Here is a 344,899-nt window from a genome sequence, read left to right as displayed (position 1 = left end):
CACCAAAGTCACCGGTATTGCCTCTAGACCCGGACTTCGCAGGTCACCCGATCGTAAAGATCAAGCGGTCGTAGCCGATCGCTCGCCGATCGGAACCGTAGCGGCGATAGCTGTCCCGGTCCGGCCCGGTCCGGCCCGGTCCGGCCCGGTCCGGCCCGGTCGAGATCGGACGCTGGGAGGCCGCTGCGGCGAACCTTTTCGGCGACCTGCGAAGTCCGGGTCTAGAAAAGAACTCCTCGACAACCCAACACGATCAGGCAGTTGTGTCCTCGTCGCGGCGGGCGGATGGGAGGAGGAGGTCACGCTCGGGGTGTTTCTCTCCCTTGACGCTGCCTTGAACGCCAAGGTCCACCCGAGCGGCTTCGTGGAATTCGTTGACCTCTCGGAACACGGCCCGACTTCTGGCTCGCCAGTCCTCCAAGGTGCCTGAGACCTTGCCTTCGGCCTGCCAGTCGACCTCTAGGGCCACCACGTTCAGCTGGTGGGCTGCCTCCACGACATCGTCGCCCCCGAGCAGCATGACCCGCTCGAAGGCCCGCCCTCGGAGACGGCCGGCCTCCAGCAGCTCCGCAAGCATCTCGTCCTCGGGCTTCTCGCTCCGGCGGATGCCTTCCTTGTGCTCGTAGAGCTGTACGGCCAGGAATATGCTCGCCCTCACCCTGTCGACATAGCCCCCGTAGGCGTCGATCTTCCTGTCATCCCAGCGTGTCAGCAGTGCGTGCCGGTTTCGGCTCCGCTCCATCGCGTAGGTAGTCAGATGCGTGGTTAACGCGCCTAGCAGGACAGCAGCGATCGTCACGAGTTGCTCGGCGGTCCCCAAGTGATCCCCCAGACACGGCACTCATCAAGATGTCTAGAGGATCTTAGGAGTACGACCTGCGGGAGGTCTCGGGAGGGGGAACATCTTCCTGCGACCTCTGTACCGGCCTCGCCATGTCAGTTATCGACAGGCCGAAAGGACGCTGAAACAGGGGGGAGCGCTCAGCCACGGCCTGTTTGCCCAGCCAGGGTGACTGTCGTGACTCTGTGACAGCTGTGACACCCCCTCTGTTTCAGCCTCTTTGCGACGAGGTGCCATCGAACCTTCACTGAATGTCAGCGAAGCTTGATCACCGGCAGCTCGTGTCACCGAAGTTTGAGCGAGTGCCCCTACCCACGTGAGTACGCGTACTCACGTGCAGGGGGCGGCTTGATCGAAGACTGTGCGCATGAGACGCATCCCTGCTTTGACCAGCACGTTCGTCCGCTCCTCGCGCCGCCCGCGGCTCACCCTCGCGATAACAGCCCTTGCTGTGCTGACACTTGGCGCGTGCGGCACCGAGAAGGCGAACGCTGGCGGAGAGCAAGCCAAGCCCGCAGACGCCGTCGGAGGCCGGCCTGACGCGGCCTTCACGGCGATGCTGGACAAGGTCGCGCAGTCGTGTCCCCCGAGCGCCCCGCCAGAGGCGCCGCCGACCGGTCCGGCGGAGACACTGCCGCCCGGTTCGGTGGAGACACCGCCGAGCGACGCGATCGAGCCCATCGCCCCCACGGCGGGGCCGGAAGTGGAGTTGAACGCTCGCGACTGGTGCGCGAGCGCCCTCCATGAAGAGCGCATCGCCCAGGCGCTCTGGGATCTGGTGGATCCCACCCCCACCAAGGTCAGGACGATCCTGAACGACCTCGGCTATGTCGACGAGCGCATCCACGACCTCAAGCAGTCCGTTGCGACCACGCGGTTCTTCCTCGACCTGCGTGACAAGGGCGGACGGCTCTGCTTGGAGGGCTCGGCGGCCGGCGAGAAGACCGTCGTCGATAAATGCGTAGCCCCCGCGACCGGCCCGTTCACGCCTGAAGAGCGGAAGCAGTGACCACCAGCTTGGCGAAATGCTCTCAGCTCGCTGCGGCGACCCCTGACCGGTCTCAACGAAGTTTGGTCAATCTCATCGAAGTTTGACCTCGGCCGTACGCACGCCTGCCGGAGGCCGCCGCGCCCTCCTCGGGCGGGTCATGCGGGGCGAGGCCAGCTTCCAGGAGATCAAGGACTCCTCCCAGCAGTACGACAACCACTACGTCGACAGCCCCGCCTGGCGCACCGCCCTCGAAACCGTCAAGTGAGGGTCCGCGCTGGTAGCCCGTGGATGTAGCCCCACGGGTGTATGGCCAGGCAACTGGCGTAGGGCCACGGGCCGATGGCAACCCCGATGCCGATCCGTAGCGTTCAAGCATCCGGTCGTGGCGGGTCTGTCGCGACGAGGCATCGGCAGGAAGAAGTCAATGAGACGCGCATTTCTCGTCGGCGCGGCAGTCGCCGTGGCACTGGCCGGCAGCGTCTACGGCGGAACCGCTCATGCGGAATCACCGGCCGCGAAAGCGTCCGTGTCCGCACTCGCGTTGCCCGAGCCCACCGGGAACCATCCGGTCGGGATGACCACCGTGCATCTGGAGGACGAGGGCCGGGCCGATCCGTGGGTGCCAACGGAAGACCGGGAGCTGATGATCTCCATCTGGTACCCGGCCACGAAGCCCTCGGGCACCCCCGCGCCGTACATGACCACCGCGGAGTCCAAGGAGTACGGCGAGTCCACCGGACTGGGCCTGCCGCCGGACCTGTTCACCACCGTCGCGACCCAGGCGACCGTTGACGCCAAGCCGGTGAAGGTACGCAGCGGGCTGCCCCTAGTCGTCTTGTCGCCGGGCTTCGGGATGCCGCGCGCCACCCTGAGCGGGCTCGCCGAGGACCTCGCCAGCCGGGGCTATGTCGTCGCCGGAATCGGGCACAACTACGAGGCCAACGGCATCACTTTCCCCGACGGGCACACGACCCCCTGCGTGGCGTGCGAGAACACGGACTTCCCCAGGGTCGGGGCCGTCCGCGCCCAGGACGTCTCCTTCGTGCTCGACGAGCTCACCCGGAAGTACCCGGCCTGGAAGGGCGGTGCGCTCATCGACAAGGGCCGCATCGCCATGGTCGGACACTCGGCCGGCGGCTTCAGTACGATCCCGGCCATGCTGCGGGACCCGCGCATCAAGGTGGGGGTCAATATGGACGGCAACTTCCGGTTCCCCAACGACGCACCCCTGAACCGGCCGGTCCTGATGCTGGGCAAGCCCAGTCACGTACCCGGCGGCCAAGACCCGACCTGGGACGAGACCTGGAACGAACTCACCGGGTGGAAACGCTGGTTGAGCGTCGACCGCACCGAGCACCTCTCCTTCACCGACCTGGCGCCGCTCGCCAAGCAGCTCGGCAGTCCGCTCCAAGAGCTCGACGGCGACCGCGTCGACATCATCACCCGCGCCTATGTCGCCGCGTTCATCGACACGCACCTGCGCGGTCGGAACGCGCCGTTGCTGGACGGGCCGTCCGCGCAATTCCCGGAAGTACGGTTCCACAAGTCGTAGCCCTCGTCTCGCCGCACAAGGCGTTTGTGCGGCGGGACCGCGCTCGGTCGCGGCTGGCGAGGCGCGAGCCTCTGGCGTCCCTATGGCACCGCCCGATGGCCTGAGAGACCCACCGTCGCCCCAACGGATCCGAGGGGTGGGCTCCAAGGCGTGGGCTTCGCGATTCTTGTGGATGACGACTGCCCGCCTACGGGAACAGCCCCAGAGCGTTGTCGAGTGACCAGGTCTGCCAGCTCATGGCAAACAGTGCCCCGGCCGAGATCAGCGCCATCATCAGGTTCTGGCCCTGCTCTGCCCAGTCGTGGATCATCAGCACGAGATAGATCACGTTGAGCACGAGGCCGCCGACGAGAGCGATCGGCGTCAGCAGGCCGGCGATGAGACCAAGGCCGAGGGCCAGTTCCGCGTAGGCGACGACGTACGCCATCAGCCGGGGGCGGGGCTTCACCAGGTGGTCGAAGCTGCGGCGTACGAAGGGCCAGCGGTGCTTGGCGGCGACCCCTGCCGCCCACGTCACGCCGCCGCCTGCGAACCAGTCCTTCTTGTCCTTGTGGCGCCAGCTCTCCAGCCACCACAGGCCAAGGCCAATCCTCAGGATGGCGAACCACTCGGCTCCGCTGAGCCAGATCGTTTGCACCGGTGCACTCCCCTCGCAAGCCAAGGTGACGATGCGTCAGTTCAGCGGACATCGATCGTTCTCGCAAGGGGGTTGGCGCCGTCTCCTTGCCTGTCGTGTCACTGACCCATACCCTCAATCTGACGGATCGTCAGGAAGTGTAGCCGGGAGAACCGGCAGGCAGTGAAGGGGTGAACGATGTGATCGACAATGAGAGTGGCGCCGGGGAACTGCCCAGGATCATCAGCGTGGACGATCACGTGATCGAGCCCGCGCACCTCTTCGAGACATGGCTTCCGACCAAGTACCGAGACTGGGGGCCCAAGCCCCTCACCGCCGGAATCGGCGACCTGCAGTACATCGGCGGAAAGTACCGATTCACCACCGACCCGAACGGCCAGATCACGGATTGGTGGGAGTACGAGGGGAACCTCTTCCCGTACAAGCGGATCATTGCGGCCGTCGGCTTCTCTCGCGACGAGATGACACTTGACGGCATCACGCGTGAGCAGATGCGGCGTGGCTGCTGGGATCCCAAGGCACGCCTCGCGGACATGGACGTCAACCACGTGGAGGCCTCACTCTGCTTCCCGACGTTTCCACGCTTCTGCGGGCAGACCTTCGCCGAAGCCAAGGACAAGGAAGTGGGCCTTGCCTGCGTACGCGCGTACAACGACTGGATGGTGGAGGAATGGTGTGGTGACAGCGGCGGCCGGCTGATCCCTCTGTGTTTGATCCCGTTGTGGGACATCGATCTTGCGGTTGCCGAGATCAAGCGCAATGCCGCTCGCGGCGTTCGGGCAGTGACCTTCAGCGAGATCCCGACGTACCTGGGACTGCCGTCGATCCACTCCGGCTACTGGGACCCGTTCTTCGCGGCCTGTGAGGAGACGGGGACAGTGGTGAACATGCACATCGGTTCGTCGTCGCAGATGCCGGCTGCATCACCGGACGCACCGCCCGCCGTGCAGGCCGCGCTGTCCTTCAACAACGCCATGGCCTCGATGATGGACTTCCTGTTCTCCGGCGTTCTGGTGAAGTTCCCACGATTGAAGCTGGCGTACAGCGAGGGCCAGATGGGCTGGATCCCTTACGCCCTGGAGCGCGCCGACGACGTGTGGGAGGAGCACCGCGCCTGGGGCGGGGTCAAGGACCTGATTCCGGAGCCTCCCTCGACGTACTACTACCGGCAGATGTTCTGCTGCTTCTTCCGCGACAAGCACGGCGTTGCCTCCATCGAGACCGTGGGAGTCAACAACGCGACTTTCGAGACGGACTACCCGCACGTTGACTCGACATGGCCGCACACGAAGCAGGTAGCTGCCGACCACATGGCAGGCCTCCCTGAGGATGTCGTGTACAAGCTGCTGCGCGGGAACGCCATTCGTATGCTGGAGCTGCCGCTGGACCAAGATCGGACGGTACCCAGCTTCTGAGTCGGACGCCGACCGCGGTGGGGCGCTGAGGGGGCCTGTCCCTCAGCGCTACGGTTCGTGCGGAACCCCGCGGACAGGCGACTGGATGAACAATCCCATTTCAGAGCCCCTGGTCGCCCTGTGCCGCTGGTACGTCCGTCATGTTCCTGGCACGCTCGGCAAGGCTCGCTGGTCGCAATCGTGAGGGGCTCCTGATGCTCAACCCAGCGTGTCGGCGTCGACGGGCGAGAGCACCAAATCCGTTTGCTCCGTGATCGGCCCGCGGATGCGGGCCGGCGCGGCCGGCCGTCGCAGCATCACCGGATAGTCCTCGGGCATATAGGAGTTGACCAGGCGATACGGGCGCAGTCCGTGGTCCAAGAACGGTGCCAGATGGCTGTTGACGGACCCGCCGGAGGCTGCGAGCCGTTCAGGGCTGACCTCGACAACGATCTCGCAGTCCGGGCGCAGATGGCCAAGCATCCGAGCGAGGCTGCCCAGTACAGTGCCCTCGGCTCCTTCCACGTCGATCTTGATGATCCGCGCCCGCTCCAGCTCGGCGGTGGAAACCGCATCGGCCAACGGGAGTCCGGGCACTACCATTTCTGCTTCGTGGCGGTCCGGCTTGAGCATGGTCGTGGCGCCAAGGTTCCCAGAGTGCGGAACGAACAGCGTGATCTCGCCGGGCTCGGCTGTCACCGCTACGCGGACGGGCCGCACGTTCCCGCACTGGTTCAACGCCAGGTTCGCCAGCAGCTCGTCGTGGATCGCCGGCGCTGGCTCGATCGCCACCACGACACCGGCCGGGCCCACGAGCCGGGAAGCGAGAAGCGAGTAGTGGCCCAGGTTGGCGCCCACGTCCAGGAAGCCGTCGCCGGGCTTGAGCCGGGCGGCGATGAACGCCGAGACGCACGGCTCCCAGGAGCCCGACGTATAGAGGGACCTCATGATCAAGTCTTCGGTAGTGCTCACCCGAATCCGCGTCCCGTAGCGCGTGCGCACCACCATTTGGGGGCGAGGGTTCTGCCGCAGGCCGACGTCCAGCCATTCCCGCATCATGAGCCGCTTGAGCCTGACCCCCGGCCCGTAGCGGACATACAAGCGTGCCGCGATCAGCAGAGGTGTCCACGGTGGCGGTACCAAATGCGTCTCGGAGGGCGGCGGGGGCATCACGGCAGGGGGCATGCCAACGACCGTACGAGCCCCGCGCGGCCGCAGCAAGATTCCACATGAGCGGAGCACGTCCTGGCGGCAGGGACACCGAGGCGTGCACGTTGACGCGTTAGTCGTCGTACAGGTCACCGCGAGTAAGAATCTCCGCGTTCGGCAAACCACTCATCCTTGCCTTGAATTGCTCTGAGACAGGTTGCGTTGTCGCAAAAATAATTCTAGCCGGGTTTTTTAGTGGCATACCAACCAGAGTCTCAAATTTCTCTGCGTCGTCGGGATGCAGGGGCTGTGTCTTGCACTCACCGAAGATGATCGCGCCGTCCTGGATGCAAGCTACGTCCATCTCCCTGCTTTTACCCTTCCGAGGAAAGTTGACGAGATCAATCTCAGGGGCGTAGTGGAAGGCTGTCTGTGATTCTGACTTGAGCTTGTACAGCACTTGCGCCGTGAGGTGTGAGTTGTTCCGGTAGAACTGATACACCGTCTCGGCAAGCCTGTAGTACCAGTGCGGCACGAACGGACTCCTCCAGTGCTCTCGCGTGAACTGCTGGCGCAGAGAGCACCGGTTGCACACGAAATCAGTCGCGAGGACATCCATGCCGTACCACGAGACAAGACGACACCTCAGGCATTGAAAGATGTATCCCCGCTGAATAACTTGCTTCCCGACTAGGTCATCTACCAGATCAGCGGCGACTTTCTCATCACCCAAGCTGCCGGTAATGGCATTGAGGTTGAGATAGGCCCTCTGGTCATTGTCCAAGTAGATGATGTTGCCGTCGTCGGCAACTTTCTTCGACATGAACTTATCAAGCACGCTTCGAGTCGCGGGTGCTTTGATGAACCTTCCAGCAGATTCAAGCCCGCCGAACCTTCGCAGCGTATCTACGAAGTAGTTCCCCTTGTCGGAATACTTGACATTGACACCAACACCCTCAAAGTAGGTATCGAAGAGCGTTATTACGCCAGGCATCTCAACCTTGGGGCGAACCAGCACCGCATCGAGCTCACTACTGAAGATCATCGAATTGGGGCACTGGTAGACGATGCCGTCATTGGCTACACGAGATTCGGTGGTTGAGTTATGCAGGCTGACGATCTTTGGGCCAAGCGTCGGGAGGGAGGGTGGTTGGTAGCCCTCGATTCGGAGCGATGTGAGCCAGTAGTGATCTGGCAGCCTGATTTCACTGAAGTTCTTGACCGCGGGTGTGTCGAAGGGACTGACACTACTTCCGTCGACAAAAACCATGCTGCGATGATTGACATAGTTGTTCGTCTCGAAGACACGAAGGATACAAGACGTAGAGACCGCTTCGATTGGAATACAGTCGATGTGTGACGTAACTTCGTCAGTCCCGAAGTATGAGCAGCGCGCTACCTGAGTGCGGTAGGCGACCAACTGACGCTGGTTCAAGCTCATACTGCATAGTTGTACGCGTTTCTCATCGTGACCGTACTCGATAAGCTCATAGAAGAGGTTCACGAGCACTCGGCCGACCTCCGCTTCCTGTGTGAACTTTCTCGGTTCCTCCTCTTGTTCACGACGTGCACGCCGCTCATTCAATGCCTTAGTGCACGCTCGCAACCATGCGAGCGGAAGCCATTTGACGCCCTCATGCATCCGCGAGAGAGAGTAATACAAACAGAAGTCATCTACCGTATCACCGAGAACGACAACGACCGGCTCCTTGTGAGCCATGTGGCGATCTGCTCTGTAATACTGACCAAGGTGCAACATACTCAGGCCGAATGGGGTGTTCGGCAGGAAGCTTCCATCGAGTCGCGGCTCTTCATCGTGATTAACATCCGGTGGCCGTGAACTACCAAGGTGCTTCAGGAGGTCCAGAATTTCGTAGCTATCTGGCAGCGGGCGTGCGATGAACCCAGCATCGGCATAATGATCTTTGCTGGATACTCCCGTCTCAGAATGGATGAGTAGTTGCATGGCCGGATCTTCGATCGGCGGAGGGAGTCTTACGAGACCGATATGCCTCGTGGCAGCAGAGGCGATCTTAGCGATCTTCGTAAACGGGTAGCCGAACCCCGAACTCCTAGTAATGTGTTTGTCAACCGCAGCACTAAAATGAAAGGGGCTCAGCCTGTAGATAAGCTCCTTGCTTAGATCATCGCTTATTGAAAGCATATCCACTCTCGACTGATCGGCGCTTTTAGCGAACCAATCCTCGAAGTCATCGACGGAATTCCCCTTGGCTTCCCATCCGTCTTTGTATCTCTGCTTTGTTGCCTGGTGCTGGCTCGGATCTGCGTACTCAAGGTCACTGAACGTCAAATCGAAGACTGCAAGATGGTCAGGACTGTAGGTCTCAAGCAGCTCCCAAAGTTTGTCACCGATACTCTCGCCGTCAGTAGGTATGATCAGAAAGTAACGGCCTCCCCAAACTTCAGAAGCCTTGGCAATGGCGCCATCTGCGGCAGCCTTCCAGTATTTACTGTTCCTATTGATGAAGATGACACAACGCGGCGGACGCACGGTTGCAGTGATGTTCTGATAGGTCGGGTCTCCGCTCACGTTGCGCGCCTCCTTGAAGCGTTACATTAAGTTCACTTCCCACTCTAGACCCGGACTTCGCAGGTCACCCGATCGTGAAGATCAAGCGGTCGTAGCCGATCGCTCGCCGATCGGAACCGTAGCGGCGATAGCTGTCCCGGTCCGGCCCGGTCGAGATCGGACGCTGGGAGGCCGCTGCGGCGAACCTTTTCGGCGACCTGCGAAGTCCGGGTCTAGACGATTCACTCCTTCCTTGATTCTTCCTCACGTGCGTCCGTCCAATTAGCCGCGCGTGTTGTACCCCCTTACGCCGATCTGGCTGTCCGTCGCGATGAAAACCTCCGTCGCGGCTGATTCCCGGTCGGGCGACGCCGAGACGCTCGCATGATGCGGCCCGGCTCTCATGGAATTGAGGCCGGGCCGCGGGTGAGGGGCCGCCGTGATCACAGGGCGGCGCTTTTTCTAGGACGGGTTGGGCTCCTGGGCGTCAGTGGCGGTGGCTGTGAAGTGCTGGGATGCGGTCATCTCGAACCGGGTGTGACCTGTCAGCCCGGCATGCCTCAGGCACCACAGCGTCGCCTCGTCCGAGTCGTCGCAGTTGACAGCGTGATCCCGGCAGTCTTGGCAGGTGCCGACGAATCGGATGCTCGCGTTCTCGGCTGCGGACAGCGTCCAGCTGACGAACCGGTACCGGGCTTTGACGCTCATCCGAACGCCTCCGCCGGCAGTAGTGGGCCGTCGTCATCGCCGTGGCCGTCGGCCGGCTGGTCGTATTCCGGTTCAGGCAGCCGCTTGCCTCGACTCTCCGCGATACGCAGTACGCCCCTCAGGCTCTCGGTGGCCCGGACGAGGGTGAATCGGAGTTCCTCTACGCCTGTTTGGGATTCTGCAAGTACGGCTTTGGCTTCGCCCAGCACCTCCTCGCCGGTGGCCATCTGTGCCTCTTCAATCTCATCGGCGATCTGAGACATGACTCCGTCGCTCTCCGCGCTCAGAAAACACGGCTTCCCATCGGGGGTGTCCCACGGAAGCCGCCGCAGGCTTGTGCCACCGCACGCCTTGGCGATCGAGGAGACTTCATTGCTCGGGTTCTTGGTCACTGGGCTACCTGCAGCTCGTCGATCGATGCGTACGTGGTGAAGATGGCTTCCGTGCGGTCGCAGGGAAGCGCCAGGAGCGCCGCCTCAACCACACGGCCCGTGACGTCCGTCGTTACACGTTCGATCGCCAGCACAGCGGCCCTGGCGGTGATGCGCAGCGCTTCAGCCTCTTCGGGGGTCGAGGGGCGGGGCGTGACCCGATGGACTGTGGACGCCAACTGGATTCCGGCGGTGGTGAGCCGTTCCCTTATGTCGTCGCCCCATGGCGAGGGGGTAGTCGTGGGCATGCCGGGGCCCGCCACGTCATACGGCACATAGACGCGCGCCAGGCTGTACGGACATTCCTCTTGGTGAGTGAGGTAGATGTGCTCGGTCAGCCATGCGCCGGACGGAACCCGCAGGAGCGCCGAGAGCTCATCCGGAGCCTTCAACTTGCTGCTGCTGACACGGATCTGCAGTGCAGCAGCTGTTGTCCGTGCTTCTGCCGCACGCCGGTCACTGTCATACGTGACCTGCGGGAGAAGCCGACGGACGAAGTTCCCACGGCCGTGCAGCTTTTCAACCAAGCCCTCGCGCTGGAGCACGTCCAGGGCGTTCCGCAGGGTCGGCTTACTGACCTGGTATCGGGAAGCGAGTTCCGGCTCTGAAGGAAGCTGCTCGCCAAGAGCCAACGTGCCCGATGCGATGAGGCTGCGGAGGTCATCTGCGATGCGCTCGTATCGAGTAGCCATGGCTGGGGATCAACGCCTCCTTGCGGTCCGCACGGCGGACAACTGAGTGCTGGAGTGCATGGTCAGGGTTTCTCCTGTGACGAAGTGCAAGCGCTTCGCCCTGCCGGGCAGCTCAGTTAGGTCCACGACTTTGAACGGCTGACCTCCGATGTTGATGACGTCGCCTCGCATGACGGTGACCGAGCTGACCTCGACGACGGCGACCTGTGTTCCCAGGGATGCCATCAGTGGACCTCCCCACCGGCGCGGTTCTGATCCGCAAGCTGATGGCACGAACAACCGCACGTCTCATAGATCACCGGGAGGGCGAGCGGCGGGTCTGCGGGCTCCGTCTCGTCACACTGGCTGTGAGTGCCGATGTGGCAGTGCAGGGAGCGGTAGCTCACGGCCGTGCCGTGGCGCTCCGGCTGCTGCCGGTCGATGGGCATCAGTGAGCCTCCGCCACATAGAAGTACGGGCAGACCAGCAGCGTGCGGCGATGCAGTGCGCGGCGCAGCCTCGCACGCTCGTCGATGGTCAGCACGTCGGGACGGACGATGTCGCTGACGTCTGCACGGATGGGTTCCGCGTGTTTGGGGGAACGCTGGACAGGGAGCGCGAGCTCACCAGAACGCCCTAAGCGCTCGTTGGACCGCCACCTCGTCTGCGGCTGTCGGCGATGGCTCCCCAAGGGGGGATTGAATTGCCGCATAGCCCATTCGGCAGCGCGGCGGATATGGTCGAACACGCTGTTCAGCTCCTTATAGCTGGTGGCCGTGCCCCCGGACGAAGGCGATCGTCGCGGGGGTTCCTTTGCTGAAACCGGCCCATGCCGTGAGGCCGCTCTCGCTGCTGTGCAGGCCGAACCAGTCGGCCGTTTCAAGCAGCTTCAAGAGCTCTCGCCATGAGTTGGCAGAGACCGACTCCGGCACCTCCGTCTCAATGCAGGCGTGATCGGCCTGGTACGTGACGCGCGGGCTGAATCCAGCGGAGGAGAGGTATACGGCGATGACGTCGGCGCGAGCTTCGGGCGAGAGCACAAGGCGTTCCTCCGTCGCCACTGGATCACTGTGAGTGAAGGTGGTTAACTAGATTAGACCTAGTGGACTAGATTTTCCATATGCGTGAGCAGCCGCCTTACCTCCGCGTCGCTGACCTGCTCCGACAGCGCATCGCGAATCAGGAGTGGACGCCGGGAGTCGACCGATTGCCTTCCCGCGCCCAGCTGGCGCAAGAGTGCGGCGTGGGCGAGAACGTCGTTCGGCGCGCGCAGGAGTTGCTGATCTCGCAAGGGGTCCTGGAAGGGCGCACGGGGTCGGGGACCTACGTCGCAGAGCCGCGTGAGCGTCTGCAGATGGTCCGCTCGCAGTACCGCGAACAGAGTGGCGGCTCCCCGTTCCGCGCGGATATGTCTGCCCTCGGGAAGCGAGGGACCTGGGAGAGCCGGACAGACGCCAAGGTTCCCGCTCCTGCGGACATCGCCGCGCGTCTGGGCATCGCCGAGGGGGACCTGTGTGTCCGCACGGCATACGAGTTCCTGGCCGACGGCAAGCCCGCGCAACTGTCGACCAGTTGGGAGCCGTACAGCATCACGGCCGGCACGATTGTGGTGCTGCCGGAGGGCGGTCCTCACGCAGGAAAAGGCGTGGTCGACCGCATGGCCGAGATCGGTATCACGGTGAACCACGCCGTGGAGCAGCTGGAGCCACGGCTGGCCACCACAGAAGAGGCGACCATCCTCGGTGTGCAACGGAGCGCGTTTGTCACGCACATCCGCCGTACGTACTACAGCGAGGATGGCCGCCCGGTCGAGACGGCGGACATTGTCGTGCCCGCCGCCCTCTGCGACATCGTTTACGAAATCCCGATTACTCCGTGACGGGGTAGCGCCAACGGAAGTACGACAGCGCCCGTGCCCTGGCCTCCACAACAGCCATGCGCGCATCGCGCTCGGCAACGTCGGTGTGGGCTTCCTGGCTGGTCGCCTGTCCAGGCCACTTGCGGTAGAGGAGCCCGACCTCACTCGTGAACCAGCCACGGCTGGTGGAATTCAGCGCGAGCAGAAGCCCCGTGTCCTCCGAGGCCGGAAGCGCCATCCACCCGCCGAGGGCCAGGAGCAGGTCACGACGGACGAAGAGCGTCGCCGGGTGGACCTGCGCCCGGAAGTCGTTGGCCTGCCAGTGTTCGAGGACAGCGCCACGCTCGATCGGTCCGTTTTCGGGGTCACCAGGAAAGCCGACGGTGGTGCCGTCGGGCATCAGGTCCAGGACTCGCGACGTCGTCCACCCGATGGTGTGGTCGCGTTCGAGTACAGCCAGATCGCGAGCCAGTGCTCCTGGCGGCAACTGGTCGTCAGCATCCAGAACCTTGACATACTCGCCATCCGCATGCACGAGAGCCATAGTGCGGGCGACGCCGGGACCGCCGGGCCGGCCCTGGCGGAAGGTCACTCGCGGGTCGTCAGGTACGTGGGGAGCAACTGCGTCGCTCTTGCCGTCCTGTTGAATCACCCAGTGCCATTCCCACCCCTCGGGGAGTTCCTGTTCGCAGAGGGACTTGAACGCATCCGCCAGGTACTGCGCGGAAGGTTCGTGCACGGCAGTGATGATGATGATGCGCCGACGCACGGCTCACCACCTTTCCAGAGGAGTGGTGAAGTGCATTTCCGTGCGGTCGCCGGGCAGGGTGACGTCTGAGATCTCCACTACGCGGTCGTCTGTGTCGTACGAGATCTTCCGGAGTAGCAGGACCGCGGTCCCAGGCGGCAACTCCAGCTCCTCCGCCTCTTCCGGTGTTGGTGGACGGGCCGTGACGTGTTCTTCGATGCGGTCCAACTCGATGCCCACGGTAAGGAGCTGGTTCTGGGTGCCCCCAGGCCAGGGCTCCTTGGTCTCGTCCAGGAGGTCGGGATTCTTCGCGGCCAGGTCGCGAATGAGGTACGAGGTCACGAGGTTGAAGGGGGCGCTCTCGACGCGGTAGCGCGTGCGGTACGTGCGCTCGACGAGAGCCGTGCCCGGAGGGACACCGAACGCGTCGGCGACCTCCTTCCCTGCCTTGATCTCGCGGTATGCCGCGTAAAAGACGAGGTCGTCGAGCTCCAGTCCGGTGTCGTGCTCGGTGGCCCCGGTCTTCTGCCGCAGGACCTGAGGCTCGCGGGCGCGCTTCTTCTCCCACTGATGCCGGGTGTTCGTGCGATGCACTGCCGTACGGGAGCGGCGGACGAAGTTGCCGACGCCGTGCTGCTTCTCGATCAGCCCCTCATCGCGCAGGAGGCGAAGCGCGTCGCGGATCGTCGGAACGCTCCGCCCGTACTTCTCCGCGAGCTTCGTTTCCGAGGGCAGGCGGTCTCCACGCTTCAGCTCACCTGCGCGGATGGACTGACGGAGGTCGTCTGCGATCCGCTCGTACGCCACTGCCACTGGTGCTCACCGTTCCCGTCGTCTTACGGGACTCAGCTTACGACTCCTAAAGAGGTCTTGACGAGTGGGGGAGATGCACGCCATAGTGGCAACTCCTAAAGAGGAGTTGAGGAGAAGACCTCTTTAGGAGTTACTTTCGCCTGGGCGGCTCCATCGACTCCCGAGGGGGACCCTGATGCAGCTCGCGATCGGTGATGTGGTTCGTGATCGCAGCGATTTTGCACTTGGCACAGTGGCTGGCATCGCCAGCCAGTCCAGCGGCAACCTTGTCGCGCTCCAGTTGTCCGGAGGTGCGGTTCGCCTCGTAGAGCCCGATGACCTCGACCTGGTGGCGCGGTACGCGAAGCCGACAACGACCGGCCGGAGCGTGATGACGCTGGCCGTCCTCGCCGTGGCCGTGCTGGCGGCCTACGTCGGCTGCCGGTCCGCCCTGAATCTGGGCGCCGACTGGCCGCTGGCGTTTCTGATGGGCCTTGGCTACCACACGGCGGTGATGACCGCTTTCCAGTGGTGGCTGCGCTTGACGGGCCCCCGGCGCTTTCGCGTCTGAGCACTTCATGAGTCGGCGGTGGTGGTCGACGGGTCACGTAAGCCCGCTGCCCCTGGCTCTCCCATCCCATCCAGGACCTAGGAGAGATCCAATGCGTACGTACGTAGGCGATCAAGAGGCCGTGAATGAGGCCGAGTTCAAGGAGCTCGCCAATGGCTCCCAGGGCAACTGGCACGAGGGCTTCCGGGAGTTATTCCTCGGCTTGACCGGCGAGTCCGCCGACGAGCGCGCCGCCCGCAGGGCCGTGGCCCGCGAGGTGTTGGCAGAGCTCCAGGAGCAGAGCGAGACGGACGACATCGCCCGGTTGAACGCGCTCTACGCCGAGCAGCTCAGCAGTGTCGTGCTGATGCGGGCCAAGGCCAGCACGCCGCGGACGCCGTTGGTGAGGGCGGCATGAGCGAGAACACGACAATGGCCGAGCAGGCCGCCGCATTCACGACAGTCGCAGGGCTGGCCAGCCGGTACCCGGAACTCCCCGCTGCGTACATCTGCATCCACAGCTCCTTCGTCTGCCAGCCCGAGGTAAACGTGCAGGCCCAGTCCTTCAGTGACTTGGAGGCATGGCGCGAGGCTCTCGGAGGCGACGTGATGCGCGTTGGCTGCTACCCGCTTGACAGGGGCGCCGCGTTGCAATTCTCGGTGGACCTGGATGGCGTGACCGTCAAGGTGTACGCCGTGGACCGCCTGGTCTCCGAGATTGAGGTTGCGGCATGAGTACGTTGACGGCGTGCGTCGCAGCACCTCCCGCGCTGAGCAGCAGCGAGAAGGCGATGCTGGGCGTCGTCATCCCGGCCGGCGGCGGCGTGGGTGGGCTGGGGCTTGCCTCCTCGTTCGACTCCGTCTCCAAGGCCGCAGGTCGCTGGGGTTTCACAGAGCCGTGGATGCTGCCGGTCGGTATTGATCTCGCCATCCCCGTGTTCACCGCGGCCAACCTCCTTTTGATCCGACTCGGGATGCCGCTGGCGTGGGTCCGATTCGTTCCCTGGGGGCTGACGCTCGTCACCTGCTGGCTCAACGTCGCGGCTGGGACATCGGCATCAGCGAAGATCGCGCACGGTTCAATGCCGCTCCTGTGGGTGGCCTTGGGCGAGATCGCGGCCCACATTTACGCCGTCCGCATCGGCGTGGCCACCGGGGCGCGGATGGAACGCATCCGTCATTCCCGCTGGCTGTTCTCACCGCTTACGACACTGCTGCTCTGGCGCCGCATGGTGCTGTGGGAGATCACTGACTACCGCGAAGCACTGGCGCTGGAGAAGCAGCGGCTGATGGTCCGTGCCGAGCTGCGCGAGGCGTACGGCCGCTCGTGGCGCAGGAGCGCGCCACGTCGTGACTTGGTGCTGCTCAAGCTGGGCGAGCTGGCTCCCGAGGGTGTTCTTCCGCCGTCGGACACGGAGGAACCACCACAGCCGCGCCGCAAGCGCAGGACGGACAAGAGCAACCCCCGCATGACCTGGGACGCGGCGATCGCCAAAGCGCGAGAGGTGACCGCTGACTGGCCCTACGGGGACCTGGACGCCGATCCCATTCGCAGGGCCGTCGGCTGCAGCCAGGAGCGCTCTCGCCAACTGCGAGACGCGCTCAGAGCCGACCGCCGTCGGCAGAACGCGGAAGTGGATCCCGTCGCGGCCACGGCCACGGCCACGGCCTGACGGCACACCCTCCGCAACCACTGTTCCACTCCTGTGAGTTGGGGCCCGGCCGCTGCTTTGGCGGGTAGGGCCGGGCCCCCGCCTCCCGTCATTCCGGAAGGAACTGTCAGTGAAACAAGAGGACTCCAACGATCACGAGAACGAGCTCTTCGAGCGCCTTGAGAAAGAGATGGACGCCGACTCTGGTGGGTCGGTGCTCGACTTCGGCAAAGGTCGGCGGAGCCGCCCTCGCCCGACTGAGTCGGCCGACTCCAGTGCCGCTGAGTCGGGCGACCCGGGCGACGCCCTCATGGTCGACCGCCCCGGCGGACCGTCGGGACCCGGCCTGATGGATCGGGTGCTCGGTTCGAAGCGGCGTCCGGTTATCCCGGCGTGGGCACGGTCGCGTACCGAGTTCAAGGCCGCCGGCAAGGGCGTCGCTGCGTACGCCTGGCACGTTGCCGCGTACCACGCGGTCCGCACTCCCTGGTACGCCCTGCGGCTCACGCTGCAGGTCCCGTGCGGGACCGTGCGGTTCGTCGCGGGCTCGGTGCGCTGGGTGGCGGACTCAGAGGGGGATCCGTTTCGCCGGGCAGCGGCCGACCGCGAGGACATCGGCGACTACCTGAAGCTCTCCCGCCAGCGGGACCGGCGGGTGCGCTGGCGCACGGTGGTGGCTGTCGTTGCCTCGATCTTCGGTATCACGACGGCGCTGGCCATGTACGTTCTCGCCCCGGCATGGCTACAGGTGCTGTCGGGTGCCGCGGCCGCCATGGCGCTGGGCTGGCTGGGGCAACCGGCCGACGATCCAGTTATCCACAGGGCTGTGGAGCTTACGAAGGCAACCAAGCTCACGAGCGACATCGTGCTTCGGGCCCTCGGCTCCCTCGGCATCCCTGCGATCAATCAGGCTCAGTCCAAGGGTGGGGAAGGCTTCGCATTTACTGCCCCCATTACCCGCGATGGCCCCGGCTGGCTGGCCGAGGGCGACCTTCCGTACGGCGTGACGGTGACGGACGTGGTCGACCGTCGGGAAAAGCTGGCCTCGGGTCTCCGCCGACCGTTGGGCACTGTGTGGCCCGAGGCGGTCCCCGACCAGCACACCGGCCGACTCAAGCTCTGGGTCGGGGACCAGGACATGTCCCAGACGAAGCAGCCGGAATGGCCGCTCGTCAAATCTGGGGCGGTCGACCTCTTCAAGCCCATCGCCTGGGGAACCGACCAGCGCGGGCGGTGGGTTGAGGTCACCCTCATGTACATCGCGGGCGTCATCGGTGCCATCCCGAGGATGGGCAAAACTTTCCTCCTGCGGCTCCTGCTTCTCATTGCCGCACTGGATCCCCGAGCTGAGGTGCACAGCTACGACCTGAAGGGAACCGGCGACCTGGACGCCGTCGGCAACGCCATCGGCTACCGGCACCGGGCTGGCGACGACGAGGAGGACTTCCTCTATGCCCTTGCGGCCATGCGTGAGCTGCAAGGCGAGTTGCGCCGTCGTACGAAAGTCATCCGTGATCTGCCCCGGGACATCTGCCCCGAGTCGAAGGTCACGACCGAGCTTGCCTCGAAGCGCTCGCTCGGACTGCATCCGATCGTGGTCGGCGTGGACGAATGCCAGAAGTGGTTCGAACACCCCAAGTACGGCAAGGAGCTTGAGGAGATCTGCACTGATCTCGTCAAGCGTGGTCCGGCCACGGGAATTGTGCTGCTGCTGGCGACTCAGCGGCCGGACGACTCCAGTCTCCCGAAGGGCATCTCCGCGAACGCCTCGGCGCGCTGGTGCCTGAAAGTCATGAGTCACATCGAGAACGACATGGTGCTTGGCACCGGCGCCTACAAGCGCGGCATTCGCGCGACCATGTTCGCGTGGGGCGACAAGGGCATTTGCTACTTCCTCGGTGAAGGAGCCGACGCTCGCATCGTCCGCTCGGTCGAGATCGACGCCGTGGTTGCCGAGCTCATCGCCCAGCGGGCCCGGAAGATGCGCGAGCGCCTCGGCACCCTCGCAGGGCATGCGCTCGGCGAGGAGCCCGCGGCCGACCCGGCTGCCTCGTACGACCTCCTGCGCGATGTCCTCGCGGTCGTTCCGGCCGAGGAGCCGAAGGCGTGGAACGAGGCCATCGTTGCCCGGCTCGCGGAGTTGCGCCCGGATGTGTACGCCGGCTGGGAGCCCGAGCAACTGACCTCCGCTCTCAAGCCGTTCGGGGTCCCGACGATGCAGGTATGGGGCAAGACCGAGGGCGGCAAGGGGGCCAACCGGCGTGGCATCAAGCGCGCCGACGCCCTCAATGCGATCGCGGAGCGTGACGGAAACGCCGACGCCGCATAGCCGTCCAGCGTCGCTGGACCTAGCGGGGACCCCTGCTAGGTCTAGCACCCCCGCTAGCAAGCAAAACCACCTGTGAGCAGGCCGCTAGCCTCTAGCGGCCCTCCCCGCCCACAACCCGATTCCTGTCCTGGGAGGGGCCTCATGACTCTTCTGCTCTCTGCTATGCCGGGCCTGATATTGATCGCTCTCTGCTACGCCGGGCTGTGCGCCGTGAGTCCGTTCGGTAACTGCCGCAAGTGCCGGGGGTTCGGCTTCCGCCTGAAGCAGAGTCGCCGAGGGCGGATCAGCCGCGGTCGTGATTGCCGTCGCTGTCGCGGCTACGGCAAGCGCATCCGTGTTGGACGCCACGTCTTCAATATCGCCTCCCGCCTTCACCGAGAAGGCACCCGCTGACCCTGCCTGAGAAAGGTGCCGTCATGGCCTTCGCGATCTCCTCCATCGTGCTGTTCGGCGTCCTCCTGGCCCTTCTCCTGCGCTTCAAGGCGCTCGGCGTCGGCGCCGCCGTGGTCGCCCTGCTCTTCGGCTTCTACGTCGCCAAGAGCGACGCCGCTCCATTCATCGACCAGATCATGTCCGCCGTCGCGAACACCCTCCGCAAGTTCTGACCCAGCAGAGGAGCCCACATGCCCGCCCCCACTCCCGTTTGGTTCCACAGTTTGACCGAGAGCGTGTACGCCCTCGGCGCTGCGGCTCGCGAGTACCGGATCGCCGACCAAGCGGCACGGATCGCCCGTTGGAACACCGACCCGACTCGCCTACTCCCTGTCGACGGCGTGCTGAGCGCGCCCGGGCCGGACTTCTTCCGCCCCCACGACGACGCGCTGTGGCAGCTCGGAGAGCTGTACAGGGACTTGGAGAGCCGCACCAAGAGGCTGTACGAGAACACCGCCCTGGCCTACGCGCATGGCACGGCCGCGGTATTGGAGTCCGTACTCAAGGGTGAGTGTCCGCGATACGTCGGACTCAGCCATAGCCACGGCCGCTACACAGTGCCCGGAGAGCCACTGCCCGACCTTCGGGAAGCCCTCGGCGAGTGGGCCGGTAGCCAACGGCTCGCCGGCTTGCGAGACGAGGTTCTCAAACGAGAACGCGCCCACGCTGCGGTCAACGGCCTTGACTGGCTTGACGACTTGGTGGGCGATGAGGTTGCCGAGGTTGACAGCTCTCCGCAATTTGCCGCCGGACTGGCGGACAGTGCCTATGCCTACGGCGAGAGCGCCGAAAGCGCCCTGCACTTTCTGCTTCTGGCCACCAGGACCACCCGCACTCCCGAGGAGCATTAGTGACGAATGAAGCGAGCAGCCCCGGAACCGCCCCCAACCTCCCGGATCTCGATCTCGCCTACGCGGGCGCCCCGAGTGTCAGCGAGGAAATCGGCTGGCTTGGCGAGCACGCCTCCGGCCGCCGGTTCGGTCAGGAACAGGACCGGGAGTTCTGGCTCCGCAAGGCCGCAGTCCTGGACCGCATCGCGCTCAAGGAAGCAGCCACCTACGCCCCGGAAGTTGCCGCAGAGGCGATGGAGACCGCCGACCAGGCCGCGCTGCAGCTGATCGAGTACGACGTGGCGCACACGGGCCTCAGCCTCAAGGGGGCGGAGCTGGTCACTGGCTCGGACCACCGCGAGTACGTCCGCCAGGAGTACCGCGCTTGGAGCTGACTCAGCTCTCCTGAACGTACCCGGGGCAGTGGTCGACGGGTCAACGCAGCCCACTGCCCCGGCTCTCCCATCCCATCCAATGAAACAGGAGGTGCTATCAGGATGCACCAAAGCACTCCCTGCCCGCTGCCCCGGGCTGCTCATGAAGCAGCTGAGCGCGGCTGGCACGTCTTTCCCCTGGTCCCCGGCGGCAAGCGCCCGGCCATCCGTTCGTGGGAGCAGCGCGCGACGACCGACGCCGAGCGCATCGCCCGGTGCTGGGCGACCGGAAACTACAACCTCGGCATTGCCGCCGGTCCCTCCGCTCTCGTGGTTGTCGACCTGGACATGCCGAAGCACGCCGAGGACCTCCCGCCCGCCGGGATTCCCTCGGTGGTGACCAACGGCGCAGACATGCTGGCCAAGCTTGCTGAGGGGCACGGCCAGCGGTACCCCGGCGGGACCTATACGGTCCGTACCGCCAGCGGCGGTACTCACCTCTACTTCACTGCCCCCGCAGGCAGGGAGCTGCGTAACACGGCGGGAAATCTCGGCTGGAAGGTCGACACCCGCGCCGTCGGCGGCTGCGTAGCTGGTGCGGGCAGCGTCGTGGACGGCAAGCCGTACGTGGTCGTGCACGACGTGTCCCCGGCTCCGCTGCCGGACTGGCTCGCCACGCTCCTTGCTCCGGCGCCTCTGCCTCCGCAGGTGCCCGTCGCAATGCCGCTGATCGCCACGGACCGGCACAGTGCGTACCTGCGCGCGGCCGTCGCGGGCGAGCTGGAGCGGGTCACCCGTGCTCGTACGGGCAACCGCAATAACGCCCTCTACCAGGCGGCCGTAGCCCTCGGACAGCTCGTCGCCGGCGGCGAGCTGGAGGCGGGCGACGTGGCCGACTGGCTCGCCGCTGCTGCTGTCCAGAACGGCCTCGCCGAGACGGAAGCCCGGCTGACGGTCGCCTCCGGCCAGCGCGCCGGAGCGAAGAAGCCGCGGACCGTTGCACGGAGGGCCGCGTGAACGAGCCCCCGTACAACCCGCCCCATCTGTACTCCGCACACGCTGGCTCGGAGCCACAGCCTCTACAGCCTGCACAGCAGCGCATGCGCACCGCCTGGACCGCTGATGAGCTTATGGCGACCGAGTTCCCGGCGCCCCGTTGGGCCGTGCCCGGCCTTATCTCCGAGGGGGTCAACCTCCTCGCCGGCCCGCCGAAAGTCGGCAAGTCCTGGCTCTCTCTCGGCCTAGCGCTCTCGGTCGCGGCCGGAGGTATGGCCATGGACAGCGTGCCCGTGGAGGGCGGTCCGGTGCTCTACCTCGCACTGGAGGACACTGCCCGTCGGCTGCAGTCGCGCATGGGCAAGATGCTCGGCTCGGATCGGGCGCCCTCGAACCTGACGCTGGCGACCTCCTGCCCCCCGCTTCCGCAGGGCGGGGGCGAGGCCATCTCTCAGTGGGTGGAGCGCAATCCGGACGCACGGATGGTCGTGATCGACGTCTTTGCCAAGATGCGTGGAGTGTCCGCCCCTGGATCCTCCGCGTATGACGCGGACTACGCGGCCGTCGGCCACGCCAAGCGGATCGCGGACCACTACGGCATTGCCGTGGTGCTGGTGCACCACGTCCGCAAGGCCGCATCGGACGACTTCCTTACGGAGGTCTCCGGCACCAACGGCCTCGCCGGAGCAGCAGACGCGACGCTCGTACTCAAGCGCGCCCGCGGCCAGGCCGACGGCGTCCTGCACGTCACCGGCCGCGACGTGGACGAGGCCGAATACGCGCTCCGTTTCTATGCGGAGGCCGGCGCCTGGCAGCTCCTCGAAGGTCCTGCGGCTGACCACACCATCGGCGACACCCGGGCCACGATCCTGCGCTACGTCCGTGCGCATCCCGGGGCCAAGCCGAAGGCGATCGCCGAGGGAACGAACCTGGATCCGACCCTCGTCCGTCAGACCTGCTCGCGCATGGCGAACGATGTCCAGCTCATCAGGAAGGCCGGGGGCTATGTCGTCCCAGGCGAGAACGGGGGACAGGCATGACGAGTCACAGCCGTCACAGTGTCACTGCAGTCACCCTGCCCCACCTCTTCCGACCGTCAGAGATCGCCGAAGCCCTCGGCTGCTCCGAGTGGTGGGTGAAGGAGCAGGCACGGCAGCGGCGCATCCCGTTCACGCGGCCCGGCGGGGCGTACCGCTTCACGTCGGAGCACTTCGCGGAGATCGTCCGCGTCTTCGAGGAGCGCCCCCTCCGGAGCCAGGAGCCCACAGCCGAGGGGCGTTCGCTCCCGCGTTCCCGTCGCACGAAGCAGTCCGTTCCCGTGGCCGCTCGCCTCAGTGCCAAGCGCCCGCGACGAGCCATCCGCGCGGAGCCCGCGCTTGCCGCGTGAATCGCCAGAAGGGAGAAGGACATTGGGATACGGAGAGAAGCGTGCCAACTACTACCGAGGCCGGTACTGGATCGCGCCCGGCGTGCTCCGCACCGTCGTGGACGCCAACGGCGCGACGGTGCGCTTCACCACCAAGCGCGAGGCCGCGAAAGCTGCGAACGACCACGAGGCCAAGGTCAGGGACGGAGCCTGGCGTGACCCGAATGCAGGGAAGGAAACCTTCGGCGAGTACGTGAATCGCTGGTACGAGGCGCAGGACCTCGCCGCTTCCACCATGCAGAACTACAAGCGGCACATCGAAGAGCACCTTCTCCCCGAGTTCGAGGACAAGGCCATCGCCGACATCCAGCCCACGGACATCGGCGCCTGGGAGAAGAAGGAAAGAGCGCTCTACGCGGCGTCCAGCGTGAAGACCTGGCGGGGCACGCTGCATCTCATCCTTGCCGACGCAGTGGACGAAGGGCTCCGGGATTCCAACCCGGCGACCAAGCGCCGAGGCCGAGGCAAGCGCGCCGGACGCTCACGCAACCGCGGTCCCGAGAAGGTGGTGACCGATGCGCTCGGCATGCTGCTCATCGCCGAACGGGCCTCGCTGCTGTCTGGTCGTGACGACGAGTTCGTAGCCGTGATCCTGAAGGGCTACACCGGCATGCGATGGGGCGAAGTCGTCGGCCTGGAGACCGAGTTCGTACGTCCCTCCGAGGTGCGCGTGGAGTGGCAGCTCTACGAACTGGACTCGGGGGAGTTGCACCGCTGCCCGCCCAAGGACGACTCGTATCGCAGCGTCGACACCCCCGACTGGTTGTCCGGACTGATCGCGAGCCACATCGCACGGACCAAGCCGAAGCCCTGCGAGTGCCACGGACTCACCTACGTGTTTCGTGGACTCAAGGAGTCCAATGCCGCGGCCCGTCAGCCGGGGCCGAAGCTCGTCGACGTCGCGCGGCGCGCAGGAGTCTCCACCGGAACAGTGTCGAATGTGCTGAACCGGCCGGACACCGTGCCGGAGTTGACGCGGTTCAAGGTGGAGACCGCCGTCGCTGAACTCGGCTACGTCCGCAGCGGCTCGTCGGGACAGTCCGCGCCGCACTGGCGCCGGACCGGATTCGCGACCTGGCTGTTCCAGCCGGCGGCGACGGGCTGGTACCCGAAGAAGGCTCCGCAGGAGGCACACCCGGTGCCTGTGCTGGCTCATCCGTGGCCGGGGGCGCCCGCACGCGGCCGAAATGCCTCCGGCCGCGCTGAGGCGTGCTGGCTGCCGATCGCGAAGGGCCTCACCCCGCACGGGCTCCGACACTCGCATAAGACGGTCATGGAGGAACTCGGTACCAGACCGAAGCTCATGGACGAGCGCCTCGGTCACGAGGACGGCTCTGTCCAGGCTCGGTACACCCACGTCACGCCAACCATGCGGAGACGCCTCATGGACGGACTAACCGATCAATGGGAGGCAGCGCTGGCCGCACGCGCCGCGTTGTCTCCGTGCTCGCCGATTGCTGCGCTCGATGCCCTGCTCAGAGCTCGTCGGTAGCCTGCTCCCTCAGTCAGAATCCCGGGAGGTTCTGATCGGGTTACCCGAGCAGCGATCAGGCCCGGTTCGCTAACAAGCGGGCCGGGCCTGATCTGCGATATGCATGGCCATCGCCACGAAGCATGGCTCCTGGCGCGCTCCGAGAAGCAGGACACCGCCGCGACGTGGAAGAAGACCTTCGGGCACCATCCGCTGATGGGGTTCGCCGACCACGGCCGCGGCGGGTCCGGTGAACCGGTCGTGGGCCGATCCGGCCTTTTGAGACGTCACATGCTGAGTGTTGCTCATGAGTTATGCCGAAATCGCCGTAGAGCTTGGCCAGGAGTCAGTCTGCGGGCATCCGTGGTATCTGGAGCAAGGATCACAGCCATAGTGCGACGTTACCGGCAAAGACTTGGGCGTGGGGCTCGCTCCATCTTTTGCGCGGGCTGGCAGCTCGACGGAAACTGGCGATAGGGCCACTAGGCGGGAGGTACATCCATGGGCACCAAGGGAAACGGAGACTCTTCGCCCGATCGGGCCGCCCCTCCGGAGAGCGGCCACATGCCTGAAGCAGTGGCTGACAACGGGGAGGGGCCAGTTCCTCAGGCGCAACCCGACCAGGAACAAGAGCTGGAAGACGAGGAACTGGACTCGGACTTCCCGTACAACCTAGCTTCGGAGGATCGGGGGGCCTCAACTACTGACTTCCTCTCCGAAGATGTTTCAGCAATCTACCACCCGCTCATCGACGCAGAGCGATCATACTATCTTCGCGACTTGCAAGCTCGGCACGATCCCGAGGTGCAGAAGCATATCGCGATGCTTAGGTTCGCCATACTGCTCTTGATCACTGTCACGGTGATAGGACTCGGGATCTCTATCACCTTGGCCACGTATCAGCGGTGGATCGCCGCATCTGTAGTTGGTGGCGTCACGATCCTTCTCGCCATCATTCTTGGCTTCGCTGTGATCCACTTTAGGTCGAAGGTAGCCTCAACTCAGGTGCGAAAGCTTGAGGAGCTGACGCAAAAGTTTGAGGAAATCGCGAGAAAAGCGCCAGAAGATGAAACTAGGGGACAGACAGCGGAACAAAAAAGGCGAGCAAAGGATCAGCGTGAATTTTACCAAGGGTTGATCGATACCTATCATGCCATCACGAAGAAGCATGCCGCTCGATCGTTTCGTAGCAGCCAGATGGCCATGGGTATCGGATTCGGCCTATTGGTAACTGGAGCAACGGTCACCGTCTTTCAGCACGACATTACTGCACAGGTGACACTCGGATCCCTTACCGCGCTCGGAAGTGCATTCTCTGCCTATCTGGGCGCCACCTTCATTAGCGCGCACAACGAGGCGTTGGCTCAAATGAATTACTACTTTGGGCAACCGCTGATATCAACTTATTTGCTTGAGGCTGAACGGATGACCGAGACGATTGAGAAGCCGAAAAAGGATGTGGTTATGACCCAGGTTGTGGAAGCAGCGCTTGATGAAGCGGCGATTGCAGGCCAGGTTCTCCAGCCATCCGCGATTAATGGCGGCCTCCGCAGACCCTTGCGGCGCCGCCGAACCCAACAGTCAGTTCAATCCACCGAGCGGGCCGATGAGACTTCATGATTCGCGGCTGTTATTCGAGTCCATGGTTTCCGTTCAATGGCTATGCGGCGCCTTGGGCGCGTATGGCGTCGGCGATGTCGGTGAGATCCCACAGCGCCTCAGGGCGTCCCGCGCGGCCGGTCGGCCGATAAGCGGCAGGCGCGCAAATCGCCGCCAGCCGGGCCCGCGACGCACAAGAAGCCGGGGTGGCTTTCCGGGCGGTGGCCGCCGACTGCGCCTACGGCGACCACGATGCGTTCTGCGGCGAACTGGGCGATACGGGGCTGCCGTTCGGTGATGGCCATCAAACCGCGCCGGGGGACCTGGGCCTACCACGAGCAGGCGCACACGCCAGTCGATGCCGCCCGCGAGGTGATCGGGAATGGCCCGGACAAACCCGGGGACTGGAAGGCGGTCGCCCGCACTGCCGCGACGGGCACCCCGCTTTAGGCGCTTCTTCAGCGCTGCTGCACGCTCACCAAAGGCCAGCACGTCGTGCCACTTGGTCGTCCCGTCCACCGCAGGACATGGAAGCGCCCGACCGCTGGCGACGGGGGATGCACCAGCGATCGGGCTGTGGCCAAGACTAACAAGGCTGCTTGTGCGGCGGGAGCCGATTGCTCAGCTGCAACGACGACCTGTGATCGGGATCATGCAACGCGGTCCGCAAGGGAGATGGAACAGAGAACCAAGGGCACTACAGAGCGGACCGGAGGCACCCCGCCTGACGACCGGAGAACATGCCGTTGGTTGAGCCTAGTGTCTCGTGATCCTGTTTGTATCACTTTGAGTTGTTTGCAACGAGCTTCTTGATGTTGGTCTGGACGAGGCGGACCTTCGCCAGGATCTCTTCGGCGGTTGCGGTCCAAGTGAATGGTTTGGCCTCGGAGTTCCAGGAGTCGATGTAGTTGCGGATCTGTGTGATCAGGACGTTGACGCTGGCGAAGGTTCCGCGGCGGATCGACTGGCGGGTCAGCAGGCCGAACCAGGTCTCGATCTGATTGATCCAGGACGACCCGACGGGGGTGAAATGGAAGTGGACGTGTGGATGGTCGGCCAGCCACGCCTTCACCTCTGGCGTGGTGTGGGTGGAGAGGTTGTCCAGGACGACGTGGATCTCCTTTCCGGCGTGCGGCTTCACTGCCTTCTTCAGGAAGGCCAGGAAGTTCTTGCCGTTCCGGCTCGGCTTGCACTCGCCGATTACTTCGCCGGTGGCGACGTTGAGTGCGGCGAACAGGTTCGTGGTGCCGTGCCGGACGTAGTCGTGGGTGCGTTTCTCGGTGGCCGCGAAGGTGACGGGCAGTACCGGCTGGGTCCGGTCCAGCGCCTGGATCTGCGTCTTTTCGTCGATCGAGAGCACGACCGCGCCGCCCGGCGGGGCGAGGTAGAGGCCGACGACATCGGCGACCTTGTCCGCGAACGCGGGGTCTTTCGAAATCTTGAAGGTGCCGTTGCGGTGCGGCTTGAGATTCTCCTCGCGCCAGATCCGCGCGATGTAGTGCCAGGACACGGTGACGTTCTCGGTCCGCTTCACATACTTCGCCAGCTCGCGCGTCGACCAGTGCGAAAGACCGGTGCAGGCCGGCGGCGTCATACGCGTCAGCGCAATCACCCGCGCCCGAACCCGCGCCGGTACCTGTTCCCGGGCCCCGCCGGGCCGGTCGCCTTCCAGCCCGGCCAGCCCACGCTGGGCATAACGGGCCTTCCAGCGGTCCACGGTCGGCAGCGACACCCCGAGCAACTCGGCAATGTCCTTGCGCCGACGTCCCTCGCCCGACCACAGCACGATCCGGGCCCGCGTGGCTATATCCGCAGGCACCTCACGACTGCTCGCCAACTCCCGCAACTCAGCGGCCTGTTCCACGGAGAGCTCCATGCCAGCAGCAACGAGACACACGCGATCAAGTAACGCCAACAAAATCACGAGACACTAGGCTCCGTTACTGATCGCACGGAGGCGCGTACGAGAGGCGGGGCAGATACTCGTGCCATTTTTCCGGCGTCAGAACGCCCCGAGTGGTCGAGCAAATGCGACGAATGGCCTCGTCGACGTCCAGGTTCCACAGCCGGACGGTATCGGTCCCGCTCGACACTCCGAGCATGTGGCTTTTGGGGCTGAACGACAAGAAATTGCCTGTCTTGGCGTTGGGGCTCATCGATTGACCGATTGGAGCGGCCTTGGAGGGGAGGGTGACGTTCCAGAGTCGGACCGTGTTGTCGTTGCCACCGCTCGCCAGGGTGCTGCCGTCCTGGCTGAACGTCAGCGACACGACCGCTTCGGTGTGGCCGGTGAGGGGAGAGCCCAGCCGGGTTGCCTTGCGGGAGTCGGTGATGTTCCAGAGCCGGACCGTGTTGTCGTCGCTGCCGCTGGCCAATGTCTGGCCGTCCGGACTGTAGGCGAGCGCGTTGATGGGGCCGAGGTGCCCCGTGAGTGGCGCGCCGAGTTGGGCGGCATGACGTGGGCCGGCCACGTTCCACTGCCGGATGGTGTCGTCCGCGCTGCCGCTGGCGAGAGTGCGGCCATCTGGGCTGAAGACGAGGGAGTTGACGTAGCCCTTGTGGCCGGTGAGCGGCGCGCCAAGCGGAAGAACGTGGGACGGGTCGCTGACGTTCCACAACTGTATGGTCCGATCGTCATGGGCGGTTGCCAGCGTGTGCCCGTCTGGGCTGAATGCGAGCGCGCCGGGGCCCGCGAACCGTGTCCGCAGCGCGACGGGCGGCCCGTAGGGGACAGGCCGAGTCGGGTTGGTGACGTTCCACAGCTGCACTGCGCGGCTTCCCGTCAGCACCGCGAGTGTGCGGCCGTCGGGGGAGAACGCCAGCGAACGCACATCACCCTCCCCAGGCATGAACGGTTTGCCCAGCGACACGGGTCGGTCGGGAGTCGCCACGTTCCACAGCCGAACCCTTCCGTCGCGCGCCGCCGTGGCCAGCACCTGCCCATCCGGGCGGAACGCTCCGATTCGGCCGATCATGTCCGACGTCGGTATCGACCACAGACGGACCTTGTTGTCGCCACTCCCGGTGGCGAGGGTTCGGCCATCGGGGCTGAAGCCCAAGGCGTAGATCTCGCCGCTGCTCCCTGCGAGAGGCTCGCCGACCTGCGACGGGTATGCCGGATCACTGACGTTCCACAGGCTCGCCGTGCTGTCGGCGCTGGCGGCGGCGAGCATTGTTCCGTCGGGGCTGAAGGCGACTGACCATACGGGACCGGTGTGGCCGGTGAGCGGCGCGCCGAGCGGTGTCGCGTGACGTGGGTCGGCCACATTCCAGAGCCGGATGGTGTCGTCCGCGCTGCCGCTGGCGAGGGTTTGGCCATCGGGGCTGAAGGCCACGGAGTGCACCGTGCCCGTGTGGCCGGTCAGCTTCGCGTCGATCGGCATCGGATGACGCGGATCGGCCACGTCCCACAGTCTGATCGTGTCATCGTCGCCACCGGCTGCCAGCGTCCGTCCGCCAGGGCTGAACGCCACGGAGCGCACGGCGGCGGTGTGGCCGGTCAACGCACCGAACGCCTTCGGTCGGCGCGGGTCGCTCATGTCCCACAGTCGAACGGTGCGATCTTCGCTGGCGGAGGCCAGAGTGTGTCCGTCCGGGCTGAAGGCGAGCAGGTAGATCGTGCCGCCATGGCGGGTCAAGGGCGCACTGAGCGGGCGCGGGTGGTTGGGATCCTGCATGTTCCACAGCCGGACCCTGCCGTCGTCCGAAGCGCTGGCGAGGGTGCGGCCGTCCGGGCTGAAGACCGCGCTGCTCACCCAACTCGTGTGGCCGGTGAGGGGCTTGCCCAGCTGTTTGGGCCGAGTCGGGTCTGACACGTCCCACAGTCGAACGGTCCGGTCGTAGCTGGCGGTGGCCAGGATCCGCCCGTTCGGACTGAACGAGGTGAGGTACACGGCGCCGGTGTGGCCGAGAAGTGGTGTGGCCAGCGGTGCGTTCACGATCGAGATCAGCCGATTGTTCGCGCCCTCGTCGTTCGGCCGCAAGCGGTGAGCCACCAGGTCGAGTTGAGCGGACAACGACGGGTCCGTGTACTGGACGCGATCGGCTTCGGCGACCACCTGCTCGAACACCGCATCGTTCCGCTGCTGCCACGCGACCACCGCCGAACCGACGGCCAGCATCGCCAGGACGACCAGAGCCGACACCGCACCACGGCTGATCCAGACTGTGCGCTTGCGCAGCCTGACCGAAGCAGCCAGGAATTCCACCGCGATCCGTGTCAGGAAGGTGTCACCGGCGGATTTCGCCCAGTTGTGGGCCTGCTCCAGACGGGAACCCCGGTAGAGCAGTGACGTATCGCGGTTCGACCCTTCCCAGGCCCTGCCGTCCTCTTCCAGCCGCTGGCGCAGCAGGTTGCCGTTCCTGTCCTCGTTGATCCAGTCACGCAGGCGTGGCCAGGCGTGGAGCAGCGCTTCATGGGTGATCTCCACGGTCTCCGCGTCGAGTGTCACCAATCGGGCGCTAACCAGTGCTTCGAGCGATTCCTCCGTCTTGTTGGGGTCCGTTGACTCCTCCGCCAGTTGGCGCCGCGTCCCCCGCCTACGGGTGGCTTGCGTGTCTTCGCCCAGCCGGACCAGCCTGAGGAGGAGCAGTCTCGTGGCCGCGCGTGCTGCCGGGTCGAGGCTGGACCAGGCCCGCTCGGCGGTCGCCGCGACCGCTCCCTGGATTCCGCCCGCCGCGCGGTAGCCGGCCAGCGTCAGCCTTCCCGCCTTTCGGCGCTGCCAGGTGGCGAGCAGGGCGTGGGAGAGGAGCGGCAGACCCCCCGCGTTGTGCGCCCCGCGGGGGCTGTCAGCGCTCAATTCCCGGACGATCAGTTCTGCCAGCCCCGGTTCGAGTTCCAGGCCCACGGCCTTGGCCGGGCCGGTCACCGCTTCGCGCAGCTCCGTGGTGGTCAGCGGCCCGAGCACCATGTGCCGGTGCTGCAGCGCGTCGGCCAGTTCGGGATACCCGAGGCATTGCTCGTAGAAGTCGGCGCGTATGCCGAGGACTACGAGCACGGGGGCTGGGTCACCGGGGCCGGGGGGCGAGCACGCAGCGTGGAGGAGCTGGATGAAAGTGCGCCTGTGCGCCTCGTCGGAGCAGAGGGTGAACGCCTCCTCGAACTGATCCACGATGACGACCTGACGGGCGGCGGAGGATGTCTCGCGTTGTGCCCATGACGTGACGGCCTTCCTCACCACGTGCGCGAATTGCGGAGTACCGGGCTCCTTCGCCGCCGGTTCCTCCGCGGCAGAGACGACGTGCGCGAGCTCAGGGATCCGGCGGGTCAGCTCCGCGAGAGGATCGCCTCCCGGCGCGAGCTGCAGAACCCCCCTTGCCTGGCTGTTCTCGTCCCTCAGTGCGCCGTTCTGCAATGCGGGCACCAAGCCGGCGTTCAGCAGGGAGGATTTTCCCGCACCTGAGGCGCCCACGAGCATGACCAGGCCACCAGTCTTCTCCGCTGCGCGGAGCTGAGCAATGAGGGCATCCGTGCTCCGCTCGCGGCCGAAGAACCACCGGGCGTCTTGCTGACGGTACGAAGCCAGCCCCCGGTATGGGCACACACCGGGGACGGCCGGGGCTTCGACCGCGGGTCGTTCTTCCTCTTCCGCGGATGTCGCGACCCGGTCGCCGACCGGGTCGGCCACCGCGCGCTCCCATAGGCGCTGCCACTTGGCCAGGTCGTACAGGGCCGTGGACACGGGCGCGGGCCGCAAGCGCCGCGCTTCGGGAATCAGGATGTGCAGCACCACTGCGAGGGCGGCGAACTGGGCAGGCACGTTCTTGGCCCGTCGCCAGTCGCTGATCCGTTGAGCGGACACCCGCACGGGCCGCCCTCGTTCGTCGACCCGCTGAAGCCGGACGACCGCCTCGGCCACGCGCTTGAGGGGAGGGTTACCGGCCTCCTTGTACAGCAGCGCGAGACGTTCCGCGAAGGCTGTGCGTGCCCCTGAGTCGGAACTCAAGGTCTCCACCCCTTACTTCCCCCGCACCTGGACATCCGGACCGGAAAACTCACCTTAGATGGCTGACCTGCGGTTAAGTCGTTGGCCCGATGCCGGAGCCTCCTCGGCGTGAGCCACAGCTGGCAGGATCTCGACGCAGTAGCGAATCAACCGGGCGTCGCCCAGATAGGCCACCAGCTCAACGCTCGGAGAGACAACTCATGATGCCGCATCTTCTCGGTCAGCTTCCGTCGGAGTTACGAGACGGTGGCGACGGTCTCGTCGCGTGAGTTTGAGAGATCCCGTGGAGCCAGTCCCATCCGGGCTGCTATCGCGTCGACCACGGGTCCGGCCTTGCCTTGATCCGCGCCGGTACGGCGCGGATCGACGCCGCCCGTATGGTTCGGCACCGGTCCCCACGAGGGGAGGGACCGGTGCCGAACCATACGGCGTGTGGAGGACGCGTAGGTCAGTACGCGGCTGTCCGGCGTGGACAGCGATCGCATGCCGTTCGCGAGCAGCCAGTGGCAGCCGATCACTGCGATGGGCCGCGAATGCTTCGGTCGGCCACAGAGGGCGCCGACATAGACGACGCAGAAGCGGTCGTCCTCTCACGGGAGAGCGGCCTCTTTGGCGTTTGCAGGGGCGTCGAGGTGACCCTGATCGCACCGCCTCCGGTGCTGTCTCACTCCTGCGCCACTCCCCGGGGAGTGAGATTTCCATGATCCACTCCCCACTCACTCCCGAGACGGCCCCGGAGAATGCATCAGGCCCGGTTCCCTAAGAAGGAAACCGGGCCTGACCTGGTGTTTCAGCTGTCGGGGTGGCGGGATTTGAACCCACGACCTCTTCGTCCCGAACGAAGCGCGCTGCCAAGCTGCGCTACACCCCGATTGTCGCGCGCGTTGCGGCGACATCGATTACTTTAGCGGACGCGCGGCCGGAGACGAAATCCGGTTTCTGCGCCCCGCCACCGTACGCCCGGGTCAGGGGCGCTCCGTCAGCGTCAGCAGGGTCGCCTCGGGCGGGCAGGCGAAGCGGACCGGGGTGTAGCGGTTGGTGCCGCAGCCTGCTGAGACGTGGAGGTACGAGCGGTGGCCGCCGGCCTCGTGGGTGGAGAGGCCCTTGACCCGGGCGGTGTCGAGGTCGCAGTTGGTGACGAGCGCCCCGTAGAAGGGGATGCAGAGCTGGCCGCCGTGGGTGTGGCCGCCCAGGATCAGCGGGTAGCCGTCGGCCGTGAAGGCGTCGAGCGAGCGCAGATACGGGGCGTGGACGACGCCGATCGAGATGTCGGCGCCGGCCTCCGGGCCGCCCGCCACCTCGTCGTACCGGTCGCGCTTGATGTGCGGGTCGTCGACGCCGGTGAAGGCGATCTCCATGTCGTCGAGCTTGAGCCGGCCGCGGGCGTTGCTGAGGTTCAGCCAGCCCGCCGAGTCGAAGGCGTCGCGCAGCCGCTCCCAGGGGTTGTGCACGACGCCGACCGCCGGCGCGTTGCCGTTGAGGCCGTGCTTGCCCTGGGCCTTCTCGATGAGGTAGCGGGCGGGGTTGCGCAGCTTCGGCCCGTAGTAGTCGTTGGAGCCGAAGACATAGACGCCGGGAAAGTCCATCAGCGGGCCGAGCGCGTCCAGCACCTCTGGTACGCCCTCCGAGTCGGAGAGGTTGTCGCCCGTATTGACGACGACGTCGGGGCGCAGGCCCGCCAGCGACTGGAGCCACCGCTGCTTCTTGCGCTGCCCGCCGACCATGTGGATGTCGGACACCTGGAGTACGCGCAGGGGCCGCGCCCCCGGGGGCAGCACCGGCACGGTGACTCGCCGGAGCCGGAACGAACGGGCCTCGAAACCGGCGCCGTAGGCGAGGCAGGCCGCGCCAACAGCCGTGATACCTGCGGTGACTTTCAGGGGGAGCCCGTAACGTGCGCGCATAAGTCCATCGTCGCAGACCACCCGTGCGCAGGAAATCGGCGGGCAGTCATGCGGGCTCACCTGCCACACTGAGCCCCATGACCTCGCTCAAGTCCAAGCTCCAGGAAGACCTCACCACCGCCATCAGGGCGCGTGACGAGCTGACCTCGTCCACGCTCCGGCTGACCCTCACCGCGATCACCAAGGAGGAGGTCGGCGGCAAGACGGCGCGCGAGCTCTCCGACGACGAGGTGCAGAAGGTCATCGCCAAGGAGGCGAAGAAGCGCCGCGAGGCGGCCGAGGCCTTCGCCCAGGGCGGCCGGACGGAGTCCGCCGAGCGCGAGAAGGCCGAGGGCGCGATTCTCGATGCGTACCTGCCTCAGCAGCTGAGCGACGACGAGCTGACCGCGATCGTCGGGCAGGCCGTCGAAGAGGCGAAGGCGGCGGGCGCCGAGGGGCCGCGCGCGATGGGTGCGGTCATGAAGATCGTGAACCCGAAGGTCGCCGGCCGCGCCGAGGGCGGCCGGGTGGCAGCCACGGTGAAGAAGCTCCTGGCGGGCTGAGCCCGGCAGCAGCAGTAGGCAGTAGCTGTAGGAGTACGTACGTCGAAGGGGCCCCGGGGCCCCTTCGACGTACGTACTACCGCGTCCTACGGCCAGTTCCCGCCGTTGTCGTTCCCGCCGCGGCCGTGGCCGTTGCCGCCGATCAGGTCCGGCGGGATGGAGATGTCGGGCCAGGGCTTGTCGCCACCGTCGCCGGGCTTGCCGTCGTCGCGGCCGCCGCCGTCGTCGTCATCGCGGTCTTCGTCCTTGTCCTTGTCCTTCTCGGGCTCCGGAATGTTGACCGTGTTGAAGCCGGGCGCGGGCTTGCCGTCCAGCGCGCCGCTCATCGCGTCCTTCCAGATCGGACCGGGGACCTGACCGCCGAACACCTTGTCGTGGTAGACCCCGCCGATGGTGATGTCCACCATGGGGATCTGCTTGGCGCCGGCCGCGCCGACCCAGACCGCGCCGGCCAGGTTCGGTGTGTAGCCGACGAACCAGGCGTTGTGGCGGCTGTCCGTCGTACCCGTCTTACCCGCGTTGTCCCGGCTCGTGAGCCCCGCCTGCTGGCCCGTACCGGAGTCGACCACGCCCTTGAGCAGGGTGTTTATGGTGTCCGCTGTCTCCTCGGACATCGCCCGCGAGCAGGTCGACCGGGGCACCGGCAGGTTCTCGCCCTGCGCGGTCTTCACCGACTCCAGGAAGATCGGCGTGCAGTACGTGCCGCGGTTGGCGAAGGTCGCGTACGCGTTCGCCATGGTCAGCGGCGACATGCCCTCCGTACCCAGCGAGATCGCGGGCACTTCCTTCAGCTTCTCGCCGTTGGCCTGCACCACACCAAGCTTGCCCGCCATCTGCGTCACCGGGCAGATGCCGATCTCGGAGATCATCTGGACGAAGTAGGTGTTGACCGACTTCGCCATGGCCTCCTTCATCCGGTACGGGCCGACCTCGGCCTCGTTCTCGTTCTCGACCTGGTCGCCGCCGGAGTTGACCCAGGGCTTGTCACACGTCTGTACGGGGCTCGGGTACGGCATGTCGTACGGCGCCGGGTAGCTCTTGGTCGCCGGAATGCCGGACTCTATGGCCGCAGCCGCCACGAACGGCTTGAAGGTCGAACCGGTCGGGAAGCCGTAGGCCGAGCCGCCCCTGTTCTTGTCGGCCGAGAAGTTGATCACTGTCTCGTTGGTCCCGAAGCCGTACGGCCTGGACTGGCCCATGCCGAGGACCTTGCCCGTGCCGGGCTCGACCAGCGTGACGGCCGTCGCGATCTTGTCGGACTGGTAGACGTGACCCTTGATCGACGCCTGCACCGACTCCTGCGCCTGCGGGTCGAGCGTCGTACGGATCTTCAGGCCGCCCTGGTTCCAGATCTTGGCCCGGTCCTCCTTCGTCTTCCCGAAGGCCGGGTCGGCGTGGAAGACCTCGCGCACGTAGTCGCAGAAGAAGCCCGCGCCGCTGACCGCCGTGATGCAGCCGTTCTTCGGCTTGCTGACGTTCAGCTTGATCGGGGTGGCCTTCGCCCGGTCGGCGTCGGCCTGCGAGACGTCGCGGACGTCGGCCATGCGCTGGAGCACGGTATTGCGCCGCTTCGTCGCCTCTTCGGCGTCGTTGACGGGGTCGTAGCGGCTCGGCGACTGCACGATGCCGGCCAGCAGCGCGGCCTCCTCCAGCTTGAGGTCCTTGGCGGACTTGCTGAAGTAGCGCTTGGACGCGGACTCGATGCCGTAGGCCTGCTGCCCGAAGAAGGTGATGTTGAGGTAGTTCTCGAGGATCTTCTTCTTGCCCAGCTCCTCCTCGACCTGGATCGCGTACTTGAGTTCGCGCACCTTGCGGCCGAGCGTCTGCTGGGTGGCCTGGGCGACCTTGGTGGGGTCGTCGCCGGCCTCCTCGACGAAGACGTTCTTGACGTACTGCTGCGTGAGGGTCGACGCGCCCTGCGATACGCCGCCCGACTGGGCGTTGCGGTTGACCGCGCGCAGCACGCCCTTGAGGTCGATCGCCCCGTGGTCGTAGAAGCGCGCGTCCTCGATCGCGACGATCGCCTTCTGCATGTACGGGGAGATGTCCTTCAGCTCCACGACGGTGCGGTCACGCGAGTAGACCGTGGCAATGTTGCCGCCCTGCGCGTCCAGGATCGTGGTGCGCTGACTCAGCGGTGGCGTCTTGAGATTGGCGGGGATCTCGTCGAATCCCTCGACCGTTCCCTTGGCCGCGAGACCCAGCGCTCCGGCCGCCGGCAGTGCGATGCCCGCCAGCACGGCCCCGGACAGCGCGGCGACACCGACGAATTTGGCGGCCTGCTGGGTCCCCGTGAGACCCCCGCCCGAGCGCTTCTTTGGCATGAGGGCAGCCTACGTTCTCATTCGCCGGACACACGTATATGCCTTGGCCTAAGCTGCTCTCAACTGTCACAGCAGTGCGGTTTCGCATCAAGCCCCCTGGCACCAAAGGCATCAACTCCGTCAGTCCCGAATCTGGCAGAGCTGTGTCCGGAGCTTGTCCAGAGCTGTGTCCGAATCAGCCTCATGCGTCACGTGTTGACCGTTGCGACTCGGCTGAACTGCCCTGCTTCGCCGGGTTGATCACGTATGCCCTTGCCTCACTCCGTCGGGTGATCTGTCGCTTACGCATAGTCCGTTCGGGCCATTCAAGATTGGGCCCGAAGGGGGTGTTGCGCTGTGCCCACCTTCCGTAACGTCCTCAACTGGTGGCGGTGAATATGCCGCTGCCGCCGTGGGGGAGCCTCGATTCGGGAGAGGACGGCGCCGGCATGGGCTGGGTAACCGACTGGAGTGCGCAGGCAGCCTGCCGCACTACCGATCCGGATGAACTGTTCGTACAAGGTGCAGCGCAGAACAGGGCCAAGGCGGTGTGCACCGGATGTCCGGTGCGGACCGAGTGCCTGGCGGATGCGCTGGACAACCGCGTCGAGTTCGGCGTTTGGGGCGGAATGACGGAACGGGAGCGGCGCGCATTGTTGCGCAGGCGCCCCACCGTCACCTCCTGGCGCCGGCTGCTGGAAACCGCACGTACTGAGTACGAGCGCAGCACGGGCATTCTGCCCGAAGGCGAAGAAGACGAGGCGTACGTCGAGTACGCAGCGGTGGGTTAGACGGACTGGACAGAAGTGCCGAGGGAATCGGCGTGATCGGTGGCGACCAGGTCACCGATGGCCCGGAGCCCCGCGAGGTCGTGCACATCGCCGGGCAGGGCAGCCACTTCGGCCACGGCCACCTCGGGGTGGAGTGCGGTGAAGCGGTCGCGCGTTCGCTGTTCACGCGCGAGCACATGCATGCGTTCGGCATGCAGGCGCAGCAGACCCGCGGTCAACTGCTCGACGGAGTGGCCCTGGTTGTTGTCCGATGTGTCATTGCCCGGGTTGTCATGACCCGCGTTGTCACTGGCCGGGAGGTCATTGTCCGGTGAGGGAGCCGGATCCGGGGTGCCCGGTGCGGCCTCGGCATCGGGAGAGGCGGCCGAGGAGTCACGAACTCCAGCCTTCCCGGCCTCCTGATCCACAATGCGACCCTCGCCAAGATTTTCTGCGGCGGCAAGTGCCCGCTCGGCCGAGAGCTGAGGGGCGCCGCTGCCGTGGACCCTGTTGAGTACGAGCCCGGCCAGCGGCATCTCCTCCGCCGCCAGCCGCTCGACGAAATACGCCGCCTCGCGCAGCGCGTCCCGCTCCGGGGCGGCGACCACCAGGAACGCCGTACCGGGCGCCTGGAGCAGCCGGTACGTCGCGTCCGCGCGGGTGCGGAAGCCGCCGAACATGGTGTCCATGGCGGCCACAAAGGTCTGCACGTCACGCAGCAGCTGACCCCCCATCAGCTTGCTCAGGGTGCCCGTCATCATCGACATGCCGACATTGAGGAACTTCATCCCGGCCCGGCCGCCCACCTTCGCGGGAGCCATCAGCACCCGGATGAACTTGCCGTCCAGGAACGACCCGAGCCGCTTCGGCGCGTCCAGGAAGTCCAGCGCGGAACGGCTCGGCGGGGTGTCCACGATGATCAGGTCCCACTCGTCGCGGGCACGCAACTGGCCCAGCTTCTCCATCGCCATGTACTCCTGCGTGCCCGCGAAACCGGCCGACAGGGACTGGTAGAAGGGGTTCTCCAGGATCGCGCGGGCCCGCTCGCCGTCCGCGTGCGCCTCGACGATCTCGTCGAAGGTCCGCTTCATGTCGAGCATCATCGCGGACAGTTCACCACCGGCCGACTCGTCCACCCCCTTCACCCGGCGAGGCGTGTTGTCGAGCGCGTCGATGCCCATGGACTGGGCGAGCCTGCGCGCCGGGTCGATGGTGAGGACGACGACCTTCCGGCCGCGCTCGGCCGCCCGTACCCCCAGAGCCGCCGCAGTCGTCGTCTTGCCGACGCCGCCCGCGCCGCAGCACACGATGATGCGGGTGGCGGGGTCGTCGAGCAGCGGGTCGACCTCCAGGGCGGGCGACGCGTCCATGGTGCTGATGCCGGTCATGGTGTCCGTCGTGGTCTTCACGGTCACGAAGTCCCCCCAGGGGCGATAAGGCTCCGCAGTTCCTTCGACAGCCGGTAGAGCCCGGCGAGGTCCACGCCGTCGCCGAGCAGCGGGAGTTCGTACCTGGGCAGGTCGAGCCCGGCCAGTACGGCGCGCTGCTCGCGCTCCAGCTCGACGCGCTGCGCGTGCTCCGCGGCCTGTTCCAGCAGCGGGTCGACGAGGCGTTCGGCGAGGCCGCCACGGCGTGCGCCGCCCAGGCCGGCCAGCGACAGCGTCTTGGCGACGGCGCTGCGCTGCTCGCCAGCCGCGGTGCGCAGGGCCTCCTCGTCGAGGAGGTGCGGGCGGACCATGTTCACGATGACGTTGCCGACGGGCAGCTCGGCGGCGTGCAGCTCGGCGATGCCGTCGGCGGTCTCCTGGACCGGCATCTCCTCCAGCAGCGTCACCAGATGCACTGCTGTCTCGGGCGACTTGAGTACGCGCATCACGGCCTGCGCCTGATTGTGTATCGGGCCGAACCTGGCCAGGCCCGCCACCTCGTCGTTCACATTGAGGAAGCGGGTGATGCGGCCGGTGGGCGGCGCGTCCATCACGACGTAGTCGTACGCGTAACGGTTCTTCTTGTCCCGGCGGCGGACCGCTTCGCATGCCTTGCCGGTCAGCAGCACGTCTCGGAGACCGGGCGCGATGGTGGTGGCGAAGTCGATCGCGCCGAGCTTCTTGAGCGCCCGGCCGGCCCCTCCGAGCTTGTAGAACATCTGGAGGTAGTCGAGAAGCGCGCGTTCGGCGTCTATCGCGAGGGCGTACACCTCCCCGCCGCCCGGTGCGACCGCGATCTTTCGCTCTTCGTACGGAAGCGCTTCCGTCTCGAAGAGCTGCGCGATTCCCTGCCTGCCCTCGACCTCGACGAGGAGGGTGCGTTTGCCCTCTGTCGCGAGGGCGAGCGCGAGGGCCGCGGCCACCGTGGTCTTTCCGGTACCGCCCTTGCCGCTGACGACCTGGAGCCTGCTCACGTCTTTGAGCCTAACCAGTCGCTGCGCGGGCTACGCAGGAGGTGTCTGTGGCAGGCACTACAGTCGGCGTATGACCAAGTGGGAATACTCGACCGTGCCCCTTCTCGTGCACGCGACCAAGCAGATTCTGGACACCTGGGGCGAGGACGGCTGGGAGCTCGTCCAGGTCGTGCCCGGGCCGAACAACCCCGAGCAGCTGGTGGCCTACCTGAAGCGGGAGAAGCAGGCATGACCGGTGTTGTCGAGGCGAAGCTCGCAGAGCTCGGCCTGACGCTTCCGGAGGTCGTACCTCCGATCGCCGCATACCAGCCGGCCGTGCAGTCGGGCGTGTACGTCTACACCGCGGGCCAGCTCCCGATGGTCGAGGGCAAGCTTCCGTGCACCGGCAAGGTCGGCGCGGAGGTCACCCCGGAAGAGGCCAAGGACCTGGCGCGTACGTGCGCGCTGAACGCACTGGCAGCCGTCAAGTCCATCACCGGCGACCTGGACCGCATCGCGCGCGTCGTCAAGGTCGTCGGCTTCGTCGCGTCCGCCGCGGACTTCACCGGACAGCCTGCTGTGCTGAACGGCGCGAGCGAGCTGCTCGGCGCGGTGCTCGGCGACAAGGGCGTCCACGCGCGCAGCGCGGTCGGCGTGACTGTGCTGCCGCTCGATGCCCCGGTCGAGGTCGAGATCCAGGTCGAGCTGGTCCAGGACTGACCACTCGAACATCCTGGTGGTTGGTCGTAGCATCCGGCCATGTCCAATGGTCAGTGGTACCCACCCGAATGGCCCGACCGGATTCGCGCCCTGGCGAACGGTGACCTCACGGCCGCGACCCCGAAGCGGGCCGCGACCGTGATGCTGCTGCGGGACGGCGATTCGGGCCCCGCCGTACACATGCTGCGCAGACGCGCCTCCATGGCTTTCGCCGGAGGCGCGTACGCGTACCCGGGCGGCGGCGTGGACCCGCGCGACGACGACCACCAGGTGGGCTGGGCCGGGCCCTCGCTCGATGCCTGGGCGCTGCGTCTGGGCGTGGACCCGGCGTCGGCGCAGGCCATCGTGTGCGCGGCGGTGCGCGAGACGTACGAGGAGGCGGGCGTGCTGCTCGCGGGCCCGACGGCCGACACCGTGGTCAGCGACACCACGGGCGACGACTGGGAGGCGGACCGGCAGGCGCTGGTCGCCAGGGACCTGTCCTTCGCGGACTTCCTCCAGCGGCGGTCACTGGTGCTGCGCTCCGACCTGCTGGGCGCGTGGGCGCGCTGGATCACTCCGGAGTTCGAGCCGAAGCGGTACGACACGTGGTTCTTCGTGGCCGCGCTGCCGGCCGGGCAGCGGACCCGTAACGCTTCCACCGAGGCGGACCGCACCGTGTGGATCAGCCCGGCGGAGGCGGCGGCGGGCTACGACAAGGGCGAGCTGCTGATGATGCCCCCGACGATCGCGACGCTGCGCGCACTCCAGCCGTACGCCACGGCCGCCGACGCCCTCGCGGGGGCGTCGGAGCAGGACATGACGCCCGTACTCGCGCAGGCGCGGCTGGTCGGCGACGAGCTGGTACTGAGCTGGCCGGGCCATGATGAATTCACCAAGCGCGTCGGGACGACGGGAGGCCGTCGGGACGACGGCAGGGGAGGTGCCGAATGACTGACGCAGCCGCACTGCCTGGTCAGCCCCGTGGTGGGGTGCTCTCCGGGCCCGCCACCGACCGGGCGGTCAATGTCCTGGCGCCCAACGCCTCCGCGATGACGCTCGACGGCACCAATACGTGGATCGTCTCCGAGCCGGACTCGGATCTGGCCGTCGTCATCGACCCGGGGCCGCTCGACGACGTACACCTGCGGACCGTGATCGACACCGCGGAGAAGGCGGGCAAGCGGGTCGCGCTGACGCTCCTCACGCACGGGCACCCCGACCACGCGGAGGGCGCGGCGCGCTTCGCCGAGCTGACGCGTACGTCCGTACGGGCCCTGGATCCCGCGCTGCGGCTCGGGGACGAGGGGCTGGCGGCCGGGGACGTGGTCACCACCGGGGGCCTGGAGATGCGCGTCGTGCCCACACCGGGGCACACCGCTGACTCGCTGTGCTTCCATCTGCCCGCCGACCGGGCCGTACTGACGGGGGACACGGTCCTCGGGCGCGGCACGACGGTCGTGGCGCACCCGGACGGGCGGCTCGGGGACTACCTCGACTCGCTGCGGCGGCTGCGCTCGCTGACGGTCGACGACGGGGTGCACACGGTGCTGCCGGGGCACGGGCCCGTACTGGAAGACGCCCAGGGCGTGATCGAGTTCTACCTGGCGCACCGCGCGCACCGGCTCGCGCAGGTGGAGACGGCCGTCGAGAGCGGGTACGTCAGCGCGTCGGCGGTGGTCGCGCACGTCTACGCGGACGTGGACCGGTCGCTGTGGCCGGCGGCGGAGCTCTCGGTGCTTGCGCAGCTGGAGTATCTGCGGGAGCACGGCCTGATCTAGGACGCGCGGGCAGGGCGGACGCGCGGGGGCCTGACCGTACGCCGTATGCACGCGAAAGGGCCGCCCTCCGGTGTTCCAGGGGGCGGCCCTTTCTGCGGTCGTACGGGCGCGTCGCGTACTAGCGCGAGCGCTTCGCGAGGCGCTCCACGTCCAGCAGGATCACCGCGCGCGCCTCCAGGCGCAGCCAGCCGCGGCCCGCGAAGTCCGCGAGGGCCTTGTTGACCGTCTCGCGGGACGCGCCGACCAGCTGGGCCAGCTCTTCCTGCGTCAGGTCGTGCACGACGTGGATGCCCTCCTCCGACTGCACACCGAAGCGGCGCGACAGGTCGAGGAGCGCGCGGGCCACGCGGCCCGGCACGTCGGAGAAGACCAGGTCGGACATCTGGTCGTTGGTCTTGCGCAGCCGGCGGGCGACGGCGCGGAGGAGGGCCGTGGCCACCTCCGGGCGTGCGTTCAGCCAGGGCTGGAGGTCGCCGTGGCCGAGGCCGAGCAGCTTGACCTCGGTCAGGGCCGTTGCGGTGGCCGTACGCGGGCCGGGATCGAAGAGCGACAGCTCACCGATCAGCTCGCCGGGGCCGAGCACGGCCAGCATGTTCTCGCGGCCGTCGGGGGAGGTGCGGTGCAGCTTCACCTTGCCCTCGGTCACCACGTACAGGCGGTCGCCGGGGTCGCCCTCGTGGAAGAGGGCGTCGCCGCGAGCGAGCGTCACCTCACTCATCGAGGCGCGGAGCTCCGCGGCCTGCTCGTCATCGAGCGCCGCGAAGAGCGGGGCGCGCCGCAGAACGTCGTCCACGAGTTCTCTCCTTGTCGACCTGCTCAGGGGGACCGTGGTCACCATGATGCCGGACGGTAAAACAGTGCGATCAATCACAAGTTTGACGTACCGGCGTGCCGGACTGTGCGGCAGGGGGCCGATTGGGTTGGCAATTGGCTGTGACCGGGGCGGATGTCGGTGCCGGGCTTTAGGCTGGCCGGGTGTCCAAAACGCCGGTGAGAGCGCAGGCCAAGGGGGCCGGACAGGTGACTGAAGGCCGCAATTCCGCTGTGGGCGAACAGCCCCCGGCTCAGCCCAAGCATGCCGCAAAAGTGCCCAAATTGCCCAAGGCGGCAAAGAGTCCCGCGTCCGAGTCGCGCCTGGCCATGGTCCGCCGGGCGCGCCGGATCAACCGTGAGCTGGCCGAGGTCTATCCGTACGCCCACCCCGAGCTCGACTTCGAGAACGCGTTCGAGCTGCTGGTCGCCACGGTCCTCTCCGCCCAGACCACCGACCTGCGGGTCAACCAGACGACGCCGGCGCTCTTCGCCAAGTACCCGACGCCCGAGGACATGGCGGCCGCGGACACGGAGGAGCTGGAACAGATCATCCGGCCGACGGGCTTCTTCCGTGCCAAGGCCCGGGCCCTGCTCGGCCTGTCCGCGGCCATCAGGGACAACTTCGGCGGCGAGGTCCCCGGCCGCCTGAAGGACCTGGTCACGCTGCCCGGCGTCGGGCGCAAGACGGCGTTCGTGGTGCTCGGCAACGCGTTCGGAGTGCCGGGCATCACCGTCGACACGCATTTCATGCGGCTCGCCCGGCGCTGGAAGTGGACCGACCAGGACGACCCGGTGAAGATCGAGGCCGAGATCGCCGAGATCTTCCCCAAGAGCGAGTGGACGATGCTCTCGCACCGCGTGATCTTCCACGGCCGCCGCGTCTGCCACTCGCGCAGGCCGGCGTGCGGCGCCTGCCCGATCGCGCATCTGTGCCCCTCGTACGGTGAGGGCGAGACGGATCCCGAGAAGGCCAAGAAGCTCCTCAAGTACGAGATGGGGGGCCAGCCGGGGCAGCGGCTGAAGCCCCCGGCGGCGTATGTGGAAGCGGGAGGGGCTCCCGGGAAGCCGGCGCCGCCCGTGGGCCAGGCCGGGTGACGGCATTACGCGGCCGGATTGCGCGGCCGCGGACGGCATTACGCGGAACCATCCGGCCCGTGACGGGCGTTGTGACGACGGGGGTGCCTATGACACGTGGGAGCGAGACGTACGACGGCAGGACGGCCGAGGCGGCCGGGCTGCCCGAGGTCACCGTGACGAGCCGTGGGCTGCCCGAGTGGCTCGAACCGGTGGAGCGTGTCGCCCGGTCCGTACGCCCCGAGCAGCTCAGCCGCTTCCTGCCGCCCGAAAGCGGTGCGGGGCGCCAGTCGGCCGTACTGATCCTGTTCGGCGAGGGCAGCAGCGGGAACGGTGGCGAGCCGGAGCTGCTGCTCATGGAGCGGGCAGGCAGCCTGCGCTCGCATGCCGGGCAGCTGAGCTTTCCCGGCGGTGCCCTCGATCCCGTCGACGGCGACCCGGAGACGACCGGACCGCTGAGGGCGGCGCTCCGCGAGGCCGAGGAGGAGACCGGACTCGACCCCTCCGGCGTCCAGATCTTCGGCGTGCTGCCGCGTCTCTACATCCCGGTCAGCAGCTTCGTCGTGACGCCCGTCCTCGGCTGGTGGCGTGAGCCGAGCCCGGTCGGCGTGGTCGATACGGCCGAGACGGCCAGCGTTTTCACGGTCCCCGTGGCGCATCTCACGGACCCGGCCAACCGCGTGACGAGCGTGCACCCGCGCGGCCACACCGGACCGGCATTTCTTGTCGAATCCGCCCTGGTCTGGGGTTTCACCGCGGGCGTCATCGACAAGATCCTTCACTTCGCGGGCTGGGAGCGGCCCTGGGACCGCTCCCGTCAGGTCCCGCTCGACTGGCACGCATGACAGGGTGGCTCATGTGAACGTCCTGGACATCGTGTTGCTGGTCGCGGCGGTTTGGTTCGCGATTGTCGGATACCGGCAGGGATTCGTCGTCGGAATCCTGTCGGTGATCGGCTTCCTCGGCGGCGGCCTCGTCGCGGTCTACCTGCTTCCCTTCCTCTGGGACCAGCTGACCGACGGCTCCGAGGTCAGCTCGACAGCCGCCGTCGTAGCGGTCATCGTCGTGATCGTGTGTGCCTCGGTGGGCCAGGCCTTCACCACCCACCTCGGCAACAAGCTCCGCAGACACATCACCTGGTCGCCCGCCCGCGCCCTGGACGCTTCCGGCGGCGCGCTGGTCAACGTCGTGGCGATGCTGCTGGTCGCCTGGCTGATCGGCTCCGCGCTCGCCGGGACCTCCCTGCCCACGCTGGGCAAGGAGGTCCGTAACTCCAAAGTTCTGCTCGGCGTCTCGCGTGTGATGCCCGAGCAGGCGGACACCTGGTTCACGGACTTCAGCTCGGTCCTCGCGCAGAACGGCTTCCCCCAGGTCTTCAGCCCGTTCTCCAACGAGCCGATCACCGAGGTCCGGGCCCCGGACCCGGCACTGGCGGGCAGCCCCGTCGCCGCCCGCGCCAAGAAGTCCATCGTCAAGGTCGTCGGCACGGCCCAGAGCTGCGGCAAGGTCCTCGAAGGCACCGGCTTCGTCTTCGACAACCGCCGCGTCATGACCAACGCCCACGTCGTCGGCGGCGTCGACGAGCCGACCGTCCAGATAGGCGGCGAGGGCAGGCGGTACGACGCCACGGTGGTGCTCTACGACTGGGAGCGCGACATCGCGGTCCTGGACGTACCGAGCCTTCGGGCGCCCGCGCTCCAGTTCACCGACACCGACGCCCGCAGTGGCGACGACGCGATCGTCGCGGGCTTCCCGGAGAACGGCGCGTACGACGTGCGCTCCGCCCGCGTCCGCGGCCGGATCAACGCCAACGGCCCGGACATCTACCACCGGGGCACGGTCCGCCGTGACGTCTACTCGCTCTTCGCCACGGTCCGTCAGGGCAACTCGGGCGGCCCGCTGCTCACCCCCGACGGCAAGGTGTACGGCGTCGTGTTCGCCAAGTCCCTCGACGACCCCGACACCGGTTACGCCCTGACGGCCGACGAGGTCCGCGAGGACATCCGGCTCGGCCGGGCCGCCAACCAGCAGGTCGACAGCCAGGGATGCGCGCTCTGAGAGGCCTTCACACATGCGTCTGACGATCCTGGGCGGCGGCGGCTTCCGCGTCCCTCTCGTGTACGGGGCGCTGCTGCGCGACCGCGCCGAGGGCCGCGTCACCCACGTCACCCTGCACGACTTGGACCCGGCCCGCCTGACGGCCATCGCCCGGGTCCTCGCCGACCAGGCCGACGGCGTTACGGGTGCGCCGGACGTGCCGTCCGCTCCGTCGGTGAGTGTCACCACCGACCTCGACGAAGCACTGCGCGGCGCCGACTTCGTCTTCTCCGCGATCCGGGTGGGCGGCCTGGAGGGGAGGGCGGCCGACGAGCGCATCGCCCTGGCCGAGGGCGTCCTGGGCCAGGAGACCGTCGGCGCGGGTGGCATTGCGTACGGACTGCGTACGGTCCCGGTGGCCGTCGACATCGCGCGTCGCGTGGCCCGGCTCGCCCCCGACGCCTGGGTCATCAACTTCACCAACCCGGCGGGCCTCGTCACGGAGGCGATGTCCCGCCACCTCGGCGAGCGCGTCATCGGCATCTGCGACTCGCCCGTGGGCCTCGGCCGCCGCGTCGCCCGCGTGCTCGGCGCCGACCCCGCGCGGACGCGCCTCGACTACGTGGGCCTGAACCATCTCGGCTGGCTCCGCGGCCTGTACGCCGACAACGCCCCCGACCACGACTTGCTGCCGGCCTTGTTCGCCGACGAGAGGGCCCTGACCTCATTCGAGGAGGGCAAGCTCTTCGGCGCCGACTGGCTGCGCTCGCTGGGCTCCGTGCCCAATGAGTACCTGCACTACTACTACTTCAACCGCGAGGCGGTCACCGCCTACCGCGAGGCGAAGCAGACCCGCGGCGCCTTCCTCCGCGACCAGCAGGCACGCTTCTACGAGGACATGGCGGACCGCACGTCCGGCGCCCTGGCCGCGTGGGACCGTACGCGCGCCGAGCGGGAAGCGACGTACATGGCGGAGAACCGGGAGGCGGCGGGCGCGGGGGAACGCGCCGCCGACGACCTGGAGTCGGGCGGCTACGAGTACGTCGCGCTGGCTCTGATGCGGGCCATCGCGCGCGACGAGAGCGCCACGCTCATCCTCAATGTCCGCAACGGCGCCACACTCTCCGTGCTCGACGAGGCAGCCGTCATCGAAGTCCCGTGCCTGGTCAATGCGACCGGAGCCCGGCCCGTAACCCCCGTTTCACCGCTGACGGGCCATGAGGCGGGCCTGGTGACCGCCGTCAAGGCCGTCGAGCGGTGCGTACTGGAGGCGGGGGAGAGCGGGTCGGAGCGGGCGGCGGTGAAGGCGTTCGCCCTGCATCCGCTCGTCGACTCCGTCCAGGTGGCGCGGCGGCTGCTGGAGGGCTACCGCAGCGCGCATCCGGGACTCGGCTACCTCAGGCGCGACACTTGCGATACTCAGGATATTCGCGACACCTGAGATGCTCGCGACACCCGAGATGCTCGCGACGCTCAGTCGCGAGGATGACGGAGCCGCGCCGAGACCCAGCGGGCCCGGCGGCGGAGAATGCGTGGAATGCCCATCGCCCGGGAAGGCGGGCCGTGGCCCTGATCCTGCGGACCGCCCCCTTCGTGGGTGCTCAGCGCTGTGGCGGAGCGGCGGTTGCGTGCTGCGTCACCGTAGTCGTGCGTCCAGCCCATACCCCGACGTTTGCCCGTGCCCCAAGGTCCGTAATCGCTTCGGGGGCGGCCAATTGGCCTATGCGCCAGGCAATTGGCTGTTCGTAGGACAAGCGTTCAACTTTGCTTACTGGTCGGGCTCAGCGGCCGGTCTCACTGGTCGGTCTCACCGGTCGGGTTCGGGATCCTTCAGCCAGTTCACGAGCTCTGTCGAGAACGCCACCGGATCCTCCTCGTGCGGGAAGTGTCCGAGACCGTCGAACAGCCGCCACCGGTACGGCGCTTCGACGTACTCCCCGGAGCCCGCCGCGCTGCGCGTGCGCATCACTGGGTCCAGCGAGCCGTGCAGATGCAGCGTCGGCACCCGCACGGGACGCTTCATGCGCCGGTTGAACTGGATGCCGTCCGGCCGCGCCATCGACCGCACCATCCACCGGTACGGCTCGATCGAGCAGTGCGCCGTCGACGGGATCGACATCGCCCGCCGGTATACGTCGACGTCCTCGTCCTCCGGCAGCCGCGGCCCCGACCAGTCGCGGATCAGCCGTCCCACCAATGCCGAATCGTCCGCGACGAGCTGACGCTCGGGCAGCCACGGACGCTGGAACCCCCAGACGTACGATCCCGCCCGCGACTGCGAGACGTCGGACAGCATCGCCGAGCGCCAGCGCCGCGGATGCGGCATCGAGGACACCGCGAGCCGCCGCACCAGCTTCGGCCGCATCACGGCCGCGGTCCACGCCAGGTAACCGCCCAGGTCGTGCCCGACGAGCGCAGCGTCCGGCTCCCCGAGCGAGCGCACCACGCCGGTGATGTCCAGCGCGAGGTTCGCCGGGTCGTAACCCCGGGGCGTACGGTCGCTGCCGCCCACGCCCCGCAGATCCATCGCGACAGCCCGGAATCCGGCGTCGGCGAGCGCGGTCAGCTGGTGCCGCCACGTCCACCAGAACTGCGGGAAGCCGTGCAGCAGAAGCACCAGCGGCCCGTCACCGGCTTCCACGATGTGGAAGCGCGCGCCATTGGCCGCGACGTCCCGGTGGGTCCATGGACCATCGGGACGTACGACAGAAGCTGGCGTGCCGGAGCCGTTATCAGGGGCGGTCATGAGGTCGAGCGTGCCACAACCTCGCCCTTGACACCGACCTGGCGGGGGTGCGGCTTGACGCTCTGGAGTACGGCGGCGGTCTGCTTGGCCGAAGAGATGGACTTCTCCGGCGGCTTGACCTTCTTGAACTTCGAGACGGCCAGCAGCGCCAGGAGGCCCGCCAGCAGCAGAAACGCTCCGCCCACGATCAGGAACGACCAGGCGAGCCCGAGCCCCAGGTTGTGGATGCCGTACGCCGCGGCGAAGCTCAGCACCGGCAGGGAGAAGAGCGCGAACACCCCCGCGATCCCAATGGCGGTGCCGCCCATGCCGACGCGCTTGACGTCCTGCCGCAGTTCGGCCTTGGCCAGCGCGATCTCGTCGTGGATCAGGCCGGACATTTCGGCGGTCGCCGATGCGACCAACTGGCCGAGGCTGCGGTCGACATTGTCAGCGGTGCGGACGGGGTCGCTCATCGCTCTCTCCCTCTTCTCGTCTGCATCCACATCCACAACCACATGCAGATGGTGGATCTGATGTCAGATCATGCCGGACTGTCGCTGTTGGTGCGTGATGCACCCGCGAGTTCCGCCAGCCGACGGTGCTCTGCGGCCTTTGCCTCGTGGATCGCGGCCATCCGCAGGTGGTACGCGGGCTCATCCTGCTCGTAGATGTCCGGGATGCCGTCGTTGTCCTCGTCGCGCTCCTCCTCCTCGCAGAGCGCGCGGTACCTGCGTACCCGCAACTTGAGCAGGATCCCGGAAAGTACGGCGGCGATCAGCGACCCGATGAGTACGGACGCCTTGACCTGGTCGGTCAGCCCGGCGTCGCCCGCGAAGGCGAGTTCGCCGATGAGCAGCGAGACGGTGAAGCCGATGCCGGCGAGTGAGGCGACGGCGAATACGTCGGGCCAGGCCAGGTCGTCGTTGAGTTCGGCCTTGGTGAAGCGGGCCGCCAGCCACGTACCGCCGAAGATGCCGACCGCCTTGCCGACCACCAGGCCGAGGACGACGCCGAGGGTCTCCGGCCGGGTGAACACCTCGCCGACCGCCTTGCCGGAGACGCTGACACCGGCGGAGAAGAGTGCGAACAGCGGCACGGCGAGGCCGGCCGAGACGGGACGTACGAGGTGCTCGATGTGCTCGCCGGGGGAGTGAGCCTCGCCGTCGTCCTTGGTGCAGCGCAGCATCAGGCCCATCGCGACACCGGCGATGGTGGCGTGGACGCCGCTGTTGTACATCAGGCCCCAGATCACCAGGGCGAGCGGTACGTAGATGTACCAGCCGCGTACGCGCTTGCGCAGCAGCACCCAGAAGACGGCGAGACCCGCGACGGCGCCGCCGAGCGCGGCGAAGTTGAGGTCGCTGGTGAAGAAGACCGCGATGATCAGGATCGCGAAGAGGTCGTCCACGACGGCCAGGGTGAGGAGGAAGGCGCGCAGCGCGGACGGCAGCGAGGTGCCGATGACCGCGAGGACGGCGAGCGCGAAGGCGATGTCGGTGGCGGTGGGGACGGCCCAGCCGTCCATGGATCCGTCGCCGATGACGTTGACCAGGGCGTACACAAGGGCGGGCGCGGCCATGCCGGACAGTGCGGCTATGACGGGGAGGGCGGCGGCTTTCGGGTCGCGCAGTTCACCGGCGACCAGTTCGCGCTTGAGCTCGATGCCGGCGACGAAGAAGAAGACGGCGAGCAGGCCGTCGGCCGCCCAGTGCTGGACGGAGAGGTCGAGGCCGAGCGATGCGGGGCCGATGTGGAAGCTGCGTATCGACTCGTAGCTGTCGCTGAGCGTGGTGTTTGCCCAGATCAGTGCGGCGATCGCGGCCACGAGGAGGAGCACGCCACCGACGGTCTCGGCGCGCAGTGCGTCCGCGAGGAAGGTGCGCTCGGGGAGCGAGAGGCGTCCGAGGAATTTGCGCTCGTGGGACGGGGTGGGCGTGCGGGTGGACGCGGGCACGGGCGAGGACCTCCGGTCGGGTGGGCAGCATGAAGCACGTTGCCGACCAGACTTCCCGGCGCACCTGTCGAGTTTTGACGCGTTCCTGACGCAACCAACACTCTACCGGGGGTACGCAAGGGCATATCCGGCGATCTTCACCATACGAGGAGGAAGGGCACCCGGCGCGCGGAGCCGGATGCCCTTCCTCTGGTTGTGCTTTGGTTGTGCTTTTTGCCCAGGTCAGTCCTCGCTGCCTGCGCTCGGCAGCTTGGTCTGGATCAGGTCCATCACCGAGGAGTCGGTGAGAGTCGTGACGTCGCCCAGCTGGCGGTTCTCAGCGACGTCGCGCAGCAGCCGCCGCATGATCTTGCCAGAGCGTGTCTTGGGCAGCTCGGCCACCGGGAGGATCCGCTTGGGCTTGGCGATCGGGCCGAGGGTGGTGCCGACGTGGTTGCGGAGCTCGGTGACGAGGCCGTCCGACTCGGCGGCCGTACCGCGCAGGATCACGAAGGCGACGATGGCCTGGCCGGTGGTTTCGTCGGCCGCGCCGACGACGGCCGCCTCGGCGATGGAGGGGTGCGAGACGAGGGCCGACTCGACCTCGGTGGTCGAGATGTTGTGGCCGGACACCAGCATCACGTCATCCACCCGGCCGAGCAGCCAGATGTCGCCGTCCTCGTCCTTCTTGGCGCCGTCGCCCGCGAAGTACTTGCCCTCGAAGCGCGACCAGTACGTGTCGATGAAGCGCTGGTCGTCGCCCCAGATCGTACGGAGCATCGACGGCCACGGCTCGGTGAGGACCAGGTAGCCACCGCCGCCGTTTGGTACCTCGTTCGCCTCGTCGTCGACGACGGTGGCGGAGATGCCGGGCAGGGCGCGCTGGGCCGATCCGGGCTTGGTCTCGGTGACGCCGGGCAGCGGCGAGATCATCATCGCGCCCGTCTCGGTCTGCCACCAGGTGTCCACGATCGGCGTCTTGCCGGCGCCGATGTGTTCGCGGTACCAGATCCACGCCTCGGGGTTGATCGGCTCGCCGACCGATCCGAGGACCCGGAGGCTGGACAGGTCGAACTTGGCGGGGATGTCGTCTCCCCACTTCATGAACGTACGGATCGCGGTCGGCGCGGTGTAGAGGATCGTGACGCCGTACTTCTGGATGATTTCCCAGAAGCGGCCCTGGTGCGGGGTGTCGGGCGTGCCCTCGTACATTACCTGCGTCGCGCCGTTGGCCAGCGGCCCGTACACGATGTACGAATGCCCGGTCACCCAGCCGATGTCGGCCGTGCACCAGAAGACGTCGGTCTCCGGCTTGAGGTCGAAGACGGCGTTGTGGGTGTACGCGGCCTGGGTGAGGTATCCGCCGGAAGTGTGCAGGATGCCCTTCGGCTTACCCGTCGTACCGGACGTGTACAGGATGAAGAGCGGCTGCTCGGCCTCGAAGGCCTCCGGAGTGTGCTCGGCGGACTGGCGGGCGACGATGTCGTGCCACCAGACGTCCCGGCCCTCGGTGAAGGCGGTGTCCTGGCCCGTACGCCGGACCACCAGGACATGCTCGACCTGCGGGCACTTGGCGACGGCCTCGTCGATGGCGGGCTTGAGCGCGGACGGCTTGCCGCGCCGGTAGCCGCCGTCGGAGGTGATGACGAGCTTGGCGTCGGCGTCCTGGATGCGGGAGGCGACGGCGTCGGCCGAGAAGCCGCCGAAGACGACCGAGTGGGCGGCGCCGATGCGGGCACAGGCCAGCATCGCCACGACAGCCTCGGGAATCATCGGCAGATAGACGGCGACCCGGTCGCCCTTCTGCACACCCAGCTCGGTCAGGGCGTTCGCGGCACGCGACACCTCGTCCTTGAGCTCGGTGTAGGTGATCGCGCGGCTGTCGCCCGGCTCGCCCTCGAAGTGGATGGCGACGCGGTCGCCGTTGCCGGCCTCGACGTGGCGGTCCACGCAGTTGTACGCGACGTTGAGCTTGCCGTCGGCGAACCATTTCGCGAACGGCGGGTTCGACCAGTCGAGGGTCTCGGTCGGCTCGGTGGCCCAGGTGAGCCGCCGGGCCTGCTCGGCCCAGAAGCCCAGCCTGTCCGCCTCGGCCTGCTCGTACGCCTCCGCCGTGACATTGGCGTTCGCGGCCAGCTCGGCAGGCGGCGCGAAGCGGCGCTCCTCTTTCAAGAGGTTGGCCAGGCTTTCGTTGCTCACGACATCTCCCTTTCCCAGGGCGTCCGGTGTGTCCCGTGCCTAGCTCATCAGTCCCGTGCCCGGGTGACAAGAGCCTTCCGGGAATTGGTTTAGACCTCTGAGCTGCGGCAGGCCGCATTCGAGAGGCCCGGCAGACCGCATCCGAGAGGGCCATACGGTCTCACGTACGGGGGGCCGGTCCGGTTCAGGCGCGCGAATCTTCGAGTGCTGCGGGGCCGATGCGGTCGAAGACCTCGGCCGTTTCGCCGGTCCGGGAGCCGTCCTCCAGCAGATACGCCTGGGCCTCGCCGACATGGAAGTACATGCCGTGCAGTTCGAGCGTGCCCTCGGCGAGCCGCCGCTGCACCGCGTCGTGCATGCGCAGATGCTCCAACTGCTGGACCACATTGGTGAGGCAGAGCTGCTCGATCGCATCGGCCGGCAGCCGTCCGGAGATCCTGGCCCATGAGTGGTGCCTGCTTTTCATCCGCTTCAGGCTGGGCAGTCCGTGCTGGAGCCAGCGCCGCAGCGGTGTCTGAGCGGCGGCCGGAGAATCGGGCGGCGAATCGAGGGGTGTGTCGAGCGGCGTATTGAGCAGGGCCTGCATCGCGCCGCAGCCGGAGTGGCCGCAGATGGTGATGGTCTCCACCTGGAGCACGTCCACGGCGTATTCGATGGCCGCGCCGACCGAGTCGTCCGAACTCTCCGCTCCGGGCGGCGGAACGAGATTGCCCACGTTCCGTACGGTGAAGAGGTCACCGGGGCCGCTGGACGTGATCATGCTCGTGACGAGCCGGGAGTCGGCGCAGGTGATGAAGAGCTGCGAGGGCCGCTGCCCCTCGCGGGCGAGGCGGGACAGCTCTTCGCGCACCAGCGGCGCCGTATTGCGCTGGAATGCGCTGACCCCACTGGCGAGTTGGCCGCTGCCGGGTCGGCCGCCCGGCGTGACGGGCGGGGTGGCCGTGTGGTCGTCGCAGTGGTGGTTGCGCCAGGGTGTCCAAGGCCGGCAGCAGATGTGGGCGGCCGTGGCGGGTCCTGAGAACTTGCCCGAGCGCCCGGCGACCTCGACCCGGCCGCCGTGCGCGACATGCGAGTCCTGCCAGTCCTGGAGCGCTTCGTACGCCGCGTGGTCCATGAAGGACCCGTCCAATTCGACAACCACGTCTGTGCCTTGAGGGACCTGGTTGAGCGTACGGCTCAGGCGGGGAACGGCCAGAAAGGTCAACTGCCCGCGAACCCGCACATGATGGACACCGTCCGGCGTCGTCTCGGTGGTGATGCGTGTCTTGGCCAGCCGGTGCAGCGCGACCCCGACCGCGACTGCGCCGCCGATCGCCACGCCTTCCAGTACGCCCGCGAGCACGACGGCGGCCAGTGTCACGGCGTACACCAGCATTTCGCGGTGGCGCGTCACGGTCCTGAGGTGGGTGATGCTCACCATCTGGATTCCTACGACCATCACCAGCGCGGCCAGGGCGGCCAGTGGGATCAGGTCGAGGACAGGCACGAGCAGCAGGGCCGCGATCACGATCCACAGGCCGTGCAGCATGGTCGAGTGCCGGCTGACTCCGCCCGCCGCCACATTCGCGGCGCTGCGGACGGCGACTCCCGTGACGGGCAGTCCGCCGAGCGCGCCCGAGACGATGTTGGCCGCGCCCTGCCCGGCCAGCTCCCGGTCGAGGTCCGCACGCGGAATCCTGACCGTCGGACGCTTGCGGGCGGCCACCAGCTTGTCGACGGCGACGGCGGACAGCAGGGACTCGACGCTGCCCACCAGGGTGACGGTGAGCACGGCCGCGAGAATGCCCAGAACCGGACCTTCGGGCAGCTCGGGCAGGGCGTGGCTGCGCCAGGACGGCAGGTCGACGCGCGGCAGGCTCAGCCCGGCGAACGCCGCGACGGCGGTGGCGGCGGCCACCGCGGCGAGAGCGGCCGGGATCTTCCGGACCATCCGGCCCGTACGCCCCGGAACGCGTGGCCAGAGCAGCAGGACGGCGACGGTCAGGGCGCTCACAGAGAGCGCGACGGGGTGCAGGTCGGCCAACTGGGCGGGCAGACCCCGGACGTTGTCGACTGCCGAGCTCTGCGGCGTGCCGCCGAGGACGATGTGCAATTGGGCGAGGGCGATGGTGACGCCGATGCCGGCCAGCATGCCGTGCACGATCGCCGGACTGACGGCGAGCGCGGAGCGGGCCACCCGTACGGCGGACAGGGCCAGTTGGGCGACACCGGCGAGGACGGTGATGGCGCACGTGGTGCGCCAGCCGTAGTGCTGGATCAGCTCGGCAGTGACCACTGTTAGCCCGGCGGCGGGCCCGCTGACCTGCAGCGGAGCACCGCCGAACCGGCCGGCCACGATGCCGCCTACGGCGGCGGCGACGAGGCCGGCCTGGAGTGGTGAGCCGGTGGCGAGGGCGATGCCGAGGGATAGCGGCAACGCGATCAGAAAGACGGAGATCGATGCGGACACATCCGCAGTGGTGGGGCAGGCAGGCATGGTTCCCGTCTCCTCCGGGGCAGCGCGGTCGCGGAACGTGGGACGCGGCCGTGGGTCACGGCGTGCAGCGGCGGGATTTCTCAACTCTCGGTAAATGAATCGTAATGCAGAGTAAAGAGCGAAGGGGTGATTTCCGGCGCATATAGGTCAGTCATTCACCCGATCCGGTGATTAAGCATTTTTACCGGCTTGTCACACAATTCCTTCCGCTCGGGCGTGCGAGGTTGGCCGCGCCGTGTCGGCTTCAGCGCAGGAAACCTGAGGGAAGAGGTGGGCGGATGATGGCCGCCACGAAGAGGATCGCCGTCGGCGTCGCCGCCGTCACCATGGCGGGCGGGCTCGCAGCCTGTTCCGGCCTCGGTGCTGGACTCGGTTCAGGATCCGGTGAATCCGGCGAATCCGGTGAACTCGGTAAGGAGCAAGGCGCCTACGGCGCGAAGAAGGAAGGCCCCGCCGCAGCGCCCAAGAGTGCGGTGCGTCTGATCGGCGACGGCTCCACTGCGTACACCGGAACCCAGCCCCATCAGCTCAAGCCCCAGCGCCTGAAGGCGGGTCAGAGACCGCCGCAGTTCGTGGTCTTCTCCTGGGACGGTGCGGGCGAGGACAGCCAGCGGCTCTTCTCCCATTTCCGCAACGTCGGCAAGAAGTACGACGCGACGATGACGTACTTCCTCAGCGGCGTGTATCTGCTGCCGGAGGACAAGAGGCACCTCTACGAACCGCCACAGCACCCGGCGGGCCGGTCCGACATCGGCTTCAACGACGTCGTGGGAATCAGCGACACCGTGGACCAGCTCCGTGGCGCCTGGCTTGAGGGCAACGAGATCGGCACGCACTTCAACGGCCACTTCTGCGGCAAGAACGGTGGCGTCGGCACCTGGTCCAAGGAGGAGTGGAAGAGCGAGATCGCGCAGGCCAAGGCCTTCGTGAAGCGCTGGAAGACCAACGCGGGCCTGAAGAACACCGAGCCCCTGCCGTTCGACTACGACAAGGAGCTGGTCGGCGCCCGCACCCCTTGCCTGGAAGGGCAGCGGAACATGATCCAGGCCGGAAGGGAGCTGGGTTTCCGCTACGACTCCAGCGGCGTCGGCAAGCAGGTGTGGCCGAAGAAGACCGACGGCCTGTGGGACCTGCCGCTGCAGTTGGTACCGGTGCCGGGACGGGCCCTGGAAACGCTCTCGATGGACTACAACTTCATGGTCAACCAGTCGGGAACGGTCAAGGGTGATCCGTCGCAGCACGCGGTCTGGGGCGACCAGATGCGCGACGGACTGCTCCGGGCGTTCGGCCGTTCGTACAACGGAAACCGCGCCCCGCTGATCATCGGCAACCACTTCGAGTCCTGGAACGGCGGCACGTACATGCGCGCCGTCGAGGAGACGATCAAGACGGTCTGCGTGCAGGAGGAGGTGCACTGCGTCTCCTTCAGGCAGCTCGCCGACTGGCTGGACGCGCAGGACCCGGCGGTGCTGGAGAAGATGCGCACCCTGGATGTCGGCCAGGCACCGAAGGAGGGCTGGGCATCATTCCTGACCGCCCAGCCCAAGGTCGCCTCGCCCATGCCCGCGCCTCCCGCTGCCGCTCCTCCCGCCGCCGCCCCGCCCGGGGCCGGCCCGAACGTCGTCGGCCCGCCTGCGGACGCCCACACACAGCTCACCCCCGGTACGGGAGCGACGCACCCGGTCACGCCGGCTGAGGGGCGCTGACCTCCGCGAATCGCTCACTGAGCACGAAGGCGGGGTCGACCTGCGCAGCCAGGTCGGCGCCCGTCTTCGCGTTTCCCCAGCTCTCCGCGTTCTTCAGGTGGAAGTGCACCATCTGGCGCGTGTAGCGCTCCCAATCGCGGTGCGCGTACGAGTCCTCCGCTGCGTTCTGCAGCGCCTGGAGGGCCAGGCGATTGTCCGCCTCCAGCAGCTCGAAGCGGGACGGGCGGCCCTTCTCCATCGCACGGACCCACTCCGATGCCCCGACGGTGATGAGGAGGTCGTCGCCCACCTCCTCGCGCAGGAAGTCGATGTCGTCCTGACCGTGCACCTTGTTGCCGACGACCTTGAGGGATACGCCGTAGTCCCGGGCGTACTCCTTGTACTGGCGGTAGACGGACACGCCCTTGCGGGTCGGCTCCGCCACCAGGAACGTCATGTCGAAGCGGGTGAACATGCCGGAGGCGAAGGAGTCGGATCCGGCCGTCATGTCCACCACGACGTACTCTTCGGGGCCGTCGACGAGGTGGTTGAGGCACAGCTCGACCGCCCCCACCTTGGAGTGGTAACAGGCGACGCCCAGGTCGGACTCGGTAAAGGGGCCGGTGGCCATCAGCCGGATCCGGCCGTCGTCGAGCTCCACGGTGCGGGCGCACGCGTCGTACACCGGGTTGTCCTCGGTCACGCGCAGAAGGCGCGAACCCTCGCCGGGCGGCGTCGTCTTGATCATCGTCTCGGCGGACGTGATCCGCGGGTTGGTGCCGCGCAGGTAGTTCTTGATCAGGGGAAGGTGCGCGCCCATCGCGGGCAGCTCCGCGGCCTCCGTCTCGTCGAGACCGAGGGCGGCACCCAGGTGCTGGTTGATGTCGGCATCCACGGCTACGACCGGGGCCTCGTTGGCGGTGAGGTGGCGGATGAACAGCGAAGACAGCGTGGTCTTGCCGCTGCCGCCCTTACCCACGAAAGCGATCTTCATGTTCACCAAGGGTAATCGCATGATCGCGAGCCGTGCGCGCAGTGAGTGAAGAAGACCACTCCAAGGTGGGGCGGGTGGTAATGCTGCGTAGGCTCCTTACTTATGAGTACGACACCTGATCCACTCGCGGCGCTGGGCGAACTTCCTGGCGTACCCGAGGCCGTGGACTCCGTACGCAAGGCCGTGGACCGGGTCTACGGACACCGCGTCATGCGGCGTCGCAGCAACGAGATCACCGCAGAGGCGGCGCTGCGCGGGGCGCGCGGCTCGGCGGCGCTCGCGGGCGCGGACTGGGCCCTGGAGGAGGTGCGGCGGCGTACCGACTTCAGCGTTGACGACGAGTCGCGCGTCGTCGGCGCTGCGCTGCGGCTGACCGCGGAGGCCGGCCAGCTGCTTTCCATCTGGCGTCAGTCGCCGCTGCGCGTGCTGGCCAGGCTGCATCTGGTGGCGGCGGGCGGCGCGGGGATTTCGGACGACCTGGTCGGTAGGCCGAGGCTCGCGGGGGAGCCGGTGGACGAGCCGCTCATCGAACTTCCGCTGCCGGGTGCGGACGAAGTGGCGGGCCGGCTCGAAGGGCTCTCTGAGCTGATCATCGCGGGCGGCTCGGCACCGGCGCTGGTGACGGCGGCGGTGGTGCACGGCGAACTGCTCGCACTACGCCCGTTCGGCTCGCACAACGGCCTGGTGGCACGCACCGCGGAGCGGATCGTGCTGATCGGCAGTGGGCTCGACCCGAAGTCCGTGTGTCCGTCGGAGGTGGGACACGGAGAGCTGGGGCGGGCGGCGTATGCCGCTGCGCTGGACGGCTATGCGTCGGGTACGCCGGAGGGTGTGGCGGCGTGGATCGTGCACTGCGGGCGGGCGGCGGAACTGGGCGCCAGGGAATCGACGGCCGTGTGCGAGGCGCTCCAGCGCGGGGCTGCCTGAATTTCCCGCGTACGCCTGTCTGCGTACTCAATGCGCGCTTGTACAAGTGCCCGTACAAAGGGTTGCGGCGGTACCAATGGGTGGTACCGCCGCTGGCACGTCCGCCGGGTTACCAAGCGTCCTCGATTTTTGCCCATCAGGTCGGGAACTTTGCCCGTCACCTGGTGCAGCTGGCCCGTAATCGACGGGTCGACGTCGCGTGGGTGCTCGGCTTTCATGCTCGGTCCGTGGGGCCTTCTTGCGTTAAAAGGTGATCCTCTCGGATGTCCTTGGTCTCGCGGGCCGTGAATCCTTTCTACTCCAGTGGCGGCATAAGTGAAACCCCTGGCGCTGCTTCTTTACTTTTAGATTCAAATGCGGGCAAAAACTCCACGTCGGGGGCGGGGTAGGCGGCCGGGCCTGCGGCTCACGTACCAGACCAGACCCGCGGTGGCGGCGGCCGCGCCCACCGCGGCTGCCGCGACGAGCGCCGGCCGGGGCGGCATGGAGAAGGCGGGCAGCCGCTGCTTGAGGCGGACGGGACGGTTGAAGACGAGAATCGGCCACTCGCGTGCGAGCGCCTCGCGGCGCAGGGCCCGGTCCGGGTTGACCGCGTAGGGATGGCCGACCGACTCGAGCATCGGGATGTCGGTGGCCGAGTCGCTGTACGCGTAACAGCGCGACAGGTCGTAGCCCTCCGACTCGGCGAGTTCCCTGATGGCCTCGGCCTTGGTGGGGCCGTAGGCGTAGTACTCGATCTCGCCCGTGAAGCAGCCGTCGTCGCCGACGACCATCCGGGTTGCGACCACACGGTCGGCGCCGAGGAGCTCCCCGATCGGCTCGACGACCTCGGCTCCGGAGGTGGAGACGATCACGACGTCGCGGCCGGCGGTGTGGTGTTCCTCAATGAGGGAGGCCGCCTCGTCGTAGATGATCGGGTCGATCAGGTCATGCAGCGTCTCGGCGACGATCTCCCGGACCTGCTGGACGTTCCAGCCCTTGCAGAGCGCCGAGAGGTACTCGCGCATCCGCTCCATCTGGTCGTGGTCGGCGCCTCCTGCGAGGAAGACGAACTGGGTGTACGCGGTGCGCAGAACCGCGCCCCGACTGATCAGTCCACCTTGGTAGAAGGACTTGCTGAAGGTCAGCGTGCTCGACTTCGCAATGACGGTCTTGTCGAGGTCGAAGAAGGCGGCTGTTCGCGGCAAGGAGTGGTTTTCCACGAGGCGAGCATATGCGCCCACCATTCGGCGTACGCTGTGGCGCGTGGGTTTGCCTGAGAAGGCTCTCGGGTACACCATGGAAGTCACGGATCGTTCGCGACCGTGCTACCCCGGTCCGACTCCTCCCCCCCCGAGTCGGCCGTGGAGACGACCCCCGCTCTCCCCCCCGGCGGGGGTCGTCGCATGTCCGGACGCGTTTTGATCCTTCGGTTCTGATCATTTCTCCCCTTTGTGGACCTTGTCGCGTCGGCCTTCCACTCATGAGACTCGTCACGCTGTGTAGTTGTTCCGCAGCTCTCCGGAAGTCACTGGTATAGGTGAACGGGATATTCACAAGTGATGAGTTGTCCCCAGTTTTTCAGCAAGATCCACACGATTTTCCTGATCCCCCCACGGTGATTCCGTCCGCGAAGTTCGCGGACAGGAGGAATCGGAGTGAGAGGGGGCGGAGATCGTGGCTGTATCAACTACTTCCGACGGACTGCCGACCGGCGAAGGGCGCCAGGGCGGACCGCTGATCGTCACAGAGGACGTCGACCTGCTCGACGATCTGCTGCGGCTGTGCGCCGCGGCCGGCGCCGAGCCGGAAGTCCACCACGCGGTGCCGGAGCGCAGGGGCAGCTGGGAGGGTGCCCCGCTGATCCTGGTCGGCGACGACGCGGCCGACCGGGTGCGCGGGGCAGTGATCGGGCGCGGGGCCGCCCGCAGGCGCGGAGTGATGCTGGTGGGCAAGGACCAGGACGACCCCGACGTCTGGCGACGAGCGGTCGAGATCGGCGCCGACCATGTGCTGCGGCTGCCCGACGCCGAGTCCTGGCTGGTCGAGCGCATCGCCGACGTGGCGGAGGGCGTGGGGCGGCAGGCGCTGACCGTGGGGGTGCTCGGTGGCCGGGGCGGGGCCGGGGCTTCGACGCTGGCGTGCGCGCTGGCGGTGGGAGCGGCTCGCGCCGGGCAGCGCACGATGCTCATCGACGGTGATCCGCTGGGCGGCGGTCTCGATGTGCTGCTCGGCGGAGAGGCCGTGGAAGGCATGCGGTGGCCGGATTTCGCCGAGTCCAGGGGGCGCGTCGGCAGCGGCGCCCTCGAAGAGTCGCTGCCCGAGCTTCATGCGCTGCGCGTGCTGAGCTGGGACCGCGGTGACCGTGTGGTCATTCCGCCGGAGGCCATGCGGGCGGTGCTGGCCGCCGCCAGGCGGAGCGGCGGGGTGGTGGTCGTGGATCTGCCGCGCCGGGTCGACGAGGCTGTGGCCGAGGCGCTGGCTCAGTTGGATCTCGGGCTTCTCGTGGTGCCCGCGGAGCTGCGGGCCGTCGCAGCCGCGAGCCGGGTGGCGTCGACCGCGGGCATGGTCCTGAAGGACCTGCGGGCGGTGGTGCGCGGGCCGTACGCCGCGGGGCTCGACGAGGAGTCGGTGGCCCGGCTGCTGGGGCTTCCGCTGGCCGGTGAACTGCCGGTGGAGCCAGGACTGCTGGAGGCGCAGGCGGTCGGGACGCCCCCGGGCGGGAGTGCACGCGGGCCGCTGGCCCGGTTCTGCACGGCGTTCTGGGAGCAGGCGCTGGCCGGGGGCGGTGTCTCATGAGCGCGGAGCTTCTCGACGCCGTGCGGCAGCGGCTCGCGGAGAGCGGGGCCGAGCCGACGCCGGCCAGGGTGGCTGCCGCGTTGCGGGCCCAGGGGCGTCTCCTCGGGGACGCGGAAGTGCTGGGTGCGGCCGAGGAGTTGCGCTGCGAGCTGGTGGGGACGGGGGTGCTGGAATCGCTGCTCGCGGATCCTTCGGTGACGGATGTGCTGGTGTCCGCACCCGACCGGGTGTGGGTGGACCGGGGCGGTGGTCTTGAGCTCACCCGGGTTTCCTTCCCGGACGCGGCGGCGGTGCGCAGGCTGGCACAGCGGCTCGCGGCGGTTGCGGGGCGGCGGCTGGACGATGCGAGGCCGTGGGTGGATGCGCGGTTGCCGGACGGGACACGCATGCATGCGGTGCTGCCGCCTGTGGCGGTCGGTTCGACGTGCCTGTCGTTGCGGGTGGTGCGGCCGAAGGCGTTCTCGCTGGAGGAGCTGGTCGCGGCGGGGACGGTGCCGCCCGGCGGCGACCGGGTACTGCGGGCGCTGATCGAAGCCAGGCTCTCGTATCTGATCAGCGGGGGCACGGGCACAGGGAAGACCACGCTGCTTTCGACGCTGCTGGGACTGGTCGGGGAGGGCGAGCGGATCGTACTGGCCGAGGACTCGGCGGAGTTGAAGCCCGACCATCCGCATGTGGTGCGGCTGGAGTCGCGGCCCGCGAACCAGGAGGGTGCGGGTCAGGTCACGCTGCAGGACTTGGTGCGGCAGGCGTTGCGGATGCGGCCCGACCGGCTGGTGGTCGGCGAGGTGCGAGGTGCGGAGGTAGCCGTGCTCCTGGCGGCTCTCAACACCGGGCACGAGGGTGGCTGCGGGACTGTGCATGCCAATGCGGCGGCGGATGTTCCGGCGCGTCTTGAGGCGCTCGGTGCGGCTGCGGGGCTCGACCGGGCGGCACTGCACAGTCAGTTGGCCGCGGCGCTGTCGGTGGTGGTCCATCTCGTACGGACCCGGGGCGGACTGCGGCGGGTCGCGGAGGTCCATGTCCTGGAGCGGGATGCGGCGGGCCTTGTGGTGACGGTGCCGGCGCTCCGGTGGGGTGCGGACGCCTTTTCGTACGAGCGCGGATGGACCCGGCTCCGGGCGTTGATCGGGGGTGCGTTGTGACGGGGGCCGGAGTGGGGCCCGTGTGTGCGGCGGCGGTCTGTGCGGGGGCTGCGGCCTGGCTGATCGGAGGGCGGGACGGGGACCTGCGGCGGGCGCGGCTGATGCTCGCGGGCGGTGCGGTGGACCCGGAGACCTCGCCGGCGCTGTGGGAGCGGCTGTTGCCGACGGTGCGCGGGCGGCTGGGGCGGGAGTGGCTGTGTGTGCCGGTGGCGGTGCTGCTCGCCGTACTGGCGGCGTCGGTGCTGCCGTTGGCCATGGGCGCGGTGGCGGTACCGCTGGTGCGGCGCAGGCTCGAGCGGAACCGGGGCTCCAGGCCGGGCTTCCGCCCCTTCGAAGGCGCCGGTTCGTCCACCAGCCAGTGAAGAAACCGAGCCAGCGCGGGCAGCCCTGGCTTCTTCCAGTCCAAACCGTGCGTCGCGCAGTACGACAAGTACAACGCAACCCGTCCCGCATAGGTCCGTTGCGTGTTGACCGATCGGTCCACCCTCCGCAGCGAAGCCAGGAAGGCGCATGCCTCCATGTGCAACTCATAGGCAGCCGAGATCACCACCCATCGAACCGCTTCCGTCGCGGGGTCCACCGCCCGCTCCGCTGTGTACGGCGGGGCTATTTCTTCATACGTAACAGATGTGTCAGACACCTAGCAGATACCTCTCAGGGACTAAGGGAAAGATGCTCAGCACTCATGTGCCAGAGATCTATACAGGACTAGAGATAACGATCGCGGCGTGTGCCTTCGCGGCGGTTCTCTACAAGGTCATCACGAGCGACATGGTCGCGTCGGCGCTGGAGTCGGTCGTTGGAAAGGCACTCGATGTGCCGTTCTGAGGCCGGTGCGGACAGGGGCTACGTCACGGCGGAGGCGGCAGTTGTGGTGCCGGCACTGGTGCTCTTCACCATGGCGCTGGTCTGGGCACTGCTGGCGACCTCCGCGCAGATCCAGTGCGTGGACGCCGCGCGGGCCGGGGCCAGAGCGGCCGCGCGCCAGGAGCCGGTGGGTGCGTCCGTGGAGGCGGCCGAGCAGGCGGCGCCGCGCGGGGCGCATGTCGTGATCAACAGGGAGGGAGATCTGGTGCGGGTGGCGGTCGAGGCGCCCGCACCCGGGCTCGGCGCGCTGTCGCTGACGCTGCGGGCGGAGGCGGTCGCGCAGGCTGAGGAGACCGTGGGGGCGGCGTCATGAGCGGTGGGTGGAAGACCGGAAGGAAGCCGGGCAGGACGAGAGAGACGGGCGACCGAGGGTCGGCCACTGTGTGGGCGGTCGTGGCCATGGCTGTGCTGGGCGCGGTGTTCGCCGGGCTCCTGGCCATGGGGCAGGCGGTGGTGGCCCGGCACCGGGCAGGCGGCGCCGCGGACCTGGCAGCGCTGGCGGCGGCGGGGCACTGGATGCGGGGAGAGTCCGCGGCCTGCGGCGAGGCGGACGAGGTGGCTGCTGCTCAAGACGTGCGGCTGGTGAGCTGTTCCGTGTACAGGGAGGTGTCGGACGTCACGGCAGAGGCAGGCGTAGGGCCGTACAGCGTGGCGGTGAGGGCGCGCGCGGGCCCCGCCGGACCCGTGGCCGCAGGGCTCACTCCGCAGGTCTCTCAGGGGCCTCAGGGGGCTTCGGGGCTCCCTTGAGGAGTACGGAGAGCACCCGGACGGCGGCTCGCTTGTTCAGGGGGTCGTTGCCGTTGCCGCACTTGGGGGACTGGATGCAGGACGGGCAGCCTGCCTCGCACTCGCAGGAGGAGATGGCTTCACGGGTGGCGGTCAGCCACTCGCGGGCTGTGTGAAACGCCCGCTCCGCGAATCCTGCGCCACCCGGGTGGCCGTCGTACACGAACACCGTGGGCAGCAGGGTGTCCGGGTGCAGCGGGACGGAGACGCCGCCGATGTCCCAGCGGTCGCAGGTGGCGAAGAGCGGCAGCATCCCGATGGAGGCGTGCTCGGCGGCGTGCAGGGCGCCGCCCAGCTGCTCGGGGTCGACGCGGGCGGCGTCGAGCTGGTCCTCGGTGACCGTCCACCACACGGCGCGGGTCCGGAGCGTACGGGGAGGGAGGTCGAGTTTTGTCTCGCCCAGCACTTCGCCAGTGATCAGTTTTCGGCGCAGGAAGGAGACGACCTGGTTGGTGACCTCGACGGAGCCGAAGCAGAGGCGGCCTTCGCCCCACGGGATCTCGGTGTCGGTCTCCAGGACGGAGATGGCGGTGGTGTCCCGGGCGGTGGTCGAGTACGGCGGGTTGGCCTCCTCGACCAGGGCCACAGGGCCGTGGGGGTCCTCGAGGTCCAGGTGCTGCACCAGATAGGTGCGGCCCTGGTGGAGGTGGACGGCGCCGTCGTGGACGGAGGCGTGTGCGGCGGAGGCGTCGACCGTGCCGAGCAGCCGGCCGGTAGCGGCCTCGACGATCTGGACGGGACGGCCGCCCTCGCCCCGGATGTCGGTGAGGTCGGCGGCCCGCTCCCGGCGGGTCCAGTACCAGGACTTGCCCCGGTGGCGGAGCAGGTTGGCGGCCTCTAGCTGCGGCATCAGGTCGGCGGCGGCAGGGCCGAAGAGTTCCATGTCGGCATCGGTGAGCGGAATCTCGGCGGCGGCGGCGCACAGATGGGGGGCGAGGATGTAGGGATTGTCGGGATCGAGGACGGTGGACTCCACCGGCTGCTGGAAGAGCGCCTCGGGGTGGTGGACGAGATACGTGTCCAGGGGGTCGTCGCGGGCGACGAGGACCGCCAGGGCGCCCTCGCCCGACCGGCCCGCCCGCCCCGCCTGCTGCCACAGGGAGGCCCGGGTGCCGGGATATCCGGCGATGACTACGGCGTCCAGGCCCGAGACGTCGATCCCCAGTTCGAGTGCGGTAGTGGCGGCGAGGCCGAGGAGCTCGCCGGAGTGCAGGGCGCGTTCCAGGGCGCGGCGCTCCTCGGGGAGGTAGCCGCCACGGTAGGCCGCGACTCGTTGCGGGAGCGAGCGGTCCACCGCGGCCAGGCGTTCCTGGGCGATGAGGGCGATCAGCTCGGCGCCGCGCCGGGAGCGTACGAAAGCGACCGACCTGACGCCCTGCACGGTGAGGTCGGTGAGGAGGTCGGCGGTTTCGGCCGTGGCCGTACGGCGTACGGGCGCGCCCTTCTCGCCCTGCAGCTCGGTGAGCGGCGGCTCCCAGAGGGCGAAGACCAGCTCGCCGCGAGGGGAGGCGTCGTCGGCCACCTCCCGGACGGGGAGGCCGGTGAGGCGGCCGGCGGCCACGGCGGGTTCCGCCGAGGTCGCGGAGGCGAGGAGGAAGACGGGGTTCGCGCCGTAGCGGGCGCACAGGCGGCGAAGGCGGCGCAGCACTTGGGCGACGTGCGAGCCGAAGACGCCGCGGTAGGTGTGGCACTCGTCGATGACGACGTAGCGCAGGGCGCGCAGGAAGGAGGCCCAGCGGGGGTGGGAGGGGAGTATTCCGCGGTGCAGCATGTCGGGGTTGGTCAGGACGTAGTTGGCGTACTGACGCACCCATTCGCGCTCTTCCACCGGCGTGTCGCCGTCGTAGACCGCGGGCCGGACTGCGTTGCCCAGAGGCCCCGCCAGGGCCTTCACGGAGCGGCGCTGGTCGGCGGCGAGGGCCTTGGTGGGGGCGAGGTAGAGGGCGGTCGTGCCGCGCCCGTTCGGGGCCTCGGAGCCGTCGAGGAGGGCGGTGAGGACGGGGGCCAGATAGGCGAGGGACTTGCCGGACGCCGTGCCGGTGGCGATCACGACGGATTCTCCGTCCAGGGCATGCTCCGCGGCCTGCGCCTGGTGGGTCCAGGGGTGCTCGATCCCGGCGGACTGGATGGCCGCGATCACTTCTGTTCGGATGCGATCGGGCCAGACTGCATGGCGACCGGCACGCGGGGGCAAGTGCTCCGTATGAGTGATGCGCGTAGCCCGGCTCTCCCCCGCGGTGAGCCGGTCGAGGACTGCACCCGGAGAGGGGCGCGCACCAGCGCTCTCCTGAGGTCTACTGGGACGGAGTTTCTTGGCCATCGGCACCGAGTGTGTCACTGGCTTGACGGACAATGGTCGCAAGGCGTCGTGCATGCCTGCTGGTAAGTGATTGAATGCCATCGCGGCTGGCGTTCCGTCCTCTGGCTCCGCCGGGGAGACCTCAGGGGGGCGGCCGCTCGATAGCAAGGTGCTGGAGGATCCGTGGACCTGTCCCTGTCGACTCGCAATGTTTCCGGGCCTGGTGGCGACCGTACGGTCGTCGAGGTCGGTGGCGAGATTGATGTGTATACCGCGCCCAAGCTGCGCGAGCAGTTGGTCGAGTTGGTGAACGACGGCAGCTACCACCTGGTTGTCGACATGGAGGGCGTGGACTTCCTCGACTCCACCGGCCTCGGCGTGCTCGTGGGTGGACTCAAGCGTGTCCGGGCCCATGAGGGCTCGCTGCGTCTGGTCTGCAACCAGGAGCGCATTCTCAAGATCTTCCGGATTACCGGGCTGACCAAGGTGTTCCCCATTCACACCTCGGTCGACGAAGCCGTCGCGGCCACCGACTGACGGCTTCCGGGAGACTGGAAGAAAGATCAGGGGCACCGGGCCATTGGCCCGGGCCTCTGAGAAGCACGCTCGTACGTCCGAGGGGGACGCATGGCCACCGTTGAACTCCGCTTCAGCGCCCAGCCCGAGCACGTCAGGACGGCCCGCCTGGTGGCGGCCGCCGTGGCGCGTCGGGCCGGGGTCGACGAGGCGGTGCTGGACGAAGTCCGACTCGCGGTCGGCGAAGCGTGCTCCCGTGCGGTGGGACTCCACCGCAACCACGGCATATCGGATCCGGTCCGGGTCGTGCTGACCGAGGAAGAGAAGTCGTTCTCCATCGAGGTCGGGGACGGAGTGTCCGGGGCGGACCCCGGGGTTCGCGGTTCCGCGGACTCCGAGGTTCCCGGCGCGGACTCCGACGCCGATGCCGACGGTGAGGACGAGATGGGGCTGGCGGTCATCAGTGGCCTCGTCGACGATGTGGAGGTCATCGCCGGTGAATCCGGCGGTGTCATCCGCATGAGCTGGCCGACGACAGCGGAGACCGAGCTCCCCTGACTCTTCCGTGATCCTTTTTCCGGTCCTTCGGGATCGGATCCCTCCGTGAGGCCCTGCTGAGCAGGGCCTTTCGTATTTCTCTGGATCTTTGCGCTAGATCATTCCGTAATCGTCAATGCGTTTGCCCCATTACCGCTTTTGAGGGGATTGGCGGAACCTGATCATTTGCTGAGTGGCAACCGAAGGCCAATTCCGTTTGTGGCACTCTGTTTTGATCAGGTTCCGCTCCCTACAATCCGTCCACATCTTGAGCTCTGAGCGTCAAGGAGGACGAATGGCGGGGCTTTTCACCTCAGATCGTCTGGACCACCCCTCAACTCTCGCGGCGGAACTCACCGACGGGAACCGGCTCATCGTGATCGCCATCGCCGCAGTGGCACTGGCGGCGCTGGTCGTCGCCCAGCTGCTGGTACGTCAGGTACTGGCGGCCGGCGAAGGCACCGAGAAGATGAAAGAGATCGCTGCGGCGGTGCAGGAAGGCGCAAATGCCTACCTTGCCCGTCAGTTGCGCACGCTCGGCGTTTTTGCCGTCGTGGTGTTCTTCCTGCTCTTGCTGCTGCCGGCGGACAACTGGTCGCAGCGCGCGGGACGTTCGGTGTTTTTCCTGGTGGGCGCGCTTTTCTCGGCGGCGACCGGTTACATCGGCATGCGTCTTGCCGTACGCAGCAATGTGCGCGTGGCAGCCGCCGCGCGTGAAGCGACACCGGCCGAGGGTGAGCCGGAAAAGGATCTTACGACCGTCTCTCATAAAGCGATGAAGATCGCTTTCCGTACGGGTGGCGTGGTCGGCATGTTCACGGTGGGCCTCGGCCTGCTCGGTGCCTCCTGCGTGGTCCTCGTCTACGCGGCCGACGCGCCCAAGGTCCTGGAGGGATTCGGACTCGGCGCAGCGCTCATCGCGATGTTCATGCGAGTCGGCGGCGGCATTTTCACCAAGGCCGCCGACGTCGGAGCCGACCTCGTCGGCAAGGTCGAACAGGGCATCCCCGAGGACGATCCGCGCAATGCGGCGACCATCGCCGACAACGTGGGAGACAACGTCGGCGACTGCGCGGGCATGGCCGCCGACCTGTTCGAGTCGTACGCCGTCACGCTCGTGGCCGCGCTCATCCTCGGCAAGGTCGCGTTCGGGGACGCCGGACTGGCCTTTCCGCTGATCGTCCCGGCGATCGGCGTGGTCACCGCGATGATCGGCATCTTCGCGGTCGCCCCGCGGCGCGCCGACCGCAGCGGAATGACGGCCATCAACCGCGGTTTCTTCATCTCCGCGGCGGTCTCGCTGGTCCTGGTGGCGGTGGCGGTCTTCACCTATCTGCCGTCCTCGTACGCCGACCTGGACGGCGTAACCGACGCCGTCGTCAAGGGGCACGAAGGCGACCCGAGGGTGCTGGCGCTCGTCGCCGTCGCCATCGGCATCGTCCTCGCCGCTCTGATCCAGCAGCTGACCGGATACTTCACCGAGACGACCCGACGCCCCGTCAGGGACATCGGCAAGTCCTCGCTGACCGGACCGGCCACTGTCGTACTCGCCGGTATCGCGATCGGCCTGGAATCCGCCGTCTACACCGCGCTGCTGATCGGCCTCGGCGTGTACGGCGCCTTCCTGCTCGGCGGTACGTCGGTCATGCTCGCCCTCTTCGCGGTCGCCTTGGCCGGCACCGGTCTGCTCACGACCGTCGGCGTCATCGTCGCCATGGACACCTTCGGACCTGTCTCCGACAACGCCCAGGGCATCGCCGAAATGTCCGGCGACGTCGAGGGCGCGGGCGCGCAGGTCCTCACCGACCTGGACGCCGTCGGAAACACCACCAAGGCCATCACCAAGGGCATCGCCATCGCCACCGCGGTCCTCGCGGCGGCGGCGCTCTTCGGCTCGTACAAGGACGCCATCGCGACGGCGCGCGACGAGGTCGGGGCCAAAATCGGCGAGCTGGGCCTGCAGATGGACATCTCGCAGCCCAACAACCTCGTCGGCCTCATGCTGGGCGCCGCGGTCGTCTTCCTCTTCTCGGGGCTTGCGATCAACGCGGTGTCCAGGTCGGCGGGCGCGGTGGTCTTCGAGGTGCGGCGGCAGTTCCGCGAGCACCCCGGGATCATGGACTACACCGAGAAGCCGGAGTACGGCCGCGTGGTGGACATCTGCACCAAGGACGCACTGCGCGAGCTGTCCACACCCGGTCTGCTCGCCGTGCTAACACCGATCGCGGTCGGCTTCTCGCTCGGCGTCGGCGCGCTCGGCTCGTTCCTCGCGGGCGCCATCGGCACCGGCACGCTGATGGCCGTCTTCCTCGCCAACTCCGGGGGCGCGTGGGACAACGCCAAGAAACTCGTCGAGGACGGCCATCACGGCGGCAAGGGCAGCGAGGCCCATGCCGCGACCGTCATCGGCGACACGGTCGGCGACCCGTTCAAGGACACCGCGGGTCCCGCCATCAACCCGCTGCTGAAGGTGATGAACCTGGTGGCGCTGCTCATCGCTCCCGCGGTGGTGCAGTTCAGTTACGGCGCCGACGCCAATGCCGGTGTGCGGGCGGTGGTGGCGACCCTCGCCATCGTCGTCATCGTCGGCGCGGTGTACGTGTCCAAGCGGCGCGGGATCGCCGTGGGTGACGAAGACAACTCCGCGGGCGGATCGGGGCGGGTGCCCAGGCCCGCGGAACCACCGGTGGCGACCAAGATCGTCTCGTAGTACTCGTAACACCTGCTCAGAAGGCGGGCGGGCGGCGCGGCCTGACGCGGCGTCCGCCCGCTGCCCGCTGTTCCGGGGCAGTTTCGTGAGCTGTCTCTCGCTTGGTGCAAATGGCTTCAATACCCCATGGACCGGACGTACGACACGCGGTTGTCGCCCACTTGGCGTGTATGTTCCGGGGCCGAGAGCCTTGGAAGGGACCAATCCGGTGAACAAGAAGTTTGCGGCCGCACTGTCCGGCGGTGCGGTACTGGCAATGGCAATGACTTTGTCCGGTTGTGGCGACGACGAAGACGACAAGGTCGACGACTGGGCGAAGACGGTCTGCGACCAGGTGCAGCCCCAGTTGAAGAAGATTTCCGACGCCAATGCCTCGATCCAGAAGCAGACCGCCGACAACAGCAAGCCCGTCGACGTCCAGAGGACGGACTCCGCGGCCTTCCAGCAGATCTCGGACGCCTACAAGGCGATGGGCAGCGCCGTGGACAAGGCGGGCGCCCCGCCCGTCGAGGGCGGTGAGACGACGCAGAAGGACGCGGTCAAGGAGCTCAACGCCTCCTCTGCGGCGTACGCCGATCTGAGGCGGCAGGTCGACGCCCTCAACACCAAGGACCAGGCGAAGTTCGCGGACGGCCTGAAGGGCATCGCGGACGAGCTGGACAAGATCAGCAAGAGCGGCGACGAGGCGCTCCAGAAGCTCCAGTCCGGCGAGGTCGGCGAGGCGATGGCGAAGCAGCCCGGGTGCCAGAAGCCGTCGCCGGGCGCTTCCAAGACGGAGGCACCCAAGGCGTAACCACGGGGCGTACAGCGCACGTACGGGATGCGTACGGGGCATGTACGGCGTGCGTACGGACCTTCCGCGCGGCTCGGTGTCCCAAAGTGGGGGCCTGAGCCGCGCGGCTTTTGTCAGTGGGAGCGGCGACAATGGCCGGGTGAGTACGACCAGCCTTCCCGCGCCCGAAAGCTCCGCCCGCCTCCGCGACGCGTTCCTCGCCGCCGACTTCACCGCCGACGGGCTGCTCGAGCTGCTCGGCGCGCCCGCGTACGCCGCGCTCGCCCGGAGCGAGACCGTGCCCGCTCTCCGGGCCACGCGCGGCGACAGCCCGCTCGAGACGCTCGTCCGGCTCTTCCTGCTCCAGCAGACCGTGGCGCCCGCCCGCGCCGCGGCCGCACTGCCCCTGGAACAGTGCCTGGCGGACGGCTGGCTGGTGCGTGAGGAGGCGGGCGGCGCCGACGGCGTACGGGCCACCGTGGACGTACGCCCCTACGGCGGGGACGCGGGCCAGGACTGGTTCATCGTCTCGGACCTGGGCCGCGCGGTCGGCGGCGCCGACGGCGCGGGAACCCGCGACGAGGGCGTGGTCCTCGGAGTCGGCGGCGCCTCCACGACGCTCGCCGGAATCACCGTCCGTACGCCCGTCTCCAGCGCCCTCGACCTCGGCACAGGCTCCGGAATCCAGGCACTGCACGCCGCGCAGCACGCCACCCGCGTCACCGCCACCGACCTCAACCCGCGCGCCCTGCACTTCACCCGGCTGACGCTCGGGCTCTCCGGGGCGCCCGAAGCCGAGCTGCATGAGGGCTCGCTCTACGAACCGGTGAGCGACGAGACGTTCGACCTGATCGTGTCCAACCCGCCCTTCGTCATCTCTCCGGGGGCCCGCCTGACGTACCGCGACGGCGGGATGGGCGGGGACGATCTGTGCCGCACGCTCGTTCAAGGAGCGGGGGAGCGGCTGAACGAAGGGGGGTATGCGCAATTCCTCGTCAACTGGCAGCACGTCGAAGGCGAGGAGTGGCAGGAGCGCGTGACCTCCTGGGTGCCGCGCGGGTGTGACGCGTGGATCGTGCAGCGCGAGATACAGGACATCACGCAGTACGCCGAACTGTGGCTGCGCGACAGCGGCGACCACCGCACCGGTCCCGAGGAGTACGCCGCGCTCTACGACGCCTGGCTCGACGAGTTCGAGGCCCGCAAGACGAAGGCCGTCGGCTTCGGCTGGATCACGCTGCGCAAGTCCGGCGCCGACATCCCCTCGATCACCGTCGAGGAGTGGCCGCACCCGGTCGAGCAGCCGCTCGGCCCTGTCGTCCAAGCCCACTTCGAGCGCCAGGACTATCTGCGGACGCACGACGACGCGGCGCTGCTCGCAGGTCGTTTCAAGCTCGCCGACGAGGTCGTGCAGGAGCAGATCGGGCTGCCCGGCGCGGAAGACCCGGAGTACGTCGTGCTGCGCCAGAACCGCGGCATGCGGCGCGCGACGAAGGTCGACACGGTCGGCGCGGGCTTCGCCGGGGTGTCCGACGGATCGCTCAGCGCGGGCCGCATTCTCGACGCCATCGCCCAACTTCTGGGCGAGGACCCGGTGCTGTTGCGCGACCGTACGCCCGAGGCGATCCGGATGCTGGTCGAACAGGGCTTCCTGGAGCCGCTGGGCCAGGACGGGCCGTAGGGAGCGGCGGCTCGATCTATACCACCCACGCGTCGTTCACCTGCAGTTTGTGCCCAGGTCACCGGGCGGTGTTCCCGGGCTGCCAGCCTCACCGTCCGGGGAACCATAGGCGCCGGACGGTGAGGGGTACGGGGATGGAAAGCGGGCCAGCGATCTTCGCGGCGACGGCGTTCACGCTGTTCGGCGCCGGGCTGCTGTGGTGGACGGGGGCACGTGCATTGCACCGGGCGCCCGTCGCGTACGGAGTGAGCCCCGTGATCTCGTTCGCGCTGGCGACTCTGTTCGGCTCGGCCTTCGTCGTTCTCGGGGTGTGGTGTTTCGGCCGGATCTGATCGGAAGAGATCCACACGGGATCCACACGGGTCTCCGAGGGGGGCGCCGCAGAGGTGGTCGGCCGGTCCGGGCGGCAGGAATGCCGGGAGTCGGGTTACCGTTCGAGTGGCCGTTGCGGGCTTTTGCCGTTTGACACGGGGACGGGTTGTACCGTCACACTCCGCAGCGTCACGTAGAGACCACTGAGTGTCGACCGGAGAGAAGAGCCAAGTTGTCCCCGACCAGCGAGACCGCACACGGCGGCCGCCGACTCGTCATCGTCGAGTCGCCTGCCAAGGCGAAGACGATCAAGGGCTACCTGGGCCCTGGTTATGTCGTCGAGGCGAGCGTCGGGCACATCCGCGACCTCCCGAACGGCGCCGCCGAGGTGCCCGACAAGTACACGGGTGAGGTGCGCCGCCTCGGCGTCGACGTAGAGAACGACTTCCAGCCCATCTATGTCGTCAATTCCGACAAGAAGGCGCAGGTCAGGAAGCTCAAGGAGCTCCTCGCGGAGTCCGACGAACTCTTCCTCGCCACCGATGAGGACCGCGAGGGCGAAGCCATCGCGTGGCACCTCCTGGAAGTCCTGAAGCCTAAGGTTCCGGTCCACCGGATGGTCTTCCACGAGATCACCAAGGACGCGATCCGCGAGGCCGTGTCCAATCCGCGCGACCTCAACAAGCCCATGGTCGACGCACAGGAGACGCGCCGCATCCTCGACCGCCTTTACGGCTACGAGGTCTCGCCGGTCCTGTGGAAGAAGGTCATGCCCCGGCTGTCCGCCGGCCGTGTCCAGTCGGTCGCCACACGTCTTGTCGTCGTTCGGGAACGCGAGCGCATCGCCTTTCGTTCTGCTGAGTACTGGGACCTGACCGGGACGTTCTCCACGGGACGCACCGGTGACGCCTCCGACCCGTCCTCTCTGGTCGCCCGCCTGACGACGGTCGACGGCAGGCGCATCGCCCAGGGCCGCGATTTCAACTCCGTGGGGCAACTGAAGAGCGACGTCCTGCACCTCGACGAGGACAACGCGCGGTCGCTGGCCGCCGCCCTCGCCGACTCGCCGTTCGCTGTCCGCTCGGTCGAGTCGAAGCCCTACCGCCGCTCGCCGTACGCCCCGTTCCGTACGACGACGCTGCAGCAGGAGGCCTCGCGCAAGCTGGGCTTCGGTGCCAAGGCGACGATGCAGGTCGCCCAGAAGCTGTACGAGAACGGCTTCATCACCTACATGCGTACGGACTCCACGACGCTCTCCGACACCGCGGTGTCGGCGGCCCGTGCCCAGGTCACGCAGCTGTACGGCGCCGACTACCTGCCGGACAAGCCGCGTACGTACGCCGGAAAGGTCAAGAACGCGCAGGAGGCGCACGAGGCGATTCGCCCGTCGGGTGATCGTTTCCGCACGCCTGCCGAGACCGGCCTCACCGGCGACCAGTTCCGTCTCTACGAGCTGATCTGGAAGCGCACCGTCGCCTCCCAGATGAAGGACGCCGTCGGAAACAGCGTGACGGTGAAGATCGGCGGCCGGGCGAGCGACGGCCGCGACGCCGAGTTCTCCGCCTCCGGCAAGACGATCACCTTCCACGGCTTCATGAAGGCGTACGTCGAAGGCGCCGACGACCCGAACGCAGAGCTCGACGACCGCGAGCGCAGGCTCCCGCAGGTCGCGCAGGGTGACGCGCTCTCCGCCCAGGAGATCTCGGTCGACGGGCACGCGACCAAGCCGCCGGCCCGCTACACCGAGGCCTCGCTGGTCAAGGAGCTCGAAGAGCGCGAGATCGGCCGCCCGTCGACGTACGCCTCGATCATCGGCACGATCCTCGACCGCGGCTATGTCTTCAAGAAGGGCACGGCCCTCGTCCCGTCCTTCCTGTCGTTCGCCGTGGTCAACCTGCTGGAGAAGCACTTCGGCCGGCTCGTCGACTACGACTTCACCGCGAGGATGGAGGACGACCTCGACCGCATCGCGCGGGGCGAGGCGCAGGCCGTGCCGTGGCTGCGGCGCTTCTACTTCGGCGAGGGCGAGGGCGAGGCCGCAGGCGGTGCGGCGGACGCCGGCAACGGCGACGGCGACCACCTCGGCGGCCTCAAGGAGCTCGTCACCGACCTCGGTGCGATCGACGCCCGCGAGATTTCGTCGTTCCCGGTCGGCGAGGGCATCGTGCTGCGTGTCGGCCGGTACGGCCCGTACGTGGAGCGTGGCGAGAAGGACGCGGACGGCCACCAGCGCGCCGATGTGCCCGACGACCTGGCGCCCGACGAGCTGACCGTCGAGTATGCCGAGGAGCTGCTGGCCAAGCCGAGCGGCGACTTCGAGCTGGGCGCGGACCCGGAGACGGGCCGCCAGATCGTGGCGAAGGACGGCAGGTACGGGCCGTACGTCACGGAGATCCTCCCCGAGGGCACCCCGAAGACCGGCAAGAACGCGGTCAAGCCGCGCACCGCCTCGCTCTTCAAGTCGATGTCCCTGGACACGGTGACGCTGGCGGACGCGCTCAAGCTGATGTCGCTGCCGCGCGTGGTCGGCACCGACGCCGAGGGCGTCGAGATCACCGCGCAGAACGGCCGGTATGGCCCGTACCTCAAGAAGGGCACGGACTCGCGCTCCCTGGAGACCGAGGACCAGCTCTTCTCGATCACGCTCGACGAGGCGCTGGCGATCTACGCCCAGCCCAAGCAGCGGGGTCGCGCGGCCGCCAAGCCGCCGCTCAAGGAGCTGGGTACGGACCCGGTGAGCGAGCGTCCCGTCGTCGTGAAGGACGGGCGCTTCGGCCCGTACGTCACGGACGGCGAGACCAACGCGACACTGCGGACCGACGACAGCGTCGAGGACATCACGCCTGAGCGGGGCTACGAGCTCCTCGCCGAGAAGCGGGCCAAGGGCCCGGCGAAGAAGACGGCAAAGAAGGCGGCGAAGAAGGCTCCGGCCAAGAAGACCGCAGCGAAGAAGACGGCCGCCAAGAAGACGACGGCTGCGAAGAAGACCGCGGCGAAGACGACGACGGCGACGGCGGCGAAGAAGACCACCGCCAAGAAGGCTCCGGCGAAGAAGGCGACGGCTGCCTCTGCCTCCAAGGCGGCGTCCTCAGACGACGAGTAGTCGCGTAGAAGCACCGCATTGGGGAAGCCCCTGACGCCGTTACGGCGCCGGGGGCTTTCCCGTACGTGCGCCGGAGCAGACGTATGTTCGGGCGCGGCCTCCGGGGAGTGGCGGGGTCCGGATAGGCTGGGCGGATGACGCGAGCCGAGCAGCCAACGGTCGTGAGCCCCACCTCCGACGCACTAGCCGCAGACTCACGCGAGCGAGCCGTACGGGCCCTGCTGCGCCTTCCTCCGCTCCGGCGGTTGTGGAGCGCACAGCTCGTCGGCAATATCGGCGATGCCCTCGCCCTTCTCGTGCTGCTGTTGCTGTCGCTTCAGGTGGCGATCTCGGAAGGGTCGTTCGGCGGTGGTTATCGCGGTGCGGCCCTCGTGGTCGCCGCCGTGTTCGGGGCTCGGATCCTTGCCACCTTCCTCTTCGGAGCCCTGCTTCTGGGCCCCGTTTCCACGCTGACCGCACCATCCGGGCCGCTCGACCGCCGCTGGACGATGATCGGCGCGGACGGGCTGCGGCTCGCCCTCCTTGTCGTCGCACCGCTGTGGATCGACCTGGCCCCGGACCAGGCGCAGGCGGTTCTCCTGATCACCGTCTTCGTCGCCGGCGTCGCCGAGCGCTTCTGGACGGTCGCCAAGGAGAGCGCCGCACCCGCGCTGCTGCCCGCCCCGCCCCCGGAGGGCGCGACGGTGCGTCCGCTGCCGGACCATCTCGACGCGCTGCGCCGCCTCTCCCTGCGTACGAGCTTCGTCGCGCTGCCGGCGGCTGCTGCCGTGCTGCTGGTGGCCACGCTGGTCGGCAATCTGCTCGGCTCGGGAATCGACTGGTTCTCGCAGCACCAGGCGGCCCTCGGCTCGTATGTCGCCGCAGGCCTCTTCTCCGCGTCCGTATCCACGCTCTTCTTCCTGGAACTGCCCGACGCGCAGACGCCCCGCGCGCGCTCCCCCCTGGAGGGCCTGCGCCGCCCCAAGACCGGCACGGGCGTCGACAAGGGGCGTACGGGCGCGATCCGGCTCCTCGTCGTGGCCTGCGCCGCAGTCGCCGGAGCCATCGCCTCCGCTGCGGCTGTCGCCGTACTGCACGCGAAGGATCTGGGTGGCGGCCCTGCCGCCTTCGCCCTGCTCTTCCTCGCCCTGACGGGCGGCACGGTGATCGGCATCCGCCGCGCCGGGAAGGTGCTGCCGACCCTGTCGCGCCGACGGCTGCTCTCGCTCGCGATCGCCGTCACCGGCGTGGCGCTGCTGGCCATGGGCCTGGTGCCCGACACGGCGACCGTCCTCATGATCACGTTGCTCGCGGGCTTCGCCGCGGGAGTAGCGGCCAATACCGGCCACACACTGCTCGACCAGGAGACCGAGGACTTCCGGCGGGCGCGCACGACCGAGCACCTCCAGGCCGTCGTACGCGTCTACGTGGCCCTCGGCGCGGTCGTGGCCCCACTGCTCGCCGCCGCCATCGGCCCGCACCGCCTGGCCAACGGCAGCTTCGTCTTCGCGCACGGCGGGGCGGCGTTCACGCTGATGCTCGTCGGCGCGCTGCTGCTGCCCGTCGCCGCGCTCGTCCTGGCCAAGGCGGACGACCGGCAGGGCGTATCGCTGCGCCGCGACCTGCGCGAGGCGCTGCGGGGCAGCGACACCGAGCAGGCGACCTCCGCCACCGGTTTCTTCATCGCCATGGAGGGCGGCGACGGCGCCGGCAAGTCGACCCAGGTCGAGGCCATCGCCGAGTGGATCCGTGCCAAGGGCCACGAGGTCGTCGTCACCCGGGAGCCCGGCGCGACGCCCATCGGCAAGCGGCTGCGATCGATCCTGCTGGACGTGTCGAGTGCGGGTCTTTCGAACCGTGCGGAGGCGCTGCTGTACGCCGCCGACCGTGCCGAGCACGTCGATTCCGTCGTACGCCCTGCGCTGGAGCGCGGTGCCATCGTCATCACCGACCGGTACGTCGACTCGTCCGTGGCCTACCAGGGCGCCGGCCGCGACCTGTCGCCGACCGAGATCGCCCGCATCTCGCGCTGGGCGACGGACGGACTCGTACCGCATCTGACCGTGCTGCTCGACGTCTCGCCGGAGACTGCCCGCGAACGCTTCACCGAGGCGCCGGACCGGCTGGAGTCGGAGCCCCCGGAGTTCCACGCGCGGGTCCGCCACGGCTTCCTGACGCTGGCCGCCGCCGATCCGGGGCGCTACCTGGTGGTGGACGCCGGCCAGGACCCGGAATCGGTCACCACGGTCGTACGCCACCGTCTGGACCAGATGCTGCCGCTCTCCGACGCCGAGGTGAAGGCGCAGGAGGACGCGCGGAAGGCCGCCGAGGAAGAGGCGCGTCGGCGCGCGGAGGAGGAAGCCGCGCGCAAGGCGGAGGAAGAGCGGCTGGAGCGCGAGCGGCAGGAACAGCTCGCCAAGCTCCGTGCCGAGGAGGAGGAGCGCAAGCGCCGCGAGATCGAAGAGGCGCGGCAGCGCGAGGCCGAACGGCAGGCGGAGGAGGCCCGGCAGCGCGCCGAGGAGGCGCGCAGGCTCGCGGAGGAGGAGCGGGTACGCCGCGAGGCCGAGGCGAAGGCGCGGGCCGCCGAGCAGGAACGGCTGCGCAAGCAGGCGGAGGAAGAGGCGAGGCTGCGGGCCGAGGCCGAGGAGCGCCGCCGTGAGAAGCAGCGCAAGGCGGAGGAGGCGCTGCTGCGGGCGGAAGAGGCGCGACGGGTGGCGGAGGCGGCGGCTGCGGCTTCTGCGGCCGCGTCTACGGCGTCCGACGCGTCTGGGACGTCTGCGGCGTCTTCGGAGGCGCCGGTTGCTCCGGCCCCGTCCGCTTCGGACAACGAGTTGACGGTGCCGACGCCGGTGGTTCGTCGCGACGACGACGTGACGCAGGCGATGGCGACGCCGCGTATTGATATGCGGAAGCAGGATGTGGCGCCTGAGGCTGGGGCGTCGCCTGCTTTCTCGCCGGCTGACGAGACTGCTGTCCTCCCGCCTGTACGGGACGTGGGTCCCGCCGATGAGACGACCGTCCTCCCGCCCGTACGGGAGGTGCGTCCCGCCGATGAGACGACCGTCCTCCCGCCCGTACGAGAGGCGCGTCCCGCCGACCCGTCGGACCGGGTGCCGCCGGGCTACTTCCGGGACGAGCAGGGCGGGTGGGACGGTGCGGAGGACGGCAACGACCGTACGCGCGAACTGCCCCGGTTCGAGCCGGAAGCGCAGCCTCCGGCCCCGGGTGCCCGTGCGCGGCGCCGGTCGGACTGGGCGGAGGAGACGCCGCTCGACGACTTGCCGTCGCTGGCGGACGAGCTCCTCGGCGGGCGCGAGGCGGACGAGGACGACGGCGGCGGCAGGGGCGGCGGCCGGGGCCGGTAGTCGGGCCGGTGCGGGGTGGGAGAACCAGCTCCGCGCGGCCCGCTGTCAGTGGTGTGTCCCACAATGGGGGACAGCCAGCAATTCGACGCAAACAGCACGGGCAAAGGCGGTAGCACCATGGCCGTATGGGACGACCTGGTCGGGCAGGAGCGCGTGCAGGCGCAGCTCGCTGCTGCCGCTCGTGACGCCGACGCGCTCGTGACCGCCGTTGCCGACCAATCGGGGGCCACCCTCGCCCCCGCCGCGTCGAAGATGACGCACGCCTGGCTCTTCACCGGCCCGCCGGGTTCCGGGCGGTCCACCGCCGCCCGGGCCTTTGCCGCCGCCCTTCAGTGCACCAGCCCGGACCGGGCGCTCGGCGGGGCACCCGGGTGCGGGTTCTGTGACGGGTGTCATACGAGCCTCGTCGGTACGCACGCCGACGTGGAGGTCGTCCGTACCGACGTGCTCTCCATCGGCGTGAAGGAGACCCGCGACCTCGTCAGACGCGCCCAGCTCTCCCCGGCGACCGGGCGCTGGCAGGTCATCGTCCTTGAGGACGCCGACCGTCTCACCGAGGGCGCCGGAAACGTGCTGCTCAAGGCCATCGAGGAGCCCGCGCCCCGCACGGTCTGGCTCCTGTGCGCGCCCTCCCTGGAGGACGTGCTGCCCACTATCCGGTCCCGCTGCCGCCACCTCACGCTCAGCACGCCGTCCGTCGATGCCGTCGCCGACGTCCTGATCCGGCGCGACGGCATCGACCCCGAGGCCGCCACGATCGCCGCCCGCGCCACGCAGGGCCACATCGGGCGTGCGCGCCGACTCGCCACCGACGAGCGCGCCCGGGCCCGTCGTGCAGTCGTCCTGAAGCTTCCGCTCCGGGTCGCCGACATCGGCGGCTGCCTGAAGGCGGCGCAGGAGCTGGTCGACGCGGCAGGCGAGGATGCCAAGCAGGTGGCCGAGGATGTCGACGTCAAGGAGACCGAGGACCTGAAGGCGGCGCTCGGCGCGGCGTCCGGCGGACGGATGCCGCGCGGCACGGCGGGCGCGATGAAGGAGCTGGCCGACCGGCAGAAGCGCCGTTCGACCCGTACGCAGCGGGACAGCCTCGACCTCGCGCTGACCGATCTGACCGGCTTCTACCGCGACGTGCTGGCGCTCCAGCTCGGCTCGCGGGTCGCCCTCGCCAATGAGGACGTACGGGACTCCCTCGATCGCATCGCGCAGGGCTCGACCCCCGAGCGCACTCTGCGCCGCATAGAGGCGATCATCGCGTGCCGCCAGGCGCTGGACCGCAATGTCGCGCCGCTGCTCGCGGTGGAGGCGATGACGGTGGCGCTGCGCGCCGGCTGACCGCGCTGCACTGGTGACCGGGGTTGACCGCGCTGCACTGGTGACGGGGTTGACCGCGCTGAGCTGCTGACCGGCCGGACTGCTGACCGGCTCACTCGTACGAGCAGGTGTACGCACGATCCGTCATCGCCGCACTACGCTCCGAGGATGGACACCAGGCACCTGATCCGGCTCTCCGCCATCGCCCTCGCGACTGCGGGTCTGCTCATCTCCGGTTGTTCGTCGGGGGGTTCGTCGCCCAGTGCCTCGGCACCCGCACCGCCCGAATCGGTCCCGGCCGCCCTCAAGTCGTACTACGAGCAAAAGCTGAACTGGCGTGAGTGCGGCGTCCCCGGTTTCCAGTGCGCCACGGTGAAGGCTCCGCTCGACTACGAGGAGCCGGAGAAGGCCGACATCGAGCTGGCCGTCTCCCGCAAGAAGGCCACCGGCCCCGGCAAGCGCCTCGGCTCCCTCCTGGTGAACCCGGGCGGCCCCGGCGGCTCGGGGATCGGCTACCTCCAGTCGTACGCGGCCATCGGCTACCCCGCGCCGGTCCGCGCCCGGTACGACATGGTGGCCGTCGACCCGCGCGGCGTGGCCCGCAGCGAGCCCGTCGCATGCCTGACGGGCAAGGAGATGGACACGTACACGCAGGTCGACCAGACCCCCGACGACCGGCCCGAGACGGACAAGCTGGTCGCAGCCTTCAAGAGCTTCGTGGCCGGCTGCGAGAAGCGCTCGGCCGAGATCCTGCCGCACGTCTCCACCGTGGAATCGGCGCGCGACATGGATGTCGTGCGCGCCGTACTGGGCGACGAGAAGCTGAGTTACGTCGGCGCCTCGTACGGCACCTTCCTCGGCGCGACGTACGCCGAACTCTTCCCCGGCCGCACCGGCCGTCTCGTACTCGACGGCGCGATGGACCCGGCTCTCCCCGCGCGTGAGATGAACCGCGACCAGACGGCCGGCTTCGAAACCGCCTTCCAGTCCTTCGCCACGGACTGCGTCGAGCGCAAGGACTGCCCGCTGGGCACCGATACGACCGACGAAGCGGGCGAGCGCCTGAAGGTGTTCTTCGACGAACTCGACGCCAAGCCCGTCCCGACCGGCCAGAGCCGCCCCCTCGGCGAATCCCTCGCGGCCACGGGCGTGATTGCCGCGATGTACGACCAGTCGGCCTGGACCGAGCTGCGCGACAGCCTCACCCGTGCCATGGGCGGCGACGGCGCGAGCCTGCTCGCCCTGGCCGACACCTACTACGAGCGCTCCGAAGACGGCTCGTACACGAACCTGATGTCCGCCAACGCCGCCGTGAACTGCCTGGACGTCCCCCCGGCCTTCACCGGCCCCGACGCCGCAAGCGCCGCGGTCCCCTCCTTCGAAGAGGCATCCCCGGTCTTCGGCGAGGGCCTCGCCTGGGCCTCCCTGAACTGCAGCTACTGGCCCACGAAGCCCACCGGCACCCCACACCGCATCGAGGCGAAGGGCGCGGCCCCGATCGTCGTGGTCGGCACCACGCGCGACCCGGCGACCCCGTACAAGTGGGCCCAGTCCCTGGCCGACCAGCTGGCCTCGGGCACGCTCCTGACGTACGACGGCGACGGCCACACGGCGTACGGCCGGGGCAGCGACTGCATCGACACGGCGATCAACAACTACCTGCTGGAGGGCACGGCCCCCGAAGACGGCAAGAAGTGCCCCTGACCTGCGGAAAGGCGGGTAGCGCGGGCATGTTCGGAGCACCCTCGGAAACTGTGTAGACTTGGGCGCGCTGCTGATCGCACCATGGTTCGGCAGCGGCGCCGCCTTAGCTCAGTTGGCCAGAGCAACGCACTCGTAATGCGTAGGTCTCGGGTTCGAATCCCGAAGGCGGCTCGGATTAACCCCAGGACTCACTCGCCGTGACCTGGGGTTTTTTCTTGCCCTTTGCCTTATGTCGCAGTGACGGCCCAGCCCGAGAACCCTCGCTGAGGCCGCCGGTGGCCGACCGGTGGCCAAACGTGCAAGGGGCGTGCAGCGGCGGTGGCCAAGAGCGCCACTGGGTACGTGCAGGCGGCCGCGCGGTCGTTGTTCCATCCCTACAAGTCGTCGCCGAGTAACGGGTGTAACCGTCTCGGGTTGATCTTCAGGCGGATAGATCTTGTCCATGCTCCCTTCGGGGAGGTAGCGGCGGGGGAAGGCGATCCATTCGTCGTGCATCTCGACGAGGACGGCGGTCAGAGGATCCCCCTACCGAGACAGGTGGCAGGAAACGAGCAGAGCCAGGTAGCTTACGGATATCGAAGGAATAGATGCGGAGGGTCACGTGGGTCAGGTGCGCGGCGAGACGCAGGCGCGTATCAAGGACCTGGCTGCCAGCTCAGCGAACTTCGGGTTCTTGGAGCCAATCGAACCGTTGCTTGTCCTGTTCGGGGCCGGGGCCGAGGCAAACCTGTACGCCGACCCTCGTGCAGCCCTCAGCAGGGCCACTCAGTTCGGCGAGGTTCTCGCCACAGAGCTCACACGCCTGGCTGGGGTGAGCCTCCCCGGCGGAGAGCAGGCGGCCCGCCTCCACCTCCTCACTCGAGCTGGTGTGCTCGACCCCCGGATCCGTGGCCTGTTCGAGAACCTGCGACGTCTCGATGGCACATCAGCCACCGAGCACGACGACATCGAGCATGCCGCCTTCCAGGCCGTTCACACATGCTTCCAGCTCGGAGTTTGGTTCTTCCGCGTTCGCACAGGTGACAGGGAACAGATCCCGTTCATCCCTCCGCAGCCGCCGTCCGCCGTCGGGCCGACGGTTCTTGCAGCGGTGGAGCGGTCCCGGCGGGCCCTGGAACAAGCTCGGCTGTCGTTTGCAGATCGTGAGCGAGACCGTGCAGCCGCTGAGGAGACAGCACGTCGGACCGCTGCCATCGAATTGCGGCGGGCGACTGAGATACAGCCGAAGCTGGTCTCGCAGGCCAGCGCGCTCGACGCGGACCTAGAGCTCCTCCAGTCAGGATTTGAGGCGCGGAAGCCGCTTAAGCGAACCACCGCGACGCAGCGCGAAAAACTCGTCTCCCGTGCGCGACTGGCCGCACAAGAGCCGCTGAGCGAGGTCAAGGTCCGCGAGCGGATCGACGAGATGCTCAACGATGCCGGCTGGGTGGTTCAGGACGCCAAGGGACAGCAAGACCTGTTTGCTTCACGAGGTGTTGCGGTCCGGGAGGTCACCACAGCTGCCGGACGTGCTGACTACTTGCTGTACGTCGATCGCAAGCTCGTCGGAGTTGTCGAGGCGAAGCAGGAGGGGGCCGACCTCACAGCCGCTCAGGGGCAGGCTGACCGCTATGCAGAGGGTCTGACCAACACCCAGACCATGCGAGCTTGGCGCACTCCCCTGCCGTACCGCTACGTGAGTGACGGTAACCGGGTTTTGTTTCGCAATACTCAAGACCCCGACTCCCGCACGCGTAGCATCTTTGGCTTCCCGCGGCCAGAAACGGTGGCTCGCTGGATGCGTGAAGCGGAAGCCAATCGGGAAGCCCCCACATATCGTGCGCGCTTGCGATCGGGGCTACCTGCGCTTGACCCTGCTGAAGTGGCATCCGGACGACTGCGCCCCGCGCAGTTTGACGCAGTCAATGGGCTGGAAGCGGCACTGCGCCGAAACAGTCCTCGTTCGCTGATTCAAATGGCCACTGGCGCTGGCAAGACCTACGCCGCCGTCACAGCCTGTTATCGGCTACTCAAATATGCCAAAGCTGAGCGGATCCTTTTCCTCGTCGATCGCAATAACCTGGGAAATCAAGCTCTATCAGAGTTTTCGAACTACACCACCCCAGATGACGGGCGAAAGTTTACCGAGCTGTATAACGTTGACCAGCTTACCGGTACGGGAATGCTCGCGTCGTCAAAGGTCGTCGTGTCAACGATCCAGCGGCTTTCCAGGATTCTGTCCGGACAGGAAAACGTCGACGCACGCGACTATACCGAACCTTCCGCTTTTGAGTCAGAGGAAAAGGGGGAGGATGGAGACCGGCCGATTGGCGTGTCCTACAACCGGCGACTCCCTCCAGAGTCCTTTGACTTGATCATCATCGACGAGTGCCATCGATCAATCTACGGCAAGTGGCGCTCCGTTCTCGAATACTTCGACGCACACCTTCTTGGGCTCACCGCCACTCCCGTCGCGCAGACGTTCGCCTTTTTCGGCGGCGAGGAGGGTCTCGTCAGCGAATACACCTACGAGCAAGCCGTAGCCGACGGAGTTGCCGTCGACTACCTCACCTACCGGATTAGGACAGAGATTGCAGAGCAAGGCTCAGTAATCCCTGTTGATACGTTCGTGCCGATCAAGAATCGACGCACGCGGCGTACGCGCTACGAAGAGCTAGACGACGATTTCACGTATACAGGACAGCAAATCGGATCCAAGGTGATCAGCACGGATCAGCTCCGTGTCGCGCTCTCGGCGTTCCGTGACAACCTATCCGTCATCTTCCCGGACCGAGTGTCCAGGCCTAATAGCAGCCCCATGGTGCCGAAGACCCTCATCTTCGCCAAGGATGACAATCATGCTGACGAAGTCGTGGAAATGACCCGGACTATCTTCGGTAGGGGTGATGACTTCAGCAAGAAGATCACCGGAAAGGCGAAGGCCCCGGACAGGCTTCTGTCGGAATTCAGGAATACACCCGAGCTGCGCATCGCTGTCACCGTCGACATGATCGCGACAGGCACTGACGTCCGAGCTATCGAGTGCGTCTTCTTCTTGCGAGACATCCGGTCCTGGTCCTACTTTGAGCAGATGCGCGGCCGGGGATCGCGCGTAATCGACTCCAATGAACTCCGGGCCGTGACACCGGACGTAGAAGAGAAGACACGTTTCATCGTCGTCGACGCCATCGGAGTCACCGAGTCCCACAAGCGCGAGACTCGATCTATCACCGACGAGCGCGACGTCAAGCGCCTTGCGCTGCGCAAACTCCTGGAGAAAACTGCTGGAGACGGGGTCACGGAGGACGAAGCTGAAGAACTTGCACTTCGACTCACTCGGCTTTCCCGAAAACTGACACAGGACGAGCAGGAAGAAATTGCGCGCCTGGCCGAGGGTAAGAGCCTGGACAGCATCGCCGGCCAGATCATGCGAACTGTCGATGTAGACCGAGTAGTCGCCATGCGAGGTGAAGCTGAAGCCGCGGGTGAGGACCCAGACCATGCCGTGTACTGGGCAGTGCAAGACGCCGTTGCACCACTCGCGTCAAATCGGGAACTGCGATCACTTCTGATCAACATCCGTACCGAACAGCGGATCGTCTACGACGAAGTCAGCCAGGACACTTTGATCTCTGCGGCACATGTGGAGAACGCGCCGGCAGTGGTCAACGACTGGCAGCAGTACATCCGGGATCACCGAGACGAGATCGCGGCACTCCAGATCGCTCTCACAGGGGACACCGGTCGGGACATCACGCCTCGCGAGGCGTACCGGCAGTTGAAGGATCTGGCTTCGCGAATCGCCCGGCCCCCGCACCAGTGGACCATCGCCCGTCTGTGGCGCGCCTACGAGCAACTAGGCAAGGCGACAGCTGCACCTGGGGCGATGCATGGCCCTCCCGACTTGGTCTCGATCATCCGTTACGAACTGGGACTGGATGGGGAGCTCCGCCCATACCGCTCTGTGGTGGAGGATCGGTTCGCGAACTTCATCGCGCGCCAGTCTCAGGCCGGTGTCACGTTCACACCTGATGAGCTGTGGTGGCTGGAGCGCATCGTCGACACGATGGCGGTCAGCGTGCGGTTCGATGCTGAGGATCTCGAGCGAGTACCCTTCACCGAGCGCGGTGGGATTGATGGATTCCTGCGCACCTTCGGTGATGATCGCGCCGTGGACCTTCTTGAACGACTGGATCGGGAACTGACCGCATGACCGATGTCCCGCCGGGATGGGTACTCACCACTCTCGGGGAGGTTGCGCAGCCCAGCTCTGAGCGGCAGGTGCCAGCTGTCGGTGACGAGCGCCCCTATCTGGGCATGGAGGGCGTCCAGTCGGGCACCGGGCGTGTGACGGGCTTGTCGGAGTCCGGCAGCATCACCAGTGCCTCTCCCGTGGTCGGCCCAGGCTATACGCTCTATGGCCGACTCCGGCCGTACCTCAACAAAGTGACCGAGGCCACGTACAGTGGGCTGTGCTCAGGGGAATTCATCACCTTGCCTCCGCAGCCTTGGCTCGCGCCACGGTTTCTGATGTACCGCCTGCTGGCACCGGATTTCGTTAGTTTCGCTATCAGCCTCAATGCCGGAGATCGCCCACGCGTGAAGTGGCAGCAGATCGCGGAGTACCCGATCCTGCTCCCTCCGCTGGACGAGCAGCTGCGAATCGTGAGCACGCTTGAGGAGCATCTTTCACTGCTGGACTCTGGTGCGGAATCAATTCGGAAGAGCCAGCGCATCCTGGAGCGCCTTGAGCGTCTGAACGTGGAACGCGCTCTACGAGATCTGCCTCTCTCCACGTCTATTCCCGACACTGTCGATGTGGCGACGAGTGACGCCCTCTTCTCCGTAGAGTCCGCGCATAAGATCGAGGGATACGAGCTTCCCTCAGGCTGGTCCTTTGCCGCTCTGGATCAGCTCGTAACTGCTGGGCGGAAGCCCGCCTACGGGGTCCTTGTTCCAGGTCCAGACACCGTTGATGGGGTGCCGTTCGTTCGTGTCGGAGATCTTGTAGACGGCCGCGTCAATCACGACGGTTTGAAGCGTATCCAGACGGATGTGGCTCAACGTTACCCGCGCACCACCCTTTCAGGTGGGGAGCTGCTCCTCTCGCTGGTGGGGACAATCGGTCGCGCAGCTCTCGCGACCGAACGCCTCGCGGGAGCCAACGTGGCCAGGGCCATTGGGGTGTTCCCTCTCGATGCAGATCGTGTTGATCCGCGATGGGTGCTGACTGTCCTGCAGAGCGGCACCTTCCGCCAGCACCTCGAGCAAGCTTCTAACGAGGTGGCGCGCAAGACCCTCAATCTCGCCGATGCACGTCGCTGTCCCATCCCGCTTCCTCCGATGCAGAGGCAAGTGGAACTGGTGGAGGAAATCATCCAGTGGCGACAGGACGCACTCCGCCTCAGTGAGGCAGCCAAGACGGCTCAGAAGCGTGCTGATCATCTTCGTCTCGTCGTGCTGTCGGCAGCGTTCAAGGGACAGCTCACCGAGCAGGATCCCAGCGATGCTCCGGCCGAGGAATTGTTGCACCGCGCACGACGCGATCTCGGGACGAAGCGCCCCCGACAGAGGAACCGATCGAGCTTGAGCACGCACTATGCAGTACAGGAGAGTTTGCTGTGACCGCGTCTAAGGCGGCAACGCCTCAATCATCGTCGGCTCCGCTGGTGCCGGCGTCCAGCGACGCCCGGACACTGGTCAACAAGCTGTGGTCGTACTGCAATGTGTTGCGCGACGACGGCGTCTCCGCCCTGGACTATATCGAGCAACTCACTTTCCTCGTGTTCCTGAAAATGGCACACGAACAGATGCACCGGCGAATCATGCCCATTGACATCCTCGGCTTTGATGCTTGGCAGCAACTGCTAGATCTTGAAGGTGTGGAGCTGGAAGTCCGGTACACGGAGATTCTCGCCGAACTAGCAGGACGTCCAGGAGTCCTCGGGCGGATCTTCAAGAAGTCCCAGAACCGGATCCAGGACCCAGCGAAGCTCAAGCGACTCATCCGAGAGCTCATCGGTAAGGAGGTCTGGGCTGGGACCAACACTGACGTCAAGGGCGACGCCTACGAGGAGCTGCTCGCCAAGGGGGCCGAGGACGTCAAGTCAGGAGCGGGCCAGTACTTCACGCCGCGCGCCCTGATCGAAACGATGGTCGACTGCACCCAGCCGGCCATCCATGACACGGTGATGGATCCGGCGTGCGGCACAGGCGGGTTCCTCCTCAAGGCATTTGAGTACATCCAGCACCACCTTCCAGCAGACGCCTCGCAGGAAGAGAAGGACCGCCTCACCTCGGGCGCGATCCTGGGCAATGAGCTCGTTGACGCGACAGCTCGACTTGCTGCAATGAACATGGTGCTACACGGCATCGCACCGTCGAGTGCCAAGACATCACCCATCACGGTGGGCGACGCCCTGGCTGAACCGCCCAAACAGCACGCCTCGCTGGTTCTCGCGAATCCCCCCTTCGGCAAGAAGTCCTCCATCACCATCATCAGCGAAGAAGAGGACGATTTCGAGCGCAAGGAACTTACTTACTCTCGCCGTGACTTCTGGGCAACAACAACAAATAAGCAGCTGAACTTTGTTCAGCACATCTACACCCTGCTCGAAACATACGGCCGAGCAGCGGTTGTCGTCCCGGACAACGTCCTGTTCGAGGGCGGAGTCGGGGAGACCGTTCGTCGGCGCCTGCTGCAGCAATGCGATGTTCATACCCTGCTGCGCCTCCCGACAGGAATCTTCTACGCCGGCGGGGTCAAGGCTAACGTCCTGTTCTTTGAGAAGCCTCCTCCGCGCCAGGACGGAAAGCCCCTCACGAAAACACTCTGGGTGTACGACTTCCGGACCAACCAACGCTTCACCCTTAAGCAGAACCCCCTTCACCGTCACGCTCTGAACGACTTCGTCAAGGCGTACCGGCCTGGCGAGCCGCGAGACCAGCGGAGGGCAACCCCCTCCTTTAAGCCCTACCCGGTTGAAGAACTACTGAGTCGCGACAAGGTCAGCCTCGACCTCGGTGCAGATCTCAAGGACAACAGCCTCGAAGTCACGGATCTGAACGTGGAGCCACATGCTCTCGCTCGCCAGATCGTCGACGAGCTCGAAGCTGCACTCTCTGAGTTCGCTTCGGTGGCCGAGGCACTCCGCCCTAGGGGACCCGTCACAGAACCCGGCGTGAGTAACGAGTGATCCGCTACGCTCCTTGTTCGATCACGTGCTGTGGTGAAGGGGTGACAGGTCGGCGGCCGAGGGGGTTGTGTGGAGCTACTGGAGCTTGACCTGCCGGACTATCGGGGACTCCGCGACTTTGAGCTGAACCTGACCGACGGACTGCATGAGCCCCAGCATCCCGTGACCGTACTCATCGGACGCAACGGCGCGGGTAAGTCCCGAGTCCTCCACTCCCTCGTGGAGATCTTTGGCAATCTCTGGCTCGGCAAGCACACAGACTTCGCCTTCCGCCTCCGCTACGAGCTCCGCGGGAGCGTTGTAACGGTCTCCCAGCCGGCGGGAGGGCGCGCCGCATCCGTGACGGCTTCCGATGGATCTCGTGAGCTTCGGGTTCGCAAGGCCGATTGGCCCCGCTACCTTCCCGACCATCTTTTTGGATACCAGGCGATCTACGCCTCCCGCTGGGACTCAATGTTCCAGCAGCACGTCGCGAGCGATGCTGAGACTCTGCGCGCAGAGGACAACCCGGCGGGGTTTCAGCTGCGTCCGCTCGTCCAGTCGCGTGTCGACCAACTTCCCTTGATCCTCCTGGCCTTGGTGCCTCAGTGGGCGGAGAAGTTCGGGCCCTTTGCCGCAGAGACGGCGGGGGTACAGAGAATCGCCAGTGCGGAACTCGTGATCCAGCGCCCAGGATGGGCGACGCAACGGCACCTGCGAGACAGGCAGTGGCCTCCGTATTGGGGCCTGTCGGGCGCGACGGCTGAGCTCTTTGAGCGCATCGCCTCGATAGGCAGGTTCGGTCCCGTTCCTGATGGAGCCGTCCCTGGACGCTACACAAGCTTCCGGATCTCCATCGCTGGCCAAGATGTCGATGCGTTCTGCAGTCTCTTCGAATCAGACTTGAGCATGTTTGCTGCGCTCGAGCGCCTTCAGTCCCTGGGGATGCTGACTGCGGATGTCCAGCTATCCACCCGGGGCGGGGCCGTCTTGTCCCCTGCCGATCTCAGCGCCGGAGAGCAGCAGCTACTGACAGTGCTTGGGCTTCTCCGGCTGCAGCGCGGGGGTGAGTCTCTGTTCCTTCTCGACGAGCCAGCAGCCCACTTCCATCCCGGCTGGAGTCAGCGTTGGTATGAGTCCGTCCGAGAGATGCTCGATGACGGGCAGCGGTCGCACTTCATCGCCGCCACCCACGACCCCACGCTTGTGGTCAATGTGCCCCGAGAGCAGATCAGGATTGTGCGAAGCGCCTCCGTCGGCCGGACTGCTGCGCACACGCCGGAGACCGATCCACGAGGCCACGGCATCGGCGGCCTGCTGACGAGCGAACTCTATGGACTTGAAACACAGTTGAACCAGCAGACCCAGCAGTTGATCGACAGGCAGTACGAGTTGCTGCCGCTAGCCGAGCAAGACGTGGACGCCCGGGCAGAGTTGGAGCGAATTACATCTGCATTGGAGGGATTTGGTTTCGCCACAGCTCGTCGTGACCACACAGTCGCCCTCTTCCTGGCCGAATTGGCCCGCCGACGTCGCGACCTAATCGAGGTCGCCGGCAGCGATACGCCTCCGGATCCGCACGAAGTTGCTGAGATGGTTCGTCTGCTCTTTAACGAACGCTTCTCACGCGGACTGTGAGGGCGCATGCGACACGTTGACATGAGCTCCTTGGTGGTACCCGCCGCGTGGACTAGAAAGATCGCGGACACAGCCGACTCTGTTCGCAAGGCGGTCTCCTCAGGCAAGAAGCCCAACTTTCCATCTCACTGGACTGACCCACGGCTCAGGCAAGCCCTAGTCGAGCTCATGGGCCCCAAATGTTGGTACTGCGAGACTCCGATCCACGGGAACAACCCTGACGTGGACCACTATCGGCCAAAGTCCGCCATCATTGGTGTCGACGGCCCCGGCTACTGGTGGCTCGCCTACGTTCCGTCGAACTACCGCCTGGCGTGCGGCTTCTGCAACAGCGGCGGTGCGCAGATCAACGGACAGAGTGGTCGGCGTACCAAGAGCAACCACTTCCCCCTGCTGGACGAATCAACTCGGGCCACAGGAGAGCTCTCCGACTACGCCAAGGAGCAGCGAGTCCTCCTTGACCCAGCAGATGGCCGAGATGCGCGCCTGATCGGCTTCGACATGGAGGGCTATGCTCGCCGACGTTCAGGAGTGCCTCGATCCGCGGCTGAAGTTAGCCGGTTTCTGTGCCGTGCGGACGAGACGATACGCATCCTTGATCTGAATCGAGAACTCCTCGTTGAGGACAGGAAAACCACGATGGATAACATCAGCGGCCTCGCTCCTCTCCTTACGATTGCCACAGCTGCGCCAACGGCGCGGGAAATGATCGAACGTAAGATTGGGATCCGATCCGACTGGAGCACCGCGGCATTGGAAGCGCTTCGTATGCACCCTCAAGCCGCGGATGAACTCATACGTCATGTCTCGTACCCGAGCCAGCCAGGGCCAATTGCCCCTGCTCCAGGGCGTGAAGTAGATCTAACCGACCTGGGTTTTCTGATCTCCGCCAGAGTCCTCAAGCCCGGATTCACGCTCACCGCAGAACATGACGGTGACCTCCGCGAGGCTGAGGTCCTCGTTGATGGACGAATCAGCTGTAACGCGCGTGTCTGGTCCACGCCAACGTCGGCCGCTCGTGCAGTCACCGGGCGAGAGGACATCGACGGGTGGACTTTCTGGACGATCAACGTCAACGGCGCCACGACCTCGCTCGCAGAGCTGAGAGATCCGTACCGTGGCCAGCCCCTGCCAGGTGATCACCACCCAGCCCACGGCGCGTAGGTGCCGGGAAGGAACCTCCGGCTCCAGGCCCGCGCTCAGAGCTCCGGTCGACGCTCCAATGCCCTTGAGCTGGCGCGGGGCGACCCAAGCGTGCGCTGAAGCCGATGCTCCGCCGGATCACATACGAACTGTCACATGCCGGAGCCCCGGTTAGATTCCCGTTAACCGGGGCCCCTTCTCGCCTGAGTCAGGCGGAGCGCTCTTCCTTGGCCTCGTCGCTCTTGCGCGGCGGCGTCATCCTGGGCCGGCGGGGCGAGACCATTGGCTCTCCGTCCCTGACGGCCGTCAGGGGCCTCCGGGTGTGCGGCACGAGCTGTACGACCTTCTCGGCGGCGTCACGGGCGAGATCGTCCAGGACCGACTGGTAGATATCCCGGGTGATCCGGGTGTCCGAGTGGCCGAGCGTCTCGGAGACCACCTTGATATCAACCCCGGCAGCGAGCATCAGCGTCGCTGCGACGTGGCGAAGATCGTGGAGCCGGATCGGAGGAAGGCCAGCGGACTCCACCAGACGCTCGAAAAGGTCGCTGACCTTGCCGGGGTGGAGAAGGGAGCCATCCTCCTGGGTGAAGATCCGGCCGGTGTCCTGCCAGCCCTCGCCCCACGCCTCCCGCTCCCGCTGCTGGCGGGCCTTGTGGGCGAGGAGGTCCTGGTTGGTCTCCTCGTCGAGGGCGATCAGACGGATGCCGCTGTCGGTCTTGGGAGCGCCCTCGTGGACCTCCCAGCCGTCCTGGACGAGCTGGGTGGCGATGGCCAGGGAGCGCGCCTTGGCCGAGTGATCTTCCCACCGGATGCCGCAGCCTTCGCCACGTCGAGTACCCCGGAAGGCGATGAGCCGCCAGAGCACGTACAGCCGGTCCTGCTCGACGAAGTCGAGGAACGTAGCGGTCTGCTCGGGGGTCCAGACCATGACCGGCGAAGGCTTCTCGCCGGTCTCCTTCCAGCGCGCGATGCGCTCGTCGCTCCAGATGAGGGCCTTCGGCTTCGTGCCCGGCAGCAGCTCGACGTGCGCGGCCGGATTGAAGGCGGGCATCACCTGCTGGGCGATGGCGACGTTCAGCGCGGCGCGCAGGGTGTCACGGATGTGCGGCTGGGTGTTAAGGCCGGTGATCCGCCGAAAGGGGGGCATCGCGTCGAGCTGGGCCCGCAGCCAATGGCGTCGGGCGCGGTTCTCGGCACCCTTGTTCGGCGTGGCCTTGAGGTCGTCGCGCACCACGCGCCGCTGGGCGTTCTGTTCCTGGATCTCGATGTTGCGCTCGTTGATCGCGTCGAACATCGAATCGATGTGGTGCACGCGGAGCTTGTCGAGGCGCAGGTGGCCGAGATGCGGCTTCAGGTGGACGCGGATGTCGCACTCGTAGCGAGCCGCCCCGCCGCGCCGCAAACGTTTGCGTCCCGCCAGCCAGGTGTCGAGCCACTCCGCCACGGTGACCTTGGAGTTCAGGGACTGCCCTGTCTTGAAACGGCGGCGGGTCTCGTCGTAGTCCGGGACCGGGTCCTTGTCCTTGACGCAGTTCTCCAGGAGGTCGCTGATCTGGGTTTTGCCCCAGGCGTCGTCCTCCTCGGGAATGGCCATGAGGGCACGGACCTTGTCCAGCTCCTCCTGGGCCTTCGTGGAGGTCTCGAAGCCGCCGCGACGGAACCGCCTGCGGCGGCCGTCCTGAGCGGGGTCGAGTTCCTGGGAGGCGGTCCAGGTGCCGTGTCGTCGGGAGGACTTGAGCTTGGGGCAGGAAGTGCCGTACTCCTTCTTGGTCTTCGGGTCGGTGCAGCGGCACCGGCGTATGAGATTGCCGTTCTTCACTCGCTGTCCTCCGAGCGGGTCGGTGTTTCCGGCTGGTCGACGAAGGCCAGCTCGTGGGGCAGGGCCGGAGGTGCCAGGTCGCGGTCACGCATCCGGCCACGGAACGCGCGCAGTTCCTGGCAGTCCTCGTACGCGTGCTCCTCGTAGCCCTCGGCGCGCTGCAGGAGGGTGGCTCTGCGGGTCCGGTCCAGGGTGGTGCTGGCCGCCCGTCGCCTTTCCCTGGCCAGGGCGTAGGAGGACATCGCGCCAGCTACCAGGTTGCCGTGGTGCCGGAAGAGGTCGAGGACGTCCCGGGCGGTGCCTTCGGGGGCGGGCTCGTCCAAGGGAGCCTCGCCGGTGAACCACGCGATGGCGTCCCAGGTGGACACTTCCCGGCCCGGGAGGACCTCGACCGTGGCTGAGGAACCGAGCGGGAAGAGGAGAGTCACTGGCGGGACGCCCAGGACGTCAGCCAGGACGACGAAGTCCGCGACGGTGATGCTCGTCTTGCGCCCGGATTCCAGGTTCTTCATGGAGTGCTCGGTGAACTCTGGCAAGCCGCGGTCGGCGCAGCCCTGGGCGACTTCGGCCATGGTGAGGCTGGCGGCCTTGCGCGAGTCCCGCAAGCGCTGGGCGATCCGACCGGTGAACGCTGTCGGCCATTGATCAGGTGTCATGGCGACACTTTAGGAGCGGAAAAGGCGCTGCCGCAACTGCGTGATACGTCTATGGCGGCACCACGACACCAGAAAGTCCCTAGGAGGGCATCATGACGGCATCTGACTCGTCCCGTGAGGCGCGAGGGCTGACGGGCGACGAGCTGCTTGCCCTCCCCGCCGTGATCGACCTCGACACCTCGAACCGGGCGCTGATGATCGGCCGATCCACCGGCTACGGACTCGCCAAGCAGGGGGAGTACCCGGTCAAGGTTCTGCGGCTCGGAAACGCCTACCGAGTGGTGACGGCCGACCTGCTGAAATTGCTGGGGCTGGCGCGCCATCAGGGTGATGGGGACCAGGCCGATGGCAGAAGCGAGCGCCATAGCCTGGCCGCGTAGAGGTGGCCGTCTATAGGTGCGCACACGACGGGCCCCCGGCACCTGCCGGGGGCCCGTCGCTGTTGAGGCTCACACGGAGAGTCGCAGACCAGTGGGAGGCCTACGCGTCGCTCGTCCGGATCTGCGCCCCGTGCTCGTTGCGCTCGTACGTACGTCGCGTGTTCTTCTCGATCTTCCGGGCGACCTCGGAGTCGAGGTCCACGCCATTCATCTCGGCCAGGGCCGTCAGGTAGAGGAAGACGTCGGCCAGCTCCTCCCCGAGGTCGGGCAGACCCTTGCGCCAGGCGGTGAAGGCTTCGCCGACCTCGGCGGTGAGAAGGCCGAACTCCAAGGCCACGTCCTTGGTGTTGAACCCCTTGAGATTCTTGTTTTCCCAGGCGAGCTTCTGGGCGGATCCGATCTCCAAGACTCCTCCGGCGGCGGTGCAGCAGGTGCTCCCGAAGCCTAGCGGGAGCAGTGTGCTGGCGCGCTGGCTTCGTCAGGCCGTCACCCTGCCGAAGGGAGTTCTAGGGTTGTGGTGTCGAGGGTGAGCACGCGGGTGTAGTCGGCGAGAGTGGAGAAGACCCTCTCGTACCCCGTCACCAGGGCAGAGACCTCCTCCGGACTGACCGCCTCGCCGTCGCGCAAGAGAAGCCGCTGGCGGATGACGGCTGGTGGTGCGGTCAGGTGAACGAGCACGCCGGATCGCTCGATGACGCTCTCGGCTAGGTCGATCGCTTGGCTCCAGTTGATCCGGGAACGGCCCCGGTGCAGGGGGCCGTAGACCAGTTCGCTGATGAAGCACCGGTCGAAGAGGATCCGTCCGGTCCCGGCGAGGATGTTCCTGTAGCGGCTGGCCAGGTCGAGGTGGTCGGGGGTCTTCGGGGAGTGCACCACGACGAAGCCGTGGTCCGTTGATAAGCGTTCGCCGAGCGTGCTCTTGCCGACTCCGTCGCAGCCTTCAAGGACCAGGGTCTGGTACTCGCCGGCGATCTCGTCGAGGTTCATGCGGCCAGCCAGGACAGGACGGCGTCGCCGTTGTCGAGGTGAGCGTGGGCGGCGTACTGGACCATGAGGTTCCGCCAGTTGGGCTCGCGGCCATGGGCGTGGGTGAACGTCGGGCGCGGCTGGAAGGCCGCGATTCGTACGCCGCTGGCCACAGCCGCGCCGATGAGCAGGGCGGTTCCCGGCGGTGTTTCCGGGCCGGAGACGTCGGCCAGCAGCCGGGCAGCCGAGCACACCGCGGTCAGGTCAGCCAGGGCCCCTGCCACTGGGTCCGGCGCCGTGAAGCGCTGGGACACCACCACGGTGTGGCCGGCGTCCACACAGGCTTTGGCCAGGTGATCGCGGCCCCATGCCGTGTACGGCGACGCCTCGACGTAAATGGGTGCACCGATCACCGCAGGCGACCCCACAAGGCGGGGAGCATGATCCGGGAGGTCGAGCAGCGCGTCGACGGTCGCGTCGAGTGCTGTGTTCGTCTGGGCCATATTGCGTGCTTGGAAGCCCGGGAAGCGTGACTGGGCCGGAGTCGACGGCAGAGTCGGTGGTCCGAGCTTGGTGACGCGCACGATGCGCGTGGCCACGGCCTGGAGGAGGGGGTCGGGGAATTCGAGGCGAGGGCCGGCCTCGGTCAGCGAGTAGGTCTGGAAGTCGGTGGTGAGCACGATGACCGGGACGCCAGAAGCAGCGGCGTATCCGATCTCCATGCAGACCCCGTCGTCGAGGCTCGGGCCGTGCAGGATGGCAACCATGGCGTCGAGGCGGCCGAGGCGTTCGCGGTCCAGCTCGAACAGGCGTCGCCCCTTGACCTCGGCGACCAGGTCCTCCTCGTCGGTGTCGCAGAACGGCAGGAAGACGCGATCGGGACCGACCTTCGCGGCGAGTCGATCGGCGAGGTCGGCGGCGAGAGCACGGTCATGCGCGGCAAAGAGCCGGTGGGCTACGTAGACGGACACCGGGAGAGGCCCCCAAGTCGGTAGGTCAGTTGCGTCGGGGCGCGGGGATCGGAAGGGACGGGGCCGCGACGTACCTGGCTGCGGCTGCTGTCGCCTCTGCTAGCGCCTGGGCGGTTGTCGCGCCCTGCGAACGATGGGCCAGAAAGGTCCCGGCCAAGGTGTCTCCAGCGCCGGAGACCTCGCGCGGAGGATGCGGCGGCGGAACGGCGGAGGCGACCTGACGCCCGAAGCGGCGAACCACTACGGCCCGGGGGCCATCGGTGACGACCACCTCCGGGAGCGTGCCGCAGTCGATCACTTGCTCCAGTAGTCGGTACTCGGCAGCGTTGACGAACAGGGTGGTCGCCTTCGGCAGCCAGCAGGCGGCAGCGCGGATCATCGCTTCCGCGCTCGGCAGGAAGAAGTCCACGCTGAAGTCGGTCGCGTTCCCCGCGAGTCGGCCGAGCACTGCCGCCACGTCCAGCGGGCGGCGGCAGCAGACGTGGTAGGTGCCGCGCGGGTGCTGGTCCACATGCCTGAGCGCATGCTCGGTCAGGCCCTCGGCCACGCCGTAGTCCGTGCCTACCACCACCAGCTCGCCTTGCAGGTCGTACTCCAAGTCGAAGGTGGTGGACATGCCGTCGACCTGGATCCGTGCCGACCAGTCGAGCATGTCCAGTCTCGGCGCCTCCGGAAGGTGAGCGAGATCGCTTCCGAGAACGCAGACCGGGGCCGCCCGGCGGCCGGCCTTTGCCGCCGCCAAGGACAGGAGCAGAGCCGCGCCGCCGAGCCGGGATCCACCACGGTGGTCGGGATAGCGGGTCATGTCCCGGCTGATGTTGCCGATCACGTCGAGCCGTTCCACGGTCTCCCCCAGGAGGTCAAGCACGGCGGGTGCGGTGTGCGCAGTCGACGACCTTCGAGCAGACCGGTCGCCGGCGGCAGAGCTGTGGGGCGGGACCGTTGAGGTACAGGCGCTTGAAGTAGATCAGGACGAGGTGCGCCCACCAGGTCGGCTCCACCCCCTCGGGGATGGTGACCTGGTACTCGTTGTCGGTGACCAGCGAGCGGAACTCGGCTGAGCGGGCGTGCACGGCCGCCTCAAGGACGTGCCGCATACGTTCGTGTGCCACGGCCCCCGACGGAAGGGCGAGGCCCAGTGCGGGTGCCAGCTTGGTGACCATGCCGGAATCCACCGGGATGATGCCGCAGTGATACCCGCGGGCGGTGAGCAGTGCGCACTGGGCGACCTTGTAGGACGCACCTCGCACCCGCGCGGCGAAGTCGAGGACCAGGGCATCGCAGTCGGCGGACTCCGCAATCGGGTCGGTCCCCTCCTTCTCCCAGGCAAGGAGAAGCTCGGCGAGGGAGCGCAGATAGTCGATCCGGGTCTGCGGCAGACCGATGGGACGTACCAGCGCAGCCAGTTCGGCGTCAGTGGCCGCAACGAGGCTGTCGAAGCCACGGGCTTCCGCCGATGTGATCACTCGGGCGTATGTCTCCACCATTCGATAGGAGACGCGGGTGGACCAGCCAGCGGCGAGCATCCGTACCCGCGGATCGCTGATCGATGTGGGCCACCACCGGTTCTCGTCGTGATTGGCCTCCACCTCGGCCTGCACGTCCGGCAGGCCAGCGGCGAGGGCGACCAGCCGGTGGACACGCCGGACCTCAAGCGGCTTCGCCTTTACACGTTCGATCGTCATGAACCGACTCCAGCACGGGCTCGGGTGGCCAGAAGTGCCATGGCGAGGTTGGACGAGAGCACCGGCTTCCCGAACCGGTGCTCCAGTTCAGTGATCACCGGCAGGGTGTGCCATCCGGTGCACGACAGGACCACCGCTTCGGCAGACCCGACTGCGTCCTGCGGTAGCTGCCCCACCAGGGCGAGGATCTGATTCGGGGTGACCTCGGGATAGCCGTCGGCCAGGCCCAGGCTCGCCTGAGCCAGGACCTCTATGCCGGCCTCGGCGAGCGCCGCAGCTTCCGCTTCGGTCACCGGGGAGGGGTAGGGCGTGACCAGTACTACTCGCGGCACGGCTGCCTCGGTGAGAGCCTGCCGAAGGGCGTCGAAGGCGGTGAACATGCCGCTCGGCAGCGGCGGACCGTCGGTGAAGCCCGCTGACGTGCACGCCAGCAGCACCGCGTCTAGCGGAATGTGGGACAACGAGTCCAGCGCCTGCGCTGATGCTTCACGCAGTCCGTGCCAGAACGAGGCGTCGATCGCCGTCGTCCTGGACGCGGGGACGAGCCGCGCGTGGTGGAAGACCGTGTGGCGCAGGCCGAGGCGGGTCAATTCGGTCTCCACAGCGACGTTGGCCCAGGGCAGCAGTAGCCCTACACGGACGGTGCGGTCCGCTGCCGCGTCCAGGGCTGCCAGCGTCGCGAGCGTCCCGTCAGGAAGCGGATGCAACACGTTCTCCGTAGATCATGCGCGGTGCATGACCGGTGACCGCCAGGTCGCCGGTAGTGCCGAGCGGCGCCGCCGCGTCACGCTCGACGATCTGGATGGAGTACGAGCCCAGCCGTCGCCACCAGGTGCCGCCCTGGCCGATGAAGTAGGAGTGAAGGCCGGGCACGCGCAGACCGGTCGGGTAGACCCGCTCCTTCATCGGCTGGTCCCAGGTGAAGTCGATGTCCGCCTTCCACGACGGGAAGTGCTCCGCCGAGGGCAGCGGCTCCAGCTCGCCGAGTGCGGCCAGCGGGGTACCGGGGAAAGCCCGCGCCAGGCGCACGTTCGTGCGGTGGCACAGCAGGCCGGCATCGAGAATCTCGGCCAGGCCCCGGAGGTTCGCTACGTGGGTGCCGTGGGTCTCGCCGGGCAGACCGTAGATGAGGTTCAGGCCCGGGAGGAGCTTCGGCAGACCACCAGGACCACGGGCGGCACCGGCCTCGTTCACGTGCTCGACGGCGCGCATCAGGATCTCGGGCTTGCAGGTGAGGGTGTTCCTCTCGATGACTGCCGGGTCGAAGCTCTCGATGCCCATCGGCGCGCAGTTGCCTTCGGTGCAGTAGTCCGCCACCAGCTTCGCGATTCGCAAACCGACGGGCGCGGCCACGGCGAGGGGGTCCGCGTTGTCGATGTGGAGCACCTCCAGCTCGGGGCAGCGCTCTCGGATGCCGCCGAGCAGGGCGCGGATCGCGTCCTCGTCCCGATTGCGGTAGGAGAAGAAGCAGGTCTGCTGGCCGAGTCGGAAGTTCCGGACACCGGCCGCGTAGAGCTGGGCAGCCTCGGCGACGACGTCGTCGACCTCGCGGAAGGCGACGAGGGGCGACTTCGCTGGTTCGTTGCAGAAGCCGCAGAACTTGCGCCGGGTGCAGCCGCGGTACAGCTCCAGCTCGGCGATCGGACGCCAGGGCATCTGCTCGACGAGGCCGCTGAACGAGTCGCGCTCGCGCTGCATCTGCCCGTAGTCGGCCGGGCGATGGCTACCGAGCAGAAGGTCGCCGGATGTCACGGTGTGGGTATGGACGGCGTCGAACAGCCCTGCGTACTCCGCAGGAGCGGCCAGGGCGTAGGTGGACAACGGTCCGAGCAGGTACCGGCGACCTCGCGCGCAGGCGAGCGCGCGAGCGATCTCCTCGAACGACCCGTTCACAGCGTGCAGATGGACGGACGGAACCGCGTCTCCGGCGATGACGACCACGATCTCGGCATCCCGCAGAAGCTGAATGGCGGCGTCCCGGTTGACGGTGGTCGAGTACGTGAACGGATCGCTCTGGGGCGGCTCGACGGTGGGCTTGCCGCCTGCCAGACACCAGCGGACATCGTCGATGGTCACGTACCGAACGTCCGCCTCCGGCCTTGCCCGCCGCAGCGCCGACCAGGCGTTCCGAACGTAGGTCGACAGGTAGGGCGGTACGCCGAGACCGCTCGGCTCGACGGTGAAGCAGTCCAAGATCACTACTGGCTGCATGATGTTCTCCCTCCGGTGCTGAGGGCATCGGCGTTCCAGCGGCGTCCTCGCCGGGAAGGGCCGTGGGCCCGCAGCCCTCTCAGTCTCAGTGCTGGCGGGGCTCTGGAGGAGGGGGCGGCGGGGTTGTTCGGTTGTACGTGGGTTGCACTTTCATGGCTCTGCGTCGAAATGCTGGGACACAGGGTGATCTGCAAGGCATCATCTACGCATGGGCAGTGCAAGGGGGACCGGCGAGGCCAACACCGCGTTCGCGGCTGTGCTCCTGGAGGCCGGTTGCTCGCACGCCGCATTGGCCCGCAAGGTCAACGAACTGGGCGCGCTGCAGGGCGAGGTGTCGCGCTACGACAAGGCGTCGGTGACCCGATGGCTGCAGGGAATGACCCCGCGAGGCCGCGCCCCGGAGTTCATCGCTGCCGCCCTGGCCGGCTTCTTAGGCCGTCCCGCCGCCCCCGTTGACATCGGTTTTGCAGAGCAGCCCCAGAGGCCCGTGGTTGCAAGGGCCTTGACGTACCGTGAAGACGTGGGTGAAACACTGCACACGCTCGCGGAGCTGGGCTCGACCGACATCTCGCGGCGCAGCCTCCTCGGCGCGGTGCCGTACATCGCGACTGCCCTCCTGGACCCGCAACGGCAGTGGCTGTTATGGCTCCTTGAGGACGAACAGGCCCCCCGGCTCGCCGTAGTCGCTGGCAGCGGGCCTGTCGAGCAGGTCCAGGCGATGATCGAGATGTTCGACGAGATGGACAACCGCTTCGGCGGCGGCGGAGTCCGAGCGAGCATCGTGCACTACCTGAGCACCGAACTCACCCCCGTGCTGCAGCAGCGCAACCTGCCCACGCACCAGCGCCGACTTCTCTACACCTCGGCCGCGAAGCTGGCCGCAATGGCTGGCTGGTGCTCGTACGACTCCGCCGACTACGGACTCGCGGAGCGCTACATGATCCAGGCGCTGAGGCTGTGCGCCGAAGGCGGCGACCGCGTACTCGGCGGGCAGATCCTGGCCGGCATGTCCCACCTCGCCACCAGCCTCGGCAACCCCGCCGAAGGGGTCTCGCTGGCGCGGGCGGGAATTGCGACCGCCAAGTCGGCGGGCAGCCTTCTCGGGCTCATGCGCCTGCACGCCATGGCCGCCCGCGGTTACGCCGTCCTCGGTGATTCTCGTCAGGCCACAGCCTCCCTGCTCGCGGCTGGCAAAAGACTGGACGTCAGCCAGGGGCCCGCCGAGGAATCGCCGTGGGTTCGCTTCCTGGACCACCATTATCTGGAGGCTGAAGCCGCCCTGGTCCACCGCGACCTCTGCGAGGCAGCTCAGGCTGAGCGTCTCGCCATGGCGTCCGTCGAGGCGAACAGCGACCGCCGCCGTCGCCAGGCCATCAGCCGCTCGGTGCTCGCGACGGCGTTCCTCCAGCAGAACAGGCTGGACGAGGCAGTCGGCACCGCGAGCAATGCCGTGGACCTGCTCGCTGGAGTTCACAGCGAACGGTCCGTTCAGGCCCTGCGCGACTTCCGCGCACGTCTTGCTCCTCACCGAGGCGAGGCGGTCGTTCGCGACTTCGAACGGAAGGCTCGGCCGATACTCGGTACAGCGGCCTGATCCTCTCGGTCAGTACCCTTCCGGGGTCGGCGCGTTCTGGCCCTTGTCGACGGGGAGGTTGACCCCAGTCACCCCTCGCGATTGGTCCGAGAGCAGGAAGGCGATCACGTCCGCCACCTCCTCCGGCTTCACCAGCTCCCGGCCCGGGAACTCTGCGCGGAACCGGTCGAAGGCCGGCGTGTCCTCCTGGCGCATCCGGTCCCACCGCTTTCCGGGGATGAGCATCGACCCGGGCGAGACCGCGTTCACGCGGATGCCGTCCGTGGCCAGCTCCCTCGCCAGCGACGAAACCATGTGGATCTGGGCCGCCTTTGCCGCGCCGTACTGAGCCTGCGGCGCCGGCTTCCAACCGGAGACCGAGGCCACCACGACGATCGATCCGCCACCGGCCGCCCGCAGGTAGGGGGTGCTCGTCGCGACCAGCCGGGCCACATGGCCGACGTTCATCTCCCACGTCGCCGACCAGTCCTCGGCAGATGCTTCGGTGATTCCCCGACCCCGCGCACCGCCCGCACATGCGACGACACCGTCCAGGCCGTCCAGCGCTGATGCGGCCTCCTCCACGAACCGCTCCAGCAGCTCCGGCACGGAGACGTCCAGAGACTGGGTGAACAGAGCGTCCGGCGAGTCGAGCGAACTGCGAAGCGCCTCCAGCGGCTCAGCCTTCCGGGCACACGTCGCCACGCGCGCTCCTTCCGACAGAAGCAAGCGCACGACGTGCTCGCCCAGCCCTCTGGAGCCGCCCGTCACCACAACGCGGCGGCCTACGAATCGCCCCGTCACCGCTCGCTGTCCGCGGTCCTGCCCTGAGCCCGTCATCCGTACAACCCTTCACCAACCGTGCCAACCCGCGTGGCCGTAGACATCCTCCGTGCACCCTTCTTACCGGGACGCCGGAGCGGTTCTCTTATGGACGTACCCGGTCCGGGGATAACCGTGCAGTCGGCAATCAGCCGGCACCGGCTCTGCGGATCCGGAGACGGCGCGAACCCGGGATGTCCGTCTGCCACTGCTCAACCGCCGAACCCGGGTCAGGCGGTCCCCATCACGAAACGAGCGAGAGCCAGCGAACGCACCCCGCGCTCCTCTCCCAACTCGGGAGGCACACCGTGTCCCAGGCACCACACCCGCGTAACAGACTCACGCTGGCCGACACGCCCAACGCTGTGGGCTTGGCACGGCTGCACACCGCCGACGTCCTCTCCCGCTGGGGCGTGCCCACCGACATCGTCGAGACGGTGCAGCTCCTGGTTTCGGAGCTGGCCACCAACGCCGTGCGGCACCCCAAGGAGGGCGAGGAACAAGCCCCCCTGTTCTCCACGCGGAACACGGTGCAGACCTTCGAGATCTCGCTGGAGATCATCGGTGACGCCGTCAGGGTATCGGTCTGGGACCGCGACACGAGGCCGCCAGTCTTGAAGGAGGTCGGTGTCGAGGCGACGGGTGGCCGGGGCATCTTCATCGTCGCAGTGATGAGCAGGCGCTGGGGCCACTATCCGGTTCGGGGTATGCCCGGCAAGGTGGTGTGGGCCGAGTGCGGTCTCGTCCCCGCGAGCCGAGTTGGTGAGGACGAGAGAGCGGCGCGCTCCCCTGGCCGGCCTCTAACGGCCGGGCCCGGGGTGCCGAGGGCCGCACGAGTGGACCCGAACGTGCTCGGCCGCGTGCTCGTCGGCGTCAGGGGCCTCTGAGCCGTGGATGAGACAGACGAAGTCGGCCCGGTGCCCAGGGGCGCCAGGGATCTGTCCTCCTGGGAGCGCCGTCTGTTCGCTGGGGTGCGCATGGTGAGCGCCGACGAGCAGGCAGAGATAGCCGCGACGTCCCGCCATCGCCCGGAGGGGCCCATCCGAGACCCGTCGCCCGATGAGTCGCACTGGTACGGCCAGCGGCTGAGCGGTACTGCCAGCGCTCAGCGCGACGAGAACTAGTCGTCCGCCGAGACACCACGAACCTTCATCACCCACCAAGAGCGGCGCCCTCGCCGTTGTCACCGGACCTCCCCCCGGGGTCCTGAGCCCGTCTCCGACGGCGAGGGCGCCATGCAGAAGAAGGACTTGACGATGTGCCAGCACAAGCCGGAGTGTCCCGGCGCGCGTTGTCCGGATGGCCAGGCCGCTCGCTCGGTTGCTGGCCACCCGGAACAGGGGTGGTGTGTTAACTGCATCGTCCTCTTCGAGGACACCGGGCAGATCCTGCCGGACGGCCGGATCATCGGGCCGCAGCGTCTCGCCGGCACCGTTTCGGAGGTCGCAAGATGAGCCATTCGCCTGTGCGGCCCACCGTCATCCCGTACATCACGGCGCGAGAAGGAGAGGAAGGGGAACTCGAGTCGAAGTTCGGCGTGCTGCCGAACATGAAGGGCTTGCGCTACCTCGACGAAACGCCGGAAGACCGCGACGAGCGCGGCGTGCTCTGGGCCCGGTGCTCGCAGTCCCTCCTTGACGGCGAGCCGACCGGAAAGCCGCGGTGGAGAGAGGTCCATCCGCTGCGGCAGCGCGAGACGATGTCGCGGCTGCGATGCCAGGTAGGCAGGGGGCCAGCGAGCCGGACGAAGAAGGGCTTCCTGTTTCTGGCCTCGCCGCTGCCGAACGGCAGCTCGGAGCCGTCCTGGCCCGAGGGGCTGCTGACCGTGCAGCCTCCCGTCTGCTTGAAGCACGCCGGGCTGTCGGTCCGTGAGTGCGCCCACCTCGGACGCGCGGGCCATGTCGCAATTCGAGTCCGACAGCCCCGGCTGTACGGGGTGTTCGGCACCTACTACGCCCTGAACCCCGGCAAGGGATTGATCGCGCTCCCTCACGGCGACGAAGGCCGCGCTCTTCGATACGGAGACCCCCTCGCGGGCTGGTACCTCGCGTCGCAGCTCGTCTGCGAACTGAGTGGAGTCTCGATCGTCGACCTGCAGGCGGAACTCGCTGATGCCGACCGGCACGCCGACCGCCTCGGTAGTTGTCCGTAGCCCAGCAGACCGGAAGTGCCGAGCGCGCTGTCGCTGCTGCCCCAGTGTCGCGATGCGATTCGTTCGGCTCGTCGCGCCCAACTCCTTATCGCCCCAACGGCACCGGAAGTGATCGGCCGCTGCTGCTGGGACGCCGCGTGAAGGGAACTCCCATGCAGCAGAAGCCGTCGGATCCAACCTCCCCGGCCGCCCCATCGCTCGCCGTCCCTGGCCTTGGTCGCAGCAGCTGGCTCGTCACGCCCGGGGTGTCCCCCGGCCGGTTCGCAACGGCTGCCGACTCGGGTGCTGATGTCGCCCTGTTGGACCTGGAGGACTCGGTGCCGCGCCCGCTCAAGGATGAGGCCCGTACGAGCGTGCTCCAGTTCCTGCGCCGCGTCGGCGCGGCCGAGGACATGAAGTCGGCCATCGTGGGAGTGCGGGTGAACGCCCCGGACACGATCCACGGGTTGAAGGACCTCACCGCTCTGGCAGAGCACCGCCTGTGGCCAGCCGTGCTGCTGGTTCCGAAGGTCGAGTCCGCCCGCGACGTCGAACTCGTCTCGCGGATCAAGGGCGAATCCACGACGCCGTCCCAGATATGGGCACTGATCGAGTCCCCGCGGGCAATTGAGAACCTGACCGGCATCCTGCGTGCCCCGCAGCTCGCCGGGGTGGTGTTCGGGGCGGCCGACTACGCGGCCGAGGCCGGATGCAAGATCACCAGCAGGGCCATGTGGTACCCACGGGCGATGCTCACCGCTGCGGCAGCCACGGCCGGCCTGCCCGCGGTCGACTCCCCGTACTTCGGCCTGCACGACCTGGACGGGCTGCGGCGGGAGGCCGAGGAGGCTGCGGAGCTGGGGTTCGTCGGCAAGGTCGCCATCCACCCCGCACAGCTTCCGGTAATCGAGGCGGCGTTCCGACCGAGCGAACGCGACCTGGCTTCGGCACGCGCCGTCATCAGCGCCGCCGACGGCGCCGACGGCGCGATCACCACGGTCGACGGCGCCATGGTGGGCCCTCCGATCGTCGCCGCCGCCCGTGCCCTGACCGCCCGAACGGGCCAGAAACCCGCCGCCCCCCTCCTCAAGGAGTCCGCTCATGAGTGATGCCCTCCCGCCTGGTTTCCGTAAGGTCGATGAGAACCGGGTCCGCGAAGTCGTCGGGCTCGGCCTCGACGAGTTCACCGTGGGCCTGACCATCGAGCACCGCCCGGCCCGGACCGTGACCGAAGCCGAGCACGTTCAGGTCCTCGCCCTGATGGGCAACGAAGCCCCCGTCCACTCGGACATCGAGTTCTGCCAGCGGACCGGCCGCGACCAGGTGCTGGTCTGCGGCATCCTCACCCTCAACGTCGTGCTCGGCATGACGGTCCGTTCCACCAGCGGCATGACCAGCGGCAACCTCGCCCTGGACGAGGTGCGGTTCGAGAACCCCGTCCACGTTGGGGACACCCTGCGAGCCCAGAGCACGATCCTGGCCGCCCGCCGCTCCAACAGCCGACCCGACCAGGGCATCGTCACCTGCCGCATCGAGGGCCACAACCAGCGCGACGAGCGGGTCCTTAGCTGTGTCCGCACCTTCTTCGTCCCGGCGGACCCTGGCACCCTCCGCAACACCACCGGTTACTAGAGAGGAGGGGCACCGTGGCTGTTCCGACGCTGACCTTCGCGGAAGCCGACGAGGACCTGTGGCACGAGTACGACGTCCTGGCCCGGCGTGCCTACGGCCACCCGGTGGACGCCATCATGCGCCTCGGCGAGTGCGCGGACCGGCGCGTGGCCCTGCGCGGCGGAAGGGTCGTCGCCGGCGGCCTGGGCCTGCTGATCCCGCAGTGGTTCGGCGGTCGGCCGGTGCCCAGCGCGAGCATGGCCAGCGGATGCGTCGCCCCGGAGGAGCGCGGCGGGCAGCTCGCGGCCCGCCTGATTGCCGAGCGGCTGCGGCCCCTGCAGGAGCAGGGTGCCGTCCTCGCCACGCTGTGGACCGCGTCCACCGGCTACGTTCGCCGGATGGGCTGGGAGGCACCCGCCCAGGTGTACTCGTGGACGGTGCCCACCGACGAACTCCGGCGCAGATTCCACGACGCCGACGTCGAGATCCAGCATGGCGAGACCGCTCAGCTTCCCCCGCTGCGGGACGCCTTGGCCGCGCGGTGGAACGGCCCGTGGCAGCGACCCACATGGTGGGTCGACTGGCAGCAGGGGCAGCACCCGGGCGTGAACACCTACCGGTTCGGTCCGTCCGGAGAAGCGCCGACCGGGGTGATGGCGGTGGCCGGGGAGCGCCATCCGGCCGAGGGCCGACGGCTGGTGGTCTACGACTTCTGGTCTGCAGACCATCCCACCGCCGCCGCGATGCTCGCCTTCCTCGGCAGACACAACAGCCGGATCCCGACCGTGGCCTTCCAACGCACCGGCCTGCCACCCGGCCCGCTGCTCCTGCACCAGCTGCACCGATCCGGTGCGGCGGCGGCGACGGCATGGCACCCGTGGATGCTGCGGGTCCTGGACCTGTCCCGCGCGGTGGAGCTGCGCGGCTGGCCGCAGCACGTGGACCTCGGCCTTCCGCTCGACATCGAGACCGAGGATGGCACGCAGACCGAGCGGTACACCCTGCGGATCACCAACGGCCGAGGGGAGCTGGCACCCGGTGGCCGCTCTGCGCACCTGACCTTGACCAGAAGGCAGTTCGCGGTCTGGTACGCGGGCGGGTACCGAAGCGCGGCCTCGGCCGAGCTGGCCGGACTCTACGGAGACCCCACCGTGATCGCCAGGCTACTGATGGCCACCGCCGACCGGGAGCCGTGGCTTGGCGACTACTTCTGACCGGCGTCCACGATGCCTCTCGTGCCCACCGCCTCTGACTCACCGTTGAGCCCTTGGTAGGACGTCCGAGCACCAGCGCACTGCCCGGACCGGCTCGTCCCCGGTCGGACGGTGCCGTATCGGCACTGCCGAGCCCAGCCCGCACCATGAGTAACCCCCGCTAATTCCACGCTCATTCGGAGACGAAGACCTCATGACCGAGAGCAAGCCTTTCCCGCCCGACCTGCGCGTGTGGGTCGCCGACAACCTGCCCGGTGTGGACGAGGTCACGGACGTGTCCTGGCCCCGGGGCAGCTCCCGGGTCTGGCGCGTGGCCGCCGGCCCGACTGCCGCCTTCGTGAAGCTCAGCCCGACCGAGATCGATTACGACCGGGAGGTCCTCGGCTACGCCTACGCCGCGCGGACCCTGGCCGACCACGAGGCCCCCCGGCTCCTGGCTGCGGACCCCGGTCTGAAGGCGATCATGAGTTCGCCGCTGCCGGGGAAGGTCGTCCGGGGCCTGCCTCTGGAGAAGGAAGTGGAACTGCGCGTGCACGAGGACGCGGGCCGCTTGCTGCGCCGCTGGCACGACCAGTCTGACCCGGGCTCGGAGCAGGACCGCCAGGACCTCCGCGCGGCGATGCGGGAGCAGGCGCAGGAGGCCGCCGCCTGTCTGGAGAGCACCGCCGAGCACCTGAGCGCCGAGCAGCGCACCTTGGTGGAGGCCGTCTCCAGGGAGCTGCCGGAGCTGGCCGAGCAGCTACCGCTGGTCTACCAGCACGGCGACTACTCCACCCGCAACTGGCTGTGGGACGCCGAAAGCGGCCACCACGGAGTGATCGACTTCTCGATGGCCCATCACGGTCCCGCGGTCGAGGAGTTCGTGTGGCTGTGCGGTGCGGTCTGGGCCACGCGCCCGGATCTCAAGGCGGCCTACTTCGCCGGGTACGGCAGGCCGCTGTCGGACACGGAGGAGCGGCTGCTGCGTCTGCTGACCACGAGGCTTGGCGTCTCGTACCTGAACTCCGGACTCGTCAAGGAACGGGTGGACCTCGTCGAGCGCGGCCACCTGGTCCTCGACCGGATGGCGCACGAATACCGGTAGCCGCACGGGCGGGCGGCGCACTCGGCCACCGCCCGCCGACACAGTCCCGCTCATCCCACGAAGGGAGTGGCCATGCCCCTGCAGCCCGGCATACCCGGCAGCGCCCCAGGTGCGCACTGTGTCCTTGTGGGTTCCGAACGTGTGGACTGGGGCGACGTACCCGAGGACGTGCGCCGCGCCGTCGAAGCCCTGACAGGCCCGTTCCGCGCTGCCGCCACCGCGTCGGCCGGGCTGAACGCGCAGCTCGCGGCCACGCTCGACGTCCCGGGCGGGAAGATGTTCGTCAACGGAATGCGCCGGGCGCACCGGAGCACGTTCACCCTGGCGAACGAGGCGCGCGTCGCGCCGAGTGTCCTGGGGATCTCCCCACGACTGCTGCACCACGGCACTGCCGGAAGCTGGGAGTACCTGCTGTTCGAGCACGTAGACGGCCAGCACGCGGACCTTTTGCCCCGCTCGCCCGACCTGGACCCGCTGGCGGTGATGCTGCGGGGGCTGCTCGGCGTAGTACAGCACGACACAGCCGCCTCGGCGCCGGTCGAGGAGAGGTGGGCCCGGTTCGGCGGCGACTTGGACCTGGACCTGCTGGCCGGAGACCGGCTCGTCCACTCGGACCTCAACGCGGGCAACATCCTCATCGGCACTGGCGGCGCGGTCCTGGTGGACTGGGCGCTACCCGCCAGGGGAGCGTCCTGGCTCAACGTCGGCTTCCTGCTGGCCTCGCTCATCGGCGAAGGCTCCACCCCCGCTGAGGCGGAGCGCTGGGCGCAGCGCACCTTCCCCGAATGGTCGGCCGCCGGGACGACGGCTGTCGACACCTTCGTCGCGGCCCTTGCCCGCCGCCGCGCCGAGCAGGCAGCCGACTGCCCCGAGCTACGGCGGGCGTCACGGCAGCGGCAGGCGCTGCTGGCACAGCAGTGGCTCCGCTTCCGCGCCGGCACCTGAGCCAGCGGCGTTCTCCGATCCGCGTACCCCGCCCCTGCTCAACCCCACCCCGAGGGAGACCCCCGTGCCGCAACGCCGTTGCTGGACAACAGATTTCACCTGGCCGCCGCTGACGCGGCCCGAGCAGACTCCCGAAGGGCGGTAGCCGTGCGCGTAGCGATCGAGGAGTTGAGGGCGCTGATGGCCGCCTCCTGCCGCGCCGCCCGCGTCCCGAAGCAGGAGACCGCCCTGGTGGTGGAGCACTACCTGGCCGGGGAACTGCGAGGCAAGACATCGCACGGTGTAACGAAGTTCTGCTTCGAGTCGCGGTTCTTCCACGAACGCCAGTCACCGCCGGAGGTAGTGCGGGAGCGCGGCGTATTCGCGGTCATCGACGCCCATCGCGAGATAGGGCCGCTGAGCGCCGCGTTCGCCGTCCGGATTGCTCTGGACAGGGCCGCCCGGTACGGCGCGGGCTTCGTCGGGATGATCAACACCCAGCGGTACGGCATCCTCGCCATCTGGAGCGAGGAGATCGCCCGGCACGGCTTGCTGGGCATCGCCGCGAACACCTCCCGGGCCGAGGCGGCGGTCGCGGGCGGCCGGACCCCGGTGCTGGGTGTCAACCCCCTGGCCTTTGCACTGCCGACGCTCGACGAGCCGCTCTCGGCGGACATGTCCACCACGGTGGCACCGATGGGCGTGCTGTGGGAGTGCCGCCGCGCCGGGCAGCCGCTCCCGGCCGGATGCTTCGTTGACGCCGACGGCCAGCCCACCGAGGACCCCGACCGTGCCGTCTCGGCGGTCGTCTTCGGCGAACACCGCGGCTTCGCAATCTCGCTGCTCCTGCAGGCGCTCACCGGCTCCCTGTTCGGCTTCCCGATGGGCAGCGACGTGGCCGACACCTGGACCACCGGATACACCTTCATCGCCCTCGACCCAGCCTTCGCCAACCCCGACGGCTCAGCCGCCGCCAACAGTCGCCTCGTCGAGCAGTTGCACGCCGCCCAGGACGCCGACGGCGGCACGCTGCGCGTGCCCGGCGAGAACGGTCGCGCCCGCGCTGTCGACGCCCAGGCCGCCGGCACCGTCGAGGTGCCCGAGCAGGTCTTACGCCGCCTGCGGGCCCGCGCCGGCGGCGACTTCACCTCTGATTGATCACCTGGAGTCCCACCATGCTGAAGTTCCATTGGTTCCTGCCCACTGCCAGCGACGGCCGTTCCCTGACGGTCGGCACACGCGGCACGCACGGCCCGGGTCACGATGCGTACCTGGCCGCCGACCCGGGCGCCGACCGGTTCCGCGCCCCCGGCATCCGCTACCTGAATCAGATCGCTCAGGCCGCCGAGCACATGGGCTTCGACGGGATCCTCACCCCGACCGGCACCTGGTGCGAGGACGCCTGGCTGACCTGCGCCGCGCTCGCCCAGGAAACCGAGCGGCTGCGCTTCCTCGTCGCGTTCCGGCCCGGCTTCATCTCTCCGACGCTGGCTGCACAGATGGCCGCCACGTTCCAGCGGATCTCCCGCGGACGACTGCTGCTGAACATCGTTACGGGCGGCGAGGCCGACGAGCAGGCCCGCTTCGGCGACCACCTGAGCAAGGCCGCGCGCTACGAGCGCACGGGCGAGTTCCTCACCGTGCTGCGCGGTGCCTGGTCCGGCGAGCCGTTCACCTTCAAGGGTGAGCACTACGACGTGCGCGGCGCCACGGTCATGGCACCCCCGGACCCGATACCCGAGCTGTTTTGCGGCGGCTCCTCGGCGGAGGCGGGGCCGATCGCGGCACGGCACGTGGACACCTACCTCACCTGGGGTGAGCCGCCCGAGCAGGTTGCGCAGAAGCTGGACTGGATCCGGGGCCTTGCCGCCGAGCAGGGCCGGACCATGCGGTTCGGCACCCGGTTCCACGTCGTGGCCCGGGACACCTCTGCGCAGGCGTGGGCGGCGGCCGAGCGGCTGCTGGCCGGGATGGACAGCGAGCACGTCGCCCGCGTCCAGACGACCCTGGCCGCCAGCCAGTCCACCGGCCAGGCCCGGATGTGCAGCCTGCACGCCGACTACCGCGAGAGCGCGCGGACCTCCGACCTGGAGATCTACCCCAACGTGTGGGCTGGGGTGGGCCTGCTGCGCGGCGGCGCCGGTACCGCGCTGGTCGGCTCCCACCAGGAGGTCGCCGACCGCATCGCCGAGTACGCGAGCTTGGGCATCGACGAGTTCATCCTGTCCGGGTTCCCTCACCTGGAGGAGGCGTACTGGGTCGGCGAAGGCGTCCTGCCCCGGCTCGCGCACCTCGGGCAGGCGGGCGCGCGGTGACGGTGAACCTGTTGGTGGTCGGCGTCGGCCCGCACACCCGCCTCAACCACCTCCCCTCGCTCGCGGCCGGGCAGGACTCGGGCCTGGTCGGCACGGTCACCGGCATCGACCTGCCCGCCGTGGCGCAGCAGCCGGTGACCTACGGCCTGCCGGGCAGCCCCCGTCTGTTGCCGATGGTCGGCGTGGAGCCGTTACCCACCTCCTGGCAAATCCTCCCGGCCGCAGTGCGCAGCGTCCTGGACGCGGTGGTGATCCGCGAGCGGATCCGGGCCGTCATCGTGGCGACCGAGCCCTCGGTGCACATGCCCTACGCCCTGTGGGCGCTGGAGCGCGGATTGAGCGTGCTGTTGGACAAGCCGTTGAGTGTCCACGCTGGCGCGTCCGTGGACCCCGAATCCGCGAGGGCCATCGCGGAGGACTTCGACACGCTCATGGATGCCTACCGGAAGGCCAGCCTGTGTGAGCCCGCCGTGGTGGTGAGCGTCATGAGCCAGCGCCGATGGCACCCGGCGTTCCAGCGGATGCGGGATCTGATCGCCGAGGTCGCCCAGGAGACGAACTGCCCGGTCACCAACATCCAGTCGAGCCACGGCGATGGCCAGTGGCGCCTGCCGGACGAACTGGTGAACCTCGGCTACCACGGGTTCGACCGCGGGTATGGGAAGGCCGCGCACTCCGGCTACCACGAGTTCGATATCGTGCCGTGGCTGCTCGATGCCGGGGAACGGCCCGGCAAGGAGCTGGACGAGGTCGAGGTCCACGCGCACGTCGCCCGCCCGGCCGACACCCTCGCCCAGCTCACGGTCGCCGACCACGAGCGCCTGTTCCCTGACTTCGCCAAGCGCAACCCCTTTGGCCACACCGAACTCCAGAAACTGACGGGCGCGTTCGGTGAGGTGGACGCCTTCCTGTCGATGGCCTACCGCAGCGGCGGCCGGACGATGACGCTGGGCAGCATCAACCTCGCCCATCACACGTTCTCCCAACGCGGCAGCCTGGAACCGGCGCTGGTCGGCCTCTACAAGGGCAACGGCCGCATCGGGCAGGAGACCCACATCATCCAGCAGGGCCCCTTCCAGGCCCTTCACTTCCACTGCCTGCAGACGCTCCACGATGACGAACCCGGTATCGACCCGGCGGCGGTCGGCGGCGCGGACCACGTCACCGTCCACGTCTTCCGCAACAACCGCCTGCGCCCCGACTGGAAGCGGCACACCACCCTCGACTTCGCAGACCTGACCCAGGGAGCTGGCCCGGGGGCGGAACTGCCCACCCAGAGGTCGTCCCGCAACCGTGCGGTGACCGAGTTCCTTCACTACCTGACCGGGCGGATCCCGCGTCAGCACATGGTCTCCGATCTGGTCACCCATCGCCGTCCCGCTCAGCTGATGGCCGGTGCCTACCTGTCGATGGCCCACCGGTTCACCAGCACCGGCCCGGCCCCCGTGAGGCTCGGCTTCCGCTCCGCCCCGACCGGCACGGAGGACTACCTCGTCCCGCTGGAGGCAGCACGGTGACCACCGCCCTCCCGGGCACCGCGCCCGACCTTGCCGATCTGCTCGGCCCGTACCTGGACGACGTCCTCGCCGCCTGCCGCCAGCACGTCGGACCCGTCACACGGATCGAGCGGGCAACCGGTGGAAACGTCAGCCACGTCTTCCGCGTCCACGGCGAACGAGGCCGGGCCGTCCTTAAGATCCGCAGCACCTGCTTCTCCAACATCCCCGAGATCGCCACCAACCCGGAGCTGATCGCCGACGAGCACCGCGCCCTCGGGCTCTACTGCCAGGCGCTACCCGACCTCTTCCCAAAGGTCCTTGCGTTCCTGCCTCACGCGCACGCCCTGTTGATGACGGACGTTTTCCCCGACGGCCTCACCTGGCGCCAGCACTTGGACCAGCGCCCCGCCACCCCCGCCGAGGCGGACCGTCTCGGCCGCGCCCTTGCTCGCGTCCACCACGCCACCGCCTCGGTCCGTACCCCGATCCGCCCGCAAGGCGGCGACGACCGATTCCGCGAGCACACCTTTGACTTCTGCCTGCGCCCCACCGGGCACCCGGCGCTGCTCGCCGCCTGCACGGCACTGGCCGCGCTGCCCGACCAGCAGCTCGTCCTCGGCGACGTCGCCCCGAAGAACATCAGCCTCGCGCACGGCGGCGTCGCCTTCGTCGACCTCGACAACGTCCACTACAACGCTCCGCTCTACGACGTCGCCTACCTCCTCGCGCACGTACTCCTCCACCATCTGCGCTGGCCGGCCGAGCTGCCTGCCATCACCGCCGCGCTGCTGGACGCCTACACCGGATCCGCACCGGCCGGGCACTGGCAGCAGGACCCGCTGCTCGCCACGGTCACAGCCGGGGTGCTTCTCTACCGGCTGGCCACCCACGTCGTGCCGTACCCACCCACCGCGCCCCCGGCCGTCGGCGAGCGCTACCGCATCCAGGTCGTACGCCTGCTGGACACCGGCCCGTTCACAGTGCTCGACCTGCTGCGCGCCGCAGGAATGGATCCGGAGTGAACGGCCCCGCGACCCAGGCGCCCGACAAGGAGGACCAGGCCGCAGTCGCTGCGCTGCGTGCCCGTGGTATCCAGGTCGCCGACATTCAGGCCCTGGCCCGCGACCAGAGCCCCTTCGCCCGACGCACCACCCCGTCGAGCTGGAGCCTCGCCCCGGGCGTAACCCTCACCGCCCGGACCGCGGAACTGGGCGAGGGCTGCTTCACCAACGTCTTCACCCTCGCCGTCAACCTCGACCAGGCCCAATGCCGCGCCGTCAGCTCCCCAGCCGGATTCCACCTCCGCGACCTCGTCCGCGGTGACGCCGTCGCCGCAGGCAGCGGCTCCTTCTCCTACATCTCCGACGACCCCGCGTACCAGCCCGCTGAACCCTGTCTCGACCTCGCCATCCGCGATGGCCAGGTCGCCAGCCTGCCCACCATCACCAAACCCGCCCTCCTCATCCACCGGGGGCGCCCGCTGGTGCGGACCCTCGCGGCCACCGGCACCTTGACCATCGCGGGCCGCACGCACATCTGGACCGGCTCCAAGGAACGGCATCCGCCCAGCCAGTCCGGTCACCTCACCGTCTTCGGCGCCGCCAACTGCCGCGTCCGTTACCGCGACGACCCCCGTACCGGCTTCCTCCGCGACGTCGACCCCGCCACCAACACGACCCCTCGTGACCCCGACGCCCTCGACTGCACGGTCACTTCGACCGGCACCGGCCTGCGGGTCGCCGCCGTGCATCCCGGCGGCGGCGCTGACCTTTTCGCCGGCGCGTTCATCCTGCGCGCCCACCGCCCCTGGCCCACCCACCTCATCGTCGGCGCCCTCGTCGGCGTGACCAGCGTCGACACCCACCATGTCCGAGACCTGGAGTCTGCGCTCTCCCTCGGCCCGTCCGCCGCCGAAGCCTCCGCCGGCCGTACCCGAGCCTGGGACCAGAGCCTGGGCACCTCCCCGTTCCGGCCAGCCTCCCGATACCCCCGCACCTTGTTGGCCCTCCACGACGACCATCTCCAGCTCACCGTCTTCGACGGCGCACCCTTGACCAGCACCTTCCAGGGCACCACCACGCATGAGACGGCTGAGCTGTGCGCCCAAGCCGGGCTGGACCCCTCCCAGGTCTTCCACCTCGACGGCGGCCAGACCTCCAAAATCGCGTACACCCGACACCACCAGGAACCCGACGTCGTCGGCAGCCTGCACTACCTCCAATGGCCCGCCACCGCCGACGCCCCGTTCCGCTGGCGCGGGCTGGAAGGCCGCTTGCTGCGCAGCGCCCTACTAATCACCGCCCCGAAGGAGACGAGATGACGACCGTCCTCATCGTGGTCGCCCACCCCGACGACGCCGAGATCGCGATGGGAATGCGGATGCTCGCCTACGCGCAGAGCGGCGCCCGTGTCCGCGTGCACTGCCTCACCACCGGCAGCCCCGGCCCCAACGGAGAGGACGTGCGTCGCCAGGAGTGCCTGGCCGCCGGCGAGCGCCTGGGCGTCGCGGACTACAGCTTCTCGACGATCCCCGACAGCCGTTTCACCGACCACCGCGGTGACATCAACAGCGAGCTGTTCAGTGTCTTCCGACGGGACCGGCCCGACATCGTATATACGCACTTCCCGAACGACCAGCACCTCGACCACATCGCCACCGCCCAGGAGGTCACGGCTGTCGCCCTACGCGAAGCCGCGAACTTGAGCTACTTCCGTTCCCCCTACAGCGTCGGCCTGGAACCCAACGAGATCTTCATGGGCACCCGGGAACTCCTGAAAGCAAAAGAGGCGGCACTCGGTTGCTTCTCCTCCCAGCAGCAACTCGACATGGCCTCCTTCGCGCAACTGGCCGAAGTAGCCCACCGTCAGCACGTGCACCACCGCGTTGTTGAGCGCTTCCCGTCCCACGTCGCGGTCGCAGAGCTGTTCACGATCGCGCGAAGGATCGAGATCACCGCCGCCGCCGGCAGGTGAGGCGTTCCGTACCTTGGTCCGGCGCGGTCGATACGCCCCTCACCGTGGCACCGCCCTCGTTCACCTGGGCGGCAGCCGACTCCTACGTCGGAACGGACCACGGAGCGGCTCGGTCTCGTGGGCGACGCCGCTGCTGACGGCCGCCGGAAGCAAGTCCGACGGCCGTTCACCGAGCGGCTACGCCAGGACGGGAAGCGATGCCAGCCCGCGAACGAGACGGGTGCGCCGCCAGTCCAGTCGATCAGGCGGTGCGGCAAGCCGGATTCCGGGGAACCGAATCAGTACCGCTCGTAGGGCGATCTCCGCCTCGGCCTTGGCCAGGGGAGCACCGACACAGCGGTGGATGCCGTGGCCGAAGCTGAGATGAGCAGTGGCGTCTCGGTCCAAGTCGAGCAGGTCTGGCGACGGGAACCGTTCCGGGTCGCGGTTGGCTGCTCCAAGAGCGACCAGGACCGGGACACCGGCCGGGATATCGGTACCGCCGAGCGTGACGGCCTCCGTGGTGAATCGGAAGGTGGCTGTACTGACGGGGGAATCGAACCGAAGCAGCTCGTCCAGCACGGCTGGGATGTCGTCCGGATTCTTCCGAAGGTGATCCAGCTCGGTGGGGCGCTGGAGCAGCGCCAGGGCGGCGTTGCCGAGGAAGTTGGTGGTGGTCTCGTGCCCGGCGACGAGCAGCAGCACCGCCAGAGAGACCAGCTCCTCCTCGCTCAGGTGGTCGTCTCCGTCGCGCGCCGAGATGAGCCGGTCGAGGAGAGAGCCACCGGGGTGCAGGCGCTTGGCAGCGATGAGGCCCGTCATGTAGTCGGCCATGGAGTGCGAGGCTGCGTCGATGACGTCGGGCTTCCCGGCCGCGAACAGCTCTCCGGACCAGCGCTGTACGTCGGGCCGGTCGCTCTCCGGTACTCCGAGCAGCTCACAGATCACGATGACCGGCAGTGGCACCGCCAGGCCGGCCACGAAGTCGAACCGCTCGTCGAAAGGCCACTGATCCAGCAGCTCGTCGGTGACCCGGGCGATGAACGGACGCAGTTCCGCGACGGCCCCCGTCGTGAACGCCTTGGTCACCAGCTTGCGCAGCCGGGTGTGCTGGGGTGGGTCGCTGGCCAGCATGTTGTGCGCCACCGCAGGGTGCAGGCGCCGTGACCCCTTGCCCGCGAAGAAGGCGGCCGTGTCCTTTGAGAGCCGAGCGTCGCCGAGGGCTTCCCTGGCTTCCGCGTAGCCGGTGATCAGGTAGCTGCTGTGGCCGCTTGAGCCGGTGGGTACCTGCTGCACCGGGCACGCAGACCGCATGGCCGCGTAGGTGGGATAGGGGTCCTGAAGGAAGCGGCGGTCCTGAGTCGGGTCGGTCATGCTTTCAGGCTCCAACCGGTTCTGGCTGGCCGTCGTCGGCGACACGCCCAACACGGTGGGCGTAGGCGTCGGCCACCAGGAGGAGCCACTGCGTGTCCGCGCGAAGGTCCTTGCGGGAGGCGGCGTCCGCCGACGGCAGGGCGACCTCGTCGGCGAGATGGCCGGCCTTCGAGGCGGCCAGTGCCGCCTTCACGACAGCCGCCTCGACTGCTGCGGCCCCTTCCTCCGTTCCGGCCTCGAAAGTCTCCTGGGCCATCTCCTGTACTCTGCGGGACCGGTACGGGCGAAGGGCGAGGATGCCGTCGCTGATCTCGATGACACGCCGCTGGAGCAGGAAGTCCGAGTCGTTCGAAGCGTCCTCGACGAAGTCCGCGGACGACAGGACGATCTCCGGCTTCGCGGCTGACAGGTCCTGCCAGAGAGAACCGAGCGCCTCGAAGGACGTCACCTCCCAGCGACGGCGGCGGGCCTGGCTGATCGGGTAGACCACAGCCGGCAACGTGAGGCCGAGACAGATCAGCAGGACGGCGAGCACCGGAGACGTCACGCTGAAGACGCACGGCGCGGCGACGAGCGACGAGCACCTCGAGTGGTCGGGTATGAGATGGAAGCCCAAGCCCAAGGAGATGAGGACCGTCAGCTTGTACACGGCGTAGACCAGCGCGAAGGCGCAGCCTGATGCCGCCATCCGCAGACCTATCCGAACGCTGCTTCGACGAGTCGACTTCGACTGACGCACGGCCTGTAGCAGGAAGTCGACGATGGCGAAGCCGAGGTAGGAGATGAACAGGAGCAGGTAGAGCGCGTACACCTGCGGAGAGCGGTGCGTCATCTGCTCGTACGTGAACAGTGTGGTCATCCCGAAGGCGGACGTGGCGAAGAGAACGAGGCGCAGTCGGATTCGACGCTGTGCTTCCGCGGGTTCCAGGTTGAGCTGGAACGAGACGGCCAGGACCGCAGTGGCAGCGGCCAGCGAAGCGCAGTTGCTCAACAGCCGGGCCACATGCGGCACGACTGCTTCGACGGCGTTCTCGAACAGTGGCGCGTAGGAAGCGAAGGCCAGGGCGAACGAGCCGAGGAGCGCGCCCATGGCCCATGTGCCGGTCGGACGGGGCGTCCCTCGACCGAGGATCCAGTAGCCGGCAGTCGCTGCGAGCAGGCAGGCCATGCCAAGAAAAACGGCATTCATCGTGAGCGGAAGCGACCTCTCTTAATGGGCTGGGCGAAGAGTGCGTCCCAGCTATCCGATCCCTTTTCCGGGTGGCGAGAAGGGGATTCACGTTCGCGATAGATGCGCTGACGGATAACCGTCGCCATCATCTCCGCTTCGCGTTCGTCGGCCGTCGAGTAACTCGTGCGTCCCGACATGCGCATCACCAGCGTGGGATTCACCCCGAGGGCTTGGGCCGTATCCGCGTCGACCTCCAGGCTTCCGGGGTGGTCGCAGTACACGTGGCATAGCTCGTGTGTGAGAATGTGCCGCTGGTGGTGGACAGACGTACCTTCCTCGTAATAGAGGAGGTCGGCCGATGGGGTCTCGATCCTTATGCCGCAGGGCGCATCGATAGCGCCGAGCGTGCTCAAGGGCTTCAGGATGATCGGCTTCCCCCGAAGGTCAGCTATCGCCTCGCGCAATTCGCGCGTACTGAAGCGATGTGGCAGGTGCAGGAGATCGACCTGCTTCTCACACGATTTGCGCAGTCGACTCTCGTCGATTTCTGGCAAGGGCATGGCAACCCCCCTCCGCCTTGGCTGTGTGCCTACTTGCTAGCGAGCGACAGCCATGAGGATGCCAAGAAGAAGGGGGAAGTCACGCTCCCCGGAACTGAGAGTTCCGGTTACGGATGGTGACTCGATCTGGGAGGTGGGCGAGGGCAGTCCGGGCCGTCAGGATTTGTCGATCTTGACCGGCATTGCGCGACCCTAGAGATCTCAAGGCAGCGTGGCGGGCGACACTGATGATTGAACAATCGACTATCTGTCATGTCCGACTACGCTGAATGACCGTTTCATGATCCTTTGATGGTCATTCAGGGCGTGTCGTGACGTATGTCACCTGATCATGGGATCTAATCTCAGGCCATGGACTCCCGGGGTGGGCAGGTCGAGGGCGGTGAGCCCGAAGGCGAGTCCCTGCCTGAGCTGCTGCGATCGTGGCGGATCCGGACGAATCCCCGAGCGGTTCCGGGCCTGACGGTCTCGGGTCGCCGGAGTGATGGGCTGACGCAGCGTGACGTGGCTCGGCTGACTGGCGTGAGCGAGCGTTGGTACGGCTCCCTGGAGCGAGGCAAGGAAGCCGGATACTCCGCCGACTTCCTCGACCGGCTCTCGTCGGCGCTACGGCTGAGCCGCGCGGAACGTCACGCGCTGTACTTGAGGGCAGTTGGCCGCCCGCCGGCACTTGCCGCCGTGCCGGAAGTCGACGCGGCAGCGGAGATGGACGAGGTGCTCCAGCAGTTCCTGGACAACCAGGCCCCCAACCCTGCCTTCGTGACGGACCTCGCGTGGAACGTGATCGGTTACAACGGGCCGCTGTTGGACTGGTTCCCGTGGGCCGCCTACCAGGCCAATCAGATGCGATGGGCCTTTCTGAGGCCGGAGGCCCGCGAGCAGCTCGTGAACTGGGAGCAGGACTGGGCCCGCTCCTATCTGGGACAGATCCGCTACGAGCGAGCCCGCCATCCGAAGAACGAGGCCCTTCGGCAACTGGAGCGCGACATCCTCGCGGGATCTCCGGCCGCGCGGAAGATGTGGGATCGCCGCGAGATGGTCGAACACGCCGACGGTGACCTGCGTCGGCTCAGGCTCCCGTATCACCGGGGCCGGGAGGTCGCTGTTCGCATCGTCGCCTTGCGACCCATGCGCAGTGACCGCCTCCGAGTGATCGTGCTGATGGAAGGCCGCCGAGGAACCGCCAGCGCTTGATCCGCCCAGGGAAGGCCGACGCGCGCCGCGGTTTGGGCGGGGCCGAACTCATTCGTCGTCGAGTAGCCCGGACTCGTCCGACTCGTCCGGCATGCCTTCTAGCCGACGGGCCTGGTCGATCACGGTGTTCAGCATGTGCAGGCTCGACGTGCTGAGCCCGTTGGCACGCAAGGCGACCCGGCGCACGCCCTGGTCGCGCATGGCAGCGACCACGTGAATCTCCGCGCGCTGCCGCTCGGCCTCCGCCTCGTCGAAGAAGTAGCCCGGGTTCACCCCGAAGAACCCGGCCAGTGCCCGGATGGTCTGCATCTTCGGGTTCGTGTTGGTCCCGGTGCGGAGCTGCTGGATGGCGCTCGAGGAGATGGTCACGCCGGAGGTGTCCCGGATGCCCTGTGACACCTCCGCGTACGTGTACGGGCCGCGCCCCTTTGGGTGCACCTCCCGAAACAGGTAGTCGAGCAGCTCCGCGAAGGTGCGCTCGTTCTTCTCGGTCATCTCCAACCCTTCGCCATTACCGGCATCCTATCCACTCCAGTGGTGATCATGCCCCACTATCGTCCCGCATGCCACCATTGCAGTTGACGCAGGAGCATCATTGCGGTGTACGTTGACCCCTAAGTCCGTCCAGTGCAGTGTTCCGTGCCTGGTCGGAGCGGGTGCGAAGAGGCTGGACTTGTGCCAGGGGTCGCCATATGGTCCTGGTCCCTCGCGCAAACGGATCACCGGCCGAGGACAGGCCAGGAGGGGAGGGGCGATGCACGCACACGGGCCATGACGCCCGCCGGGGCAAAGGAAACCGGCGCCCGGGAGCTACCAACTCCCAAGCGCCGGGCCGGCACCCCGAGGAGCGCCGATTCACATCTCGCGGGCGACGGGGCTTTTTGCACGAGAACCGCCGCACCGCACTCCTACGAACAACGGAGTATCGCATGCTCGCCATGCCGAGCGGAATCCCGGCCTGCCCGGAGACCGACCGCCAGCACCGCCTCGCCGCCCAGCTCGCCGACATGATCCCAGGCGCGGCCACCATCCGCGTCAGCCTCAACGACCCGAAGCAGGCGTGGCCCCACCCGCACGCCATCGTCAAGGACGAGGCCGGGGAGACGCTGGAGCTCGGCCGGACCACCGCCAGGGTCGCAGCCCGGTGGATCCTGCGAGTCTGGCCGGAGGCGGACTGGACCCGGCCGCACACCTTCGACCTCGCCGACGCGACCCTCACCCGCAGCGACCTGATCGCCGCCGGTCGGGGCCGCTGACATGGCGCGGATACGAACCATCAAGCCGGAGGCGTTCGTCTCCGAGTCGCTCGCCGAAGTGAGCGTCGAGGCCGAGCGGACCTTCTTCGGACTGCTCACCCAGGCTGACGACCACGGCCGCCACCGCGACAACGCCGCGATCATCGCCGGGCTGCTCTGGCCGCTGCGCGCCGAGCACACCTCAGTCCACGTCGAGGACGACCTCCAGCAACTCGCGAACGCTGGCCTGATCTGCCGGTACACCGGCTGCGACGGCCGCCGCTACCTGCACATCGCGACCTGGTCCGAGCATCAGAAGATCGACAAGCCGAGCCAGTCCCGCCTCCCCGCCTGCCCGCAGCACCACGCGGCCGACCGCTGCGCCCCCTGCAAGGGCACCTGCACCAAGCGAAGCGAGGAGTCGCCCACCCCTACCCGAGGGCTCGCCGAGGCTTCGCCGAACGCTCCCCGAGCCCTCGATCTGCCCGCGCAGCCCGCTGCGACGCCTCCCGGCAACGTAGGCGGTGCTTTCTCCGCCCAGCAGGACACCTTCGACGGCATGGCCGGCACCCCTAGCCACGCGGACACGAAAACCGCAGGTCAGGGCCCATTCTCCGAGGACTCCCCGAACCTTCCCCGAAGCTTCGGGGAGGACTCGGCGCCTGGATCTAGGATCTTGGATCCTGGATCTCTTATCCCTACGGGGCGCACAGCGCCCGCAGCCTCCGTCTCGGCCAACCAGCTCGTCGGCGAGTACATCGCTGCCTGCGACGAGCGCCCGCCCAGCGACGTGATCGGCCACCTCGGGCGGATCACCAAGAAGCTCCTGGGCGAGGGGATCGCCCCGGAGTACATCCGAGCCGGGCTGCAGAACTTCGCAGCCAACCCCAAGCACCCGAGCGTGCTGACCAGCATGGTCAACGAGGCCATGAACGCACGCTCCGGCGGTTTGGCGCGGCCGGGAAACCGTCCTAACGTGCCCGCTCACCAGGCGTGGACCAACCCGGTCAACGCTGCCGCCGCCTACGCCGAGGAGCTGTGATGCGCACCCGTACCCGCGAACCGCAGACCCTCGGCGAGGGCACCCTGGACCGGATGGCCCGGATCCTGGCCGCCCGCAACATCGACCCGGCCGCTGTCGCCGCACTGGCCGACGAGCCCGAGCCCTTCTCGCCGCTGGACGCCCTGTCTGCCGGGATGCCCCCGCGCTACCAGGACGCGATCGCCGACCACCCCCAGGTCCTGGCCTGGGCCCGGGACGTCGCCGAGGCCGCCGTCGCCCCCAGCCTGGGAGCCCGGCGGCAGGTCACCACCGGCCCCAGCCTGCTGATGGCCGGGGTCGTCGGCGCGGGCAAGACCCACCAGGCGTACGGCGCGGTCCGGAGACTGGTGCAGAGCGGGGTCGGCGTGCGCTGGCGCGCGACCACCGCCGCCGACCTGTACGCCGACCTGCGCCCCCGGCCCGGGGCAGACAGCGAGCGGGAGCTGGCGGCCGTCAGCCGCTGCCCCCTGCTTGTCATCGACGACCTCGGCGCGGCCAAGGCATCCGAATGGGTCGAGGAAGTGACGTACCGGCTCATCAACCGCCGGTACAACCACATGCTCCCGACGCTGATCACCACCAACCTGGCGATCAAGGACCTCCGGGTCTACCTCGGCGACCGCGTCACCTCCCGGCTCGCGCAGATGACCACCCGAGTCGAGTTCGAGCCGGTCGACCGCAGACGCCTCCGCACCGCCGCCTGACCTGCCGCAGGCCGCCACGCCGGGCCGCGCCCCCAGCGCGCCGCCCCATGCACCTCCCGACCCAGCGCACCCCTCCGCCGACGCCCTTGCGCGCGGAGAGCGATCGGAGCAACCCGCGTGACCGCCACGACGATCAGCCCTGCCCGCCATCGGTCGCTCGGCGACCACACCTGGCAGGACCAGGCCGTCTGCCAGAGCACCGAGTACAACCCGGTGGACCCCGAAACCTTCTTCCCCGAGCCCGACGAGACCGACAAGATCACCGCCGCGAAGTCGCTGTGCGGCCAGTGCCCGGTCCGCCGCACCTGCCTGGACGCCGCCCTCGAAAGCGGCGACACCCACGGCATCCGGGGCGGCATGACGGAAGAGGAGCGCGAGCCGCTGCACGAGAAGCTCGCCAACCGCCTGGACTACAGCCGCGTCAACGCCACCGTCGCCGGGCGCGACGTCCACCTCACCAAGGCCGAGCGCCGCGCGGTCGTCCACGCCGCCTACCGCCACGGCCTGTCCGAACAGCGCCTGGCCTGGCTCCTGAAGATCACCGAGGAGCACGCCCAGAAGCTGTACCGCGAGACCCGCCGGGCCCTGCGCAACCGAGACCTGGAGCAGACCACGAAGACCACCCCGCCTCCGGAGACCGACGGCGAGCGCCTGGGCCGCGACGACTTCGGGACGGCAGCGTGAGCACCGCGAGCGCGCCCAAGGCGGCGCACATCACCGGCTGGGACCGCGCGGTCGTCATCGCGCTGGGCGGCGCGGGGTGCGCCCTGTCGTACGACGCCCTCCAGCAGATGGCCGTCGCCATCCACGTCCGCGGTTTCCTGACCTACCTCTTCCCCCTGGTGATCGACGGGTTCATCTCCTACGGCGTCCGAGCCCTCCTGGTCCTGCGCGACGCACCCCTGCGCGCCCGGCTCTACGTCTGGACCCTCTTCGGCACCGCTACCGCCGCCAGCATCTGGGCCAACGCGCTCCACGCGGTGCGACTCAACGAGGAATCGGCCTCGGCCACCGGACTCCGGCTCGGAGACACGGTGGTCGCGGTGCTGTCCACCATCGCCCCGCTCGCGCTGGCCGGAGCGGTCCACCTCTACATCCTCATCGCCCGGGGGCCAGCCAAGGACAGTGACCGAAGTGACCGCGACGACCTCGGACAGGCCGGTCACCTCGGTCAGGCCGACCGGCCCGAGGGCATCACGGTCACCCGGACTGACCGGCCCGGTCAGCCGCAGCCGCAGGCTGGTCAGGTCACCGCCGGTCAGCCGGTCACTGCCCTGACCGACCGGCCGCGACTGTCCCTGGACAAGCAGACCCCAAGTCCTCGGTCACTGACCGGGGACAGTGCCCCGGCGGACAGCAGCAGCCCGGTCACCGGTCACCACGAGCCGCCGCACGAGGCCGCTGACCTGCCCGGACAGTCGGACACCGCGCCGCCGGTCACTGACCGCCCGGCCGGCACCGAGCCGGTCACCGGCCACCAGAACAGCCTCGCGCCGGTCACTGACCGGCCGGTTACTCCGCCGCCGGTCACTGACCCGGACACCCGGACAACCGGTGACCGGCGGCCTGATCCGGACACCGAGGAGCTGCTGGAGATCGCCCGGTCAGCGGTCAGGGCCGAGGACAAGCTGACCCGCAAGGTGGTCGCCCAGGCGATCCGGGGTCAGCAGATCCCGCTGTCGAGCGACACGCTGACCGCCCTGATGGTCCAGCTCCGCGAGCAGCACGGACAGCCGGTCACCGCCGCCCGGAACTGACCGGACAGCACGAAGCGGGTGACCGAGCCGGACACCTCGGCCGGTCATCCGCCCCCGGACATGCGCCCCACAACCTTCCGAAGCGAACCGGAGAGCACCCTCATGCGCACACACCCGGCCACACCCACCGAGGTCGACTCCTGGCTGACCGTCCTGCACCAGCGCGGTCACCTCCACCGCGCCCAATCCGGCCCGGATAACACCTGGACCGTGCAGCGAACCCGAAACAGCCGTCCGTGGACCCTGCACCACCCGGTCCTGGCCATGGACTGGATCGAGGACCTCGTCCGCGAAATCCGTCAGCAGAACCCGGAGACGAGCCGGTGACCGCCAGCGACCCGACGGCCACCACGTCCGGACAGCAGCGTGACCCCACGACGGCTCCTGGCGGAGCAAGTTGTCGCCTACGACGGTCCTACGGCCCGTCGTACGCACTTGCCCCCGCCCAGGAGGGCGAGGGAAGTCCGGCTGGGCCCCGAGCGAGGGCGCACGGGGACCAGCCAGACTCCCGGCACCAGGGGGCGCCAGTCGCAGGGGGAGAAGTAGACCGCCACAGCGACCGCGAGCAGCCGAGCCCGAGCGCGTCCCCCTTCCCCGACCGCAAGCCGCGCCGCCGCAGCCGCAACCCGAGCGAGCGCACCCGCAAGACGACCACCCGCCTCTCCGACACAGAGAAAGCCGAGATAGTCGTCGCCGCCGCGCAGCGCAGCGTCACCGTCGCTCGCTTCCTCGCCGCCGCCGGCCTCGCAGTCGCCCGCGGTTCCACCACCTTGCACACCAACGAACAACTCGACACCGCCATCGACGAGCTGGCCGCCCTGCGCACCGCCCTCTCCCGGGTCGGCAACAACATCAACCAGATCGCCTACGTCCACAACGCCGGAGGGCAGCCCCGACCCGGCGAACTCGAACACGCCCTCGCAACCCTGACCCGACTCCTGGCCCGCATCGACGACGCGGCCGACACCCTGGTGAAGAAGCGACTCTGATGGTCCCCAAGATCCGACGCGGCTCACGAACCCACGGCCTGCTCGTCTACCTGTACGGCCCTGGCAAACGCGACGAACACACCGACGCCCACCTCGTCGGGAGCTGGGACGGCTTCGCCCCTGACCCCGGACGAGACACCAGCCCCGACCCCGACCCCAAGGTCACCCTCGCCCGCCTCTCCGCAGCACTGGACCTGCGGGTCAAGCAGGCTGGCACCACGGCACCGGCCCAGCACGTCTGGCACTGCTCGATCCGCACCGACCCCGGCGACCGGATCTTGACCGACGCCGAGTGGAACACCGTCGCCCGCCGCCTGGTCCACGCCGTCAACCTCGCCCCCGAAGGCGATCCTGACGGCTGCCGCTGGGTCGCCGTGCGGCACGCCGACGACCACATCCACATCCTGGCCACCATGGTCCGAGGCGATCTGCGCCGCCCGAGGATGAACTACGACTTCAAGAAAGCCCAGGCCGAATGCCGACGCATCGAGCAGGAGATGGGCCTGCGCCAGCTCAAGCCCGGCGACGGCACCGGAGCCAAGTCCCCCACCAGCGCAGAGCGTTTCAAGGCCGAGCGCACCGGTCGGCCCGAGGCTCCTCGCGAGACTCTCCGCGAAGCCGTGCGTCAAGCCCTCGCGGGCACGGCCACCGAAGATGAGTTCTTCACCAGGCTCCGCGAGGCGGGCCTCCGTGTGAAGATCCGAAACGCCCCGTCCGGCGACGCCATCGGCTACAACGTCGCGCTTCCAGGCGACCGCAACCGCGAGGGCAAACCGATCTGGTACCCCGGATCCAAGCTCGCCCCTGACCTCGCACTCCCCAAGATCCGCCGCCGCCTGGCCGACGGCACCGCTGATCAGGCGACGCAGCCGGCGGCCACCAGCGGCCGGCCGGGCTGGTCACCGCCCGCCCGGGAACGACGCAACGCCACCGGCCTAGCCGAGCACGCCGCCATCCTGCTCGACAGCGACGACGACGAAGCCGCAGCTCAACTGGTAGGGGTCGGCGAACTCCTGGACGCGGTGACACAGACCTCCCCGGCCGCCACCCGCGCCGAGCTGGGTGCCGCCGCCCGCGCCTTCGAGCGTGCCACCCGCAGTCACGTCCGAGCAGAGCGCGCCGACACCCGGGCGATCCGCTCGGCGGCCCGGGGCATCATCCAGGCCGGCAGCGCTCTCGGCCGTGGCGAGGACGGCGGCACCACCGCCATGCTCGTCTCCACCTTGGTTCTGGTCGCCCTCGCCGCCGCCCGCTGGCACTCCGCCCGTGGCCATGCCCAGCAGGCCCACGCCTCCCGACAGACCGCCGAGCATCTGCGAGCCGCCTACCGCCAGGCTGCCGCAACGCCCATGCGGGCGCTGCGCGAACAAGGCCGCGCCCTGCCCGAAGCCGAACGCCGAACCCACGAGGCCGCCATCCGTGCAGCCCTGCCGGAAGAGGGGCTGCGAGCAGACAGCTCGTCGACGAAGACCGATGCCCTGGCCGCCACCCTTGCCCAGGCCGAGCAGGCAGGCCACGACCCCAAGGCCCTCCTGCAGCAAGCCATCGGCATGCGCGAACTCGACACCGCCGAGGACGTGAACGACGTCCTGGTATGGCGCCTGCGCCGACTTGCCCAGCTCCCCGCTCACCCGGGCGAAGCGACCCGCCGCCCGCAGGCCGGCACCAGCCAGCCCAAGACCTCGGCCAACCGCACCAGCACCCGGACGGCACCCATGGCCGCAGCTCGCCCCGCCGCCTCCGACCCGCGCAACCGCCCACCGCGCCGCTGACCGGAGTCCGGCAGGCCGGTCAACCGGCCTGCCGGACTCCGCGAAACCCCTGGACAACCGGTTCCACCGGCTGTTACGGATGGAAACAGAAGGACCTCGACCGGGAGATGACGCTCGTGCTCAGAACCACCGACCGCCCCGCAGAGCCGACACCCGTGCTGCCTGTCCTCCCCGCCGGAACCGATCCCCTGCTGCAGCTCGAGTACGAGACGCAGCCGCCCAGCGGCCCTGGCGCGACGCGCTGCCTCAGCCACTCGCGCGAGCTGGCCCTTCGTGGGATCCCCGTGATGTGCTCGGCCTGCCGTGCCCGGCGCGACTGGTTGCTCATCAACCACGGCCGCAACGTCTGGGTCTGCTGCCGCTGCAGCAACCAGTGGCTCGAACCCGAGATCAGCCGCGCCGACTTCGACGCCCTGATCGCCATCCCGGACGGGACGACCTACCCCAGCGTCGAGCAGGGCCTCGCCGCGCTCGGCTTCGATGGCGCCTTCGCCAGCACCTACCTGGACTAGGCGAGTGAAGTACCAATGCCGAGGAGCGCCACCGACATGTCGGTGGCGCTCCTCGGCATTGCAGGGTGGTCAGCCGCGGTTGCCGTTCTTCGGCAGCCCACCCCGGAAGTCGCAGCCGGGGCACTCGTCCTCGCCCTGGATATGACCCTCGTACCAGCCGTGGACGGCCGCATGCAGGATCGCCTCCTCCGCCGAGGCTTCGCCGCTGCGGACCGATGCGATGGCGTTGCCGACGACCACCCGGAGCGCAGCGTTGTCGGGAGAAGGGAACGGTGGGGACGGCATCGGCGAGTCGGACGTCATGGCCGCAGCCTACGGGTGGGCACGACGGCCGGTCAGCCGGACGGAGTGATCTCGTGCTGAGAGGGGCCGTGCAAGTCCCTCCGGAACCCTCGGCCGACGGGCCGCCAGCCCTGGAAGGTAGCGGGCTTCCAGCGCGGCCGGTCCGGCACGCTGGTGTCGTCGGGCTCCGGCAGGCTGCCCCGGCTCTTGCGGCTACGGGCAGCTCGGACGCTGATGCCCAGGTGAGCGGCGACCTCCGGATACCCCCAGAGTTGCTGGTCGTCGGCCATCGTGTCCTCCTCGTTCGTCGGTGATGAGCGTACGCAACACGCGGCCGGGCGTACGGCACCTGCCTGAGCGGCACGGGGCGGCCTTCTGCGGTTTCGGTCAGACCTGGGCGAGGCGATTCGAGAGATCGAGGGCGGCGGTCGCGACCGCGAGGGCGGCGCACAGGCCGAGCACCTCGTGGATGGTCGGGCGGACCAGGCGCGGCCAGTCGTCCGGGGCGGCAGGCCAGGAGGCGAGATGCACCTCGGTGGTGGCCAGGCCCAGATGCGCTGTGACGTCCCAGCCCGCGAGGGAGGCAGGCTCCCAGTGAAGGCGAATGCGGCCAAGGGGGAGTCTCGGGGTTTCGGCGGCGAGCCAGGTGACGTCGAGCGGTCCGTCGGGCAGGGCGGAGACGCGCTGGACCAGCGCGCCGCGCATGGCGCTCGGCATGGGGCGTACGGCCAGGCTGTGCAGGGGAAGGACCTGCGAAGGGCGGGATCGCGACGAGATAGGAGCCTCCGGGGGCGGTGTCGGTGGGACTGGTCAGGCCCAGGCGAGGGCGTTGCTGACCTTCACCGGGAGGTAGCCCTCCTGGCCGTCGTCGGCGATGAACGCCTTGCCGCCACGGACAACGACCTCGGCCCCCAAGTAGTGGGTGAACGGGAAGTCAGGGTTGATGGCGAGGCGGATCGGCAGGTTGGGGTCAAGGTCCTGGAGCTGGCGGAGCAGGTGGCCGACGGTCAGGTAGTGGGGCACGGAAACCTCCAAGAGCGGTACGGGATGGCAGGGCGGGGTTGGTGGTGGAGCGTCAGGAACCGTCGAGGCGAAGCAGGTCGCGAAGAACCTTCGGCCCCTGGGTGTGGCTGGTGAGGTGCCGCTTACGGCTCTCGTTGACGTAGCCCTTACCGGACTGCTTCATCTCCCAGCCGCCGCACGAGCAGATGGCCTGCGTGTACGCGCGACCAGGGCAGTCGGGGTTGAGCGGCTTGCCGGAGCTGGTGTGCTTGTGGTCCGCCGGGCAGAGAGTGCCGTCGGCGTGGTGGTTGGTGAGCGGGGCGCGGTATGCCATGGGGGCCTTCCGAGACAGGGGGCGGTAGCGGTCAGCGGCTGGGGGTGGCGATGAGCGCGGCGAGGAAACCGGCAACGGCCTCGGAGGGGGTGTAGAGGCCGAACTCCTGGACCCACGGCTCACCCTCGGTGGGCTGTACCCGGACCTGCCAGACGATGCCGCGCTTCCAGGCGGCGGTGTCTTCGGGAAGCCAGCCGACGTAGACACGGCCGTCCGGGCTCGTCGCGTGGACGTTGGCCTCCGGGGTGTCGACGATTGCCCAACCGAGCGCGTCGAGGAGGTCGAGCACCGGGCCTGCGCAGTGGTCCGACGAGAGCCAGGAGCGCTCCTCCACGGCGGGCCGGACGACAGCGGGCAGGAGGGTGGCGGAGGCGTTCACGGTTGGACGATCCCTTCGTTGACCTGCGGTTTTTCCCAACACCCGTACGTTGACATGCGGTGTGCCGAAGTACGTAGTCCTTTCCCGGGAAGCGGCGTCTGCCGTGGGCGAACTGGCGGCCGTCAGCAGAGGGCCCGTGGCCCGGGAATGGATCGGCGGACGCGGTTGTCCTAACTGGGTTGCGGCAACGGGCCGCACGGGACCGAAGGGGGAGCAGGGATGGCGGAGCCGAGCAGACACTGGGACGGAGCCGGGCTGGAGCGCAAGATCCGGGCGGCCGGGCGGCCGTGGACGGAGGGCGACATCGCGATGGTCGCCGACGGCCAGTGGGCTGTCGGTGCCCAGTCCGACGGACGGGGTGACGAGGGCGCGGTGGTGGAGCACCGGATCGCGGATGGGCGTCGCGTCGAGTTGACGCTGGAGGAGCTGGCCCGCGCGGTGGGCTCCCGCATCGGGAATGCCCACCGCGACGAGGACCTTGCCTGACCGATCAGCGGCGCGGCCCCAGGTCGGCCACCGACGGGCCGACAGCGGCCGAACGAGCGGGCTGATCGGGCGCCTGGCCCACGGCGCGTGGCGCGTGCCCGGAGCGGGCGACAGCGGCCTGGGCCAGCCGGACTGCTGGCGCCCGGTCCGAGGTCGCAGCGGCTTCACGCGCTTCGATCACGTGGCTGATTGCCTGCAGGGAAGTACGGCTCTCCGCTTGGGCGACGCGAAGGTCCGCCGCTGAGCTGGTGATCCGTTCCAGGTCGTAGAAGGCCGGCACGTGGCCAGGCGGGGTAAGGGCGTGCAGACGGTCCTGGTGCACGGCCACTGCGTTGTCGGTGATGACCAGGGCCGAGCGGATGTGCATGGCCGAGCGCAGGAGCGGGTCGTGGCTCGGGCGGCGGACCGCGAGGGATTCCAGAGCTTCGATAGGGCGGCCCCAGGCTTTCTCGATCATCGTTGTGGCCTGGTCGAGTGGGGTGGCGTCGGGCATGGCGGAACTCCCGGCATTCGGAGGTGGTTTGGTCAAAGGTGGTGCCCCGGAAGGCCCGGAGCCCTGGGGGTCAGCGGCTGTGGCGTGGGGCCGACGGGCTGGCCAGCGGCCTGGCCCCGAGAGTGTGCGCGGAATTGCTCGACCGGCTCTGTGCCGCAAACGCCGTGCGGCTGCGGGCGGCCATGACCCGGAGGTCGGCGGCTGTCTGCGGGGCGCGTGCGGCGCGGTGGACGGCCTGGGTGACAGCGGTGCGGCGCACGTCGAGTGGGGTCGGAGCCCGAGAGATCTGGGGTGTGGCTGGGCCGACGGGGGTGAGCGTGACCAGGTGCTCAACCTTGCGATCGAGCTGATGCCGCTCACGGATCACCGGGGCTGAATCGGTCATGGCGGCTGCGCGGCGATCAAGTGGGACGGGGTGCGGGCTGTGAAGACCGCCTCCGCGCGCGTGCCCCAGCCCGGTGGACCGGCCCACAGCGTGACGGTTTCGTTGTCCCAGTCAGAGAGACGGTTGTCGATCAGGACGCCTGCTTGTCCGTCAGGGGCGATGATCTCGACGGTGCCACGCTCGGCCGCGCCACGCGTCCATCCAGCATCGGTCAGCGGCCGGACGGCGTCGGCCCAGTACAACGACGGGCTCGTCAGAAAGCGCCCGTTGCCGTCGGTGGCGTCGGCTTCGGCGTAGTCGTGGGCCAGAGCGGTGGTGAGACCGGCGACGATCTCGGCCGGGGTGACATGGTTGAACGTTGCCGTCCAGCGGGTTGCGGAGACGGCGTCCTCGGCTGCGGTGATCTTCCACAGGTCGAAGTCGTCGCCGAACCAGCCGATACGAATCCGCTGGTCGGGCGAGGTAACGAGGAGCTGGCAGGGCCCCTCGTCGAGATGGTGGTGCGGCCAGTGGGCGACGGGGGCGAAGCCAGCGTCTCCGGTCCCGTTGGAGCCAGCCAGGTACACGGGGCTGACGAGTACCTCTTGGTAGGGATGCTGGATGCTCATAGTCGAGGCTCCGGGGGCATAGGAGGGGAACGCGCCCGCGTGCGCAGCGGAACGGGCTGCTCGATTGCACGCGGGCGCCGTGGCAACGGGGACACGCGGCTGGCTCTCAGCGCCACGCGGATCACCGGCCCCGAGAGGGGGCCGACTGGGCGGTGACGGCCGCCGGCACCCGCGGTTGCGGCTGCGGTGCGTGGCTGAAGAGGGCGCTCGGTGCGGCGGTGCTCCGGCGCAGGGCCGCTGCGGTTCGGATGCCATCCGACCCCAGCGGGACGCCGGCGTGGGTCCGGGTGGCCGCCGTGACGGCGGTCGGGGGCGAGGAGTGCCTCCGGGTGGCGGCGGGGTTACTCCAGTGCTCGACGGCCGCGTAGACAGGGCCCAGCGCCCGCCCGGCGTCGGTCAGGACGTAGGGGTCGCCGTGGCGCGGTCCGGTACGGGCGAAAGGCCGTCGACCTGAAGCCGGTTGAGTCGCTGCCGGGTGAAGCCGTTGTCCAGGCCAGCCTCCTCAGCGCTGTGGACGAACCGTGTGGGGCCGCCCGCGTCCAGGACCTGGATCACGGCGGTCGAATGCCGAAGGTGCAGACGCCGCACGGCGTCCTCGACACGTTCGGCACCGGCCACCTTGCCGCCGAGCGACAGGTTGCTCTGAGACCAGTCCGACAAGGTGCGGTGCACCGAAGACAGCGACTCGCCGAACGCGCTGAGCTGGTACGGAGCCCCGTGGCGGTCGTCGGCTCGGGTGACCAGCCCATCAGCGTGCATCTGGGCCAGCCGCTTGCCGACGAGCTGCTCGCTGACGAAGGGGAGCCTGGCGGCGACGTCACGCACACGCAAGGGGTGGCCCTGCTGTGCCAGGGTCTGCGCCGACCAGGTGGTCCACTTCGGTGCTATGAGGGAAAACGCGTCCTCGACACGCTGGGCATCGACCGAGCCGATGGAGAAGGCGGAGGGCTGTATGGGGGTGGTCATGGGGCGAACTCCGGTAAGGAAAGAGGGCTTTCCAGCTGTGTGGTGAGGCCGAGTGGTCAGTGGGAGGTGTTCTCGGCGCGGAGCCTCTGGAGCACCTCACCGAGGCGGCGGTTGCTGACGTGGATGCCGCGGTCGCGCAGGCCCCGGCGCAGTGCCTCGCGGTTGATGCGTTGCAGACCGGCGGCGACCTCGCGGGCGATGGCCAGCAGGTCCTGATCGGCAGGAGCAGGGGCAGCTCGGTGGGCCGGGGGCCGCTGCGCGGATGGGCGGTCCAGCAGGAGGCGGACATCCAGCAGGTCCCAAACCGCTTCCGCCTCGGTCTGCTCCTGGCGTTCGAGGTCGACGACTTCGGTCGCGTAGAGCAGCACGAGATCGTCGAGGACGTGCTCGCCGGAACGGCATCGCTGCCAGGCCGCGTCGAGGTGACGGCGGGCAGATCGGGCATCGGCGTCAGTCTGGGCGAGGCCGCCGAGCCGTCGCAGCAGGATGGGCAGGACAGGGTCGTCGGAGCGACCGGAGGCGTTGCCGCGCTGCAGTTCCTCCAGCGGGCGGCCGTACCGGTGCTCGACCAGGCGGCGGGTATAAAACGTGGTGGACATGGAGGACGTCCTTTCTGGGGAATCAGCGGGACCGGGAAGGCTTGGCGGCCGCGCTTGTTGCGGGTGCGACAGCTGGATCGGCGGCGGCGCCGGAGATCGCCGCAGAGTTGCTGCGGCTGAGGGCGGCGGATACGCGCGGCGTGGCCGTACGTGCATCTCGAAGGGCGTTCTCACCCTGCGGCGTGAGCGACAGGAGCTGTCCAGGCCGGTACAGTCCCTCGCTCGCGTCCTGGTCCAGTAGCCCGTCGGCGACCAGCCGCTGGACGGTTTCGGGCCAGACCTCCGGGTTGGGGCGCTGGCCACGCCCGTCGGAGAGATAGATGTAGCCGTAGCCCCCGCTCTGGTGGAATCGCAGTCCGCCGGCCTCGACGGCTTCGAGGGCTCCGAGCTGGCGATCACCCGAGATGGCCCAGTCATCGCCCCGGCCAGGGCCCTGTTCCTTGCCCAGGTCGGGAGTCGCCGCCTTCGAGGGCCGCGCAGCGTCCTGTTCAGGCAAGAGGCGACGGAAGGTGGATATGGACCGGGTGAGCTGCTCGTAGGCCGCGCCCCGGCGAGCGACTAGCAGTTCGATCTGCGGGCCGGTGGTCCGCAGGACGCCGTACCAGCCGCGCATGCTCGCGTGATCGCCCTGGGCAATGGGCGCAAGCAGGTGGATGGCGGACTGGGCGGCGCGGGTCAGTTCGCCGTGCAGCTCGTCGACATCACGGGCGGCCTCGGCGACCATCCTGCCGACCAGGTCGAGCGGGTCGCGCAGCGGGCGGTTGTCGCTCAGCGCCCATGGGTCCTCAACGCCGAACTCCTCGGCGACCAGGTGGGCACCGGGCCTCTTGGCCGCGTCGTGCGGGTTCATTCGGCCGCCTCCATCCGGGCGAGCAGCGAACGGACCAGGGTGGGCAGGCTGTCGGGGCCGTCGCCGATCGAGACGTGGTCGGTCGCCTCGCCGAGGACGTACGCGGCGTCTTCGAGGAGGCCGCTGGAGATCTCCATGCAGGCGTCAGTGATCCGGGAGGCTGCGAGCAGGGACTCAGAGAGCACCTTGACGTAGTCGCCCGGCGCGAGACCGGCGGCCTCGGAGGCGGTGCCAATCGCCGCCAACTCCAGCGCACTGAAGGCGAAGTCGAACTCGCTGTCCTGCTCCACGCTGGCGAGCGCGGCGAAGGCCGGGTCCGGCGGCTCCGTGGGGATGCCCACGCGCGTGCAGATCTGGTCGACCGAGGTGGTCAGCTCGGCGAGGGACTCGGTGAGCCATCCCAGAGCGGAGGCGTAGGAGGCCAGAGTGAAGAGACCTGCCGGCGTGGCGGGGAGCGGCTCGTCGGCCACGAACCCTTCGAGCCGGTCGTTCAACTCGCAGACCACCCGGGGCCCGGCGGACAGCGCGCCCAGCACGGGGTGCAGGTAGGAGCGGCTGGCGGCCGTCGGGTACTGGGCGGTGAGGACCCCGGAGACGCTCTGCGCGGCATCGCTGAGGAGGCTGGCGAGTTCGGTACGGGCCAGAGGGGCGCGGTTGGCGGTCATCGTTGGGGAGCCTTTCGGGAGGCGGAGGCAGTGGGCTGGGCTGCTGCTGGAGGAGTTGCCGGGACAGCGGTCGGCTGGTCGCCCGCACGGGGAGAGCGGGACCGAGCGGCCTGCACGCGCGCCTCGGTGGCGGAGGCTGTCTCGGGGTCCTGGCGAGGGCCGGTGCGAAGGTGGGCCGAGCGGTAGACCGCGTAGTCCTTCCGACTACCGGCGGCGACGAGATAGATCTCGCGTTTGTGGTTCGAGGTAGGCGGGGCCGGGCGGAACTGAATGACCAACCGGTAGGAGACGGACGGGTCGACGTAGACCTTGTGGAAGCCCGCGAGGCGGCCTTTCAGGGGCAGGCAGTCGTCGCTCCCGTGGACCAGGTTCTGCAGCTCAAGCAGTGCCAAGTCGCGTACCTCGTCGGGAAGTTCCCGCAGATCCGCGATGGCGTCTGGATGTGCGGCGAAGGCGAAGCGGGCGCGGCTCACATCGACCTCCGAGGACTCGGTCGCTGGGCGTCGGAGTCCGCGTCGGCGGGCTCGAATTCATGGAGACGGAAGTCGAGTTCGCCGCTCATGCCGCCAGCCCCAACTGCTCGGGTGCGGGGGTGGCCAGCACACGGTGGTTAGGCCGGGTAGGGCTCGTCGTGCACGCGGCGAAGGGTCCGTCGGGAGCACGGAGGTGCACCAGCGCCTGGTCCAGGTGGTCGCGGTGCCACGTCGAAGGACCGGACAGGCCGGCCTCGGCATCAGTGAGCTGCTGCCACGCGAGCCAGAGGGCGTGCAGCCGGGCGACGGCCTCGGGGTGTTCGTGCCACTGTGCGCACCACGGGCGAGTCGTGCTGATCTCTCGGCCGTACACCGGCAGGAAGAGGTAGTTCACCCAGTCGCTGAGTGCGGCGAGTTCGACGGCGTACGCCTCGCCGCCCAAGGCGAGGATGAACACCGACGTGGGGCCATCTGCCTGCTCGGAGTCGGTTGCCTCTGCGGCCGGAACATCGTCAGTCGGCTGGGGTGCAGCGGGCACGGGAGCGGGCTCGGAGCCTAGGCGGTCGAGGATGACGCCGTGCTGCCTGACCTCGGCCATGGTCTTGGCGAGGGTGCTGGCGAGGTCGTCGAGATCCCCGTCGGGGACGCGGAACGGCTCGGGGTCGGGGGCGGTCTTGCTGGTGTCGGACATGGGGGCGTGCTCCATCTGTGGGAGGGCGACATGGGGAAGAGGATCCGGAGAATCCGCGATTTGGTCAGGCCGGGAAATCCCGGTAGTGAGGCGCTACGCCGCCGTGCAGCGGGGGCAACGCGGGAAGGGCGGGGCCAGCAACTGCACTGCTCGGATGGCCTGTTGAGGCACAACGCCGTTGCCGAGCGCGGTGAGCTGAGCCGGTCGGCCGAGCCCCGGAGTGGCGGTGACCCAGCCGGGCTCCAGGCCCTGCATCCACTCCACGAAGTCGGCACGGAGCCGTCCGGCCGCGTCGGTGGGCGGCGGCGCGGGACGGGTGAGCATCTCCCATCGGGTGATGGCGGCTTCGTATGCACCCCATCGCCGGTCTGCTCCCCGGCTCCCAGAGCCGAATCCGTCCAGAGCGGCAGGACCACCGCTGACAAGGGAGGGCGCCACCCCTTGCCCGGGCGGCGGCCCGGGGTGCCCGTGTCGCTGGCCCGCGGTGTGGGCAGCAGCGACGCCGCCGCACTCGGCAATGTCATGTCCCCGTTGCCGTGCCGCTGGTTGGGCGAGCCCTTGATCCCGTCCGACGCCTTCGGGGTCGGCAGAAGGAGCCACTCCACCTCGTCGGCCAAGTTCGGGCCGTGGCCCCCGCTCTTCCTCTTGGAGGGGTGTTGCGAGCCGCCGTTCTTGCCGATGTTGCTGGTCGGCGTCTTGAGCAGAGTGTTCGGCGGGCCAGGCGACGAGGAAGGTGCGCTCGCGGCGGTGCGGAGCTCCGATATCGGAGGCGCGAAGCACGAGCCACCGTGCGTCGTACCGGAGGTCAGCCAGGGATCCGAGTACGGCACCGAGTGCCCGCAGAGGAGGCTGACCTGGGGTGTCTCCCAGACACCACGGGCAGAATTCCACGTCGCCAGGGGAACCGGCGGGAGAGGTGAGGAGGCCGCGCACATTCTCGATCACCACCAAACAGGGTCGGAGGGCCTCGACCGCACGGGCGACGTGCAGCCACAGCCCGGAGCGGGTCTGGGAGTTGAGTCCGGCCCGTCGGCCGGCGACCGAGACGTCTTTGACAGGGGAAGCCCGCCGTCAGGACGCACACCCCGGGGACGGGGGACCAGTCGACGGTCGTGATGTCGCCCAGGTTGGGCACCCCGGGCCAGTGCCGGGCCAGGATGCGCGAGGCGTCCGGATTCACCTCGGCGTGCCAGGCCAGCGTGCCGCCGAGGGCGGACTGCACTCCGAGGTCCAGTCCGCCGTACCCCGAGCAGAGCGAGCCGATCAACGGCGGTCGCGCGGTGGTGGTCTGCATGTCACCGGCTCCGCGCGATCCGGTCCTGGGGTGCTGCCGCCGCCAGGGCGCCAGCCGGGGGCAGAGGCCCGGGAGCGGGAGCCGCGGTCGTGGACCGGCTGCGGGCAGCCTGGAGTCGTACGGACGGAGGCGACACCGTCGCCGACGCGGCGTGCAGGGAGTCGGCCGCTTCACGTAGGGCCACCTCCGCCGTACCGAGGACGTCGTCCATCACCCGCACCGCAGCCTCCCGAGCATCCCGGGCGTCGGGCTGGTCGCGGAGGTGCTCGGTCTGGTCCAGGAAGGAGAGCTGGTGGGCCACTGCCCCGAGGGCGGCTGCCGCCTCGCCAGCAGGTCGCACAGTGGCGGCGAAGCTGGTGATGACCCGGGCAGTGTGGACCTCCCGGTCCTGGTCGGTGGCACGGAAGAGAACCTCGTCGCCCAGGTCGGTGATCATCTTGCCGAGTTCGGAGATCTGCCTGGCGACGGCGACGCTGTCGGGCGAGCGGTGGGGGCCTCCGGGTACCGGGAGCTTGCCGCGGTGGGCATCGAAGGCCGAGGCCGTGGCACGCATGGCCAGGGCGTCGGAGAGGGGGTTGCTGTTCACGGTGAAGTCCAGTGGAGAGGAGGAGCGACGGACTGTGGGGGGTAGGTTCAGCTGTGGCCGCGCGAGGGCGGTCGCGCGGCGGCCGGGGTGGGTGCAGAACCGGGCCGCGCCAAGGGCGGCGAGACCGGGCGAGGGGTGCTGCGGGCGAGGGCGGCGTGCACCCGCGCAGCGGGGGGCCTGTCTGGTGAAGGGACTGGAGCCGTCGGCGTCGGAGCCTGGCGGCCGTTCGCGGTCTGCCAGCGGGTGCGCACTTCGTCGAGTGGGCCGAGCGCATGCAGGGCGTGATTGATGAGTCGCCCGGGGGCCAGGGCCTCGTTCTCCGCCAAGGACCGGATGGCACGCGCGGAGGTGGATGCGGTGCGGGTGACCGAGAAACGCATGACCTGCTCGCCAAGCCATTCGGCGCTGCCGGGGCCGACGCCGTCGCAGATGGCGGTGAGCTGGTCGCCGGACAGTGTGCCGTCGGCCAGAAGCCCGCGCCGCTGGGCTTCCCAGAGCAGGGTGATCCGGTCGAGGGGCTCCCCCCGGTGGTGCAGCGCGCCGAGGCAGCGGTAGAGCTGCCCGTGGGCCGGGTCGGCGAAGTCGCCCGGCCGAAGCCAGCCCACCACCTCGTCCATGGCGCTCGGCTGCTCAGCCAGGACGGCTAGAAGGAACCGCTCGTCCTCGGCGACCTGGTCTGCCCGGACCGGCGGCGGGGCGGCCGGGGCGGTGGCCGGCGGAGTAGCAGGCGCGACCGGGCGAGGTTCGGTTCCCCAACGCCGTGCGAGATCGCTGAGCACCCCGGTCAGAACGTCCGCATAGTGCAGGGCTCCCTCGACCTCGCCCTGCAGGGCGTCGGCGCGAGCCGCTTGGTGAAGGCGGATCGCGTGTTCCGTGATGCTGCGATGGATCGCGCCCTCCAGCACCATGCGGCCGTACACCGGAGCGTGTGCGGGACGCGGGCAGGCCGAGATCAGGGTGTGGGCGTACACCGCGGTCAGCCCCCGTACGTGGAGGCTGGCCTCGTCGACCGCATCGGTCACCCATGACAGCGGTACGGACTTCTCGGCTGCCAACGCGGGGTGGCCGTCGTTTTGGAGCTTGCGCAGTGCGGCGAACAGCGCTTGGTGGACCGGCCGGTAGAAGTGATCCGGCGCGAGCCAGTCAAGATGCGAGAGCTGGCCCGGGTCGAGTAGCACGGAGCCGAGTACCGCCTGCTCGGCACCCAGCAGCGGGTTCATCGCTGCCCCCCTGTGTCGGGAGCGGGAGGCTCGCTCTGCCGGGCACGGAGGTCGGCGACCGCCTGGTCGGCAGCGGCCATCGCCTTGGCGAAGCCGTCCAGCAGACCGGTGAACGTGGGATCGGTGGCGAGAATCGAGCCGGCCCCGCTGACCAACCACCACTGACTGTCGCGCAGAACGACCGGCGAGCGTACGAGCCGCCCGGAGCGCGGTGTGGGCGCGCTCATGCCGACAGCCCGAAGTCGTCGCGGTCGAAGGTCTTCGCCAGGGCCCGCTCGGTGATGGCCTTCGTCGCGCGGGCGGAGGCCGGGCCGACCACCTTGGCGGACGGCTCCTTGTACCAAGGCCGGAGGTCGAGCATCGCGACCCGGATGCCGGTGGCTAGGAGCAGCGCCTTGCCCTTGGGGAGGGCGCGGATCGCGTCGGGCGGCAGGATCCGCTCGGTACGCATGCTCACCGAGGTGGACTTGCCGCCGTCGCTGGTCGACACCGACGTCGTCTGCACGTCGTGGTCACCAACCTGCCTGCTCAGACGGTCGGCGAAGTCGGCGTCGTCGATGCCACTTCCGATGATCTTGATGGTCGCGGCGGACCAGAGTGCATCCATGCCGGCCTCGCCCCAGCACCGCTGGCCCTGCCGGTAGGACTGCAGGATCGTCATCGGGATCACGCCCCGTGAGCCCAGGTGGCTGTACAGGTCAGGGAGATCCGAAATTTTGCAGACGTTCGCGGCCTCGTCGAGGACGCACAGGGCGGGCGGGTCGAGCCGTCCGCCGGAGCGCTCGGCGACGACCACGGCCGCGCGCATCACGGCGTCGGCCGCTGCAGCGATGATCGCGCTCGCGCTGCCGCCGCCGTCCTTGCTGAGGAGGTACAAGGTGTCGCGGGACGTGGCGAAGGTGAAGGGCTTGAACTCGGGGAGGTCCTTGCTCGGCGTGACCCAGGCTGCGACGTCCGGGTCGAGCAGGCAGCTCGCGTACTGCCTCGCCGTCTCATAAATGCCGTCGCGGGTCTCGGTCGCGCCGGAGACGGTGCCCTGGAGCTGGGCGGCGACCGCGTCGTGGCCGGCATCCGTGAGCAGGTCCACCGGGGTCCGGTCGGCGGGGGAGGCGAGCCAGGCCAGGACGTCGGTGATCGGCCGCCGGTGGCTGGCGGCAGCGAGGAACAGCGCGCCGAGCGTGTTGCTCGCGGCGGTGGACCAGAAGTCGGAGCCGTTCGACTCGTCCACGCTGGCGGCGACGAAGTGTCCGGCCAAACGTTTCGCCCCGGCCAGGTCGCGGGCGTCGGCCAGGATGTCCCACCACATCTCGCGCGGGTGGTGGGCGATCTGCTGGGGGTCGAGGGTCCAGATCGTGCCGACCTCGGCGCGAGCGTCCACCGTCGCGGTGAAGGCATCGTTGGCCGCCTTGTTCGAGGTCAGCAGCACCGGGCCGGGAGCCGCGAGAATCGCGGGGATCGCCAGTCCGGAGGTCTTACCGCTTCGCGGAGCCATGATCGCGACGATCACGTCCTCCCAAGAAGCGCGGACATTGGCCAGCCCCGGGGAGAGGGTGCCGAGCAGGATGCCGCGGTCAGCAGGAGCGACCTCTTTTACACTCCCGGCCGCTCAGGGACGGCCGCAGGGTCCTGGCCTTGGCGGTGATCTCCTTGTCCAGCAGCGGGGCGAGGTCGGCCTTCCGGGCGAGGCCGTTCTTCGCGCCGCCGCGCAGCCGCATCCACAGCACCAGGCCGACGATGGTGAGGCAAACGGACAGCAGGCCGGGGATGATCCGCGCGCCGACCAGCAGGGCCGTGGGGCTCAGGTGCGGCCACAGCACGTCGGGATGAAGCAGCGCGTCGGTGGCCCTGAACGGGGACCAAGGCCCGCTGCCAAAGAGGGAGTTGCTGAGATTGCCGGTCAGCCACGCCAGCGAACCGAAGGCGAGCGCGATGCCGAGTATGCCGAAGAGGAGGTAGAGGAACGCGTCCGACCCGGTGGTGGTCGAGGGTGCGCTGGTACGCGGGGCGGGCATGGTGGGTCCTGGGAGTGAGCGCAGGCGAGTGATGGGGGCGGGGCACGCGGCGCTCTTCTGCTGGTCATCGAGGCAGCTCCTGTTCGGGAAGAGAGTTGGCGGTCGGGGCTATCGGGTGCGGGGGGCTCGGGGCGGCGGAGTGCTCGCCGACGCCTCTGCGGAACTGACCGGGGACGTCGTGCGCTGAGCGGCGGCATTCGGCGAGGAGGTACGGGCAGCGCGCTGCCGGTTCGCTTCCGGATCGCCCTCGGCGGGGGGCGGGGCTGAGGCGACCGCGCCGGCACCGAGGACGTCGCTGAGCAGCTCCCTGGTCCGCAGGACGTTGACCACCTCGTGGTTCCTGGGATCGGTGAGTTCGGCAGGGCACGCGGCGATCCCGTCCTCGACGATCTCCAATTGCCCCTGGACGTCCCGGAGCATGCCGTGGGCAGCGGCCAGCCGCGTCCAGGTCTCGAAGGTGGGGTTGTGGTTCGGGTCGTCGAACGCCAGACGTGCGCGGGTCCAGTCGGCGGCAGCGGCGACGAGTTCGGTCAGCTGCGGCAGAGCCCCGACAAGTGCGCTGTTGACCTCCTCGATGATTCCGGCAACCTCGTCGGGCGTTGCGGTCTCGGTGAGCCGGGCGATCAACCTGGGGACGGAGTACGGGTCGGCGGAAGGATGGGGCAGGTAGCGGACCTGCACCGGCTTGTCGGAGCCGGACGTTTCGCTGCCATGGGCGAGCCGGATGTTGTGCTGCATCGCGGCGCCGACGGCCTCGCCGATGCTCGGGTAGAACTCGGGCACGGTTGCTCCTCGGTCGTTGTGCTGGATTTCCGGGCTGGGTGGGGGCACGCGCACACGTGCTCCCCACCTGGGCGGACGGACTCGGGTCCGGGCGCCGGTCTGGTGGCGGAGGAGGGCAGCGGCAGGTTCACGGTGGCATCTGGGTCACCGCGTCCGAGGGCCGGGGACCTGTGACGGACGTACGGCCGCGTTGACGTCCGCCGCCCCGGCGCCGAAGGCCGAGGAGACCTTGGCCTTGGCCGCTGCAGGCGATGTGGCGAGAGCGGCGCTTCGGGGGTCGGGGAGCCTCGGAGAGTGCGTCCGCGTCTCGGTCGGGGGCTGCTGCGCGTGGCCGACACGGCGCAACTCGGCCTCTGAGTCCACGAGTTCCGACTGTGCCGAGCTGACGAACTCTGCAGCGAAGCCGAACCGGTCGGCGAGCTGGTACGCCTCGTCATCGAGATCGGTGATCTGCTCGCCTGCCACCTCCAGCGCTTCCCGGACACGCTCCAGCGCGCCGTGCTCGGCATGAAGGAGGTGGTCGACCGCCCGCCGAAGGTCCTCACCGTTCTCGGCGGACCTGATCTGGTCGGTGAGTCGGAGGAGTTCCGCTCCGGCGATGTAGGGCCCGAGCGGGTTTGCCGGGGTGGCCATCTGGGCGGTGTCGAGCGAGGGGTCGAGGTCGACACCGTAGCGGGCGGCGCGGAGCATCTCGGCAGCGTGGGTGGCGATGGCCGCGCGATCAGCGGCCGGGGTGGTGGTGGGAAGGCGATGGCGTCGGCCGTACCAGTCGTCGATCTGCTGGAAGCCAGCGTGCTTGAGGAGCGTGGCGGAAAGGTCGTCGCTGGCGCCCTTCGCCGAGACGCTGCCGCTGGGCTCGGCGGTGAAGGTGATGGAGGGGGCAGGCACGTGGATCTCCTGGGCGCGGGGTATCGGGCGTGGAGCGGTGGGCAGGTGGCCCAGCTCGGAGGCGAGGCGGTGACACTCGGTTTGGAGGCGGAAGGCGTCGCGGTAGGCGTTGTGGAGGCTGCCGTCCTCACGAGCGAGGGTGGCCACGACGTGCACCTGCCGGGACTGGTTGCGCAGGGCGATCCACCGGCAGGCGTCCGGATCGCCGTCCGGGGCGATGCCGGTGGCGGCTACCAGGCGGTGGGCGACGGTGGCCCACTGCGAGTCGGTGAGGTCCGGCCGGCGAGGGTCGGAGCGGACCGAGCAGATCCAAACCGGCCGTTCGGGTGCGCGGGCCCCGAGGCGCTCGACGGGTGCGTCGAGGGCGTGGGCCAGGTAGGGCAGCGAGTCAGGCACGGCCAGCAGTTCGATCGGGGCTCCGTGGCCGTCACCCGCGATCAGCCGGGGGCTGGTGTGGTTACCGCGTTCGCCCGGCCCGTACAGGTACGTGAGCAGACCGGCGGTGTGGCTGGCGCGCTGCAGGTGGGCGATCACGGCGTCTACCTCGAAGGGGAGTGGCGAACGGGAGCCCGGGTGGTCGGGCCGTCAGGGAGAGAGGATCCGCAGATTCCGCGATTTGGCCCGGCCGGAGATGGCTGGTAGACGCCCCGGCTCGTCGAGGCGGTGGTTGTAGGCGAAGTCCGCGCAGGCGGAGCGTGCGAAGTACGCGTCGTTGTGCAGCCGGGCCCAGCGGCCGTCCTGGCGGATGACGGTGGCGACGATGTCGAGTCCGTTGGCCTGGTTGCGCAGGGCGGCCCACCGGCAGGCGTGAGAGCAACCACTGGAAGTGACACTTGACGAAGCCGTTGACCAGGCCACTCTCATCTGTACTCCAGTGCGGATGACCCGTTTCGAACCACTGAATGTGAGAGTGGTCGCGAGGTCCGTCACGAGTGCAGAAGGCGACTGAGGGCAGGCACGCCTCCAGGCTTCTCTCTCCTCGCACGACCCGGAAGTTCACCTTCGTCGGGATGCCCTCGTGCTCGAGGTTGGGGCATGAAGCAGGTGTGGCTCTGTAGCCGTCGAAGTGCATAAGGGTCTCGACGACCTCATCGACGTGACATTGACGGTGCCCTCGAAGTCCCGAACCCCGCAGCGGCCCTGGACCGGCACCTACCCGACGCTGACAGGCGGCCATCACCCTGCCGACCAAGCGGCTTGATGGTCATGACCAAGGGCCAAAGATATTTGACCCGAAACGGTTGTGGTTCTGGGGCGCTGGTCGATGTGTGATCGATCAGCCCTCGCACGCTGGGCTGCTCGCCGTGGGCTGGTACGACATCGAGGCCGGGAGCGGGGAGAGACATGATGCTGAGCGAGCTGACATCCGCTGAGTCGACCGCCTTCCACGCGGGCTACGTCCGCGAGGCCACGGCGTGCCCAGCATGCGGCAGGCCCGGGGAGGCCCCACGGGTTGGCGCGAGGACAGAGCCATACATGTCACCCGCGCTGGGTGCGTCGGCGGAAGAATCGGAGTCCAGAGCTGTGAGCTCGTCCAGACCAGGCCCTACAGCTAGGGGAGTCGCCTCACTCCGTCGCGCATCGGGCCTCGGCGCGATCGCCTTGTCTTCCATCACGGCCGACAAGCCTGCGACGCCCCCGATCGACGGTAAACAGCAGGTCACTTGACAGCGTGGCCTGGGCCGTTGTCAGGAGTGCGCGGCCTGTTGAACCACTCGCCCGCGGTGCGTCGGCTGAGCAGCACGACGATGGTGATCGCGCCGACCAGCCCGAAGATTCCGCCCTGGACTCCCCGAGCAGTCCCGCCGAGCGCGAGTACGATCTGCACGCTCGCCAGGACAATCGACGTGACACGCACGCCGTTTGTGGCCTTGCTGTAGCGGAACGCCAGAATGAAGAGCACACAACCCATCAGGTTCTGGCCGAAGGCCGCGCCTGCTGCCCGCGGACTGACGACGACGCCCACCAGAACCGACACCAGCAGGCACAGCCCCATCATCACGAAGATTGCCACCCGCGCGGCACGGACACTGGTCGGCATGGAGGCGTCGAGGTGCGAGCTCCCGTACGTGCCCGGGGCCCCATGGCCGACTGGGATTCCGTATGGGGCTGAGGTGCCAGGTTCCCCGTACGGGACCGGAGTGTTGGGCTGTCCGTAGGGATTCGGCGTGTTCGGATGTTCGTTCGACATGCCCGAGACTTTAACCGGTGCAATGAGGTTCGCGTCGGCGCTCCACGCACCGTCTCGGGACCGATCCGAGCCGCGCATCAGCAGGTTCTCTTGGTCTCCGTATAGCCACCGAGTGCCCCAGGTCGAATTCTCTGGGGAGCTTCTGTTACTCGGGAGGCGGGATCCGTCTGGCGCAGCTTGCGGGTGATCCTCAGGCGCGTACCCAGGCGGCAGTCACACACCCTTCGAGCCCGACCTCAGGAGGTCAGCGCACGGATTGAGTGGTAGGCGCCGAAGACCGCGAGGCACAGCGGCACGAGGGTCAGCAGCACACTTGTCTCCGCGATCTCCAGCATGCGCGCCCAGAAGGGGGTCACGCCCTTGCTCGGCACGATCAGTCCGATGGTGATGATCAGTGCGGCGATTCCGGCGACCGCGGCCGCAAGCCAGATCGTACGGATGTCGAGCGCTGTCCCGTCGCCTTTCAACGCGTTGAACATCAGCCCCTTCGGCGGATTCAGGCACAGCCCGAGGCCGAGGAGGACCAGGGCGCCGAGGCCTGCAGCGAGCGCGCAGCCGACCTGTGCCGTGTAACGGAAGAGGCTGGCGCGCATCAGCATGGCGACGCCGGTGGCGAGTGCGAGCAGCTGCCCCCATATGTCGCCGGAGAATCCGAGCACGGCCGCAGCGCCCGCGACCACCAGCGCACAGCCGCCGACCAGGCCGACGAGCAGCTCGTGACCGCGCCGTGCCTGGGCGGCGATCCCCTCGGCGTCGACCGGGCCGTGCCCCTGGGGTGCGGGGTCGGCCCCGTAGCCGCCGGCGGCGGTGGGCGGAGGCTCGAAGCCGATGGGAATGCGGGCGAAGCGGGTGGAGAGGCCGGGCAGGAAGGCAAGGAGTCCCACGGAGAGCGGCGCGCACACCGCAGCGATCTCGACCGCGTCCATCCCGGTGGTGATCGCGGCGAAGGTCACCGAGAGACCGACAGCGGCGGCAAAGACGCACGCGACGAAGGGACCGTCTCCGCCTGGGGCCACGACCATGAGGATCACGGAGGCCACCAGCACGGCAGCGCAGGCGAGCAGGAACTGCAGTTTGCCGACACCCTGCCCCTCCCCCAGCGGCAGCAGCCCCGCACCCGCTACCGCGGCGTTCGCGAGCGAACCGATCCCCAGAGCCACCGAGGAGCCCCGGTCGGCATACATCCGTGCACGTACGCCGGCCAGCGCGAGCAGGAGTACGCCGCTGACTGCGGCCAGGACGCCGGGCAGACCGTGCATGTCGTGCCGGGGGTCGGCGGTCCACAGCACGAATGCGAGCAGCACCAGCAGAACCGAGCCTCCGAAGAGCCCGGCGCCGCGCATCAGCCTGTCGTTCCAGAGCCTGCGGTGGCGGGCGACTGCGGAGGCCACGGCATCGGAGACATCGTCGAATACCGCCGGGGGCAACGACTCCGCGAAGGGGCGCAGAGACAAGAGCTCTCCGTCGAGAATGCGCTGGCCGGCCAGAGAGCGTGCGCTGTCGAGCACGGTGCCGTCGCGACGCACCAAGTGATAGCCGACCGGAGCACTCTCCGCGCGGCGCTGTCCAGACAGCCGCAGAATTTCAGGATGGAGGTCAGCGACGGGGACGTCGTCGGGCAGCGCGACATCGACGCGGCTGTCAGGTGCGACGACCGTGACCCGGCAGAAACCGGTTCCGTTGTTCGACGGAGCCCCATAAATGGAATGCCCGGTTCCGTGGGCCACTGCTCGGGCCGTCGTAGTCACCTGCTGCTCCCCCTGCTGCTGCTTGTGGTGCGCTGGGCGGTCGTTGGCCGTGGACTCGCCGGCACCCCGAACGACCCTTTTGCTTTCCAGAAGTTCGCGGGTGCATACACGCGCCGCGCAACCCTACCGCCACCCGGTCGCCCCCACGCCAGTAGGCTCCCCTTCTGCGGACGGAACTTCTCGCCACGGGGGCGTCGACAGGAACTTCTTCGTCCGGCAAGGGAATTGGTGAGCTGTGAGCCAGATCGTCGTCAAACGCCTGCCACGGGCCTTGCCCCTCGAAGTGCCTGGTGGACAGGTGCAGTTGCAGCCGCCGCCCGAGCTGCCGCGCGGCCAGCAGGAGGGCGCGCTCATGCAACTCCTGCCCATGCTCGGCATGGGGGGTTCCGTCGTCTTCTTCTTCATGACCCCGAATCCGATCATGCGGATCATGGGCATGGTGATGATCGCGTCGACGGTCGCCATGGCGATCGCGATGCTGGTGCGCTACCGGCGAGGCACCCAGGGGCAGCTTGCCGATATGCGGCGCGACTACCTCAAATACTTGACGCAGACCAGGCGCGCGGTGCTGAGAACCGCGCGTCTCCAGCGGGACGCGCAGTTCTATCTCCACCCGGACGCCGAGCAGTTGTGGGCGCTGGTCGCCGAGGGCAGCCGGGTCTGGGAGCGACGCAGCGGCGACGCCGATTTCGGGCAGGTGCGCATCGGCCTGGGCAGCCAGCAGCTCGCCACGCCGCTCATCGCCCCCGAGACGGCGCCCGTGGACGAGCTGGAGCCCCTCACCGCGGGGGCGCTGCAGCAGTTCCTGGCGACGCACGGCACTCTGGACGGCCTGCCCATGGCCGTCTCGCTGCGCGCCTTCTACCACCTGACGGTCAGCGGCGAGGAGCGGTCCGTGCGCTCCACGGCCCGCGCGATGGTCGGTTCGCTCGCGTCGTTGCACTCTCCAGAGGACCTGGTGATCGCGGTCGCCACCAGTCGCGACGCCGCATCGCAGTGGGAGTGGGCGAAGTGGCTTCCGCATGCCCAGGTTCCGGGCAGCAATGACGGTGCGGGCACCCGGCGGCTGATCACCAACGGCGTACGGGAGCTGGAGGAGATGCTTGCAGAGCGCCTTGAGGGCCGTCCGCGGTTCCAGCCCGGCGGACATCCGCTGCTCGAACAGCCGCACATTGTCGTCGTGCTCGACGGAGAGTCGGTCTCTCCGGGGTCGGCGCTCGCCGCGGCCGAGGGGCTGCAGGGCGTGACCGTCATCGAGGTCGTAACCGGCGAGGTCGCCGGGGAGCGCGGTGGGCTGTCTGTGGTCGTGCATCCCGAATCGCTGCGGCTGGAGTCGGGGCACGGCCTGGTCTACGACGGGGTGCCCGATCGGCTGAGTCCCGAAGCAGCCGAGGCGCTTGCCCGCCAGCTCGCTCCGCTGCGCGTGGTCTCGGGCGGGGACGACGACGAGCCGTTGCTTGCCAATCTCGACTTCACCGACCTGCTGAACCTGGGAGACGCGTCCTCCGTCGACGTCAGCCGCACCTGGCGGCCACGCTCACAGGCGGACCGGCTGCGCGTACCGATCGGGATCGGAGAGGACGGCGCTCCGGTGATGCTGGACCTGAAGGAGGCGGCGCAGGAAGGCATGGGACCGCACGGCCTGTGCGTGGGGGCGACAGGTTCCGGCAAGTCCGAGCTGCTGCGCACGCTCGTACTGGGCCTCGCTGTCACGCATTCGTCGGAGACACTCAACTTTGTCCTCGCGGACTTCAAGGGCGGCGCCACCTTCGCCGGGATGTCGGACATGCCGCATGTCGCTGCGGTCATCACCAACCTCGCGGACGACCTGACACTGGTGGACCGCATGGGCGACTCCATCCGCGGTGAGCTCAACCGCCGCCAGGAGATGCTGCGCGACGCGGGCAACTACGCCAATATCCATGACTACGAGAAGGCGCGTGCGGCGGGTGCTCCGCTCCAGCCCATCCCGTCACTCGTTCTGGTCATCGACGAGTTCAGCGAACTCCTCACCGCCATGCCGGACTTCATCGAGATGTTCGTACAGATCGGTCGCATCGGTCGTTCGCTGGGCGTCCATCTGCTGCTGGCTTCACAGCGGTTGGAGGAGGGCCGACTGCGCGGTCTGGAGACGTATCTGTCGTACAGGATCGGCTTGCGGACGTTCTCCGAGGCAGAATCGCGTGCGGCGCTCGGCGTACCCGATGCGTACCAGCTGCCCAACGTCCCCGGATCGGGGTATCTGAAGTTCGGCACGGGCGAGATGGTGCGCTTCAAGGCGGCGTACGTCTCCGGGGCGTACCGCACGAGCCCGCAGCGGACCGCGGGAGCCGACGGGCCGCTTCCGGTGGACCGCAGGCCCGTGCGGTTCACGGCAGCTCCGGTGCCGGTGCGCTATGTCCAGCCGGACAGCCGGCTTCCCGTACCCGATGCCCGTACGCCCGAGGACGACGCACTGGCCGATACGGTGCTCGACGTCATCGTGCGTCGGCTCGAAGGCCAGGGCGCGGAAGCGCACCAGGTGTGGCTGCCTCCACTGGAGGACCCGCCGACGCTCGACGGGTTGCTGACCGGCCTCACGAGCGTACGGGGCCGCGGGCTGACTCAGCCCGGGTACGACGGCTCGGGTCGTCTCGTCGTACCACTGGGTGTGGTCGACAAGCCGTACGAACAGCGCCGTGACACTCTCTACCGCGACTTCTCCGGGGCAGCGGGTCATATGCAGATCGTCGGTGGCCCGCAGTCGGGCAAGTCGACCCTGCTGCGGACACTGATCGCGTCCTTCGCGCTGACTCACACACCACAGGAAGTGCAGTTCTACGGTCTCGACTTCGGCGGAGGCGGCCTGGCCTCGGTCGCCGGCCTGCCGCACGTCGGCGGGATCGCCTCGCGTCTCGACGCGGAGCAGGTACGGCGTACCGTCGCCGAGGTGTACGGCATCCTGTCGCGCCGCGAGGAGTACTTCCGCAGCGCGGGCATCGACTCCATCGCCACCTTCCGCCGACTGCGCATGGGCGGCAGAATCTCGATGACCGAACAGCCCTGGGGTGATGTGTTCCTGGTCATCGACGGCTGGGGCAATTTCCGGGCGGACTACGAGGGCCTGGAGCAGGTCGTCCAGGACATCGCCGCGCGCGGGCTCGGCTACGGCATCCATGTAGTCCTCACCGCCTCGCGCTCCATGGAGGTCCGCGCGAGCCTGAAGGACCACCTGATGAACCGGCTGGAGCTGCGGCTCGGCGACACCATGGACTCGGAGCTGGACCGCAAGGCCGCGGCCAATGTCCCGGCGGGCGTACCGGGACGCGGGCTGACTCCGGAGAAGCTCCACTTCATGGCGGCAGTGCCGAGGATCGATGGCATCGACTCCGACAGCGACCTGTCGGAAGCCACGGCCTCCATGACCCAGGAGATCAACCGTCACTGGCCCGCGCCGGGAGCTCCAGCGGTGCGGCTGCTGCCACGCGCGCTGCCGTTGGGCAGCCTTCCGGCGGGCTCGGCGGACCCGGAACGGGGAGTGGCCTTCGGCATCGACGAAAACAACCTCGAACCGGTCTTCGCCAACTTCGAACGCGACCCGTTCTTCCTGGTGTTCGGCGAGAGCGAATCGGGCAAGTCCAACCTGCTCCGGCTGCTCATCAAACAGCTGAGCGAGCGGTACGACGGCGACACCTGCAAGCTCTTCGTGATCGACAACCGGCGCACACTGCTGGACGCCACCCCGCCCACACACCTGGCGGAGTACGTCCCCATGTCCAACAACATGGACCACCACATGGACGCCCTGGCAGACCTGATGCAGCGCCGTACACCCGCGGCCGACGTCACAGCGCAGCAGCTTCGGGACCGCAGCTGGTGGCAAGGCCCCACGGTGTACGTGGTCGTGGACGACTACGACCTGGTGTCCACGTCGAGCGGCAACCCGCTGGCCAAGCTCACGGAGCTGCTGCCTTTCGCGCGCGACGTGGGCGTCCGGTTCATCATCGCGCGCAACACGGCCGGCGCGAGCAGAGCAGCGTACGAGCCCTTCATGCAGCGGATGGTGGAACTGGGCGCGCAGGGCGTGCTGCTGTCCGGCGACCCACAGGAAGGCGATGTCCTAGGCGGCGTACGGCCGCGGCCGATGCCACCGGGGCGGGGCCTCTTCATCACGCGCCGACGGGGCAATCCGCTGGTGCAGACGGGCCTCATGCCCGAGGTGCACCAGTCGTGACCGGATACGCCCTTAAGGCTCAAGTCGAAGACCACACCTGCAAGTAGACAGAACGAGTTGTTAGGTTGACACGCAACGTGAGCATCGAGACAGCTCACACGGGGGAAGGAACCCACGCATGGCATGGGACGAGTGGGAACAGCTGAAGACCGAGGCGGCCGAGAAACACTCCACACAGATGCGGCTCAATCAGCTTCCGGCCAGTGGTGGGGGCGGCGGGGGCCAGGGAGACCTTGTCGTCCGGGACGATGAGCTCGGCCGATTGGGCAACATGGCATACGAACTACGTGAAGGGCTACGCGTAGACGGCGATCACGCCCGCAAGAGCACCTTCGACGCCTCCATCGAGCTCATGAACGACGGCCTCGACACAGGTTCTGCCCTCACCGAGCTGCACGATGCCTGGAACAGCCAGCTGGGAACGCTCAAGGAAGCCTGCGCGCACATCTCCAACCACCTCGACTTCACGCGTGCTCAGCACGCCAAGGACGAAGTGAAGATCCAGACTGAGCTGCGCAACGCGACTGGTGCGCTTATGACCGTTTCGCGCATCCAGGACTACATCAAGTGACGGGGGCAATGGGATGGTGAGCGTCACACAATTGACCGATCTGCGCCTGGGGAAACTGAAGGCGGCTGTCACCGACTGGGAGCAGATGGTCGGCAAACTTCGCGCACTGGCCACCGGTGGGGGCGGGGGGATCAATGCCGCAGATCTCAAGGCGAAGGCGGAGGCCGCGGATTGGAGCGGCGCCAACGCTACGGTGACGAAGGGGTTCGTGGCCAAGACAGCATCGGAATTCAACGATGTCGTCACTGAGGCCCGCAGCGTCCATAAGATCCTGCAGGAGTCCCACGCAGCCTTCAAGAAGCACCAGGAAGAACTGAAGACCACCGTCGACAGGTGGGCCAAGAGGAACGTCTACATCAACGACAAGGGCGGCGCCGTCTCTGCCGCCCCGCCCGGTGCGGTGGCGGGAAACGCCAAGACCGAAGCACCCACCCAGGAGGACGTCGACGCGGCTGCGGCCGAGGTCGGCAGGATCTTGGAAGCCGCGAACGAAACCGACCGAATCACCGCCCGTGCGCTGCGCAAGCACGCCGCCAGCAAATACGACTTCGACGAGACTGGCTACCGGGGCCTCAAGGACGCCGACCGGCAGCAGGGCATCGAGGACGCCGACGCGCAGGTGAAGCTTGCCGCCAAGGGTGCCGACCTGACGGACGCGGAACTCAAGCGATTCAATGAAGTCGCCAAAAACCAGCGCGACAACCCCGCCTACGCCGAGCGCTTCGCGACCAAGCTCGGCCCCGAAGGAACCCTCCAGTTCTGGCGCAGCCTGGCCGACCCGGGCCGTGGCGACACCCCGACAGGGGAACGGGCGAAGATCCTCGCCAAGGTGCAGGACAACCTGAGCCTCACCCTGGCCACCGCCACCCACGTCGACACCCCCGCCATGCGGGAGTGGAAGGACGGCATCATCGCGGCGGGTGACGACCGGATCAAGCACCCCGGAATCATGAGCGCCCCGCACGGCTTCCAGGTCATGAGCAGCCTGATGGGCAAGGGGAAGTTCGAGTCCGGCTTCCTCACGTCGTACGGCAAGGAAATGGTGGAGTTCGAGCGCGGCAACAGCAAACTGGGCGCCGACTGGCTCTGGGACGGCCCCGGTAACCCCGCGCAGCTCAACTACCCGCCCGGCTCCGCCAAACCGGGCAACGACCCGGTAGCCGGCTTCATGGAAGCGCTCGGCCACAACCCGGAAGCCTCCCTGAAATTCTTCAACGATTCGACCGGCCGCGGGGGCAAGGACGACCTCGACACCCTCAGCAACTGGGACTACCTGGTCGACAAGGAGAACGAGAACGCCCGTGAGTGGCCGACCGACGACGACGGCAAGACGACGGGCTACAAGAACCTCGGCCATGCGCTGGAGTCGGCGACGCTGGGATACGCGTACGACGACCAGAACCCGAGTATTCCGCCGTTGGACACCGACGAGCAGAAGGCTGCTCGGGACGACCGGACCGCGCTCATGCAGCGGGTCGTGGACAACTACAAGAACGCCGATGTCATCGACGGGCAGCCCGGGATCCGCGACAGCCTGACGAACATGGCGGCCGGGCATGTGGACAGTCTCAACTACTCCATGGCCAACTTCGGCGGCTCGGGGGAACAAGCGGGCAGGGACGGCATGTTCGACGCCAAGGGCAACCACCTCAGAGACTTCGGCCAGACGGACGGGGCCAACTTCCTGCGGGCCTTGGCCTCCGACGAAGACTCCTACAAGACTCTCTCCGCGGCCCAGCAGGTATACGGGGCCAGTGCGATGGGCGCGCAGGGAGACGACCTTCAGGATGCACTACGCGTCGGCCGGCACAGCGTCCTGATGCACGGGCTGATGGACGAGGCTCGATTCGAAAGCATCGGCAAGGAATTCGGCGACGAGAAAGACGAACGGAACAAGGAGCTGGAAAAGCAGGCCGAATGGCGTAAGGCAGCCGTCGGAGCCGTAGTCGGCACCGCCGTCGGTGCGGGAACGGCGCTGATCGTCCCCGCTGGTGCCGCCATGGCCATCGCCGTCCCCTTGGCCATGGAGAACGTCGGGGGCGCCGCAAACGCCCAGTTCGCAACGGAGACAATCGACTGGCTCAAGGAGCGCGAGTTCGACAACTCCAATGAATCTATCGAGAGCATCGGAAAAGCCAAGGAAGTAGGCCAGCACAACGCCATGACCCCTCTATTGAATTACGCAGATGCGCACGGGATGGATTCCGATGCTGTATGGGATCTGGCAGAGAAGGCCAGCGTGAGGTACGGCGTAGGTGCGGGCGTCACCGACACTGAGGACAGCAAGTGATGAAGTGGCTGATAAGCAAGAACGTTGCCACCGTCACTGTACTGACAACACTCCTATCGGTCAGTGCGTGCAGCTCCGAGCGCGACGGGGACAAACCGGGTGCTGGCGCCGCTGAGGAGTCGGCCTGTTCAGAAGTCCTCGGGGTGGCGGGAATGGACTGGCTGAGGGATGGCGCCGGAGCAGGCAAGCTCCGCATGAAGAGCGACAACGACCTCAAGCAGGCCCGGGAGATTTTTTACGAGCTGCAGGACTGGGAGCCCAAGGACAGCGCAGATCCCTTTGACTCAATCCTTTTCTCGGGAGCTTACGTATGCGGCGTCAGCAAAGAGGGAGGAGGCTTCGGAGAGAATTTCACCGTTCGTTACGAACACTCGGTGTTCCCATTTGACAGAATTTCCGCCGGCGAGGGAGGGACCAGGACTCCGGTCAATTCCGATGTGACGCTCACTCTCCGGAAGGGCGATGACGGCATCCCTTCGTACTACGTCTACTTCAAGTGTGCGATTCCCGGGGCGCGAAAAGAGCAGAAGGAACGAGTGCCGGTCCTGGCAACCATGAGGGACGCGCTGACGGGTGACGGTAGAGTTCGAGTCCATTTTCAGCACCTCCTGCACTCCGCCAAAGTGATGGCAAAGAGCCTGGACTGCCAGAACAAGCCCGTCATCCCGACCGAGCCGCCCGCCGCAGTCAAGTAGCTCGACCTGGGCACTCCCCGCTGGCGGAAACCCAGTTGCCGGAAGCAACGAGACCCCCGTCGGCCAAGAGCCGGCGGGGGTCCGGCGCGACGCTACGTCAGCCGCTACACGCTGAGCGGAATTTCCACCACGCCGCCGTCACCATCGAGGTACTGGGTACCGCACCCCGCCGAAATCTTCGCCGAGCCGCTGACCAGCGCGAGTGCTTCTACCGGCTGGCCACACCCTCAGACGAGGTGGTCGAGGTCGCCGCGTTTGGCGGCCTCGACCAGGCTGCGGAGGTTCTCGTGGGTCGTGGTGATCAGCTCGTCCGGGCGGGCCGTTTCGCGTAGGACAGGGGTACCTTCGGGGGTGTGGCCTATCTGGAGGCAGGCGTTGCCGCCGTCGCCGCCGCAGAGCGGGGCCTGCCAGTGGATTTCGGTCATTGCCCAGCCTCTCAGTGTTGCTGCGCGATGGTGTGGATGAGCGTTCGGGAGTCCCCGGCGGAGAGGCTCGTGGCGGCCATCCTGTCGATCAGGCTGCGATAGTTCCTCAGCTGCATCTCGGAGTCGAGGAAGACCGAGCCGTGGAAGCTGTCGAGCTGCACGGTGTCGAGTTGAGGCACAGGGCCGTCGGCGTAGAAGATCGGCTGCCCCGGACCCGCGAAGCCTTCGGCGCCGAAGGGGATCACCCTCACTGTGATGTGTGGGAGTTCGCTGACCGCCAGGATGTGGTCGAGTTGCGCTCGAGCGACTCTGGAGCCGCCGAACTGCATGCGCAGCGCTGCCTCGTGGATGATCGCTGTGTACGGCGCCGGGTCGGTGCGCTCCAAGAGGACGTCCTGGCGTTGGATTCGGTGCGCCGCGCGGAGCTCGACCTCCTTGGAGGGGAGTGCGACGAGGGTCTTCTCGAAGACGGCTCGGGCGTGGTCGCCCGTCTGGAGGAGCCCGGGGATGTGCACCATGAGGAAGGCCGTCATCCGCCGGGCGTGGTACTCGAGTTCGGCCACATCGAGGAAGGGTGCAGGGAGTCGCCCGCGGTACGCCTCCCACCAGCCGGTGGCCCGTTCGCTCGCCACCTCGGCGAGGGCGTCGACCAGGTCAGGGTCTGGGCACTCGTAATTGCAGGCGAGAGTGCGCACGCGCTCCGGACTGATGCCGAAACGGCCGGACTCGATGTTGGGGACGCGTGTCCGGTTGACCCCGAGCAGGGCGCCGGCCTCCTGGGTGGAAACCCCTGCTGCCTCACGCAACTTGCGCAGCTCGGTGCCGAGGCGCTGTTGGCGCACGGTCGGGGTGATTCTGGGCGGCATACTTCCCCCTTTCCAACATCACGCACAGTCTGCCGTCAGGGTGACAGAAGGTCCATAGCGTAGAACGGTTCTACCGAACAGGTAGAACCGTTCCCTGAAGACCGCTACATTCTGTAGTGCTCGGCTCACACGCGGCAGTGCCGGAAGTCCACCGCGCGAGCATGCCTGCCCATCCCTGGGGACAGGTGTGCCCGCGCCCAGGGAGGCAAGTCACCGACGACCGCTTGCGTACGAACACTCCAATCCCTCACAGCGAAACAGGAGTTATCGCGCATGAGCATCACACTATGCCCGACGGCATCGGCTGAGCTGGTGCCGGTCGGGCCGTCCATCGACAACCTCTCCTATTCCTTCGGTCTGCCCGGCGGCGCGTACTGCGTCGGGCTGGCGAGGGTCGCCGTACGGCAGCTGCTTCAGGAGCGCGGCCTTGGCGCCATGGCTCCGCTCGCAGAGTTGGTGGTATCCGAACTGCTCGGCTGCGCCTACCGGTTCACGCCGGACAGTGATGTCAGCCTGTCCCTGCGATGTCGATACGAAGTCCTCAGAGCCACAGTCTTCGATCAGCATCCGGCGCATGAGCCTCAGACCGGGGCTGCGTGCCGGGAGCGGCGGATCGGATCCCTGCCCCTGCTTGCCACCCTGATGGATGCCTGCGGCGGGGACTTCGGCGTCGCGGACGCCGAGCCGCCGCTCACCGGCGTCAAGTCATGGGCCATGATCCCGATGGAAGGGGCGTACCGCTATGCACTCCTCTGAAGCAGAGGTGGTTCTGGAAGCGTTGCGGCAGGAACTGGATCGGCTCGGGATCCTGCTGCCCTCCCTCCGCGTCGAGCAGGTCTGCACTGGAGCCGAAATCGTTCATCTTGGCGGCGCACGGCTGGAAGTTGTCCGGCAGCTCGCGGATGCGTTGCGCGCTGGGGCGGGTGGTCAGCTTCCGTGATGCTTGGCGGACTGTCCTCATGCACGAGCGGGCGCAGTGCAGCAGCGCCGGCTCCAGCAGGACGGTTCGTTCGGCCTGCTCCAGTGAATCACTTGCGTCCTGGAGCTGGTTGAGGTCCAAAGTGGCCGTCGGGTGGGCGAGTTCCGCATAGGGGAGCAGCGTCCACCAGTCGTATTCGAGCCGAGTGAACGCAGTTACTGCAATGGAGAGCGGGCGATCAACAAGCTGAACAGCTCCGAGCCGTCGCTACCCGCTACAACAAACGTGGATAACTCGTGATCGAAGAGTCACTTAGTCCGCCTCGAAGGCGGAGGGCGCTGGGAATTCGACATCGGTGCAGCCGCGGCGCTCGGTGATGCCTTCGACGTACGCCCGGAAGAGGGCAGGCAACCGGTCGAGCACGACGTCGTCGTAGGTGTAGCTGACGGTGAGGGTGTGGACCGCAGGCCGCCCGTCACAGGCGGACGAGGCCCACCAGACGCCGGGACCCGCCCCGCCCCCGGCGGTGCCCGCTTTGACGTACTCGTAGTCGTCGAGGCCCTCGAAGGCGACCGACTCGGTCTCAGCACCAAAGAACGAGGCCGTTCTCATCCACCAGGGCGAGTGCGTGAGCGCCCTGTCCGCGTACTCCCGCTGGGATCCGCTCAAGTGCGGCGCGATCTCGCGCACGCTGGTAGGGCTGGCTGCCAGCAGGCAGGTCTCCGTCGTACTCATGGCTCCGGTGGGTGCCTCCAGCATGCGGTCCGGCAGCCGGCCGCGCCGGGATTCGTCAAGGTGTCTGCCGTACCAGGCGCAGGAGGCGTTCGCGGCCTTCGGAGCGCGGAGTTCTCGCTCGGGTGTCTTCAATTGCATTGGAATTCGCGAGAGTTGAGAGTCACATTTCAGCCTGCTGGCGGCCTGCGCCGCGGAACCGCGAGCCAGCTCGGCGAGAATTCTGCGGTCCTCGTCCGATACGTCGTCGTAATCGGCCCTGGCCGTAACCTGCAAGGAAGCGGGATTCCCGGATGCGCAGTCGGCCCGGACCGTTACGGAATCGTCGCTGTAATGGCCGAGTGCCCCGTCGCCCAAGGGACGGGGCTCGGCGTGGTCGGCCCGGCGGGTCACGTCGTCGGGGCGGAATTCCCGGTCTTCACGGTGGCCGAACGGTTCGAGCCATGTCTCGTCACCCACTACGTTCATGGGCGCGTCGTCGGCGGAGGTACGGACGATGAGTGAGAAGAGACCATCGGACTTGCCCGGCCCTGGCACCCGGTAGATCTGACACGAGCCCGGCAGCGCATCGAGCCGGAGCTCGTCGTTGTCACCACTTCCCGGACTGGCCCTGACGACCCCGCCCCGCAGGTCCATCGCCGCCTCGGCGTCCACGATCCCGGCACAGGCCTCGGCAACCTGGTCCTCGCTCGTGGCCCTGTCCCGCACATCCGTGTAGGTGAGCCAGTACGCCCACAGGCTCGCCCCGATCCCGAGCGCCGCGGCGATGCAGAGCAGCTTGTTGCGCCTGTCGCGCCAGGGCCCGGGCGGCAACCGGGGCAGCCATCGCGGCCGCCGCACCGGCGGCACGCCTTCGGGCAGCCGCGTGCCCGCCCTGTCCTCACCATGGTGGCTCATGCAACCCCCGTGCGCCCTTCATGCCCCGCTAACAGTTCCAGAAGCTATCAGCCGCCCCACACACCACGTCAGCCCCGCCAACCACATGGATAGTGCTGCGGGTCCCCCGGTTCCCGGCCGGTCAGCCGACCGCGGTGCCTCGGGAGCCCCTGTGGCGTGCTGGTGAGCGCGAGACCGTGCAGTCGACGTAGGGGGCTGGCGATTCATGGGCACAAGGGTGGGCATCTCCCGTGCATGCCCACCCTGTCTCGTATCGCCCTCCGCCTACATGAAGTTGGCAGCGGCCCTCTTGTCTCCCGCCTGGTACGCGGGGGCCGCGTCCTGGACCGCTCGCGAGATCTGCAGGAGCGAGGTGTGGATAGCCCTGGCCTCCTTGTCCCATTCGGCCTGGGCGGCGTTGTACGCCTCCCTGGCCTCGCCGGCCCAGAGCTCGGACACCTCAGCGATCTTCGCCTTGATCGCTCCGAGGCTCTGGTCGAGCTTGTCTGCCTGGCTCTTGATGTCCCCCGCCGCGCTGTCGAGTGCGGCGTACGTGACGATCATCGTGCCGTCGTTCTGTGCCATGAGTCCTCCAACTACTTGTTATGTGCGGCGTGATGCCGGATGCGAGGTACTGGCGCCACGTGTGTCAGTACTTGCTGAGGTTCGAAGATGCCCTCTCCGCACCGGAGTCGCCCGCGTAACCTTCGGCCACGTCGATGCCCTTCAGGGCCGCCTCGACCTCGTCCTCTGTGGTCCCGGAGATGGTGCGGGCGGCCGCGATCGCTTCCTGGAACTTCAGCAGCAGCTTGCCGATCCGCACCATGTTGTTGTTGATCTGCGTCTGCTTCACGTTGAACGCGCCGGCGCCGATGCCCTGCCACTGGCCTTCAAGGCTGTCAATCGTTGCCTGGAGCCTTTGCAGTTGACCCTTGACGCTGTCGAAATTGGTGGACAGTTCGCCTTGCAACTTGCCAAGGGAAACGCCATTTACCTTCTGGACTGCCATGCGGTGGTATTCCTCTCTAGGGGGTACTCGGTGGGCCTGCTGTCCCACCGGTCACCGGACGGTGACAAGTACGGGCGCGCGGGCGGGTCAGCTGTTTCGGCGCTTGCGGGCTACGGCGAAGGCGCCGCCCGCGATGATCGCCGCAGCTGCTGCCGCGCCGATGATCAGGCCCAACTGGCCGTCGTCCTCGGCCTTCTCACTGGACCCTGCCACGACGGCGTCGCCACCGGGCTTGGCCTTCCGGGCCTGTGACGAAGCCGGTGCAGAGGGTTTGGGTGAGCGTGAAGGGATGGGCATCACTTCGTCGGCGAAAAGCTTGGCGTCGGGCGCGCCGGGGTTGCCCTTGCCATCAATGATGACCTTGCGCGGGCGGATCAGTCCGTGTCCGAGGTAAGTGCTGCGGGTGCCCGTCTCCCAGCTGCGACCGGCGGTGTCGAACAGAACACGGAGTACCTGGTTCGCCGTCCAGTCCGGGTGTGCGGACCAGATTAGGGCGGCAGAGGCTGAGGCGATGGCGGTGGCGGCTGTGGAACCGCCGCCATCGTCGCAATAGCTCTGGAACTTCGCGTCGCACCAGCGTGGGATATCGACTCCTGGAGCGGCAAGATCCACGAATTTCCCGTGTTGAGAGTATTCGGTCGCACGGCCATCTCGACGACTCGGAGCGACACCGACGACTTCTGGGAACCGGGCCGGGTATTGCGCCTTGTTCCCCTTCTTGGCTGTGTCACCCACGCCCGCGATCAGCAGCTTGCCTTTGCGCACCGCATATTCCAACGCCGAGTGCTGCGCGAACATGTCCAAGCCGATGGCGTGTTCGTTCCCGACCGAAATATTGATGATCTGGGCGTCGCTGTCCGCCGCAGCCTTGATGGCACGGGCCAGGGGGTCGTTGATTTGCGGTACCGCATCGTGCTTAAGGAGCGGGATCCGCACAGGGATGATCTTCGCACCAGGTGCCAGACCTCGCAGGCCACCGCCATTCCCCGTACCGGCAATCAACTCCGCCGTGGTGGTCCCTTGGCCGTCGTAGTCGTCTGTCGATCCACCCGCCGCTTCCTCAGTGGCGTTCACGCCCTTTAGGACCTGGCCCTTCAGCGAAGGGGTGGAGGGATTGACGCCGGAATCGATGACAGCGACCTTGATGCCTTCGCCGGTGGTGGTCTTCCACATCTCCTCGGCGCGCATTCCTTCCAGGTACCACTGCTTCGTCTGCGCATCCGCAGCAAGGGCAGCCGGGGCCAAGCCGACGATGCCCACGCTCCAAGCGCCGACCGCAGCCAACGTGCAGACCAGTCCTCGCCGCAAAGAGCGAGGTGACCTCCCGTTCCTGGCCTGGCTCATTCGTGCCGTCATCCTGACTTCCGAACCTTCCGTGCTCATTCGATCACCGGCGGCACGGTGCCACGCCGACGGGCGGCCCATGTCTCTTCGTCTTCCGTGAGGTAGTCAGGACGCGATGATCTGGTGCGCTCCTGTTCCTCGTTCTCGGTCTGCCTTTGGCCCGCGGGGCCACGCACAAGGCCGGCGCCCCCCTGGCTGAAGCCGCCGACACCGGGTCGTGACCCTGGGGCGCTGCCGCGAGGCGTGCCGACGACTCCGTTCGAGCTGGCCGTGCCGCGCCCGCCCGGCCCGGATGCGCCGTTCGCGGGGTGCGCTCCAATGACACCCTGCTGACCGGCCCTTCCTGCGGTACGTCCCGACGCTGTCGCCTCACCTCCGATGACGGTTCCGCGCGGAAGTCGAGGTGAGGATGAGCCTGCGGCGGCTCGCTGCGGGTTGCCGCCCACTATGCCGCTCCCACTGCCCGCCGCTCGGGGTGCGGCCGAACCACCCGTGCCCGCACGGCCAGCCATGGGCTGGCCTGCCGCACCGGATCGACCGGCTGCGGGAGTGTGGCCTGCGGAGCCGACCGGACCTGCTGCGCCAACGCGACCAATCGCTGCCGGACCACTGCTGACAGCCCCCGGCCGCGCTGCTCCTCCTGCACGTGCGGCTGCTGCAGAGCCGCCCTCAGCCGCCCCCAGCCGCCCCACTGTCCCAGCGTTCTGCCCCGCTGCCCTCGGCCTGCCGCTCGCACCGGCCGCGCGCGCTGCGCCGCCTTTCACAGGGTTCACAAAGCCGCCCGCCATGATGGGAGGAGTCGTCCCTGCGGGGCTTGTTGTTCCCGTGGCGGAGGAAACCGGCGGCGTGCTGAGGCTGGTGGTAGGCGCTGGCGGCGCGGCGACACTGTCGATCTCCATCGACGGGCTCCGATCCGGAACGGGCGTGACCGCGCCGGGCGCTACCGTGCCGATGGCTTCAGCCCTGGCCGTGCCGCCCGTGCCGCTGGAATCCGCGTGGTTCGACACCGGCACCGACTGCGGCGCGGTAACGCCGGTCAAGTCGGGGCTCGCCGGAGTGGAACCAGAGGTCGGTCCGGGACCGGCCGACCCGCTCGGCGGGGGCACACTCGTCTTCAGCGTCCTACGGAACTTCGGCGGTTCCTGCGTCTCCAGCGTCTGTGCGGAGACCGCGTAGAACGATGCCAGGCGGTTCATCTGGTTGATGGCCTCCTGGCGGTCCTTCTCCACCTTCACGGCCGCGTCGTAATCCGGATTGCCCTCGATACGGGCCGGAGCCTCAATGTCCTCGACGCTCTTCTTGGCCAGCCGGCCATCGCGCGGAGGCATGGACTTGTGAACGGACGCCAGCCCCGTACCCGCGACCGTGATCTGTGTCCCGGCGGCGTCCGCGAACGTACCCAGACTCCTGGCGTGCTCGGCGAGCTCGCTGCCGAATGAACGGAACTCGTTGCCGGACTCACCCTTCCACTCGACCTTGTCGATGTAGTCCTGGAGTTCCCGCGCGGCATCTTTGAGCGCGTCTCTGGCCTTCCAGAGAGCGGTGCCAGCGCTCTCCATGTCCGCCGGGTTGGCGGTTTCCACCAGGTCGATCATCGCGTTGAGCTCGTGGGCCTCGAAGCTGGTCCTGGCGAAGAGCCCTGGACCGCGGCCACCGAATCCGAGGATGTCCATCATCGACGTGACCTGCTGATGGGCATCAGTCACGCCTAGCTGGGATCGGACCCGTACCTGGTCCTGCTCGTGTTGCGCCTTGGGCGGGAGTTCCGGAGGGCTCGTTTCACTCATCGGTCACAACCCGTGCTTGTCGTTCGTGTCATCGAAGTCCCCCGACTTAGCCTTGGCGCTCTTCGCCCGCTCCTGTTGCGCCTCGTGTTCCTGGTCTATACGTGTCTGGATCGCCACGTACCGTCGCCGCATGTCCTCCTCCACGTTGTCGAAGCCGACCTCCGCGGCGTGCACGCCGATACTCAGCATCGCGATCTGGGCGCCAAGGGTCTTGGAGAGCGAAACGAGCTCCTCGTGGACTCGGTTGTACTGGCCGAAGAGCGACTCCGCCTCGTCGAACTTCGAGTTCAGGCCGCTGAAGGAGGTCCGGGAAACTCTCTGGTCGGCGACCCTGGCGCTGCTGCCCGCGCCGCCTTCGAAGTCCGCCAGCAATTTGTTCACCCGCGTCTGGAATCGCTTCAGCGCGTCAACTCCGCGCTCAAGGTCGGTCAACGTCGCTCCCCCGCTCTTGAGCTGCGCGCGCGACTACCTGCATCGGTCACGATGACCGCCCTCCCCGTTTGCACAGTCCCCGTTTACTGCCATCGGAGTGACGCGAACGTCACCGATCACATCAAAGTCACTCTAGTCACTGGCTACGACACGTCCAACTGCCATAACACGCAGATGACTTAGCGATGGAGTGACCTCAAGCACTGCCCTCCCCGGCAGTCCCCCTTCTCCGCCGTCGCAGATCGCGAATCGCAACCGCCGCACCCGCGATCGTGGCAACCAACACACCGCCGCCCACGACCACGTAGTTGGCGAGGCGTGCGTCGCGTTCCTCCGGCGTCTCGCCCAGGTGTAGTTCGGCCGGGGTGGGTGCCTGGGGCCTGGTCATGCCCTCGTCGGCGACCGGTTGGTCGATGGGCTTGTCGTCCTCGGTCAGCGCCCGTACCGGGTCGGCGACGCCCCAGCCCACCAGGCGGTCGTGGCCTGCGACCGACCGTTCCGCGGTCTGCTGGATTTGGGCGACGATCTGCTCTTGCGACCAGTCCTTGTGCTTGCTCTTGATAAGGGCGGCGATGCCGGCGACGTAGGGGGCGGAGAAGCTGGTGCCGTTGTCGGCGCAGTGGCCGCCCCCGGGGACTGTGGAGACCATGTCGACACCGGGGGCGGCGACGCCGACGAACTCGCCGGACTGGGAGAAGGGCGCACGTTCGTTGTTCCGGTCGGATGAGGCCACCGCGAGGACACCCTCGTACGAGGCCGGATAGGTCTCCTTGACGTTGCCACCCAGGCCGTCGTTGCCTGCCGAGGCTACGATCACGATCTCTTCGGCCAGGGCCGCGTTCACCGCCTGATTCAGCACCGGCGTGGGCTTCACGGCCTTGGTGGTGTCCTGGGAGATGTTGATCACGTCGGCGTCGGCCTGGATCGCGTAATTGATGGCCGCGGCGAGGGTCCCGACCGTGCCATTTCCCTCGGCGTCGTTCTGCTGGACAGGAATGATCGTGGCATCCGGGGCGAGGCCCACGAAACCGGTGCCCTTCGCGGGGCGGGCAGCGATGATGCCCGCGACTTTGGTGCCATGGCCCACCGCGTCCGTCGTGCCGTCCTCCCTGCCGCGCTCGATCTTGGTGCCATTCTCGTCCTTGAGGCCCTTGGGCAGCAGGTTCCGGCCGCTCCTGACGTCCACCGCGCGGGTGAGCTGGGGGTTCTTGACGTCTACGCCGGTGTCGATGACCGCGACCCGTACCCCTTTGCCGGTGGACTGCGTCCACAGCTCGTCGAGCAGTACGCGCTGCAGGGCCCAGGGGCGGCCCTCGTACTTCTTCCCGGGGAACGTGCACTGATCGGTCGTGTCCGCCGCCGTCGCAGAGGGCGCGGGCAGGGCGACGAGAGTGAGCACAGTGGCGGCGGTGATGCTGAAGAGGCGGCCGTACGTGTACGTCATGTCTGCCTAGCCCCTCAAGAGCCCTGCGGTTGGCGGGCGGCACCGGTCGACAGGCGTGGTCCGGTCGGCAGAAACGAGGACCAGGCGGCAGGGATCGGCGCCGGGCTGACGCCCTTGTAGCCGAGCCGGCCCTGGGCCTGCTGTGCCTCTTGCTGCCGCGCCTGCTTCTCCTCCTTCGTACCGGAGGAGCCGATGCCGGAATCGTTCGTCGCACTGTCGCCGTTGGACTGCATGGCGTAGCGGAGGCCGGTGTCAGTGACCAGGAAGACGAAACCCGAGTCGGTTCTGGAGCCCTTGAACTGCCTGAACAGCTGGCCTGATCCGGGGGTGACGTAGGCGCTGGTCGAGCCGGTGGGCAGTGCGGCGGGGAAATCGGTGCCCGCCCAGGTGGTCAGGGTGGTGGACCCCTCGTCCTCAACCTTGCGCAGAACGTTGCACACTGTGTTGCGGCTGCCCTCTGCTGTGCTCGCCGAGTTGACCGGCTTGGGGGCGCTCCGGGGCCAGTCTTTACTGCCTCCGAACGCATCGCCGGGCTCGAAGGTGGCGGCGCTGACGGACTTCGCGTGGCCGGCCTGGCCGAGGTCGACCAAGTCCCTGCTGTTGAGCAGAAGCTTCGCGGTGAAGTCCGAGACCGGCGCGACACGGCCCGGCAGGACAACATACTGCTGGCTCCCTGTGCCGTCAGTCGCGGTGAGGACCATGCCCACCCTGTTCGTCCCGGGCTCCAGGTCGCCGCGGACAGCCGCGTCGGCGCCAGGAGCTCCGGAAATCTTGGGGAAGGTGATGGCGTCCCCCTTGTGCAGGGTGTCCAGCCACGCGGCGGACACCCGCTGGGGTTCGCGGCCCTGGCCCACGAGCTGGCGCAACAGCAGTTCGTCCTTCTGGACGGCGTATGCCTTGCCCTGGGCGTCCACGACGTACCTGATGCGGTCCGGCCCCTGCACGTACATCAGCTCACCGCCACGCAGCCGGCCTGGGCCCTCGGTCTTCTTCTGCTCGCGGCCAGCGAGGACGAATGCCGCTTTCTGGATGGCCCTGCCGCCTTCGCCGGGCCGCTCACAGACCGCCCAGCGCTTCGCGGCGCCGGCTTCCTTGGCGTCGGGCAGCCGGTCGGGGGCGTACGGAATGCCGAGGGTGACACCGTGCGGGATCTTGCCGTTGTCGAGTACCGACTCGTCGACGTTGATGACCTTGCCCTTGTCCGGGTCAAGGAGCAGCTTGGCGGACGACATGTTCAGCACCGGGTGGAGCTGCGTCTTGCCGCCGGTCTCCAACACCACGTACCTGGTGGTTGATTTGCTGGCGATAATGACGTTCTCGCCAGGCGCGTTCCAGTTCTTGGGGGCGACCGGCTTGAACATCCCCCAAGCCCCGAAGACCGCCAGGACCACCACCGCGACGATCACCCCGGGTACCACCGCACGCAGCGGACGTGGCGCACCCTCCTCCGATCCGGTCGCATTCGGCTGCAAGAACTGTGCGATCAGCCTCCGTTTCGCGAAGGTGTACGCATTGAGCTCGTCCCGTCGTGAAGCCATCTGCCCGCTGTCCCTCTCCCCCACTGGGCGGCCGTACTCCCGTCCACACCGGGAGGGCCTGCCGACATGCGCAACGTCCCACTATGCCTGCCGGAGTTTGCCTCTCACTGCTCAGGTAGGAGATCGCCCGGCCAACGGCCCGCGCCAGGCACCCGGAGGCGTCCACCCGCTCCCACAGCCCAGTTCGCGCAGGGCTCGGAGGACGCTGCCCTGGAGTGTGATGCCGGAGCCGGTGGTGGCGTTCCAGTCGTGAGCGGCCGACGGCGGCCCAAGGGGACCTCGAAGCAGTAGCAGTGGCGCCCACGCGGAGCCCCAGGGGCCCGAGCGTTATGCCTCGAACCCCCGGAGGGGGGCGCTGCCCGACGAGGGACGGCGATCGGGCCCTGACACTGTCGACCATGGTTGAGGACGATCGTAATCAGCGGCTCGGGTACGTTCCGGCTCCGTTCGCCGGGGAGTCATTCGTCAGCTGGGTGGACACGGTGGCGGTGGCCTTGCGGTTGTCGCGTGCGGCGGCGCTGCGTGCGCTCGGGCTGTCCGGTACGGCGAATTTCAGCGCCTACCAGTTCCGTTTGTCGTCGGTGAGTTGAAGGGGCTACGGCAGCGGACCGGGCTGCGGCCGGGCCAGATCGAGCGGACGCTGTTCAGTTTCTATGAGCCGACGGTTCTTCCGTGGCTCGCACCAGCCAGCGGGAGGAGCTGGCGGGCGACGGATCCGTGGCTGCGGGATCACTCGGCGGCGTGCCCGCTGTGCGTACAGGCGTCCGGTGGGCGGTGGCTGCTGAGCTGGCGGCTGAAGTGGACGTTCCTGTGCGCGGATCACCTGATGTATCTGGTAGACCGTTGTCCCCGCTGCCACACGCGACTGTACTGGCGGCGGGAGTCGACAGGACCAGCTCGTCGCCCTCCTTGGCGGCCCGCCAGCAGGCAGAGCACTCCTGCTTGGCGAGCCACTCGGCGAAGCCCGCGCGACGGTCGGCCGCCCGGTCGGATAGGTCTCGCTCGGCCTGGTGGCCGCAGGAGTGGGTGATTTGCCAGATGGTCTTCAACGGCCATGGGAACTGCTCCTTACGGGAGTTGGGTCAGCGGTTGCGGGAGAGCGCGATGCGCGGGTCGACCGGGCGGGCCGCCGGAGCGGAGGTGGCGGGCGCGGCAACCGGCGCCTTGCCCGGGAGGCTGGCGCGGGCTGGGCTGGCGGCGAGCGCGGCGGCGCTGATGGGGAACTTGTGGGTGGTGAAGCCCTGACTGCGCTCGTGGAGCGCGGCCGTCGCGGGTGCAGAAGGGCGGCGCGCTGCTACGTCGTGGGCGAGGCGGGGCTGCACCGCGACCTGGAGATCGGATCGGTGCATCGACACCGTGGCGCTGGCGACCTTCTCCAGGGCCTCGCTGCGGTCGGTGGTGATGGGCAGCGTGTAGATATCCAGGTTCGGGTTAAGCCGCCAGCCGTGTTCCTCCAGGATGAGTCGGCCGCCGAGCGCGGAGGAGCGGTCATCGGTGGCTGCGACGATGCCGAGCTGCGGATGCTCGGCGAACGCGACGTCGGGATCTATGCGCGGGGGCCGGTCGCGGGCGGGAGCCGCACCCGAGGCCAGTGAGGGGTCGAACGCGGCGTCCACGTCGACCTGGTAGCCGGCCTTGCGTAGCAGCGCGACGGCCCGGGTGGCGCGGGCCTGTCCGTCACGTTGCTGGTCGGCCAGTGCGTACAGCGTCGGTTGGCCCGGGACGGGGTGAAAGTCGAATCCCTTCAACATCCATGTGCTGGCGGCGAGTTGTTTCGGATTCGCGGCGACGATGCCGTAGTCGTGGTGGCGGCCGACTGCGACGTCGGGAAGCGAGTCGTAGTGGGTGGGCATGGCTGATCCATCCGGTGCAGGCTCGGGAAGAGGGGCGGTCGAGGGCCGGGATGGTTCTGCTGGTGCGGGACATGGCGCACTCCGAGGCGGGAAGCGGTCAGCGACCGGGTACGGACGAGGGACGGGCGGGCGGCAGCGCGGGCTGTACGGCCGAAGCCGCTGGCAGTGGTGCTGGTCCCGTGCGCTGGGCGGTCGGCGAGAGCGCGAGAGCAGCACTCACTCGTGGCGAGGCAGAAGCCGGCCGTGGAGGCACGTCGAGCTGATCAAGACGCGCGTCGATGGCGGCGAGCAGACTCGGGACACTGCCGCCGTGACGGGCGTGGGGGCCGTCTGGCTCCGAGTCGTAGATCACTTCGTGGACTGCGGAGTCGTCGGGATGCCCGCGGGTCACCAACCAGCTGTCGGGATGCCCGGGTGCATGGTCGGTCGACGGTTCCTGCGGTGGCGAGATGATCAACGAACTACCGTCGGGGAGCCCGACGTGGACGATGTAGTCGCTGAGGCCGTACTCGACGGTGCACTCCAGGCCGCGCTGCCGAAGGGGAACGGTGAGGTGTCCGTACCCGTGCTCCCGTTCCGGGGTGCCGGCAGTGGCTTGCTGGGGGAAGGGTTCGCTGGTGCGCGTGGTGATGCGTGTGCCCTCCTGTTGGAGGGTGACCAGGGGCTGATCGGGGCGCATGGGGCTTCTCCGTGGCCGGGTGCCCCAGCGATCGACGGCGCGAGCCGCAGGCGCGTGGGGCGGTAGGGGTAGTGGCGTTCCATGAGGATCCGGCGATCGGCCGGTTTGGCCTCGCCGGCAGTCGGTGCTAGGGGCGTCAGTGGGAACGACGTGGGGCCGTCGGGTTCGACGCGGGCGGTGCGGGAGGCGAAGCGGGTGGGGCCCCGCGGTTGCCGGAGGTGGATCGAGCGAGGGCCACCTGGGCACGCTCTGTCTGCGAGGGCTGATCAGGATCCATCCGGTTGGCCAAGTAGTCGGCAGCCCGGGCGAGCGCCGGGCCTTGGAATGACAACTCGTCCGCGTAGTGCCAGCCTTCGGAGTTGCGGATCTCCTGCGCCTGGCTCGCGTAGATCTCTCGCGAGCCGGGGAGCGAGGCGTCCATGAGCGCCATGACCTGATCCCACTCGTGCTGGATCTGGCCTGCTCGTTCCAGGGTGGTGTCGATTCCGCGCAGCCGCTGGAGGTCTTCGCTGATCGGCCCCTCGACGTAGTCGGCGCCGATGGCGGCGGAGCGGACACCGGCCAGCACCTCGGGGCCGTGGGCGAGGAAGACCTCGACGTGTTTCCACGCTTCGGCGTCTCGCGTCACCTTGCCGTCCGCATAACCCTTCTCATCGATGGGCCAGCCGTCGTGGCCGCAGAGGGAGTCCGAGACCGCGTCCCAGGCATCGGACGCCTGCTTGATGCCGGCGGCGGAGGAGGCCAGTGCCGGGATGTGCAGCCGCCACGCCAGGTGATCGGTGGTCGCCGGTGGCTGGCTTTCGTGGGAAGCGGGAGAGCTGGGAGAAGTGGGCACGGTTGGTCCTCGTTCCTGTGTCGGTGCTCACCGCGAACGCGGCAGCGAACGGACGGTGGGCGGCGGGAGGGGAGCAGGAGCGTCGCTCTGCTGGCCGACGGAAGTCCCCCGGATTGACACGACTCGGGAGACACGGGCCGCTGCTGTCGCCCGATGCGAGCGGGAGTGGATCTCGTGGCCCACGTCCTCCCCCACGAGATGCAGCTCTTCGCCGAGGTCGGTCAGGCGATCGGCGAGGGCGTCCAGCTCGGAGGCAACCCCTCGGGCGCTGTGGGCGCGGCACCACTCCGAGGCGGTTTCGAGCATCTGGTGCAGCCGGGCCACCGCGCCGAAGTCCTCCGTGATTGCCTCGTGGAACAGCTCGGCGAACTCCTCGGGCCGGGCTGCGGCGAGACGGTCGTTCCAGTCGACGGCCGGTGCGACGGTGCCCGGGCTCACGGGCGGGGCGGGGGCTCCCCCGTGGACTCGGTAGCCTGCTCGCGGTACGGTCGATGACATGGTTCAACTCCGTTTGGAAGGTGGCTAGTTGATCTAGGCCGACATGCGGGCGTCGGTGTCGAACAGTTCGCGCTCGGCCGGGTGCAGGATGTGCTGGGTGATGAAACTCCGGCCCGCGACCTTCCACAGGCCCCGGCCCTTGGTCAGGGCGGACACCGCTTGGGTCTCGACGCCGGTCAGGCCGAGCAACGAAGCGGCAGCAGCGAGCTGGTCGGGCTCCTGGCGGTAGATGATGCGGGTGGAGCAGTCGGCCAGGAGACCCTCGGCCAGCACCCGGCCGCGCGAGCCGACATCGCCTGCGCTGAGCAGGTCGCTGAGGCGGTGGATGACCATGAGGTTGGCGATGCCGAGCCCGCGGGAGAGCTTCCACTGGGACTGCATGCGTTCGAGCAGGCCGACGTGCCTCATGACGCGCCACGCCTCGTCGTAGATCACCCAGCGTCGGCCGCCGTCCGGGTCGGAGAGTGCGCTCTCCATCCACGCCGAGGCGCAGGTCATGGCCAAGACCAAGGCGGTGTCGTCTCCGGAGCCGCCGAGGCGGGAGAGGTCGATGGACAGCATCGGGGTGGTCGGGTCGAAGGCCACCGTCGAGGGAGCGTCGAACATGCCGCTGAGGTCGCCGTGCACAAGACGGCGAAGGGCGTGCGCGAGGTCCTGTGCGGCGGGCCCCATGTGTCCGGCCTGGTCGCCGAGGGCTCGGTCGAGGCGCTCGGGCGAGCCGAGGGTGTGCGCGATCTCGCCGAGCAGCGGCACCGTGTCGCTGGCGTCGGCCTCGGCGACGACCAGGTCGAGAGCGAGGTCCAGAGCTGTGTGCTCCATCGGCAGGAGATCGCGCTTCAGCACGGTGCGAGCCAGGCCCGCCAGGAGCAGGAGGCGGCGCTTTCGGACCTCGGTCGACCAGTCGCCCTCGCTCACCGAGGCGGGCCGGGCCGGGGCATCCAGGGGGTTCAGCCGGCCCGGGAGCCCCGGCCCCAGCGCGATGCTGTAGCCGCCGAGGGCCTGTGCGACGGCCGTCCACTCTCCCTTGGGGTCGCAGGGAACGTAGACCCGGTAGCCGTGGGCAATCGCGCGGGTGGCTATCGATTTGGCCAGCGCGGACTTGCCCATGCCGATGATCCCGGCCAGGACGGCGTTCGGGTTCGTGAAACCCTCGATCCGGCCGCTGCTGTAGAGCGAGAACGGGTCGTAACAGAAAGCGGCTTCCGCATGGACATCTCGACCGATGAAGATGCCCTCCGCACCCAATCCGCCCTCCGCGAGAAACGGATAGGCCCCGCTGACGGTGGCTGTGGTCATTCGATGGGCGGGCAGGCTGAGCTTGCCGCCCCGAGCCGAGGAGGCGCCGGGGCGTCCGGACGGCGGGTAGGTCGGCCGCAGTTCCGGGTCGAGGGTTTCCTCGGCGCGGTGCTTCGGCGGGGCTCCGGCGAGGCGGGCTTGGCGGCGGGCCTCGGCGAAGCCGGCGCGGGCGGCCCGCTGCTCGGCGCGTGATGCCTTGCGGGGGACAAACAGGTGGGAGGCGCTGGCGCGGGTGCGGGGCATGAACGTTTCTCCAGACGGAAGGCGGGTCAGCGGCGGACGAGGCCGGTGAACGGCGCGTGCAGGTCGGCCGGGGTGGTGCGGCGGCGCACCAGGTGCGCGGTGCGCTGATGGCGCTGGCAGATGGTTAGCTCTGGCGCCCCTTCGGGCAGGCCGGCCTGGCACGCCTCGCGCTCGGGCACCTCGCCGGAGTCCGGCTGAGGTGCCGCGTGGTAGGCGGCGTGGACGTGGTCGGCGGCCTGCCAGATTCGAGTGCGGGCGGCCCGGAGCTGGTCGCCCTCGATCGGGACGAGCTGTCCGGTGCGGGCGGTATGGGCGTCGAGCAAGCCATGCAGGGACACGAGGTGGGAGTGCAGGGCGTCCAGCTCGGCTCGCGTGGTGACGAGAGGGCCGCCCGGAACGTTGAGCGCGCGGTGGAAGTCGAGCGCGGCGGTGGCGAAGGGCACGAAGTCCTGCGCGGTCGGGCTGGCGGTGCGGGACATGGCGGTGCTCTTTCGGAGGGAGGGGAGGCCGGCATCAGGCGGCGATGGCGAGTGGCATGGCGGCGGCGGTGAACGCTTCGGCCTGCTGCCAGGTGAGCGGCCGGAGGTCGAGCTGGGCGCCGACGGCCGCGGTCTCCACGACCGCGCAGGCGGAACGGAGTTCCTCCTCGGAGTCGGCCGAGACGGTCAGCAGGCCGGTCAGGGCGACATCCGCGTGGCCCGCGATGAGCTGGCGCTCACGGGACTTGATGTCCTGGTACTCGATCGAGTCCGCTTCGGAGTCGACCTGGCCGCGCCGAGCTCGCTCGGCGGCGTCGGCGATCACGCTGGACTTCTTGCGCTGGACGTCACGCAGGGCGGCGTCCAGTCCCTTCGGCTCGTACGACAGCGACAGCGTGCGTCGGACCCCGGCGGTGAACAGGAGCTGGTGCAGAAAGCCCGCCGACGTCTCGGTCCTCGGCCAGTTCTCCACCCAGTACGTGGCGTGGACGGCCGAGTCGGTCGCGATGTGGTCCGACTTCTCGACGACCACGACGGGACCGGCAGCGGCGGGCTCAGCCTCGGGACGTCCGGCGGTGGACCAACGATCCAGTGCGGCAAGGGTCTTGGGGTCGTACGCCGTTCGCGCGACGGCCGCGATCTCGTGGGCGCTGAGCCAGCCGGTGGGGTTGAGCCCGGCGGTTCGCGCAGCCTGGTCGAAGGTCGAGGTCAGCTGCGCCAGGACGCTGAAGGACCCGGTCAGGCCGCCTCCGGCCTGGTTGATCAGACGTCGCGCGGCCTTCGCGTCCAGCGACACCGCGACGTACGTTTCGTGCGGAGCCGCAGCCGGGCCCGCGCTCTGGATCAGCTCGCTGTAGATCGCGCCGGCCACGGGGGCATTGGGCTGTCCGTGCTCCTCCCAGTACCGGCGAAGGGCGTCGCCGGAGTCCGGGACGGTGCGCTCGATCACCTGGATACGGGCGACCTGGCCGGTGCGGGCGAGCGCGGCCAGCGCGCGTCCCCAGCCGTTGACATTGGCATTCTGGGTGCCCGGGTCGAGCAGCGCGTAGGCGCGGGAGGACACCTTGACGACGGCGGTCAACGTGCCGGTGTGGGGGTTGTGGACCGCGCCGTACCGGCGGTCGGGTGCGGTGACCACGCGCAGGCTGGCGGCGGTGCCGGGCAGGTGGAGGAGTCCTTCGCGGACTGGGCGGCGGGAGGGCCAGACGAGCCAGATCAACTGGCCCCGCATCCGGCGGAGCACGTACCGGGTAACGATCGGAGCCCAGTCGGCCAGGGCTCGGCCTCGGTGGCGGACGAAGACAAGCAGGGCGATGGCGGCCCAAGCGGGGATGAGTTCGAGAGCGCCGACCACGCCACGGGCGAGGATCACGGCGAGCAGGAGCAGGCCGGTGAGGCTCACGACGATCAGCTGCGGGGCGGTGAGGCCGAGCAGGATGCCGCGCCTGCTGCGGTGCGGGAACTTCACGGTGGCCGTGGTGGCTTCGGCCTGGGGCTTGTCAGACATGGTGGTTCCAGACGGTGGGAACGGGCGGAGTGCGAGGCGTTCGGCGCTCTTCTGGAGGTCATGGAAAGGCTCCGTTTCTGGTGATCGGCGATGCTGGGTACGGGGGCGGGCTGCGGGGTGCAGCCCGCCCCCGGCTGTGGTTGGTCAGGACCCCGAACGCGGCTGGTTGGGGTACACCCAGCTCGTCGGCGTCGGGGAACCGGTTGCCGACGGACCGGTGGAAGCCGGCGGCGGTGCGGCAGGGCTGCTCGTGCCCCCGGGCGACAGGCCGGCAGGCGGCGCGGCACCGGCGCGGGTCATGCTGCTGCCCGGAGCCGACGCGACAGCGAACTGACCAGAGCCGCCGGCGGCACCCGGGGCGCCCCCTGCGGAACCTCCCGCTTCGCCCTCGCTGGGTCGGGTGATGAGCGGCGGGATGCCGGGTCGCTGGATCAGGGCTCGGCCCTTGTCGCCAGCAGCGTTCGGGTCTTCGCCGTACCGGAAGCGGGTCTGCGGCTTGGGCGGCCCGGCGTCGATCCCTTCCTTGCTGAGGTTGCCGCCGGAGGGGTTGATGCCGGAGGCGACACCATCGACACCCGCGCCGGGGACCTTGCTCGGCCCCTGCGGAGCAGGGGTGCCGGTGCCGGCCTGCATCGCCAGGCTGCCCGCGGTCTTCGCGGCCCCAGCGGCGACTGCCATGCCGGCGACGCCGGTACGGTGCAGGTCGTCGTGTCCGCCGCCGTCGGTCGCCCAGTGGACGAACTTGTAGGTGGCGTACGGGCAGAGCAGGACCAGGACCATCACTACAATGCCGGCCATCGCGTCGGACAGAGCGGCCATTCCGTCCGTGGCATCGGACTTGCCCATCGCCGAGACGCCGATCAGGAAGACCACGGTCATCAGCAGTTTCGACACGACGAGGGTGGCGGTGGCCTCGATCCAACCCCGCCGCCAGCGCTTGGCGACCTCCCAGCCGCCGCCGGCTCCGGCGAAGACCGCGAGAGCGACCATGATCAGGACGCCGACCTTGCGGGCGACCATCACGCCCCAGTACATGAACGCGCCGATCGCGCAGCCGAGGGCGACCAGGGCTGGGACACCCCAGCCGAGGCCGTACATCGCCCCCAACTGGTTGACCTTGATGACGCGGCGGATCGCGTCGTCCACTGAGCTGTTGGCTGCTTGGAACAGGCCGTCGGACAGAGCGTCGACAACCGTGAGGGCCACGGAGGTGAAGGCGACGGCGCAGAAGGAGAAGAGGACGCCGGTCATCGTGCCAATCGCCGCTTGGGCGAGGGCGCGTTCGTCCCGTCGCCAGGCCGCGAACATCAACTGGATGCAGAACGTGCCGACGGTCAAGGCGAGGCCGATGGGCAACAGCAGCTCGTAGTTGTCCCGGAACCAACCGGCGTTGAGATCGATGGCGGTGGTTTCGTTGACGGCCTTGGCGGCGAGGTCGGCTGCGCTGGCGGCCAGCTCACCCGTTGACTTCGCGATCCACGCCCCGATGCCGTCGGTGACGGTCCCGGCGGGGTTGGTGGCGAAGTCGACGGCGCCGCAGACCTTGTCCATCAGCGGAAGGTCGCAGACTCCCATGGCGGTACCTCCTTTCTGGGGTGCGGGTCAGGGCGCGACGGCCGGCAGGACACCGGCCAAAGCGCAGGGCTGGGAGGGCCGGCACTGGATGGCGAGAGTGGTGACCCGGTCCTCGGCGCCTCCGGCGGACGATCCGTCCCAGGCGATCGACTGCTTGCCGGAGACCGTGACGGCGTAGACGTACGCCTGGGCGATGGCCCCGGGATCGGCCTGAAGTGCCCGGCTGAACGATTCAGGAAATCGGGCCTCGGTGGCGACGGCAGTGGCGTACTGACCGTTGTCGGCCATCCGCCCCCACAGCACGGGCGAGGGGACGAGCGCGTCGACCGACGCGGCGTCGGCGTACTTGGCCTCGGTGGTCAGCCAGGTATGCAGTGCCGCCAGCAGTTCCGGCTGCGAGTATGCCCGGGTGTCGTAGGACCACAGCGCTGCCGCAGCCGCCTTCCCGAAGGCGATCGGGTCGTGCGTGGACGGGCGCGCAGGCAGCGTGCTGCGAATGCCGGACGACGGGCGGGAGGAAGGGGGCAGAGCAGGGGAAGGGGACGCCGAACTCACCTGCGAGGGAGAGACCTCGGAGGAGGTCCGGCCATCGCGAGTGAGATAGGCGGCCAGGCCGGCGAGGGCGACGAGCACGACCAGGGCGACGGTGCCGATCAGCGCCCGGCGGCGCACGCGAGATGCGCCGCCGGGGTTCGTGGAACGGGAAGACATCAGCGGACCTGCGTCCCCAGCGTGCTGAAGAACGCCACCACGCCGTTCGCGGCGCCAAGCAGGAGGGCCGCACCAGCGCTGACCAGCACGCCCTTCTTACCGTTGGCCTCGGCCTGGTGGCCGCCGGAGTGGTGGCCCCAGGCCCACACACCAGCGCTGACCGCCAGCGCGCCGACCACGGCGATGATGCCGAACAGATTGATCGACCCCATCACCTGCTTGAGGACCGAGAGGCCCGGCAGGCCGCCCTCGTTGGGCTTGATCCCCGGGTCGTAGGCGAGCTGGATGACCTTGTCGGCGAGAAACATAACGAACTCCAGTTCGATTCACGTACGCCAAAGCCCGAAGGGCCACAGCGGCGGTGCAGGGGAGAGAGGAGGGGGAGAAGCGCCGGTCAGACGACTCGGCGGGCCGCGAGAATCTGCGGCTTCCAGGAGGCGAGGGTCGAAATTTTGACCACGTCGCCGGTGCGCGGGGCATGAATGACCAGGCCTGAGCCGATGAACATGCCTACGTGTTCAGGAACTTGGGCGGTGCCCCTGGTGAACAGCAGGTCGCCGGGTTGCAGAGCGTCGGCTGAGACCGACTGTCCCTCGTTGACCTGCGTGTAGGTGGTCCGCGTCAGGACGACCCCGGCCGCCTTGTAGGACATCTGCATCAGCGAGGAGCAGTCGCAGCGACCCATCGGGTCCGCCCCGTGGGAGTCGGTGCACGTGCCGCCCCACTGGTACGGAGTGCCGAGCTGGCCCATGGCCCAGCGAATCGCGGTCTGCACCTTCGGTGAGGCATCGGCCGGGATCTTGTATCCGTCCGGCACCGTCCCGGGAGGGATGGTTCCGAAGTCGGTTCCGTCCCCGTCGGTCGTACAGCCGCCTGCGGCATTCGGCGCCGGGCTGGCAGTGCCGCCCCCGGACCCCGACGGGGAGGGCGTGGGTGCGGGATCACCGGTCTTCGCCAGCAGCGGCTGGATCGCCTTCTGCAGGGCGGTCGCCAGGGGCTCCCACTTGGCGTAGGCATCCGGATAGCCCGAGCGCTGCACCGCCTGGGCGGCCTGGGTGATGGTCATCGATTCCCAGCCCGAGACCTCCCGCAGCCCCTCGTAGAACTTCGTCGAGGAGTAGACCGGGTCCATGATCTGGGCCACGGTGCCCCAGCCCTGCGACGGCCGCTGTTGGAAAAGCCCCACCGAGTCACGGTCCCCGTAGGTGATGTTCCGCAGGCCGCTCTCCTGCAGCGCGGTGGCCAGCGCCACGATCTGCCCCCGGACGGGGATCTTCATCGCGACACCGGTGGCCTGGATCGTCTTGGCGTTCGGGACCTGCTCGGCTGGATCGTCCAGCCCCGGCACGGAGACCGTCCCCTTGGCGCCGCCGTCCAGGATCGCCTTCACCTGAGCGGCAACGGCTGAGGTATCCACAGCCTGTGCACCGCCGGTCGAGCAGGCGGCCGAAGCCGTCCCGGCACCGATGGCGAGGATCGGAACGGCCAGCAGCAGCGGACCGGATGCGAAGAGACCGACGACGGCTCCGGTGGTCTTCTTCATCGCCGCCGCCGTTCACCGAGGCGGTGGTGCCAGCCGGACAGCGGTGTTGGGTCAGGACGCGGGGGTATCAGGGCATGCTGCATCGCAGCGGCTCCTTGGGTTTCGTAGGAGGCGCGGTGCCGGCTTCTCGTGCAAAGCCGTCGGCACCGCGCCGATGTGAATCCGCCTCTCAGGGCGGGCCCGGGTCAGAGGAGTTGGTAGCTCCCGGACGCCGGTCTCGGGTCACGCGCGGCAGTCAGCCGCGCTCGTAATCTCAGGCGGTACACCGGGTCTCCTCACGGCATCGGGAAATAGGGGTCAACGGGCCTCCCGTGCTGCCATTTTTGGACGAGGCAACACGGATAAGCACAGGTCAGCGAGGGTGGAGCGGGGCTCCGTCCCGGTGACATGGCGAGACAGTAGACCGGGATTCCGGCCGCACCAAACGGCTCTCGGACCCGGGCCCGGAGCACGACGCGGTTCGTTAGGTGCGGCCGGAAATTGCGGCTAACGTCCGGCGCAATCCCGCTCCGAACGGCCACTGTTGAGCACCGTCAGAGCGGGCCCAGTCCCGCCGTGCCCTGAAAGAGGCCCGCACATGAGCTACACGCTGCACCGAGGTGACGCCCTCACCGTGCTGAAGACCCTCCCGGACGAGAGCGTTAACGCCGTCATCACCGACCCGCCGTACAACTCCGGTGGACGCACCAGCTCCGACCGCACCGGTCGTACCGCCCGCGCCAAGTACGTCACCAGCGGATCCGCACACGACCTGCAGAACTTCCCCGGCGAGAACCGCGACCAGCGCTCGTACCGGAGCTGGCTGACCGCCCTGCTCACCGAGGCGTACCGGGCATCCACCGAGCACTCGGTCGCCATCGTCTTCTCGGACTGGCGTCAGGAGCCGACCACGTCCGACGCCCTGCAGATGGCGGGCTGGACCTGGAGCGGCACGATCCCGTGGATCAAGCCCGCTAGCCGGCCTCGCAAGGGCGGGTTCAAGCAGTCGGCCGAGTTCATCACCTGGGGCGTCAAGGGGAGCCTGGCGAAGGACCGGGACCTGTACCTGCCCGGCCACTTCATCGCCTCCCAGCCCCGCAAGGACCGGGTGCACATCACCCAGAAGCCGGTCGAGATCATGCAGCAGCTCGTGCGGATCTGCCCCGAAGGCGGCACCGTGCTCGACCCCTTCACCGGCAGCGGCTCCACGGGCGTCGCCGCCCTGCGCGAGGGCCGACAGTTCGTGGGAGTCGAGCTGTCGTCGCACTACGCCGCCGTCGCCGAGCGAAGGCTCCAGGCGGAGCTGACCCAGGACGACTTCGTCCTGGCCGGACCGGAGGCGTGAGCATGAGACCAACCAGGCAGGGGCCGACGGACCGCAGACGCAAAAGGGCGGCTGGAGCATCGAGAAACCGATGCTCCAGCCGCCCTTCCTCTTGCGTCAGGCCGCCTCGCACGCCCGCCGGATCAGCGGCCCCGCCTTCTCCAGGTCGGCCGCCGCGGAGATGCGCACCTCCAGGTCGCCCGTCCCGAGGTGTCCGATGCCGCGCATGTCGCGGGAGAAGCCCTCCTCCAGCTCGACCGTGTCCGGGTCGAGCCGGAGGTAGACCAGGATCACCTCGTGCTTCGGACGGAAGATCACCGAGGCGAGGTTCACCATCCGTCGATAGGCGATGTAGTGCAGCAGCGGAGCCACCTCGACCTCGCCCCACGCGGTGAGGGCCTCGTCCAGCTCGACGTACAGGTCCTGCAGGCAAGCCGGAGCCGCGCCCGGGTTCGCCTGGACCGATGGCTTCCCGTTGCCCCCGCCGGAACCGGCCACGTCCTCCCGCTCCCGTCGCTGCCGCCGCGCCGGAGCGGGACGGGGAGATCCAGGTGTGGACTCGATCAGCAGCAGGCTCAGCAGGCCGCCGTCGAAGATGCGGTAGCGCACCAGGTCGATCCGCTCGTGCAGGCGGCGCACCGCGACCCGGTCGTGGTGCGAGAAGCTGGCCGCGATGCAGACCATCCGCGGATTCCGCCAGTCGATCGCCTCGGCCGCCTCGGCGCCCAGCTTCTCCTTGACCAGGGCCTCGAACTCGTGACGTGCCGAGTCGAGCCACGACATGTAGGAGACCGCCTGCGACATGATGCCGCTGTCGGAGCCCTTCTTGTACTCGATCAGCGTGGGGGTGTTGTTCTCGTCGAGCCCGAGCGTGTCGATCCGACCCCGGTGCACACGGACCGGTCGGGTACTCCGACGCCAGGAACCGGATGCCGAGCATCGCCTCCAGGCCCGCCTCGACCCGCCGCTGCAGTTCGACCTCCAGCGCCACCGTCGAACCGGACAGCTCGACATCCCGCCCGTCCGCGTCCCGCCGGAACAACATCAGCTCGGCCACCAGCGCCCCTCCCGTGATCAGTACAAGGGAAACAATCGAAACGGCCAGAGGGATATTCCAGACGAAGGGCAAGCCGCCTGCCTTGGGACGGTGCGTTGCACTGGCGCAGCATCACGCACGGCGCTCGGCGACGAGACGCTGGCCCATGGCCGTGAGAACCGCCGAACACGGGCTCTCCTTGAACCAGTCAGCCCCGGGGAACGGTTCAAACTACGGGGTCGGTGCGGGCTGGTCCGGCTTGGGCTTGGTGCCGAGCCGGGGGCCCGTCTTGGTGTTCGTCCACTCCTTGTGGCCGATGACGCCCGCCGCACTCCATCCGTGCGCGCGACAGATCCCTGCGGGTACGCGCTCGCTGGTGTCGAGCTGCTCGGCCGACCACGGGTCGGCATCGGCTGAGCCATGCGCTCACCTCCGCAAGCCCCGTGACTTGCTCCGCTGAGTAGGCCCGGAGCGCGGTGCCGGGATTGCTCCCGGTCCGTTTCTCCGGACCTCTCGCCGAACCCGCCGTGCGCCTCTCAACGCAACGGGCTCTCCACGGTCTCTGCCGTCAGGCGTGGTTGATGCCGGTCCAGGGGTTGGGGATCCTCGACGCCCGGTAGCGGTAACGGGTGACCGTCACCGTCTGGAGGTCGAATAGTTCAATCCCGTCCGCGTGTGGGCGACGCCAGCCCCCGCAGGGGTCGGCGAGCCACCGGCGGACGTCCTTCCACCTCCAGCGGTGCAGGGCTCTCAGCCACCGGGCCACCCGCCACCAGACGAAGTGCTCCAGTTTACTGAAGGTGTGTTTTGCCACTGCGTGCTTGAAGTAGTTGGCCCAGCCGCGCATGATCTGGTTGAGCCGGATCAGCACGTCCCTGGGAGGGTGTTGCGACGTCCTGTGCGTCAGGGCACGGATCTTCGCCTTCAGCGACCGGAGGGGCCGGTCGGCGATGAAGGTGTAGACGTACCACTTGTTCGTGCCTCGCTTGCGGCGCCACTGGATGCGGAACCCCAAGAAGTCGAACCCATCAGTCATGTGCACAATTCGGGTCTTGGCCGGTGACAGCCGAAGTCCCAGAGGTTCCAGCACATGAGCGATGTCTTCGTGCAGCGTTTCGACGTCGTCGCGGGCGCCGTGCACGAGGACGACGAAGTCATCCGCGTAGCGGACGACCCGCCATCTGGGCAGCCCCAGATATCGACGTCGATCCCGCCGGGAGCCGGTGCTCATCTCCCCACCGTTCTTCCACGGCCCATGCAAGTGCTCATCGAGCGCCGACAGGACGATATTGAAGATCAGCGGTGAGAGGATCCCGCCTTGCGGAGTGCCGGTATGGGTGTTCTGATACTGACCGTCCTCGGTGAGGACCCCAGCCTTCAAGAACGCCTTAACCAACTCCAGTACGCGCTTGTCCTTGACCCTGGCACGCACCGCGTCCATGGCGGAGCGATGCGAGACGTTGTCAAAGGCCGCCTCAATATCCGCGTCCAGCACCCATCGATAGCCCCGGGTGCCGAAGTAGTGGATCTCGGCGATCGCGTCCTGGGCCCGCCGGGCAGGCCGGAACCCATAGGAGACCGGCTCGAAGTCGGCCTCGAAAATAGGCTCCAGCACCAGCTTCAGTGCCGCCTGGACCAAGCGGTCCTCCACCCGAGGAATCCCGAGCTTGCGGACCTTCCCCGAGCCCCCGGGCTTGGGGATCTTGCGTTCGCGCGCCGGCATCGGGCTCCACGCCCGTGCCTTGAGACGCTCGCGCACCTCGGCCAGGAAGACAGGGACGCCGATCTCGGACTCGATCCAGACGACCGTGCGGCCGTCCACGCCGGGATTCCGCGCCCCCTGATTACCCGCGACCCGGTCCCACGCGATGCGCAGCGTGGCCGGGTCATGCACGAAGTTGAACAGGTCGTCGAACCTGCGGCCGGGGTCGGCCGCCGCCCAACGGTGAAGCTTGGCCTGCATCTCCGATACCCGCTGGCGCGGCCCCAGTTCGGGGTCCGCCGACGGAGCGCCGCCGTTCGGCGGCGCGTCTTCCGGCATTGCAGCATCCTTCCCTTCGCGATACCGCTGCCGCCCTTTCCCGTGTGACCGGCTTTCCCGGCCTCGGAGTACTACGGCGGCTCCGCCCCGTCCCGGACCGGTCAGTCGTCGGTGGACTCAGCCCCGCCACCACCGCCGGACGCGGCGTGTGGGGCAAGGACCGGGACGGTTCCCGTGTTCACTGTGGTTCGCTCGATGAAGTAGGAGCCCGACTGTGTCCCTGTGGCATCGCCGCGAGTACGCCGCAGGCTTTCCTCACGGCCTCCCGGGCGGCTCTTGTATACCGCCCCAGGAGTTCTCCAGATCACCCGAAAGAATGACCCGGATACGCGCCACACCCGGCCCAGATCCACCAGATTCGAGCCGGTGTCGCTTTAAGAGACGTAACACGCCGGTTCCTCGCGTACTCCTCTCCATCACGCTCGCCGAACCCGCACCATCTGGCAGTGCTGGCGCGTCCCGGCTTTGTCAGGGCCGCTCTCGCCGTCCCCGGCACCACCCGGATCAGGCTGCCCTCAGCTTCAACATCCCTGCTGCGACAGGGTGTTGGTGCAGGTCTTTCACCTCCACTCGAACCAACAGCGCCTCACGGCGCAACCAAGATCTGTGCCAGAACCTGCTTGTCATCGACAAAGCCAGGGCAGGTTTGAGGGCGTGCATTCGCAGGCAAATCGACGCTGCGACACAGGCAGGGGGAGGTCTGCTCACTGGGTCCAGGGTTTGTGTTTTGCCGGTGGCGTCGATGGAATGGCTTTCAATCGAAGGGTGCCCAATGCCAGGGTTCAGCCCGAAGGTCCTGCTTCTACTGAATGGGGCGCAGGCATCTCACTCAACGCGGGAGCTGGGCCTTCCGCCTGCCCCGGCCCCGGCCCCGAAAAGACCGCACCGCACGACCAGAGAGTCTCGGTTATTAAACCGACAGGGACTCATGAACGATCAAGGTTACCCAATTGCGGTTCAGTGGTACGTCGCATTGTAGGGCGTGCACGAAACAGGTCCACGCGTCAGCGCTGAAGATGATCACACCGCTTCCGGGGTTCTTCGAATCGCGAATTGAGGCTTTTTCAGCGGGGGGGGGGTGAGTATCTCAACGCAGGTGTTCTCCTGCCCGCTGTAGCTGCTCTTGCGCCATTTTCGGATAATGTCGTCGGTCAACGCTGACTGTCCTTTGCGGTATGAGCCTGCTCCAGGGCTTGCTGGCAGGAGACGGTGTCCGGGTGCTCCCGGCCATGAACGCGCACGCATGCGGTGAGGTTCGTTTCGGCCAATGCCAGGGCGGCGTCGGTCTCGCCGGCACCGATCTGAATGTGGATCAGTACGGTGCGCAGACCCAGGGTGTGTGGATGCTCGGAGCCGAGGGAGCGTTCACGCAGGGACAGAACGGTGAGAGCCTCGTGCTTTGCTGCTTGCCACTGCTCCTGTGCGCGCAAAATGTTGGCGAACATCGACCTGGCCGCCAAGGTGCGCGGATGCGCCGCTCCCAGGATGCGGATCCGTGCAGCGAGAGTGCCCTCGATCAAGGAACGAGCTTCCTCGATCTGTCCCTTCTTGAAGAGCACCCAGGCGAGCGTGTGGCAGGCGGCCAGGGTGTTGGGATGATCCTTGCCCAAGGCATTCAGGCTGCGGTCGAGGTTGGGCCGGGCGATGCCTTCGGCCTCGTCCCACCGTTGCTGCTCACCGACTGCTTCAGCGAGGCACGCTGCACTGATGATGGTGTCCGGATGGTCAGAACCCAGCATGTGAGTCCGGCCTTCGAGCGCGCTCCTTGCATGTACCTCGTCTTCGGCCCAGGCCCCCAGACCGTACAGGGACAGTGCGAGCTCCTGGGCGCTGTCGAGGGTGTGGCGATGCGTCGGCCCCAGCTGTTCCTCCCGCGCCGCCAGCACTTCGCGGAGTTGCGCGGCCGCCTCGCCGTACCGTCCCAGCGCCGCGATCGTCCGGGCAAGTTCATGCCGGTCGGCCAGTGCTGCGGGCACGTCTGGCGTGGGGAGCGTGTCGTGGGCGGCCGCAGCGGCTGCGGCCAGAGTGTGAGCGGCGGTGTAGTCGCTACGGTCGTAGCTCTGGGTGCGGAGGTAGCGCACAACAGCGAGGGCTCTGGCTGAAGCCGTGGACTGGGCTCTCGTCGTGCGCTCGAGCAGCGCCAACGCATGTGGCGTAAAGAGGCGCAGGCTCTGTGCGTCGAGGAATGTCCCCTCGCCGGCCCCCTTGAAGAGCAGATCCTCCAGCAGCATTGCGGCCGCTGTCTGGATCGTCTCGCGCTGGTCCATGGGAATGCAGGCGGCCACGGTGTCCAGCAGCAGGGCGTGGGCCTGGATGCATTTCACGTCAGGCCGGCCGACGTCTCCCGGGACGTCGAGGGTGGCCACCATGGACTGTGACCGCAGTCCTTCCAGTGCACTGTCCGCCCGCGCGCCGATCAGCGGGGGGTCCGCCTGCGCGAGTCCGGTGGCATCCAGCCGGGCGGAGTGCAGCAGCCCGACTGGCAGGGGGTCAGAAGCAAAGCAGGACAACAGGCGGATGAGAGTGCTCGCTTCGGGCACCCCGCGGTCCGTGAGAGCGTTCAGCGAGATCTGCCAGGTGCTGCTGATCAGACGCCGTAGATCACGTTCCGCGGGGTCGGCTCCCTCATCAAGGGTGGAGCTCGGGTCGCGGCGGAGGCGTTCGAGGAATTCGTCCACAGTTACCGGATCCAGGAGTCGGCGGCCGAGATAGGTGCCGGCGAGAACCAATGCCAGGGGATGGCATCCGAGTGCTTGGGCCAACTCCTCCAACTTCGCTTGGCTTTCGGCGGGGACGTTCAGGTCGAGCAGTACGGACACGGCGTCGGGAAGGTCAAGCACGTCGAGGCGGTGCGGTTGAGCGTGTCTCCACAGGGGGGCGTTGCCGTGGCGGGTGGTGATGAGGACGGTGCCCCGGCGGCTGGGCCGCAACCACACCCCGTCACCCAGAGCCGCAGGATCATCGGCATTGTCCAGGACGAGCAGCCAGCGCTCCGCCGATTGCTCGAGGCGATGCCACACGAGGTCTGCTGCGGGACGGCGGCCGTCACGGGCCGCGTCGACTTCGTCCTGCGTGGCGCCACGGTCCTGGGCAACGGCGAGCATGCCACTGCGGAAGGAAGGCTCTGTGGCAGCGTTGACCCACAGACCGACGATGTCGTGCTCGCGTACTGCTTCGGCGAAGAGGGTCTGGGCGATCGCGGTCTTGCCACAGCCGGGCATGCCGTACACGACGTGCAGACATTCCGAAGCCGTGGCGCTGGTGATGGCCGGCAGAAGAGCCTGGCGCAGCGGATCACGGTCGCGGACCGGTGAACACAGCGTTGCGGCCAACGGCACACGGACCGAGTCAGGCCCTGAATGCTCCGCGACGGCCGTGCTCTGCGGCGCAGAACCGTAGTGCGCGTTGTACGTTCCGATCTCGACGGAGTACAAGTCCTGGTCGGCATGGAACGACCGGCCATGATCGCTCACTGACACATTCGAGTGGCGCCGCGACGGCATCGAGTTCAATTCCCCCGCCTCACATTCACACGCCTGTGGTCGGCAGAACGCGCCGGCCGGTTAGGGAGCATGATCGGCCAACTCATCTCTCTGGACGGCATCAACAAACGAGATCCAGGCCGTGTCCGGAAACATGATCACGTGGCCCTGCGGAACCTTGGAGTCCCGTATCGGGGCTTTTCCAGCGGGGGGGGGGGTGAGTATCTCGACGCAACCGTCGTCGGCTCCGCTGTAGCTGCTCTTGCGCCATTTTCGGGATATCGGATCCATCAAGACGATCTATCCTCCTCGTCCAGGTGCCTATCGGGCTGATCTGCGGCTCTCGCTACCCGATCGTGCTCCGCGCGGCAGGCCACGGTGTCCGGGTGATCATCTCCCAGAATCCGTGTGCACGCATCCAGCGTGTGGACCGACAACTCGACAGCCGTGTCGTGCTGTTGGCGCGCATGAAGGATCTTGATCAGCAGGATCTGAACGGACAGGGTGTGTGGATGCTCGGTGCCGAGGATGCGCTGGCGTGCGGCGCGCACGGACTCGGCTGACTCCTGCGCCTTGTCCCATTGGCCGAGCGTAGTGAGAACCGCGGCAAGGCGCTGACGTGCGGCGAGAGTGCGGGGATGCTCAGGTCCGAGGACGCGCTCGCTGCCCTCCAAGGTGGCCCTGGTGTGCACGGCGGCTTCCTCGCCCCGGCTCAGCCCGTCCAGCACGCGCGCAAGAGCAAGGCGGCTCAGGAGGGTGTGCGGGTGATCGTCTCCCAGAGCATCCTGGCTGACTTCGAGGTTGGAACGGGCCAGGGGCTCGGCTTCCGTCCAGCGGCCTTGGCGGCCGATGGCTTCAGCGAGTCGGCCAAAACTGTCGATGGTGTCGGGGTGGGACGAGCCGAGGGCTCGTGCGCGGCCTTCTGCCGCACGTCGCATGTACTGCTCGTCTTCCGCCCACCGCCCCAGCCCGTACAGGGCGATGCCCAGCGCGTAGGCGCTGTCGAGAGTATCTGGATGCTGGGTGCCAAGAAGGTCCTCTCGGGCATGGAGCGTTGCGGTCAGGACGTCTATGGCTTCCTCGAAGCGACCGAGCGCGATCAGGGTGCGTCCTGTTTCGCAACGGTCCTTTAACGCATCGGCGGTGTGGGCGTCCCGAGTGACCTGGGCGGCCTGCATTGCCAGAGCGTGCGCCGTCGGATAGTCGCCTCGGTCGTAGCTCTGCGAGCGCAGATACCGCACTACGTTGAGGGCCTTGGCCACCGAGGCGCAGCGCGCTGTGTGAGTTCGCTGGAGAAGTGCCGACGCGTGCGGCGTGAACAGACGCAGGCTCTGGGAGTCGAGGAACTCGCCTTCCTCAGCTCCCTGGACCAGCAGTTCGTGCAGGAGCGTGGTGGCCGCCTCCAGGATCGCTTCTCGCTGGTCCATCGGGATACGTGCGGCCACAGTGTCCAGCAGCAGGGCGTGGGTCTGGATGCACTTCACGTCAGGCCGACCGACATCACCGGGGACGTCGAGGACGGTCACCAGGGACTGCGACAGCAGACCCTGCAACGCGATGTCCGCCTTCGTACTGACCAGTGCGGGCGTGGCGTGGGCCAGTTCGGTTCTGTTGAGCCGGGTGGCATGGAGCACCCCGATCGGGAGTGGAACAGGGGCGAAGCAGGACAAGAGACGGATCAGCGTTGCCGCCTCCGGGATCCCGCGGTCGGTTAGGGCATCGAGTGAGATCTGCCAGGTGCTGCTGATCAGGCGCCGTAGATCGCGCTCTGCGGGGTCGGCGCCCTCGTCGAGGGTGGCGCTGGGGTCGCGGCGGAGGCGTTCGAGGAATTCGTCCACAGTTACCGGATCCAGGAGTCGGTGGCCGAGGTAAGTGCCGGCGAGCACCAAAGCAAGCGGATGGCACCCGAGCGCGTGGGCGAGCACCTCCAGCTTGGACTGGTCATCGGCAGGCACATCGAGGTCGAGTAGCACATGGACGGCGTCGGAAAGATTGAGCACGTCGAGATGGTGTCGGGAAGCACGGTTCCACAGGGGGGCGTTCCCGTGCCGGGTCGTGACGAGCAGGGTGCCGCGGATCGTTGGGCGCAGCCACACTTCGTCGCCCAGTACATCGGGGTCGTCGGCGTTGTCGAGGACCAGCAGCCACGGCTGGTCGGAGAGCTCGAGGTAGTGCCAGGCCAGGTCGGCTGGTGGGCGTCTGCGCTCCCGGGCTGCATCAACTTCGTCCTGCGTTGCGCCTCGGTCCTGGGCAACCGCGAGCATGCCGTCACGGAAGGACAGCTCTGTCGCGGCGTTGACCCATAGACCGACAAGGCCGTGCTCGGCCACTGCTTCGTCGAACAGGATGCGGGCGATAGCGGTCTTCCCGCAGCCGGCCATGCCGTGTACGACCAGTGCGAGGCTGGTGGACTCAGCGTTGAGAATGGCTGCGAGCAATGTCCGTCGCAGTTCATACCGGTCACGGATCGGGGACCGCGCGGCTGCGGTCAGGGGAACGCGAACCGAGTCAGGACCCGAGTGCTCCCTCAGAAGTGTCCCGCCCGGGCCGGCAGCATGGTTGGCGTTGTAGGTCCCGATCTCAAGGATGTACTGGTCCCGTTCGGCGCTGACCAGGCGACCGTGGTCAGCAATCGAGATATCGGGCGCTGTCACCCGCCGCTGTGGGAAGGGCCATGAGCCGCTCATGGTCTAGACGCACGTCCTCTTCGTCGCTATAGGCATGGAATGGTCCGGCCGGGTGGAGGGAGATACCTGTCAGTGGGCATCGTGCGTGACCTCGCCCCGACGGACGGCGCGAACGAACGACACCCATGCCTGGTCGGGAAAGATGATCACAGGACCTTCAGGGTCCTTCGAATCGCGAATGGAGGCCTGACCAACGGGGGGGGGGGGTGAGTACTTCGACGCATGCATTGTCGGCTCCGCTATAGCTGCTCTTGCGCCAGACGCGAGCGATGGACTCAATCAAGATCGGCCGTCCTCATGATCGTTCGATGGCTCTACATCGGTATCGCCGCAGGCCCTGGCCAAGGCCTCTGTGGCCGCCCGCAACTCTCGTCGGCAGGCACCGGTGTCAGGGTGGGCATCACCAAGAACCCGAACACACGCTTCCAGAACTCGAGTTGCTTGGTGGCGCGCTTCGACAAGAGCGCCGCGGCAGCGCAGGATGCGTGACAGGAGAATCTCCACCGACAAGGTGTGGGGATGCTCTTCCCCCAAAGAGCGCTGCCGCACCGCCCGTACAGATCGGGCGGCAGCTTCTGCCTCCGGCCACTGTTCAAGGTGCGACAAGACGTCGGCGAGCCTCTGGCGGGCCGCGAGCGTCCGCGGGTGATCCTCTCCCAGAGCCTGTGCGCAGCCCAGCAGGGTCTCGCGGGTATGAGCTTCGGCTTCCTGCCACCTGCCGATGCCGGCCAGCACCCAGGCGAGAGCAATCCGGGCAGTCAACGTGTGACGATCCCCGGAACCCAGTACCTCCTGACTGATACGCAGATTCGAGGTCGCCAACTCCCTCGCCTCCTGCCATCGCCTCTGCTGGCCGATGGCCTCCGCGAGACAACTGCGGGCATCAATGGTGTCAGGATGGCCGGGGCCCAGGACCCGCTCGCGTCCTTCTGTCGCACGTCGCATGCACTGCTCGTCCTCTGCCCAACGGCCCAGGCCGTACAAGGCGAGACCCAGTGCGTAGGCGCTGTCCAGAGTGCCCCTATGGTCGGTGCCCAGAAGTTCTTGCCGGTCCCGCAGCGCAGCACTGTGTGCTTCGACAGCCTCAGCGAAACGGCCGAGCCCGGACAGTGCGCGCCCCTGTTCATGCAGGTCGGTCAATGCCTCCGCCGACACCACGCTCCTGGTCATGCGAACGGCCTCGAGGGCGAGCACTTGGGCGGCGAAGAAGTCGTTGCAATCGTAGGCCCGGTCACGGAGATCACGAACAATCGTCAGCGCCGTCTGCTGCACCTCGACGCGCTCGCGGGTCGTGCGGCGCAGAAGGTGGATGGCGTGTGGAGTGAAAAGCCGCAGGGTGTGCGGATCGATGCGCTGCTCGCCGTTTGTCGCGAGCAATCCCCTCAGGAGCCCGGCCGCGGCGCTCAGCAGGATGCCGCGCTGGTCGACGGGAATGCGCGCGGCCACGGTCTCCAGCAGAAGCGGGTGGGCCTGCACGCTGCGCACCGTGGGGTGCTGAGGACCGACAGGTGCATCGAGAAGTGACACGAGTGCGTGGGAGAGTAGTCCTTCGAGGGCGCGATTGGCCTGCTCACCGCGCAGCGGAGGATCGGCGTCGGACAGACCGGTGGCATCGAGCCCTGCCGGAAGCAGCAGACCAGCAGGTAGCGGATCCGGGGCGTAGCAGGAGATCAGCCGCAGCAGTGTCGTCGCCTCCGGTGTGCCCCGCTCAGCCAGGGCGTCCAGCGACAGCTGCCAGGTGCTGCTGATGAGCCGGCTCAGGTCCTGTTCGCCTGGCTCGGCTCCGCGGTCGATGAAGGACGGGTCGACGTCGAGGCGCTTGAGGTACTCGTCCACGGTGACCGACTCCAGCAGTTGACGGCCGAGATAGGCGCCGGCCAGCGACAGGGCAAGAGGATGGCACCCCAGGCGGCTGGCCAGTAGTTCCAGTTTCGCCTGCTCCTCGGCATTGACGGTCAGATCGCGCAGTACATCCACGGCATCGTCGATCTTCAGCACGTCCAGGGGATGCTTGGCAGCCGCCCGCCAGACGGGGGCGCTTCCGTGCCGACTGGTGACCAGGACGATGCCGCGCGGGCTGGTGCGCAACCAGAGGCCGTCTCGGAACACCTCTGGGTCGTCTGCGTTGTCGAGGACCAAGAGCCACGGCTGGGATGAACGGTTGAGGTAGTCCCAGACGAAGTCCGCTGCTGGACGCCGGCCGGTCCGAGCAGCATCCACTTCGTCCTGCGAGGCACCGCGATCGTGCGCCACCGCCAGCATCCCGGAGCGGAAGGAGGACAAGCCGGATGCATTCACCCACAGTCCGACAACGCTCCCGTCCCGCACGGCCTCGGCAAACACGGTCTGGACAACCGCTGTCTTGCCGCACCCCGCCATGCCCCAGACCACGTGCAGACCGTTGCTCGCTGTTCCAGGCTCATGGATGTCGCGGAGAAGCGCCGATTGCAATTCGCGGCGATCTCGAAGGGGAGAGCCCAATGGGGAAGCCAACGGGACTCGGACAGACTCCGGACTCGGCACGTCCAGCTCCGCCCTCGCTGTCAGGCGCTGGGAGTGCCCGACGTGATACGCCGTAATGTACTGATCCCCACGCGCTTGGTAGACACGCCCGTGGCCATCTACCTCGGCCCTGAACTCTGCTTGACCGAAAGGCTCTTGTGGCTGCCGCCTCATCGCTCGGTGATGTGCTGGTCACGCCCTGCGGTGTAAGAGCGGCCGTGACCGGAGACCCGTGTATGGAAGACCGGTCCCAGCGTGGGCCGTTCGGCTTCTGGGAGAGACCCGTCTACCTCTACAAGCAGTCGCCGCAAATGCTCGGCGACAGCCGGATCTTCCCCCAAGATGCGCCGCAGCCGACGCTCCCAGTCACGCACCAGGACCGCCTCCCCCTGCGTGTCACCGCACTCCCGGGCCGCGAGGACTTCCTCGCGCGTCTCGTCCAGGGCCAGGGTGACCTCATCGGCCTGCACGGGTCGGAACTGGCGCCAGAGTGCGACAACTCCCGCACGTGCCTGCACCCACGCGTCCGTGGCCAACAGCGCCACCAATGTGGCGCCACCGGTCTCGAAGACGTCCATATACTCTCCCCCTCGTCCACGAGCCGACTCACAGATCGCTGCGGCGATAGTAAGGGCCGATACTGCCGAGGGTCTCAGGATTGCGGGCATGGCACTGAGCCAGAGGCCAATCTTGGCCGAAACCTGCCAGGCGGAACCGAGCGAACAGACCTACCTGGAGCGGTGGCTCGGACATCTCGGATGCCTTCGTGCCGGGCCAGCGTCCCCGGGGGAAGGTGGACCATCGAGTCGATGTGGTTGTCCGCCATCCGCCAGGGACAGCGGCCTTGCGTGGCGATTCCGAGCCCGGCGAGGGGGGCCGCCAGGGCTTTCACGTCCTCGTGCACTTCCTCGGCCTATCACGCCTTGGCGGTTCAGCTTTCTTGGTGGCCGGCCGCCGTCCGGGGCGGCGAGGGCGGACTCCATCCACGCGCTCGCGCAGCTCATTGCCAGGACCAGACCGGGCACCTGGGGTCGCCCGCCGAAGACATAGTCTGACATTTGGGTGCATAGGTCGTAGATGTCTACGTAGCGGGGCGAAGCCCAAGGCGTCGGCAGCCCGCCAGCCACGACACCGTTCGTTCCACGACCCAGCACGACCCAGCGGTGGCGGCCGAGCCGCTGCGAGGACTCGACGCCTCTCCGGGCGATGCGGTGGCGTATGCCGCGTCCACCGAGCCATCGCCGCAGGTGGTCGTAGTCGTAGCCTTTTGTCCACATGCAGCTTCGCGGGCCGCCTGCGGCGCGGCCCACGGCGGGAACGGATGGGCGGGATTCCACGGATGAGCGCTGGCTGTCGTGCATGTTGGCGCCGGAGATACCCAGCGACAGCGGCAGTCCGTTCCGGTCGGTGACCAGATGGATTTTCGACCCCAACTTGCCACGGTCGGTCGGATACGGTCCTGTCAGGAGCCCCGTTACCGCCCGGACACTGACGGAGTCGATCGCGCACCGCGACCAGTCCAGCTCGATCCGGGCTCCGAGCTCGTCCAGGCCCACGCGGTGGAGTTGGGCCCAGGCCCGGTCCGCGCTCCACTGGGCGAACCGCCGGTAGGCCGTCTGCCAGGCCGGCCCGAACACCGGTGGGGGCTGCCTCGACGTACAACCCGAGGTGGCCACGAAGATGACCGCGGCCAGAACTTCACGGTCGCCAGCCCGACGCCGGCCTCCGCCCTGCGGACGTCTCACCACCGTGGGTGGCACCACCCGCCGGAACAACACGCCATATCTCGGCGCGGTACAACAAGCGGATCGCTCCAGTCGGCGACAACGGACTGACCTCGCAACCAGCGAGCCGTCACGCGGCGCTGAGGCGAGTTCCCTGAGCGACTGCCACGGCTCGCGCAGGCCCTGGAGAAGGAGGACTTCGGGCCACCGGCAACCGGATTCGGGAGCTGGAGCGGTCAGTGCATCGTGGGCCCAGGATCGCCTGGTGGGAGGCTTCTGTCGGCCCAGCAGAGGCTGGATTGCAGGAGGTGTCGGTGCCCCACACCTCCGGTTCCAGACCGCCGGGGCGGGCCACTTGGGCGGCCGGACGGGTGTCCCTAACTGGAGCTGCCAGGGGAGGCCTTCAGCTGGTTCAGGAGTTCCTGTGCGGCGAGCTCCTTGGCTCTTGCCTTTCGGCGGTCGGTGCCTGTGGCATCGAGGCGGGTCGATGTGTCGGCGCGGGTCGCGGACACGACGGTGGTGAATGTGGGGTTGTGCGGGGGGCCGGACGACGTTGTGTCCCAGTCGAGGTCGAGCAGGACGTAGATCTGTGCGAGTTCGTTGACTCCTCCCACGGCGGAGGTGCTGGAGTGCGCGGCGCGGAACTCCGCGGCTGGGGCCGGACGCTGCTTGGGGGGCATCGAGGGGTTGATGCCGGTGAGGCGGCCGTCAGTGAGGGCGATACCTGCGGCCTGTAGCCAGTTCCGGACCGTTTTGGTGCTGATGCCGGCCTGGTCACCGGCTTGCCGGACGGTCATCCCCCGGTGCATCAGGGACATGACCGTTTCCAGTTGTTCCCGTCGGAGTTCGAGGTCGTCCTCGGGAAAGCCGAGGCGTGGCCCGTTGGCCGCTGCTACTTCTTCGTGGCGGCGCTGGCTGCGGACGAGGCAGGGGAGGGTGCAGTAGGCGCCGATGCTGATTGCCTCGGTTCCGTCGGTGGTGGCGCGATTCAGGAGATACCAGCCCGGGGGGCCGGCCTTGCCGAACGCGTGCGCTCCGCAAGTCGGACAGGAGAAGGTCCTGGTCTTGCAGTACACCGTTCTGCGGCGAGGCGGAGCAGCTGCACTCTGCCCGTTCGGGGGGTGGCTTCCGGCCTCTGGTGTGTTGGTGGCCTGTTCCAAACTCATTCGACTACTCTACGCTTTCACCAAGTTGCACAACGTAGTCTAAGGTGCCGGTCGTGAGCTCGACTCCCACCGGCGCCGCTTGTACCTCAGACCACGGATCCTGCGTTCATGGACGGCGCCCATGACGACCGTGACGCCCTGGCTCCTCAAGTTGCTCCACTGCGGTGTGATCGACGAGGGCGATGCCGTCCTGATCCGCCAGCGCGCCGACTCCGGCCATCTGTCCCTTGCTGATCTGCGGGTACTTCTTCTCTCGCCGTTCGACGGTCCGGGCGCCCGGTCGGCCCGCGAGGCAGCGCGGGACTGTGTGGCAAACCGGCCCGACTTCGCGCCGAGCATCCTCCACATGCATGCCCAGGTCAGCCGGGTTCCCGGTCCTCGGATCGAGGTGTCGCAGCCGCGGCCCGGGGCGCTCACCGGCTTCTCCGTGCAGGCCAGCTTCGAGGTCGACGGACAGGTCAGCTGCGGGCACCGGCTGACTGCCCGGACGAAGAAGGAAGCCAGCCACCAGGCGCATGCCAGCTTGCTCCTCGTTCTCGCCGGCTTGGAGACGCCGACCAGCGTGGGGGCCGCCGAACCAGTGCCTGCGCCGGAACCCACGGCCTCTTCCGCTCCTGGCCAGACACGCACCGTTCCCTTGGTCACCAATGCCTATGCCGCACTGACCGCGGCCGAGTTCCTGGTCCGCCTGGAGGCAGAGACCGCACAGGCGGTCATCACAGAGTTGGCCGAGCACGCAGTGATCCGGGCCCGCACTGGTCTGCTGACGCCCACGCTGATCGGGTTCCTGTTGTTCAGCACACAGGGGCCGCCATGGGAACGGGCCCGCACGGCCGCCCTGTCCGCCGCCGCCCTGGAACCCGACCGGGTGCCGCTGTCCCTTCTGCAGCGCTACGCCAAGGACGCCGGAATCGCCGGCCCGCGCGGCGACGTCGGTCCGTCGCAGAACCAGGGGCGTCACACGGCACAGTCGGTCGTCGGGAAAGGGGACGACGCAGTGTTCGGCCCCCGCTGCGAGGCACAGGGTAAGGACAAAGCTCTTCTGCACTCCCGGCTGTATCTCCTGGCCAAGCTGGTCAACGTGCCCTTCGACGGCCGGACAACCGAGGGCGGCTTCCGGTGGCGCGTCATGTCCCACCGGAATGCGATTACGTTGCTGCACGAACTTCAGCAGCACAACAAGATCGAGCATCTGACCTTCCAGCCCGGGAAGGGAGGATCGAGTTTCACCAGCCGCGTCTCCTGCGAGTTCGCCGGTCACCTCCTGCGGAGCATCGGGGCCGGGCCCAGTAAGCAGTCGGCCAAGCTGGCCTGTGCGGAAAGCATGCTGCTCAACCTCAATCACCAGCTGATTCCCGCACAAGCACCGGCAGCACCCTCAGCCCACATCCCTGGCAGCCGGCCGAGCGGTCCTGACGCACCCGCACCGGGACCTGCTGCCGACATTCCGAAGCAGGAACGCCGCACGCCGCACGCACCCGATTCCGAAGACCACGGGCCGGACTACCACTCAGTCGACGCCGACGACAGCACCACCGGTGCGCAGCAGAGACTGCAGCCGCCCGTCGCGCCGCTCCCTGACGTGCTGCGGGCCCTGGGCACCGGCTGCGATGTTGTGTTCGATAGCTTCACCTACCCGGCACGCGCGGGCTGGCTGCTGGTCAGCCCGCCTCCTTGCGAGGAGGAGATCGACCCGGAGGCCTGCGTCCGACGCGACATTCTCCGGGCAGGCGGCGAAATCGTCCCCACCTTGTGCTGGCGCATCGACCTCGGCGACCTCCTTCCCGCCATGCTCAGCACGGAGCCCACAGCCTGGAGCGCTTCGGCGCAGCTCTGGGCGAAAGCTGCACGCCTCGGGTTGGAGGCCATCGCGGCCGGGGCGGTGTATCCGGGGTGCTGCGACGGAGACACCGCCTCGCGGCGGCAATTCCGGTGGATGTGCGGCCCGCTGCCCGACCCCCTGGAACAGCGGCTACATCTCCTGGCCGCCGAACTGGAGTCGTTGCCGCGGACACTGCCGGACGGTACGCACCAGGGACCCAGCGACCCGGCCCCTGTGCTGCGGGCTGGACTGAGTGCCCTTGCCGACCGGTTCGTTCCGCCGCCCAGCGGATACCTCCTCTCAGGTCCCCAGCCTTTCCTCGCCCCGGTTCGCTACGTCGGACCGCCCCCCGCGCTCCTACAGGACTGGGCCGATGTGGTCCAGGACGCGCTGCTTCCCGACGACGGACCACCGATGAGCCTGTCCATCGCGCCCCCGGCAACCTCCGTGTCCACGCAACTGCTTGCCACGCTGCGCCTGCTCACCGCCCCCGACGACGTGGACAGCGCCGTCGATGCCCGTGACGTGTGGAATGGCACCGTCCCCTTCCCCGACCCTGACCAGGACCTCGCGCACAGGGTCGGACGCGCCCTTCGCCGAGCTGCCCGCCGTCTTCCCGCCCTGCGCCCGCTGGGCATGCAACGCCACCCCGACGCAGTCCTGCTCCCTACCACCGACGCCGCAGCCCTCTTCGGCCCCGCCGCTGAAGGTCTTGCGAGTGAGGGAATCAGGGTGGATCGGAGCGAAGGGTGGGGCGACCCCATCGACCTCCACATGGCCGTAGGGCTCGGTTCTCCGGCGCCTGTCGAGGGCGGCCAGCTCGGCATTGGTGAACTCCTCGACCGGCGATGGCAATTCACCCTGAACGGCACCCCACTGACCGAGCAGGAGCTCGACGCGCTCGTCGATACCGCCATGCCGTTCGTCCGGCTCCGCAACCGATGGATCGTGATCGGCGAGGACCTCCAGCAACTGATCCGCACCCGCCGCCTGCCCCCGCAGCGTCGGCGGGAGGCGATCTTGTCGGTGCTGCACGGATCCATCACCGTGAACGGCCGCACCTTCGCCTGCCTGCCCACCGAAGGACTGGCCTATCTCATCGAGCAACTCAGCAACCCGGCGGCTGCACCGGCACAGCAACCTGCCCACGGGCCCCGCCTCTACCCCTACCAGGCGCAGAACGTCCAATGGCTCAACAAGCTCATCTCGCTGGAGTTCGGAGCGCTCCTGGCGGATGACATGGGCCTCGGTAAGACGGTCACCGCCCTTGCCTTCCACCTTCAGCACACCCAGCAGAAACCGGGCCCAACCCTGGTGCTCTGCCCGAAGTCGGTGGTCGACCACTGGTGCGCGGAGATCGCAAAACATGCACCGGGCACGCCCGTTCTCCTCTACCGCGGCTCCGACCGGTCGCTCACAGGACTCACCGACGGCACGATCGTGGTGACCACGTACGGCGTGCTGATCAAGGACTTTCAGGAGCTCAGGGAAATCAGCTGGGGCCGGGTCATCGCGGATGAGGCGCAGAACATGAAGAACCCCATGACGAAGACGGCCCAGCGGGCCCGGTGCCTCACCGGTGCCCGGGTCGCCCTGACCGGCACCCCGGTCGAGAACGATCCGGGCGAGCTCTGGGCCATCCTGGACTGGGCGAACCCCGAACTTTTCAGCTCACGGGCACAGTTCAACGCCCTCTACACCCGCCCGCTCGCCGGGTCGGCCGAGACGCACGGAAACCAGCACGCCGTCGACCGCTTCCAACGGCTCATCAGGCCGTTCATGCAGCGACGTCTGAAGACCGACCCAATACTCGGCCTCACCCTTCCGAAGAAGACCGAGACCACCCACCTGGTCGCGCTGTCGCCCGAACAGATCGGGCTGTACGAAGCTATGTTCCGCGACAGCCTCCGTCAGCTGCGGGATAATCCGTCCCGGGCCCGGCGCGGCGTCTCAGTCCTGCGACTCATCAACGGCATGCGCAAAGTCTGCATCAGCCCTGCCCATTACCTTGACGAGCCTCTCGACTCCGTTCTCGCCGATCCTGCGGAAGCCGCCCGCCGGGCCCCCAAGCTGGAGGCGCTGCACGACCTCCTGCACACGGCACGGGAGCACGGTGAATCCTCCCTGGTGTTCACCACCTACGCCGTCGCCGACAAGCTGCTCGACGCCTACCTCACCGCCAGGGGGTTCCACCCGCTGATCTTCGACGGCAGCCTCAGTCCTCAGCAGCGCACCACCGTCCTGGACGCGTTCAAGGCCACGACAGGCGGCGTCCTCATCCTCACCCCGCAAAGCGGTGGCGTCGGGCTCGACCTCACCCACGCCAATCACGTCATCCACTACAACCGCCTCTGGAACCCCGCCGCCGAACAGCAGGCCAACGACCGTGTCCACCGCATCGGCCAGAAGCGCGACGTGACCATCCACTACCTGGTGACGGCCAACAGCATCGAAGAGCGCATCACCGCGATCCTGAGAAGGAAACGAGACATGGCCGCAGCCTTGCTACCCGAGGGAGAGTTCGACCCCACCGAACTCGACGCCAGCGAACTCATCCAGCTCTGCTCCCTGACGGCACGCCCATGAACCACAACGCTCAGCTCCCCCTCGCCCAACCGCTGTGGGAGCACGACCTGCCTCCGACACCGACCAGCGCCCCGTACCTCGACCGGATCCTGGAGACCGCACGCGATGCCGCCGACCGGGCCCAGGCCCTCCTCGGTGGGAAGCCTCTCGACGCAGACCCCCTCATCGACCTCGTCAGGCTCCTTCACGGCAGACCCACCACGGAAGCGGAAACGGCTGCCACCCGTGCCGGACTGCGCCCCGCCCAGCTGCGCCGGCTCCGCACGGCCTTCACCATCGGTGGTGCCACCGCCGTCAACGTCGCGCTCTACCTGAACACCCCCCAGCCCAGCCTGATCGACCACACCGTCCAGGCCATCCAGCGCGTGCGGCCGGCCACGGCCGCGCCCCTGAAAATCCTCCGGAACCGCATCACGGACGCGGAAGCCGGCGTACAGATCCGCCTCGGACCAGACTCGCTCTGCTACCCCTTTACCGTCCTGCAGGACGACTGGGTCCTCGCCCGGCGCGCCACACCGTCCCCCACCGAGGCCTACACAGCCGCCCGGCAGGCACTGCGGAGCCGCCGTGGTTGAGACGACAGACCGGCGCACCCGCCACCGCGTTCCATCGCAGGAACAAACCGCGTCTGGCGAGCGGCTCGACGCACTTTGCCCCTTTTCCGGGCCGACGCCCCGCGAAGCCATCACCAGCCACCCCATCGGATCCTGAACATCTGCGTCCGCAAGCGCACCGGCGACCGCCGGCGGGCCTGCAAGCGGTACCACCGCACAGTGCTCCGCAGCAGGAATCGACAAGCTCGTCAACCCGCTGTGAAGCATGAACAGGCTGCTCGGACCACGTCGAGTACTGGTTTCGCTATGTTCCTGTTCCGTGGACGAAGCAGACGACACGGCAAAGGTGGCCAGGGCACTGCCCGCGCCACGGTTCAAGGTGGACAACGCAGGATGGGTTTCGCTGCAGGGCACCGCGGAGTGGTGGCGCAGCCAGATCGACTCCGATGACTGGCCCGACATTGCAGAGCAGATGGCACAGGAGGGTGAAGCCGCCATCCAGCCCGGCCGCTGCCGCGCCATCGGGGTAACTACGGGCAGGCCGTGCAGAGTCGACACGCGTTTTGAGCCGTGCCCGCATCACGGTCCCGGCAATGAAACGAACCGATGTGGAGCACGTACAGCCGGCAACACGCTGTGCCGGTGGAACCTCGCCATGAGGGGGCCCTGTCGCACCCATCCCAACACGTACGAGCGAATTCTCGAGGAAGAGAGAGCTCACAGAGCCGACCTTCGGCGACGTCAGGAAGCTGAAGAGGCTGAGTGCGAGAGGCGCTTCGCGGAACGCACCAGGGCCGCAGAACAGCTGCCCTGCTCATACTGTGCGGCCGGACCCGGATCGGCCTGTACCCGCCCGGGCACAGGGATGCCGGCCGGGAAGGTCCACAGCCCTCGCTACCAGCTTCTCGACCACACACGCCTCGCAGCAATTCCCTGCCAATCGTGCGGGGCCGCGGCCGGTGACCTGTGCCAGACATCGACCGGGAAGCAATCCACCGAAGCACACGCGCCGCGGCGCCGACCCGACTGATCCCCGTGGGTCACCACCGCGTGCATCCCTGGCCGTGGGGACGTCCGACTTCTTGGGACGGCTCCCAGCTCGGGGTCTTGTGCAGTCCATACCGGCGGCCACGACCGCGGCGGGTGTGGGCTGGGCCAGAAAGCGGGGATGCGCGAACCCGGTCGAAGGCATCTCCCGAGCTGGGAAACGGGTCCAGGGCCACGGCCGCGACGCCGTCTGATCCACTTTCGCCGGGGCGGTGCAGGGCCGATAGGGTGATCTAGTGACGCAGAGTTCCGAATCTTCACCTTTGGTTGCCGGTCTGGCCCGGCTTGTCCCGTCCGTTGTGCCAGTAGCTGGTGCCGATCCTGAGCTTGTGGCCTTGGGGGAGCGGTACTGGGCGCTGGCCGGTTTCGCTCCCGAGCTGGGAACGCCGGTCTGGTGCGAGAAAACTAAAGCGATCAGCGTTGCGGGCTGGGGGAGACAGCTCTACGCGGTTGCGGCCGCCGGCGTGCGCGCTGTGGTTCCGGAGCGGGAGTGCCCCCAGTGCGGCGGTGCGCTGAGTCTCACCTCCCGCACGGCGTTCCAGCAGGTCCTCGATGACGAGGAGACGGTGTGCGTGGACTGCACGCCGTCCCTGCTGGAGGCAATCCAGTCCGTCATCGACCCGGCCCGGAAGGCGAAGCGCGAACAGGCCCGGGCGCGGGAATTGGCCCAGCAGGCCTCGCAGGAGGCGCGAGCATGTTGGATTGCTGAGCAGAAGGAAGCGATCGCGGCTGACCACCCGGCCTCTTTCCCCCGCGACGACGCGTTCCCGAGTGCCGGCGTGAAGGAGATGGTGGCGACGCTGGCGCTGCTGCGGTTCGCGCCGACGACCTCACCGATTTTCCGGGTTCGGGACTGGGTTACACCGCTGTGGCCCGAGACGGACAAGGCCTCCACGATCGTCGCCTCCACGATCCAGTCGGGCCTTTTGGCCATTCATCCCGACAGCCCGCCTGACGCATTCGTCTGGGAACCCCAGTCCTACGAGGACGCCCTGGAGCAGGCGGGCGGTGACCTGGACGCCGTGGCGTCACCGGAGCTCACCGACCAGTTCTACCCGCTCGCAGCCAGCCTGTTTGCCCCCTGGGGATCGAGCGCCGGAACTGCGGTCCAGGCCCTGGACGATCACCTTGTTGAAGAACTCCGACCGTCCGGCATGAAGGCGGCCCGCCAGGAAGACCTTCTCGCGCTCGCGCAGGAGCTCATCGCCGGCGAGGCGCTCCGCTACTTCACCAATCGCCTTGACGAACTCAACCTGCCGGACGTACCGGCCAACCACACCGCCCGTCTGGTCGACGCGGTCGGAAAAGTCTCAGCGCACCGGCCTCTCGGTGAGATCTACAACCTGGCGTGGCGGGCGACGCGTGCCGCCGCTGAGGCTGCGCAGAAGAACCCGCGAGCGCCACGGGCGAACATGACCACCCACGCGGTGAACCAGCTGGAATCACTCGCGAAGCAGGCAGTCGACCAGCCTGACTGGTTGATCAAGCCGTTCAGTGAGAACCAGCGCTACGGGGCGGCCGCGATGACGCGCGTGCTGTTCTTCAATGTGCTCGACGTGAACCCCTTCGAGGCGGTTCTTCCGTCACTGTGTGCCTCTCTTCCCGCGCCTATTCCGGAGTACGACGAAGGCGGTGCTGCCGACCCGGGCAGTGCCCCAGGTCCGCAATTGGAAGCCCCCGTTGATCTCGCCTGGCTGGCCGACAACCAGCAGTCATGGAACCCGCAGGAGGTTCCGCGCCTTCTCAACGTGGTCGAGAAGCAAGCGAGCACGTTGCCCGATCCGCAGGTAGACGACTGGGTTCTGGCCCGCGGAGCGACCCATCTGAAGGTCCTGTACGAGAACCTCGAACCCCTTATCGGTGCGCATCATGCGGCCATGGCCGCGTTCGGCGCCGCACCGCTGCTGATCCACCCGCTCAGCTTCACCGACGAGCCGCGCACGAGCGGCGTGTTCCTTCAGGAGCTGATGTCCCACTTCCTGGTGAAGAGCAAGATAGATCAGGACACCCCCTCTCCGACCGACACATTGCCGAAATAGAGCCTTCGCTCAGACGCGCCTCAGTTCCGGTCGAGAACGGCGGTGCCCGGTGTGATCGGGGCGGGGCTGGTGAGAGCGCCCGGGGCGGTGGTCCACTCCACGCCGCCGTTACGGGGCATCGGCGATGCCGTCAGGCGACGATGGTCGGTGTCGGGGGCGATCGCCCCCAGGGTTCCGCGCCGACCGGTCGCGGTGTCTTCGACACCCGCGTTCATGTGCGCCGCGGTCAGATCATCGGCGTTGGACGGAGCTGGTTGCGGCTCCGTCGGTGAAGAAGGAGGACACGGACTGTTTCCCCTCCTGTGGGACGTGCCGTAGGAACAGCCCGTCATGTCCCTTTCTGTCGCAGCGGATAGAACGAGGTATCCGATGGCGAATGTTCGCGAGTCACGGACGGGCCGTTGGCAGCTTGGCCGAGAAGAGTTGAGTGGATGGCCCAGGCCCCGGGATCCGCGGGCGGACCAGCCGAGGGTGTGGGCGGTGGTGAGTGCCGTGGGGAAGTCGCCGGCGGCGCGGGTTAGGTGTGCGTGTCCGCGGGCGGCGTCGGGAGCGAGTCAGCCTCCGGTGACCACTTCCCAGCGAGGGAGGTCTGTACGGCTGAGCGTTCTTGGGTGTGGTTCCGCGGTAAACGGGATCGGCCGCAGGAGGCACTGTGCAAGACCTACAACCCGCACTGCACCTCCTCCATTCGTCATCGGTGCCCCCTCCGGTGGCCAGCCGGTGGCCGGACGCCTTTGGACGACGCAATACGAGGGAGCACAGGCCAACCAGCCGCACGTACTCTGATCAGGTGAAACGTCACCCGGCGGCACGACCAGGCACCACGCAGCACGAACGCTCACGGTCCCGTAATGCGTAGGTCTCGGGTTCGAATCCCGAAGGCGGCTCCATGGTGTACCCCAGGTTAGACTTTGCTTCGTTGACCTTGGAATTCGGGCCAATCGGACACTCGTGGCCTACGCATGGAAATGCGTAGGTCTGAGGTTGGCGGGCTGTGACTGTTTCAGCTTGAAGGGCTGTGAGCTGGCCTTTTGCCTTTTGTGGCCGTCCGCTCGAGGTGACGTGGTGGCCATTTGGTGGCCAAGCGTGCAGCGACCGTGCAGATGGGCCCGCAGCCCGTCTTGTGGCCGCAGATGTCTTTGGGCCGCATGGTTGTGCCATCCGGACAATCCCGTGATCAGTCTGTGGTCGCTGATGGAGCCGGGTCGCTGGAGAAATGACCGTCCAGCAGCTACCGGAGGGCGTCATGTCGATGGCGTCTCGCGGAGTGGTGTCGGCGGTCGGCGTTGTGGAACGCGCCGGAGCGGATCGCGGGCATGTTCGGGTAGCCACCGGACTGCGGGCCGGCTCCGCGTGCCGCCACCGGTAGAAACCCGACCGGGAGACGCCGAAGATTCTGCACAGCCGCTGTATGCCGTCCTCCACATGGTGGGCGGAGATGAACCGCCAGCGGCTGGTCATCGACTCATATCCTTCGCAAAATACTGGGCCGCCTTCTTCAGGATCTCCTTCTCCAGCTCCAGCTCACGGACCTGTTTGCGCAGCCGCTTCAGCTCTTCACGCTCGGCCGGCGTCACCGGCTCACCGCCCGCACCCCGGGCACCGGCCTCGGCCGCACGCACCCACTTCCGCAGCGACTCGGTATTGACCCCCAGATCCCTGGCCACCGAGTTGATCGACCGGCCACTGGACTCCACCAGAGCGACCGCATCCCGCTTGAACTCCTCCGAATACCGCTGTGCAGCCATTGCGACACCTCCATCTCGGACCCCACGATCCGATCCTCAAGAGATGTCCACAAACCGGGGCAAACATCAGCCGCGTCAACGCCCCTGACCGGAGCCGGGGTCGGCCACCGAACAGGTCGCCGAGCTGGCGATCGCCGCCGCCGACTCCTTCTACGACGCGCTGTGTCACTGCAGCTGGAAGAGCCCAATCGACTACGAACACGACTACCGAGTCGGCCTCACCGAGGAGCCGGCTGCATAGGAAAGCCTCCACGAAACGGGGGGATTGACATCCGCCGACGTCCGCCTCCTCGCGGAGGGCCTCAGCGTAGAAGAGTGTCCAGGAAGTCGTTTCCGAGACGCGCCACCGCCGTCAGATCCAGATGGTGCAGGACGTAGCGACCTCGACGCTGTGTGGTGAGCAGGCTGGCCTTTTTGAGACGGGAGAGGTGCCGGGAGACTTCGGGAGAGGTCAGTCCGTAGGCACCCGCGAGTTCCCCTACGGTGTGCGGGCCGCGGGCGAGGGCCCGGCAGAGCCGCATGCGCACGGGGTGCGCCAGGGCCTCGAGGCGTAGCTGGACCAGTTTCACCGCCATGGGCTGAGGCAGGTTCGGCCCGCTGATCGGGTACTGGATGACAGGTCTCCAGCCCGGGGCCAGTTTGACAACGAGGTGGGGCCAGCCGAAGGCGGTGGGGATGCAGGTCAGACCCAAGTCCTTGGTCGCTCCCGCGGTGTCCGCCAGTTTGTCGGCGACGAGGCGGCTGTTCGCCTCGTCTAGCTCGAACGCGGAGGACATGGACGTGAGGGCGGGGCCGATTCCCTTGTGCTTGAGCAATTCGGCCTTGTGACGGGTGTCGCTGTACAGGCCCGTCTGCGTGTTCTGCCAGACCTCGGCGAAGAACTTTTGCTCACAGTCCTCGAGCAGGCGTCGGAGCCAGTTGCGTGTGCTGTGCGGGTCCCTGAGCAGGCGCTCGGCGAAGGCGGCTTCGCGGGGGCCGCGTGCGGTGGCTCGCTCCAGTGCCTGCCTGCGGTCCCGTTCGCTCGTCAGCGGCTCGGGCACCCCGCGGTAGTACTGCGCCATGCAGGAGATCTCCAGCGCCGCCGCGACGAACAGTTCGTCGTCCAACCGGTCCAGGGCATCGAGTTCCCCGGTCAGGGTGGTCTGGGGCTGCGCGGGCAGCAGGATGTCGGCGCGCGTCGCGTGCCAGAGGAAGCTGGCTTCGTCGATCCTGTCCGCGAGGCCGGACGGGAGCGACGAAGCGGTTGCGACCGCCCAGCCGTGCAGGCCGGGGTGGTGGGCCGGCGCGGACATGACGTGCAGCATTTCGGCAAGTTCGGACAGGGGTGAGGGTGCGAACAGGATCTGTTCCCGGCGAAGGCCCGTGATGTCGATGGTTACGCTCACTTTTGCTCCTTCCGTCCTTGTTCTTCGTGCCGGCGCCTGCGCACCACTTGACGATGATCGTCAAGCATGGGCTGCGAGACGCGAGCGCTTGGCAGGGTGATGGTCATGCGATCAAGCCGACGATTCGTCCGAACCGGCAGGACTACCCACGCTGTACAACCCGGACTCCGCAACCCGGAAGCCGAGCTGGAACAAGGTCTCCGCTCCCAGCTGCTGCTTCAGTTTGGCGAGGTGCGTGGCGCAGTTGCGCTGGCTGAGTCCGACGCGCCTGGCAATGGTGGACACGCACTCGCCCTCGATCAGGAGCCTGACGATGGAGGCGCGCAGTTCGTTCGATACGGCCTTGGCCGCTGTGACGTCAGAGCCGTCAGGGCCTACCGGAAACTCGGTCGCTCTCTGCCAGCTCCGGTCGAAGACGTCCGCGAGGTACCGGACCACGGCTTCGTCTTTGATGATCACAGCGTCGTCGTCGTTGTCGGGCGCCGGTATGAAGGCAACCTTCCGGTCCACCACGATCAACCGCTCGAAGAACTCGTCGAGTGTCCGCACCTGGGCACCCAGCGCTGATACATCGGAGACGTAGTCACGGGTGGGCGCGTCGAACCGCGCACTGTGCTGGTAGAGGGTGCGCATGGAGGCCCCGCGCCTCAGGACGGCCTGGTCGCGTGCCACCGCCTCGCGCAGGAGCCCGGAAGGACGCCCGCCGCCCGGCTGCGCGGTGAGCAGTTCCTCCCTGCATTCGTCGAGCGCCTGGCCGAGGTGGATGTTGATCGCCTTGGCTCCGCTGAAACGGTTGCCGCCCGGGCCTGGGTCCGGGCGGCCGGCGGGGGAGCGATACCGCTCGATGAATGGCGCCAGTTCGTCGCTGAAGTCGGCTGCCTGGTCGAGAAGCCTCAGCGCGCGTGTACGCCATGCGGATCCGATCCTCGCCTCGGCCACACGCGGATCGACGGGCAGGAACCTGCCGGGGGACCGCGGTGCGGGATCGAGGAGCCCAAAGCTCAGGAGTTCCTCCGCGGCGCTAGAGGAGGCGGGCGTTTCGGGAGCATCCGCAGCGAGGTCGAGTTCCCCGTTTTCCAAAGCCTTTTGGTACAGCGATTTCGCGAGGGTGCCGAGGATCGCCGGCAGTTCTGCGCTACCACTGCCTGCCATTCCTCTGTGCGTCACGGAATTTAATCCCTTCCCTTTTGTGAACAACAGCAACATCATCTTACATGCTGATCCGGCTTCCCTCGTGCACCCTTCGGAGTGAGATGCCATTTCACCAGCAGCTCTTCCCATTTGATGGGGCCTGTTACTCCTGGAGGCGTGCATCGCATTGCCGTTGCACACGCATAGCAGTGAGTGGCTGCGGGTGGCATGAAGAGTCAACCGGAGACCCTGAATCAGGATCCGCAAAATAACGCAGAGGGTGAGAAAATGATAAATGTCCGCTTTGTCGACCATCATGTGTGTGCGATGCATAGAGCTGATGATCAAGGATGCTTCTCTTCAATCAAGCGCAGCGACATGATGATTAAGCGAGGAAAGCGGCCTCCAGCTTCGCGTAACAGGTTGCGAGTTTCCTCTTTCAAGTCGCATCCGGAGCATCACGAGGAACATTGCCAAGTAATCCAGGATAGCGGCTGGGGTCAGCGCCCCAGAAGGCCGTGAAGAACCCTGGAGCCCTCTTCATGTCAACGAGCAAGGGAATTTACGTCTGATGACTGTCAACGAGATCGACCGGGCCACTCTGAGCAGCGCGGGGACGGCAGAATCCGGAACCTTCGAGCTCCGTAGCGACATCACCGTCGAGCTGGTGGACCATTCGGCAAGTGACATCGGAGTCGTCCGGGCCGCTCGCGTATCCACTGCCGGAGAAGACGCCCATCGCGAGGAGCGCGGTGACGAATACAAGAACGGCCTGATCAAGTACCTGATGCGAAGCCGTCACGGCAGCTGCTTCGAGCATAACTACATGACGTTCCTCGTCAATGCGCCAATCTTCACCGTGCGCCACATGATGCGCCACCGCACATGGTCGTTCAACGAGGAAAGCGCGCGTTACCGGGAGATCAAGCCCGTGTTCTACGTGCCCGACTCGGACCGGCTGCTGCGCCAGGAGGGCAAGCCCGGGGACTACCAGTACGTCGCCGGCGCCGAGGGCGACCACGACATGCTGACGACATCCGCCTCACGCGCCTTCCGTGCAGCGCACGAGGAATACAACCACCTGCTGGAATCCGGGGTGGCCAGGGAGCTGGCTCGCACGGTGCTGCCTGTCTCCACCTACTCGGCCGTCTATGCGACGTGCAATGCCCGCGCTCTCATGCATTTCCTTGGCCTGCGCACGAACCGGGACGACGCGACGTACGTTTCCCACCCGCAGCGCGAAATCGAGATAGTGGCCGAGCAGATGGAGAACGAGTTCGCCAAGCTGATGCCTCTGACGCACGGCGCGTTCAATGAATTCGGCCGGGTCAGCCCGTGACGTATCGCGGAACAGGAGCGCGGGAGAACCGGGCGTGAAGGTAACCATTTACGCCGGCTCCGCATTGGGAAACAAGCCTGTATTCGAGCGCGAGGCCAGGAGATTCGCCTCAGAGCTGGCGCGGTCCGGATGCGAGATAGTTTACGGCGGCGGCGCGGTCGGACTCATGGGAGCGGTGGCGGATGCCGCACTCGAAGCGGGCGGGAAAGTCACCGGCGTAATGCCGCAGTCCCTGGTTCATGCCGAAATCGCCCATCGCGGGCTCACCGAACTCCACGTCGTGGAGAGCATGCATGAGCGCAAGCAGCTGATGGCCGACCTCGGCGACTGCTTCGTCGCGCTGCCGGGCGGTGTCGGAACCGTCGAGGAGATCGTCGAGGTGTGGGCCTGGCTCGTACTCGGTCACCACGACAAACCGGTCACCCTGCTCAACGTGGACGGCTACTGGGACCGGCTCCTGGGGGCAGCCCGAAGGATGGCCGTCAACGGCTTCCTGCGCCCCGAGGAACTTGACGGCTTCCTCCCGATCCTCGACTCCGCCGACCTTCTCGGCGTCTGCCGCGACTGGAAGGCACCGCCACCGCGGTGGCAGGCCGCCCCCGGGCCGGTGCCGGTCCGTAAGGATCCGGCGTAGTCGTTCTCCCCGGCGGAAAAAGAAAGCACAGAAAGAACATCTCATGACGGCTGAAATCATCTCTGCTGATCTGAACAGCTCCAGCCTTTCCCCGATCACCGTGGTGGACGGGTACGTGCCCGTCATCGACCTGAGTTCGGCGCTTTCGGGAACCGCTGCCGAGCGTCAGCGTGTCGCCGACGCCATCGGCGAGGTCTGCGAGAACAGCGGTTTCCTCGTAGTCGTCGGACACGGGATCCCGCAGCAGTCCATCGCGGACATGTACGACACCACGCGCAAGTTCTTCGCTCTGCCCTACGAGCAGAAGGAGGCGCTGCGCAGTGATCCGCTGGACCCTCTCATGCGCGGATTCGGACGGAAGGGGAGCCTCGCCGCTTCGAACGCGCACGCCTCGGTACAAGAGGAGCGATCGAGGCCGGACCTCTCGGAGACCTTCACGTACAACCGCCTCGGCGATGCGGGGGACAACGCACTCCCTGAGGACGTCGACGGCCGTCTGCGGCTTCCCAACAGGTGGCCGGAGCTTCCCGGATTCTCGGATACTTACCGCGAGTACTACGGGAACATGGAGGATCTCGCCCTCGAAATCATGCGGCTGTTCGCCCTGGCCCTACGGCTCCCTGAGAACTGGTTCGATCGCAAGGTCGACCGGCACATGACGAACCTGACCGCCAACTACTACCCGGCACAGCCGATCGCCCCCGAGCCGAGACAGTTGCGCAAGGGTGTGCACAGCGACTGGGGCAGCCTGACGATCCTCTACCAGGACGACTCTCCTGGCGGACTTCAGGTCCAGGACCGGCAGGGGGAATGGCTCGATGTCCCGGTGATCCCCGGCTCGTTCGTCATCAACATCGGCGACCTCATGGCCATATGGACGAACAACAAGTGGGTGAGCACCGTCCACCGGGTGGTCAACCCGCCGCGTGAAGTGTCGCATCGAGAGCGCTATTCGATGCCCTTCTTCCACCAGCCGAACTTCGACACGCTCATCGAATGCATCCCGACCTGCGCTACACCCGAAAATCCCCCCAGGCATCAGTCGGTGCTCTCCGGTGAGTACATCATGGAAAAATTCCGGCGCGCCTACGACCTTTAGCGGCCGAAGAAGTCTCCGATGCAGGGCCACAGTCCGCCCCCATGCTGAAATCCACTGCGATCAGAACGGTTCATGAATGCCACAGGCCGAACAGGCGACGCCACCCCGGCGCCGTGAAAAGTCTCTCGGCTATCGACTCGGTCTCCCCGATCTGACGGGGAGCACCCGATTCGTCGCCGTCAATGTCATCGACAGTCTGGCCAGTGGCCTGGTCATGGCGTTCATGGTCGTGTATTTCTCCCAGACCAGCTCGCTGTCCCTGGTCACGGTCGGAGCATCGCTGACCCTGGGCTACGCACTGGCGCTTCCCGCACCCGCGCTGGCCGGCTGGCTGCTTGACAGGAAAGGCCCCCGCACGGTCGTAGCGCTCGGCAATCTCATATCGGCCGCAGGCTTCGTGAGCCTGCTGGTGACCGATTCGGCCTGGCAGATCGTCGTCACACAACTCGTCGTGCAGACCGGTGCCTCGATGTACTGGACCTCCAGCAGCGCTCTGGTGGCTCTCGTCGCCCAGGACCACGACCGGACGCGGTGGTTCGCGTTCATCCGGGCCCTGCGCAACGTGGGCATCGGCTTCGGTGGCGCCGTCTCGGCTCTCGCCGTCGCGGTGGCCAGCACCACGGGGCTCAAGACCCTCGTTGCGCTCAATGTGCTCAGCTACCTCGCGGCAGCCTGGCTCATCAGCACATGGCGGCAGAATGCGAGCCCGCAGAGCGCCGACACCACCAGGTCCGACCCCGTAGCCCCCCCCAAGGCGAGCTACCTCAGCGTCCTGCGGGACGGCACGTACATGCGGCTCGTGGCAGCCAACGTGGCCTTCGTCCTCGCATCCATGGTGCTGAGCATTCTCCTGGGCATCTACGCGACGGACACCCTCGAGGCCGGCGCGTGGGTGGCGGGTGTCCTCATCACCCTCAACACCGCGCTCGTCGCCACCACCCAGACACTCGCGAGCCGCTGGATCGAACGTCATCGCGCCACCCGGGTCATCGCGCTGGCCGCCGCGGTCAACGCCGTCGCGTTCGGCGGGTTCGCAGTGCTCGACCTGCTGCCGTCCTGGGCGGCTCTGGCCGGCCTGCTGGCGGCCGTCGTCGTGTACACCCTCGCTGAGGTGCTCGGCTCACCGCCCATGGGAGAACTGAGCGTGATGCTCGCCCCCGAGCACGCCCGCGGTCGCTACCTGGGCGTCTTCCAGCTCTCCTGGACGGTCGGCGGAGCCATCGCGCCGGCAGCACTCACCTGGCTCCTGGCCCAGGGCCCCGCATGGCCCTGGCTCTTCCTCTCCGCGATCAGCCTCTGCACCATCCCCTTGGTGCTCAGTCTGGAGCGCGGGATCCGCCGGCCATCGGCCCCCGAACCCACCGACCAGCTCGCGACCGGCCCCGCCGACAACACAGACACATTGGAAGACCACCTCTCATGAAGAAGATCCTGCTGATCGAGGCCAACGTCGCCGCCGGTCAGGAACTGCTGGACGCGGCTGCTGGGCTCGGCGTCCAGGCCTACGTCGCCACCCACAAGGAGCTGTACGAGCAGTACGGCACCGAACTCAGGGAGGCGATCAGCGGCACCGTCTTCACCGACTTCTCCCGGCCGGACCAGGCCTTGGCCGACTTGGCCGCCTTCTGCCGCGCCTACGCCATCGACGGCGTGGTCACGTCCTGGGAGTTCCTCTCACCGCTGGCCATCCGGCTCGCCGACGAACTGGGGCTTCCCGGACATGCCGTGGAACTGGCCGACGCCTGCCGCAACAAGCGCCTCATGTCGGAGGTCCTGGCCGCACACGGCGTGCCGGCCCCCCGCACCGTCGCCGCGGCGGACCACACCGAGTTGGCCCTCCTCATCTCTGAGGCGGGAATCGCCTACCCGCTCGTCGTCAAGCCTGCGGAGAACGCGGGATCGATCGGCGTCTCCGTCGTCCGGTGCGCCGAGGACCTTCCCGCAGCCGCACGGCTGGCACAGGAGCAGACACACGAGTTCCCGCACGGCATAGCCCTGGACACCACGCTGCTCGCCCAGGAGTACGTGGGCGGAGACGAGTACAGCGTCGAGACCGTGATCAGCCAGGGCGTGGTCCACCACCTGGCCGTGACGGAAAAGTTCACCACCCAGGGGTCCAGCCGGGCAGAGCTGGGCCACACCGTGCCAGCCGACCTGACGGACGATATCCGACAGGCCGTTCTGGCCACCGCGGAACAGGCTGTACGGGCCCTCGGACTGCGCAACGGCATCGCCCACACCGAGATCAAGGCTGACGCCCACGGAACGGCAAAGATCATCGAGATCGGAGCACGGCCGCCCGGCGACCACATCATGCGTCTGGTTTCCGAGGCGCTCGGCATCAGCGAAGCCCGCGCCTACCTCCAGACCGCCCTGGGCGAACAGCCCGATGTCACCCCGCTGCGGACCGAGGCCGCGGCCATCCGGTTCCTCACCGCGCCGCAAGCGGGCACGCTCCGGTGGATCCACAACCTTCCTGAAGGGGAGGAGGTCACCACCTCCGTGTACACGATGCCCGGAGACAAGGTCGGAGCACCGCAGGACAACATCGGCCGCGTCGGCCACGTCATCCTGCGCGCGGCGACCGCCCAGGAAGCCAACAAGGCCGCACTCGAAATGACCAACACCGTGTCGGTGGAGGTGGCCACCTCATGGCGATGACCCAGACCCAGACGCGGACCCCAGCACCGGCACCGGCACCGCAGACTCGCGCTGGACGGGCCGCGGTCCACAGGATCGCCTTCCTGCGTTCGATAGAGATCCAGCAGACGGCGCCCTACCTCAGCCGCCTCCACGACACCTTCGTCCACGACGGCGTCCAGGCCAAGCTCTTCTACACCGACGGCGACTGCACCGCCGAGGACTTCCCCGGCGAGTCCGCGAAGATCAGTACGGACACCACCGCCGACCAACTCGTCGCGCACCTCCTGCAGTGGCGGCCCGACGCCGTAATCTCGCTCTCCATCGCGGACGAGAACGCGCTGAGGGACGCACTGGTCAAGGAAGAGCTCGCGCGGCACGGCATTCCGATGGTCATGCACGGAGTCGACGCCACCCGGATCCTCGCCAACAAGTGGGACACCAAGGAGCTGGTCCGGTCCTTCGGACTGGACACCCCCGAAGGGATGCTCCTCGACGGCGACCTCCTCAACGGCCGCAGCCTCGCCGTGCCGGCCTACGGCGAACTCGTCGAGCGCAGCGCGCTCCGCTTCGGATTCCCCCTGCTGACCAAGCCCCTCTGGGACTGCCTGGCCAACGGGATCAGCTTCCTCGACGGCAAGGCCGACCTCCACGACTTCCTCGGCTCGCCCTTCAACGGCAATGTCGTGCTGGAGAAGTGCGTACAGGGCGAACTGTGCTCCGTCGAGATCGTCGGCCACGAAGGGGCGTACGTGATCCAGCCCCTCATCTGGAAGGGGGCCACGGGAGGCAAGCCGGAGTTCACCTTCGGAAGCCTGCGCTACGCCGCACCCCGGCCGGCCGCCGAGGCCGACTTCGTACCCGTCGCCGAGGCCATCCGCGGTATGTGCGCCCGGATCGGTATCGAAGGCGCCGCGGAGATCGAGATGATCTACACAGACGGTACGTATCAGATCATCGAGATCAACCCGCGCGTGTCCGGCTCGACCACCCTGTCCATCGCCGCCTCGGGCTGCAACACGTATGCCTGTCTCGTCGACCTGGCCCACGGGCGGTGGACTCCGGAGAAGGCACGGCAGCTCGAACAGGCCGAGCGACGCCTCGCGTTCCAGTTCCCCGCCACGGCACTCACGCCGCAAGCGATCGCGGCCCTGGAGTCGGAACTGGACCTGGTCCGGGCTACCCGACTGAACATTGACGGCGTCACCCACGGCAACGTCATCCTCTCCTGCGACCTCGCCGAAGCACACAACCTCCTGCCCGCCCTCCAGAGCATCGCCCAGCGGTTCGGACTCATCTCCGCGCGCCTGCTGGACGAGATCGACGGCGTCGTACGCCGCTGCGTCCGCGACGCGGACCATCACGAGCCCGCAGCCGTACTCGCAGGCGCTGCAAACCTCTGAGTTCGCATGCCCCACAGGGCGGCGGCAGCACCCACCGAGGTACAGCGCCGCCGCCCGCACCGCCCGTGCGCACCCCTGCCCAGAAAGGCACTACTTCTTATGCCTGCCAACAGATTCGGCGTGGGCTGGACCGTCCACGGTGACGGCCGGCCACCCGCGCCCGGAGTCTCGGTGCGGCCGGACGAGCGCCTCTCGTGGCCTCTCACCGCAGCCCTCGGTATGCAACACGTCGTCGCCATGTTCGGGGCCACTTTCGTCTTCCCCACCGTCATGGGCCTGAACGCTAACCTGGCCGTCATGATGTCGGGACTTGCCACCGTGGTGTTCCTGCTCGTCACCAAGGGCAAGGTCCCGAGCTATCTGGGAACCAGCGCCGCCTTCGTCGGCGCGGTCGCCGCCATCCGTGCCGGGGGCGGCGACACCCCGACCGTTCTCGGCGCCATCGTCATCTCCGGACTCGTCATGGCCGGCATCGGCCTCCTCGTCCACTTCATCGGACCCCGGGTCATCCACCGCCTCTTCCCACCAGCCGTCTCGGGCGCTGTGGTCCTCCTGATCGGTTTCAACCTGGCCCCCGTCGTGGCCCACACCTATTGGCCGCAGGACCAGTGGGTCGCCCTGGCAACCACGGCCGTGGTGATCGCCGCGTCGGCGCTGCTGCGCGGCGTGTGGGCACGTATCGGCGTCTTCCTCGGACTGCTCTTCGGCTTCGCCTCGTCCTGGCTCCTCGACCTGCTCACAGGCCCGCTCACCGGCCCCGACGCAACCGGCAAGGTGACGGAGCACTACCGTGTCGACCTCTCCGGGGTGACCGGCGCGGACTGGTTCGGCCTCCCGCAGCTCCACGAACCAGCATTCCAGACGAGCGCCGTCCTCCTGGCACTGCCTGCCCTCATAGCGCTGATCGCGGAGAACACCGGCCATGTGAAGGCGGTCGCCGAGATGACGGGCACCGACCTCGACTCGAGCATGGGGCGCGCCATCGCCGCTGACGGAATGGCGACAGCCATGTCCTCGGCCGTCGGAGGCGCACCCACCACCACGTTCGCCGAGAACATCGGCGTGATGACCGCTACACGTGTCTACTCCACCGCGGCGTACTGGGTCGCGGCGACCGTCGCCGTACTGTTCGGTCTCTGTCCCAAATTCGGAGCGCTGGTAGCCGCGGTTCCCGGTGGCGTCCTGGGCGGGATCACCGTGGTCCTGTACGGCATGATCGGCCTGATGGGCGCCCAAATATGGATCACGAACCGTGTCGACTTCACGGACCCGGTGAACCTCCTGTCCATCGCCGCGGGCGCGGTCATGGGCATCGGAGGGGTCTCACTCCAACTGTCCGACTCGTTCACCATCACGGGAATCGCGCTCGGCACCATCGCCACGCTGCTGACCTACCACTTCCTCAGGTTCTGCAAGAACAGAACCGCCGCCCCAGAGCCCGGCACGACGTCCGAGCCCCCGCGCTCCCGGACCGCCCGACGGCCTCCCCGGTCGGTTGAACGAGCGGCGCCTCCGGAACAATCCCGGCTGTGCGGAGGTGAGTTGAAATGCAGCGCGGCCCCATCCCACCCTCCGGCAGAACGGTGACCGCGAAACACTTCTCGGCTTTCCCTTGTCCATGAAACTGGCTCCTTCGCCGTTCGCCGCCTCACAAGGTGATGATCGTGCATCGTGTGGGTTCCCGGCAGCGGATCAGCCCATCGGCCGCGGGGGAGGGCAGCGGACAGCCGGCGGCAACACGGGGGCCGGCTCCCGTTCTCCCCGTCAGCGGTCGTGGGAACAGCCTCCCGGCTACGCTGGAGCAGCTTCCCCTGGAGCGATCCGTTGGAGTGCGGGGGTATCGCAGGCGGTCTGTGGAAGGTCGACAACCTGGGTGAACCCGCTTCTTTGTCGTCGCGGTGCCCTTCTCGGTGGCCAGCCGGTGGCCGGACGCCTTTGGACGACGTAATAGGAGGCAGGACAGACTGACCAGCCGCACATGGTCTGATCAGGTAAAACGTCACTCGGCAGCACGGCCAGGCACTACGCAGCACGAACGCTCACGGTCTCGTAATGCGTAGGTCTCGGGTTCGAATCCCGAAGGCGGCTCTGTAGAAGCCTCAGGACTCACTCGCCGTGACCTGGGGCTTTTGCTTTTCCCGGGGTCAGTTCCAGCCCGGGGCTGGTGGCAGTGGCCAGTTGGGTGGGTTCGGGACTGGACCGTCGGTGGTGAGTGTGGCGTTGGGCGTGCGGCCGCTGAGCCAGCCGAGGAGGGTGTGGCCGTGGGCGCTGATTGTGGGACCTGTCGGGGACGGGTTCCATGATCTGGCGAGGTCGACGGCTTCGATACGGGCGATCGGGAAGTTGTGTGCGCTCAGCGTGGCGAGGGTGTCGTCCAGGGCCCACGCCACGTACGCCGTGGGCCAGTCAGCCGTGGAGTAGCCGGCGTTCAGGTCGACGTGGTGGGTCTCCAGCTCGCGCCAGCAGCGGTACAGGGTGTACCAGGCCGGATGGCGCCAGCCCGCCAGGGCCGTGACGAGCGTGTCCCATGCTTCGGCGGGCATCGATTCGGCGTCCTCGACCAGGCGCGCGAGCGAAGCGCGCACGTCAGCGACCAGTGCGGCGGCGGGGCGGGCGGCGTCGGCTTCGACGGCTCGGGCGAGTGCCTCGGTGCCGGCCCGCGGCGCGGGCTCGGCACCTGTGCGGGCGACGGCAAGCAGCCATACGCAGGCGTCGGCGCTGCGAGCCACGTGGGCGGCGACGTGGCCACGGGTCCACCCGGGCAGCATCGAGGGGCTGCGCAGCTCCGTGTCGGTGAGGGTGGCTGCGAAGCGGGCGCCGGAGCGGGATATTTCGCTGATGACGTGGGACAAGTCCATGCCGACCACGTTGCCTCATGGGCGTCGGCTACAGCGCGTCTACCGCGCTCACCTTCCAGCCCTCGGGGGTGCGTGTCAGGGTCATCCTCACCCGGTTGAGGTCGACGCGTGGTCCGGAGATCTGGGTGCTGTTCGTGACCTGGTTCATGAAGAGCAGGATGACGGCCTTGTCCGGCGAGGCCGACACCACCGAAACCGCTGCCGAACCGTCGTCGCCCGGGGGCTTCGCCACCGTGGCCTTGACCACCCCTCGGTACTTTTTGGCGGTCGGTGCGACCACGGTCCTGGTCGTCCTGCCGTACTCCTTGAGGAAGGAGCCGGTGAGGTGGCCGCGGGCGGTGGTGAAGTCGCGGTCCAGGTGGCGGTAGTCGTACGACAGGATGGTGGGGGCCGCTTGGCGCGCTGCCGCCAGTGCGTCCGTGCGGGCCTGGTCCGTACGCTGGGATTCCCGGTGGTCCAGGGCGAGTGCGGTGGTTGTGGTCAGACCCGCTACGACCAGGACCGCCAGAGCCGCGCTGAGCAGGCCGGCGCGGTGGCTTGATGGGCTTTCGGGGTGTGTTGGCTTGGTTGCGGTGTCTGGGGCGGTCACCGTAGGTGTGTCCGGCTTGCTTACTGGTGCTACGGACAGCGTTCGGGACGAGATGGGTTCGGGCCTGCCTGCGCGGCGTGCCTTATCGGCTCGCTTGGCCGCGGCGCGGGCGGCCGCTGCCACTCGGACGGCTTGGTTCGCCACTGTGGGTCTCCTTACGGGTGGTGCGGTGGTGCTGGTGGTGTTCAGCCGACGAACTCGACGTTCGAGGTCAGCCAGCGGCCGTCCTCGAACACCAGGTCCAGCTGCAGCCGGTAGTTGCGGGCCGTGCCCTGGGGAGCGGCGCTGTTGGTCACCTTGCTGTCGGCGACCAGCAGGACCCGGGCGGAGCGTTCGTCGGCCCTCGCGATGCCCGCATCGAGCACCTGTCCTTCGGATACGGACTTGTTGGCGGTGACGAGCTTTGTGAGCTGTGCGGTCTGCGCCGTGAACTGCTTCTTGAAGTCGCCGGTCGCGCCGTTCAGTACGTTCTTGCTGTCCCGGTCGTAGTGGCGGTAGTCGAGCGAGGTGAAGTTGAGCGCGGACTGGCGGGCCGCGGTCAGGATGTCCTCGTGCCGCTGGTCCGTCTCATTGCGCTCGTACCACTGGACGCCGAGCCAGCCGGACGCGGCCGCCAGTACGGTGGCCACTACGGCGAGTCCCGTCGGGAGCGCCCTGCCGCGGCGGGCGGCGCGCAGGAGGACGGCCCAAAGGCGGCGCAGGGGGCGCGTCGCGCGGGCCACGAGTGTGTGGGTCATGCCATTGGTCCTATTAGCAGCCATTGCCATGAGTCCTTTCCGAACACGTTCTGTTCTCCGCCTGTCGAGCCGATCTCGACGGGCCTTCCGGTCGGGCTGCCGGCGCCCGGGGCGTTCTGGGCTCCGCGGACCGATGTGTCGCCTCCGCGCGGCGCCGTGCAGCGGGCGTCGGTGTTCGCCGGGCGGTTCGTGGTGTCCGACGGGTCGCGGCGCTGCGTCTTGTAGCCCTGTCGGCACGGCGGTGGGTCGTCGGCGTTGACCACCATCCCGAAGTGGGTGGTGCCGTCACCGGGGATGACCGTGTGGCTGCCCGCTACCACCACCGGGAAGGTGACCAGCGTCTGTTCCACGCCGGGGAGTCGGGCGACGGTGATCTGGCCGCCGCTGATCAGGTTTCCCAGCAGGACCGGGAGGTGGGGCTCGTTGGACTTCAGCAGCGAGTTCATCTGCTGGGCGGCGGAAGTGCCGTTGCCCATAAGGGCGCGCAGGTCGCCGTCGCTGGACTTCAACTGCGCGGTCAGGTCTGCCAGATCGCTGGAGAATGACTTGATTGCCGAGCCCTTGTCGGCCTGGGTCTTCAGAACCTTCCGTGAGTCCTCGATCAGCGAGATGGTCTGAGGGAGCGAGTCCGACGCCGACTCGACCAGGTCATTGCCCGAGTCCACCAGCCGGGTCAGATGCGGACCTGTGCCGGCGAACGCCTTGCCGAGTTCGTCGACCGTGATCCGCAGGTCCTGCTTGTCCACCGAGTTGACCAGCCGGTCCAGGCTGAGGATCAGGTCTGTGGTGGGTACCGGCACTCGGGTGTTCCGACGGGCGATGGCGCCGCCGTCATGGAGGTACGGGCCGCCCTCGGCACGCGGCTGAAGATCCACGTACTGCTCGCCCACGGCGGAACGGTTCGCCACGACCGCCAGCGTGTCCGCCGGGATCTGCGGGGAGCCCTCCAACTGCAGCGCCACCGAGACGCCGCCGCTGCCGGTCAGCCGCAGATCGCCGACGCGGCCCACGGGGACCCCTCGGTACGTGACCTCTGCGCCCGAGTAGATGCCTCCGGAGTCGGCGAAGTCGGCTCGTACGGTGTATCCGCGGTCCAGGACGCGGTCGACCAGTCCGGTGTACTCGACGCCGACGTAGGACACTCCGAGGGCGGTGACCAGGGAGAAGGCGAGCAGCTGGGCTTTGACCGTACGTGTGATCACGGTTGCATCCCCTTCAGCATGAGCTCCGCCAGAGCGAGGTCGAAGTCGGAGCCGAAGTCGGAGCCGACGCCGCCGTACGAGGAGTAGTCGCCGTACGACGAGTAACTGCTGGTGCACACCGGCGGGCACAGCACGTCCCCGCCTCCGTCCCCGTCTCCTTCTCCCGGCGGCCGGTTCGAAGGGGGCGAATCCGGCAGCTCCGGTGCGTCCGGCAGCTCCGGGGTCTCCGGAAGGCCCGGCGTTTCGGGGAGTTCGGGGACGTCGGGGACATCGGGTGTCCCGGGCAGCGTGGGCTTTCCGGGCTCGGCGGGCTTCTTCGGGTCGTCGGCGAGGTTCCCGTAGATGCTGTTGAGGTCGAGGTCGGCGGTGACTTTGAGATTGACGTAGTCGCCCTTGATGGCGCCCACGACATTGCGCGGGAACGGGTACGTCGTCAGCAGCTCCAGCGCGTTGGGCAGATCGCTGCCCGCCTTGTTCAGCTGCTGGAGGATCGGCCGGAGACTTCGCAGATTGGCTGTCAGGTCGGCGCGCGACGCGTTGATCACCTTCGTGCCCGTCTTGCCGAGCTTCGAGAGGGAGGTGAGCATCGTGGTCAGCTTGGTGCGCTGGTCGGCCAGCACTTTCAGTGCCGGCGGCATGGTGGTGATGGCCCGGCCGATCGTGGCCTTCTCCTTCGCGAGCCTCTTGGCGAGCTTGTCGATGCCCTCCAGCGCGCGGACGATCTCGGCGCGCTGCTTGTCGAGGCCGCCGATGAAGGTGTCGAGCTCGGAGAGCAGGGACTTGACCCGGTTCTCGCGGCCCTCCAACGCCTTGTTCAACTCCGTCGTGATGGTGTGGAGCTGAGCCACCCCACCGCCGTTGAGCAGTGCGGAAAGCGCCGAAAGTACCTCTTCGATCTCCGGGTTGCGCCCGCTGCGGGACAGCGGGATCTTCGCGCCGTCGGTCAGCCTGCCCACGGGTGCGACGTCCGTCGGCGGCGACAGTGACACGTACTTCTCGCCGAGCATGCTGGTCTGCCGCAGCTCGGCCGTCGCGTTGGCGGGCAGCTTCACCGAATCGGCGACGCGTAGTCGCACCTTGGCGTGCCAGCCGTCCAGTTCGACCTTTTCGACGGCGCCGACGGTGACGTTGTTCGCCTTCACCGTGGACTGGGGCACCAGGTCCAGTACGTCTCTGAACTCGACCGTGACACGGTAGGCATGGCCGTCCGCGGCGGCTCCGCCGGGCAGCTGGACGTCGTACAGGCCATTGAATTCGCATCCGGTCAGCAGCAGCGAACCGGCGGCCGCCCACAGGGCCGCCTTGCGAGGACTGGAGATTGTGCTCATGCGCCGGCCTCCAGGATTCCGCCCAGCGTCCTGTCGACCGAGCCCGAGCCGGGGCCTGAGCCCGAGCCCGCCACCGGCCCCGCCTCCCCGGTCACAGGGTCGGCCTGGGGCAGCTCCGGCAGTGAGTCGAACAGCTTCTTCAGGTCCCGGCAGTCCGCCTTCTCCCCGGTCGTCTTGAGCACGGAGCAGAGCAGCGCGGCCGGGTCCTGGGGATGGTCGGGGTTGTTGCGGGTGTCGAGCGTGCCGGACTCCGGGTTGTAGGCGTTCTGGAGGTTGGAGAGCCCGGCGGGGGCTACGTCGAGCAGCTCCTCCAGGGCGGCGCGCTGGGTGACCAGCACCTTGGTCACTTTGGAGAGGCCCTTCACGTTGGCGGTCAGCGCCTTCTTGTTGTTCTTCACGAAGTCGGCCACATCGGCCAGCGCGGCCGCCAGGTGCTTGACCGCCGCCGCCAGGTCCTTGCGCTCACCGGCCAGTTGCTCGGCGACCTTGGCCAGGCTGTCGTTGAACGACCGGACACTCTTGTCGTCGGCCGCCAGCGCGGCCGTGAACACCTGCAGGTTCTGTACGGTCCCGAACAGGTCCTTCCGGCCGCCCGACAGCGTGGTGACGGCCTGCGAAAGGTCCTCGACGGTCTGATGCATCTGATCGCCCTGCCCCTTGAGGTTGTCCGCGCTGACCCCGAGGAGCCGGGACAGCGAGCCGTCCTTGTTGGCGCCCTTCGGGCCGAGCGCGTCCGCCGTCGTACGGAGACTGTCGAATACACGGTCCAGCTCGACCGGTACGGCCGTCCGGTGCTCGGGAATGACGGCGCCTGCCTTCATTGCAGGGCCGCCCCGATAGACCGGAAGCAGCTGTACGTAACGGTCGCTGACCACCGAGGAGTTGATGATCGCGGCCTTGGCGTCCGCGGGGACCTTGCGTTCCCCCTCGTACTCCAGCTCGACCCTGACCCGCTCGCCCTCCGGCGTGATCTTCTTGACCTCGCCGATCCTGACGCCGAGGACACGTACGTCGGAACCGGGATAGATGCCGACGGTGCGCGGGAAGTACGTGGTGATGCGGACCCTGGGCGACTCCGGCCAGTACACGACGGCCAGTCCCGCGACGACCACCAGTGCGGTGACGAGCGCGATGCGACGGATGAAGCGGTTGTTTCTGATCACCGTGATCCCTCCGTCCGCGGGGTCACCGGTGTGGGGGCGACCATGTTCTGGATGTAGCTGTCGAACCAGCGGCCGTTGCCGAGGGTGTTGGTGAAGACCCGGGCGAAGGGCGCCATGAGCTTGACGCTGCGGTTGAGGCTTTCCTGGTTGCGTTCCAGGAGCTTGACCACCGCGTTCAGGTTGCTGAGGGCTGGGCCGATCTCCTTGCGGTTGTCCTCGACCAGGCCGGAGAGCTGGATGCCGAGGGCGACCGAGCTCTTGAGCAGTGCGTGGATGACCTGGCGCCGTTCGGCGATCTCCTTGAACAGCTTGTCGCCGTCCTTGACGAGCTTGGTGAACTCGCCCGACCGCTCCGAAAGCACACCGGTGACGCCGTTGGCGTGGCCGAGGAGTTCGCGCAGTGCCTTGTCCCGGGAGGCGATGGTCCGGGAGATCTTCGACAGTCCCTTGATCGACGCCCTGACCTCGGCGGGCGAGTCCTCGAAGGTGGCCGAGATGGTGTCCAGGGCGGTGGCCAGCTCCTCCGTGTCGATCTTCTCCGTGGTGGTGGTCAGGTCGCTGAAGGCCTCCACGACGTCGTACGCCGCCACCGTCCGGCTCAGCGGGATCTCGCTGCCGGGCCGCATCTGCCCGGGGCCCTCCGGCTCCAACGCCAGGTACTTCGCGCCCAGGATCGTCTTGATCCGGATGGACGCACCCGTCCTGGTGCCGAACTCCGGGCCTCCCTTGATCCGGAAGGTCACTTTGACGTGGTCTCCGTCCAGATCGACGTCGTCGACCTTGCCCACCTTGACCCCGGCGATACGGACTTCGTCGCCGGGCTTGAGGCCGCCCGCCTCGGAGAGCGCCGCGCTGTACTTCTCGCCGTTGCCGATCAGCGGCAGGCTCTCGACGTTGAACGCCGCGGCGATCAGCAGCGCGATGGTGGTGAGGCCGACGGCGCCGATCGTCACGGGGTTGCGCTCACGGAAGGGAATCACCGGCCGCACCTCGCCCGTGCGACGTGCAGTTCGGGGGTGATCACTTCGGAGGTCTTCGGCAGCACGATCCGGCCGTCGAAGTCGCACAGGTAGAAGTTGAACCAGGAGCCGTACGAGGCGGTGCCCGTCAGCTTGTTGAGCTTGTTCGGCAGGCGCTTCAGGACGCCCTCCACAGTCTTCTCGTTGTCCTTCAGCGTTCCGGCGAGCTCCGACAGCTCCGCGATGTCGGTCTTCAGCGGCGGACGGGTGTCCTTGAGCAGGCCCGATGTGGCCTCCGCGAGGCCGTTGATGCCTGCCAGCGAGCCGCCGATGGCCTTGCGGTCGGCCGACAGGCCCGAGATCACCCGTTGCAGCTGCGCGAGGAGATCGGAGAAGCGGGTGCTGCGCTTGTTCACGGTTTTCAGCACGGTGTTGAGGTTGTCGATCACCGAACCGATGAGCTTGTCGCGGTCCGCGAGCGTCGTGGTGAGCGAGGCAGTGTGCGCGAGCAGGCTGTTCACCGTGCCGCCCTCGCCCTGCAGGGTCTTGATGATCTCGGTGGCGAGCTGGTTGACGTCCTTCGGGCTCAATGCGGCGAACAGCGGCTTGAAGCCGTTCAGCAGCGCGTTGAGGTCGAGCGCCGGCTCGGTGCGGGAGAGCGGGATCTGTCCGCCGTCCGGCAGCCGCTTGCCGTCCCCGGCGCCTTCCGTCAGTGCGATGTACCGCTGTCCGACCAGACTCCGGTAGCGGATGACGGCACCGGTGCTGGTGAGCAGCGGCCGGTCGCGGGAGACGCTGAAGGTGACCTCGGCCAGCGTCCGGTCCTTGATCCTTATGGACTCGACCTCGCCGACCCGTACCCCGGCGACCCGGATGTCGTCGCCCTCCTCCAGGCTCGTTACGTCGCTGAACACCGCGCTGTAGGTGTCCTGGGGCGTGAAGGAGACATTGACGATGGTGGCCGCGAGCACCGCGGTCGCCACCACGGTCACGACCGTGAAGACGCTGAACTTGACCAGCTGCGCGGTAGTGGCCATCGCGCTCATACGACGCTCACCGCCGTTCCGCGGGCCATCGGGCCGAAGAGTAGGGTCGCGACAGCGGGCACCTCGTCGGCCGGCACACCCATGACCGGGGCCACGAGCGAAGCGACGGCCCGCTGCTCGGCAGCTGTGCCGGAAGTACGGGTCGTACCCGATTTACCGGACGCACCAGAAGTACCTGACGTACCGTCATTGAGCTTGGTCGGTGGGGCGGGAGTCCCCGGGTTCGGCAGACCTCTGCAGTCCGGTCCTGAGCGATCGGCATAGCGCGGTTCCTCGCCGGGTTTGTAAGGGGGCCGGGGATGGACGAATTCGAGCGTGATGCGCATCTCCCCGCCCCTGAAGGTCTCTTCGGCCCGCGCCTCCTGCTGCACCAGACCGTCGAGCAGGCAGGGGTACTCCGGCGAGTAGCGGGCGAACAGGGCCAGCGTGGGACGGGATACGCGGCCCAGGGTGATGAGCCGTTCGCCGTTGTCGTCGAGCACGCCTTCCGCGGTGTCCGCGGCGGTCGCCGTCCAGGTCAGCACCGACGCCAGCTGGTCCTCCTTCTCGACCAGAGTCCTGCTGGTGGTGAGCGTGTTGTCCAGGATCCGCAGCAGGTCGGGGGCGGCTTCGCTGTACACCTCCGCCACATCCGCGAACCGCGAGATGTCCTCCTTGATGGACGGCATGTGCGGGTTGATCTTGCGCAGGTAGCCCTCCAGGCGTACGAGGTTGGCGCCGATCCTGTCGCCGCGCCCTTCGAGCGCGGTCGCGAACGCGGACAGGGTGGCGTTCAGGTCGGCGGGCCGTACGGTGCGCAGCAGCGGCAGCAGGTCGTTCATCAGGCGCTGGAGCTCGATGCCGACCTTGGTGCGGTCCTGGGTGATGACGTCACCGGCGCGGATGTGCCGCGCCGTAGGATTGCGCGGGGCGACCAGGTCGACGTACTTCTCGCCGAACAGCGTCTTCGGCAGCATCCGGGCATGTACGTCGGACGGGATGAGCGCGACATGTTCGGGCTTGAGCGCGATGTCGAGGGTTGCCTTCTTGCCGTCGGCGCGCACCTCGCGGACCTCGCCGACCAGCAGGCCGCGCAGCTTGACGTCGGCGCGCGGCTCCAGCTGGTTGCCGAGGGTGCTCGCCTCCAGCGTGATGCGGACGGCCGGGGTGAAGACCTGCTGGTAGACGGCGACGGTCAGCGACAGCAGCAGCGTGATGACGACGAGGAAGACGATCCCGTACAGCCGCAGTTTCGTGGCCCGGGTCAGAGTCGGTATCGGTATGGGCATGGGCCTACCCCGCTATCCGTACGGTCGTGTTGGCGCCCCAGATCGCCAGGCTGAGGAAGAAGTCGAGGATGTTGATGGCGACGATGGACGTCCGCACGCCACGGCCGACCGCGACGCCGACCCCGGCGGGGCCCCCGCTCGCGTAGTAGCCGTAGTAGCAGTGGACCAGGATGATCACGACGGCGAAGACGATGACCTTGCCGAAGGACCACAGGACGTCGACCGGTGGCAGGTACTGCTGGAAGTAGTGGTCGTACGTGCCGGCGGACTGCCCGTAATAGCCGGTGGTGATGGTCCGGGCGGCGAAGTACGAGGAGAGCAGCCCGACGACGTACAGCGGGATCACCGCGACGAATCCGGCGATCATCCGGGTGGTGACCAGGAAGGGCAGCGACGGGACGCCCATCACTTCCAGCGCGTCGGTCTCCTCGCTGATGCGCATGGCGCCGAGCTGGGCGGTGAAGCCCGCGCCGACGGTCGCGGAGAGGGCGAGCCCGGCGACCAGTGGGGCGATCTCGCGGGTGTTGAAGTACGCGGACAGGAACGCCACGAAGTTGGAGGTGCCGAGCTGGTTCAGCGCGGCGTATCCCTGGAGTCCGACCTCTGTGCCGGTGAAGAAGGAGAGGAAGGCGATGACGCCGACCGTGCCGCCGACGACGGCCAGTGCTCCGCGGCCGAAGCTGACTTCGGCGAGCAGGCGCAGGACTTCCTTCTTGTAGCGGCGCAGGGTGCGGCCGGTCCAGGCGAGGGAACGCCCGTAGAAGACCAGCTGGGTGCCCAGCTCCTCCAGGGAGCGTCCGGCGCCTTTGAGCGGGTTCGGCAGAGCCATCGCTATCCCCTCTGCGGAACGAGTTGGAAGTAGACGGCGGTCAGCACGAAGTTCGTCACGAACAGCAACATGAAGGTGATGACCACGGACTGGTTCACCGCGTCGCCGACGCCCTTCGGCCCGCCCTTGGCGTTCAGGCCCTTGTACGAGGCGACGATCGCGGCGATCGCGCCGAAGACCAGTGCCTTCAACTCGGCGGCCCACAGGTCCGACAGCTGCGCGAGTGTGGTGAAGGAGGCGAGGTAGGCGCCTGGTGTGCCGTTCTGCAGGACCACGTTGAAGAAGTAGCCACCGGCGACCCCGACCACCGAGACCAGACCGTTGAGCAGGACCGCCACGAGCATGGTGGCCAGCACCCGGGGCACCACCAGCCGGTGGATCGGGTCGATGCCGAGCACCTGCATGGCGTCGATCTCCTCGCGGATCTTGCGTGCCCCGAGGTCCGCGCAGATCGCGGTGCCGCCGGCCCCGGCGATGAGCAGGGCGGTGACGATGGGGGACGCCTCCCGGAGGACCGCCAGGACCGAGGCGGCGCCGGCGAACGACTGGGCGCCGAGCTGCCGGGTGAGGCTGCCGATCTGGAGCGCGATGACGGCGCCGAAGGGGATGGAGACCAGGGCGGTGGGCAGGATGGTGACGCTGGCGATGAACCAGGCCTGCTGGATGAACTCACGTACCTGGAAGGGTCGGCGGGGGAGCGTCCTGAGGACATCCAGCGCCATGGCGAAGAGGCTGCCGGAATGCCTGAGTGCTCCGGTGGGGGACAGGCTCATGCGTCCGCCACCTCCGCCGCCTCTGTGGGCTCTGCCGTCTCCTCGGCCTCTGTGGCCTCTGCGGCCTTCCCGGCCTCCGCCCGGTGGAGCCGCTCCTCGCGTTCGGCGATCGCCTGCCACCGGGGCGGGCGGGTGACGCCGGGGCTGGGCAGCAGGCGCGGGGTGATGCCCGCTCCGGATGCCCCCTTGCCGCCTTTCGGTCCGCGGTGGTCACCGGCGTCGAGCTGGGCGAGCTCCTGCTCGACCTGGGCGGCGTCCTTCTCCTCCGCCATGCCGATCGGGCCCTGCATACGGCCGTTGAGGAACTGCCGTACGACCGGCTCGTCGCTCGCGAGCAGCTCCTCGCGGGGGCCGAACATCACCAGCTCGCGCCGGAACAGCAGCCCGATGTTGTCCGGTACCTGCCGGGCGGAGGCGATGTCGTGGGTGACGATCAGGAAAGTCGCGTCGATCTGCGCGTTCAGGTCCACGATGAGCTGGTTGAGATAGGCCACGCGCACCGGGTCGAGCCCCGAGTCCGGCTCGTCGAACAGAATGATCTCCGGGTCGAGCACCAGCGCCCGCGCCAGCCCGGCCCGCTTGCGCATGCCGCCGGATATCTCGCCGGGCAGCTTGTCCTCGGCGCCGATCAGGCCGACCATGTCCATCTTTTCGAGGACGATCCGCCTGACCTCGCTCTCCGGCTTACGGGTGTGCTCGCGCAGCGGGAAAGCGATGTTGTCGTACAGATTCATCGAACCGAACAGCGCGCCGTCCTGGAACAGCACGCCGAAGAGCTTGCGCACCTCGTACAGGTCGCGTTCGCGGAGTTCGGTGATGTCCTTCCCGGCGATCCGGATCGAACCCCGGTCCGGCTTCAGCAGGCCGACGAGCGTCTTGAGGAACACCGACTTGCCCGTACCCGAGGGACCGAGCATGACGGACACCTCGCCGGCGGGCAGCGTCAGCGAGACGTCCTGCCAGATGACCTGGTGGCCGAAGGATTTCGTCAACCCTTCCACACAGATCTCGACACCCATCCGGTTCACCCTTCAGCGGGGAGCAGCTCTGACATCTGCTCTACGGAGAAGGGCGGCGCGTCCGTCGCGAAAAAGCGAAGATTTTTTACGGGGGCGAATTCAGCGCGTAATCAAGGGCGAGGTCGAGGTCGAGGTCGTGGGTGTGGATCCGGTCGTGGGCAGCGCGGGGCCGGACACCGTCGGCAGCGACGGCGACACCTCCGGTACGGGCACCTCCGGTACAGCGACCTCGCGCGCGGCCACCTCGGGTACGGCGACCTCGGGCACCGGCACCCCGGGTACGTCAGGCACGGCCGCCCCAGGCACCTCCGGCACCTCGGGAACCTCGGGCACGCCCACCTCGGGCACCTCCGCCACCTCCGGCAACACCCCGAGCAGGCCGGACGGCGAGGCCCCCGGACTCGGCGGCACCGAGCCGGCCGGGGAAGCGGAGTCCGCCGCACCGCGGTCGGCTCGACCGGACGCGGCCGGCGGTATCTCCTGCCCCGTCGTATCCATCGCGTCCGCCACCTCCGACGTCGTGGCGCCTCGCGGAGCGCGGGGCTCGTCCGGCTCGTAGGCGAAGGGCAGGACCAGACCCATCACAGCCAGCGTCGCCGCCGCCGTGGATGCGGCGGCCACGGCCTGGACGTTCCCGCCCGCCTGAGTCCGGCCGCGCCCGCACAGCCACAGGGCGAGCCCGAGCGTGCCGGCCAGCGAGTTGCGCAGCGTGCGCCGGGCCCTGGCCAGCAACGACTCGACCGCCTGGTAGCTGAGCCCCATCTCCGTGGCGACCTGACCGACATCCCGGTCCTGCGCCTTCAGCCGCAGCGCTTCCGCCTGGCGGGCGGGCAGCTCCCGGCTCTGGAACGCCAGCCACTTCGCTTCCGCACGGTCGCACACCGCCTCGTCGACGGGGACCGGGCCGGGTGCGGTGAGCGTAGGACTGCTGCGTACCTGCGCCTCGCGATTGACCTGCCGGTACCGGTCGACGCACAGGCGCATGGTCACTGTCGTCAGCCAGGCGCCCAGCCGCGCGTCGTCGAGATGCGGGTTCTCGGCGGCGCGCAGCATCGCTTCCTGGACGGCGTCCTCGGCGTCCTCGGCGCTCATGGACCTGCGGCGGGCAACTCTGAGCAGCTGCTCGCGGTGGCTCCACATACGTTGCCACCGCGCGCGGGCCAGTTCGTCACCGGGCAGGGCCGGGTAAGGAGGATGCATGTCCGTCGTCGCCATGAGGGCCCCTTCGCGCTCACATCTGACTGCAGGGCGGTGGCGACGTTACCGCCCGGTATCCGGAATTGTGGAGGGCCGGAGCGCGAGAGATGCCTAACCGTTGCTGGTGAGCGGCCCGGCCCCCGGCTCCGCCCCTGGCAGGACGCCGTCGTCCGGCAACTCGACCACGGTGCCGGGAAGGGTGACCGCGGGCGCCTCGGACGTCGGCCCGCTGCTCGGACGGTCACGCGTCGGTGAGGGCGTGGGCTTGGGCATGGAGGAGGGGGTAGGTGCGGGTGTGGGCCTGAGAGAGGGCGACGCGCCGGTACGCGGGCGCGGGCTGTCCGGCTCCTTCCGACGGGTGCTGGGGGAGTCCGGTTCTGCGCGCGGCCCTGTGCGTCCCTTCTTGTCCGGGACCTCTCTGTGTCCGTCCGTGAAGTACGCGAACCACGATGTGACGATGCGCAGGTACTCCCGGGACCGGTTGTAGCTGAGGACCGCACGGTCGAAGTCGTACGGCTCGGCGAGGTCACGACCGCCCGCACACAGGTAATGCCCCGCCGCGAGGGCCGCGTCGTAGACGTTGTGCGGGTCGGCGCTTCCGTCGCCGTTGCCGTCGGCGCCCCACATGGCCCAGGTGGACGGGATGAACTGCATCGGGCCGACCGCGTGGTCGTACGAGCTGTCGCCGTCGTACGCGCCGCTGTCGGTGTCCCGGATGGTGGCGAACCCGCGGCCGTTGAGCTGCGGGCCGATGATGGGCGAGTACGTCGTACCGCCCGCGTCCACCGCGCCGCCCCGCGCCTGGGCGGACTCCACCTGACCGATCGCGGCGAGCAGCTGCCAGCGGAGACCGCAGAGCGGGGTGCTCTGCGCGAGCGCCGCCTCCGACTTCCTGTACGCGTCGAGGACCGTGGCGGGCACCGCTCCGCCACCCGGACGCGCGGCCGGACCGGCTTTGTCGCGTACCGCCAAGGGGGGCGGCTCGGTGCCGAGCGGGGGCAGCTCGGTGTAGTAGAACGCATCACCCGAAATGCCCTGGTCGGCCTGCCCGGTGACCTTCTCCGCGGCACTCGTGGCGCGCGCCACGGAGCTCGGTGGCTGTGAGGCGGTCAGTGCCGCCATCGCTGCTGCCGCGGCCGCCGTTCCCGTAAGGCCCCTGCGTATCCGGCCTGGTATTCGCCCTGCGATCCGTCGCGCCATGTGCCGGACCCCTCCCCATGTCCCCGCCGCACCGGGAGTCGGCGCGGCATCCTTCATCTGCTCTACGGGGGGAGGCGGCGTGTCCGTCGCGGAGGTCTTGTCGCATTTCCGATACGTGGGGCCGTCAGGCGGTGTCAAGCCAGGGCGAAGTAGCGCAGCCACACGTACACGGCCGCGAGCGTGACGGTCACGGCCGTGACGACCAGGCCGTACCTGGTGAACTGCCAGAAGGAGATGGGCTGCCGGTTGCGTTCGGCGATGCCGAGTACGACGACGTTGGCGCTGGCACCGATCGCGGTGGCGTTGCCGCCGAGGTCGGCGCCGAGGGCGAGGGACCACCACAGGACGTGGTCCGGGCCTCCGCCCATGCTCTCCACGAGGTCGCTGGTGATCGGCGCCATCGTCGCGACGTACGGGATGTTGTCGACGATGCCGGAGAGGACCGCGGAGGCGCCGAGCAGCAGCATCGAGCCGCCCAGCTCGTGCTCCCCGATCACGTCGGCGAGGGATTCGGACACCTCACCGATGACGCCGGTCTCGATCAGGCCGCCGATCATGATGAACAGGCCGGCGAAGAAGCCGAGGGTGGGCCATTCCACCTCGCTGAGTACGTCACCGGTCCGCACGGTGGAGATGGCGATCAGGAGGCCGGCGCCCAGCAGTGCGACGACGCTGGGTTCGAAGTGCAGCAGGGGGTGCAGGACAAAGCCAGCGACGACCAGGACGAGGACGATCAGGCCCTGGACGAGCAGACGCGGGTCCCGGATCGCTTCGCGCTCCTCCAGCGCCATGACTTCTTCGGCGCGCTCCTCGTCGTACAGGAAGGACTTGCGGAACAGGAAGCGGCACAGCGCGATCAGAACCAGTATCAGCACGACGCACAGCGGTGCGAGGTGGACCAGGAAGTCGTTGAAGGTCAGGCCGGCGCGGCTGGCGATGATGATGTTCGGCGGGTCGCCGACGAGCGTGGCCGTGCCGCCGACGTTGGAGGCCAGGACCTCGGCGATGAGGAACGGCGCGGAGGGCAGCGCGAGCCGCTCGCACACCAGCAGGGTGACCGGGGCGATCAGCAGGACCGTGGTGACGTTGTCGAGCAGTGCCGAGGCGATCGCGGTGATGACGATCAGCATGACCATCACGCGGAAGGGTTTGGCCCTGGCTCTCTTGACCGACCAGATGGCCAGGTACTCGAACATGCCGGTCTTCTTGAGGACTCCGACGATCATCATCATGCCGAGGAGCAGGAAGATGACGTTCCAGTCGATGCCGGTGTGCTCGGAGTAGAACGCCGACTTGTCGTCGGTGGCCCCGATCGCCAGCATCAGAGCCGCGCCGCCGATCGCGGCGGCGACGCGGTGGATCTTCTCGCTGATGATCAGGGTGTAGGTGCCGATGAAGACGACGATCGCGGCCCAGCTCTGCCAGTCGTTCATGATGCTCCGGTCGGTGGGCAAAGAGACGTGTCCCTTGTCGCCGACCAGGCTTCCCGGCACTCCGCGAGGGACCATACAGGGTCTTTACGGCTCCTTGGCAGACTCCTGGTGCCCGGCCGCGCCGGGCACCAGGAGCCCCGGCCGCTCAACCGATGCGTCGGAGCAGGGACTCCAGCAGGTGCGAGGCGGTGATGACGCCGAGCAGGCGCATGCCCTGCTTGTCCTTCTCGCCGACAGCGACTAGCGGGCTTCGCACCTGGGCCATCAGGGCGGCCACTTCCAGCGCGGTGTCGTCGGGTGCCGCCACCGGCGGCGGGGCCGCCGACCTGGGCAGGCACTCTTGTACGGTCCGTCCCCTCAGTACTTCGCAGAGCCGGTCGGCGTGTCGCTCGTCGATGACCGCCGCCAGCGTCGGGTCCTCGATCACATAGCCGGGGACGACCACTTTGATCATCTGGGACGCGGGCAGGATCGCCTGGGGGGCGCCGTGCTCGTCGACGACGAGCAGTGCGGGCAGCCGGTGTTCGGCCATCAGCCGGGCGGCGTCCATCGCGTCCGTGTCGAGGCCGACGGTTTCGTAGTCCTCGGCCAAGTCACGTGCATGCATGTGGCGGGCTCCTGTCACTTGCAGAGGGTTCTGAGGGTTCTGCAAGAAGCGTCACGCGCCACGGCCGCCACAAGAAGGTGGCACGCGGCACCCCATTGCATAATCTTGACGCGGTGTCAGGCGACTCCGGCGGCACGTGACCGGGAGGCCGGCAGGTGGCAGTACACATGACGATGCGGACGCGTCCGTCGCTGCTCGCCGCCCACCCTGCTCGCAGCGTCGCACTCGCCTTCGCCTTCGTGACGCTCGTCGGCACGGGGCTGCTCGCACTGCCGATGGCCACCGAGGAGCGCGCCGCGGCCTCATTCCTGACCGCCCTGTTCACCTCGACCTCCGCGGTGTGCGTGACTGGTCTCGCGGTGGTGGACACCGGGACGTACTGGAGCGGCTTCGGTGAAGGCGTCATCCTCGCGCTGATCCAGATCGGCGGCTTCGGCATCATGACGATGGCGTCGCTTCTCGGCCTGCTCGTCTCCGGCAGGCTGCGGCTCCGGATGCAGCTGACCGCGCAGGCGGAGACGAAGAGCCTGCAAATCGGCGACGTACGCCGGGTGCTGCTCGGCGTCGCCGGGTCCACCGTGGTCGTGGAGCTGGCGGTGGGCGCGATGCTCGCGCTCCGATTCCGCTTCGGCTACGGGAACACGATCGGCGACGCCGTGTATCTCGGCTTCTTCCACGCCGTGTCGTCCTTCAACAACGCCGGTTTCGGACTGCACGCCGACAGCCTCACGCGGTACTCCCAGGATCCCTGGGTGACGCTGCCGGTCGCGGCCGCGGTCATCCTGGGCGGCATCGGGTTCCCGGTACTCCTCGAAGTACTGCGCCACCGCAACCGGCGGCGTACGACGGGGCGCCGGAACTGGACCCTGCACACCAAGCTGACCCTGATCACCACCGCGATCCTGCTGTTCGTCGGCACGGTGCTGACCTGCCTGCTGGAGTGGAGCAATGAAGAGACCTTCGGCCCCTTCGACTGGAGCGAGAAGATCCTGAACGGCTTCTTCCACTCCGCGATGAGCCGCACCGCCGGGTTCAACTCGCTCGACATCGGCGCCCTGAACGCCTCGACGCTGCTGCTGACCTGCATGCTCATGTTCATCGGCGGCGGCAGCGCGGGCACGGCGGGCGGCATCAAGGTCACCACCTTCGCGGTGCTGGCCGCCGCGATCGTCGCCGAGGTGCGAGGCGAGACCAATTCGGTTGTACTGGGCCGCCGCCTCGCTCCGCACGTACTGCGTCAGGCGCTGACCGTGGCCCTGCTCGGGGTGGGGCTCGTGATCGCCGCGACGCTCGCCATGCTGTCGCTGACCAAGGCACCCTTCGAGGCCGTGCTCTTCGAAGTCGTCTCCGCCTTCGCCACTGTCGGTCTTTCCACCGGAATCACCGCGGATCTGCCCGGCCTGGGGCAACTGATCCTGATTCTGCTGATGTTCGTGGGCCGTCTCGGCCCGATCACCCTGGTTTCGGCGCTGGCTCTGCGCGAACGGACCCGCCGCTTCGAGCTGCCTGAGGAGCGACCCGTCATTGGCTGACTATCTGCACCCCCTGCGCAGGCGCAAGCGCAGCCGTGTCCCCGGCCGCGGCCGCGGCAAGCGGCTCGCCGACCAGTACCCCGGGCAGCACGGCGACCAGCGGGTCGCGGTGATCGGCCTGGGGCGGTTCGGCAGCTCGCTCGCCAACGAGCTGACCCGGCGCGGCTGGGACGTCCTGGGGCTGGACACCGATGCCCGTCTCGTCCAGAAGCACAGCGACATCCTGGCCCACGCTGCGGTCGCCGACTGCACCGATCCGGAAGTCCTGCGCCAGCTCGGCGTGAACGAATTCACCAGCGCGGTCGTCGGCATCGGCACCGACGTCGAGGCCAGCATCCTGGTCACCACCAACCTCCTGGAAGCCGAGGTTCCCAACATCTGGGCAATGGCCGTCAACCGCCAGCACGGCCAGATCCTGGAGCGCCTCGGCGCCCACCATGTCGTTCTGCCCGAGCACGAGATGGGCGAACGGGTGGCCCACCTGGTGACCGGCAGGATGCTGGACTTCATCCAGTTCGACGACGACTACGCCCTGGTGAAGACGGTCGCTCCGGAGGTCGCCACGGGGCTCCCCCTCGGGCAGAGCCACGTGCGCCAAAAGTACGGAGTGACCGTCGTCGGCATCAAGCGTCCCGGGCAGGACTTCACGTACGCGACGGCGGAGACGGTGGTCGAGAAGGGCGACGTGCTCGTTGTCACCGGCAGGACCCATGCGGTGGAGGCATTCACCGATCTGACCTGACCGACCTGACCTAAGGGTGTACTTGAGTGCACCCTTACTCGGTGTTTACGGCCATCGGCACGGCTCCTCGCCGTCCGTAGCGTCATTTCTGACGGCACAGCAGGTGCCACGAGGGAGTGATGGGGACATGTTCCGCCGTAAAGACCACCGCCAAGACCACCGTAAAGATCAGAAGCACAGCCGCAGGGGCGCAGAAGCGCTGCGGCTCGTATCGGTCAGCAAGGTGTACGGAACCGAGGAGAGCGCCGTGACCGCGCTCGACCGGGTGACACTGAGCCTGTCCGCCGGGACCTTCACCGCGGTCATGGGGCCGTCCGGATCGGGCAAGTCCACCCTGCTCCAGTGCGCGGCGGGTCTCGACCGGCCGGACTCGGGGCAGGTCATGGTGGACGGCGAGGAGATGACGGGCGGCACAGAGTCCGAGCTGACCAGGTTCCGGCGCCGGCGGATCGGCTTCGTCTTCCAGCAGTACAACCTGCTGCCGACCCTGACCGTCGAGCAGAACACCACCCTCCCGCTGAAGCTCGCCGGCCGGCGCATCGACCGGGCCAGGGCGCAGCAGATCCTCACCCAGGTCGGCCTCGGCGACCGGCTCGGGCACCGTCCCGACCAGCTCTCCGGCGGGCAGCGGCAGCGCGTCGCCATCGCACGGGCGCTGGTCACCGAGCCCAGCGTGGTTTTCGCGGACGAGCCGACCGGGGCGCTGGACACGCGCAGCGCGCGGGACGTACTGCGGCTGCTTCAGGGCGCGGTACGGGTCCATGGCCGGACCGTGGTGATGGTGACGCACGACCCGGTGGCTGCTTCGTACGCCGACTCCGTGCTGTTCCTGGCGGACGGACGGCTGGCGGGCCGGCTGAACGCGCCGACCGTGGACGCTGTCGCCGAGCGGCTCGCTCACCTGGGCGACAGCGTGGACGGCTTGGACGGCATGGACCACGGCGTTGTCGAAGTGGGGGTGTGAGGCATGTTCTCGCTGGCCATGCGCTCCGTCCGGCAGCGCCCCGGACCCTTCGTCGCCACCCTGCTGTCGGCCTTCCTGGGGGCCGCGATCATCATGACGTTCAACTCGATGCACGACACGGCGGGCGCGAAGGGCGTCGACGACGTCAGCTCGGAATCGCTCACCGTCGCGGCGTCCGTGGTCGGCGGCTACGGCACGCTTCTCGTGTTCTTCGCCGTCTCCTCGACCCTCACCGTCAATGTGCGGCAGCGGAGCGGGGAGATCAGCCTGCTGCGCAGCACCGGCGCCACTCCGGCGCAGATCAAGCGCATGATCGTCGGCGAGTCGGCCGTCGTCGGACTGGTCGGGGCCGTGCTGGCGATCGGGCCCGCGATGCTCGGCGGTGAGGCGCTGCTCGGGATGTTCCGCGACAGCGGGCAGGTCGCCGACAGCGTGGAGTACGCCTTCGGGCCCATCGCGCTGATGTCGGGCATCACCATCACGCTGCTCGCGTCGGTGGGCGCCGCGTTCCTCGCCGTCCGGCGGGCGACGAAGGCCGCGGCGGGTGTCCGTAAGCCCCGGGGGCGGGCCCGGCGGATCGCCGGGTACGGCGCGCTCGTGGCCGGTGCGGCGTCGGTGGTCACCACCTTCGCGATGGACGGCACCGACCCCATGACGATGGCGCCCGCGGCGTACGGCGCCATTCTGCTGGCGGTGGGTTTCGCGGTCTTCTCGCCGGTGCTGCTGGGGGGCCTGCTCGGCCGGTTCGGGCGGCCGCTCGTCGCGCTCTTCGGCGCGAGCGGCTATCTGACCGTGCACAACATGCGGCGGCGTGCCTCGGAACTGTCCGGAGTGCTGATGCCGCTGATCCTCTTCACCGGCATGGCGACGGCGACGCTGTACATGCAGGCTGTCGAGAGTGACGCGATCAAGGCATCGGGCCTCACCAAATCGGTCGAGGACAAGAACCTGGAGACGCTGAACCTCGTGGTCGTCGGCATCATCGTGGTCTTCTCCTGCATCATGCTGATCAACAGTCTGTACGCCGCGACCTCGTACCGGGGCCGGGAGTTCGGCCAGCAGCGGCTCGCCGGGGCCACCCCGGGGCAGGTGCTCGGGATGGTCGGCTGCGAGGGGCTCGTGCTGACGGTGACCGGGGTGTTCTTCGGGACCGTGGCGGGGATCGCCGGGATCGTGCCGTTCACCGTGGTCCGTACCGACTCGGTCCTGCCGGACCAGGGCTTGGGGATCTGGCTGGGCATCGTGGCGGTCGCCGCCGCGGCCACGCTGGTCACCAGTCTCGGGACGGCCCGCCGGACGCTCCGTACCCCGGCGGTGGGGGCGGTGGCGGTGGCCGCTTGATCCGCGCAGCCGGGACCGCCGCTCGGACCGAAGCCCAGGTCGTGAGTACAGGTCAGCAGTCCAGGTCAGAGTCCAGGTCAGTCGACGACTGGCCTGGACTCCTGCGTTCCGGCACGTCAGGCCCCGGTGGCTCCGGGCACCGGCGTCAGCACCACGAAGTCCGCGCCGGACGGGTCGACGCACACCGCGAGCCGCCCCACTCCCTCGGCGTCCTCCGGGCCCATCTGCACGCTTCCGCCGTTCCCCGTGACCTTGGCGACGGTGTCGTCGCAGTCGTCGACCGCGAACACCGGGTGCCAGTACGGGCGGCCGCCGGTCAGCGAGAGTGCGTCCGTGGGGAGCTGCATGATCCCGCCGTGCATGCGCTCGTCGGGCTGGCTGGCGGGAGTGATCATCGAGTACGTCCCACCGTCGCCCGGCAGCTCCATGTCCTGGGTCTGCCAGCCGAAGAGGCTGCCGTAGAACTCCTTCGCGGCGGCCGCGTCCGTCGTGTAGAGCTCGGTCCAGCACAGGCCGCCCGGCCGGTCCGCCACTTCCAGGCCCTTGGTCTTCCCGGGCTGCCAGACAGCGAACTGACCGCCCTGCGGGTCGGTGTACTGCGCCATCCGGCCCTCGCCGTCGGCGTCCATCGGGGCGACCCGCACCGTGCCGCCGCTCTGCTCGACCGCCGCGGTCGTGGCGTCGGCGTCGTTCGTATGGAAGTAGATCATCCAGGCCGAGCGTGCCCCCTCCTCGGTGAGCAGGCCGATTCCGCCGACGGTCTTGCCGTTCTGCTTGAAGACGCCGTACTGGCCCCCCTCCGGCGTATCCGGATCCATCGGCTGGAACTCCCAGCCGAGCACCGAGCCGTAGAAGGCCGCCGTGGCAGGTACATCAGGGGCGCCGATGTCGATCCAGCACGGAGAGCCGGGCACGAAGTCGGTGGTGATCATGACGCTTCCTCTCGCAGATCCGCTGTGAAATCACCTGTCGAATCAGCGTGGCATCCGCCACTGACAATCGCGCGCCGACCGCGAGGGCGTCGGCGCGCGGCCGTCATCGGCGTCAGCGCGCACCGTCAGGGTCTGCGGCTCCATACGTCGAGTGCGGGACGCCCCTCGCCCGGCGTGACGCCGCCGGTCGGCGACCAGCCCCACGAGCGGAAGGCCGCCGCGGCCGCCGTGTTCGCCGGTGCGACGAGCGTGGTGACCAGATCGGCGTCGACCCGGGTGAGCAGGCGTTCCTGGAGGCGGGTCGCGATACCGCTGCGGCGGCGCGCAGGGGTCACCATCAGTTCGACGACGACGAAGACCTTGCCCGGGACGGCCTTCCCCGAGGCGGAGAGCTCCGTGTCCGCGACGGCCTCCGGTGCGCCGCCGCGCATACCGTGCCACCACTCGCCCTCCCGGTGCGGCGGGTAGCCGTATATGCAGCCGGCCAGGGTTGTCTCGCTGGCGACCAGCATGTCGAAGCCGGGGCGCTGTACATCGTCGGCGAAGCGCTTCAGGAAGCCCCGCCGGTCGTGGTACTCCTGGTCCGTCTCTCCGCGGTACGCCGCGACGTACAGGTCGGCGATGGACTCTCGTTGCTGGTCGGCCTGCCATCGGGTCAGCCGCCGCAAGAACACCTCTGTCATGCGGTCATCGTGACAGCGCGGCGGTATTCCGGGAACGTCCGGGCGCAGTCGGCTGTCGCCGTGAGCAGCCGAAAACCCCGGTCACTCACCTCAATGACCGGGGCTCTCTCTGGCCCCGAATCCGGCCGCGGCGGCACACTCCCCCGAGTGCGGCTGCGCTTCCCCCGCCGAGCGCCGGCGGACCGGATTCGATGGATAGATCAAAACAGCCGCCGCCAACAGATCGCTAACATATGGCCAACGGTCATTCCGGTTGCCGGTCTTGGAGGACACGGATGCGATTCGGCCTGCTAGGTCCGCTGACCGTGTACGACGACGAGACGGGCGAGCACCGTCCCGTACGCAGCGCCAAGGTCCGCGCCCTCCTTTCCGCACTGCTGACGCGCCCGAACCGCGTCGTTCCCGTGAGCGAGCTGAAGGCCGCGCTGTGGGAGGACGAGCCGCCGCCGTCCGCCCATGCCTCCCTCCACAACCACGTCACCCGCCTCCGCCGCCTGCTCGCGGAGGACGACCGGCTGCGCGCCGTACCGCCCGGCTATCTGCTGCGCGTCGGTCCCGGCGAGCTGGACACGGACGTCTTCGAGCAGCGCGTACGGGAGGCTCGCGCCGCGCACGCGCAGGGCGACTGGGCCGAGACGGTGGCCCAGGCCCGGGGCGCGCTGGAACTGTGGCGGGGCACGCCGCAGGACGCGGCGCCCGCGCTCGTACAGCGGCTGCGGGAGGCGAGGCTGCTGGTACTGGAGTGGCGGTACGACGCCGAACTGCACCTCGGCGGCCACGATGGCGGCGCGCTGGTGCCGGAACTGGCGGCGCTGGTCGCGGAGTTCCCGTTGCGGGAAGCGTTTCACCGGCAGCTGATGCTGGCACTGCACCGGTCGGGCCGGCAGCCGGAGGCGCTCGCCGTCTTCCAGTCGCTGCGCCGGACTCTGGTGGAGGAGCTGGGCGTGGACCCGGGCCCCGCGGTCCAGGAGGCCTACCAGGAGGTCCTGCGCGACCCGGCCCCGGCGGTTGCTTCTGCGCCGCCGTCCGAACCGGAACGCCCACTGACGCCGACACCTGCGCCCCGTACGCCACGCCCTGCCCAACTACCGCCCCCACCGGCTCATTTCACGGGCAGATCGGACGTAGTGACGGCCCTGTGCGCCGCGCTCACCGGCGCGGCGCCCGGGCCCCACCTCGTCGTACTCAGCGGCATGGCCGGTGTCGGGAAGAGTGCGCTCGCGCTGCATGTCGCCCACCGGTTGCGGGAGGAATTCCCCGGCGGGCAGCTGTATTTCAACCTCCACGGGGCCACCCCCTGCATGGCTCCGCTCACTATCTCGCAGGTCCTCTGCGCCCTCCTCCGCGACCTCGGTGTCGACCCGTGCCGCGTGCCCGAAGACGCGGACGCCGCGGCCGCGTTGCTGCGCTCCACCCTGGCGCCGACCCGTACCCTCCTGGTCTTCGACGACGCGGCGTCGGCCGCCCAGGTGCGGCCGCTGCTGCCCGCCGGGGCCGGTTGCGCCGTCATCGTCACCAGCCGGTCCTCGCTCGCCGCCCTCGACGGCGCGGTCCGGTTCCCGCTCGCCCCGCTGTCGGCGCGCGACAGCACCGACCTGCTCCGCAGCGTTTCGGGGCGCGGGGAGCTGCTCGACGCCGGGGACGCGGAGCGGCTCGTCGAGCGGTGCGGGCGGCTGCCGCTCGCGCTGCGTGTCGTCGCCGCGCGGCTCGCGGCCCGGCGTGCGCTGGCCCCGGGCGTACTGGCCGGGCTGCTCGACGCCGAGGCGGGCCGCCTCGATCACCTGGAGTACGACGACCTGAGCGTGCGGGGTTCGCTGTCCGTCGCGCACGACGCGCTGAACGGCTCCGACCGCCGCCCCGACCTCGACGCCGCCCTCGCCCTGCGCCGCCTCGGCGCGCTCGATCTGCCCGAGTACGGTGCGCCGCTGGTCGCCCGCCTGATGGACACCGGCGTTCCGCGCGCGGCCGCCGCGCTCGACAGGCTGGTGGACGTCGCGCTGCTGGACGAGGTGTCGTACGTCCGGTTCGTCCCGCACGACCTCGTACGGGACTTCGCCCGCGAGCTCGCCGCCCGCCACCACACCGCCCCCGACCTGGACGCCGCCGTGGAGCGCGCCCTGCGCTGGTACGCCGAGTCCGCCCGGCAGGCAGGGCTCGCCCTCCTCCCGCCCGGCCGCGAGGGCGAGATCCGGGTGCCGCCGCTGATCGACCCCGCCACCGCCACGCCCTTCGACTCGGAGGCGGCGGCATTCGCGTGGGGCGATCGCGAGCTGCCGCAGCTTGTCGCGCTCGCCGAGCGGTACGCGTTCACTTCGGCGACCGCCCGCCTGCTGATCCGGGCCTGTTTCCCGTACCTCCAACGCCGGGGCAGACTCCAGGAGCTGAGCGCCCTCAACCGGCTCGGGCTCGGCGCCGCGCGGCACGCCGGTGACACCGAGGCCGAGGCGCACGCCCTCACCGACCTCGCGGGCGTGCATTTCATGAGCGGCAGGAGAGAGGAGGCGATGGTCCTCAACGACGAGGCGACCGCACTGTGGCGCCGGCTCGGCGCCGACCACCGCATCCAGCGCGGCCTCGCCAACCGGGGCATGCTCTGCGAACGCCTCGGCCGTCACGCCGAGGCCGCCGAGGCGCTCGAACAGAGCCTCGGCTACGCGCGTCGCCTCCGCGACGACCACGGCGAGGCGATCATCCTCAGCCACCTGGGCAATCTGCACGAGCACACCGACGCGCGCGCCGCCATCGGCTACCACGAGCTCAGCCTCGCCGCCGGTCTGCGGCTCGGCAGCGCGTTGCTCCAGTACAGCGCGCACTGCAACATCGGCTTCGCTCACCTCACCCTCGGCGAACAGGCCGCCGCCCTGCCCCACTTCGACGAGGGCCTGCGCCTCATGGGCGACGACGGCGACTGGCAGACCCAGTCCCAGACCCGCCTCGGCCGCGTCCGCGCCCTGCGGGCCCTCGCGCGCACGGGATGCGCCGAGCAGGAGTGCACGCTGCTGCTCGACCGCGCCCAGGAGCGCGGCGACACCTACACCGAGGGCCTCGCGCGGCACGAGTACGGCCACCTCCTGCGGGCGGGGGAGCGCGAGACGGAGGCGCTCGCCCAGTGGCGGCTGGCCCTGGCGGCGCTCGACGGCACGGACACGAGTGTCCGCGGCGAACTCGACGCCCTTCTCGCCGACTCCGGGTGAAACACTTCGCCTCCGCGACTGCGTCAGTGGGGTGAAAGCGAGCACCAGTGAGAGTCACGCTCGGTGGCTGCTCGCCCGTCCGTCGCCGCAACCGTCGCCGCTCCGTCCAAGCCGGGGCCGAAGAAGTCCTGACGCGCGGTGCGCGGACGCAGCCTGTACAACTCGGCCTCGCAGGTCGATGCTCCCACCCGCGCGGAGCCCGCACTGAGCATGAAGCAGCTCAAGGCGATCGCGCTCACCGCGAAGTGGGCGTCCATCAGGTAGGCCGTATGCCCCGGGGCCGGGGCTGGTTCACTTCGCGTCGGCGTAGCACTCCACGATCGCCGTGGTGAACGGAAACCGCACCGGCGTTTCCCCGAAGGCGATCCGCCCGGCCAGGTCACCGGCCGCGCGGATCGCCTCCGCGACTGTCTCCGCCTCCTCGGCAGGGCAGTGCACGATCACCTCGTCGTGCTGGAAGAAGACCAGCTCCGCCCGGAGCCCGGCGGCGTGCAGCGACTGCCGCAGCGCGGCCATCATCAGCAGCGCCCAGTCGGCGGCGCTGCCCTGGACCACGAAGTTCCGCGTGAAGCGGCCGCGTGCGCGGGCGTTCGTCGAGGCGTACCCCGGGGTGAACTCCCGGTCTCTCGCGCCAGTTTCTTCCTCCTCTTTTGCGTCTGTTCCGCCGTCCTGCGGAATCCCCGCCTCGCCTTCGTCGCCCGAGCCGACCGCAGGCGGGCAGGTCCGCCCCAGCCAGGTCCGTACGAGCCGCTGCTCCTCGCCCGCGCGCGCCGCGTCGTCGACATACGCGACGGCACGCGGGAAGCGTCTTCGCAGCGCGGCCAGGTTTTTCAGGCCGTCGCCGGACGTCTGCCCGTACACCGCGCCCAGCACGGCGAGCTTCGCCATGTCGCGGTCACCGGCGAACGCCCGGTCGGAGACCGCCTTGTAGAGGTCGCCGGGCTGGCCCGCCACGTCCATCAGACCGGGGTCGCGCGAGATCGCCGCCAGTACGCGCGGCTCCATCTGGTCCGCGTCGGCGACCACGAGCCGCCAGCCTTCGTCCGCGATCACCGCACGCCGGATCACTTTCGGGATCTGGAGCGCGCCGCCGCCATTGGTCACCCAGCGCCCGGTGATGGTGCCGCCCGGCAGGTACTGGGGTCTGAAACGGCCCTCGCGCACCCAGTCCTGGAGCCAGCCCCAGCCGTGGGCCGTATAGATCCGGTACAGCTTCTTGTACGCGATGAGCGGAGCCACTGCCGGGTGGTCGACCTCCTCAAGCTCCCAGCGGCGCGTCGATTTCACCTTGATCCCGGCCTGCCCGAAAGCCTTGATCACATCTGTGGGCAGCTCCGGGCGGACGCGCCGCCCGAACGCCGCCGACACCTCGTCCGTCAGCTCCGCCAGGCGTCGCGGCTCGCCCCCGCCCGCGTACCGTTCGCCGAGCAACTCCGCCAGGAGCATCCGGTGCACGTCCGCCCGCCACGGCAGCCCTACCCCGTTCATCTCGGCGGCCACCAGCATTCCCGCCGACTCGGCGGCGGTCAGCAGCCGCATCCGGTCGGGGTGCTCGGCGGCGTCGTGCCGGCGCTGCTGGTCGGCGTACACCTCAAGGAGCGCGTCGAAAGGAACCGGCACCGGCTGCGGTTCGAACAGCGACGACTGTGATCCGGGCTCGGCGGCGCGCTGTGGCGGATCGGGCGGTACAGGCAGGTCGTGCAGCCGGGCCCAGGCCGCGGCGGCCGAATGCGGCTCACCGTGCCGGCCCTCGTGACCGAGCAGCAGTGACTCCGCGTCCTCGATGTCGTAGCACCGTGCGACGCGGACGCCGGCGGCGAGCAGCCGCGGGTAGATCTCGGCGGTGGAACGCCATACCCAGCGGCCGACGCCGGGCCTGGCCGCGACCGCCGCCGCGAGGTCGGCCTCTTCGCGCACGCCGGCAGCCGGCCGCCCGTCCCGCCCCAGCGGCACGAGCAGCGCTCCACCGCCGTCGGTCGGTGCGACGGCCCAGCGATCGCTCATGGGTGCGAGTCTGGCACCCACCACTGACAGTGGCGTTCGCGACAACGGTGCGGGTTGCCTGCGGCGTTTGTTCCCTTACCCGCCCCTTCCCGAAACTGGGGCTCCGCCCCAGACCCCGGTCCTCAATCGCCGGACGGCTGAAAAATCAGCCCGTCCGGCGTTTGAGGACACGCACGGACGGCGGCCCGGGCGTCTGGGGGCCTGCCCCCAGTTTCGGAAAAGGGTGGGGAGGGGAAAGCGCCGCAGGCACCCGCGCCCGCACGCACCTGCCCCCGCGCCCCCCACCCATCGCGCCCACTCGCCGCCCCGAGCGCAGCTCACCGCCCCCGAGGGCAACTCACCACCCCCGCGACCACCGCCACAACCCCGCAGCACCCTGCCGCCACCCCCACCGTCCCCCACGGCACCGCGAAAGCGACCGGTGCCGAGAGTGTGGCCAGGGCTGTGCCCAGGGCTGCCAGGCTCAGTGCCGAGACCGCCATTCCCAGCACCGCTCCGATCCCCACCGCGAACAGCGACTCACCGGCCACCACCCCCAGCACCTGCATCCGCGTGGCCCCGGTCATGCGCAGGGCGGCCAGCTCCGCCGAGCGTGCCGAGTTGGCCATCAGGAGCGTGTTGGCGAGGGCGATCGCCGTGTAGACGAGCGCGATGCCGAGCACCAGCCACAGCCCGTGCCGCGTCTTCGAGCTGGTGCGGGGGTGGTTGGCGGCGAGCCAGTCCTCGACGGTCGCCACCTCCCCACCGGTCGAGGCACGCAGGGCCGACGCGACGGCCGCCTTCTCCGCCCCCTCCTCCACCTGTACGTCGATACGGTCGACCGGCGCCGAAGGCGCATTCGCGGCCGTGACGTACGCACCGTTGTCGCCCGTCCCGATCGCCAGCACCGCCACGATCCGCAGCGCCACCTTGCGCCCGTCGCCGAGCCAGACGTCGACGCCCTGGCCCACCTCGTGGCGCTCCCACTCCTCGTTCACGATGATCGAACGGTCGTCGAGGTCGCGCACATTGCCCGCGACGACCGGCAGCCGGGCGACCTTCGCCAGCGCGGCCGGATCGGTCACCGCGCGGGCGTCGCTGCGGATGACGGCGGTGCGTTGTTCCTCCCGTACGTAAACGGCCGTGGAGGCGGACGGCGAGAGCGCAGCGACGCCTGCCACGTCCCCCGCAGCTCCCAAATCCTCCCCGGTCACCACAAGTTCCGCAGCAGTGTGCTCCCGCGCCTCCGCCGCCTTCGCCGCCGTGATCGTCTCGGCGGACCCGAGCAGCGAACCGGCGAGCGCGACCGTGACCAGTACGGGCGCGGCAATGGCGGCGGTACGGCGCAGCGAGGCGGCCGTGTTCTCGCGGACCAGCATGCCGGTCGCCCCGGGCAGCCGCACGGCGCGCGCCACCGGCCGTACGAGCAGGGGTGCGAGCAGCGCCACGGCGGTGATCAGGACCATCGGCCGGCTCGTGTACGTCTTGCGCTTGAGCAGCTCCGAGGGGTCGGTGGCAAGTGCCCAGGCCAGCAGCCCGGCCCCGCCCAGCAGCAGGCCGTACCCCAGCAGCCGCCGCCCCAACGGCATCGTGCCGCTGTCGACGGACGACTCGCGCAGCGCCTCGACGGGGCTGATCCGCCCCGCCCGCCGCGACGCCGCCCACGCCCCGGCCAGCGCGACCAGCAGCCCCGTCCAGAACGCGGCGTGCAGCGGCCAGGTGTCGTCACCGATGGCGAACCACTCGGGCGCGAGCCCGCCCTCCACCATGACCCGCGCGAGCCGGGGCGCACCCCACGTGCCCATCAGGCAGCCGGCCGCAGCGGCGAGGGCGCCCACGACGGTGGCCTCGGCCAGCAGGAGCCGCCGCAACTGGCCGGGCGTGGCGCCCGCCGTACGCAACAGCCCGAACTCCCGCCTGCGCACCGCCACCGCGAAGGCGAAGGTCGACGCGACGACGAAGACCGAGACGAAGGTGGTGACCCCGCCGGCGGTGCCGAGTACGGAGTTCACGACCACGAGGGCTTCGGCGTCCCGCGCAGGCCCGGGGTCGGCGAGCCGCCGGTCGATCCCGGTGAGCACGCGGGCGCGGTCACCGACGACAGCGCGCACCTCGTCGACGGGGGCGTCGACACCGACGGCATCCACGCCCCCGGCATCCGCACCGCGGCCCGCCCCGGCGCCTGAGCCCGCCCCGGCGGCCGAGCCGGGATCGCGGTCCTCGGCAGCGACCTCCTTCAGCACAACAGGCCCCAGCGACCGCAGCTCGCGCAGCAGCTTCGCGTCCACCAGGTGTGGATGCGCGAGCTTCTTCGACACGTGGCCCGTGTTCGGCCCCCGCTCGACCTCAACCGTCAGTGTGTCCGTACCCATCACGACCACCGGCGACGACGCGAACCGCTCAGGCACGCGCTCCGGCGCATCGAACGTCGCGGCGACGCCGAGGCCCATGATCGCGATCAGGCCCACGCCGATCGCGAGCGCCACGAAGCTTCCGACGAAGGTGGCCCAGCGGGTCCGCAGCGTACTCAGGGCGACCATCAGCACGGCGTACGCTCCAGACCCGTCATCCGCGCCGCGACCTGCTCGGCGGTGGGGGAGACCAGTTCGTCCGCGACCCGGCCGTCGACCAGGAAGACCACCCGGTCCGCGTACGAAGCCGTCACCGGGTCGTGCGTCACCATCACGATCGTCTGGTCCTCCGCGTCCACCAGCTCCCGCAGCATCACCAGCACCTCGCGGCTCGTCGTGGAGTCCAGCGCGCCCGTCGGCTCGTCCGCGAACAGCACGGCGGGCCGCGTGATCAGCGCCCGCGCGATCGCCACCCGCTGCTGCTGCCCGCCCGACATCTCGGTCGGCCGGTGCCGGGCCCGGTCGCCGAGCCCGACTCGCTCAAGGGCGGCGCGTACGTCGGTACGGGACGGGCGCCGGCCGGCGAGCCGCAGTGGCAGAGAGACGTTCTGGGCGGCGGTCAGCGACGGCAGCAGGTTGAACGCCTGGAAGACGAAGCCGATCCGGTCCCGCCGCAGCAGCGTCCGCCTGCGCTCGCTGAGGCCGCCGAGCTCCGTGCCGCCGACGGTGACCGTCCCCGAGGTCGGCCGGTCGAGCCCGGCCGCGCACTGGAGCAGCGTCGACTTGCCGGAACCCGAGGGGCCCATCACGGCCGTGAAGGTGCCCGTACCGAAGTCGATGTCGACCCCGTCGAGGGCGTTGACCTCGCGGTATGTCCTGCGGAGTGCGGTGAGCCGCACGGCGGGTGTGGTCATGCGTCCAGACTTCCGGCCCGGCGCCGCCCGGACACGACCGCTGAGCCGAGTCTTGGGGGTATGCCTGGCCCTACCTTCCGGGCCCGCCCCCCATTCGTGGTCCCCTGCCGAAGCTGGGACCATCGCAGGTGGCAGGTGGCAGGTGGCAGGTGGCAGGTGGCAGGTGGCAGGTGGCGGGTGGTGTGCGGTCGCGGCCGCGGTTGCGTGAGGAGGCATTCCGGTGGAACCGGTGGAACAGGTCGAGAAGGCGGTCGCAGCGGCGGTGTACGCCGAGGGCGACGCGGGCCTGGACCTCGGCGCCTCGCTCCTCGCCGCCGCACCGTGGCCCGAAGCGGGCCGCGAACTGCTCCGCCGGGGCGAGGAGTTCGTACGCCGCGCCTGGGAGCGCGGCTGGCAGCCCGCCGATGTGGCCCGCATGGTCCGCCGCGAGCTCGACGACCGTCACGTCCGCCTGGCCGCCGACCTGATCGCGGCGGAGAACCGGCGGTACGCGCGAGCACGACTGGCGCCGCGCTGGGAGGCCCAGCTCCGCGACCTGGAGGCGACCGAGGCCTGGTGGGGCAGCGACGAGGCGTACGCCGACGCGCTCGCCGGGCGCGAGAAGGCGGACCGCTTCTCGCTGGCGACGGTGCTCCTCGAACTCTTCCGCCTCCTGATCCGCCTCCCCGCGATCGAGCCGGTCGGCCCGCCCCCGGGCGAGCCCATGCACGTCACCGCGCCTTCCGCCGGTGACCACGGCGAGCCGCGCATGCTCACCCGCATCCGCGCCCTGCTGGCCAAGGCCGAGGCGACCGACTACCCGCAGGAGGCGGAGGCACTCACCGGCAAGGCGCAGGAGCTGATGGCGCGGCACAGCATCGACGAGGCGCTCCTGGCCGCGCGGGGGCACACCGGCGATACGCCGACCGCGTGCCGGATCGGTGTGGACGCGCCGTACGAGACGGCGAAGGCGATCCTCCTGGACGCCGCAGCCTCCGCGAACCGCTGCCGTGCCGTGTGGAACAGCAGCTTCGGCTTCTCCACGGTCGTCGGCTTCGAACCGGACCTCGAATCCGTCGAGTTGCTCTATACGTCGCTGCTGGTGCAGGGCACGTCGGCGATGACCCGTGCGGAGGCGGCCCAGCGTGCGGGCGGCCGTAAGCGGACCAAGGCGTTCCGTCAGGCGTTCCTGACGGCGTACGCGAGCCGCGTGGGCCACCGCCTGTCCGAAGCCACGGAACACGTCACGGCGGAAGAGGAGCAGACGGACGGCTCGCTGCTGCCGGTTCTGGCGGCGCGGGACGTGGCGGTGGAGGACCGTACCGAGCGGATGTTCCCGGAGACGACGTCGACGCGGGTGCGCGGGGTTACGGACCATGCGGGCTGGGAACACGGCACGGCCGCCGCGGACCGGGCGGACATGCCGAGGGCGCGACGCCCGATCCGCCCCGGAAACTGAGCGGCGGCACGGCGCACTGTCCAGTACGGTCGGCGGGGCCCGTAGCCGCACAACTCTGGAGTTCCAGTGCCTCCCGAATGCCGCCTCTACGAAATCCAACTCGGCGTCTACGCAACGCCGGAAGACGCACAGGCCCTCGCCGGAGGATGCGCCCGGCTCCTGGACAGCCGCGCGTGGCCGTACCGCCTGAGCGTCGCCGGACAGGGGCAGACGACCGAACCGGGCGGCACCCCACTCGCCGAGTTCTACGACGACCTCCCGGAGGAATGGCGGTACGGGCACGCGGGCGCCGATCCCGGCAACCGGGAGATCCATGAGATCCGGGTGGGCGTGCTGGTCTCACGGCAGCAGATGGACACCCTGCGCGACGAGCTGGCCCGAGTGGCCTGCCCGGACCCGGACCATGCCTCGCCGTGCCCCACGCCCTGGGCGTCGGGCTACACGGAAGCCGAAGGCGAGTACCTGGAACAGCGGTACGGCGACCTGCGCGAGTCCGTGAACTCGTAGGCCGCAAGGGTCAGGTCGCCAACCTGCCAGACAAGCCGCGGTGGCGATTGCTGCACTCATGTCCATGCCCACCAGGACAACCACCGCCACACCGCGCACCGCCGCCGCATCACCACGCTCCCCGCTCGTCGGATGGCTCGCCGTGGTCGCGGTGATGATGGGGATCTTCTCGATCGTCACCACCGAGATCCTCCCGATCGGCCTGCTGACGTCGGTCGGTTCGAGCTTCGCGATCTCGGACGGTACGGCGGGCCTGATGATGACCCTGCCGGGATTCCTGGCCGCGTTGTCCGCCCCACTGGTCACGGTTGCGACCGCGCGAATCGACCGCCGTCTGATGCTGTGCGCGTTCGCGCTCCTGCTGGTCCTGGCGAACTTCCTCGCGGCAACGGCCCCGAATTACTGGCTCATGCTGCTTTCCCGGGTGATGGTCGGAATCTCCATCGGCGGCTTCTGGTCGATCGGAGCGGGCCTCGCCGAACGCCTGGTGTCCGCGCAATCAGTCACCAAGGCCACAGCGGTGATCTTTGCTGCGGTTCCACTCCCTCCCGTCCAGGCAACCCGCCTGAGCGCTCTCCGGAACATGCTCGGAAACATCAACACCCGGTTCGCACTGCTGATGACTTTCCTCATCGTGATGGCCCACTTCGGCACGTACACCTATGTGACGCCATTCCTGGAGCAGATCACCCAGGTGAGCCCGGCCCGGATCACGATGTTCCTTCTCCTGTACGGAGCCGCCGGCATCGTCGGCAATTTCGTCGGAGGCGCGACGGTCAGGCTCCACCCGCGCACCACATTCGGCATTGCCGCGGCACTGATCGCCGGCGCCACGCTGCTGCTTCCCGTACTGGGCCGATGGGAGCCGGGCGCGATCGCGCTGCTGATCGTCTGGGGCAGCGCGTACGGCGCCGTACCGGTCGCATCCCAGACCTGGTTCTCCAAGGCGTCCCCCCGAGCGCCGGAGGCGGCTTCGGTCCTCTTCACCGCGTCGTTCCAGGTGACGATTTCCATCGGCGCGCTGGTGGGTGGTGCCGTACTGGACCGCACGTCTCTGGCGACGGTAATGACGCTCGGCGGAGCAACGGCGATCCTGATGGCCGTAACGGCCGGGATCCACTTCACACAGCGCCGCACCTGGCCCGAGTCCGCCTAGCCCTGGGAAGCGCTCAGTTCTGAGTTCGGGCCCGGCAACAACCTCAGGTGCTGCCGAGCCCGAACGCGGCTACGTCCCGTCGTCGCTACGGGCAGCTCGTGCGCGTGTCGCCCGAGTCCGTTGTGCAGGTGTCGTAGCCGGGGCCGCCGTGGGCCGCGTCGTTGCCGGAGATGTTGTCCACGGAGTTGAGACGGTCGTTGCCGTAGCCGCCGTTCAGCGTGTCGCTGCCGGGGCCGCCGTTGATCGTGTCGTCGCCGTAGTAGCCGGTCAGGGTGTCGTTTCCGAGTTCGCCGTTGAGCCTGTCGTGGCCGTTGCCGCCGTCGGCATTGTCGTTGCCGGAGCCGCCGTAGACGGTGTCGTTGCCGCCGCCGGCGGTGATGGTGTCACCGCCGCCGAGGGCGCAGATGACGTCGTTGCCGGCCGTACCGACGAGCTGGTCGACCGCGCTGGTGCCCGTGATCGTGCAGCCACGGGCGTTGTTCACGGTGGTGGTCGCGGTGGCGGTGTTGTTGGCCGGGGTGGGGTCGGACTCCAGGGCGTCGGCTGTGGCCGTGTCGGTGAGGGTTCCGGTGGCCCGGGGTTCGGCCACGACGGTCACCGTGGCGCTCGCTCCGGGGGCGAGGCTGCCCAGCGTGCAGGCGGCAGTGGTGGCTGTCGTGCTGCAGATGCCCTGGGTGGTCGCGGCCGACACGACCGAGGCGGCCGGTCCGCCGAGGGCGTCGTCCAGCGTGACACCGGTGGCCGTCGTGGTGGTGCTGGTGTTGGTCACCTGCACGGTGTACGACGCCTGGTCGCCGACGCTGACGGTGGCAGGCCCGGTCTTGGTGACCGAGACGTCCGCGGCCGGGGGCGGCGGTTCGCTGCCTTCGCCCTCGTAACGGGTCAGAGCGTGGTTGTCGCTGCCGTTGCCCGTGACGACGATCCTGCCGTCGGACTGGACCGCCACAGCGTGGGCCTCGTCCCAGAACGTTTCGAAGTCGGTGGTCACCTTGCCGTCGCCGCCGAAGCCGGTGTCCAGGCTTCCGTCGGTGTTGAAGCGCGCCACCGCGAAATCGGCGTTGGCCCCCCCGGCGGCGACGATCTTGCCGTCGTCCTGGAGCGCCATGTCGTACGCCACCGACCCGGAAGGTCCGAAGTCGGCGGTGACGCTGCCGTCGCCGCCGAAGCCGGTGTCCGGGCTTCCGTCGGAGTTGTAGCGCGTCACCGCGAAATCACCGCCGGAGTTCCCGGCGGCAACGATCTTGCCGTCGGACTGCACGGCCACCCCGCGAGCCGAATCCGCGGCGGTGGTGGCGGTGGTCACTCTGCCGCCGTCGCCGAAGCCCGTGTCCGGGCTGCCGTCGGGGTTGTAGCGAGCCAGCGCGAAATCGCCGGCGAAGTCCGGTGAGCTGAACCTGGCATGGCCTGCGGCGACGATCTTGCCGTCGTCCTGCAGCGCCACGTCGAAGGCCGCCGAGCCGCCGCCTTCGAAGGAGGTGATGACCCTGCCGCCGTCGCCGAAGCCGGTGTCGGGGCTGCCGTCCGGGGCGAAGCGGGCCACCACGAAATCGCTGCCGGAGTTCCCGGCGGCGACGATCCCGCCGTCGGGCTGCACCGCCACGGCGTTGCCGGTCGAGCTTCCGGCGGTCCCGAAGTCTGTGGTCATCCTGCCGCCGTTGCCGAAGCCTGTGTCCAGGCTGCCGTCGGCGTTGAAGCGAGTCATCGCGAACAAGGCCCTGGTGCCGTCGGGCGCGTCGCTGCGGCCGACCACGACGAACTTGCCGTCGTCCTGCCGCGCCACGGCCTGCGCCTCGTCGTTGGTGTCGCCGCCGATGTCGGCGGTCGCCACGCCCCCGTTGCCGAAGCCGGTGTCCTGGCTGCCGTTGGCGTTGTAGCGAGCCAGAGTGAAGTCGCCGGGGCCCTCGAACGCCCAGATGGTGCCGGCGGTGACGATCTTGCCGTCGGGCTGCAGAGCCACGTCCTGGCTGTCTTCCTGCGCGGCGAGGTCGCTCATGACCTTGCCGTCGCCGCCGAAGGTGGGATCGAGGTCGCCCGCGGCGGCTGCCGCGACTCCGGGCAGGGCCAGCACGAGCGCGAGGCCCGCGGTTGCCGCGACCCCTGCCCGGCGTGCCCGGCCGACGCGCAGACCGTGCAGGTGGTCTGCGGCTTTTCCGAACGCCGGTCTCAGACCAGAAATGGACATCGACATGGCCATGCGGTCCACTCGCCTCTCGTCATCGTGCAGCTCAGACAAGGGGCAGCATCCGGGCCGCCGTTGAAGGAAGGGGTCACGCCCGGGCCACGCTCCGCCCACTGGCCGCCGGGATCCACTCCCAGGAGTGATCATCGGGTTGAACGGCGATAGGCCGCGGCCCCCGTGAGGGAACCGCGGCCCAGGCATGTGCAAAGCCCGTACGCCTGTGTGCCCGTACGCCGGGCAGCAGGTCAGGAGGCAGGCAGCTTCGGGAAGTCCGTGGGAATCCCCTCCGGCAGCTTCTCGCCGGAGGACTTCTTGAAGGTGTCCTCGATCCCGCTGCCCCACTTCACCGTGATGGTGTTGCCGTCCGCACCCGGTGTGACAAGTCCGGTTGTACGATCGGCGTTCCCGTCGGCGCACTTGAGTTCCAGTGTCACCTCGTCCGCCTTGGCGACCTTGCCGGAGCAGACGTGCTCGCCCGCCACGGCAGCGTCCGAACCCTGGACGATCAGCGCGACGATCTTCCCATCGGTCGTCGCGATCCAGGACCCGGTGACATCGGCCACCGCGCCTTCGTCTCCGCCCGCCGACGGAGCGCCGGCGCCCGTCTCCTTGCCCTTGTCGCCCTCGACGTTGTCCTTGCTCTCGCTGCTGCAACCGGTCAGCGCGAGGGCGGCCGCAATGGCGGCAGCGGCGGCGGTGTTACGTACGTGCTTGCGCACTCCGGACTCCCCAGTTTTGGTAGGTCAGAACGCGCCAAACTACCAGGAGGACTTTCGAATTCCGGGCAGGAATCCGGCGTGCGCCTGCTCACGCATCCGCACGCGCGAGAGGCCGAACTTCCTGAGGTGGCCCCGGGGTCGGCCGTCCACGCTGTCCCGGTTGCGTACGCGCGTCGCACTCGCGTCGCGCGGCTGACGTCGCAACTCCTGTACCGCAACGTCCCGTTCGGCCTCGGACGTCCCCGGCCTGCGGATGATTTCCTTCAACTCCGCCCGCCGCACGGCGTACCGCTCGACGACCGACTTGCGGCGCTCATTGCGGGCGATCTTGCTCTTCTTTGCCATCAGGCCTTCACTCCCCGCGCACGGATCCGGGCAACGGCGGCCTCGACGCCGATCGTGTCGACGGTCTTGATCGCCCTGGCGCTGAGCGTGAGGCGGACATGGCGTCCTTCGCTCGCCAGCCAGTAGCGCTTGCGCTGGATGTTCGGGTCGAAGCGCCGGGACGTGCGCCGGTGCGAGTGGGAAATGTTGTTGCCGAAGCCCGGCTGGGCGCCGGTCAGCTGGCAGTGGGCGGACAAGGCCAATCACCTCTCTTTGATAATGGGAACCATTTCCATATACTAACCACATGGCACGCAACGAAGTCCGCCCGATCATCAAGCTCAGGTCCACGGCGGGGACCGGCTACACCTACGTGACCCGCAAGAACCGCCGTAACGACCCCGACCGCATGACGCTCCGCAAGTTCGACCCGGTCGTCCGCCGGCACGTCGACTTCCGCGAAGAGCGCTGATCACCAGCTCACCGGCCCAGCACCAGAAGTCAGAAGCCAGAAGGGGGCTCACTTCATGAAGCCCGGAATCCACCCGCCGTACGGTCCCGTCGTCTTCCGCGACACAGCCGGCGGCTTCGCCTTCCTCACCCGCTCCACCATGACCAGCGACAAGACGGTGGAGTGGGAGGACGGCCGTACGTACCCCGTCGTCGACGTCGAGATCTCCTCGAAGAGCCACCCCTTCTACACGGGGACGGCCCGCGTGCTGGACACCGCGGGACGCGTGGAGCGCTTCGAGCGCCGCTACGGAGCGAAGTAGTGGGCGAGAGGGGAGCCAAGCTGCCCGTCGTGATCGTCGGCGGGCTGCACTCCGACGCGCGCAAGGAGGTGGTCGACCGCCTGCTGCGCACCGTTCCCGGCAGTGTCGCGCTGCATCACGACCTGTCGACCGCGGCCGAAGGGACGGTACGCCGCAGTGTCCGCGACGCCCTGGGCGAGAGCTCGTCGGGCGAGGCGCCGCTGGTCAACGACTGCGCCTGCTGCGCGCTGCGCGAGGACCTCGTGCCCGAACTGGAGCGGCTGGCGGGCAGCAGCCTGACGCGGCTCGCGGTCGTGGAGCTGTGGGACTCGGTCGAGCCCAAGGCGATGGCCGAGGTCGTCGTCGCGCACGGCGGCGACGTACTGGACCTGACCGCCGTGATGACCGCGGTCGACCCCGCGCTGCTCCTGCCGTACCTCGGCTGCGGCGACGACCTCGCGGAGGCCGGACTCGCGGCGGCCGCCAGCGATCAGCGGACGGTCGCGGACACCTGGGCACGGCAGCTGGAGTACGCCCCGGTCCTGGCCATCGTCGAGAGCGAAGAGGCCGATGAGGCGGACGAGGCGCTGCTCGCGCAGTTGCATCCGACCGCCCGCCGCGTCCAGGCCGCGTCCGGCGACCTCGCGGAGGCCGCCTTCGCGGGCTTCGACGTCGAGGCTGCCGCGGCCCGCCAGCACCCGGCCTGCGCACTGCTCCCGCAGGAGGCGGACGAGTCGGGTGTCGGCACTTTGGTGTGGCACCGGCGCCGGCCCTTCCACCCGGAGCGGCTGTACGAGGCCCTGGAGGACCTGACGTGTGCGGCGGCCCGCAGCCGGGGCAGGTTCTGGCTCGCCGACCGCCCGGACACGCTGATGGCGTGGGATGCGGCGGGCGGGGCGCTGTGCGTGGAGAGCGCGGGGCCCTGGCTGGCCTCGCTGCCGGACGCCGCGTGGGACATGGTGCCGCCGATGCGCAGGGCGGCGGCCGCACTCGACTGGGACCCCGACCACGGGGACTGCTGCCAGCACCTGGTGTTCACTTCTCCGGGGCTTGACCGCGACGGGCTCGAAGAGCTCCTCGAATCCTGCTTGTTGACCGATGCCGAATACGCGGCAGGGCGCGATGCGTGGAAGCGCCTGCCGCCCGCTTTTGATTCTCTTCTGGAGGCCTGATGTCCCGCCCGTCCCGAGGTAATGACCCCCGCAAGCACCTGAAATCCCGGCCCAATCCGCTGGACCAGGCGAAGATTACGTACATTGACTACAAGGACACCGATCTGCTGCGGAAATTCATTTCGGACCGCGGGAAGATCCGCAGCCGGCGTGTGACAAGGGTCTCGGCGCAGCAGCAGCGCCAGCTGACCCGGGCCATCAAGAACGCCAGGGAGATGGCCCTTCTCCCCTACTCGTCGCGCTGATCCGGACTCCTGTAACCAAGAGGCCACCCCGCGTGCACGTGCATCTGCCCATGCATCAGCAAGTGAACAAAGCTATGATCCGGGGCAGTTGACATCTGCACTTTCCGGGAGCGACCTGTGCACCACGCGTACAACGGCATGGCGGCCACAGAGCTTCACGGGGTGGTCTGGCAGAAGAGCAGGCGCAGCAACTCGCAGGGGTCCTGCGTGGAGTTCGCCAAATTGCCGGGGGGGAATGTGGCAGTCCGTAATTCGCGCCACCCGGACGGTCCCGCTCTGGTCTACACGCCTGCGGAGATCGAGGCGATGCTGCTCGGCATCAAGGACGGGGAGTTCGACCACCTGACAGGTGGCTGAATCGTTTCGCCTCAAGTCGGGAGCAGGGCCGACCGCTACTGCTGCTCGGACGCTCTCAGGCGGAAGAGTGCCCAGACCACCTTGCCGCTCAGCGTGCCCGCGAGCGGGTGCCAGCCCCAGCTGTCGCTGAAGGAATCCACCAGAAACAGGCCACGGCCCGACTCGGCGGAGAGGTCGTCGGCCTCACGCGCCATCGGGCTCTCGTGGCTGGGGTCGCGCACCGCGCACACCAGACGCGAGGTCCAGTGCATCAGGTGCAGCCGTACGGGCGGGTCCTGATCGCCCTCGCACGGGGTGTCCGCGGGGATGCGGTCTCCCCTGCTCGAACGAAGTTGAGAGCTTGGGGAAGCGTGCCGCAGGGCGTTGGTGACGAGCTCGGAGACGACCAGGGCCACGTCGTCGAAGTGCTCGCCGAGCTCCCACTTCGCCAGCGTCGACTTGGTGAACTGTCTTGCCCCGCCCACCGCTTCGTACCTGGGCGGCAGCGCGCAGGAGGCCGAGCTGGAGACCGCTGCGGGGTCGATGGGTGGCAGGCCCTGCCTTAACGGCTCGAGCACGGTCGATCCATTCGTCCCCATGCGAGGCACTCCCGGGATTCGCGGTCGTTGCGATACAGCGGTGGTGCGGCGTCAGCACGAAAGAGCATGCAGATGCAGGTGCGCGCGGACCATGGTTCCGAATGCGTACGGCAGATGCAAGGGCAGATGCACGTGCACGCGCCGGACCTGTCCGATCCCGTGCCGGTTCTTGCTCATTTCTTCCACCCACTACTTTCAGTGGCTGGCGAAGCCCTTGCCATTTCCGTAATCGAATGAGTACGGGGTGAAGCGTTTTGATGGCAGACTGCGGCTCTCGGGAACTTGGGGGAGGCACCCGCTACTGAACTTTCGGACTGGGGAGGGTCGGAGAAGTGACCGCAGGCGAGTCGAGCGGCTCCGTAGTGCGGCGCATCCTGTTGGGATCCCAGCTCAGACGTCTCCGTGAATCGCGAGGCATTACCCGCGAGGCGGCCGGCTACTCGATCCGAGCATCCGAATCGAAGATCAGCCGCATGGAGTTGGGACGGGTGAGCTTCAAGGCCAGGGACGTCGAGGATCTGCTGACGCTCTACGGCGTTACGGACGGAGCAGAGCGCGAGTCCCTGCTCAGTCTGGCGCGGGAGGCCAATGTGGCTGGCTGGTGGCACAGTTACGGCGATGTGCTGCCCGGCTGGTTCCAGACGTACATCGGTCTGGAAGGTGCCGCCTCACTGATCCGGATCTACGAAGTCCAGTTCGTGCACGGGCTGTTGCAGACGGAGAGCTACGCCCACGCGGTCGTCTCCCGCGGCATGCCGCAAGCGACCGCTGCCGAGGTCGACCGCAGGGTCGCGCTGCGCCTGGAGCGCCAGAAGGTCCTCGTGTCCGAGCGTGCGCCGCACTTCCACGCCGTACTGGACGAAGCCGCGCTGCGCCGCCCGTACGGCGACCGGGGCGTGATGCGGAGCCAGCTGCAGCACCTCATCGAGGTCTCGGAGCAGCCGAACATCACCCTTCAGGTGATGCCGTTCAGCTTCGGCGGCCACGCGGGCGAGAGTGGTGCCTTCACGATGCTGCAGTTCCCCGAGTCGGACCTCTCCGATCTGGTCTATCTGGAGCAGCTGACAAGTGCGCTCTATCTGGACAAGGCCGAAGAAGTCGCCCAGTACCGGCGGGTGATGGAACGGCTACAGAAGGACAGTCCGAGTCCGGCGGAGTCACGCGATGTCCTCCGCGGTCTACTCCAACTCACATAACCGGCCAGTAGGATGACGTTTTATCAGGAGTCTGCACCTGCACACCTTGCAGTAAGGGATCGCATGTCCTTCTTCACCGACCTGGCCCACCAGTACATCGACGGCGAGTGGCGGACCGGCAGCGGCTCGTGGGACATCATCGACTTCAACCCGTACAACGGGGAGAAGCTCGCCGCGATCACCGTGGCCTCGGTGGGTGAGGTCGACGAGGCATACCGGGCCGCGGAGCGCGCACAGCCCGCCTGGGCCGAGTCGAGCGCGTACCGCAGGAGAGACGTTCTCGAACGCGCCCTGCGGGTCACCCAGGACCGCGAGGACGAGATCGTCGAGGCCATCATCGACGAGCTCGGCGGTACGCGCCTGAAGGCGGTGTACGAGGTCCATCTCGCCAAGGAGTTCCTGCGCGAGGCGACGCGGATGGCGCTGCGTCCCGAGGGCCAGATCCTGCCGTCGCCGGTGGACGGCAAGGAGAACCGGGTCTACCGGCTGCCGGTCGGCGTGGTCGGGGTCATCAGCCCCTTCAACTTCCCCTTCCTGGTGACCCTCAAGTCGGTCGCTCCGGCGCTGGCCCTCGGCAACGCGGTCGTGATCAAGCCGAACCAGAACACTCCCGTCGTCGGCGGCGGCCTGATCGCCAAGATCTTCGAGGACGCGGGGCTGCCGGCCGGGCTGCTCAATGTGCTCGTGACGGACATCGCGGAGATCGGTGACGCGCTCATAGAGCACCCCGTCCCGAAGGTCATCTCCTTCGCGGGCTCCGACAAGGTCGGACGGCACGTCGCTGCCGTCACCGCGAGCCACTTCAAGCGCTCCGTGCTCGAACTGAGCGGCAACAGCGCGCTCGTGGTGCTGGACGACGCGGACATCGACTACGCCGTGGACGCCGCGGTTTTCAGTCGTTTCGTGTACCAGGGTCAGGTCTGCATGGCCGCCAACCGCATCCTGGTGGACCGGTCGGTCGAGGCGGAGTTCACGGAGAAGTTCGTCGCGAAGGTACGGTCCCTGGTCACCGGCGACCCGGCCGACCCCAAGACCCACATCGGCCCCGTCATCAACACCTTCCAGGCGGATGCCCTGACCACGCTGGTGGAACAGGCGCTCGCGGAGGGCGGGACAGCGCTCGTACGAGGGTCTACGCGCGGCAATCTGGTCGAGCCGACCGTACTGACCGGGCTGCCGGACGGCTCGCCGATCCTGGGGCAGGAGATCTTCGGGCCCGTCGCGCTGCTCATTCCCTTCGACGGGGAGGAGGAGGGCGTACGCATCGCCAACGACAGCGAGTACGGGCTCAGCGGGGCGGTCCACACCGCGAACGTGGAGCGGGGTGTGCGCTTCGCCAAGCGCATCGTGACCGGGATGATCCACGTCAACGACTCGACCGTCGCGGACGAGCCGCAGGTGGCCTTCGGGGGCGAGAAGTACTCGGGGATCGGGCGGCTGAACGGCGACTCGGCGGTGGAGGCGCTCACGACGCAGAAGTGGATTTCGGTGCAGCACGGACGGACCGAATTCCCCTTCTGACCGGCTGCCGATTGCGGACAGAACCTGACCGCAAGGGTTCGTAACGTGGTTCTTGTCAGGGCGGCGAGACACCTTACGGAAGAGGCGGACCCATGGTCGTACACGTGAACGCAGAGGCCCACGGCGACGAGCGCGGCGCGCTCCTGGCCTTCCTGGACGCCGAGCGGGGCGGCATCCGGCGCGCGCTGCTCGGCCTGACGGACGAGCAGGCGGCCACGAAGCCGAGCGCCAGCGAGCTCTCGCTCTCCGGGCTCCTCAAGCACGTCTCCGAGGCCGAGCAGAGCTGGCTGTCGCGGGCCAAGGGCGTCGAGCCGGAGACGCAGCGCGACGAGTCGAACTGGGACGAGAGCTTCCGGCTGGTCGGGGACGAGACGGTCGAGAGCCGGCTGGCGTACTGGGAGAAGGTGGCACGGCAGACCGAGGAGTTCATCCGGTCGGTGCCCAGCCTGGACGACACCTTCGCGCTGCCCGACGAGCCGTGGTTCCCCAAGGAGGATGTGTCGATGCGCTGGCTGCTGCTGCGGCTGATCACCGAGATGTCCCGGCACTCCGGCCATGCGGACATCATCCGCGAGACCTTGGACGGCAAGACCGCGTTCGAGCTGGTCGCCCTGGAGCGCGGCGAGAGCTGGGACTGATGGTCCGGGGCTGACCGCCTGACGGGTTCTGTTCTCGCCTCGCCGGATACTCTAGTCAAAATTGAGTAGAAGGAAATTGAGTAGAAGGAAGGGGTGCGGTGATGTCGGCGATCCGGCTGCTGGTCCTCGGTGCCGTCCGTCAGCACGGGCGGGCCCATGGCTATCAAGTGCGCAACGACCTGGAGTTCTGGGGCGCCCACGAGTGGTCCAACGCCAAGCCCGGGTCGATCTATCACGCACTGAAGCAGATGGCCAAGCAGGGGCTGCTGCTGGCCCACGAGGTGGCGCCGAGCACGGCCGGCGGGCCGCCGCGTACCGAGTACGAGCTCACGGAGAAGGGCGTCGAGGAGTACCTCGCGCTGCTCCGCGAGGCTCTGACGGCGTACGACCAGAAGATGGACGTGCTGTCGGCCGGCATCGGCTTCATCGTGGATCTGGAGCGGGCCGAGGCTGTCGAGCTGCTGAAGGAACGGGTGCGGGGGCTTCAGGAGTGGCGGGCGGCCGTCACCGAGTACTACACGCCGGAGGGCGGGCCCGAGTCGCTCGGGCACATCGGCGAAATCATGAACATGTGGGTCCACTCGGCGGATGCGGGGGCCGAGTGGACGCGCGGCCTCATCGCCCGGATCGAGGGCGGGGCGTACACCTTCTCGGGCGAGGGGGACCCCTTTGTGGGGGTGCTCGCGGAGGACCAGGAGAACCCGTACGCGACCGGGATTCCCGATGAGGGAGACCGTCACTAATCAAGCTTGACTAATGCGTGAGCCCGGCCTACCTTAGGGCGCCGTAGTCAAGTTTGACTACAGGGCTTGGAGGAGAGTGCATTGACTGACGCCGACGCGGTGATCGTCGTCGAGGGAGCACAGAAGAGGTACGGGGAGAAGCGGGCCCTGGACGGGCTCGACCTGGTGGTGGGGCGCGGCACGGTGCATGGCGTGCTCGGGCCCAACGGAGCGGGCAAGACCACGATCGTGCGCATCCTGGCCACGCTGCTGCGGCACGACGCGGGCCGCGTGGAGGTGGCCGGGTACGACGTACGGTCGCAGGCCGGCGAGGTGCGGCGGCGGATCGGGCTGCTGGGGCAGCACGCGGCGGTGGACGAGGAGCTCGGCGGGCGGCAGAACCTGGAGATGTTCGGCCGGCTGTACCACCTGGGGGCGCGCAGGGCGGGCGTACGGGCGGATGAGCTCCTTGAGCGGTTCGGGCTCGCGGACACCGGGCGCAAGGCGGTCAAGCAGTACAGCGGCGGGATGCGGCGGCGGCTCGACCTGGCGGCGTCGCTGATCACTGATCCGCAGGTGCTGTTCCTGGACGAGCCGACGACGGGGCTCGATCCGCGCGGGCGGGCGGAGGTTTGGGGCGCGGTGCGCTCGCTGGTCGGGGGAGGTACGACCGTACTGCTCACGACGCAGTATCTGGAGGAGGCCGACCAACTGGCGGACCGCATCACGGTGGTCGACCGGGGCAAGTCCATCGCGGAGGGCACGCCGGACCAGCTCAAGGGCAAGGTGGGCGGCGACCGGATCGATGTGGTGATGCACGATGTGCGCCAACTCGGCGCGGCAGCAGGTCTGTTGGGGCCCGGGGCCGAGACGGACGAGGACCGGCGGCTGATCAGCGCGCCGGTGACGGACCGGATGGCGGCGCTCACCGGGATCGTACGGGCGCTGGAGACGGCCGGGATCGAGGCGGAGGACATCGCACTGCGCAGGCCCACGCTGGACGAGGTGTTTCTGCACCTTACGAAGGAAACCGGCGGGACGGGAGCTTCCGGCGAGGCCGGCGAGGTCGGCGGGATCAAGGGGGTGGCGGCATGAGTGCGGCATGGGCGGTCACGGATTCCTGGACCATGACGCGGCGCGAACTCGCCCACTGGGGGCGGCAACCGGTGCAGGTCGTCGTCGGCCTGGTCTTCCCGGTGATGCTGCTGCTGATGTTCGGATTCCTGATCGGCGGCGGCAAGGGCGTCGCCGGGGAGTACGTCGAATTCCTGGTGCCGGGCGTGCTGGCGCTGACCATGGCCTTCGGTCTGGAAGCGACGATGCTCGCGGTCACCCAGGACCTGGGCAAAGGCGTCATCGACCGCTTCCGGTCCATGCCGATGGCGACGTCGGCGGTGCTGGTCGGGCGGTGCGTCGCGGACATGCTCCAGTCGGCGGTCAGCCTGCTCGCTCTGATCGGGGTCGGGTACGCCATCGGGTGGCGCTGGCACGGCAGCTTCATGGCGGCGCTGGGGGCGGTGGGGCTGCTGCTCCTGCTGAGGTTCGCGATGCTGTGGATCGGCATTCATCTGGCGCTGGTGGCGGGCAAACCGGAGCTGGTGCAGGCGGTCCAGATCCTGGTATGGCCGGTCGGTTTCCTCTCCAACGCCATCGCGATTCCGCAGAGCATGCCGGACTGGCTCGGCGTGATCGTCGAGTGGAACCCGATGTCGGCGACGGCGACGGCGGTGCGTGACCTCTTCGGCAACCCGGGTGCGGCGGGCGGATCGTGGGCGGCGGACCATGCGGAGCTGCTGGCGGTGGCGTGGCCCGTGGCGCTGGTCGCGGTGTTCTTCCCGCTGGCGGTACGGCGGTTCGGGCGGCTGAGCCACTGAAATCGGTCGGCTGAGAAGGGGAACCCGGAAGCGGTCTGCGGTGTACCAGAAGGAGAAGTGGTCCGCCGCGGACCGCTGGACCGGGGGCTTCGATGCGTAAGCCGTTCAATACAGTCGGGGCGCTGACCGGCGCCGTCCTCGTTGCGCTGGGGCTGCTGCTGGCGCTGCTGCTGGCGGGGTGCACGGGGGAGCGTGATCCGCGTGTACCCAGCACTGGCACGGGTGTGCCGCCATCTCCGTCCCCGGCGCCGAAGGTGGCGTCCGGGCGCGAACTGCCCGGCTCGGCGCACACGGTGGGGCTGGCGGCGGACGGGAGCGGCTTCGCGCTGCTCGCGAAATGCCTGGAGGACCCGAGGCGACCCGAGAACGGATTCTGCCGCCAGTACGTGGCGGTGCTGGACAAACTAGACAAAGGGGCCTCCAAGTGGCGGCTGCGCACGTCACCACTGACCGAACGGTCCGGCACGGAGGGCGTGTCGGCGGACCTGAGGGTGTTCGGCTCCGGCCGGGCGTGGGTGCAGGAGTGGACGGAGCAGGACCCGGACCGCAGCTGGTTCACGGCGGACGGCGGCCGCTCCTGGCAGGCGCGTGACGTGAAGCGCGTCGGGGCGGTGCGGTCGATACCGAAGGGCGCCGTCCTGTCCGCGCAGTGCGCGCCGCCGGCCGCCCCCGACAAGCAGGAGTGCAGGAAGAACCGGCTCATGGTGATGTCCCCCGACGACGGCAGACTGCGAGAGCTCAAGGCCCGCCCGCCGCTGTCCGGGATGCTGCTCCCTGCGGCGTACGCGGAGCCTGACGGGTCGTGGTGGGTCTCGGGGAAGGACCGGGCCACGGGGGCTCCGGCGGTCGCCTTCTCCCGCGACGCTGGGCGCAGCTGGACGGCGAGTGTGCCGAATCGGTCGGTGGGGAAGCTTGCGTGGCACCTGCGGGTCTCGGTCGGCGAAGGAGTCGTCTACGCCGCGGAGATGGGGGAGCTCAAGGGCGTTCAGGACGTCAAGAATCCTCTACGGGCCATCTACCGCAGCCGGGACGGCGGCCGCACCTGGGAGCGGACGTGGAGGGCAGGTCCCCAGGGCGAACCGCGGTCGCTGATGGGGGTGCTGGTGCCCGGGCCCGGCGGTCGGCTGGTGGTGCACGCCGAAAGCGGCCGCTTCACCAGTACCGACGGCGGCCGCATCTTCAGGGCGGCGGAGCCGGACATCGAGCACGCCTCGACCGTGCCGCTCGGCCGGTTGGCCGGCGGGGGCGGCTGCGACTACCGGATATCCGCCGACGGCGTGCGCTGGTCCGCGTTCCGGTTGGGTGACTGCCAGGGCTGAGGAGGGGTGATGTGAAGCGCTCAGTGGTGGAAGGCGGTGGCGACGGCCCGGTCCTGGCGGGTCGGGTGCGACTGGCGGCGCAGCTCGGGCAGCAGCTGCTCCAGGCTCTCCGTCAGCAGCGCCGCGAGGTCGGCGGAGAAGCCGTTGCGGCAGACGACGCGGAGTACGGAAAGGTCCTGGCGGTTCTCGGGGAAGGTGTACGCGGGCACCAGCCAGCCGCTCTCGCGCAGTCGCCGGGACACGTCGAAGACGTCGAAGTTCCGTACGCCGGGGGCGGTGGTGAAGGCGAACACCGGCAACTCATTGCCGTGGGTGAGGAGTTGGAAGTCGCCCGTCGCCTCGATGCGTTTCGCGAGCCCGCGGGCCACGTCCCTCGACGTCTGCTGCACGGCCCGGTATCCGTCCCTGCCCAGCCGCAGGAAGGTGTAGTACTGCGCCACGACCTGGGCGCCCGGCCGGGAGAAGTTGAGGGCGAAGGTCGCCATGTCGCCGCCCAGGTAGTCGACCCGGAAGACCAGTTCCTCCGGGAGCTCGGCGGGCGAGCGCCACAGTGCCCAGCCGACCCCCGGGTAGACCAGGCCGTACTTGTGCCCGGAGGTGTTGATGGAGGCGACCCGCGGCAGCCGGAAGTCCCAGACCAGGTCCTCGTCCAGGAAGGGGGCGACCATGGCGCCGGAGGCACCGTCGACATGAACCGGCACATCGAGACCTGTGCGTTCCTGGAGGCTGTCCAGGGCCGCGCAGATCTCGGCGACCGGTTCGTAGGAACCGTCGAAGGTGGAGCCGAGTACGGCGACGACGCCGATGGTGTTCTCGTCGCAGAGCTCGGCCGCGGCCTGCGGATCGAGATGGAAACGGTCGCCCTCCATGGGGACTTGGCGGGCCTCGACCTCCCAGAAGTTGCAGAACTTCTCCCAGCAGACCTGGACGTTCACGCCCATCACCAGGTTGGGCCGGGCACCGCCCGGATAACGGTCCCCCTCCTTTCGTGTCGCTGCGCGCTTGGCCCAGCGGCGCTTGAGGGCCATGCCGGCGAGCATGCACGCCTCGCTGGACCCGGTCGTCGAGCAGCCCACGGCCGTCGCCGGATCGGGCGCGTTCCAGAGCTCGGCGAGCATGGCGACGCAGCGCCGCTCAAGCTCAGCGGTGCGCGGGTACTCGTCCTTGTCGATCATGTTCTTGTCCCGGCACTCACTCATCAGCGCACCGGCCTGCGGTTCCATCCAGGTGGTGACGAAGGTGGCGAGGTTGAGCCGGGAGTTGCCGTCGAGCATCAGCTCGTCATGGACCAGCTGATACGCGGTCGCGGGCGGCACCGGCCCGTCGGGCAGCCGGTGCCTGGGCGGGGCGGACTCCATGCCGCCGACCGGGTCCGCAGCGTCGTAGAAGGGATTGACGGAGAGCCTGGGGCGCGGCTCGCTGTCCTCGCGTTCCTCAGCGCCCCGATGAAGCGGCACGCGTTACTCCTTGGTGATGACGACCGCTGTGCCGTACGCACACACCTCGGTGCCCACGTCTGCGGCTTCCGTCACATCGAAGCGGAACATCAGCACCGCGTTGGCGCCGCGCGCCCCGGCCTGCTCGACGAGCCGCTCCATCGCCTGGTTGCGGGTCTCCACCAGCGTCTTGGTGAGCCCCTTGAGCTCGCCGCCGATCATCGACTTCAGCCCGGCGCCGATCTGGCTGCCCAGGTGACGGGAGCGCACCGTCAGGCCGAAGACCTCGCCGATGACCCGGTCCACCCGGTGGCCGGGCACGTCGTTGGTGGTGACCACCAGTACGTCCGAATGCCCGCTCTGCCCGCCGCCGTAATCCTCGATGCCCATACGCATCCACCTCCTGACGGACAGCTTTGCCCCAGTCCGTGCACCGCGCATCCGCTGGGGAGCCACTGGAACCAGGAGAGCCCCGGTGGCGTTGATAGCTTTGGGCAGCACACCCCGCAGACGATCGATCCCACCCTGGAGCCCGGTACCCGTGAATACGCTTGCGCTCGGACCGTCCTGGCTGGATCCCGACTATCTGCTGGAGCAGTTCGGCCTGATCGGCCTGCTGGTCATCGTCTTCGCCGAGTCCGGGCTGCTCATCGGCTTCTTCCTGCCGGGCGACTCGCTGCTGTTCACCACCGGCCTGCTCGTGACCACGGGCGCGCTGGACACCCCGCTGTGGCTCGTCTGCCTGCTGGTCGTCCTCGCGGCGATCATCGGTGACCAGGTCGGCTATCTCTTCGGCCGCAAGGTCGGGCCTGCCCTCTTCAAGCGTCCGGACTCCAGGCTCTTCAAGCAGGAGAACGTCGAGAAGGCCCACGACTTCTTCGAGAAGTACGGGCCGAAGTCGCTGGTCCTGGCCCGCTTCGTGCCGATCGTCCGCACCTTCACGCCGATCATCGCCGGCGTCAGCAGGATGAACTACCGCTCGTTCATCACGTTCAACGTCATCGGCGGCGTGCTCTGGGGCGCCGGCGTCACGCTGCTCGGCGCCTCGCTCGGCAAGATCGACTTCGTCCACAAGAACATCGAAGCGATCCTCATCCTGATCGTGCTGATCTCGGTGGTCCCGATCGCCATCGAGTATCTGCGCGCCCGCAGCAAGTCCAAGAAGGCGGCCGCCGCCGAGGGCCCGGCCGACGGCACGCCTCCGTCCCAGCGCGGCCGCCACGCCAAGCGCTGACCTCCGCCAGGGCACTCGCCCGGGCCGGTCAGGCCCTAGAAGCCGCGCGTCCGCTTCGCCGCGCGGCGGCTCGCCCCACGGCCCGCTCCCGGCAGCTTGAGGAACAGCCGGGAGATCTCGCCACCCAGGTTCACCCCGATGGCGATCGCCAGTGACAGGGCCGCCGCCTTCGACAGCGAGGCCAGACCCGAGTTCAGATCGTTCTGCGCGATGCCGAGCAGACCGAAGTACGTCGCCGAACCGGGCAGCAGCGGGCCGATCGCCGCCGTGACGTACGGCAGCGCCGAGGCGTACTGGTAGCGCGAGAACAGCTGCCCGAAGAGACCCACCAGGCCGGCCGCGACAGCCGTCGCAGCCACCTGCGAGATCTCGCCGATGTCATGCATCGCGCCGTAGACGATCCAGGCCACCGCGCCGTTCAGCGTCACCATCAGCACGGTGTTCCGCTCCTGCTGGAGCAGGATCGCGAAGGAGAAACAGAGCAGCATCGAGGCCACGATCTGGGTCACCGGACGCGTGGAGCTCTCCAGCGCCGTCGCCGCCTGCAGCTCGGCGCCCAGCTGCACACCCAGATAGAGCACCATCAGTACGCCGATGACGATCGCGATGAAGAAGTACATGACTTCGAGCAGGCGCGCGGACGCGGTGATGTAGTAACCGGTCAGCCCGTCCTGCACGCCCGCCACCAGCGCCCGCCCGGGCAGCAGCGCGAACAGACCACCGGTGATCACCGCCGAGGGCCGGGCGTCCCACGCCGACGTCTGGGGGGCCAGCGTGAGCGCCACGCCTATCGCGGCGGGCGGCATCGCCGCCACCACGAACTGGTAGAACTCCGGCAGCCCCCGCCCGGAGCACAGCCACGCGAGCCGGTCGCCGAGCATCGCCCCGATCGCCGCCGCCACGAAGACCACGGGCCCACCGCCTACCAGCACGGAAGCCGCGCCGGCCAGCAGCCCGCTCGCCATCGTCAGCGCCCACCCCGGGTACGGGTGGCGGTTGCGGCGGATCTCCGCGAGCGTGCCGTACGCCTCCTCCAGCGTGACGTCGGTCTCCGGCGTCGTGATGTCGTCGATGAGGTGGTAGACGGCCGCCAGGCGGGTGTAGTCGGTGCCCCGCCTGCGTACGGTCCTGCTGGCCGTCACCGGATCGTCGACCAGCGAGGGCTGGTACGAGATCGACAGCAGGGTGAAGGTGACGTTCGGCTCGCAGCGGTCCAGCCCGTACGCCCGGCTGACGCCGAACATCGCCGCCTCGACGTCCTCCGCGCCCTCGCCGCCCGCGAGCAGCAGCTCGCCGATACGGAGCGTCAGGTCCAGCACGCGCGGTACGGCGGGCCCGGTCTCGTCGTGCTTCTGCACGGGCTCGGACACGGGCCGGTCGCCCACCGGCATGCGCAGCAGCGTACGCATCCGGTCCTGCCAGGGCGCCTCCTTGGTCAGCCTGACCATGGGGACGCCGTGCGCCGGGGTGAAGGCGGGCGGCGCGTTCCTGGCGTTGTACGTGCTCGGCGTATCGAAGGCGGACGACTCGGGCGGTGCGGGCTGCTCGGTCGTCATCCCCTCGGGGACGGCGAACTCGGAGCTCGGGTGGTCCTCCTCGGGCGGCCCCGGCTGCTCCATTCCGGCCGGTGGCGTGAAGGCGCTGCGCGCCTCGTCCGACTGCGGCTTGCGGTCTTCGGGGCCCTGGCTCTCGGCCCCGCTGCCGCCGCGCTTCGGATCCGCCACCGTTCGCCTCGCTTCCATTCCTTGATCCAGCCGGGCCCGTCCGCCCCGGTTCAGTATGCGGATGGACTGCTTCCCGTCACGAGGGGCTCAACACACGGCGGGCGGTGCGCCCCCGTTGGGGTGCACCGCCCGCCGTTTTTCATGCCACGAGAGCCCGGAGGCTCATCGGTTTCGCCAGGGTCGCCAGTGGCGTCAGTGGCTGCCGCCCTGCGCCTGCAGGCGCTTGTAGGAGGCCTCGACCTCGGCCTCGGCCTCGGTGCGGCCGACCCAGTCGGCGCCCTCTACGGACTTGCCGGGCTCCAGGTCCTTGTAGACCTCGAAGAAGTGCTGGATCTCCAGCCGGTCGAACTCCGACACGTGGTGGATGTCGCGCAGGTGCTCGACACGCGGGTCCGACGCCGGTACGCACAGCAGCTTGTCGTCGCCGCCGGCCTCGTCGGTCATACGGAACATGCCGATTGCGCGGCACTTGATGACACAGCCGGGGAAAGTCGGCTCGTCGAGCAGAACAAGGGCGTCCAGCGGGTCGCCGTCCTCGCCGAGGGTGTTCTCGACGAAGCCGTAGTCGGCGGGGTAGCTGGTGGAAGTGAAGAGTCGACGGTCCAGGCGGATCCGACCGGTCTCGTGGTCCACCTCGTACTTGTTCCGCGAACCCTTCGGGATCTCGATGGTGACGTCGAACTCCACGGGTGGCTCCTCCATGATCAGCACATACTTCGGGTGGTTAAGTGTCCCTCACGCAGGTGTGTGATCGCGAAAGGGGCTGGTCCGAGGTGCCGGAGTGGAGAACGTGGCAGCTCGCGGCGGGCGCAGCCGTGCTCGGTCTCGCCCTCTCTGCCGGGGCGGTGACCGCGGCAGGCCCTTGGGACTCCGGTCAGCGTAAGGCCGAGCGGGAGTGGGCCGCCTCCCAGAGCCGTACAGGTGGCGCACGTCACCAACACCCGGCGCGCGACGCCCCGGCGCCCGCCCCCAGCGCCCCCGGCGTACTCGCCGCGCTCGGAGCGCCCGTACCGCCGCCGGTCGAGAGCGGCCTCGCCGACGCCCTGGAACCCCTGCTCCAGGCCCCCGCCCTCGGCACGCTTCGTACGGCGTCGGTGATCGACACCGCGACAGGCACGCAGGTGTACGGGAAGGGGGACCGGGACCAGATGGTCCCCGCCTCGACCATCAAGATCGCCACGACGGTGGCCGCGCTCTCCGCGCTCGGTCCCGACCACCGCATCGCCACCACGGTCGAGGCGGCCCCCGACGGCAAGAAGATCACGCTGGTCGGCGGCGGCGACCCGACCCTGGAGCGGGAAGACCTGGGCTCCCTGGCCGACGACACCGTACGGGCGCTGCGCGACCGCGGCGTCGGCGAGGCGGAGCTGACGTACGACACCTCGCTCTACTCGGGGCCCGACCTTCACCCCATCGGCCCCAACGCGAACATCAGCCCCGTAAGCCCCCTGATGGTCAGTGAGGGCCGCCTGGACGGGTCGCGCAGCGGCCCCGCCCCGCGCACCGGAGACCCGGCGGGCGACGCCGCCCGAGCCTTCGCCGACCTGCTGAGCGAGCGCGGTCTGACGACCAAGGGGGGCCCGGCGCCGGGCAAGGCGCCCGACGAGGCCGAGCCGGTCGCCAAGCACCTCTCCGTGCCGCTGTCCGCACTCGTCGAGCGCACCCTCACCAACAGCGACAACGACATCGCCGAGGCCCTCGCCCGGCAGACGGCCCTCGCCTCGGACGAGCCCGCGAGCTTCGAAGGCGGAGAAAGGGCGATCGAAGCCCGGTTGAAGAAGCTTCAACTACCGCTGTCCGGCGCCCGTTTCGCGGACGGCAGCGGCCTCGACCGCGCCGACAGCGTCTCCGCCTCTCTGCTGTCCAGCCTCCTGGCCCGCGCCGCCGACCCGGCCCACCCCGAGCTGCGGCCCGTCCTGACCGGCCTCCCCGTGGCAGGTTTCAACGGCACCCTGAAGAGCCGTTACACGAAGGAATCTCCCGGTACGGGCATGGTCCGCGCCAAGACCGGCACCCTCACCGGCGTGAACGCCCTGGCCGGAACTGTCGTCGACGCGGACGGCCGCCTCCTGGCCTTCGCCTTTCTCGCCTCGGGCACCAGCGGCCCCGGAGCGGCCCAGTCGGCCCTCGACAAGCTGGCTTCCGCGATCGCCAACTGCGGCTGCGAGCCCGCCGAGGGACGGCCCGGGAACTCGTGAACCCCGAGGAAGTTCAGGGGGACGGGTGGAGGACAACACCTCACCGCAGGCCGGTTCGACAACGTACGGTTGACGCATGACGAGCATCGGTGGTGCGGAGATGGTCGACTGGAATCTCGCGGTGGCGACGGCGACCCGGCTGGTGAGGCCGGGGCCCGACGTGACGCGCGACGAGGCGCGCGCCGTCGTCGCGGAGCTCCGCCGGCACGCCAAGGCGGCGGAGGAGCACGTCCGCGGCTTCACGCGGATGATCCCCGACGGCCACAAGCCGGAGGACACCCCGGTCCTCGTCGTCGACCGGGCGGGCTGGATCAAGGCGAACGTCGCCGGGTTCAGGGAGATCCTCAGGCCGCTGCTGGAGAAGATGCAGGACCGCAGGGGCTCGGGCCCCGGCGGCGCCGTGCTCGGCGCGGTCGGCGGCAAGGTGACCGGCGTCGAGGTCGGCATGCTGTTGTCGTTCCTCGCCTCGCGCGTCCTCGGCCAGTACGAGACCTTCGCCCCGGCCACCCGCGAGTTCCCCGCGGGGGCCAATGGCGGCGGCCGCCTCCTGCTCGTCGCCCCCAACATCGTCCACGTCGAGCGCGAGCTGGAAGTGGACCCCCACGACTTCCGGCTCTGGGTCTGCCTGCACGAGGAGACGCACCGCACCCAGTTCACGGCCGTGCCCTGGCTGCGCGACCACCTCGAAGGCGAGATCCAGTCATTCCTCGGCGAGACCGAGGTCGACCCGATGACCGTCCTGGAGCGCCTGCGCGAGGCGGCCCAGTCGCTGGCCGGCGGCCGACCCGAGGGCGAGGCCGGCGAGAGCGGGCGCAGCCTCGTCGAGATCGTCCAGACCCCTGCACAGCGCGAGATCCTCAGCCGCCTGACCGCCGCCATGTCGCTGCTCGAAGGCCACGCCGACTTCGTCATGGACGGTGTGGGCCCCGACGTGGTGCGGTCCGTCGCCGAGATCCGCGAGAAGTTCCAGCAGCGCAGGGCCCGCGGCGCGAGCCGTCTCGACCAGGCGCTGCGCAAGCTGCTCGGCCTGGACGCCAAGCTCCGGCAGTACCGTGACGGTGAGCGTTTTGTGCGGTCTGTGGTGGAGGAGGTCGGAATGGACGGCTTCAACCGGGTCTGGACCTCGCCGAACACGCTGCCCACCAAGGCGGAGATCGCCAAACCGGCGGATTGGGTCGCGCGGGTGCACCGTAAGGCAGAGTCGTAAGCGCGATGCGGCCGATGGCAGGAGAACACCCCTCTTAATCACCCATCCGAGGGACCGTGAGCGCTGGGTAGGCGTGCAATGCTCGGGGAATGGCCCGGCTCTGTCACCATCGACGCACTCTGAGTGACTGGCTTCTCCTCCCGAGGCACCCCCAACTTCACCGAAGGGCACCGGACATGGGTCCCCATCCTGCGGTCGCAGCGATACGCCTGGCGGTCCGCCGCGTACTCCACGACGTACTGAACGACACCACCGAGCACACCAGCGCCTCCCACCCCTCACACGCCTCCCACGAGCCGCCGACGGCGCCGCTCGTGCTGGTCGCCTGCTCCGGCGGTGCCGACTCCATGGCGCTCGCCTCCGCCCTCGCCTTCGAAGCACCCAAACTCGGCATCCGGGCCGGCGGCGTCACCGTCGACCACGGCCTCCAGGACGGTTCCGACACTCGCGCGGGCGAGGTCGTCAACCGCCTCGCCACGCTGCGCCTCGACCCGGTCGAGGCCGTCGCCGTGACCGTCGGCCGCGAAGGCGGTCCCGAAGCGGCCGCCCGCGACGCCCGCTACGCCGCGCTGGACGCCGCCGCCGAGCGTCTCGGCGCCGCCGCCGTCCTGCTCGGCCACACCCGCGACGACCAGGCGGAGACGGTCCTGCTCGGCCTCGCCCGCGGCTCCGGCATCCGCTCGCTCTCCGGAATGGCCGCCGTCACCGGAGCCGGGCGCTACCGCCGCCCCTTCCTCCACATCGACCGGCAGACCGCCCGCAAGGCCTGCATGGTCCAGTCGCTCCCGGTCTGGGACGACCCGCACAACACCGACCCCGCGTACACCCGCTCACGACTGCGCCACGACGGCCTGCCGGCCCTGGAGAAGGCGCTCGGCAAGGGCGTCGTCGAGGCCCTGGCGCGCACGGCGCAGCTCTCCCGGGACGATGCCGACGCCCTCGACGACTGGGCCGCCGAGGCGGACGCGTCCGTACGGGACGACGCCGGGCTGCTGGTCTGCGCGAAGCTCTACGCCCTGCCGCCGGCCGTACGCCGTCGCGTCCTGCGCCGTGCCGCCATTGCGGCGGGCGCACCGGCTGGATCCCTCTTCGCACGGCACGTCGAGGAGGTGGACCGCCTGATCACCGGCTGGCGCGGGCAGGGAGCCATCAACCTCCCCGGCCGGGTCGAGGCACAGCGGCAGGGTGGCAGACTGGTCATTCGGCAGGGCTGAGCCGAAGTACTACGAAAGTGATGCGGGTGGACGCGAACGACATGGGCACCGACCTCAAATCGGTGCTCATCACCAAGGAAGAAATCGACGCGAAGCTGGCTGAGCTGGCTGAGAAGATCGATGCGGAGTACGCGGGCAAGGACCTGCTCATCGTCGGTGTCCTCAAGGGCGCAGTGATGGTGATGGCGGACCTGGCGCGTGCGCTGTCCACCCCGGTCACGATGGACTGGATGGCGGTGTCGTCGTACGGCGCGGGCACCCAGTCCTCCGGCGTGGTCCGGATCCTCAAGGACCTCGACACCGACATCAAGGGCAAGCACGTCCTGATCGTCGAGGACATCATCGACTCGGGACTGACGCTGTCGTGGCTGCTGTCGAACCTCGGTTCGCGTGAGCCGGTGTCCCTGAATGTCTGCACCCTTCTGCGCAAGCCGGAGGCGGCGAAGGTCGCGATCGACGTGAAGTGGGTCGGTTTCGACATTCCGAATGAGTTCGTCGTGGGCTACGGCCTGGATTACGACGAGAAGTACCGGAATTTGCCGTTCGTCGGCACTCTCGCGCCGCACGTCTACGGCGGCTGAGCCGAGCCGCACCTTCCCCAGGGGAACCCTCGCCCGTGTCCCGCCGTTGGAGCATGGGAAGGAGGGTTTGTCAGCCGTCCCCCGCAGTCACGGGTGACAATGCTGGGGTACCGTCCGAAGAACAGTCTTTTTAAACAGCAGCATTTACCTACGGGCAGGAGGGACGGGGCGATTACCGCCCCGTATGGATGGACGTGAAGCGATACTTCCGTGGGCCGGTCATGTGGATCGTGCTGGCCGTCCTCGCCGTGGTCGTGTTGATGCAGGTTGTCGGCTCGTCCGGCGGCTACAAGACGGTGGACACTGCCGAGGTCGTCCAGGCGATCGACAAGAACCAGGTCAAGCAGGCCAAGCTGACGACCGGTGACGAACAAGTCATCAGGGTCGAGCTGAAGGACGGCCAGAAGGTCAAGGACAGCAGCAAGATCCAGGCGAGCTACATCGGCGACCAGGGCGTCGCGCTCGCCAACAAGCTGCAGTCGAAGTTCGACAGCGGGGACATCGACAAGGGCTACACGGTCTCCCCCTCCAAGCAGAACCCGTTCGTCGGGATCCTGCTCTCGCTGCTCCCCTTCGTCCTCATCGTGGTTGTCTTCCTGTTCCTGATGAATCAGATGCAGGGCGGCGGCTCCCGGGTCATGCAGTTCGGGAAGTCCAAGGCCAAGCTCATCACCAAGGACACCCCGAAGACGACGTTCGCCGATGTGGCGGGGGCGGACGAGGCTGTCGAGGAGCTCCACGAGATCAAGGAGTTCCTGCAGGAGCCGGCGAAGTTCCAGGCCGTCGGCGCCAAGATCCCCAAGGGCGTGCTGCTGTACGGCCCGCCCGGTACGGGCAAGACGCTGCTCGCGCGTGCTGTCGCGGGTGAGGCCGGCGTCCCGTTCTACTCGATCTCCGGTTCCGACTTCGTCGAGATGTTCGTCGGTGTCGGTGCCTCTCGTGTCCGTGACCTCTTCGAGCAGGCCAAGGCGAACGCTCCGGCGATCGTCTTCGTCGACGAGATCGACGCCGTCGGCCGGCACCGCGGTGCCGGTATGGGCGGTGGCCACGACGAGCGCGAGCAGACGCTCAACCAGCTGCTCGTCGAGATGGACGGCTTCGACGTGAAGGGTGGCGTCATCCTGATCGCCGCCACGAACCGGCCCGACATCCTCGACCCGGCGCTCCTGCGCCCGGGCCGCTTCGACCGGCAGATCGCGGTCGACCGCCCGGACCTCATGGGCCGCCTGGAGATCCTCAAGGTGCACGCCAAGGGCAAGCCGGTCACGCCGGAGGTCGACCTCCGGGCCGTCGCCCGTCGTACGCCCGGCTTCACCGGCGCCGACCTGGCGAACGTGCTGAACGAGGCCGCGCTGCTGACCGCCCGTAGCGACAAGAAGCTGGTCGACAACCACTCCTTGGACGAGGCGATCGACCGCGTCGTGGCCGGACCGCAGAAGCGGACCCGGATCATGAGCGAGAAGGAAAAGAAGATCACCGCGTACCACGAGGGCGGACATGCCCTGGTCGCGGCGGCCTCTCCGAACAGCGACCCGGTGCACAAGGTCACCATCCTGTCCCGCGGGCGTGCCCTCGGTTACACGATGGTGCTCCCGGACGAGGACAAGTACTCGACCACGCGCAACGAGATGCTGGACCAGCTCGCCTACATGATGGGCGGCCGTGCGGCCGAGGAACTGGTGTTCCACGACCCGACGACGGGCGCCTCGAACGACATCGAGAAGGCCACTGCCACGGCCCGCGCGATGGTCACGCAGTACGGCATGACCGAGCGCCTCGGCGCGATCAAGTTCGGCCAGGACGGCTCCGAGCCGTTCCTCGGCCGTGACATGGGTCACCAGCGGGACTACTCGGAAGAGGTCGCCGCGCTGGTCGACGAAGAGGTCAAGAAGCTCATCGAGACCGCGCACAACGAGGCGTGGGAGATCCTCGTCGAGAACCGTGACGTTCTCGACAACCTGGTTCTGGCCCTCCTGGAGAAGGAGACGCTGAACAAGGAGGAGATCGCCGAGATCTTCAGCCCGATCGTGAAGCGCCCGGCCCGCCCCGCGTGGACCGGTTCTTCCCGCCGCATGCCGTCCACGCGGCCGCCGGTGCTCTCCCCGAAGGAGCTTTCGCTCACCAATGGCGTCAACAACGCCAACGGTGCGGCTCCCGCGGTGACCGCCGGTTCTGTGGACACCCCGGCCACCGAGGCGATCCCCGAGGAGCGCCCCGAGAGCTGATCACCCCGGCCCCGAGGGGCCCGGAATGGATGCCGCGTCCCCCAGGTTTTAGCCTGTGGGGGCGCGGCGTTTTTCGGCCGCGCACGAAAGCACAGGAACGAGGCAGTGATGACCGACCCGGTGACGTTGGCGGGCGAGGGCTCCATCGGCGAGTTTGACGAGAAGCGGGCCGAGAACGCCGTACGTGAGCTCCTCATCGCGGTCGGGGAGGATCCTGACCGGGAGGGCCTCCGGGCGACGCCGGGGCGCGTGGCGCGGGCGTACAGGGAAATCCTGGCCGGGCTGTGGCAGGAGCCCGAGGACGTCCTGACGACGACGTTCGACCTCGGCCACGACGAGATGATCCTGGTCAAGGGCATCGAGATTGTCAGCCTCTGCGAGCACCACCTCCTGCCGTTCCACGGCGTGGCGCACGTCGGCTACATCCCCGCGGACACGGGAAAGATCACCGGGCTCTCCAAGCTGGCGCGGCTCGTCGATGTCTACGCACGGCGGCCGCAGGTCCAGGAACGGCTCACCACGCAGATCGCGGACTCCCTGATGGAGATCCTCGAGGCGCGCGGCGCGATCGTCGTCATCGAGGCCGAGCACATGTGCATGTCGGTGCGCGGGATCCGTAAGCCCGGGGCGAAGACCACGACGTCTGCCGTACGCGGTCAGCTTCGGGACGGCAGCACCCGCTCCGAGGCGATGAGCCTGATACTGGCGCGTTAGGGGGTGTCCGGTCGATCTCCGTGGGAGAAGGAGCGGACACCCCCTAGGTCGCGGAGGCTCTGCTGTTGCCCTGGTCCTCGTCGTCCGGGAGCTTGCAGACGCGCTCCAGGAAGAACGCCGCCGCGACGACCGCCACGCCCGCCAGGACCGCAAAGCCCGCATAGATGGCCTGGTCCCGGCGGGCGGGTACGTCGAGGCTGTTCATCAGCAGGAAGACGCCCGTCCCGCCGTACATCCCGCAGACCAGGGACGCCACCAGCGCGCTCGCCTGGCCGAATACCACCGCCCGGGCCGCCATCAGCGGCTCCACGCCCTTGGCACCGGGACGGCGCTCGCGCTGGGCGCGCAGCCGGGAGCGGATCGACAGCGCGGTCGCGGTGAGCACGGCGGCGATCACCGCCAGCACGACGGGTGCCGCCAGCGGCACGCTCGGCAGGGTGTCGATCGTGTCCCAGAGCCGGGCGGCGCCCCAGGAGAGGATTCCGGCCACGGCGAAGAGACCGGCCAGTACGCCGAGCCGAAGTTGCTTCACCGAGAGCGCCCCTCACATCCGCACAATGTTCCGCAAGCCTAACGATTACTCGGGCAGGCGGAGTTCCAGATCGGCGCGCGGGTGAACGCTGCTGACGCCGACCTCGGCCAGCAGCTCGCCGACCGGGCCGCGGCCGGGCAGCTGGGCCTCCGGCTCCACGTCGTGCCACGGGGCGAGCACGAAGGCACGCTCGTGGGCGCGCGGATGCGGGAGGGTGAGGACCGGGTCGTCGGACACCACATCGGCGTACGCCACGATGTCCACGTCGATCGTGCGCGCCCCCCAGCGCTCCTCCCGTACCCGGTCGAACGCTTCCTCGATGGCCTGGCCGCGCTCCAGGAGGGAGGACGGCGGCAGGGTGGTCTTGATGACGACGACCGCGTTGAAGTACGAGGGCTGGGAGCCGGGGGCGACGCCCCAGGGCTCCGTTTCATACACCGGCGAGACGGCCTTCACCCGCAGGCCGGGCGTGTCCTCCAGGGCGTCGATCGCGCCCTGGAGAGTCTCCAGCCGGTTGCCCAGATTGGAGCCGAGGGAGATCACCGCACGTTTCGGGTTGGACAGCGTCACATCCGCCGCATCCACCTGCTCCACCACGGAGGCGGGCACCGGCTGCACTGTCGGGTCGCTCTGTGCGGGGTTCATACTCGGCTCCGGGTGATGGTGATGGTCACATCGTCGAAGGGGACCGTGATCGGTGCGTCCGGCTTGTGGACGCACACCTCGACCTCCTGCACGCCGTCGTGCTTGAGACACTGCTGGGCGATCCGCTCGGCGAGCGTCTCGATCAGATCGACCGCTTCGCCCTCCACGACGTCCACGACTTCCTCCGCCACCACGCCGTAGTGCACGGTCTTCGCCAGGTCGTCGTCGGCCGCCGCGGGGCGGGTGTCGAGGCCGAGCACCAGGTCCACGATGAAGGTCTGGCCTTCCTCCCGCTCCCGGGGGAACACACCGTGGTGCCCACGGGCCTTGAGGCCGCGCAGCGCGACACGATCCACGCGAATCACTCCTGCTGTCGTAGTGAACAAGGGCTCCTGCCGAGTGCGGTCGGCACGCCGCCCTCAACCGAATCTACCTGCGAGCACTGACAGCGGACGCCCAAGGGGGCTATGGACAGAAGCTCACGGGACTGGTAGCCGCCCATACCCAGGGGCCAGGGGCGCCAACCTTCAAGAGGCCCCCTACCCACTCAGGCCGGGGTCTCGTCGTCCTCTTCGTCGCCGGTTTCGGTCAGGACCGGGGACCCGTGGTGAGACCAGAGTCTCCAGCCGTCCTCGGTGCGGCGGAACACATTGGTGGCCACGATCAGCTGGCCGACCAGCGGCCCCAGCTCGCCGGCCTCCTCGGCGGGGCCGCCACTGAGGGTGTTCTCGGTGCAGGTCACCAGCGCGGTGTCGCCCAGCACCGTCACTTTCACGTCGGTGAGAAAGAACTGGATGTACTCGGTGTTGGCCATGATCAGGGCGTACGAGCGCAACACCTCGCCGCGGCCCGAGAGCACCGGCCAGCCCGGGTGGACACAGGAGACCTCGTCGTCCAGCCAGATGGACGACAGCTCCTCGAAGTCTCCGCGCTCCACGGCCTCGTAGAACGCCGTGTTGGCCAGCTCGACCTGCTCGATGTCCGTGTTGGCCCGGCTCACAGGGCTCCCTCGACGGCCCTGGCGACCCGTACGGCGTCGGCCGTCGCCCGTACCTCGTGGACGCGCACCGCCCAGGCGCCCTCGTGTGCGGCGATCGCGGAGACGGCGGCGGTGGCGGCGTCGCGCTCGCGCGCGGGCGGCGGGGTGGCGCCCTCGCCGGCGGATGCCGCCAGTACGTGGCCGAGGAACCGCTTGCGGGATGCGGCGACGAGCAGGGGGCGGCCCAGGGCGCGCAGGTCGGCGAGGTGGGCGACCAGGGCCAGGTCGTGCTCGGCCTGCTTGGCGAAGCCGAGGCCGGGGTCGATGACGATGCGCTCGGGGGAGATGCCGCCGTCGACCACGGCTTCCATGCGCGCGTGCAGCTCGGATACGACCTCGCCGACCACATCGGCGTACACCGCGCGGCTGTTCATCCGGTCGCTGAAGCCGCGCCAGTGCATGACGACGAAGGGCGCACCGGCCGCCGCGACCGCCGGGATCATGGCGGGGTCGGCGAGACCGCCGCTCACGTCGTTGACCAGGACAGCGCCCGCCGCGATCGCCTGCTCGGCGACGGCGGCGCGCATGGTGTCGACGGAGACGGAGACGCCCTCGGAGGCGAGGCCGCGCACCACGGGGATGACCCGCTTCAGCTCTTCGTCGGCGTCGACACGGGAGGCACCGGGGCGGGTCGACTCGCCACCGACGTCGATCAGGTCGGCGCCCTCGGCGACGAGTTCGAGGCCGCGCTTGACCGCGGCGGTCGTGTCGAACCAGCGCCCGCCGTCGGAGAAGGAATCGGGGGTCACATTGACGACCCCCATCACCGCACAGCGGTCCCAGTCCGGCAGACCCTCGATCCGGCCACGCTCGCGCAACGTACTCATGCGTCCAGCCTAGGCGTCAGGCGGCCGGGCCCGAACCGCCTGAACCGCGTAGACCGCCTGATCCGCCGAAGACACGGCCGAGGAGCTCGTACAGCGTGGCGCGGTCCTCGTCGTCGAGGGCGTCGATGGCGGCGTGCGTGGTGTGCATGCGGGCGCGGATGGCGTCGACGGTCTCCTCGCCGGCCTCGGTGAGGGCGACGTTCTTCACGCGGCGGTCGGTGGGGCTGACCTCGCGGCGTACGAGCTCACGCTTCTCCAGGCGGTCGACGATCCCGGTGATGTTGGAGGCGTCGCAGGCCAGCGTGGTCGCCAGTGAGCGCATGGAGGCGGGGGAGGCGCGCAGGACGCCGAGGGTCTTGGCCTGGCTGGCGGTGAGGCCCGCGTCGGCGGCGGCGAGGGAGAAGTCGCCGTAGTAGCCGCTGAAGGACTCGGCGAGCCGCTCCATGAGCTGGGCTGTGGTGGGGATGGTCTCTGTCACGTTGCCAGCCTATCAACCAAAGCTTGACTATCTCAATCATTGAGGTCTACGGTCTAATCGTTACTTGACGTACTCAAGCATTTTGGGAGCAGCACGATGAAGGCCATCACCTACCGCACCTACGGCGGCCCGGACGTCCTCGAATACGGCGACGCGCCGGACCCCAAGCTCGGCCCCGACGCCGTGCTCGTCCGGATCAGGGCGGCCTCCGTCAACCCCGTCGACTGGAAGATCCAGGCCGGCTACCTCGAATCCGCACTCGACGCGGTCTTCCCTGTGATCCCGGGCTGGGACGTCGCGGGCGTCGTCGAGCAGGCGGGCGTCGGTGTGACCGAGTTCGCACCCGGCGACGAGGTCATCGGATACGTCCGCGAGGACTTCGTCTCGCGCGGCACCTTCGCCGAGTACGTCGCCGCACCCGTGCGCACCCTGGCCCGCAAGCCCGCGAACCTCACCTTCGAGGAGGCGGCCGGGCTGCCGCTGGCCGGCCTCACGGCGTACCAGGCACTCACCCGCCACCTCGGCGTCACCGAGGGCGACACGCTGCTGGTGCACGCGGCGGCCGGCGGCGTCGGCTCGCTGGCGGTGCAGATCGCCCGCGCCTTCGGCGTCCGGGTCATCGGCACGGCGAGCGAGCGCAATCACGACTACCTGCGGTCGCTGGGCGCCACCCCTGTGACGTACGGCGAAGGGCTCGCAGACCGCGTCAAGGCGCTCGCGCCCGGCGGCGTGGACGCCGTGCTCGACCTGGTCGGTGGCGACGCGCTCAAGGTCTCGCCGGGGCTGCTCGCTCCCGGTGGACGGCTGGCGTCCATCGCCGACGGCGCGGTCCTGGGGCTCGGCGGCAGCTATGTCTTCGTACGCCCCGACACCGCCGACCTGACGGCGCTGACCGAGCTGGCCGAGCGCGGTGCGCTGGCCGTCGAGGTCGCCGCGGTCTTCCCGCTGGAGGAGACCGCCGACGCGCTGCGGCTGAGCATGGAGGGCCACACCCGCGGCAAGATCGCGATCAGCGTCGGCTGATCGGAGAATACAGACGGGCTCAGGCGGCCGACTGCCCGGCCTCGCGCGCCCGCACCTGGTCGAGGTGCGCGCACGGGCGCGGCTGCCTGGCCGACGCCCGTCGGGAGGCGAACGGGCGGGGCAGCGCCAGCGTCACGAAGCCCTCCGCCTGCATCGCCGCGAAGCCGATGCGCGGCAGGTCGCGGGTGGTGCGGAAGACCACGAAGCGCGGCTCCCAGCGCGGCCGGAACTTGGCGTTGAACTTGTACAGCGACTCGATCTGGAACCACCGGGACAGGAAGACGAGCAGCCCGCGCCAGATACGGAGCACCGGTCCCGCGCCGATCTTCTCGCCGCGGGCGAGCGCCGAGCGGAACATCGCGAAGTTGAGCGAGACGCGGGTCACGCCCAGCTGGGGTGCGGCCTGGAGCGCGGCGACGATCAGCAGTTCGTTCATGCCGGGGTCGGCGGAGCGGTCGCGGCGCATCAGGTCGAGGGACATGCCGTCCGTACCCCACGGGACGAAGTGGAGTACGGCCTTCAGGTCGCCGTACGGGGAATCCGCGTCGGCGGTGTTGTGGGCGGTGGCGATCACGCAGTCTCCGTCGCCGGGCTCGCCGATGCGGCCGAGCGCCATCGAGAAGCCGCGCTCGGTGTCGGTGCCGCGCCAGTCGGCGGCGGCCCGCCGGATGCGGTCCAACTCGGCTTCGCCGAGGTCACGGACGCGTCGTACCCGGGTTTCGTAACCACCGCGCTCGATGCGCTTGACCATCTGGCGTACGTTCCGCATGGCGCGCCCGGCGAGGGAGAAATCCGGCACATCCACCACCGCTTCGTCCCCGAGCTCCAGCGCGTCGAGTCCGGTCTCGCGGGTCCACACTTCGCCGCCGGTCTCGCTGCAGCCCATGACGGCCGGGGTCCAGGAGTGGGCCTTGGCTTCGTCCATGAAGCGTTCGATGGCGCCCGGCCAGGCCTCCACGTCGCCGATCGGGTCGCCGCTGGCGAGCATCACGCCGGATACGACGCGGTAGGTGACGGCGGCCTTGCCGCTGGGGGAGAAGACGACGGCCTTGTCGTGGCGGAGCGCGAAGTGGCCCAGGGAGTCGCGGCCGCCGTGCTTGGCCAGCAGCTCGCGCAGACGGTGCTCGTCGTCGGCGGTGAGGCGGGCGGCCGGGTGCTCCGGGCGCAGGGCCAGGTAGATGGTGGTGACGGCCGTGAGCAGGCCGAGCGCGCCGAGCGAGTAGCCGACGGTCCAGGAGACCCGGCCCGCGTAGTCGACAGGGCCCTCGAAACCGAAGAGCCCGTACAGGACGTGCTCAAGCCGGTCGGCGACGCTCGGATTACCGATGACCTTCGCCGGGTGCGAGCTGACGATGACCAGGCCCAGGCCGAGGGAACCGGCGCCGAGGAGAACGAAGTTCGCCACCGCCTTCCAACGGCTCCGCGGGTCGGGCAGCGCCGCGAACTCGCCGCGGTGGCGCAGCAGAAGGACGAGCAGCGCGAGCGAGATCACCACGCCGATGACCGAATGCCGGTACGTGAACTGCGCCGCGGCACCGGCAGGCAGCAGCACCACGGCGGCCCGCCAGGCGCGGCGCTTGTGGCGCTTGAGAGCGTGCGCGAGAAGCAGCAGCAGTACGCCCGCACTGATCGCGAGGGCGGCCGCGAACGGGCCGAGCGCCCCGGGCAGCACCTCGGCGGCGGCGTGCATCCGGCTGTGCCGGAAGCGCGGGAAGACACCGGCGGCGATGTCCAGAAGGCCTACGACGGCGCAGGCCGTACCGACCAGGGAGGGCACCGACTCGGGTCGCGGACCGCTCAGGATCCGCCGTACTCGATTCGGAACCGCTCCCGATTTATCCCCATCTAGCCTGATAGACATCGCTTCCCGTGGCTCCGCGAAAGATTCTCTGTCCGTGGGCCGAAGCGCCGGACAATTTGCGCTCTCTAGGACGGCGCATCAGCGGTACGGGTTCACTCGCTCACCGGAAATTCTGGCAGAAAGCTCGATCGTCATCATGGGTCTCACCAGCAATAAGGTTCTGGCACTCGCCGTCCTTCTGGCGGTGGCGCTGTTCATCGCCACGATCTGGCTCTGGCCGCGTCTGGCCGGGCGCAACGCGCGCTCCGTACTGGGCCGTGTCGGGCTGCTGCTCGCAACCCAGTTGATGCTGTTCGCCTCCGTGGGACTGGCTGCCAACAAGTCCTTCCTCTTTTACGGCTCCTGGGCCGACCTTTTCGGCCAGGAGACCGAAATGGGTGTGGTCGTCGACCACTCGGCCGGCGCGAAGCACCTCAAGGTCGTAGAAACGCTGGGTGTTGACGTGCCGGGCGGTCACAAGCCGGCGGTGGGAGGCCAGATACAGAAGGTCGTCATAGCGGGGGAGAAGTCGAAGATAGAGGGCCCCGCTTACGTCTATCTGCCGCCGGAGTACTTCCAACCGCGTTACGCCAGGAGGAACTTCCCGGCGTCCGTGGTACTCACCGGTTATCCGGGGACAGCGGAGAACCTCCTCAAGGGACTGCGCTATCCGGCGACGGCGTACATCCAGGCGGCGGCGGGCAACATGCAGCCGATGATCCTGGTGATGATGCGGCCCACCGTCGCGCCGCCCCGGGACACCGAATGCGTGGACGTACCGGGCGGCCCGCAGACCGAGACCTTCTTCGCCAAGGACCTGCCCCAAGCGATATCCGAGTCCTACAGGGTGGGCACAAAGCCGCGGAACTGGGGCTTCATGGGGAACTCCACCGGCGGATACTGCGCCCTGAAAATCGCCATGCACCACCCCGGAAACTTCGGTGCGGGAGCGGGCATGTCCGCGTACTACAAGGCGGCCGAAGACGCGACGACAGGGGACCTCTTCCATGGCAACAGGAATGAGGCGAACCGGGCCGACCTGCTGTGGAGTCTTGACCACCTGAAGCCGTCGAAGTCGTTCTTCCTTGTGACCAGTTCCAGGGAGGGCGAGGGCAATCTGCAGGGCACCCGGCTTTTCATCGAGAAGGTGAAGCCGCCCGCCCGGGTCTCGTCGATCACCCTGGACAGCGGCGGCCACAACTTCGGCACCTGGCGGCGCGAAATAGCGCCCGCCCTGGAGTGGATCAGCGGCAGGCTCAGGGCGAACTGACGGACTCCACTTCCACCGCTGTACGGGGGAGGGCCTGGGCGTCGGCATCGATGGAACGGCGCAGTGCCTCATGGAGACGGGCCGGGGTGAGTACGCCGAGGAAACGTCCGGCGCTCTCCTTGTCGATGACCGCGATCCAGCCCGCGTCGTGCTGGAGCATCGTGGAGAAGGCCTGCTTGAGCGAGGCGCCGACGGGCAGCCAGGCCTCCATGCGACGGGCGTGTTCGCGTACGGTCCCGGTGGCCGTCCGGGCCTGCTCGGCGGAGATCCAGCCGTGCAGGTCGTCCTCGCTGTCCAGGACGACGGCCCAGCGGGCACCTTCCGCGGTCAGTGCGGCGGCTGCCTGCTTGACCGGGTCGTCGAGGTGCACGACGGGCGGCTGTTCCAGATCGCCGGGCTCTATGGGCGTGACGGAGAGGCGCTTGAGGCCCCGGTCGGCGCCGACGAAGTCCGCGACATAGGGGGTGGCGGGCATGCCCAGTACGGTCGCCGGGGCGTCGAACTGCTCGATCCTGCCCTGCCCGTAGACGGCGATGCGGTCACCGAGACGGACGGCCTCCTCGATGTCATGAGTGACGAAGAGGACGGTCTTGCGCACCTGCGACTGGAGCTTCAGGAACTCGTTCTGGAGATGCTCGCGCACGACCGGGTCGACCGCGCCGAACGGCTCGTCCATCAGAAGCACCGGCGGGTCCGCGGCCAGAGCCCTTGCCACGCCGACGCGTTGACGCTGGCCGCCGGAGAGCTGGTCGGGGTAGCGGTCGCCGTGCACGGACGGGTCGAGGCCGACCAGGTCGAGGAGCTCGGCGGCGCGCTCGCGGGCTTTGGCGCGCTTGACGCCGAGGAGGTGGGGGACGGTGGCGGTGTTCTCCAGAACCGTCTTGTGGGGGAAGAGGCCGACTTGCTGGATGACATAGCCGATGCGGCGGCGCAGCTGAACGGGGTCGATGGTCGATATGTCGTCCCCGTCGAGGAATATCCGGCCCTCGGTCGGCTCGATCAGCCGGTTCACCATCTTCATGGTGGTGGTCTTGCCGCAGCCGGACGGCCCGACGAGCGTGACCAGTTCGCCCTCCGCGACTTCGAAGGAGAGGTCGTCGACGGCGGTGGTGCCGTCGGCGTACCGCTTGGTGACGTGCTCGAATCGGATCATGGTTCCCCATTGTTGCCCGTGCGACGTGCTGTCACTTTTCCGGGGGACGACCCCCATGCCCCGCTCCGTGTTGCAGGAATGTGGCGGCCCTCGGCGATTGTCAGTGGCCGAGGATATGGTCGTGAGACGTGAATGTCGTCAGACATGAGTTCGGGGACTCGGGGGAGGTGGGGACGCATGAGCGGCCAGAGCTGTCTGACGGCGAACGACTGGATTTGCGGGGAGTATGTGCGTTCCCGCAGCCAGGAGCTGACCGATGCGACCGTGCAGCATGTGTGGATCACCGCGATTTCGGTCGTGCTGGGACTGCTGATCGCGTTTCCGCTGGCCTTGCTCGCGCGCGGGCGGGCCGGCCGCCGCAGCAGGCTCGCGGGTCCGATTCTGGGCCTGACGACCGTCCTCTACACGGTCCCTTCGCTGGCGATGTTCTCGCTGCTGCTGCCCCTGTTCGGGCTTTCGGCGGCCGTGGTGGTCACGGGTCTCGTGCTCTATTCGCTGACCGTGCTCGTACGGAACATCCTGGCCGGACTGGAAGCGGTGCCCGCGGAAGCACGGGAGGCCGCGCAGGGCATGGGGTACGGGCCGGCGCGACTGCTGTGGGAGGTCGAACTGCCGCTGGCGCTGCCCGCCTTGCTGGCCGGGGTGCGGATCGCGACGGTGTCGACGGTCGCCCTGACGACGGTCGGCGCGATCGTGGGGTACGGCGGGCTGGGGACGCTGATCGTGGACGGCCTCGATTCCCTCTTCAAGGCACAGGTGCTCACTGCTTCGGTGATCTGCGTCCTGTTGGCTGTGGTGGCCGACCTGCTGCTGCTCTGGCTGCAGCGGGCGCTGACCCCGTGGACCCGGGTGCGTACGCCCCGAATACGCACCGGCCGTACGGCAGCCGCCCGTAGCGGCCGTGCTGCCCGTATCGCGAAGGTCGGCTGATCCATGGGAGCGATCGGGGACGCCTTCACCTGGCTGACGACCGCCGCCAACTGGCAGGGCGAGAGCGGCGTCTGGAACCGGCTCGGTGAGCATCTCTACTTCAGCGGCGTGTGCCTGCTGCTGTCATGTCTGATCGCACTGCCGGTCGCGCTCTGGCTCGGCCACCTCGGCCGGGGCGGCGCACTCGCGATCAACCTCTCCAATGCGGGGAGGGCGATTCCCACCCTCGCGGTGCTGATCCTGCTGACGCTCACACCACTGGGCAGGCAGGGCGACCTGCCGACGATCATCGCGCTCGTACTGTTCGCGGTGCCGCCGCTGCTGACCAATGCGTACATCGGCATGCGGGAGGTGGACCGGGCAGTTGTGGAGGCCGCGCGCGGGATGGGCATGTCGGGGCGCCAGCTCTTCGTGCGGGTCGAACTGCCCCTCGCGTACCCGCTGGTCATGACGGGGCTCAGGTCGGCGGCCGTCCAGGTCGTCGCCACGGCGACGCTCGCGGCGATGGCGGGCGAGGGCGGCCTCGGACGGATCATCACGGCCGGCTTCAACACGTACAACACCCCGCAGGTGGTGGCGGGCGCGCTGCTCGTGGCGGGGCTCGCTCTGCTGGTCGAGGGCGTACTGGTGGCGGCGGACCGGCTGCTCGACCCGATGCGCCGGCGAGCCTCCGGAGCGCAGAAGACAGCCTGACGATGCCTCTCCTCTTTTCTTGCCTTGTCCTCCCTTTCGTCCCCTTTCTCCTTGGATGGTGAACCTCATGAGCAGGACTTCGCGCACAGCGGGTGCGGTACTGGCCGTGATCGCACTGGCCGGCGGCCTGGCCGCGTGCGGCGGCGAGAGCTTGGAGAAGGACAAGGGCGGTGAGGCGGGCAAGAACGGCTCGCTGGTGGTGGGTTCGGCCGGATTCACCGAGTCCAAGGTGCTGGCCGAGCTGTACGCGCAGCTTCTCTCCGACGCCGGATACGACACGTCGATCAAGACGGCGAAGAACCGCGAGCTGTACGAACCCGCCCTGGAGAAGGGCGAGATCGACGTCGTACCGGAATACGCCGCTACGCTTGCGGAATTCCTGAACGCGAAGGCCAACGGCCCCAAGGCGCCGGAGAAGAATCCGGTGGCGTCCAGCGATGTCACCGCCACCTTCAAAGCGCTGGAGAAGCTTGCGGAGCCGCGCGGACTCAAGGCGCTGCCCGCCGGCGAGGCCGTCGACCAGAACGCCTTCGCCGTGAGCAAAGAATACGCCGAGAAGAACAAGCTCAAGACGCTTTCCGACCTCGGCGAGTCCAAGCTCGGGGTGAAGATCGCCGCGGGTGACGAATGCACGGTCCGGCCCTTCTGCGCACCGGGTCTGAAGAAGGCGTACGGGATCGACGTGAAGGGCGTCGACCCCAAGGGCGTAGGGACTCCGCAGGCCAAGCAGGCCGTCAAGGACGGCGCCGATCAGCTGGTGCTGACCACGACGACGGACGCGACGCTGGAGGGGTTCGGGCTCGTACTCCTGGAGGACGACAAGAAGCTCCAGAACGCGGACAACGTACTGCCCGTCGTCAATGCGAAGGACGCCGGATCGCAGGCGATAGCCGACGCTCTCGGCAAGCTCACCAAGGCGCTGACGACGGATGATCTGGTCGAGCTGAACCGCAGGATCGACGCGGAACGGGTGAAGCCCGCCGACGCCGCGAAGGCGTATCTGGAGTCCAAGGGCCTGATCAAGAAGTAGCCCCGGTAAGCAAATGGGTAACCGCCCGGGAACAGATTGCCGGGCGGGGCCCCATCCATCGTCCACGCACGGTAAATTTCAGGCCATGCCACGTGGACGCCACCGCCATTCCCCACCCCTGCACAGGATCCTTCCGCCTTCCGCGGTCGCCGGCGCATCGATAATCAGCGCCGCCGGTGCGTGGTTGTTCGCGGAACCGGTGGTGCTGCGCGGCCTGGTCGCCGTCGCGGCCGCTGCCGCGGTCACCGGCGCGGTCATGATGCGCAGTTGGGACCGTTCGGCGGGGCGGAGAGTCGCCGAGCTGACACGGGCGCGGGCGAGCGACGAGTGGAAGACCGAGGAGCGAATAGCCGATCTCGAGTCCGACCTCGACGAATCGCGTGCGCTGCGGGCCAGGCTCGACGCGAAGCTGCGCGCCAAGCGGGTCGAGCTGGCCGCGCTGCGGGGCGAGCACGCGGCGCTGCTGCGCCGGTACGCGACCGCCGAGACGGAGCGGGCGAGCGCGCTGGAGGGCCGGAGGCTGCTGGCGATAGAGGCGGCGTCCCCCGCGAAGGCACTGCCCGCGGCGAGCAGTACGCCGACGCCGTCCGCGTACCTGCGGGCCACCATGGCGCTGGACAACCTGTCGCGCAACGCGGCGAAGCAGGCGCGGGAACCGCGGGGACCAGGTGGGGTGGAGCAGCCGGAGGGGAAGCACGAGGCGGCCGCCGGTACCGATGCCGTGTCCGGGAGCGAGTCCTCCCCGGAACACGCGCGGCCGTCGTCCGCCATCGCCACGCGCCCCGTCGCGTCCGCTTCCGCGGTCGTCCCGTACGACGCCGCACAGAACCGCCGTGCGTCGCGCACGGAGGGCGGCTTCGACTTCTTCGGCACACAGAAGCCGGGCCCGGCGGCGATCGAAGCCGTCGAGAAGGAAGACCTCGCGGACGTGGTGGGCGAGGAGGCGCTGGCGGCGGCGAGCAGGGCGTCGGGGGCGCGGGTGGTGGGCCAGGTCATCGACCTGACGGCCCACGACGAAACGGAACAGCTCAGCGTGGCGGAGCTGCGCAGCGCGATCTCGTAGGTGCGGGTGCGGGTGCGAGGTGGGGTCCGGGTGCCTGCGGCACTGTTCCCCAACCTTTCCCCAAGCTCTCAACTTCGTTCGAGCCGGGGAGACCCCGCTCTTCCCGGCTGTGACATTCGCCGGACGGGCTGAAATCCGGCTAACCCGCAGCCAGGCCGCCGGCTCCGCCCGCCCGGACCAGTCCGGACTCGTACGCCAGCACCACCACCTGGACGCGGTCCCGCAGGTTCAGCTTCGTCAGGATGCGGCCCACGTGTGTCTTGACCGTGGCCTCCGACAGGACCAGCCGTGCCGCGATCTCCCCGTTCGACAGCCCCTGCGCGACGAGCAGCATCACCTCGCGCTCACGGTCCGTCAGGCGCCCCAGCGCGCTGTTGACGGCTTGCGTCTCCTTGCCCGTGCTGGGCAGCAGCGGCGAGAAGCGGTCCAGCAGGCGCCGGGTCGTGGACGGCGCCACGACCGCGTCGCCGCTGTGCACCGAGCGGATCGCGGCCAGCAGTTCGCCCGGCGGTACGTCCTTCAGCATGAAGCCGCTCGCCCCCGCCTTCAGCCCGGAGAAGGCGTACTCGTCCAGGTCGAAGGTGGTCAGGATGAGGACCTTCGGCGCATCCGGCTCCGCGCAGATCCGCCGTGTCGCCTCGACCCCGTCCAGTTTCGGCATACGTACGTCCATCAGGACCACGTCCACCGCCGCCGAGCGCAGGACCTCGATCGCCTCCGCCCCGTCGCCCGCCTCGGCGACCACCTCCATGTCCGGCTGAGCGGCCAGGACCATCCGGAAGCCGGTGCGCAGCAGCATCTGGTCGTCTACGAGCATCACGCGGATGGACATGGAGAGGGTGACCTTTCGTCAGGCACTCGGAGTTCAGGTACTCGGAAGAAATGGGCAGATCAGTGGGACGGTTTCAGGGGGAGCAGCGCGCTGATCCGGAAGCCGCCGCCCGGCCGCGGCCCCGCGTCCAGCGTGCCGCCGACCATACCGACGCGCTCCCGCATGCCGATCAGCCCGTGACCCTGCCCGTCGGCCCCGCCGTCCTCGTACAGCTCGTGCGCCGCGCCCCGCCCGTCGTCCTCGACGAGCAGGCCGAGCCCGTCGTCGAAGTAGACCAGCCGTACGCTCGCGCCCACGTCCGGGCCGCCGTGCTTGCGCGTATTGGTGAGGGCTTCCTGCACGATGCGGTACGCCGTGAGCTCCACCCCGCTCGGCAGCGGCCGTGGCGTGCCCTCGACCTTGAAGTCGACGGTCAGCCCCGCGGTCCGTACCTGCTCGACGAGGTCCTCGATCTGCTCGACGTCGGGCTGCGGCACGTACTCACCGCTCACCGCCTGCTCGCCGGTGCGCAGTACGCCCAGGAGCCGCCGCATCTCGGCGAGCGCCTGGCGGCCGGTCGTCGAGATGGTCTCCAGTGCCTGCTTGGCCTGGGCCGGGGAGGCGTCCAGGACGTACGCCGCGCCGTCCGCCTGCACCACCATGACCGAGACGTTGTGCGCGACGACATCGTGCAGCTCGCGGGCGATACGGGCCCGCTCGGCGGCGACGGCCACCTTCGACTGCGCCTCGCGTTCCTTTTCCAGGCGCGCGGCGCGCTCCTCCAGCTCCGCGAAATACGCGCGCCGGGTCCGCATCGAGTCGCCGAGGACCCACGCCAGCGCGAACGGCAGCGCCATGACGACCGAGAAGAAGATGGCCGGAAGGACCGTGCCGTCCTTGTCGGCCGGCCAGCGCAGTTGCGCCAGCGGGGCCGCGGCCAGGCCGCCGACGAGCGCGACACGCGAGATCCAGCGTGGCCCGTCGCTCGCGGCGACGGTGTAGATGATGACGAGCATGGCCCAGTCGGCCGGATTGACCTCGACGTCGAACGCGAGCTGGGCGACGCCCATCAGGATCGCCAGCAGCAGCATTTTCTGCGGTGCGCGGCGGCGCAGCGCCACCACGAGACAGAGCAGCGTAACGATCGGGATGGCCGCGATCCGCGGCTCGGTGCCCATCGTCGCCTGGACGGCCCACAGCATGGAGAACCCGAAGAGCATCACAGCCCAGAAGCTGTCGACGCTCGTCGGGTGTCTGCGGATGAAGTCGTAGAGGCGTTGCACGTAACCCAGCGTAGGGAAACCCAATAGGTGCAGGGGTCAACCGGAGGAGCGATCCGGTGGGCCGGAGCCTACTCCCCAAGGTGGAGACTTGGTGCCGTGACGGATGAGTGGCAGGGGTGGCGGGAAGCGACGGAGGCCGCGCTGTACGGGCCCGAAGGGTTCTACGTACGCCCCGGAGGGCCTGGTCCGGCAGGCCATTTCCGTACGTCGGTACACGCGTCCCCGCTCTTCGCTTCGGCCGTCGCACGGCTGCTGACGGAGGTCGACGACGCACTCGGGCAGCCGGACGAGCTGGCGCTGGTGGACATCGGGGCGGGCCGGGGTGAGCTGCTGACCGGCGTGCTGACGGCGCTGCCGCCGGAGCTCTCGGTGCGGGTGCGGCCGTACGCGGTGGAACGGGCGCCCCGCCCGGCGGACCTGGACCCCCGCATCGAGTGGCGGGCCGAGCCGCCGTCGGGCGTGAGCGGGCTGCTGTTCGCGAACGAGTGGCTGGACAACGTGCCGGTGGACGTGGCGGAGACAGACGCGGAGGGTACGGCGCGATACGTGCTCGTACGGGCGGCGGACGGTGAGGAACGCCTGGGCGACGCGGTGACGGGCGCGGACGCGGAGTGGCTGACGCGGTGGTGGCCGTTGGGTGCTGGTGCTGGTGCTGGTGCTGGTGCTGGTGCTGGTGCTGGTGGCGTGGGGGCCGAAGCCGGGCTGCGGGCCGAGATTGGGCGGGCCCGGGACGTCGCGTGGGCCACCGCCGTTGCGACGCTCGACGCTGGGCTCGCGGTTGCTGTCGACTACGCCCACTCCTGCGCGGCACGTCCGCCGTTCGGCTCGCTGACCGGGTTCCGGGCTGGGCGCGAGGTACGCCCCGTACCCGACGGAAGCTGCGACATCACCGCCCACGTGGCCCTGGACGCGTGCGCGCTGCCCGGGGCGGAACTGCTGACCCAGCGCGAGGCCCTGCACCGCCTCGGCGTAACGGCCGCGCGGCCGCCGCTCGCGCTGGCGAGTACGGATCCGGCGGCGTACGTACGGGCGCTCGCGTCGACGGGTGAAGCGGCGGAGCTGACGGCACGGGGCGGCCTGGGGGACTTCGGCTGGCTGATGCAGTGGGCGCCTTTTCCACCCGGCCGTCCGTCCAATGGGGGCAATAGGGGTGGACGCCCTTAGCGGGTGGCGCACCGCCGTCGGGGTCCGTGCCGCCGCGTCTGCGGGCGGGCTGCGGAAATTGCTTCCGCAGGAGCCCCCGCCCGCCCCGTACGGCCCACGGGGGATACTGGCCGCATGACGGAGACCACGGTCGGCATCGGCGGCGCGGCGGAGAGCACCGACATGGTGCTCAACATCGGCCCCCAGCATCCCTCCACCCACGGCGTCCTCCGCCTCCGCCTGGTCCTCGACGGCGAGCGCATCCAGCACGCGGAGCCGGTGATCGGCTACATGCACCGGGGTGCGGAGAAGCTCTTCGAGGCGCGTGACTACCGCCAGATCGTGATGCTCGCGAACCGCCACGACTGGCTGTCCGCCTTCTCGAACGAGCTCGGCGTCGTCATGGCCGTCGAGCGGATGCTCGGCATGGAGGTCCCGGAGCGGGCGGTCTGGACCCGTACGCTGCTCGCCGAGCTCAACCGGGTCCTCAACCACCTGATGTTCCTCGGGTCGTACCCCCTCGAACTGGGTGGAATCACCCCGGTCTTCTACGCGTTCCGAGAGCGCGAGGAGCTCCAGGCCGTCATGGAGGAGGTCTCCGGCGGCCGCATGCACTACATGTTCAACCGGGTCGGCGGCCTCAAGGAGGACCTGCCCGCCGGCTGGCTCGGCCGCGCCCGCGAGGCCGTCGCGGACGTCCGTTCCCGGATGGACGTGTACGACAACCTCGTCGTCGGCAACGAGATCTTCCGGGGCCGTACGCGCGGGGTCGGCATCCTGTCGGCCGAGGCCGTGCACGCGTACGGCGTCAGCGGCCCTATTGCCCGCGCCTCCGGTGTCGACTTCGACCTGCGGCGCGACGAGCCGTACCTCGCGTACAGCGAACTGCAGGACACCCTCAAGGTCGCCACCAGGACCGAGGGCGACTGCCTGGCCCGCTTCGAGATCCTCCTCGACCAGACCCACAACGCGCTGGACCTCGCGGACGCCTGCCTCGACCGGATGGCCGACCTGCCGCCCGGCCCGATCAACCAGCGGCTGCCGAAGGTGCTGAAGGCCCCGGAGGGGCACACGTACGCCTGGACCGAGAACCCGCTCGGTATCAACGGCTACTACCTGGTGTCGAAGGGCGAGAAGACGCCGTACCGCCTGAAGCTGCGCTCCGCGTCGTTCAACAACATCCAGGCGCTGACGGAGCTGCTGCCGGGGACGCTGGTCGCGGACATGGTCGCGATCCTCGGATCGCTGTTCTTCGTCGTCGGCGACATCGACAAGTAGTCCTAGTAGTAGTCCTAAGTAGCGGCCCTACAAGCAGTCCTACAAGCAGTCCTAGTAGTCCAGCTGCTCGTCCCAGTCGGTTCCGCGCCCGTCCGGTGTGAGGTCGAACAGGTTCCAGAGCGGCTCGATGGTGCCGACATGGCGGGGCCCCTGGCCGGGATCATCGGTGGGCGCGTAGAGCAGCTCCGAGCCCCAGAAGTGGCGGATCTCCTCGCCGTCGCGCCGGAACACGTTCAGCATCGGCATCGATACGCCCTCCGCCGTCTCGGCGAGATAGTCACGCCGGTACGTATTGCCTGCCGAGGACAGCAGGCGCAGCCTCCGCCAGCCGCGCTCCTCGGCGAACGCGAGAAGCCGGGGCAGCGGCGCCTTCGCCACGACCGCGAAGTTGACGCGCTGGGTGACGTGCTCGACGGCGCCGTCGAGCTGATCGAGGATCGCCGTGCACGACGGGCACGGACCTTCTTCGCGCTTCAGCTGCGCTGTGCGCCCCGTCTTGGGGCCCGGCCGGTCGTCACCGGGGTGGCGCGGGAACATGAAACCGTAGATCACCAGCGAGTCCTTGCCCGGCGCGAACAGCTCCGAGAGCCGCACATCGGCCGGAGCGCCGTCGGCCCCGGCCCCCTGGAACACATAGTCCTCGGGAACCGGCCCGCCTGGCGGCAGCTTGCGCCTCGCGGCAGCCACCGCCTCCGTGGCACGGCGCAACGAGACCTCCTGCAGGAGCAGCCGATCGCGCGCGGCACGGTACTCGGCCGACTCGCCCGGAAACGTCATGCCTCCAGCGTGCGGTGTGCGGTGGTCCGGTGCCAGCCGGAGCGCGAGACGGCGCGCGGTCGAGCGGGCGCCCCGCTTCGGAAACTCTTTTCCCCTGCCTCAGCTTTCCCCTGCCTCAGCGCAGGATTCCCTCCAGGAAGTCGCTCCCCAGCCGGGACACCGCCTGGAGGTCCAGTTGGTGCATGACATACCGCCCGCGCCGCTGCATCGTCACCAGGCCCGCCTTCTTCAGCACCGTCAGGTGCCGCGACACCTCGGGTGCGCTGATGCCGTGCGAGTCGGCGAGCTCGCCCGTGGTGTACGGAGAGCGGGCCAGGTTGCGGCACAGGCGCATGCGCATCGGGTGGGCCAGCGCCTCCATCCGCAGCTTGAGCAGCTCGACCGAGGCGGGGGTCGGGAGTTCGGGGGCGCCGACCGGATAGTGGATCACCGGCCGCCAGCCCGGCGCGTGCAGGACCGACAAGTGCGGCCAGCCGAAGCTGGACGGGACGAAGGTGAGCCCCGCGCCGACGGCCGGGTCCATGGCGCTGGTGCGTCCCTCGGCCAGCTTGTCCGCGTGGATACGGGTCCGGGCGCCGCGCCCCGCACCGCCGCGGCGCTCCTCCAGCGACAGCGCGGGAGACACCGCGTACAACGCTTCGGCGAGGCCCTTGTGCCGCAGCACCTCGCCCTTGTGCCGGGCATCGGCGGCCAGTTGGACCCGTATACGCCGCCACGTGTCGGCGAAGAACGCCTGGTCGCAGTCCTCGAAGAGCCGCCGCAGCCAGGCCCGCACGGACGTCGGGTCGTCGAGCAGCCGGGCCGCGAAGTCGGTCTGCTTCGGCCCGCGTGCGGCGGCCAGCTCCAGCGCGCGCTCGCGCAGCGCGGGGTCGTGGAGCGGGGACGGGCCGCCGATGCCGTACGTACTGGAGCAGGTGAACTCCAGCGCGGAGGAGACGAACCGGTCGTCGTCCAGCCGGTCGAGCGCGTCCAGGTCCTCGGTGAGCGTCGAGCCCGTCCTGCCGTCCCCGTCCCGCACGCCGGCGAACGGCATGAAGACGTCCGAGAACGTGCTGCGCCACAGGAAGTCCGCCTCGTGCAGCCGGTCGGCGAGGTCCGGCTTCAGCGATGCGGCGGTCGCGGTCGCCCAGCCGTGCAGCCCGGGGTGGTGCCCGGGCTCCGCCAGGGCGTGCAGAGCCATGCCGAGCTCCGCGAGCGGAGAGGTCTCGAAGGAGATGCGCTCGGGCGGCAGGCCGGTGATGTCGATTGACACGCTCATGGGTTCATCGTGCCTGCCGCCACTGACAGTCGGGCCGCCGATTGACGGGGCTCGTCAAACGAAGCGCGTTCGGCTGGGGGCGTACGCATGGTGATGCACATGAACGCCATTCAGCAGCACATGCTCGACGTCTATCGCACCGCCCAGCTGGGCGGTTCTGCTCCGCCGGCTCCTGGCGAGGGTGACTGGCAGGTTGTGCGGGAGGTTCGCGATTACCAACGTTTCCGTGCGGTGGTCGAGGGCCGGCCCGCGCGGGGCCGCGTCCGCGCCGCCCTGACTCGCCTCTTCACCTCCAGGGCCCCGGCCCCTTCAACCACCCGTCCTGCGGACAGCCGTCCCGTTGTGTGCGGCTGAGCGGTGGCCGGGGTAGGGGAACAGCGTGCGGCGCGGCCGCCGCCCACAGGCTGTGGACAGCGCGGCGGGTGCGCGAAACGCTGGCGTAGCATGACGAGAAATCGTCCGGTACCCGCCGCGGACTGGAACGGAAGGCCGTCCCCGCGTGAATGTGAACGCACCACACGAGCCCCTGGATGCCAGGGACCGACCAGCCCGCCTCACCGTCGGCGTGGTCGGAGCCGGCAGGGTCGGCCCGGCCCTCGCCGCCGCGCTGCAACTGGCGGGGCACCGCCCGGTCGCCGTCTCCGGCGTCTCGGAAGCGTCCGTACGCAGAGCGGCGACGCTCCTGCCCGACGTTCCGCTGGTCACCCCCGCCGACGTACTGGCCCGCGCCGAACTGGTGCTGCTGACGGTCCCCGACGACGCACTGCCGGGCCTCGTGGAAGGTCTCGCGGAGACCGGCGCCGTCCGCCCGGGGCAGCTGATCGTGCACACCTCCGGCCGGTACGGAACCGGGGTCCTCGCACCCGCCCTGCGCGCCGGCGCGCTGCCGCTCGCCCTGCACCCCGCGATGACCTTCACCGGCACCTCCGTGGACGTCCAGCGGCTGGCCGGCTGTTCCTTCGGCGTCACCGCGCCCGACGAGCTGCGGCTGGCCGCCGAGGCCCTGGTCATCGAGATGGGCGGCGAGCCCGAGTGGATCGCGGAGGAGTCCCGTCCGCTCTACCACGCCGCCCTGGCGCTGGGCGCGAATTACCTGGTCACCCTGGTGGCCCAGTCGATGGAGCTGCTCCGTGAGGCGGGCGTCGACGCCCCCGACCGGATGCTCGGCCCGCTGCTCGGCGCCGCCCTCGACAATGCCCTGCGCTCCGGCGACGCGGCGCTCACCGGCCCCGTCGCGCGCGGCGACGCGGGGACCGTGGCCGCGCACGTCGCCGAGCTGCGCAAGCACGCGCCGCACGCCGTGTCGGGATACCTCGCGATGGCCCGTACGACCGCCGACCGCGCCCTCGCGCACGGCCTGCTCAAGCCGGAGCTGGCCGAGGACCTGCTGGGCGTACTGGCGAAGCAGGACGAAGGGGAGGTCCGATGAGTGCCTTCGAGCTGGTCCCCACGCGCGAAGACCTCCGTTACGTTCTCGACCATTTCGGCGCCCTCGGCCGCACCGCCGTCGTCATGACCATGGGCGCCCTGCACGAGGGCCACGCGACGCTGATCCGGGCCGCGCGCAAGCACGTCGGACCCAAGGGCTTCGTCGTCGTCACCGTCTTCGTCAACCCCCTCCAGTTCGGCGTGGGCGAGGACCTCGACCGCTACCCCCGCACCCTCGAAGCCGACCTCGCCCTCGCCGAACAGGCAGGCGCGAACGTCGTCTTCGCCCCCTCCGCCGAAGAGGTCTACCCGGGCGGAGAGCCGCAGGTCCGTATCGCCGCGGGCCCGATGGGCGAGTGCCTCGAAGGAGCGTCCCGGCCGGGGCACTTCGACGGCATGCTGACCGTCGTGGCGAAGCTGCTGCACCTGACGACGCCCGACGCCGCCTTCTTCGGGCAGAAGGACGCCCAGCAGCTGGCCCTGATCCGCCGCATGGCCCAGGACCTCAACTTCCCGGTGGAGATCGTCGGCGTACCGACGGTCCGTGAGGAAGACGGCCTGGCCCTGTCCAGTCGCAACCGGTACCTGTCGCCCCAGGAGCGCCGCACCGCGCTCGCCCTCTCCGGGGCCCTGTTCGCCGCCCGTGACCGGCTTGCCGCCCAGGAGGCCCTGCAGGCCCGCGCGTCGGCCCAGACCGTACCGCCGACGCCCCAGCGCGTGGCCGGGCTCGCCGCGGTCGGCGAGACGCGGGCCGCCGCCGACGCGTACGCCGTGGCGCAGGCCGGCCAGCCGGACCTGAGCGGCCCCGCCGCCGTCCGCGCGGCAGCGGCCGCCGTCCTGGACGCGGCCACGCGCCTCGACCCCCCGCTCGACCTCGACTACGTGGCCCTGGTCGACCCGTCCGATTTCACCGAGGTCCCCGACACCTACCGCGGCGACGCGGTCCTGGCGGTGGCCGCCAAGGTCGGCGCGACGCGCCTGATCGACAACATTCCGCTGACCTTCGTCCACGAAATCCGCGAGACCCGCGAGACCCGCGAGCAGGGAGCCTCGGCATGACCCGCACCGGTATACGGCTGAAGGCCCCCGCCCCCGGCTGGTCCATCGACGCAGACGTCGTGGTCGTCGGCTCCGGCGTCGCCGGCCTGACGGCGGCGCTCCGCTGCACCGCCGCCGGTCTGCGTACCGTTGTCGTCACCAAGGCCCGCCTGGACGACGGCTCAACGCGCTGGGCACAGGGCGGCATAGCCGCCGCGCTGGGCGAAGGCGACACCCCCGAGCAGCACCTGGACGACACGCTCGTCGCGGGCGCGGGCCTGTGCGACGAGGAGGCGGTACGGGCCCTGGTCACCGAGGGCCCCGACGCCGTACGCCGGCTGATCGAAACCGGTGCGCAGTTCGACACCACCGCCGGCGGGGACATCGCCCTCACCCGCGAGGGCGGCCACCACCGCCGCCGTATCGCCCACGCGGGCGGCGACGCCACGGGCGCCGAGATCTCCCGCGCGCTGGTCGAAGCCGTGCGCTCCGCCTCGCTCCGTACGATCGAGAACGCCCTGGTCCTGGACCTGCTGACGGACGTGGACGGCCGTACCGCCGGCGTCACCCTGCACGTCATGGGCGAGGGCCAGCACGACGGCGTCGGCGCGGTCCGTGCCCCGGCCGTCGTCCTCGCCACCGGCGGAATGGGCCAGGTCTTCTCGGCCACCACCAACCCGTCCGTCTCGACGGGCGACGGCGTCGCGCTGGCGCTGCGCGCGGGCGCCGAGGTCTCGGACCTCGAATTCGTCCAGTTCCACCCGACCGTGCTCTTCCTGGGAGCCGACGCGGAGGGCCAGCAGCCGCTGGTGTCGGAAGCCGTACGGGGCGAGGGCGCGCATCTCGTCGACGCCGACGGCGTGCGCTTCATGGCGGGCCAGCACGAGCTCGCCGAACTGGCGCCCCGCGACATCGTCGCCAAGGCGATCATGCGCCGCATCCGCGAGCAGGGCGCCGAGCACATGTACCTGGACGCCCGGCACTTCGGCGCCGACATGTGGGAGGCCCGCTTCCCCACCATCCTGGCGGCCTGCCGCTCGCACGGCATCGACCCGGTCACCCAGCCCATCCCGGTCGCCCCCGCGGCCCACTACGCGTCCGGCGGCGTACGGACCGACCTCCACGGCCGTACGACGGTGCCCGGCCTGTACGCGTGCGGCGAGGTCGCCTGCACGGGCGTGCACGGTGCGAACCGCCTGGCGTCCAACTCCCTCCTGGAGGGCCTCGTCTTCGCGGAACGCATCGCGGAGGACATCGCGGCCGCCCCCGCCTCGCCCGGCCCCGCCGTGCAGAACGAAGAGGAACCCGGCCCTCTCTTCGACCCCGCGGCCCGCATCGAGATCCAGCGGGTCATGACGGCCGGCGCGGGAGTGCTCCGCTCCGCCGAGAGCCTCGACCACGCGGCCGATGCCCTGGAAGCCCTGTACCGCGCGGCCGCCCTGGAGGCCGACGGGGACGCGAAGGACGCCGAGCCGGGCGTCGACGCCTGGGAGGCCACCAACCTCCTCCTCGTATCGCGCGTCCTGGTGGCCGCCGCCCGGGAGCGCGAGGAGACCCGCGGCTGCCACTGGCGCGAGGACCGGCCGGACCGCGACGACGACGCCTGGCGCAAGCACCTCGTCGTACGGCTGACCCCAGACCGCAACCTCGCGGTGCGCCGCACCGACTCCGCCTCATTCCCGCCCGTACGCACCGCACATCCCGCAAGTCCCGCACGCCGCCCCGCACACGCTCAGAGGGAGCAGTAACCGTGAGTACGCCCGACAACCCCCAGCTCCTGCCGACCGCCTCCGGCGGCTGCGGCGACTCCTGCGGCTGCGGGGAGACGTACGAACTCGACACCAGCGAGTGCGCCCTCGACCCGGGCCTCGTCCAGCTCCTCGTCGAAGCGGGCCTGGACCCCGTCGAGGTCGAGGAGATCGCGAACGTCGCCCTCGGCGAGGACCTCGCCCACGGCGTGGATGTGACGACCGTCGCGACCGTCCCCGAGGACGCCGTCGCGACCGGCGACTTCACTGCGCGTGAGGCGGGCGTCGTCGCCGGTCTGCGCGTCGCCGAGGCGGTCCTCTCCATCGTCTGCACGGACGAGTTCGAGGTCGAGCGGCACGTCGAGGACGGCGACCGCGTCGAAGCCGGCCAGAAGCTGATCAGCGTCACCACCCGCACCCGCGACCTGCTCACCGGCGAGCGCAGCGCGCTCAACCTGCTGTGCCGCCTCTCCGGCATCGCGACCGCGACCCGCGCATGGGCCGACGTACTCGAAGGCACCGGCGCCAAGGTCCGCGACACCCGCAAGACGACGCCCGGTCTGCGCTCCCTGGAGAAGTTCGCGGTCCGCTGCGGCGGCGGCGTCAACCACCGCATGTCCCTGTCGGACGCGGCGCTGGTCAAGGACAACCACGTGGTCGCGGCGGGCGGTGTGGCCGAGGCGTTCACGCTCGTACGCAAGCAGTTCCCGGAGGTCCCGATCGAGGTCGAGGTCGACACCCTCGCCCAGGTCACCGAGGTCCTGGACGCGGGCGCCGACCTGATCCTGCTGGACAACTTCACCCCGGAGCAGACGGCGGAGGCGGTGGCCCTGGTGAACGGCCGCGCGGTCCTCGAATCCTCCGGGCGCCTCACCCTCGACACGGCCCGGGCGTACGCCGAGACGGGCGTCGACTACCTCGCCGTCGGGGCGCTCACGCACTCCTCCCCGATCCTCGACATCGGCCTCGACCTCCGCGAGGCGAAGTAACCCATGCTGCTCACCATCGACGCCGGCAACACCCACACGGTCCTCGGTCTGTTCGACGGCGAGGAGATCGTCGAGCACTGGCGCATCTCGACCGACGCCCGCCGCACCGCGGACGAACTCGCCGTGCTCTTCCAGGGTCTGATGGGCATGCACCCGCTGCTCGGCGACGAACTGGGCGACGGCATCGAGGGCATCGCGATCTGCTCCACCGTCCCGTCCGTCCTGCACGAACTGCGCGAGGTGACCCGCCGCTACTACGGCGACGTCCCGGCCGTGCTCGTCGAGCCGGGCATCAAGACGGGTGTGCCGATCCTGATGGACAACCCCAAGGAGGTCGGCGCGGACCGCATCGTCAACGCGGTCGCGGCGGTCGAGCTCTACGGCGGACCGGCGATCGTCGTCGACTTCGGTACGGCGACGACCTTCGACGCCGTATCGGCGCGTGGTGAGTACGCGGGCGGCGTCATCGCGCCCGGCATCGAGATCTCCGTCGAGGCGCTCGGCGTCAAGGGCGCCCAGCTCCGCAAGATCGAGCTGGCCCGGCCGCGCAGCGTGATCGGCAAGAACACGGTAGAGGCCATGCAGGCCGGAATCGTGTACGGCTTCGCGGGCCAGGTCGACGGTGTCGCGCAGCGCATGGCCCGCGAGCTCGCGGGCCCGGACGGCGACCCGGCCGACGTGACGGTCATCGCTACGGGCGGCCTGGCGCCGATGGTGCTCGGCGAGTCCTCCGAGATCGACGAGCACGAGCCGTGGCTGACGCTGATCGGGCTGCGCCTGGTGTACGAGCGGAACGTGGCGCGGATGTAGCGCCGATGCGGTGCCGGATGCGGTGCGTCGTACGGGCAGCGCGCCCCGTACGACGGACCGGTTCGCAGGGCGGCCCGGTCCGTACGGCGACCCGGCCCGTCCGCCGCGCCGCCGTACAACCATTAAACCGATTTTGTCCGTTTCGTGCGTATTGTCACTACATGCCCACGCCATACGGATCCCGTGGCGGCATGGCGTTCGGCGCTGACGAGCTGCGTGTGCTCCGACGCGCCCTCGCTGTCGCCCTCCATCCCGCGTCACTGTCCGATGAGGACGTCCAGGACTGCCTGCGCCTCGCCGACTCCCTGGACGAGGCGGTCCGCGAGGCGGGCCGGCTGCGCGCGTTCCTCCTCGCCGACCTCGTCCGCTACCGCGAGGCTCTCCCCGGGGCGGCCGCCGGCTACCTGGAGCTGCTCCAGGACGCCCTGGCCGCCGGATACGGGCCGACCCCCGACGACCTCGCGGCCCTGCGTACGCTCCGCGACATGCCGGGCGGCGCCGAACTCCTCGACCGCTGCCGGGACGTCGCCGAGGAGTCGGTACGGGCCCGCCTGGCCGGCCGGAGCCCCGCACCCGCGCCGCGTACCCGGCTGTTGTCGCTCGTGGGCGGCAGGGCCACGGCCTCCCATGCCGACGACCCGCCGCAACCCCGGAAAGGCGACGGCCCGCCGCAGCCGGGGAAACCCGCACCGAAGCCCGGCCCCCGCGCCCCCGGGGACCGTCCGATGCCGAAGCCGTCCGAGGTCTTTCCGCCGCGCCGCCGCCCCGTGCCCCCGCCGGAGCAGAGGGCGGCGGGGTAGCTACTCTGGACGGCATGGACTACGTTTCCGCGCTTCTGCCCCCCGTGGTGATGGCCGTGTTCTTCATCGCCCTGGTCACGACGATCGTCAAGTCGCAGGGTGGCTCCAACAAGGCCAAGGAAGACGCGGCCGTGGACGCCGCCCTCTCCCGCGCCGAGTCGGCGCAGCAGACCCGGACGCCCGAGGCGGGCCAGGCCTGACGGCACTCTCTTCGCGAGGCTCACGTCAGGCTCACGACGAGGCTTGAGGCGATGCTTGGGGCGAGGCTCGCGAGGTGCTGCGTGAGGGCGTACGACTCATTCCGAGCCGTACGCCCTTTTTGCTGCGCAAATACCTGCCATTACTGGAAATCTCCCACTATGGTGGCGCTGTGCCTCGCCAATTGGGAGAGCTGGAAGACGCCGTCATGACGCGCGTGTGGCAGTGGAACCGACCGGTCACCGTCCGGGAAGTCCTAGAAGACCTTCAGAAGGAACGGTCCATCGCCTACACGACGGTCATGACCGTAATGGACAATCTCCATCAGAAGGGCTGGGTGCGCAGGGAAGTCGAGGGCCGCGCCTATCGATATACGGCGGTCTCCACTCGCGCCGCATACTCGGCCGCACTGATGAACGAAGCCTGGTCCACGAGTGACAACCCAGCAGCAGCCCTGGTCGCCTTCTTCGGCATGATGTCGGCGGAACAGCGCGATGCTCTGGAGGACGCGATGCGCGTCGTAGGTCAGCGCACCGATCCCGCCGATCCCGCATCTCCCGCAGAGGGCGCATCTTCGGCAGAGGGCGACGAGAGCGCGGACGACACGGAGCGATAGCGTCCCGGTATGCCCTCAGAGCTTCCCGCGCTTCCCAATGCCGCTGCAAAAGCCATCACCGTACGGCGGGCAAGGACCAGTGATGTGCCAACGATCCGCAACCTTGTGGACACGTACGCACAGAAGCGGATCCTGCTCGACAAAGCGAACGTGACGCTTTACGAGGACATCCAGGAGTTCTGGGTCGCCGAACGCGACGAGGACGCGGCCGTTGTCGGCTGCGGCGCTCTGCATGTGATGTGGGAAGACCTCGCGGAAGTACGAACTCTCGCGGTCGATCCGGCCTTCAAGGGCGCCGGAGTCGGGCATCAAGTGCTTGGCAAGCTGCTCCAGACAGCGCGCTGGCTCGGTGTGCGCCGGGTTTTCTGTCTCACCTTCGAAGTCGAGTTCTTCATCAAGCACGGCTTCGTGGAGATCGGTGAGGCTCCTGTCGACGGAGATGTCTACAGCGAGCTGCTGCGTTCCTATGACGAGGGTGTAGCGGAGTTCCTCGGTCTCGAACGGGTGAAGCCGAACACCTTGGGCAACAGCCGGATGCTTCTGCACCTGTGATCTTCTGAAGCCGCCGGAACACCCTATGTCCGAAACGCGCACGTTTCCCGTGTTGATGAGGTACTGAACCTCGACCGGGGGTTTGTGTTTTCCAGAGAAAAGCGGTTTCCTTTCCGCGTACTGCATTTTCGATGAAAGGAAATCCGGTGGCACAGAAGGTTCAGGTCCTTCTTGTCGATGACCTCGACGGTGGCGAGGCGGACGAGACGGTGACGTTCGCTCTGGATGGCAAGACCTACGAGATCGACCTCACCACCGCGAACGCGGACAAGCTCCGTGGTCTGCTCGACCCGTACGCCAAGGGCGGCCGGCGCACCGGTGGCCGTGCGGCTTCCGGCCGCGGCAAGGCGCGCGCTGCCGCTGGTGGCAACCAGAACACCGCCGAGATCCGTAAGTGGGCCAAGGCGAACGGTTACAACGTGAATGACCGTGGCCGCGTCCCGGCAGACATCCGTGAGGCCTACGAGAAGGCCAACGGCTGAGCATTCGCGTCAGCGAAATTCGAGTGCAACAACCGGGCCCGGTGGCATTCAGTTGCCGCCGTGCCCACGAGTCGTACGAGATCGGGTGTTTCCGCACGGCACCCGAGTCCGGCAAATGCCGGCAGCATCGGCTCGACCTCGTGCCGCGGCTCGGGGGGTCGCAGCCACATGGCGGCCCCCTGCGAGCTTGTCCATCCCGGCGGTGTGGGCGCGGCCATCCGCCCGCCCGCCCCGATCGCGCGCAGATCCAGGGCGACGCCGCCCCACTCCAGCCAGTCGAGGAGCCCGGGCAGCTCCTCTGCGCTCCCCGCGGCGACCAGCAGCCTCATACGCCGCCCGAGGAGCGCAACGGGCCCTGTGAGGCCCCTGAGGCGCCGCAGGACGGCAAATCCCGCGTCGGAGGGCAGTTCCAGTACGTCGAAGCGCAGGCCCGTCAGGAGCTGCACCGGGCCCTGTGCCGGAAGGCCCTCCGCCGTGGCCCAGTTCGCCGTGGCCCAGCCGAGCTCGTGCTCGTACCACTGCGCGATCGACTGCGCGATGCCGTTCGCGAACGGCATCCGCGTACGCGGGAGCGGGACCTGACTCGGGGGCGTCGTCATGTCCGGACCAACTCCTGAAACACTTCGCAAGTTACGCTTCGTAGGCACACGACTGCGCTCTGTTGATGCTCGGCGGGCGTGCGGGCGTAATCGGCCGCGCAAGGTTGTTCGCCCGTAGCGGAGGGAACCGGTGTGCGCTGCATGGAGTGTCAGTGCTTGCGGGTAAGACATTCCTAGTGGGAAGGGGCGACACGCTGGTCGAGCCGTCTCACGTTCGCCATCGGCGTACTGAATGAACGGGTATCTGCTTGGCCTGCGGGAACATCGTCTCGCACCATCAGGTTGGAGCAGTAGACAGCTGTTCCGGCAGTGAGGTTTCCCCGCAAGGGCGGGGTGATCCGGACGGATGTCGGCAGTTGGAATGAGCTGTCCCGTCCCACGGGACTAGCATGCGGAAGGACTGGGAGGGGACCGACCCCTCACTGCCCGACCGCTCTGAGGAGCGATTAACGATGTTCGAGAGGTTCACCGACCGCGCGCGGCGGGTTGTCGTCCTGGCTCAGGAAGAAGCCCGGATGCTCAACCACAACTACATCGGCACCGAGCACATCCTCCTGGGCCTTATCCACGAGGGTGAGGGTGTCGCCGCTAAGGCCCTGGAGAGCCTCGGGATTTCGCTCGAGGCGGTCCGCCAGCAGGTGGAGGAGATCATCGGTCAGGGGCAGCAGGCCCCGTCCGGCCACATCCCCTTCACTCCCCGTGCCAAGAAGGTCCTGGAGCTGTCGCTCCGGGAGGCTCTTCAGCTCGGCCACAACTACATCGGTACCGAGCACATCCTGCTCGGCCTGATCCGCGAGGGCGAGGGCGTCGCCGCCCAGGTCCTCGTGAAGCTGGGCGCCGATCTGAACCGGGTGCGGCAGCAGGTCATCCAGCTGCTCTCCGGTTACCAGGGCAAGGAGACCGCCGCTGCCGGCGGCCCGGCCGAGGGCACGCCCTCGACCTCTCTTGTCCTGGACCAGTTCGGCCGCAACCTGACTCAGGCCGCCCGCGAATCCAAGCTCGACCCGGTCATCGGGCGCGAGAAGGAGATCGAGCGGGTCATGCAGGTGCTGTCCCGTCGTACCAAGAACAACCCGGTTCTCATCGGCGAGCCCGGCGTCGGAAAGACGGCGGTCGTCGAGGGGCTGGCTCAGGCCATCGTCAAGGGCGAGGTGCCCGAGACCCTCAAGGACAAGCACCTCTACACCCTCGACCTCGGCGCGCTCGTCGCCGGTTCCCGCTACCGCGGTGACTTCGAGGAGCGCCTGAAGAAGGTCCTGAAGGAGATCCGCACTCGCGGCGACATCATCCTGTTCATCGACGAGCTCCACACCCTGGTGGGTGCGGGCGCCGCCGAGGGCGCGATCGATGCGGCCTCGATCCTGAAGCCGATGCTCGCCCGTGGTGAGCTTCAGACCATCGGTGCGACGACGCTCGACGAGTACCGCAAGCACCTCGAGAAGGACGCTGCGCTGGAGCGCCGCTTCCAGCCGATCCAGGTGGCGGAGCCTTCCCTCCCCCACACGATCGAGATCCTCAAGGGCCTGCGTGACCGCTACGAGGCACACCACCGTGTGTCCATCACGGACTCGGCGCTTGTCGCGGCAGCCACTCTGGCCGACCGCTACATCTCCGACCGCTTCCTGCCGGACAAGGCGATCGACCTGATCGACGAGGCCGGCTCCCGGATGCGAATCCGCCGGATGACCGCACCGCCGGACCTCCGCGAGTTCGACGAGAAGATCGCCGGTGTCCGCAGGGACAAGGAATCCGCGATCGACTCGCAGGACTTCGAGAAGGCGGCTTCCCTCCGCGACAAGGAGAAGCAGCTCCTTGCGGCCAAGGCCAAGCGCGAGAAGGAATGGAAGGCCGGCGACATGGACGTCGTCGCCGAGGTGGACGAGGAACTGATCGCCGAGGTCCTGGCCACGGCCACGGGCATCCCGGTCTTCAAGCTCACCGAGGAAGAGTCTTCCCGCCTGCTGCGCATGGAGGACGAGCTCCACAAGCGCGTCATCGGCCAGAAGGACGCCATCAAGGCCCTCTCGCAGGCGATCCGCCGTACGCGAGCCGGTCTGAAGGACCCGAAGCGCCCCGGTGGCTCGTTCATCTTCGCCGGCCCGTCCGGTGTCGGTAAGACGGAGCTCTCCAAGACGCTCGCCGAATTCCTCTTCGGCGACGAGGACGCACTGATCTCCCTCGATATGTCGGAGTTCAGCGAGAAGCACACGGTTTCCCGTCTCTTCGGTTCTCCCCCCGGTTACGTGGGTTACGAAGAGGGCGGCCAGCTCACCGAGAAGGTGCGCCGGAAGCCGTTCTCCGTCGTCCTCTTCGACGAGGTCGAGAAGGCCCACCCCGATATCTTCAATTCCCTTCTGCAGATCCTTGAGGACGGTCGTCTGACCGACTCCCAGGGCCGCGTCGTGGACTTCAAGAACACGGTCATCATCATGACGACCAACCTCGGGACCCGGGACATCTCCAAGGGCTTCAACCTGGGCTTCGCGGCCCAGGGCGACGTCAAGACCGGCTACGAGCGGATGAAGAACAAGGTCAACGAAGAGCTCAAGCAGCACTTCCGCCCCGAGTTCCTCAACCGTGTCGACGACACGGTCGTCTTCCACCAGCTGACCGAGGACGACATCATCCAGATCGTCGACCTCATGCTCGCCAAGGTGGACGAGCGCCTGAAGGACCGCGACATGGGCATCGAGCTCAGCTCGGAAGCCAAGTCGCTGCTCGCGAAGAAGGGTTACGACCCGGTCATGGGCGCCCGGCCGCTGCGCCGGACGATCCAGCGGGAGATCGAGGACATCCTGTCCGAGAAGATCCTCTTCGGCGAGCTGCGTCCCGGCCACATCGTGGTCGTCGACGTCGAGGGCGAGGGTGACGCGAGGGCGTTCACCTTCCGCGGCGAGGAGAAGTCGGCACTCCCCGATGTTCCCCCGATCGAGCAGGCAGCGGGCGGCAGCACCGGCCCGAACCTGTCGAAGGACGCGTAACAGCGCCCTGAGCGCCTGAAGGGGCTGCCCCGGAACCGTATGGGTTCCGGGGCAGCCCCTTTTGCTGCCTGTCTGCTGTCTGCCTGTCCGCTGTCTGCCTGTCCGCGTCGGCTTCAGCCTTCAGCAGAGGGCCGGCTTGCGCCAGGAACATTCGAGGTCGGTGGCGGGGGTGGCGTTGCGCTGGAGGCTGGGGCGTACGAGCTGGGTGTCGGTCTTCGTGGACTTCGCGAGGGTGATCACGATCGCGTCCTCGATGCTCTTGACCGAGGAGGCCAGGTAGTTGTTCAGGACGATGCTGTAGACCAGCTCGCGGCCGCCCGCGTCCGTGACGTACCCGGACAGGGCGGAGGCGCCGGTCAGGGAGCCGGTTTTGGCTCGGGTGTTGAGGGCGGCGGGGGTGTTGCACATGCGGGAGCGCAGGGTGCCGCCGATGGTGCGGTCCGGGTTGCAGGCGACGGGGAGGGATGCGTACCAGTCGGCGTACCAGGGGGCGGTACGTACGGACAGGAGGAGCTTGGCGAGCTGGGCGGCGGAGATGTTGTTCATGCGGGAGAGGCCGGAGCCGTCCACCTGGCGGAGCTTGGAGGCGTCCGCGCCTTCCTTGGTGAGGTGGGTGGCGATGGCGGCCAGGCCGGCGTCCCAGGTGCCCTTGCCGGCCGTCTCGTAGCCGATGGTCTTGGTGAGGGCCTCGGCGTGCATGTTGTTCGACAGCTTCATGAAGGGGCGCATGAGCTCCTTCAGGGGCATCGATGTGTGGGTCGCCAGGGGCTTGGCGTTGCCGGGGGTGGGGCGGCCGTGGCTGGTGGGGCCTGTAATGCGTACGCCATGGGCCCTCAGAGCGTCGGAGAAGACCTCGGCGGCGTAGCCGGTCGGCTCCCAGACGCTGATCCACTCCTTGGTGGGGTTCGCGCCGACCGGGATGTTGCCGGTGACGGCGATGGTGTTGGAGCCGTGTTCGCGCTCGACGGTGAGGGTGTCCGGCTGTCCGGCCGGGACCGTGGTGGCGCGGACGTCGATGTCGACGTAGTCGGTGCGCGGGGTGAGGGTGGTGACCGGGCGGTCGCCGGGCTTCGCGCCGGGGGATGCCGTGACGATGACCGTGCCCGCGTCGTAGTCGGTGTCGGGGGCGACGGTGAGGGCGGAGATCTGCGCCGAGTAGTACGCGGACTCGTCGTCGGCTGCCCACGAGCGGCCGAGGCGCTGGGTGTCGAAGCGGGTGTCGTCGGCGATGAGGCGGCCGACGACGCGCTTGATGCCGGACTCGGCGATGGCGGCGGCCAGTTGGTCGTAGTCCTTGGCGAGCATGGTGGGATCGCCGGTGCCCCGCAGATACAGGTCGCCGAGGAGTACGGAGCCCTGGCGGCTGCCGGTGGTCAGGGCGTCGGTGCGGTAGCGGTACTCGGGGCCGAGCAGGGCCATGGCGGCGATGGACGTGGGCAGTTTGGTGTTCGACGCCGGCATCAGGCGGTCGGCGCCGTCGCGCTGGTAGAGGGTCTCGCCGGTGGTCGCGTCGGCGACCACGACGCTCGCGGCTCCGCCGTCGAGGCGCGGGTCGGTGAGGATCGTGTCGATGGCGCCCTTGATGCCGGTGTCGGAGGGGCCGGCTCCGGCGGGGGAGCTCCAGGTGAGTGTGCAGGCGAGGCCTACGGCCACGGGCCAGACCCAGACGTGCGTACGGCGCTTCGCGCGAATCACAGGTCGAATCACAGGTCTACTCATGGCACAGGAGCATCCCGGACGGAGGCGCTCGTCGGAAGGACGCCTCTGCCAACGGCTGACGCGGCGTCAACCGTCAGCCGGTGAAGCCCCGTCTCCGGCCCAGGACCCTGACCCGGCCGGGGAGCTGCTCGACGCCCCGGACGGCCATAAGCGAGAGCAGCTCGATGTACTGGAGCGAGGTCAGGGCGGCCAGCGACGTGACATCGCACTCGTCGGTGGGACCGCTGACCACCAGCGAGGTGAGGCTGGGAAACAGTTCGGGCACCATGTCGAGCGCCGACTGGGAGAACCGGCCGAGGAGCGTGAGCCGCTCCACGTTCGCCAGGCTGCCCGAGAAGGGAGCCAGCGCGAGCGATTCCCCGCTCACGCGCAAGGCGCTTATCCGGGGGAGCCGGCTGATGACGGCCCACTCCTCCGCGCTCCGGGGACTGCTCGCAGGGCCGAGCGAGACGTCCTGCAGGGCGCTGTGCCTGCCGAGGCCCCTGAGGCCGTCCTCCGGGCGGACCATGTCGACGAGGTCGAGCGTCCTCAGCGGCGCCCGTGCGGGGAGGTCGGACGTGGACCAGGCAAGCCCTCCGCCCAGGGTGAGGATTTCCAGCCGGTCCATCCTCGACAGGGCGCCCAGGTCGGCGCCCGGGGCCATGTCCAGTACGGCCGTGCGCAGAGGGAGGCGGCAGATCCCGGTGAGGTTCGTCAGCCGGGGGCAGCCGGCGACGGTCAGATGGGTGAGGCCGCTCTGGCCGCGCAGGAACGACACATCGCGCAGGTCGGGGTTCTCGCGGATCCTGGCCCTCGTGAGCTCCGCCGCGTCCGTGTAGGCGAGCAGCGCGGACGGCGAAATGGGGCCTCTCGCGTCGAGCATCGGCCGGGGGCCGAGGGTGCGCAGGGCGTCCAGTTGTTCGTCCGTCCGGGCGGTGAAGTACAGGCCGGTCGGGTCGATCCGGGAGATGACCTCGGCGGCGTACTGCTGGGTGTGGAACCGGTCCCAGGACCAGATGAGCTGCGCTCGGACGCGCTCCGCCTGGTGCCCGCAGAAGCGGGCGAGGAACGGAATCGCCCGCTCCGACGCCACATGGGACGCAGCGATGACGACATGCTCGGCGGCCTCTTCGTCGAGCCGCTCCGGTCCGTCGAGCAGGTCCAGGATCATCGGGCCGACCGCCGCCAGTTCGCGGGCCGCCTCGGCGCTGCGCGGTGGAATGAGGGCCTCCGTGCGGCGTTCGACCTCCTGGCGTACGGCGAGGGAGAGCTCGGTGGCGTCTTCGAGGCAGGCCGCCGCCAGGAGATGGACGCGGGTCCGTGCGGCGTCGTCCGGATTCTCGTCGCCGTACGAGAGGAGGTCGCCGAAGAATTCCACCCGCTCGCGCGGTCGTGCGTGGGCGACCGCCATGCGGATGACGTCCTCCCACTGGTCGTTCGCGGCGTGGCGTACGAGCATCCCGAAGTCGCCCTCCTCGACGGCCGCCCTCGCGCCGAGGAAGTCCTGGAAGGTGCGGTGGATGAAGTCGACGGTTCCGGGGGCCTGTTCGCGCAGCAGCCCGCTGCGGTGCAGGAAGTGGTCGAACACCGCCTTCGCCTCACCGAGCTCGGCCACTTCCGGCAGTGCGGGCAGTGCGTCCGCGATGATGCTTTCCGCCCGCGAACGGTCCATCTCGGTGCGGCCGTTGCGGATCAGCCAGTACGCGAGCCGCTGCAGCAACTGGATCTGCGGTTCCTCGCGGAGCTCCGGCAGCCCCATGTTGCGCTCACGGTCGCGGCGTACGAGCAGCATGGAGAGGGCGGCCGTATAGAGGTCCTTGCGGCCGTGCGGCAGGAAGCCGTGGCGGTCGCGGTGCAGCGCGCAGATCATCCCGCACATCAGCGGGTTGGTCGCGAGCCGCCCCAGGTCCGGCTTGGCGCGCACTGCTTCGAGCAGCTGCTTCTCGTAGGCGAGGAGGGCAGTGTCCTCGTCCTCGGAGCCGGTACGGGCCGCACTGTGCCAGCGCTTGATGAAGGCCGCGACGTCGGCGGGCCGCATGGGGGACAGGGCGAGCTCGGTGAAGTCCTCGTCGCCGAGCCAGTCCTCCCGTATGGCCGAGGGGCGGGACGTGACCAGCCAGCGATTGCCGGGGTACGCGTCGATCAGGTCGCTCAGCCAGCCACGGGTACGGGAGCGCTCGGCATCCGGGATCTCGTCGATGCCGTCGACAAGGACCAGGCCGCGGCGGGCGTTCAGTACGCGGGTCTCCCACCCGGCGGGCTGCTCCCCGGCGAGCGGTGAGCCGACGGCGGCCAGGAAGTCCCTGGGGGCGGGGAGGCGCTCGCCGTGGCGGGTCAGGGTGCGCAGGGGCAGGACGAAGGGGATGCGGTCGTAGAGGTACGCCATGCGGTCGTCGAGGTCCTGGCGGGCGGCGGAGACGGCGAGCCACTGGACGAGCGTGGTCTTGCCGGAGCCGGCCTCGCCGCGGAGCAGGACGCGGTCGTGTTCGGCGAGCGCCTGGTCGGCGGGGCGCGGCTCGAAGACGGTGTCGAGGCTGCCGGACATCAGGCGGGAGTCGGCCCCGATCCCGCCGACGTAGTCCCGGAGGGTCTGGACCGATGTGTCCCCGCGGATGGGTCCGACGGCCGTCGCCTCCAGGCTGAGATACGCCGCGTCCAGCGGCCACTTCCCCGGTGAGTTGCTGAGGTCGATACCGAAGATCGTCAGCTTGCTGTGCTTCTTCGCCACGTACGCCAGATAGCGCTGCTCGAACGCCACGTCCTCCGCGCCCGGCAGCGGCCGGCGGGAGATGAGCTCGTCGACCTTCGCGATCAGCTCGGCCTGGCGGCGGCTCTGCGCGACGAGGGTCGCCGCGACGAAGGTCGACCGCTGGGTGAAGAAGTTCAGGATGTGCAGGCAGGTGGCGTCGAGGAGGCGCTCGTAGAAGTACGTCGCGTCCGTGGACAGCTGCCGCTCCGGGCGGTCGTCGGCACGGCGCAGTTCGCGGGCCAGGGCGGTGTGGCCCAGTTCGACGGCCTCCACGTCGCTGAGGGTGAGGTCTCCGAGCGCGTACAGCGTGCTGGTCAGGGCGTCGGTGACGGCCCGCTCCTCGTCGGCGGGCAGTGGCCGCTCGCCCGTACGGAGGGCCTGTCTGACCAGCTCGGCGGCCAGTTTGCGGAGGTCGTTCTCGCCGAGGGTGCGCTTCTCGCCCCTGAAGGAGACGTAGCCGGAGAGCCGGACGGGCTTGTCGACCAGCCCGGCGCCCGGGCCCTCGCTCACGAAGAGCTTCTTGACCAGTGGTGCGACAGCGCTCGACACGAGCCGGGCGCCGATGCTTACGGGATCCACGTGCCGTCCCCCTGAGGCCTGTGCTGTCCGAGTGGATCAGCCTAGCGAGGGGTCTGGCGGTGACAAGGCGCACAGGCCGTGAGGGGCCTACGAAACGGAATAGTGGATGTGTTCCAGCCGGGGTGAGGGACTTTCGTCCCGGTGGCCGGGGGACCTTCGCACCGCTTACCGGCGGGGGTCCGAGACCTGGCTTTATGGCCGGTTTACTCGGCTCTGGCTTGGGTTTAAACCGGGATTTGAGGGTTTATAGCCCCTACTTGGCAGAGGGGGCAGATGGCCGTCAAGAGCCGAAAAGAAGATGTCGCATATACGGCCGGTGGTAGTAGATAGCCCATTTTGGGCAGGGCGGGAGCCCGGGTTACCAAGGTGGAGCAAGCCCGGCGACCAGCCGGGTTCATTCACGCCCCGGAGGTTTCCCCCCGTATGCAGAAGCGCGACATGTTCTCCCGAATCGGCTCCTCGTCCGCCCGCACCCGCCGCACCGCCCTCGTGGTCGCCGGACTCGGAGCGTCGATGGTGCTCGGAACGGCAGGCGTGGCGTTCGCCGCCGAGGGGACCGCGGCCACGTCCGTCAAGCAGCAGGCCGAGGCGCAGGCCAAGGCGGCCGTGAACGCGAAGAAGGCCGCCGACCAGGCCAAGGCCAAGGCCAAGGCCGACGCCAAGGCGAAGGCGGCGAAGGCCAAGAAGGCCATGGCGAAGAAGGCCGCGTCCTGGCAGCAGCCCCTCGACCACTACGCGCTGAGTGCGACGTACGGCAAGGGCGGCGGCATGTGGGCCAGCAAGCACTCCGGCCAGGACTTCGCCGTGCCCACCGGCACCGCGGTCGAGGCCGTGCACGGCGGCACCGTCGTGAAGTCCGGTCCCAACGGCGCCGGCGACGGCCCGGCGTACGGCAACGCGATCGTGGTCAAGCACGACAACAACACGTACTCGCAGTACGCCCACCTCTCGCGCGTCGATGTGAAGCCCGGCCAGACGGTCAAGACGGGTCAGCGCATCGCGCTCTCCGGCAACACCGGTAACTCGAGCGGCCCGCACCTGCACTTCGAGGTCCGTACGACGCCGAACTACGGCACCGCGATCAACCCGGTGAGCTTCCTCCGCGCGGAGGGCGTCAGCCTGTAACACCCGGAGCCTGGCCGTGTGCCCGGCTCACCAGATCGACGGCGACTTCGAGGACAGCCCTGCGCTTCTCCTCGGGGTCGCCTTCGACGTCCTTGAGTACGAACATCCCCGCATGCATCGTGAAGAGCGCGCTGATGCAGCGGACCTGGTCGGTCAGTGCCGCGTCCGGCTCCTTGATCAGGTCGAGCATCACGAGCATGCGCTCCTTGAAGGTCTCGCCGATGCTCAGGTCGCGCATCGTCGCCTGGTTCTCCTGCATGAAGCGGAAGAGCGGAGCGGCGGCGGTCAGCGCCTCGCTGTAGCGGGTGAGGATTTCCTTCTTGGTGTCGAGCGAGTGCGGCTGCTCCTGCCCCCACTCGATCAGCTCGTCGATGGGCCTGGTCAGGTCCTGGAAGAGGCTGACGATGATGTCTTCTTTGGTCTTGAAGTGGTAGTAGAGCGCCGCCTTCGTGACATCGAGCCGCTCGGCGATCTCCCGCAGCGAGGTCTTCTCGTATCCCTGCTCGGCGAAGAGTTCAAGCGCGACGTCCTGGATGCGCTGGCGGGTGTTGCCTCTGGACACGTTGAACTCCCCATGGAACTTACTTGACGCCCGGCTAGTGAGCGGTCTACTTTGCCCAGTGTAGTCAACTTGCCGGGCGGCAAGTAAGTAAACAGGGGAGCTGGAAGCATGGGCAACGGGGCGAGCGGGAAACCAGGGCGGGAAAAGGTGACACCGGCGCAAGCAGCGGAGCAAGAAGCGGCGCAAGGAACGGCGCCACAGCCGCGCAGCGTGCGGGTGGTTCTGCTCGCGCTGATGATCGCGATGCTGCTCGCCATGCTCGACAACATGATCATCGGCACCGCGATGCCGACCATCGTGGGCGAGCTCGGCGGCCTGGAGCATCTCTCCTGGGTCGTTACGTCGTACACCCTCGCCACCGCCGCCTCGACGCCGATCTGGGGGAAGCTCGGCGACCTCTACGGGCGCAAGGGCATCTTCCTCACCTCGATCGTCGTCTTCCTCGTCGGCTCCGTGCTCAGCGGAATGGCCCAGGACATGGGCCAGCTCATCGGCTTCCGTGCCATTCAGGGACTGGGCGCCGGCGGCCTGATGGTCGGCGTCATGGCGATCATCGGCGACCTGATCCCGCCCCGCGAGCGCGGCAAGTATCAGGGCATGATGGCCGGCGTCATGGCGCTCGCCATGATCGGCGGACCGCTCGTCGGCGGCACCATCACCGACCACCTGGGCTGGCGCTGGAGCTTCTACATCAACCTTCCGCTGGGCGCGATCGCCCTGGCGATGGTCACCGCCGTACTGCACCTGCCGAAGAAGGAGCGGTCGACGGCGCGCGTCGACTATCTGGGCGCGGGGCTGCTGACCGTCGGAATCACGGCGATCGTGCTGGTCACGACCTGGGGCGGTACGGAGTACGCCTGGTCGTCGACGATCATCATGGAGCTCATCGCGGTCGGTGTCGCCGCACTCGCGGGCTTCCTCTTCGTCGAGTCCAGGGCCGTCGAGCCGATCATGCCGCTGCACATCTTCCGCAACCGCAACTTCACGCTCATGTCGGTGATCGGCTTCCTCACCGGCTTCGTGATGTTCGGCGCGGTGCTCTTCCTGCCGCTGTTCCAGCAGTCCGTACAGGGTGCTTCGGCGACCAACTCCGGTCTGCTCCTGCTGCCGATGCTGATGTCGATGATGGTCGTCTCGCTTGTCGCGGGCCGGATGACCACCAACAACGGCAAGTACAAGATCTTCCCGATCCTGGGCGGCGGGCTGATGGTCGCCGGTCTGCTCCTGCTCGCGCAGATGGACACGGAGACGACCCGGCTGACCTCCGGCATCTACATGGCCGTACTCGGCGCGGGCATGGGCTTCCTGATGCAGATCACCATGCTGGTGGCGCAGAACAGCGTCGAGATGAAGGACATGGGCGTCGCCTCTTCGTCGACCACCCTGTTCCGTACGCTCGGCAGCTCCTTCGGCGTCTCGATCATGGGCGCGCTCTTCACCAGCCGGGTCCAGGACGCGATGGCCGAACGGGGCGGGGCCGGAGTGACCCAGCAGTCGGCGACGCTGGACGCGGCGAGCCTGGCGAAGCTGCCTGAGCAGGTGCGCGAGGCGTACCAGTTCGCGGTGGCTTCCGGCACGCATGCGGCGTTCCTGCTGGGCGGGGCGATCGCGGTGATCGGGTTCGTGGCTGCCTTCTTCGTGAAGGAGGTGCCGCTGCGGGGAGCCGGGCCGCAGCCGGCTGCGGAGGGTGCGGATGCCACTGAGCCGGAGATGGTGAAGGGATCCGCCTGACCGGATCCGGCCCGTCCGTACTGACCTGACACTGTCCTGACCTGGGGAAACTCGTTTTGACCTCCGGCCCCCGGCGTTCGCGCCGGGGGCCGGAGTGCGTACTTCCGGAGAAGCGGGGGTGAGGTCCGCTGCCTACGGTGACTGTGCAGGACACGCCCTCCCGAGGAGCTCTCCATGATCAAGGGACTAGCCGTATCCACCGTCTGGGTCCTGAACCAGGACCGGGCCAAGGAGTTCTACACCGAGAAGCTGGGACTCGAAGCCCGTACGGACATGACCCTGGGCACAAGCGGGACGCGCTGGCTGACCGTCGGGTCCAAGGACCAGCCCGACGTGATGCTGACGCTCATGGTCCCCGGGCCGCCGGCCCTGGACCCCGTGTCCGCCGAGGCGATACGGCGGCTGGTCTCGGAGGGTGCTCTGGGAGCCGGTGTACTGACCACCGACGACATCCATGGCGACTACGCGACGCTCAAGGCCCGCGGGGTGGAGTTCGTGCAGGCGCCGCAGGAGCGGCCGTACGGCACGGAGGCGATCTTCAGGGACGACTCGGGGAACTGGTTCTCGTTCACCCAGGCGCGGACTGGCGGCTTCGACGGGGAGATGGACCCGGCCTGCTGAGGCAGGGGATTGCTACGGCCCGGTGCCGCTACTGCGGCCGCTCCCCGTCGTCCGGCAGCCGGACCATCGGGAAGCTCCCCGTCGTCGTCGGCGCGTGCTCGGGCAGCCACAGCACCGCGATCGCCCCGCCGTCCTTGTGGGCGTTGCGGAAGGTGAGGCGTGCGCCCAGTACGCGCGCCTGACCGGCCGCGATCGTCAGGCCCAGGCCGTGGCCGTGCCCCGCCCGGTCGGTGCTGCCCGTACGGAACCGGCTCGGGCCGTCCTTGAGCAGCGCCTCGGGGAAACCGGGGCCCTGGTCGCGGACCCGCACGACCCGGCCTTCGACCGTGACCTCGAAGGGGGCCTTGCCGTGCTTGGCGGCGTTGCCGAGAAGGTTGCCGAGGATGCGTTCCAGGCGGCGCGGATCGGTGTTCACCCACGACTCGTGCACCACGTTCACCACCGCGTCCGGGTGCAGCAGCGCGACCCGGCGACTGACGAACTCGCCCAGCGCGATCTCCTGGAGCTCGGCCCGCTCCGCCGCACTGTCGAGGCGTGCCACCTCCAGGACGTCCTCGACGAGCGTCCGCATTGCCTGAGCACGGTCCCGTACGAGCTCGGTGGGGCGGCCGGGCGGCAGCAGCTCGGCCGCCGTGAGCAGCCCGGTCACGGGGGTGCGCAGCTCGTGCGCGATGTCGGCGGTGACCCGCCGTTCCGCTTCGAGCCGCTCCTGGAGGGCGTCCGTCATGGCGTCGACGGCGCGCGCGAGCTCGTCGGTCTCGTCGCGTACGACGCCGCCGACGGCATCCCGGACGCGTACGTCCGTATTGCCCTGCGCGACTTTGCCGGCCGCCGTGGCCGCCTTGCGCAGGCGCCGGGAGAGCTGGCCGCCGATCAGCACGCCGAGTGCGCAGCCGCCGAAGACGACCGACACCGAGCCGATGACCAGGGCGCGGTCGAGGTCGTCCATGATGGCGGCGCTGCGGTCCGTGAAGCGGGTGTGCAGCGAGAGGACGTCCCCGTTTTCGAGGGGGGCGGCGGCCCATACGTCGGGCACGCCGCTGTGGCCGTCCGTGACGTACGTGGCGCGGCGGCTGTTGGACGTTCTCGCCTTGAGTTCCCGGGGCAGGGCGGGGTCGTTGAGCTTGGTGCCGAATCTGGCGTCGCCGGACGACTCGTACCAGCGCTGGGCGAACTGGAGCCGTTCTATCTGTACGTCGCGGGCGTTGTCGAGCATCGAGACACGGGCGGCGTTGTGGACGACGAGGCTCAGCGCGACCGCGATGAGGGCGCCGACGGCGGCGATCGCGATGCTGATCTTCCATCGGACGCCGGTGCGCAGGGCAAGGCGCATGCTCTACGCCTTCAACTTGTAGCCGAAGCCCCGCACGGTTTCGATGCGGTCCTGGCCGATCTTGGTGCGCAGTCGCTGCACGTGGACGTCCACGACACGGGTGTCCCCGCCCCACCCGTAGTCCCAGACCCGCTCCAGCAGCTTGTCGCGCGACAGGACCGTCCCGGGCGCCGACGAGAACTCCAGCAGCAGCCGCATCTCGGTCGGCGTCAGCCCCACCGGAAGGCCGCCCTTGCGGACCTCCATGCCCTCTCGGTCGACCTCCAGGTCGCCGAAGACGAGCGGCCCGCAGTCCGTCCCGTCGTCCCCGCCGTGCGCCCCGCCCGCCGGCCCGCCCGCGTGCCCGAAGCGGCGCAGCACCGCGCGGATGCGCGCGACGAGCACCGCACCGTCGAAGGGCTTCGTCACGTAGTCGTCGGCCCCGGCCTCCAGGCCCAGTACGACGTCGATCGAGTCGGCCCGCGCCGACAGCATGATCACCGGAACGGTCGATTCGTCCCTGATACGCCGGCACAGGCTCACGCCGTCGAGCCCGGGCACCATCACATCGAGCAGCGCGATGTCCGGCTGGTTGCTGCGGAAGGCCTCCAGGCCGGAAAGCCCGTCGGGCATGGCGGTGACCACGAAACCGTCGCGTTCGAGCGCAAGCTGCGTGGCCTCACGGATGACGTCGTCGTCCTCCACGAACAGGACATGGGTCTCGGCCATCCGCTGCTCTCAACTCTCTCGTTCTCGTTCTCGCGGTCTTGATCTCGGTCTCGGCCGTCTCAGCTCTCCGGCGGGGGTGTGGGCAGGGGCTCGGTGCCGCCCGCGTCGCCCTCCCCGCCGACCGAACGGCTGAAGTCGTTGTGCACCTGGTCGTGCACTGTGAACTTGGTCCCCGACCAGCGGTACGTGATCACTTCTTCGCCGGAGGGATACGCCATCGGGTCGTTCTTCCCGTAGACCGGCTTGGTCAGCACCAGGTCGCCGCGGTCGATCTCCGCGTACACCGCGGGCGCCTCGGCCGCGAAGACATTCTTGTACGAGTCGCCGTCCTCGCGGTACACATACGTCCCGACGCCCACGGCATCCCCGCACGTCATCACATTCACCACGACGTCGTTGCCGGGCCCGCCGGTCAGCTTCCCGTACGACGTGTCCACCGGGTACTCGTCCCTCACGCAGGGCCGCAGGTCTTGCTTGACCGTGTCGCTGACCTTGGGGTCGTCCTGTATCAGCGCCACCGGGTCCACCCGTTTGGCGGCCGGGGGCGTCGTGCCGCCCTCCGAGGGCGTCGCCCTGACCACCGGGTCCGTCCGCGCCGGACCCGCGTCGCGCGCGCCCGTACCCCCCGCGTCGCACGCCACCACAAGCAGGCCGACGGCGGCGAGGCCGGCCATTGCCGTGCCACTCGCCGCCACTGTGAACCTGCCGCCCCTGCCTAGGCCGCGCACCGCTCCCGCCCCCGTTCGTCACCCTGCTCCGCACGCTCGAAGGCGCGCGCGTCCAGTTCGCGGCTCTCCAGCTCCTGCCGGAGACGTGCCAGCGCCCTGTGCAGCGTGCTCTTGACCGTACCTGCCGACATACCGAGCGCCGCAGCCGTCTCTTCGGTGCTCATCTGCTCCCAGTGTCGCAGCACGACTACGCTGCGCTGCTTCGGTGCCAGCACTCCGAGTATGTCCATCAGCAGCGCGCGGTCGGCGCGCTGGTCGCTGCCGTCCTCGACGCTCGCGTCCGGCAGCTGCTCGGTGGGCACCTCTTCGAGCTTGCGGGCCCGCCACCACTCGGTCCGCGTGTTGATCATGACGCGGCGCAGGTAGGCGTCGGCGAGCGACTTGTCGGCAATGCCGTCCCAGCGGCCGTACGTACGTACCAGCGCGGTCTGGAGGAGGTCCTGCGCGTCCACCGGGTCGGGGACCAGGCGCCTGGCGCTCCGCAGCAGAGCATCCTGCCGAGTGCGTACGTACTCTTCGAATTCGAGCACCTCGCCGTGCGCCATTAGAACCGCCTCCGTCCCGCTGCAAAACCCCGTGTGTCCCGCTTACGTCGACGAAGTTACGGAGGCGTTGTCACGGCACTGTGCGGGCCAGCCCTCGGCAGGCGCACGGCTGTCCATCGGTTGTGTAACGGAGATGTGCTCAAGCCAGGGGGAGCCGGTAGACACCGCTGGCCAGGGGCTCGACGAGCCCGTCGGCGACCAGTCCGTCCAGCGCACGCGCCCGCTGTACGGGCTCGTCCCACACCGCGTCGAGCGCGGCCTGAGGGACCGGCCCGGCCGCCTCCCGGAGTACGGCGAGGAGCTTGCCGCGCACCTGACGGTCCGTACCGGCGTACGTCTGACCGCGCCGCGGCGGCCCGTCGTGCGCCGGCTTGCCCGCCAGCCGCCACGCGCACTGCCCGGAGACCGGGCAGCTCCCGCAGTCCGGGCTCTTGGCGGTGCACACGAGCGCGCCGAGCTCCATCGAGGCAGCCGCCCAACGGGCTGCCCTCGCCTCTTCGTCGGGCAGCAGGGAGCGGGCGAGCCTGCGCTCGGCGGCGGTGGTGGTGTTCGGCGGGTACTGGACGCCGGTGACCGTACGGGCGAAGACGCGGCGCACATTCGTGTCGAGCACCGCGTGCCGCTGCCCGTACGCGAAGGAAGCGACGGCCGCGGCCGTGTACTCGCCGACCCCGGGCAGGGCCAGAAGCTCGGCGTGGTCGCTCGGTACGTCGCCGCCGTGCCGCTCCGTGATCGCCACGGCCGCGCCGTGCAGGCGCAGCGCGCGGCGCGGATAGCCGAGCCGGCCCCAGGCGCGGACCGCTTCGCCGGGGGCGTCGGCGGCCAGGTCGGCGGGGCGCGGCCAGCGGGCCAGCCACTGCTCGTACACCGGCAGCACACGGCTGACCGGCGTCTGCTGGAGCATGAACTCGCTGACCATCACGCCCCAGGCGCCCGCCTCGGGGCGGCGCCAGGGGAGGTCACGGGCATGCGTGTCGAACCACGCGATGACGGGGGTGTGAAGGGCGGTGGCGGTGGTGTCGCTTGTCGCAGTCATGGCACCACCGATCCTTCCACGACCTGACGGATGCCAGGGTCCGGAATGATGATCGTGAAAAGTTGGGGCCAGGAGCGGCGGGTGGGGCAGGAGTTGGCCCCGATCTCTCGTACAGTTTGCGCCGTGGGATCTATGCGCAATCCAGTCGGGCCGCTTCCCTCCTCCATTTACTGGCGCCGGAGGGCAGTCGCGCTGTCCGTGCTGGCGCTGCTCGCGCTGGTGATCCTATGGGTCGTCATGTCCGGTGGTGGCGACGGCGGCAAGGAGAAGAACACCGGTGGCGGCGCCACTCCCGCACCGTCGATCACACCCGGCCCCGCTTCCTCCGGACCCGCCATCAGTGAAGACCCCGGCGGCCGCGACGAGCCGGGCGAAACCGGCAGCGACGGCGGCAGCAGCGACGGCGCCGGCAGTGGCGGCGGAGACGACGGCGGTACGGACGCGGGCAGCGGCAGCGACGGCGGCGGCTCGGGCGACGGCAGCGGTGACAGTGGCGACGGTGACGGCGACGGTGGCGACACCGGTTCGGGCAGCGGCGGTGGTGGCGGAGCCGCTCAGCGCGTACAAGCCGGATCCAGCCTCCCCAACTGCAATGCGTCCACCATCGAGTTGTCCCTGCGCAGCATCAAGAACGAGTACGAGCCGGGCGAGAAGCCGAAGTTCGAGGTGATCGCGGAGAACCGCTCCGGGGCCTCCTGCAAGATCGACTTCGGGCCGAAGACCGCCGTGCTGACGATCACCGACGACGACAACAACACGGTGTGGTCCTCCAAGGACTGCCCCGAGGGCCCCGGCAGCCTGCTGTTCCGCGTCCCTGCGCACAGCACCGTCACGCACGCCGTGGAGTGGGACCGCAAGGAGAGCGCGCCGCAGTGCGCCACGCCGCCCGCGTCGGCCGTCGGCGACGGGACGTACCTGCTGGAGATGGCGGGCGCGAAGTCGCCGGCCACCTTCACGCTGAAGAAGGACTGAAAGAGCCAAAAAGAAGCGCGGTACGCCCCGTCCGGGCGTACCGCGCTTCTCGTGTCCGGTGGGTCAGACGTAGCGTTCCAGGATCGACGACTCCGCCAGCCTGGACAGCCCCTCGCGCACCGACCGCGCCCGCGCCTCGCCGACGCCGTCGACCGTCTGGAGGTCGTCGACGCTCGCGGCGAGCAGCTTCTGGAGGCCGCCGAAGTGCTCGACGAGCCGCTCGATGATGGCGCCGGGAAGCCGCGGCACCTTGGCGAGCAGCCGGTAACCGCGCGGCGAGACCGCCGCGTCCAGCGTCTCGGGCGAGCCGCTGTAGCCCAGAGCCCGTGCCACGACCGGCAGTTCGAGCAGCTCGGTGTGCGGCAGCGCGTCCAGATCGGTCAGCGCCTCGTCGACCGTGCGGGAACGCTTCGCCGTCGGCTCGGGGACGTAGTCCCGTACGACCAGCTCGCGCTCCGGCTCGACGCCCGCGATCAGCTCGTCGAGCTGGAGGGAGAGCAGACGCCCGTCGGTGCCCAGCTCCACCACGTACTCGGCGATCTCGGTGGCGATACGGCGCACCATCTCCAGCCGCTGCGCCACTGCCGTTACGTCGCGGACCGTCACCAGGTCCTCGATCTCCAGCGCGGACAGCGTGCCCGCGACCTCGTCGAGGCGGAGCTTGTAGCGCTCCAGGGTGGCCAGTGCCTGGTTGGCCCGGGAGAGGATCGTCGCGGACTCCTCCAGGACCCGGCGCTCCCCGTCGACGTACAGCGCGATCAGGCGCATCGACTGGGAGACCGAGACGACCGGGAAGTTGCACTGCTTGGAGACGCGGTCCGCCGTGCGGTGGCGGGTGCCGGTCTCTTCGGTCGGGATGGATGCGTCCGGGACCAGCTGGACGCCGGCCCGGAGGATCTTGGTGATGTCCTTGTCGAGGATGAGCGCACCGTCGAGCTTGCACAGCTCGCGGAGTCTGGTCGCGGTGAATTCCACATCCAGCACGAATCCGCCGGTACACATGGATTCGACGGTTTTGTCCATACCGAGGACGATGAGGCCGCCGGTGTTGCCGCGCAGGATGCGCTCCAGGCCGTCGCGCAGTCCCTTGCCGGGCGCGACAGCGCTCAGCGAGGCGCGCATCAGCGCTTCGGTGCCCGAGCCTTGGCCGGACTTTCCGGATGCTGCTGCCCGGTCGATGGCTGCCACTGCACTCCTCCGGTCACGGGGTTGCGGTGCCCTGGGGGCACTGAACTTCGCCTCGCGTACTCGTACGGGTGGGCGAGACCAGGGCAAAGTCTACCGGCGCTGTTCCTCGCCTTGGGGGGCCTGTGCGCGAGACCGGCGCGGAAGGACCCTGAGGGCCTCTCCCATGTCGGCCACTTCGATGACCTTCATGCCCGCCGGGACCTTCCCCGGGTCGGCCGGGACCAGGGCGTGCGTGAAGCCCAGACGGTGGGCTTCGGCCAGCCTGCGCTGGACCCCGGTGACCCGTCTGACCTCGCCCGCGAGGCCCACCTCGCCGATCGCGACAAGATTCTTCGGCAGCGGGGTGTCGCTGGCCGCGCTGGCCAGCGCGAGCGCGATCGCGAGGTCGGCGGCGGGCTCGGAGAGCTTCACACCGCCCACCGTCGCGCTGTAGATGTCGCGCTTGCCGAGCGCCGTGATCCGCCCGCGCTGTTCGAGTACGGCGAGCATCATCGACACGCGCGAGGTCTCCAGGCCCGAGGTGGTGCGCCGGGGGGACGGGATCTGCGAGTCGACGGTCAGCGCCTGCACCTCGGCGACGAGCGGGCGGCGCCCTTCGAGGGTGACCGTCAGACAGGTGCCGGGGACGGATTCGGCGCGGCGGGTGAGGAACAGGCCCGAGGGGTCGGCGAGGCCGGTGATGCCCTCGTCGTGCAGCTCGAAACAGCCGACCTCGTCCGTCGCGCCGTAACGGTTCTTGACTCCTCGCACGAGCCGCAGGCGCGCGTGCCGGTCGCCCTCGAAGGACAGCACGACGTCGACGAGGTGCTCCAGCAGGCGCGGGCCCGCGATCGCGCCGTCCTTTGTGACGTGGCCGACCAGGAGCGTCGACATGCCGCGCTCCTTGGAGGCCCGGATGAGGGCGCCCGCGACCTCGCGGACCTGAGCCATGCCGCCGGGCGCGCCGTCGATCTCGGGCGAAGCGACGGTCTGGACGGAGTCGAGGACGAGGAGGGACGGCTTGACGGCGTCGAGGTGGCCGAGGACGGCGGAGAGGTCGGTCTCGGCGGCGAGGAAGAGGTGGTCGCTGAGTGCACTGATCCGGTCGGCGCGCAGGCGCACCTGGCTCGCGGACTCCTCCGCCGTGACATACAGCGTCCGGTGGTCGTCGCTCGCCGCCTTGGCGGCCACGTCCAGGAGCAGGGTCGATTTGCCGACCCCGGGCTCGCCCGCGAGCAGCACGACCGCGCCGGGGACGAGCCCGCCGCCGAGCACGCGGTCCAGCTCGTCGACGCCGGTGGAGCGGGCGGTGGCCGTGCGGCCGTCGACCTGGCCGATGGGGAGCGCGGCGGAGCTGACGCGGCCGGCCGCGGTGGTCCGTACGGCGGGCGTGCCGGTCTCCTCGATCGTGCCCCACGCCTGGCATTCGGGGCAGCGGCCGAGCCACTTGGCGGTCGTCCACCCGCATTCGGTGCAGCGGTAGGACGGCCGGTCCTTCGCGGATGAACGAGATGTACGGGCAGCCATGGTGGTGACCGTACAGGTCAGGTCGGACAACGCCGACGGCGCTGCCCGGTGGCCCCCGCTCGCCCCTGCACTCACATCCCAACCCTGTCTACGGAATTCCCCGTTCCTGTCCCCTTTCGAGGGATGTGTTCACCCGTACGGGTTAAAAGTGCGCAAGAGGTACAAGGCGGCATGCCTCCACTGCCTACGGTCGCCGGGTGACGAGCAGCAGGCTGGAACCCCCCACGCACACCACCGGCGCACCCCGGGCGCACAGTCGTGCGCCCCGGCCGACGCTTGTGCAGACACCGCCCGCGCGTTACGAGCCGTATCTGGACGGTCTGTTCACCTATTGCCTGTCCGTCCTCTGCGACCACGACGCGGCGACCGCGGTACTCGGCGACGTACTGGCCATCTCCGAGCGCCATTACGGCCGTTGCCCGGCCCGGGAACCGGAGCGCAAGGCCTGGCTCTACGCGCTGGCGCGCTGGGCCTGTCTGCGCAGGCTCGCCGAGCAGAAGCGGCGCCGGCAGGGGGCGCACTCGGGGCATCGGCCCCCCGCGGTCGCCCCCGGTCCAGCGGCCGACGTGCCCGAGGAGACGGCCGAGCGCAGGCGGCGCGAACTGTCCCTGCTGGCCTGGCCCGAGGCCGCCGGCACCACACCGGAGCAGCGCGACGCCCTGGAGCTCGCCGTACGCCACCGGCTCGGCCCGCGTGAGGTCGCCGCGGTCCTGGGCATGGAGTACTCGGCCGCCCGCGAACTGCTGGCCGCAGCGGCCTGCGAGGTCGAGCGGACCCGGGCCGCGCTCACCGTCGTGGAGAGCGGCGGCTGCCCGATCGTGGCCAGGCTGACCGGCGACAACCAGGTACTGCTGGGCGCGGCCCTGCGGCGCGAGCTCGTACGGCACGTGGACAACTGCCCGCGCTGCCGTCGCGCCGCCGAGCGCGCCGAGGCGGCCGGCCCGTGGCCGGGCACCGTCGCCGCGCCTGCCGCGCTGCCGGTGGTGGAGGTGCCCCGGGCGGCGGCGTATGTGGCGATGACGAATGCTCCGAAGGTGCGCGGGGCCGGGCCGAGGTTCGACCGCGACGGTTTCCCGCTGGACCCCAAGGACCACGCGGCGCGGCGCGACCGGCTGCGGACCAGGGCGCTCACGACGACGGTGGTGGCGACGGTCGTCGCCGCTCCCGTGTTCGCGCTCTGGGCGGCGTACCGGGGAGCCCCGCTCACCGGCGAGAGCGAGGGCGGTACGTCGGTCACCGCGAGCGAGGCGGACGGGCCCGGCGGCCTGGACAGCGACATGAACGACGGCGCGCTTGGCTCCGCTTACGACGCCTACGAAAACGCGGGCAACGCCCGCACGACCCCCGACACGCGTTTCACCGAGGGCAGCCGGTCCCCGGACGTATCGGTCGAGGTCATCGCCGGCGGTACGTCGACGCCGGGCACGCCAGGCACGGACCAGTCCGGGCCGGCGCGGCTGTCGGTGGAGGCGCGCGCGGCGGGCAGCACGACGGTGGTCACGCTCCGGGCGACGGGCGGGAGCGAGCGGGTTGCGTGGTCGGCGTGGACGGACGTGTCCTGGCTCTACCTGAGCCAGTCGTCGGGCACGCTGGCCCCCGGAGAATCGATCACTCTGTACGTGTCCGTGGACCATGAGCGGGAGCCGGCGGGGCGGTGGCGGGCGCGGATCGGTGTGAACCCGTCGGGTGCGGTGATCGCGGTGCACGGGCAGGGCCGACCCCGCCCGAAGCCTCCGAAGCCCCCGTCGCCGACGACACAGCCACCCTCCCAGCACCCCACGACGCCGCCCGCGTCCCCGTCTCCGACACCCACGGCGCCGACGACACCTCCGCCGTCCCCGACGCCTACGCCGACGGACCCGACGACGCCGCCACCGTCGGAGGATCCGACCCAGCCCCCGACGGAGTCGACATCGCAGTCGGCGCCGGGCTGAGGGCGGTTTGTTTCCTCGACCGCGCGGGGAGGGGCACAGCGCCGCAGGCAACCCGCACGCACCACCGCGCTCCGCCCACGTCCCCGGTGGACGGAGTCCACCGCAGCCGGTCGAAGCCCGGAAGGCCCGCCAGGGCCGAGCGGTGCGAGGGCGGCGTTAAGGCGTTAAGAGGGGTCCGCCGGATGCGGAGCCATCGGAAGCAGCGACGACAGTCGCTCCTCGCACAGCTCCACCAGCCGCCCGTAAGCCTCCTTGCCCATGAGCTCCGTGAGCTCCGGCGCGTACGAGACGTACACCGGCTCCCCCGCCCCGTGCGCGGACGTCGCCGACGTGCACCACCAGTGCAGGTCATGGCCGCCCGCACCCCAGCCCCGCCGGTCGTACTCGCCGATCGAGATCTGCAGGATGCGCGTGTCGTCCGGGCGGTCGATCCAGTCGTACGTACGCCGGACCGGCAGCTGCCAGCACACGTCGGGCTTCGTCTCCAGCGGCTCCTTGCCCTCCTTCAGGGCGAGGATGTGCAGCGAGCAGCCCGCGCCGCCCGCGAAACCCGGGCGGTTCTGGAAGATGCAGGAGCCGTCCCAGCGGCGCGTCTGGCGTTCGCCGTCTTCGTCGGTCTGGGTCCAGCCCGACTCCGTACCGACGTCGTGGAACTGCCACACATCCGGCGTGAGGCGTGCCACATGGCCCGCGACACGCTTTTCGTCGTCCTCGTCGGAGAAGTGCGCGCCCAGCGTGCAGCAGCCGTCGTCCGCACGGCCCGCCTGGATGCCCTGGCAGCCGCTGCCGAAGATGCAGCTCCAGCGCGATGTCAGCCACGTCAGGTCGCAGCGGAAGATCTGTTCGTCGTCGGCGGGGTCAGGGAACTCCACCCAGGCACGGGCGAAGTCCAGCCCGCCCCGCTCGTCGTCCCGGACATCCCGGACGACCGGGACAGTCCGGGCGTCCTGAACCGCCTCGACGGCCTCGGCCGACGCGGTGGTCTTCGTCTTCTTCTTCGGCTGCTTCGTGGCTTTGCCCGGCTTCGCCTTTTTCGTCTTCGGCACGAGGGCAAGGGTAAGCGCGCAGCCGCAGTAGCGTTCCGCATATGAGACTCGGAGTCCTCGACGTGGGTTCGAACACGGTTCATCTGCTGGTGGTCGACGCCCACCCCGGCGCCCGCCCCCTGCCCGCGCACTCGCACAAGGCGGAGCTTCGCCTCGCCGAACTCCTCGACGCGGACGGAGCCATCGGCGCCGAGGGCATAGACCGCCTCGTCGCCACGGTCGCCGATGCCCTCCAGGCCGCCGAGGACAAGGGCTGCGAGGACGTCCTGCCCTTCGCCACCTCCGCCGTGCGCGAGGCGAGCAACGCCGACGAGGTACTGGCCAGGGTCAGGCGCGAGACCGGTGTCGATCTTCAGGTGCTCAGCGGCGACGACGAGGCGCGGCTCACATTTCTCGCCGCACGCCGCTGGTTCGGCTGGTCGGCCGGGAAGCTGCTGGTCCTGGACATCGGCGGCGGGTCGCTGGAGATCGCGTACGGGATCGACGAGGAGCCCGACGCCGTGGTGTCGCTGCCGCTCGGGGCGGGCCGCCTCACTGCGGGCTGGCTGCCGGGCGATCCGCCCGACGCGCAGGACGTGAAGGCGCTACGTCGCCATGTACGCGCCCAGATCGCCCGTACGGTCGGCGAATTCAGCCGCTTCGGCACCCCCGACCACGTCGTGGCGACCTCCAAGACCTTCAAGCAGCTGGCGCGCATCGCCGGGGCGGCACGGTCCGGCGAGGGGCTGTACGTACAGCGGGATCTGGGTCGCAAATCACTGGAGGAGTGGGTGCCGAAGCTGGCCACGATGCCCGCCGTCCAGCGCGCCGCCCTGCCCGGCGTCTCGGACGCCCGCGCCGCGCAGCTGCTCGCAGGAGCCCTGGTCGCGGAGGGCGCGATGGACCTTTTCGGGGTCGACGAGCTGGAAATCTGCCCGTGGGCGCTGCGCGAAGGCGTCATCCTGCGGCGCCTGGACCACATGCCGACGACGTGACGACACGGCGACGGCGAGACCATGACGAACACGTCAACGACGCGCTGACCGCCTGACACCCACCCGGGGGCGGCCCGTACGCTGTCCCTCGTGGCAGATCCAGTGGTGCGCATCCCGGATGCGAAGGTCGCACTGTCCACGGCGTCCGTGTATCCGGAGTCGACGGCGACGGCCTTCGAGATCGCGGCACGCCTCGGCTACGACGGCGTCGAGATCATGGTGTGGACGGACCCCGTCAGCCAGGACATCGAGGCGCTGCGCAGACTCTCCGACTACCACGGCGTGCCGATCCTGGCCGTCCACGCGCCCTGTCTGCTCATCACGCAGCGCGTCTGGTCCACGGACCCGTGGGTGAAGCTCCAGCGGGCGCAGGCGGCCGCCGAGAAGCTCGGTGCGTCGGCCGTGGTCGTACACCCGCCCTTCCGCTGGCAGCGGCAGTACGCCCGCGATTTCGTCAACGGGATCTGGCGCATGGCGAACGAGACGGACGTCCGCTTCGCCGTCGAGAACATGTACCCCTGGCGCTACAAGGACCGCGAGATGCTTGCGTACGCCCCCGAGTGGGACGTGACCAAGGACGACTACCGGCACTTCACCGTCGACCTCTCGCACACCGCGACCGCCCGTACCGACACCCTCGCCATGATCGACCGGATGGGCGACCGTCTCGGCCACGTCCACCTCGCGGACGGCAAGGGCTCGGCGAAGGACGAGCACCTGGTGCCGGGGCGCGGCAACCAGCCCTGCGCCCAGGTACTGGAGCGGCTCGCGCGCAGCGGCTTCGACGGCCATGTCGTCATCGAGGTCAATACCCGGCGGGCGATGTCGTCCGCCGAACGGGAGGCCGACCTCGCCGAGGCCCTCGCCTTCACCCGTCTGCACCTCGCGTCCCGGGTGCCCCAGCAGTGAGCGACACGGAGCCGCGACGGCGCGGCCGGCCGCGCCGTTCGCCGGACGACGCGGGGCCGGGAGCGCGCGAGCGGATCCTCCAGGCAGCCCGCGACGAATTCGCCGAGCGCGGCTACGACAAGACGTCCATGCGCGGCATCGCGAAGGCGGCGGGCGTCGACGCGGCGCTCGTCCACCACTACTTCGGCACGAAGGACGACGTCTTCGCCGCTGCCATCGAGATGTCCTTCGAGCCCGCGCTGGTGGTGCCCGCAGTCCTCGCCCAGGGCAAGGAGGGCATCGGGGAGCGGCTGGCCCGCTACTTCATCGGCGTATGGGAGAACCCGGCGACCAGGGCGCCGCTGCTCGCGGTCGTACGGTCGGCGCTGACGAACGAGACGGCGGCGAAGGTGCTGCGTACGTTCGTACTGCGCCGTCTGCTCGAACGGGTCGCGGCGGAACTCGATGTACCGGATCCGACCTTCCGGGCGGAGCTCGCCGCCTCGCACATGGTGGGCATCGCGATTCTGCGGTACGTCATCAAGGCGGAGCCGCTGGCGTCGGTGGACCCGGAGAAGATCATCGAGATGGTGGCGCCGACGCTCCAGCGGTATCTCGCCGAGGCGTGACCGAAGGCTGAGCAGCCCGTCCCGGATACCGGACATGCTGTCCAGATCCTGGATCCGAGGCGTACGCTCGGAGTAAGTCTCATCTGCCTAAGGAGCGAGCGACGATGCCCGAGCTGAGGTCCCGCACAGTCACCCACGGCCGCAACATGGCGGGCGCGCGCGCCCTTATGCGGGCGTCGGGCGTAGCGAGCGGTGACATCGGCAAGCCGATCATCGCTGTCGCCAACTCGTTCACGGAGTTCGTCCCCGGGCACACGCACCTCGCACCGGTCGGCCGGATTGTGAGTGACGCGATCCTGGCGGCGGGCGCCGTGCCGCGCGAGTTCAACACGATCGCGGTCGACGACGGCATCGCGATGGGCCACGCCGGAATGCTGTACTCGCTGCCCTCCCGCGACCTGATCGCGGACAGCGTCGAGTACATGGTCGAGGCGCACTGCGCCGACGCGCTGATCTGCATCTCCAACTGCGACAAGATCACGCCGGGCATGCTGATGGCCGCACTGCGCCTCAACATCCCGGTCGTCTTCGTCTCCGGCGGCCCGATGGAGGCCGGCCAGGCCACCCTCGTCGACGGCACGGTCCGCAAGCTCGACCTGATCGACGCCATGGTGGACGCGGCGAACGACTCCGTGTCCGACGCCGACGTGCTCCGTATCGAGGAGAACGCCTGCCCTACCTGCGGCTCGTGTTCCGGCATGTTCACCGCCAACTCGATGAACTGCCTGACCGAGGCCATCGGCCTCTCCCTGCCGGGCAACGGCTCGGTGCTCGCCACGCACACGGCCCGCAAGGCGCTGTACGAGGACGCGGCCCGTACGGTCGTCGAGATCACCAAGCGCTACTACGAGCAGGACGACGAGTCGGTCCTGCCCCGCAACATCGCCACCCGCGCGGCCTTCGACAACGCCATGGCCCTCGACATCGCCATGGGCGGCTCGACCAACACGATCCTGCACCTGCTGGCCGCCGCACAGGAGGCCGGGCTCGACTACGACCTCAAGGACATCGACGCGGTCTCGCGCCGGGTGCCCTGCCTGTCCAAGGTCGCGCCGAACGTCGCCCCCGGCGGCACGTACTACATGGAAGACATCCACCGGGCCGGCGGCATCCCCGCCATCCTCGGTGAGCTCTACCGCGCAGGGATGCTGAACGAGGACGTCCACACCGTCCACTCGCGCGGCATCAAGGACTGGCTGGAGGCCTGGGACGTGCGCGGCGGCTCCCCGTCCCCCGAGGCCGTGGAGCTGTGGCACGCCGCGCCCGGATGCGTCCGGTCGGCGACCGCTTTCTCGCAGTCGGAGCGCTGGGACACCCTCGACACGGACGCGGCAGGCGGCTGCATCCGGGACGCGGCGCACGCGTACTCGAAGGACGGCGGACTGGCCGTCCTCAAGGGTAATCTCGCCGAGGACGGCTGTGTCGTGAAGACGGCCGGTGTCGACGAGTCGATCTGGACGTTCGAGGGACCGGCCGTCGTCTGCGAGTCGCAGGACGAGGCCGTCGACAAGATCCTCCGCAAGGAGATCAAGGAGGGCGACGTCGTCGTCATCCGTTACGAGGGCCCGCGCGGCGGCCCCGGCATGCAGGAGATGCTCTACCCGACGTCCTTCCTCAAGGGCCGAGGCCTCGGCAAGGTCTGCGCGCTGGTGACGGACGGCCGGTTCTCCGGCGGTACGTCGGGCCTGTCCATCGGCCACGCCTCGCCCGAGGCGGCTTCGGGCGGCGCGATCGCGCTCGTCGAGGACGGCGACCGGATCCGTATCGACATCCCGAACCGTTCGATCGAACTCCTCGTCTCCGACGAGGAACTGGCGGCCCGTCGCGAGGCCCTGAACGGCGTGTACGCGCCGAAGAACCGCGACCGCCAGGTGTCGGCCGCTCTGCGGGCGTACGCGGCGATGGCGACCAGCGCGGACAAGGGTGCGGTGCGGGACGTGTCGATGCTCGGCTAGGGCTGGGAAGTGTGGAAGGGAGGGACGGGCGCGAAGCCCGTCCCTCCCTTCTTGCTGTTCACCGGCTCTTGCTATTCACCAGCGCGCCGGGTCTCCGTCGTCCACGGCGAAGACCGACCCGTCGGGCGCTGTCGCGAAGACCTTGCCGGCGGCCGCAGTCGGGGCAGGCAGGGTCGTGGCGAACGTGTCGGGCGCCTCGGCCATACGCGGCCTGGTCTGGCCGAGCAGCCTTCCGTCGGCGGCGTCCACCGCCAGCAGTCGCCCGTCGGCCGCCGTCAGGTAGACGCGGCCGGCGGTCGCGACCGGCCGTGATGCGTGGCTGACCGATGTTTCGAGCCGCCACTGCTGAGCCTGCTGCGCGCTCGCGGTGCGGCGGGTGTCCACGGCGACGAGGGAGCCGCCTGCGCCGAAGATGTACGCCGTGTCGCCGCGTACAGCCGCCTGCGCCTGGTCTACGGGCGCGAGAAGGGGGATACGGCGGGCGGTACGGGCCGTGGTGTCGAGGCGTACGACAGCGCGGGTGAGGCTGGCGGTGTCGTAGGACAGCAGGAACAGGGCTCCGTCGGACGCGGCGACGGGAGTGAGCATCCCGTTCAGACGCTGCGTCCAGAGCGCGGAGCCGTTGTCGGGGTCGACCGCGACGACTGTGCTCGCCGTGCCGTCCGCCGAGGGGGTGACGGCGAAGACGGGACCCTCGTGGCCGGGCGACGGCGACATCCACTGGGTGCCGGGTACGCCGTGGCGCCGGGTCCAGCGCGTTTTCCCCGTGGCGCTGTTGACGGCTTCGACGGTCCCGTCCGGGGACACGAGGAGCACCGACTTCCGGGTGTGCAGGACCACGGGGTGGGCGGACGCGTCGACGCTCCAACGGCGATCGCCGGACTTCGGATCGAGAGCCTCCAGGCGTTCCCCGCCGGGTGCCACGACATGCAGCAGTCCTCCGGAGAGTACGGGCGCGGTGTCGTCCCAGGCCGGCTCGGAGCCGGCGCCGGTCTTCTTCGACCAGGCGACGGTGCCGTCGGCGGCGTTCAGGCGGGAGGCGCTGATGCCGGGGGCGTTGCAGTAGAGGGAGCTGTCGGCGTACGAACAGGAGGCGGCACTGCTCGCGCCGTCACCGCCGCCCTGGAGGGAGACGTGCCAGGGCCGCGAGCCTTCGCCGGTCCCGGACTGCTGGGCGGCGGGGGAGGGGGCGGGGTGGCGGCCGTCGTCGGCGGTCAGGGCGCGTACGCCGAACGCCCCGCCCACGACAAGGGATGCCAGCGCGACGGCGAGGACGGCCCGCCGGACGACGCGCCGACGGATACGGATGGGGCTGCCCGGCTGCGGCTCGGCTTCCACCTCACTCCGCTGTACCGGCCCGCTCGCCTGCCCCCTCACCGCCCCCTCCACCCGGCTGGGCGTCCGCTGCGCGGGTATGAAGGCCTGGGTGTCGTCTCCGGTCCGGTACGCGGCGGAGCGCAGCGCCATCATCAGCCCGTCCGGCGTGGGCCGGTCGTCGGGGTCCTTCGCGAGGCAGCGGGCGAAGAGCGGGGCGAGGGCCTCCGGTACGCCCGTCAGGTCAGGCTCGTCATGGACCACCTGGTACGCCACGATGTACGGGCTGTCGGAGTCGAAGGGCCCGCTGCCTGTCGCCGCGTGAACCAGTACGGAGCCCATCGCGAACACATCCGCGGCGGGGCCGACTTCGCGCGGACGCTGGAACTGCTCGGGCGCCATGAAGGGCGGCGTACCGATCAGCTTGCCCGTCTCCGTACGCAGATCGCTGTCCGACGGCCGGGAGATGCCGAAGTCGATGACCTTGGGCCCGTCGGCGGCCAGCAGCACATTGCTCGGCTTGAGATCGCGGTGCACCACACCGGCGCGGTGGATGTCGCGCAGCGACTCGGCGAGCCCGGCACCGAGCCTCAGCAACTCCTCGGTGCCCAGAGGGCCGTTCCGCTTGACGCGCTCGGCGAGGGTCGGCCCCTCGATGAAGAGGGTGGCCATCCAGGGGCGTTCGGCGTCGGTGTCTGCGTCCACGACGGGTGCGGTGAAGGCACCGCTCACCCGGCGGGCAGCGGCGACCTCTTGCCTGAAGCGGGCCCGGAACTCGGGATCTGCGGCGAAGTCGGCGTGCACCACCTTGACGGCAAGCCGCAACCCCGAGGCGGACGTGGCCAGATGGACGACACCCATGCCGCCTGAGCCCAGTACCGACTCCAGCCGATACTGCCCGGCATATTCCGGATGCTCCGCTTCCGGTCCTGTCCCGGTTCTGCGCAGCGGCGGCATCGTCCACCCCCGTGTGTGTTCGTCCGCAAGCGCGACGCACGGAGCCTAGTCGATGATGCGTGCGATGTCGGTGCGGGTTGCTAGCCTGCGCGGCGTACGGAGAACGAACATCAACGGGGGAGACCGAAATGGCCACAGAAGAGAGCACAGAGCCCGCACAGACCGCCGAGGCGACGGCCACGGCAGGCACGCTGGCGGTCAGGTACCCGGTGGCCCCGGGCTACAGGGTGAACGTCCGAAGCGGCCCGGGCACGAACTACAGGATCGTGAAGGTCCTCCCGTACGGCGCCACCGTGCCGATCAACTGCCAGTGCCCCGGCACGTGGGTGACCGGCCCGTACGGCACGACGAATCTCTGGTCCAACATCGCGAGCGGCCAGTTCGTCTCGGACGCGTACATCAAGACGGGCAGCGACGGCTACGTGGCACCGCGCTGCTCCTGACGCGCGGGGGCAGGGGATAATCGCCCGCGTGAGCGAGCCCACCAGGAACACACCCCCCACCCCCACTCCCATCCGCTTCTTCGGCACGACGTGGGTGAGCCACGACAACGGCTACGGGCTGCGCCGCGCCGGGGTGGCTGTGGGCTCACTGGCAGCAGCGGCGGCAGGCTGCTTCGTGCTGCGCTTCGCCTACGACGGCCTGGCGATCGCGGACGTCGGCGGCTTCGTCAACATCCTGCTCGTCGCGATGTTCGCCATCTGCAGCGCGATCGCGTTCCGCCGCACGTGGCAGGGCTACACCCGCCGCCCGGACCCGACGACAGAGGCAACGCTCCGCAGCCTGAAGGGCATCGGCTTCGTCGGCGTACTCCTCGCCTGCTTCTTCCGCTCACTGACGGAGGCCCCGGGCGAGAAGCTGCACCGCACGGAGTACGAGACGGCCGTAACCCAGTACGAACGCCGCCGAGGCACACGCACGGGCAACCCGGCAGCCCGCAAGACGAAGCCGAAGCCGAAGCGAAGGTAGCCGGAGCCCCCGCCCCGGAACGCTAGAACGCGGGCCGACGGGGCCGAGCCGAATCCAGATCTCCGGACCTCCGCCAGGGCCCCGGGCGAGGGCCCCCGAGGCGCCGGTGGCGCCGGGCGGTGCCGCCGTTGCGGGCCTGGGGCCTGCCCCCGGTTTCGGGATGGGGGCGGTTAGGGGAAAGCCCAGCGCAGCGCCCACGCGCCCCCTTCACCTCTTCTGCCAGGGCAACCCCACAAGCCCCCGCGCCCCGGGAAAAGAGACAACCCCAGGCGCCACCCGCTCTCCACGCCGCAGGATGAGGCCATGGCCACCCACGACTTCGCCCTCTCCTTCGACACCGTCGCCGCCCAGTACGCCGCCGCGCGCCCCGGCTACCCGCCCGCCCTCTTCAACGCCGTTGAGGAGTTGACGGGCCGCCCCTTTCCCGGGGCCCGCACCCTCGACATCGGTGCCGGCACCGGCATAGCCACTCGCCTCCTGCGCGACCGTGGCGCCCGTGTCACCGCCGTCGAGCCGGGGCCCGGCATGGCCGCCCAGCTGCGGCAGTCACTGCCGGATGTACCTCTCGTACGCGCCGACGGCAACGCCCTCCCCTTCGCCGCAGCCACCGCCGACCTCATCACGTACGCCCAGTCCTGGCACTGGACCGACCAGGCCCGCTCCGTCCCGGAAGCTCTGCGCGTGCTCAGGCCGGGCGGGGCCCTTGCCGTCTGGTGGAACGTCCCCGACCCGGACACCGAGTGGACCGCCGCACAGGAGGCGCGGCTCGCCCGGGCCCTGCCCGGCTACCACGGCCACAGCCTCACCGACGAGGCCGTGGCCATCATCAAGCGCCATGCCCCGACGTCCCTCGACCCTGTCTTCCGCCGCCTTCACTGGACGCGTCGCATCCCGCTGGACACGCACCTCGCCCACCTGGGCAGCCGCTCGTACTTCGCGGTGCTGGGCAAGTCGGCCGCGGCGCCGGTACTGGCCGCCGAACGGGCCGAGCTCCTCACACTCTTCCCGGACGGCATCGTCGAAGAGGCGTACGCACTGGACCTGACAGTGGCCCGAACCTCCCACTGACCGCGCTCCCACCCACCTACCGCACCCCGGCCATCAAGCCACGAGTGCCGAAGCCACCCCGTCGTCCTCGCCGTCCCCCGACGCAGCATCCCCACCGGCACCCGCATGCCCCGCACGCGGCCCCCGCCTCCGCTCCGCCCACCCCTCCAGTGCCGCCGTGCACGCGTGGTCAACGTGCCGCAGGCCGCCCAGGTCCAGCTGTACGGGGCGGTCGTGCGGCAACGCCTCCAGTGCGTCCATCAGCTTCGGCAGCCGCAGGAACGTCGCGTTCCCCAGCACCCGCACCCGCAACCCCTCCTCCGCCCCCAGATCCTCCGTCTCCACATGCACATGGCTGGTGTCCCACGCGGTCTTCGCGACGGCCAGCAGCAGCCCGACCAGTACCCCTTCGAAGAGGTTCGTCGCCACGATCGCGCCCGTCGTCACCGCCAGCACAACCGCCTCCCCACGGTGCTCACGCCACAGCGGCACCAATTCCCGTACGGGAATGAGCTTCCAGCCCGCGTGCACGAGGATCCCGGCCAGCGCCGCCACCGGAATCACTCCGAGAGCCGCGGGCACCGCCGCCGCGAACACCAGCAGCCACACGCCGTGCAGCACCCGCGAAGCCTTCGTGCGCCCGCCCGCCCGCACATTCGCGGCGCTGCGCACGATGACGGCGGTCATCGGCAGCGCCCCCAGCACCCCGCAGACCGCGTTGCCCGCGCCCTGCGCCATCAGTTCCTTGTCGTAATCCGTGCGCGGCCCGTTGTGCAGGCGGTCCACGGCGGTCGCGCTGAACAACGACTCGGCGGAGGCGATCAGCGCGAAGGCAAGCACCGTCCCGACGGCCCCGAACTCCGCGAGCCGCACGAACGAGGCCGCGTCCGGCGGCTGCACGGCATCCAACAGCCCCTGCACCTCCACGCGCCGTACCGGCAGTTCCAGCAGCGCGGTCACCCCCGACGCGAGCCCCACAGCCACAAGCGGCGCAGGCACTACACGCACCACCCGCACCACGCGGGCCACCCGCACCCAACCAGCCACCCGCGCCACCCCCAGCCACTTCGGCCACAAGACCAGCACCAAGACCGCCCCCACCCCCAGAGCGAGCGCTTCGGGACGGGCGGAACCACTGAACAACAGCCCCGGCAGCCCGGCGATCTTCGCCACCCCGCCCGCAGGCGCCACCGCATCGGCCATCGCATAGACCTGCCCGGTCACGAGCACGAGTCCGATCCCGGCGAGCATCCCCTGGACGACGGCCACGGAAATCGCCCGGAACCACCGCCCGAGCCGGAGCGCACCCATCGCCAACTGCATCAGTCCGGCGGCCAGGACAAGAACCCCCAACGCGCCGACGCCGTACCGCTGCACGGCTTCGTACACGAGGACGGTGAGCCCGGCGGCCGGGCCGCTGACGTGCAGGCTGCTGCCGGGCAGCGCCCCGGCGACGAGCCCGCCGACGATGCCGGTGATCAGGCCGAGCTCGGCCGGTACGCCGGACGCGACGGCGACGCCCACGCACAGCGGCAGAGCCACGAGGAAGACGACAAGGGAAGCGGTGAAGTCGGCTCGGGGTAAGGACAGACGACGCAAAGGGAACCTCCACAGACACCAAAACCCACGAAATCCCTTACTCCGCAAGGGAGTCGGACATCGCAGGACGTTCTGTTACGCATCGTCCCCGCCCGGAGTCATAAGTAAGCAGACGTTCCGCTTCCGCTTATGTCAGCGGCCTACGTGACCGGCTTACGTAACCGGCTCACGTAACCGACCCCGACGCGCGGTCACTCCTCCCGGGCCTTGACGCGGACCACCGCCCGGAGGATTATTCATCGCATGATGAATTATGCGCCCGGGCCCGCCGCCACGGCAGAGGGGGCTGCCGTGACCGCCCGCGCCCTCACCGTCGTACGAGGCCCCCGCACCGTCCTCCGCGGCCTGGACTTCGCCGTACCCCGAGGCAGGATCACCGGCCTCCTGGGCCCCTCGGGCTGTGGCAAAACCACCCTCATGCGGGCCATCGTCGGCACCCAGGCCAAAGTCACCGGCACCCTCGAAGTCCTGGGCAGCCCGGCAGGCGCCGCCACCCTCCGCCCCCGCATCGGCTACGTGACCCAGGCCCCCTCCGTCTACGCCGACCTGACGGTCCGCCAGAATCTCGAATACTTCGCGGCCGTCCTCCAGCCCGGCCGCGACCACCGCGACGCACGCCACGAGGCCGTCAGCCGCGCCATCTCCGACGTCGACCTCACCTCCCACGAAACCGCCCTGGCCGGCAACCTCTCCGGCGGCCAGAGCAGCCGCGTGTCCCTGGCTGTCGCCCTCCTCGGTACGCCCGAACTCCTCGTACTCGACGAACCGACCGTCGGCCTCGACCCCGTACTCCGCCGCGACCTGTGGAACCTCTTCCACACCCTCGCGGACCGCGGCGCCACGCTCCTCATCTCTTCCCACGTGATGGACGAGGCCGAGCGCTGCCACCGCCTCCTCCTCATGCGCGAAGGCGAGATCCTGGCCGAGGACACCCCCGACGCCCTCCGCTCCCGCACCCGCTCCGCCACGGTCGAGGACGCCTTCCTCCACCTGGTGGACGAGGCCAACGCCCGCCAGGAGAGCTCACGATGAACGCGTCCCGCACCCTCGCCACCGCCGCCCGCGTCCTGGCTCAACTGCGCCACGACCCCCGCACGATCGCGCTGCTTCTCCTCACCCCGGTAGTGATGATCACGCTGCTCCGCTTCGTCTTCGACGCGAGCCCGCGGACCTTCGACAACATCGGCGCGTCACTGCTCGGCATCTTCCCGATGATCACGATGTTCCTGGTGACATCCATCGCCACCCTGCGCGAACGCACATCGGGCACCCTCGAACGCCTCCTCGCCATGCCGCTGGGCAAAGCCGACCTGATCGCGGGCTACGCCCTGGCCTTCGGCGTACTCGCCATCGTCCAATCGGCCCTGGCCACAGGAATCTCCCTCTGGCTGCTGGACCTGGACGTCATCGGCTCCCCCTGGCTACTGCTCCTGATCGCCCTGCTGGACGCGCTGCTCGGCACAGCGCTGGGCCTCTTCGTCTCGGCCTTCGCGGCGTCGGAATTCCAGGCGGTCCAGTTCATGCCGGCGGTGATCTTCCCCCAGCTCCTGCTGTGCGGCCTTTTCACCCCGCGCGACGCGATGCACCCGGTACTGGAGGGCATCTCCAACGTCCTCCCCATGTCATACGCGGTGGACGGCATGAACGAGGTCCTGCGCCACACGGACGTCACAGCCACCTTCATCCGCGACGCCACAGTCGTCGCGGCCTGCGCCCTACTGGTCCTGACCCTGGGCGCGGCAACCCTCCGCCGCCGCACCACCTGACCCACCGGTCCGCCAACCGGACACCCCGCCCCAGGCCCCGCCCCCGGTGCGAAGATGTCCCAAGAACAACCAAACAGCCCCAAGCACCAAGCACACACGCACACCACCGGCGAGGTGACCCGCATGACCCAGAAAGTCGCAGTCCTCGGCACCGGGAAAATCGGCGAGGCCCTGCTGAGCGGAATGATCCGCGCAGGCTGGCACCCCGCCGACCTCCTGGTCACGGCCCGCCGCGCCGAGCGCGCCGACGAGCTCCGCACCCGTTACGGCGTCGAGCCCGTCACCAACGCCGAAGCCGCCAAACGCGCCGACACCCTCATCCTCACGGTCAAGCCGCAGGACATGGGCAAGCTCCTCGACGAACTCGCGCCCCACGTGCCCGCCGACCGCCTCGTCATCAGCGGCGCCGCCGGCATCCCGACCGCGTACTTCGAAGAGCGCCTCGCCCCCAACACCCCCGTAGTCCGCGTCATGACGAACACCCCCGCCCTCGTGGACGAGGCGATGTCCGTCATCTCGGCTGGCAGCCACGCCACACCCGAGCACCTCGCCCACGCCGAGGAAATCTTCGGCGGCGTGGGCAAGACCCTCCGCGTCCCCGAGTCCCAGCAGGACGCGGCAACCGCCCTCTCCGGCTCGGGCCCGGCGTACTTCTACTACCTGGTCGAGGCGATGACCGACGCCGGCATCCTCCTTGGCCTGCCCCGCGCCCAGGCCCACGACCTGATCGTCCAGGCAGCCATCGGCGCAGCCGTGATGCTCCGCGACAGCGGCGAACACCCGGTGAAGCTCCGCGAGGCGGTCACGTCCCCCGCCGGCACCACCATCAACGCGATCCGCGAACTCGAGAACCACGGTGTACGAGCCGCACTCATCGCCGCCCTGGAAGCAGCCCGCGACCGCAGCCGCGAACTGGCCTCCGGCAACGGTTAGGGCGTCTCCGGCGGCTCAAGCCTGCGCCGCGGGGCCTGGCAGCACGCGCTCCCCCTAGGCCTAAGGGTCAGGGGCCCCCTCCGGCGTTGTCGTCCGTCGCCGACTTCCCCAAGTTCTCGACTTGCGCTCGAGCAGGGGGACCCCCATTGCGTCGGCTCCCTCCTCCGCCTTGCAGCTGCACGCACCAGGCCCCGCTCACCAGCACAGAGAAGGAGCCGCACCGCGAAGTCGGCCTGATCCGCAGGAAGCGCCCTAGCCGCCCGAGCCCACCCCGACGGCCCCCGCGGCCCGCACCAGCTCCTCCGTAGCCACCACCTTCGCGAACCCACCGCCGTGCAGCGACACGGCGGTGGCCCGCGCCAGCTCGTCCGCGCTCAACGTCCAACCCCAAGGCCCGACCCCGTCGAACGTGTACGTCGCATCCAGCGCGAAGAACACCTCGTACCCCAGGTTCCCGCCCATCCGCGCCGTGGTTTCCGCGCACATATTGGTCTGGATCCCGGCTACCACAATCTGGCCACGCCCCGCTCCCTTCAGCCACGCATCCAGATCAGGCACCCCGTAGAACGCGGAGTTCACGCTCTTCGTCACCAGTAGCTCCGCCCCGGTCCTCTTCCCGCGCCGCTGCTCCACGTACTCCTTGAAGTCGTTCCCCTCGTGCCCCGCCCGCAGCGGCGACCCGGGCTTCGTCGAGTCATGCCGTACGAACACGACCGGCCGTCCCGTCGCCTGCCATACGTCGATCAGCGCGGCGATGTTGTCATCGGCCGCCGGATTGTTCCGCGTCCCCCAGTGCCCCTCCTCGTCGAACCCCTTCTGTACGTCGACAACCACCAGCGCTGCGTTCTCTGCGATCTCCATGCCGACGATGCTGCCGCCCCACCACCGCACGCCACAGACCAGAGAAAGCCATCGATCGATGGTTTACTGCCAAGGTGACCTCCCAAGAGACCACCCGCATCGCGCTCCTCTCCTTCCCGGGCATCCGCGCCTTCGACGTCTCCGTCATCACCGAGGTCTGGGGCGTCGACCGCACGGACCGCGGCGTCCCCGAATTCGACCTGCGCCGAGTCGCCGCCGAGCGCACCCCCGTTCCCATGCGCGGCGGCCTCACGCTCACCCCCGACCGCACCTTCGGCTGGCTCGCAGACGCCGACCTGCTCGTAGTCCCGGGCCTCGACGACCACCTCACCCCGGCCCCGGCTCAGGTCCTGGACGCGCTACGCCGAGCCCACACCCGAGGCACCCCCATCGCCGCCCTGTGCGGCGGCGCCTTCACCCTCGCCCAGGCAGGCCTCCTCGACGGCCGCCGTGCCATCACCCACTGGAACCTCGCCCACCTCCTCCGCGCGCACCACCCCCTCGTCACCGTCGTCCCCGACGCCCTCTTCATCGAGGACGACAACATCTGGACCTCCGCAGGCACCGCCGCCGGGATCGACCTGTGCCTGCACCTCGTCCGCACGGCTCACGGCGCCGAAGCCGCCGCAGCCATCGCCCGCTCGATGGTCACCGCCCCCTTCCGCACCGGCACCCAGGCCCAGTTCATCGAGCAGCCCACCCCACGCGCGGACCGCGACGCCGACACCCTCGCCTACGTACGCGAATACGCCCTGCGTCACCTCGACGAACCGCTCACGGTCAACGACCTCGCGTCCCGCGCCGGCATGTCCCCCCGTTCCTTCGCCCGGCACTTCTCCGCCACCACCGGCACAACCCCGCAGCGCTGGCTCATCACCCAGCGCCTCGCCGCCGCGCGGAAACTGCTGGAACGCACGGACCACCCCATCCCCGAAGTGGCCCGCCGCGCGGGCTTCGGCAGCGAGGTGACCATGCGCCAGCACTTCGCCGCCCACCTCGCAACCAGCCCGCGCAACTACCGCGCCGCGTTCCGCCAACCTCAGACTCAGCCCGCCGGCAGCAGCCCGATGGCCCGGTAGGCCTCATCCACCCTCGGCCGGGCCATCCCCCGAGCCCGCTCAGCCCCCTCCTTCAGCACCTGGTCCACGTACCCGGGGTCGGCCGCCAGCTCTGCGTGCCGCTCCCGCACCGGCCGCAGGAGCTCGACGACAGCCTCCGCGGTGTCCTTCTTCAACGCTCCGTACGACTCATATACACCGGCCAGCGCTTCCGGGTTCCCACTCTCACAAGCCGCGAGCACATCCAGCAGATTCGCGACCCCCGGCTTGGCCTCCCGGTCGTACTCGACCTCGCGCCCGCTGTCGGTCACCGCCCGCATGATCTTCTTCCGCACCACCTCGGGCTCGTCCAGCAGATAGACGATCCCCGCGGTGGCCGCATGCGACTTCCCCATCTTGGAAGTGGGGTCCTGAAGATCCATGACACGCGCGGCCACCGCCGGATGGGTGGCTTTCGGAACCACAAAGGTGTGCCCGTACTTCTGGTTGAAGCGGACCGCCAGGTCCCGCGTGAGCTCCACATGCTGCGTCTGGTCATCACCCACAGGAACCTCATCGGTCCCGTACGCCAGAATGTCCGCCGCCATCAGCACCGGATACGTCAGCAGCGACAGCCGCACACTCTCCCCGGCGCCCCGCGCCTGCGCGCTCTTCTCCTTGTACTGGATCATCCGCCGCAGTTCCCCGTCCGTGGCCGTGCACTCCAGTACAAAGGAGAGCCGCGCATGTTCATCCACATGGCTCTGTACGAACAAGGTGCACAGCGCCGGGTCCAGCCCGGCCGCCAGCAGCAGGGTCGCCGCCTGCCGACTGAGTCTCTGCACCCGGGCCGGATCGTGTTCGACGGTCAGCGCGTGCAGGTCCACGACGCAGAACAGCGCGTCGGCCCGGTGCTGATCGGTCTCGGCCCACCGCCGGACGGCCCCGAGGTAGTTGCCCAGCGTCAGGTGCCCGGTCGGCTTGACCCCGCTGAAGATTCGCGTCATCTCTTTGCCTCCTGGTCGGAGCCGCCGCTACCAGCGGCCGACCCCCGGAGGGAGATACACGAACGGCCGCCGAAGCGGCGGCCGTTGAACGCGCATGTGTTGCCGGCCGCCGTCAGGCGGCCCGCCACTGATGAGTGCACGTGCGCGTAGTCACGGGCCTCACTGTAGCTCCGCAGGCCCTCAGTTGACAGGGCATTGCCCCCTCCGTAGTGTTCTCCGAGTTGTCCGACGTGAGCACCGGCCCCGGTCGGTCCCCGGACAGCCATTCCGCAACAACCACTAGAGCGAACGACACTGTCGTCCTACTTTTGTGCGTCTTTGCGAAATGAGGAATCCGCGTTCGAAGGGACGCCGCCCGATTAGCTCGGGAGCCAGGATTCCGCTAAAGTCTCGCTCGTCGGAACGGCCCAACAGCCGGAAAGACAAAACCCGCTGACTGGGAGTCAGGCCCGAAAGGATCTGATAGAGTCGGAACCGCCGGAAAGGGAAACGCGAAAGCGAAGAACTGGAAAGCACCGAGGAAGTCGGACGCGAAAGAGTCTGATAGAGTCGGAAACACGAAATACCGAACGAAAGCCCGGAGGAAAGCCCGCGAGGGTGAGTACAAAGGAAGCGTCCGTTCCTTGAGAACTCAACAGCGTGCCAAAAGTCAACGCCAGATATGTTGATACCCCGGCCCACTTCGGTGGGTTGGTGGTTCCTTTGAAGTCCTACCGGCCCATTCGTCGGGTAGGCAAACACAGAGAGGACGCTGAGAACAGCGGGCGATATTCC

General features: G+C 68.6%; 318 protein-coding genes, 2 tRNA genes and 8 pseudogenes. 164 read left to right on the top strand and 164 right to left on the bottom strand.

What is annotated here, in order from left to right; translation table 11 throughout:
• Positions 1-253 precede the first annotated feature (253 nt).
• Positions 254-820 (bottom strand): hypothetical protein, encoded by a 567-nt coding sequence (locus J7I98_RS14600; RefSeq protein ID WP_214921081.1) that lies wholly within the window; start codon positions 818-820, stop codon positions 254-256.
• 388 nt (positions 821-1,208) lie between these two features.
• Between J7I98_RS14600 and J7I98_RS41020 the strand changes: the two genes are divergently transcribed.
• The 3 genes and pseudogenes from J7I98_RS41020 (at position 1,209) to J7I98_RS14585 (ending at position 3,384) form a co-directional block, all read left to right on the top strand.
• Positions 1,209-1,850, top strand: a complete 642-nt coding sequence (locus J7I98_RS41020; protein WP_251020589.1) for a hypothetical protein — start codon at positions 1,209-1,211, stop codon at positions 1,848-1,850.
• A 124-nt stretch (positions 1,851-1,974) separates the two neighbouring features.
• Positions 1,975-2,097 (top strand): annotated as a pseudogene (locus J7I98_RS14590) (cupin domain-containing protein); the annotation flags it as partial.
• 159 nt (positions 2,098-2,256) lie between these two features.
• Positions 2,257-3,384 (top strand): alpha/beta hydrolase, encoded by a 1,128-nt coding sequence (locus J7I98_RS14585; RefSeq protein WP_214921080.1) that lies wholly within the window; start codon positions 2,257-2,259, stop codon positions 3,382-3,384.
• A 187-nt stretch (positions 3,385-3,571) separates the two neighbouring features.
• Here J7I98_RS14585 and J7I98_RS14580 read toward each other — a convergent pair whose 3' ends face one another.
• Positions 3,572-4,021, bottom strand: coding sequence for a DoxX family membrane protein (locus J7I98_RS14580; protein WP_214921079.1), 450 nt, complete (start codon positions 4,019-4,021; stop codon positions 3,572-3,574).
• 179 nt (positions 4,022-4,200) lie between these two features.
• On the opposite strand from J7I98_RS14580, the gene J7I98_RS14575 reads away from it, so the two are divergent.
• Positions 4,201-5,436, top strand: a complete 1,236-nt coding sequence (locus J7I98_RS14575) for an amidohydrolase family protein (protein WP_214921078.1) — start codon at positions 4,201-4,203, stop codon at positions 5,434-5,436.
• 198 nt (positions 5,437-5,634) lie between these two features.
• On the opposite strand, the gene J7I98_RS14570 is transcribed toward J7I98_RS14575, so the two are convergent.
• The 7 genes from J7I98_RS14570 to J7I98_RS14540 form a co-directional block, all read right to left on the bottom strand.
• Positions 5,635-6,600, bottom strand: coding sequence for an FkbM family methyltransferase (locus tag J7I98_RS14570; protein ID WP_214921077.1), 966 nt, complete (start codon positions 6,598-6,600; stop codon positions 5,635-5,637).
• 97 nt (positions 6,601-6,697) lie between these two features.
• Positions 6,698-9,115 (bottom strand): hypothetical protein, encoded by a 2,418-nt coding sequence (locus J7I98_RS14565; RefSeq protein WP_214921076.1) that lies wholly within the window; start codon positions 9,113-9,115, stop codon positions 6,698-6,700.
• Positions 9,116-9,556: 441 nt separating this feature from the next.
• Complete coding sequence (locus J7I98_RS14560) at positions 9,557-9,802, bottom strand: hypothetical protein (protein ID WP_214921075.1); 246 nt, start codon at positions 9,800-9,802, stop codon at positions 9,557-9,559.
• The gene (locus J7I98_RS14555) at positions 9,799-10,194 is read right to left on the bottom strand and encodes a hypothetical protein (protein ID WP_308377762.1); all 396 of its coding nucleotides are present in this window, start codon (positions 10,192-10,194) and stop codon (positions 9,799-9,801) included. Before J7I98_RS14555 ends, J7I98_RS14560 begins: the two co-directional genes overlap by 4 nt.
• Positions 10,191-10,865 carry a GntR family transcriptional regulator gene (locus J7I98_RS14550; RefSeq protein WP_251020588.1) on the bottom strand — a complete coding sequence of 225 codons (675 nt, stop codon included), beginning with the start codon at positions 10,863-10,865 and terminating at the stop codon, positions 10,191-10,193. Before J7I98_RS14550 ends, J7I98_RS14555 begins: the two co-directional genes overlap by 4 nt.
• A 69-nt stretch (positions 10,866-10,934) precedes the next feature.
• Positions 10,935-11,150 (bottom strand): hypothetical protein, encoded by a 216-nt coding sequence (locus J7I98_RS14545; protein WP_214921073.1) that lies wholly within the window; start codon positions 11,148-11,150, stop codon positions 10,935-10,937.
• Between the two features lie 515 nt (positions 11,151-11,665).
• The gene (locus tag J7I98_RS14540; RefSeq protein ID WP_214921072.1) at positions 11,666-11,965 is read right to left on the bottom strand and encodes a hypothetical protein; all 300 of its coding nucleotides are present in this window, start codon (positions 11,963-11,965) and stop codon (positions 11,666-11,668) included.
• Positions 11,966-12,024: 59 nt separating this feature from the next.
• Here J7I98_RS14540 and J7I98_RS14535 point away from each other — a divergent pair, with 59 nt between their 5' ends.
• Entirely contained in the window at positions 12,025-12,783 is a 759-nt protein-coding gene (locus J7I98_RS14535; protein WP_214921071.1) for a GntR family transcriptional regulator, read from the top strand.
• Here the strand turns inward: J7I98_RS14535 and J7I98_RS14530 are convergent.
• Positions 12,773-13,531, bottom strand: coding sequence for a glycosyltransferase family A protein (locus tag J7I98_RS14530; RefSeq protein WP_214921070.1), 759 nt, complete (start codon positions 13,529-13,531; stop codon positions 12,773-12,775). The two genes, J7I98_RS14535 and J7I98_RS14530, sit on opposite strands and share 11 nt — an antisense overlap.
• Positions 13,532-13,534: 3 nt before the next feature.
• Positions 13,535-14,323 carry a GntR family transcriptional regulator gene (locus J7I98_RS14525; protein WP_214921069.1) on the bottom strand — a complete coding sequence of 263 codons (789 nt, stop codon included), beginning with the start codon at positions 14,321-14,323 and terminating at the stop codon, positions 13,535-13,537.
• A 175-nt stretch (positions 14,324-14,498) separates the two neighbouring features.
• Between J7I98_RS14525 and J7I98_RS14520 the strand changes: the two genes are divergently transcribed.
• From J7I98_RS14520 to J7I98_RS14460, 13 genes are all read left to right on the top strand, one after another.
• Positions 14,499-14,873: a hypothetical protein gene (locus J7I98_RS14520; protein ID WP_214921068.1), complete on the top strand. Its 375-nt coding sequence runs from the start codon at positions 14,499-14,501 to the stop codon at positions 14,871-14,873.
• Between the two features lie 91 nt (positions 14,874-14,964).
• A complete protein-coding gene (locus tag J7I98_RS14515; protein ID WP_214921067.1) occupies positions 14,965-15,270 on the top strand; it encodes a hypothetical protein in 306 nt (101 codons plus the stop codon).
• Complete coding sequence (locus J7I98_RS14510; RefSeq protein ID WP_214921066.1) at positions 15,267-15,587, top strand: hypothetical protein; 321 nt, start codon at positions 15,267-15,269, stop codon at positions 15,585-15,587. Before J7I98_RS14515 ends, J7I98_RS14510 begins: the two co-directional genes overlap by 4 nt.
• Positions 15,584-16,525, top strand: coding sequence for a DUF2637 domain-containing protein (locus tag J7I98_RS14505; RefSeq protein WP_214921065.1), 942 nt, complete (start codon positions 15,584-15,586; stop codon positions 16,523-16,525). Before J7I98_RS14510 ends, J7I98_RS14505 begins: the two co-directional genes overlap by 4 nt.
• Positions 16,526-16,694: 169 nt before the next feature.
• A complete protein-coding gene (locus tag J7I98_RS14500) occupies positions 16,695-18,833 on the top strand; it encodes a cell division protein FtsK (RefSeq protein ID WP_214921112.1) in 2,139 nt (712 codons plus the stop codon).
• Between the two features lie 416 nt (positions 18,834-19,249).
• A complete protein-coding gene (locus tag J7I98_RS14495) occupies positions 19,250-19,438 on the top strand; it encodes a hypothetical protein (protein WP_214921064.1) in 189 nt (62 codons plus the stop codon).
• 51 nt (positions 19,439-19,489) lie between these two features.
• Positions 19,490-20,116 carry a hypothetical protein gene (locus tag J7I98_RS14490; RefSeq protein ID WP_214921063.1) on the top strand — a complete coding sequence of 209 codons (627 nt, stop codon included), beginning with the start codon at positions 19,490-19,492 and terminating at the stop codon, positions 20,114-20,116.
• Positions 20,116-20,490 carry a hypothetical protein gene (locus tag J7I98_RS14485; protein ID WP_214921062.1) on the top strand — a complete coding sequence of 125 codons (375 nt, stop codon included), beginning with the start codon at positions 20,116-20,118 and terminating at the stop codon, positions 20,488-20,490. The genes J7I98_RS14490 and J7I98_RS14485 overlap by 1 nt, the downstream gene beginning before the upstream one ends.
• Positions 20,491-20,592: 102 nt before the next feature.
• Complete coding sequence (locus J7I98_RS14480; RefSeq protein WP_214921061.1) at positions 20,593-21,486, top strand: bifunctional DNA primase/polymerase; 894 nt, start codon at positions 20,593-20,595, stop codon at positions 21,484-21,486.
• The gene (locus J7I98_RS14475; protein ID WP_214921060.1) at positions 21,483-22,505 is read left to right on the top strand and encodes an AAA family ATPase; all 1,023 of its coding nucleotides are present in this window, start codon (positions 21,483-21,485) and stop codon (positions 22,503-22,505) included. Before J7I98_RS14480 ends, J7I98_RS14475 begins: the two co-directional genes overlap by 4 nt.
• Positions 22,502-22,852: a helix-turn-helix domain-containing protein gene (locus J7I98_RS14470; protein ID WP_214921059.1), complete on the top strand. Its 351-nt coding sequence runs from the start codon at positions 22,502-22,504 to the stop codon at positions 22,850-22,852. The genes J7I98_RS14475 and J7I98_RS14470 overlap by 4 nt, the downstream gene beginning before the upstream one ends.
• A 22-nt stretch (positions 22,853-22,874) precedes the next feature.
• The gene (locus tag J7I98_RS14465) at positions 22,875-24,383 is read left to right on the top strand and encodes a LacI family DNA-binding transcriptional regulator (RefSeq protein ID WP_214921058.1); all 1,509 of its coding nucleotides are present in this window, start codon (positions 22,875-22,877) and stop codon (positions 24,381-24,383) included.
• A 543-nt stretch (positions 24,384-24,926) separates the two neighbouring features.
• Positions 24,927-25,982, top strand: a complete 1,056-nt coding sequence (locus J7I98_RS14460) for a hypothetical protein (protein WP_214921057.1) — start codon at positions 24,927-24,929, stop codon at positions 25,980-25,982.
• A 760-nt stretch (positions 25,983-26,742) separates the two neighbouring features.
• On the opposite strand, the gene J7I98_RS14455 is transcribed toward J7I98_RS14460, so the two are convergent.
• The 4 genes from J7I98_RS14455 to J7I98_RS14440 all read right to left on the bottom strand — a co-directional run bounded on the left by J7I98_RS14455 (position 26,743) and on the right by J7I98_RS14440 (position 33,810).
• Positions 26,743-27,825 carry an IS630 family transposase gene (locus J7I98_RS14455; RefSeq protein ID WP_308377759.1) on the bottom strand — a complete coding sequence of 361 codons (1,083 nt, stop codon included), beginning with the start codon at positions 27,823-27,825 and terminating at the stop codon, positions 26,743-26,745.
• A 76-nt stretch (positions 27,826-27,901) separates the two neighbouring features.
• Positions 27,902-31,915: a hypothetical protein gene (locus J7I98_RS14450; protein ID WP_214921056.1), complete on the bottom strand. Its 4,014-nt coding sequence runs from the start codon at positions 31,913-31,915 to the stop codon at positions 27,902-27,904.
• Positions 31,916-32,703: 788 nt separating this feature from the next.
• Positions 32,704-32,777, bottom strand: a tRNA-Pro gene (locus J7I98_RS14445).
• 94 nt (positions 32,778-32,871) lie between these two features.
• On the bottom strand, positions 32,872-33,810 hold the full coding sequence (locus tag J7I98_RS14440; RefSeq protein ID WP_214921055.1) for a metallophosphoesterase: 939 nt from the start codon (positions 33,808-33,810) through the stop codon (positions 32,872-32,874).
• A gap of 77 nt (positions 33,811-33,887) precedes the next feature.
• Between J7I98_RS14440 and J7I98_RS14435 the strand changes: the two genes are divergently transcribed.
• Positions 33,888-34,352, top strand: coding sequence for a GatB/YqeY domain-containing protein (locus J7I98_RS14435; RefSeq protein ID WP_214921054.1), 465 nt, complete (start codon positions 33,888-33,890; stop codon positions 34,350-34,352).
• A gap of 86 nt (positions 34,353-34,438) precedes the next feature.
• Here the strand turns inward: J7I98_RS14435 and J7I98_RS14430 are convergent, their stop codons facing one another.
• Positions 34,439-36,676: a transglycosylase domain-containing protein gene (locus J7I98_RS14430; RefSeq protein WP_214921053.1), complete on the bottom strand. Its 2,238-nt coding sequence runs from the start codon at positions 36,674-36,676 to the stop codon at positions 34,439-34,441.
• A 428-nt stretch (positions 36,677-37,104) separates the two neighbouring features.
• On the opposite strand from J7I98_RS14430, the gene J7I98_RS14425 reads away from it, so the two are divergent.
• On the top strand, positions 37,105-37,446 hold the full coding sequence (locus J7I98_RS14425; RefSeq protein WP_214921111.1) for a WhiB family transcriptional regulator: 342 nt from the start codon (positions 37,105-37,107) through the stop codon (positions 37,444-37,446).
• On the opposite strand, the gene J7I98_RS14420 is transcribed toward J7I98_RS14425, so the two are convergent.
• Together J7I98_RS14420 and J7I98_RS14415 are read right to left on the bottom strand one after the other, a co-directional pair.
• A complete protein-coding gene (locus J7I98_RS14420; protein ID WP_214921110.1) occupies positions 37,443-38,813 on the bottom strand; it encodes an ArsA family ATPase in 1,371 nt (456 codons plus the stop codon). The genes J7I98_RS14425 and J7I98_RS14420 overlap by 4 nt on opposite strands.
• Before the next feature lie 23 nt (positions 38,814-38,836).
• Positions 38,837-39,826 (bottom strand): ArsA-related P-loop ATPase, encoded by a 990-nt coding sequence (locus J7I98_RS14415; protein ID WP_214921052.1) that lies wholly within the window; start codon positions 39,824-39,826, stop codon positions 38,837-38,839.
• A gap of 70 nt (positions 39,827-39,896) precedes the next feature.
• Between J7I98_RS14415 and J7I98_RS14410 the strand changes: the two genes are divergently transcribed.
• The 4 genes from J7I98_RS14410 to J7I98_RS14395 are packed head-to-tail and all read left to right on the top strand — an operon-like array spanning position 39,897 to position 42,285.
• Positions 39,897-40,058: a DUF4177 domain-containing protein gene (locus J7I98_RS14410; RefSeq protein ID WP_019355547.1), complete on the top strand. Its 162-nt coding sequence runs from the start codon at positions 39,897-39,899 to the stop codon at positions 40,056-40,058.
• Positions 40,055-40,525 carry a RidA family protein gene (locus tag J7I98_RS14405; RefSeq protein ID WP_214921051.1) on the top strand — a complete coding sequence of 157 codons (471 nt, stop codon included), beginning with the start codon at positions 40,055-40,057 and terminating at the stop codon, positions 40,523-40,525. Before J7I98_RS14410 ends, J7I98_RS14405 begins: the two co-directional genes overlap by 4 nt.
• A 39-nt stretch (positions 40,526-40,564) precedes the next feature.
• Positions 40,565-41,458, top strand: a complete 894-nt coding sequence (locus J7I98_RS14400) for an NUDIX domain-containing protein (protein ID WP_214921050.1) — start codon at positions 40,565-40,567, stop codon at positions 41,456-41,458.
• A complete protein-coding gene (locus J7I98_RS14395) occupies positions 41,455-42,285 on the top strand; it encodes an MBL fold metallo-hydrolase (RefSeq protein WP_214921049.1) in 831 nt (276 codons plus the stop codon). The genes J7I98_RS14400 and J7I98_RS14395 overlap by 4 nt, the downstream gene beginning before the upstream one ends.
• A gap of 118 nt (positions 42,286-42,403) precedes the next feature.
• On the opposite strand, the gene J7I98_RS14390 is transcribed toward J7I98_RS14395, so the two are convergent.
• Complete coding sequence (locus tag J7I98_RS14390; RefSeq protein ID WP_014046869.1) at positions 42,404-43,078, bottom strand: Crp/Fnr family transcriptional regulator; 675 nt, start codon at positions 43,076-43,078, stop codon at positions 42,404-42,406.
• 227 nt (positions 43,079-43,305) lie between these two features.
• Here J7I98_RS14390 and nth point away from each other — a divergent pair, with 227 nt between their 5' ends.
• The 4 genes from nth to J7I98_RS14370 all read left to right on the top strand — a co-directional run bounded on the left by nth (position 43,306) and on the right by J7I98_RS14370 (position 47,650).
• Positions 43,306-44,193, top strand: coding sequence for an endonuclease III (gene nth, locus J7I98_RS14385; protein WP_214921048.1), 888 nt, complete (start codon positions 43,306-43,308; stop codon positions 44,191-44,193).
• Between the two features lie 89 nt (positions 44,194-44,282).
• Positions 44,283-45,017, top strand: coding sequence for a CoA pyrophosphatase (locus J7I98_RS14380; RefSeq protein WP_214921047.1), 735 nt, complete (start codon positions 44,283-44,285; stop codon positions 45,015-45,017).
• 13 nt (positions 45,018-45,030) lie between these two features.
• On the top strand, positions 45,031-46,230 hold the full coding sequence (locus J7I98_RS14375; RefSeq protein ID WP_214921046.1) for a MarP family serine protease: 1,200 nt from the start codon (positions 45,031-45,033) through the stop codon (positions 46,228-46,230).
• A gap of 13 nt (positions 46,231-46,243) precedes the next feature.
• Entirely contained in the window at positions 46,244-47,650 is a 1,407-nt protein-coding gene (locus J7I98_RS14370) for a 6-phospho-beta-glucosidase (protein WP_214921045.1), read from the top strand.
• Between the two features lie 32 nt (positions 47,651-47,682).
• Here the strand turns inward: J7I98_RS14370 and J7I98_RS41010 are convergent, their stop codons facing one another.
• From J7I98_RS41010 to J7I98_RS14345, 6 genes are all read right to left on the bottom strand, one after another.
• On the bottom strand, positions 47,683-47,871 hold the full coding sequence (locus J7I98_RS41010) for a hypothetical protein (RefSeq protein WP_251020581.1): 189 nt from the start codon (positions 47,869-47,871) through the stop codon (positions 47,683-47,685).
• A 145-nt stretch (positions 47,872-48,016) separates the two neighbouring features.
• Positions 48,017-48,955 (bottom strand): alpha/beta fold hydrolase, encoded by a 939-nt coding sequence (locus tag J7I98_RS14365; RefSeq protein WP_214921044.1) that lies wholly within the window; start codon positions 48,953-48,955, stop codon positions 48,017-48,019.
• Entirely contained in the window at positions 48,952-49,410 is a 459-nt protein-coding gene (locus J7I98_RS14360; protein ID WP_214921043.1) for a phage holin family protein, read from the bottom strand. The genes J7I98_RS14365 and J7I98_RS14360 overlap by 4 nt, the downstream gene beginning before the upstream one ends.
• A gap of 68 nt (positions 49,411-49,478) precedes the next feature.
• Positions 49,479-50,891 (bottom strand): Na+/H+ antiporter NhaA, encoded by a 1,413-nt coding sequence (gene nhaA / locus J7I98_RS14355; RefSeq protein WP_214921042.1) that lies wholly within the window; start codon positions 50,889-50,891, stop codon positions 49,479-49,481.
• Between the two features lie 222 nt (positions 50,892-51,113).
• Complete coding sequence (gene acs, locus J7I98_RS14350; RefSeq protein ID WP_214921041.1) at positions 51,114-53,069, bottom strand: acetate--CoA ligase; 1,956 nt, start codon at positions 53,067-53,069, stop codon at positions 51,114-51,116.
• 184 nt (positions 53,070-53,253) lie between these two features.
• Positions 53,254-55,545 carry a bifunctional SulP family inorganic anion transporter/carbonic anhydrase gene (locus tag J7I98_RS14345; protein ID WP_214921040.1) on the bottom strand — a complete coding sequence of 764 codons (2,292 nt, stop codon included), beginning with the start codon at positions 55,543-55,545 and terminating at the stop codon, positions 53,254-53,256.
• A gap of 278 nt (positions 55,546-55,823) precedes the next feature.
• Between J7I98_RS14345 and J7I98_RS14340 the strand changes: the two genes are divergently transcribed.
• Positions 55,824-57,251 carry a hypothetical protein gene (locus J7I98_RS14340; protein ID WP_251020580.1) on the top strand — a complete coding sequence of 476 codons (1,428 nt, stop codon included), beginning with the start codon at positions 55,824-55,826 and terminating at the stop codon, positions 57,249-57,251.
• Here J7I98_RS14340 and J7I98_RS14335 read toward each other — a convergent pair.
• Entirely contained in the window at positions 57,229-58,230 is a 1,002-nt protein-coding gene (locus tag J7I98_RS14335) for an ATP-binding protein (protein ID WP_214921109.1), read from the bottom strand. The genes J7I98_RS14340 and J7I98_RS14335 overlap by 23 nt on opposite strands.
• A 96-nt stretch (positions 58,231-58,326) precedes the next feature.
• Between J7I98_RS14335 and J7I98_RS14330 the strand changes: the two genes are divergently transcribed.
• Complete coding sequence (locus tag J7I98_RS14330) at positions 58,327-59,151, top strand: oxidoreductase (RefSeq protein ID WP_214921039.1); 825 nt, start codon at positions 58,327-58,329, stop codon at positions 59,149-59,151.
• A gap of 350 nt (positions 59,152-59,501) precedes the next feature.
• Here J7I98_RS14330 and J7I98_RS14325 read toward each other — a convergent pair whose 3' ends face one another.
• The gene (locus J7I98_RS14325; protein ID WP_214921038.1) at positions 59,502-60,377 is read right to left on the bottom strand and encodes an HAD family phosphatase; all 876 of its coding nucleotides are present in this window, start codon (positions 60,375-60,377) and stop codon (positions 59,502-59,504) included.
• 430 nt (positions 60,378-60,807) lie between these two features.
• Between J7I98_RS14325 and ssd the strand changes: the two genes are divergently transcribed.
• From ssd to J7I98_RS14295, 6 genes and pseudogenes are all read left to right on the top strand, one after another.
• Positions 60,808-61,929, top strand: coding sequence for a septum site-determining protein Ssd (gene ssd / locus J7I98_RS14320; protein WP_214921037.1), 1,122 nt, complete (start codon positions 60,808-60,810; stop codon positions 61,927-61,929).
• Positions 61,926-63,074 carry a TadA family conjugal transfer-associated ATPase gene (locus J7I98_RS14315; protein WP_214921036.1) on the top strand — a complete coding sequence of 383 codons (1,149 nt, stop codon included), beginning with the start codon at positions 61,926-61,928 and terminating at the stop codon, positions 63,072-63,074. Before ssd ends, J7I98_RS14315 begins: the two co-directional genes overlap by 4 nt.
• A gap of 20 nt (positions 63,075-63,094) precedes the next feature.
• Positions 63,095-63,436, top strand: coding sequence for a hypothetical protein (locus tag J7I98_RS14310; protein ID WP_214921035.1), 342 nt, complete (start codon positions 63,095-63,097; stop codon positions 63,434-63,436).
• A gap of 355 nt (positions 63,437-63,791) precedes the next feature.
• Positions 63,792-63,902 (top strand): annotated as a pseudogene (locus tag J7I98_RS41005) (DUF4244 domain-containing protein); the annotation flags it as partial.
• Positions 63,889-64,254, top strand: coding sequence for a TadE family type IV pilus minor pilin (locus J7I98_RS14300; protein ID WP_214921033.1), 366 nt, complete (start codon positions 63,889-63,891; stop codon positions 64,252-64,254). The pseudogene J7I98_RS41005 and the gene J7I98_RS14300, both read left to right, overlap by 14 nt.
• Positions 64,251-64,688, top strand: coding sequence for an Rv3654c family TadE-like protein (locus J7I98_RS14295; RefSeq protein WP_214921032.1), 438 nt, complete (start codon positions 64,251-64,253; stop codon positions 64,686-64,688). Before J7I98_RS14300 ends, J7I98_RS14295 begins: the two co-directional genes overlap by 4 nt.
• Here J7I98_RS14295 and J7I98_RS14290 read toward each other — a convergent pair.
• The gene (locus tag J7I98_RS14290) at positions 64,639-67,128 is read right to left on the bottom strand and encodes a DEAD/DEAH box helicase (protein ID WP_214921031.1); all 2,490 of its coding nucleotides are present in this window, start codon (positions 67,126-67,128) and stop codon (positions 64,639-64,641) included. The genes J7I98_RS14295 and J7I98_RS14290 overlap by 50 nt on opposite strands.
• Before the next feature lie 81 nt (positions 67,129-67,209).
• Here J7I98_RS14290 and bldG point away from each other — a divergent pair, with 81 nt between their 5' ends.
• The 16 genes from bldG (at position 67,210) to J7I98_RS42575 (ending at position 92,972) form a co-directional block, all read left to right on the top strand.
• Positions 67,210-67,563: an anti-sigma factor antagonist BldG gene (gene bldG / locus J7I98_RS14285; RefSeq protein WP_093799810.1), complete on the top strand. Its 354-nt coding sequence runs from the start codon at positions 67,210-67,212 to the stop codon at positions 67,561-67,563.
• A gap of 90 nt (positions 67,564-67,653) precedes the next feature.
• A complete protein-coding gene (locus J7I98_RS14280; RefSeq protein ID WP_214921030.1) occupies positions 67,654-68,100 on the top strand; it encodes an ATP-binding protein in 447 nt (148 codons plus the stop codon).
• 274 nt (positions 68,101-68,374) lie between these two features.
• Positions 68,375-70,789, top strand: a complete 2,415-nt coding sequence (locus J7I98_RS14275) for a sodium-translocating pyrophosphatase (RefSeq protein WP_214921029.1) — start codon at positions 68,375-68,377, stop codon at positions 70,787-70,789.
• Between the two features lie 208 nt (positions 70,790-70,997).
• Positions 70,998-71,582: a small secreted protein gene (locus J7I98_RS14270; protein WP_214921028.1), complete on the top strand. Its 585-nt coding sequence runs from the start codon at positions 70,998-71,000 to the stop codon at positions 71,580-71,582.
• 139 nt (positions 71,583-71,721) lie between these two features.
• Positions 71,722-73,242: a class I SAM-dependent methyltransferase gene (locus J7I98_RS14265; protein WP_308377757.1), complete on the top strand. Its 1,521-nt coding sequence runs from the start codon at positions 71,722-71,724 to the stop codon at positions 73,240-73,242.
• 134 nt (positions 73,243-73,376) lie between these two features.
• Positions 73,377-73,574, top strand: coding sequence for a hypothetical protein (locus tag J7I98_RS14260; protein ID WP_214921026.1), 198 nt, complete (start codon positions 73,377-73,379; stop codon positions 73,572-73,574).
• Between the two features lie 212 nt (positions 73,575-73,786).
• Positions 73,787-76,657, top strand: a complete 2,871-nt coding sequence (gene topA, locus J7I98_RS14255) for a type I DNA topoisomerase (RefSeq protein WP_214921025.1) — start codon at positions 73,787-73,789, stop codon at positions 76,655-76,657.
• A gap of 134 nt (positions 76,658-76,791) precedes the next feature.
• Positions 76,792-80,001: a dTMP kinase gene (tmk, locus tag J7I98_RS14250; RefSeq protein ID WP_214921024.1), complete on the top strand. Its 3,210-nt coding sequence runs from the start codon at positions 76,792-76,794 to the stop codon at positions 79,999-80,001.
• A 117-nt stretch (positions 80,002-80,118) separates the two neighbouring features.
• Positions 80,119-81,333 (top strand): DNA polymerase III subunit delta', encoded by a 1,215-nt coding sequence (locus J7I98_RS14245; protein ID WP_214921023.1) that lies wholly within the window; start codon positions 80,119-80,121, stop codon positions 81,331-81,333.
• 147 nt (positions 81,334-81,480) lie between these two features.
• Entirely contained in the window at positions 81,481-83,016 is a 1,536-nt protein-coding gene (locus J7I98_RS14240; RefSeq protein WP_214921022.1) for an alpha/beta hydrolase, read from the top strand.
• A 97-nt stretch (positions 83,017-83,113) separates the two neighbouring features.
• Positions 83,114-83,187: transfer RNA gene (locus tag J7I98_RS14235), tRNA-Thr, on the top strand.
• A gap of 430 nt (positions 83,188-83,617) precedes the next feature.
• The gene (locus J7I98_RS14230; RefSeq protein ID WP_308377755.1) at positions 83,618-87,208 is read left to right on the top strand and encodes a DEAD/DEAH box helicase family protein; all 3,591 of its coding nucleotides are present in this window, start codon (positions 83,618-83,620) and stop codon (positions 87,206-87,208) included.
• On the top strand, positions 87,205-88,620 hold the full coding sequence (locus J7I98_RS14225; RefSeq protein ID WP_214921021.1) for a restriction endonuclease subunit S: 1,416 nt from the start codon (positions 87,205-87,207) through the stop codon (positions 88,618-88,620). Before J7I98_RS14230 ends, J7I98_RS14225 begins: the two co-directional genes overlap by 4 nt.
• On the top strand, positions 88,617-90,191 hold the full coding sequence (locus tag J7I98_RS14220) for a class I SAM-dependent DNA methyltransferase (RefSeq protein ID WP_308377754.1): 1,575 nt from the start codon (positions 88,617-88,619) through the stop codon (positions 90,189-90,191). Before J7I98_RS14225 ends, J7I98_RS14220 begins: the two co-directional genes overlap by 4 nt.
• Positions 90,192-90,260: 69 nt before the next feature.
• Positions 90,261-91,808: an AAA family ATPase gene (locus J7I98_RS14215; protein WP_214921020.1), complete on the top strand. Its 1,548-nt coding sequence runs from the start codon at positions 90,261-90,263 to the stop codon at positions 91,806-91,808.
• A 222-nt stretch (positions 91,809-92,030) separates the two neighbouring features.
• The gene (locus tag J7I98_RS42575) at positions 92,031-92,972 is read left to right on the top strand and encodes an HNH endonuclease (protein ID WP_214921019.1); all 942 of its coding nucleotides are present in this window, start codon (positions 92,031-92,033) and stop codon (positions 92,970-92,972) included.
• A gap of 187 nt (positions 92,973-93,159) precedes the next feature.
• Here J7I98_RS42575 and J7I98_RS14205 read toward each other — a convergent pair whose 3' ends face one another.
• Both J7I98_RS14205 and J7I98_RS14200 read right to left on the bottom strand, forming a co-directional pair.
• Positions 93,160-94,773, bottom strand: a complete 1,614-nt coding sequence (locus tag J7I98_RS14205) for a site-specific integrase (protein WP_214921018.1) — start codon at positions 94,771-94,773, stop codon at positions 93,160-93,162.
• Positions 94,770-95,429: a helix-turn-helix domain-containing protein gene (locus J7I98_RS14200; protein WP_214921017.1), complete on the bottom strand. Its 660-nt coding sequence runs from the start codon at positions 95,427-95,429 to the stop codon at positions 94,770-94,772. Before J7I98_RS14200 ends, J7I98_RS14205 begins: the two co-directional genes overlap by 4 nt.
• A gap of 92 nt (positions 95,430-95,521) precedes the next feature.
• Between J7I98_RS14200 and J7I98_RS14195 the strand changes: the two genes are divergently transcribed.
• Positions 95,522-95,809 (top strand): hypothetical protein, encoded by a 288-nt coding sequence (locus J7I98_RS14195; protein WP_214921016.1) that lies wholly within the window; start codon positions 95,522-95,524, stop codon positions 95,807-95,809.
• 100 nt (positions 95,810-95,909) lie between these two features.
• On the opposite strand, the gene J7I98_RS14190 is transcribed toward J7I98_RS14195, so the two are convergent.
• From J7I98_RS14190 to J7I98_RS14160, 7 genes are all read right to left on the bottom strand, one after another.
• The gene (locus J7I98_RS14190) at positions 95,910-96,215 is read right to left on the bottom strand and encodes a MazG-like family protein (protein ID WP_214921015.1); all 306 of its coding nucleotides are present in this window, start codon (positions 96,213-96,215) and stop codon (positions 95,910-95,912) included.
• An 80-nt stretch (positions 96,216-96,295) separates the two neighbouring features.
• The gene (locus tag J7I98_RS14185; RefSeq protein ID WP_214921014.1) at positions 96,296-96,796 is read right to left on the bottom strand and encodes a hypothetical protein; all 501 of its coding nucleotides are present in this window, start codon (positions 96,794-96,796) and stop codon (positions 96,296-96,298) included.
• Positions 96,793-97,746 (bottom strand): nucleoside 2-deoxyribosyltransferase, encoded by a 954-nt coding sequence (locus tag J7I98_RS14180; protein ID WP_214921013.1) that lies wholly within the window; start codon positions 97,744-97,746, stop codon positions 96,793-96,795. The genes J7I98_RS14185 and J7I98_RS14180 overlap by 4 nt, the downstream gene beginning before the upstream one ends.
• Positions 97,747-97,771: 25 nt before the next feature.
• Entirely contained in the window at positions 97,772-98,614 is an 843-nt protein-coding gene (locus J7I98_RS14175) for a PfkB family carbohydrate kinase (protein ID WP_308377753.1), read from the bottom strand.
• On the bottom strand, positions 98,607-99,431 hold the full coding sequence (locus tag J7I98_RS14170) for a hypothetical protein (protein ID WP_214921012.1): 825 nt from the start codon (positions 99,429-99,431) through the stop codon (positions 98,607-98,609). Before J7I98_RS14170 ends, J7I98_RS14175 begins: the two co-directional genes overlap by 8 nt.
• Entirely contained in the window at positions 99,428-100,138 is a 711-nt protein-coding gene (locus J7I98_RS14165) for a hypothetical protein (RefSeq protein ID WP_214921011.1), read from the bottom strand. Before J7I98_RS14165 ends, J7I98_RS14170 begins: the two co-directional genes overlap by 4 nt.
• Positions 100,122-101,642: a radical SAM protein gene (locus J7I98_RS14160; protein ID WP_214921010.1), complete on the bottom strand. Its 1,521-nt coding sequence runs from the start codon at positions 101,640-101,642 to the stop codon at positions 100,122-100,124. Before J7I98_RS14160 ends, J7I98_RS14165 begins: the two co-directional genes overlap by 17 nt.
• Positions 101,643-101,850: 208 nt before the next feature.
• Here J7I98_RS14160 and J7I98_RS14155 point away from each other — a divergent pair, with 208 nt between their 5' ends.
• Positions 101,851-103,236, top strand: coding sequence for a hypothetical protein (locus tag J7I98_RS14155; protein WP_214921009.1), 1,386 nt, complete (start codon positions 101,851-101,853; stop codon positions 103,234-103,236).
• Positions 103,237-103,245: 9 nt separating this feature from the next.
• Here J7I98_RS14155 and J7I98_RS14150 read toward each other — a convergent pair whose 3' ends face one another.
• A complete protein-coding gene (locus tag J7I98_RS14150) occupies positions 103,246-104,055 on the bottom strand; it encodes an SDR family NAD(P)-dependent oxidoreductase (protein WP_214921008.1) in 810 nt (269 codons plus the stop codon).
• Between the two features lie 290 nt (positions 104,056-104,345).
• On the opposite strand from J7I98_RS14150, the gene J7I98_RS14145 reads away from it, so the two are divergent.
• The 15 genes from J7I98_RS14145 (at position 104,346) to J7I98_RS14075 (ending at position 117,788) form a co-directional block, all read left to right on the top strand.
• Positions 104,346-104,924: an ATP-binding protein gene (locus J7I98_RS14145; protein ID WP_308377751.1), complete on the top strand. Its 579-nt coding sequence runs from the start codon at positions 104,346-104,348 to the stop codon at positions 104,922-104,924.
• Positions 104,925-104,927: 3 nt separating this feature from the next.
• The gene (locus tag J7I98_RS14140; RefSeq protein WP_214921006.1) at positions 104,928-105,161 is read left to right on the top strand and encodes a hypothetical protein; all 234 of its coding nucleotides are present in this window, start codon (positions 104,928-104,930) and stop codon (positions 105,159-105,161) included.
• A 132-nt stretch (positions 105,162-105,293) separates the two neighbouring features.
• Positions 105,294-105,491, top strand: a complete 198-nt coding sequence (locus J7I98_RS14135; RefSeq protein ID WP_214921105.1) for a DUF5999 family protein — start codon at positions 105,294-105,296, stop codon at positions 105,489-105,491.
• On the top strand, positions 105,488-106,189 hold the full coding sequence (locus J7I98_RS14130) for a hypothetical protein (RefSeq protein ID WP_214921005.1): 702 nt from the start codon (positions 105,488-105,490) through the stop codon (positions 106,187-106,189). Before J7I98_RS14135 ends, J7I98_RS14130 begins: the two co-directional genes overlap by 4 nt.
• A gap of 152 nt (positions 106,190-106,341) precedes the next feature.
• Complete coding sequence (locus tag J7I98_RS14125) at positions 106,342-107,277, top strand: CoA ester lyase (protein WP_214921004.1); 936 nt, start codon at positions 106,342-106,344, stop codon at positions 107,275-107,277.
• On the top strand, positions 107,270-107,800 hold the full coding sequence (locus tag J7I98_RS14120) for a MaoC family dehydratase (protein ID WP_214921003.1): 531 nt from the start codon (positions 107,270-107,272) through the stop codon (positions 107,798-107,800). The genes J7I98_RS14125 and J7I98_RS14120 overlap by 8 nt, the downstream gene beginning before the upstream one ends.
• A 14-nt stretch (positions 107,801-107,814) precedes the next feature.
• Entirely contained in the window at positions 107,815-108,993 is a 1,179-nt protein-coding gene (gene eis / locus J7I98_RS14115; RefSeq protein WP_308377750.1) for a GNAT family N-acetyltransferase, read from the top strand.
• 193 nt (positions 108,994-109,186) lie between these two features.
• Complete coding sequence (locus J7I98_RS14110) at positions 109,187-110,077, top strand: aminoglycoside phosphotransferase family protein (protein ID WP_214921002.1); 891 nt, start codon at positions 109,187-109,189, stop codon at positions 110,075-110,077.
• A 72-nt stretch (positions 110,078-110,149) separates the two neighbouring features.
• A complete protein-coding gene (locus tag J7I98_RS14105) occupies positions 110,150-111,022 on the top strand; it encodes a phosphotransferase (RefSeq protein WP_214921001.1) in 873 nt (290 codons plus the stop codon).
• A 147-nt stretch (positions 111,023-111,169) separates the two neighbouring features.
• Positions 111,170-112,159 carry an Ldh family oxidoreductase gene (locus tag J7I98_RS14100; RefSeq protein WP_308377749.1) on the top strand — a complete coding sequence of 330 codons (990 nt, stop codon included), beginning with the start codon at positions 111,170-111,172 and terminating at the stop codon, positions 112,157-112,159.
• Positions 112,160-112,176: 17 nt separating this feature from the next.
• Entirely contained in the window at positions 112,177-113,316 is a 1,140-nt protein-coding gene (locus J7I98_RS14095; protein ID WP_214921000.1) for an LLM class flavin-dependent oxidoreductase, read from the top strand.
• On the top strand, positions 113,313-114,833 hold the full coding sequence (locus J7I98_RS14090) for a Gfo/Idh/MocA family protein (protein ID WP_214920999.1): 1,521 nt from the start codon (positions 113,313-113,315) through the stop codon (positions 114,831-114,833). Before J7I98_RS14095 ends, J7I98_RS14090 begins: the two co-directional genes overlap by 4 nt.
• Positions 114,830-115,837, top strand: a complete 1,008-nt coding sequence (locus J7I98_RS14085) for a phosphotransferase (protein ID WP_214920998.1) — start codon at positions 114,830-114,832, stop codon at positions 115,835-115,837. Before J7I98_RS14090 ends, J7I98_RS14085 begins: the two co-directional genes overlap by 4 nt.
• On the top strand, positions 115,834-117,135 hold the full coding sequence (locus J7I98_RS14080) for a phosphodiester glycosidase family protein (RefSeq protein WP_214920997.1): 1,302 nt from the start codon (positions 115,834-115,836) through the stop codon (positions 117,133-117,135). The genes J7I98_RS14085 and J7I98_RS14080 overlap by 4 nt, the downstream gene beginning before the upstream one ends.
• A complete protein-coding gene (locus J7I98_RS14075; RefSeq protein ID WP_214920996.1) occupies positions 117,132-117,788 on the top strand; it encodes a PIG-L deacetylase family protein in 657 nt (218 codons plus the stop codon). The genes J7I98_RS14080 and J7I98_RS14075 overlap by 4 nt, the downstream gene beginning before the upstream one ends.
• A 177-nt stretch (positions 117,789-117,965) precedes the next feature.
• On the opposite strand, the gene J7I98_RS14070 is transcribed toward J7I98_RS14075, so the two are convergent.
• The 3 genes from J7I98_RS14070 to J7I98_RS14060 are packed head-to-tail and all read right to left on the bottom strand — an operon-like array spanning position 117,966 to position 120,872.
• On the bottom strand, positions 117,966-119,141 hold the full coding sequence (locus tag J7I98_RS14070; RefSeq protein WP_214920995.1) for a cytochrome P450: 1,176 nt from the start codon (positions 119,139-119,141) through the stop codon (positions 117,966-117,968).
• Positions 119,142-119,145: 4 nt separating this feature from the next.
• A complete protein-coding gene (locus tag J7I98_RS14065; RefSeq protein WP_214920994.1) occupies positions 119,146-120,330 on the bottom strand; it encodes an MAB_1171c family putative transporter in 1,185 nt (394 codons plus the stop codon).
• Complete coding sequence (locus tag J7I98_RS14060) at positions 120,327-120,872, bottom strand: regulator component (RefSeq protein WP_214920993.1); 546 nt, start codon at positions 120,870-120,872, stop codon at positions 120,327-120,329. The genes J7I98_RS14065 and J7I98_RS14060 overlap by 4 nt, the downstream gene beginning before the upstream one ends.
• A gap of 351 nt (positions 120,873-121,223) precedes the next feature.
• On the opposite strand from J7I98_RS14060, the gene J7I98_RS14055 reads away from it, so the two are divergent.
• A complete protein-coding gene (locus J7I98_RS14055; RefSeq protein WP_214920992.1) occupies positions 121,224-122,066 on the top strand; it encodes a helix-turn-helix domain-containing protein in 843 nt (280 codons plus the stop codon).
• A 48-nt stretch (positions 122,067-122,114) separates the two neighbouring features.
• Here J7I98_RS14055 and J7I98_RS14050 read toward each other — a convergent pair whose 3' ends face one another.
• Entirely contained in the window at positions 122,115-122,561 is a 447-nt protein-coding gene (locus J7I98_RS14050; RefSeq protein ID WP_214920991.1) for a Secondary metabolite protein, read from the bottom strand.
• Between the two features lie 434 nt (positions 122,562-122,995).
• Here J7I98_RS14050 and J7I98_RS14045 point away from each other — a divergent pair, with 434 nt between their 5' ends.
• The 9 genes from J7I98_RS14045 (at position 122,996) to J7I98_RS14005 (ending at position 130,077) form a co-directional block, all read left to right on the top strand.
• Complete coding sequence (locus J7I98_RS14045; RefSeq protein ID WP_214920990.1) at positions 122,996-123,322, top strand: transcriptional regulator; 327 nt, start codon at positions 122,996-122,998, stop codon at positions 123,320-123,322.
• 1 nt (position 123,323) lies between these two features.
• The gene (locus J7I98_RS14040; protein ID WP_214920989.1) at positions 123,324-124,343 is read left to right on the top strand and encodes a hypothetical protein; all 1,020 of its coding nucleotides are present in this window, start codon (positions 123,324-123,326) and stop codon (positions 124,341-124,343) included.
• Positions 124,343-125,047, top strand: coding sequence for an ATP-binding protein (locus J7I98_RS14035; protein WP_214920988.1), 705 nt, complete (start codon positions 124,343-124,345; stop codon positions 125,045-125,047). The genes J7I98_RS14040 and J7I98_RS14035 overlap by 1 nt, the downstream gene beginning before the upstream one ends.
• A gap of 117 nt (positions 125,048-125,164) precedes the next feature.
• Positions 125,165-125,731 carry a WhiB family transcriptional regulator gene (locus J7I98_RS14030; protein ID WP_214920987.1) on the top strand — a complete coding sequence of 189 codons (567 nt, stop codon included), beginning with the start codon at positions 125,165-125,167 and terminating at the stop codon, positions 125,729-125,731.
• Positions 125,728-126,804: a DUF2637 domain-containing protein gene (locus tag J7I98_RS14025; protein WP_214920986.1), complete on the top strand. Its 1,077-nt coding sequence runs from the start codon at positions 125,728-125,730 to the stop codon at positions 126,802-126,804. Before J7I98_RS14030 ends, J7I98_RS14025 begins: the two co-directional genes overlap by 4 nt.
• Before the next feature lie 102 nt (positions 126,805-126,906).
• On the top strand, positions 126,907-127,131 hold the full coding sequence (locus tag J7I98_RS14020) for a hypothetical protein (protein ID WP_214920985.1): 225 nt from the start codon (positions 126,907-126,909) through the stop codon (positions 127,129-127,131).
• Positions 127,128-127,793 carry a MobC family plasmid mobilization relaxosome protein gene (locus J7I98_RS42570; protein WP_214920984.1) on the top strand — a complete coding sequence of 222 codons (666 nt, stop codon included), beginning with the start codon at positions 127,128-127,130 and terminating at the stop codon, positions 127,791-127,793. Before J7I98_RS14020 ends, J7I98_RS42570 begins: the two co-directional genes overlap by 4 nt.
• Positions 127,793-129,565 (top strand): relaxase/mobilization nuclease domain-containing protein, encoded by a 1,773-nt coding sequence (locus J7I98_RS14010; RefSeq protein WP_214920983.1) that lies wholly within the window; start codon positions 127,793-127,795, stop codon positions 129,563-129,565. Before J7I98_RS42570 ends, J7I98_RS14010 begins: the two co-directional genes overlap by 1 nt.
• A 107-nt stretch (positions 129,566-129,672) precedes the next feature.
• Positions 129,673-130,077 (top strand): hypothetical protein, encoded by a 405-nt coding sequence (locus tag J7I98_RS14005; protein ID WP_214920982.1) that lies wholly within the window; start codon positions 129,673-129,675, stop codon positions 130,075-130,077.
• A 69-nt stretch (positions 130,078-130,146) separates the two neighbouring features.
• Here J7I98_RS14005 and J7I98_RS14000 read toward each other — a convergent pair whose 3' ends face one another.
• The 6 genes from J7I98_RS14000 to J7I98_RS13975 form a co-directional block, all read right to left on the bottom strand.
• Positions 130,147-130,380: a hypothetical protein gene (locus tag J7I98_RS14000; RefSeq protein WP_214920981.1), complete on the bottom strand. Its 234-nt coding sequence runs from the start codon at positions 130,378-130,380 to the stop codon at positions 130,147-130,149.
• 32 nt (positions 130,381-130,412) lie between these two features.
• Entirely contained in the window at positions 130,413-130,649 is a 237-nt protein-coding gene (locus J7I98_RS13995) for a sigma-70 region 4 domain-containing protein (protein WP_214920980.1), read from the bottom strand.
• A 97-nt stretch (positions 130,650-130,746) separates the two neighbouring features.
• Entirely contained in the window at positions 130,747-131,076 is a 330-nt protein-coding gene (locus J7I98_RS13990; RefSeq protein WP_214920979.1) for an esterase, read from the bottom strand.
• Positions 131,077-131,169: 93 nt separating this feature from the next.
• Positions 131,170-131,382 (bottom strand): hypothetical protein, encoded by a 213-nt coding sequence (locus J7I98_RS13985; RefSeq protein WP_214920978.1) that lies wholly within the window; start codon positions 131,380-131,382, stop codon positions 131,170-131,172.
• A gap of 52 nt (positions 131,383-131,434) precedes the next feature.
• A complete protein-coding gene (locus J7I98_RS13980; RefSeq protein WP_214920977.1) occupies positions 131,435-131,695 on the bottom strand; it encodes a hypothetical protein in 261 nt (86 codons plus the stop codon).
• Between the two features lie 31 nt (positions 131,696-131,726).
• The gene (locus J7I98_RS13975; RefSeq protein WP_214920976.1) at positions 131,727-132,074 is read right to left on the bottom strand and encodes a DUF317 domain-containing protein; all 348 of its coding nucleotides are present in this window, start codon (positions 132,072-132,074) and stop codon (positions 131,727-131,729) included.
• A gap of 219 nt (positions 132,075-132,293) precedes the next feature.
• Between J7I98_RS13975 and J7I98_RS13970 the strand changes: the two genes are divergently transcribed.
• Entirely contained in the window at positions 132,294-132,560 is a 267-nt protein-coding gene (locus J7I98_RS13970) for a hypothetical protein (RefSeq protein WP_214920975.1), read from the top strand.
• Between the two features lie 4 nt (positions 132,561-132,564).
• Here the strand turns inward: J7I98_RS13970 and J7I98_RS13965 are convergent, their stop codons facing one another.
• From J7I98_RS13965 to eccD, 20 genes and pseudogenes are all read right to left on the bottom strand, one after another.
• Complete coding sequence (locus J7I98_RS13965) at positions 132,565-133,053, bottom strand: hypothetical protein (RefSeq protein WP_214920974.1); 489 nt, start codon at positions 133,051-133,053, stop codon at positions 132,565-132,567.
• A 70-nt stretch (positions 133,054-133,123) separates the two neighbouring features.
• Positions 133,124-134,046 (bottom strand): annotated as a pseudogene (locus J7I98_RS13960) (DUF317 domain-containing protein).
• Between the two features lie 396 nt (positions 134,047-134,442).
• Positions 134,443-135,012 (bottom strand): helix-turn-helix domain-containing protein, encoded by a 570-nt coding sequence (locus J7I98_RS13955; RefSeq protein ID WP_251020575.1) that lies wholly within the window; start codon positions 135,010-135,012, stop codon positions 134,443-134,445.
• A 56-nt stretch (positions 135,013-135,068) separates the two neighbouring features.
• Positions 135,069-135,611 (bottom strand): hypothetical protein, encoded by a 543-nt coding sequence (locus J7I98_RS13950; protein WP_214920973.1) that lies wholly within the window; start codon positions 135,609-135,611, stop codon positions 135,069-135,071.
• Between the two features lie 22 nt (positions 135,612-135,633).
• Positions 135,634-136,461 carry a large ATP-binding protein gene (locus J7I98_RS13945; RefSeq protein WP_214920972.1) on the bottom strand — a complete coding sequence of 276 codons (828 nt, stop codon included), beginning with the start codon at positions 136,459-136,461 and terminating at the stop codon, positions 135,634-135,636.
• Positions 136,458-137,126, bottom strand: coding sequence for a hypothetical protein (locus J7I98_RS13940; RefSeq protein ID WP_214920971.1), 669 nt, complete (start codon positions 137,124-137,126; stop codon positions 136,458-136,460). The genes J7I98_RS13945 and J7I98_RS13940 overlap by 4 nt, the downstream gene beginning before the upstream one ends.
• Positions 137,123-137,599: a hypothetical protein gene (locus J7I98_RS13935; protein WP_214920970.1), complete on the bottom strand. Its 477-nt coding sequence runs from the start codon at positions 137,597-137,599 to the stop codon at positions 137,123-137,125. Before J7I98_RS13935 ends, J7I98_RS13940 begins: the two co-directional genes overlap by 4 nt.
• Positions 137,600-137,684: 85 nt before the next feature.
• On the bottom strand, positions 137,685-138,290 hold the full coding sequence (locus J7I98_RS13930; RefSeq protein WP_214920969.1) for a DUF4913 domain-containing protein: 606 nt from the start codon (positions 138,288-138,290) through the stop codon (positions 137,685-137,687).
• Positions 138,291-138,383: 93 nt separating this feature from the next.
• Positions 138,384-138,614 (bottom strand): hypothetical protein, encoded by a 231-nt coding sequence (locus J7I98_RS40990; protein ID WP_251020574.1) that lies wholly within the window; start codon positions 138,612-138,614, stop codon positions 138,384-138,386.
• 405 nt (positions 138,615-139,019) lie between these two features.
• Positions 139,020-139,289, bottom strand: a pseudogene (locus J7I98_RS40985) (DNA cytosine methyltransferase); the annotation flags it as partial.
• A gap of 121 nt (positions 139,290-139,410) precedes the next feature.
• Positions 139,411-139,584 (bottom strand): annotated as a pseudogene (locus J7I98_RS40980) (DNA methyltransferase); the annotation flags it as partial.
• 1 nt (position 139,585) lies between these two features.
• A complete protein-coding gene (locus tag J7I98_RS13920; RefSeq protein WP_308377748.1) occupies positions 139,586-140,170 on the bottom strand; it encodes a hypothetical protein in 585 nt (194 codons plus the stop codon).
• A gap of 47 nt (positions 140,171-140,217) precedes the next feature.
• Positions 140,218-141,390: a DnaB-like helicase N-terminal domain-containing protein gene (locus tag J7I98_RS13915; RefSeq protein ID WP_214920968.1), complete on the bottom strand. Its 1,173-nt coding sequence runs from the start codon at positions 141,388-141,390 to the stop codon at positions 140,218-140,220.
• Entirely contained in the window at positions 141,387-141,617 is a 231-nt protein-coding gene (locus J7I98_RS13910) for a hypothetical protein (RefSeq protein WP_214920967.1), read from the bottom strand. Before J7I98_RS13910 ends, J7I98_RS13915 begins: the two co-directional genes overlap by 4 nt.
• Positions 141,614-143,402 (bottom strand): annotated as a pseudogene (locus J7I98_RS13905) (type IV secretory system conjugative DNA transfer family protein). Before J7I98_RS13905 ends, J7I98_RS13910 begins: the two are co-directional and overlap by 4 nt.
• Before the next feature lie 108 nt (positions 143,403-143,510).
• Positions 143,511-144,185, bottom strand: a complete 675-nt coding sequence (locus J7I98_RS13895) for a hypothetical protein (RefSeq protein WP_214920964.1) — start codon at positions 144,183-144,185, stop codon at positions 143,511-143,513.
• Between the two features lie 144 nt (positions 144,186-144,329).
• The gene (locus J7I98_RS40975; RefSeq protein WP_251020573.1) at positions 144,330-145,607 is read right to left on the bottom strand and encodes a hypothetical protein; all 1,278 of its coding nucleotides are present in this window, start codon (positions 145,605-145,607) and stop codon (positions 144,330-144,332) included.
• A gap of 51 nt (positions 145,608-145,658) precedes the next feature.
• Positions 145,659-145,937, bottom strand: coding sequence for a hypothetical protein (locus J7I98_RS13885; RefSeq protein ID WP_214920963.1), 279 nt, complete (start codon positions 145,935-145,937; stop codon positions 145,659-145,661).
• 796 nt (positions 145,938-146,733) lie between these two features.
• Positions 146,734-147,114, bottom strand: coding sequence for a hypothetical protein (locus tag J7I98_RS13880; RefSeq protein WP_214920962.1), 381 nt, complete (start codon positions 147,112-147,114; stop codon positions 146,734-146,736).
• A 386-nt stretch (positions 147,115-147,500) separates the two neighbouring features.
• Positions 147,501-149,012: a type VII secretion integral membrane protein EccD gene (eccD, locus tag J7I98_RS13875; protein WP_214920961.1), complete on the bottom strand. Its 1,512-nt coding sequence runs from the start codon at positions 149,010-149,012 to the stop codon at positions 147,501-147,503.
• Between the two features lie 235 nt (positions 149,013-149,247).
• On the opposite strand from eccD, the gene eccCa reads away from it, so the two are divergent.
• From eccCa to J7I98_RS13855, 4 genes are all read left to right on the top strand, one after another.
• The gene (gene eccCa / locus J7I98_RS13870) at positions 149,248-153,225 is read left to right on the top strand and encodes a type VII secretion protein EccCa (RefSeq protein WP_214920960.1); all 3,978 of its coding nucleotides are present in this window, start codon (positions 149,248-149,250) and stop codon (positions 153,223-153,225) included.
• Between the two features lie 118 nt (positions 153,226-153,343).
• A complete protein-coding gene (locus J7I98_RS13865; RefSeq protein ID WP_214920959.1) occupies positions 153,344-153,796 on the top strand; it encodes a hypothetical protein in 453 nt (150 codons plus the stop codon).
• Positions 153,797-153,827: 31 nt separating this feature from the next.
• Positions 153,828-156,086 (top strand): DUF6571 family protein, encoded by a 2,259-nt coding sequence (locus J7I98_RS13860; protein ID WP_214920958.1) that lies wholly within the window; start codon positions 153,828-153,830, stop codon positions 156,084-156,086.
• A complete protein-coding gene (locus tag J7I98_RS13855; protein WP_214920957.1) occupies positions 156,086-156,781 on the top strand; it encodes a hypothetical protein in 696 nt (231 codons plus the stop codon). Before J7I98_RS13860 ends, J7I98_RS13855 begins: the two co-directional genes overlap by 1 nt.
• A 227-nt stretch (positions 156,782-157,008) precedes the next feature.
• Here the strand turns inward: J7I98_RS13855 and J7I98_RS13850 are convergent, their stop codons facing one another.
• Together J7I98_RS13850 and J7I98_RS13845 are read right to left on the bottom strand one after the other, a co-directional pair.
• Positions 157,009-157,206: a hypothetical protein gene (locus tag J7I98_RS13850; RefSeq protein ID WP_214920956.1), complete on the bottom strand. Its 198-nt coding sequence runs from the start codon at positions 157,204-157,206 to the stop codon at positions 157,009-157,011.
• A gap of 11 nt (positions 157,207-157,217) precedes the next feature.
• A complete protein-coding gene (locus J7I98_RS13845; RefSeq protein ID WP_214920955.1) occupies positions 157,218-158,072 on the bottom strand; it encodes a helix-turn-helix transcriptional regulator in 855 nt (284 codons plus the stop codon).
• A gap of 273 nt (positions 158,073-158,345) precedes the next feature.
• Between J7I98_RS13845 and J7I98_RS13840 the strand changes: the two genes are divergently transcribed.
• Positions 158,346-158,828 (top strand): ATP-binding protein, encoded by a 483-nt coding sequence (locus tag J7I98_RS13840; RefSeq protein WP_214920954.1) that lies wholly within the window; start codon positions 158,346-158,348, stop codon positions 158,826-158,828.
• On the top strand, positions 158,815-159,012 hold the full coding sequence (locus tag J7I98_RS13835; protein WP_214904212.1) for a hypothetical protein: 198 nt from the start codon (positions 158,815-158,817) through the stop codon (positions 159,010-159,012). The genes J7I98_RS13840 and J7I98_RS13835 overlap by 14 nt, the downstream gene beginning before the upstream one ends.
• Positions 159,013-159,303: 291 nt before the next feature.
• Here J7I98_RS13835 and J7I98_RS13830 read toward each other — a convergent pair whose 3' ends face one another.
• The 8 genes from J7I98_RS13830 to eccB all read right to left on the bottom strand — a co-directional run bounded on the left by J7I98_RS13830 (position 159,304) and on the right by eccB (position 168,153).
• Positions 159,304-160,620: a hypothetical protein gene (locus J7I98_RS13830; protein ID WP_251020572.1), complete on the bottom strand. Its 1,317-nt coding sequence runs from the start codon at positions 160,618-160,620 to the stop codon at positions 159,304-159,306.
• A gap of 264 nt (positions 160,621-160,884) precedes the next feature.
• Positions 160,885-161,184 (bottom strand): WXG100 family type VII secretion target, encoded by a 300-nt coding sequence (locus J7I98_RS13825; RefSeq protein ID WP_214904209.1) that lies wholly within the window; start codon positions 161,182-161,184, stop codon positions 160,885-160,887.
• 64 nt (positions 161,185-161,248) lie between these two features.
• Positions 161,249-161,608: a WXG100 family type VII secretion target gene (locus J7I98_RS13820; RefSeq protein WP_214904206.1), complete on the bottom strand. Its 360-nt coding sequence runs from the start codon at positions 161,606-161,608 to the stop codon at positions 161,249-161,251.
• 87 nt (positions 161,609-161,695) lie between these two features.
• Positions 161,696-162,964, bottom strand: a complete 1,269-nt coding sequence (locus tag J7I98_RS13815) for a S8 family serine peptidase (protein ID WP_214921100.1) — start codon at positions 162,962-162,964, stop codon at positions 161,696-161,698.
• Between the two features lie 23 nt (positions 162,965-162,987).
• Positions 162,988-164,658 (bottom strand): hypothetical protein, encoded by a 1,671-nt coding sequence (locus J7I98_RS13810; protein WP_308377746.1) that lies wholly within the window; start codon positions 164,656-164,658, stop codon positions 162,988-162,990.
• 84 nt (positions 164,659-164,742) lie between these two features.
• Complete coding sequence (locus tag J7I98_RS13805) at positions 164,743-165,171, bottom strand: hypothetical protein (protein ID WP_214920952.1); 429 nt, start codon at positions 165,169-165,171, stop codon at positions 164,743-164,745.
• Between the two features lie 196 nt (positions 165,172-165,367).
• Complete coding sequence (mycP, locus tag J7I98_RS13800; protein ID WP_214920951.1) at positions 165,368-166,615, bottom strand: type VII secretion-associated serine protease mycosin; 1,248 nt, start codon at positions 166,613-166,615, stop codon at positions 165,368-165,370.
• Positions 166,616-166,629: 14 nt separating this feature from the next.
• Positions 166,630-168,153, bottom strand: a complete 1,524-nt coding sequence (eccB, locus tag J7I98_RS13795) for a type VII secretion protein EccB (RefSeq protein WP_214920950.1) — start codon at positions 168,151-168,153, stop codon at positions 166,630-166,632.
• A 398-nt stretch (positions 168,154-168,551) separates the two neighbouring features.
• Here eccB and J7I98_RS13790 point away from each other — a divergent pair, with 398 nt between their 5' ends.
• Positions 168,552-168,743, top strand: a complete 192-nt coding sequence (locus J7I98_RS13790) for a hypothetical protein (protein ID WP_214920949.1) — start codon at positions 168,552-168,554, stop codon at positions 168,741-168,743.
• Positions 168,740-169,183: a TniQ family protein gene (locus tag J7I98_RS42890; RefSeq protein ID WP_214920948.1), complete on the top strand. Its 444-nt coding sequence runs from the start codon at positions 168,740-168,742 to the stop codon at positions 169,181-169,183. Before J7I98_RS13790 ends, J7I98_RS42890 begins: the two co-directional genes overlap by 4 nt.
• 52 nt (positions 169,184-169,235) lie before the next feature.
• Here J7I98_RS42890 and J7I98_RS13780 read toward each other — a convergent pair whose 3' ends face one another.
• From J7I98_RS13780 to J7I98_RS13730, 11 genes are all read right to left on the bottom strand, one after another.
• A complete protein-coding gene (locus J7I98_RS13780; protein WP_214920947.1) occupies positions 169,236-170,006 on the bottom strand; it encodes a hypothetical protein in 771 nt (256 codons plus the stop codon).
• Positions 170,007-170,103: 97 nt separating this feature from the next.
• On the bottom strand, positions 170,104-170,685 hold the full coding sequence (locus J7I98_RS13775; protein ID WP_214920946.1) for a hypothetical protein: 582 nt from the start codon (positions 170,683-170,685) through the stop codon (positions 170,104-170,106).
• Positions 170,686-170,821: 136 nt separating this feature from the next.
• Positions 170,822-171,457 carry a hypothetical protein gene (locus J7I98_RS13770; RefSeq protein WP_214921099.1) on the bottom strand — a complete coding sequence of 212 codons (636 nt, stop codon included), beginning with the start codon at positions 171,455-171,457 and terminating at the stop codon, positions 170,822-170,824.
• Positions 171,458-171,547: 90 nt separating this feature from the next.
• On the bottom strand, positions 171,548-171,958 hold the full coding sequence (locus J7I98_RS13765; protein ID WP_308377745.1) for a hypothetical protein: 411 nt from the start codon (positions 171,956-171,958) through the stop codon (positions 171,548-171,550).
• Positions 171,959-172,051: 93 nt separating this feature from the next.
• Positions 172,052-173,557, bottom strand: coding sequence for an ATP-binding protein (locus J7I98_RS13760; protein WP_214920944.1), 1,506 nt, complete (start codon positions 173,555-173,557; stop codon positions 172,052-172,054).
• A 26-nt stretch (positions 173,558-173,583) separates the two neighbouring features.
• On the bottom strand, positions 173,584-174,036 hold the full coding sequence (locus tag J7I98_RS13755) for a DUF6238 family protein (protein WP_214920943.1): 453 nt from the start codon (positions 174,034-174,036) through the stop codon (positions 173,584-173,586).
• Positions 174,037-174,070: 34 nt separating this feature from the next.
• Complete coding sequence (locus J7I98_RS13750) at positions 174,071-175,543, bottom strand: SCO6880 family protein (RefSeq protein ID WP_214920942.1); 1,473 nt, start codon at positions 175,541-175,543, stop codon at positions 174,071-174,073.
• A gap of 144 nt (positions 175,544-175,687) precedes the next feature.
• A complete protein-coding gene (locus tag J7I98_RS13745) occupies positions 175,688-177,118 on the bottom strand; it encodes an ATP-binding protein (protein WP_214920941.1) in 1,431 nt (476 codons plus the stop codon).
• 27 nt (positions 177,119-177,145) lie between these two features.
• The gene (locus J7I98_RS13740) at positions 177,146-177,829 is read right to left on the bottom strand and encodes a hypothetical protein (protein WP_214920940.1); all 684 of its coding nucleotides are present in this window, start codon (positions 177,827-177,829) and stop codon (positions 177,146-177,148) included.
• Positions 177,829-178,137, bottom strand: a complete 309-nt coding sequence (locus J7I98_RS13735; RefSeq protein ID WP_214920939.1) for a DUF6112 family protein — start codon at positions 178,135-178,137, stop codon at positions 177,829-177,831. Before J7I98_RS13735 ends, J7I98_RS13740 begins: the two co-directional genes overlap by 1 nt.
• A gap of 86 nt (positions 178,138-178,223) precedes the next feature.
• Entirely contained in the window at positions 178,224-179,372 is a 1,149-nt protein-coding gene (locus J7I98_RS13730; protein WP_214920938.1) for a C40 family peptidase, read from the bottom strand.
• Positions 179,373-179,949: 577 nt separating this feature from the next.
• On the opposite strand from J7I98_RS13730, the gene J7I98_RS13725 reads away from it, so the two are divergent.
• Positions 179,950-180,696: a site-specific DNA-methyltransferase gene (locus J7I98_RS13725; RefSeq protein ID WP_214920937.1), complete on the top strand. Its 747-nt coding sequence runs from the start codon at positions 179,950-179,952 to the stop codon at positions 180,694-180,696.
• A gap of 96 nt (positions 180,697-180,792) precedes the next feature.
• Here the strand turns inward: J7I98_RS13725 and J7I98_RS13720 are convergent.
• From J7I98_RS13720 to J7I98_RS13670, 13 genes and pseudogenes are all read right to left on the bottom strand, one after another.
• A pseudogene (locus J7I98_RS13720) lies at positions 180,793-181,732 on the bottom strand (DUF5655 domain-containing protein).
• Positions 181,733-182,279: 547 nt separating this feature from the next.
• Entirely contained in the window at positions 182,280-183,752 is a 1,473-nt protein-coding gene (gene ltrA, locus J7I98_RS13715; RefSeq protein WP_214920936.1) for a group II intron reverse transcriptase/maturase, read from the bottom strand.
• A gap of 910 nt (positions 183,753-184,662) precedes the next feature.
• Complete coding sequence (locus J7I98_RS40965; RefSeq protein ID WP_374225122.1) at positions 184,663-184,806, bottom strand: DUF397 domain-containing protein; 144 nt, start codon at positions 184,804-184,806, stop codon at positions 184,663-184,665.
• Positions 184,773-184,997, bottom strand: coding sequence for a DUF397 domain-containing protein (locus J7I98_RS13710; protein ID WP_251020571.1), 225 nt, complete (start codon positions 184,995-184,997; stop codon positions 184,773-184,775). Before J7I98_RS13710 ends, J7I98_RS40965 begins: the two co-directional genes overlap by 34 nt.
• Entirely contained in the window at positions 184,904-186,973 is a 2,070-nt protein-coding gene (locus J7I98_RS13705) for a tetratricopeptide repeat protein (protein WP_251020615.1), read from the bottom strand. The genes J7I98_RS13710 and J7I98_RS13705 overlap by 94 nt, the downstream gene beginning before the upstream one ends.
• Positions 186,974-187,315: 342 nt before the next feature.
• The gene (locus tag J7I98_RS13700) at positions 187,316-187,525 is read right to left on the bottom strand and encodes a DUF397 domain-containing protein (RefSeq protein ID WP_214920934.1); all 210 of its coding nucleotides are present in this window, start codon (positions 187,523-187,525) and stop codon (positions 187,316-187,318) included.
• Positions 187,525-189,921 (bottom strand): tetratricopeptide repeat protein, encoded by a 2,397-nt coding sequence (locus tag J7I98_RS13695; protein ID WP_285438022.1) that lies wholly within the window; start codon positions 189,919-189,921, stop codon positions 187,525-187,527. Before J7I98_RS13695 ends, J7I98_RS13700 begins: the two co-directional genes overlap by 1 nt.
• A 69-nt stretch (positions 189,922-189,990) precedes the next feature.
• Complete coding sequence (locus J7I98_RS42565) at positions 189,991-190,071, bottom strand: hypothetical protein (protein WP_308377765.1); 81 nt, start codon at positions 190,069-190,071, stop codon at positions 189,991-189,993.
• A 7-nt stretch (positions 190,072-190,078) separates the two neighbouring features.
• The gene (locus J7I98_RS42560) at positions 190,079-190,204 is read right to left on the bottom strand and encodes a DUF397 domain-containing protein (RefSeq protein WP_308377743.1); all 126 of its coding nucleotides are present in this window, start codon (positions 190,202-190,204) and stop codon (positions 190,079-190,081) included.
• The gene (locus J7I98_RS13685) at positions 190,201-192,312 is read right to left on the bottom strand and encodes a tetratricopeptide repeat protein (protein WP_214920932.1); all 2,112 of its coding nucleotides are present in this window, start codon (positions 192,310-192,312) and stop codon (positions 190,201-190,203) included. The genes J7I98_RS42560 and J7I98_RS13685 overlap by 4 nt, the downstream gene beginning before the upstream one ends.
• A 281-nt stretch (positions 192,313-192,593) precedes the next feature.
• Complete coding sequence (locus J7I98_RS13680) at positions 192,594-193,001, bottom strand: hypothetical protein (protein ID WP_214920931.1); 408 nt, start codon at positions 192,999-193,001, stop codon at positions 192,594-192,596.
• A gap of 633 nt (positions 193,002-193,634) precedes the next feature.
• A pseudogene (locus tag J7I98_RS13675) lies at positions 193,635-194,168 on the bottom strand (IS5 family transposase); the annotation flags it as partial.
• 356 nt (positions 194,169-194,524) lie between these two features.
• Positions 194,525-195,313 (bottom strand): hypothetical protein, encoded by a 789-nt coding sequence (locus tag J7I98_RS13670; RefSeq protein ID WP_214920930.1) that lies wholly within the window; start codon positions 195,311-195,313, stop codon positions 194,525-194,527.
• 121 nt (positions 195,314-195,434) lie between these two features.
• Between J7I98_RS13670 and J7I98_RS13665 the strand changes: the two genes are divergently transcribed.
• The 3 genes from J7I98_RS13665 to J7I98_RS13655 all read left to right on the top strand — a co-directional run bounded on the left by J7I98_RS13665 (position 195,435) and on the right by J7I98_RS13655 (position 203,361).
• The gene (locus J7I98_RS13665; protein WP_214920929.1) at positions 195,435-199,721 is read left to right on the top strand and encodes an SNF2-related protein; all 4,287 of its coding nucleotides are present in this window, start codon (positions 195,435-195,437) and stop codon (positions 199,719-199,721) included.
• Positions 199,718-200,296: a hypothetical protein gene (locus J7I98_RS13660; RefSeq protein WP_214920928.1), complete on the top strand. Its 579-nt coding sequence runs from the start codon at positions 199,718-199,720 to the stop codon at positions 200,294-200,296. The genes J7I98_RS13665 and J7I98_RS13660 overlap by 4 nt, the downstream gene beginning before the upstream one ends.
• A gap of 1,262 nt (positions 200,297-201,558) precedes the next feature.
• Entirely contained in the window at positions 201,559-203,361 is a 1,803-nt protein-coding gene (locus J7I98_RS13655; protein ID WP_214920927.1) for a hypothetical protein, read from the top strand.
• A 20-nt stretch (positions 203,362-203,381) separates the two neighbouring features.
• Here J7I98_RS13655 and J7I98_RS13650 read toward each other — a convergent pair whose 3' ends face one another.
• The 4 genes from J7I98_RS13650 to J7I98_RS13635 form a co-directional block, all read right to left on the bottom strand.
• Positions 203,382-203,576, bottom strand: a complete 195-nt coding sequence (locus J7I98_RS13650) for a hypothetical protein (protein ID WP_214920926.1) — start codon at positions 203,574-203,576, stop codon at positions 203,382-203,384.
• Positions 203,577-204,818: 1,242 nt separating this feature from the next.
• Positions 204,819-205,109, bottom strand: a complete 291-nt coding sequence (locus tag J7I98_RS13645) for a transposase (protein ID WP_214920925.1) — start codon at positions 205,107-205,109, stop codon at positions 204,819-204,821.
• Between the two features lie 302 nt (positions 205,110-205,411).
• Positions 205,412-206,494, bottom strand: coding sequence for a DUF5937 family protein (locus J7I98_RS13640; RefSeq protein WP_214920924.1), 1,083 nt, complete (start codon positions 206,492-206,494; stop codon positions 205,412-205,414).
• 111 nt (positions 206,495-206,605) lie between these two features.
• The gene (locus J7I98_RS13635) at positions 206,606-207,700 is read right to left on the bottom strand and encodes a helix-turn-helix domain-containing protein (RefSeq protein ID WP_214920923.1); all 1,095 of its coding nucleotides are present in this window, start codon (positions 207,698-207,700) and stop codon (positions 206,606-206,608) included.
• Positions 207,701-208,196: 496 nt separating this feature from the next.
• On the opposite strand from J7I98_RS13635, the gene thyX reads away from it, so the two are divergent.
• The 7 genes from thyX to J7I98_RS13600 all read left to right on the top strand — a co-directional run bounded on the left by thyX (position 208,197) and on the right by J7I98_RS13600 (position 216,327).
• Entirely contained in the window at positions 208,197-208,964 is a 768-nt protein-coding gene (gene thyX, locus J7I98_RS13630) for an FAD-dependent thymidylate synthase (RefSeq protein WP_214920922.1), read from the top strand.
• Positions 208,965-208,998: 34 nt separating this feature from the next.
• Positions 208,999-209,598 carry a TIGR00730 family Rossman fold protein gene (locus J7I98_RS13625; protein ID WP_214920921.1) on the top strand — a complete coding sequence of 200 codons (600 nt, stop codon included), beginning with the start codon at positions 208,999-209,001 and terminating at the stop codon, positions 209,596-209,598.
• Positions 209,599-209,641: 43 nt separating this feature from the next.
• Positions 209,642-210,697, top strand: coding sequence for an isopenicillin N synthase family oxygenase (locus J7I98_RS13620; protein WP_251020570.1), 1,056 nt, complete (start codon positions 209,642-209,644; stop codon positions 210,695-210,697).
• Positions 210,698-210,773: 76 nt separating this feature from the next.
• Positions 210,774-212,120: an MFS transporter gene (locus J7I98_RS13615; RefSeq protein ID WP_214920920.1), complete on the top strand. Its 1,347-nt coding sequence runs from the start codon at positions 210,774-210,776 to the stop codon at positions 212,118-212,120.
• Positions 212,117-213,358 carry an ATP-grasp domain-containing protein gene (locus tag J7I98_RS13610; protein WP_214920919.1) on the top strand — a complete coding sequence of 414 codons (1,242 nt, stop codon included), beginning with the start codon at positions 212,117-212,119 and terminating at the stop codon, positions 213,356-213,358. Before J7I98_RS13615 ends, J7I98_RS13610 begins: the two co-directional genes overlap by 4 nt.
• Entirely contained in the window at positions 213,349-214,740 is a 1,392-nt protein-coding gene (locus J7I98_RS13605; protein ID WP_214920918.1) for an acetyl-CoA carboxylase biotin carboxylase subunit family protein, read from the top strand. Before J7I98_RS13610 ends, J7I98_RS13605 begins: the two co-directional genes overlap by 10 nt.
• 99 nt (positions 214,741-214,839) lie before the next feature.
• Positions 214,840-216,327 (top strand): uracil-xanthine permease family protein, encoded by a 1,488-nt coding sequence (locus J7I98_RS13600; protein ID WP_214920917.1) that lies wholly within the window; start codon positions 214,840-214,842, stop codon positions 216,325-216,327.
• Between the two features lie 557 nt (positions 216,328-216,884).
• Here the strand turns inward: J7I98_RS13600 and J7I98_RS13595 are convergent.
• The 16 genes from J7I98_RS13595 to J7I98_RS13520 form a co-directional block, all read right to left on the bottom strand.
• A complete protein-coding gene (locus J7I98_RS13595) occupies positions 216,885-217,598 on the bottom strand; it encodes a maleylpyruvate isomerase family mycothiol-dependent enzyme (RefSeq protein ID WP_214920916.1) in 714 nt (237 codons plus the stop codon).
• 28 nt (positions 217,599-217,626) lie between these two features.
• Positions 217,627-218,187, bottom strand: coding sequence for a hypothetical protein (locus J7I98_RS13590; protein WP_308377741.1), 561 nt, complete (start codon positions 218,185-218,187; stop codon positions 217,627-217,629).
• A gap of 185 nt (positions 218,188-218,372) precedes the next feature.
• Positions 218,373-218,924 (bottom strand): hypothetical protein, encoded by a 552-nt coding sequence (locus J7I98_RS13585; protein ID WP_251020569.1) that lies wholly within the window; start codon positions 218,922-218,924, stop codon positions 218,373-218,375.
• Entirely contained in the window at positions 218,921-220,126 is a 1,206-nt protein-coding gene (locus J7I98_RS13580; protein WP_214920913.1) for an MCE family protein, read from the bottom strand. The genes J7I98_RS13585 and J7I98_RS13580 overlap by 4 nt, the downstream gene beginning before the upstream one ends.
• Positions 220,123-221,454, bottom strand: coding sequence for an MCE family protein (locus J7I98_RS13575; RefSeq protein WP_214920912.1), 1,332 nt, complete (start codon positions 221,452-221,454; stop codon positions 220,123-220,125). The genes J7I98_RS13580 and J7I98_RS13575 overlap by 4 nt, the downstream gene beginning before the upstream one ends.
• The gene (locus J7I98_RS13570) at positions 221,451-222,617 is read right to left on the bottom strand and encodes an MCE family protein (protein ID WP_374225118.1); all 1,167 of its coding nucleotides are present in this window, start codon (positions 222,615-222,617) and stop codon (positions 221,451-221,453) included. The genes J7I98_RS13575 and J7I98_RS13570 overlap by 4 nt, the downstream gene beginning before the upstream one ends.
• Positions 222,614-223,597, bottom strand: coding sequence for an MCE family protein (locus J7I98_RS13565; protein WP_214920911.1), 984 nt, complete (start codon positions 223,595-223,597; stop codon positions 222,614-222,616). Before J7I98_RS13565 ends, J7I98_RS13570 begins: the two co-directional genes overlap by 4 nt.
• On the bottom strand, positions 223,594-224,622 hold the full coding sequence (locus J7I98_RS13560; RefSeq protein ID WP_214920910.1) for an MCE family protein: 1,029 nt from the start codon (positions 224,620-224,622) through the stop codon (positions 223,594-223,596). Before J7I98_RS13560 ends, J7I98_RS13565 begins: the two co-directional genes overlap by 4 nt.
• Positions 224,619-225,890, bottom strand: coding sequence for an MCE family protein (locus J7I98_RS13555; protein ID WP_214920909.1), 1,272 nt, complete (start codon positions 225,888-225,890; stop codon positions 224,619-224,621). Before J7I98_RS13555 ends, J7I98_RS13560 begins: the two co-directional genes overlap by 4 nt.
• A gap of 4 nt (positions 225,891-225,894) precedes the next feature.
• Positions 225,895-226,719: an ABC transporter permease gene (locus tag J7I98_RS13550; RefSeq protein WP_214920908.1), complete on the bottom strand. Its 825-nt coding sequence runs from the start codon at positions 226,717-226,719 to the stop codon at positions 225,895-225,897.
• Positions 226,720-226,721: 2 nt separating this feature from the next.
• Positions 226,722-227,492, bottom strand: a complete 771-nt coding sequence (locus J7I98_RS13545) for an ABC transporter permease (RefSeq protein WP_214920907.1) — start codon at positions 227,490-227,492, stop codon at positions 226,722-226,724.
• The gene (locus J7I98_RS13540) at positions 227,489-228,511 is read right to left on the bottom strand and encodes an ABC transporter ATP-binding protein (protein ID WP_251020568.1); all 1,023 of its coding nucleotides are present in this window, start codon (positions 228,509-228,511) and stop codon (positions 227,489-227,491) included. The genes J7I98_RS13545 and J7I98_RS13540 overlap by 4 nt, the downstream gene beginning before the upstream one ends.
• Positions 228,512-228,610: 99 nt before the next feature.
• Positions 228,611-229,726, bottom strand: a complete 1,116-nt coding sequence (locus J7I98_RS13535) for an RNA polymerase sigma factor (protein ID WP_251020567.1) — start codon at positions 229,724-229,726, stop codon at positions 228,611-228,613.
• Positions 229,727-229,819: 93 nt separating this feature from the next.
• Complete coding sequence (locus J7I98_RS13530; protein WP_251020566.1) at positions 229,820-230,830, bottom strand: lytic transglycosylase domain-containing protein; 1,011 nt, start codon at positions 230,828-230,830, stop codon at positions 229,820-229,822.
• 212 nt (positions 230,831-231,042) lie between these two features.
• Positions 231,043-232,341: an ArsB/NhaD family transporter gene (locus tag J7I98_RS13525; RefSeq protein WP_214921095.1), complete on the bottom strand. Its 1,299-nt coding sequence runs from the start codon at positions 232,339-232,341 to the stop codon at positions 231,043-231,045.
• Positions 232,342-232,486: 145 nt separating this feature from the next.
• On the bottom strand, positions 232,487-232,948 hold the full coding sequence (locus tag J7I98_RS13520) for a CBS domain-containing protein (protein WP_214920905.1): 462 nt from the start codon (positions 232,946-232,948) through the stop codon (positions 232,487-232,489).
• Between the two features lie 167 nt (positions 232,949-233,115).
• Between J7I98_RS13520 and J7I98_RS13515 the strand changes: the two genes are divergently transcribed.
• The 4 genes from J7I98_RS13515 (at position 233,116) to J7I98_RS13500 (ending at position 237,527) form a co-directional block, all read left to right on the top strand.
• Positions 233,116-234,480 (top strand): TrkH family potassium uptake protein, encoded by a 1,365-nt coding sequence (locus tag J7I98_RS13515; protein ID WP_251020565.1) that lies wholly within the window; start codon positions 233,116-233,118, stop codon positions 234,478-234,480.
• The gene (locus J7I98_RS13510) at positions 234,473-235,222 is read left to right on the top strand and encodes a TrkA family potassium uptake protein (RefSeq protein ID WP_251020564.1); all 750 of its coding nucleotides are present in this window, start codon (positions 234,473-234,475) and stop codon (positions 235,220-235,222) included. The genes J7I98_RS13515 and J7I98_RS13510 overlap by 8 nt, the downstream gene beginning before the upstream one ends.
• A 127-nt stretch (positions 235,223-235,349) precedes the next feature.
• Positions 235,350-236,186 carry an ABC transporter ATP-binding protein gene (locus tag J7I98_RS13505; RefSeq protein ID WP_214920904.1) on the top strand — a complete coding sequence of 279 codons (837 nt, stop codon included), beginning with the start codon at positions 235,350-235,352 and terminating at the stop codon, positions 236,184-236,186.
• A 3-nt stretch (positions 236,187-236,189) separates the two neighbouring features.
• Complete coding sequence (locus J7I98_RS13500) at positions 236,190-237,527, top strand: ABC transporter permease (protein WP_214920903.1); 1,338 nt, start codon at positions 236,190-236,192, stop codon at positions 237,525-237,527.
• Between the two features lie 116 nt (positions 237,528-237,643).
• On the opposite strand, the gene J7I98_RS13495 is transcribed toward J7I98_RS13500, so the two are convergent.
• Together J7I98_RS13495 and J7I98_RS13490 are read right to left on the bottom strand one after the other, a co-directional pair.
• Positions 237,644-238,459 (bottom strand): VOC family protein, encoded by an 816-nt coding sequence (locus tag J7I98_RS13495; RefSeq protein ID WP_214920902.1) that lies wholly within the window; start codon positions 238,457-238,459, stop codon positions 237,644-237,646.
• A 125-nt stretch (positions 238,460-238,584) separates the two neighbouring features.
• Entirely contained in the window at positions 238,585-239,142 is a 558-nt protein-coding gene (locus J7I98_RS13490) for a GNAT family N-acetyltransferase (RefSeq protein ID WP_214920901.1), read from the bottom strand.
• A 275-nt stretch (positions 239,143-239,417) separates the two neighbouring features.
• Here J7I98_RS13490 and J7I98_RS13485 point away from each other — a divergent pair, with 275 nt between their 5' ends.
• Positions 239,418-242,336: an AfsR/SARP family transcriptional regulator gene (locus J7I98_RS13485; protein WP_214920900.1), complete on the top strand. Its 2,919-nt coding sequence runs from the start codon at positions 239,418-239,420 to the stop codon at positions 242,334-242,336.
• 138 nt (positions 242,337-242,474) lie between these two features.
• A complete protein-coding gene (locus J7I98_RS42210) occupies positions 242,475-242,600 on the top strand; it encodes a hypothetical protein (RefSeq protein ID WP_285438020.1) in 126 nt (41 codons plus the stop codon).
• A gap of 27 nt (positions 242,601-242,627) precedes the next feature.
• Here the strand turns inward: J7I98_RS42210 and J7I98_RS13480 are convergent, their stop codons facing one another.
• From J7I98_RS13480 to J7I98_RS13470, 3 genes are all read right to left on the bottom strand, one after another.
• On the bottom strand, positions 242,628-244,340 hold the full coding sequence (locus tag J7I98_RS13480) for a bifunctional 3'-5' exonuclease/DNA polymerase (protein WP_214920899.1): 1,713 nt from the start codon (positions 244,338-244,340) through the stop codon (positions 242,628-242,630).
• Positions 244,341-244,657: 317 nt separating this feature from the next.
• Positions 244,658-246,859 (bottom strand): FtsX-like permease family protein, encoded by a 2,202-nt coding sequence (locus J7I98_RS13475; protein WP_214920898.1) that lies wholly within the window; start codon positions 246,857-246,859, stop codon positions 244,658-244,660.
• Positions 246,859-247,584, bottom strand: a complete 726-nt coding sequence (locus J7I98_RS13470; RefSeq protein ID WP_214920897.1) for an ABC transporter ATP-binding protein — start codon at positions 247,582-247,584, stop codon at positions 246,859-246,861. The genes J7I98_RS13475 and J7I98_RS13470 overlap by 1 nt, the downstream gene beginning before the upstream one ends.
• A 220-nt stretch (positions 247,585-247,804) precedes the next feature.
• On the opposite strand from J7I98_RS13470, the gene J7I98_RS13465 reads away from it, so the two are divergent.
• The 3 genes from J7I98_RS13465 (at position 247,805) to J7I98_RS13455 (ending at position 250,685) form a co-directional block, all read left to right on the top strand.
• Positions 247,805-249,022, top strand: coding sequence for a DUF2786 domain-containing protein (locus J7I98_RS13465; protein ID WP_214920896.1), 1,218 nt, complete (start codon positions 247,805-247,807; stop codon positions 249,020-249,022).
• Between the two features lie 66 nt (positions 249,023-249,088).
• Positions 249,089-249,529 (top strand): hypothetical protein, encoded by a 441-nt coding sequence (locus tag J7I98_RS13460; RefSeq protein ID WP_251020563.1) that lies wholly within the window; start codon positions 249,089-249,091, stop codon positions 249,527-249,529.
• A 64-nt stretch (positions 249,530-249,593) separates the two neighbouring features.
• On the top strand, positions 249,594-250,685 hold the full coding sequence (locus J7I98_RS13455) for an MFS transporter (RefSeq protein ID WP_214920895.1): 1,092 nt from the start codon (positions 249,594-249,596) through the stop codon (positions 250,683-250,685).
• An 85-nt stretch (positions 250,686-250,770) separates the two neighbouring features.
• Here J7I98_RS13455 and J7I98_RS13450 read toward each other — a convergent pair whose 3' ends face one another.
• From J7I98_RS13450 to rpmB, 4 genes are all read right to left on the bottom strand, one after another.
• Positions 250,771-252,867, bottom strand: a complete 2,097-nt coding sequence (locus tag J7I98_RS13450; RefSeq protein WP_214920894.1) for a DUF11 domain-containing protein — start codon at positions 252,865-252,867, stop codon at positions 250,771-250,773.
• Between the two features lie 242 nt (positions 252,868-253,109).
• Positions 253,110-253,583 carry a hypothetical protein gene (locus J7I98_RS13445; protein ID WP_214920893.1) on the bottom strand — a complete coding sequence of 158 codons (474 nt, stop codon included), beginning with the start codon at positions 253,581-253,583 and terminating at the stop codon, positions 253,110-253,112.
• A 39-nt stretch (positions 253,584-253,622) separates the two neighbouring features.
• Positions 253,623-253,928, bottom strand: coding sequence for a 30S ribosomal protein S14 (rpsN, locus tag J7I98_RS13440; protein ID WP_214920892.1), 306 nt, complete (start codon positions 253,926-253,928; stop codon positions 253,623-253,625).
• Positions 253,928-254,164, bottom strand: coding sequence for a 50S ribosomal protein L28 (gene rpmB / locus J7I98_RS13435; RefSeq protein WP_214920891.1), 237 nt, complete (start codon positions 254,162-254,164; stop codon positions 253,928-253,930). The genes rpsN and rpmB overlap by 1 nt, the downstream gene beginning before the upstream one ends.
• A gap of 50 nt (positions 254,165-254,214) precedes the next feature.
• Between rpmB and rpmG the strand changes: the two genes are divergently transcribed.
• The 5 genes from rpmG (at position 254,215) to J7I98_RS13410 (ending at position 256,433) form a co-directional block, all read left to right on the top strand.
• Entirely contained in the window at positions 254,215-254,379 is a 165-nt protein-coding gene (gene rpmG, locus J7I98_RS13430) for a 50S ribosomal protein L33 (RefSeq protein WP_138898864.1), read from the top strand.
• Between the two features lie 55 nt (positions 254,380-254,434).
• Complete coding sequence (locus J7I98_RS13425; protein WP_214920890.1) at positions 254,435-254,680, top strand: type B 50S ribosomal protein L31; 246 nt, start codon at positions 254,435-254,437, stop codon at positions 254,678-254,680.
• On the top strand, positions 254,680-255,831 hold the full coding sequence (locus tag J7I98_RS13420; protein WP_214920889.1) for a GTP-binding protein: 1,152 nt from the start codon (positions 254,680-254,682) through the stop codon (positions 255,829-255,831). Before J7I98_RS13425 ends, J7I98_RS13420 begins: the two co-directional genes overlap by 1 nt.
• On the top strand, positions 255,831-256,076 hold the full coding sequence (gene rpsR / locus J7I98_RS13415) for a 30S ribosomal protein S18 (protein ID WP_214920888.1): 246 nt from the start codon (positions 255,831-255,833) through the stop codon (positions 256,074-256,076). Before J7I98_RS13420 ends, rpsR begins: the two co-directional genes overlap by 1 nt.
• 117 nt (positions 256,077-256,193) lie before the next feature.
• Entirely contained in the window at positions 256,194-256,433 is a 240-nt protein-coding gene (locus J7I98_RS13410; protein WP_214920887.1) for a DUF397 domain-containing protein, read from the top strand.
• A 35-nt stretch (positions 256,434-256,468) separates the two neighbouring features.
• Here J7I98_RS13410 and J7I98_RS13405 read toward each other — a convergent pair whose 3' ends face one another.
• A complete protein-coding gene (locus J7I98_RS13405; protein WP_214920886.1) occupies positions 256,469-257,011 on the bottom strand; it encodes an ATP-binding protein in 543 nt (180 codons plus the stop codon).
• A 66-nt stretch (positions 257,012-257,077) separates the two neighbouring features.
• On the opposite strand from J7I98_RS13405, the gene J7I98_RS13400 reads away from it, so the two are divergent.
• The 8 genes from J7I98_RS13400 to J7I98_RS13365 all read left to right on the top strand — a co-directional run bounded on the left by J7I98_RS13400 (position 257,078) and on the right by J7I98_RS13365 (position 264,281).
• Complete coding sequence (locus tag J7I98_RS13400) at positions 257,078-257,248, top strand: hypothetical protein (RefSeq protein ID WP_214920885.1); 171 nt, start codon at positions 257,078-257,080, stop codon at positions 257,246-257,248.
• A gap of 95 nt (positions 257,249-257,343) precedes the next feature.
• Positions 257,344-258,207, top strand: a complete 864-nt coding sequence (locus J7I98_RS13395) for a helix-turn-helix transcriptional regulator (RefSeq protein ID WP_214920884.1) — start codon at positions 257,344-257,346, stop codon at positions 258,205-258,207.
• Positions 258,208-258,270: 63 nt separating this feature from the next.
• On the top strand, positions 258,271-259,728 hold the full coding sequence (locus J7I98_RS13390) for an aldehyde dehydrogenase family protein (RefSeq protein WP_214920883.1): 1,458 nt from the start codon (positions 258,271-258,273) through the stop codon (positions 259,726-259,728).
• Positions 259,729-259,820: 92 nt separating this feature from the next.
• Entirely contained in the window at positions 259,821-260,366 is a 546-nt protein-coding gene (locus tag J7I98_RS13385) for a DinB family protein (protein ID WP_214920882.1), read from the top strand.
• Positions 260,367-260,467: 101 nt separating this feature from the next.
• Entirely contained in the window at positions 260,468-261,109 is a 642-nt protein-coding gene (locus J7I98_RS13380; protein ID WP_214920881.1) for a PadR family transcriptional regulator, read from the top strand.
• 81 nt (positions 261,110-261,190) lie between these two features.
• Positions 261,191-262,183, top strand: a complete 993-nt coding sequence (locus J7I98_RS13375; protein WP_214920880.1) for an ATP-binding cassette domain-containing protein — start codon at positions 261,191-261,193, stop codon at positions 262,181-262,183.
• The gene (locus J7I98_RS13370; RefSeq protein ID WP_214920879.1) at positions 262,180-262,962 is read left to right on the top strand and encodes an ABC transporter permease; all 783 of its coding nucleotides are present in this window, start codon (positions 262,180-262,182) and stop codon (positions 262,960-262,962) included. The genes J7I98_RS13375 and J7I98_RS13370 overlap by 4 nt, the downstream gene beginning before the upstream one ends.
• Before the next feature lie 92 nt (positions 262,963-263,054).
• The gene (locus tag J7I98_RS13365) at positions 263,055-264,281 is read left to right on the top strand and encodes a sialidase family protein (protein WP_251020562.1); all 1,227 of its coding nucleotides are present in this window, start codon (positions 263,055-263,057) and stop codon (positions 264,279-264,281) included.
• A 20-nt stretch (positions 264,282-264,301) separates the two neighbouring features.
• Here J7I98_RS13365 and J7I98_RS13360 read toward each other — a convergent pair whose 3' ends face one another.
• The gene (locus tag J7I98_RS13360; RefSeq protein ID WP_214920878.1) at positions 264,302-265,738 is read right to left on the bottom strand and encodes a glutamate decarboxylase; all 1,437 of its coding nucleotides are present in this window, start codon (positions 265,736-265,738) and stop codon (positions 264,302-264,304) included.
• Between the two features lie 3 nt (positions 265,739-265,741).
• Positions 265,742-266,107 carry a YbjQ family protein gene (locus tag J7I98_RS13355; RefSeq protein WP_214920877.1) on the bottom strand — a complete coding sequence of 122 codons (366 nt, stop codon included), beginning with the start codon at positions 266,105-266,107 and terminating at the stop codon, positions 265,742-265,744.
• Positions 266,108-266,258: 151 nt separating this feature from the next.
• On the opposite strand from J7I98_RS13355, the gene J7I98_RS13350 reads away from it, so the two are divergent.
• Positions 266,259-266,951: a DedA family protein gene (locus J7I98_RS13350; RefSeq protein ID WP_214920876.1), complete on the top strand. Its 693-nt coding sequence runs from the start codon at positions 266,259-266,261 to the stop codon at positions 266,949-266,951.
• A gap of 35 nt (positions 266,952-266,986) precedes the next feature.
• Here J7I98_RS13350 and J7I98_RS13345 read toward each other — a convergent pair whose 3' ends face one another.
• Entirely contained in the window at positions 266,987-268,693 is a 1,707-nt protein-coding gene (locus J7I98_RS13345) for a threonine/serine exporter ThrE family protein (protein WP_214920875.1), read from the bottom strand.
• Between the two features lie 174 nt (positions 268,694-268,867).
• Entirely contained in the window at positions 268,868-269,362 is a 495-nt protein-coding gene (locus J7I98_RS13340; protein ID WP_069930540.1) for an inorganic diphosphatase, read from the bottom strand.
• An 86-nt stretch (positions 269,363-269,448) separates the two neighbouring features.
• On the opposite strand from J7I98_RS13340, the gene dacB (J7I98_RS13335) reads away from it, so the two are divergent.
• The 6 genes from dacB (J7I98_RS13335) (at position 269,449) to folE (ending at position 276,814) form a co-directional block, all read left to right on the top strand.
• On the top strand, positions 269,449-270,873 hold the full coding sequence (dacB, locus tag J7I98_RS13335) for a D-alanyl-D-alanine carboxypeptidase/D-alanyl-D-alanine-endopeptidase (RefSeq protein WP_214920874.1): 1,425 nt from the start codon (positions 269,449-269,451) through the stop codon (positions 270,871-270,873).
• Positions 270,874-270,949: 76 nt separating this feature from the next.
• Entirely contained in the window at positions 270,950-272,080 is a 1,131-nt protein-coding gene (locus J7I98_RS13330; RefSeq protein ID WP_214920873.1) for a zinc-dependent metalloprotease, read from the top strand.
• A 176-nt stretch (positions 272,081-272,256) separates the two neighbouring features.
• A complete protein-coding gene (tilS, locus tag J7I98_RS13325; protein ID WP_214920872.1) occupies positions 272,257-273,294 on the top strand; it encodes a tRNA lysidine(34) synthetase TilS in 1,038 nt (345 codons plus the stop codon).
• 20 nt (positions 273,295-273,314) lie between these two features.
• Entirely contained in the window at positions 273,315-273,875 is a 561-nt protein-coding gene (gene hpt / locus J7I98_RS13320) for a hypoxanthine phosphoribosyltransferase (protein WP_214920871.1), read from the top strand.
• A gap of 188 nt (positions 273,876-274,063) precedes the next feature.
• Positions 274,064-276,100, top strand: a complete 2,037-nt coding sequence (gene ftsH / locus J7I98_RS13315) for an ATP-dependent zinc metalloprotease FtsH (RefSeq protein ID WP_214920870.1) — start codon at positions 274,064-274,066, stop codon at positions 276,098-276,100.
• A gap of 108 nt (positions 276,101-276,208) precedes the next feature.
• Positions 276,209-276,814: a GTP cyclohydrolase I FolE gene (gene folE, locus J7I98_RS13310; protein ID WP_214920869.1), complete on the top strand. Its 606-nt coding sequence runs from the start codon at positions 276,209-276,211 to the stop codon at positions 276,812-276,814.
• A gap of 43 nt (positions 276,815-276,857) precedes the next feature.
• Here folE and J7I98_RS13305 read toward each other — a convergent pair whose 3' ends face one another.
• The 6 genes from J7I98_RS13305 to J7I98_RS13280 all read right to left on the bottom strand — a co-directional run bounded on the left by J7I98_RS13305 (position 276,858) and on the right by J7I98_RS13280 (position 280,302).
• Positions 276,858-277,346 carry a DUF3180 domain-containing protein gene (locus tag J7I98_RS13305; protein WP_214920868.1) on the bottom strand — a complete coding sequence of 163 codons (489 nt, stop codon included), beginning with the start codon at positions 277,344-277,346 and terminating at the stop codon, positions 276,858-276,860.
• Between the two features lie 45 nt (positions 277,347-277,391).
• Positions 277,392-277,991 carry a 2-amino-4-hydroxy-6-hydroxymethyldihydropteridine diphosphokinase gene (folK, locus tag J7I98_RS13300; protein WP_214920867.1) on the bottom strand — a complete coding sequence of 200 codons (600 nt, stop codon included), beginning with the start codon at positions 277,989-277,991 and terminating at the stop codon, positions 277,392-277,394.
• Complete coding sequence (folB, locus tag J7I98_RS13295) at positions 277,988-278,347, bottom strand: dihydroneopterin aldolase (RefSeq protein WP_214920866.1); 360 nt, start codon at positions 278,345-278,347, stop codon at positions 277,988-277,990. Before folB ends, folK begins: the two co-directional genes overlap by 4 nt.
• A gap of 191 nt (positions 278,348-278,538) precedes the next feature.
• Complete coding sequence (locus J7I98_RS13290; RefSeq protein ID WP_214920865.1) at positions 278,539-278,991, bottom strand: nuclear transport factor 2 family protein; 453 nt, start codon at positions 278,989-278,991, stop codon at positions 278,539-278,541.
• Positions 278,988-279,857: a dihydropteroate synthase gene (gene folP, locus J7I98_RS13285; RefSeq protein WP_214920864.1), complete on the bottom strand. Its 870-nt coding sequence runs from the start codon at positions 279,855-279,857 to the stop codon at positions 278,988-278,990. The genes J7I98_RS13290 and folP overlap by 4 nt, the downstream gene beginning before the upstream one ends.
• Before the next feature lie 16 nt (positions 279,858-279,873).
• Complete coding sequence (locus tag J7I98_RS13280; RefSeq protein WP_214921090.1) at positions 279,874-280,302, bottom strand: MarR family winged helix-turn-helix transcriptional regulator; 429 nt, start codon at positions 280,300-280,302, stop codon at positions 279,874-279,876.
• Between the two features lie 129 nt (positions 280,303-280,431).
• Here J7I98_RS13280 and J7I98_RS13275 point away from each other — a divergent pair, with 129 nt between their 5' ends.
• The gene (locus J7I98_RS13275) at positions 280,432-281,358 is read left to right on the top strand and encodes an NADP-dependent oxidoreductase (protein WP_214920863.1); all 927 of its coding nucleotides are present in this window, start codon (positions 280,432-280,434) and stop codon (positions 281,356-281,358) included.
• Between the two features lie 19 nt (positions 281,359-281,377).
• Here the strand turns inward: J7I98_RS13275 and J7I98_RS13270 are convergent, their stop codons facing one another.
• Positions 281,378-283,219, bottom strand: a complete 1,842-nt coding sequence (locus J7I98_RS13270; RefSeq protein ID WP_214920862.1) for a phosphatidylglycerol lysyltransferase domain-containing protein — start codon at positions 283,217-283,219, stop codon at positions 281,378-281,380.
• A 136-nt stretch (positions 283,220-283,355) separates the two neighbouring features.
• Here J7I98_RS13270 and J7I98_RS13265 point away from each other — a divergent pair, with 136 nt between their 5' ends.
• On the top strand, positions 283,356-284,468 hold the full coding sequence (locus J7I98_RS13265) for an esterase family protein (RefSeq protein ID WP_214920861.1): 1,113 nt from the start codon (positions 283,356-283,358) through the stop codon (positions 284,466-284,468).
• Here the strand turns inward: J7I98_RS13265 and J7I98_RS13260 are convergent.
• Complete coding sequence (locus tag J7I98_RS13260) at positions 284,455-285,621, bottom strand: ABC transporter ATP-binding protein (protein WP_214920860.1); 1,167 nt, start codon at positions 285,619-285,621, stop codon at positions 284,455-284,457. The genes J7I98_RS13265 and J7I98_RS13260 overlap by 14 nt on opposite strands.
• A gap of 177 nt (positions 285,622-285,798) precedes the next feature.
• Between J7I98_RS13260 and J7I98_RS13255 the strand changes: the two genes are divergently transcribed.
• The 4 genes from J7I98_RS13255 (at position 285,799) to J7I98_RS13240 (ending at position 289,337) form a co-directional block, all read left to right on the top strand.
• On the top strand, positions 285,799-286,551 hold the full coding sequence (locus tag J7I98_RS13255) for an ABC transporter permease (RefSeq protein WP_214920859.1): 753 nt from the start codon (positions 285,799-285,801) through the stop codon (positions 286,549-286,551).
• A 3-nt stretch (positions 286,552-286,554) separates the two neighbouring features.
• Complete coding sequence (locus J7I98_RS13250; RefSeq protein ID WP_214920858.1) at positions 286,555-287,244, top strand: ABC transporter permease; 690 nt, start codon at positions 286,555-286,557, stop codon at positions 287,242-287,244.
• A 67-nt stretch (positions 287,245-287,311) separates the two neighbouring features.
• Complete coding sequence (locus J7I98_RS13245) at positions 287,312-288,274, top strand: ABC transporter substrate-binding protein (RefSeq protein ID WP_214920857.1); 963 nt, start codon at positions 287,312-287,314, stop codon at positions 288,272-288,274.
• Between the two features lie 85 nt (positions 288,275-288,359).
• Entirely contained in the window at positions 288,360-289,337 is a 978-nt protein-coding gene (locus tag J7I98_RS13240) for a hypothetical protein (protein WP_214920856.1), read from the top strand.
• Positions 289,338-289,476: 139 nt separating this feature from the next.
• Here the strand turns inward: J7I98_RS13240 and J7I98_RS13235 are convergent, their stop codons facing one another.
• Both J7I98_RS13235 and J7I98_RS13230 read right to left on the bottom strand, forming a co-directional pair.
• Entirely contained in the window at positions 289,477-290,169 is a 693-nt protein-coding gene (locus J7I98_RS13235) for a response regulator transcription factor (RefSeq protein WP_214920855.1), read from the bottom strand.
• A gap of 59 nt (positions 290,170-290,228) precedes the next feature.
• Positions 290,229-291,431, bottom strand: a complete 1,203-nt coding sequence (locus J7I98_RS13230) for a sensor histidine kinase (protein ID WP_214920854.1) — start codon at positions 291,429-291,431, stop codon at positions 290,229-290,231.
• Between the two features lie 96 nt (positions 291,432-291,527).
• Between J7I98_RS13230 and J7I98_RS13225 the strand changes: the two genes are divergently transcribed.
• On the top strand, positions 291,528-292,595 hold the full coding sequence (locus tag J7I98_RS13225; protein WP_214920853.1) for an SAM-dependent methyltransferase: 1,068 nt from the start codon (positions 291,528-291,530) through the stop codon (positions 292,593-292,595).
• Positions 292,596-292,709: 114 nt separating this feature from the next.
• Entirely contained in the window at positions 292,710-293,852 is a 1,143-nt protein-coding gene (locus tag J7I98_RS13220) for an NADH-quinone oxidoreductase subunit D (protein ID WP_214920852.1), read from the top strand.
• A gap of 51 nt (positions 293,853-293,903) precedes the next feature.
• On the opposite strand, the gene J7I98_RS13215 is transcribed toward J7I98_RS13220, so the two are convergent.
• Positions 293,904-294,629, bottom strand: a complete 726-nt coding sequence (locus tag J7I98_RS13215) for a DUF899 family protein (protein WP_214920851.1) — start codon at positions 294,627-294,629, stop codon at positions 293,904-293,906.
• A gap of 115 nt (positions 294,630-294,744) precedes the next feature.
• Positions 294,745-295,881, bottom strand: coding sequence for a DUF5937 family protein (locus J7I98_RS13210; RefSeq protein WP_214921089.1), 1,137 nt, complete (start codon positions 295,879-295,881; stop codon positions 294,745-294,747).
• A 105-nt stretch (positions 295,882-295,986) separates the two neighbouring features.
• Between J7I98_RS13210 and J7I98_RS13205 the strand changes: the two genes are divergently transcribed.
• From J7I98_RS13205 to J7I98_RS13155, 11 genes are all read left to right on the top strand, one after another.
• Positions 295,987-296,241: a hypothetical protein gene (locus tag J7I98_RS13205; RefSeq protein ID WP_251020559.1), complete on the top strand. Its 255-nt coding sequence runs from the start codon at positions 295,987-295,989 to the stop codon at positions 296,239-296,241.
• Positions 296,242-296,386: 145 nt separating this feature from the next.
• Complete coding sequence (locus tag J7I98_RS13200; RefSeq protein ID WP_214920850.1) at positions 296,387-297,316, top strand: Rossmann-like and DUF2520 domain-containing protein; 930 nt, start codon at positions 296,387-296,389, stop codon at positions 297,314-297,316.
• A complete protein-coding gene (gene panC / locus J7I98_RS13195) occupies positions 297,313-298,374 on the top strand; it encodes a pantoate--beta-alanine ligase (protein WP_214920849.1) in 1,062 nt (353 codons plus the stop codon). The genes J7I98_RS13200 and panC overlap by 4 nt, the downstream gene beginning before the upstream one ends.
• Entirely contained in the window at positions 298,371-300,101 is a 1,731-nt protein-coding gene (locus J7I98_RS13190) for an L-aspartate oxidase (RefSeq protein WP_214920848.1), read from the top strand. Before panC ends, J7I98_RS13190 begins: the two co-directional genes overlap by 4 nt.
• 2 nt (positions 300,102-300,103) lie before the next feature.
• Complete coding sequence (nadC, locus tag J7I98_RS13185; RefSeq protein WP_214920847.1) at positions 300,104-301,090, top strand: carboxylating nicotinate-nucleotide diphosphorylase; 987 nt, start codon at positions 300,104-300,106, stop codon at positions 301,088-301,090.
• Positions 301,091-301,093: 3 nt separating this feature from the next.
• On the top strand, positions 301,094-301,900 hold the full coding sequence (locus J7I98_RS13180; protein WP_214920846.1) for a type III pantothenate kinase: 807 nt from the start codon (positions 301,094-301,096) through the stop codon (positions 301,898-301,900).
• 191 nt (positions 301,901-302,091) lie between these two features.
• Positions 302,092-302,700 carry a hypothetical protein gene (locus J7I98_RS13175; protein ID WP_214921088.1) on the top strand — a complete coding sequence of 203 codons (609 nt, stop codon included), beginning with the start codon at positions 302,092-302,094 and terminating at the stop codon, positions 302,698-302,700.
• Between the two features lie 14 nt (positions 302,701-302,714).
• Positions 302,715-302,900: a hypothetical protein gene (locus J7I98_RS13170; RefSeq protein ID WP_214920845.1), complete on the top strand. Its 186-nt coding sequence runs from the start codon at positions 302,715-302,717 to the stop codon at positions 302,898-302,900.
• A 170-nt stretch (positions 302,901-303,070) separates the two neighbouring features.
• Complete coding sequence (locus J7I98_RS13165) at positions 303,071-303,514, top strand: BlaI/MecI/CopY family transcriptional regulator (RefSeq protein WP_214921087.1); 444 nt, start codon at positions 303,071-303,073, stop codon at positions 303,512-303,514.
• A gap of 9 nt (positions 303,515-303,523) precedes the next feature.
• Positions 303,524-304,066, top strand: coding sequence for an amino-acid N-acetyltransferase (locus J7I98_RS13160; RefSeq protein ID WP_214920844.1), 543 nt, complete (start codon positions 303,524-303,526; stop codon positions 304,064-304,066).
• Between the two features lie 146 nt (positions 304,067-304,212).
• Positions 304,213-304,548 carry an Lsr2 family protein gene (locus J7I98_RS13155; RefSeq protein ID WP_214920843.1) on the top strand — a complete coding sequence of 112 codons (336 nt, stop codon included), beginning with the start codon at positions 304,213-304,215 and terminating at the stop codon, positions 304,546-304,548.
• Here J7I98_RS13155 and J7I98_RS13150 read toward each other — a convergent pair.
• A complete protein-coding gene (locus J7I98_RS13150; protein WP_374225116.1) occupies positions 304,527-305,147 on the bottom strand; it encodes an SCO3374 family protein in 621 nt (206 codons plus the stop codon). The genes J7I98_RS13155 and J7I98_RS13150 overlap by 22 nt on opposite strands.
• 452 nt (positions 305,148-305,599) lie before the next feature.
• On the opposite strand from J7I98_RS13150, the gene J7I98_RS13145 reads away from it, so the two are divergent.
• Positions 305,600-308,128 carry an ATP-dependent Clp protease ATP-binding subunit gene (locus J7I98_RS13145; RefSeq protein WP_214920842.1) on the top strand — a complete coding sequence of 843 codons (2,529 nt, stop codon included), beginning with the start codon at positions 305,600-305,602 and terminating at the stop codon, positions 308,126-308,128.
• A gap of 120 nt (positions 308,129-308,248) precedes the next feature.
• Here J7I98_RS13145 and dacB (J7I98_RS13140) read toward each other — a convergent pair whose 3' ends face one another.
• Complete coding sequence (gene dacB, locus J7I98_RS13140; protein ID WP_214920841.1) at positions 308,249-309,847, bottom strand: D-alanyl-D-alanine carboxypeptidase/D-alanyl-D-alanine-endopeptidase; 1,599 nt, start codon at positions 309,845-309,847, stop codon at positions 308,249-308,251.
• Between the two features lie 73 nt (positions 309,848-309,920).
• Positions 309,921-313,154 (bottom strand): NACHT domain-containing NTPase, encoded by a 3,234-nt coding sequence (locus J7I98_RS13135; RefSeq protein ID WP_214920840.1) that lies wholly within the window; start codon positions 313,152-313,154, stop codon positions 309,921-309,923.
• Positions 313,155-313,577: 423 nt separating this feature from the next.
• Here J7I98_RS13135 and J7I98_RS13130 point away from each other — a divergent pair, with 423 nt between their 5' ends.
• Positions 313,578-314,279, top strand: a complete 702-nt coding sequence (locus J7I98_RS13130; protein WP_251020558.1) for a M23 family metallopeptidase — start codon at positions 313,578-313,580, stop codon at positions 314,277-314,279.
• Here J7I98_RS13130 and J7I98_RS13125 read toward each other — a convergent pair.
• Positions 314,269-314,841 (bottom strand): TetR/AcrR family transcriptional regulator, encoded by a 573-nt coding sequence (locus J7I98_RS13125; protein WP_214920839.1) that lies wholly within the window; start codon positions 314,839-314,841, stop codon positions 314,269-314,271. The two genes, J7I98_RS13130 and J7I98_RS13125, sit on opposite strands and share 11 nt — an antisense overlap.
• Before the next feature lie 147 nt (positions 314,842-314,988).
• On the opposite strand from J7I98_RS13125, the gene J7I98_RS13120 reads away from it, so the two are divergent.
• Complete coding sequence (locus tag J7I98_RS13120) at positions 314,989-316,572, top strand: MDR family MFS transporter (RefSeq protein WP_374225115.1); 1,584 nt, start codon at positions 314,989-314,991, stop codon at positions 316,570-316,572.
• A gap of 174 nt (positions 316,573-316,746) precedes the next feature.
• On the top strand, positions 316,747-317,193 hold the full coding sequence (locus J7I98_RS13115) for a VOC family protein (protein ID WP_214920837.1): 447 nt from the start codon (positions 316,747-316,749) through the stop codon (positions 317,191-317,193).
• A gap of 28 nt (positions 317,194-317,221) precedes the next feature.
• Here J7I98_RS13115 and cseC read toward each other — a convergent pair whose 3' ends face one another.
• From cseC to J7I98_RS13090, 5 genes are all read right to left on the bottom strand, one after another.
• The gene (gene cseC / locus J7I98_RS13110) at positions 317,222-318,526 is read right to left on the bottom strand and encodes a two-component system sensor histidine kinase CseC (protein WP_214920836.1); all 1,305 of its coding nucleotides are present in this window, start codon (positions 318,524-318,526) and stop codon (positions 317,222-317,224) included.
• A gap of 3 nt (positions 318,527-318,529) precedes the next feature.
• A complete protein-coding gene (cseB, locus tag J7I98_RS13105; protein WP_214920835.1) occupies positions 318,530-319,234 on the bottom strand; it encodes a two-component system response regulator CseB in 705 nt (234 codons plus the stop codon).
• 59 nt (positions 319,235-319,293) lie between these two features.
• Positions 319,294-319,908 (bottom strand): hypothetical protein, encoded by a 615-nt coding sequence (locus J7I98_RS13100; protein ID WP_251020557.1) that lies wholly within the window; start codon positions 319,906-319,908, stop codon positions 319,294-319,296.
• 41 nt (positions 319,909-319,949) lie between these two features.
• Complete coding sequence (locus J7I98_RS13095) at positions 319,950-320,507, bottom strand: SigE family RNA polymerase sigma factor (RefSeq protein ID WP_214920833.1); 558 nt, start codon at positions 320,505-320,507, stop codon at positions 319,950-319,952.
• 139 nt (positions 320,508-320,646) lie between these two features.
• Positions 320,647-321,543 (bottom strand): A/G-specific adenine glycosylase, encoded by an 897-nt coding sequence (locus J7I98_RS13090; RefSeq protein WP_214920832.1) that lies wholly within the window; start codon positions 321,541-321,543, stop codon positions 320,647-320,649.
• Between the two features lie 123 nt (positions 321,544-321,666).
• Here J7I98_RS13090 and J7I98_RS13085 point away from each other — a divergent pair, with 123 nt between their 5' ends.
• Positions 321,667-322,515, top strand: a complete 849-nt coding sequence (locus tag J7I98_RS13085; RefSeq protein ID WP_214920831.1) for a hypothetical protein — start codon at positions 321,667-321,669, stop codon at positions 322,513-322,515.
• Between the two features lie 63 nt (positions 322,516-322,578).
• On the opposite strand, the gene disA is transcribed toward J7I98_RS13085, so the two are convergent.
• Both disA and radA read right to left on the bottom strand, forming a co-directional pair.
• Positions 322,579-323,703 carry a DNA integrity scanning diadenylate cyclase DisA gene (gene disA, locus J7I98_RS13080; RefSeq protein WP_214920830.1) on the bottom strand — a complete coding sequence of 375 codons (1,125 nt, stop codon included), beginning with the start codon at positions 323,701-323,703 and terminating at the stop codon, positions 322,579-322,581.
• 90 nt (positions 323,704-323,793) lie between these two features.
• The gene (gene radA, locus J7I98_RS13075; protein WP_214920829.1) at positions 323,794-325,209 is read right to left on the bottom strand and encodes a DNA repair protein RadA; all 1,416 of its coding nucleotides are present in this window, start codon (positions 325,207-325,209) and stop codon (positions 323,794-323,796) included.
• A gap of 197 nt (positions 325,210-325,406) precedes the next feature.
• Here radA and J7I98_RS13070 point away from each other — a divergent pair, with 197 nt between their 5' ends.
• Positions 325,407-327,143 carry a hypothetical protein gene (locus J7I98_RS13070; RefSeq protein WP_214920828.1) on the top strand — a complete coding sequence of 579 codons (1,737 nt, stop codon included), beginning with the start codon at positions 325,407-325,409 and terminating at the stop codon, positions 327,141-327,143.
• Positions 327,144-327,307: 164 nt separating this feature from the next.
• On the opposite strand, the gene J7I98_RS13065 is transcribed toward J7I98_RS13070, so the two are convergent.
• Positions 327,308-328,189: a hypothetical protein gene (locus J7I98_RS13065; RefSeq protein ID WP_214920827.1), complete on the bottom strand. Its 882-nt coding sequence runs from the start codon at positions 328,187-328,189 to the stop codon at positions 327,308-327,310.
• Between the two features lie 41 nt (positions 328,190-328,230).
• Here J7I98_RS13065 and J7I98_RS13060 point away from each other — a divergent pair, with 41 nt between their 5' ends.
• From J7I98_RS13060 to ilvD, 4 genes are all read left to right on the top strand, one after another.
• Positions 328,231-329,163: a Ppx/GppA phosphatase family protein gene (locus tag J7I98_RS13060; RefSeq protein WP_214920826.1), complete on the top strand. Its 933-nt coding sequence runs from the start codon at positions 328,231-328,233 to the stop codon at positions 329,161-329,163.
• A 90-nt stretch (positions 329,164-329,253) separates the two neighbouring features.
• Positions 329,254-330,072: a sugar phosphate isomerase/epimerase gene (locus J7I98_RS13055; RefSeq protein WP_214920825.1), complete on the top strand. Its 819-nt coding sequence runs from the start codon at positions 329,254-329,256 to the stop codon at positions 330,070-330,072.
• Positions 330,069-330,680 carry a TetR family transcriptional regulator gene (locus J7I98_RS13050; protein WP_214920824.1) on the top strand — a complete coding sequence of 204 codons (612 nt, stop codon included), beginning with the start codon at positions 330,069-330,071 and terminating at the stop codon, positions 330,678-330,680. The genes J7I98_RS13055 and J7I98_RS13050 overlap by 4 nt, the downstream gene beginning before the upstream one ends.
• A 104-nt stretch (positions 330,681-330,784) precedes the next feature.
• Positions 330,785-332,635, top strand: coding sequence for a dihydroxy-acid dehydratase (gene ilvD, locus J7I98_RS13045; protein ID WP_214920823.1), 1,851 nt, complete (start codon positions 330,785-330,787; stop codon positions 332,633-332,635).
• A 75-nt stretch (positions 332,636-332,710) separates the two neighbouring features.
• On the opposite strand, the gene J7I98_RS13040 is transcribed toward ilvD, so the two are convergent.
• Complete coding sequence (locus tag J7I98_RS13040; RefSeq protein ID WP_214920822.1) at positions 332,711-334,906, bottom strand: serine/threonine-protein kinase; 2,196 nt, start codon at positions 334,904-334,906, stop codon at positions 332,711-332,713.
• A gap of 128 nt (positions 334,907-335,034) precedes the next feature.
• On the opposite strand from J7I98_RS13040, the gene J7I98_RS13035 reads away from it, so the two are divergent.
• From J7I98_RS13035 to J7I98_RS13025, 3 genes are all read left to right on the top strand, one after another.
• Positions 335,035-335,349 (top strand): SH3 domain-containing protein, encoded by a 315-nt coding sequence (locus tag J7I98_RS13035; RefSeq protein WP_214920821.1) that lies wholly within the window; start codon positions 335,035-335,037, stop codon positions 335,347-335,349.
• Positions 335,350-335,377: 28 nt separating this feature from the next.
• Positions 335,378-335,875, top strand: coding sequence for a hypothetical protein (locus J7I98_RS13030; RefSeq protein WP_308377738.1), 498 nt, complete (start codon positions 335,378-335,380; stop codon positions 335,873-335,875).
• A 303-nt stretch (positions 335,876-336,178) separates the two neighbouring features.
• The gene (locus J7I98_RS13025; RefSeq protein ID WP_214920820.1) at positions 336,179-336,943 is read left to right on the top strand and encodes a class I SAM-dependent methyltransferase; all 765 of its coding nucleotides are present in this window, start codon (positions 336,179-336,181) and stop codon (positions 336,941-336,943) included.
• Positions 336,944-336,976: 33 nt separating this feature from the next.
• On the opposite strand, the gene J7I98_RS13020 is transcribed toward J7I98_RS13025, so the two are convergent.
• Positions 336,977-338,521, bottom strand: a complete 1,545-nt coding sequence (locus tag J7I98_RS13020) for a SulP family inorganic anion transporter (RefSeq protein WP_251020556.1) — start codon at positions 338,519-338,521, stop codon at positions 336,977-336,979.
• A gap of 243 nt (positions 338,522-338,764) precedes the next feature.
• Here J7I98_RS13020 and J7I98_RS13015 point away from each other — a divergent pair, with 243 nt between their 5' ends.
• From J7I98_RS13015 to proC, 3 genes are all read left to right on the top strand, one after another.
• A complete protein-coding gene (locus J7I98_RS13015; protein ID WP_214920819.1) occupies positions 338,765-339,553 on the top strand; it encodes an ABC transporter ATP-binding protein in 789 nt (262 codons plus the stop codon).
• Positions 339,550-340,287: an ABC transporter permease gene (locus J7I98_RS13010; RefSeq protein WP_214920818.1), complete on the top strand. Its 738-nt coding sequence runs from the start codon at positions 339,550-339,552 to the stop codon at positions 340,285-340,287. Before J7I98_RS13015 ends, J7I98_RS13010 begins: the two co-directional genes overlap by 4 nt.
• A 123-nt stretch (positions 340,288-340,410) precedes the next feature.
• Positions 340,411-341,220 (top strand): pyrroline-5-carboxylate reductase, encoded by an 810-nt coding sequence (gene proC, locus J7I98_RS13005; RefSeq protein ID WP_214920817.1) that lies wholly within the window; start codon positions 340,411-340,413, stop codon positions 341,218-341,220.
• Positions 341,221-341,472: 252 nt separating this feature from the next.
• On the opposite strand, the gene J7I98_RS13000 is transcribed toward proC, so the two are convergent.
• Complete coding sequence (locus J7I98_RS13000; RefSeq protein WP_214920816.1) at positions 341,473-342,081, bottom strand: cysteine hydrolase family protein; 609 nt, start codon at positions 342,079-342,081, stop codon at positions 341,473-341,475.
• Positions 342,082-342,155: 74 nt separating this feature from the next.
• Between J7I98_RS13000 and J7I98_RS12995 the strand changes: the two genes are divergently transcribed.
• Positions 342,156-343,160, top strand: coding sequence for a helix-turn-helix domain-containing protein (locus J7I98_RS12995; protein ID WP_308377737.1), 1,005 nt, complete (start codon positions 342,156-342,158; stop codon positions 343,158-343,160).
• Here J7I98_RS12995 and trpS read toward each other — a convergent pair.
• The gene (trpS, locus tag J7I98_RS12990; RefSeq protein WP_214920815.1) at positions 343,127-344,125 is read right to left on the bottom strand and encodes a tryptophan--tRNA ligase; all 999 of its coding nucleotides are present in this window, start codon (positions 344,123-344,125) and stop codon (positions 343,127-343,129) included. The two genes, J7I98_RS12995 and trpS, sit on opposite strands and share 34 nt — an antisense overlap.
• Between the last annotated feature and the right edge of the window lie 774 nt (positions 344,126-344,899).

Source organism: Streptomyces sp. ISL-98 (genome assembly GCF_018614055.1).
GTDB lineage: Bacteria > Actinomycetota > Actinomycetes > Streptomycetales > Streptomycetaceae > Streptomyces > Streptomyces spiramyceticus.
The sequence above is the reverse complement of the archived record's forward strand: the minus strand, read 5'-3'. Positions and strand labels throughout refer to the sequence as shown.

Excerpts from the sequence above, each read along its gene's own strand:
- J7I98_RS41020 (WP_251020589.1), top strand. The coding sequence starts at position 1,209 with ATGAGACGCATCCCTGCTTTGACCAGCACGTTCGTCCGCTCCTCGCGC.
- J7I98_RS14585 (WP_214921080.1), top strand. The coding sequence starts at position 2,257 with ATGAGACGCGCATTTCTCGTCGGCGCGGCAGTCGCCGTGGCACTGGCC.
- J7I98_RS14570 (WP_214921077.1), bottom strand. The coding sequence starts at position 6,600 with ATGCCCCCTGCCGTGATGCCCCCGCCGCCCTCCGAGACGCATTTGGTA.
- J7I98_RS14560 (WP_214921075.1), bottom strand. The coding sequence starts at position 9,802 with ATGAGCGTCAAAGCCCGGTACCGGTTCGTCAGCTGGACGCTGTCCGCA.
- J7I98_RS14545 (WP_214921073.1), bottom strand. The coding sequence starts at position 11,150 with ATGGCATCCCTGGGAACACAGGTCGCCGTCGTCGAGGTCAGCTCGGTC.
- J7I98_RS14535 (WP_214921071.1), top strand. The coding sequence starts at position 12,025 with ATGCGTGAGCAGCCGCCTTACCTCCGCGTCGCTGACCTGCTCCGACAG.
- J7I98_RS14520 (WP_214921068.1), top strand. The coding sequence starts at position 14,499 with ATGCAGCTCGCGATCGGTGATGTGGTTCGTGATCGCAGCGATTTTGCA.
- J7I98_RS14515 (WP_214921067.1), top strand. The coding sequence starts at position 14,965 with ATGCGTACGTACGTAGGCGATCAAGAGGCCGTGAATGAGGCCGAGTTC.
- J7I98_RS14510 (WP_214921066.1), top strand. The coding sequence starts at position 15,267 with ATGAGCGAGAACACGACAATGGCCGAGCAGGCCGCCGCATTCACGACA.
- J7I98_RS14505 (WP_214921065.1), top strand. The coding sequence starts at position 15,584 with ATGAGTACGTTGACGGCGTGCGTCGCAGCACCTCCCGCGCTGAGCAGC.
- J7I98_RS14500 (WP_214921112.1), top strand. The coding sequence starts at position 16,695 with ATGGACGCCGACTCTGGTGGGTCGGTGCTCGACTTCGGCAAAGGTCGG.
- J7I98_RS14495 (WP_214921064.1), top strand. The coding sequence starts at position 19,250 with ATGGCCTTCGCGATCTCCTCCATCGTGCTGTTCGGCGTCCTCCTGGCC.
- J7I98_RS14480 (WP_214921061.1), top strand. The coding sequence starts at position 20,593 with ATGCACCAAAGCACTCCCTGCCCGCTGCCCCGGGCTGCTCATGAAGCA.
- J7I98_RS14470 (WP_214921059.1), top strand. The coding sequence starts at position 22,502 with ATGACGAGTCACAGCCGTCACAGTGTCACTGCAGTCACCCTGCCCCAC.
- J7I98_RS14460 (WP_214921057.1), top strand. The coding sequence starts at position 24,927 with ATGCCTGAAGCAGTGGCTGACAACGGGGAGGGGCCAGTTCCTCAGGCG.
- J7I98_RS14440 (WP_214921055.1), bottom strand. The coding sequence starts at position 33,810 with ATGCGCGCACGTTACGGGCTCCCCCTGAAAGTCACCGCAGGTATCACG.
- J7I98_RS14435 (WP_214921054.1), top strand. The coding sequence starts at position 33,888 with ATGACCTCGCTCAAGTCCAAGCTCCAGGAAGACCTCACCACCGCCATC.
- J7I98_RS14430 (WP_214921053.1), bottom strand. The coding sequence starts at position 36,676 with ATGCCAAAGAAGCGCTCGGGCGGGGGTCTCACGGGGACCCAGCAGGCC.
- J7I98_RS14425 (WP_214921111.1), top strand. The coding sequence starts at position 37,105 with ATGGGCTGGGTAACCGACTGGAGTGCGCAGGCAGCCTGCCGCACTACC.
- J7I98_RS14420 (WP_214921110.1), bottom strand. The coding sequence starts at position 38,813 with ATGACCGGCATCAGCACCATGGACGCGTCGCCCGCCCTGGAGGTCGAC.
- J7I98_RS14410 (WP_019355547.1), top strand. The coding sequence starts at position 39,897 with ATGACCAAGTGGGAATACTCGACCGTGCCCCTTCTCGTGCACGCGACC.
- J7I98_RS14405 (WP_214921051.1), top strand. The coding sequence starts at position 40,055 with ATGACCGGTGTTGTCGAGGCGAAGCTCGCAGAGCTCGGCCTGACGCTT.
- J7I98_RS14400 (WP_214921050.1), top strand. The coding sequence starts at position 40,565 with ATGTCCAATGGTCAGTGGTACCCACCCGAATGGCCCGACCGGATTCGC.
- J7I98_RS14395 (WP_214921049.1), top strand. The coding sequence starts at position 41,455 with ATGACTGACGCAGCCGCACTGCCTGGTCAGCCCCGTGGTGGGGTGCTC.
- J7I98_RS14380 (WP_214921047.1), top strand. The coding sequence starts at position 44,283 with ATGACACGTGGGAGCGAGACGTACGACGGCAGGACGGCCGAGGCGGCC.
- J7I98_RS14370 (WP_214921045.1), top strand. The coding sequence starts at position 46,244 with ATGCGTCTGACGATCCTGGGCGGCGGCGGCTTCCGCGTCCCTCTCGTG.
- J7I98_RS41010 (WP_251020581.1), bottom strand. The coding sequence starts at position 47,871 with ATGGGCTGGACGCACGACTACGGTGACGCAGCACGCAACCGCCGCTCC.
- J7I98_RS14365 (WP_214921044.1), bottom strand. The coding sequence starts at position 48,955 with ATGACCGCCCCTGATAACGGCTCCGGCACGCCAGCTTCTGTCGTACGT.
- J7I98_RS14360 (WP_214921043.1), bottom strand. The coding sequence starts at position 49,410 with ATGAGCGACCCCGTCCGCACCGCTGACAATGTCGACCGCAGCCTCGGC.
- J7I98_RS14345 (WP_214921040.1), bottom strand. The coding sequence starts at position 55,545 with ATGCCTGCCTGCCCCACCACTGCGGATGTGTCCGCATCGATCTCCGTC.
- J7I98_RS14340 (WP_251020580.1), top strand. The coding sequence starts at position 55,824 with ATGATGGCCGCCACGAAGAGGATCGCCGTCGGCGTCGCCGCCGTCACC.
- J7I98_RS14330 (WP_214921039.1), top strand. The coding sequence starts at position 58,327 with ATGAGTACGACACCTGATCCACTCGCGGCGCTGGGCGAACTTCCTGGC.
- J7I98_RS14325 (WP_214921038.1), bottom strand. The coding sequence starts at position 60,377 with ATGGTGGGCGCATATGCTCGCCTCGTGGAAAACCACTCCTTGCCGCGA.
- J7I98_RS14315 (WP_214921036.1), top strand. The coding sequence starts at position 61,926 with ATGAGCGCGGAGCTTCTCGACGCCGTGCGGCAGCGGCTCGCGGAGAGC.
- J7I98_RS14300 (WP_214921033.1), top strand. The coding sequence starts at position 63,889 with ATGTGCCGTTCTGAGGCCGGTGCGGACAGGGGCTACGTCACGGCGGAG.
- J7I98_RS14295 (WP_214921032.1), top strand. The coding sequence starts at position 64,251 with ATGAGCGGTGGGTGGAAGACCGGAAGGAAGCCGGGCAGGACGAGAGAG.
- J7I98_RS14290 (WP_214921031.1), bottom strand. The coding sequence starts at position 67,128 with ATGGCATTCAATCACTTACCAGCAGGCATGCACGACGCCTTGCGACCA.
- J7I98_RS14280 (WP_214921030.1), top strand. The coding sequence starts at position 67,654 with ATGGCCACCGTTGAACTCCGCTTCAGCGCCCAGCCCGAGCACGTCAGG.
- J7I98_RS14275 (WP_214921029.1), top strand. The coding sequence starts at position 68,375 with ATGGCGGGGCTTTTCACCTCAGATCGTCTGGACCACCCCTCAACTCTC.
- J7I98_RS14260 (WP_214921026.1), top strand. The coding sequence starts at position 73,377 with ATGGAAAGCGGGCCAGCGATCTTCGCGGCGACGGCGTTCACGCTGTTC.
- tmk (WP_214921024.1), top strand. The coding sequence starts at position 76,792 with ATGACGCGAGCCGAGCAGCCAACGGTCGTGAGCCCCACCTCCGACGCA.
- J7I98_RS14245 (WP_214921023.1), top strand. The coding sequence starts at position 80,119 with ATGGCCGTATGGGACGACCTGGTCGGGCAGGAGCGCGTGCAGGCGCAG.
- J7I98_RS14240 (WP_214921022.1), top strand. The coding sequence starts at position 81,481 with ATGGACACCAGGCACCTGATCCGGCTCTCCGCCATCGCCCTCGCGACT.
- J7I98_RS14225 (WP_214921021.1), top strand. The coding sequence starts at position 87,205 with ATGACCGATGTCCCGCCGGGATGGGTACTCACCACTCTCGGGGAGGTT.
- J7I98_RS14200 (WP_214921017.1), bottom strand. The coding sequence starts at position 95,429 with ATGACACCTGATCAATGGCCGACAGCGTTCACCGGTCGGATCGCCCAG.
- J7I98_RS14195 (WP_214921016.1), top strand. The coding sequence starts at position 95,522 with ATGACGGCATCTGACTCGTCCCGTGAGGCGCGAGGGCTGACGGGCGAC.
- J7I98_RS14185 (WP_214921014.1), bottom strand. The coding sequence starts at position 96,796 with ATGAACCTCGACGAGATCGCCGGCGAGTACCAGACCCTGGTCCTTGAA.
- J7I98_RS14170 (WP_214921012.1), bottom strand. The coding sequence starts at position 99,431 with ATGACGATCGAACGTGTAAAGGCGAAGCCGCTTGAGGTCCGGCGTGTC.
- J7I98_RS14160 (WP_214921010.1), bottom strand. The coding sequence starts at position 101,642 with ATGCAGCCAGTAGTGATCTTGGACTGCTTCACCGTCGAGCCGAGCGGT.
- J7I98_RS14155 (WP_214921009.1), top strand. The coding sequence starts at position 101,851 with ATGGGCAGTGCAAGGGGGACCGGCGAGGCCAACACCGCGTTCGCGGCT.
- J7I98_RS14150 (WP_214921008.1), bottom strand. The coding sequence starts at position 104,055 with ATGACGGGCTCAGGGCAGGACCGCGGACAGCGAGCGGTGACGGGGCGA.
- J7I98_RS14135 (WP_214921105.1), top strand. The coding sequence starts at position 105,294 with ATGTGCCAGCACAAGCCGGAGTGTCCCGGCGCGCGTTGTCCGGATGGC.
- J7I98_RS14130 (WP_214921005.1), top strand. The coding sequence starts at position 105,488 with ATGAGCCATTCGCCTGTGCGGCCCACCGTCATCCCGTACATCACGGCG.
- J7I98_RS14125 (WP_214921004.1), top strand. The coding sequence starts at position 106,342 with ATGCAGCAGAAGCCGTCGGATCCAACCTCCCCGGCCGCCCCATCGCTC.
- J7I98_RS14120 (WP_214921003.1), top strand. The coding sequence starts at position 107,270 with ATGAGTGATGCCCTCCCGCCTGGTTTCCGTAAGGTCGATGAGAACCGG.
- J7I98_RS14110 (WP_214921002.1), top strand. The coding sequence starts at position 109,187 with ATGACCGAGAGCAAGCCTTTCCCGCCCGACCTGCGCGTGTGGGTCGCC.
- J7I98_RS14105 (WP_214921001.1), top strand. The coding sequence starts at position 110,150 with ATGCCCCTGCAGCCCGGCATACCCGGCAGCGCCCCAGGTGCGCACTGT.
- J7I98_RS14095 (WP_214921000.1), top strand. The coding sequence starts at position 112,177 with ATGCTGAAGTTCCATTGGTTCCTGCCCACTGCCAGCGACGGCCGTTCC.
- J7I98_RS14075 (WP_214920996.1), top strand. The coding sequence starts at position 117,132 with ATGACGACCGTCCTCATCGTGGTCGCCCACCCCGACGACGCCGAGATC.
- J7I98_RS14070 (WP_214920995.1), bottom strand. The coding sequence starts at position 119,141 with ATGACCGACCCGACTCAGGACCGCCGCTTCCTTCAGGACCCCTATCCC.
- J7I98_RS14065 (WP_214920994.1), bottom strand. The coding sequence starts at position 120,330 with ATGAATGCCGTTTTTCTTGGCATGGCCTGCCTGCTCGCAGCGACTGCC.
- J7I98_RS14060 (WP_214920993.1), bottom strand. The coding sequence starts at position 120,872 with ATGCCCTTGCCAGAAATCGACGAGAGTCGACTGCGCAAATCGTGTGAG.
- J7I98_RS14055 (WP_214920992.1), top strand. The coding sequence starts at position 121,224 with ATGGACTCCCGGGGTGGGCAGGTCGAGGGCGGTGAGCCCGAAGGCGAG.
- J7I98_RS14050 (WP_214920991.1), bottom strand. The coding sequence starts at position 122,561 with ATGACCGAGAAGAACGAGCGCACCTTCGCGGAGCTGCTCGACTACCTG.
- J7I98_RS14045 (WP_214920990.1), top strand. The coding sequence starts at position 122,996 with ATGCTCGCCATGCCGAGCGGAATCCCGGCCTGCCCGGAGACCGACCGC.
- J7I98_RS14040 (WP_214920989.1), top strand. The coding sequence starts at position 123,324 with ATGGCGCGGATACGAACCATCAAGCCGGAGGCGTTCGTCTCCGAGTCG.
- J7I98_RS14035 (WP_214920988.1), top strand. The coding sequence starts at position 124,343 with ATGCGCACCCGTACCCGCGAACCGCAGACCCTCGGCGAGGGCACCCTG.
- J7I98_RS14020 (WP_214920985.1), top strand. The coding sequence starts at position 126,907 with ATGCGCACACACCCGGCCACACCCACCGAGGTCGACTCCTGGCTGACC.
- J7I98_RS14010 (WP_214920983.1), top strand. The coding sequence starts at position 127,793 with ATGGTCCCCAAGATCCGACGCGGCTCACGAACCCACGGCCTGCTCGTC.
- J7I98_RS14005 (WP_214920982.1), top strand. The coding sequence starts at position 129,673 with ATGACGCTCGTGCTCAGAACCACCGACCGCCCCGCAGAGCCGACACCC.
- J7I98_RS14000 (WP_214920981.1), bottom strand. The coding sequence starts at position 130,380 with ATGACGTCCGACTCGCCGATGCCGTCCCCACCGTTCCCTTCTCCCGAC.
- J7I98_RS13995 (WP_214920980.1), bottom strand. The coding sequence starts at position 130,649 with ATGGCCGACGACCAGCAACTCTGGGGGTATCCGGAGGTCGCCGCTCAC.
- J7I98_RS13990 (WP_214920979.1), bottom strand. The coding sequence starts at position 131,076 with ATGCCGAGCGCCATGCGCGGCGCGCTGGTCCAGCGCGTCTCCGCCCTG.
- J7I98_RS13980 (WP_214920977.1), bottom strand. The coding sequence starts at position 131,695 with ATGGCATACCGCGCCCCGCTCACCAACCACCACGCCGACGGCACTCTC.
- J7I98_RS13970 (WP_214920975.1), top strand. The coding sequence starts at position 132,294 with ATGGCGGAGCCGAGCAGACACTGGGACGGAGCCGGGCTGGAGCGCAAG.
- J7I98_RS13965 (WP_214920974.1), bottom strand. The coding sequence starts at position 133,053 with ATGCCCGACGCCACCCCACTCGACCAGGCCACAACGATGATCGAGAAA.
- J7I98_RS13955 (WP_251020575.1), bottom strand. The coding sequence starts at position 135,012 with ATGACCACCCCCATACAGCCCTCCGCCTTCTCCATCGGCTCGGTCGAT.
- J7I98_RS13950 (WP_214920973.1), bottom strand. The coding sequence starts at position 135,611 with ATGTCCACCACGTTTTATACCCGCCGCCTGGTCGAGCACCGGTACGGC.
- J7I98_RS13945 (WP_214920972.1), bottom strand. The coding sequence starts at position 136,461 with ATGAACCCGCACGACGCGGCCAAGAGGCCCGGTGCCCACCTGGTCGCC.
- J7I98_RS13940 (WP_214920971.1), bottom strand. The coding sequence starts at position 137,126 with ATGACCGCCAACCGCGCCCCTCTGGCCCGTACCGAACTCGCCAGCCTC.
- J7I98_RS13930 (WP_214920969.1), bottom strand. The coding sequence starts at position 138,290 with ATGTCCGACACCAGCAAGACCGCCCCCGACCCCGAGCCGTTCCGCGTC.
- J7I98_RS40990 (WP_251020574.1), bottom strand. The coding sequence starts at position 138,614 with ATGCTCACCCGTCCCGCGCCGCCGCCCACCGACGCGGCCGGACGGCTC.
- J7I98_RS13915 (WP_214920968.1), bottom strand. The coding sequence starts at position 141,390 with ATGAACCCGCTGCTGGGTGCCGAGCAGGCGGTACTCGGCTCCGTGCTA.
- J7I98_RS13910 (WP_214920967.1), bottom strand. The coding sequence starts at position 141,617 with ATGAGCGCGCCCACACCGCGCTCCGGGCGGCTCGTACGCTCGCCGGTC.
- J7I98_RS13885 (WP_214920963.1), bottom strand. The coding sequence starts at position 145,937 with ATGAGAGTGGCCTGGTCAACGGCTTCGTCAAGTGTCACTTCCAGTGGT.
- J7I98_RS13880 (WP_214920962.1), bottom strand. The coding sequence starts at position 147,114 with ATGCCGACCAGTGTCCGTGCCGCGCGGGTGGCAATCTTCGTGATGATG.
- J7I98_RS13865 (WP_214920959.1), top strand. The coding sequence starts at position 153,344 with ATGGCATGGGACGAGTGGGAACAGCTGAAGACCGAGGCGGCCGAGAAA.
- J7I98_RS13855 (WP_214920957.1), top strand. The coding sequence starts at position 156,086 with ATGAAGTGGCTGATAAGCAAGAACGTTGCCACCGTCACTGTACTGACA.
- J7I98_RS13850 (WP_214920956.1), bottom strand. The coding sequence starts at position 157,206 with ATGACCGAAATCCACTGGCAGGCCCCGCTCTGCGGCGGCGACGGCGGC.
- J7I98_RS13845 (WP_214920955.1), bottom strand. The coding sequence starts at position 158,072 with ATGCCGCCCAGAATCACCCCGACCGTGCGCCAACAGCGCCTCGGCACC.
- J7I98_RS13840 (WP_214920954.1), top strand. The coding sequence starts at position 158,346 with ATGAGCATCACACTATGCCCGACGGCATCGGCTGAGCTGGTGCCGGTC.
- J7I98_RS13835 (WP_214904212.1), top strand. The coding sequence starts at position 158,815 with ATGCACTCCTCTGAAGCAGAGGTGGTTCTGGAAGCGTTGCGGCAGGAA.
- J7I98_RS13830 (WP_251020572.1), bottom strand. The coding sequence starts at position 160,620 with ATGAGCCACCATGGTGAGGACAGGGCGGGCACGCGGCTGCCCGAAGGC.
- J7I98_RS13825 (WP_214904209.1), bottom strand. The coding sequence starts at position 161,184 with ATGGCACAGAACGACGGCACGATGATCGTCACGTACGCCGCACTCGAC.
- J7I98_RS13820 (WP_214904206.1), bottom strand. The coding sequence starts at position 161,608 with ATGGCAGTCCAGAAGGTAAATGGCGTTTCCCTTGGCAAGTTGCAAGGC.
- J7I98_RS13815 (WP_214921100.1), bottom strand. The coding sequence starts at position 162,964 with ATGACGGCACGAATGAGCCAGGCCAGGAACGGGAGGTCACCTCGCTCT.
- mycP (WP_214920951.1), bottom strand. The coding sequence starts at position 166,615 with ATGACGTACACGTACGGCCGCCTCTTCAGCATCACCGCCGCCACTGTG.
- eccB (WP_214920950.1), bottom strand. The coding sequence starts at position 168,153 with ATGGCTTCACGACGGGACGAGCTCAATGCGTACACCTTCGCGAAACGG.
- J7I98_RS13790 (WP_214920949.1), top strand. The coding sequence starts at position 168,552 with ATGGTTGAGGACGATCGTAATCAGCGGCTCGGGTACGTTCCGGCTCCG.
- J7I98_RS13780 (WP_214920947.1), bottom strand. The coding sequence starts at position 170,006 with ATGCCCACCCACTACGACTCGCTTCCCGACGTCGCAGTCGGCCGCCAC.
- J7I98_RS13775 (WP_214920946.1), bottom strand. The coding sequence starts at position 170,685 with ATGCGCCCCGATCAGCCCCTGGTCACCCTCCAACAGGAGGGCACACGC.
- J7I98_RS13760 (WP_214920944.1), bottom strand. The coding sequence starts at position 173,557 with ATGCCCCGCACCCGCGCCAGCGCCTCCCACCTGTTTGTCCCCCGCAAG.
- J7I98_RS13755 (WP_214920943.1), bottom strand. The coding sequence starts at position 174,036 with ATGTCCCGCACCGCCAGCCCGACCGCGCAGGACTTCGTGCCCTTCGCC.
- J7I98_RS13750 (WP_214920942.1), bottom strand. The coding sequence starts at position 175,543 with ATGTCTGACAAGCCCCAGGCCGAAGCCACCACGGCCACCGTGAAGTTC.
- J7I98_RS13745 (WP_214920941.1), bottom strand. The coding sequence starts at position 177,118 with ATGGGAGTCTGCGACCTTCCGCTGATGGACAAGGTCTGCGGCGCCGTC.
- J7I98_RS13740 (WP_214920940.1), bottom strand. The coding sequence starts at position 177,829 with ATGTCTTCCCGTTCCACGAACCCCGGCGGCGCATCTCGCGTGCGCCGC.
- J7I98_RS13735 (WP_214920939.1), bottom strand. The coding sequence starts at position 178,137 with ATGTTTCTCGCCGACAAGGTCATCCAGCTCGCCTACGACCCGGGGATC.
- J7I98_RS13730 (WP_214920938.1), bottom strand. The coding sequence starts at position 179,372 with ATGAAGAAGACCACCGGAGCCGTCGTCGGTCTCTTCGCATCCGGTCCG.
- J7I98_RS13725 (WP_214920937.1), top strand. The coding sequence starts at position 179,950 with ATGAGCTACACGCTGCACCGAGGTGACGCCCTCACCGTGCTGAAGACC.
- ltrA (WP_214920936.1), bottom strand. The coding sequence starts at position 183,752 with ATGCCGGAAGACGCGCCGCCGAACGGCGGCGCTCCGTCGGCGGACCCC.
- J7I98_RS13710 (WP_251020571.1), bottom strand. The coding sequence starts at position 184,997 with ATGCGTGCGCGTTCATGGCCGGGAGCACCCGGACACCGTCTCCTGCCA.
- J7I98_RS13705 (WP_251020615.1), bottom strand. The coding sequence starts at position 186,973 with ATGCCCGGCTGTGGCAAGACCGCGATCGCCCAGACCCTCTTCGCCGAA.
- J7I98_RS13700 (WP_214920934.1), bottom strand. The coding sequence starts at position 187,525 with ATGGATCCGATATCCCGAAAATGGCGCAAGAGCAGCTACAGCGGAGCC.
- J7I98_RS13695 (WP_285438022.1), bottom strand. The coding sequence starts at position 189,921 with ATGAGCGGCTCATGGCCCTTCCCACAGCGGCGGGTGACAGCGCCCGAT.
- J7I98_RS13680 (WP_214920931.1), bottom strand. The coding sequence starts at position 193,001 with ATGGACGTCTTCGAGACCGGTGGCGCCACATTGGTGGCGCTGTTGGCC.
- J7I98_RS13670 (WP_214920930.1), bottom strand. The coding sequence starts at position 195,313 with ATGAGTTTGGAACAGGCCACCAACACACCAGAGGCCGGAAGCCACCCC.
- J7I98_RS13665 (WP_214920929.1), top strand. The coding sequence starts at position 195,435 with ATGACGACCGTGACGCCCTGGCTCCTCAAGTTGCTCCACTGCGGTGTG.
- J7I98_RS13660 (WP_214920928.1), top strand. The coding sequence starts at position 199,718 with ATGAACCACAACGCTCAGCTCCCCCTCGCCCAACCGCTGTGGGAGCAC.
- J7I98_RS13650 (WP_214920926.1), bottom strand. The coding sequence starts at position 203,576 with ATGAACGCGGGTGTCGAAGACACCGCGACCGGTCGGCGCGGAACCCTG.
- J7I98_RS13645 (WP_214920925.1), bottom strand. The coding sequence starts at position 205,109 with ATGGCTGCACAGCGGTATTCGGAGGAGTTCAAGCGGGATGCGGTCGCT.
- J7I98_RS13635 (WP_214920923.1), bottom strand. The coding sequence starts at position 207,700 with ATGTTGCTGTTGTTCACAAAAGGGAAGGGATTAAATTCCGTGACGCAC.
- thyX (WP_214920922.1), top strand. The coding sequence starts at position 208,197 with ATGACTGTCAACGAGATCGACCGGGCCACTCTGAGCAGCGCGGGGACG.
- J7I98_RS13620 (WP_251020570.1), top strand. The coding sequence starts at position 209,642 with ATGACGGCTGAAATCATCTCTGCTGATCTGAACAGCTCCAGCCTTTCC.
- J7I98_RS13615 (WP_214920920.1), top strand. The coding sequence starts at position 210,774 with ATGCCACAGGCCGAACAGGCGACGCCACCCCGGCGCCGTGAAAAGTCT.
- J7I98_RS13610 (WP_214920919.1), top strand. The coding sequence starts at position 212,117 with ATGAAGAAGATCCTGCTGATCGAGGCCAACGTCGCCGCCGGTCAGGAA.
- J7I98_RS13605 (WP_214920918.1), top strand. The coding sequence starts at position 213,349 with ATGGCGATGACCCAGACCCAGACGCGGACCCCAGCACCGGCACCGGCA.
- J7I98_RS13600 (WP_214920917.1), top strand. The coding sequence starts at position 214,840 with ATGCCTGCCAACAGATTCGGCGTGGGCTGGACCGTCCACGGTGACGGC.
- J7I98_RS13595 (WP_214920916.1), bottom strand. The coding sequence starts at position 217,598 with ATGGACTTGTCCCACGTCATCAGCGAAATATCCCGCTCCGGCGCCCGC.
- J7I98_RS13585 (WP_251020569.1), bottom strand. The coding sequence starts at position 218,924 with ATGACCCACACACTCGTGGCCCGCGCGACGCGCCCCCTGCGCCGCCTT.
- J7I98_RS13575 (WP_214920912.1), bottom strand. The coding sequence starts at position 221,454 with ATGAGCACAATCTCCAGTCCTCGCAAGGCGGCCCTGTGGGCGGCCGCC.
- J7I98_RS13560 (WP_214920910.1), bottom strand. The coding sequence starts at position 224,622 with ATGAGCGCGATGGCCACTACCGCGCAGCTGGTCAAGTTCAGCGTCTTC.
- J7I98_RS13555 (WP_214920909.1), bottom strand. The coding sequence starts at position 225,890 with ATGCCCATACCGATACCGACTCTGACCCGGGCCACGAAACTGCGGCTG.
- J7I98_RS13550 (WP_214920908.1), bottom strand. The coding sequence starts at position 226,719 with ATGGCTCTGCCGAACCCGCTCAAAGGCGCCGGACGCTCCCTGGAGGAG.
- J7I98_RS13545 (WP_214920907.1), bottom strand. The coding sequence starts at position 227,492 with ATGAGCCTGTCCCCCACCGGAGCACTCAGGCATTCCGGCAGCCTCTTC.
- J7I98_RS13540 (WP_251020568.1), bottom strand. The coding sequence starts at position 228,511 with ATGGGTGTCGAGATCTGTGTGGAAGGGTTGACGAAATCCTTCGGCCAC.
- J7I98_RS13535 (WP_251020567.1), bottom strand. The coding sequence starts at position 229,726 with ATGGCGACGACGGACATGCATCCTCCTTACCCGGCCCTGCCCGGTGAC.
- J7I98_RS13530 (WP_251020566.1), bottom strand. The coding sequence starts at position 230,830 with ATGGCGGCACTGACCGCCTCACAGCCACCGAGCTCCGTGGCGCGCGCC.
- J7I98_RS13525 (WP_214921095.1), bottom strand. The coding sequence starts at position 232,341 with ATGAACGACTGGCAGAGCTGGGCCGCGATCGTCGTCTTCATCGGCACC.
- J7I98_RS13520 (WP_214920905.1), bottom strand. The coding sequence starts at position 232,948 with ATGCATGCACGTGACTTGGCCGAGGACTACGAAACCGTCGGCCTCGAC.
- J7I98_RS13515 (WP_251020565.1), top strand. The coding sequence starts at position 233,116 with ATGACGATGCGGACGCGTCCGTCGCTGCTCGCCGCCCACCCTGCTCGC.
- J7I98_RS13505 (WP_214920904.1), top strand. The coding sequence starts at position 235,350 with ATGTTCCGCCGTAAAGACCACCGCCAAGACCACCGTAAAGATCAGAAG.
- J7I98_RS13500 (WP_214920903.1), top strand. The coding sequence starts at position 236,190 with ATGTTCTCGCTGGCCATGCGCTCCGTCCGGCAGCGCCCCGGACCCTTC.
- J7I98_RS13495 (WP_214920902.1), bottom strand. The coding sequence starts at position 238,459 with ATGATCACCACCGACTTCGTGCCCGGCTCTCCGTGCTGGATCGACATC.
- J7I98_RS13490 (WP_214920901.1), bottom strand. The coding sequence starts at position 239,142 with ATGACAGAGGTGTTCTTGCGGCGGCTGACCCGATGGCAGGCCGACCAG.
- J7I98_RS13485 (WP_214920900.1), top strand. The coding sequence starts at position 239,418 with ATGCGATTCGGCCTGCTAGGTCCGCTGACCGTGTACGACGACGAGACG.
- J7I98_RS13480 (WP_214920899.1), bottom strand. The coding sequence starts at position 244,340 with ATGAGCGATCGCTGGGCCGTCGCACCGACCGACGGCGGTGGAGCGCTG.
- J7I98_RS13475 (WP_214920898.1), bottom strand. The coding sequence starts at position 246,859 with ATGGTCGCCCTGAGTACGCTGCGGACCCGCTGGGCCACCTTCGTCGGA.
- J7I98_RS13470 (WP_214920897.1), bottom strand. The coding sequence starts at position 247,584 with ATGACCACACCCGCCGTGCGGCTCACCGCACTCCGCAGGACATACCGC.
- J7I98_RS13455 (WP_214920895.1), top strand. The coding sequence starts at position 249,594 with ATGCCCACCAGGACAACCACCGCCACACCGCGCACCGCCGCCGCATCA.
- J7I98_RS13450 (WP_214920894.1), bottom strand. The coding sequence starts at position 252,867 with ATGTCCATTTCTGGTCTGAGACCGGCGTTCGGAAAAGCCGCAGACCAC.
- rpsN (WP_214920892.1), bottom strand. The coding sequence starts at position 253,928 with ATGGCAAAGAAGAGCAAGATCGCCCGCAATGAGCGCCGCAAGTCGGTC.
- rpmG (WP_138898864.1), top strand. The coding sequence starts at position 254,215 with ATGGCACGCAACGAAGTCCGCCCGATCATCAAGCTCAGGTCCACGGCG.
- J7I98_RS13425 (WP_214920890.1), top strand. The coding sequence starts at position 254,435 with ATGAAGCCCGGAATCCACCCGCCGTACGGTCCCGTCGTCTTCCGCGAC.
- rpsR (WP_214920888.1), top strand. The coding sequence starts at position 255,831 with ATGTCCCGCCCGTCCCGAGGTAATGACCCCCGCAAGCACCTGAAATCC.
- J7I98_RS13405 (WP_214920886.1), bottom strand. The coding sequence starts at position 257,011 with ATGGGGACGAATGGATCGACCGTGCTCGAGCCGTTAAGGCAGGGCCTG.
- J7I98_RS13400 (WP_214920885.1), top strand. The coding sequence starts at position 257,078 with ATGCAGATGCAGGTGCGCGCGGACCATGGTTCCGAATGCGTACGGCAG.
- J7I98_RS13390 (WP_214920883.1), top strand. The coding sequence starts at position 258,271 with ATGTCCTTCTTCACCGACCTGGCCCACCAGTACATCGACGGCGAGTGG.
- J7I98_RS13385 (WP_214920882.1), top strand. The coding sequence starts at position 259,821 with ATGGTCGTACACGTGAACGCAGAGGCCCACGGCGACGAGCGCGGCGCG.
- J7I98_RS13380 (WP_214920881.1), top strand. The coding sequence starts at position 260,468 with ATGTCGGCGATCCGGCTGCTGGTCCTCGGTGCCGTCCGTCAGCACGGG.
- J7I98_RS13370 (WP_214920879.1), top strand. The coding sequence starts at position 262,180 with ATGAGTGCGGCATGGGCGGTCACGGATTCCTGGACCATGACGCGGCGC.
- J7I98_RS13365 (WP_251020562.1), top strand. The coding sequence starts at position 263,055 with ATGCGTAAGCCGTTCAATACAGTCGGGGCGCTGACCGGCGCCGTCCTC.
- J7I98_RS13355 (WP_214920877.1), bottom strand. The coding sequence starts at position 266,107 with ATGGGCATCGAGGATTACGGCGGCGGGCAGAGCGGGCATTCGGACGTA.
- J7I98_RS13345 (WP_214920875.1), bottom strand. The coding sequence starts at position 268,693 with ATGGAAGCGAGGCGAACGGTGGCGGATCCGAAGCGCGGCGGCAGCGGG.
- J7I98_RS13330 (WP_214920873.1), top strand. The coding sequence starts at position 270,950 with ATGACGAGCATCGGTGGTGCGGAGATGGTCGACTGGAATCTCGCGGTG.
- tilS (WP_214920872.1), top strand. The coding sequence starts at position 272,257 with ATGGGTCCCCATCCTGCGGTCGCAGCGATACGCCTGGCGGTCCGCCGC.
- hpt (WP_214920871.1), top strand. The coding sequence starts at position 273,315 with ATGCGGGTGGACGCGAACGACATGGGCACCGACCTCAAATCGGTGCTC.
- ftsH (WP_214920870.1), top strand. The coding sequence starts at position 274,064 with ATGGACGTGAAGCGATACTTCCGTGGGCCGGTCATGTGGATCGTGCTG.
- folE (WP_214920869.1), top strand. The coding sequence starts at position 276,209 with ATGACCGACCCGGTGACGTTGGCGGGCGAGGGCTCCATCGGCGAGTTT.
- folK (WP_214920867.1), bottom strand. The coding sequence starts at position 277,991 with ATGAACCCCGCACAGAGCGACCCGACAGTGCAGCCGGTGCCCGCCTCC.
- folP (WP_214920864.1), bottom strand. The coding sequence starts at position 279,857 with ATGAGTACGTTGCGCGAGCGTGGCCGGATCGAGGGTCTGCCGGACTGG.
- J7I98_RS13280 (WP_214921090.1), bottom strand. The coding sequence starts at position 280,302 with ATGGAGCGGCTCGCCGAGTCCTTCAGCGGCTACTACGGCGACTTCTCC.
- J7I98_RS13275 (WP_214920863.1), top strand. The coding sequence starts at position 280,432 with ATGAAGGCCATCACCTACCGCACCTACGGCGGCCCGGACGTCCTCGAA.
- J7I98_RS13270 (WP_214920862.1), bottom strand. The coding sequence starts at position 283,219 with ATGTCTATCAGGCTAGATGGGGATAAATCGGGAGCGGTTCCGAATCGA.
- J7I98_RS13265 (WP_214920861.1), top strand. The coding sequence starts at position 283,356 with ATGGGTCTCACCAGCAATAAGGTTCTGGCACTCGCCGTCCTTCTGGCG.
- J7I98_RS13260 (WP_214920860.1), bottom strand. The coding sequence starts at position 285,621 with ATGATCCGATTCGAGCACGTCACCAAGCGGTACGCCGACGGCACCACC.
- J7I98_RS13255 (WP_214920859.1), top strand. The coding sequence starts at position 285,799 with ATGAGCGGCCAGAGCTGTCTGACGGCGAACGACTGGATTTGCGGGGAG.
- J7I98_RS13250 (WP_214920858.1), top strand. The coding sequence starts at position 286,555 with ATGGGAGCGATCGGGGACGCCTTCACCTGGCTGACGACCGCCGCCAAC.
- J7I98_RS13245 (WP_214920857.1), top strand. The coding sequence starts at position 287,312 with ATGAGCAGGACTTCGCGCACAGCGGGTGCGGTACTGGCCGTGATCGCA.
- J7I98_RS13240 (WP_214920856.1), top strand. The coding sequence starts at position 288,360 with ATGCCACGTGGACGCCACCGCCATTCCCCACCCCTGCACAGGATCCTT.
- J7I98_RS13235 (WP_214920855.1), bottom strand. The coding sequence starts at position 290,169 with ATGTCCATCCGCGTGATGCTCGTAGACGACCAGATGCTGCTGCGCACC.
- J7I98_RS13220 (WP_214920852.1), top strand. The coding sequence starts at position 292,710 with ATGACGGAGACCACGGTCGGCATCGGCGGCGCGGCGGAGAGCACCGAC.
- J7I98_RS13215 (WP_214920851.1), bottom strand. The coding sequence starts at position 294,629 with ATGACGTTTCCGGGCGAGTCGGCCGAGTACCGTGCCGCGCGCGATCGG.
- J7I98_RS13205 (WP_251020559.1), top strand. The coding sequence starts at position 295,987 with ATGAACGCCATTCAGCAGCACATGCTCGACGTCTATCGCACCGCCCAG.
- panC (WP_214920849.1), top strand. The coding sequence starts at position 297,313 with ATGAGTGCCTTCGAGCTGGTCCCCACGCGCGAAGACCTCCGTTACGTT.
- J7I98_RS13190 (WP_214920848.1), top strand. The coding sequence starts at position 298,371 with ATGACCCGCACCGGTATACGGCTGAAGGCCCCCGCCCCCGGCTGGTCC.
- J7I98_RS13180 (WP_214920846.1), top strand. The coding sequence starts at position 301,094 with ATGCTGCTCACCATCGACGCCGGCAACACCCACACGGTCCTCGGTCTG.
- J7I98_RS13175 (WP_214921088.1), top strand. The coding sequence starts at position 302,092 with ATGGCGTTCGGCGCTGACGAGCTGCGTGTGCTCCGACGCGCCCTCGCT.
- J7I98_RS13170 (WP_214920845.1), top strand. The coding sequence starts at position 302,715 with ATGGACTACGTTTCCGCGCTTCTGCCCCCCGTGGTGATGGCCGTGTTC.
- J7I98_RS13160 (WP_214920844.1), top strand. The coding sequence starts at position 303,524 with ATGCCCTCAGAGCTTCCCGCGCTTCCCAATGCCGCTGCAAAAGCCATC.
- J7I98_RS13150 (WP_374225116.1), bottom strand. The coding sequence starts at position 305,147 with ATGACGACGCCCCCGAGTCAGGTCCCGCTCCCGCGTACGCGGATGCCG.
- J7I98_RS13145 (WP_214920842.1), top strand. The coding sequence starts at position 305,600 with ATGTTCGAGAGGTTCACCGACCGCGCGCGGCGGGTTGTCGTCCTGGCT.
- dacB (WP_214920841.1), bottom strand. The coding sequence starts at position 309,847 with ATGAGTAGACCTGTGATTCGACCTGTGATTCGCGCGAAGCGCCGTACG.
- J7I98_RS13130 (WP_251020558.1), top strand. The coding sequence starts at position 313,578 with ATGCAGAAGCGCGACATGTTCTCCCGAATCGGCTCCTCGTCCGCCCGC.
- J7I98_RS13115 (WP_214920837.1), top strand. The coding sequence starts at position 316,747 with ATGATCAAGGGACTAGCCGTATCCACCGTCTGGGTCCTGAACCAGGAC.
- cseC (WP_214920836.1), bottom strand. The coding sequence starts at position 318,526 with ATGCGCCTTGCCCTGCGCACCGGCGTCCGATGGAAGATCAGCATCGCG.
- cseB (WP_214920835.1), bottom strand. The coding sequence starts at position 319,234 with ATGGCCGAGACCCATGTCCTGTTCGTGGAGGACGACGACGTCATCCGT.
- J7I98_RS13100 (WP_251020557.1), bottom strand. The coding sequence starts at position 319,908 with ATGGCCGGCCTCGCCGCCGTCGGCCTGCTTGTGGTGGCGTGCGACGCG.
- J7I98_RS13095 (WP_214920833.1), bottom strand. The coding sequence starts at position 320,507 with ATGGCGCACGGCGAGGTGCTCGAATTCGAAGAGTACGTACGCACTCGG.
- J7I98_RS13090 (WP_214920832.1), bottom strand. The coding sequence starts at position 321,543 with ATGACTGCGACAAGCGACACCACCGCCACCGCCCTTCACACCCCCGTC.
- radA (WP_214920829.1), bottom strand. The coding sequence starts at position 325,209 with ATGGCTGCCCGTACATCTCGTTCATCCGCGAAGGACCGGCCGTCCTAC.
- J7I98_RS13060 (WP_214920826.1), top strand. The coding sequence starts at position 328,231 with ATGAGACTCGGAGTCCTCGACGTGGGTTCGAACACGGTTCATCTGCTG.
- ilvD (WP_214920823.1), top strand. The coding sequence starts at position 330,785 with ATGCCCGAGCTGAGGTCCCGCACAGTCACCCACGGCCGCAACATGGCG.
- J7I98_RS13040 (WP_214920822.1), bottom strand. The coding sequence starts at position 334,906 with ATGCCGCCGCTGCGCAGAACCGGGACAGGACCGGAAGCGGAGCATCCG.
- J7I98_RS13035 (WP_214920821.1), top strand. The coding sequence starts at position 335,035 with ATGGCCACAGAAGAGAGCACAGAGCCCGCACAGACCGCCGAGGCGACG.
- J7I98_RS13025 (WP_214920820.1), top strand. The coding sequence starts at position 336,179 with ATGGCCACCCACGACTTCGCCCTCTCCTTCGACACCGTCGCCGCCCAG.
- J7I98_RS13015 (WP_214920819.1), top strand. The coding sequence starts at position 338,765 with ATGATGAATTATGCGCCCGGGCCCGCCGCCACGGCAGAGGGGGCTGCC.
- J7I98_RS13010 (WP_214920818.1), top strand. The coding sequence starts at position 339,550 with ATGAACGCGTCCCGCACCCTCGCCACCGCCGCCCGCGTCCTGGCTCAA.
- proC (WP_214920817.1), top strand. The coding sequence starts at position 340,411 with ATGACCCAGAAAGTCGCAGTCCTCGGCACCGGGAAAATCGGCGAGGCC.
- J7I98_RS13000 (WP_214920816.1), bottom strand. The coding sequence starts at position 342,081 with ATGGAGATCGCAGAGAACGCAGCGCTGGTGGTTGTCGACGTACAGAAG.
- trpS (WP_214920815.1), bottom strand. The coding sequence starts at position 344,125 with ATGACGCGAATCTTCAGCGGGGTCAAGCCGACCGGGCACCTGACGCTG.